This is a genomic window from Archangium violaceum (assembly GCF_016887565.1).
Taxonomy (GTDB): Bacteria; Myxococcota; Myxococcia; order Myxococcales; family Myxococcaceae; genus Archangium; species Archangium violaceum_B.
In genome coordinates, this window is sequence record NZ_CP069396.1 from 6,550,522 (window position 1) to 7,011,894 (window position 461,373).

At 68.7% G+C, this 461,373-nt stretch carries 354 protein-coding genes, 3 tRNA genes and 3 pseudogenes (2 of these 360 cut by a window edge); 161 read left to right on the forward strand and 199 right to left on the reverse strand.

Annotated features, from left to right (window positions below; translation table 11 throughout):
• Both JRI60_RS26325 and JRI60_RS26330 read right to left on the reverse strand, forming a co-directional pair.
• Window positions 1–39 carry the beginning of a diguanylate cyclase gene (locus tag JRI60_RS26325; protein ID WP_204228635.1) on the reverse strand. The gene continues 921 nt to the left of window position 1, outside the view, so only the first 39 of its 960 coding nucleotides appear in the window; the start codon lies at window positions 37–39; its stop codon lies off the left edge, out of view.
• A 361-nt stretch (window positions 40–400) separates the two neighbouring features.
• Complete coding sequence (locus tag JRI60_RS26330; RefSeq protein WP_204228636.1) at window positions 401–1,147, reverse strand: tetratricopeptide repeat protein; 747 nt, start codon at window positions 1,145–1,147, stop codon at window positions 401–403.
• A gap of 93 nt (window positions 1,148–1,240) precedes the next feature.
• Here JRI60_RS26330 and JRI60_RS26335 point away from each other — a divergent pair.
• The 6 genes from JRI60_RS26335 (at window position 1,241) to JRI60_RS26360 (ending at window position 4,182) form a co-directional block, all read left to right on the forward strand.
• Window positions 1,241–1,326: transfer RNA gene (locus JRI60_RS26335), tRNA-Leu, on the forward strand.
• Between the two features lie 72 nt (window positions 1,327–1,398).
• Window positions 1,399–2,049 (forward strand): response regulator, encoded by a 651-nt coding sequence (locus tag JRI60_RS26340; protein WP_204228637.1) that lies wholly within the window; start codon window positions 1,399–1,401, stop codon window positions 2,047–2,049.
• Between the two features lie 24 nt (window positions 2,050–2,073).
• Window positions 2,074–3,441, forward strand: coding sequence for an RsmB/NOP family class I SAM-dependent RNA methyltransferase (locus JRI60_RS26345; RefSeq protein WP_239470735.1), 1,368 nt, complete (start codon window positions 2,074–2,076; stop codon window positions 3,439–3,441).
• Window positions 3,442–3,511: 70 nt separating this feature from the next.
• Window positions 3,512–3,910: a hypothetical protein gene (locus JRI60_RS26350; protein WP_204228638.1), complete on the forward strand. Its 399-nt coding sequence runs from the start codon at window positions 3,512–3,514 to the stop codon at window positions 3,908–3,910.
• A gap of 54 nt (window positions 3,911–3,964) precedes the next feature.
• Window positions 3,965–4,037 (forward strand) — tRNA-Ala (locus JRI60_RS26355).
• A 72-nt stretch (window positions 4,038–4,109) separates the two neighbouring features.
• Window positions 4,110–4,182 (forward strand) — tRNA-Ala (locus JRI60_RS26360).
• 191 nt (window positions 4,183–4,373) lie between these two features.
• Here JRI60_RS26360 and JRI60_RS26365 read toward each other — a convergent pair.
• Window positions 4,374–5,468 carry a polyprenyl synthetase family protein gene (locus JRI60_RS26365; RefSeq protein ID WP_239470736.1) on the reverse strand — a complete coding sequence of 365 codons (1,095 nt, stop codon included), beginning with the start codon at window positions 5,466–5,468 and terminating at the stop codon, window positions 4,374–4,376.
• 366 nt (window positions 5,469–5,834) lie between these two features.
• Window positions 5,835–6,758: a class I fructose-bisphosphate aldolase gene (locus JRI60_RS26370; RefSeq protein WP_204228640.1), complete on the reverse strand. Its 924-nt coding sequence runs from the start codon at window positions 6,756–6,758 to the stop codon at window positions 5,835–5,837.
• A 218-nt stretch (window positions 6,759–6,976) separates the two neighbouring features.
• On the opposite strand from JRI60_RS26370, the gene JRI60_RS26375 reads away from it, so the two are divergent.
• A complete protein-coding gene (locus JRI60_RS26375; protein ID WP_430384394.1) occupies window positions 6,977–8,560 on the forward strand; it encodes a TolC family protein in 1,584 nt (527 codons plus the stop codon).
• A 67-nt stretch (window positions 8,561–8,627) separates the two neighbouring features.
• Window positions 8,628–9,191 carry an MlaC/ttg2D family ABC transporter substrate-binding protein gene (locus JRI60_RS26380; protein WP_204228641.1) on the forward strand — a complete coding sequence of 188 codons (564 nt, stop codon included), beginning with the start codon at window positions 8,628–8,630 and terminating at the stop codon, window positions 9,189–9,191.
• Window positions 9,192–9,212: 21 nt separating this feature from the next.
• On the opposite strand, the gene JRI60_RS26385 is transcribed toward JRI60_RS26380, so the two are convergent.
• A complete protein-coding gene (locus tag JRI60_RS26385) occupies window positions 9,213–10,394 on the reverse strand; it encodes an N-acetyltransferase (RefSeq protein WP_204228642.1) in 1,182 nt (393 codons plus the stop codon).
• Between the two features lie 15 nt (window positions 10,395–10,409).
• A complete protein-coding gene (locus tag JRI60_RS26390) occupies window positions 10,410–11,951 on the reverse strand; it encodes an aminotransferase class I/II-fold pyridoxal phosphate-dependent enzyme (protein WP_204228643.1) in 1,542 nt (513 codons plus the stop codon).
• A 430-nt stretch (window positions 11,952–12,381) separates the two neighbouring features.
• Between JRI60_RS26390 and JRI60_RS26395 the strand changes: the two genes are divergently transcribed.
• From JRI60_RS26395 to JRI60_RS26425, 7 genes are all read left to right on the forward strand, one after another.
• The gene (locus JRI60_RS26395; RefSeq protein WP_204228644.1) at window positions 12,382–14,874 is read left to right on the forward strand and encodes an efflux RND transporter permease subunit; all 2,493 of its coding nucleotides are present in this window, start codon (window positions 12,382–12,384) and stop codon (window positions 14,872–14,874) included.
• Window positions 14,871–15,815: a phosphatase PAP2 family protein gene (locus JRI60_RS26400; protein ID WP_204228645.1), complete on the forward strand. Its 945-nt coding sequence runs from the start codon at window positions 14,871–14,873 to the stop codon at window positions 15,813–15,815. The genes JRI60_RS26395 and JRI60_RS26400 overlap by 4 nt, the downstream gene beginning before the upstream one ends.
• A gap of 16 nt (window positions 15,816–15,831) precedes the next feature.
• The gene (locus JRI60_RS26405; RefSeq protein WP_204228646.1) at window positions 15,832–17,028 is read left to right on the forward strand and encodes an aminotransferase class I/II-fold pyridoxal phosphate-dependent enzyme; all 1,197 of its coding nucleotides are present in this window, start codon (window positions 15,832–15,834) and stop codon (window positions 17,026–17,028) included.
• Between the two features lie 67 nt (window positions 17,029–17,095).
• Window positions 17,096–18,994 (forward strand): acyl-CoA mutase large subunit family protein, encoded by a 1,899-nt coding sequence (locus JRI60_RS26410; protein WP_275439604.1) that lies wholly within the window; start codon window positions 17,096–17,098, stop codon window positions 18,992–18,994.
• A gap of 122 nt (window positions 18,995–19,116) precedes the next feature.
• Complete coding sequence (locus JRI60_RS26415) at window positions 19,117–19,845, forward strand: class I SAM-dependent methyltransferase (protein ID WP_204228647.1); 729 nt, start codon at window positions 19,117–19,119, stop codon at window positions 19,843–19,845.
• The gene (locus JRI60_RS26420) at window positions 19,838–20,242 is read left to right on the forward strand and encodes a cobalamin B12-binding domain-containing protein (RefSeq protein WP_204228648.1); all 405 of its coding nucleotides are present in this window, start codon (window positions 19,838–19,840) and stop codon (window positions 20,240–20,242) included. The genes JRI60_RS26415 and JRI60_RS26420 overlap by 8 nt, the downstream gene beginning before the upstream one ends.
• The gene (locus JRI60_RS26425) at window positions 20,209–21,183 is read left to right on the forward strand and encodes a hydroxymethylglutaryl-CoA lyase (RefSeq protein ID WP_204228649.1); all 975 of its coding nucleotides are present in this window, start codon (window positions 20,209–20,211) and stop codon (window positions 21,181–21,183) included. The genes JRI60_RS26420 and JRI60_RS26425 overlap by 34 nt, the downstream gene beginning before the upstream one ends.
• Before the next feature lie 48 nt (window positions 21,184–21,231).
• Here the strand turns inward: JRI60_RS26425 and JRI60_RS26430 are convergent, their stop codons facing one another.
• Window positions 21,232–22,794, reverse strand: coding sequence for a penicillin-insensitive murein endopeptidase (locus JRI60_RS26430; protein ID WP_239470738.1), 1,563 nt, complete (start codon window positions 22,792–22,794; stop codon window positions 21,232–21,234).
• Between the two features lie 272 nt (window positions 22,795–23,066).
• Between JRI60_RS26430 and JRI60_RS26435 the strand changes: the two genes are divergently transcribed.
• Genes JRI60_RS26435 through JRI60_RS26455 form a run of 5 tightly spaced genes read left to right on the forward strand, consistent with a single transcriptional unit; the run spans window position 23,067 to window position 31,088 of the window.
• Window positions 23,067–26,330 (forward strand): C45 family autoproteolytic acyltransferase/hydolase, encoded by a 3,264-nt coding sequence (locus JRI60_RS26435; RefSeq protein ID WP_204228650.1) that lies wholly within the window; start codon window positions 23,067–23,069, stop codon window positions 26,328–26,330.
• Window positions 26,331–26,339: 9 nt separating this feature from the next.
• Window positions 26,340–28,076, forward strand: coding sequence for a sigma 54-interacting transcriptional regulator (locus JRI60_RS26440; RefSeq protein ID WP_204228651.1), 1,737 nt, complete (start codon window positions 26,340–26,342; stop codon window positions 28,074–28,076).
• A 23-nt stretch (window positions 28,077–28,099) separates the two neighbouring features.
• The gene (locus JRI60_RS26445; protein WP_204228652.1) at window positions 28,100–28,636 is read left to right on the forward strand and encodes a Dickkopf N-terminal cysteine-rich domain-containing protein; all 537 of its coding nucleotides are present in this window, start codon (window positions 28,100–28,102) and stop codon (window positions 28,634–28,636) included.
• 50 nt (window positions 28,637–28,686) lie between these two features.
• The gene (locus JRI60_RS26450; protein WP_204228653.1) at window positions 28,687–30,348 is read left to right on the forward strand and encodes a serine/threonine-protein kinase; all 1,662 of its coding nucleotides are present in this window, start codon (window positions 28,687–28,689) and stop codon (window positions 30,346–30,348) included.
• Entirely contained in the window at window positions 30,345–31,088 is a 744-nt protein-coding gene (locus JRI60_RS26455) for a hypothetical protein (RefSeq protein ID WP_204228654.1), read from the forward strand. The genes JRI60_RS26450 and JRI60_RS26455 overlap by 4 nt, the downstream gene beginning before the upstream one ends.
• 229 nt (window positions 31,089–31,317) lie before the next feature.
• Here JRI60_RS26455 and JRI60_RS26460 read toward each other — a convergent pair whose 3' ends face one another.
• On the reverse strand, window positions 31,318–33,711 hold the full coding sequence (locus tag JRI60_RS26460) for a glutamine--tRNA ligase/YqeY domain fusion protein (RefSeq protein WP_204228655.1): 2,394 nt from the start codon (window positions 33,709–33,711) through the stop codon (window positions 31,318–31,320).
• Window positions 33,712–33,945: 234 nt separating this feature from the next.
• Here JRI60_RS26460 and JRI60_RS26465 point away from each other — a divergent pair, with 234 nt between their 5' ends.
• Complete coding sequence (locus JRI60_RS26465) at window positions 33,946–35,061, forward strand: MFS transporter (protein ID WP_239470739.1); 1,116 nt, start codon at window positions 33,946–33,948, stop codon at window positions 35,059–35,061.
• 48 nt (window positions 35,062–35,109) lie between these two features.
• On the opposite strand, the gene JRI60_RS26470 is transcribed toward JRI60_RS26465, so the two are convergent.
• A complete protein-coding gene (locus JRI60_RS26470) occupies window positions 35,110–36,420 on the reverse strand; it encodes a hypothetical protein (protein WP_204228657.1) in 1,311 nt (436 codons plus the stop codon).
• A 301-nt stretch (window positions 36,421–36,721) separates the two neighbouring features.
• Between JRI60_RS26470 and JRI60_RS26475 the strand changes: the two genes are divergently transcribed.
• From JRI60_RS26475 to xylB, 5 genes are all read left to right on the forward strand, one after another.
• Entirely contained in the window at window positions 36,722–38,284 is a 1,563-nt protein-coding gene (locus tag JRI60_RS26475) for an FG-GAP-like repeat-containing protein (RefSeq protein ID WP_239470740.1), read from the forward strand.
• A 175-nt stretch (window positions 38,285–38,459) separates the two neighbouring features.
• The gene (locus JRI60_RS26480; RefSeq protein ID WP_204228658.1) at window positions 38,460–38,948 is read left to right on the forward strand and encodes an SMI1/KNR4 family protein; all 489 of its coding nucleotides are present in this window, start codon (window positions 38,460–38,462) and stop codon (window positions 38,946–38,948) included.
• Between the two features lie 52 nt (window positions 38,949–39,000).
• Window positions 39,001–39,738, forward strand: a complete 738-nt coding sequence (locus JRI60_RS26485; protein ID WP_204228659.1) for a lysophospholipid acyltransferase family protein — start codon at window positions 39,001–39,003, stop codon at window positions 39,736–39,738.
• Window positions 39,735–40,757 (forward strand): ADP-ribosylglycohydrolase family protein, encoded by a 1,023-nt coding sequence (locus tag JRI60_RS26490; RefSeq protein WP_204228660.1) that lies wholly within the window; start codon window positions 39,735–39,737, stop codon window positions 40,755–40,757. Before JRI60_RS26485 ends, JRI60_RS26490 begins: the two co-directional genes overlap by 4 nt.
• A 40-nt stretch (window positions 40,758–40,797) precedes the next feature.
• Complete coding sequence (gene xylB / locus JRI60_RS26495; protein ID WP_204228661.1) at window positions 40,798–42,246, forward strand: xylulokinase; 1,449 nt, start codon at window positions 40,798–40,800, stop codon at window positions 42,244–42,246.
• A 6-nt stretch (window positions 42,247–42,252) separates the two neighbouring features.
• Here the strand turns inward: xylB and JRI60_RS26500 are convergent, their stop codons facing one another.
• The 6 genes from JRI60_RS26500 to JRI60_RS26525 all read right to left on the reverse strand — a co-directional run bounded on the left by JRI60_RS26500 (window position 42,253) and on the right by JRI60_RS26525 (window position 49,279).
• The gene (locus JRI60_RS26500) at window positions 42,253–43,734 is read right to left on the reverse strand and encodes a mannitol dehydrogenase family protein (protein ID WP_204228662.1); all 1,482 of its coding nucleotides are present in this window, start codon (window positions 43,732–43,734) and stop codon (window positions 42,253–42,255) included.
• An 11-nt stretch (window positions 43,735–43,745) separates the two neighbouring features.
• Window positions 43,746–44,828: an ABC transporter ATP-binding protein gene (locus tag JRI60_RS26505; RefSeq protein WP_204228663.1), complete on the reverse strand. Its 1,083-nt coding sequence runs from the start codon at window positions 44,826–44,828 to the stop codon at window positions 43,746–43,748.
• Window positions 44,829–44,843: 15 nt separating this feature from the next.
• Window positions 44,844–45,650 (reverse strand): carbohydrate ABC transporter permease, encoded by an 807-nt coding sequence (locus tag JRI60_RS26510; RefSeq protein WP_239470742.1) that lies wholly within the window; start codon window positions 45,648–45,650, stop codon window positions 44,844–44,846.
• Between the two features lie 38 nt (window positions 45,651–45,688).
• Window positions 45,689–46,567, reverse strand: a complete 879-nt coding sequence (locus tag JRI60_RS26515) for a carbohydrate ABC transporter permease (protein ID WP_204228665.1) — start codon at window positions 46,565–46,567, stop codon at window positions 45,689–45,691.
• Between the two features lie 46 nt (window positions 46,568–46,613).
• Window positions 46,614–47,939 carry an ABC transporter substrate-binding protein gene (locus JRI60_RS26520; RefSeq protein WP_204228666.1) on the reverse strand — a complete coding sequence of 442 codons (1,326 nt, stop codon included), beginning with the start codon at window positions 47,937–47,939 and terminating at the stop codon, window positions 46,614–46,616.
• Between the two features lie 158 nt (window positions 47,940–48,097).
• A complete protein-coding gene (locus JRI60_RS26525; protein ID WP_239470743.1) occupies window positions 48,098–49,279 on the reverse strand; it encodes a cytochrome P450 in 1,182 nt (393 codons plus the stop codon).
• 321 nt (window positions 49,280–49,600) lie between these two features.
• Here JRI60_RS26525 and JRI60_RS26530 point away from each other — a divergent pair, with 321 nt between their 5' ends.
• Window positions 49,601–51,502 (forward strand): serine/threonine protein kinase, encoded by a 1,902-nt coding sequence (locus JRI60_RS26530; protein WP_204228667.1) that lies wholly within the window; start codon window positions 49,601–49,603, stop codon window positions 51,500–51,502.
• A 243-nt stretch (window positions 51,503–51,745) separates the two neighbouring features.
• On the forward strand, window positions 51,746–52,678 hold the full coding sequence (locus JRI60_RS26535; protein WP_204228668.1) for a DUF2381 family protein: 933 nt from the start codon (window positions 51,746–51,748) through the stop codon (window positions 52,676–52,678).
• 9 nt (window positions 52,679–52,687) lie between these two features.
• Here the strand turns inward: JRI60_RS26535 and JRI60_RS26540 are convergent, their stop codons facing one another.
• Window positions 52,688–53,341, reverse strand: coding sequence for a carbonic anhydrase (locus JRI60_RS26540; RefSeq protein WP_204228669.1), 654 nt, complete (start codon window positions 53,339–53,341; stop codon window positions 52,688–52,690).
• 181 nt (window positions 53,342–53,522) lie between these two features.
• On the opposite strand from JRI60_RS26540, the gene JRI60_RS26545 reads away from it, so the two are divergent.
• The 3 genes from JRI60_RS26545 (at window position 53,523) to JRI60_RS26555 (ending at window position 57,651) form a co-directional block, all read left to right on the forward strand.
• Window positions 53,523–54,251 carry a class I SAM-dependent methyltransferase gene (locus tag JRI60_RS26545; protein WP_239470744.1) on the forward strand — a complete coding sequence of 243 codons (729 nt, stop codon included), beginning with the start codon at window positions 53,523–53,525 and terminating at the stop codon, window positions 54,249–54,251.
• A 97-nt stretch (window positions 54,252–54,348) separates the two neighbouring features.
• A complete protein-coding gene (locus JRI60_RS26550) occupies window positions 54,349–54,963 on the forward strand; it encodes an MEDS domain-containing protein (protein WP_204228670.1) in 615 nt (204 codons plus the stop codon).
• A gap of 18 nt (window positions 54,964–54,981) precedes the next feature.
• Window positions 54,982–57,651 carry a hybrid sensor histidine kinase/response regulator gene (locus JRI60_RS26555; RefSeq protein ID WP_239470745.1) on the forward strand — a complete coding sequence of 890 codons (2,670 nt, stop codon included), beginning with the start codon at window positions 54,982–54,984 and terminating at the stop codon, window positions 57,649–57,651.
• Here JRI60_RS26555 and JRI60_RS26560 read toward each other — a convergent pair.
• The 3 genes from JRI60_RS26560 to JRI60_RS26570 all read right to left on the reverse strand — a co-directional run bounded on the left by JRI60_RS26560 (window position 57,587) and on the right by JRI60_RS26570 (window position 62,519).
• On the reverse strand, window positions 57,587–58,798 hold the full coding sequence (locus JRI60_RS26560) for a tetratricopeptide repeat protein (RefSeq protein ID WP_204218670.1): 1,212 nt from the start codon (window positions 58,796–58,798) through the stop codon (window positions 57,587–57,589). The two genes, JRI60_RS26555 and JRI60_RS26560, sit on opposite strands and share 65 nt — an antisense overlap.
• A gap of 60 nt (window positions 58,799–58,858) precedes the next feature.
• Entirely contained in the window at window positions 58,859–60,424 is a 1,566-nt protein-coding gene (locus JRI60_RS26565; RefSeq protein ID WP_204218671.1) for a DUF4331 domain-containing protein, read from the reverse strand.
• A gap of 145 nt (window positions 60,425–60,569) precedes the next feature.
• Window positions 60,570–62,519, reverse strand: a complete 1,950-nt coding sequence (locus JRI60_RS26570; RefSeq protein WP_204218672.1) for a TIM44-like domain-containing protein — start codon at window positions 62,517–62,519, stop codon at window positions 60,570–60,572.
• Between the two features lie 102 nt (window positions 62,520–62,621).
• Here JRI60_RS26570 and JRI60_RS26575 point away from each other — a divergent pair, with 102 nt between their 5' ends.
• Complete coding sequence (locus tag JRI60_RS26575) at window positions 62,622–63,398, forward strand: enoyl-CoA hydratase-related protein (RefSeq protein WP_204218673.1); 777 nt, start codon at window positions 62,622–62,624, stop codon at window positions 63,396–63,398.
• 19 nt (window positions 63,399–63,417) lie between these two features.
• Here JRI60_RS26575 and JRI60_RS26580 read toward each other — a convergent pair whose 3' ends face one another.
• The 3 genes from JRI60_RS26580 to JRI60_RS26590 form a co-directional block, all read right to left on the reverse strand.
• Window positions 63,418–64,224, reverse strand: a complete 807-nt coding sequence (locus JRI60_RS26580) for a DNA alkylation repair protein (protein WP_204218674.1) — start codon at window positions 64,222–64,224, stop codon at window positions 63,418–63,420.
• Between the two features lie 71 nt (window positions 64,225–64,295).
• Window positions 64,296–66,344, reverse strand: coding sequence for a serine hydrolase domain-containing protein (locus JRI60_RS26585; protein WP_204218675.1), 2,049 nt, complete (start codon window positions 66,342–66,344; stop codon window positions 64,296–64,298).
• Between the two features lie 124 nt (window positions 66,345–66,468).
• Complete coding sequence (locus tag JRI60_RS26590) at window positions 66,469–67,446, reverse strand: MBL fold metallo-hydrolase (protein ID WP_204218676.1); 978 nt, start codon at window positions 67,444–67,446, stop codon at window positions 66,469–66,471.
• A gap of 185 nt (window positions 67,447–67,631) precedes the next feature.
• On the opposite strand from JRI60_RS26590, the gene JRI60_RS26595 reads away from it, so the two are divergent.
• Genes JRI60_RS26595 through JRI60_RS26605 form a run of 3 tightly spaced genes read left to right on the forward strand, consistent with a single transcriptional unit; the run spans window position 67,632 to window position 70,498 of the window.
• Window positions 67,632–68,555 (forward strand): ABC transporter ATP-binding protein, encoded by a 924-nt coding sequence (locus tag JRI60_RS26595; RefSeq protein ID WP_204218677.1) that lies wholly within the window; start codon window positions 67,632–67,634, stop codon window positions 68,553–68,555.
• Window positions 68,552–69,388 carry an ABC transporter permease subunit gene (locus JRI60_RS26600; protein WP_204218678.1) on the forward strand — a complete coding sequence of 279 codons (837 nt, stop codon included), beginning with the start codon at window positions 68,552–68,554 and terminating at the stop codon, window positions 69,386–69,388. Before JRI60_RS26595 ends, JRI60_RS26600 begins: the two co-directional genes overlap by 4 nt.
• Window positions 69,389–70,498 carry a hypothetical protein gene (locus tag JRI60_RS26605; RefSeq protein ID WP_204218679.1) on the forward strand — a complete coding sequence of 370 codons (1,110 nt, stop codon included), beginning with the start codon at window positions 69,389–69,391 and terminating at the stop codon, window positions 70,496–70,498.
• A 21-nt stretch (window positions 70,499–70,519) separates the two neighbouring features.
• On the opposite strand, the gene JRI60_RS26610 is transcribed toward JRI60_RS26605, so the two are convergent.
• On the reverse strand, window positions 70,520–71,461 hold the full coding sequence (locus tag JRI60_RS26610) for a hypothetical protein (protein WP_204218680.1): 942 nt from the start codon (window positions 71,459–71,461) through the stop codon (window positions 70,520–70,522).
• Between the two features lie 176 nt (window positions 71,462–71,637).
• Between JRI60_RS26610 and JRI60_RS26615 the strand changes: the two genes are divergently transcribed.
• The 3 genes from JRI60_RS26615 (at window position 71,638) to JRI60_RS26625 (ending at window position 75,649) form a co-directional block, all read left to right on the forward strand.
• Window positions 71,638–71,886, forward strand: a complete 249-nt coding sequence (locus JRI60_RS26615; RefSeq protein WP_204218681.1) for a hypothetical protein — start codon at window positions 71,638–71,640, stop codon at window positions 71,884–71,886.
• Between the two features lie 28 nt (window positions 71,887–71,914).
• The gene (locus JRI60_RS26620) at window positions 71,915–75,385 is read left to right on the forward strand and encodes a DEAD/DEAH box helicase (RefSeq protein ID WP_204218682.1); all 3,471 of its coding nucleotides are present in this window, start codon (window positions 71,915–71,917) and stop codon (window positions 75,383–75,385) included.
• A gap of 114 nt (window positions 75,386–75,499) precedes the next feature.
• Entirely contained in the window at window positions 75,500–75,649 is a 150-nt protein-coding gene (locus JRI60_RS26625) for a hypothetical protein (RefSeq protein WP_204218683.1), read from the forward strand.
• 12 nt (window positions 75,650–75,661) lie between these two features.
• Here JRI60_RS26625 and JRI60_RS26630 read toward each other — a convergent pair whose 3' ends face one another.
• The 5 genes from JRI60_RS26630 to JRI60_RS26650 all read right to left on the reverse strand — a co-directional run bounded on the left by JRI60_RS26630 (window position 75,662) and on the right by JRI60_RS26650 (window position 81,536).
• Window positions 75,662–76,609, reverse strand: a complete 948-nt coding sequence (locus tag JRI60_RS26630; protein WP_204218684.1) for a hypothetical protein — start codon at window positions 76,607–76,609, stop codon at window positions 75,662–75,664.
• Window positions 76,610–76,694: 85 nt separating this feature from the next.
• The gene (locus JRI60_RS26635) at window positions 76,695–77,222 is read right to left on the reverse strand and encodes a (2Fe-2S)-binding protein (RefSeq protein WP_204218685.1); all 528 of its coding nucleotides are present in this window, start codon (window positions 77,220–77,222) and stop codon (window positions 76,695–76,697) included.
• Complete coding sequence (locus JRI60_RS26640; protein WP_204218686.1) at window positions 77,219–80,089, reverse strand: xanthine dehydrogenase family protein molybdopterin-binding subunit; 2,871 nt, start codon at window positions 80,087–80,089, stop codon at window positions 77,219–77,221. Before JRI60_RS26640 ends, JRI60_RS26635 begins: the two co-directional genes overlap by 4 nt.
• Window positions 80,090–80,186: 97 nt before the next feature.
• On the reverse strand, window positions 80,187–80,540 hold the full coding sequence (locus JRI60_RS26645; RefSeq protein ID WP_204218687.1) for a CAP domain-containing protein: 354 nt from the start codon (window positions 80,538–80,540) through the stop codon (window positions 80,187–80,189).
• 75 nt (window positions 80,541–80,615) lie between these two features.
• Window positions 80,616–81,536 carry an alpha/beta hydrolase gene (locus tag JRI60_RS26650; protein ID WP_204218688.1) on the reverse strand — a complete coding sequence of 307 codons (921 nt, stop codon included), beginning with the start codon at window positions 81,534–81,536 and terminating at the stop codon, window positions 80,616–80,618.
• Between the two features lie 187 nt (window positions 81,537–81,723).
• On the opposite strand from JRI60_RS26650, the gene JRI60_RS26655 reads away from it, so the two are divergent.
• Window positions 81,724–83,625 carry an ATP-binding protein gene (locus JRI60_RS26655; protein WP_204218689.1) on the forward strand — a complete coding sequence of 634 codons (1,902 nt, stop codon included), beginning with the start codon at window positions 81,724–81,726 and terminating at the stop codon, window positions 83,623–83,625.
• A 36-nt stretch (window positions 83,626–83,661) separates the two neighbouring features.
• Here JRI60_RS26655 and JRI60_RS26660 read toward each other — a convergent pair whose 3' ends face one another.
• Complete coding sequence (locus JRI60_RS26660; protein WP_204218690.1) at window positions 83,662–85,200, reverse strand: hypothetical protein; 1,539 nt, start codon at window positions 85,198–85,200, stop codon at window positions 83,662–83,664.
• A 181-nt stretch (window positions 85,201–85,381) separates the two neighbouring features.
• Between JRI60_RS26660 and JRI60_RS26665 the strand changes: the two genes are divergently transcribed.
• Window positions 85,382–86,014 (forward strand): CHRD domain-containing protein, encoded by a 633-nt coding sequence (locus JRI60_RS26665; protein ID WP_204218691.1) that lies wholly within the window; start codon window positions 85,382–85,384, stop codon window positions 86,012–86,014.
• A 14-nt stretch (window positions 86,015–86,028) separates the two neighbouring features.
• Here JRI60_RS26665 and JRI60_RS26670 read toward each other — a convergent pair whose 3' ends face one another.
• Window positions 86,029–86,913: a LysR family transcriptional regulator gene (locus JRI60_RS26670; protein ID WP_204218692.1), complete on the reverse strand. Its 885-nt coding sequence runs from the start codon at window positions 86,911–86,913 to the stop codon at window positions 86,029–86,031.
• A gap of 164 nt (window positions 86,914–87,077) precedes the next feature.
• On the opposite strand from JRI60_RS26670, the gene JRI60_RS26675 reads away from it, so the two are divergent.
• On the forward strand, window positions 87,078–89,426 hold the full coding sequence (locus JRI60_RS26675; protein WP_204218693.1) for a hypothetical protein: 2,349 nt from the start codon (window positions 87,078–87,080) through the stop codon (window positions 89,424–89,426).
• An 18-nt stretch (window positions 89,427–89,444) separates the two neighbouring features.
• On the forward strand, window positions 89,445–90,527 hold the full coding sequence (locus JRI60_RS26680) for an NAD(P)/FAD-dependent oxidoreductase (RefSeq protein ID WP_204218694.1): 1,083 nt from the start codon (window positions 89,445–89,447) through the stop codon (window positions 90,525–90,527).
• Here JRI60_RS26680 and JRI60_RS26685 read toward each other — a convergent pair.
• Window positions 90,447–91,376 (reverse strand): methyltransferase domain-containing protein, encoded by a 930-nt coding sequence (locus JRI60_RS26685; protein ID WP_204218695.1) that lies wholly within the window; start codon window positions 91,374–91,376, stop codon window positions 90,447–90,449. The two genes, JRI60_RS26680 and JRI60_RS26685, sit on opposite strands and share 81 nt — an antisense overlap.
• Before the next feature lie 112 nt (window positions 91,377–91,488).
• Between JRI60_RS26685 and JRI60_RS26690 the strand changes: the two genes are divergently transcribed.
• Together JRI60_RS26690 and JRI60_RS26695 are read left to right on the forward strand one after the other, a co-directional pair.
• Window positions 91,489–91,959: a DUF1801 domain-containing protein gene (locus JRI60_RS26690; RefSeq protein WP_204218696.1), complete on the forward strand. Its 471-nt coding sequence runs from the start codon at window positions 91,489–91,491 to the stop codon at window positions 91,957–91,959.
• 41 nt (window positions 91,960–92,000) lie between these two features.
• Window positions 92,001–92,675: a glutathione S-transferase family protein gene (locus JRI60_RS26695; protein WP_204218697.1), complete on the forward strand. Its 675-nt coding sequence runs from the start codon at window positions 92,001–92,003 to the stop codon at window positions 92,673–92,675.
• Here JRI60_RS26695 and JRI60_RS26700 read toward each other — a convergent pair whose 3' ends face one another.
• From JRI60_RS26700 to JRI60_RS26740, 9 genes are all read right to left on the reverse strand, one after another.
• Window positions 92,676–93,440, reverse strand: a complete 765-nt coding sequence (locus tag JRI60_RS26700; RefSeq protein ID WP_204218698.1) for an SDR family NAD(P)-dependent oxidoreductase — start codon at window positions 93,438–93,440, stop codon at window positions 92,676–92,678. It lies immediately after the preceding gene.
• Window positions 93,441–93,498: 58 nt separating this feature from the next.
• Window positions 93,499–94,083, reverse strand: a complete 585-nt coding sequence (locus tag JRI60_RS26705) for a hypothetical protein (protein WP_204218699.1) — start codon at window positions 94,081–94,083, stop codon at window positions 93,499–93,501.
• A 25-nt stretch (window positions 94,084–94,108) separates the two neighbouring features.
• The gene (locus JRI60_RS26710) at window positions 94,109–94,663 is read right to left on the reverse strand and encodes a DUF2378 family protein (RefSeq protein ID WP_239469742.1); all 555 of its coding nucleotides are present in this window, start codon (window positions 94,661–94,663) and stop codon (window positions 94,109–94,111) included.
• A gap of 117 nt (window positions 94,664–94,780) precedes the next feature.
• Window positions 94,781–95,875, reverse strand: a complete 1,095-nt coding sequence (locus JRI60_RS26715) for a 3-oxoacyl-ACP synthase III family protein (protein WP_204218701.1) — start codon at window positions 95,873–95,875, stop codon at window positions 94,781–94,783.
• Window positions 95,876–96,160: 285 nt separating this feature from the next.
• On the reverse strand, window positions 96,161–97,576 hold the full coding sequence (locus JRI60_RS26720) for a cytochrome P450 family protein (RefSeq protein ID WP_204218702.1): 1,416 nt from the start codon (window positions 97,574–97,576) through the stop codon (window positions 96,161–96,163).
• Between the two features lie 34 nt (window positions 97,577–97,610).
• The gene (locus tag JRI60_RS26725) at window positions 97,611–98,831 is read right to left on the reverse strand and encodes a cytochrome P450 (RefSeq protein WP_204218703.1); all 1,221 of its coding nucleotides are present in this window, start codon (window positions 98,829–98,831) and stop codon (window positions 97,611–97,613) included.
• 43 nt (window positions 98,832–98,874) lie between these two features.
• Window positions 98,875–99,522: a TetR/AcrR family transcriptional regulator gene (locus JRI60_RS26730; RefSeq protein WP_204218704.1), complete on the reverse strand. Its 648-nt coding sequence runs from the start codon at window positions 99,520–99,522 to the stop codon at window positions 98,875–98,877.
• Window positions 99,523–99,703: 181 nt separating this feature from the next.
• A complete protein-coding gene (locus JRI60_RS26735) occupies window positions 99,704–100,567 on the reverse strand; it encodes an alpha/beta fold hydrolase (protein ID WP_204218705.1) in 864 nt (287 codons plus the stop codon).
• Window positions 100,568–100,571: 4 nt separating this feature from the next.
• Window positions 100,572–101,429: an alpha/beta fold hydrolase gene (locus JRI60_RS26740; RefSeq protein WP_204218706.1), complete on the reverse strand. Its 858-nt coding sequence runs from the start codon at window positions 101,427–101,429 to the stop codon at window positions 100,572–100,574.
• 122 nt (window positions 101,430–101,551) lie between these two features.
• On the opposite strand from JRI60_RS26740, the gene JRI60_RS26745 reads away from it, so the two are divergent.
• Together JRI60_RS26745 and JRI60_RS26750 are read left to right on the forward strand one after the other, a co-directional pair.
• On the forward strand, window positions 101,552–107,932 hold the full coding sequence (locus tag JRI60_RS26745) for an Ig-like domain-containing protein (protein ID WP_204218707.1): 6,381 nt from the start codon (window positions 101,552–101,554) through the stop codon (window positions 107,930–107,932).
• A 94-nt stretch (window positions 107,933–108,026) separates the two neighbouring features.
• Window positions 108,027–114,170 carry an Ig-like domain-containing protein gene (locus JRI60_RS26750; RefSeq protein WP_204218708.1) on the forward strand — a complete coding sequence of 2,048 codons (6,144 nt, stop codon included), beginning with the start codon at window positions 108,027–108,029 and terminating at the stop codon, window positions 114,168–114,170.
• A 122-nt stretch (window positions 114,171–114,292) separates the two neighbouring features.
• Here the strand turns inward: JRI60_RS26750 and JRI60_RS26755 are convergent, their stop codons facing one another.
• Window positions 114,293–115,033, reverse strand: a complete 741-nt coding sequence (locus tag JRI60_RS26755) for a class I SAM-dependent methyltransferase (RefSeq protein WP_204218709.1) — start codon at window positions 115,031–115,033, stop codon at window positions 114,293–114,295.
• A gap of 445 nt (window positions 115,034–115,478) precedes the next feature.
• Here JRI60_RS26755 and JRI60_RS26760 point away from each other — a divergent pair, with 445 nt between their 5' ends.
• Together JRI60_RS26760 and JRI60_RS26765 are read left to right on the forward strand one after the other, a co-directional pair.
• On the forward strand, window positions 115,479–118,334 hold the full coding sequence (locus tag JRI60_RS26760) for a carboxypeptidase-like regulatory domain-containing protein (protein WP_204218710.1): 2,856 nt from the start codon (window positions 115,479–115,481) through the stop codon (window positions 118,332–118,334).
• A 138-nt stretch (window positions 118,335–118,472) separates the two neighbouring features.
• On the forward strand, window positions 118,473–120,269 hold the full coding sequence (locus JRI60_RS26765) for a fibronectin type III domain-containing protein (protein WP_204229114.1): 1,797 nt from the start codon (window positions 118,473–118,475) through the stop codon (window positions 120,267–120,269).
• 81 nt (window positions 120,270–120,350) lie between these two features.
• Here the strand turns inward: JRI60_RS26765 and JRI60_RS26770 are convergent, their stop codons facing one another.
• Entirely contained in the window at window positions 120,351–120,659 is a 309-nt protein-coding gene (locus JRI60_RS26770; protein ID WP_204218711.1) for a mersacidin/lichenicidin family type 2 lantibiotic, read from the reverse strand.
• A 135-nt stretch (window positions 120,660–120,794) separates the two neighbouring features.
• Between JRI60_RS26770 and JRI60_RS26775 the strand changes: the two genes are divergently transcribed.
• On the forward strand, window positions 120,795–121,601 hold the full coding sequence (locus JRI60_RS26775; protein WP_204218712.1) for a hypothetical protein: 807 nt from the start codon (window positions 120,795–120,797) through the stop codon (window positions 121,599–121,601).
• 21 nt (window positions 121,602–121,622) lie between these two features.
• On the opposite strand, the gene JRI60_RS26780 is transcribed toward JRI60_RS26775, so the two are convergent.
• On the reverse strand, window positions 121,623–122,267 hold the full coding sequence (locus JRI60_RS26780; RefSeq protein WP_204218713.1) for a nuclear transport factor 2 family protein: 645 nt from the start codon (window positions 122,265–122,267) through the stop codon (window positions 121,623–121,625).
• A gap of 132 nt (window positions 122,268–122,399) precedes the next feature.
• Here JRI60_RS26780 and JRI60_RS26785 point away from each other — a divergent pair, with 132 nt between their 5' ends.
• Window positions 122,400–123,677: a TonB C-terminal domain-containing protein gene (locus JRI60_RS26785; RefSeq protein WP_204218714.1), complete on the forward strand. Its 1,278-nt coding sequence runs from the start codon at window positions 122,400–122,402 to the stop codon at window positions 123,675–123,677.
• 160 nt (window positions 123,678–123,837) lie between these two features.
• Here the strand turns inward: JRI60_RS26785 and JRI60_RS26790 are convergent, their stop codons facing one another.
• Window positions 123,838–124,188 carry a YtxH domain-containing protein gene (locus JRI60_RS26790; RefSeq protein WP_204218715.1) on the reverse strand — a complete coding sequence of 117 codons (351 nt, stop codon included), beginning with the start codon at window positions 124,186–124,188 and terminating at the stop codon, window positions 123,838–123,840.
• Between the two features lie 240 nt (window positions 124,189–124,428).
• Here JRI60_RS26790 and JRI60_RS26795 point away from each other — a divergent pair, with 240 nt between their 5' ends.
• The 13 genes from JRI60_RS26795 (at window position 124,429) to JRI60_RS26855 (ending at window position 137,699) form a co-directional block, all read left to right on the forward strand.
• On the forward strand, window positions 124,429–125,958 hold the full coding sequence (locus JRI60_RS26795; RefSeq protein WP_204218716.1) for an acyl-CoA carboxylase subunit beta: 1,530 nt from the start codon (window positions 124,429–124,431) through the stop codon (window positions 125,956–125,958).
• 36 nt (window positions 125,959–125,994) lie between these two features.
• Complete coding sequence (locus JRI60_RS26800; protein WP_204218717.1) at window positions 125,995–127,140, forward strand: acyl-CoA dehydrogenase family protein; 1,146 nt, start codon at window positions 125,995–125,997, stop codon at window positions 127,138–127,140.
• Window positions 127,141–127,145: 5 nt separating this feature from the next.
• Entirely contained in the window at window positions 127,146–128,015 is an 870-nt protein-coding gene (locus tag JRI60_RS26805) for a hypothetical protein (RefSeq protein WP_343213338.1), read from the forward strand.
• 74 nt (window positions 128,016–128,089) lie between these two features.
• Entirely contained in the window at window positions 128,090–129,064 is a 975-nt protein-coding gene (meaB, locus tag JRI60_RS26810; RefSeq protein ID WP_204218719.1) for a methylmalonyl Co-A mutase-associated GTPase MeaB, read from the forward strand.
• A gap of 9 nt (window positions 129,065–129,073) precedes the next feature.
• A complete protein-coding gene (gene rnc / locus JRI60_RS26815) occupies window positions 129,074–129,868 on the forward strand; it encodes a ribonuclease III (protein WP_204218720.1) in 795 nt (264 codons plus the stop codon).
• A gap of 74 nt (window positions 129,869–129,942) precedes the next feature.
• Entirely contained in the window at window positions 129,943–130,497 is a 555-nt protein-coding gene (locus JRI60_RS26820) for a peptidylprolyl isomerase (RefSeq protein ID WP_204218721.1), read from the forward strand.
• 145 nt (window positions 130,498–130,642) lie between these two features.
• Window positions 130,643–131,587, forward strand: a complete 945-nt coding sequence (gene era, locus JRI60_RS26825) for a GTPase Era (RefSeq protein WP_204218722.1) — start codon at window positions 130,643–130,645, stop codon at window positions 131,585–131,587.
• A 6-nt stretch (window positions 131,588–131,593) separates the two neighbouring features.
• Window positions 131,594–133,063 carry a ribosome biogenesis GTPase Der gene (der, locus tag JRI60_RS26830; RefSeq protein ID WP_204218723.1) on the forward strand — a complete coding sequence of 490 codons (1,470 nt, stop codon included), beginning with the start codon at window positions 131,594–131,596 and terminating at the stop codon, window positions 133,061–133,063.
• 79 nt (window positions 133,064–133,142) lie between these two features.
• Entirely contained in the window at window positions 133,143–133,952 is an 810-nt protein-coding gene (locus JRI60_RS26835; RefSeq protein ID WP_343213339.1) for a tetratricopeptide repeat protein, read from the forward strand.
• An 11-nt stretch (window positions 133,953–133,963) separates the two neighbouring features.
• A complete protein-coding gene (locus JRI60_RS26840) occupies window positions 133,964–135,121 on the forward strand; it encodes a PQQ-binding-like beta-propeller repeat protein (RefSeq protein ID WP_204218724.1) in 1,158 nt (385 codons plus the stop codon).
• Window positions 135,118–135,549: a (deoxy)nucleoside triphosphate pyrophosphohydrolase gene (locus JRI60_RS26845; protein WP_204218725.1), complete on the forward strand. Its 432-nt coding sequence runs from the start codon at window positions 135,118–135,120 to the stop codon at window positions 135,547–135,549. The genes JRI60_RS26840 and JRI60_RS26845 overlap by 4 nt, the downstream gene beginning before the upstream one ends.
• Complete coding sequence (locus JRI60_RS26850; protein ID WP_204218726.1) at window positions 135,549–136,433, forward strand: ribonuclease H-like domain-containing protein; 885 nt, start codon at window positions 135,549–135,551, stop codon at window positions 136,431–136,433. The genes JRI60_RS26845 and JRI60_RS26850 overlap by 1 nt, the downstream gene beginning before the upstream one ends.
• 258 nt (window positions 136,434–136,691) lie before the next feature.
• A complete protein-coding gene (locus JRI60_RS26855; RefSeq protein ID WP_239469743.1) occupies window positions 136,692–137,699 on the forward strand; it encodes a serine/threonine-protein kinase in 1,008 nt (335 codons plus the stop codon).
• 68 nt (window positions 137,700–137,767) lie between these two features.
• Here JRI60_RS26855 and JRI60_RS26860 read toward each other — a convergent pair whose 3' ends face one another.
• From JRI60_RS26860 to JRI60_RS26910, 12 genes are all read right to left on the reverse strand, one after another.
• Window positions 137,768–138,307, reverse strand: coding sequence for a hypothetical protein (locus JRI60_RS26860; RefSeq protein WP_343213340.1), 540 nt, complete (start codon window positions 138,305–138,307; stop codon window positions 137,768–137,770).
• A 1,197-nt stretch (window positions 138,308–139,504) separates the two neighbouring features.
• Window positions 139,505–139,804 (reverse strand): hypothetical protein, encoded by a 300-nt coding sequence (locus JRI60_RS26865; protein WP_204218729.1) that lies wholly within the window; start codon window positions 139,802–139,804, stop codon window positions 139,505–139,507.
• Window positions 139,805–139,899: 95 nt separating this feature from the next.
• Window positions 139,900–140,505: a glycoside hydrolase family 19 protein gene (locus JRI60_RS26870; RefSeq protein ID WP_239469744.1), complete on the reverse strand. Its 606-nt coding sequence runs from the start codon at window positions 140,503–140,505 to the stop codon at window positions 139,900–139,902.
• Complete coding sequence (locus JRI60_RS53560; protein ID WP_239469745.1) at window positions 140,495–140,746, reverse strand: hypothetical protein; 252 nt, start codon at window positions 140,744–140,746, stop codon at window positions 140,495–140,497. The genes JRI60_RS26870 and JRI60_RS53560 overlap by 11 nt, the downstream gene beginning before the upstream one ends.
• 8 nt (window positions 140,747–140,754) lie before the next feature.
• A complete protein-coding gene (locus JRI60_RS26875) occupies window positions 140,755–141,216 on the reverse strand; it encodes a hypothetical protein (protein ID WP_204218731.1) in 462 nt (153 codons plus the stop codon).
• Between the two features lie 3 nt (window positions 141,217–141,219).
• Window positions 141,220–142,008: a hypothetical protein gene (locus JRI60_RS26880; protein ID WP_204218732.1), complete on the reverse strand. Its 789-nt coding sequence runs from the start codon at window positions 142,006–142,008 to the stop codon at window positions 141,220–141,222.
• Window positions 142,009–142,039: 31 nt separating this feature from the next.
• Window positions 142,040–142,324: a hypothetical protein gene (locus tag JRI60_RS26885; RefSeq protein ID WP_204218733.1), complete on the reverse strand. Its 285-nt coding sequence runs from the start codon at window positions 142,322–142,324 to the stop codon at window positions 142,040–142,042.
• Complete coding sequence (locus tag JRI60_RS26890; protein ID WP_204218734.1) at window positions 142,324–143,013, reverse strand: hypothetical protein; 690 nt, start codon at window positions 143,011–143,013, stop codon at window positions 142,324–142,326. The genes JRI60_RS26885 and JRI60_RS26890 overlap by 1 nt, the downstream gene beginning before the upstream one ends.
• A 39-nt stretch (window positions 143,014–143,052) precedes the next feature.
• Window positions 143,053–144,417 carry a hypothetical protein gene (locus JRI60_RS26895; protein ID WP_204218735.1) on the reverse strand — a complete coding sequence of 455 codons (1,365 nt, stop codon included), beginning with the start codon at window positions 144,415–144,417 and terminating at the stop codon, window positions 143,053–143,055.
• A 171-nt stretch (window positions 144,418–144,588) separates the two neighbouring features.
• Complete coding sequence (locus tag JRI60_RS26900; RefSeq protein ID WP_204218736.1) at window positions 144,589–145,290, reverse strand: type IV secretion system DNA-binding domain-containing protein; 702 nt, start codon at window positions 145,288–145,290, stop codon at window positions 144,589–144,591.
• Entirely contained in the window at window positions 145,287–145,925 is a 639-nt protein-coding gene (locus JRI60_RS26905; RefSeq protein ID WP_204218737.1) for a hypothetical protein, read from the reverse strand. Before JRI60_RS26905 ends, JRI60_RS26900 begins: the two co-directional genes overlap by 4 nt.
• A gap of 32 nt (window positions 145,926–145,957) precedes the next feature.
• A complete protein-coding gene (locus JRI60_RS26910) occupies window positions 145,958–146,266 on the reverse strand; it encodes a hypothetical protein (RefSeq protein ID WP_204218738.1) in 309 nt (102 codons plus the stop codon).
• A 279-nt stretch (window positions 146,267–146,545) separates the two neighbouring features.
• Here JRI60_RS26910 and JRI60_RS55175 point away from each other — a divergent pair, with 279 nt between their 5' ends.
• A complete protein-coding gene (locus JRI60_RS55175) occupies window positions 146,546–146,743 on the forward strand; it encodes a helix-turn-helix domain-containing protein (RefSeq protein WP_204218739.1) in 198 nt (65 codons plus the stop codon).
• Between the two features lie 32 nt (window positions 146,744–146,775).
• Here the strand turns inward: JRI60_RS55175 and JRI60_RS26920 are convergent, their stop codons facing one another.
• The 7 genes from JRI60_RS26920 to JRI60_RS26950 form a co-directional block, all read right to left on the reverse strand.
• Window positions 146,776–148,035 (reverse strand): hypothetical protein, encoded by a 1,260-nt coding sequence (locus JRI60_RS26920; protein WP_204218740.1) that lies wholly within the window; start codon window positions 148,033–148,035, stop codon window positions 146,776–146,778.
• Between the two features lie 53 nt (window positions 148,036–148,088).
• A complete protein-coding gene (locus tag JRI60_RS26925) occupies window positions 148,089–148,418 on the reverse strand; it encodes a hypothetical protein (RefSeq protein WP_204218741.1) in 330 nt (109 codons plus the stop codon).
• On the reverse strand, window positions 148,411–148,758 hold the full coding sequence (locus tag JRI60_RS26930; protein WP_204218742.1) for a hypothetical protein: 348 nt from the start codon (window positions 148,756–148,758) through the stop codon (window positions 148,411–148,413). Before JRI60_RS26930 ends, JRI60_RS26925 begins: the two co-directional genes overlap by 8 nt.
• Entirely contained in the window at window positions 148,751–149,032 is a 282-nt protein-coding gene (locus tag JRI60_RS26935; RefSeq protein ID WP_204218743.1) for a hypothetical protein, read from the reverse strand. The genes JRI60_RS26930 and JRI60_RS26935 overlap by 8 nt, the downstream gene beginning before the upstream one ends.
• Complete coding sequence (locus tag JRI60_RS26940) at window positions 149,029–149,778, reverse strand: hypothetical protein (RefSeq protein WP_204218744.1); 750 nt, start codon at window positions 149,776–149,778, stop codon at window positions 149,029–149,031. The genes JRI60_RS26935 and JRI60_RS26940 overlap by 4 nt, the downstream gene beginning before the upstream one ends.
• A gap of 416 nt (window positions 149,779–150,194) precedes the next feature.
• Window positions 150,195–150,398 (reverse strand): hypothetical protein, encoded by a 204-nt coding sequence (locus JRI60_RS26945; protein WP_204218745.1) that lies wholly within the window; start codon window positions 150,396–150,398, stop codon window positions 150,195–150,197.
• Window positions 150,399–150,510: 112 nt separating this feature from the next.
• Window positions 150,511–150,846 (reverse strand): hypothetical protein, encoded by a 336-nt coding sequence (locus tag JRI60_RS26950; protein ID WP_204218746.1) that lies wholly within the window; start codon window positions 150,844–150,846, stop codon window positions 150,511–150,513.
• Between the two features lie 567 nt (window positions 150,847–151,413).
• Between JRI60_RS26950 and JRI60_RS26955 the strand changes: the two genes are divergently transcribed.
• Window positions 151,414–153,498, forward strand: a complete 2,085-nt coding sequence (locus JRI60_RS26955; protein ID WP_204218747.1) for a S46 family peptidase — start codon at window positions 151,414–151,416, stop codon at window positions 153,496–153,498.
• 102 nt (window positions 153,499–153,600) lie between these two features.
• On the opposite strand, the gene guaA is transcribed toward JRI60_RS26955, so the two are convergent.
• Window positions 153,601–155,154: a glutamine-hydrolyzing GMP synthase gene (gene guaA, locus JRI60_RS26960; protein ID WP_239469746.1), complete on the reverse strand. Its 1,554-nt coding sequence runs from the start codon at window positions 155,152–155,154 to the stop codon at window positions 153,601–153,603.
• A gap of 96 nt (window positions 155,155–155,250) precedes the next feature.
• Between guaA and JRI60_RS26965 the strand changes: the two genes are divergently transcribed.
• Window positions 155,251–155,853, forward strand: coding sequence for a hypothetical protein (locus JRI60_RS26965; protein ID WP_204218749.1), 603 nt, complete (start codon window positions 155,251–155,253; stop codon window positions 155,851–155,853).
• 32 nt (window positions 155,854–155,885) lie between these two features.
• On the opposite strand, the gene guaB is transcribed toward JRI60_RS26965, so the two are convergent.
• Window positions 155,886–157,343, reverse strand: coding sequence for an IMP dehydrogenase (gene guaB, locus JRI60_RS26970; protein ID WP_204218750.1), 1,458 nt, complete (start codon window positions 157,341–157,343; stop codon window positions 155,886–155,888).
• A gap of 216 nt (window positions 157,344–157,559) precedes the next feature.
• On the opposite strand from guaB, the gene JRI60_RS26975 reads away from it, so the two are divergent.
• The gene (locus JRI60_RS26975; protein ID WP_239469747.1) at window positions 157,560–159,938 is read left to right on the forward strand and encodes a TIGR02266 family protein; all 2,379 of its coding nucleotides are present in this window, start codon (window positions 157,560–157,562) and stop codon (window positions 159,936–159,938) included.
• A 79-nt stretch (window positions 159,939–160,017) separates the two neighbouring features.
• On the opposite strand, the gene JRI60_RS26980 is transcribed toward JRI60_RS26975, so the two are convergent.
• The 6 genes from JRI60_RS26980 to JRI60_RS27005 form a co-directional block, all read right to left on the reverse strand.
• Window positions 160,018–160,770, reverse strand: coding sequence for a DedA family protein (locus JRI60_RS26980; RefSeq protein WP_204218752.1), 753 nt, complete (start codon window positions 160,768–160,770; stop codon window positions 160,018–160,020).
• A gap of 264 nt (window positions 160,771–161,034) precedes the next feature.
• Complete coding sequence (locus JRI60_RS26985; protein WP_204218753.1) at window positions 161,035–161,490, reverse strand: cyclic nucleotide-binding domain-containing protein; 456 nt, start codon at window positions 161,488–161,490, stop codon at window positions 161,035–161,037.
• A 38-nt stretch (window positions 161,491–161,528) separates the two neighbouring features.
• Entirely contained in the window at window positions 161,529–162,044 is a 516-nt protein-coding gene (locus JRI60_RS26990) for a gamma carbonic anhydrase family protein (protein WP_204218754.1), read from the reverse strand.
• Between the two features lie 102 nt (window positions 162,045–162,146).
• Window positions 162,147–163,529, reverse strand: coding sequence for a tRNA (N6-isopentenyl adenosine(37)-C2)-methylthiotransferase MiaB (gene miaB / locus JRI60_RS26995; protein WP_204218755.1), 1,383 nt, complete (start codon window positions 163,527–163,529; stop codon window positions 162,147–162,149).
• Window positions 163,530–163,612: 83 nt separating this feature from the next.
• Window positions 163,613–164,128: a hypothetical protein gene (locus JRI60_RS27000; protein ID WP_204218756.1), complete on the reverse strand. Its 516-nt coding sequence runs from the start codon at window positions 164,126–164,128 to the stop codon at window positions 163,613–163,615.
• Window positions 164,129–164,139: 11 nt separating this feature from the next.
• Window positions 164,140–165,537 carry a VWA domain-containing protein gene (locus tag JRI60_RS27005; RefSeq protein WP_204218757.1) on the reverse strand — a complete coding sequence of 466 codons (1,398 nt, stop codon included), beginning with the start codon at window positions 165,535–165,537 and terminating at the stop codon, window positions 164,140–164,142.
• Between the two features lie 116 nt (window positions 165,538–165,653).
• On the opposite strand from JRI60_RS27005, the gene JRI60_RS27010 reads away from it, so the two are divergent.
• From JRI60_RS27010 to JRI60_RS27020, 3 genes are read left to right on the forward strand one after another with little or no spacing between them, the layout of a single operon-like run.
• Window positions 165,654–166,379, forward strand: a complete 726-nt coding sequence (locus JRI60_RS27010) for an SDR family NAD(P)-dependent oxidoreductase (RefSeq protein WP_204218758.1) — start codon at window positions 165,654–165,656, stop codon at window positions 166,377–166,379.
• Window positions 166,376–167,212 carry a dihydroneopterin aldolase gene (locus JRI60_RS27015; protein WP_204218759.1) on the forward strand — a complete coding sequence of 279 codons (837 nt, stop codon included), beginning with the start codon at window positions 166,376–166,378 and terminating at the stop codon, window positions 167,210–167,212. The genes JRI60_RS27010 and JRI60_RS27015 overlap by 4 nt, the downstream gene beginning before the upstream one ends.
• Entirely contained in the window at window positions 167,206–167,994 is a 789-nt protein-coding gene (locus JRI60_RS27020; RefSeq protein ID WP_204218760.1) for an SDR family NAD(P)-dependent oxidoreductase, read from the forward strand. Before JRI60_RS27015 ends, JRI60_RS27020 begins: the two co-directional genes overlap by 7 nt.
• A 3-nt stretch (window positions 167,995–167,997) precedes the next feature.
• On the opposite strand, the gene queD is transcribed toward JRI60_RS27020, so the two are convergent.
• From queD to sppA, 18 genes are all read right to left on the reverse strand, one after another.
• A complete protein-coding gene (queD, locus tag JRI60_RS27025) occupies window positions 167,998–168,360 on the reverse strand; it encodes a 6-carboxytetrahydropterin synthase QueD (RefSeq protein ID WP_204218761.1) in 363 nt (120 codons plus the stop codon).
• A gap of 27 nt (window positions 168,361–168,387) precedes the next feature.
• A complete protein-coding gene (locus JRI60_RS27030) occupies window positions 168,388–169,677 on the reverse strand; it encodes a class I SAM-dependent RNA methyltransferase (protein ID WP_204218762.1) in 1,290 nt (429 codons plus the stop codon).
• Between the two features lie 130 nt (window positions 169,678–169,807).
• Window positions 169,808–170,464, reverse strand: coding sequence for a CoA transferase subunit B (locus JRI60_RS27035; RefSeq protein WP_204218763.1), 657 nt, complete (start codon window positions 170,462–170,464; stop codon window positions 169,808–169,810).
• A 9-nt stretch (window positions 170,465–170,473) separates the two neighbouring features.
• Window positions 170,474–171,172: a CoA transferase subunit A gene (locus JRI60_RS27040; RefSeq protein WP_204218764.1), complete on the reverse strand. Its 699-nt coding sequence runs from the start codon at window positions 171,170–171,172 to the stop codon at window positions 170,474–170,476.
• Between the two features lie 96 nt (window positions 171,173–171,268).
• A complete protein-coding gene (locus JRI60_RS27045) occupies window positions 171,269–172,447 on the reverse strand; it encodes a thiolase family protein (RefSeq protein WP_204218765.1) in 1,179 nt (392 codons plus the stop codon).
• 158 nt (window positions 172,448–172,605) lie between these two features.
• Entirely contained in the window at window positions 172,606–175,305 is a 2,700-nt protein-coding gene (locus tag JRI60_RS27050) for an InlB B-repeat-containing protein (protein ID WP_204218766.1), read from the reverse strand.
• A 314-nt stretch (window positions 175,306–175,619) separates the two neighbouring features.
• Window positions 175,620–177,329, reverse strand: coding sequence for a 30S ribosomal protein S1 (locus JRI60_RS27055; protein WP_204218767.1), 1,710 nt, complete (start codon window positions 177,327–177,329; stop codon window positions 175,620–175,622).
• A gap of 363 nt (window positions 177,330–177,692) precedes the next feature.
• Window positions 177,693–178,838: an acyl-CoA dehydrogenase family protein gene (locus tag JRI60_RS27060; RefSeq protein WP_204218768.1), complete on the reverse strand. Its 1,146-nt coding sequence runs from the start codon at window positions 178,836–178,838 to the stop codon at window positions 177,693–177,695.
• A 10-nt stretch (window positions 178,839–178,848) separates the two neighbouring features.
• A complete protein-coding gene (locus JRI60_RS27065; protein WP_204218769.1) occupies window positions 178,849–179,355 on the reverse strand; it encodes an AgmX/PglI C-terminal domain-containing protein in 507 nt (168 codons plus the stop codon).
• Between the two features lie 14 nt (window positions 179,356–179,369).
• On the reverse strand, window positions 179,370–180,512 hold the full coding sequence (locus tag JRI60_RS27070) for an acyl-CoA dehydrogenase family protein (protein ID WP_204218770.1): 1,143 nt from the start codon (window positions 180,510–180,512) through the stop codon (window positions 179,370–179,372).
• Window positions 180,513–180,651: 139 nt separating this feature from the next.
• A complete protein-coding gene (locus tag JRI60_RS27075) occupies window positions 180,652–181,428 on the reverse strand; it encodes an enoyl-CoA hydratase/isomerase family protein (protein WP_204218771.1) in 777 nt (258 codons plus the stop codon).
• A gap of 130 nt (window positions 181,429–181,558) precedes the next feature.
• A complete protein-coding gene (locus JRI60_RS27080) occupies window positions 181,559–182,407 on the reverse strand; it encodes a 3-hydroxyacyl-CoA dehydrogenase family protein (protein WP_204218772.1) in 849 nt (282 codons plus the stop codon).
• A gap of 76 nt (window positions 182,408–182,483) precedes the next feature.
• Window positions 182,484–182,894 carry a hypothetical protein gene (locus tag JRI60_RS27085; RefSeq protein WP_204218773.1) on the reverse strand — a complete coding sequence of 137 codons (411 nt, stop codon included), beginning with the start codon at window positions 182,892–182,894 and terminating at the stop codon, window positions 182,484–182,486.
• 4 nt (window positions 182,895–182,898) lie between these two features.
• Window positions 182,899–183,369 (reverse strand): hypothetical protein, encoded by a 471-nt coding sequence (locus JRI60_RS27090; RefSeq protein ID WP_204218774.1) that lies wholly within the window; start codon window positions 183,367–183,369, stop codon window positions 182,899–182,901.
• Window positions 183,370–183,396: 27 nt separating this feature from the next.
• The gene (locus JRI60_RS27095; RefSeq protein WP_204218775.1) at window positions 183,397–184,485 is read right to left on the reverse strand and encodes an Mrp/NBP35 family ATP-binding protein; all 1,089 of its coding nucleotides are present in this window, start codon (window positions 184,483–184,485) and stop codon (window positions 183,397–183,399) included.
• A gap of 103 nt (window positions 184,486–184,588) precedes the next feature.
• On the reverse strand, window positions 184,589–185,206 hold the full coding sequence (locus JRI60_RS27100) for a hypothetical protein (protein WP_204218776.1): 618 nt from the start codon (window positions 185,204–185,206) through the stop codon (window positions 184,589–184,591).
• A 26-nt stretch (window positions 185,207–185,232) separates the two neighbouring features.
• Window positions 185,233–185,802, reverse strand: coding sequence for a zf-TFIIB domain-containing protein (locus tag JRI60_RS27105; protein ID WP_204218777.1), 570 nt, complete (start codon window positions 185,800–185,802; stop codon window positions 185,233–185,235).
• A gap of 12 nt (window positions 185,803–185,814) precedes the next feature.
• Window positions 185,815–187,530 (reverse strand): signal peptide peptidase SppA, encoded by a 1,716-nt coding sequence (gene sppA / locus JRI60_RS27110; RefSeq protein WP_204218778.1) that lies wholly within the window; start codon window positions 187,528–187,530, stop codon window positions 185,815–185,817.
• An 80-nt stretch (window positions 187,531–187,610) separates the two neighbouring features.
• Between sppA and JRI60_RS27115 the strand changes: the two genes are divergently transcribed.
• Complete coding sequence (locus tag JRI60_RS27115) at window positions 187,611–187,967, forward strand: hypothetical protein (protein WP_204218779.1); 357 nt, start codon at window positions 187,611–187,613, stop codon at window positions 187,965–187,967.
• A 1-nt stretch (window position 187,968) separates the two neighbouring features.
• Here the strand turns inward: JRI60_RS27115 and JRI60_RS27120 are convergent, their stop codons facing one another.
• A complete protein-coding gene (locus JRI60_RS27120) occupies window positions 187,969–191,130 on the reverse strand; it encodes a serine/threonine-protein kinase (protein WP_204218780.1) in 3,162 nt (1,053 codons plus the stop codon).
• A 294-nt stretch (window positions 191,131–191,424) separates the two neighbouring features.
• Between JRI60_RS27120 and JRI60_RS27125 the strand changes: the two genes are divergently transcribed.
• On the forward strand, window positions 191,425–191,721 hold the full coding sequence (locus tag JRI60_RS27125; RefSeq protein WP_204218781.1) for a hypothetical protein: 297 nt from the start codon (window positions 191,425–191,427) through the stop codon (window positions 191,719–191,721).
• A 2-nt stretch (window positions 191,722–191,723) separates the two neighbouring features.
• On the opposite strand, the gene JRI60_RS27130 is transcribed toward JRI60_RS27125, so the two are convergent.
• Together JRI60_RS27130 and JRI60_RS27135 are read right to left on the reverse strand one after the other, a co-directional pair.
• On the reverse strand, window positions 191,724–193,457 hold the full coding sequence (locus JRI60_RS27130) for a putative ABC exporter domain-containing protein (RefSeq protein WP_204218782.1): 1,734 nt from the start codon (window positions 193,455–193,457) through the stop codon (window positions 191,724–191,726).
• Window positions 193,454–194,224, reverse strand: a complete 771-nt coding sequence (locus JRI60_RS27135) for an ABC transporter ATP-binding protein (RefSeq protein WP_204218783.1) — start codon at window positions 194,222–194,224, stop codon at window positions 193,454–193,456. The genes JRI60_RS27130 and JRI60_RS27135 overlap by 4 nt, the downstream gene beginning before the upstream one ends.
• A gap of 79 nt (window positions 194,225–194,303) precedes the next feature.
• Between JRI60_RS27135 and JRI60_RS27140 the strand changes: the two genes are divergently transcribed.
• From JRI60_RS27140 to JRI60_RS27175, 7 genes are all read left to right on the forward strand, one after another.
• Entirely contained in the window at window positions 194,304–195,740 is a 1,437-nt protein-coding gene (locus JRI60_RS27140) for a GuaB1 family IMP dehydrogenase-related protein (protein ID WP_204218784.1), read from the forward strand.
• Window positions 195,741–195,865: 125 nt separating this feature from the next.
• On the forward strand, window positions 195,866–196,669 hold the full coding sequence (locus JRI60_RS27145; RefSeq protein WP_430384325.1) for a TadE/TadG family type IV pilus assembly protein: 804 nt from the start codon (window positions 195,866–195,868) through the stop codon (window positions 196,667–196,669).
• Window positions 196,666–198,192 carry a hypothetical protein gene (locus tag JRI60_RS27150; RefSeq protein ID WP_239469748.1) on the forward strand — a complete coding sequence of 509 codons (1,527 nt, stop codon included), beginning with the start codon at window positions 196,666–196,668 and terminating at the stop codon, window positions 198,190–198,192. Before JRI60_RS27145 ends, JRI60_RS27150 begins: the two co-directional genes overlap by 4 nt.
• Window positions 198,189–199,310 carry a hypothetical protein gene (locus JRI60_RS27155; RefSeq protein ID WP_204218786.1) on the forward strand — a complete coding sequence of 374 codons (1,122 nt, stop codon included), beginning with the start codon at window positions 198,189–198,191 and terminating at the stop codon, window positions 199,308–199,310. Before JRI60_RS27150 ends, JRI60_RS27155 begins: the two co-directional genes overlap by 4 nt.
• Window position 199,311: 1 nt before the next feature.
• Window positions 199,312–200,187, forward strand: a complete 876-nt coding sequence (locus JRI60_RS27160; protein ID WP_204218787.1) for a hypothetical protein — start codon at window positions 199,312–199,314, stop codon at window positions 200,185–200,187.
• The gene (locus tag JRI60_RS27165) at window positions 200,184–200,402 is read left to right on the forward strand and encodes a hypothetical protein (RefSeq protein ID WP_204218788.1); all 219 of its coding nucleotides are present in this window, start codon (window positions 200,184–200,186) and stop codon (window positions 200,400–200,402) included. The genes JRI60_RS27160 and JRI60_RS27165 overlap by 4 nt, the downstream gene beginning before the upstream one ends.
• Window positions 200,403–200,615: 213 nt before the next feature.
• On the forward strand, window positions 200,616–201,548 hold the full coding sequence (locus JRI60_RS27175; RefSeq protein WP_204218790.1) for a hypothetical protein: 933 nt from the start codon (window positions 200,616–200,618) through the stop codon (window positions 201,546–201,548).
• A gap of 25 nt (window positions 201,549–201,573) precedes the next feature.
• On the opposite strand, the gene JRI60_RS27180 is transcribed toward JRI60_RS27175, so the two are convergent.
• Together JRI60_RS27180 and JRI60_RS27185 are read right to left on the reverse strand one after the other, a co-directional pair.
• On the reverse strand, window positions 201,574–202,395 hold the full coding sequence (locus JRI60_RS27180) for an SDR family oxidoreductase (protein ID WP_204218791.1): 822 nt from the start codon (window positions 202,393–202,395) through the stop codon (window positions 201,574–201,576).
• A 134-nt stretch (window positions 202,396–202,529) separates the two neighbouring features.
• Window positions 202,530–204,746 (reverse strand): M3 family metallopeptidase, encoded by a 2,217-nt coding sequence (locus JRI60_RS27185; protein ID WP_204218792.1) that lies wholly within the window; start codon window positions 204,744–204,746, stop codon window positions 202,530–202,532.
• A 187-nt stretch (window positions 204,747–204,933) separates the two neighbouring features.
• Here JRI60_RS27185 and JRI60_RS27190 point away from each other — a divergent pair, with 187 nt between their 5' ends.
• Window positions 204,934–205,722: a crotonase/enoyl-CoA hydratase family protein gene (locus tag JRI60_RS27190; RefSeq protein WP_204218793.1), complete on the forward strand. Its 789-nt coding sequence runs from the start codon at window positions 204,934–204,936 to the stop codon at window positions 205,720–205,722.
• 246 nt (window positions 205,723–205,968) lie between these two features.
• Window positions 205,969–207,132 carry a hypothetical protein gene (locus JRI60_RS27195; RefSeq protein WP_204218794.1) on the forward strand — a complete coding sequence of 388 codons (1,164 nt, stop codon included), beginning with the start codon at window positions 205,969–205,971 and terminating at the stop codon, window positions 207,130–207,132.
• A 13-nt stretch (window positions 207,133–207,145) separates the two neighbouring features.
• Here the strand turns inward: JRI60_RS27195 and JRI60_RS27200 are convergent, their stop codons facing one another.
• From JRI60_RS27200 to JRI60_RS27210, 3 genes are read right to left on the reverse strand one after another with little or no spacing between them, the layout of a single operon-like run.
• A complete protein-coding gene (locus tag JRI60_RS27200; protein ID WP_204218795.1) occupies window positions 207,146–208,267 on the reverse strand; it encodes a trypsin-like peptidase domain-containing protein in 1,122 nt (373 codons plus the stop codon).
• 3 nt (window positions 208,268–208,270) lie between these two features.
• A complete protein-coding gene (locus JRI60_RS27205; RefSeq protein WP_204218796.1) occupies window positions 208,271–211,642 on the reverse strand; it encodes a hypothetical protein in 3,372 nt (1,123 codons plus the stop codon).
• Window positions 211,629–212,744, reverse strand: coding sequence for a hypothetical protein (locus JRI60_RS27210; protein WP_204218797.1), 1,116 nt, complete (start codon window positions 212,742–212,744; stop codon window positions 211,629–211,631). Before JRI60_RS27210 ends, JRI60_RS27205 begins: the two co-directional genes overlap by 14 nt.
• A gap of 130 nt (window positions 212,745–212,874) precedes the next feature.
• Here JRI60_RS27210 and nth point away from each other — a divergent pair, with 130 nt between their 5' ends.
• Window positions 212,875–213,510, forward strand: a complete 636-nt coding sequence (nth, locus tag JRI60_RS27215) for an endonuclease III (RefSeq protein WP_204218798.1) — start codon at window positions 212,875–212,877, stop codon at window positions 213,508–213,510.
• An 18-nt stretch (window positions 213,511–213,528) separates the two neighbouring features.
• Here the strand turns inward: nth and JRI60_RS27220 are convergent, their stop codons facing one another.
• Window positions 213,529–214,485: an aldo/keto reductase gene (locus JRI60_RS27220; RefSeq protein WP_204218799.1), complete on the reverse strand. Its 957-nt coding sequence runs from the start codon at window positions 214,483–214,485 to the stop codon at window positions 213,529–213,531.
• A 105-nt stretch (window positions 214,486–214,590) separates the two neighbouring features.
• The gene (locus tag JRI60_RS27225) at window positions 214,591–215,298 is read right to left on the reverse strand and encodes a glutamine amidotransferase-related protein (RefSeq protein WP_204218800.1); all 708 of its coding nucleotides are present in this window, start codon (window positions 215,296–215,298) and stop codon (window positions 214,591–214,593) included.
• Between the two features lie 86 nt (window positions 215,299–215,384).
• Between JRI60_RS27225 and JRI60_RS27230 the strand changes: the two genes are divergently transcribed.
• Window positions 215,385–216,269 carry a hypothetical protein gene (locus JRI60_RS27230; protein ID WP_204218801.1) on the forward strand — a complete coding sequence of 295 codons (885 nt, stop codon included), beginning with the start codon at window positions 215,385–215,387 and terminating at the stop codon, window positions 216,267–216,269.
• Here the strand turns inward: JRI60_RS27230 and JRI60_RS27235 are convergent.
• Window positions 216,190–217,734 carry a PLP-dependent aminotransferase family protein gene (locus JRI60_RS27235; RefSeq protein ID WP_204218802.1) on the reverse strand — a complete coding sequence of 515 codons (1,545 nt, stop codon included), beginning with the start codon at window positions 217,732–217,734 and terminating at the stop codon, window positions 216,190–216,192. The two genes, JRI60_RS27230 and JRI60_RS27235, sit on opposite strands and share 80 nt — an antisense overlap.
• 93 nt (window positions 217,735–217,827) lie before the next feature.
• On the opposite strand from JRI60_RS27235, the gene JRI60_RS27240 reads away from it, so the two are divergent.
• On the forward strand, window positions 217,828–218,523 hold the full coding sequence (locus JRI60_RS27240; protein ID WP_204218803.1) for a pyridoxamine 5'-phosphate oxidase family protein: 696 nt from the start codon (window positions 217,828–217,830) through the stop codon (window positions 218,521–218,523).
• Here JRI60_RS27240 and JRI60_RS27245 read toward each other — a convergent pair.
• Window positions 218,510–218,980, reverse strand: coding sequence for a hypothetical protein (locus JRI60_RS27245; protein ID WP_204218804.1), 471 nt, complete (start codon window positions 218,978–218,980; stop codon window positions 218,510–218,512). The genes JRI60_RS27240 and JRI60_RS27245 overlap by 14 nt on opposite strands.
• Window positions 218,981–219,191: 211 nt before the next feature.
• On the opposite strand from JRI60_RS27245, the gene JRI60_RS27250 reads away from it, so the two are divergent.
• Both JRI60_RS27250 and JRI60_RS27255 read left to right on the forward strand, forming a co-directional pair.
• The gene (locus JRI60_RS27250) at window positions 219,192–220,508 is read left to right on the forward strand and encodes a hypothetical protein (protein ID WP_239469749.1); all 1,317 of its coding nucleotides are present in this window, start codon (window positions 219,192–219,194) and stop codon (window positions 220,506–220,508) included.
• 3 nt (window positions 220,509–220,511) lie between these two features.
• Window positions 220,512–221,702, forward strand: a complete 1,191-nt coding sequence (locus tag JRI60_RS27255; protein ID WP_204218805.1) for a hypothetical protein — start codon at window positions 220,512–220,514, stop codon at window positions 221,700–221,702.
• 28 nt (window positions 221,703–221,730) lie between these two features.
• On the opposite strand, the gene JRI60_RS27260 is transcribed toward JRI60_RS27255, so the two are convergent.
• The 4 genes from JRI60_RS27260 to JRI60_RS27275 all read right to left on the reverse strand — a co-directional run bounded on the left by JRI60_RS27260 (window position 221,731) and on the right by JRI60_RS27275 (window position 226,169).
• Window positions 221,731–222,492: an MBL fold metallo-hydrolase gene (locus JRI60_RS27260; RefSeq protein ID WP_204218806.1), complete on the reverse strand. Its 762-nt coding sequence runs from the start codon at window positions 222,490–222,492 to the stop codon at window positions 221,731–221,733.
• A gap of 86 nt (window positions 222,493–222,578) precedes the next feature.
• On the reverse strand, window positions 222,579–223,796 hold the full coding sequence (locus tag JRI60_RS27265; protein WP_204218807.1) for a cytochrome P450: 1,218 nt from the start codon (window positions 223,794–223,796) through the stop codon (window positions 222,579–222,581).
• 77 nt (window positions 223,797–223,873) lie between these two features.
• The gene (locus JRI60_RS27270) at window positions 223,874–225,496 is read right to left on the reverse strand and encodes a sensor histidine kinase (protein ID WP_204218808.1); all 1,623 of its coding nucleotides are present in this window, start codon (window positions 225,494–225,496) and stop codon (window positions 223,874–223,876) included.
• Window positions 225,465–226,169: a response regulator transcription factor gene (locus JRI60_RS27275; protein ID WP_204218809.1), complete on the reverse strand. Its 705-nt coding sequence runs from the start codon at window positions 226,167–226,169 to the stop codon at window positions 225,465–225,467. The genes JRI60_RS27270 and JRI60_RS27275 overlap by 32 nt, the downstream gene beginning before the upstream one ends.
• Window positions 226,170–226,259: 90 nt before the next feature.
• On the opposite strand from JRI60_RS27275, the gene JRI60_RS27280 reads away from it, so the two are divergent.
• Entirely contained in the window at window positions 226,260–226,901 is a 642-nt protein-coding gene (locus tag JRI60_RS27280; RefSeq protein WP_204218810.1) for a hypothetical protein, read from the forward strand.
• A 130-nt stretch (window positions 226,902–227,031) separates the two neighbouring features.
• Complete coding sequence (locus JRI60_RS27285; protein WP_204218811.1) at window positions 227,032–227,502, forward strand: NUDIX hydrolase; 471 nt, start codon at window positions 227,032–227,034, stop codon at window positions 227,500–227,502.
• A gap of 34 nt (window positions 227,503–227,536) precedes the next feature.
• Here the strand turns inward: JRI60_RS27285 and JRI60_RS27290 are convergent, their stop codons facing one another.
• Entirely contained in the window at window positions 227,537–228,016 is a 480-nt protein-coding gene (locus JRI60_RS27290; protein WP_204218812.1) for an SRPBCC family protein, read from the reverse strand.
• Between the two features lie 224 nt (window positions 228,017–228,240).
• Between JRI60_RS27290 and JRI60_RS27295 the strand changes: the two genes are divergently transcribed.
• The 4 genes from JRI60_RS27295 (at window position 228,241) to JRI60_RS27310 (ending at window position 234,927) form a co-directional block, all read left to right on the forward strand.
• The gene (locus JRI60_RS27295; protein WP_204218813.1) at window positions 228,241–228,846 is read left to right on the forward strand and encodes a hypothetical protein; all 606 of its coding nucleotides are present in this window, start codon (window positions 228,241–228,243) and stop codon (window positions 228,844–228,846) included.
• 313 nt (window positions 228,847–229,159) lie between these two features.
• Window positions 229,160–230,803, forward strand: a complete 1,644-nt coding sequence (locus tag JRI60_RS27300; RefSeq protein WP_204218814.1) for a fibronectin type III domain-containing protein — start codon at window positions 229,160–229,162, stop codon at window positions 230,801–230,803.
• A gap of 196 nt (window positions 230,804–230,999) precedes the next feature.
• Window positions 231,000–233,828, forward strand: coding sequence for a tetratricopeptide repeat protein (locus JRI60_RS27305; RefSeq protein ID WP_204218815.1), 2,829 nt, complete (start codon window positions 231,000–231,002; stop codon window positions 233,826–233,828).
• A 139-nt stretch (window positions 233,829–233,967) separates the two neighbouring features.
• Window positions 233,968–234,927: an NAD(P)-dependent alcohol dehydrogenase gene (locus tag JRI60_RS27310; RefSeq protein WP_204218816.1), complete on the forward strand. Its 960-nt coding sequence runs from the start codon at window positions 233,968–233,970 to the stop codon at window positions 234,925–234,927.
• Between the two features lie 37 nt (window positions 234,928–234,964).
• Here JRI60_RS27310 and JRI60_RS27315 read toward each other — a convergent pair whose 3' ends face one another.
• The 3 genes from JRI60_RS27315 to trhA form a co-directional block, all read right to left on the reverse strand.
• Window positions 234,965–235,438: an SRPBCC family protein gene (locus tag JRI60_RS27315; RefSeq protein WP_239469750.1), complete on the reverse strand. Its 474-nt coding sequence runs from the start codon at window positions 235,436–235,438 to the stop codon at window positions 234,965–234,967.
• A gap of 39 nt (window positions 235,439–235,477) precedes the next feature.
• Window positions 235,478–235,828, reverse strand: coding sequence for an ArsR/SmtB family transcription factor (locus JRI60_RS27320; RefSeq protein WP_204218817.1), 351 nt, complete (start codon window positions 235,826–235,828; stop codon window positions 235,478–235,480).
• Window positions 235,829–235,943: 115 nt separating this feature from the next.
• Window positions 235,944–236,552 carry a PAQR family membrane homeostasis protein TrhA gene (trhA, locus tag JRI60_RS27325; RefSeq protein WP_430384326.1) on the reverse strand — a complete coding sequence of 203 codons (609 nt, stop codon included), beginning with the start codon at window positions 236,550–236,552 and terminating at the stop codon, window positions 235,944–235,946.
• A 298-nt stretch (window positions 236,553–236,850) separates the two neighbouring features.
• Between trhA and JRI60_RS27330 the strand changes: the two genes are divergently transcribed.
• The 3 genes from JRI60_RS27330 (at window position 236,851) to JRI60_RS54615 (ending at window position 243,077) form a co-directional block, all read left to right on the forward strand.
• Window positions 236,851–237,441: a TIGR02265 family protein gene (locus JRI60_RS27330; protein WP_204218819.1), complete on the forward strand. Its 591-nt coding sequence runs from the start codon at window positions 236,851–236,853 to the stop codon at window positions 237,439–237,441.
• Window positions 237,442–237,510: 69 nt separating this feature from the next.
• On the forward strand, window positions 237,511–239,583 hold the full coding sequence (locus tag JRI60_RS27335) for a CHAT domain-containing protein (RefSeq protein WP_204218820.1): 2,073 nt from the start codon (window positions 237,511–237,513) through the stop codon (window positions 239,581–239,583).
• Window positions 239,580–243,077, forward strand: a complete 3,498-nt coding sequence (locus tag JRI60_RS54615; RefSeq protein ID WP_204218821.1) for an LpqB family beta-propeller domain-containing protein — start codon at window positions 239,580–239,582, stop codon at window positions 243,075–243,077. The genes JRI60_RS27335 and JRI60_RS54615 overlap by 4 nt, the downstream gene beginning before the upstream one ends.
• Window positions 243,078–243,086: 9 nt before the next feature.
• On the opposite strand, the gene JRI60_RS27345 is transcribed toward JRI60_RS54615, so the two are convergent.
• From JRI60_RS27345 to JRI60_RS27400, 13 genes are all read right to left on the reverse strand, one after another.
• Entirely contained in the window at window positions 243,087–243,557 is a 471-nt protein-coding gene (locus JRI60_RS27345) for an NUDIX hydrolase (protein WP_204218822.1), read from the reverse strand.
• The gene (locus tag JRI60_RS54620; protein ID WP_275439003.1) at window positions 243,554–243,685 is read right to left on the reverse strand and encodes a hypothetical protein; all 132 of its coding nucleotides are present in this window, start codon (window positions 243,683–243,685) and stop codon (window positions 243,554–243,556) included. Before JRI60_RS54620 ends, JRI60_RS27345 begins: the two co-directional genes overlap by 4 nt.
• Window positions 243,686–244,034: 349 nt before the next feature.
• Complete coding sequence (locus JRI60_RS27350; RefSeq protein WP_204218823.1) at window positions 244,035–244,646, reverse strand: hypothetical protein; 612 nt, start codon at window positions 244,644–244,646, stop codon at window positions 244,035–244,037.
• Window positions 244,647–244,653: 7 nt separating this feature from the next.
• Entirely contained in the window at window positions 244,654–246,294 is a 1,641-nt protein-coding gene (gene sitA5, locus JRI60_RS27355; RefSeq protein WP_239469751.1) for a SitA5 family polymorphic toxin, read from the reverse strand.
• A gap of 377 nt (window positions 246,295–246,671) precedes the next feature.
• Window positions 246,672–247,259 (reverse strand): hypothetical protein, encoded by a 588-nt coding sequence (locus JRI60_RS27360; RefSeq protein WP_204218824.1) that lies wholly within the window; start codon window positions 247,257–247,259, stop codon window positions 246,672–246,674.
• Between the two features lie 14 nt (window positions 247,260–247,273).
• Complete coding sequence (locus JRI60_RS27365) at window positions 247,274–248,722, reverse strand: hypothetical protein (protein ID WP_204218825.1); 1,449 nt, start codon at window positions 248,720–248,722, stop codon at window positions 247,274–247,276.
• Window positions 248,715–251,015, reverse strand: coding sequence for an AAA family ATPase (locus JRI60_RS27370; RefSeq protein WP_204218826.1), 2,301 nt, complete (start codon window positions 251,013–251,015; stop codon window positions 248,715–248,717). The genes JRI60_RS27365 and JRI60_RS27370 overlap by 8 nt, the downstream gene beginning before the upstream one ends.
• Window positions 251,012–254,467 (reverse strand): AAA family ATPase, encoded by a 3,456-nt coding sequence (locus JRI60_RS27375; protein WP_204218827.1) that lies wholly within the window; start codon window positions 254,465–254,467, stop codon window positions 251,012–251,014. The genes JRI60_RS27370 and JRI60_RS27375 overlap by 4 nt, the downstream gene beginning before the upstream one ends.
• The gene (locus JRI60_RS27380; RefSeq protein ID WP_204218828.1) at window positions 254,464–257,811 is read right to left on the reverse strand and encodes an AAA family ATPase; all 3,348 of its coding nucleotides are present in this window, start codon (window positions 257,809–257,811) and stop codon (window positions 254,464–254,466) included. The genes JRI60_RS27375 and JRI60_RS27380 overlap by 4 nt, the downstream gene beginning before the upstream one ends.
• 47 nt (window positions 257,812–257,858) lie before the next feature.
• Window positions 257,859–260,138 carry a hypothetical protein gene (locus tag JRI60_RS27385; RefSeq protein ID WP_204229490.1) on the reverse strand — a complete coding sequence of 760 codons (2,280 nt, stop codon included), beginning with the start codon at window positions 260,136–260,138 and terminating at the stop codon, window positions 257,859–257,861.
• A gap of 55 nt (window positions 260,139–260,193) precedes the next feature.
• On the reverse strand, window positions 260,194–261,426 hold the full coding sequence (locus JRI60_RS27390; protein WP_204218829.1) for a cytochrome P450: 1,233 nt from the start codon (window positions 261,424–261,426) through the stop codon (window positions 260,194–260,196).
• Between the two features lie 248 nt (window positions 261,427–261,674).
• Window positions 261,675–263,522 carry a methyl-accepting chemotaxis protein gene (locus tag JRI60_RS27395; protein ID WP_204218830.1) on the reverse strand — a complete coding sequence of 616 codons (1,848 nt, stop codon included), beginning with the start codon at window positions 263,520–263,522 and terminating at the stop codon, window positions 261,675–261,677.
• A gap of 79 nt (window positions 263,523–263,601) precedes the next feature.
• Entirely contained in the window at window positions 263,602–264,915 is a 1,314-nt protein-coding gene (locus JRI60_RS27400) for a hypothetical protein (RefSeq protein ID WP_204218831.1), read from the reverse strand.
• A gap of 234 nt (window positions 264,916–265,149) precedes the next feature.
• On the opposite strand from JRI60_RS27400, the gene JRI60_RS27405 reads away from it, so the two are divergent.
• The 10 genes from JRI60_RS27405 to JRI60_RS27450 all read left to right on the forward strand — a co-directional run bounded on the left by JRI60_RS27405 (window position 265,150) and on the right by JRI60_RS27450 (window position 276,426).
• Entirely contained in the window at window positions 265,150–266,346 is a 1,197-nt protein-coding gene (locus JRI60_RS27405) for a cytochrome P450 (RefSeq protein ID WP_204218832.1), read from the forward strand.
• 208 nt (window positions 266,347–266,554) lie between these two features.
• Window positions 266,555–267,319, forward strand: a complete 765-nt coding sequence (locus JRI60_RS27410; protein WP_204218833.1) for a hypothetical protein — start codon at window positions 266,555–266,557, stop codon at window positions 267,317–267,319.
• Window positions 267,320–267,769: 450 nt separating this feature from the next.
• A complete protein-coding gene (locus tag JRI60_RS27415) occupies window positions 267,770–268,534 on the forward strand; it encodes an SDR family NAD(P)-dependent oxidoreductase (RefSeq protein ID WP_204218834.1) in 765 nt (254 codons plus the stop codon).
• Entirely contained in the window at window positions 268,531–269,844 is a 1,314-nt protein-coding gene (locus JRI60_RS27420; protein WP_204218835.1) for an aspartate aminotransferase family protein, read from the forward strand. Before JRI60_RS27415 ends, JRI60_RS27420 begins: the two co-directional genes overlap by 4 nt.
• Window positions 269,829–270,944, forward strand: coding sequence for a hypothetical protein (locus JRI60_RS27425; RefSeq protein ID WP_204218836.1), 1,116 nt, complete (start codon window positions 269,829–269,831; stop codon window positions 270,942–270,944). Before JRI60_RS27420 ends, JRI60_RS27425 begins: the two co-directional genes overlap by 16 nt.
• Entirely contained in the window at window positions 270,941–271,648 is a 708-nt protein-coding gene (locus JRI60_RS27430) for an SDR family NAD(P)-dependent oxidoreductase (protein WP_204218837.1), read from the forward strand. The genes JRI60_RS27425 and JRI60_RS27430 overlap by 4 nt, the downstream gene beginning before the upstream one ends.
• Window positions 271,648–272,205 (forward strand): hypothetical protein, encoded by a 558-nt coding sequence (locus tag JRI60_RS27435; RefSeq protein WP_204218838.1) that lies wholly within the window; start codon window positions 271,648–271,650, stop codon window positions 272,203–272,205. The genes JRI60_RS27430 and JRI60_RS27435 overlap by 1 nt, the downstream gene beginning before the upstream one ends.
• Before the next feature lie 86 nt (window positions 272,206–272,291).
• Entirely contained in the window at window positions 272,292–273,326 is a 1,035-nt protein-coding gene (locus JRI60_RS27440) for an aromatic ring-hydroxylating oxygenase subunit alpha (protein WP_204218839.1), read from the forward strand.
• Complete coding sequence (locus tag JRI60_RS27445; RefSeq protein WP_204218840.1) at window positions 273,319–274,761, forward strand: radical SAM protein; 1,443 nt, start codon at window positions 273,319–273,321, stop codon at window positions 274,759–274,761. Before JRI60_RS27440 ends, JRI60_RS27445 begins: the two co-directional genes overlap by 8 nt.
• A gap of 216 nt (window positions 274,762–274,977) precedes the next feature.
• Window positions 274,978–276,426: a hypothetical protein gene (locus JRI60_RS27450; protein WP_239469752.1), complete on the forward strand. Its 1,449-nt coding sequence runs from the start codon at window positions 274,978–274,980 to the stop codon at window positions 276,424–276,426.
• Here JRI60_RS27450 and JRI60_RS27455 read toward each other — a convergent pair.
• From JRI60_RS27455 to fabZ, 9 genes are all read right to left on the reverse strand, one after another.
• Window positions 276,423–277,499, reverse strand: a complete 1,077-nt coding sequence (locus JRI60_RS27455; RefSeq protein WP_239470848.1) for an inorganic phosphate transporter — start codon at window positions 277,497–277,499, stop codon at window positions 276,423–276,425. The genes JRI60_RS27450 and JRI60_RS27455 overlap by 4 nt on opposite strands.
• A gap of 2 nt (window positions 277,500–277,501) precedes the next feature.
• Window positions 277,502–277,912, reverse strand: a complete 411-nt coding sequence (locus JRI60_RS27460; RefSeq protein ID WP_204218842.1) for a phosphopantetheine-binding protein — start codon at window positions 277,910–277,912, stop codon at window positions 277,502–277,504.
• Complete coding sequence (locus JRI60_RS27465; RefSeq protein ID WP_204218843.1) at window positions 277,909–278,565, reverse strand: nitroreductase family protein; 657 nt, start codon at window positions 278,563–278,565, stop codon at window positions 277,909–277,911. Before JRI60_RS27465 ends, JRI60_RS27460 begins: the two co-directional genes overlap by 4 nt.
• A 14-nt stretch (window positions 278,566–278,579) precedes the next feature.
• Complete coding sequence (locus tag JRI60_RS27470) at window positions 278,580–279,320, reverse strand: SDR family oxidoreductase (RefSeq protein WP_204218844.1); 741 nt, start codon at window positions 279,318–279,320, stop codon at window positions 278,580–278,582.
• A gap of 178 nt (window positions 279,321–279,498) precedes the next feature.
• Window positions 279,499–280,668, reverse strand: a complete 1,170-nt coding sequence (locus tag JRI60_RS27475) for a beta-ketoacyl synthase N-terminal-like domain-containing protein (protein ID WP_204218845.1) — start codon at window positions 280,666–280,668, stop codon at window positions 279,499–279,501.
• Entirely contained in the window at window positions 280,665–281,945 is a 1,281-nt protein-coding gene (locus JRI60_RS27480; protein ID WP_204218846.1) for a beta-ketoacyl-[acyl-carrier-protein] synthase family protein, read from the reverse strand. The genes JRI60_RS27475 and JRI60_RS27480 overlap by 4 nt, the downstream gene beginning before the upstream one ends.
• A complete protein-coding gene (locus tag JRI60_RS27485) occupies window positions 281,942–283,000 on the reverse strand; it encodes a beta-ketoacyl synthase N-terminal-like domain-containing protein (RefSeq protein ID WP_204218847.1) in 1,059 nt (352 codons plus the stop codon). Before JRI60_RS27485 ends, JRI60_RS27480 begins: the two co-directional genes overlap by 4 nt.
• Window positions 282,997–284,202, reverse strand: coding sequence for a beta-ketoacyl-[acyl-carrier-protein] synthase family protein (locus JRI60_RS27490; protein ID WP_204218848.1), 1,206 nt, complete (start codon window positions 284,200–284,202; stop codon window positions 282,997–282,999). The genes JRI60_RS27485 and JRI60_RS27490 overlap by 4 nt, the downstream gene beginning before the upstream one ends.
• Complete coding sequence (gene fabZ, locus JRI60_RS27495) at window positions 284,199–284,666, reverse strand: 3-hydroxyacyl-ACP dehydratase FabZ (protein ID WP_204218849.1); 468 nt, start codon at window positions 284,664–284,666, stop codon at window positions 284,199–284,201. The genes JRI60_RS27490 and fabZ overlap by 4 nt, the downstream gene beginning before the upstream one ends.
• 131 nt (window positions 284,667–284,797) lie before the next feature.
• Between fabZ and JRI60_RS27500 the strand changes: the two genes are divergently transcribed.
• Window positions 284,798–286,507, forward strand: a complete 1,710-nt coding sequence (locus JRI60_RS27500; RefSeq protein WP_204218850.1) for a radical SAM protein — start codon at window positions 284,798–284,800, stop codon at window positions 286,505–286,507.
• Window positions 286,504–287,259 carry an SDR family NAD(P)-dependent oxidoreductase gene (locus JRI60_RS27505; RefSeq protein ID WP_204218851.1) on the forward strand — a complete coding sequence of 252 codons (756 nt, stop codon included), beginning with the start codon at window positions 286,504–286,506 and terminating at the stop codon, window positions 287,257–287,259. The genes JRI60_RS27500 and JRI60_RS27505 overlap by 4 nt, the downstream gene beginning before the upstream one ends.
• Before the next feature lie 52 nt (window positions 287,260–287,311).
• Here the strand turns inward: JRI60_RS27505 and JRI60_RS54625 are convergent, their stop codons facing one another.
• From JRI60_RS54625 to rtcA, 5 genes are all read right to left on the reverse strand, one after another.
• Window positions 287,312–287,446: a hypothetical protein gene (locus JRI60_RS54625; RefSeq protein WP_275439004.1), complete on the reverse strand. Its 135-nt coding sequence runs from the start codon at window positions 287,444–287,446 to the stop codon at window positions 287,312–287,314.
• Window positions 287,447–287,471: 25 nt separating this feature from the next.
• Entirely contained in the window at window positions 287,472–288,470 is a 999-nt protein-coding gene (locus JRI60_RS27510; protein WP_204218852.1) for a hypothetical protein, read from the reverse strand.
• A 35-nt stretch (window positions 288,471–288,505) separates the two neighbouring features.
• Window positions 288,506–289,690, reverse strand: a complete 1,185-nt coding sequence (locus JRI60_RS27515) for a hypothetical protein (RefSeq protein ID WP_204218853.1) — start codon at window positions 289,688–289,690, stop codon at window positions 288,506–288,508.
• A gap of 60 nt (window positions 289,691–289,750) precedes the next feature.
• Window positions 289,751–290,200: a MaoC family dehydratase gene (locus JRI60_RS27520; protein ID WP_204218854.1), complete on the reverse strand. Its 450-nt coding sequence runs from the start codon at window positions 290,198–290,200 to the stop codon at window positions 289,751–289,753.
• 64 nt (window positions 290,201–290,264) lie between these two features.
• The gene (rtcA, locus tag JRI60_RS27525) at window positions 290,265–291,338 is read right to left on the reverse strand and encodes an RNA 3'-terminal phosphate cyclase (protein WP_204218855.1); all 1,074 of its coding nucleotides are present in this window, start codon (window positions 291,336–291,338) and stop codon (window positions 290,265–290,267) included.
• 67 nt (window positions 291,339–291,405) lie between these two features.
• Between rtcA and JRI60_RS27530 the strand changes: the two genes are divergently transcribed.
• Window positions 291,406–292,653 carry an SLC13 family permease gene (locus JRI60_RS27530; protein WP_204218856.1) on the forward strand — a complete coding sequence of 416 codons (1,248 nt, stop codon included), beginning with the start codon at window positions 291,406–291,408 and terminating at the stop codon, window positions 292,651–292,653.
• A 141-nt stretch (window positions 292,654–292,794) separates the two neighbouring features.
• A pseudogene (locus tag JRI60_RS53575) lies at window positions 292,795–292,941 on the forward strand (NUDIX hydrolase); the annotation flags it as partial.
• Window positions 292,942–292,969: 28 nt separating this feature from the next.
• Here the strand turns inward: JRI60_RS53575 and JRI60_RS27535 are convergent.
• The 7 genes from JRI60_RS27535 to trpS form a co-directional block, all read right to left on the reverse strand.
• Entirely contained in the window at window positions 292,970–293,797 is an 828-nt protein-coding gene (locus JRI60_RS27535) for a hypothetical protein (RefSeq protein WP_204218857.1), read from the reverse strand.
• An 82-nt stretch (window positions 293,798–293,879) separates the two neighbouring features.
• Window positions 293,880–295,661: a cyclic nucleotide-binding domain-containing protein gene (locus tag JRI60_RS27540; protein ID WP_204218858.1), complete on the reverse strand. Its 1,782-nt coding sequence runs from the start codon at window positions 295,659–295,661 to the stop codon at window positions 293,880–293,882.
• 2 nt (window positions 295,662–295,663) lie between these two features.
• Window positions 295,664–297,772 (reverse strand): HEAT repeat domain-containing protein, encoded by a 2,109-nt coding sequence (locus JRI60_RS27545; protein ID WP_204218859.1) that lies wholly within the window; start codon window positions 297,770–297,772, stop codon window positions 295,664–295,666.
• Between the two features lie 68 nt (window positions 297,773–297,840).
• Window positions 297,841–299,931 (reverse strand): pseudouridine synthase, encoded by a 2,091-nt coding sequence (locus JRI60_RS27550; RefSeq protein WP_204218860.1) that lies wholly within the window; start codon window positions 299,929–299,931, stop codon window positions 297,841–297,843.
• 31 nt (window positions 299,932–299,962) lie between these two features.
• Window positions 299,963–300,943 carry an SMC-Scp complex subunit ScpB gene (gene scpB, locus JRI60_RS27555; protein WP_204218861.1) on the reverse strand — a complete coding sequence of 327 codons (981 nt, stop codon included), beginning with the start codon at window positions 300,941–300,943 and terminating at the stop codon, window positions 299,963–299,965.
• Entirely contained in the window at window positions 300,930–301,796 is an 867-nt protein-coding gene (locus tag JRI60_RS27560) for a segregation and condensation protein A (RefSeq protein WP_204218862.1), read from the reverse strand. Before JRI60_RS27560 ends, scpB begins: the two co-directional genes overlap by 14 nt.
• Before the next feature lie 18 nt (window positions 301,797–301,814).
• Entirely contained in the window at window positions 301,815–302,828 is a 1,014-nt protein-coding gene (gene trpS, locus JRI60_RS27565; protein WP_204218863.1) for a tryptophan--tRNA ligase, read from the reverse strand.
• A 234-nt stretch (window positions 302,829–303,062) separates the two neighbouring features.
• Here trpS and JRI60_RS27570 point away from each other — a divergent pair, with 234 nt between their 5' ends.
• Window positions 303,063–304,256, forward strand: a complete 1,194-nt coding sequence (locus tag JRI60_RS27570; protein ID WP_204218864.1) for a DUF4388 domain-containing protein — start codon at window positions 303,063–303,065, stop codon at window positions 304,254–304,256.
• Here JRI60_RS27570 and JRI60_RS27575 read toward each other — a convergent pair.
• Window positions 304,248–304,850 (reverse strand): Uma2 family endonuclease, encoded by a 603-nt coding sequence (locus JRI60_RS27575; protein WP_204218865.1) that lies wholly within the window; start codon window positions 304,848–304,850, stop codon window positions 304,248–304,250. The two genes, JRI60_RS27570 and JRI60_RS27575, sit on opposite strands and share 9 nt — an antisense overlap.
• A 232-nt stretch (window positions 304,851–305,082) precedes the next feature.
• Between JRI60_RS27575 and JRI60_RS27580 the strand changes: the two genes are divergently transcribed.
• Window positions 305,083–307,554, forward strand: a complete 2,472-nt coding sequence (locus tag JRI60_RS27580; protein WP_275439005.1) for an efflux RND transporter permease subunit — start codon at window positions 305,083–305,085, stop codon at window positions 307,552–307,554.
• A gap of 27 nt (window positions 307,555–307,581) precedes the next feature.
• Here the strand turns inward: JRI60_RS27580 and JRI60_RS27585 are convergent, their stop codons facing one another.
• From JRI60_RS27585 to JRI60_RS27620, 8 genes are all read right to left on the reverse strand, one after another.
• Window positions 307,582–309,024, reverse strand: coding sequence for a DUF3943 domain-containing protein (locus JRI60_RS27585; protein WP_204218866.1), 1,443 nt, complete (start codon window positions 309,022–309,024; stop codon window positions 307,582–307,584).
• Window positions 309,021–309,338 carry a hypothetical protein gene (locus tag JRI60_RS27590; protein ID WP_204218867.1) on the reverse strand — a complete coding sequence of 106 codons (318 nt, stop codon included), beginning with the start codon at window positions 309,336–309,338 and terminating at the stop codon, window positions 309,021–309,023. Before JRI60_RS27590 ends, JRI60_RS27585 begins: the two co-directional genes overlap by 4 nt.
• Before the next feature lie 209 nt (window positions 309,339–309,547).
• Entirely contained in the window at window positions 309,548–310,501 is a 954-nt protein-coding gene (gene xerD, locus JRI60_RS27595; protein ID WP_204218868.1) for a site-specific tyrosine recombinase XerD, read from the reverse strand.
• 96 nt (window positions 310,502–310,597) lie between these two features.
• Window positions 310,598–311,209 (reverse strand): L-threonylcarbamoyladenylate synthase, encoded by a 612-nt coding sequence (locus tag JRI60_RS27600; RefSeq protein ID WP_204218869.1) that lies wholly within the window; start codon window positions 311,207–311,209, stop codon window positions 310,598–310,600.
• Between the two features lie 10 nt (window positions 311,210–311,219).
• On the reverse strand, window positions 311,220–312,518 hold the full coding sequence (locus JRI60_RS27605; protein WP_204218870.1) for a cation:proton antiporter: 1,299 nt from the start codon (window positions 312,516–312,518) through the stop codon (window positions 311,220–311,222).
• Window positions 312,515–313,720 carry a sodium:proton exchanger gene (locus JRI60_RS27610; protein WP_204218871.1) on the reverse strand — a complete coding sequence of 402 codons (1,206 nt, stop codon included), beginning with the start codon at window positions 313,718–313,720 and terminating at the stop codon, window positions 312,515–312,517. The genes JRI60_RS27605 and JRI60_RS27610 overlap by 4 nt, the downstream gene beginning before the upstream one ends.
• Before the next feature lie 33 nt (window positions 313,721–313,753).
• Complete coding sequence (locus JRI60_RS27615; protein WP_204218872.1) at window positions 313,754–314,092, reverse strand: hypothetical protein; 339 nt, start codon at window positions 314,090–314,092, stop codon at window positions 313,754–313,756.
• Between the two features lie 37 nt (window positions 314,093–314,129).
• On the reverse strand, window positions 314,130–314,588 hold the full coding sequence (locus JRI60_RS27620; RefSeq protein WP_204218873.1) for a general stress protein: 459 nt from the start codon (window positions 314,586–314,588) through the stop codon (window positions 314,130–314,132).
• A 296-nt stretch (window positions 314,589–314,884) separates the two neighbouring features.
• Between JRI60_RS27620 and JRI60_RS27625 the strand changes: the two genes are divergently transcribed.
• A complete protein-coding gene (locus tag JRI60_RS27625) occupies window positions 314,885–315,682 on the forward strand; it encodes a TVP38/TMEM64 family protein (RefSeq protein ID WP_239470850.1) in 798 nt (265 codons plus the stop codon).
• Window positions 315,683–315,685: 3 nt separating this feature from the next.
• Here the strand turns inward: JRI60_RS27625 and glnD are convergent, their stop codons facing one another.
• The gene (gene glnD, locus JRI60_RS27630) at window positions 315,686–318,379 is read right to left on the reverse strand and encodes a [protein-PII] uridylyltransferase (RefSeq protein ID WP_204218874.1); all 2,694 of its coding nucleotides are present in this window, start codon (window positions 318,377–318,379) and stop codon (window positions 315,686–315,688) included.
• A gap of 103 nt (window positions 318,380–318,482) precedes the next feature.
• On the opposite strand from glnD, the gene JRI60_RS27635 reads away from it, so the two are divergent.
• Window positions 318,483–319,565: a GNAT family N-acetyltransferase gene (locus JRI60_RS27635; RefSeq protein ID WP_204218875.1), complete on the forward strand. Its 1,083-nt coding sequence runs from the start codon at window positions 318,483–318,485 to the stop codon at window positions 319,563–319,565.
• 12 nt (window positions 319,566–319,577) lie between these two features.
• Here the strand turns inward: JRI60_RS27635 and JRI60_RS27640 are convergent, their stop codons facing one another.
• The gene (locus JRI60_RS27640) at window positions 319,578–320,603 is read right to left on the reverse strand and encodes an aromatic ring-hydroxylating oxygenase subunit alpha (protein ID WP_204218876.1); all 1,026 of its coding nucleotides are present in this window, start codon (window positions 320,601–320,603) and stop codon (window positions 319,578–319,580) included.
• 95 nt (window positions 320,604–320,698) lie between these two features.
• Between JRI60_RS27640 and JRI60_RS27645 the strand changes: the two genes are divergently transcribed.
• The 3 genes from JRI60_RS27645 to JRI60_RS27655 all read left to right on the forward strand — a co-directional run bounded on the left by JRI60_RS27645 (window position 320,699) and on the right by JRI60_RS27655 (window position 322,809).
• Window positions 320,699–321,388, forward strand: a complete 690-nt coding sequence (locus JRI60_RS27645) for a class I SAM-dependent methyltransferase (protein ID WP_204218877.1) — start codon at window positions 320,699–320,701, stop codon at window positions 321,386–321,388.
• A 95-nt stretch (window positions 321,389–321,483) separates the two neighbouring features.
• Window positions 321,484–322,068 (forward strand): Tox-REase-5 domain-containing protein, encoded by a 585-nt coding sequence (locus tag JRI60_RS27650; RefSeq protein ID WP_204218878.1) that lies wholly within the window; start codon window positions 321,484–321,486, stop codon window positions 322,066–322,068.
• A 15-nt stretch (window positions 322,069–322,083) separates the two neighbouring features.
• On the forward strand, window positions 322,084–322,809 hold the full coding sequence (locus JRI60_RS27655; RefSeq protein WP_204218879.1) for an immunity 52 family protein: 726 nt from the start codon (window positions 322,084–322,086) through the stop codon (window positions 322,807–322,809).
• A gap of 58 nt (window positions 322,810–322,867) precedes the next feature.
• Here the strand turns inward: JRI60_RS27655 and JRI60_RS27660 are convergent, their stop codons facing one another.
• From JRI60_RS27660 to JRI60_RS54630, 7 genes are all read right to left on the reverse strand, one after another.
• Complete coding sequence (locus tag JRI60_RS27660; RefSeq protein ID WP_204229491.1) at window positions 322,868–323,440, reverse strand: hypothetical protein; 573 nt, start codon at window positions 323,438–323,440, stop codon at window positions 322,868–322,870.
• A gap of 304 nt (window positions 323,441–323,744) precedes the next feature.
• Complete coding sequence (locus tag JRI60_RS27665) at window positions 323,745–324,617, reverse strand: DUF2381 family protein (protein WP_204218880.1); 873 nt, start codon at window positions 324,615–324,617, stop codon at window positions 323,745–323,747.
• A 46-nt stretch (window positions 324,618–324,663) separates the two neighbouring features.
• Entirely contained in the window at window positions 324,664–326,331 is a 1,668-nt protein-coding gene (locus JRI60_RS27670) for a serine/threonine protein kinase (protein ID WP_204218881.1), read from the reverse strand.
• Between the two features lie 252 nt (window positions 326,332–326,583).
• Window positions 326,584–327,840: an imm11 family protein gene (locus tag JRI60_RS27675; protein ID WP_204218882.1), complete on the reverse strand. Its 1,257-nt coding sequence runs from the start codon at window positions 327,838–327,840 to the stop codon at window positions 326,584–326,586.
• A gap of 213 nt (window positions 327,841–328,053) precedes the next feature.
• Window positions 328,054–329,553 (reverse strand): IS66 family transposase, encoded by a 1,500-nt coding sequence (gene tnpC / locus JRI60_RS27680; protein WP_204218883.1) that lies wholly within the window; start codon window positions 329,551–329,553, stop codon window positions 328,054–328,056.
• A 56-nt stretch (window positions 329,554–329,609) separates the two neighbouring features.
• Window positions 329,610–330,008 (reverse strand): IS66 family insertion sequence element accessory protein TnpB, encoded by a 399-nt coding sequence (gene tnpB, locus JRI60_RS27685; RefSeq protein ID WP_204218884.1) that lies wholly within the window; start codon window positions 330,006–330,008, stop codon window positions 329,610–329,612.
• Window positions 330,005–330,415, reverse strand: coding sequence for a transposase (locus tag JRI60_RS54630; protein WP_204218893.1), 411 nt, complete (start codon window positions 330,413–330,415; stop codon window positions 330,005–330,007). Before JRI60_RS54630 ends, tnpB (JRI60_RS27685) begins: the two co-directional genes overlap by 4 nt.
• An 81-nt stretch (window positions 330,416–330,496) precedes the next feature.
• On the opposite strand from JRI60_RS54630, the gene JRI60_RS54635 reads away from it, so the two are divergent.
• From JRI60_RS54635 to JRI60_RS27720, 6 genes are all read left to right on the forward strand, one after another.
• The gene (locus tag JRI60_RS54635) at window positions 330,497–330,631 is read left to right on the forward strand and encodes a hypothetical protein (protein WP_275439006.1); all 135 of its coding nucleotides are present in this window, start codon (window positions 330,497–330,499) and stop codon (window positions 330,629–330,631) included.
• 366 nt (window positions 330,632–330,997) lie between these two features.
• Window positions 330,998–331,519 (forward strand): helix-turn-helix domain-containing protein, encoded by a 522-nt coding sequence (locus JRI60_RS27700; RefSeq protein WP_204218886.1) that lies wholly within the window; start codon window positions 330,998–331,000, stop codon window positions 331,517–331,519.
• 451 nt (window positions 331,520–331,970) lie between these two features.
• A complete protein-coding gene (locus JRI60_RS27705) occupies window positions 331,971–335,669 on the forward strand; it encodes an AAA domain-containing protein (RefSeq protein ID WP_204218887.1) in 3,699 nt (1,232 codons plus the stop codon).
• Window positions 335,666–338,965, forward strand: a complete 3,300-nt coding sequence (locus JRI60_RS27710; protein ID WP_204218888.1) for a hypothetical protein — start codon at window positions 335,666–335,668, stop codon at window positions 338,963–338,965. The genes JRI60_RS27705 and JRI60_RS27710 overlap by 4 nt, the downstream gene beginning before the upstream one ends.
• Entirely contained in the window at window positions 338,962–341,028 is a 2,067-nt protein-coding gene (locus JRI60_RS27715) for a hypothetical protein (protein WP_204218889.1), read from the forward strand. Before JRI60_RS27710 ends, JRI60_RS27715 begins: the two co-directional genes overlap by 4 nt.
• Window positions 341,029–341,067: 39 nt before the next feature.
• Window positions 341,068–344,742 (forward strand): SIR2 family protein, encoded by a 3,675-nt coding sequence (locus JRI60_RS27720; RefSeq protein WP_204218890.1) that lies wholly within the window; start codon window positions 341,068–341,070, stop codon window positions 344,740–344,742.
• Between the two features lie 84 nt (window positions 344,743–344,826).
• Here the strand turns inward: JRI60_RS27720 and JRI60_RS27725 are convergent, their stop codons facing one another.
• The 6 genes and pseudogenes from JRI60_RS27725 to JRI60_RS27750 form a co-directional block, all read right to left on the reverse strand.
• Window positions 344,827–345,618, reverse strand: coding sequence for a hypothetical protein (locus tag JRI60_RS27725; protein ID WP_204218891.1), 792 nt, complete (start codon window positions 345,616–345,618; stop codon window positions 344,827–344,829).
• Window positions 345,619–345,897: 279 nt separating this feature from the next.
• Window positions 345,898–346,251 (reverse strand): IS66 family transposase, encoded by a 354-nt coding sequence (locus JRI60_RS27730; RefSeq protein WP_204218892.1) that lies wholly within the window; start codon window positions 346,249–346,251, stop codon window positions 345,898–345,900.
• 152 nt (window positions 346,252–346,403) lie between these two features.
• On the reverse strand, window positions 346,404–347,903 hold the full coding sequence (gene tnpC, locus JRI60_RS27735) for an IS66 family transposase (protein WP_204218883.1): 1,500 nt from the start codon (window positions 347,901–347,903) through the stop codon (window positions 346,404–346,406).
• A 56-nt stretch (window positions 347,904–347,959) separates the two neighbouring features.
• Window positions 347,960–348,358 carry an IS66 family insertion sequence element accessory protein TnpB gene (gene tnpB, locus JRI60_RS27740; protein WP_204218884.1) on the reverse strand — a complete coding sequence of 133 codons (399 nt, stop codon included), beginning with the start codon at window positions 348,356–348,358 and terminating at the stop codon, window positions 347,960–347,962.
• Entirely contained in the window at window positions 348,355–348,765 is a 411-nt protein-coding gene (locus JRI60_RS54640; protein WP_204218893.1) for a transposase, read from the reverse strand. The genes tnpB (JRI60_RS27740) and JRI60_RS54640 overlap by 4 nt, the downstream gene beginning before the upstream one ends.
• Window positions 348,766–348,820: 55 nt before the next feature.
• Window positions 348,821–350,029, reverse strand: a pseudogene (locus JRI60_RS27750) (AHH domain-containing protein); the annotation flags it as partial.
• 343 nt (window positions 350,030–350,372) lie between these two features.
• Here JRI60_RS27750 and JRI60_RS27755 point away from each other — a divergent pair.
• Entirely contained in the window at window positions 350,373–354,713 is a 4,341-nt protein-coding gene (locus JRI60_RS27755) for an AAA domain-containing protein (RefSeq protein ID WP_204218895.1), read from the forward strand.
• A gap of 3 nt (window positions 354,714–354,716) precedes the next feature.
• On the opposite strand, the gene JRI60_RS27760 is transcribed toward JRI60_RS27755, so the two are convergent.
• Window positions 354,717–356,303, reverse strand: a complete 1,587-nt coding sequence (locus JRI60_RS27760) for an N-acetylmuramoyl-L-alanine amidase (RefSeq protein WP_204218896.1) — start codon at window positions 356,301–356,303, stop codon at window positions 354,717–354,719.
• Window positions 356,304–356,441: 138 nt separating this feature from the next.
• Here JRI60_RS27760 and JRI60_RS27765 point away from each other — a divergent pair, with 138 nt between their 5' ends.
• The gene (locus JRI60_RS27765; RefSeq protein ID WP_204218897.1) at window positions 356,442–357,368 is read left to right on the forward strand and encodes a hypothetical protein; all 927 of its coding nucleotides are present in this window, start codon (window positions 356,442–356,444) and stop codon (window positions 357,366–357,368) included.
• A gap of 10 nt (window positions 357,369–357,378) precedes the next feature.
• Here JRI60_RS27765 and JRI60_RS27770 read toward each other — a convergent pair whose 3' ends face one another.
• The 3 genes from JRI60_RS27770 to JRI60_RS27780 all read right to left on the reverse strand — a co-directional run bounded on the left by JRI60_RS27770 (window position 357,379) and on the right by JRI60_RS27780 (window position 360,144).
• Complete coding sequence (locus JRI60_RS27770; protein WP_204218898.1) at window positions 357,379–358,143, reverse strand: DUF3592 domain-containing protein; 765 nt, start codon at window positions 358,141–358,143, stop codon at window positions 357,379–357,381.
• 25 nt (window positions 358,144–358,168) lie between these two features.
• Window positions 358,169–358,789, reverse strand: coding sequence for a TIGR02265 family protein (locus JRI60_RS27775; protein WP_204218899.1), 621 nt, complete (start codon window positions 358,787–358,789; stop codon window positions 358,169–358,171).
• 203 nt (window positions 358,790–358,992) lie between these two features.
• Window positions 358,993–360,144, reverse strand: coding sequence for an SAM-dependent methyltransferase (locus JRI60_RS27780; protein ID WP_204218900.1), 1,152 nt, complete (start codon window positions 360,142–360,144; stop codon window positions 358,993–358,995).
• Between the two features lie 186 nt (window positions 360,145–360,330).
• On the opposite strand from JRI60_RS27780, the gene JRI60_RS27785 reads away from it, so the two are divergent.
• A complete protein-coding gene (locus JRI60_RS27785; protein WP_204218901.1) occupies window positions 360,331–361,377 on the forward strand; it encodes a PKD domain-containing protein in 1,047 nt (348 codons plus the stop codon).
• 51 nt (window positions 361,378–361,428) lie between these two features.
• Here the strand turns inward: JRI60_RS27785 and JRI60_RS27790 are convergent, their stop codons facing one another.
• The gene (locus JRI60_RS27790) at window positions 361,429–361,812 is read right to left on the reverse strand and encodes a hypothetical protein (RefSeq protein WP_204218902.1); all 384 of its coding nucleotides are present in this window, start codon (window positions 361,810–361,812) and stop codon (window positions 361,429–361,431) included.
• Between the two features lie 204 nt (window positions 361,813–362,016).
• Between JRI60_RS27790 and JRI60_RS27795 the strand changes: the two genes are divergently transcribed.
• Together JRI60_RS27795 and JRI60_RS27800 are read left to right on the forward strand one after the other, a co-directional pair.
• The gene (locus JRI60_RS27795) at window positions 362,017–362,391 is read left to right on the forward strand and encodes a YccF domain-containing protein (protein WP_204218903.1); all 375 of its coding nucleotides are present in this window, start codon (window positions 362,017–362,019) and stop codon (window positions 362,389–362,391) included.
• Window positions 362,392–362,503: 112 nt separating this feature from the next.
• The gene (locus JRI60_RS27800) at window positions 362,504–363,070 is read left to right on the forward strand and encodes a 2OG-Fe(II) oxygenase (RefSeq protein WP_204218904.1); all 567 of its coding nucleotides are present in this window, start codon (window positions 362,504–362,506) and stop codon (window positions 363,068–363,070) included.
• 13 nt (window positions 363,071–363,083) lie between these two features.
• Here JRI60_RS27800 and JRI60_RS27805 read toward each other — a convergent pair whose 3' ends face one another.
• Window positions 363,084–363,980 carry a LysR family transcriptional regulator gene (locus tag JRI60_RS27805; protein ID WP_204218905.1) on the reverse strand — a complete coding sequence of 299 codons (897 nt, stop codon included), beginning with the start codon at window positions 363,978–363,980 and terminating at the stop codon, window positions 363,084–363,086.
• A gap of 64 nt (window positions 363,981–364,044) precedes the next feature.
• Here JRI60_RS27805 and JRI60_RS27810 point away from each other — a divergent pair, with 64 nt between their 5' ends.
• Window positions 364,045–364,974 (forward strand): MBL fold metallo-hydrolase, encoded by a 930-nt coding sequence (locus JRI60_RS27810; RefSeq protein WP_204218906.1) that lies wholly within the window; start codon window positions 364,045–364,047, stop codon window positions 364,972–364,974.
• A gap of 31 nt (window positions 364,975–365,005) precedes the next feature.
• Here JRI60_RS27810 and JRI60_RS27815 read toward each other — a convergent pair whose 3' ends face one another.
• The 3 genes from JRI60_RS27815 to mutS all read right to left on the reverse strand — a co-directional run bounded on the left by JRI60_RS27815 (window position 365,006) and on the right by mutS (window position 369,583).
• Window positions 365,006–366,013 carry a hypothetical protein gene (locus JRI60_RS27815; protein WP_204218907.1) on the reverse strand — a complete coding sequence of 336 codons (1,008 nt, stop codon included), beginning with the start codon at window positions 366,011–366,013 and terminating at the stop codon, window positions 365,006–365,008.
• A gap of 15 nt (window positions 366,014–366,028) precedes the next feature.
• Window positions 366,029–366,763 (reverse strand): hypothetical protein, encoded by a 735-nt coding sequence (locus tag JRI60_RS27820; RefSeq protein WP_204218908.1) that lies wholly within the window; start codon window positions 366,761–366,763, stop codon window positions 366,029–366,031.
• Between the two features lie 144 nt (window positions 366,764–366,907).
• Window positions 366,908–369,583, reverse strand: coding sequence for a DNA mismatch repair protein MutS (mutS, locus tag JRI60_RS27825; RefSeq protein WP_239470851.1), 2,676 nt, complete (start codon window positions 369,581–369,583; stop codon window positions 366,908–366,910).
• Window positions 369,584–369,835: 252 nt separating this feature from the next.
• On the opposite strand from mutS, the gene nhaA reads away from it, so the two are divergent.
• From nhaA to JRI60_RS27865, 8 genes are all read left to right on the forward strand, one after another.
• Window positions 369,836–371,197, forward strand: a complete 1,362-nt coding sequence (nhaA, locus tag JRI60_RS27830) for a Na+/H+ antiporter NhaA (protein WP_204218910.1) — start codon at window positions 369,836–369,838, stop codon at window positions 371,195–371,197.
• Between the two features lie 67 nt (window positions 371,198–371,264).
• Window positions 371,265–372,953, forward strand: coding sequence for an ABC1 kinase family protein (locus JRI60_RS27835; protein ID WP_204218911.1), 1,689 nt, complete (start codon window positions 371,265–371,267; stop codon window positions 372,951–372,953).
• A gap of 205 nt (window positions 372,954–373,158) precedes the next feature.
• Window positions 373,159–374,859 carry an ABC transporter substrate-binding protein gene (locus JRI60_RS27840; RefSeq protein ID WP_204218912.1) on the forward strand — a complete coding sequence of 567 codons (1,701 nt, stop codon included), beginning with the start codon at window positions 373,159–373,161 and terminating at the stop codon, window positions 374,857–374,859.
• 120 nt (window positions 374,860–374,979) lie between these two features.
• Window positions 374,980–375,873, forward strand: a complete 894-nt coding sequence (locus tag JRI60_RS27845) for an ABC transporter permease (protein ID WP_275439008.1) — start codon at window positions 374,980–374,982, stop codon at window positions 375,871–375,873.
• Between the two features lie 24 nt (window positions 375,874–375,897).
• Window positions 375,898–376,845: an ABC transporter permease gene (locus JRI60_RS27850; protein ID WP_204218914.1), complete on the forward strand. Its 948-nt coding sequence runs from the start codon at window positions 375,898–375,900 to the stop codon at window positions 376,843–376,845.
• Window positions 376,846–376,864: 19 nt separating this feature from the next.
• Entirely contained in the window at window positions 376,865–377,806 is a 942-nt protein-coding gene (locus JRI60_RS27855) for an ABC transporter ATP-binding protein (RefSeq protein WP_204218915.1), read from the forward strand.
• Window positions 377,803–378,894: an ABC transporter ATP-binding protein gene (locus tag JRI60_RS27860; RefSeq protein ID WP_204218916.1), complete on the forward strand. Its 1,092-nt coding sequence runs from the start codon at window positions 377,803–377,805 to the stop codon at window positions 378,892–378,894. Before JRI60_RS27855 ends, JRI60_RS27860 begins: the two co-directional genes overlap by 4 nt.
• A 92-nt stretch (window positions 378,895–378,986) precedes the next feature.
• Entirely contained in the window at window positions 378,987–381,293 is a 2,307-nt protein-coding gene (locus tag JRI60_RS27865; protein WP_204218917.1) for a beta-glucosidase, read from the forward strand.
• An 84-nt stretch (window positions 381,294–381,377) separates the two neighbouring features.
• On the opposite strand, the gene JRI60_RS27870 is transcribed toward JRI60_RS27865, so the two are convergent.
• From JRI60_RS27870 to JRI60_RS27880, 3 genes are read right to left on the reverse strand one after another with little or no spacing between them, the layout of a single operon-like run.
• Entirely contained in the window at window positions 381,378–384,506 is a 3,129-nt protein-coding gene (locus tag JRI60_RS27870) for an efflux RND transporter permease subunit (protein WP_204218918.1), read from the reverse strand.
• A complete protein-coding gene (locus JRI60_RS27875) occupies window positions 384,503–385,675 on the reverse strand; it encodes an efflux RND transporter periplasmic adaptor subunit (RefSeq protein WP_204229122.1) in 1,173 nt (390 codons plus the stop codon). Before JRI60_RS27875 ends, JRI60_RS27870 begins: the two co-directional genes overlap by 4 nt.
• Window positions 385,676–385,696: 21 nt before the next feature.
• Window positions 385,697–387,007: a TolC family protein gene (locus tag JRI60_RS27880; protein ID WP_239469753.1), complete on the reverse strand. Its 1,311-nt coding sequence runs from the start codon at window positions 387,005–387,007 to the stop codon at window positions 385,697–385,699.
• Window positions 387,008–387,217: 210 nt separating this feature from the next.
• Between JRI60_RS27880 and JRI60_RS27885 the strand changes: the two genes are divergently transcribed.
• The 9 genes from JRI60_RS27885 (at window position 387,218) to JRI60_RS27925 (ending at window position 397,872) form a co-directional block, all read left to right on the forward strand.
• Entirely contained in the window at window positions 387,218–389,155 is a 1,938-nt protein-coding gene (locus JRI60_RS27885) for a putative metal-binding motif-containing protein (RefSeq protein WP_204218920.1), read from the forward strand.
• Window positions 389,156–389,168: 13 nt separating this feature from the next.
• Window positions 389,169–389,867: an ABC transporter ATP-binding protein gene (locus JRI60_RS27890; RefSeq protein WP_204218921.1), complete on the forward strand. Its 699-nt coding sequence runs from the start codon at window positions 389,169–389,171 to the stop codon at window positions 389,865–389,867.
• Window positions 389,864–390,640, forward strand: coding sequence for an MlaE family ABC transporter permease (locus JRI60_RS27895; protein WP_239469754.1), 777 nt, complete (start codon window positions 389,864–389,866; stop codon window positions 390,638–390,640). Before JRI60_RS27890 ends, JRI60_RS27895 begins: the two co-directional genes overlap by 4 nt.
• A gap of 58 nt (window positions 390,641–390,698) precedes the next feature.
• The gene (locus JRI60_RS27900; protein ID WP_204218922.1) at window positions 390,699–391,631 is read left to right on the forward strand and encodes a hypothetical protein; all 933 of its coding nucleotides are present in this window, start codon (window positions 390,699–390,701) and stop codon (window positions 391,629–391,631) included.
• 23 nt (window positions 391,632–391,654) lie between these two features.
• A complete protein-coding gene (locus JRI60_RS27905; protein WP_204218923.1) occupies window positions 391,655–394,051 on the forward strand; it encodes a hypothetical protein in 2,397 nt (798 codons plus the stop codon).
• A 75-nt stretch (window positions 394,052–394,126) separates the two neighbouring features.
• The gene (locus JRI60_RS27910; RefSeq protein ID WP_204218924.1) at window positions 394,127–394,870 is read left to right on the forward strand and encodes an MlaE family ABC transporter permease; all 744 of its coding nucleotides are present in this window, start codon (window positions 394,127–394,129) and stop codon (window positions 394,868–394,870) included.
• A gap of 5 nt (window positions 394,871–394,875) precedes the next feature.
• Window positions 394,876–395,598 (forward strand): ATP-binding cassette domain-containing protein, encoded by a 723-nt coding sequence (locus JRI60_RS27915; RefSeq protein ID WP_204218925.1) that lies wholly within the window; start codon window positions 394,876–394,878, stop codon window positions 395,596–395,598.
• A complete protein-coding gene (locus JRI60_RS27920) occupies window positions 395,591–396,604 on the forward strand; it encodes an MlaD family protein (RefSeq protein ID WP_204218926.1) in 1,014 nt (337 codons plus the stop codon). Before JRI60_RS27915 ends, JRI60_RS27920 begins: the two co-directional genes overlap by 8 nt.
• Before the next feature lie 107 nt (window positions 396,605–396,711).
• A complete protein-coding gene (locus JRI60_RS27925) occupies window positions 396,712–397,872 on the forward strand; it encodes an ATP-grasp domain-containing protein (RefSeq protein ID WP_204218927.1) in 1,161 nt (386 codons plus the stop codon).
• 18 nt (window positions 397,873–397,890) lie between these two features.
• On the opposite strand, the gene JRI60_RS27930 is transcribed toward JRI60_RS27925, so the two are convergent.
• From JRI60_RS27930 to JRI60_RS27955, 6 genes and pseudogenes are all read right to left on the reverse strand, one after another.
• Window positions 397,891–398,664 (reverse strand): alpha/beta hydrolase, encoded by a 774-nt coding sequence (locus tag JRI60_RS27930; RefSeq protein WP_204218928.1) that lies wholly within the window; start codon window positions 398,662–398,664, stop codon window positions 397,891–397,893.
• 46 nt (window positions 398,665–398,710) lie between these two features.
• Window positions 398,711–399,157 carry a DUF4377 domain-containing protein gene (locus JRI60_RS27935; RefSeq protein ID WP_204218929.1) on the reverse strand — a complete coding sequence of 149 codons (447 nt, stop codon included), beginning with the start codon at window positions 399,155–399,157 and terminating at the stop codon, window positions 398,711–398,713.
• Window positions 399,158–399,430: 273 nt separating this feature from the next.
• Window positions 399,431–399,625: pseudogene (locus JRI60_RS27940) on the reverse strand (alpha/beta hydrolase-fold protein); the annotation flags it as partial.
• Window positions 399,626–399,846: 221 nt separating this feature from the next.
• Window positions 399,847–400,131 carry a hypothetical protein gene (locus JRI60_RS27945; RefSeq protein WP_204218930.1) on the reverse strand — a complete coding sequence of 95 codons (285 nt, stop codon included), beginning with the start codon at window positions 400,129–400,131 and terminating at the stop codon, window positions 399,847–399,849.
• Between the two features lie 8 nt (window positions 400,132–400,139).
• Complete coding sequence (locus JRI60_RS27950) at window positions 400,140–411,800, reverse strand: RHS repeat-associated core domain-containing protein (protein ID WP_204218931.1); 11,661 nt, start codon at window positions 411,798–411,800, stop codon at window positions 400,140–400,142.
• Window positions 411,785–428,554, reverse strand: a complete 16,770-nt coding sequence (locus JRI60_RS27955; protein ID WP_204218932.1) for a CARDB domain-containing protein — start codon at window positions 428,552–428,554, stop codon at window positions 411,785–411,787. Before JRI60_RS27955 ends, JRI60_RS27950 begins: the two co-directional genes overlap by 16 nt.
• Before the next feature lie 148 nt (window positions 428,555–428,702).
• Here JRI60_RS27955 and JRI60_RS27960 point away from each other — a divergent pair, with 148 nt between their 5' ends.
• On the forward strand, window positions 428,703–429,296 hold the full coding sequence (locus JRI60_RS27960) for a peptidylprolyl isomerase (protein ID WP_239470852.1): 594 nt from the start codon (window positions 428,703–428,705) through the stop codon (window positions 429,294–429,296).
• A 46-nt stretch (window positions 429,297–429,342) separates the two neighbouring features.
• Here JRI60_RS27960 and JRI60_RS27965 read toward each other — a convergent pair whose 3' ends face one another.
• From JRI60_RS27965 to JRI60_RS27975, 3 genes are read right to left on the reverse strand one after another with little or no spacing between them, the layout of a single operon-like run.
• Entirely contained in the window at window positions 429,343–430,395 is a 1,053-nt protein-coding gene (locus tag JRI60_RS27965; RefSeq protein ID WP_204218934.1) for a prohibitin family protein, read from the reverse strand.
• 5 nt (window positions 430,396–430,400) lie between these two features.
• On the reverse strand, window positions 430,401–431,456 hold the full coding sequence (locus tag JRI60_RS27970; protein WP_204218935.1) for an SPFH domain-containing protein: 1,056 nt from the start codon (window positions 431,454–431,456) through the stop codon (window positions 430,401–430,403).
• Window positions 431,453–432,040: a hypothetical protein gene (locus tag JRI60_RS27975; protein ID WP_204218936.1), complete on the reverse strand. Its 588-nt coding sequence runs from the start codon at window positions 432,038–432,040 to the stop codon at window positions 431,453–431,455. The genes JRI60_RS27970 and JRI60_RS27975 overlap by 4 nt, the downstream gene beginning before the upstream one ends.
• Before the next feature lie 278 nt (window positions 432,041–432,318).
• Here JRI60_RS27975 and JRI60_RS27980 point away from each other — a divergent pair, with 278 nt between their 5' ends.
• From JRI60_RS27980 to JRI60_RS27990, 3 genes are all read left to right on the forward strand, one after another.
• The gene (locus JRI60_RS27980) at window positions 432,319–433,164 is read left to right on the forward strand and encodes an MBL fold metallo-hydrolase (RefSeq protein ID WP_204218937.1); all 846 of its coding nucleotides are present in this window, start codon (window positions 432,319–432,321) and stop codon (window positions 433,162–433,164) included.
• 69 nt (window positions 433,165–433,233) lie between these two features.
• Complete coding sequence (locus JRI60_RS27985) at window positions 433,234–434,751, forward strand: sigma-54-dependent Fis family transcriptional regulator (RefSeq protein WP_239469755.1); 1,518 nt, start codon at window positions 433,234–433,236, stop codon at window positions 434,749–434,751.
• Between the two features lie 98 nt (window positions 434,752–434,849).
• A complete protein-coding gene (locus tag JRI60_RS27990) occupies window positions 434,850–437,090 on the forward strand; it encodes an ATP-binding protein (protein WP_204218939.1) in 2,241 nt (746 codons plus the stop codon).
• A 26-nt stretch (window positions 437,091–437,116) separates the two neighbouring features.
• On the opposite strand, the gene JRI60_RS27995 is transcribed toward JRI60_RS27990, so the two are convergent.
• Entirely contained in the window at window positions 437,117–438,079 is a 963-nt protein-coding gene (locus tag JRI60_RS27995) for a GlxA family transcriptional regulator (RefSeq protein ID WP_204218940.1), read from the reverse strand.
• Between the two features lie 87 nt (window positions 438,080–438,166).
• Between JRI60_RS27995 and JRI60_RS28000 the strand changes: the two genes are divergently transcribed.
• Complete coding sequence (locus tag JRI60_RS28000; RefSeq protein WP_204218941.1) at window positions 438,167–438,877, forward strand: DJ-1/PfpI family protein; 711 nt, start codon at window positions 438,167–438,169, stop codon at window positions 438,875–438,877.
• 17 nt (window positions 438,878–438,894) lie between these two features.
• On the opposite strand, the gene JRI60_RS28005 is transcribed toward JRI60_RS28000, so the two are convergent.
• From JRI60_RS28005 to JRI60_RS28020, 4 genes are all read right to left on the reverse strand, one after another.
• The gene (locus JRI60_RS28005; RefSeq protein ID WP_204218942.1) at window positions 438,895–439,794 is read right to left on the reverse strand and encodes a hypothetical protein; all 900 of its coding nucleotides are present in this window, start codon (window positions 439,792–439,794) and stop codon (window positions 438,895–438,897) included.
• Window positions 439,795–439,961: 167 nt separating this feature from the next.
• A complete protein-coding gene (locus JRI60_RS28010) occupies window positions 439,962–441,923 on the reverse strand; it encodes a serine/threonine-protein kinase (protein WP_204218943.1) in 1,962 nt (653 codons plus the stop codon).
• Window positions 441,923–443,698: an adenylate/guanylate cyclase domain-containing protein gene (locus JRI60_RS28015; RefSeq protein ID WP_204218944.1), complete on the reverse strand. Its 1,776-nt coding sequence runs from the start codon at window positions 443,696–443,698 to the stop codon at window positions 441,923–441,925. The genes JRI60_RS28010 and JRI60_RS28015 overlap by 1 nt, the downstream gene beginning before the upstream one ends.
• A 19-nt stretch (window positions 443,699–443,717) precedes the next feature.
• The gene (locus JRI60_RS28020; protein ID WP_204218945.1) at window positions 443,718–444,689 is read right to left on the reverse strand and encodes a hypothetical protein; all 972 of its coding nucleotides are present in this window, start codon (window positions 444,687–444,689) and stop codon (window positions 443,718–443,720) included.
• Between the two features lie 96 nt (window positions 444,690–444,785).
• Between JRI60_RS28020 and truD the strand changes: the two genes are divergently transcribed.
• From truD to JRI60_RS28040, 4 genes are all read left to right on the forward strand, one after another.
• On the forward strand, window positions 444,786–446,330 hold the full coding sequence (gene truD, locus JRI60_RS28025; RefSeq protein ID WP_204218946.1) for a tRNA pseudouridine(13) synthase TruD: 1,545 nt from the start codon (window positions 444,786–444,788) through the stop codon (window positions 446,328–446,330).
• Between the two features lie 117 nt (window positions 446,331–446,447).
• On the forward strand, window positions 446,448–447,020 hold the full coding sequence (locus JRI60_RS28030; RefSeq protein ID WP_204229124.1) for an RNA polymerase sigma factor: 573 nt from the start codon (window positions 446,448–446,450) through the stop codon (window positions 447,018–447,020).
• Complete coding sequence (locus tag JRI60_RS28035; protein ID WP_204218947.1) at window positions 447,017–447,529, forward strand: hypothetical protein; 513 nt, start codon at window positions 447,017–447,019, stop codon at window positions 447,527–447,529. The genes JRI60_RS28030 and JRI60_RS28035 overlap by 4 nt, the downstream gene beginning before the upstream one ends.
• Before the next feature lie 8 nt (window positions 447,530–447,537).
• Window positions 447,538–448,965, forward strand: coding sequence for a polymer-forming cytoskeletal protein (locus JRI60_RS28040; protein WP_204218948.1), 1,428 nt, complete (start codon window positions 447,538–447,540; stop codon window positions 448,963–448,965).
• Window positions 448,966–449,045: 80 nt separating this feature from the next.
• Here JRI60_RS28040 and JRI60_RS28045 read toward each other — a convergent pair whose 3' ends face one another.
• Window positions 449,046–449,546, reverse strand: coding sequence for a hypothetical protein (locus tag JRI60_RS28045; protein WP_204218949.1), 501 nt, complete (start codon window positions 449,544–449,546; stop codon window positions 449,046–449,048).
• 298 nt (window positions 449,547–449,844) lie between these two features.
• Between JRI60_RS28045 and JRI60_RS28050 the strand changes: the two genes are divergently transcribed.
• Both JRI60_RS28050 and JRI60_RS28055 read left to right on the forward strand, forming a co-directional pair.
• Window positions 449,845–451,191 carry a 2Fe-2S iron-sulfur cluster-binding protein gene (locus JRI60_RS28050; protein WP_204218950.1) on the forward strand — a complete coding sequence of 449 codons (1,347 nt, stop codon included), beginning with the start codon at window positions 449,845–449,847 and terminating at the stop codon, window positions 451,189–451,191.
• Window positions 451,188–452,675 (forward strand): FAD-dependent oxidoreductase, encoded by a 1,488-nt coding sequence (locus tag JRI60_RS28055; protein WP_204218951.1) that lies wholly within the window; start codon window positions 451,188–451,190, stop codon window positions 452,673–452,675. The genes JRI60_RS28050 and JRI60_RS28055 overlap by 4 nt, the downstream gene beginning before the upstream one ends.
• Here the strand turns inward: JRI60_RS28055 and JRI60_RS28060 are convergent.
• Window positions 452,665–453,510: an SDR family NAD(P)-dependent oxidoreductase gene (locus JRI60_RS28060; protein WP_204218952.1), complete on the reverse strand. Its 846-nt coding sequence runs from the start codon at window positions 453,508–453,510 to the stop codon at window positions 452,665–452,667. The genes JRI60_RS28055 and JRI60_RS28060 overlap by 11 nt on opposite strands.
• 386 nt (window positions 453,511–453,896) lie before the next feature.
• On the opposite strand from JRI60_RS28060, the gene JRI60_RS28065 reads away from it, so the two are divergent.
• The 3 genes from JRI60_RS28065 to JRI60_RS28075 all read left to right on the forward strand — a co-directional run bounded on the left by JRI60_RS28065 (window position 453,897) and on the right by JRI60_RS28075 (window position 456,030).
• Complete coding sequence (locus tag JRI60_RS28065; RefSeq protein ID WP_204218953.1) at window positions 453,897–454,697, forward strand: trypsin-like serine peptidase; 801 nt, start codon at window positions 453,897–453,899, stop codon at window positions 454,695–454,697.
• A 251-nt stretch (window positions 454,698–454,948) separates the two neighbouring features.
• Entirely contained in the window at window positions 454,949–455,407 is a 459-nt protein-coding gene (locus JRI60_RS28070) for a universal stress protein (protein ID WP_204218954.1), read from the forward strand.
• Window positions 455,408–455,586: 179 nt separating this feature from the next.
• On the forward strand, window positions 455,587–456,030 hold the full coding sequence (locus JRI60_RS28075) for a hypothetical protein (RefSeq protein ID WP_204218955.1): 444 nt from the start codon (window positions 455,587–455,589) through the stop codon (window positions 456,028–456,030).
• Window positions 456,031–456,039: 9 nt separating this feature from the next.
• Here JRI60_RS28075 and JRI60_RS28080 read toward each other — a convergent pair whose 3' ends face one another.
• Entirely contained in the window at window positions 456,040–457,053 is a 1,014-nt protein-coding gene (locus JRI60_RS28080; RefSeq protein WP_204218956.1) for a methyltransferase, read from the reverse strand.
• 206 nt (window positions 457,054–457,259) lie between these two features.
• Here JRI60_RS28080 and JRI60_RS28085 point away from each other — a divergent pair, with 206 nt between their 5' ends.
• Window positions 457,260–457,784: a hypothetical protein gene (locus tag JRI60_RS28085; RefSeq protein WP_204218957.1), complete on the forward strand. Its 525-nt coding sequence runs from the start codon at window positions 457,260–457,262 to the stop codon at window positions 457,782–457,784.
• A gap of 7 nt (window positions 457,785–457,791) precedes the next feature.
• On the opposite strand, the gene JRI60_RS28090 is transcribed toward JRI60_RS28085, so the two are convergent.
• From JRI60_RS28090 to JRI60_RS28100, 3 genes are all read right to left on the reverse strand, one after another.
• Entirely contained in the window at window positions 457,792–458,550 is a 759-nt protein-coding gene (locus JRI60_RS28090) for a lysophospholipid acyltransferase family protein (RefSeq protein ID WP_204218958.1), read from the reverse strand.
• A 17-nt stretch (window positions 458,551–458,567) separates the two neighbouring features.
• Entirely contained in the window at window positions 458,568–459,356 is a 789-nt protein-coding gene (locus tag JRI60_RS28095) for an exodeoxyribonuclease III (protein WP_204218959.1), read from the reverse strand.
• Between the two features lie 79 nt (window positions 459,357–459,435).
• Window positions 459,436–460,389, reverse strand: a complete 954-nt coding sequence (locus JRI60_RS28100; RefSeq protein WP_204218960.1) for an alpha/beta fold hydrolase — start codon at window positions 460,387–460,389, stop codon at window positions 459,436–459,438.
• A gap of 116 nt (window positions 460,390–460,505) precedes the next feature.
• On the opposite strand from JRI60_RS28100, the gene JRI60_RS28105 reads away from it, so the two are divergent.
• Window positions 460,506–461,373, forward strand: the 5' portion of a protein-coding gene (locus JRI60_RS28105; RefSeq protein ID WP_204218961.1) for an aldo/keto reductase. 134 nt of this gene lie beyond the right edge of the window; only the first 868 of its 1,002 coding nucleotides appear in the window; its start codon is at window positions 460,506–460,508; its stop codon lies off the right edge, out of view.

Here is a 461,373-nt window from a genome sequence, read left to right on the forward strand (position 1 = left end):
GATCAGGGCCCTGTCCCCGCGGCGGTCGTGCCGTTCCATGGTCCGCTCCACTTCCCGCGCCTGCCTCTCAATGGCAGGCCGAAAGTCTCGGGTGCCACGCCCGGAGGGATCTCCCTCCCGCCCGTCCGTCGCCGCCGCCCACGGGGAGCACCCCACGTCCTCCTCCTCCTTCACCCGAGACCCCCGGCTGCCAAGTCCGATGTCTCATCACACCGACCCGCTCTGGCGGGTTGGCGTGGCCGACCCGAGGAGCAAGCGTCGTGCCCCTCTTCAAGTCCGGAGAGGCGGATGTGATTCCAGGGACTTGCAGTTCCCAACGCCTTGGAGGAGGCGCTCCCACTTGGCAAGAGTTGCAGCGTTCCCGGGTATCACACCAGTAGGAATTCCCGGGAGGTGTGGATCAGCGTCGGGGGCTGAACTGAAAGCGCCTGCCACCGCCACCGCCGAGCACCTGGGTGGGGGGTGGCTCGAGGCCGAACTGCCACCACATGGGCTCGTAGGGCTTCATCTTCAGCTTCTTGTCATTCTGGAGGGCGGAGAGGCTGCTCTTGAGCTTCTCGTCGGAGGGGTTGGCCTCCACGCCGCGTCCCAGCACCTTGAGGGCCTCGTCCTTCTCCTTGTTCTGCACGAGGCACCAGGCGTAGACGGCCCACATCAACGGCTCCTTCTTGCCGGAGACGACGGCGGTCTCGAAGGACTTCTTCATGGCGGCGAAGTCCTTGCGCTGGAAGAAGAGGGCGCCCTGCATGGCCTTGGCCATGTAGTTGCGCGGGCTGGCCTTGGACAGGTGCGCCTGGGCCCCGTCCAGATCCTTGGACATGTACTTCAGCATGCCGATCTGGGAGTGGATCTCCGAGCCCACGAGGAACTGCCACTTGTCGTAGACGAGCCCACCTTCGAGCATCTTGATGGCCCGCTCGACACGCGACTGGGCTTCCTTCTGGCTGGTGGGCTGCCCCTGGAGCTCCTTCTGGACGGAGGTCATGAGCTCCTGGAGCTTGTTGCCGATGCGACGGCCGAGCCAGACGTACGTGCCGAGGAGGACGAGGGTGCCCGGGATGAGGCCCTGCCAGAGCTTGAAGCCCGCGAACTTGGTCACCAGGGTGACGAGGAGACCCGCACCCAGGGCGATGAGAAGGTTGTACATGGCGCCCGTTTAGCGATCGTCGGGGGTGACCGCAATCTTCGGATGCGTCCGGGACGACATCGCGGTATACGTCTGCTTGTTCCAACCCCAAGGGGCCCTCTGTCGAAATTGGTAGACGAGGCGGACTCAAAATCCGCTGCGGCTGACCCCGCGTCCCGGTTCGAGTCCGGGGAGGGCCAATCCGGGGAGTACCCGCCCGCTGGGCGCTCCCGCGGGCAGTACGACTCCGGAGTGCCGGGTGGGAGGACCCAATGAAGGTTCTGCTGGTGGAGGATGACGCCAGTCTCCGCGAGGGGATGGTCGAGCTCATCTCCGAGCAGGCCCCGGTGCGGGAGGCGGGCAGCGTGACCCAGGCGTTGGGGGCGCTGCGCGAGGAGACCTTCTCGCTGGTGGTCACGGATCTGCGCATCGGTGAGACGGGGGAGGGCGGGCGCATCATCCTGGAAGCGGCGCGTCAGCGGCTGCAGCCGGTGGCCATCGTCAGCGCGGCGACGGCCGAGGAGGTGGTGCGGGTGCTGAGGCCCCACGAGCCGGACGCGGTGGTGGCCAAGCCCTTCCAGATCGACGACATGCTGGGGCTGGTGGAGCGCTTCCTCTCGCTCAGGAGCGAGGTGGAGCGGCTGGTGGGGCAGGCGGCGCCGGAGGGGGCGTGGAAGGAGGCGGCCGCCGGTGTCCAGGCGGTCGAGGAGCCGGGCGGGCGGTTGTGGGTGCGGATGGAGGCGGGGACGAGCCTGCCCCGGCCGCTGCACCGGGGCCGCGCGGGCATGATGGTGCTGGAGGGCTCGCTCGAGGTGGAGGGCGAGCGCCGGGAGCGGCACCAATACTTCTATCTGTCGGCCGGACCGCGCGAGGTGCGGACCCGCGAGGGATGTCTGGCCGTCTCGCTGGCGTTCCGCGGGTAGCGCGGGACGCGGATCGTTCGAGCTTTGAGCACACTCTGGCCCACGAGCTTCCTGGATGAGGAGCGCCTGGGGCGACCGTCGCGACGTGCGGCGACGGCGGCCCTGGAGGCGCACCTGTCGGTGTTGAAGGGCGAACCGTTGAAGCTGGCGCTGGCCAACGCGTTGAAGGACGCGGGCAGCCTGGGCGGCCAGGAGCGGCGCTTCACGGCCCTGGCGGTGCGGGAGATGTCCCGGCACCAGCGGCTGTTGGACCTGGCGGCGCGCACGTTGGGGCATGTCCCGAGCAAGATCGGCCTGCTGGAGGATCAGACGCTGGTGCGCTACGTGCTCTGGCGTCGGCTCTTCTGTGGCGAGGGCTGGGCGCGGATCGGCCCCGAGGTGAAGCTGCCCGGCCCGATGCGTCCGCGCACCATCAAGGATGATCTGCTGCGCCAGGTGGCGGAGTCGCCGCTGGCGGAGCCGCCGGTGCCCGAGTCCGGCCCCGAGCGCCTGGCGACGCGCTACTCCTTTCCCAACTGGCTGGTGCTGAGGCTGGCCGAGCTGCACCCGGAGCCGGTGCTGGAGGCGATGCTGGCGGCGCTGGACGAGGAGCCGACGCTGCACTTCCGCGCGAGGCCCACGGGAACCCGGGACGAGGTGCTGGCGCGGCTGGCCGAGGAGGGCGTGGCGGCGGAGCCGGTGGCGGTGGCCCTGGACGCGGTGCGCATCGCCGAGGCGAGCCATCGCGTCTTCGAGACGCGGGTGATGAAGGAGGGCCGGCTGCAGGTGCAGGACGTGGGCAGCCAGCTCATCGTCGAGGCATGCCGTCCGCTGGAGGGCTCGCTGTCGGGGCGGACGGTGGCGGACATGTGCGCGGGGGCGGGAGGAAAGACGCTCGCGCTGGCGGACGAGGTGGGGGCGAAGGGCCGGGTGGTGGCGGGAGACCGCTCGCGCCGGCGGCTGGCGCAGGCCCGTGAGCGGGCGAGGGAGCTGTCGCTGCGGCACGTGTCCTTCCCCCATCCGCTGCCGCTGGACCAGGCGGACGTGGTGCTGGTGGACGCGCCGTGCAGCGGAACGGGCTCGCTGGCGCGGGAGCCGGATCAGAAGTGGAAGCTGTCGGCGAAGGCCGTGGCGGAGTTCCACGACACGCAGCTGGGGCTGCTGGAGGAGCTGGCGCCGCAGGTGAAGCCGGGAGCACTGGTGGTGTACGCCACGTGCTCGCTGCTGCCCGAGGAGAACGACGCGGTGGTGCGGGACTTCCTCGCGAAGGTGCCCGGCTTCACGGTGGAGCCCCTGGCGCCTCTCTTCGGCGCCGAGCGGGCGGCGCTGTTGTGCGATGGCCCCTTCCTGCGGGCCCTGCCTCCCCGGGTGCCCGGGGGTGGATTCTTCGCCGCCCGGCTGCGCAAGGGGTAGGCGGGGTTGACAGTGCCCGCGGGCGCACGCTACGCAGGAAAGCAGTCCTCTTTCCGAGAGGTTGCACCCGGTGGCAGCCGACCCGAAGCAGTCCGAGACCCTCCGTCAGATCCAGGAGGCGTTCCAGTCCGCCCAGTCCCAGATGGCCGAGCTCCGCGATCAGGTGGAGAAGCACGCCGAGTTGGCTCGAGCGAAGACACAGAGCGACTTCATCCAGAAGGAGAAGGATCGCGCGCTGCGCCAGCTGGGCGAGTCGGTCTTCAAGCAGGTGCAGAAGGGCAAGCTGCAGCTGCCCGAGGGCTTTGGTCCCTTCCTGAAGGCCGTGGAGCACGCGCAGAAGAAGGCCGAGGCCCATGCCCGGGAGATCGGCGATCTCCTCAAGGAAGGAGAGGAGGCGGCCCAGCGGCTGAACGAAAAAAAAGCGGGGCCGACGAATTCAGGAGTAGCGTCCCGCAAGAAGCCGTTGTAGAAGGGCGCCGCTTTTGACGGACGGCAGCCACTCCCCAGGTGGTTGCAGGGTTTCGGGGCTATAGCTCAGCTGGGAGAGCGCTTGAATGGCATTCAAGAGGTCACCGGTTCGATCCCGGTTAGCTCCACAGTCGAAAAAAGAGGCCCGTCAGGATTGCTGACGGGCCTCGTCTTTCACCCTCGAAGTCACAAGTGAATATGGGGCTATAGCTCAGCTGGGAGAGCGCTTGAATGGCATTCAAGAGGTCACCGGTTCGATCCCGGTTAGCTCCACAATGAAGAAGGCCCGTCAGGTTCACACCTGACGGGCCTTTTCATTTTCGAAGGAAAGCGCGCACCACAAGTCCGCCCGCGAAGCGCCTGGGCGTCGACGGAGGAGGGCCGTACTCGGGCCGCGAGGCGTCGGGGATACCTGAGCCACCCCCCCCGGGGCTCTCGAGGCGCCAGGGGCCTCGCGGAAGCGGCTAGGCCTCGCGAATCATCAGCATCTGCAGCAGGTCGCGCAGCATCTGCTTGAGGCCGCCGGCCTCGGGCAGGGTGTTGAGGATGCGCGCGGCGGCGTTGGTGGAGCGCTCGATGAGGCGCTCGGTGGCGGAACGGCCCCCGTGCTGCTCCACCAGCTCACGGGCGCGCTGCAGCATCATCTCGTCCTTGGGGCCGGGGATGCACAGCGTCTCCAGCTCCTGGCGGGCCTCGGGCGTCGCGCGGAGGTAGGCGGCCAGCAGCGGGAAGGTGCGCTTGCCCTGCGCCAGGTCCGAGTCCGTCGGCTTGCCCACCACGGAGGACTGCCCGTAGAGACCGAGGAGGTCATCACGAAGCTGGTAGGCGGTTCCCACGTAGCGACCAAAGCGCTCCAGCTTGTTGATCAGCTCCGGATCGGAACCCGCCAACATGGCGCCGCACACGAGCGGCGCGGTGAAGCCATACAGCGCCGTCTTCAGGTAGGCCACGCGCAGCGCGTGGTAGATGGACAGCTCGGCCAGCGGTTGGTGCGGCAGCCGGATGTCCATGTACTGCCCGGCCGCGGTGTAGCGGCACACCTTGAGGAAGTAGCGCGTGGCCACGTCCGCGTCCGGCAGGTTGCAGCCCAGCATCACCTCCAGCGAACGGCCGTAGAGGTGGTCTCCGATCACGATCGCCAGGTTCTCGCCGAGCCGCCCCTCGCCGAGCATCTTGTGCAGAGCGGCGCCCCCGCGCCGCGTGTCCGCCTGATCCGCCACGTCGTCGTGGATCAGCATGAACGTGTGCAGAAGCTCCGTGGCCGCCGCGAACCGCCACAACCCCGAGGGAGCCCGCGTGTCGCCCCGCCCCAGGGCGTAACCCACGAGCACCAGGCCTGGTCGGATGCGTTTGGAGGGACGCAGACTGTAGCTGCGCACCTGCTCCAGCACCTTGTTCCAGGACGTGTCCAGGTGCCTCTCATCCTCGAGCTCGAGGATCTGATGCAGCACCACCTGCGTCTGGTACTGCACCGTCTTCGCCCAGGACACGAAGTCCAGAGGGGACGAGGACTGTTCTGCCGCCGGAGTCCCGGCCGGTGAGGGCTTCCGCTCTTTCATGACGGGGTTCTGCGCACCCGAGGCTCCGCGCGTCGGCATCGTATCCTGCACTGCGGCAACCAACGTCAGCATGGCGGACCTCCGGGGCTGGGCGGCTTGGGGGGGGTCGGTCAAGCCCCATCGCTGATTCTTTATGATTTTAATAGCAGAAAATTTTTATAGGGGCAAATGGCTTTTAGAGAGAGAAATACTGCCGTCACTGCACGGAAGGAAGGGCCTCAGAGGGAAAAAGACGTAATGGGTCATCTAATACCCATATGTTTATTTTGACCCGCCTGCGCGTTTTCCATCGGCAATGAAAAAGCGGCCGATCCCGAGGGAAAACGGCCGCCGAAACCCCGTTCACGAGCGTGTGGTTTTGTGTGGTTATTTAGCGTTCTTGAAAATGTTCATCACGTCCTTCAGCAGCTTCACGGACTCGTCGTGCGGGCGCTGGAAGGCATTGCGGCCCATGATCGAGCCGAAACCGCCGCCGGCGGCGATCTGACGGATCTCCTCGAGCAGGGCCTCGGTGGTCTTGGACTCGCCACCGGAGAAGATCACGATGCGCTTTCCGTTGAAGGCGGATTTCACGACATCGCGGATCCGCTCTTCCATGGTCTTGGTGGGGATCTTGTGCGCCTCGTAGACCTTCTTGGCCTCGGGCTGCTCCAGGAAGTCCTTGGGCGGCTTGACCTTGATGATGTGGGCGCCGAGCTGGGCGCTGATCTGCGCGGCGTAGGAGATGACGTCGATGGCCTGCTCGCCTTCCTTGGAGATGCTACCGCGCGGGTAGGCCCAGAGGACCGTGGGGAGGCCGTAGTCCTTGGCCTCGGCGATCAGGTCGCGCAGGGCCTCGTACTGCTCGTTGCGGGCGCCGGAGCCCGGGTAGATGGTGAAGCCGATGGCCGAGCAACCCAGGCGCACCGCGTCCTTCACGGAGCCCGTCACCGCGGACATGGGGTGCTCGGGCTTGCCCAGGGTGTCCGAGTTGTTGAGCTTGAGGATCAGCGGGATCTCACCCAGGTACTTGCCGGCCACGGCCTCCAGGAAGCCCAGGGGGGCGGCGTAGGCATTGCAGCCCGTCTCGATGGCCAGCTGGATGTGGTAGTCCGGATCATATCCGGCGGGGTTGGGAGCGAAGGAACGGGCCGGGCCGTGCTCGAAGCCCTGATCCACCGGGAGGATCACCAGCTTGCCGGTGCCGGCCAGCGTGCCGGTGTTGAGCAGACGGGCCAGGTTGGTCAGCGTGCCCGGAGTGTCGGACGGGTACCACGAGAGGATCTGCTTGACGCGATCGGTATAAGCCATGTGGCTCCTCGATGGGGGGGCGGGACGCCCCTTGACTTGGCGGCGCGGATTCTGCCCATGCGAGGGCCCAGGACCAAGCAGATCATGCGATTCTTCGTCGCGGCGCGAACGCTCGGGCGGAGAGATGCATGATCCCGATGACGGAAGCGTCACGAAGGTGGATGCTGCGCCGCTCGAAACGCCCCGCCGGGAGTGGGGCCGCTGGGAGATGGCGAGTGGTGAACCGCAGAGAAGCGCAACGTGTCATGGGAGTGGGGTTGATGCTCGCGGCCACGCTGGCGGGAGCGCAGATCGCACCGGCTCCGACGCCCACGCCCTCGGTCCCGTCGTCGGGCACGGCGGCACCGGCCTCGCAGGCGGCGCCCCAGGCCACGCCGCAGGCTCCCGCCGGGGGCCTGGAGACGCCCCAGGCCCCGGACGTGGCGCCCCAGGTGGGTGAGACGGCCCAGGAGGCGGTGCCGGAGCAGGGACCGCCCTCGGCGCCCGGGAAGACGAAGGCGGAGCCGCTCACGCTGGAGCAGCTCGTCCAGCGCGCGCGCAAGCAGGACGCGAGGGTGGAGGAGGCGCGGGCGGAGCTGCGCCGGCTGGAGGCGCTGCTGCGCCAGGCGCGCTGGGCCTGGTTCCCCAAGTTCGAGACGACGGTGGGCGTGGGAGGCCCGGTCCCCGAGGCGCGCAACGACGGCCTGGGCGGGCCGCCGACGACGGAGGCCTCGCTCGAGGGCGACTGGAGGTTCGGCCGGATGGGGTTCACCGCCTTCATCGAGGCCAACGCGGTGCTGCCGCTCTACACGTTCGGGAAACTGCGGGCGCTGGAGAAGGCGGCGGAGCAGGGGCCGGTCATCGGCAAGGCGCTGAAGGAGCGCGCGCAGGACGAGGCGGGATTCCAGGCGGCACAAGCCTTCTTCGGCTACCAGCTGGCGCGCTCGGGGCTGGCGCAGCTCGACGAGACGTCGAAGCGGCTGGAGGACGCGGCGAAACAGCTGCAGAAGATGATGGACGAGAAGTCCGAGCAGGTGTCGAAGATGGACCTGTACAAGGTCGGCTTCTTCCGCAACCAGCTCGAGGCGCGCCGGGCCCAGGCCGAGCAGGGCCGGCAGCTCGCGCTGGCCGCCATCCGTCTGCTGGCGGGCACTCCGCCGGGGGAATCGGTGCAGGTGGTCGAGGCGGAGCTGGAGCCGGAAGGGGAGGTGAAGGCGCCGACGCTGGAGGAAGTGCTGGCGACGGCGGAGCAGAAGCGGCCGGAGCTCGTGGGCATCGCCGCGGGCGTCGTCGCGCGCGAGCAGGAGGTGTTCATCCGCGAGCGCATGTTCTATCCGGACATCGGGCTCGCGGGCTTCCTGACGCTTCGGTACACCTCGAGCGCGACGACGCAGAAGGATCCCTTCGCCTTCGATCCGTACAACCAGCGCGAGGCGGGAGTGGGGCTGGTGGCGCGCGGCACCTTCGACATTCCGGTGAAGCAGTCGCAGCTGGATCAGTCGCGGGCGGAGCTGGACAAGCTGAAGGCGCAGCAGCGGCTGTTGCAGGCGGCCATCCGCCTGGAGGTGACGAAGGCGCACGGAGACCTGGTGGCGGCGCTGGAGCGGGCGAGGGTGCTCACCCAGGCGGAGCGGGACGCGCGGCGCTGGGCCACGGCGGCCATGGCGGCGTTCGATCTCGGCACCAGCGGCACGAGGGATTTGATCGAATCCTTCACGGCGCTCGCCCAGTCGTCGGCCGACCGGGCGCAGAGCTGGCACGACTTCCAGGTCGCCCAGGCGGAGCTGGCACGGGTCACCGGCACCACGCCCCGGGAGCCGTGAATAACTCCGGGCCGCGGGCTGTCCTCTCTCCCAACTTTCACTTTCAGCGATACGGAGTCACACCGATATGTTCGCCTCCCTGCTCGCAGCCGTGCTGCTCACCGCCGCCCCAGGTCCCCTCGATGTCGTGAAGTCGGGCAATACCGACGTCCAGAAGGTCGCTTCCGCGAAGGGGGCCACCGCGGATCAGCTCTCGAAGGTGGTAGAGCGCTTCGTGGATTTTGGTGAGCTGTCCAAGCGCGCGCTCGGCGACAAGTGGGACAAGCTGACGGCCGCCCAGCGCAAGGACTTCTCCAGCACCATGGAGGGCCTGCTGCGCGCCTCCTACGCCCAGAAGGCGCTCGGCCAGGGCAAGACGCAGGTGGAGTACGGCAAGGAGACGGTCGAGGGGAACGAGGCCACCGTGGGCACCACGGTGAACGTGAACCGGGACAAGTTCCCCGTCGAGTACAAGCTCTACAAGACGGCCGGGAAGGGCGAGTGGCGCATCTACGACATCGTCACCGATGACGTGTCGCTCCTGGAGACCTACCAGGGCCAGTTCCGCAAGCTGATCGCCGACAAGGGCTTCGACGGCCTGCTGGCCACCCTGAAGGCCAAGAAGGCGCAGCTCGAGAAGTCCGTGCAGTGACGGACTTCCCCCGGACCGCGTCTACAGCGGCTTCTCGTAGACGCGGTACAGCTTGGAGCGCTTGCCGCCCATGGACTCGATGGCGCGGTTGACGAGGTGGTTGTCCTCGAGCGTCCAGGAGATCTCCCCGCCCTCGTAGCCCAGCTCGCGCGCCTTGTTCAGGGTGTCCAGGTAGAGGATGGCGTCCAGGCCGCGGCGCCGGTAGCCCTCGACGGTGCCCAGCAGGACGAGGCGCAGCCGGCGGATGCGGCGCGAGGCCAGCAGCAGCTTCGCCAGACCGATGGGCAGGCCGAACGTGGTGAGCCGGCCATTGGCCGCCTTGATGGCCTCGTTGGCGTCCGGCAGGGTGAGCGAGAAGCCCACGGGCTGGCCCTTCACCTCGGCCACCAGCACGAGCTCCGGGCGCACCATCTGCTTCAGATCGCGCGCCAGGTGATCGAACTCGTGCTCCGTCATCGGGACGAAGCCCCAGTTCTTCTCCCAGGCCTGGTTGTACATCGTCTTCACCCGGGCCACTTCGGCGTCGAACTCCTTCAGGTTCACCGGGCGCACGGTGACCCCCTCGCGCTGGCGGATCTTCTCCGCGATGCGCGCCACCTTCTCCGGTGGCGGGGTGGAGGAGGACAGCTCCCACGCGAACAGATCCTTGGCCTTGGTGAAGCCGTTGGCCTCGACGAGCGCGGGGTACCAGGTGGGGTTGTACGTCGTCATGATGGCCGGCGGGGTGTTGAACCCGTCGATGAGCATGCCCACCTCGCCATTGGTGGAGTAGCTCATCGGGCCGATCACGGAGGCGAAGCCCTTGGCGCGCAGCCAGGAGGCGGCCGCCTCGAAGAGCACCCGGGCCACGCCGGCGTCATTCACGCACTCGAAGAGGCCGAAGAAGCCGACGTTGGTGCCCTGGAACTCGTTGTAGCGGGGGTTGTTCACCGCCGCGATCCGGCCCACCACCTCGCCCTCGCGGCGGGCCAGGAAGAACTCCACCTCACCGAACTCGAAGAAGGGGTGCTTCTTCGGGTTCATGAAGTCCCGGCGCTCCATCTCCAGGTGCGGCACGAAGTTCGGGTCGCCCTTGTAGATGGTGTACGGGAAGCGGATGAAGGCCGTGCGATCCGCCGAGGTGCGGACGGGAGTCACCTGCACGTTGGCGGGGAGGGGCGGCAACTTCGACTCGTGGGTCTGCGTCTCGGCGGTGGCGGCCATGGGTGTCCTCTCCTGCTAGTTCTGGTCCTCGCGCCCGTTGCGGATGAAGAGGTTGGCGCCCTTCTCCAGCAGCAGGCCCGGGATGTCCGCGCGCTTCTCCCACAGCTTCATCGGCACCTGGCCGAGCTTGCGGATGTCGTCCGGCTGGAGGTTGGCGGCCTTCCAGGTGAGCGACTCCACGGCGTCGAACAGCTTGCCGGCCACCTCGCGCGAGGACATGCGCGAGAGCTGATCCAGCGAGAAGCCGTTGGTGCCGTTCTGACCCGCGCTGGCCGCGGCCCACTTCTCCGAGGCCTTGTTGTTGCGCACCTGCGTGCCCGGGCGGGCGATCTGCACCGGGGTGTACGAGGACGGCCGCGTCTGGGGGATGACGTCCAGCTTCTTGCCAATCTGCTCGAAGATGTCGAGCACCCGGTCCAGCTGCTCGTCCGTGTGCGTGGCCATGTAGCTGGTGCGGATGAGGGCGTGGCCCGGCTCCACCGCCGGAGGAATCACGGGGTTGGCGAACACGCCCGCCTCGTGCAGCGCCTTCCAGAAGCGGAAGCACTTCACCTGATCACCGATGTGCACCGGCACCACCGGCGTCACCGACACGCCCGTGTCGAAGCCCATGGCGCGGAAGCCGTTGTGCATCTTCTCGGCGATGTCCAGCAGGCGCGCGCGCCGCTGCGGCTCGGCCTCGATGATCTCCAGCGCCTTGAGCGCCGAGGCGATGGACGCCGGCGTCATGGACGCGGAGAAGATGACCGAGCGCGACTTGTGGCGCATGTAGTTGATGACGTCGTGCGGGCCGGCCAGCACGCCGCCCAGCGACGCGAAGCTCTTGGAGAACGTGCCCATCACCAGGTCCGTCTCCGCCTCCAGGCCGAAGTACTCGGAGGTGCCGCGGCCCTTCTCACCCAGCACGCCCATGGAGTGGGCGTCGTCCGTCATCACCCGCGCGTTGTACTTCTTGGACAGCTCCACGATGCGGGGCAGGTCGCAGATGTCGCCCTCCATCGAGAACACGCCGTCGGTGACGATGATCTTCCCCGCCTTGGGCTCCTTCTCGGCGGCCTGCTGCAGCAGCTGCTCGAGGTGCTCCAGGTCGTTGTGCCGGTACTTGCGCTCGGTGGCGAAGGACAGCCGGACACCGTCCACCAGCGAGGCGTGGTTCTGCCGGTCCGCGAAGACGATGTCGTGACGGCCCAGGATGGAGGCCATGGCCAGGTTCGTCTGGAAGCCGGTGGAGATGACCAGCGCGGCCTCGCGGTTGAGGAACTTCGCCAGGCGCTGCTCCAGCTCCTCGTGCAGCGCCAGGGTGCCGTTGAGCAGGCGCGAGCCGGAGCACGTGGTGCCGTAGCGCTCCACCGCCTTGATCGCCGCCTCCTTCACCCGGGGATCCGCGCTCAGGCCCAGGTAGTTGTTCGACCCCACCATGATGACGCGGCGGCCCTCGATCTGGACCTCCGTCGCCCCGAACGACTCCTCGATGGCGCGGAAGTAGGGGTACAGCCCCGTGGCCTTGGCGATGCGGTAGTCCTTCCAGCTGCGGCACTTCTCGAACACGTCACTCATGGGGGGTCTTCTCTCTTGGGGGAGGTCCGGGCTCCGCGAATAATGGGGCGCGCTTCCCTGCAGTGTTCATACCGACCCGGGGCACCGCAGCGCGCGTCCTCCTCGGGGGTCCAGGCGTGGCCGTCAATATTGAGTCACCCTCCGAGTGTCAAGGCACCGACTGTCCGGCGATGTGCTCCCAGGCCTGGGGGGCTTTTTGCCCCGGGGCGGGGTTGACACGAACCCCCTTTTGATTCCCTTGACAGGCAAGTGAGCAACCGGTTGCACAGTCGGGGCACGCCTGCCCTGGTTCTCGAGGCGCGGACGGGGGCCTTCCGGACGCGGGCGGAAGGCTTCCGGTACCGGCGGTGTTGGAACCGTCATTCTCTGAGGCCGTGACAGGGAAGCGGAAGTTTGCTTTCTGCGGGCCTCCACTCGACTGGGGTCAAGCTTGGCTGAGTCTCTTCGACGGCGTTGGTACGAGGCCTTCATCCGGAGCACGCTCGCTCGCCCGTGGCGCGTGGTGCTGGCCTTCACGTTGCTGGCGCTGGGGGGAGCCCTGCTGGCCGGACGTCTGGAGTTCCGCGGGTCCTTCGTGGAGCTGCTGCCCAAGGAGGCCCCCGAGGTCCAGGATCTCACCCGGGTGGCGCAGAAGGCCGGCGGAGACGGCTATCTGGTGGTGCGCGCGCAGGGCGTGAAGCCCGAGGCGCTGCGCGCCTTCTCCGACGCCCTGGCCAAGAAGCTCGAGACGCTGCCGGAGGTGCGCTACGTCGAGCACCACTTCGACGTGGCCTTCTTCCAGGAGCGCGGGCTGCTGCTGCTGCCCACCGAGAAGCTCCAGGCGCTGCGCCAGGACGTGGAGGCGCGGCTGCGCTACGAGAAGCAGACTGCCCTCGCGGTGGACCTGCTGGACGAGCAGGACGCGCCGCCGGACTTCGACGCCATCGTCAAGAAGTACAGCCCGGAGGCGCCCATGCGCGAGTACCTCGGGAGCGCGGACGGCTCCGAGGTGTTCCTGATGGTGAAGCCGGATGGGACGGCGGGTGACATCGCCTTCGCGCAGAAGCTGGTGGACGACGTGAAGCGCACGGCCGCCGAGGTGGCCCAGGGCTGGCCCGGAGTGGAGCTCGACTACGCGGGCGCCTTCCAGGCCCGGCTCGAGGAGGACGCGGTGATGCGCAAGGATCTCACGCGCGCCGGAGTCCTCTCGGCGGTGATGGCGGTGGCCATCATCCTGCTGGCCACGCGGCGGCTGTGGGCACTGGCGGTGGTGGGCGTGCCCGTCATCTTCGGTGTGTCGCTGACGTTCGCCGTGGCGGAGCTGGCGATCGGCCACCTGAACATCGTCACGGGCTTCCTGGTGGCCATCCTCATCGGCCTGGGCCTGGAGTACGGCATCCACCTGGCCATGCGCTACTGGGAGGAGCGGCGCGAGCACTCCGCGGCCCAGGCGCTGACGGAGGCCGTGCGCGGCACCTTCGCGGGCGCCATCACCTCGGCGCTGACGAACGCGGCGGCCTTCTTCGTGCTGCTGTTCGCCCAGTTCGAGGCCTTCAAGCAGTTCGGCCTGCTGGCGGGCGTGGGCGTCGTCACGTCCGTGCTGGTGGCCTATGGCCTGGGCCCGGCGCTGCTGGTGCTCGCCGAGCGCCTGCGCCCCGGCGCTCGCAAGCAGGAGACCGCGCACGCGCCCGAGGCTCCCGCCAGCGCGACGCCGCGCCTGCCCGGCAAGCGCATGCCCACGGTGGCCATCACCGCCATCCTGCTGTCGGTGCTCGGCTTCGCGGCCTACTCCCTCTACGTGTCGCCGCGCGTGGGCTTCGAGACGAACATGCGCAAGCTCAAGGGCGAGTCGCCCGCGATGCTCCTCGACGACCACATCGTCGAGCAGACGGGCACTCCGCTCAACCCGGCCATCCTCCTGGTGGAGGACCTGAAGCAGGCCCAGGTGGTGCAGCAGGTCATCGAGGAGGTGAAGACCCGCCACGGCGCGGACTCCACCTTCAAGCAGTCCGCCTCGCTCAATGATCTGCTGCCGCGGGACGTGCCGGCGCACCAGGAGCAGATCGCCGCGCTGCGCGGGATGCTGGAGAAGCTGCCCCAGGACGCGCAGGAGGATCAGCGCGTGGCCACGGTGAAGAAGATGCTGGAGGCCCAGCCCTACGGGCCGGATGAGATGCCCGTGGAGGTGCGCCGCCGCTTCGAGGCGATGGATGGCAAGGGCATGTTCCTGCTGCTGTTCCCCTCGGTGTCCAACCACGACACCCGGGAGCTGGCGGCGTGGGCCTCGCAGCTCGACGAGGTCATCGCCGGGGCCAAGGCCCGGGGTGTGGACCTCGCGGTGTTGGATAGCAACCGGATCGCCGCGCGCATCTTCTCCATGGTGCGCGGGGACGGACCCTTCATCCTCTGGGCGGCCGCGTCGGTGGTCTTCTTGACCATCCTCATCAGCCTGCGCAGCTTCAAGCGTGCCTGCCTGGTGGCCGGGCCACTGTTCCTGGGCATGCTGTGCCTGGCGGGCGGGATGTACCTGTTCGATGTCCAGCTGAACTTCATCAACGCCGTGGTGCTGCCCAACCTGCTGGCCATCGCGGTGGACAACTCGGTGCACCTCTTCCACCGGTACGAGGAGGAGGGCCCTGGCTCGCTGGGCCACGTCGTGCGCCATACGGGCCTGGCGGCGGTGGTCGCCACCCTGTCCAACGCCGCGGGCTACGGCGCTCTGTTGATCTCCCATCACGCCGGTCTGAGGTCGATCGGTCAGATTGCACTTCTGGGCGTCATGTGCACCTTCCTGGGCACCACCGTCTTCTTCCCGGCCATGCTCGCTTTGATGGAGCGCTGGAAGGGCAGGAAGCGGGAGGGGGGCATGGTTCGGAGCCTGGAGATTGGCGCGCCCAGGAATGACGAGGCCGCTACGGAACCGGGGGAGCGTAAATCGGCGTGAGCGAATGGACTTCGTATAGCCGTACTCGAGAGGGCAGCCAGGAAGTGAGCTTCAAGGGAGTCGACCTCATCATCGTCGCCTCCTGTTCATTGGCCGCCCTGGCCCTCGTGGGACCCGCTCGCTGGGCCCCCGGCTCGACGGAGTCCGCTGTTCAATTCGCCATCTTCGCGCTCGGCCCCCTGGTGCTGCGCACCCTGGAGGCCTCCTTTCCCAGGAACCGGCTGCTGGCCTTCATGGCCTCCTTCTGGCTGCTGCCGGTGTTGAGCCTCAGCCACGGGTTGCTCAACCCCCTGGTGACGGCCGCCACCCCGGTGCTGCGCGATGCCCAGCTCGCCATGCTGGATCAGCGGCTGCTCGGGGCCCAGGCGTCCGTGGTGCTCGGGCAGATGGTGCCGCCCTGGCTCACCGACATCCTGATGGTCTGCTACTACGGCCACTTCGTCTGGCCGTTGGCGCTGGGCCTGGTGCTGTACTTCACCGGACGCCGCGAGGCCTTCGACGAGTACCTCATCGCGCTGAGCCTCTTCTTCCTGGCCAACTACGTCTGCTACGCGCTGGTGCCCGCCATCGGCCCGCGCTACTTCCTCTTCCACTCCTTCTCCGGGCCCGTGAATGGGCTGTGGGCGACGTCCTTCCTGGACTCGGTGATGCGCATGCCGCCGTTCTCGCGGGACTGCTTCCCCTCGGGGCACACCGGGACGGCGTTGCTGGTGCTGGTGTACGCCTTCCGGTTCGTGCCGCGCTTCTTCCGGGTGATGGTGGTGCCGGCGATCTGCCTCATCCTGGCCACCCTGGTGGGCCGCTTCCACTACCTGACGGACCTGCTGTGCGCGGTGCCGCTGATGCTGGTGGTGGTGAGCCTCTCGATGGCCTGGAGCAGGGCCACGGCGCGGCGCGAAGTGACGCGCCCGGTGCGAATGGACGCTATCGTACGCCCCTGAACAAGGGAGCGTACGCATGAGCAGGCCAATCTTCGCGGGCCGGGTGGCCCATCTCGGAACCACCGTCTTCACCGAGTTCAGCGCGCTGGCGCTGAAGCACGGGGCCATGAACCTGGGGCAGGGCTTCCCGGACTTCGACGGGCCCGAGGCCGTGAAGGAGGCCGCCCGCAAGGCCATCACCGACGGGGTGAATCAGTACGCGCCCAGCAGCGGCCTGCGCGACCTGCGCGTGGCCATCGCCGAGCACGGCGCGCGCTTCCACGGGCACACGGGCATCGATCCGGACACCATGGTGACCGTCACCAGCGGTGCCACCGAGGCCATCTTCTGCGTGCTGCTGGGCCTGGTGGATCCGGGTGACGAGGTGGTGGCCTTCGAGCCCTTCTACGACTCGTACGACGCCAACATCGGCTTCCTCGGGGCGAAGTCGCGCTACGTGCCGCTGCGGCCGCCGGACGCCTCGCACTCCACGTGGTGGTTCGATCGGGACGAGGTGCGCGCCGCCTTCGGTCCCCGGACGCGGGTGCTCATCCTCAACACGCCGCACAACCCCACCGGCAAGGTGTTCACCCGCGAGGAGCTCGAGTTCCTGGGCGGCCTGTGCGCCGAGTTCGATGTGAAGGTGCTCTCGGACGAGGTGTACGAGCACATCGTCTTCGCGCCCGCGCGACACATCCGCGCCGCCACCGTGCCGTCACTGACCGACCGGACGGTAACCGTGAGCAGCGGGGGCAAGTCGTTCAGCCTCACCGGTTGGAAGATTGGATGGATCATCGCGCCACCGGCGCTGCGTGACGCGGTGCAGCGGGCGCACCAGTTCGTGACGTTCGCCACGGCCTCGCCACTGCAGGCGGCGATGGCGGCGGCGCTGCGGCTGCCGGACACGTACTTCCAGGAGCTGGGCACCCAGTACCTCTCCAAGAGGGAGCGGCTGCTCTCGGGGCTCGCCGAGGCGGGACTGAAGGCGTACGTGCCCGAGGGCAGCTACTTCATCATGGCGGACATTCGCGGGAGGGGCTTCGCGGACGACGTGGCCTTCTGCCGACACCTGGTGACGGAGGTGGGAGTAGCGGCCATCCCTCCGAGTGTTTTCTATGGTCCCGAGCACAAGCACCTGGGGCAGGGGATGGCGCGCTTCGCCTTCTGCAAGACAGAGGCGGTGTTGGATGAAGCGGTGCGCCGGTTGAAGGAGGGGCTGGCTCGGGCCCGCTGACGCCTGGAACCCGGGAGCCGGGCGGCTTGCGACCTCCACAACCCGGGTGTTACATCCCCGCGCCAACATGCCCTCCCCTCGAACCCCGACCGAGTCCAAGAGGCTCTCCGCTCCCCGCTCGAACCAGTCCGCCAAGAAGGCGGGCCGGTCCACGTCCAAGCCCACGAAGGCCAGCAAGCCGGCCAAGGCGGCGAAGAAGGCCGTGAAGGCCGCGACGAAGGCCGTGAAGGCGGTCGCGAAGAAGGCCACCAAGGCCGCCGCGCCCAAGAAGAAGAACGTGGTGCTGCGCACCTACGACGCGGCGACGGCGAAGGTGGTGGGCAAGACCACCGAGAAGTGGGCGAAGAGCGAGCTGGCCGCGGTGACGCAGAAGATGCCGCTGCGCCGCAAGACGTTCGTCACCGACTCGGGCATCCCCATCCCGGACGTGGTGACGCTGGCGGACCGCAAGACCGAGTCCCCGGATGCGATCGGCCTGCCGGGCCAGTTCCCGTTCACGCGCGGCCCGCAGCCGACCATGTACCGCGGCCGCCTCTGGACGATGCGCCAGTTCGCCGGCTTCGGCACGCCCGAGGACACCAACAAGCGCTTCAAGTACCTCATCAGCCACGGCATGACGGGCCTGTCCACGGCCTTCGACATGCCCGCGCTCATGGGCTACGACTGCGACCACTCGATGAGCCGGGGCGAGGTGGGCAAGGAGGGCGTGAGCGTCTCCTCGCTGGCCGACTTCGAGGTGCTCTTCGACGGCATCCAGCTGGACAAGGTGACCACCTCGATGACGATCAATGCGAGCGCCATCGTGGCGCTGTGCATGTACATCGCGGTGGGTGAGAAGCAGGGCGTTCCGATGGCGAAGCTGGCGGGCACCATCCAGAACGACATGCTCAAGGAGTACATCGCGCAGAAGGAGTGGATCGTCGGTCCCCGGCCCGCGGTGCGGATCGTGACGGACATGATCGAGTTCTGCACGAAGAACATGCCGAAGTGGTACCCGGTGTCGGTCAGCGGCTACCACATCCGCGAGGCCGGAGCGACGGCGGTGCAGGAGCTGGCCTTCACGCTGGCCGACGGCATCGGCTACGTCGAGGAGTGCGTGAAGCGCGGCCTGGACGTGGACGAGGTGGCCCCGCAGCTGTCGTTCTTCTGGGACGTGCACAACGACTTCTTCGAGGAGGTCGCCAAGTTCCGCGCCGCCCGCCGCATCTGGGCGCACGTGATGCGCGATCGCTTCGGCGCGAAGAACCCGCGCTCGATGCAGCTCAAGACGCACGCGCAGACGGCCGGCGTGTCGCTCACGGCGCAGCAGCCGTACAACAACGTGGTGCGCACGGCGCTGCAGGCCTTCGCGGCAGTGCTCGGCGGCACGCAGTCGCTGCACACCAACTCGCTGGACGAGACGTACGCGCTGCCCACCGAGGAGTCGGTGACGATCGCGTTGCGCACCCAGCAGCTGATCGCCCACGAGTCCGGCGCGGACCGCGTGGTGGACCCGCTCGCGGGCAGCTACTACGTGGAGTACCTGACGGACGAGATGGAGAAGCGGGCGCTCGAGTACATCCGCCGCATCGACGAGATGGGCGGCATCATCCGGGCGGTGGAGGAGCAGTACCCGCAGAAGGAGATCGGCGAGAGCGCGTACCGCTTCCAGCGCGAGGTGGAGCAGGGGGATCGGCTGATCGTGGGAGTGAACGCGTTCAAGTCGGACCGGGACGCGCCGATCGAGCTGCTGCACATCGACGAGAAGGTGGCGGAGGCGCAGATGGCGCGGCTGGCGAAGGTGAAGTCGGAGCGCGACCAGAAGGCGGTGGACGCGGCGCTGGCGAAGGTGGAGGCGGCGGCGAGGGGAACGGACAACCTGATGCCGCCGGTGCTGGAGGCGGTGAAGGCGTACGCGACGTTGGGAGAGATCTCCGACGTGTTCCGCAAGGTGTGGGGCGCGTACCGCGAGGGTGGCGCGTTCTGAACCGAGGGTCGCGGTGACGACCCTCACCCCGACCCTCTCCCAGAGGGAGAGGGCCCAACGACGTTCCACCGTGTATGTCCCCTCTCCCTCTGGGAGAGGGCTAGGGTGAGGGTCTTCCCACCGTGAGCTTCTTCGGCGAGCTCTACCTCCGTTCCACGCTGCCGTTCCTCTCCGAGGAAACGACTGCGAAGGAAGTGGCGTACCTCGCGAGAAGCTTCCAGGACCTCACCGTCCCAGGCCCCGTGGTGGACCTCGGCTGTGGCCACGGCCGGCACGCGTCGCGCCTCAACACCGCGGGCCCACTGGCCGGGCGAATCATCGGCCTCGAGCTGGACGCCCTTTCACTCGCGGAGCGGCTGCCAGGCTTTCCGGCGGTGCGAGCGGATCTCCGCTCGCTTCCATTTGGCACGGGCTCACTGGCGGGAGCCTACGCCTGGTACTCGACGCTCTTCGTCTTCTCGGACGAGGAGCACGTGGAGCTCCTTCGAGAAGTCGCGCGGAGCCTGCGGCCCGGAGGGCGTCTGGTATTGCACACGGTGCCGTACGAGCGGCTCGCGTCACAACCGGAGGCTTCGTTCTCCACCTACCTACCGGACGGTAGCCTGCTGGAGGAGGAGAGCCGTTTCGATGCGGCGCGGAGTCGGGACCAGGGCTCCAGGCGACTGACATTACCGGATGGACGTGTCCTTTCCGGGCAATATGCCATCCGTTACTATCCTCTTGCGGATCTGATCCAACTGTTGGAATTCACGGGATTTTCGATCCGTTGGGTGCATGGCGGGCTGGAGGGGGAGCAGCCATCCGCCGCATCGACGGACCTCATCGTGGGAGCTGAGCTGCGACATGGCTGAGAAGAAGCTGCGAATTCTGGTGGCCAAGCCTGGCCTGGACGGGCACGACCGAGGGGCGAAGATCATCGCCCGGGCGTTGCGCGATGCGGGCATGGAGGTCATCTACACGGGGCTGCACCAGACGCCCGAGATGATCGTCAACGCCGCCATCCAGGAGGACGTGGACGCGATCGGCATGTCCATCATGTCGGGAGCGCACATGACGCTGTTCCCGGCGGTGATCGAGCTGCTGAAGAAGAGCGACGCGCTCGACATCGCGGTGTTCGGCGGAGGAATCATCCCGGATGACGACATTCCCAAGCTCAAGGGCCTGGGCGTGACGGAGATCTTCACCCCCGGAAGCTCGACGCAGGACATCGTCCAGTGGATCCGAACCAACATCGCCGCCCGCGCTTGAGCGGGCTCGCAGGACTGCCGGAACGGGTGGACGTGTACGAGGTAGGCCCTCGTGACGGCCTGCAGAACGAGCTGCGCACGCTGCCCACGCGAGACAAGGCGAGGCTGGTGGAGGCGCTGATCGCGGCGGGGGAGAAGCGCATCGAGGTGACGTCGTTCGTGTCACCCAAGTGGATCCCCCAGCTGGCGGACGCCGAGGAGCTGCTGCGCCTGGTGGGCCGGCGAGAGGGCGTGACGTTCTCCGCGCTGGTGCCCAACCTCCGGGGCCTGTCGCGCGCCAAGGAGGCGGGCCTGGAGGAGGCGGCGGTCTTCATCTCCGCGTCCGAGGCCCACTCGAAGAAGAACATCAACAAGAGCATCGCCGAGGCGGTGGCCGAGGCGAGGCAGACCACCGAGGCGGCGCTCAAGGCGGGCCTGCGGGTGCGCGGCTACCTGTCCACGGTGTGGGGCTGCCCCTACGAGGGCGAGGTGCCCGTGTCGCGCGTGGTGGAGATCAGCCGCGCGCTGGTGGACGGTGGCATCTACCAGCTCAGCCTGGGTGACACGATCGGGGTGGGGACGCCGAGGCAGACGGAGACGATCCTCTCCGCGCTGCTGGAGCACATCCCGGTGGAGAAGCTGGCGCTGCACCTGCACGACACGCGAGGCACGGCGCTGGCCAACGCGCTGGTGGGCCTGCAGATGGGCGTGACGACGTTCGACGCCAGCATCGGCGGACTCGGTGGCTGCCCGTACGCTCCGGGCGCGGCGGGAAACCTGGCCACGGAGGATCTCGTCTACATGCTCCACGGCATGGGCGTGCAGACGGGCATCAACCTCGACAAGCTCGTCGAGGCGGGCATGGTGGCGCAGGAGCTCATCGGCCGGAAGCTGGCGGGCAAGTTCCTCCAGGCGGCCCTGGGCGAGCGCGAGAAGAAGGCGAGCCGCCGGGCGCAGACCTGAGTCCGCGTCATCCGGCGGCGGGGGAGCGCGGTGCACCCGCGCCCCGTCTCAGTGCAGCGCCGTCGTCCTTCCCGGCATGATCGCGGCGGACGTATCCGTCCCCGCTGGCGAGCCCCCACCCGAGTGCTCCGACGGAGCGCTCTCGGGCACGGGGGGCTCGGTCGGGCTGTCCGAACCCGCCGGAGCGCTCCCGCCCGTGGGCCCCGGCTGAGCGGCCGGAGCCTGCTGGGTCTCGGCGGTGACGGGGGCCTGCTGCGTGACCACGGCCGGCTGCTGCTCCGTGGGAGCAGGCGTCTGCGTCGCGGGCGCCACCACCACGGCCGGTTGCGGCTCGACGGGAGCGGGCGCCGGAGCGGGAGTGGCGGGGGCCTGCTGCGTGGCCAGGGCCGGAGCCTGCTGCTCGAGCCCGGGCGGGAGCCGGCGCGGGGGAACGACGACGGGCGGGGGAATGGGGCAGCGGGTGCAGGGACCGCGCAGGGGCACCGCGAGCACCTGGCCCAGACGCAGGAAGGTGCCGCGCATCCGGTTGGCCTTCTTGATCCGCTCCACGCCGGAGTTGTAGCGCAGGGCGATGGCGCCGAGCGTGTCACCCGAGCGCACCCGGTGCATGACGATGTTCTGGTCCGGCTGCATCGCGAGCAGTGGGGCGACGCGGCGGCCCAGCTCCTGGGCGCGCGGGTTGAAGAAGCGCACGTGGAAGTGGTCGCGGTGGCGCCGGGCGTGCTTGATGAGGGACTTCGCCCCGGCGTTGAAGAGCGAGTCCAGCCACTCCTTGTTCTCGCCCTTGCGCAGCGCGTAGTCGTACAGGACCTTCATGACGCGCTTGTCCACGAGGATCATCTGCACGTCCGAGTTCGTGGCGAGCGACTTGATGAGCGCCCAGTTCAGCTCGAGGTCGATGTACTTCTCGCGCTCCCTCACGCGGATGGGATCCACGGTGGGGTAGTAGAAGCCCAGGTCCACGTCCCGGCCGTTCTGGTGGCTCTTGTGCGGGCGCAGGTAGCCGCCCTCGCGGGAGCTGAGCTGGTTCACCCGGAGCGGGGGCGCCTTCGGGTACTGCGCCCGGACCTCGCGGATGGCCTTGGCGAGGTAGTCCACCGTCTCCTGGGTGCCCCAGGCCAGCTCGGGCGAGACCACGATCCACTCGGGGCTCTCGGGCACGCGGACCGAGTTCACCATGCGGCCGCTCTCGACGAACCCCACGGAGATCGACCCGAGCGCCTTCGGCTCCTTCTTCCACAGCTCCGTGAGCTGCTCGTCCGTGAGGTCGGCGGTGTAGAGCGGACCCGTGGGCACGGCGCCCGTGGGCGCCTCCTGGGCCTCGCCCTCGTCGGTGTCGGTGGCGTCCGCCACCTCGTCGTCACCGTCCTCGGTCTCCTCGCTCCCTTCGGAGGAGGGCTCGGACGCCGCGACGGCCGCGTCGTTGTTCTCGACGACGGCCTGCGTCACGGCCTCGGGGGGCACCGGGGTGCTCTCCGCCCCCTGAGAAGGAGCCGCGGCCGACGACGCTTCCACCTCCCGTTCCGTCGCCTTCGACGGAGAGACGGAGGGAACCACGTGCGCCGCGCAGCCAGCGCACAGCAACAGGATGATCCAGGATGTAGAACGCACTCGGCACGCAGAATGGACCGAAATTGTTCCGGGCCAAAGTAAAGCGCTCGGGCTGCCTGGGACTCCTGGCAGGCATCCTGGAGGGACTTGACGCGTGGGGCCGAGGCCGCCAGACCCGTGACGGCACCTACCTCGGACCGATTCGCGAGTGAAACCGGGCACTTCGGAGTCCAGTCGAGGTGCGGGGGGGGCTCGCCGGAGGTGGGGCGAGGGTTGACGGCCCGGGGTGGGGCGGGAGAAGTAGACGGCCCCCCAACGACCTCGGGAAGGACATGACCCCGCTTCGAAAGATCTCACTCCTCGGCGCAGTGCTCCTCACCGTGGGAGGGCTTCACGCGACGCCGTCCGCCGCCGCGCAGGTGCCCGTGACCAACGCCGGCTTCGAGGCGCCCGGAACCTCGGGGCTGCCCGCGGGCTGGACGGTGAGCGGCGAGGGCCGGGTGACCTCCAGCGCGGAGGGCCGCTCCGAGGGCGCCAAGGGGCTCGTCATCGAGAACCCCGCCGGAGGCGCCGAGACCACCGTCCAGTCCCAGCCCGTGAAGCTCCAGGTGGGCCGCCTCTATCGGCTCAGCGCGTGGGTGAGGACGCGCGGCGTGCGGGCGGATCCGCAAGCGCGCTACCCCACGGCGCTCGGCGCCTGCCTGTCGATGAAGAGCTTCCCCTTCACCAACAGCTCCCCGACGCTGGGCGCGGACCAGGACGGGCGCGTCTCGGTGCTCTTCTTCGCCGCACAGAGCACGGACCAGGTCCAGATGCACCTGGGCCGCAATGGCAAGGCCACCGGCACCGCGTGGTTCGACGACGTGCGCCTGGAGGAGGTGGACGACATCACCACCTACATCCCGCTGGAGTCCGTGCGCTGGGCCGGCAAGGGCTTCCGCTACGACGACGGCGGGTGGAAGTTCGTCCACATCGAGGGCGAGCCGTACGAGCGCGGCCTGCAGTACGGCCAGCTCATGGCGGACGACATCGTCGTCTTCATGGAGAAGCTGGGCTACCGCAAGAACCGCCAGGACTCGGCCAATGGCTGGGCGCAGCTCCGGCTGCTCACCGACTCGCTCTTCCTGCGCAAGTTCGAGCCCGAGTTCCTCGAGGAGATGAAGGGCATCGCGGACGGGGCCAACAAGGGCGGTGCGAAGTACAAGGATCGCGAGCTGGATCTGCTGGACGTGGTGACCCTCAACTCGGCGGTGGATCTGGCGCATCTCGAGGATGCGAACCGGGTGAGCGCCACGCCGCTGTCGGGGCGCACCTTCCTCAAGGGCGAGGACGAGACGAAGCGGGGAGGGGAGGGCGACCACTGCTCGTCCTTCGTGGCCACGAAGTCGGCGACCCAGGATGGCCAGCTCATCATGGCGCAGATCTTCATGTGGAACGGCTACACCGGCGTCCACTGGGACGTGGTGCTGGACGTGAAGCCGACGAAGGGCCACCGCTTCGTCCTGCAGACGTTCCCGGGCGGCATCCACAGCGGCTCGGACTGGCTGATGAACGACGCGGGCATCGTCATCGGGGAGACCACGGTGGAGCAGACGCCCTTCGAGCCCGACGGTACGCCCCAGAGCAACCGCAGCCGCAAGGCGATCCAGTACGCCTCGTCGATCGACGACGTGGCCCGCATCATGTCGACGCGCAACAACGGCCTCTACACGAATGACTGGACGCTGGCGGACGTGAAGAGCGGCGAGGGCGCCTGCCTGTCGCTGGCCACGAAGAAGAGCCGGCTGTGGCGCACCGGCAGCCCCGGCAACCGCGCGGACACCCCGGGCAACCTCAAGGACTTCATCTGGGCCAACAACAACAGCCGGGAGCTGGAGCTGCGCAAGGAGTACGTCGCCAACCCGCTGAATGCCCCGGTGGACCTGGCCTTCGACACCTGGAACCGGGACATCGCCTTCCAGGAGTACTACGAGAAGCACGGCAAGGGCGGCATCGACCTGGACAACGCCATCCGCGCCATGGCCTCCAGCCCCATCACCCGCTCCCACGCCTGTGATGCCAAGATCACCACCACCGAGATGGCGCGCCAGCTCATGTTCCTCGCGCACTTCGGAAAGCCCACCCAGCGCGAGAAGTTCGTGGGCAACGGGCGCATCCTCATGGATTTCCCCGGCGCCATTCCCCACCTGTCGCTGGGCTACACCGCCTTCAGCCCCATCTACGTGGCGGACAAGCTGAAGGAGGCTCGTGCCCGCGCCCTCGCCCAGGAGACGAAGCTCCCCGAGCCCAAGCGGGAGCTCGACAAGGTGAAGGAGGCCCTGGGCTTCGACAAGAAGCTTCTCTGGTCCAACACCGTGTTCCCCGCCACGGACGGGGAGAACTGGCTGGTGAGTGGCTCGGCCGGCTACTGGTCCCTGCTGAAGGAGCTGCCGGACGCGGAGGACAAGGCCTTCGAGCAGCAGCGTGACGCGTTGGCGGATCTCAACGCCCGCTACCTCTACCTCGCCGCGCGCGAGGAGGACGTGGTGCCCGTGGCCGCGCGCACCTCGTACAACCGCTATGGCACCTACGCCATCCCCCGCATCAAGGGCACCTTCCTGCTGCACCAGCTGCGGCTGCTGCTGGGCAATGCGTCCTTCTCCCGGGTGATGGGCGCCGTCCATGAGCGCTACGCCAACAAGAACATCACCACGGCGGACTTCGTCCGCACCGCGTCCCAGGTCGCGGGCCGGGAGCTCCAGCCCTTCGTGTCCCAGTGGATCGAGCGCGGGGGTCTGCCCTCGCCTCGCATCGTCGCCAGTACGACGAAGGCCCGCGACGGCTACGACGTGAAGCTGAAGGTGGAGCAGGCCGGCAAGCCCTACCACTTCGTCACCACCGTGGAGCTGCTCACCGCGAAGGGCTCGACGCTGGAGCGGGTGGAGGTGAAGGGCGCCAGCAGCACCTTCACCTTCCACGTGGCGGAGCGGCCGGTGCGCGTGGTGTTCAACCCCTCCAACGACATCCCCGTGCCGCGCGAGCGCTACCAGATCCTCTCCAACCCGTCCGATGACTTCAGCCGCCTGCTGCTCGTCCACGGCACGGCCCGCGAGGTGGAGTCCCAGCGCACGCTCACCCTGAACTTCCGCGACGCAATGGCCAACGCCTTCACCGAGGTGCTCGCCCCCGTGAAGCCCGACGCCGAGGTGACGGCTCAGGAACTGGCGGAGAAGGATCTGATCCTCCTGGGCAACGCCGAGGACAACGCGCTGATGGCGCGGATCGCCGCGGAGAAGCAGCTGCCGGTGGAGCTCGGCCGGCGCTTCTTCCGGTGGCGGGGGAAGACCTACGGACGTCCCGATGACGGGCTCGCCGTGGCGCTGCCCAACCCCTGGAACCCGAAGCGGATCCTCTACCTCTACGTGGCCAACAGCGGCACGCAGCTCTGGCACATGACGCGCTCGATCCACGAGGATCTGAAGGGCTGGGCCGTCTTCCGTGGCGGCGAGGTGCGCGGCAGCGGCTTCCACGACCTCGACGCGCTGGCGGTGGACCTGCCGGAGGAGGCCCCGGGTCCCAAGGTCCAGCCTCTCGGCTCGGCGGGCGCGGGAGACTGAGCGGACCCCATGCCGCTCTTCCTCGCCCTGCCCGATGGCAGCCACGTGCCCCTGGAGAAGCCCGTGGTGTCCGTCGGCTCCGACTCCGCCTGTGACGTCGTCCTCCGGGAGCCGGGGGTGAAGCCCAGCCACGCGCTGCTCTTCCGGGACGCGCGGGGCTGGACGGTGTCCGCCGCGTCCAAGGGCTGTGAGCTGCGCGTGCGCAACAAGCGCGTGGAGCTGTCACCACTCGCTCCGGGCGAGTCCTTCTCCGTGGGGCGCTGCACCCTCACCCTGATCTCCTCCGAAGCGGCCTCGCCAGTCGCGGGCTCCGTACCGGAAGGGGCCCCGGGTGGACGGCTGGTGGCGGTGCTGACGGGCTTCGCCTCGCGGCTGATGGTCCAGCGGCCCACCGTGGAGCTCCTGGACGAGGTCATGCGCGGGCTCGCGGAGGTGGCGGACGCGGACGTGGGCTTCCTCGTGTCGGCGGAGGGGACGCGGCGCCATGTGCTGTGCTCCACCGGGCCGGTGCCGGAGGCGGCGGTGGTGGACAGCCTGGTGGATCAGGTGGTGGCCTCGGGTGCTCCCGTCCTCGTATCGGACGTGGCCGCGGACGCCGCGCTGGCCGGGGCTCCCAGTGTCGTGGCCCTGCGCCTCACCTCCGCCCTGGTGCTGCCCCTGCGCGGGGGGACGGCGCCGCTGTCCGCCGTGTACCTCGGACGGCGCGTGGGCCGCCCACCGTTCTCCCCTCGGGAGCTGGAAGAGGCCATGGCCCTGTCCTCGCTGGCGGCGCTGCTGCTGGCCACCTCGCGCGAGTTGATGGAGCTGCGCACACGGGTGGACAGCCTCACGCAGCGCATCGAAGCGGCTACCTTCGAGGGGATCATCGGTGAGTCGCCTTCCATGCGCGCGCTGTACCGGCAGGTGGAGCGCCTGGGGCCCACCTCGCTCCACGTGCTCATCCAGGGTGAGACGGGCACGGGCAAGGAGGAGGTGGCGAAGGCGCTGCACCGGCGCAGTGGACGGCGCGGGCGGCTGGTGGCCATCAACTGCGCGGCCCTCCCCGAGTCGCTCATCGAGCGGGAGCTGTTCGGCCACGTGAAGGGCGCCTTCTCGGGGGCGGGGACGGACCGGCCCGGGCTGGTGGAGGCCGCGGACGGCGGCACGCTCTTCCTGGACGAGATCGGGGACATGCCGCTGTCGCTCCAGTCCCGCCTGTTGCGCGTGGTGCAGGAGCGCGAGGTGACGCGGCTGGGGGAGAACCATCCGCGCAAGGTGGACATGCGCGTGGTGTCGGCCACGCACCGGTCCCTCGAGGCCCTGGTGGCGGAGGGCCGCTTCCGCGGCGACCTGCGCTACCGCCTGGACGAGGTGCGCGTGGAGGTGCCGCCCCTGCGCGAGCGGGGCGACGACGTGCTGCTCATCGCCCACCATGTGCTGAGCCGCGAGGGCCGGCGCGCGCGGGGCTTCACCCAGAAGGCCACGGAGGCCCTGCTCGGCCATCCCTTCCCGGGCAACGTGCGCGAGCTGGTGTCGCGGGTGCGGCGCGCGGCGATCCTCGCCTCGGGAGAGCTGATCGGTCCCGAGGACCTGGAGCTGGGAGGGGACACGGCGCCGCTGGTGCCACTGGAGGAGGCGCGCGAGGCCTTCGTTCAGCGCTACGTGCGCGAGGCCATCGCCCGGAGCGGCGGCAGCAAGAAGGACGCGGCGCAGGCCCTCGGCATCGGTCTGCGCTCGATCTTCCGCTACCTGGGCGAGGACTCCTGACCTGGAGTATTCCTGTGCACTGCATGCACCGACTCGTCCGACTCGTGGTGCCGCTCGCTCTCGTGACCGTGCTGGGCTGTCCTCTGGACATCGAGGTCCGGGAGCCGCCGCTGGACACCGACGCGGGACCGCGGGCGTGCGTGAAGGACCAGGACTGTCCGGAGGGACAGCGCTGCGACGACGCCTATTCGGACAACCACTGTGAGCCAGGTCCCCGGGTCACCCAGTCGTGCACGGGAGATTTCACGTGCTCCTACCTGGCCTCCTGTGTGGAGGGCCGTTGTGAGCTGGGCTGCCTGGGCGGTCGCTGCCGGCCGGGCTACCAGTGCGCTCCGGACAGGGAATGCGTCGAGGCCTGTTCCGAAGGGGCCCCCACGAAGCTCGGTGACTACTGCGACGGCTCCACCGACTGCGGCCGCTGTGGCTTCTGCGTGGCGCTCTCCGGGAGTGGAGAGAAACGATGTCACCAGCCGTGCACGTCCGACACGGAGTGTGGAGGTGAAACGGGGGCGTGCCAGAAGGTGACGAACAGCACGCTGCACGTCTGCCGCCTGCCATGATCAGTGGGTGATTGCTGGGGTGAAATGGGCTCTCGTAGGATGGACCCGAGATGACGGACGAACTGCTGGCCGGCCGCTACCAGTTGGAACAGGAGCTGGGGCGAGGAGGCATGGCCACGGTCTTCCTGGCCCGGGACACGAGGTTGGCGCGCCGGGTGGCGGTCAAGGTGATGCATCCGGGCGAGGATGGGCGCCGCGCCGAGCGCTTCCGCCGGGAGGCAGAGCTGGTGGCCTCCATCAAGCACCCCCACGTGCTGGAGATTCACGACTTCGGCGAGGACGCCCGCCGGGGGCCCTTCCTCGTGTGCGAGTGGGTGCAGGGCGAGGACCTGCGCGCGTTGGCGCAGCGGCTCGCGCCCGTGCCGCCCGAGGTGGCGGCCGTGCTGTGCTGGACGCTGGCGCAGGCGCTGGGCGAGGCGCACGCACACGGCGTGGTGCACCGGGACGTGAAGCCGGAGAACGTGCTCGTGTCCCGGAGCGGAGCATTGAAGCTGGCGGACTTCGGCATCGCCGCGGTGGCCGATGACGAGCGGCTGACGAGCACCGGCACCGTCACGGGCTCGCTCGCGTACATGGCACCCGAGCGCCTGGATACGGGCGCTTTCTCACCGGCCTCGGACGTCTACGCGGTGGGAGTCCTCCTCTTCGAGTTGTGCGCCGGGACGACGCCGCACGCGGGCAAGGGGAGCGCGCACCTGGTGACCTCGGTGATGACGCGGGACGCGCCCCGGCTCGTGGATGTCGTGCCCGGCACGCCCGAGCCGCTGGGCGAGCTGGTGGCCCGATGCCTGGCCCGGGATGCACGCGACCGGCCCCAGAACGGCGCGGAGCTGGCCGAGCTCCTGGAAGAGGTGGTGAGTCACATCGCCGGACCTCCCGCCGAGGTCTCTCGTAACTTCTTCCGGGATCCGGTGGGCGAGGCCGCGCGGTGGCGAGAGGTCCAGTTCGAGCGGTTGCTGAGCGCGGGCCGCGCGTTGCTCGCGAAGGGGGAGGGGGCTCGGGCCGCGAAGCTGCTCAATGAGGCCCTGGCGCTCCGTCCGGACTCCGCCGAGGTGGGCGAGTTGCTGCGCGCGCGTCCGCCGGCACGCCGTTCGCGGGCGCTCGTGGGAGGCGCAGTGCTGGTGGGCCTCCTCGCGATTCTTGGCATCTGGGGTTGGGCACGACACCGGGACGTGGTGCCGGAGGAGGTCGTGGCGACGGCTCCTGTTCCTCCCGAGCGCGCGTCCCCATCAACCCCCGCCCCCGAGCCCGTTCCGAAGCCCATCTCCGAGCCAGTTCCAGAGCCGGTCCCGGAGAAGAAGGCCACTCCCGATCCCGCGGAGCCGGTCGTTCGCGCCACTCGGGCCCAGACGCCTCGCCCGGTCCCGCCGAAGCGGACGGAGCCCCCGGCCGCCCGCCCCACGAGTCCGCCTCCGGTGGAATCGCCTCCTGTTCCAGCGGCGTCGTCTCCTGTCACGGGAGAGCCCTCGCCGGAGTCCCAGGTGCCCGCGACGTTGCGCGTGGTGGTGCGCCCCTGGGCCGAGGTGTTCGTGGATGGGCAGAGCCGGGGCTACACGCCCCGGGTGCGCGAGCTGCGCCTGTCGCCGGGCACGCACCGGCTGCGCCTGGAAAATCCGATGTGTGCTCCCATCGAGGAAGTCCTTCAGGTGTTCGCGGGCGAGTCGGTGTCGCGCGAGCTGACCCTGCGGGAGTGCAAGGAGGCCTCGCCATGATGGCGCTCGTGGTGTCCCTGGTGCTGTCGTCCTCCCCGGTGCTGGAGCCGGCCCGCGAGGCGTATCAGGCCGGAGAAATGACGAAGGCCCGCGCCGAGCTGGAAGCGCTGCTCTACCCGTTGCGGTTGAACGACACCGCCGAGGAGGCCGAGGCCCACCTGCTACTGGCGGCCACGTTCCACGCGCAGGAGGATCCGGAACGCGCGGAGCGCGAGGTGATCCAGGGACTGGCGGCGAGCCCTGGCGTGAAGCTGGACCCGCTGCTCTATCCACCGGACTTCATCGCCTTCGTGGAGCGGGTGCGCGGCCTGCACTCGGCGAGCATCTCCGAGCTGGCCGAGCGGCGCCGCCGCCCCGTGCTCGAGCCCCCGGCGCGTCCCCAGCCCTCGGAGGTGGAGCTGGCGCTCCAGCCGCGACGACAGCCGCCCTCGCGGGGCTGGTACCTGGTGCCCTTTGGCGTGGGCCACTTCGTGCACCAGCGGGAGACGAAGGGCACGGTGCTGGCGGTGACGCAGGGGACGTCCTTCGTGGTGTCCGCGGTCTCGCTCGGCACGGCGCTGGCGCTGCGCGGCCCCGACGGCAAGTACACCCCCGAGGACGCGTCCACGGCCCGGGGGCTCAACGTCTCCTATCTGGTGGGGGCGTATGCCTTCGCCGCGCTCTACGCCTATGGCGTGCTGGACGGGCTCGTCTTCACGCCAGAGGAGCAGGTGCTTCGCGGCGCCCAGGACGGAAACTGACCGCCGTGCCATCTAGTCGACTGCCCGCGAAGCTTTTGGACATAGTCGGCTGTGGTCCTGCCAGCGAGAGAGGACCTTCCGGCCGCACTCGGCTCGAACTGGTCTGACTATCGGACCAGTTGCTTGAACTCGCGCCCGGAAGCCGACCCTCTCTACCTGGCTCAGTACGTAGGGAGGGCCGTGCGGAAACGCTCCGCACGACCTCCGCCGCACCAACAACGTCAACGTCTCAGCCGAGCAACTCGCCCAGGAGGCGCGCGACGGCCTTGGGGTCCGCCTGGCCATTGGTGGCGCGCATGACCTGTCCCGTGAAGAAGCCCATCAGGCCCTTCTTCCCGCCGCGGTACTCCGCGACCTTCGCGGGATTGGCGTCCAGGACACCCTGGATGGCGGTGCGCAGCTGTCCCTCGTCGCTGACGACGCGCAGGCCCTTGCGCTCCACGATGCGCACGGGGGCCTCGCCGGAAGTCTGCGCCTCCGCGAGCACGTCCTTCGCGATGCGGGCGCTGATTCCGCCCTCCGACACCAGCCCGACCAGCGCCGCGAGGTCCGCCCGGGCCACCCGGTTCGAGCCCTCGCGAATGGCGTTGGCCAGATCGTTCACCACCCACGGCGCGAGGCTCACGAGCTGCGCATCGCTCACGCCCTCCAGGTACGCGGTGAGCTGCGGCTCGCGCGCGAGCAGGTACGCGTCGTTCTCCGAGACCCCGCGCTCGCGCAGGCGCGCGAACACGGGCTCCTGCTCGCTGGAGAGCGGCGCCCGGACGGGGGCCGCCGCGTCCGCCTTCTTCTCGGCCTTCGGCTTGCTCTGCGCCCGGGGCTCCGCGCCTTCCTCCTTGCGTCCCCAGGTGTCCTTCAGCGTGATGATGCGGTTGAAGACGGGAGCATCGGCGCGGCTGTCCACCGGATCCCTCCAGAAGTAGCCGACGCGCTCGAACTGGTAGCGGGTGTCCGCCGGATCGCGCGCGACGCTGGGCTCGACCATGCCGCGCGTCACCACCAGGCTCTTCGGGTTGACGTAGCTCAGGAAGTCCATGTTGAGCGGCTTCGTCTCGTCCTCGTGGCTCGGCTGCTCCGGATCGTGCGGAGGAGCCACCTCGCCGTCGGGGTTGGGCACGGTGAACAGCCGGTCGAAGAGGCGGAACTCCACGCTCACGCCGCGTGTGGCGCTCACCCAGTGGATGACGCCGCTCGCCTTCGCGTCCTCGTCCAGCAGCGTGACGCGCAGTTCGGCCGGCTCGCCGTCCGCGCCCGTGATGACCTCGTCGCAGCGGATGATGCCCGCGCCGCGCAGGCGCACCGTCCCGCCCGGCGTGAGCCGCTTGAAGCCCTTGGGCGGATTCGCGCTGAAGTCCTCGCGCTCGATGACGATCTCCCGCGTGAGCGGCACCTCGCGCACCGCCTGCTCGGGCGCTACCCGCTCGCCGTTGGGCAGCGGCACGCGCCCATCTCCCCCCTCGCGCACGGCGTCCTGCGGCCAGTACGACAGGCTCAGGGTGCGCTCGGCCTCCAGGTTCAGGATCGTGACCTTCAGCGGCTGCGTCACGGCCATCACCCGGGGGGCGCGCGCGCTCAGGTCATCGCGGATGGCGTTCTCGAGCACCACGAGGTCCACCGTGCGGTTCGTGCGGCTCACGCCGATCTGCGCCGCGAAGGCCCGCGCCGCCTCGGGCGTCGCCCCTCGCCGGCGCAGCGCGCTCAGCGTGGGCATGCGCGGATCATTCCAGCCCGTCACGATCTTCTCGCTCACCAGGCGCCGCAGCTTGCGCTTGCTGACGACGGTGTACTCCAGGCTGCGCCGCCCGAACTCGTACTGGCGCGGCGGCATGCGGCCCGTCTGCGCCTGGGGGAACAGGTTGTCCATGAGCCAGTCGTAGATGGCTCGGTTGTCGATGAACTCGAGGCTGCACATGCTGTGCGTGATGCCCTCGATGGCGTCGCTGATGGGGTGCGCGAAGTCGTACATCGGGTAGATGCACCACTTGTTTCCCGTGCGGTAGTGGGACGCGTGCAGGATGCGGTAGAGCACCGGGTCGCGCAGCTTGAAGTTCGCGTTCGCCAGGTCGATCTTCGCGCGCAGGGCGTGATCGCCGTTCTTGAACTCGCCGGCGCGCATGCGGCGGAACAGTTCCAGGTTCTCCTCGACGCTCCGGCTGCGGTAGGGGCTGGGCGTGCCGGGCTTGTCCACCGTGCCGCGCAGGCGCGCCATCTCCTCGCCGCTGACGCTCTCCACGTAGGCCAGGCCCTTGCGGATGAGCTGTTCCGCGTAGCCGTACAGCTGCTCGTAGTAGTCCGAGGCGTAGAAGAGGCGGGAGGTGTCCCAGCCGAGCCACTTCATGTCGTGGATGATGCTGTCCGCGTACTCCTGCGTCTCGCCCTCCGGATTGGTGTCGTCCAGCCGCAGGTGGCAGACGCCGCCGTAGTCCAGCGCGGTCATGAAGTCCAGGTAGCTGGCGAAGGCGTGCCCGAGGTGCGCGTAGCCGTTGGGCTCGGGAGGAAAGCGGGTGACGACGCTGACGTGCCGCCCGGCCTTCAAGTCCGCGTCGATCACCTCGGTGATGAAGTTGGGGGCCACACGCCGGGCCTCTGGCGCGGGAATCAGGTCCACAGGCAACTTGCTCATGGTGCCAATGTAACGTTTCTTCTCCTCGACCCAAGACGCTTCTTTGCTGCCAGGGCAGGGGAGCGCGGGCCGCCGGTTGCCCGGGAGGGGGGCAGGGAGGGCCCGGGGTCCAGGGCGCCCGAGGGAGCTCCGGACGAGAGCTGGACGCACGAAGCGGTTGCATTCCCGGGCGAGCCATGTCACGGCGGGGCTGAGATGATTCACCAGGGCGGACTTACCGGGCATCCCCGCCACGTGCACCGCGCGGCGGTCGGGGCGTTGTTCTTCCTGCAGGGGCTGTGCTTCGCGAGCTGGGCGTCGCGCATCCCGACCATCCAGCAGCGGCTGGGCCTGTCCGAGGCGGCCCTGGGGGTGGCCCTGCTGGCCCTGCCCGCGGGCTCCATGACGAGTCTGCCCTTCGCGGGCTGGCTCGTGGCGAAGCGGGGCAGCCGGCAGGTGGTGCTCGGCGCGATGGTGCTCTACGGCGTGGTGCTCACGGGGCTGGGCGCGGTGGACAGCCTCGCGGGGCTCATGGGGGTGCTCTACCTGTTCGGCTTCGCGGGCAACCAGGTGAACATCGCGGTGAACACGCAGGCGGTGGGGGTGGAGGCGCTCTATGGCCGCTCGGTGATGGCGTCCTTCCATGGCTTGTGGAGCCTGGCGGGATTCGTCGCCGCGGGGGTGGGGGCGGCGATGATGGGCTGGGGGGTGGCGCCGCTGCCGCACTTCGTGGGAACGCTCGGGCTGCTCCTGGCGGCGCTGGCGGCGAGCGCGAGCTTCATCCTCCCGGACGGGCCCGGGCGGAACCCGGAGGGGAAGCTGCTCACGCTCCCGGACAAGTCCCTGTGGGGCCTGGGGATGTTGGCCTTCTGCTGCATGATCTGCGAGGGGGCGATGTTCGACTGGAGCGGGGTGTACTTCCAGCGGGTGGTCCATGCCGAGCCGGGCCAGGTGGGCCTGGGGTACGCGGTGTTCACGGCGTCCATGGCCACGGGGCGCTTCCTGGCGGACGGGCTCGTGCAGCGGCTGAGCCTGCGGCGGGTGTTCCAGCTGAGCGGCGGGCTCATCGCGGTGGGGCTGATGACGGCGGTGCTGCTGCCGAGCCTGCCCACGGCGTTGCTGGGCTTCCTGATGGTGGGCTTCGGCGTGTCGTCCGTGGTGCCGCTCGTCTACGGGGCGGCGGGCAGGTCGAAGACGATTCCGGCGGGGGTGGCGCTGGCGGCGGTGTCGACGATCGGCTTCCTGGGCTTCCTGATCGGACCGCCGCTCATCGGCTTCATCGCGGAGGTGGTGAGCCTGCGCGGCTCCTTCACGCTCATTGCCTGCCTGGGCCTGGGGGTGGCGATCCTCGGCTCCAGGAAGGCGGATTGAGCCTCCCCTCGGGGAGGGGAGGCCGCGGGTGGAGCGCCAATCCCTGGCTCAGAAGCTCAGGATGGCGCCCGTCTCGAGGCCCAGCGCGGTGCGGTCCGGGTCGATCCCCGCCGCCACATCCGCCGCCTGCTGCCGGAAGTGCGACTGGAAGAGGAAGCCCTCCAGCACGAAGGCCAGCCTGCGAGAGGGCTTGAGCTCGTAGCCCACGCGCACCGTGCCGTTGTGCACCATGCCCGGACCGGTGCCCGAGAGGGTGGCGCTGCCGATGGGGGCTCCGGCGGGGTAGTCGTAGCTGGGCACCACCTTCGAGGCATCGAGCACCTTCTGATAGCCCGCCATGCCGTAGACGGCGTGCATGCCCGTCAGCACCTGGCGGACCGAGATGAAGCCACCCAGCTCCCGCAGGTCATCGCTGGCGCGGCCCTGGGCCAGCGACAGCAGGCCGAGGTTGGCGGAGTTCTGCCCGAAGTTGAGCTCCACCCGGAGGTTGGTGTTGTCGGAGGGAGCGAGCTCGGAGAAGAGCGTGGCGGCGAAGGCGGCGGCGTAGCGCTGGTCCGCGGCCCTGAAGTTGAAGGGGAGCCGCGTGGCGAGCGCGGAAGCACCGACCCGGCTCTTGCCGAACTTGTAGGTGCCGCGCACCGCCAGGGTGGGCAGGGCGCCAATCTCGAGGACGGCGTCCTTGGCGGTGACGTTGGGGGCGGGGAAGCCGATCGCCGCGCCCAGCTCGAAGCTCGGCGTGCTGTAGAGGTACTTGAACTGCTGGCGCATGAAGCCGCTGTTGCCCGCCTGGAAGAGCGCTCCCACCAGGTTGATGCCGTGCGGATTGATGGGGGCGTGCAGATCCCAGTCCTGTCCCAGGGACACGGTGTGGCCGGGATGGAAGGTGTAGTCCACGTGGACCAGACGCAGGCGGGGCAGGCTGGCGACGGTGGGGGTGGCCTTGGTGAAGTCCACGAAGTCGACTTCGAGCTGGGCCCGCAGCGGCCCCTTTTCGTTGAGCCAGAACCCCGCGCGCGACTGCGCCACCTGGAAGGAGTGGCGGGTCGCGTTCGGGAAGTTGGAGTAGGCGGGGTTGCCCGCGGCGGTGATGGCGGAGGCGTTGGGCTGGTTGAAGGACTCCACCGCCGCGTTGGAGATGATGAAGCGCGGGGTGAGGGTGCCGTAGAACCGGAAGATGTTCTCGTCGTCCCCGGCGGCGGGGGCGGGCGGGGTGGCGACGGCCGGGGGAGGGGTCGGAGCGGGCTGGGTGGCGGCCGGAGAGGTGGCATCACCGGTGCCGGGAGTCGTCTGGGCCAGTGCGTGAGTGGCCGAGCAGATTCCCCCCGAGACGATCAATGCGGCGAGTCGAGCAGTCTTCATGGCTTCCCTGGGTCATGCGGTCAGGTCAGTGGGGGGCTGACACGCTACGAAGGCACGCCGCCTACTACAAGGATCATGCGCTGGCCGGGCCGAGTTACCGCGACGTGTCCAATGCGCGACTCTGATTGCTGCTTCGACCAACGAGATTTCTGCTTTGTTCCCGCCGGGGCCGGACAGACCTGCCCCAGAACAGAACAGAGAGAACCTCGTGCAGAGAAGAGCCACTCACGCAGTCCTGCCTTTCCTCCTTGCGTTGTCGGGACCCCTCCTCGCCTCTGGATGTGGTGCCAGCGAGGAAGCCGTGGCGTCAGTCGAGCAGGAGAAGACCCTCGCGACGGATACGCGCGATCTCTACGTCGACACCACGTCGCTCTGGGGCTCTCCGCGCATCAGCGTCTGCTGGGAGAACCCGACGACGACGAACGCCACCGAGCGGGCCTGGGTGCAGGATGCGGCCGAAGGCACGTGGGGACGAGTCTCGGCGGTGGACTTCGTCGGCTGGGGCGCGTGCACCTCGACCTCGCGCGGCATCCGCATCAATGTCGCGGACACGGGGCCTCACGTGAAGCAGCTCGGCAGCCGGCTGGACGGCTACGTCAACGGCATGGAGCTCAACTTCACCTTCGCGAACTGGAGCCCGGTCTGCCAGTCCCAGCGGGAGTTCTGCATCCGGGCCATCGCGGTGCATGAGTTCGGCCATGCGCTCGGCTTCGCGCACGAGCAGAACCGCCCGGACCGGCCGTCCACCTGCACCGAGCCCCCGCAGGGCTCCAACGGCAACCTGATGATTGGTGCCTGGGACCTCCAGTCGGTGATGAACTACTGCAACCCGGCCTGGAACGGGAACGGGCAGCTGAGCGCGACCGACATCGCGGGCGTCGTCCAGCTCTACGGTGGCGCGCTGTGGAGCCAGGAGTTCGGCTACGACGCCGGGGGCTGGCGCGTGGAGCAGCACCCGCGCACCGCCGCGGACGTCAACGGTGACGGCCGTGCCGACCTCATTGGCTTCGGCAACGCGGGCGTATACACCGCCCTGTCCACGGGAAGCCGCTTCAACAACTCCCAGCTCGTGCTGCAGGCCTTCGGCTACGACGCCGGGGGATGGCGCGTGGAGCTGCACCCGCGCACCGCCGCGGACGTCAATGGTGATGGCCGCGCGGACATCGTCGGTTTCGCCAATGCGGGCGTGAATGTCGCGCTGTCCACGGGCAATGGCTTCGCCGCCCCCCAGCTCTGGCTGGCGGACTTTGGCTACAACGCCGGAGGCTGGCGCGTGGAGCAGCACCCGCGCACCCTGGCGGACGTGAACGGAGACGGCCGTGCCGATGTCGTCGGCTTTGGCCAAGCGGGCGTGTATGTCGCGCTGTCCACCGGCACCAGCTTCACCCCATCCCAGTTCTGGCTGGCGGACTTTGGTTACAACTCCACCTGGCGCGTGGAGCTGCACCCGCGCACCGCGGTGGACGTGAATGGAGACGGCCGTGCGGACATCGTCGGCTTCGCCAATGCGGGCGTGGTCGTCGCACTGTCCACGGGCACTGGCTTCACCGCCCCCCAGCTCTGGCTGGCGGACTTCGGCTACGACGCCGGGGGCTGGCGCGTGGAGCAGCACCCGCGCACCCTGGCGGACGTGAACGGAGACGGCCGTGCCGATGTCGTCGGCTTTGGCCAAGCGGGCGTGTATGTCGCGCTGTCCACCGGCACCGGCTTCACCCCGTCCCAGTTCTGGCTGGGGCAATTCGGCTACGGTGCTGGAAATTGGCGCGTGGAGATGCACCCGCGCACCCTGGCGGACATCGATGGTAACGGCCGTGCCGACATCATCGGCTTCGGCAGCGCGGGTGTGGCCAAGTACCTGGACTGATTCCCGAGGATCGTTCACGCATGAGCCAGGGGTAGAAGTCGGAGTGCCCGGCTCAACGGGGAACGATGGTGAGGGGGCGGGTCATGGCAATGACCGGGCATGGCACCGCCGTGGATCCTCGGCGAAGGCCCGCCCCTCCACCTTCAGGCGTGAGAAGCTACACGGACAACTGACGATGGCCACACTCATGAGCCGCTTGCTCGAAGAGGTCACGCGTGACCACTTTCCCTATCCGCCCGCCACACCCGAGCAGATCGAGGAGTTCGAGCGGCGGGTGGGCTGGCGGCTGGACGCGGACCTGCGGGCCTTCTACCTGCATTGCAATGGGGCGGAACTGATTGAACGGCTGCCGGATACCCCTTACCGCATCCTTCCACTGTCCAAGATCGTTCGAGCACGGGTAGCCGTCTACGGGGAGGATGATGACCAGTGGGGTCCCGCTTCGATGTATACCCTCTGCGATGTACAGGACGGGGATTACGTCCTGGTGGATGTGAGCCGACAGGAGAATGAGCGTTACCCCCTGATGGATGGCTACCACGAGGCGTGGCCGAACCCGGAGTACTGCGGGCCAGTCGCCAACTCCTTCTCGGAGTTTCTGGAGGCGGCGATGCACTCTCGACGCCCTGTGTACTGGCTGGGGAAACGGAGCTCCACGACGTAATTGTCTTCCACGGGCGGAGGCTGTCCCACGGCATGTCCGGGGACGAGGTGCCATGCGCTGGATCCACTCGGTGCTCTTCTGGTCGTTCTTCGCGGCGACTTCCGCCGTCCTCTTCTTCGTGGGGCTCGTCGTCTTCCTGGTGGCGTGGCCCTTTGACCGCGACGGCCGGGTGCTGCACCTGTTCTCCTGTGCCTGGGCGCAGCTCTACATCTGGGTGAACCCCGGCTGGCGCGTGCGGCTGGAAGGCCGTGAGCGCCTGCCCTGGCATGGGCCCGCGGTCCTGGTGTCCAACCACCAGTCCCTGGGCGACATCCTCGTGCTCTACGGCCTCTACCGGCCCTTCAAATGGGTCTCCAAGGCCAGTGTCTTCAAGGTGCCGTTCCTCGGCTGGAACATGTACCTCAACCGCTACGTGGGACTGGTGCGAGGGGACAAGGAGAGCATCGCGAGGATGATGGCCGAGTGCGAGCGCTGGTTGGACCGCGGAGTCCCAGTGCTCCTCTTCCCCGAAGGCTCGCGCTCGCCGGACGATCAGCTCAAGCCCTTCAAGGACGGCGCCTTCCGCCTGGCCCTATCCAAGGGCTGCCCCCTCATTCCCATCGTGCTCACCGGCACGGGCGACACCCTGCCCAAGCACGGGCTGCTGTTGAAATACCGGGCCCGTTGCCGAGTCCGCGTCCTGGAGCCGGTGGATCCACGTGCCTTCTCCGATGTGGTCACGTTGCGCGAGCACGTGCGCGACCTCATGGTCCGGGAGAAAGCCCGTCTCGACGAGGAGCGATCCGGATGAAACGACATGCCGCGGGCGAGCACCTCCTACCGGCGGTTGCGTACGGAGACGCAGCCGGGTTGCCCCATGAAAAGAAGCCCCCTCTGCGACCAGGAAGCCTGGATCGCCTCGAGGACACACGGACGAACCCCTATCTGGGGGAGTACCCGGCGGGCACGTGGAGTGACGACACCCACTTGAGCCTGGCCGTTGCCCTGAGCCTCATCGAGGCGGATGGTTTCGACCTGGCCAGCATGGCCAGATGGCATGTCGCCGCCTATGCCCACGTCAAAGGCGCCAGTTCCAATCCCGACCTCGTGCCACCCATCGTCACCGTCAACAAGAACAATGGCTGGGGGGGCAGCACGACCCAGAGCATTGAACGGTTGATGCGGGGAGTGGAGCCCTCTGCCTCCGGGCAGGAAGAGGGTGCTGGCAATGGCGTGCTGATGAAGCTCGCGCCCCTGGTCTACTGGCAGGAGGCTCGTTCCACCCCCCTGGACACGGCCGAACAGCAGACCATCGCGCTGACGCGCATGACCCACGCGGCTCCCGAGGCCGTCGTCAGCAGCCTCGTGCACAGGAACGTCCTGTCGCGGCTTCTCGCGATGGAGGATGGCTCGTCCTCTTCGTCGGCTCCGAGGGAGATCCTCCTGAAGGCCCATGCCGATGCGCTCGGGTATGAACGGCGCCTGGATGCCGAGCCCGTCACCAGCCGGATCCTCCGCCCGCTCACCGATGCGCTCGAGCACGGCCCCCTGACGCGCGAAGTGATTCTCGCGGCCGCCCCGAAGGCGGGATTCCATGCGCCCGAGACCCTGGTCATGGCCTATGGCGCCTTCCTGCTCGAAAACCGGTTCCCCGAGAGCGTGTTCCGTGCCGTCGAGCTCGGAGGCGACAGCGACAGCATCGGCTCCATCGTCGCGACGATGTCCACCTTCCTGCATGGCGAGGTGAAGTTCCCCTCGGACTACGAAAAGGTCTTCGCGCGAGAGCGACTCGAGAGGCTATCCAGGCGGTTCGCGGCTGCCGCGCGCTGAGCCCGCGCGCCTCGGGTCGCGGAAGAGGGGAGGAGAACGCGTGTACCTCGGCATCGATGTGGGAACGTCGTCCGTGAAGGCGGTGCTCGTGGACGACCGGGAGCGCATCGTCGCGAGTGCCAGCGCGGCCCTCGAGGTCGCCCGGCCGCACGCGGGCTGGTCGGAGCAGGATCCGGACGCCTGGGTGCATGGCTGCGAGCGCGTGCTGGACGAGCTCGCCGCCTCCCACCGGGTGGAGCTCTCGGCCGTCGAGGGCATTGGCCTGTCCGGCCAGATGCACGGCGCGACCCTGCTCGGCGCCGATGACCGGCCGCTGCGTCCGGCCATCCTCTGGAACGACGGACGCTCGGAGGCCGAGTGCCACGAGCTGGAGCGGCGCTGTCCCCGCTCGCGGGAAATCGCGGGCAACATCGCCATGCCGGGCTTCACCGCGCCCAAGCTGCTCTGGGTCGCCCGGCACGAGCCGGACGTCTTCGCGAAGACGCGCAAGGTGCTGCTGCCCAAGGACCATCTCCGGCTGTTCCTCGTCGGCGATCACGTCTCCGACATGTCGGACGCCGCCGGGACGCTCTGGCTGGACGTCGCCCGCCGCACGTGGTCCGAGGAGCTGCTCGCGGCCACGGGGCTCACGCTCGCGCACATGCCGCGGCTGGTGGAGGGCTCGGAGTCCTCCGGCCGGCTGCGGCCCGAGCTGGCCCGGCGCTGGGGCATGACACGCGCTCCGGTGGTGGCCGGGGGCGGGGGAGACAACGCGGCGAGCGCGGTCGGCATCGGCGCGGTACGGCCCGGCGAGGCCTTCGTGTCGCTCGGCACCTCGGGCGTGCTCTTCGTGTCCAACGCCCGCTTCTCACCGAACACCAGAGGCGCGGTGCATGCCTTCTGCCATGCCGTGCCCGGCACCTGGCACCAGATGGGCGTCATCCTCTCCGCCGCCGCGAGTCTCGAGTGGTTGTCCTCGCTGCTCGGCGAACCGGCGCCCTCGCTGGTCGCGGCCCTGGGCGAGCGCGTCCTGGCTCCCTCTCCGGTGAAGTTCCTGCCCTACCTGTCCGGCGAGCGCACGCCGCACAACGACGCCTCGGCCCGGGGCGCCTTCGTGGGACTGGCGCACGGAGACGGACGCACGGCGTTGACACAGGCGGTGCTGGAGGGCGTCGCCTATGCCTTCGCCGACTGCCTGCGCGTCCTCTCGGAGGCGGGTACACAGGTGGCTCGTGCCTCGGCGGTGGGCGGTGGCTCCCGCTCACCCTTGTGGCTGAAGATCCTCGCGAGCGTGCTGGACCGGCCGCTGGACGTGCACGCGGAGGGGGATTTCGGAGGCGCGTTCGGCGCCGCCCGCCTGGGCCGGCTCGCGGCGACGGGCGAGGACCCGTTCACGCTCGCCGTGCCACCGCCCGTGGCCCGGACGGTCGAGCCCGATCCGGCGCTCGTCCACCGTTATGCCCAGGAGTACCCGCGCTGGCGCCGGCTGTACCCAGCGCTCAAGGAGTGAACCCCTTCAGCCGGCCTTCGCCTCGAGCGCCGTGAGCGTCGCCACCACGCCCCGCGCATCGAGCTGCTTGCGCAGGTCGAGGTACAGGTCGACGAAGCCCTTGTGCGCGGGCAGCTGGGTGCCCACGATCTCCGGGATGCCGAGCAGCGTCATCGGCGAGTCGCTCTGGATGACCTTCTCCAGGAGGGCGCGCGCGTTGGGCTCGTTGATGGGGTAGCGCTCGCCCTTCTCGTCCGCGCCCCCGCGCAGGTAGCGGTCATATGCCGCGAGGAAGAACGCGATGCGGTGATAGGGGCGTCCATTGTCCAGGATGGCGTGCACCGTGGGCAGGAGGAAGCCTGGGATCTTCGAGCCGCCATCCATGCACAGCCGCGCCAGCTGATCTCCCACGGCCCGGTTGGAGAAGCGCCGCAGCAGCGTGACCTTGTACTCCTCGAGGTCCAGCCCGGGCAGCGAGCGCAGCCACACGCCGGCGTCCTGGTCGAGGAAGTCGCGCAGGTAGCCGGAGAAGAGCGGATCGTGCAGGGCGTCGTCCACCTTGCGGTAGCCCGAGAGGTAGGCGGGGTAGGAGAGCATGGTGTGGCTCGCGTTGAGCAGGCGGATCTTCGCCTCCTCGTACGGAGACACGTCCTTGGTGATCATCACGCCCCCGGCCTCCCACTCCGGGCGGCCGTTGCGGAAGTCATCCTCCAGGACCCACTGGATGAAGTCCTCGCAGATGACGGGGGCGGCGTCGTCGACGTCCGTCATCTCGCGCAGCCGCTGGCGGGTGGCGTCATCCGTGGCTGGGGTGATGCGGTCCACCATCGCGTTGGGGAAGCCCACCTCGCGCTCGATCCACGCGGCGAGCTCCGGATCCCTCGCCTTCGCGAAGGCGACGCAGGCGCGCCGGGCCTGGGCGCCGTTGTGGCGCAGGTTGTCGCAGGACATCACCGTGAAGGGCTTCACGCCCGCCTTGCGCCGGCGGTCCAGCGCCTCGATGAGGTAGCCGAACACCCCCTTGGGCTCTTGGGGGTGCGCGAGGTCATACGCCACCGAGGGGTGCTGGAGGTTGAAGCGGCCGTGCTCGTCGATGAGGTAGCCGCCCTCGGTGATGGTCAACGAGACGATGCGGATGTCCGGGTGGCTCAGCCGGTCGAGCACGGCCTGGGGCTGATCGGGCGCGTAGAGGTACTCGACCATGGCCTCGACGACGCGCGAGGTGCGCGAGCCATCTGGAGCCATCTCGCTCACGGTGTAGAGCCCGTTCTGGCGCTTCATGGCCGCGGCCATGGTGGCGTCCTGCGGCAGCAGGTTGACGCCGCAGATGCCCCAGGCCTCGTGGCCGGGCCGGGAGAGGATGCGGTCGAGGTAGATGGCCTGGTGCGCGCGGTGGAAGCCACCCACGCCAATATGCACGATGCCAGCGCGCAGTTTGCTCCGGTCATAACCGGGGCGGACGATCGACTTGGGCAGCGCGGAGAGGTGGGCCTGATCCAGGGTATGCATGCGAGGGATGCTCAGGAGTGGGAAGGGTGGTGGATGGCGACGCCGTTGGCATCGAAGACATGGAAGCTGTTGGGCCGGAGGAGCGCCGCGGCCTGCGTGCCTTCCAACCTTCCAACATCCGCGGCGCAGCGCACGGTGAGCCGGCCTAGGCCCGGCACCGCCAGGTAGGCGTAGGCATCACTGCCCAACCGCTCGATGACCTCGATCCTTCCTTCCAGGGCGCCCTGTCCGGACCCGCCCAGCGAGAGCTGCTCGGGGCGCACGCCGATCGTCACCCGGGCGCCCTCGTCGAGGCGCGGCAGCCCCTCGGGCGCCGGGATGGGGGAACCATTCGCCAGCACGAACGTCCCGCCCTTCCAGGTGGCCTCCAGGAAGGCCATCTGCGGCATGCCGAGGAAGCCCGCGACGAACCGGTTGGCGGGGCGGCGGTAGAGCTCCTGTGGCGTGCCGCTCTGCTCGATGTTGCCGGCGCTGAAGATGACCACCTTGTCGGCCAGGGTCATGGCTTCCACCTGGTCGTGGGTGACGTAGATCATCGTCGCCTGGAGGGACTGGTGCAGGCGGGCGATCTCCAGCCGCATCTGCACGCGCAGGGATGCATCCAGGTTGGACAGCGGCTCGTCGAACAGGAAGATGCGCGGCTCGCGGACGATGGCGCGGCCGATGGCGACGCGCTGGCGCTGGCCTCCGGAGAGCGCCGCCGGCTTCCTGTCCAGCAGGGGCTCCAGCTCCAGGATGCGCGCGGCGCGCTGGACCTTTTCGTCGATGACCTTGCGGTCCGTCTTGGCCAGGTCCAGGGAGAAGGACATGTTCTGCCGCACCGTCATGTGCGGGTAGAGGGCGTAGGACTGGAACACCATCGCCAGATTGCGTTTGGCGGGCGGCAGATCGGTGATGGGCTGGCCATCGAGCAGGATCTCCCCGGAGGTGGCTTCCTCCAGTCCGGCGATCAGGCGCAGCAGCGTGGACTTTCCACAACCGGAGGGGCCCAGGAAGACGCAGAACTCACGGTCTTCGATGCGCAGATCCACGCCTTTGATGACGCGGGTCTCTCCGAAGGACTTGGTCAGGGATTGGATGTCGAGACGTGCCATGGGAAGGGTTTCCGCCTACTTGACCGCGCCGAAGGTCAGACCGCGAACGAGCTGCTTCTGGGAGAACCAGCCGAGCACCAGGATGGGCGCGCAGGCGAGGGTGGAGACAGCGGACAACCTGGCCCAGAACAGGCCCTGGGGGCTGGCGAACGAGGCGACCAGCGCGCTGAGGGGCGCGGCGTGGGTGGTGGTCAGGTTCAAGGACCAGAAGGCCTCGTTCCAGCTGAGGATGAGCGACAGCAGCGCCGTGGAGGCCAGTCCGCCCCGGCTCACCGGCAGCAGCACCCGGATCATCTCCTGCGTGGTGGTGGCTCCGTCCATGCGCGCCGCCTCGAGGATGTCCTTCGGGATGTCGCGGAAGTACGTGTAGATCATCCACACCATGATGGGCAGGTTGACGAACGCGAACACCGTGATGAGCAGGATGCGCGAGTCGAGCAGCCCCAGATTGCGCGACAGCAGGTAGATGGGGACCAGCGCCCCCACGCTGGGCAGCATCTTGGTGGAGAGCATCCACATCAAGGTGCCCCGGGTGCGCGTGCTCGGGTGGAAGGCGAAGCTGTAGGCCGCGGGCACCGCCAGCACCATGCCCAGCAGCGTGGCGCCGCCGCTGATGGCGATCGAGTTCCAGGCGTAGTGCAGGTAGTCGGTGCGCTCGAGGATCTCCCGGTAGTTCTCCAGCGTGGGCCCGAAGAAGAAGTCCGGGGGCATGGAGAAGGCTTGCAGCTCGGTCTTGAAGCTGGTGAGCACCATCCAGAGGATGGGGAAGAAGACGATGAGGGCCACGAGCCAGGAGCCCGCCACCCGAGCGATCCCGGCCATGCGGCGGCGTTGTTTCAAGGTCGGCATGGAGGAGGTTCCTAGGCGTCGAGGGATTTGCCGATCAGGCGGATGAGGAAGTAGGCGACCACGTTGGCCAGCAACACGGCGAAGAGGCCACCCGCCGAGGCCGCGCCCACGTCGAACTCGAGCAGGGCCTGGGTGAAGATGAGGAAGGGCACGTTGGTGGTGGCGTCCCCGGGGCCACCGCCGGTGGTGGTGAAGATCTCCGCGAAGATGTTGAGCAGGAAGATGGTCTCCACCATCACCACGACGGCGATGGGCCGCGCCAGGTGCGGCACGGTCAGGTAGCGGAAGATGGCCACCGGTGTGGCCCCGTCCATCTGCGCGGCCTCCTTCTGCTCCTGGTTCATCGACTGCAGCGCCGTCACGAAGATGAGGATGGCGAAGGGCAGCCACTCCCAGGCGACGATGAGGATGATGGACAGCAGCGGCCAGTCCGCGAACCAGTTGATGGGCGTCAGGCCGAACAGCTGGGACACCCAGGCGAACAGGCCGGACACCGGGTTCATCAACAGGTTCTTCCACACCAGCGCGCTGACGGTGGGCATGATGAAGAACGGCGAGATGAGCAGGATGCGCACGATGCCCTGCCCGGGAAATCGCGCGTCCACCAGCACGCTGATGAGCACTCCGCCCACCACGGTGATGACCAGCACGCTGCCCACCAGCAGCAGCGTGTTGAAGACGCTCGTCCAGAAGCTCGGGTAGGTGAAGAAGTAGGCGAAGTTCTCCAGCCCCACGAAGGCCGTTCTGCCCGGGTAGAGCAGGTTGTAGTACTGCGTGGAGAAGTACAGCGTCATGACCAGCGGGACGATCATCCACGCGAACAGCATGATGACCGCCGGCGAGGCCGTGAGGACTCCGACACGACGTGGCGGAGAACTGGAGAAGCTCATCACCGCACTCCTGCTCTTAAGGGAATGAAGCGGGAAGGACTCGCGCTCAGCGGCCGTAGTAGCCCGCGCGCGCCATGGTGCGCCGCACCGCCGACTGCGAGGTACTCAAGACCTTGTCCACCTGGGCGTTGCCCGCCAGCGCCCCGGAGATGAGCCGGCCCACCAGCGTGGCGACGGCCTGGAACTCGGGGATGGTGGCGAACTGCACGCCCGTGTACGGCACCGGCTGGAGCGTGGGCGACGTGGGATCCGCCGTGCGGATGGCCTCCAGGGTGACCTTCGCGAAGGGCGTGGCCTTCAGGTACGCCTCGGACTCGTAGGTGGACAGGCGCGTGCCCGGGGGCATGGCCGAGATGCCGTGGCGCTGCGCGATGATCTGGCCGTACTCGCGCGACGTGGCCCAGGCGATGAAGTCACGCGCGGCCTCCTTCTGCTTCGAGCTGGCCGGGATGGCCAGCGCCCATGTCCACAACCAGGAGGAGCCCTTCGTCGTCACCGCGCTCGGCGCCTTGGCGAAGCCGACCTTGTCCGGCACCTGGCTCTGCGAGGGATCGGTGACGAACGCGCCCGCCACGCTCGCATCCACCCACATGCCGCACTTGCCCGCGTTGAAGAGCGTCAGGTTCTCGTTGAAGCCGTTGCTGCTCGGCCCCGGCGGACCGTACGTGCCGAGCAGGTCCACGTAGAAGTTCACCGCCTTGTGCCACTCGGGGCTGTCGAGCTGCGGCTCCCACTTCTCGTCGAACCAGCGTCCGCCGAAGCTGTTCACGATGGTGGTCACCAGCGCCATGTTCTCGCCCCAGCCCGCCTTCCCGCGCAGACAGATGCCATAGAGGCCATGTGCCGGGTCGTGCAGCGCCTGGGCGAAGCCGCGGATCTGCTCCCACGTGGGGGCCTCGGGCATGCTCAGGCCCTTCGCCGCGAACAAGTCCTTGCGGTAGAAGGTGATGGAGCCCTCCGAGTAGAAGGGCAGGGCGTACAGGTGCTCCCCGGCGCTCAACTGCTTGCGCACGTTGGGCATGAGATCATCCAGACCATAGCTGGCCGGCATCTGGTCCAACGGTACCAGCCAGTCCTGGCGGCCCCACATGGGCGCTTCGTAGGCCCCGATGGTGATGACGTCGAACTGCCCGCCTCCGGTGGTGATGTCCGTTGTCAGGCGCTGGCGCAGGGTGTTCTCGTCCAGCACCACCCAGTTGAGCCGCACGCCGGGATGCGCGTCCTCGTAGACCTTCGACAAGGCCTGCATCCGCACCATGTCCCCGTTGTTCACGGTGCCGATGGTCAGCGTGGTATCGGCCCGCGCCGCGCCCAGGCCCAACAACAGGCCGAGACACAGGATTGCCTCGTGGATGTGAATGATCCTCCGCATGCGACGCCTCCGGCTGAGCGGCGCGCAGAGTAGGCGCCTGGCGTCCAATGCGAACGCGGCGCAATTGGACATCTGGCCCATTCGTTCGGTAACAAACAGGAAGATGCGCAATGCCCCCAGTCACCTCAAATCCAGAGAATCCAGTCCGCCGGGAATAATCAGGTGGGCCTATGGACGGTGAAGCGCAACGGCAGCCGTGCCGGGCCGTGGACGAGGAGTCCCTCGCGCGGCTTCCACGGCTCGTCGCTCGGGCGGTGGAAGTCGGCGAAGTGCTCGAGCAGATCCGAGAGGGCCACGCGCGCCTCCAGGCGGGCCAGCGCCGCGCCCAGGCAGAAGTGGATGCCGTGTCCGAAGGCGATGTGCGGGTTGGGGCTGCGCGCGATGTCGAAGCGGTCCGGCTCGGAGAAGTGGCCCGGGTCACGGTTGGCCGCGCCGATCATCGGCAGCACCATCTTGCCCGGCGGGATGCGCTGGCCGTAGAGCTCCACCTCGCGGCGCGACTCGCGGAACACGAACTGGGTGGGCGAGCGGAAGCGGATCACCTCCTCGATCGCCGAGGGGAGGAGCTGGGGCTCGCGGCGCAGGCGCGCGAGCTGCTCCGGGTAGTCCATGAAACAGAGCATCGCGTTGCTGATGGTGCTCGTCGTGGTCTCGGTGCCGGCGAGCAGCAGGATCTGGAAGAAGCCGAGGATGTCCTCCAGCGAGAGCCGCTGCCCGTCGACCTCGGCCTCGCCCAGCCGGGTGAGGAGATCGTCCCGGGGCGCGCGGCGGCGCGCGGCGAGCAGGTCCATGAGGTACAGGCGCATCTCCTCCTTGGCCGCGGCGTGCTCGGCGATGCCGCGGCGCGCCTCCTCGCCGCCGGTCAGCGCGTAGCTGAGCTTCATGATGATCCCCGCCCAGCGCTGGAAGGTCGCCAAGTCCTCCGATGGGATGCCGAGCATCTCCGCGATCACCAGCGTGGGGAGCAGGTCCGAGTAGTCGCCGACCAGGTCCAGCTCGCCGCGCTCCAGGTGACGGGAGAGGATCTGCCGGGAGAGCTCGCGCACGCGCGGCTCGAGCGCGGAGATGGATCGGGGGGTGAACGCGCGCAGCACGATGGTGCGCAGGTTCGAGTGGCGGGGCGGATCCGAGAAGATCATCCAGTCCGGCGCTTTGCCGGTGGGGGGCGTCACCGAGGAGCTGAATGCCTCGGAGTCGGTGACCGCGCGCTTGACGCTCTCGTAGTCGAACAGCATCCAGATGTCGGTCCCGGGGAAGTTCAGGACCGGTGAGCCGTCTCGCATCTGCGTGTAGAGCGGGTACGGATCACGGCGCATCTCTTCGCTGAGCAGGTGCATCATCGGCGGGCTCCTCCTCCTGGAGTTCTAGGGGGACCTGGTGACTTCTGGAAACGAGCGGCGTGCTCCCGGGGCATGAGCGCGGGCGGGAGATGTTGAGCCGTGGACCTACCGGCCGCCCGCACGCGGCCCACGCGCGACCCCGTGAATAGGGTGAAGGTGAGGATCCTGTCGCCAGCGGTCATGTTACGCTGCACCACTTCGGAGGTGCAGTGCATGAACGGAGCCCAGCCTTCTCGGCCAGGACATGAAGGAGCCCGGCGGCAGCTGCCGCATCCGCCTCGACGGCACGAAGCGCCGGAGCAGCACCTGCCCCAGGTGGGGATGGAGGTGGCCGGCTACCGGCTGGAGGCCACGCTGGGCAGCGGCGGCCAGGGCACCGTGTTCCGCGCCCGGCGCGAGAACCAGCTCTTCGCGGTGAAGTTCATCTCCCAGCCCCATACTGCGTCCTGGGCCCGGCGTGAGCTGGACGTCATGGTGAAGCTGGGGCTCGCGGGAGGGGTGCCGTTGGTGGGACACGGCCAGTGGCCCGCCCTCGAGCCCCGCTTCCTCTTCCTCGTCACGCCCTATGTGCGCGGGCTGCCGCTGGACGCCTGGGCCCGGGAGCACAACCCCAACGCGCTCGAGGTGGCGGAGCTGGTGTGTCAGGCCGCGCGGCAATTGAGGGTGGTGCACGCGGCCGGAGTCATCCACCGGGACGTGAAGGGGTCCAACCTGCTGGTGTACGGCGAGCGTCGGCTGGTGCTGGTGGACTTCGGGGTGGCCACGTACGAGGGGGCGCCCAAGGTGACGGGGCCCGTGCCTCCGGGTACCTGGCCCTATCTCAGCCCCCGGGTGTGGCGCTCCTGGCGCGGCGAGGAGGACTCGCGCGACAGCCCGGGTGATGACCTCTGGGCGCTGGGGGTGGAGCTCTACCAGTTACTCACCGGCGGGCTGCCCTTCCGGGGAACCGAGGGCAAGCTGGTGCACGCCATCCTGCACGAGGAGCCGCGAGTACCGCACGAGCTCAACCCGCGAGTGCCCAGGGCACTGGGGGAGGTGTGCTGGCGCATGCTGCGCAAGCAGCCCGGGGAGAGGTACGCGGACGCGCGGGCGGTGGAGGTGGCGCTGGAGGAGGTGCTGAAGCAAGCGGATGAGACGTGGAAGGTGCCGCTGTGCGAGGCCTGGGGCCCGGACAACGCCACCACCTCGTGGCAGCAGGAACTGGGGGGAGGCGCGGACCTGCTGGCGCTCTACGAGCGCCGGGCCGCCTACGCGCAACAGCCGGTGAGGGGAAAACCGCGTCCGCCGGATGAAGTCTCCACCCAGGGCGTGCCAGGAGAGGTGCTACCTGGACCCGAAGAGCCAGCGCGACCGCGTGCCCCGGACTCGCCCACCCCGCGCTCGCGACGGGTGCTCCAAGTCGCTGGTGCGGTGCTGGTGCTGGGCCTGAGCGTGTGGCTCGCCGTGCGCGCGCTCCCGCGTCCCTCCATGTCCACGACCTCACCGGTGGGGACACCCCTGGCCGTCCTACCGGAGGAGTTCTACCCCATCACCCTGGAACCGGGTGGCCAGGAAGTGGCGCCTCCGTGGCGGCGGCTGGAAGGTGACGGTGGCGCGGCGCCCGAAGCGGCGGCAACCCCCGCGCCCGTCGCCAGCGCGACGCACTCCCAGGACACGCGCGTGAGGACACTTCGCAAGGCGCCCCAGGACCCCCCGCAGCAACCCAAGAGCACCACCTCCACGGCCTCGAAGGCGGGGGCGGCCCTCCTCGGCTGCACCCTCGCCACCGGTTGCCCCGGCCCCACCACCACAGCCGTCCAGGTGCGGTCCCTGCCCGCTCCCACAGAGTGTCCACCCGGCTCGGTGCAAACCATGAAGGCGCTGGGCTTCCGCATTGGCAAGAGCGAAACGGCCCTGTTCCCCCGGCCGGACGAGGACGAGCCTTTCGTTCCCGTGCGCGAGGGCCCGGGCACCACGATGGAAATCGTCTTGGAAAACCCCACGACGGAGGTGCCCGGGGGCTCCATGGTCTCGGGGCAGCTCTTCTTCGGCACGGACCGCATCCACGGCCGCTTCACCCATCTCCACACACCGAATGGGTACACGTACCCCATCTGCATGGTGCTCGTTAATCGGAACGACGACATGGGCGTGGGCGACGACAACGTGAAGCCGGGTGAGAAGCCGGGCACCCTGCGCATCTCGTGGTCCGAGGGCGTCATGCCGGTGGAGCATTTCAAGTAGAGGGCCCAAGCCAGCTGGAGTCAGTTCTTTCAGGGGTGCTCCCGCGGGAAAAGACGGGGCACCTTCCGGGTGCGCTCCGGACGAACTGGTCCGACTGTCGGACCAGTTGCTCCCGAGCGCGACCGGGACCTCCCTCCTGAAAGGACCTACCCACCTGGCTTGGCTGCGAACAAGGGCGGACGAAAAGCAGGGGCGACGTAGGAGGTGCTTGTTTCCCAGAGCACTCCGGAGGTAGTACGGCCCATGCCCAGCCCACCGCCCACCGTCCCCCTGCTGCTCGCGATTCTCGCCACGGCTCCAGCCCTCGCCGAGCCTCCGTCTGAAGCTTGGGACACGGCGGCCGCTCGCCACCTCGAGCTGACGGCGGAGAGCCCCGGGCAGGTGCACGAGGTGCGTATCAGCCCTGGCCTCACCACCACCCTGGTGTTCAACGCGCCGCTGCTGCGCGGGAGCGTGGTGCTGGAGGCGCGCGAGCGCTTCCGGGTGGTAACGGTGGACGAGACCCTGGGCTTCATTGCGCTCCTGCCCTCGGGTGCACTGTCAACGGGACAGCAACTGCTCCTCACGGTGCGCTTCGCGGATGGCGCGGTGCCGGCGAACGTCACCTTCTCGCTGGTGGTGCACCCCACCCGGGCCGAGCCGCAGGTGAATGTGTACCGCCAGCCGCGCCCGGCCGAGTCCTTTCAACAGGAGGCGCGGCAGGAGCATGAGCGTGCCGAGCGGTGCGAGGCGCGGCTGGCGCAAACCCAGACAGAGCAGAAGAGTCCCGGGAGCATCATCGGGCTCATCGACTCCGGGCTGGTGGTGGGCACGAAAGGCATCGCGGCACAGGACATTTCAGACACCACCCGGCAGCCCGCCAGTGAGACCCTCAGGAGCAACAAGGCTTACAGCTACCGGGCCGAGGGACGGGTGGCGGTGGCGCTGGAGGTGAGGAACACGAGCGCGCAGCCCTGGACGGTGGACACGGAGGGCGTGGCGCTGGTGGGTAGGGGAGGCGTACGGCTGCGGGTACTGCGCGTGTGGCAACCGGAGCCCCTTCCTCCAAGAGGAGGGAGACGCGTGGTGGTGGAGGTGGAAGCCACGGAGGAGCAGGCCCGGGGCACCTATGTCCTCCGACTGGGAGAGGCGAACGGGCCACGCACCGTCACCCTTCGTGGCGTGACTTTCCCGTGAGTCTCCAGCTCAGCGATCCTGGAGCTCGAAGAAGTCGACCCGGCCGGTCTCCAGCGAGTACTCGGCCCCCACGATCCACATGCCTTCTTCCTGGATGAGCCGCTCGAGCAGTCGGCTGCCGTGGCGCAGGTGGGCGCACGACTGCCGCACGTTGGCGCGCACGGCCTCGCGCACGAGGAACTCCCTGTCCGCGTCCGGACCGGCGGCCTGGACCACGCTCTCCACCGCGGGCCGGCACCGGTCGACGAGGTCTCGGATGTTGTCCGAGGGCGTCCTCACATGGTGCTGGATGAAGTCCAGCGTGGCCTTGATGGCACCACAGGACGTGTGGCCCATCACCACCGCCAGGCGTGTTCCGAAGGTGGCTGCCGCGAACTCCACGCTCCCCACCAGCGAGGGCGCCACGACGTTGCCAGCCACGCGGATGACGAAGAGGTCGCCCAACCCCTGGTCGAAGACGATCTCCGACGGCACGCGCGAGTCGGAGCACGAGAGGATGGTGGCGAACGGATGCTGCCCGGCCACCAGCGCGGAACGTGCCGCCTGCCCCACGGGGACGTGGAGGTTGCGCACGGTCTGGCAGAAGCGCGCGTTGCCCTCGCGCAAACGGTATAGGGCCTGATCCGCGGGCAGGGGAGGTGGGGGAATACCAACGACGCTCATATCCGGGCTCCTCGCTTTTTCATGGGTGATACCGCCAGACTGGGTTCGCACCAGACGGCTGCATGCCTGCACCCTACCTTGTCACGGTCCGGATGCGGCCCCATCGTTTTCAGGTGCCGCGAAGTGGCTGAGGCCGAAATGACGGCTTCCCGTCGCCGGGCCGCTGGCCCATTCTGGGCGCATGGCCCACGACGACGATCTGGAGGACTTCGACCTTCCGTTCTTCCAGCGCCTCGTCATCCAGCTCTGGGCGTTGCTCCTCGGCCTCATCACCCGGCTCACGGACGCGCTGCTGCTGCTCTGGCGTCCCCGGTTGCTACGGCCCTACTTCGGCATCTGGCTCGCCGAGCGACTCCACTCTCCCTACCGCGCGCGGCGCACCTTCGAGGTGGTCCGGGCGCTCAAGGCCACGGGCCAGCGGTTCCGAGAGCTCATCTATGGCGAGACGCCGCTGATGACTGCGCTGCTGGCCTTCCGGCGGGCAGGGGTCGGCCCTGGCTGCCGGCTGGTGGACCTCGGGGCCGGTCGGGGCAGGGTGCTCATCGCGGCCCGGTGGCTGGGTGCCGAGGCGCGCGGCGTGGAGCTCCTCGCCGACCACGTGGCGAGCGTGGAGAAGTGGCTCCGGCCCGCCGGCATCACCCTCGTCGAGGGTGACGCCACGCGCGCGGACCTGAGCGACGCCACGCACGTCTTCACCAACTGGCTGGCGCTCACCCCCGAGACGAAGGCCCGGCTCGTCGAGCGCTTCCGCGACTGCCGTCCCGGTACCCGCTTCATCACGGTGACACGTCCCATCGAGGCCGAGGGCTTCCTCGTCCGTTCCCGCCACCGGATGCTCTTCACCTGGGGCTTCGAGCTCGTGTGGATCCACGAGTACCAGCCCGGCTCCGCCGCTCGCGCTTCAATCTGACACTGTGGCTGTCCTCTACCGGACGAGCCCGGTGCCGTGGGGTCCAGTCCTTCGATCATCAGGGTATTTTGAAGCGGCACTGTCAGGAGGACCGCTCATGAGGGAAGTGACCGTCGCGGGAAGGAAGCTCCAGCACTTCCACATCGCCGCGTTCTTCCGCTCTCCCGAGGAGGAGTACGAAGTGCTCCACTCCTACATCAAGGAGGGGATCGACGCGGGCGAGAAGACGGTCCACATCTGTGAGCCCTGCCGGAAACACGAGCACCTGACGTACCTCGAGCAGATGGGCATCCCCACCCGGGACTGCACGCGCACGGGGCAGCTCGAGGTGCTGGGGTGGAACGAGGCCTACCTCAAGGACGGCCGGTTCGACGCGGACACGATGATGGCGCTCCTCGAGGAGCTGGTGATGACGAGCCGCGCCGAGGGTTTCTCCCGCGTTCGCATGATGGGTCATATGGAGTGGGCAATCGAGGAGCGGCCGGATCTGGAACACGTCCTGGAGTACGAAGCACGCGTCAACCACCTGCTCAACCGGCTGGAGCAGCCCGCGATCTGTGTCTACGACCTCAACCGGTTCAATGGCTCGACCGTCATCGACGTCCTGCGAACCCACCCGTACGCCATCATCGCGGGCGCGCTCCAGGAGAACCCGTACTATGTCCCGCCCGAGGTGTTCCTGGGCCGCGCACCGAAGAACGAGCGCTCCTGAGCGAGGAAGGCCGCGCATTTGACTCGCGAGCGGACCGTCTTCCGTCTTCCGGATCTCGCCGGGCAGGGGGCACTCGCGCTCCGCCGGCAGGTCAATGATCTGTTCGCGCTCCTCGAGCTGTCTTCCGCCTGGCAGGGCATGAGGCCGGAGGAGATCGCCCAGAGCGTCATCGATCTGCTCGTCTCCCAGCTGCGTCTGGACGTCGCCCTCCTGCGGCTCCACGGACTGGAAGGGGAGCTCGAGCAGCGCTTTCCCGTGGAGCTGGACCGGGAGGCGCTCCTGGCCGCCAGCCGAGGGACGAGCCCGGAATCGCCGGCGACCTTCGAGCTGTCCCAGCCGAATCCCCTCGGCCGGACCACCGTGCGGATCGTCGCGGTTCCACCCCTGGGTGAGCCCGGGACGGTCATCGTCGGCTCGTGGCGTGAGAACTTCCCCTCCACGCACGAGCGGCACCTGCTCCGGGCGATCGCCAACCAGGCCGCGCTCGCGGTGCAGTCGAGCCGTGAGGCCTTCGCGCAGCGCAGGCTCTCCGAGGAGCGGGGCCGGCTCGAGCGGATGAACTCCGCGCTCGCGAAGCTCCACGCCGTCTCGGATGGACTCTCCCGCACGCACACCTGCGCCCAGGTCGCGGAGGTGATCCTCTCCAAGGGACTGGCCGCCATTGGCGCCCACGCGGGATGCATGTACCTGGCCGACGAGACCGGGACCGAGCTGCACCTGGTCAAGGCAGAGGGCTACCCCGAGGCGCTCCTGCGCGACTACCTCCGCATTCCGGTGGACTCCTCCCTACCGATCTCGGTGGCCTTCCGACAGAGGCACGGCGTCTTCTCCGCCTGGGGTGTCGGCTCCTCTCTCACGGAGGAGTCCGGTCCGCCCCGGCCGCCCCCCAATACCCTGGTCTACGCCTCCGTTCCCCTGGTGGTCGGCGAACGGTGTCTCGGCGGGATGGGCTTCAACTTCCCCGCGGAGCGACGGTTCGCGGAGGACGAGCGCGCGTTCATCCTGGCGATTGCCCAGCAGGCGGCGCAAGCGTGTGATCGCGCCCGGCTCCTCGAGGCCGAGCGGCATGCCCGGCTCATGGCCGAAGCCAGGCAGCAGCGGGCGGATCTCCTGTCGGAGGCGAGCGCGCTCTTCGCCTGCTCGCTGGACCTGGGGGAGACGTTCACCCGGGTCGCCCACCTGTTGGTGCCGCGCTTCGCCGACTGGCTCGTGTTGCAGGTGACGGAGCGCACCCCCTCCGGCGGCGACGAGACGCGGACGGTGGTCGTCCACCGCGACCCGATGAAGGTCGAGAGCGCACGGGAGCTGGGGCTGTCGTTGCTGTCGACGCGGAGCGAGCAGCGCACGTGCTGCGTCACGAACAACTCGGTCATCGCGCCGGTCATGGCGCGGGGTCGCTCCCTGGGTGCCATCGTCGTGGGGACCGAGGAGGTGGGCCGGTACGACACCGAGTCCCTGGAGCTCGTCGCGGAGCTGGGCCTGCGCGCTGGCGTGGCGCTCGACAATGTCCGCCTCTACCAGGAGGCGCGTGAGGCGGACCGCCGCAAGGACGAGTTCCTCGCGATGCTCGGTCATGAGCTTCGCAATCCGCTCTCGCCGATGGTCACGGCCCTTCACCTGATGCGGATGAAGGAGGGAGGGGACTTCGATCGCGAGCGGACGATCATCGGGCGGCAGGTCGAGCACCTGATCCGCCTGGTGGATGACCTCCTGGACGTCTCGCGCATCACGCGCGGGAAGATCCAACTGAAGCGCGGGCGCATCGACCTGCTGACCGTGTTGGCCAAGGCCGTCGAGATGGCGAGCCCCCTGCTGGAGCAGCGCTCGCACCACCTGGTGCTGCCCGCGGCGGGCGAGCCGCTCTTCGTCGACGGAGATCCGGCCCGGCTCGCCCAGGTGCTGGCGAACCTCCTCAACAACGCCGCGAAGTACACCGACCCCGGGGGGCGCATCTTCGTCACCGCCGCCGGGGAAGGGGAGCAGGCGGTGCTGCGGGTCCGGGACAACGGCGCGGGCATCGCGCCCGAGATGCTCCCGAGGGTCTTCGACATGTTCGTCCAGGAGGATCGGTCGATCGATCGCTCCCAGGGGGGACTCGGTCTGGGCCTGGCGATCGTTCGCAGCCTGGTCGAGCTCCATGGTGGGAGCGTGTCGGTGCACAGCGAAGGGCTGGGCCGCGGGAGCGAGTTCGTGGTCCGCCTGCCACTCGCCGCGCCGGGCGTCCCCGCCAGCGACGCGCACTGGAGCGGCTCACCCGAGGTGTCCATCCGTGGTGAGGAGCACGCCGTGCGACTGCTCGTCGTGGACGACAACCGCGACGCGGCCGAGCTGCTCACCGAGCTGCTGGACGCGAAGGGCTACGTCATGAGGGTGGCTCATGACGGCCCCGCGGGGCTCGAGGCGGCCCGCGCGTTCAGGCCGCACCTCGCGCTGTTGGACGTGGGCCTGCCGGTGATGGATGGCTACGAGCTCGCGTCGAGGATCCGCCAGGAGCCCTTCCTGGAGGGCATCAAGCTGGTGGCCATCACCGGCTACGGTCAGGACTCCGACCGCCGCCGTGCGCACGAGGCGGGGTTCGACGTGCACCTGGTCAAGCCCATCGATCCCTGCCAGCTGCTCCACGTCATCCGCGAGCTGCTCGGAGAGCAGGGCGAGAGCGGGAGGGCGACGTCCCAGAGCTCTCCTTGACACCTGGCCCGGCGGCGATCGCGCTGGCGTGCGACTGGAAGAGGGGATGACGGGCTCCGGTCTTCAGCACCCGCTCGATTTGTGATTGCGCCTCGCGGTAGTGGCCGTTGGCCTGGAGCGCCCAGGCGTACGCGTCGAGGGTGTAGACGTCCTCACGGCGAGCGGACTCGCGTTCCGCCAGACGCAGCGCCCGGGCTGGATCGTTGGCATGTTCGATGTAGTAGAAGATCAACTCGCGGTTGGCGTTGTCGCTGCCCTTGCTCTCGCGCACGGCCTGCCGTTCGAAGGTGCGGAAGGCACTTCGTGCTTCGCGCGAGCGGCCAGCGCGCTCCAACGCTTCCGCCAGCGGATAGAGGTTCTCCGGGTGGGGCGCGACGGCGTAGCGCGTCTCGAACAACTCGACGGCTTCGGCCCAGCGATTCTGCTCCATGCGCAGCGTGCCGAGAGTCCCCAGCGAGTAGTGATACCGGGGGAACAGGCTCAAGGCCTCGGTCAGTGCGGACTCGGCCTCCCGTTGCTTGCCATGGACGAGGTGCAGGTGACCGATCTGCGTCAGGAGCCAGGCACGATCCTCGAGCTCGCCCGGGTCGGTCTGGTCGTAGGCCATGCGCATCAGCTCCAGCGCGCCCTCGACATCACCGTGGAGCTCGCGCAGGTAGGCCGCCCGCGTCAGCCCGGGGATGTTGCCCGGACGGAGGTCGAGCATCCACTGCGCGGCGGCTTCCGCCTCCGGATAGTTGCCGAGCTCGGCGTTGGCATCCGCGAGGAAGCCATACACGAGCACATCATCGGGAGCACGGCGATTGAGCTCGCGGGCGAGCTCGCGGGCCTTCTCGAACTCATGCTTGCCCAGCAGCAACCAGCACTGGACCTTCCGGCCCTCGAAGTTGTCGGGCTGGAGGCGGAAGGAGCTCTTCAGGGCCTCCTCGGCCTGGTCATAGTGAGAGGGATCGCCCGTCTCTCGCGCGCGGCGCGCCAGGGCCAGCGCGAGCTCATTGTAGGCCTGGGCGTGGTCGGGGTGCTTCTCGATGGCGCCGCGCGCCTGGGTGATCCGCGCCTCCGCGGGAGTGGGCTTCACCTCTGCCTGCTGGCCCAGGGCAACCGACGCGAACAGCAGGACCCCCGTCAGACTCCAAATCGCTTTCATGGGAATCTCCTGGAAAGAAGAACCGTGGGCGCACGGTGAGCGCGCCCACGGTGTGGCTGACTAGTTGACGGGACCGCCTCCCACTTCACCCGGGTCGAGGTGGCGGCGGTTGCGGCCGTCCCAGGCGAAACCGAGGTACGGGAAGGTGTTCTTGTAGGGGGCGTCGTTGACGTTCACGCCGTCACCGATGCGGTTGTTGGGGGCCTTGTTGAACAAGGGATTGAGCACGCCCGCCACGGCGCGCGCGGAGATATCGGTGACGTCGTCGCCCAGGCGGCGTCCGTTGGGGAAACCGGCGGGATCGCCCGCGAGCAGACCCAGGCGCTTCTGCTTGCCGACGGGCGTGGGAGGGACGCCCGTGTTCAAGCGGAGCAGATCGGCGACCGGGCCGGCGGGGGTGCCCGCGGCGGCGATGGGCGGCGCATAGGTCACCAGCGGTAACAGATCGGTACGGGGTGGGGTGGGGATGTCGATCCGATAGATGGCGTTGAACACGCGCGCCAGCAGGGGGTCGAGGAAGAAGGGCGCGAACCGCGAGTCATTCCGGGGCTGGTCCACGCTGAAGCGGTCCTTGGAGCCAGTGCCCACGAGGAGCTCGTTGATGAGCGGATTGCCCATGCGCTGCACCTGCCGCCAGACCTCGTCCGCGTGGGCATCCCGGGCCTCGGCGGGCTGCCGGCGGACGAAGACACGCTGGCGCGAGGTGGTCCCCCAGGCGCCGATCGTGGCCTTGGGATCGGAGGCCGCGTGCTTCTTGCCATCGCTGGTCAGCAGGGAGACGGGGACCTCGATGGCGATGGCGTTCACGTTGTAGCCGGAGACGGCATCCGTGGCGAAGTTGCGGGTGTCGTCGGCATCCTGGGCGTCCGACAGCACGCCAGGCACCGTGAAGCCGGTGGCGCGGAAGTTCAGGGAGTCGAAGGCCGCGCCCAGGTCGATCCAGAAAGGGTCCTCCACGGTGCCGGCGAAGACGCGGATGTCATGGCCGACCTGGTAGAGCGCCTGTTTGAACAGGGAGGGGTAGTCGGGCATGGTGCGCGGCCCGACGTTGCTCGGCAGCGCGAACAGGGGCATGTGTTCGCCCAGGCGAGTGCGCTTCACGGAATTGCCGGGGCCGCGGCGCGCCAGGGTCACCGTGTACCGCTGGCGCAGGCTGAGCCCCTCCGAGCCGGGCCCGTCCAGCGCGGTGATGGCCGGCGGCACGATGGGGGTACCGGGTGCGACTGGCGGGGGCGAGTTGTCCGGCGCGGGGATTCCCGAGCCCGCTCCCACGAAGCCCGTGAAGACGTTGGGCGCGCGGATCTCCGTGGTGAAACGGAGCTCGAACCAGACGTCCTCGATGGCGTCGTGGTTGTTGTCGATCTTGACGGTGTAGAGGACGTTGGGATCGAACGGGAAGTAGTTGGGCCCGTTCGCTGGCTCCAACAGCGGGTCCACGTTCAGGATGAAGGTGACCTTGTCTGGCTTGTCGTAGCTGACGAAGGCGAAGAAGTCGGTGATGTCCGCCTTGTGGTCCAGGGCGGTGATGGGGGCCTCGCGATGACTGGCGGCAAGGGCCCCGGGCGGAAATGCCAGGAGGGCCGCCGTCAGGACTGTGATGGCGGCCAGCGGGTTCGGCTTCAGCATTGTCGGTCCTCACGGAGTGGGGTGGCTTCCACTCTCGATACGGACCGGTGGCGGAAATGGATGACTTCGGCTGAGCGCACCGGAGGCCGCGCGGAGCCCGGGCAACCAGGCAGGGCGGCCGGTGGCAATGCTCAGCCGAGACTCATCATCCGCCCAGCATCCCCGGCAGCTTGTCCACGAGACCGAGGTGGCCGGCGGCGAACTCCAGCATGCGCCGCTCCTTGCGGTCGATCCGCCCATCCACGAGCGCCATCTCGACGAGGTTGCGCAGGAAGACCTCGGCCTCGGGCGTGCCGCGCTGGACGAGCCGGGTGAAGAGCTGGGGACCCGTGTTGAGGGCCATCTCCACGTTGCTCCAGGGGACGCTCCAGCGGCGCGCGCACAGCTCGAGCAGCTTGCGCTCGGCGGAGTCCACGGTGCCGTCGGCCGACGCGAGCGCGGCCATCATGTAGAGCAGGCGCTGGCGCTCCTGGGGATCGGCGATGACGTCATCCACCGGCCCCTGTACGAGCCCCGGCACCTCGATGGGCTGCCTGCGCTTCGCGGTCCTCCGGGCGGTGGCCCCGGCGAAGCGCCGCTGCTCGCGGGCATCCCAGGACTCGAACGGATCCGCGGAGGCGAGCACCCAGTCCCGCTCACCGCTGCCGAGGGAGGTGCCGCAGTAGTCGCAGGTGATGGCGGCCGAGTCCGTGAGGGGCGCGTTGCACTGGGGGCACCGGTTGGTGGACATGCCGTTGTCCGTGTTGGTGCGAGCGCCGTGCTTGCGCAGCAGCGTGAAGACCCAGCGCTGGGGAACCGTCGGCAGGGAAGGGGGGCGCTCGTCGAGGGGACCCATGCCCATGCGGGCGCTCCAGCGCACCTCCACGTGCGCCTTGTCGAAGCCCTGGGGGTCCACCTCGAAGCTCCGGGTGATGACGCCGCCCACGGCGCACTCGAGGAACACCTTGCGCCGGCCCTGCCGGGAGAGCGAGCCCAGCTCCTCGTCCAGCCGGCCGATGGCGTCGGCGCTGGCCACCTTGTGCAGCGCCTGCGTGGTGCCCCGGCTCTGCGCGTCGATCCACTTCCAGAACAGCAGGGAGGTGCGGTCCTCGAGGATCTCCAGGTTGAGGGCCGGGTCGGCCTCACGGGCCTCGAGCAGGTGGTCCACCTGGGCGTGGTGGCGCACGTGCTCGATGCCCTGGGTGATCTCCGAGAGCGTCCAGTCGTAGTTGCCCGAGTTGACGATGGCGCCGCAGTACTCGCAGCGGTTGGCGGCGCCGCCCTTGTACGGAGCGCCGCAGTTGGGGCACTTGCCCTGGAAGAGATCCTCGCCGACGCGCGTCTGGACCCCGGGCTTGCGCACGAAGGACCAGACCTCGGTGAAGGCCTCCAGCGGGGCGCGCTTCGCGGCGGTGATTGCCTCGGCCTCGGAGGCGGAGGCGGCCACGTCGGCATCTCGCATCCGGGCGCGCACGCGCAGGTGCACCGTGTCGAACCACTGGCTCTGATCCAGCCCGATGAGCTGCACGTCCAGCACCTGGATGTCGGTGATGGCGTCACGCACGCCCTGGGCGGCCATGAGCTGGAGCTGGACGTCGAAGCGCTGGTAGGTGGCGTCCGACAGGAACGGCCGCACGGGAGACATGTCCCGCTTGAACCAGGCGTCCTGCAGCTCCAGGAAGAGCTTGCGCGTCTTGTCGAGCAGGGCCTGGAGCTCGAATTGAGGATCCTTGAGACGGAGCGCGTTGACCCAGCCCTGGACGTCCCTGGAGGAGACCGTGGTGCGCTGCTCGGCCTCGCGCTGCTGGAAGGCCCTCTTCGTGGCGCCCGTGGGGTGGACGTTGCGCCGGTAGAAGAACCAGCCGGCCACGCAGATGCCGATCAGCGGCAGCATCACCTGGGGGTACCGGATGGTGAGCCGTACCAGCAGCTCGAAGAACTCGAGGAGGAGCCAGAACGGAATGCCGCCCCCACCCCCGTCGTCATCGGAGGAGGGGGAGCTGTAGTGCTCGCCACCTCCACCGCGCGCGAGGGCCAGGAGGGGGACGAGCAGGACGAGGCCCGGAAGGAGCCAGGGGGCCAGACGGGCGAGGGAGCGGTTCGACGCGGTGCGCATCGGGAGAAAGAGTAACCGTTTCCGCCTTGTCAGGCCCGAGGAGTCGCCGCAGGCTGGGGGCTCGAATGGTGGCCCGGTGTAGGGGCCGGTAAGGGAGGGAACATGGCGGAATTCAAGGTCGACGCACGAGGACCCATCGAGATCTGGACCATCGACGGAGAGGGGCGGCGCAACGCCATCAGCCGGGCCATGCTGAAGGAGCTGGAGGAGATGGTGGCGCGCGTCTCGCGGGGTCACGACACGCGAGCGGTGGTGATCACCGGGGCGGGGGACAAGGCGTTCTGCGCGGGGGCGGATCTGAAGGAGCGCTCGACGATGGGCGAGCCCGAGGTGCGCGCCTTCCTGGACGGGCTGCGGCGCACGTTCCGGGCCATCGAGAAGAGCGACTGCGTGTTCATCGCGGCGGTCAACGGGGCGGCGTTCGGCGGAGGGACGGAGCTGGCGCTCTCGTGCGACCTGCGGGTGGCGGCACCAGCGGCCGAGCTGGGGCTGACGGAGGTGAAGCTGGGCATCATCCCCGGGGGCGGTGGAACGCAGCGGTTGACGCGGCTGGTGGGGCCGGGGCGGGCGAAGGATCTCATCCTCACCGGAAGGCGCGTGAACGCGGCGGAGGCCTTCAGCATCGGGCTGGTGAACCGGCTGGCGCCGGAGGGGCACCTGCTGGACACGGCGTACTCCATGGCGGAGAGCATCGTGGAGAACGCGCCGATCGCGGTGGCCACGGCCAAGCACGCCATCGACGAGGGCATGTCACTGGAGCTGGACGAGGCGCTCGCACTGGAGCTGCGGCAGTACGAGAAGGTGCTCGCCACGGAGGACCGGCTGGAGGGCCTCAAGGCCTTCGCCGAGAAGCGCAAGCCCGTCTACAAGGGGCGCTGAGAGGGGCGGGGAGACAGGTTCAAATCCTGTCTCCCCGACCATGCGCCCGCGTCCGAGTGGCTGTCTTCTTCCCAGCGCTCCGCTTTCTGGCCGGTGCGGGCTTCGACTTCGCGGCCTCCATCGCCTTCCGGGCCTCGGTCTTCTCGCCTTTGCGGAGCGCGAGCGCCGCGGCGATCCACTCCGGCGCGTAGCTCGAGGTGCAGCCCTTCGGGACCGGTCGCGGGTCCCACCGGCCGAGGCGTTCGCCGATGGCGATGGCCTCCGAGGTGTACGCGGGCAGGTGGAGGCCGATCCAGACCAGGCAGAAGTTGATGCCCTCCTTCACCCGGTACGGCGCGTCCGGCAGCTCACGCTCGATGCGCGCGAGCGCCGCGCCAACGTCGAGATCCTTCGCGAGTCCGCGCGCGATGCGCCCGGCGAGGATCTTCCATCCGGCGCGGCGAGGAAGCTCCGCGCTGCCATCCCTCCATCTTTCCTGGAGGCGCTCGGCGATGGGCGCTGCCACGAACACGCGTCCGACGAGCTCGTCGACCAGGGTCGGATTGGAGAGCGGCTCGAGGAGCCCGCGCGCCTCTTTCTCGGTGAGCGCCGCGGGTTCGAGCAGCATACACGCGAGGATCCGCGCCTCGTGATTTCCGGTCGCCCACAGCTCCAGGCCGAGCGCGTGGTTTGTCCCGAGCGCCGCTGCGAGAGCACGGATCTTCCCGAGGAGTACGCCGAAGACGTTGTCGCCCGCACCGTCGCGCACGTATCGCTGGCGCAGCTTCTCGTCGCCCTGGCTCTCGAGCTGCTTCATCACCTGGGAAAGCGTCATCGGTCTCGGCATGCGGGAACACCTCGGCGGATGGATGAGGGAAGGGAGGAAGGGTCGAGCCTGGGACGTATAGAACGGGAACGTCAAGGCTTGCCGGAAGCCTGTGCCGCCTGCTTCTCGAAGACGTAGCGCTGCTGGGGCAGCTCGAGCACGAGCGTGGTGCCCCCCGCCTCCTGCTTGGACTGGAAATCGAAGCCGGCCAGGGGCGGGTCCATCAGGATGAGCGTGCGCGAGCCGTCGTTCTCCTGCTTCTCGCCCACGCTGCTGCGCCACTCGCCCGCGTCGAACACCGCGCCCGCGCCCTCGACGCGCAGGGTGACGCGCCCGAGGCCCTCGTTGTGCCAGGTGCCGGCCAGCGTCTTCAGCCACTCCAGGTCCGGCTTCACGCGGATGTCGGCCATCCCCTTCTCGAGCTGCTCGCGCCGGTTCTTCAGGGCGAAGTCGAGCTGGGTGCGCGCCTCGTCGCGGCCGTCGAAGAGGAGCTCCAGGAACTTGCGGCGGACGGCGCTGCGGAAGGGGCCATCGCCCTGGACGTTGGTGAGGAGGACGACGCCCACGTTGGCATCGGGCAGGAAGAACATGTTCGAGCTGAAGCCCAGCGTGTTGCCGCCGTGGTGGATGAGGCGGGCGCCGTGGTCCTCGCCCACCATGAGCCCGAGCCCGTAGCTCATCGTGTCGGACATCTTCACCTGGGGCTCGCGGCGCGCGAGCAGGTTGGCCTCGGAGACGAGCTGCTGGCCCTCGGGTGTGCGGCCCTTGGAGAGCTCGAGCATCACGTAGCGCTCCATGTCCCGGAGGTTGGACCAGGCGCCGCCTGCGGGGCGGACGGGGACGACGGCCTCTTCGACGGACAGGGGCAGGGGCACGTATTCGAACGTCGCCGTCATCCCGTGCGGCGAGGCGTGCTCGAGCTTCGCGGCGCGGGCGAAGTCGAAGGTGGTGGACTTCATGCCGAGCGCATCGAAGACGCGCGTCTGCATCACGCGGTCATACGCCTGGCCGAGCGGGAGCCCGGGCTCGGCGGCGTGCGCGGCCATGTAGCCACCGGCCGTCACCATGGGGTTGCTGTACTGGTACGTCTCGCCGATGCGGGTGGTGGGCTTCATCCGGCGCATCTCGGAGATGCGCTGCTCGCCGGTGACGCCCGCGTACTCGAAGAGCATCTCCATGTCCTGGCGGGGCATGCCGGTGCACGCGCACACGGTGTTCTGCACGGTGAGCTTCTTCGTCACCTCGGCATCGGCGAGCGAGAAGTCGGGCAGGAGCTGGGTTGCCGGGGTCTTCCAGGTGAAGAGGCCCTCGTCCACCAGGCGCGCCATCATCAGCGTGGTGAGCGACTTGCTCGTGGAGCCGATGAGGAAGAGCGTCCGCGGCGTCACGGGCTCCGGCTTGCCGAGCTCCCGCACCCCGAAGCCCTTCTCGTAGAGGACCTGATTGCCCTGGACGACGGCGACGGCCACACCCGGAATCTTCATCGTCGCGCGAGCCTGCTCGAGGAAGGACTCGAAGGACCGGAGCCGCTCGGGGGTGAGGGGAAGCGGGGCCTTTCCGGCGAAGGACTCCTCGGAGAGCCGGGCGGACTTGAAGCCGAGGAGGACCTGATTGGCCTGGGCACCGCGGCGCTCCATGGCGGCGGCGGCACCATCCAGGAGGATGACGTAGTTGGTGTCACCCTTGCGCCGCGCGAGGCCGACGATGACGCGCGACTCCTGCGCGGGAGGCTCGTAGGTGTTCTGGAAGACCTCGTCCCAGCCGTCCTGCGCGGGCGGGTGGGCCGAGTGCATCACGGGAAGGGCGAAGCCGGGCTGGGTCTGCTTCCAGGCCTCGGCGAGAGCGCGCTCGGCGGACGGGCCGGGCACCTCCAGCAGGGTGAGACGGAGCTGCCGCTCGGGGTCCTCGAGCAGCAGACGGCCCTGGTCCTCGGTGACGTACCACCCGGCGGACACGGTGAAGGGCGTGCTCGAGGCCGTCTTCATGGGCGTGGCCGCGTCGAGCTTCAGGGCCTGGACGGTGGTGGGCGAGGGCGCGGGAGCGGTGGCCTGGGGCGCCGGGGCGGAGGAGGGTGGAGCGGCGGTGGTCGTCGCCGCGGTACACGAGGTGAGCAGCAGAAGGGGAAGGGCGCCCAGGCGCATGTGCAGGAATCTCCGGATAGAAAGACTGCTTCGGCGGCCTCGCCCAGAACGAACGAGCGGGAATCCGATTGCGTCCGATCGAATCGTGGCGCCCCCCATCCTCACTCCGCGGTCCGCCGCGGGGTTACTGCTTCGTGGTGTAGTTGGCCGGGACGTAGACGTAGCCCTTGCCCTCGGACCTCACGTGGCCGAGGCCCGGGAACGAGACGTGGGCCAGGCCCACCCAGTAGCCCTGCTTCGCCGCGTCGGCGAGGGCCTTCTTGCGCTGGGCCGCCGCCGCCTTCGAGTCAACGTCGAACTGGACGGTCACCGACGGCTCGGGGAACTGCACCGCCGCCACGTGCAACAGGTCTCCCCACAGCATCAGCTTCTGGCCCTTGCTCTCCACGGCGTAGTTGCTGTGGCCGGGGGTGTGGCCGAAGGTCGTGATGGCCTTGATGCCAGGCACCAGCTCGGTGTCACCCTCGAAGGGCTCGAGCTTGTCCGCCGTGGCGTACGGGGTCAGCATCGCCGTGGCGTTCTGGAACCCCGACTGCGCCTCAGCGGGCGCCTTCTTCATGTTGTCGGCGCTCATCCAGTAGTCCGCCTCGGCCTTGGCCAGATGCACGGTGGCGTTCGGGAAGGTCCGCTTGTCCCCGGTCATCAGCCCGCCCATGTGATCCGGGTGCAGGTGGGTGATGAACACGGCGTCGATCTGCTCCGGCTGATAGCCGGCCGCCTTCAGGTTCGCCAGCAGCTTGCCGAGCGTCGGGCCATAGAGGTTGCCAGCGCCCGTATCCACCAGCACCAGCTGGGAGCCGGTGTTGATGAGGAAGGCATTGAACGAGCTCTCCACGGGCGTCTTGAGGAACGCGCGCGCGAACGCCTTCTCCACCTGGGCGGGCTTGATGTTGGTCAGCATCTTGTCCAGAGGCAATTCGAGGGTGCCATCGGACAGGGCGGTGATCTCGAAGTCGCCCAGCATCATGCGGTAGTAGCCCGGCGCCTGGGTCTTGACCTGGGGCGCGGCGGCCTGCGCGGTGGTGGGCACGAGCGCGGCGCCGCTCGCGGCGGTGAGGACCGCGGCGACCGCGGCACGCCAGGGGAAGGTACGCAGCTTCATCGGGTGTCTCCAGGTTGGGGATGGATCCGCCCGCGTTATGCTTCAACTTCCGCCTCGTCCCAAATTCAGTTCACGCCGCTGGAGGTCGGCCGCTCGCTCCCCCGTTGGGACCGATCAGCGACCCCTCCGGACCGGCTGGCCCTTCGTCACGAGGCGCCGCGGTGCGAGCGCCTACAGTCCCGCGCATGCATGCCATCGAGGTCGTGGGGCTCAAGAAGACGTACGGCAAGGGCTGGCGCCGCGCCGGTCAGGTCGCGCTCGCGGGCGTGGACCTGCACGTGCCGGTGGGCAGCGCGTTCGGGCTCATCGGGCCCAACGGCGCGGGCAAGACGACGTTCATCAAGTCGGTGCTCGGCATCGTGCGGCCCACGGGGGGCCAGGTGCGGGTGCTCGGCGGCGACCCCGAGGACCCCGCGGTGCGCGCGCGCATCGGCTACCTGCCCGAGCGCCTGCACCTGCCGGGGGCGTGGACGGCCACGGCGTTCCTGGGCACGGTGGCGCGGCTGAAGAACCTGCGGCGCGATGTGGCCGCCCATGCGCGCCTGCTCGAGCGCGTGGGCCTGGCCGACGCGGCGGGCCGGCGCATCGGGGGCTACTCCAAGGGCATGCGGCAGCGGCTCGGGCTCGCCGCGGCGCTGCTGGGCGAGCCGGAGCTGCTCATCCTCGACGAGCCGACGGACGGCATCGACCCCATGGGCCGCATGGAGGTGCGCCGCATCCTGCAGGACGAGGTGCGCCGCGGCGCCACCCTCTTCCTCAACTCCCACCTGCTGGCGGAGACGGAGCGCGTGTGCGACCGCATCGCCATCCTCGGCGAGGGCCGGGTGCTGCGCGAGGGGCGGCTGGAGGACCTGCAGCACACCGGGCACCGCTGGTCGGTGCGCTTCGCACCGGGCGCGAGCGCACAGGTGCTACAGGCCGCGGGATTCACGCCGGCTGGCGACGAGGGCGACGGGCGCTGGGCGCTGGGGACGCCGGACGCCGCGGCGCTCAACGCGGCCCTGGGCCAGGCGCTCGCGGGCGGCGCGCTGCTGGTGGAGTTGCGGCGCGATGCGCAGGACCTCGAGGCGGTGCTGACGGACGCGGTGGGCGCGGGGGTGGCGGCATGAACGGAGTCCTGGGCATCGCAGGCTACGTCTTGCGCGAGGCGCTGAGCCGCAAGTTCATCCTCGCCTTCCTGGTGGGCATCTCGCTGCTGCTCCTCACGCTCACGTTGTCGCTGCGCATCGAGGTCCTGGACGGCGCGCTCGCCGCCACGCGGCTGTTCGGCCAGTCCCTGGACCACAGCATCCAGGCCGTCGACATGGCGCTGCGGCCGCTCTACATGGCCATCGCCTACCTGGTGTTCTACGGCGGCATCCTCTTCGGCCTGGTGGCGTGCTCGGACTTCGCGCCCAGCCTGCTGTCGCCCGGCCGCATCGAGCACCTGCTCGCCCTGCCGGTGCGCCGCTGGCAGGTGCTGGTCGGCACGTTCGTGGGCGTGATGACGCTGGCGGTGGGCGGTGCGGCGTACGGGGCGGGCGGCCTGTGGCTCATCCTCGGCGTCAAGACGGGGTACTGGACGGTGGGGCCGCTCATCGCGGCGCTGCTCGCGGGCGTGGCGTACGCGGCGGTGTACGCGGTGATGCTCACCTGCGCGACGCTGGTGCGCAGCGCGGCGCTGTGTGCGGCCGCGGGCGGCGTGTTCCTGGTGCTGGGCGTCATCGCCGGCTTCCGGCGCAGCATCGCGCCAGTGTTCGAGGAGGGGATGAGCCGCACTGGCTTCGAGCTGCTCACGCTCTTCCTGCCCCGCCTCAGCTCGCTCGCCAACGCATCGGCTTCCATGGCCGCATCCATCCCCCTCGAGCAGCGCTCGCTGGGGGCGGTGCTCGCGGGCGTGGGCCTCTTCGGCATGGGCGTACTCGCGCTCGGCCTCTGGCATTTCGAACGGAAGGACTACTAGATGAAGACGCGAGGCGCGCGGTTCCTGGTGCTCGCCGTGGTGGTGTTCGCCGCCGCGGCGCTGCTGATGTGGTTTGGACAGGGTGAGGAGGCGCTCAGCGCGAGCGAGCAGCCGCCGGTGGAGTTCCCGCGTCGGCTGCGCGCCCAGGAGAAGACGCGCGCGCAGGCGCGGCGCACCTGGGTGGTCCCGACGCCGGACGCCGGGCCCCAGGGGGCTTCGGACCCGCTGCTCGCGGCGCTGCCGCGAGGCAAGGGCAAGACGGCCGTGGTGCTGGAGGCCAACGCCCTTCGCCACTCCCCCATCGGCGAGCTGCTGCTCGAATGCCTCTATCGCGACGGCGGCAAGCAGCTGCAGCAACTGAAGGAGCGCACGGGTATCGATCCGCTCACGGACCTGGACCGGCTCGCCATCACCGACGAGGGCCTGGTGCTGTCGGGCAACTTCGGCAAGGCGAAGACCGACGAGCTGCTCGGGCAGCACGGGCGCTCGAGCTACGGCGACTCCGCGCGCATCTACGAGCCCCCGACCGAGCGGGCGCTCGCCGACGGCGGCGTGGGGCGCGGCGGCGGGCCCACGCTCGCGACGTGGGGCAACCAGATGATCGTCGTGGGCCGGGACCGCAACGGGGTGAGAGACGTCATCGACCGGGTGGAGGGGCGTGGCTCGCAGGAGCCGCCGCTGCTCGGCGAGACCGCGACGTACGGCGAGGTGTACGGCGTCATCGCGACCCGCACCCTCGCGAACGTCCTCCCGCCGGACCAGCGCGAGATCGCCGAGCAGCTGGTGCGCGCCGCGGGCGCGGTGGAGTTGCACGTGGACGCACGCGGAGACGTGGCGCTGGTGGCGGACGTGAAGGGCGAGGACGCGCAGGCGGTCACGGATCTGGGCAAGAGCCTGGGCGGGGCGCTTGCGCTCGCGCGCATGCGCGCGCAGAGCCAGGGGGAGGAGGACCTGGCGAAGCTGCTCGACTTCGCGCGCGTGCGGCCAGACGGGGACGCGTTCCGGCTGGAGGTGGCCCTGCCGCTCGACGTGCTGAAGGAGAGGCTCGCCTTCTGCCGCGAGCCTCTCCCGGAAGCGACGGCCGGGGACGGAGGGGTGGAGCGGCTGTAGCGCACGTCCAGGAGATGAGGACTAGTTGCCCGTCCAGGAGCTCCGCAGGGTCACGTCGTACCTGCCGCCCGAGTCGTCCTGGATGCGCGTCACGATGGCGGTGGTGCCCGTCCCGTAGTTGCAATAGAACGAGAGGGTCTTGGAAGCGGAGCCCCAATCATCCGCGCTCGAGTCGTCATCCTCGCGAACCTGGAAGGACGCTTGCAGGCTGTTGTACGACGAGGTCGGGACGGAGGCCGAGTACATGTAGACGTTCGGGTACTTCGTCTCGCCCACGGCGATCCTCATGTACCCGCCTGAGGTGGGCCAGTCGTTGGCGATGTTGCCGGAAGACGTCTGCAGGTTGGTGAAGAGCTCGACTTCGAGATCCCCCTCGGTGCCACCCTGGCCCGCCACCACCTTGATGGATTCGAGATAGATGTTGTAGGAGCACGTGCCCGCGAGGGTGCTCACGGAGGCATCGGAGTTCTTCACGGCGATGGTGAGCGGGATCTGGTGGACCTCGCCGTCCACTTTCAGGGTGACGACCCGGTCGAGGAACGCGCCGGGCTCCACCGAGGAGAGGTCGATGTCGAGAGCGATCGACTGGCTCTCATGCGGGGTGACCCAGCCCTCCTGCTGCCGGGCCGACACTCCCTTCAGCCCCTCCAGCTCGAGCGACCAGTACACGGACTGCGACGTCTGGTTGGAGATGTCCGCGATCATCATGGAGTCCACGCGAGCCCCGGGCGCCAGCTCCAGGGACAGGCCTCCCCGCTCATCGTTCTTGACCAGGAACACGGTCACATCGCAGGCATCGGCGAGGCCGTCCCCGTCATGATCGTGCGCATCCGTGATGGCCGCCGGGCAGCTCCCGCCCATGTAGGGCTGCGCGGCGGCGCTCACGGGGGCCGCGTACGTGGCACCGGTGAAGGTGAGGGCGACGACTCCCGACAGAAGCGAGGCAATACAAGTCTTCTTCATGACGAACTCCTCGTGTGGTGTTTCGTGGGAACACGAGCGCCGCGAGGGTTTGCCGTGCAGCCCCTCTGGCGTCCGCATGAAGAAGACGCGAGACCTCGGGATTGTTACCCACGCCGATATTCAGTTTGCCTTCCAGCGAGGTCCACCACGTCGGCGCGAGCGGCTTGGTCGATGACGTGGCCGCGCAGTTCCGCGGCCGTCCCATCGAGCCGCTGCGCAAGGCGTACGGACCGGAAAAGGCGGGGTCGGTGCTGAGCCATCTGGCCGGGGGTGAGCTCCTGGGTGACATGCTGGAGAAGCATCCAGACGACATGGAACGCGCGCTGACCCGGTGGGAGGAGAAGCTGCGCCCGTTCATCGAGGACATGCAGCGCGACTCGCTGAAAGCGAGACAGCTCTTCACTCCGGCTGGGCAGCCTGCGTGACCCGCGTCTACACTCCTCGCAAGATCGAATGTCTCGACCGTTATTCAATGCCAGCATCAGAGATCTCGAAGCCCGGTTCGAGCACGGCGGCGGCGATGCCGACGTGTTGCGCGGCCTGGCCGACGAGCTCGCGCATCGCTCCACGAAGAGAGCCGCACAGCTCAGGGCCCGCGTCCTCCGGGCACTCGACTCCCTGAGCGTGTCGGAGGGAGCCCAGGAGCGCGTCAGCGCGCCACCAGAGCCCGCTCCCAGCTCGAGACCCCGCACGAGCAAGCGCGAACAGTCGACAGGCTCGTCCTCGGAGGGGAATCGCATCCGCTTTCCTCCCATCCAGAACGCTCCCGAGGCGATCATGGATGCGTGGACGGCGCTTGAGGTCCTCTCGCCGCCAACGTTCCGTCGCCCCGAGGATCTGGCGGGTGGAGAGCCCAGAGCCGTTGCCTCATTGACCGAGCAGGAGCTCCCCTGGGAGACGGGGCGGGACCGGGCACGCCCCAAGACCCGGCTCTACTACCAGGTGGTGCTGGGCACGGTGGAGCTCGATGCCGCCACCACAGCGCTCCTCTCCCAGTACGCGGATGGGCGGGCCGAGTGGCCCCCGGCACGTGGAGAGGCCATCCTCGCGCTCGCGATCCTCGACCGGGAGGGCAGACCCGTGGAAGGATCGGCCGCCGCGATCTCGAGCTTCGGGTGGGGACTCCCCCGCGCGCTCGATGGCGATCTCGCGGGTCTGGCTGGATGGCACGTGGCGGAGCGCCGTCTGGTTGTGGAGCTGGACGAAAAGCTCCGCCAGCGCGACGAGGACGGCAAGGTCCGACCGCTGGATCGCGCGACCCTCACCGCCGCCTACGGTTGGCTGGTCCGAACGCTTGGGTTGCCTCCAGCGCTCTGTCGGGAGCCGCGGTTCGCCATCCGGAGTTACGAGTACTACCGCAGCGACAGCCCTCCGGAACCGCTGCTGCTCAATAGCTTCTATCTGGGAGACCTCGCCGAGGCGAGGGAGCTGTTCGTGCGAGGTCGAGCCACCCCGAACCTCCTGCGCTATGTGGGCGCAATGGCTCCGGCCGTGCGGCGGAACCTGCTTCGGGACAGCGCCGCGCTCGAGGAGGCGGTCGCGCCTGGGCTGATCCCTCCGGCACGCTGGCCGGGCCCGGGGCGGCACCCGCTCGTTCTCCTCCAGCAGGCCGCGGTGAACCTGGCGACGAGCGAGCTGCGCGCGAATGGAATCCTCGCCGTCAACGGTCCTCCCGGCACGGGGAAGACCACCTTGCTTCGGGATCTCGTTGCCTCGGTCATCACCGAGCGTGCCGAAGTCCTGGCGCTCTTCGACGATCCCGAGGAGGCGTTCGTCCACTCGGGCGAACGAACCAGGGCGGGACAGACCTGGCTGCATCAGTACCGCATCGATGAGCGGCTTCGAGGCTTCGAGATGCTGGTGGCCTCGTCCAACAACAAGGCCGTCGAGAACGTCAGCGCCGAGCTTCCCGTGCTCAAGGCGATCGCGACCGACGCTGGTGAGCTGCGCTACTTCGCGACCGTGTCTGATGCCCTGCGGGGAGAGCCGACGTGGGGGCTCGTCGCCGCCGTCCTGGGCAACGCGGCCAACCGCAACAAGTTCAAGCAGACGTTCTGGTGGGACGAGGACCGCGGGCTTTCCACCTACCTCGCGGCCGCCGCGGGGACACCGCAGTCGGTCGAGGTCCAGGAGCCTGAATCCGGCGACCGGAAGACACGGCCGCCGCTCATCGTCACCGCCGAGAACCCTCCCCGGAATCACGAGGAGGCCCTGCGACGTTGGCGCAAGGCGCGGTCTTCCTTTCGCGCGGCGCTCGCGAAGAGCCGTGAGCTCCTCCAGGAGCTTGGCCGAGCCCGTGAGCTCTACCTGTCACTTCCGGAACTGGCGAAGGGGGAGGCGCGAGCGGCCGCAGCGGCGGATGAAGCACGGGGTGCGGAGGATCGCGCCCAGGCCGCGGTCGCGGCCGCTCGCGAGCACTTGACTGTCGCGCGCCAGGAGCTGACCGCCACCGAGGCACGTCTGGCCGAGCACGATGCGACGAAGCCGGGGTTCCTCCAGCGCTTGTTCCGGGGCCCGCAGCAGCAGTCCTGGCGGTCCGAGCGGTTGAAGCGGCTCCAGATCAAAAACCAGGCGGCGGAGGTGTTCGAGCGGTTGTCAGCGGATGTCGCGCGCTGCGAACAGCGCTTGCGCGACGCTCCGGCCGAGTGTGCGCAGGCCGAACGAAGGCTCTCCGAGGCTCGGGACCGGTACGCGTCGGCCCGACGCGAGGTCGCGGCGGCTCGTGAACGGCTCGCGTCGCGGTTCGTCGATCCGGGATTCTTCGAGCGAGACCACGCCGAGCAACACATGGCGACCCCCTGGCTGGACGCAACGGACCAGCGCATCCGCGACGACGTGTTCGTCTCGGCAATGGCGCTCCACAAGGCCTTCATCGACGCGGCCGCGAAGCCGCTGAGGCACAACCTCGGCGCGCTCATGAACGGCTTCAGCCGCCCCTCCTACCAGGATGAACGGCCTACGCTCGCCGACCTGTGGGCTTCGTTCTTCCTGGTCGTGCCGCTCGTGTCCACGACCTTCGCCTCGACGGAAAGGATGTTGGGAGCCCTGCCTTCCGAGGCGCTCGGATGGCTCTTCGTGGACGAAGCGGGACAGGCCCTGCCTCAAGCCGCGGTGGGTGCGCTGATGCGGACCCGCCGGGCCGTCGTGGTGGGGGACCCCATGCAGATCGAGCCGGTGGTGGTGCTTCCCGAAGTGTTGACCACCACGATCTGCCGGCACTTCGGTGTGGACCCCGATCGGTTCAATGCCCCGAGTGCCTCGGTCCAGACGCTCGCGGATGCCGCGACCCCCTATGTCGCGGAGTTCGAGGGCAGGTCCGGCTGCCGCACCGTGGGGGTGCCGCTGCTCGTCCATCGACGGTGTGCCGAGCCCATGTTCGGCATCTCCAACTCGATTGCCTACCAGCGCCTCATGGTGAATGCGAAGGTCCGAGGGCCATCGCGCATCCGGGAGGTGCTCGGGCCGTCGGCCTGGTTGGACGTCCAGGGAGATGTCGACGGCAAATGGTGTCCGGAGGAGGGAGCGCTCACAGTCGAACTGCTGCGACGTCTCGCCAGGGCGGGGGTGAACCCCGATTTGTACATCGTCACCCCTTTCGTGATGGTGGCGGAGAACCTCCGGCGGGTGGTGCGTGAGAGCAGGGTCCTGGAGGGTTGGACGAACCGCTCCTCCTGGCAATGGACCTCCGAGCGGATCGGTACCGTGCATACGGTGCAGGGGCGCGAGGCGGAGGCGGTCGTGCTCGTCCTGGGCGCTCCCGCACTGGACCAGGAGGGAGCGCGGGGTTGGGCGGGCCGACGGGTGAACCTGCTCAACGTGGCCGTGACCCGCGCGAAGGAGCAGCTGTATGTCATCGGCAATCGGAGCCTTTGGCGCAGCGCGGGTTTCTTCCGGGAGTTGGATGCCCGCCTTCCACCTTCATGACCGGTGTCCGGCGCACGGGCTGCCGAACACCACTCAGCCGCCTGTGTAGAACGCGGCCGTCCGCTCCCCCATGCTGCGGGCCGTCGCGGGATCTTCGCCCCCGGCGTGGGGACGGTGACCTTCACACGAACGGCGTCGGGCGAGGTGGATGGGCTGACGATCAGCACCCGCCGCGTGCGCTACCTGCGCGCGAAACGGCTCGTGGCGGCGAGCGCACCGGCGCCGCGAGCGGGCTCGAGCGCGGGGAAGGTGCGCGGTCGCTGACTGGTTCGTGCTTCAGGGCTTGCTGGCGCCCGTGATGGGCGTGACGATGCAACCCGGAGCCTTGGGGTCCTTGCAGCACCGGGCGAGTTCCTCGACACTGCTCCGGTAGGTGGTCTCCCACTGTCCCAGGGACATGGAGAGGCCCGGCGGCATCCAGTGCGAGTTCGGGTAGACCATCGCCCAGCTGTCCAGGTACGGGCTGAGCGTCTCGCCCACGGACTCGTACATGGCCGTATTGCAGGTGTGCTGCGAGCCGATGCGGTGGCAACCCGTGCATGTGTTTCCCCGCGTGGAAATGGCGAAGGGCTTGGGCCACTTCTTGAAGTCCTCGCCAATGTCGTTGGCGTACAGGCCGAGCGGATCTCTCGGCATCTGCCCGGTCTGTCCGATGAGCGGGCTGTACATGAAGGGATCGCTGTCGTGGCACGAGCCGCAGTTGCCGGAGGCCGTCTTGACGGGCGGGTTCCAGAAGTCTTTCGCGGCCACCTTTCCGGGAGGAGGTGTGGCCTCCTCGGGGGGAGGCACGCGCCGCCCGTCCAGCCCCTTGTCGGCCGACAGGGGGTTGGGCGCCAGCGCCTGGAACCAGCAGGTGCTTCCCGTCTCCACGTTGTGCGAGATGAGGTCCACCTCGTCGTAGAGGTAGGTGTTCGCCGGGCGGATCTTCTTCTGGCGGCAGTAGGCGCTGATCTGCACCTTGCCGTCGTCTCGCAGCACCAGGGCGCGCGATTCGGGGATGCATTGCCCGTCGGTGTTCTCGCCCTCGCCCGGGGGCAGGAGCGAGGGCCGATCACACGTCATCTGCGGCACGTAGGCGACGGGCGTCTTGCCATTGACGGTGATGGGGACGCGCGTGCCCTTCCGGCAGTCGAACGCGGGAATGGGGCCGATCTTCTCGGCGCACTCGCGTGCATAGGGCAACAGCTCTTGTTGCGCCCACGCCCCGGGTGCGGCGAGCAGCACCAGCAGCCAGCAGGCACCAAGGCGGAGGGACGATATCGATCTGGACCAGCACATGGGGAACGGGCGCCTCCCTGAAGTCGAGTGCTTACCGAGAGATCAGCCCGGGCGTGCCCAGGATGACCTTGCGGATGGCGGCGTAGTAACGGGCGTATCCGGTGCAGCGGCAGATGTGGCTTCCACAGGCGTCCTGGATGGCCGTATCCAGCTGGTCCACGGGGATGGGCCTGGCGCGCAGCCGCTCCATCAGCAGGGTCGTGGCCATGAGGAAGCCCGGGGTGCAGTAACCACATTGGAAGGCGAACTCGTCGAGGAAGGCCTGCTGGAGCGGGTTCGGACCCGAGGGCCCGGCCAGTCCCTCCACGGTGGTGAGGGTCTGGCCGTTGAGCTCGCCCACGGGCGTCGAGCACGCGAGCGTCGGCACCGCATGCGCCTGGGGCGTCCGGCACGCGGCGACCGTGCAGGCCCGGCACACGCCGATGCCACAGCCGAACTTGGTGCCCGTCAGCGATATCTCCTCGTGCAGGAAATCCACCAGCGGCAGCGAGGCAGGCACCTTGCGGGTGTACGTCTTGCCATTGACCGTGAGGGTCACATTGACGAGGGGAGAGCTCATGAGCGGAGGGACTCCAGGATCCTGGCCGGGGTGATGGGCAGCGAGCGGAAGCGGCGCTGGGTGGCGTCGGCGACGGCGTTGGCGATGGCGGGGGGAATCGGGCACAGCACCGCCTCGGCGATGCCCTTGGGATGATCATCCGGCGGCGGCAGGGGAGACAGCACGTGCAGCTTCATGCGCCCCAGCGGCAGGTCTCCCGCGAGCGCCACCCGGTAGCGGTCCAGGTTCCAGTTGCCCTCGCCCGCGCCCCCCACGCCCAGGGGCAGTTGCTCGAGCAGCGCGTAGCCGATGCCCATGGCCACCGCGCCCTCGGATTGACCGCTGACCAGCTCGGGCTGGATGAGGCGTCCCGCGTCGAGGAAGGTATGGACCTCGACGACCCGGACGCGGCCCGAGGGGGGGTCGATCTCGACGGCCACCAGGGCGCCCGAGGGCGAGTAGAGGCTGCGTCCGTAGGATGCGCTGGCCGCGGTTGGCGCGACGACGTTCTTGCGCTCGTGCCACCGCCAGGAGCTGGCACCGGCCTGCCGCGTGCACAGCCCGTCGATGGGCCAGGTCCAGGTGGAGCCCTCCAGCGTGTAATCCGCCTGCACCCAGCGCGCCTGGTAGAGGGCGTGCACCATGGCTCCCGCCACGCCCTTGTCGGCGTGGAGCCGGGCGGCGATGTCCGCCTGCGCCAGGCGGCGCAGCCCCGGTGCCACGAGGAATCCGTCCTCCCAGTGCGTCTCCTCCGCCTTCAGCGGGTTGGTGGGCGGCAGACCCCAGAGCTTCCGGGCCGCGGGGAACAGCCCCGTCGCGAAGAGCACCCGGCTGGCCTGCTCGATGGCGTGCACCTGCTGGAAGGCGGTGATGCACGCGCTGGACGACATGGAATAGCTCTTCGTGTAGTGCGGATTGTCCCAGGGGTTGCTCGAATCGGTGGGGGTCGACTCGTGGGTGGTGGGACGCTCGTTGCGCCGCAACAACTGCGAGCTGTTGAGGAGCCGGAAGGTCTCCCCCTTCTTCTGCACGGCCTTGGTGGTATCGGAGGAGCCGACCGGTTGCTGCTCGGCGTTGACGAAGCCAAGCACGTCGAAGAACTCCACCTGCCCCATGTCCGCGCGCGAGGCGTTGACCCCGAGGTAGCGCGCGGTGCTGATGGCCAGCGAGGTGGCCGAGCCATTGCCCATGTCCACGCAGTTGCTGGTCAGACGGAGGGCTCCCCTGGCATCGATCTCGACCGCGGCCATCACTCCATCCGCGCCCGTGCCATAGGCCTGATTGGCCAGCGCGAAGCCGACCCCGTAGAGCTGGCCCTGCTGCTTGCGCTTCGCCTTCTCTTCCTGGCGCCGGGTCCACAGCTCCTGCTTCCGGGCCAGCTGGCAGATCTCCGCCAGCCGCATGGGCTCCTGGAGCGGAGCGCCCGTCACGGTGTAGTTGCCCTGGGCGAGCGCGTTCTGCTCGCGCAGCTCGATGGGGTCGCGGCCCAGCGAGGCGGCGATCTCATCCATCATGGACTCGACGGCGAAGAAGGCCTGCGGCCCACCGAAGCCTCGCATGGAGCCCGCCACCACGCCGACGGAGGGCTGGGCGAGTGCGTCGATGGCCACCCGAGGCACCTTGTAGCCACCACCGCCGCAGTAGCCCGCGAGCTGGGCGACCCACTGGCTGTAGTTGTTCTGGCCGCCGGCCAGCAGCGAGAGCTGGCTGACGATGGCCTGGAGCTGGCCCCGGCCATCCACGGCGAAGGTCTGGGTCATCTTCGCCCCGAGCTGCTTGATGCCGCCCTGGAACTGCTCGAAGCGGTCATAGGCGATGCGCACCGGCCCGTCGGAGTAGGCGGCCGCCAGGAGCATGAGGATGGGAAAGACTGACACGTCTCGTCCGCCGAAGCCTCCACCCGGATAGCAGGAATTGAGCACGACGCTCTGCACGTCGAGCGGACCCGTGGAGTGGTTCTTGAAGAGGCTGAAGGCGTCCGAGAGATCGCCATTGGTGCTCTGGGTGCCCAGCACCAGGTTCATGCGCTTGTTGGCGCGGTCGAGCCAGGCGAGGCCCGCCTCGGGCTCCATGAACATGGGATCGATCACCTGGGTCTCGTAGGTGCCCTGGAACACCTTCCAACCCGCCGTCTTCAGCTCCTTCTGGATGAGCTCGCGCGTCTTGGCGGCCTCCTTGTCCGCCGCCGTGGACGAGGAGTAGGGGTTGGTGGAGCCGTCCTTCACCTGGGAGAACCGCACCTGGCCTCGCGCGTCGTCGTAGAACGTGAGGTAGGTAGGAGGGCTGTAGGGCGCATAGGTCTGAGCGCCGGTGGGCGTTCGCGGAGGACCGTACTGGAGCACCTCCGAGTTGAAGCGCAGCAGGCGCGAGGCGTCGCGGAAGACGTAGTAGTTCTCGAAGATGAGCAGGGCCACGGGCTGCCCGAGGTAGGCGGGCACCTGGTTCAAGGCCGCCAGGAAGACCTTCTGCCGACCATCGGGGGGCGTGGTGCTCGAGGGCAGCTGGATGCCGTCGCTGGCGAGGTCCACCGCCGTGACGACGCGCCGGGGCTGCAGCTCGGGCGGCAGCATGGAGAGGTCGATGGCGAGGAGGGGGCGGTCCGCGGAGGTCGCGCGCAGGACCATGGCGTAGCGCTCGGTGGTGGGCCACCCCTTCATGTCCCGGGCACGGAAGTCACGCGCGTAGATCTTCTGCCCGGTGACCTTGGGGAGCCCCTCGATGCGGAAGCGCGCCTTGCCCGGTGGCCCCATCCAGCCCGAACCGCCCGACTGGCCCCCCGAGGCGCGCTGGGCCATGGAGGGCAGGGAATTGAAGATGACAGTGATTCCTCCCGCGGCGACGGCCGACTTGAGGATCTGCCTGCGGGAGAAGACGAAGTGATCGGTCAAGGAGAACCCCCTCGACCCGAAGACCAGCACCGTGAGCGAAGAAGAGCAAGAGCCCGAGTGAAGTTTGTCGAAGCTCCTCCGCACCGGTGGACTGAGCTCATTTCCTCGGGGGCAGCACGTTCTGCGGGAACTGGCCCTGGTAGTTTCCGGAAGGCTGATAGTTACAGACCACATAGGTCTCGAGCCACCGGCTGCCCTTGAGATTGTAGACCGCACAGCCGACCGACGTGGTGCTCTTCCAGACCAGTTGAGTGAAGTGACCGGTGGCGGCAGTGAAACCGCCGTTCGCGAAGTTGTAACGACTGACCTCGTCGTACCAGCTCTTGGTGGCCCCCAACGCGGCATCCGTGGCGGTGGGCGGGGCCGCTTGACTGGTCCCGCTCCAATGGAGGTTCTCGCCGTAACCCCGCTGCAGGCCCGCATGGCCCTCGTTGAGCCCCTCGTATTTCACGACCTGGGCCGCGCGGGACCGCGCGTACGCTGCGAGCTTGCGGAGTGGAACGCATGGTCACGATTCCTCACGGGGTCAGGGCTTGGGGGTTTCCACCGCTCGGCGGATGTGGTCGGCGATGAACGCGTAGCTCTCGCGGGCGCGCTCGTCGTCCACCCCGTCGTAGCCGTGGTCCGCCCCGGTGAGCTCCCGGTACTCGACGAGCGCGCCGACGCGCTCGAGCCGGTCCGCGTAGCGCCGTGCCTCGTCACGGAGGATGTCGTGCTCCGCGGCGATCACCACCGCCGGCGCGATCCCGGCGAGATCCGCGGTGTCCGCGGCCCCCGCGGGCGAGATCAGCCGGTCGGAGCGGACCGCGGGGTCCGGCGCATACGAGGTGTCGAAGACATCGCCCATCCACGGACGGAGCATCGGCTTTCGGATGGTCGAGCGCTTGGAGGCCGCCGGGATCGATAGATCGAGCGGTGGGTAGTGCAGCACCTGGAGCGCGAACGCCGGGTGACCCTGCTCGAAGGCGAGCCGCGCCGCCGCCGCGGCGAGTGCGCCGCCGGCGCTTTGCCCTCCGATGGTCAGCCGCTGGCCGTCCCAGCCGTGCTCCGCCCCGTGCTCGGCGGCCCAGCGGGCGACCTCGTGCACCTGGTGCACGGCCGCCGGGAAGGGATGCTGCGGCGCCACGACATAGTCGACGTTGAGGACGACCGAGCCGGAGCGCGCCGCGAGCGCGCGGCAGATCGGGTCGTCGTACTCCGTGAGCGGCAACACGTAGCCGCCACCGTGCAGGTTGATGTGTACAGCGCCGGTCGCCGCCGGGGGGTGGTAGAGCGTCACGCGGGTCATTCCCGCGGACGTGGGCACCTCGGTCGACTCGCGGCGCGCCGTGAACTCGGGCAGCCGGGCGTTCGCGGTGCTCACCATCCGGCGGGACGTCGCGACGACGCCGCGCTGCATCGCCCGGGCGACGGCTGCCGCCACCCAGGGCCGGGACAGGATCGACATCGGGACCTCCCATCGGGTCGCCGTCGACCCGAGTCGATAGACAGGTTTCCTGACTATAGGTGTCGGAGCCACGACAGGGCGATGAATCCCTTGCCTGCCTGGTTTCTCGTTTTAGGCTCCTGGGACCGGACCCCCATGTCATCCTTCCGCCGAGGGCCTCTTCCCCCCTCTTGGTTGATCCCCGGACATGGCGCCGCATTCATCTGCCGAGACGAGCCAGGACATTCCCAAGTCCCCCTCCTCGGGTCCCGAGAGAGCCCCGGGGATCCTGGGCTGGCTGGACTTCTTCCTCTCCGAGCCCCTGCGCAACGCACCTCCCGCGGACCTCATTCGTCATCGGGTGCTCGTAGGCGCCGCATGGTTCATGTTCATGCTCGCCATGCTGTACGTGGTGATCGCGCTGTTCTCACCGTACACCCTCGCCCCTGGCCTCGTGGGCGTGTCGTACCTGGCGACCCTGGTAGCGGCGCGGAAGTCCACCCGGATCGAGGTTCCGGCGGTGATCCTGCTGGCAACGCTCACGGTCAGCTTCGTGGGGGGCGCCTTCGCGAACAAGACCAGCTTCGAAGGCGGCGTGCACGCCTTGAACCTGCTGATCCCCGCCTTCGCCGTGTACCTGCTGGGGCCGCGCCGGGCGCTGCTCTTCACCCTCCTCATCGCCGTGGTCCTGGATGTGATTCATCCCATCTACCTCACGCACCACGCCGGAATCCCCGCCGAGTCCTTCCAGGTGTCGCGCTTCTGGATCCGGCACCTCTTCGCGGGCATCGCGTTCCTGGGCATCTGGGGGATTGGCGCGTTGCATGGCACCGCGCGGGATGCGGCCATGAAGAAGCTCCACGACAGTGAGGGCAAGTTGAGCAGCATCATCGAGAGCACCGACGACATCGTGGTCTCGACGGACACCGAGGGGCGCCTGCTCGCCGCCAACTCGGCCATGAAGCTCTTCTTCCAGAAGACCCTCGGGATGCAGCCCGAGCTGGGGCAGTCGCTCTTCCGCTACATCCATCCCGAGAGGATCCAACTCTGGAAGGACCGCTTCGCCCAGGTGCTCCAGGGCCAGCGCCTGCGTCTCGAGGAGACGTATACGTTGGGGGACACCCGTATCGTGATGGACGTCAGCCTCCATCCCATCCTGGTGGCGGGAGGCCAGGTCGGGGGAGTGACGCTCTTCGGCCGCGACATCACCAGCCGCAAGGAGGCCGAGGTGCGGCTGGGAGAGCTGCACCGCACGCTGGTGGATGTCTCCCGCCAGGCGGGCATGGCCGAGGTCGCCACCGGTGTGCTCCACAACGTGGGCAATACCCTCAACAGCGTCAACATCTCCACCACCCTCGTCACCGACCAGCTCCGCCGCTCCCGCGTCACCGGGCTCACCAAGGCCACCGCCCTGCTGCGCGAGCACCGCGCGGATCTCGCCACCTTCATCACCCGGGATCCCCAGGGCCAGCAACTGCCGCCCTATCTCATCGCAGTGTCCGGCCAGCTGGCGGAGGAGCGCGACACCCTGCTCAAGGAGATGCAGTCGCTCGCCCAGGGCGTGGAGCACATCAAGTCCATCGTCACCATGCAGCAGAAGCACGCTCGCGCCGCGGGCGCCGTGGAGCAGGTGGCCGTGCCCCAGCTCATCGACGAGGCCCTGCGGCTGCACGCCGTCTCCTTCGAGCGGCTGGCCATCCGCATCGTGCGGGATTACGCCGACGTTCCCCTCATCTTCGTGGACCGGCACAAGCTGCTGCAGATCCTCATCAACCTGCTGAGCAACGCCCGGCACGCGCTGGTGGACAGCACGCAACAGGACAAGTGCCTGACCATCCACGTCCATCCCGCTCCCGGGGAAGAGCGGCTGCTCATCGACGTGACGGACAACGGCGTCGGCATCGCCCCGGAGAACATGGCGCGCCTGTTCTCCCAGGGCTTCACCACCAAGAAGACGGGGCACGGCTTCGGCCTGCACATCAGCGCCCTGGCCGCCGAGGAGATGGAGGGCCAGCTCACCTGCACCAGCCCCGGCCCCGGTCAGGGCGCCACCTTCACCCTCGAGCTGCCCGTGAAGGGCGAAGGGGTCCAGGAGCAGGTGAGGCCCTGACGAATCCCCGGGAGCGACGGTGGAATCGCGCTCCTCTCACGCAGCGGAGTCGTCACGGACCGGTTCAGCCACGCGGCGGTGCTGGCGTGCTCGCAGGGCCCGGACGCACTCCGCCACCGCCGCGACCCCCAGGGCGAGGATCAGCGGGTCCAGGGGGTAACGGAACCGATTGTTCTCCAGGTACTCGAAGAGGTTGCTCGTCAGCGCCACGAACAGGATGTTGAAGGCGAGGAACATCCACGTGGCCCCCTCCGCCGAGAACCTCCGGGAGCGCCGCAGCTCCTTCCACGCCAGCACGCCCGCGGCGCCCAGCCCGAAGACGAGCAGCGCCGTCCAGTTCCAGAGGATGCGTCCGGAGATCTCCTCCGGCGTCAGCCACCGCCCGCTCATCTCCGGCGCCTGGGCTCCATACATGCCGAGCAGGTAGCGGTTGTACAGCCAGCTCTCCGAAACGACGCTGCGCCGGTTGCCGGCGACATAGGGCTGGTCGATCGCGGGAGTGAGGAAGATGCGGAAGCCCGACGCCACGGTCCTCAGGTAGGTGCCCGGCCGCGCGCGGATCGCGGCGAACGAGTCCCGCGCGAAGTCCTTGGACAGCGCGATGTAGGCCTCGTGGTTGAAGTTGGGCGCCCGGTTCTCCTTCACCTCGCGCCGCAACACGGGCACGTCCGGGCCGCTCACCTGACGGTAGCTCGGGGGGTAGAAGGTCAACGGCTGGAAGGGATCCGCCTTCACCAGCGGGGACACCTTCCCCTCGCGCATCAGCTCCGCCAGCTCCTCCCGGGGCATCTGCGTGAACACGATGTGGGCGAGGTTCATCCCGAACCAGCTGCTCCCCGAGAACGTGCCGAAGAGGACGGCGTTCTTCGTGTAGAGCGCGAGGATGAGCAGCAGCGGGAGCGCGGCGGCTCGTGCGACCGTGCGCCAGGGCGTACCGGCCAGCAGCACCAGGCCCACCACGACGAGGTACCACACCACATGGAAGGTGCTGCGCATGAGCGCCAGGGCTCCCAGCAGTCCGAAGAGCACCATCCCGGCACCCACCCGGCCCGAGGAGACGAAGCGGTGGAAGAACAACGCCGCCGCGCACAGCAGCAGCGTCTCGGGATACGTGTAGAAGAGCCAGTTCTCGTAGACCACCGTGGCCGGGCTCGCGATGAAGAACACCGTCAGCAGCGCACTCGGCCAGCGGGGGACTCGCAGCCGCACCATCAGCCCGTACAGGGACAATGCCAGCAGCAGTCCCATGCCGACGTAGAACGCGGCGAAGGCGGCATCCGAGCCCTCGGCGAACGTCTGGAGCACACCGCCGAGGAACAGGTTGAAGAGGGGCGGTTGGGCGTGGAGGTAATAGACACTCTCCAGCAGCCGGTTCCACAGGAGGTCCAGCTCGATGAACTGGAAGAACCAGAGGATGGGCGAGCTGTCGAAGTGGACACCCTCCTGCCAGTAGAGGGTCCGCGACAGGGCGAAGGCAATCAGGATGAAGACGGGCGGCGCGACACGGTGCCAGCGTCCCTCGGCGTGAGACGGGGCGGGTGGGGCGGCGTTGTCGTTCGGGCGGGGCTGTTCCATCTGGCCGCCAATGTAGCCGGAATGTTCTTCTGGCTCAGTATCCAATGGGAGCGACCTCCACCGGGAAGGTCCAGCGGCGCGGGCATGGACAGATATCGGCCACCTCATGTCCGTCTTCGGGCTTCTGTCACGATGCCTCGGCGGCTACTCCTGAAGCACCCCGATTCTACAGGAGTCCGCCATGCACACCTTGAAGGCCCTCGCGTTCACGAGCGTTCTCTTCATGCTGCCCGCCCATGCGAAGGATCCCGCCCTCGGTGCGACGACCTTCACGGTCTACGAGAGCTACCTCAGCCCGGCCCAGGAGCCCGGTGAGGAGTCGGAGACCCCCAAGCTGCTGGAGAAGAGCCTCGGGGCCACGGCTCCCTCCGTGCCTCGCGAGGAGCGCAAGTCCAGGGGCCATGGGCAGATCCGGTTCGCGCGTGATCTGAGCAAGGCCTATATCGACGTCGAGATCCAAGGGGTCAATCCCGCCGACATCCTCATGTTCCACATCCACTGCGGACCCCCGGGATTCCTGGGTCCCATCATCGTGGACTTCGGGGAGGTCAGCAGCCCGGCGAAGCTGTTCGCCGGCGGCAAGTTCTCGGTGGAGATCACCAACAAGAACGTCAGGTTCGTCAAGGACATGCCGGGTCTGAAGCCCTCGCTGCCCGAGAGCTGCCCCTCCGATATCGGCCTCCCGAACCAGACCAAGACCATCGCCGGACTGGAGTACCTGGCGAGGAAGGGCGTGCTCTATTTCAACCTCCACACCAAGGCGCACACCTATTACGGAGAGATGCGCGGTCAGCTCTACGCCGTCAAGGAGTAGCCGTTGCCGGCGGTTCAGAGCGGTTCCAGGAAGCGGAGGATGTGCGAGAGCACCTGCTTGATCTTGGGAATCTCGGAGAGCGCCTCGGGCACGCTGATGCGGACCGGGCGCTCACGTCCCACGACGTCGGGCAGCACGGGCACCAGCTGCTCTGGTGGACTGCCCGGGTCGGGCAGCTCGACGCTGGGCATCAGGCCAATGCCCAGCCCGGCGAGGCAACAGGAGCGGATCAGGTGGATGTCCGTCGCGATGAGCGCCGGCTCGACCGTGAACGAGCCGCCCCGGAGCGTGGGCCAGATACGGGCGTCGTCTCCCGGGGCCTCCCAGGCGAAGAGCTCGTGGCCTCGCAGCTCCTCCACCGAGCGCGGAGTCCCTCTCCGCCGCAGGTACTCCTGGCTGGCCATCAGCCCCTCGTGCACCCGCATCACCACGTGCGAGCGCCACGGCCCCTTGGGCGTGTCCTCCCCGAAGTGGACCGCCATGTCCACGTCGTCCAGCGGCTCGCCCAGGGGGTTGTCGCTGAAGCGGGCGTGGACGCGCAGTTGCGGATAGGAGGTCCGCAACAGCTCGAAGAGGGGAGTGAGCAGGTGCGGCGGCAGTCCCACGGGCAGCACCAGCCTCAGCACCCCCGAGGGCGCATGGCCCACCTCGCGGATGGATGCCAGCAACGCGCTCGTCTCCTGCATCATGATCCGCCCGCGCCGGGCGAGCACCTCGCCGGCTTCGGTCAAGACGATGCCCTGGTGGGTGCTCTTGAGGAGCGGCACACCGGCGCGTGCCTCGAGCGCCTCGACGCGGCGCCTCAAGGTGGTGCGCGACACGCCCAGGGAGTCCGCGGCGGCCAGGAACGAGCCGGTATTCACGACGTCGAGAAAGGCGCGCAACTCTTCCAGATCCATGCTCTTGCCTCGTGGCCAGGAGTGTAGATCCGGAGAGCCCGTCCTCCTCATCCTCCAGTCCGAGGCACACGCGCGCTTCCGGACAGGTGCCCTTCAGGGCCTTGCGGCCCGAGCCCCGAGCTGGAATCCATGTGCTTCTCTCGGTGAGCCGGGGGGCTCCAGACATGGCTTTGATCGATCGCGTCAAGACACTGTGTGACCGGCTCTCGGGCCACGGCTGGGCGGACCGGTTGAGTCCCTTCGGGCTGGACATCACGGCGGCCTCGCCCGGGGCGCTCGCCACCCAGCTCGCCAGGGCCGTGCGGCGGCCCACGGGCGACGACCTGAAGGGCTTCGAGGACTTCGCCTTCCGGACCGCCGCCGGCATCAAGCCCGCCGCGCCCGGCAAGAGCCTGCTCTATCACGCGCTGGCCAGCCCCTACGTCCATCCCACCCCCGGCAACACGCCCGCGCCTTCTCCCGAGGCCTATCCCACGCTCGAGGAGCTCGACACCCTCGAGAACTACCTCTACAGCCTCGCGAGGAGGCGATTGGCGGACCTTCCCGGCGCCACGCTCGCCGTGTTCGCCTACCAGTACCGGCCCGGCGAGCGCAGCCCGCATGGCCTGCACGCGGACATGGCCTGGTCCCGCACGGGAGTGGCCCGCGTCGGCACCCGTCCGCCCCGTTACGATGCGGCGCGGCGCTCCTTCTGGGTCGAGCCCGAGGATGGGGGAGACGGGCTCGCCGTGCTCCCCGCCCGCTACGGCGCCTTCCTCTGCGTGTCGGCGCGGCCGGGGGGCCAGCGCGTGGTGCTCGACCCGGTGCAGGGGGACAACCTCCGCAACTTCCTCTTTCCCGTGCACAAGCTCTTCCCCGGGAACGAGTGCCTCGTGGGGGAGACGCTCTCCGAGGCGATGTTCGACTTCGACGAGTACCACCGCAATGAGAAGCTGCGCCGCGTCCACACGAACGGCCGCATCCCCGCGCTGCCTCAGTTCGACCTCACCCGGACACCATTCGTGCGCCAGTCGGGGGATGACGATGCGCTGGTGGGCCGGCAGCGGGTGGGCGCCAGCGTGCTCATCGTCCCCGTGCACCACCCGGCGCTCGTGCGGACGGTGACGCAGCGGGTGGGGGGACGCGACGAGCTGGTGCGCTTCCGCGTCCCCAGGAGGCAGCGCATCTCCTTCGGCCAGACCTCGCGCGAGACGCGTTTCTGGACGAGCTTCGACACCATCTCCGGAGGCCCCGAGGGCCGGCGCGCCCCGGAGTACGTCAACATCCGCCACCGGGTGCGGCAGGGCCCCGGCGGCACCTTCGAGCTCGAGGACCTGGGCGGCCCGCTCGCCAATGGCAGCTTCCTCCCGGAGGCCGAGTTCCTCGCGCTGGTGGACCAGGGCGGATACGAGGCCGCCCACTTCATGGACGACACGTGCGACGGGTGCGTGACCGTCCGGGTGAGCGGGCTGAGCCGGCCGCTCGGGACGACGCTGCCGGCCTACTCGCTCGTGACGGCGCCGGACTTCTTCCCACTCGCGGACCAGTTCGAGATCGCCGCCTGGGTCGAGACACTGCCGGACCCGCACTTCCGCCAGGGAGGGCCCAAACCCCTGAGCAGCGGGCGGGACAGCGTCAATCCGGACCTCCAGCGTCCGGGCCAGCCGAACATCAAGGCCTTCCGCCGGAGCGACAGGACGCTGACGGCCGTGGTGGGCGCCGGGGCCGTGGGCAGCGCGCAGGCGGGTGAGCGGACGCCGGTGCTCGTCACCTGGCTGCCGGATGGGGCGTCCGGTGTCTTCGCCCCGGGCTGGGATGTGGCGCTCGGCAACGATGACCTGGGGAGCTTCACCGCGGCCTTCGGCCTGGGCAGCCCCTTCCCGGAGGATGCCAAGCTCTGCGCGGCCTTGAACTCCTTCTGGCCCGCGGTGGCTCCCGATGCCTCGCGCACGTTCAACGAGGCGCCCATGGGCAAGCCGATGCTCGACTCCGAGCTGGGCTATCACCCGCAGCACCCGCGCGTCCTGGCGGGAGAGGTCTCCTCGTCACCCGGGTGGGATGGTGAGCACGGCCCCTTTCTCTTCCAGGAAGGCGGCCAGTGGTTCATGAACTTCGCCAACCGGTTCCGCGCCGACTATGTCTCCAATGCCCTGAAGGGGCGGATCCGGCTCGGCCCGCTCGCCCATGTGACGGCCCCGGAGCTCATCGCACGCATGGAGGCGCTGCGCTTCTGCATCAGGCGCGTGGTGCCTCCGGCGGGAGACACGGTCCCCGACTCCACCGTCGTGCTGGTGACGGCGGAGAAGGTGGTGGACTGGGACCTGGGGCCGCCGAAGGACACCGCGTTGAGCGGCCCGGGCTACCACTTCGTCTTCGTCGAGACGTCGGCACTGGAGGAGGCCATTGCCAACACGCCGCGCCGCAGGGTGCGGGTCCTGCGGCGCTACACCTGCCACGTCTCGAGCACGGCGGTCCGCTTCCAGGTGGATGACGGGCCCTTCGCGCTCTTCTCCCGCCCGGCCGAGGGCGTCTGAGCGTCCGGAGCCCCTGTCATGGCCGCGTCCTCGGAGGTCATCATCGTGGGAGCGGGTCCGGCCGGATGCGCGGCGGCCATCGGGTGTGCCACGGCCGGGTTGAGCGTACGGCTCCTCGAGTCGGCCCGTTTCCCGAGGGACCTCCCGGGTGAGACGCTGCACCCGGGCGTGGAAGCGCTCCTGGAGCGGCTGGGCGTGGCCGCCGAGGTCCGGGCCGCGGGCTTCCCACGCCATGAAGGCATCTGGACGCATTCCCCCGAGGGAAGCGTGTTCACCCCCTACGGGGCCGGTGCGGAGGGGCCGTGGCGCGGCTTCCAGGCCTGGCGCGCCGAGCTCGATGGTCTCCTGCTGCGGCGCGCGGTGGCGTTGGGGGTCGAGGTCCTGCAGCCCTGCCGGGCCCTCCAACCGCTCGTCGAGCGGGGGAGGGTGGTGGGGGTGGAGACGTCCCAGGGACTCCAGCACGGCCGGTTCGTGGTCGATGCCAGCGGCCGGGGGCGCTGGTTCACCCGGAAGCACGGACTCGCCAGGAGCGTGGACTCGCCGCTCCTGCTCGCCCGGTACGGCTACGTGCACGGCCACTTCGTGGAGCAGGACGAGCACCCGTCCCTGCGTTGGGAGCCGGACGGTTGGGAGTGGATCGCCAGGGTCCGTCCGGGGCTCTACGCGTGGACACGGCTGTCACTCCATGCCCGGAGGCGGACACGGCCGGACCCGCCCCGGGTTCTGAGCTCGGGCAGGGCCGTCGGCGCTCCTCGTGGGGCGGATGTCACCTGGAGCCGTGTCGAGGCCCCGGCTGGCGACGGATACTTCATCGCCGGGGACGCGGCGGCGGTGGTGGACCCCGCCTCCTCCCAGGGAGTCCTGCGCGCGCTGATGCAGGGCATGATGGCCGCACACCTCATCACCGCCTGCGTGAAGGGAACGGCCCCCGAGACGGAAGTGGCCCGCTTCTATCGCGGCTGGGTCCGGGACATGTACCAGCGGTCCGCCTCCGCGCTTCGCGCACGGTACGCGTCCATGCTACGCGAAGGCGGCGCTGCGCAGGACCATCACGTCGGCGAAGTCCTGGCGCACCGGCGCGAGACTCAGCGCGCCCTGTGACACCTGCTCGAGGAAGTACTCGCCGTAGTCGTGGCGGGGCCCCGAGGCGTACACGGTGATGTCCCGGGCCCGCGCGACGTCCCCGAGCATCCGGGCCACCGCGTGCGCCACCTCTCCCCAGAAGGGGAAGTACAGATAGAACGCCGTGCCGTCCGACAGGTCCACATCGCGCACATCCGCGTGGATGAACTCCAGGTTCGGCAGCGCGAAACGCTCGCCATTGCGGCGCGCGGACTCGACGTAGGTCTGGCCGTACTCCACGCCCTTGACCCGCGCAGAGGAGCTCGCGGCCACGGTGATGGCGAACTTCCCGTTGCCACAGCCCAGGTCGTAGATCGTGTCGTGCTGCCCGGGACTCGTGATGGAGAGGAAGTCGGAGATGCGCCGCGCCCGCGAAGCCATGTTCACCTGGCCGAACGGGGGACGGTTCTGGCCCGTGGTGATGCGGGAGATGCGCAGCAGGCCCTCGAGCCAGTCATCCGCCGCCGTGCTCGCGCGACCAGCGGCCTCGGTGAAGCCGAGCCCCTCCCACCGCTCCCGGAAGTGTGCCGGTGCGAGGTCTCCCGTGCGAAGCTGCTGGGCGACGTCATCTCCGGCCGCATCCAGCGCCTCGGTCACCGAGAGTGCACCCACCTCCATCGCATCCCAGAGGGCACGCAGCTCCGGACGATCCCTCACGTCGATGAGGAGCAGGTCTGGCTCCACGTTCTCCCTCACGAAGGAGAACCCCTCGAAGAGCTCCCACAGCGCGCCCAGGTCCAGCGTACGCACATCCTTCGAGGACAGGAGGCTCTCGGCGCGCTCGACCCACCAGGGGACGGAGCGTGGGGTGGGGGAGGTGGAGGGCATGGGACAGGATGGTGTCAGACAGGCGGACACCTGTCCAAAGCCCGTCTGCTCGACAGGTCTGCTGGCGGCATTTCAAGTAACGTCGCGACGTCGCCAAACAGGGGAGAGCGTCGTGGCCACTCGGAAGGTGCAAGCGAAGAAGCCCGCGGCCAAGAAGCCCGCGGCCAAGAAGCCCGCGGCCAGCGTGAGGAAGACGAAGTCGTCGTCCCAGACGACGGGCGCGGACCAGGTGGACGCGTACATGAAGGACCTGGAGCACCCGCTGAAGGCCGAGATCGAAGCCGTGCGGACGATCATCCTGGGGGCGAACAAGAAGGTCGCCGAGCGCGTGAAGTGGAACGCGCCGAGCTTCTATTACAAAGAGGACATCGCGGCCTTCCATCCCCGCGCTCGGGACTGCGTGCACGTCGTCTTCGTCTTCCCGCGAGGCACGATGCCGAGCGATCGGTTCGGCTTCCTGGAGGGCGACTACGTGGATCGGCGCATGGCGCGGTTCCGCGACATGGCCGATGTCCAGGCGAACAAGGCCGGCCTCGTGCGGCTCGTGAACCACTGGGTCCGCGCCATGGACGAGGTGCACTGAACTGGTTGCAAAACACAATCAGTCTTGTAAGTAGGAGCCCGATGACGCCCAACCCTGGACCGCCTCCGCAGCTCTACTTCCACCCCTTCGCCTCTTTCTGTCAGAAGGTGCTGGTCGCGCTCTACGAGAACGGGACTCCGTTCGAGCCGCACTTCGTCGACCTGGGCGATCCGGCCTCCCGCCAGGCCTTCCTGGCCATCTGGCCGGTGGGAAAGATGCCGGTCCTGGTGGACCGCGCCGCGAACCGGACGATCCCCGAGTCCAGCATCATCATCGAATACCTGGACCGCCATTACCCCGGCGCGACGCGGTTGATCCCCGACGACTTCGACAAGGCCCTGGAGACGCGTCTGCAAGATCGCTTCTTCGATCTCCAGATCGCCGAGCCGATGCAGAAGATCGTCACCGACCGGATCCGCCCGAAAGGGCGGGGTGATCCGCACGGCGTGGAAGCGGCCAGGGCCTCGCTGCGCACCGCCTACGACCTGCTCGATCGCCAGATGGCGACCCGGACCTGGGCCGTCGGCGAGGCGTTCACCCTGGCGGACTGCGGCGCGGCCCCCGCCTTGTTCTATGCCAACTGGGTCGAGCCCATCACCCACGCGCACGTCAGGGCCTATCTGGACCGCCTGATGAAACGTCCTTCCTTCGCCCGCGCCGTGGAAGAGGCCCGTCCCTACAGAGTCCTCTTCCCACAGCCGCGGACGGACGATTAGTCAGCTGCGGAAGACCCAGCCGCCGTCCACGGAGAGGGTGGTGCCGGTGGTGAAGGTGGCATCGGCGCAGAGGAAGAGGATGGCGCGGGCCACCTCCTCCGGCTGCCCGATGCGGGCCATGGGGTGGAAGGTCTCGGCCATCATCCGCTCGGTGGCCGCGTCGCCCTGGGTGAAGTCGTGAAAGGTCTCCGTCGCGATGGAGCCCGGGGCCACCGCGTTGACGGTGATGCCGTCCGGGGCGGCCTCGAGCGCGGCAGTCTCGGTGAGGCTCTCCATCGCGCGCTTGGTGGCCCCATACGGGCCCAGCCCTCGGAACGCACGCTTGCCGATGGCCGACGAGACGTTGACGATCCGGCCGCCTCCCCCCTGCGCCCGCATCTGCTGGAGCTCGGCGCGCAGGCACCAGAAGAAGGCGGTCAGGTTGACATGGAGCACCCGAGCCCAGTTCTCGTCGGTGCAATCGGCGATCGGGCTCGGCTGGCCGGTGATTCCTGGCACGTTGACGGCGCAGTCGAGCCGGCCAAACGCGGCCACCGTCGTCTGCACGGCCCGGGTCACCTGGGGCAACTGGGCGATGTCCGTCTCGACGAAGCGCGCCGTGCCCCCCTGGGCGAGGATCTCCTGGACCACGGCCGAGCCCTCGGCCACACGCCGTGCGGCCACGACGACCCGGGCTCCCGCCTGCCCGAGTGCCAGAGCGGCCGCCTTGCCAATACCGCCACTGCCACCGATCACCAGTGCCACCTTGCCATCGAGCCGAGCCATGGTTCCTCCTCCGGGGTCGGATACCTTCCCTTGATATCCCCGATGGCACCACCTTGATTCAGGGGCCAGCGCCGCGGGACCGCCCAGGCCCTGGTGCGGGAACCTTGCCGCCGCGTGTGTCTGTCGTGTCGGGCTCGAACACACGCAACGTCCAGAAGGAGCCGGTGTTGTAGCCGGGCAGGCCCTTCGGGTTGAAGACACTCGAGCTCGTCACGAAGCCCCCCACGTAGCCAGCGGGGAATTCCGTCAGCTTCAGCGCACAGCTGGTGAGCACCAGGCCGGGGCGCGGCACCCCGTTGCTCACCATGGTGCACCTGCCCAGCCCCGTGAAGTGACCTTCGGGCAGAATGAAGTGCACGTAGAAGTCCGCCGTCGAGCCCTCGGCGAAGCTCGGGTCCGTGATGTGCGCGCACGCCAGGGCCTTGCCCCTGAGCCGCTCGCCGCCCGTGCCCTTCTTCCCCCCTCCCGCCCGGAAGTCTCGCACGAAGACGTTCGCGGGCAGCCGCACGTTCACCTCGAACGGAGCGGCCCGACAGCCGCCAGTATCCACCGCACCGGAGCTCTCCTCGGTCCGGAACAGGAACACCTGCTCCCCGGCCAGCACGGCGGTGGGCAGGCCCAGCACGAGTACGCAGAGCGTCATCCGCGACATGGTGGAGAGCCCCGGGCTAATCCCAGAAGAACTCATACTCGCTGTTCAACTGCCCGGTGGTGTACCCCTTGACCCTGGGATTGCGGACCCCCGCCGTCAACAGCACCCCCCGCAGGATGCCCTCATGGTGGGCCTGCGGGAGAAAGTCGTGGTGGATGACGAAGTGGCCACTCTTCTCGTAGTGGGCGCACCTCATGGTCCGAGTCCCGTAGCTGACCGCCGTGGCGTAGGCGGAGGGGACCTGCTTGAGGATGCGCTTCACATCGTGCCCCGCCAGCAGCAAGAGCGTCTTGCCCGCCGTGGAGGACAGGAAGTCCTTCGCGGACTGCTCGCCAATCAGGCGCAGCGTCTCCGCGCAGCCGCCGAGCTGTGAGCCCACTTCATCCACCGCCGCCAGACACAGCCTCAGGAAGGTGGTCACCGGATAATTGAAGAAGTCGAGGTGCTTGCTCTCTCCAGTGGCACTGCGGCAACGCTGGGCCACCGTCTCCCCCCCCAGATTGCGCACCACGTCCAGCACGCCGTTGAAGAACATCCCTCGTGCCGTGTCTCTTGGCGTCGCGAGCCTCATGTTCCGCTCCACGTGGGCTTTCGTATTGAGGTCCATCGCGTACGTGGAGGTCTCATACTGTTCAATCATCATGAGGAGTCCCGTGCTCGTGAGGTGGTGAAGGAGCCGATCCCATGCCTACAACCGGATGAGCTGTGCTCCGTAGTGGACGTTCGCTCCTACAGCAGCCATCAGCACCAGGTCTCCACTACCCAGACGTACCCGGCCCGATTCCAGGTCCTCGGCCAGCAGGATGAGCTTCCCAGCCGCGGAAGTGTTGCCATAACGGTCCACGTTGATGGCCACGCGCTTTTGAGGCAGGCCCATCGTCCCGATGAAGTGCTCCATCAGCCGCTTGTTGGGCTGGTGGAAGTAGTAGCGCTTCACCTCGGAGCGCAGCTCGGGCCGATGGGCGAGCACCTCTTCGAGGCACTGGCGCATATAGAAGGAGTAGCTCTCCGCTACCCGTGGCCCGTCCACCACGAAGGCCATGTCCACCGGCCGCGTCCGCCCCTGGTACGGCAGCCGCAGCACACCTCCACCCCGGCGAATCACCAACTCCGCGTGGGCGTTGCCGGACATGGTCGTCAGGATGCCCTCTCCCTCCCTGCCGTCCGCGCGCAGCACCACCGCGCCCGCCCCATCTCCAAAGACATAGGCGGAAAGGTAGGCATTGAGCGACTTGCGCCCTGGAGCAGGGGGAAGTGCGCCAGTGTAGACGTCCGGGTTCAGCTGGGGCGAGAGCAGCGAGGAGGCCACCACCGCCACCGTCTTGAAGCGGCCGCCCTGCATCATCTTGCACACCATGTCGAGGATGTAGGGAGTGCCGCCACAGCCATCGTCGATCACCAGCGCGAAGGTATCGGCGCGGCAGCCCAGACGGTGGTGCAGCGCCATGGCGTCGTGGTTGAAGTTCAGCTCGTCCGGCGTGCAGGTGATGAGGAAGAGCGCATCCAGCTCCCGGGCGTCCACACCCGACTGATTCAGGGCCCGGCGCAGGGCGGTCTCGCTCATGTCTGTGTTGGAGGCCGGATAGATGGGCAGATCATCCTCGGGTGGCGGAATGGCCCGGCCCCGTGCGTCGATGTCCCAGAGGAAACGCCGTTCGTGAATGCCTGTCTTCTCGAGAATGCGCTCAGCGGACCAGCCCGGGAAGACGGCGGCGATGCGCTCGGTGCTGATGGTCCGAGAGGGAATGAATGCGCCGGCACCTGCAACGCGAACAGTGTTCATGTTCGGTTCTCACTCGATGGTGGACCTGTTCAACATGACAACGGACATACGGAAGCCATGACTCCCCCATGTCGCTGAAATCACAGGGTTTTCGAGAGGAAAACCCAGCGCAATCCTCTATTTCTGGCTTTCTCCGCTACCTCAGGGCATCAGTCCTGCCGCATTGTTGATGCATTGAAGCGCAAGAATAAAGAAGGACTGAGAAAAACCCATTGCCTTGCTTCGCTGGTGAACAAAGTTTGCGACTCGTGGCGCGGCCACTTCGGGAGCCGCTCGAGCGAGTGCCTAGAACAGGACCGGAATCCGGCTGAACCCGCGCAGGCTGGCGACACTGCTCCACCGCAGCTCCTCGGTGGGGATCGCCAGCCGCAGCTTCGGGAAGCGCTTGAAGAGGGACTCGAAGGCGAGCTGCCCCTCGAGCCGCGCCAGCGGCGCCCCGATGCAGACGTGGATGCCCTTGCCGAAGGCGATGTTCCGGTGCGCGTCCGGCCGCGTGATGTCGAACACGTCCGGGTTGGCGAAACGCGCGGGATCCCGATTCGCCGAGGCCAGACCCACCGACAGGTTCTCCCCCTGGGGGATGTGCGTTCCCGCCAGCTCGAGCTCCTCTTTGACGATGCGCGGCGTGCTCATGTAGTCGACCGGCCCCCAGTAGCGCAGCGTCTCCTCGACCAGCCCCTTGGCCAGACCGGCGGGGTCCGCCAGGAAGCGGGCATGCTGCTCGGGGTGCGTCAGCAGCGCGACGACGCCGTTGCCAATCAGGTTCACGGTCGTCACGTGCCCGGCGAAGAACAGGATGAACACCATCGACACCATCTCCTGGTGGCTGAGGGTGTCGCCGTCCTCCTGCACGTGGAGCATCTGGCTGATCATGTCCTCCGCTGGCTCACGCCGCTTCCGCTCGAACAGCTCGTCCAGGTACTGCCTGAACGCCCGCATGCCGGCCCGCAGCTTCTCGTCCCTCACGGCGTCCTGACGGTCGGCGTGCAGCAGGCCCTCCGCCCAGCCATGGACCTTCTCGCGATCCTCCACCGGGATGCCGAGCATGTCGCTGATGACCGTGACGGGCAGGGGATAGGCGAAGGCCTCGACCAGGTCCATCCGGCGCTCGGACACGGCCTCACCCCGCTCGGCCGCCTTCCGTTCGACCCCGTCGAGCAGCTCATCGACGATCCGCTGGATGCGCGGCCGGAGCAGCTCCATGGCGCGAGCGGTGAAGTTGGGCTGGACCAGCTTGCGCAGCCGCGTGTGATCCGGCGGGTCGAGCATGATGATGCTGTGCGCGATGGGCCGGAAGTCCTCCGGCATGTTCGCCTCCAGCAGCGCCCGCTGCTCCGGCGTCATCGCCGAGCGGAAATCGGACGAGAGGCGATCATCCAGCAGCGCGGACACCGCCTCGTCGTACCGGGTCACGAAGAGCCTGTCGCGTCCGGGGACCTTGCCCGGCTCGCGGCCCTTCGAGCCCTCCGGATGCGCTCCGTCCGCGAGGCCGCGGCCGAAGGGGCAGCGCACCACCGGGGCCGTGGCGCGCAGCTCGGCATAGGTGGTGTAGGCGTTGGCCAGGAACTCCGGGTTCTCCCTGTCCAGGACCACGTTGCTCATGGCCGGAGCCTCCCGCCGTCCCGTCACGGGGCAGGTCCCGCCCTCGCCCGGCGCCATCGGAGCCGTTTCCTTCCGCTCGTCCATCCTGTTCATCGTCATGGTGTCCTCCGAAGTTCCTGGTTCTTCCGTCCGCTCAGTTCTTGCGCAGCCAGAGCGAGCGGGGCCCGCGCAGGAAGAACGAGCTCCCGTAGTCGATGCGCTCGGGCTGCCGGGGCGCGAAGCCCAGCTTCGGGGCGCGCTCCATCAGCTCCTGGAGCGCCACCGGCGCCTCCAGCCGCGACAGAGGGGCTCCCAGGCAGAAGTGGATGCCGTGGCCGAACGAGAGCAGCCCCGTCGTATCGCGCTGCGGGTCGAAGCGCTCCGGGTTGGCGAACTTGCGCGGGTCATGATTGGCGGATGCCATCAGCACCATCACCGTCGAGTCCGCGGGGAGCTTCCCGCCGGCCAGCTCCACGTCCTGGGTGACCCGGCGCATCAGCCCCAGCACGGGCGAGTCGTAGCGCAGGGTCTCCTCGGCCACGGCGGCGCAGGCCTGGAGCGTGGGGTTGCGCCGCAGCCACTCGTACTGCTCCGGGTTGCGGATGAGGGAGACGAGCGCGTTGCCGAGCAGGTTGGTGGTGGTCTCGTTGCCGGCGATCAGCAGCACGATGGCGAAGGAGTTCACCTCCTGGGGTGTCAGCGCGGCCACGCCATCGCTCTCCTGGACGAGCAGGGAGATGAGGTCGCCCTTGGGATCCTGACGGCGCTTCTCGGCGATCTCCGTCATGTAGGCGAGCATCTCCTTCGCGCTCCGGATGCTCTCCTCCGACTGCTTCCCGGTCCGCAGGATCTCGGAGCCGGCGGTGATGAGCGAGTCGCTCCAGCGCTTGAAGTCCCGGCGCCGGGAGGTCTCGATGCCGAGCATCTCCGAGATGACGGTCACGGGCAGGGGAGAGGCCAGTCCGTCCATGAAGTCGAACTCGTCACGGGCGGTCATCTCCGCGACGAGCCCCCGGGACAGCTCGCGCACCCGGGGCTCCAGCTCGGAGATGCGCTTGGGGATGAAGGCGCGGCTCACCAGGCCACGCAGCCGCGTGTGGTTGGGAGGATCCGAGGTGACGAGGTTGGACACCGAGCCGAGCTCGGTGATCTGCGTCCGCTCCTTGGGCAGCTTGCCGGCGACGCGGATGTCCACGGACGAGAACAGGGCCGGGTTCTTCAGGACGTACGTCACGTCCTCGTAGCGGCTGAGGATATGGGCCTGGAGGCGCTCGTTCCAGAAGAGGGGCGCCTTCTCGCGCATCTCCGCGAAGTAGGGGTAGGGGTTGTTCATCACCTCGGGGTCGAAGAAGTCGAAGCGGTCCAGCAGGCTCATGGGGTTCTCCATGGGTGGAACAACGGGGGGTAAGAGACGGGGTTCATCCGGGGCGCGGGGCGGCGCCATCCAGGAAGCAGCGCAACAGCGACGGGATCAGCTCGTCGACCGGCACGGGGCGCTTGTCGAGGAACTGGCGGACGAGGGCCGCGCGCAACATGCCCAGCAGCAGCGTGGGGTAGAGACAGGCGTCCTCGGGGCGCAGGGCACCTTCCTCCACTCCCTGCTGGGTGAGGCGCTCGATGCGGCGGGTGAGCTCGAGGGACCGCTCCTGCTCGCGGCTCACGTCCTCGCCCGAGGTGAGGCCGTGCTTCAGCACATCCTCCAGGATGAGGGTGAACAGCTGGAAGTGCGCGCGCGAGTGCTCCACGATGCAGCGCAGGAAGCCATGCAGCCGCGCGCGGTAGGGCTCGCCCTGACTCCGCTCCAGCTCCGTGTCGAGCATGGCCAGCAGCTCCCGCCCGCGCACCTCGAGCAGCGCCGCCAGGAGCTGCTTCCGATCCTCGAAGTAGTTGTAGAGCGTCCCGACGGAGACCCCGACGCGCGCGGCGATGTCGTCCATGCGCGCGGCGTGGATGCCCTGCTCGGCCAGCACCTGCTCCGCCGCGTCGAGGATGGCGGCCCGCGCCTCCTCCTTCATCCGGATCCGCAGCGACTGAGGCTTGCTTCGAGTTGTTGAACGCGGGTTCATTGATTGAACCAACGTATGTTTCCAGGGATACCCAGGTCAACCAGAAGGAGCCGAGCAGGCAGACATACCTTGGGCTACACGCCTGGGCATCACCCTCGGACGGGCGTCGACGCCGGAGGCCGGCGTGGGGGGAGTGGGGTCGGACATGCCTCCAGCAGATGCTCCCCGGCTCCCCTCCGCATCAACGGCGGCCCACGGCCTCGAAGTGGTTCAGGAGCGCCGCCGCGAGCGGGGGTACGACGGCGCGTGGAATCGCATGCCCCATCCCGTCGATCGTCACCAGGGTCGAGCGCGGCAGGGTCTCCGCCAGGAACCGCGAGTTGGACTCGGGATTGGTGGGATCCTCTGGGGTGGCGATGACGAGCGTGGGCACGGTGACGTGGACGAGCTCCGCGCCACGCGCCAGTCCCGAGGGGTCGGCTCGCGCATGGGCATCCGAGGTGTCGTGACGGCCGGAGTGGGCGATGATGCGCCGCTCCAATGCGCGGAACTCCTCGGCATCGAAGGGAATCACCTTCCCGTTGAGCCTGCGCCAGTTCTCGATCTTCCATTCGATCTGCGCCTCGCGGTCGCGCGGCTCGAACATGTGGCTCCAGAACTCGTACAGGCCCGGGTCGATGGGGGCTCGCGCCGTCCCGTTGGCGCGGGCGGGAGCACCCTCGAGGGCGGGCGCCCCGATGACCGTCGCGCCGAGCAGCCGCTCGGGATGCGTGACCAGGAGCCACTGCACCAGGAAGCCTCCCAACGACAGGCCCACGACGTGCGCGCGCTCGATGCCGAGCGCATCGAGGATGGCCAGCGCGTCCTCGGCCATCCGGGTCGCGGAGTAGGGGACCCTGTCGAAGGCCCAGGTGGACGCTCCGGTGTCCCGGTGGTCATAGCGGATGACCCGGTATCTCCGAGCCAGCAGGTCGACGAGCTCGTCGGGCCAGACCCGTCCCGAGACGGTGGAGCCCATGATGAGCAGAACGGCGGGTGCATCCTCCGGACCCCGTGATTCGACCCAAAGCGATACTCCCTCCGCGACCTCGACAAAGCGTTCCATGATCTCAGCTCACAGTCTCGATGTGGTTCAGGAGCGCCGCCGCGAGCCGGGGCACGACGGCGCGTGGAATCGCGTGCCCCATCCCGTCGATGGTCACGAGAGTCGAGCGCGGCAGGTTCCCCGCCAGGTGCCGCGCGTTGGACGCGGGATTGGTGGGATCCTCCGGGGTGGCGATGACGAGCGTGGGCACGGTGACGTGTACGAACTCCGCCCCGCGAGCCAGTGCGGAGTAGTCGGCCCGCGCGTGGGCGCCCGGATTATCGTGACGGCCAGCGTGGGCGATGATGCGCCGCTCCAATGCGCGGAACTCCTCGGCATCGAAGGGAATCACCTTCCCGTTGAGCCTGCGCCAGTTCTCGATCCGCCATTCGATCTCCGCCTCGAGATCGCGCGGCTCGAACATGTGGCTCCAGAGCTCGAGCAGCTCGGGATCGATGGGGGCTTGCGCCGTTCCGTCCGCGAGAGCGGGAGTGCCCTGGAGGGCGGCCGCCGAGATGACCGTCGCGCTGAGCAGCCGCTCGGGGTGCGCGACCAGGAGCCACTGCACCAGAAAGCCCCCCAACGAGAAGCCCACGACGTGCGCGCGGTCGATACCGAGCGCATCGAGGACGGCCAGCGCGTCCTCGCCCAGCCGGGTCAGGGGGTAGGGGGCCTTGTCGAAGGCCCAGGTGGACGCTCCGGTGTCCCGATGGTCATAGCGGATGACCCGGTGCTCGCGGGCCAGGCGCTCGACGAGCTCGTCGGGCCAGGCCAGTCCCGAGGCGTTGGCTCCCATGATGAGCAGAACGGCGGGTGCACCCTCCGGACCCCGTGATTCGACCCAGAGCGAGACTCCCTCGGCGACCTCGACGAAGCGTTCCATGGTCTCAGCTTCGCAGGACGATACGAGGGAGGGGCTCCTCTTTTTTGGTATCCGGAGCGATCCAGGATCGCGGGATTAATTCAATAATCCAGGAAAGGGGTTTCGACTCCTGGGGGAGAACCATGCAGCGCCTGGTGACACTGCTCGCGGTAGCACTCGTGCTCGCTTCCTGTGAGCGCCCATCCAAAGACCGCACCGGCGAGGCAGAGACCTCACGCGAGACGGCCCGGGCGGCCCGGGATTTCGTCGCGGGCAGCCGGCTGCTGAAGGCCGACAAGGCCGTACCCGGCCGCTACATCGTCGTGCTCGACGAGAAGGCCGTGGTCCAGGCCCAGGTGGGGCCGCTGTCCACCCAGCTCTCCGCGCTCCATGGGGCCTCCGTCAGGCACGTGTACTCCCGCGCCCTCCGGGGCTTCGCCGTGACCATGACGGAGGCCGCCGCGCTGAAGCTGAGCAACGACCCGCGCGTGCGCTACGTGGAGGAGGACAGCGAGGTCCACCTCTCGGGCACGCAGTCCAACGCGCCCTGGGGACTCGACCGCATCGATCAGCGGGAACGGCCGCTGGACGGCACGTATCACTACGAGCAGACCGGCAGCGGGGTGCACGCCTACGTCATCGACTCGGGCATCCGCTTCTCCCACTCCGAGTTCGGTGGGCGCGCCGTCCCTGGCTTCACCGCCATTCAGGACGGCAACGGCACCAACGACTGCCACGGCCACGGCACGCACATGGCGGGCATCATCGGCGGAGCGACGTATGGGGTGGCCAAGGGCGTCACCCTGCACTCCGTGCGGGTGATGGGCTGCGAGGGATCGGGCTACGTGTCCGGGTTGATCGCCGGCATCGACTGGGTCACCGCCAACCACATCAAGCCGGCGGTGGCCAACATCAGCCTGGCCACCAGCTCGAGTACGGTGCTGGACGAGGCGGTCATCCGCTCCATCAACGCCGGAGTCACCTATGTGGTCGCGTCGGGCAACAATCAATCCACCGCGTGCCACCGCTCTCCCGGCCGGGTTCCCGCCGCGCTGACGGTCGGGTCGTCCGACTCCGGTGACGGCCGGTACATCTTCTCCAACTTCGACGAGTGCGTGGACCTCCATGCGCCGGGCGTAGACATCCCCTCGGCCTGGAGCACCAACGACACCAGCACGGATACGCTCACTGGCACGTCGGTGGCGGCCGCGCACGTGGCGGGTGCGGCGGCCCTCTACCTGGAAGGCCATGCCCTGGCCACCCCCGGGGAAGTCTCCACCGAGCTCACCAGCCGCGCGATGCCCGTGATGATCTACACCACGGGTTATTTCCTGAACCAACTCCTGTACGCCGGTGGCAACGGGCCGGATCAGACCGCGCCCCAAGTGCTCCTCACCGCGCCCGTCACAGGTGCGACGGTGAGCGGCACGGTGCCCCTGTCCGCCACCGTCACGGATGAGTCGGACATCGCCAGGGTCGACTTCTTCCAGGGTGACAGCCTGATCGGCTCGGATGACACGGCGCCCTACGAGCTGGCGTGGAACAGCCTCACCACCCTCAACGGCCCGGTGGTGCTCACGGCCCGGGCCCATGACGCCCACTACAATCCGGGCGTGAGCCCCCCGGTCGAGGTGACGCTCGCCAACGCCGGGCAGGCCGCGTTCGACCCCGCGTGGGGCACGCCCGTCTGCGCGGACGTGGGCGGCAGGTGTGACTCGGGGCGGCTCCTGGAGGGGAGGGGGATCGCTGGCCCCGAACCCCACCAGCCCAACACCCTGGGAGGACTCTGCCCGGACGGGCAGGGCGGCACGTACCTCACGGACCCCTCGGTGGAGCGGCTCCTCGTCTTCCCGAGCGATGGCACCACGTTCCAGGTGGGCAAGGAGGTGACGATCCAGGCCACGGTCTACGCGGAGATGAGCCCCTACATGGGGTACGAGCATCTGGATCTCCTCGCCGCGGCCGACGCGAGCAACCCCGTCTGGATCCCCATCGCGACCCTGTGGCCGAACAAGAAAGGCCTCCAGGTCCTCACGGCCAGGTACCTGCTTCCGGAGGGTGGAATGCAGGTCCTCCGGGGCGTGCTCCTCAGCAGCGGCAACCCTCCCGCCGCCTGCCCCCAGCAGAGCTGGCGAATCGACCATGACGACCTGGTCTTCGCGGTGGACCAGGTGCCGGACTCCACGCCGCCTGGCGTGGCCATCACCTCCCCGGTGGAGGGCTCCACGGTGGCCAACTCCGTCACCGTCCAGATGGAGGCGAGCGACGACTTCGGCGTGCAGCGCGTGGAGCTGTACAACGGCTCGACCCTGCTCACGACGGACACCCAGGCTCCCTATGTGTGGACCTGGTCGACCCGGACGCTGCCCAACGGGCCCTACACCCTCACCGCGCGCGCCTACGACGTGGCCGGCCACGTCTCGTCGAGCAGCACGGTGAACGTGACGGTGGACAACGACTTCACCCCACCGTCCGAGCCCGTCATCACCGCGCCCGCCGCCGGGTCCACCGTGAGCGGCACCGTCTCCATCGAGGTGGCCGCCAGCGACGATCGGCAGGTGACGCGGGTGGAGTTCTTCGTGGATGGCGCGCTCGTCGGGACCGACACGACGGAGCCGTTCACCCTGGCCTGGGACTCGGTGAGCGTGTCCAACAGCAGCCACACGCTGAGCGTCAAATCGTATGACGGTGCGGGCCAGTCGGCGGAGAGCGCCCCCATCACGGTCGAGGCGAACAACGCGGGTAACGCGCGCTACGATCCGGTCTTGAAGGCGCCCCGGTGTGACACCGTGACGGAACGCTGCGACACCCGGTCCCTGGTCCGGGGACGGGGCGGCGAGCAGAACGCGCCCAACACCCTGGATGGGTGTCCCGACGGCACGCGCACCGGCCTCGCCGAGTCCATCGCCCGGGTCCGCGTGAGCCGGGAAGATGGCACGGCCCTGACCGCTGGGAAGCGGGCCCGGATCGACGTCGACGTGGTGACCGACAACCGCGACTCCGTGCCCGTCGACAGGCTGGAGCTGTACTTCGCGGCGGATGCGACCCAGCCCTCGTGGACCCATATCGCCACCCTCCAGCCCCTGAAGGCGGGCTCGCAGACGCTGTCGGCGGAGTACATCCTCCCCGCTGGCGGCCTGCAGGCGGTGCGCGCGGCCTTCGGTGTGGGCGGCGGCGACGGGCTCTGCGCTTCGAGTACGCCCGCGGACTCGTGGAGGGATCGCGACGACCTGGTCTTCCCGGTCGCCCAGGTGACGGACTCCGTCCCCCCGCAGGTGGCGCTCACTTCGCCCGCCCCTGGAGCGACGCTGACCGGAACCGTCACGCTGTCGGCCACGGCGAGCGACGACTTCGGCGTGAGGTCCGTGGACTTCCTCGACGGGGAGACCCTGATCGGAACGGATGGCGCGGAACCCTTCGGAGTGATGTGGAACACCCGGGGAGTCGCCAACGGCAATCACACACTGACGGCCCGGGCGCGCGACGTGGCCGGACACGTGGTGGCCTCACAGCCCGTGACGGTGACGACGGACAACGACTTCACGGCACCGGTGATCTCCCTCACCGCTCCCGTCACTGGCGTGCGAATGAAGATGGGTGAGATGGTGCGGCTCACCGTGAACGCCTCGGACAACCTGGGCGTCACCCGGGTCGAGTTCTACGACGGCCCCAATCTGCGCGACACCTCCGTCTCAGCGCCCTTCGACGGGTCTTGGAATACGGGGTATTGGGGCGCCTCCGCTGGCCAACACGTCCTGACCGCCAGGGCCTATGACGCGGTCGGCAACGTGGGGACCTCGCAGCAGGTGGTGGTGACTCTCGTGCCCGAGCTCACTCCTCCTACCGTCGCGCTCACCGCGCCCCAGAGCGGTACGAGGCTCGTCGGGACCGTGACGCTCTCGGCGGATGCCTCCGATACGTCCGGGGTGTCCAGGGTCGAGTTCCTCGTGGACGGAACGCCGCTCGCGACCGACACCTCCTGGCCCTACAGCTACTCCTGGAACACCCAGACGGCCGTGAACGGCCGGCTCGTGCTGACCGCGCGCGCCACCGATATCCACGGCAACGTCGCCACCTCGGCCGGAGTGCCCGTGCTCATCGACTCCGTGGCCCCGACCGTGTCCGTCACCTCACCGGCCAGCGGGGCCTCCGTGACGGGGCTGACGTCCATTCAGGTGGATGCCACGGACAACGTGGAGCTCTCCCGGGTCGACTTCTTCGTGGACGGTGCGCTGCTGGCGAGCGACACGACGGCTCCCTTCCGCGTGGACTGGGACAGCGGCTTCTGGACGAACGGGAGCCACACCCTGTCCGCCAAGGCCTATGACGCGGCGAGCAACGAGGCCACGAGCACCGGTGTGGTGGTGACCACGAGCCAGCCCGGCGGCGCCGTGTACGACTCCGTTCTGCGCGTGCCGAAGTGCGCCACGCTGACCAGCGTCTGTGACACCACGGGCCTCGTGAAGGGCCGGTACTCCCTGGAGACCAACGCACAGAACACGATCAACAGGACCTGTTACGACGGAGCGGCCTACTACTGGTACGGCGAGCTCGAGAAGATCAACCGGCTCGAGCTGTCCAGCGTCGATGGCGAGGTCTTCGCGCCGGGCCGGAGCGTCCGGATCAAGGTCCACGTCACCGTGCTCGACACCTCCACGGATGCGCTCGATCTGTTCTACACGAGCAATGCCAACAGCCCCTCGTGGACATACCTGACCACGCTGAGGCCGAGCGCCACCGGGGAGCAGGTGCTCTCGACGGAGTACGTCCTGCCCTCGGGCTATCTGCAGGCGGTGCGCGCCCAGTTCCGGCGCGGGGGTGATTCCAGCTCGGCGTGCATCCCCGGCGACTACAACGACCGGGATGACGTGGTCTTCGCGGTGGATGGGGACCCAACGGTGGCGATCACCGCTCCCGCCAGCAATGTGTACGCGCTGGGCGTGCTCTCGGTGACCGCGACGGCCGCCGACGACCAGGCGGTGGCGAGGGTCGAGTTCTACGTGGACGGGACGCTGATCGGCACCGACACCAGCGCGCCCTACGAGACGAGCTGGAACCCCGCGGGCGTGGCGGACGGGGCCCACCTGCTCACCGCCAGGGCCTACGACAGCGGTGGCCGTGTCGGGACCTCGGCCGCGGTCGTGGTGAACGTCGACAACACCCCGCCGGACGCGGCCCTCACTTCACCCGCGCCGGGGAGCTTCCTCAAGGGCACGGTCGTGCTCGAGGCCACCGCGAGTGACAACCTGGCGGTCTCCAAGGTCGAGTTCTACTTGGATGGGTCACTGCTCGGCACCGACACCAGCGCGCCCTACACGCTGAGCTGGTACTCGCTGTACGCGACGGATGGCGCCCACACCTTCACGGTGAAGGCCTTCGATGGCGCTGGCAACGTCCGCACCTCGGGTGGGGTAGGGGTGACCGTCGACAACAACGCGCCGACGACATCCATCAGCGCTCCAGCGGCGAATGCCCTGGTCGGAGGAACGGTCCAGGTCAGTGCCACCGCCAGCGATACCAATGGGGTGGCGAAGGTCGAGCTCTACGTGGACGGGACGCTGATCGGCACCGACACCAGCGCGCCCTACGCCGTGAGCTGGAACAGCACCCCCGTGGTGGACGGAGCCCACACGCTCACCTCGAAGGCCTACGATACTGCGGGCAACGTCCGCACCTCGAGCGGGCGCGTGGTGAACACCGACAACACCCCGCCGGACGCGGCCCTCACTTCACCCGCGCAGGGGATGCTCCTCCGAAACCCCGTCGCGCTCGAGGCCACCGCCAGCGACAACAAGGCCGTCTCCAGGGTCGAGTTCTACGATGGGACGACGCTGCTCGGCACGTCCTACGCCGCGCCCTATGCGATGAGCGCGTACCTGGCGGACGGTGCCCATACGCTCACGGTGAAAGCCTTCGACGGCCTCGGCAACGTCCGCACCTCGGGCGGGGTAGGGGTGACCGTCGACAACACCGCGCCGACGACGGCGCTCAGCGCTCCAGCACAGAACGCCCTGGTCCGGGGAACCGTCCAGGTCAGCGCCACCGCCAGCGACGCCGTAGGGGTGGCGCGGGTCGAGTTCTACGCGGGGGAGACCCTGCTCGGCACGGCCACCACGGCGCCGTACGCGGTGAGTTGGAACACGACGACCGGGACCAATGGCACCATCACGCTCACCACACGCGCCTACGACGCGGTGGGCAACGTCGCCGTGTCCGCCGGCCGCACCGTCACGGTGGACAACACCGCGCCTACCGTGGCCATCACCTCGCCGGCCAATGGGGCCACGCTCTCGTCGCTGTCACTGAGCACCACGATTCAAGCCAGTGCCAGTGACAACGTGGGTGTCACCCAGGTGGTGTTCTACGACGGCGCCACCGTCATGGGCACGGACACCACGGCGCCCTACAGCGTGAGCTGGAACCTGCTGAGCGCCTCGAAGGGGACGCACACGTTGACGGCCAGGGCCCATGACGCGGCGGGCAACGTGACGATCTCGGCCCCCATCTCCGTGAAGGTGAACTGACCCCCCGGCATGGTTTTCCGCACTGGGAGTGATCCAATTTCCCTGGATTTGTTCAATACCCCAGGAAAGAGGTTTCGATCCCTGGGGGAGAACCATGCAGCGCCTGGTGACACTGCTCGCGGCGGCACTCGTGCTCGCGTCCTGTGAGCCCACATCCAAAGACCGCACGAACGAGGCCGAGACCTCGAGCAAGACGGAGACAGCCCGGACAGCCCGGGCCTTCGTCGCGGGCAGCCGGCTGCTGAAGACCGACAAGGCCGTGCCCGGCCGCTACATCGTCGTGCTCGACGAGAAAGCCGGGGCCCAGGCCCAGGTGGTGGGGCAGGTGGCCCACCAGCTCTCCGTGCTCCACGGGGCCTCCGTCAAGCACGTGTACTCCCGAGCCCTCCAGGGCTTCGCCGTGACCATGACGGAGGCCGCCGCGCTGAAGCTGAGCAACGACCCTCGCGTGCGCTACGTGGAGGAGGACTCCCGGGTCACCCCCATGGGGACACAATCCAATGCCCCCTGGGGACTCGACCGTATCGACCAGCGGGAACGGCCGCTGGACGGCACGTACCAGTACGAGCAGACCGGCAGCGGGGTGCACGCCTACGTCATCGACTCGGGCATCCGCTTCTCCCACTCCGAGTTCGGTGGGCGCGCCGTCCCTGGCTTCACCGCCTACAATGACGGTAACGGCTCGAACGACTGCCACGGCCACGGCACGCACGTGGCGGGCATCATCGGCGGGGCGACGTACGGCGTGGCCAAGGGGGTGACCCTGCACTCCGTACGGGTGATGGACTGCACCAACGCGGGCTATGTGTCCGATCTGATCGCCGGCATCGACTGGGTCACCGCCAACCACATCAAGCCGGCGGTGGCCAACATCAGCCTGGCCACCTCCACGACGACGTCGCTGGACGACGCGGTCACCCGCTCCATCAACGCCGGAGTCACCTATGCGGTCTCGGCCGGCAAGACGGGCTCGCTGAACTCGTGCCTCATGTCCCCTGGCCGGGTTCCCGCCGCGCTGACGGTCGGGGCGAGCACCTCCAGCGACTCCGTGGCCTCCATCTCCAACTCCGGCGACTGCGTGGACCTCTACGCGCCGGGCACCGGCATCCCCTCGGCCTGGATCACCAACGACACCAGCACGAACACGCTCGATGGCACCTCGATGGCGGCCGCGCACGTGGCGGGTGTGGCGGCGCTCTACCTGGAAGCCCACCCCCAGGCCTCGCCCGCGGAAGTCTCCACCGAGCTCACCACTCGCGCCACGCCCGATGTGATGTACCCGGGCATCTCCGATCCCTCGTACCGGCTCCTGTACGCCCGCGGCAACGGGGCGGACCAGACTCCGCCTCAAGTCCTCCTCACGGCGCCCACCGCCGGTGCGACGGTGAGTGGCACGGTGCCCCTGTCCGCCACCGCCACGGATGAATCGGGCATCGCCAGGGTCGAGTTCTTCCTCGGCGACAAACGGATCGGCTCGGACGATACGGCGCCCTATGAGCTGGCGTGGAACAGCCTCACCACCCTCAACGGACCGGTGGTGCTCTCCGCCCGGGCCTATGACATCCACTACAACCAGGGAGTGAGCACCCCGGTCGGAGTGACGCTCGCCAACGCCGGGGAGGCGATGTTCGAGCCCGCGACGGGAACGCCCGTCTGTACGCTGGTGGGGGGCAGGTGCGACTCGGGACGGCTCCTGGAGGGTCGAGGGCTCTCCGGTCCCGAGCTCCACCAGCCCAACACCCTGGGCGGCCTCTGCGCGGACGGGCAGGGTGGCACGTACCTCGAGAGCCCTTCGCTGGAGCGGCTCCTCGTCTTCCCGAGCGATGGCTCCACCTTCCAGCAAGGCAGGGAGGTGACGATCCAGGCCACGATCCATGTGAAGCAGAGTCCCTATTACGCGACCTACGAGCACCTGGAGCTCCTCGCCGCGGCCGACGCGAGCAATCCCGTCTGGACCCATATCGCGACCCTGTGGCCGATCAAGCAAGGCCTCCAGGTCCTCACGGCCAGGTACCTGCTTCCCCTGGGCGGGATGCAGGTCATCCGGGGTGTGCTCACCGAGGATCTCAGCTCTTCCACCAAGACCTGCGTCCAGGGTCGCTGGAGCACCGATCATGACGACCTCGTGTTCGCGGTGGGCCAGGATCCGGACCCCGCGCCGCCCATCGTGGCCATCACCTCTCCAGGGGAGGGCGCCACGGTGAACAGCGTCGTCACCATCCAGATGGAGGCGAGCGACGACTTCGCCGTGCAGCGCGTGGAGCTTTACGCGGGCTCGAACCTGCTCACGACGGACACCCAGGCCCCCTACACCTGGAGCTGGGCGACCCGGCCGCTGCCCAACGGGCCCTACACCCTCACCGCGCGCGCCTACGACGTGGCCGGCAACGTCTCGGTGAGCACCGTGAACGTGGTCGTGGACAACGACTTCACCCCTCCGTCCACGCCCGTCATCACCGCGCCCGCCGCGGGGGCCACCGTGAGCGGCATCGTTCCCATCGAGGTGGCCGCCAGCGATGACCGGCAGGTGACGCGGGTGGAGTTCTTCGTGGACGGCGCGCTCGTGGGGACCGACACGACGGCTCCGTTCGTGCTCGCCTGGGACTCGGTGAGCGTGTCCAACAGCGGCCACACGTTGAGCGTCAAGTCGTATGACGGAGCGGGCCAGTCGGCCGTGAGCGCGCCCATCACGGTCGAGGCGAGCAACGCGGGCAACGCGCGCTACGACCCTGTCTTGACGGCGCCTCTGTGTGAGACCGTGACGGATCGCTGCGACACCCGCGGGCTGGTCCGGGGACGAGGGTACTACTACGGTCCCGAGCTCAACGCGCCCAACACCCTGGACGAGTGTATCGATGGCGCGCGCACCGAATCGCAAGCCGAGTCCGTCTCGCGGATCCGGGTGAGCCGGGCGGATGGGACGGCCCTGGCCGCCGGAAAGCGGGTGCGGCTCGAGGTCGACGTGGTGGTCGATAACCCCCTGTCCCTGTCCTATGACCGGTTGGATCTGTACACCGCGACGGATGCGACCCATCCCTCGTGGACCTACCTCACGACGCTGTGGCCCACGGTGACGGGCGCGCAGACGCTGTCGACGGAGTACGTGCTGTCCGCGGGCAGCCTGCAGGCGGTGCGCGCGGCCTTCAACCTGGTCAACGGCCCCGGGGCCTGCGCCGAGTCCCCGACGGAGGCCTCGTTCAACGATCGCGACGATCTGGCCTTCGTGGTCGCCCAGGAGACGGACTCCGTTCCTCCAGGGCAGACCACGCTCACCGCGCCCGCCCCTGGAGCGACGCTGACGGGAACCGTCCTGCTGTCGGCCACGGCGAGCGACAACTTCGGCGTGGTGGCCGTGGACTTCTATGACGGGCAGACCCTGATCGGAACGGATGGCACGGAACCGTTCGGCGTGCAGTGGAACACCCGGAGTGCCGCCAACGGCGGCCACACACTGACGGCCCGGGCGCGAGACCTGGCCGGAAACGTGAAGGCCTCGCAGCCGGTGACGGTGACGACGGACAACGACTTCACGGCGCCGGTGGTCGCCATCACCGCTCCCGCCCCTGGCAGCAAGGTGACCGGGTCCGTGACCCTCTCCGCGAATGCCACGGACAATCTGGGGGTGGCCCGGGTGGAGTTCTTCGTGGATGGGGTGTTGCTGGCGAGCGACACGACGGCTCCCTTCGCCGTGTCCTGGAACAGCCGCTCGATGGCGAGCGGGAGTCACACCTTGTCCGCCAGGGCCTACGACGCCGCGGGCAACATGGGGACCTCGGCGCAGGTGACGGTGACGTCCGTGCCCGAGCTCACGCCGCCTTCCGTGTCGATCACCTCGCCCACCAGTGGTGCGGTGCTCGTCGGGCCGGTGACGATCTCGGCGAACGCCACCGATGCCTCCGGAGTGGCCCGGGTGGAGTTCTTCGTGGACGGGGTGTTGCTGGCGAGCGACACGACGGCTCCCTACGCCGTGGACTGGGATAGCGGCTCGTGGGCGAACGGGAACCACACGCTGACGGCCAGGGCCCATGACACGTTGGACAACATGGCGACGAGCACCGGCGTCCCGGTGTCCACGAACCAGACCGGCGCGGCCGTGTACGATTCCGTGCTCCGCGTGCCGAAGTGCACCACGCTGAGCAACGTCTGCGACACCACGACCCTCGTGAGTGGCCGGTCCTCCCTGGAGTCCAACGCTCCCAACACGATCAACGGGACCTGTGCCGACGGAGCGGGGAACGGCGGCACCGGGCATCAGATCCATCGGCTCAAGGTGTCCAGCGTCGATGGAGGGCTCTTCGCGCGGGGCCGGCGCGTCCGGATCGAAGTCCAGGTCGGCGTCCTCGACACCTCCATGGATGCGCTCGATTTGTACTCCACGAGCGATGCCAACAATCCCTCGTGGACGTTCCTGACCACGCTGCGGCCGGGCACGACGGGGACCCAGGTGCTCTCGGCGGAATACGTCCTGCCCGCGGGCTTCTTGCAGGCGGTGCGCGCCCGATTCCGCTCGGGTAGCAACTACGGCAGCCTGGGGTGCGGCTCCGGTAGCCTGGACGACCACGACGACGTGGCCTTCGCGGTGGACGTGAGCCCGGAGGTGACGCTCACCGCTCCCGCCAACAACGCGCCGGTGAGGGGAATGGTCTCACTGGCCGCAACCGTCGCCAGCGGCCAGGCGGTGGAGCGGGTCGAGTTCTACGACAATGGGACGCTGATCGGCACGGACACCAGCGCGCCCTACGACATGAGCTGGAACAGCACCACCGTGGCGGATGGGGCCCACGCGCTCACCGCGAAGGCTTACGACATCGGTGGCTACACCGGGACCTCTCCCGCGGTCGGGGTGAACGTCGACAACACCCCACCGGACGTGGCGCTCACTTCCCCCACGCAGGGGATGTTCCTCCCGATGTACGCCCTGCTCGAGGCCTCCGCCAGTGACAACCAGGCGGTCTCCAGGGTCGAGTTCTACGTGGATGGGGAGCTGCTCCAGAGCGACTCCAGCGCGCCCTACTCGGTGGAGTGGTTCACCATGGTCGAGGGAGAGGGGCCCCATACGGTCTCGGTGAAGGCCTATGACAAATCCGGCAACGTCCGCACTTCCGCTGGGGTAGGAGTGATCGTCGATTACGCCGGGCCGGCGCCGTATATCTCCTCACCGGTGCAGAACGCCCAGGTCGGTGGGGCCGCCGTGCGGATCAGTGCCACCGCCAGCGACAGCATCTCGGGGGTGGACAGGGTCGAGTTCTTCGCGGACGGGACGCTGATCGGCACGGCCACCAGCGCCCCCTATGAAGTGAGCTGGAACAGCACCTCCGTGGTGGATGGGGCCCACACGCTCACCGCGAAGGGCTACGACCACGCGGGCAACGTCAGCACCTCCAATTCGGTCGCGGTGACCACCGACAACACCCTGCCGGATGCGGCGCTCACCTCACCCACGCAGGGGATGTTCCTCCGAGGCAGTGTGGTGCTCACGGGCACCGCCAGCGACAACCAGACGGTCTCCAAGGTCGAGTTCTACCGGGGCACGACGCTGATCAACTCCGACACCAGCGCGCCCTATTCGGTGGGCTGGAACACCACCACCCTGGCGGACGGGGCCCAGACGCTCACGGTGAAGGCCTATGACAAGGCCGGCAACGTCCGCACCTCGGCCGGGGTGGGGGTGACCATCGACAACACCGCCCCGACGACGGCCATCAGCACTCCCGCGGAGAACGCTCGGATCCGGGGAACGGTCCCGGTCAGCGCCACCGCCAGCGACACCGTCGGGGTGGAGCGGGTCGAGTTCTACGCGGGTACGACGCTGCTCGGCACGGCCACCACGGCGCCCTACGCGGTGAGCTGGAACACGACGAGCGTGGCCAATGGCACCTTCACGCTCACCACACGCGCCTACGACGCGGTGGGCAACGTCGCCGTGTCCGCCGGCCGCACCGTCACGGTGGACAACACCGCGCCTACCGTGGCCATCACCTCGCCGGCCAATGGGGCCACGCTCTCGTCGCTGTCACTGAGCACCACGATTCAAGCCAGTGCCAGTGACAACGTGGGCGTCACCCAGGTGGTGTTCTACGACGGCGCCACCGTCATGGGCACGGACACCTCGGCGCCCTACAGCGTGAGCTGGAACCTGCTGACGGCGCCGAAGGGGACGCACACGCTGACGGCCAGGGCCTATGACGCGGCGGGCAACGTCACCCTCTCGGCTCCCATCTCCGTCAAGGTGAACTGAGGCTGGGTCAGAAAGACGGAGCACCTTCCGGGCGCGCTTCGGACGAACTGGTCCGACTGTCGGACCAGTTGCTCCCGAGCGCGCCCGGGACCTCCCTCCTGAAAGGACGTCCCCCACCTGGCTCAGCGGCGCTTGACGGCGAGGAGGGTGTCGTACTCCTCGCCACCGAGTATCCGGGGCTCGAAACGCGCGTCGAGCCCCACCTCATCGGAGAGCCGCAGCCAGGTCGCCCGCGGAAACACGCCGTTGCGGTGCGCGTCGTGCTCGGCACGGACGCTCCCATCGCGCTCGCGCAGCAGCAGCGCGTAGTGGACGTCCACGAAGGTCGCGCCCGGCTCCAGCGGCAGCGTCCACTCGATGTAGCGCAGCGAGCGGGCGCGCCCATCCGGAGCGGCCGGCTCGTCTCCGCCCTCCAGGATCGTGCCGGGCTCGAAGGACTCCAGCGTGGCATCCGGTGCGACCAATGCGACCCCGCCGGGCCGCAGATGCGTGGCCACCGTCTCCAGCGCGGCGCGCAGGTCGGCCTCCGTGATCATGTAGTCGACCGCGTCGTGCACGAACACGGCGTCGAACACGCGGCCGAGGCGCACGGTCCGCATGTCGCCGGGGAGATGCACGCACTCGGGGTTGAGCGCGCGGCTCACCTGGAGCATCCGCTCGGAGGGCTCGACCAGGGTGAGCGAGAGCTCGCGCTTGAGGTGGCTGGCGTTGTTGCCGCCGCCACTGCCCAGCTCGAGCACCTCCTTCAGCGGCCCGGACGCGGCGGCCCGCAGGAGCCGGATGTACTCGGCGGCCTCTTCGGCGTAGTCGGACGGGGGAGAGACCAGCGGCCACCAATCGGCCAGCTCTTCGTAGAGTTTCATGACGCGGCCTTTCGAGCAGATGCGAGTGGTGGGCTCGAAGGTATCGCGGCGGCGCCAGCCAGGGGCAGCTGATATCCTCGCCGCCGCTTCGGAGAGAGCTCTCATGCGCGGATGGATGTTGGGGGTCGTGGCTGTGGCGGGGCTCCTGCTCGCGGTGGGACTCGTGCTTCGTGAGAGCCCTCGTTCCCAGCCCTCCCGCCCGGTGTCGTCCTCGGCTTCCTCCGCGCCCGGCGTGCGGGCGGGACGCCCTGGAGTCTCGCCTGTTCTCCCTCCGAGCGGCGCCCTTCGCATTCGCGGCGTGGTGCTCGATGACCGAGGCCCGGTCGCTGGCGTGCGTGTCTCCGCGTCGCGGCCCGAGCCGGGACGGACCCTCTCGGAGCTGCCGTGCCCACCGCGAGAGGATGAGCTCCTGGCGAAAGCCTGGCCCCAGCGGCTCCCCGAGTGCATGCATCAATCCATTCCGCGAATCCTGGAGTTCGTGGACACGTACGAGGGCGAGGCGCCCGTTCACGCGGAGGCCATCACGGCGGGGGATGGCACCTTCGTCCTGGAGGGACTGTCGCCGGGCGCCTTCGCGCTCTGGGTGCTGGGAGAGCACGGCGCGGTCATGCGCACCGGCGTGCCCGCGGGGGTGGACGGCGTGGAGCTGCGGCTCGAGGTGGGCCTCACGCTGGAGGGCATCGTCCTCGGCGAGCAGACGCCCCTGGCCGATGCACGGGTGACCGTGATCCACGCGGGACATACCCGGTTCTTCGAAACGCGCACCGGCTCCGATGGCCGCTTCCGCATCGGCCCCCTCCCGGCGTCTCGTTACCTGCTCGCCGTCAGCGCGGAGGGCTGGATGTCTGGACTCTTCACAGCGGGAGTGCTGAACGCGCTGGCGCCACAGCTGGAGCTCATCCGCCCGCGCCGCCTCACGGGTCGCGTGCTGTCCGGTGGAGCCCCCGTGCCGGGCGTCCAGGTGATCCTGGAGTCCCGGTTCCCGACAGAGGGCGACGTCAGGCCGGTGAGGACGGACGGGGAGGGCCGGTTCCGCTTCGAGCCCCTGGCCTCCGGCGAGTACAGACTCACCGCGGAGCAGGCGGGGCGCTTCGCCTTCGTGCAGTTGGTATTGGAGGAGGACACCCCCTGGCCCGACGAGGTCGTGCTCCAGCTGGGCGAGGCGTTCTTCCAGGAGGGCACGGTCCGCGAGAAGGAGGGACACCCGGTGCCCGGCGCTCGCGTGATCATGAGCCACCTGGAGACGCGCGGCTGGGCCCGCCACACCCTGACTGGCCCGGATGGGCGCTACCGGCTCGGACCCCTGCAACCCGGCCTCCACGAGCTTCGCGTCGAGGCGGAGCGGTACCGGCGGGAGATCGAACTGGAGCACGCGTTGGAGCGGGGCTCGGGGCCTCTGGACTTCACGCTCGAGCGGGCCGCCTCCGTGCTGGGGACGGTGGTCGACAAGGACGGGCAACCCCTTCCGAACATCGAGCTCTCCATGCTGTACACCGGGCGGAGTCATGGCAGCGCGCTGGGGCATGTCGTGTCCGACGAGGCCGGCCGCTTCGCGTTCGATCCCGCCCTCCCGGGTTCCTACATGCTCTCGTGCCAGGACGAGTCCATGGTGTCCGCGCACCTCTTCGTCCAGGCGCCCGCCGAGGGCCTCCGGTGGGTCTTGAGTCGAGGGGGCTCGGTGTCGGGAACCCTCACGGACGCCCAGGGCATCCCGCTCACCCAGGGCCAGGTGGTGTTGTGGGATCTGGGCGAGACGGGCGGTTGGGAGGAGAGGGAGGAGGTGGACGAAGCGGGGCGCTTCCTGATTCAGGGAATCCGGCCGGGCCGCTACATGCTGGAGGCGCGGGTGCCGTCGGCCAGCGTGGAGCGCTCGACCGCGCACCCCGTCGAGGTGAAGGAGGAGGAGCAGGTGGAGGTCTCCCTTCGGCTCGAGACGGGGTGGACCCTGTCCGGGGTGGTCGTGGATGGCACGGGACGACCCGTCGAAGGAGCCACCCTCCAGGCGAGCCCGTCCTCGTTGCCCCCCTGGCGTCAGGACGAGGAGTACATCCAGATCTCGAGCGACGACGCACCAGCGGCCGTGCGCTCGGGTCCCGATGGACGCTTCACCCTGCGCTACCTCGTGGAGGACGCGTACGACGTGTCCGTCAGCAAGGAAGGCCACCGGCCGCCAGGTGAAGCCACCCGCGTGAACGCGGGAACGCCGGAGGTCCGCTTCGTCCTAGAGCGTCTGGGGCACATCCGCGGGAGGCTCGTCGATCCGACGGGCGCCCCCATCACCCGCTTCGAGGTGAACGGCGAGTCCCGGAGGGATCTGGGGGGCGCCTTCGCCGTGCCCTTCACCGAGTCCGGTATCCAGACGCTCACTCTCACCGCCTCGGGAATGGCGCCGGTGCGGCGCCCGGTGCCGGTGACCGAGGGCCTCGACGTGGACCTAGGCGAGCTCCGGATGGGTCCGGGCCGGAGGGTGAGGGGCCGGATCCTGGACGCCGAGACGTCCGAGCCCGTGAGTGCGAGCCTCCGGTTCACCGACGCGACCCTGGAATCCACCAAGCCCACCGCGGGTGTCTGGGAGTCCGTCGAGGTGAAGGAGGATGGCACCTTCGAGCTGCCCCATGTGGAGGCCCGGCCCCTCACGCTTCTGGTGGAGGATGAAGGGCACTGGCCGCGGCGCCTGACCCTGGATGCCCGGACGGAGGAGGTGACCGTGCGGCTGGAGGCGGGGGCTCGGATCGAGGTGCGCGTGAGCGACGCCCGGGGCGGCCTCGTGGGAGCCGATCTCGACTTCGAGCGGGACGAGGGTGGAGGCAGGGGCATCTACGCCCCGGAAGGAACCTACGTCCTGACAGGCCTGGAGCCGGGCAACTACACGGTGAGGCTGCGTCCGCTCGAGGAAGGCACCGACCCCCTCTTCTTCCGCCCGCGACGAGTGCAGGTGCCCGCCAGCGGCCGGGTGTCCCTCTCCTTCGAGGGAGAGCAGGGCGGAGCCACCGTGAGGGTGAGGGTGAAGGACGAGGAGGACATCCGCAGCGTGTGGATCCGGCCCGGCGGTGCTCCGCCCATCACGAAGGACTTCGACCTGGAGCGGGCGCTCAGTGGGGGTCTGACCGGCAGCGGGGAAGGGGAGTCGGACGAGTGGTGGGTGCTCCGCCATGTCCCTCCGGGCCGTGCCACGCTCCTCATCCTGGCGGATGCGGACGGGCCACCGTTCCACCTCGAGGAGCTGGAGATTCCCTCCGAGGGCACCGTGACCCGAGAGGTGCGCCCCGTCTGGCGGGAGGGCGACGGCGAAGAAGACTGACGAGGCGCTGACCCGAAAAATCGGGTCCAGCCCTCCCATGGAACGGGCGCTACGCCGCCGTCTTTTCACGGGAGGGCAGTCGTGAATGTTTCTCAGCTGAACAGAGGATTGGGACAGAAGGTGCTCGTCCTGGCGGTCATGGCCGCGCTGATGACGAGCCTGATTCCCGCCATGGCCTCCGCCGCCGATCGCGGCGCCTGGGCGGCGTACATCAACTACGTCGTCGGCGATTCCGTCACCTATGGAGGCAAGGCGTACGACTGCCGTCAGGCACATCAGTCGCTGCCCGGGTGGGAGCCGCCCAATGTTCCGGCCCTGTGGTTGGAGAAGACCGGCGGCACCGTGGACGTCCAGGCGCCTTCCGCTCCGACGGGGCTGACCTCCACGAGCAAGACGTCCAACAGCGTCTCGCTGACCTGGACGGCGTCGACGGACAACGTGGGCGTCACCGGCTACGAGGTGTTCATCGGCGCCGGGACGACCGCGGCGGCGACGGCCACCGGGACGAGCGTCACGGTGACGGGCCTGTCGGCGAACATGACGTACACCTTCACGGTGAAGGCGAGGGATGCGGCGGGCAATCGGTCCGCGGCCAGCAGCGCGTACAGCGTGACGACCGACCCGCAGAGCAACGACACCCAGGCGCCGACCGCTCCGACGTCCCTGCGCTCGACGGGGACGACCAGCAACAGCGTCTCGCTGACCTGGACGGCCTCGACGGACAACGTGGCCGTCACCGGCTACGAGGTGTTCACCAACGGCGGGACGACCGTGGCGGCGACGGCCAGCGGCACGAGCGCGACGGTGACGGGCCTGGCCGCGAGCACGACGTACAGCTTCACGGTGAAGGCGAAGGACGCGGCGGGCAACCGGTCCGCGGCCAGCACCGCGGTGAGCGTGAAGACGCTGGATGCTCCCTCGAGCGACATCCCGAGCAAGATCCTCGTCGGCTACTGGCACAACTTCGACAACGGCTCGGGCTTCATCCGCCTGCGCAACGTGTCGCCCAAGTGGGATGTGATCAACGTCTCCTTCGCCGAGCCGACGAATGGCTCCACGGGCGGGACGATCGGCTTCACGCCGTACAACTCCACCGAGGCGGACTTCAAGGCGGACGTGGCCTACCTGAAGAGCCAGGGCAAGAAGGTGCTGATCTCCATCGGCGGCGCCAACGGCCAGGTCCGTCTGGAGACCACGGCGGCCCGGGATGCGTTCGTGAGCTCGATGAACGCCATCATCGACAAGTACGGGTTCGACGGAATGGACATCGACTTCGAGGGCCACTCCCTGTCGCTCAACGCCGGGGATGGGGACCTCAAGAATCCGACGACCCCCGTCGTCAAGAACCTGATCTCCGCCATCCGCTCCATCCATGACCGCGTGGGCCCGAAGTTCGTGCTCACGATGGCGCCGGAAACCTTCTTCGTGCAGCTCGGCTATGCGTTCTACGGCGGGACCTGCTCCGGGTGTGACAACCGGGCCGGTGCCTACCTGCCGGTCCTCTACGCCGTCAGGGACATCCTCGACTGGCTGCAGGTCCAGGACTACAACTCCGGACCCATCACGGGACTCGACGACCAGTACCACACCATGGGCAACGCGGACTTCCATGTCGCGATGACGGACATGCTGCTGACCGGCTTCCCCGTGGCGAAGAACCCGAACAACTTCTTCCCCGCGCTCCGTCCGGATCAGGTGGTCATCGGGCTGCCGGCCAACGTCAATGCCGGCGGTGGCTACACGCCTCCCGCCGAGGTGCAGAAGGCCGTGGATGCCCTGGTGAAGGGCATCCCGATCGGCTCCTACTCGGTGCGCAGCAACCCGGCGAACAACAAGAGCTTCCGGGGACTGATGTCCTGGTCGGTAAACTGGGATGCGTTCGCGAACTTCGAGTTCACCAACAGCCACCGGCCCTACCTGGATTCGCTGAAGTAGGGCTCACGCGTCCTGGTCGTCCTCGAGTGTGCTGGTGGGCCTGGCGGGCTCCGAGGGGAGACCGCCAGGCCGAGGGGGACGTCAACCGAGCTCGGCGATCGTGGTCTGCCGGATGGTCAGGGTCGTGGTGCAGCCGAGGGCGCTGGGGCAGGCGTCGACGGCGCTTCCCCTCGTGGTGAGAATGGTCAAGGTGGGGGGCCGGGTCGTGAAGACAGTGGGACGGGTGATGACGGGCACTCCGCCACCCACGACGTCCTCCAGGTCGTCCTCACCGAGCTCGGTCATCGGTCTGCCGGAGGGGTTCTCGGGGAGTGTGTGGAGTTGCTCCGAGGTGAGGCGCGCGCGGAACTCCGGATCCTTCCACGCACGGATGATGGTCTCTGGGTTCATGGGTCTTCCTCCTCGCGGGGCTCTCATTGGAGAGACTCCCAGCAGATGGAGTCATCTCGCGTCACGTGTGACGCGGGCGTGGCGAGGGCCAGGTCCGTCTCCCACCGTGCTGGTAAGAGGTAATCTCCCGGTGACATGAAACGACCCCCCCTCCAGTGGCTTGTCGCGCTGCTGCCGCTCGTCACGGCGGCCTGTGCGACCTCGGCGGCCTACCACCCCCAGAAGGACTGCGCGGCGGGCAGCCCGGGCGCGTGCGTCGACTGGGGTGACGAGCTGGTCCAGCGGGGCGCGAAGCAGGAGGCCGAGACCGCCTACGGGCAGGCCTGCGAGGGGGGCATCTCCACCAGCTGCATCACGCAGGGCCGGCTCATGATGGAGCGCGGCGAGCTGGAGGGCGCCGAGCACCCGCTCCGCAAGGCGTACCTGGAGGAGTTCCCGGAGGCCTACGAGGCCCTGGCGGATCTCTACCAGGCTCGGGGTGGTCCCCAGGAGCTGGAGATCGCCGGGGACTTGCGCTTCGACGCGCCCGCCATCGACAAGCCGGCGGTGGAAGCCGTCTATCACTACCGGGTGGGCTACCCGGGGAGCCTCGGGGGCGCGCTGACGTTGAACGTGCAGCCGATGGCCTTCCTGTCACGTCGGCTGGACATCGGTTTTCACGCCGCCTTCGGCACCGGACCGGCGGAGCTCAACGGCTTCATCGGGTACCAGCACTTCACCTCCACCTGGGTGGTGCCGTATGCGCGGGTGATGCTCGGCGGGATTCCGGGAGCCCCCTCCGGACAGGGGCTCAACTATGGCGGGGAGCTCGGGCTGAAGCTGTGCGCGGGACCGATCGGGCACCTGGAGCTCGCCGTCGGCTCCTCGCGAGCCAGTCCCCTCCATGTCTCGGTGGGACTGGGATTGAACGCGATCTTCCTCCTCCTCCTCGCGGCCCATTGAGCCCGGCCCCGGCCCTCGGCCTCAGCCCTTCGACGGAGGGAGATACTTCGCGGGAAGCGGCTGCTCCGGCGACTCCGGAGTCCAGGCCACCGTCAGCAGCCACCAGCGCTTGCCGTCGTGGACGAGCTGGATGCTGTTGACGCCGCGCATGAAGGGTTTGGTTTCCCCCTCGCGGAAGGCCTCGTAGGTGCTGAAGACGTGCACGAGCGAACCGAAGCGCTCCACCACGCGGTGCACCTCGCGCTCGCGGAAGCCCTCCTCGAGGAGCATCTTCGCGGACGTGGAGATGTAGTCCTCGGGCGTGAGCATGCGGAAGCCAATGGTGCCGTCCTTGCGCTTGCCGGAGGGAATCATCCGCGCGCCGGGGGCGAAGAAGGAACGGAAGCGATCCCAGTCACGGGCCTGTCCCTTCGGTCCGGAGATGACGTCATAGAGCGCCGTCACGAGCGCCTCCGGGGTGGCCACGTCCTCCGGCTTCGGGGCCGGAGGGGCGACGGCCGGTGAGGCCGCGGGAGCCGCCGGGGCAGGGGAGGAGGGAGGAGGGGGCACGGGCTTGGGATCGGCGGCGAGCGCGGGGGTGGAGAGCAGCGCCGCGACGAGCGGCCACACGCGAGGCTTGAAGGCGGAGTTCATGGGCACCTCGGAACTGCGGGGCGCGCGCATCATGGACCACCCCCTTGGGAGGCCGCGAGCACTTCGGTCGGACGGGGAATCGCCAGGCCCCCCGCTCGGTTCCGTACACGCGTGCCCTCATCCTCCTTTGTACGGCGAGCGCTTCTCTGCCAGCGTGGCGGGCCGATGCGGCGCTCGCGCCTGACACAGGCACTGATCCTCTCGCTGGCCCTTCACCTGGGCCTGGGGCTCGTGCTGTTCCTGGCGCCAGCCCCGGAGCGGGAGCCATCCACCGCGAGCCGGCAACCGCTGCAGGTCGAAATCGTCGTGCGCACGCCTCCACCTCCCGTGGAGCCGCCGCGCCCCACGCTTCCGGCTCCGAAAGCCTCGCCGCCCCCCCGCCCGCCACGCGCCGCCACCAGGCCTCCGCGCACTCCCGCCCCGCCGTCTCTGAGTGCCCCTCCACCCCCGAGCGGCGCCACGGCCGCCGCGCCGCCTCCGGCCGCCGCCGAGCCGGAGACGCCTTCCGGGGCCGTGCCAGACGCACCGCGTGCCGTGCGGCTGTTCCCGGGTCCCGGAGGACTGCCCGTGCCCCCCTCGATGGGCGACACCCGGGGTGGCTCCACCGGAGGCCGCACACTGAGGCCCGGTGATGGACCCTCCCGGGAGCAGCTCCTCGCCGAGGAGGGCGCGCGGGTCCAGGGCCGCGTCCAGGGCTTCCTCGACGATGGCATGGCGAGGCTGCGCGTGGAGAACGGGCTCGTCGACTCCTTCTTCGGAGACATGGACAAGGCGCTGGAGAAGGGGCTCTCGGGCGCGCCGCTCTTCGCGTACGAGGGCGTGTTCAAACACTTCTTCAAGGCCACGCCCGAACGCGGCCAGGGCTTGCGCGAGCTGCTCGCGAGCGTCCAGCGTTACGGCGCGACGGGCAGCCCGGACGCGGTCGGAGAGCCCTCGGGAACGGACAAGCTGGAGGACGTGGCGCGCTCGGGGACCGCGGGCTCGCGAGCCCGTTCCAGGCCCTCGACCTTCGACATGCTCGAGACCTACAACAAGGCCGCGGGCGCGCTGCACGCGAAGATCGAGCTCGAGCAGACTCCCACGGGACAGATGCTGTCGGTGAAGCTGGTGGAGAGCTCCGGCAATCCGCTCTTCGATGCGTACGTCCTCGAGAAGGTCCCTCCGTCGCTGGCGGCGCTCCCCCCCGCGTCCGAGCACTTCGCCGCGAGAGCGAAGGGGAACGTACGCAGTGTCTGGGCCATCGAGGGGCACGTGAGCTTCTCGCGCACGCTCAAGGTGACGAAGCTCGACGAGCTCGATGCCGGGGACGCGGCGTACCTCTCGGCGCTGATGCCGCTGGGGTTTCTGTCGGGCAGATTCGAGGAGACGCGCGGCGAGGTGATCGTCCCCGACTTCCGGCGGCCGCACTTCGACATCCGCGCCCAGCTGCTGCGCGTGTACTAGCGGCGGGCGAAAACCCGAGTGATTTCAAGAGCTTGAACAGCAAGGGGACCGGTGCGCCCTCCCTCCGGCGCGCCCGGTCCCCGGGTGGAGCCTCATGCGGGAGGGCAGGGGAGCACAACCTGGGGCTCCTCCGCCCGCCCGCCGGGCATCCAGGGAACTACTAGGCGCTGGCGGTCTTCTCGCCCGCGGTGGTGCCGATGCCCTGCTTGCCGAGGTAGCCCATGGCCTTGTCCTTCACGTCGGTGCGCAGCTCGGTGCCGGTCTTGGGCGCGAGCATGAGGGCGGCGATGCCACCGACGGCGCAGCCGATGACGAAGGCGCCAACGCCGGCGAACGAGCTGCGGGCGGGCTTGTAGGTGGTGAGGCCCACGTAGCGCAGCACGTCATCGGGATCGAAGTCGTCCCACTGGTTGCGGGCGTACTTCGGAAGGTCCTTCAAGAGCTTCCGGGCGATGAGCTTGCGGTACAGGTCGCTCTTCACCGCCAACTTGGCCTTCTTCGCGAACAGCATTCCGTTCTCCTCCTGGCCCGAGGCCATACGAAGGGTGGTCTTCCAGGAGCCCACCCCTGTGGGAGAAGAAGCTAGGGAGGAGCAGGCGGGGTGGCACCCCTGGGGCGCACATGACGAGGCTCGGCGGGGGGCAGGCGTCGGCTGTCTGTCAGAGCGGGGTCATGACGCGCCGTGCCCAAGACATCCTGTGAACGGAGAGGGCAGCCAGCCGAGCACCTTTCTGCTATGCCCCCGCCCGCCATGTCATTCGATCAGAAGCTGCTCGAGAAGATCGCCCAGGTGGAGAAGGGCGGGGCCGAGAAGTACCACGCGAAGAACCGGGAGACGGGCAAGCTGTTCGCCCGCGAGCGCATCCGGTTGTTGGTGGACGAGGGCTCGTTCGTCGAGGACGCGAAGCTGGCCAACAACGTGGAGCCGGAGCTGCCCTCGGACGGCGTGATCATCGGCCTGGGCAAGGTGGCGGGGCGGCCCGTGGCGATCATGGCCAACGACTCGACGGTGAAGGCGGGCAGCTGGGGTGCCCGGACGGTGGAGAAGATCCTCCGCATCCAGGAGACGGCGAAGCAGCTGCGCTGTCCGCTGATGTACCTGGTGGACTCGGCGGGAGCGCGCATCACCGACCAGGTGGAGATGTTCCCCGGCCGGCGGGGCGCGGGCCGCATCTTCTATAATGAGGTGCACATGTCCGGCGAGGTGCCGCAGGTGTGCCTGCTCTTCGGGCCCTCGGCGGCCGGCGGCGCGTACATCCCCGCCTTCTGCGATCTGGTCATCATGGTGGACGGCAACGCCTCCATGTATCTGGGCAGCCCGCGCATGGCCGAGATGGTCATTGGCGAGAAGGTGACGCTCGAGGAGATGGGCGGCGCGAAGATGCACTGCTCGGTGTCCGGCGTCGGCGACGTGCTGGTGAAGACGGAGCAGGAGGCCATCGAGGCGGCCAAGAAGTACATCTCCTTCTTCCCGGAGAACTTCACGCAGGCCCCACCCCGGGCCGAGCTCAAGGCGCCCAAGGCCAGCGGCAAGCGGGTGGACGAGATCATCCCCGCGGACCAGAACAAGCCCTTCGACATGCACGCGCTCATCGCCGAGCTGATCGACGAGGGCAGCTGGTTCGAGGTGAAGAAGCTCTTCGCCCAGGAGATCATCACGGGTCTGGCGCGCATCGGCGGCCGGCCGGTGGGCATCGTCGCGAACCAGCCCAAGTACAAGGGCGGCGTGCTGTTCGTGGACTCGGCGGACAAGGCGGCGCGCTTCATCTGGCTGTGTGATGCCTTCAACATTCCGCTGCTGTACCTGGCGGACGTGCCGGGCTTCATGATTGGCACCAAGGTGGAGCGCGCGGGCATCATCCGCGCTGGCGCGAAGATGATCTCCGCGGTGTCCGAGGCCAGCGTGCCGAGGATCTGCGTGGTGGTGCGCAAGGCGTACGGCGCGGGCCTCTACGCCATGAGTGGACCGGGCTTCGCTCCGGATGCGACCCTGGCGCTGCCCCAGGCGATGATCGCCGTGATGGGCCCCGAGGCGGCGGTGAACGCTGTCTACTTCAACAAGATCCAGGAGAAGCCCGAGGCCGAGCGCGCCGCCTTCGTCCAGCAGCTACGCGACGAGTACCGTCAGGACGTGGACATCTACAAGCTGGCGAGCGAGCTGGTGGTGGACGAGATCGTCCCCGGCGACCGGCTGAGGAACGAGCTCTTGCAGCGTTATGAGCTGTATTCCCGGCGCTTCCAGCCCCGGGAGACGAAGAAGCACGGCGTCTACCCGGTTTGATGGTCCCCCCTCCTCCCTCTGCTATACATCCCCACCATGGACTTCGAACTTCCCGAAAGCCATCGAGCCCTTCAGGCCTCCCTCCGTGACTTCTGCGAGCGCAAGGTGAAACCCTACGCACGCGAGTGGGACAAGGAGGAGAAGTTCCCGATGGAAGTGGTGCGGGAGCTGGGCGAGCTGGGCGTGATGGGCATGCTGGTGTCGGAGGAGTATGGCGGCGCCGCCATGGACTCCCTGGCGGTGGCGGTGGCGGTCGAGGAGATCGCCCGCTACGACGGCTCGCTGGCCCTCACCGTGGCCTCCCACAACGGGCTGGGCACCAGCCACCTGCGCGTCTTCGGAAATGACGCGCAGCGACGCAAGTACCTGCCCAAGCTGGCCTCGGGCGAGTACCTCGGCGCCTGGGGCCTGACCGAGCCCGGCAGCGGCTCGGACGCCGCGGGCATGAAGACGACGGCCGTCCGCAAGGGCGACAAGTGGGTGCTCAACGGGGCGAAGATGTTCATCACCCAGGGCACCGTGGGCAGCGTCTTCGTGGTGCTGGCGGTCACCTCGCCGGAGAAGAAGCAGAAGGGCGTCACCGCCTTCATCCTCGAGAAGGGGATGCCCGGCTTCAGCCAGCGCTCCATCCACGGCAAGCTGGGCATGCGCTCCTCGGACACGGCGGAGCTGGTGCTGGAGAACGTGGAAGTTCCCGACTCGCAGCGGCTGGGCGAGGTGGACCATGGCTTCATCGACACGATGAAGATCCTCGACAAGGGCCGCATCACCATCGGCGCGCTGGCGGTGGGTCTGGCGCGCGGGGCACTGGAGGAGTCGGTGCGCTACGCGAGGGAGCGCACCGCCTTCGGCCAGCCCATCTCCGAGTTCCAGGGTCTGCGCTGGATGTTCGCGGACATGAAGACGGAGACGGACGCGGCGCGGCTGCTGGTGCACCGCGCGGCGTACCTGGCCGACGCGGGCCAGCCGTACAGCCAGGAGGCCTCCATGGCGAAGCTGTTCGCCTCCGAGGCGGCCACGCGGGCCTGCAACAAGGCGGTGCAGATCCACGGCGGCTACGGCTACACCCGCGAGTTCCCCGTCGAGCGCTACCTGCGCGATGCCAAGCTGTGCGAGATCGGCGAGGGCACCAGCGAGATCCAGCGCTCCATCATCGCCCGAGAGGTCTTCAAGAAGGCGTGATGGAGATGGACCGGCTGCGACAGCTCGGACTGGAGGTACGGGGCGAGGGAGAAGGCCTGGAGGCGACCCTCGTCCTGACCGACCCCCTGTCCCATCCGGTGGGCTCCGGCGCGGTGGAGCGGGTGACCTTCCAGGTGAGGGAGGAGCGGCTGGTGCCCGTGTCGCCGCCGGAGGTGGTGGGGCTGCGACCCATCGCGCTCGGCGCGGTGCGGGAGGCCCGGGAGGTGGAGGCGGAGGTGGCCGACGCCTTCAACGAGCACCTCTTCCACGTGCAGCGGCGCTCGGTGGAGTTGCGGGCGCTGGGGTTGAGCCCCCAGGTGGATCCGGTGTCGCTGGTCCTCTCCGCGCGGTTGGAGGAGCACGGGCTGGCGCTGACACTGGTGGCGGATCGTCAGGGCAACTTCCAGGTGTCGGCCGCGGAGCGGGGTGGGCAGGCGCTGTCCGTGCCGCCCGGGCACACCTTCGAACTGTCCGAGTTCCGCGAGCGGGGCGCGCTGGTGGGCTACCTGGCCGCCCTCTTCGGGGAGCAGGGGCCCGCGGAGGCGGCGCGGACGCAACGACCCGGGGCGGCGGGGGAGGGCCTGGTCCGCTTCTCGGAGATCCTCCAGGCCTTTGGCGAGGGGGCGGTCGTGCCCCCGAGAAGCGGGCTGGAGCTGCTGGTGCTGCTCGAAGTCGAGGGCCGACCCTACCGTTTCGCGGTGGCACGCGTGGCCGGACGCACCTTCCGGGGTCTGCTGGCCGGGGGTCAGGGCAAGGTATGGGCGGAACGTTTCGAACTGGATGATTTCCCCGGAGTCGTCCCGCTGGTGGCGGACCTGCTGAAGGTCCCCGCCGAGGCCGTGAAGCTGGTCGGCTCGGGCGCTCCACAGGAGTAAGGGTTTTGGCAAAGGCGAGTGCGAGTCTCTCCCAGAGGGTTCTGCAGGGCGATGTGCGGGCCGCGTCGCGTCTGATGCGCAACATCGATGATGGCGAGCCGGAGGCCACCGAGTCCCTGCGCGAGCTGTTCCCGAAGACGGGGAAGGCCTACATCATTGGAATCACGGGCTCGCCGGGCGCGGGCAAGTCCACGCTGACGGATCGGCTCATCGCCCACCTGCGCAAGGCGGGCAAGACGGTGGGCGTCATCGCGGTGGACCCCACCAGCCCCTTCACGGGGGGCGCCATCCTCGGCGATCGCATCCGCATGCAGGATCACGCCACGGATCCGGGCGTCTTCATCCGCTCGCTGGCCACGCGCGGGCACCTGGGCGGCTTGTCGCGCGCCACGGGCGACTGCATCCGGGTGATGGATGCCATGGGGCGCGACGTCATCATCGTGGAGACGGTGGGCGTGGGGCAGGATGAGATCGACATCGCCCAGATGGCGCACACCACCATCGTGGTGACGGTGCCGGGCATGGGCGACGACATCCAGGCCATCAAGGCGGGCATCCTCGAGGTGGCGGATCTCTTCGCGGTGAACAAGGCCGACCTGGACGGAGCGGACCGGGTGGTGCGCGAGCTGCGGATGATGCTGGAGCTGCGCCACGCGGTGAAGGCGCCGCCCATGGACCATGACGCCCACCACCGCATGGTGATTGCCAAGGCCCAGGGCACGCACGTGGAGGAGCCGGCGGGGCCTCGCGAGTGGGAGCCGCCCATCCTCAAGGTGATGGCCGCGAGGGATCAGGGCGTGGCCGAGCTGCTCAAGGGCATCGAGGAGCACCGGGCCTTCCTGGAGGAGACGGGCCAGCGCAAGCAGAAGGAGCGCAACCGGGCGGCGGCGCAGTTCGTGGCCCTGCTGCGCGAGCGGCTGCTGAGCAGCGCGCTGGCGCGGCTGGAGCGCGAGCGTGGCCAGTTGGACGAGGTGGCCGGGCGCATCGCCGAGCGCCAGGCGGATCCCTACGCGCTCGCCGAGGAGCTCGCGAGCCAGCTCTCGGAGTAGGCCGTGGCGATGCAACCCGAAGAGTGTGTGCGGGCCCTGGAGCAGCGGCTCGGGACGACGTTCTCCCGTCCCGAGCTGGCCCGCACCGCGTTGACGCACAAGACGTACGTCAACGAGCGTCCCAACGAGGGACTGCAGGACAACCAGCGGCTGGAGTTCCTCGGGGACGCGGTGGTGAACCTGGTCATCGCCCACCGGCTGATGGACCGTTTCCCCAACGCCGACGAGGGCGAGCTGTCGAGGCTGCGGGCCCGCGTCGTCGACGAGAAGGGGCTGACCCGGGTGGCCCGCCGGCTGGAGCTGGGCGAGCTGCTGCTGCTCGGGCGGGGCGAGGACCGCCATGGGGGCCGGGACAAGAGCTCCATCCTCGCCGATGCGGTCGAGGCCATCATGGCCGCGGTGTACCTCTGCTCCGGCCTGGAGAAGGTCCGGGAGCTGGTGGAGCGGCACTTCTCCGAGCTCCTGGACGAGGTGACGCTGTCGCTCGTCCGGGACTTCAAGACGCAGCTGCAGGAGATCGTCCAGGAGCGCCTCAAGGTGCCGCCCCGCTACCAGGTGGTCTCCGAGTCCGGGCCCGAGCACCAGAAGACCTTCGAGGTCGAGGTGAGCATCGGTCCGGACCCGTACGCGCGGGCCTCCGGGCACAGCAAGCGGGACGCGGAGCAGTCCGCGGCACACATCGCCCTGCAGCTGTTCGAGCAGCGGTGGCAGGAGGGGCTGGTCACCGGACAACAGCCAGCGCCCGCCGCCCCGGCCCCCCAGCAAGCGCCTGTCCCGGGTCCGAAGGACGACACCCCGGTCTGAAACTGCTTGGCCGCCCCGGGGTCGAGGAATAAGGTCCCGCGCCCATTCGTGGGTTTTCGACCCGGGAGGCAGCCATGGGAATGATGGATGAGGCGCGTGCGGGCAATGATCTCTACGCCACCTTCGATACCACCGAGGGAAAGATCGTCGTGAAGCTCTTCGCGAAGGACGCGCCGGAGACGGTGCAGAACTTCGTGGGGCTCGCCACCGGAGAGAAGGAGTGGACCCATCCGGGCACGCGCGAGCGTATGACGGGCAAGCCGCTCTACGACGGGACGATCTTCCACCGCTGTATCCCGAACTTCATGATCCAGGGTGGAGATCCGCTTGGTCAGGGCATTGGCGGGCCGGGCTACAAGTTCAAGGATGAGTTCCAGAGCGGCCGCCGTTTCGACAAGAAGGGCCTGCTGGCCATGGCCAACGCCGGCCCCAACAGCAACGGCAGCCAGTTCTTCATCACGGTCGTGCCGACGCCGCACCTCAACAACCGGCACACCATCTTCGGCGAGGTCGTCACGGGCCAGGACATCGCCGACCGCATCGCCAACGAGATTCCCAAGGGCGCGGGCGATCGGCCGCGCAAGGATGTGGTGATCAACAAGCTGACCATCTCGACCTCCCCGGCCTAGGCCCTCGGGCCGCCCTGGAGGCGGTTGTCCGCCCGCCTGGCGCGATTCACGGCGGGTCCGCTGTTCCATGTCGTTCCGTGCGGTTCCTGGGGACCCCCGCCAAGGTGGGGGCTCCCTGATCACCTTCGACCTTCGAAGCTTTTAGATGGCTCCACAGCAGACACACCGCAGCGGGTTCGCCGCGCTCATTGGCCGTCCCAACGTGGGCAAGAGCACGCTGCTCAATCAATTGACTGGCGAGAAGCTCGCCATCGTCTCTCCCAAGCCGCAGACCACCCGGAACCGGATTCTGGGCGTGGTGACGCGGCCGGAGGGGCAGGTGGCCTTCCTCGACACGCCCGGCATCCACCAGGCCAAGGGCGAGCTCAACCGTTACATGGTGGACGTGGCCCTGCAGGCGGCCGACGAGGTGGACCTGGTCCTCTTCGTCGTCGAGCCGACGGGCGCGGACAAACCCGAGGTGAGTCCGGGCAACCGGTTCATCCTCGAGCGGCTGCAGAAGGCGGGCAAGCCCACCTTCCTGGTCATCAACAAGATCGACACGGTGCCCAAGCCGGTGCTGCTGCCGCTCATCGACCTGTACCGCAACGAGTTCCCCTTCGCCGAGGTGGTGCCCATCTCCGCGAAGGAGGACGACGGGGTGGAGAATCTCTTCCAGGCGGTGCTCCAGCACCTGCCCGAGGGAGAACCACTCTTCCCCGAGGACGTGCTCACGGATCAAGCGGAGAAGACCCTGGTGGCGGAGTACATCCGCGAGCAGGTGCTCCGACACTGCCGGCAGGAGATTCCGTACTCGACGGCGGTCCTGGTGGACTTCTTCGACGAGTCCGAGCGCGAGCCACCGCCTGGAACGCCCCCCGGCAAGTTGGCGGGCCTCATCCGGATCGCCGCCTCCATCTACGTGGAGCGCGACAGCCAGAAGGCCATCATCATCGGGAAGCAGGGGCAGATGCTGAAGACGATCGGGACGGACGCGCGCAAATCCATCCAGCGGTTGCTGGGGGCGCACGTGTACCTCTCGCTACGGGTCCGGGTGGAGCCTCGCTGGAGCGAGCGTCCCGAGGGCCTCAAGAAGTTGGGTTACGAGTAGGAAGCCATGAAGCCTCTGGTCGCCATCGTGGGACGCCCCAACGTGGGCAAGTCCACGCTCTTCAATCGCCTCGCCAGGCGCCGTATCGCCTTGGTGGAGGACATCCCCGGAGTCACCCGCGACCGCCATTACTGGGACGTGGAGTACGAGGACCGGGAGCTCACCATCATCGACACGGGCGGATTCGTGCCCGGGGAGAAGGACTCCCTGCTGCAGCAGGTGCGCGAGCAGGCGCAGCTGGCGGTGGAGGAGTGTGACGTCATCGTCTTCGTGACGGACGCTCGCGCCGGCCTGACGGCGGCGGACCAGGAGGTCGCCACCTACCTGCGCCAGAGCGGCAAGCCGGTGGTGGTGGCCGCCAACAAGCTGGACAGCGAGTCGCAGTCCGTCCAGGCGCACGCCGCCGAGTTCTTCAAGCTGGGTCTGGGCGACGTGTTCCCCATCTCCGCCGAGCATGGCCTGGGCGTGGGCACGATGATGGAGACGGTGGTGGGCAAGCTGCCGCCCCTGACTCCGGAGGAGCTCGAGGCCCGGAAGAAGGCCCGGGAGCGCGAGGAGGCCGAGGAGGAGTGGGGTGCCCAGGAAGGGGAGGAGGGCGAGGAGCAGGAGGCTCCGGCCGAGCCGGAGGAGGAGCGTCCCATCCGGGTGGCCATCATCGGCCGGCCGAACGTGGGCAAGAGCACCCTGGTCAACGCGCTGCTGAAGGAGAAGCGGGTGGTGGCCAGCGAGATTCCGGGCACCACGCGGGATCCGATCGACTCCGAGCTGACGTACAAGAAGCGCCAGGTCATCCTCACGGACACGGCGGGCATCCGGCGCAAGAAGACGATCGCGCACCGGGTGGAGCAGTTCTCGGTGGTGGCGGCGCTCAAGGCCATGGAGCGCAGCGACGTGGCGGTGCTGTTGATGGACGCCACGGAGCCCGCGGTGGACCAGGACGCGAAGCTGGCCGGAATCGCCGAGGAGAAGGGCCGCGCGCTGGTCATCGTGGTGAACAAGTGGGATCTCATCAGCGAGGACAAGCGCAAGCAGGAGATCTTCCGTGAGGATCTCAAGCACGCGCTGAAGTTCGTGGGGTACGCGCCCATCGTGTTCACCTCGGCGCTCACGGGCTCGAAGGTGGAGAAGGTGCTGGAGCTGGCGGTGGAGCTGGCCGACCAGTTCCGCTACCGGGCGCCCACGCCGCAGCTCAACCGGCTGTTGTCGCACATCGAGGAGAGCCATCCGGCCCCCATCGTGGGCCGAGGTCCACTCCGGGTGTACTACATGGCCCAGGTGGGGACGGCGCCCCCGACCTTCGCGATCACGACCAACCGGCCGGACGCGGTGCCGGACATGTACAAGCGGTACATCACCAACCAGCTGCGCAAGACGTTCGACTTGAGAGTGCCCCTCCGGCTGCTGTTCCGCGAGAGGCCGGGCAAGGCGAAGCGGGAGGCGCGGAAGAGACCCAAGAAGCAGGCCGGGAAGCATTAAGGGCAGTCCGCGTTGACACTGCTGGTGCGCGCTCCGTAGATTGCGCGCCCTTCGACCCTGTAGAGAGGTGCGAACCACCGTGGCCCAGAAGTCCGAGAAGATGACGAAGCAGGAGCTGCGTGCTCCGGATGCCTTCCAGCTGTACGGCGCCGAGGCGAGCGACTGGCTGATGAAGCGGCGGCAGCTCATCGGCACCGCGGTGGCCGTGCTGATCGTGGGCGGGCTGATCGCCGCCCTGGTTCAGTACTTCAGCAACCGGAGCGAGGAGCGGGCCGCCAAGCAGCTCGGCCAGGCGCTGGAGGTGCTGACGCGGCCGGTGGTCGTGACCAACGAGCAGCTGCAGCCCATGGAGGGCGAGCAGGCCCCCTTCAAGTCCGACAAGGAGAAGGACGAGGCCATCGTCAAGTCGCTCACCGACTTCCGTGCGGGGCACAAGGGCACGGAGGCCGCGGCGACGGCGGCGCTGCCGCTGGGCAAGGCCGAGTACCGGCTGGGCAACCATGACGGCGCGCTGGCGGCCTTCGGCGAGTTCATCAAGGAAGCGCGCAAGGATGATCCGCTGATGGCCTCGGCCTACGAGGGCCAGGGCTACGCCCACGAGGCGAAGGGCCAGCTGGACCAGGCGCTCGAGGCCTTCAAGGGCATGGCCAAGGTGGAGTCGGGCGAGTTCCTCCAGGGAATGGGCCTGTACCACCAGGCGCGCATCCTCGTGGCGCAGGGCAAGAAGGACGAGGCGGCGCAGATCCTGGCGGATCTGAAGGCCTCGCAGACGAACACGGCGGCGGGACGGCTGGCCACCGAGCGGCTGGCGGTGCTCGCGGCGCAGGGCGTGAAGGTGCCCGAGCCGAAGACGCCCCCGGCGACCGCCCAGACGCAGGACGCGGGGTAAGACGCCCACCTATGCGGATCTCCAGCGGCTGGAAGCGTTGGGTGGGTGGGCTCGCGGCGGCGAGCCTGCTCGGTGCATGCAGCGCGGTGCCGGTGTACGGCAACCCGGTCACCTCCGCTCCGAAGCAGCCGCCACACCACTTCTTCTCGGTGGATTGGTGGACGCCGCTCGTCAACCCCTCGCTGCTCGAGTACTCGCCACGCGAGGACGCGCAGCCGGCGTACGACGCGAAGAACGAGCGCGTCATCACGCTCACCCGGGATGGGCTCGTACGGAGCCTCGGAGCCGAGGGCCAGGAGGCCTGGCGGTTCAAGGTGGGCAACCGCTTCTACGCGGGCGCGACGGTGGACGACACCCTCGTCTACGTGCCGAGCACGGACGGGGTGCTGTACGCGCTGGACACGAAGACGGGCGAGCCCAAATGGAAGTACGCGGCCGGTGAGGCGCTGGCGACGGTGCCGGTGCTCACGGACGAGCTGGTGCTGGTGGCCTCGCAGAGCGACACCCTGTTCGCGGTGAAGCGGGCGACGGGTGAGCTGGCGTGGCTGTACCGGAGGGATCCGCCCGCGGGTTTCACCATCCACCGGGCGTCCACGCCGACGGTGCGCGGGCAGACGGCCTGGGTGGGCTTCTCCGATGGCACGCTGGTGTCGCTGGATCTGACGGACGGCGGCGTGCGGTGGGAGAAGTCGCTGGCCCCCAAGAGCGGGCAGTTCGTGGACGTGGACACCGCGCCGGTGCTGGACGAGGCGGGCCACGTGTACGCGGCCTCGTACTCGGGCGGCCTCTACGCGCTGGATGCCGAGTCGGGTGACGTGCTGTGGACCTCGGTGGCGCAGGGCATCACCTCGCTGCTGGTGCACGGTGGGGTGGTCGTGGCCGTGGGGGACAACCGCCTGGATGCCTACCTGGCGGAGAGCGGGAAGCTCCTCTGGTCGAACCCCCTCCAGGAACGGGCGGGGCTGGAGCCGGTGTTGGTGAAGGGGATGCTCCTGGTGCCGGTACAGCGCTCGCTGCTCTTCGTGGACCCGCGGACGGGACAGGCGCGCATGGCGTGGGATCCGGGCGAGGGCGTGTCGGCGCCGCCGCGGGTGGTGGGGACGAAGGCCTACGTGCTGTCCAACAACGGGTACCTGTACGCCCTCCGGCTGGATGGGAGGAGCGGTTGACGCAGGGAGCGGCGAAGAGGACGGTCCGCGTGGTGGCCGCCCTCATTCCCCAGCCCGGGGATGGCTCGCGGTTCCTGGTGCAGCAGCGGCTGCCCGGTGGAAGCCGGGGGTTGCTCTGGGAGTTCCCGGGCGGGAAGGTGGAGCCCGGGGAGAGCGAGCCGGAGGCGCTGGCTCGGGAGTGCCGGGAGGAGCTGGACGTGCGGCTCCAAGTGGGGAGGCGGCTATGGGCGGGCAGACACGAGTATTCGGACCTGACGGTGGAGCTGGTGCTGTACCTGGCCCGGCTGGAGTCGGGGGAGCCGAAGACGCTGGGCGCGAACGCGTTGGCGTTCCTGACGCCGGCGGAGATGAAGGCGCTGCCATTCTGCGAAGCGGACATCCCCCCCTTGGAGGATTTGGTGGCGGGCAGGTTGGATCCGCTGGGCTGATGCTGCGGCGCACGTTTCAGCTGATTCCCGGCGTGGGTCCCTGGAAGGAGAAGGACCTGTGGGCCCGGGGCATCCAGACCTGGGACGACTTTCCTGGCAACGGGGCGGTGTTGGGCCAGAAGCTGGACGAGGGGGCGCGCCGTCGGTTGGAGCTGGCGCGCGAGGCCCTGGCGCGGCGCGACCTGAAGGGCCTGGCGGCCATGGTGCCACAGCGCGAGCACTGGCGGCTGTACCCCGAGTTCGCGCGCGACGCGGTCTACTTCGACATCGAGACGGATGGCGCGCAGGAACAGAATCCCACGGTGGTGGCCCTGTTCGATGAGGCGGGCCTGCGGGTCTTCATCCAGGGCCGCAACATGGACGATCTGCCGGAGGCCATGGCGGAGCGGCGGCTGTGGGTGACGTTCAACGGCTCGTGCTTCGACGTGCCGGTGCTGCGCCAGTATTTCGGCAAGCGCTTCCCGACGCCGGACGCCCACATCGACCTGCGGTTCGTCTGCCGGCGGCTGGGCATGGGCGGCGGGCTGAAGGAGATCGAGGACAAGTGGGGGCTGGCGCGGCCACCGCACATGAAGGGCGTGAACGGCTGGGACGCGGTGCTGCTGTGGCGGGCGTACCGCGAGCGCGGAGACGTGGAGGCCCTGCGCTTCCTGGTGGAATACAACCTCTATGACTCGTTCCAGCTCCGGTCGCTGATGGACAAGGCGTACAACCGGGCGTTGGACGACCTGAACATGGACTCCGAACCGCGCGTGCCCGTCTTCGAGCGGGGCGAGCTCCTCTACGACGTGAGCCGGCTCATCCTGGAGCTGGGACCCACGGAGAGGGATTTGAAGGTGCTCGAGCGGGTGCGCGCCCAGGACCGCGATCTGCACCAGGACTGACCCAACTCGCTCGGGTATCCGAGGGGAGAGGTCAAGCGGGCGTGTCAGCCCGGTCTGGTAGGGTGACTGACGCTGGAGGTTCGGCGTCTGGGCCCTACCTCCGGCATTCCACTGGCGCGGCGTCGGCGTCGCGAAGGAGCGCCCGAGATGTCCATCGACAGGCCCGAGTCCTCGAACCACCCCCGGCTTCTCTTCACCTCGAATGGGACCCGCTACGAACTCATTCGTAGATTGGGGAGGCGGAACAATGGTGAGCTGATGCTCGCCAGGCGCCGTTATGCCCAGGGCCCGGCGGGCTCCGTGATCATCAAGCGGTTGTCGCGGCCGGTCAGTGAGAAGCAGAAGCAGCGGCTGAAGGAAGAGGTCCAGTTGGCGTACCGGCTCAGCCATCCGGGCATCGCCAAGGTGTACCAGCTGGTGCTGCACGGGGGGCTGCCGTACGTGGTGATGGAGTACGTGGACGGCCGCTCCCTGGAGACGGTGCTGAGCGTGTCGGCCATGCGGCAGCGGCCCATGTCCGAGGCCTTCGTCTGCCATGTGGTGTCCGAGGTCGCGGACGCGCTCCACCATGCGCACACGCTGGAGGACGAGCTCGGGCGGCCCCTGGGCATCGTCCACCGGGACATCAACCCGGAGAACGTCCGGGTGGGAAGCAGCGGCGAGGTGAAGCTGGTGGACTTCGGCGTGGCGTATTCGCTGCTGCCTGGGCGGGAGGCCACCACGGCCTCCGTGCTGCGCGGGGACATCGCCTATGCATCCCCGGAGCGCATGCGCCTGGAGAAGGTGGATCACCGCTCGGATCTGTTCTCGCTGGGGCTGGTGATGCTGGAGCTGCTCACGGGCAGGCACCTGTATGACCTGGAGGACGTGGAGCAATCGGCGCGGGAAGCCGGCCCGGCTCCGGCCACGCTGGCCGAGGTGCGTTGCGAGGAGCCGAGCTGGGTACCGGTCACGGAGATGGCGGCACGCATCGCGCGTTTCGGTCCGGAGGACGTGGAGCGGGCGGCCCAGGGAGTGTCGGAGCCGCTGCGAGCCGTGGTGCACCGGGCGCTCCGGAGAGAGCCCTCCGAGCGCTACCAGTCCGGCCTGGAGCTGCGTGACGCGCTCCGGGAGTTCCTCGTGGTCCAGGGGCGCACGTATGGGCGGCCGGAGGCGGCGCGGGAGGTGCTCCTGGCCGTGAAGGAGGCGGAGTTGCTGCGCGAGTCCGCGGACGTGCTCGAACCGGATGTATTCCCGGAGACGCCGCCTCGGCGGACCGAACATTGAGTTGCGCGGGGGCTCCGCGGTGCCAGGGGAATGATCCGGGCCGCGGAGCCGCCGGTGGAGACCCGGCGTCAGCGCCGGCGCTGTTTTTGTTTCTTCGCCGGCGGCTGGGGCTTTTCCTTTTCGCCGGAGACCTGGAAGGGAATCCGGAGGTCGGCGACCTCGCGGCCCTGGGCGTCGGTCATCGACGTGCCGGTCTGTGCGTCGATGACCAGGGTGTACTTGTGGCCGGTCTTGAGCGGTGTGGGCAGGGAGATGCGGTACAGCAGCCCGGCCGGGGATTCCTCGGCGGTGTCGTCCGAGACCATGGCGCGATCGACCTCGTCGAACAGGCGGACGCGGTAGTTCCGGAGTACCTGCGTGCTGCGCAGCTCGAGCGTCGACGTGGGATCGATGAGCGGACGGCCTTCTTCCTCGCCAACGAGGGGAATGGTTTCCAGTCCGGCATCCGAGAGCATGGACTGCAGCGTGAACGACGCGGGGCCCGGACCGGCGTCGACGCCCACGTCCGGTTCGGACCCGGGGGCAGTGACGCCCGCGTCGTCGGTGGGGGCGGAGGGCTTGGGACATCCGGCCACGACGAGCGCGGCCGCGCAGACGGCGAAGCTCAAACGGAGGAGTCGCATAGGGGCCGGAGACCCTATGTCTCAACGCCCGGGGCGAGAAGCGTGAAAGCCGGGCACCGGGTGCTGGAGAACGACGCCCGGCGCCACCCCGTTTCCCTCTGACATGGAGTCCGATAAGATGCGTTGGGCCATCTGGGCGCACGCCAACCCGACAGGTCGGCAGTGATTGCGTTGCCAGCAGGGCACCGGTCGTGCTACCTGTAACAGCGGAAATTGCCCCCACGGGACGCCACCACGCGCCAGCCCTTCTGGCTCAGCACGTACAACGCGCCCTTAGCGGAGCGACGTGCACACTTTCCGGGTTCCGGGTGCCAACCGGGCGTGTCCCTGCGCGGCAAACGCATGAACCCACCAGGATGCTCGGCGTCGGCAAAACGTCGAGACAGGGCACCGGGTCGAGTGCGCTAACACTCCCCGGTGCCCGCCGCAGTTTCCCGCAGCGGACGGGACAAAGGCTGCTCGCGCGCCAAGAAAAATGCAAGACCTCAGTGACGCGCATTGCGTCGCTTGCGCGGTTGACGCGCCAATCTTCTGGCGCTCTCCACGCACGTCGAGGCCCCATGTGCCCTGGGGAGGGTGGGGTGTAGGGTGGCAAACATGGCCTGTGCCAGAATGCCTCCCGCACGTCGTTTGCCGCCGCGCCGCACGCCACGTTCTGAGCCCCCGGCGCGCCGGCGCTGGCACGCAGTGGCGACTGCCGCGGCCATGGTTCTGTTAGTGCTGGTGCCCGCCGCCCTCGGTCCCGTCGTGGAACCCGCCCAACCGCCGCTCGCTGGCGAGGCCTGGCCGGTCGACGTGCAGAGCGATCCAGTTCCGGTGCGGCCTGGTTCAGCGCCACACCCAGTGCCCAACCAGAAGCGGGCCCCCTGCACCGCAGGCCTCGAGACGGAGCTGTCTGGGGTGTGTTGGCTCGAGCTGGCGATGAAGCCGCCTAAGTGCCCGCCCCAGACGGTCGCACACGAAGGCAAGTGTCTCTTGCCGGTGGCGACGCCTCGCCCGGTGCCCACCTCGGTTGATGGGGGCGAGCAGCCCGCGCGCTGACATCGAGGGCGTGCGCAATGCGGTCGCTCGATGCGTCGCATTGCGCTCCTGCAGGACGCGCGTGGAGGGCCGGACGCGACAAGGGCGGGAGGAGCTGCTCGAGCAGCTCAACCCCCGCCCCTGGCTACTACTGCCGGGTGCTCACCGCTTGCAGGCGGGACAGACATCGAAGGACGGCGGCACCTTGGCGCCCTCGGGGAAGACGGCGTGCAGCTCCAGGTCCTCGGCGCCGGCGCCGATGGCGGCATGCGCCTGGTCGGCCACCTCGACGGCCTTGTACAGCACCGTGTGCGGCGCCGCGAAGCGATGCACCGCCCAGCGAAACGCGCGCCAGGTGGTGCGCCAGAACCACCCTTCACGGTAGTCCGCGATGCCGTTGTTGTTGAAGTCTGGAAACGCCTTGCTGGGCGTGGGGGGAGTGGGGTTCTCGGACGGATGCATTGCGGTACCTCCGGCGGGTGTGGCGAGGGTCAGCGGCCCGCCGCACGGAGGGCGCGGCGGAGCAGGCAGTAGAGAATCAGCGTGTCCAGCATGGGTCAGGCTCCGAGTACCTGGCGCGCGCGGGACCAGTAGGCCTCCCGCTGATCCAGGCCGTTGTAGCCGCCGTTGATGCGGCGGGTGACCTCGCGGAAGTTGCCGGCGTCGGCCAGCGCGCTCAGCTCCCGCGAGCGCCAGAACCACGCGGCCACGCGGAAGCCCACATCGGGTTGCGCTGCAAGCTCCGGCTGCTGCTCGAGCGGAAGGCCGAGCGCGTCGCCGGCGGCGCGGTAGTTGGAGCGGCCGGTGAGTTGGATGGGACCACGGCCCTTGTACCGCCGTCCGTCGCCCGTCTGCGTGTTGCCCAGGTCCTTGCGGCCCTCGTAGGCCTCTCCGCTGGCGAGCTCTTCCATGTACCGCAGCTCTCCGGACTCGTGCGCGAGCTGCGCGAGGAACGCGGCCTGGCGCGCGGGCGTGGTGATGCCCCCCTCGTCCATGGCCGCCAGCAGCTCGCCCGCGTACCGCCCCGCATCCACGAGGGAGAGGCGCGGCATGATGGAGCGCAGCTGCACAGCAAAGCGACTGGTGCGACGGGTGGCGAGGTACACGAGGCCTCCGAGGATGGCGGCGCCGGCGGCGGCCAGCGCCCAGCGGTTACTTGACATGGCTCGCACCGCCCTCCGGCTCCAAGCGCCGCACGCGCCCGCGCAGCCGCACCAGCTCGCGCAAGTACCGCGTGCCGCGCTCCTCGAGGGCCGCGATGCGCGACAGCACACCGTCCTTCCCCCGCAGCTCCGCGTGCACCGCATCGCGCACCAGCTGCGCGAGCGTGCTGCGCGTCACTCGCTGGCCCAGGTAGCTACCGGCGAAGGCCGCCACGGCCAGCAACGCATCTCGTGGTTCCACGGTGCACCTCACTTCGCCGCGCGGGCGAGGTTGACTGCGATGACGGTGACGGCCGCGAGCGCGAGCGCGCCGGCCGTCCACTTCACCCACGAGGGCCACGCCCCCGGAGTGACGATGCTCCCCGCGGCGGCCTTCACCGCGGCGAACAAGCTGCGGTCGTAGGCCTCCGCGGAAATCTTCTGGACGGCGTCGGCCAGGTCGTTGCGGCCGAAGTCCAGGAAGCGCTCGACCGTGTACTCGGAGCCGTCGTCGCGCCTCCCGGCCAGTGCCCAGCGGCGATAGGTGCTGGCCCACTGCTCGAGCAGCACGCCCATGTCCAGGTAGGACTTGCGGATGGCCTGCTGCTCGGAGCTGGGGAAGAAGCCCCCCGCGTTGGCCTCGACTCGAGCGAGGCCCGCGCGGTACTGGCGCCGCAGCTCCGCCACCGCGGCGTCAATCTGCTGTGACTGCTGCGCGGTGGCGGCGGCCATGGCTCAGCGCAGCCCCACCAACCGCACCTCGGAGACGCCGGCACTGGTGAGGGTGCTGTTGACCCCATCCGTCACCCGGTAGCCCAGCCGCACCCAGGGGTAGCGCTGGAGGATGACCGACTGCGGGACCTCGTTTTCCAGGTTGACCGCCATCCCGGCACCAACGAAGACCATCCGCTGCTCCCCAAGAGCCACTTGGTGCAGGAAGGAGCCATACGGGGCCTCGGTGGACGCGTTGGGAGCCCCCGCTACCTCGATCAGCACCTCCAGCACCGGGCTGCTTCCGGGCGTGGCGTCGTCAGGCGCGATGTCGTTGGTCACAAAGAGCACCAGGTGCGTGTAGCCGCTCACGTCGAACGGCTCCGGCCTGGTGTTGCTCACCTTCACCACGGTCCCGGTGACAGAGGGGAGGTACCAGACGGTGTTCCGCGCGAGCTCGGCCGCGGACCAGGTCGACTTCTGGGCGATGATGGGCGACGCCGAGCGCATTGCAGTGACGCCGCCGCTGATGGAGTCGCCGGCGTACTCCATCAGGTTCAGGTGCCACCTGTCGCCGGCGGTCCCTCCGAGCAGCTCAAGCTGGGAGAAGCCGCCGTCGAAGTAGAGCGCCCGGTCATCCTCGACGACGTGCACGTTGTTGGTGTCCGCGTTCAGACGCACGCGCGCCGAGAACGGGATGGGGTTGCCGGTGATGGCGTTCGTCAGCGGCTTGAGCGAGAAGCCGCGCCCCGGCCCGGAGAGCTTCTGGGCGGTGGTGTCCGAAATGGTGACGTCGATGGGAGTGATGGCCATGACTTCCTCTCTGGTGCTGCGTGGGTGAGGCTCAGAAGCGGATGCGGTCGAACAGACCCTTGACCGTGTTGAAGATCTGCGTACCCGTGTTGACGATGGTGTTGATGGCGTTGGCGGTGTTGCTCACCGTCGTCGTCACTGAAGATGTCTTCGGAGCCGGAGAGGAAACTGCGACAGCCGTAGAAGTGGGAACAGGAAGACCCGACACGACCGCGGGGGCCGACACGGGCGCATTGCGTTGACGGGTGACGTAGACGGCCACGGCGGCGGCTGCGGCGATGGCGGCGACGCTGATGATGACGGTGGTGTTGTTCATCACTTCTTCCCGAAGAGGCTGCCCAGGGACTTCACCGCGGAGCCGATGGCAGAGAACGGCTTCGACGTGATGTTCTTGCTATTGGAGGGGTCGATGGCCCGGAAGACGCTGCGCACGTCCTGCTCCACCTTCTTCCCGGCCACGAGCCCGATGCCGGCGCTCACCACCTCGGCCGTGAGCTTGATGGGCACGCCCAGGCCTCCGGTGGCAGCCGCAATGCCCGTCGTCTGGCTGATGACCTTGGTGACCTGTGCGGGCACACCAATGGCCGTGAGGGCCTTCTCGGTGACGCCCTTCACGCCGAAGCCCACCGCGGCCGGAGCGAAGACGCGCGCCAGGTTGCCCGCGCCCTCGCCGGCGACCTTCTCGACGACGGTTCCAATCGCATCCGCCGCCTTGAGCCCGACGCCCACCATGGCGGCCGTGCTCGCCACCGTCGAGAGCGCCTGGGAGGCACCGGAGAGGACCGGGGGCAGCGTCGGAGCCCCGACGTTGACGGGCGCCGGGGCCGGGGTTGCCGGAACGCCCGCCCCGGCGGTGCTCGGGCTCGCCACCGGCCCGGCGGGCTGCACCGGCGGAGCTGGAGGGGGAGGGGGCGCGGTGGGCCCCGCGGGCGGCTTGCTTCGGGTGAGCGCGTAGGCAGCCCCCGCCGCTCCGAGCGCGCCGATGATGACGACAGCCTTGTTCATGTTGGACCTCGGAGGGGAGGGGACTGCCTGGCGCCGGGACTACGAGATGGTCTTGCGCACGTCGTCCAGGGTGCGGCTGCCCCGGCTGGCGAAGCCGCGCACGTCCTGCACTGCGCCCGGGAGCTGGAGCGCGAGCTGCTGCGCCACGCCCTCGGCGGACTGCGCCTCGCCATTGGCGCGGTACTGCGCGTAGGCGCCGCGCGCACGCTCGAGCAGAGAGGCGGGGATGAAGACGGACGCGGCCTCGCCGGTCTCGAACAGGCGGCCCGCGTCGCTCACGAGCCCCGCGTACTGCTCGAACTCCGGCTCCGTCTGGTCGAAGAACACCATGGGCGCGTAGGCGTGCAGGTGGTCCGGGTAGTCCTGAAGGCCGAGCACCCGCGCCAGGTTGACGGCGCGAAGGGTCTTGTTCGCGATGGTCTTCCCCGCCACGTCCTGGATGTCCTCGCGCACCTCGTCCTCGCCGGGGATGGGCATGATGAGGCCTCGGAACTTCGCGGTGCCGAGCGTCTTCGTAATCTGCCGCAGGCGCGGCTCGCCCGCGGGCAGGTCCTTGATGCGCACGTCGGGCGTGAGGGGCCAGTACAGCGGCGTCTCCCGGTCGTTGAGGTAGGACTCGCCCGGCGCGTTGGGGACGTCCAGCTTCTGGATCATCCCGTCGATGGCGGACATGTCCGTGTAGAGGACATCCTCACCGATGCGGACCTCGATGTTCGACAGGACCGTGCTCAGCTGCACCGCCGAGTCCTCGCTGAGGTAGAGCGGCAGGCCGCGGGGCAGGCGCGCCACCTTGTCGATCTCGTCGACCTCCTGCCACTCCGGCAGGTACGTGAAGCGGTTGTGGTACTTCGCGCAGCTGAAGTCGTCCGGGAACACCTCCACGGTGATGTTGCCGTTGAAGGCGCAGCCCGAGGGCAGGCTGTCGGTGCCGCGCTTCCACTCGAGCTGCATCGTCTTGGCCTGGTAGCGCCCCACGCCGAAGAAGCGCACGAAGTCCCGGTCGTTCCAGAGGTAGCCCGTGGGGATGACCACCCACAGCACGCACTGCGTGGTGGTGCCGTTGGTGAGCGAGCGCGCCAGGCCGGTGGAGCTGTTGGTGTAGCCCTCCCACTCGGAGCCGAGCAGCAGGCGCGCGATGCGCTGCATACGCGTGAGGGACAGGAGGTTGTAGGGGATGCGGCGGTTGGACTTGCCATAGGAGAGCTTCACGCGGAAGCCGTCCAGCAGGCTCTGCTTCTGGGTGTCCGAGAGGGTGATGGCCCCGCCCGAGGTGTTCTGGATGGGGAACGTCACCTTGCAGCGGATGCCCTGCATCAGGCGGTTCTCGTCCAGGTCCAGCTTGCCGCGCGCCAGCATGTCCGAGGTGTTGGGGCCCGTGAGGGTCAGCGTCGAAATCGACTTCATTGGGAGTCCTCGCAGGCCCGCGCGCCGAGGTGCGCGCGCGGGCGGTTGGAAGTGGGGTGGGGGAGGGCAGTGCCGACTACAGGTAGGCGCGCACGGCCGCGGGGGCGAACTTCTTGAGCAGCGCGGTGGCGACGATGGTGATCACCACGCTGGCGGCGATGGTCTTGACGTTCATCTCTTCTTCTGCACTTTCTGCGCTCGTGGCGCGTCGACGGCGTCCGTCCAGTGACGCCATTCCCTCGGTGCGAGGCGCGACACCTCGTCCGCAAACGTGGCTCCAGCGACCTCCGCCAGCGCGTCCAGGTCCTCCGGGTCATCCTGGCGCCCGCTGTTGATTTGGCTGGCCTGGGTGCGCGCCGTCTTCTCCAACTGGACGGCGCGCTGCATGACGGGGCAGAAGGGCGCGCCCCAGTGCCGCGACTCGCACGCCATGATGGAGAGGGCCTTGCGCGCGTACTGCCCCCAGTTGCCCACCTCGTCCGCGAACACCACCAGGGAAAACTCCGAGTCCTCCTCGGCGGCGTCACCGATGGCCTCGACCAGGCGCGAGAAGAACACCCCGCGCTCCTGTGGGTCCCTGCTGGCGGGGACGATGGCAGCAGCGAGCCCAGGGCGGTGCAGCAGCTCCGGGTCCGCGAGCAGTTGCCAGGACTCCAGCCGCTGAGGGAGCGGCCCGAGGGTGACGTGCTTGGTCGCGCGTCCGAGTTGGCTCCACTCGTCGAAGGGGTCAAACGCGATGACGCGCTGCCGGCGCGCCATGCAGCCGGCCGCAGCGGCCTTCGCGCGAGTGCTCTTTCCCGTGCCGCGCTTCCCGACGAACAGGACAACGTCCTGGTCACCGATGATGATGTTGGGGGGGCGGACCTTGCTCATGCTGCGGCCACCGGCGTGCCGGCGCCCTGGAGTGCGCGCGCATTGCCATCGGCCTTGCCACCGTCCCCGAAGAACTTCTCCGCCACGAGCTCGGCGGTGGGCTTGGCGAGCCACGCCGCCAGAACGAGCCCGAGCCGGGCCTCCGGAGTCGTCATCACCGCGGGGCCATACTTGGCCATCACCGGCGCGAGCGCGGCGGCCAGCTCCTGCTGAATCTCCGGGCTCTGCTCGAAGCGCGTGCCCTTGACGCCGGCGGCGAGCGTCTTCGCCAGCGACTCGGCGGCGGGGGCCCACAACCGCACCTCGTCCTCCGGGGGCAGCGCGGCGGCCTTGTCCTGGCCCTCGGCCGGCTTCTTCTCCGCGGGCGCGGCGGGCTCCCCACCCTTGCCGCGCTTTCCCGGCGTCACGTCCTCGAGGGCGGCCGCGGCGGCCTCGAGCTGGTCGATGTTGCCCTCGGCCATGAGGCGCTCGAGGCGGCGGGACACGGCGCGGCGCGCATTGCTCGCGCGCGCCTGCTCCGGCGTCTTCGGCTTGCGCTCGCGCCTGGCTCGCGGCGCGTCCCCCTCGGGCGGCGCGCCGGCGTCCTGGTGCCGCTCGGAGGGCATGTCACTGGGCGTGACTTCGTCGGGTTGCATTGCGCGTCACCTGAGAGAGGGCAGGGGAGGGACTACTTCGCGGGGTGCTGCTCGAGCTTGTTGGCCTCGCTCTCCAGCTCCGCCAGGTCGCTCTCGGCGGTGGGCATCTCCTCGAGCGTCACCGGAACGCCGAGAGCCTGGAGCCGCGTGGCCAGGGCGGAGCGACGGTCGCCGCTGCCCATCTTGTCGAGCGCGGCGCGCACCATGGCGAGGGCGGCGCGTGGCTGCGCGACGACGCGCGCCACCTGCACCACGTCCTGCACGCCCGCGCGCCCCTCACGGGCCTCGCGCGCCTCCTGCTCCAGGCGGTACTGCTTCTCACGAATGGTCTCGGCCGGCATGGGTCCTCCAGAGAGTGGTGTGAGGGACAAGAGGGCGGTCGCTGGGCTCTCTGGCCGGCGCCGGCTGCCGTAGCGAGTCCGGGCCATTCCGCTGCTGGCGCCCTCCTGCCCCGTCACGAAATGAGATGTGACAGAAGTTGCGACAGAAAGGAGCTACACGCGTTCCGGCGCTTTCACGTGGCGCGCGCTGTGGCGCGCGCGCGCCTATTCCCCACCACAATTTCCCCAACGGGGCGGCACGCTGCGCGCCATGTCCGCGACGCAGGTACAATCCCTCTCATGTCGTGTCCGCAACCGCGCTGGGTGACAATCAAAGAGGCATCAACTCTCGCCGGCTGTGATGAGGAGACAGTCCGCCGTTGGTGCGTCGAGGGACGCATTCACGCGCGGAAGCTGGCTGGCTCCGTGTGGCGCATCCGCATCGACAAGGACAACCTGCCTGCGGACCCTCCGGAAGAAGAGGCGCGCGCGCAGTAGATGCCACGCCGCGGCGCGCGACACACTGCGCGTCAAAGCGCACCACTCTCCGGGAATAGTTCGCATTGCGCCGCGCGGGCCCCAGCCGCACGCTGCGCCTCGACCAGGCGCCAGGCCTCGAGCAGGACAGGGCGCGCGAGTTCCACCAGCTGCGCACGCTCCTCGGCGGTGGCACGAGCCCAGGCCGCGGGCCACAACTCCGGCGCGGTGAGAATGGGGCGCACCACGCGCCGCCACCCCTTGCGGCGCCAGTGGTACGGCTCCAGGTCCGCGCGCGACCAGGCGCACGAGGAGACGTGGTGTCCGGTGCCCTCGTACTCGCGCCATAGCCGCACGTGGCGCGGGCAACGGCACGGGGCAGGCACCCTCTCGAAAACGGGCTCCCAGCGGGCCTTGGTGGCGCAATAGGCCGCGTTCGTGCGCAGCGGGTCGGTTACCCCACCCCCACGGCCAGCCCCCCCAGGCACTGCGCCAGAGGCTTGAGACATGGCCCCTTGGGCGCGCCCACTCTCCGGGACACTGCGAGCGACGGAGGGAGCGAGCCCCACAACCCTTCCTGACTCCGCGCGCAATCGAAGCTCGCCGGCCTGTGGATAACTGGGCCCGCGCTCTATCAACCCCTCGTAGTTAAGACTACCGTCCGTCACGGCGTGAGGTGTCTCCTTTCCTCCGGGCGGGCCCTCGGACGCCCCGTTGGAGGGCGGGGAAGGGAGGCTGATCCGGGCCTCCAGGGCCCGCAGGGAGGGCGCCAAAGCCCGCGCCAGGCGCTCCAGGCACCCCGCGCGGGCACGCCGCAGCTCGCCCCCCGTCACGCGCTGCGCGAAGCCCACTCGCTCAACCAGGGCGCGGCCCTTGTCGGTGAGCCCGGAGATGCTCCACACGTTGGCGAAGCGCCGGGCCTTGCCGGCCAGGTCGGTCCACTCCGCAATGCGCTGAGCCTCCGGCAGCTCCGCGGTGAGGTGCTCAATGGTGCGGAGCTGCTCGTGCCGGTCGAGCAGCCCCGCATCGCGCAGCTCAGAAAACGCGCGCGCCAGGTGGCTGCGGTGGCTCCCCTGCCAGCGCGCCCACTCGTAGAGCGGTGCCTGGATTCCCACGGGCACGACGGCGTGCACCGCCAGGAGGAAACACGCCGCGGGAGTGAGCGCGCGCAACTCGGGCGCGCTCGAGCGCCACCGGTACACCTCGCGCTTATAGTCCACCCCCCAGGCCTCGCCCAGGGCGCGGAAGTCGTCCGCCACTGCGTACCGGTCCGCCCAGCCCAGGACCGAGCGGGGCAGCTTCAGCCCGCGCACCGGCAGGGCCGGGGCGGGTGGAGTCGGGGAGCGCGCGCCGCGCTGCTGGCGCGTCAACCCGTGGACGGGCGACGCGGTGCCGAGCCACGGTTCTCGGCTGTGGGTGATTCATCCGTGGTGGTGCTGTTGGCGCGCACGTAGCGCGCCACGGACTGCCAAAACTCCCGCCACTCAGGTGCGCGCACGGCGGCCTCCCTGAGTGGCACGCGCGGTGGAGGAGGGGGGGGCACACGCCCCTCCTCCTCGTCCCACTGGCGCAGCTCCCGCGCGCGCTCCTCCACCATGGCGGCCCGCTCCAGGCCGCGCAAACGACGAGCGCGGCACATGGAGCAGTCGCAGGTGAGGGAGAAGCCCAGGCAGGGTTTGGGGCGCGAGCTACCCATGTCCCGCCTCGACGCGGCGGAACGACGCGGCGCGCTCGCCGGCCCACTCGCGGATGCACTGCGCCAACATGTCGTCCAGGTTGGCTACGCGCTCCGCTGCGGCGCGCGTGGCGCTCCGCGCGGCGAGCCACGTGCGCAGCGCGGCGTCGCACGCGGAGCTGTCCGGCCCGTTCTCGGCCAAGCGCCTCTGGAGCGCGCTCCATGCCGCGCGCTCGTTCTGGACAGCGTCACCCAGCGTCGAGCGCGCGCGCCCGTGGGACTGGAGGGTCCGCAGGTACGCAAGCTCCGCCGGCGTTCGGCCCGGAGAGCCAGAGGGCAGCAGGCAGGAGGTGCTACCCATGCAGCACCTCCTGCTCCACCGCGCGCACTGCGTCGTTCAGGTCCATGCCCGCGACGTTGAGCGGACCCGCAGCCAAGTAGCGACGCCTCAACGCCACCATCCAGGCCTCGCGCAGCTCGACCACGTCCGGGTCCGATGGACCCCGCTCCGACGCCATCGTCGTCCAGGCGAGCCACGCTCCAACCTCGGCACCCCACGCCTGCTGGAACTCCTCCAGTTGGCGGTGGTACGCCAGCAGCGCCTCCGTCGCGCGCTCCCTCGCAGGCGTCGTCATCGCTTGGCCCTCCGACTCGAGCTGCGGCGCGGCTTCGCCGGCTTCTCCGCGGGCCCCTGGCTCTGTTGCGCCGCGCGGAACGGCCCCACGGGGAGCGTCTGCTCCCACCACACTTCACAACCGCAGGTCGGGCAGGCCTTGAGCGCTCTTGGACGGTGAGCGCAGACAAACAGCCCGCACCCCGAGCACATGGCCACGAAGGAGTCCCCCGCGAGGATCGCGGGAGTCGGCTCCAGCTCCACGGCTGGGTGCCGCGCTTGGTGCGCCGGCGCGGCGCGCTCCAGCTCCGCAATGCGCACCTGCAGGAGCTTCACCTCCTTGCTGGGGAGCCGCGGTTCCACGCCGGCGGGAAGGCCGTTGACGTGATTGGCCCAGTCGACGCCCACCAGGCGCCACCAGTCCGCCTCCGTCCACGAGCGGTTGGCGCCGTACCAGGGCCCAGGACGGTATGAGGGCATCCGCGATGCGGCGCGCTTGCCTTCCTCACGCTCGCTGGCGCTGAGCCGGAGGGGAAAGGTCTTCTTCACGTGCGGGGAGCTGATGGAGGGAGGCGCGGGCCTTGCCGGCGCGCCCGCGGGCTCGGCCAGCCCGTCGAGGGGGGCCGCCTCCGGCGAGGGCCCCTCTGGGCCCAGGCCGCACGGGCCCGGGTGCCAGGGTTGCTCGCAGTTCCAGCAGGTGGACGACTCGGACGGCTCCTCCAGCAGTTCCGGGAGCGCCAGGCGGTGCTGCTTCCCCGTGCTATCCATGGCGCGCCCCCAGGCGCTCCAGCTCGTCCAGAAGTCGCGTCATCGCCTGGAGTGCGTCGCGGGTACCCGCGATCGCACCGTCCACCTCAGCGAGTTGCAGAACAGTCAGACCCGCCGTGGCCCCCGCTGGCGCGAGGGGACCTGGGAGACACTCGCGAGCGGCCCCCAGCTCGCGCCGGAGTTCCCCGAGGAGCGAGCGCGCCGCAGTGCTGAGCTCAACGCTGAGCGCCTCGACGCGCGAGCTTCCCGCGCGAGCCGACGGACTGGGGTCGGTCTGACGGGCATGCGCGCTCTTCACCAGACGTCGCCCGCATGTGCAGTTCGGCGCCGGAAGATACGCGGGGAACGGGTTGCACGTGCACGACTCTGGCTCCAAGTGGCACGCCTGGCACACCAGAATGGCCGGGAGGCAGGAGTCAGCCACGAGCCACCTCCGCGAGCCCCTTCGCCGCTGCCTCACCGAGGTGCATCAACTCCCTGGCCCTCACGGTGAGCGTCCACGTGCCGTCCTCCAGGCACGTGACGAAGTCCGCCAGCGCCAACATGTCGAGAACGCCGAGGACGACGCCGGCGGTCGGAGAACCGCCAATCTCCTCGGCAATCGCAGGGTCCAGCCTCATCAGCGCCTGCTGCACCTGGCGCGCAGACGCAAAGCCCGCCTGGAAGAGGACCGCAAGGACAAGGCGTTCAATCGGACGAATCGCCCGACGGGGCCAAAGGTGCGTTCGGCGGCTAGCCATGGCGCACCTCGGCAAGGCGCTCCAGCAGGTATTGGGCCTCGCTCTCGTAGTGGTGCGCCATGCGCCGCAGCCCGGCGGCACGCGCGTCCTGAGCGCGCGCCTGGTGGCTCGCAATGCGCTCCTCGACGGCGAGCCGCTCAAGGGCGCTCTCGACCTCCTGCCGGTCCGCCACCAGCTGTGCCCACTCGGCGCGCTCCTCTTGCGTGCAGGGGACCCCTCCCGACAGACGGGACAGGAACGCGTCACGGCGCTCGGCAATCTGCCGCGCGCGCAGCTCGAGCGCCGCGCGCGTACCACGTGGGGGGTATTGACTCGGGTCGCTATGCATGTGGGTGGCTCCTCGCGCGGCGGGAAAAGCCACAAGCCCAGGCGTGCGCCCCTGAATGGAGGGGAGATCACGCCGGGCCTGTGTCGGGAGCCACCCCGCGCGACGATGGCTCCCAGACGAATGACGGGGGGTGCGCGAGCCCGGAGAGGGCTCCAGCGCGACCTCGAATCGAACCTGTTGGGTTGACGCCTCCGCGACCACTCCAGCGACCAGCGAGACGCCCACCAACCACGCGGTCAGCAACCGAGCAGTGGGCGCCAACCCCTCGAAACTAGGCCGCTTCCACAGCTTGCGTCTGATAAGATGCGTTATGTAAACTAAGCCCACGGGTTCCCCGAGGGCCTCCTGGCCGCGGTTCCAAAGCCCGATTCGCGGCGCCTCCCCCGTCCCCACCAGGCCTCCGGCGACCGACGAGCCGCGTCATCCGCACTTCTTCCCGCGACCTGGAAATCAAAGTTCCGTTCATGAGTTCAGGGGCCGGGAATTTCCCCCCCACTTGACCGCGACCGGCGGTTCCCGGGACAAACCGCGTCACTTCCGGATCCCGGAAGGACTCCAAGGAATCTCATGAAGCGTCTGCTCATCCTCGCCTCCCTCATCGGCGCCGCCCCCGCGCTCGCCGACGAAGGCATGTGGACGTACAACAACTTCCCCGCCGCCAAGGTCAAGGAGAAGTACGGCTTCGAGCCCTCCCAGGCGTGGCTCGACAAGGTGCGCCTGTCCTCGGCCAAGTTCGGCGGCGGCTGCTCGGCGAGCTTCGTCTCCCCGAACGGCCTGGTGATGACGAACCACCACTGTGCCCGTGGCTGCATCCAGCAGCTGTCCACCGCCCAGAAGGACCTCATCGCCAACGGCTTCTACGCCCAGACCCAGGCCCAGGAACTTCAGTGTCCGGCACTCGAGGTCAGCCAGCTCGTTGAGATCACCGACGTCACCGCCCAGTTCAACACCGCCACCAAGGGCCTCACCGGCAAGCAGTACGCCGACACCCTCCGGGCCGAGATGGCCAAGCTGGAAAAGGCCTGCGCCACCAGCGACGACATCCGCTGCAACGTGGTGACGCTCTACCAGGGCGGCCGGTACAACCTTTACAAGTACAACCGCTTCCAGGACGTGCGGCTCGTGTTCGCCCCCGAGCACGCCTCCGCCGCCTTCGGTGGCGATCCGGACAACTTCGAGTTCCCCCGGTATGACCTGGACGTGACCTTCGTGCGCGTCTACGGCAAGGACGGCAAGCCCGCGAAGATCGACAACTACTTCAAGTGGTCCGCCCAGGGCGCCAAGGAAGGCGAGCTCACCTTCATCCCTGGCCACCCGGGAAGGACCTCGCGTGGCCTGACCGTGGCCCAGCTCGAGTACCTGCGGGACGTCTCCCTGCCCAAGACGCTCTTCCGGCAGTCGGAGTTCCGCGGGATGACCACCGAGTTCCAGAACCGCGGCCCCGAGCAGAAGCGCATCTCCAGCAACCAGCTCCTCATGGTGGAGAACTCGCTCAAGGCCAACAAGGGCAAGCTCGAGCAGCTGTCCGACAAGAACTTCTTCGCCCAGAAGGTCGCCGCCGAGCAGGAGCTGCGCCAGAAGGTCAACGCGGATCCGAAGCTGAAGGCGAAGTATGGCGCCGCCTGGGACGAGATCGCCCGCGCCCAGAACGCCTACCGCGACATCCGCGAGGAGTTCGAGGCCATGGAGGGCTCCGGCATCAGCGGGCAGCTCTTCGCTTTCGCCCGGACCCTGGTGCGCGCCGCCGAGGAGCTCCCCAAGCCGGACTCGGAGCGCCTGCGCGGGTTCAACGACGCCAGCCTGACCGCCCTCAAGACCCAGCTGGCGAGCAAGGCGCCCCTCTATCCGGAGCTGGAGATCGCCAACCTGACGTTCTCCCTCACCAAGATGCGCGAGGAGCTCGGGCCGGATCACCCCTTCGTGAAGAAGGTGCTCGGCAAGGAGTCTCCGCGGGCGCTGGCCACCCGCCTGGTCAAGGGCTCCAAGCTGGCCGATCCCAAGGTCCGCGAGGCCCTCTTCACCGGCGGCAAGAAGGCCATCGACGCTTCCACGGATGCGATGATCCGGCTGGCGGCCCTGGTCGACCCGGATGCCCGCGCCATCCGCAAGAAGTACGAGGAGGAAGTCGAGGCCGTCATCCGCAAGAACAGCGAGCTGGTCGCCCAGGCCCGCTTCGACCTCTACGGCACCGACCTCTACCCGGACGCCACGGGCACCCTGCGTCTGTCCTACGGCTCGGTGAAGGGCTACATGGAGGACGGCAAGAAGGTGGAGCCCTTCACCACCATGGGCGCCACCTTCGACCGTCACACCGGTGAGGATCCGTTCGCCCTGCCCAAATCCTGGCTCGCCGCCCAGAAGGACCTGACGGCCAGCACCCCGATGAACTTCGTCACCACCAACGACATCATCGGCGGCAACTCGGGCTCGCCCATCATCAGCAAGGACGCGGAGATCGTCGGTCTCGTGTTCGACGGCAACAGGCAGTCGCTCGGTGGTGAGTACGGCTACGACGAGACCGCCAACCGCGCCATTGGCGTGCACAGCGAGGCCCTCGTCGAGTCGCTCAAGAAGATCTACAAGGCCGACCGCATCCTCGAGGAGCTGCGTCCCGGCTCCACCCCCACCGTGAAGTCCGCTCCGGGCCGGTAATCCCCTGCCTGTAGCACCCTGAAGAACCCCGAAAAAACGAAGGGGCTGCCCGGTTCATGGGCAGCCCCTTTGTGCTTCTGGTGTTCGCCCTTCCCGCCGCGCCTACTCCCACTCGATGGTGGCGGGCGGCTTGGACGAGATGTCGTAGACGACGCGGTTGATGCCGCGCACCTCGTTGGTGATGCGCGTGGAGATGCGCTCGAGCACCGGGTACGGCAGCCGCGCCCAGTCCGCCGTCATGCCATCCACGCTCGTCACCGCGCGCAGCACGCAGGTGGACTCGTAGGTGCGCTCGTCACCCATCACGCCCACGCTCTGCACCGGCAGCAGCACCGCGAAGGCCTGCCACAGCTCCTTGTACAGCCCCGCGTCCCGGATCTCCTGCTGGACGATCGCGTCCGCGCGGCGCACCAGCTCCAGCCGCTCCTCGGTGATGTCCCCCAGCACCCGGATCGCCAGGCCCGGCCCCGGGAACGGCTGCCGCGACACCATCTCGTCCGGCAACCCCAGCTCGCGGCCCAGCGCGCGGACCTCGTCCTTGAAGAGCTCGCGCAGCGGCTCCACCAGCTTGAGGTTCATCTTCTCCGGCAGCCCTCCCACGTTGTGGTGGCTCTTGATGGTGACCGAGGGGCCCTTGTACGAGACGGACTCGATCACGTCCGGGTACAGCGTGCCCTGCGCCAGGAACTCCGCGCCCTGCACCTCGCGCGCGGCCTCCTCGAACACCGCGATGAACTCGCGGCCGATGATCTTCCGCTTCTTCTCCGGATCCGTGACGCCGGCCAGCTTCTCCAGGAAGCGCGCCCGCGCATCCACCGTCTTCAGCGGCACGTGGAAGCGATCCACGAAGAGCGCCTCCACCTGCGAGCGCTCCCCCTGCCTCAGCAGGCCGTTGTCCACGAAGATGCACTGCAGCCGCGCGCCGAGCGCCCGGTGCAGCAACAGCGCCGCCACCGAGCTGTCCACGCCACCCGACAGCCCGCAGATGACGCGGCCGTGCTCGCCCACCTGGCGCCGGATGGCCTCCTCGGCCTCCTGGATGAAGCCCTTCATCGTCCAGCTCCCGCTCACCTTGCAGTCGGTGAACAGGAAGGCGCGCAGCATCTCCTTGCCCATCGGGGTGTGCACCACCTCGGGGTGGAACTGCAGCCCGTAGATGGGCTTGCTCTTGTGGGCCGCCGCCGCGAAGGGCGAGTTGCCGCTGCGGCCGATGGACTCGAAGTCCGGCGGCAGCGCGTCCACCCGATCTCCGTGGCTCATCCACACCTTCACCCGCTCTCCCAGGGGGAAACCGGCGAGCGGGCCCCGGGCCGCCAGCACCTCCACCTCGGCGGCGCCGTACTCCCGATGCGCCGACCGATCCACCCGGCCGCCCAGCAGCTTGGAGATCAGTTGGAGTCCGTAGCAGATGCCCAGCACCGGCAGGCCCGCGTCGAAGACGTAGGGATCACACCGCGGCGAGCCCTGCGCCTCCACCGAGGCCGGCCCTCCCGACAGGATGATGCCCCGAGGGGCGAAGCGGCGGATGTCCTCCGCGGGCAGATCGGGACGGTGGATCTCGCAGTACACGCCGAGCTCTCTCACCCGGCGGGCGATGAGTTGCGTGTACTGGCTCCCGAAATCGAGGATCAGGATCTTCTCGGCGTGAATGTCCACCACACTCTCCAAGGGGGGCGCGCGTTGACGGATGCGGGCCTTATCGCTACAAACTTTCGGAAATCAACCATTAAGTCCCGCTCGATGAGGTCTCGGATGCGCCTGCCCGCCGTTGCAACCGTCCTGTTGCTGTCCACTACCGGTTGCGTGAAGGAGATCTCCTCCGAAGAGCGTCTGGATCGGGAGACCCAGCTCAAGCAGATGAGCGACACCCCGGATGCCGCCGAGCTGGGCAAGGTCCACTGCGATGACACCGGTGAGGCGCTCAATCAGGCCCGCAACGTCAACCTGCCCGAGACGGACCGGGTGCTGCGCTACAGCGAGCTGTTCTCCTCGCTGCTCAAGCGCAACGCCACCTTCGAGGAGGCGCTGGCCCGCAATCCGGACCTCCACTACATGGAGGGCAGCGAGAAGCTGGTGGCCGCCCGGGAGAACTGCATCCAGCAGACCGCGGACGTGAAGGTCGAGTTCGAGACCTACGTGCGCGAGCTGGTGAACGTGCCCACCGTGCAGGAGATCAAGGGCGGCAACACCGTCACGGTGGCCCGGCTGGACTTCGCCACCCTGCGCCAGGCCATCGAGACGCTCAACCTGGACGACAAGGAGCAGCTGCTCTCCCGTGTGAGCAGCGCGGAGAAGCGCGTCGTCCCCTCCAATCCGGAAGGCGAGGAGGCCGGCGGCCGCAAGCGCGGCAAGTAGTCCGCCGCGCCCCCCAGCCCTCTTCGGGCGCCCTACTCCACCCGGTAGTTGGGCGCCTCCTCGGTGATGATCACGTCGTGCACGTGGCTCTCCTTGAGCCCGGCCGCGGTGATCCGCACGAACTGCGCCTTGGTGCGCAGATCCTCGATGGTCGGGCAGCCCACGTAGCCCATGCCGCTGCGCAGCCCACCCAGCATCTGGTGGATGTTCATCGCCAGGCTGCCCTTGTAGGGCACGCGGCCTTCAATCCCCTCGGGCACCAGCTTCACCGCGTCCACGTCCGACTGGAAGTAGCGGTCCTTGGAGCCCTGCTTCATCGCGCCCATCGAGCCCATGCCGCGATAGCTCTTGTAGCTGCGGCCCTGGTACAGGATGACCTCGCCTGGCGCCTCCTCGGTGCCCGCGAAGAGCGAGCCGATCATCACCGAGCTGGCCCCGGCGGCCAGTGCCTTCACGATGTCGCCGGAGTACTTCACGCCACCGTCGGCGATGATGGGCACGCCGTGCTTGTCCGCCTCGCGCGCGCAGTCGTCGATCGCCGTCAGCTGGGGCACGCCCACGCCGGCCACCACGCGCGTGGTGCAGATGGAGCCGGGGCCGATGCCCACCTTCACCGCGTCCACACCGGCCTCGATGAGCGCCCGGGTCGCCGCCGCCGTGGCCACGTTGCCGGCGATCAGCTCGAAGCCCTTGAAGTTCTTGCGCGTGTCGCGCACGGCCTCGATCACGTTGAGCGAGTGGCCGTGGGCCGTGTCCACGATGATCACGTCCACGCCAGCGCGGATCAGCGCGTCGATGCGGGCCTCGCGGTCCGCCGAGGTGCCCACCGCGGCGGCGCACAGCAGCCGGCCCTTGGCGTCCTTGGCCGCGTTCGGGTGCGTGCGGTGCTTCTCGATGTCCTTGATCGTGATGAGCCCCTTGAGCTCGAACTGCTCGTCGACGATCAGCAGCTTCTCGATGCGGTGCTCGTGCAGGAGCTTCTGGGCCTCGCCCTGGCTGATGCCCTCGCGGCCGGTGATGAGCTTGCGCGTCATCACCGCCTCCACCTTCTGCTGCACGTTCGTCTCGAAGCGCACGTCGCGGCTGGTGACGATGCCCACCAGCTTGCGGCCCTGCACCACGGGGATGCCCGAGATGTTGTGCTGCCGCATCAGATCGAGCGCCCTCGACAGCGGCGCCTGCGGATCGATCGTGACGGGATCCACCACCATCCCGCTCTCGAACTTCTTCACCTTCATGACCTCGAGCGACTGCTGCTCGGGGGTCATGTTCTTGTGGATGACACCGATGCCACCTTCCTGCGCCATGGCGATGGCGGTACGGGCCTCGGTGACGGTGTCCATCGCCGCGGACAGCAGCGGGATGTTGAGCCGCAGGTTGCGGGTCAACCGGGTCGTGAGGTTGGCGTCCTTGGGCAGGACGGCGCTCTCCGCGGGTTGCAGGAGAACGTCATCGAAAGTCAGCGCGAGCCGGACTTCGGAGGTCAGCATGGGGGCTCCCGGGGGGGGCCGCGGGGTCACCCGCGGTAAAGTCGCTTCCATAAGGGGTGTGGACCAGGGGCGCAATGATCAAAACGGGCTCCGCGCCGTCCGGTCCCCTGGCACACAGGCGAATGATGGTAGGATCCCCTACCGCCTTCCTCTGTGTCGTCACGAGACCTTCATTTGACGCAGCCACACACCACAGCCTCGGGAGAAACCAACGGGTTGGTCGTCAAGTTGCCCTTCTCGACCCCCGAGGAATTCCTGGCGAAGTACGGAGCCAACATCACCCTCGGAGGTCTCTACCTCCGCTCGAAGTCGGTGAAGCCTCCGGGCACGCGAGTCACACTGGATCTCAAGCTCGCCGATGGCTCCCGCCTCATCCATGGCCTGGCCGTCATCCACTTCGTCACCGGACAGGCGGGCCAGGGCATCTCCGGCATGGGGTTCCGCTTCCTCGACATGGACCCGCCGACCCGGCGGTTCCTCGACTCCGCGGTCGCCACCCTGCCACACGCCCAGTCAGCCCTTCCCCCACTCCCGGCGGGAGTCGGACCGGCTGATGACTCGGTCCCCACCAGTGCTCCGTCCCCGACGGAGGCGCCGATCGGGCCCTCCTTCACCCCGTGGCCCGACACCATCCCCGTAGCCGCGTCCGCGGCGCCCGCACCGGTAGCCACGCCCTCGCCCGCTCCGGCGGCTGCTCCTTCCGTCCCCGTGGTGCCCGTGGCCCCGGTGGTGGCCTCGAGCCGTCCCGCTCCGCCCCCCGTGCCCACCCCGAGGATCTCCACGTCCACGCCCGTGGTGCCGAGCGCCCCAGCCTTCGAGGTCCCCACCGAGGAGCCCAAGCGGACCGGGCCCGTCATCGGCATCGACCTGGGGACGACCAACTCCTGCGCCGCCTACGTGCGCAACAACAAGCCGGCCGTCCTCCTCAGCCGCGAGGGACACAACACCGTCCCCTCCATCCTCGCCCTCAACACCCGCGGCAAGCTCGTGGTGGGCCACCCCGCCAAGGGGCAGATGCTCACCAACCCCCGGCAGACGGTCTACGGTGCCAAGCGGCTCGTCGGCCGTCCCTATGAGTCCCCCATCGTCCGGGAGATCAAGGACCGCTTCGCCTACGAGATCGCCCCCGGCGACAACGGCGAGGCCGCCGTGAAGCTCGGGGATCGCGTCTACTCGCTGCAGCAGATCTCCGCGCTCATCCTCCGCGAGGTGCGGGAGGTCGCCCAGAACCAGTTCGGCCAGCCCGTCTCCCGCGCCGTCATCACCGTCCCCGCCTACTACAACGACAACCAGCGCCAGGCCGTGCGCGAGGCCGGCCGGCTCGCCGGCCTCCACGTGGAGCGCATCCTCAACGAGCCCACCGCCGCCGCGCTCGCCTACGGCTACGGCCGCAAGCTCACCCAGCGCGTGCTCGTGTATGACCTCGGCGGCGGCACCTTCGACGCCTCCGTGCTGGAGCTCAACGACTCCATCTACGAGGTGGTCTCCACCGGCGGCGACACCTTCCTCGGTGGCATCGACTTCGACAATGCCATCATCGAGTACCTGCTCGAGCAGTTCCAACAGCGGACCGGCCACACCTTCCAGGGCGATCGCGTCGCCATGCAGCGCATCCACGACGCCGCCGAGCGCGCCAAGTGCGCCCTCTCCGAGCGCTCCGAGGTGCGCGTCCATGTCGCCTTCATCACCCTGATCGACGGCAAACCGTTCGATCTCGACGTGCCCCTCACCCGGGACATGCTCGTCCACCTCACCGAGAAGCTCGTCGATCGCACCCTCCAGGTCTGCGCCGAGGTGCTCGACGCCAAGGGCCTCGCCCCCAAGGACATCGACGAGATCATCCTCGTGGGCGGCCAGAGCCGCTTCCCCCTCGTCCACGAGAAGCTCTCCTGGTTCTTCGGCAAGGCGCCCACCAAGAACGTCCACCCGGACGAGGCCGTGGCCCTCGGCGCGGCGCTGCTCGCGCACAGCCTGGGGCAGCTCGAGGGCGTCGTGCTCATCGACGTGCTGCCCATGGCCATCGGCGTGGGCCTGCCCGGCGGCCGCTTCAAGCCCGTGCTCGAGCGCAATACCTCCCTGCCCGCCGCCAAGAGCTACCAGCTCGCCACCAGCCGGGATGATCAGCAGGAGCTCGACGTCATCATCCTCCAGGGCGACTCGGAGCGAGCCGTGGAGAACGAGTACCTCGGCACGCTGAAGATCTCCGACCTGCCCCCGGGGCCTCGTGGCTCGGTGAAGGTGTCCGTCACCTTCGAGGTGAACAACGAGTGCATCCTCAAGGTCATCGCCCGCGAGCAGACCAGCGGCGCCGAGGTCATGAGCATCTTCAGCACCCGTGACACGCCCGAGGAGGTGCGCGCGAAGATGGGGCTGAGCGCTCCGCATCCCGCGATTCCCCCCGGGCGCCCTCCCCTGTCACCTCCGGGACGGCCGTCGCGCGGAGGCATTCCCACGGTGCCCACCCCCACCGCGGCGCCCAAGCGGCCCACCATTCCTCCCGTTTCCCTTCCCGCCGCCATGGCCGCGGCCTCCAACGAGGCCGCCGCTCCACTCGGCGTGGTGGGCTGGTTGAAACGGTTGCTCGGCAGGACTTGAGAACGGGGACGGATACCCTCACCCCGACCCTCTCCCGAAGGGAGAGGGAGAGGGTGGGAATTGGAGGATTGGAGCGTCCTCAGTCGCGGACGTGCAGACGATCCTTGGGCTGATCCGCCATCTCGAAGACGGGAGCCGTCGCGGACGAGGCCTCGGTCGCGCCCGTCAGCAGGTGCGCCGGCACCGGCGAGGCCTTCACCGCCGCCTTGAGCGCCGCGTCTCGCACCGAGGCGATCCGCTTGCGCCACAGGAAGAACACCAGGCCCACCACCACCAGGCCACCCAGCACCACCATCTGGCCGTCCTTCAGCAGCTCGATGCCGTAGTCGAGCTTGTCGCCGAAGTGGAAGCCCAGCCACACGAAGAACGGCGCCGACAGCAACGCCGCCAGGCCATCCCAGAAGATGAAGCGCCAGTAGGACATGCCCGCCGAGCCGGCGGTGAAGTACGTCACCGCGCGCACCCCGGGCAGGAAGCGGGCGATCATCACGATCTTCTGCCCGTGCAGCGCGAACATCCCCTCCACGCGCGCCCGTTTCTCAGGCGTGACGACCCGCGCGAAGAAGCCGGTGGGAGAACGGCCCACCTGCGACCCCAGACGGCGACCCGCCATGAAGATGAGGCTGTCGCCCACCAGGATGCCCGCGAAACCAATCAACATCATCGCCGGGAGGCTCGCCGCTCCCTTGTGGGCCAGAAACCCACCCAGGATGAGCGAGATGTCCTCCGGCAGGGGCACGCCAAGTCCACAGGCCACCAGCACGCCGAAGACGGCCGCATAGGCGAGAAAGCCATGGGTGCTGCCCAGGAGGTTGGTGAGGAATTCTTGCACGCGAGTCTCGTCTCCCTCTTCACTGCAGTGGAGGCCGGGCCGGTGCTAGCCGTGCCAGGGTCTCCAGCGCCCACGCATCAACCGGGCGCGCCTCGTCAAAACTCCGGGCCCGAGCCGCGACCCGCAGTATCCCCTATGGCTGGCTGCCCCATCATTGGCAATTGGATCTGCCCTCCAAGCCAGCGCTCCCTCGTCCGCCCGGTATCGTGAACCTCCCTCGCTTCGTCGGCGAAGAAGGTAGCACGGGGCGCAAGGGGGGGAGGGTTACGTCTTGCCCACGAGCGACTTCATGGTCTCACGGTTCTCGCGGACCTTTCCGCTGAAGTGGGTGATGATCCCCATCAGCAGCTTCATGCAGGCCTGCGGCTTCTGCGCGGTCAGCCTCTGGAAGTCCGCGTGGCGGATCTCCACGGCCGTCACGTCGGTCACCGCCGTGGCCGTGCACAGGCGCTCGCCCTTCTGGATGAGGGCCAGCTCGCCCAGGGGCTCACCTGCTCCCACATCCCCGAGCGTGACCTCCTCGCCCCCGGTGTTGCGCGCGCTCAGCCGCACCGTTCCGTCTCCGAGGATGAAGAGCGACTCGCCAGGACGGTTCTCCAGGAACAGCGCCGACCCCTTCGGAAAGGCGCGCGGCACCCCGATGGCGGCGAAGATCTGGATGCCGACATCGGTGAAATCCTTGAAGAGCGGGCAAGCCTTGAGTACGGCTGCGACCTCCATGGGGTGTGGTCCTAACACGCACGCCCCCGGCCGTCACGTTAACGGCTGGCGCGGTGGTCCGCCGCCGTCCGCACGTAGTGCTTCGCGGATTCGAGCAGGAAGGCCCGCTCCTCGTCCGTGACCCCCCGCTTCACCTTGCCCGGTGAGCCCACCACCAGCGAGCCCGGCGGAATCTTCGTCCCCGGCGTGAGCAGCGTTCCGGCTCCGATGATGCTGTCGTCGCCAATCTCCACATCGTCCATGACGATGGCTCCCATGCCCACCAGGACACGGTTGCCTACCTTGCACCCGTGCAACACCACGTGGTGCCCCACCGTCACGTCGTCCCCGATGGTCGTCGTGAAGCGGCTGCTCGTCACGTGCACCATCGTCAGATCCTGGATGTTCGTTCTCTGGCCGATGCGGATGGCGTTCACGTCCCCCCGCAGCACCGAGTTGAACCACACCGAGGAGTCCTCCCCTACCTCCACATCTCCGATGACCTGCGCCGAGTCCTCGATGAAGCAACTCGGGTGCACTCGCGGGGTTTGATCACGGAAACGGCGCAGGGCCATGGGTTCTCCAGGGGAGAGGATGAACGGAGGGGGAGCTCGAGGGGCCTGATACCCTCACCCCGACCCTCTCCCGAAGGGAGAGGGAGGGTGGGTGGTGGGTGCTCAGGCGACGACGCAGGTGGGCTCGGGTTGCGGAGCCTCGGCGACCGGCATCACCGTCGGCGGGCTCAGCACCGCTATCTGCTTGCCCGCGAGTTGGTTGGGCGTCGCGCTCTCCACCAGCACCTTCACGAACGCCCCCGCCGGTGCGTCACCGTCGAAGTTCACCGTCCGGTTCTCCGCCGTACGGCCGAAACGCTTGAGCGGGTTGTAGCGCGAGGGGCCCTCCACCAACACCTCCACCTCCTGCCCCACCAGCGCCGCGGTGATCTCCCCGCTGATGCGCCGCTGGAGTTTCTGCAGCCGCTCCAGCCGCTCGATCTTCACCTCGTGCGGCACCGGACCCCACTCGTTCTCCCGCAGCGCCGCTCCCGTCTTCGGCCGAGGGCTGTAGATGAACGAGAACTGGTTGTCGTAGCGGACCTTCTCCGTCAGCTCCATCGTGAGCGCGAAGTCCTCCTCCGTCTCACCCGGGAAGCCCACGATGATGTCCGTCGTCATCGCGATGCCCGGTCGCGCCGCGCGCAGCTTCTCCAGCCGCACCATGTACTCGGCCACCGTGTAGTCGCGCCGCATCCGCTTGAGCACCGGGTTCGACCCGCTCTGCACCGGCAGGTGGAAGTGCGGGCAGATCTTCGGCTGCACCCGGAACGCCTCGATCAGCTCGTCCGACAGGTCGTGCGGGTGGCTCGTCGTGAAGCGCACGCGCTCGATCCCCGGCACCTCCGCGGTCCGCAGCAGCAACTGCGCGAAGCTCACGCCTCCCTGGTACGAGTTCACGTTCTGCCCGATGAGCGTCACCTCGCGCACGCCCACCTTCGCCAGATCCGCCACCTCGGCCAGCACGTCCGGGAACGGCCGGCTCACCTCGCGGCCACGGGTGTGCGGCACCACGCAGAAGGAGCAGACGTTGTCGCAGCCCTTCATCACCGTGACGAACTCGGTCACCTTGCCGCGGCTCGTCTCCGGGTCCGCCCGGGGGAACACGTACTCCTCCGAGTCCACCCAGGCCGTCTCCACCACGCGCTCGCGCTCGCCCTGCACCCGGCCGATGATCTCCGGCAGCTTGGCGATCGAGTCCGGGCCGAACACGAAGTCCAGGTAGGGCACCTTCTTGAGGAGCTTGTCCTTCTCCTGCTGCGCCACGCACCCGCCCACGCCCAGCAGCGTTCCACGGGCCAGCTTCACCGTGCGGTAGCGCCCGAGGGCCGAGAGCATCTTGTCCTCGGCCTTCTCGCGGATGGAGCAGGTGTTGAGGATGATGAGGTCCGCCTCCTCCGGAACCGGCGTCGGCCGGTATTCCAGCTTGCCGAGCACCTCGCTCATCCGGAGCGAGTCGTTGACGTTCATCTGGCAGCCGAAGGTGTGGATGAAGTAGCGCTTCATGGGTCTTTCCGTACGGAGAACGGGCTCTTATGCGATGGGGCCCGGCGGATTGCAACAACCCCGCGGGCGGCCAGGCGGGCGCCTCACGCCCGGCTGAGGACCTTCTGCATCCGGGCGTGGAGGTCGACCAGCCGCTCCTCGTGCTGGTTCAGCAGGTCGATCGTCCCCTGCCCATAACGCCGGGCCAGGGGCTCCAGGTCCTCGACGCGGCGCAGCTCGTCGCGGATCCTCCCGGCCTTGTCGGTCGAGGTGGCATCGGGCTGCTGCTCCAGCTCCGCCAACCGGGTCCGCAGCCTCCGCGCCGTCCAGCGCTGGCCGCTGTAGGCGCGCAGCATGGCGGTGCCCAGCTCCACCACCTTCGTCTCCTTCAGGCCGGACGCCTGCATCCCGAGCTGGTGCGCCGTGACGATCGCGTCCTTCCCCGCCGAGGGCTGCTCGACATGGGCGAGGAAGGCCTCCTGGTAGCGGACGAGCGATTGGAGCTCGGCCTCGGTGAGGGGGTGGGCGGCCAGCCGCAGCGTCCTGGAGTCGGCGGCTTCCATGCCGGCGGACTGCGACTGCGAGGCCTCGAGGTCGTCGAAGAAGGAAGAAGGGGGCATGGTTCGGTCTCTCAGGCGGGCACGAGCTGCTCCGCGATGCGGGACAGATCGGCCACGGAGTTCACCACCACCGTCTGGTGGCACTCCTTCGAATAGGTGAGCATCTCGCTGTCCCCGAAGCCCCAGTTGGGGCGATCCTCGGGGCAGATCCACAGCAGCCGCTTGCACTTCTGCTTCAGGTCCTTGAGTGCCCAGGCATTGTTCGGATTGTAGTTGTTGCGACCGTCCCCGATGATCATCACCGTGGTCCGGCGCGTGATGCTGCCGAGCTGGTCCCTCGTGAAGGTGGCCAGCGCGCGGCCGTAGTTGGAGTTGGCCGTGAGCGACACGGCCTGCCCCATGGTGGCCAGGTCGATGGCCCGGTCCACGTCCTGCTCCTTGAAGTACTGCGTCACGTCGCCCACGTCCGACACGAAGACGAACGAGCGCACCCGCACGAAGAGTGACTGCAGCGTGTAGGTGAAGAGCAGCATCATCCTCGACGCGTTGCGCACCGAGTCCGACACGTCACAGAGGACGACGACCTCGGGGCGCTCGGGGCGGCGGGCGCGGAACACGGGCACCATGGGCACCCCACCCCACGGCAGGTTGCGGCGCAGCGTGCGGCGCACGTTCAGCGTCCCCCGCCGCTTCGAGCGCTGCTTGCGGATCAGCCGGGCCTTCAGCTTCTCCGCCAGCGTCTTCACCGCCGACTCCATCTGGTTCACCTCGGCCTGGCTGAGCTGGTGCAGCGGCTTGTCCACCACCCCGCCCGTGGGCTTGCGGATGCGCGCCTCGGCCTGGCGCTTCACCTCGCGCCGCGCCGCCTCCTCCACCTTGCGCAGCTGCTCGGCCACGTGCCGCGAGACGATCTCCACGCCCTCCGCCGGCAGGCCCCGCTTGCGCAGCTCCTCCTCGAGCGCCTTGAGCTCCGAGCGCGCCCGATCGATTCCCGCCGCCACCATCAGCCGCCGCGAGAAGAAGCCCGTCTGCATCGAGCTGCGCATCTGCGACAGATCCAATTGCAGCGTGGCCGAGCGGAAGATCTGCGCCAGCCGTGCCCGATCCCCCATGAGCGCCGCCTGCGCCAGCGGGGACAGCTCGGGGAACAGGTCGTTCATCTGGAACAGCAGCATCGTGAGGTTGTCGCCCTCGATGAGGCCCTGCTCCTGGATCTGCTGCGCGAGCGACTTGTCGAGCGCCTCGAACGTCCTGGCCGCCCCCGAGAAGTAGAAGTCGAAGGCGCGGTTGAAGACGTCCACGTCCTTCTCGCGCTTGACCATCGTGGTCCGCAGCACCGAGCGGAAGATGCCCTTGTCCTGGAGCCCCACCTCGGAGGCCGCCCGCGCCGCGTCCGCGACCTCGGACGTGCTCACCCGCACGCCGTTCTGGCGGAGGACCTCGGCGAACTCAACGATGCGTGCGTCCATGTGGTTTCCGGCCCCTCATTATCCATGCTCCCAACCCGTGGCCACACAATCCTTCTCCCTACGGGAGCCCGGGCGTCCTGTATACCCAGGTCCGAGGAACACCCGAAGGAGACACCATGCCAACAGCAGTCGTCACCGGGGCGGGCATCCGGCTCGGGAAGGCCATCTCCCTGGCGCTGGCCGAGGCGGGTTACGACCTGGCCCTGCATGTCCACCAGTCGACCGAGGGAGCGGACGAGGTCGCCCGGAAGGCCCGCGCCCTGGGTCGCACCGCCACGGTGTACCGCGCCGACCTGGGCTCGCCACGAGGGTTGGAGTCGCTGGCCTCGACCCTGCGCGAGGCCCACCCGGCCATCGACGTCCTCGTGAACAACGCCGGCATCTTCGAGCGGCTGGCCTTCGAGGACATCACCCGGGAGCGCTACCACCGGATGATGGGGATCAACCTGGAGGCGCCCTTCTTCCTCACCCAGGCCCTGCTCCCGGCGCTGCGAGCGGCCCCTGGCTCCCTGGTCGTGAACCTCACCGACATCGCCGCGGAGCGCGCCGAGAGCCACTATGCCCACTACACCGCCAGCAAGGCGGGGCTGATCATGCTCACCCGGGCGCTGGCCGTGGAGCTCGCACCCCAGGTGCGGGTCAATGCCGTCTCGCCAGGGACGGTGATCTTCCCGGAACACTTCGACGAGGCCGCCCGCCAGGCCCACCTCGCCCGAGTCCCCTTTGGACGAGAGGGCACTCCCGAGGACGTGGCCCGGGTGGTGGTCTTCCTGGCGCGCGAGGCGCCCTATATCTCCGGACAGGTGATCGCCGTGGATGGAGCCCGGAGCGCCCAGCTATGAACCGCCCTCTCACCGACGACCTCTCGGCCACCCCGCGAGACGCCCGGGGCCGCCCGCTGGATGTCATCGAGCTGCGCCAGCTGCCCGTCCAGTGCATCGTCGGGGTGTACCCCGCCGAGCGCGGCACGCCGCAACCGCTGGAGCTCGACGTGGCCCTCTACCTGGACACCCGGAAGTCCGCCACGGAGGGAAGCCTCCGCGACACGGTGGACTACGCGCGGCTGTCCGGGGAGCTGCGCTTCCTCCTGGAGACGGCTGACTTCCGCATGCTGGAGACGGCCGCCGAGGCCCTCTGCCGCTACATCCTGGCTCCTCCCACCGAGGACATGGCGCGAGCCCAGATACGGGCCGTCACCCTGCGGCTGTCCAAGCCGGAGGCCCTGGGCCGCTCCGGGCTCGCCTCGCTGCGGGTGCACCGTACCGCGGAGGAGTACCAGTACGAGGCGGAGGAGAAGCCCTTCGGCCGGGTGGACATCGTCTTCCAGGACGAGCACGTGGGCATCTACCGGCTGCGCGTCGCCCCGGGCCGCACCATCCCCACGCACGAGCACCGGGTGATGAGCGAGGCGGAGCTGGTGCTGGGCCATGGGCTGCTGCTGCAAGGCAAGCCGGTGCTGGCGGGAACGGGCTTCCGGTGGCCGAAACACTTCCCGCACCGCTACGACAACCCGAGGGCGCTCGAGCAGACGGTGCTGTGCGTGGACCGCCCGGCCTTCATTCCCCACGACGAGGTGGAGGTGCCGGAACCCACGAGCGGGCTGGCGCCGATCGAGGGCCGCGCCTACTACCCGGCGGCGGCGAGCGCCCCCGAGGCGGAGGGCGAGCGATGGTGAGCACTCCCCCGGTGGGCACCCGGAAGGTGCTGGTGACGGGCGGGGGGAGCGGCATGGGCCTCGCCGTGGCCGAGGCGCTGCTGCGCGCGGGAGGCCGGGTGGCGGTGACGGGGCGCAGGGCGGATCGTCTGGAGGCGGTGGTGCGCGCCTGGCCCGGTCAGGCGGTGGCCCTGCCCTGCGATCTGTCCTCCCCTTCCGAGCGCGAGGGGCTGCTGTCGCGGGCACGAGCGGCGCTGGGCGGGCTGGACGGACTGGTCCACTCGGCGGGGGTGGTGGAGCACCAACTGGCGGGCCACATCTCCGAGGACGCGCTGCGGGCCCAGCTCGAGATCAACCTGGTGGCCCCGCTGCGCCTGGGCGAGGAAGCCCTGTCGGTCCTGGAGGACGGTGGGGGCATGGTGTTCATCTCCTCCACCCTGGCCCTGCGTCCGCTGCCCACCAGCGCCGTCTACAGCGCGGCCAAAGCGGGAATGCTGGCGGCCATGCGTTCACTCGCCTTGACCGGTGCCGCGCGGCGCATCCGGGCCAACGCCGTCTGTCCGGGAGTGGTGGATACGGAGATGGTCCGCGCTCCGCGACTGAGCCCTGGTGAGACGCCTCCCACGGGAGAGGAGCTCGAGCGGAGGGTTTCCGCCCAGTTGTCCACGCTGGGGGCGCTGCACCCGCTGGGACGGCTCGGGAAGGTCGAGGAGGTGGCCGAAGCGGTGGTGCACCTGCTGGGGGCCCCCTGGACCACGGGGAGCGAGCTGGTCATCGACGGCGGGCTGATGCTCCGGGAGTGAGCGTCAGCTGTCCTCGCCGCGGTAGATACAACCCGAGGTGCAGGTCTCCCGCACCATCACCTGACTCAGTTGAGGCAGACGAGGCCGCACACGCTGCCAGATCCACCGGGCCAGGTTCTCGCTGGTGGGGTTGGACAGCCCTTCGATCTCGTTGAGGTAGTAGTGATCGAGCTGAGCCTGGATGGGCTTGAAGGCCTCGGTGAGGTCGGCGAAGTCCATCACCCACCCCGAGTCGGAGCCCACGGGACCCTGGACATGGAGGGTCACGCGGTAGGAGTGGCCGTGCAACCGGGCGCACTTGTGCCCCGGGGGGACGTTGGGGAGGCGATGGGCCGCCTCGAAGGTGAACTCCTTGAAGATCTCCAAAACAGACTCCTGTGTGCCGCCGGCGGCTTACGCGGGCAGCTCGAAAGACATCACGGACTCCACGTGGTGCGTCTGGGGGAACATGTCCACCACCTGGAGCGCCAGCGGCTTATAGCCAGCTTCCACCAGACCCGCCGCATCCCGCGCCAACGAGCCCGGATCGCACGCCACATACACCACCCGCCGCACCCCGAGCGTCTTCAGCCACCGGGCGAGCCCCGGCGCCCCGGTCCGCGGAGGATCCGCCAGCGCCAGATCGAACCGCTTGCCCTCGCGGATGAGTCCCTCGCACACCTTCCGGGCATCGCCCTGGACGAAGCGCACGTTGGTCACCCCACCCTCGCGGGCACTGCGCTGCGCCGAGTCCACCGACGCCGGGGAGGACTCCACGCCCAGCACCGAGGCGGCGCTCGCGGCGATGGGGAACGTGAAGTTGCCATTGCCCGAGTAAAGCTCCAGCACCGAGTCCGTCTCGCGCGGGGCCAGCTCGTATAGGGCGGACGTCACCAGCCCCACGTTGGCCTCGGCATGGGCCTGGGAGAAGGCATCGGGACGCAGGTACAGCGGCACCTCCGGACGCAGCGGCGACAGCGAGCGCAGCACCGGCTTGCCGATGAACCGCGGCGAGCCCTCCTTCGGCACCAGCACCGCGCCCTCCAGGCGCAGCTTGCGCACCGCCGTCTCGCACGCCTCCACGTGACGGGGCGTCACCTGGCCCTTGAGCATCACCGCGAAGGCCGCCTTGTCGCCCTCGGCGAGCAGGTGCAGCTCCTCCGCGTCCCGGGACACCGGCTTGAGCAGCGGCGCCAGCTTCCCGGGCAGCCCGGCGAGCGACTCCACCAGCGCGGGGCACTCGACCACCGGCACCCGGTCATGGCTGCGCCGTCCGAAGTAGACCAGCTCGTCCTTGAGGAAGTGCAGCACCGCGCGCCGCCGGTAGCCGAAGTCCCTCGGGGCGATCAGCAGGGGCCGCACCGCGAAGGCGTCCCGCTTCAGCCGGCCCAGGTGCTCCAGGGCGGAGAGGACGATCTCCTGCTTCGCGGCGCGCTGGGCGGACTCGGACAGCTCCAGCCAGTCGCACCCGCCACACCGGGCGCTCAGGGCGCAGGGGGAGAGCCTCCGGTCGGGGCTCGGGGCCACCACGTCACCCAGCAGGTGGCCGCGCACCACCTTGCCCTCCTGCTCCAGACGCACGCGGACCCGTTCGCCGGGGAAGGTGCCGGGCACGAAGACGGTGCGGCCCTGGTAGGAGCCCACTCCCTCGCCGAGCTGCCCGAGGCGCTCGATGGTCAATTCAATGGGGGTATCCGGAAGCATGGGGAAACAGGAGAGCTGGCGACCCGGTGCGAGCGCCATCCTTATTCGACCTCCGCTCCGGCGCGGGTATTCCGCCGCGGTCCCGGGAGACGGAACCGCGGCGGGTACGACGAAGAGCCGGCGGAGCGGCTCAGATGCTCATCTCACGCACGTTGGGGGCGATCTTGAGCTTGGGCTCGGTGATGGCCTGCACCTGCTCCACGGTCACACCGGGGGCCAGCTCGCGCAGCACGAGGCCCTCGGGAGTCACGTCCAGCAGGGCGTACTCGGTGACGATGTGGTTGACGCACTTGAGGCCGGTAATGGGCAGGGAGCACTTCTTGAGGATCTTCGGCTTCCCCTCCTTGTTGACGTGCTCCATGGTCACGAAGACGCGCTTGGCGCCCACCGCGAGGTCCATGGCGCCACCGGGCCCCTTCACCATCTTGCCGGGGATCATCCAGTTGGCCAGGTCACCCTCCTCGCTGACCTCCATGGCGCCGAGCACGGCCAGGTCCACGTGGCCGCCGCGGATCATCCCGAAGGACAGCGCCGAGTCGAAGAAGGCGGCGCCCTTGACCACGGTCACCGTCTCCTTGCCGGCGTTGATGAGATCCGGATCCTCCTCGCCTTCCATGGGCCAGGGGCCCATGCCGAGGATGCCGTTCTCCGACTGCAACATGATGTCGATGCCCTTCGGAATGTAGTTGGCAACCAGCGTGGGGATGCCGATTCCGAGGTTCACGTAATAGCCATCGCGCAGCTCCTGGGCGATGCGCTGGGCAATCTGCTCACGGGTCAGGGGCATGGCGTCCTCTCAAGCCTTCTTCTGCACGGTGCGGCGCTCGATCCACTTCTGGAGATCCTTCGCCTGGATGATGCGCTGCACGAAGATGCCGGGCAGGTGCACCTGATCCGGGTCGATCTCACCGGCGGGCACGATGTGCTCGGCCTCGACGATGGTGATCTTTCCCGCCATGCACATCATGGGCGAGAAGTTGCGGGCCGTCTTGCGGAACACCAGGTTGCCCCAGGTGTCCGCCTTCCAGGCGCGCACGATGGTGAAGTCCGCCTTGAGCGGCGTCTCCAGCACGTGCAGCCGCCCGTCGATCATCCGCGTCTCCTTGCCCTTGGTGAGCTCGGTGCCCGCGCCCGACGGTGTGAAGAAGCCCGCGATGCCGCAGCCACCGGCGCGGATGCGCTCGGCCAGCGTGCCCTGCGGGTTGAGCTCCACCTCGAGCTGCCCGGAGAGCATCTGCTGCTCGAAGACCTTGTTCTCGCCCACGTAGCTGGCGACGATCTTCTTCACCTGGTTGGCCTTGAGCAGGATGCCCAGGCCCAGCTCGGTGGTGCCGCAGTTGTTGGAGATGATGGTCAGCCCCTTGGTCCCCTTGCGGTGCAGCGCCGCGATGAGGTTCTCGGGGTTACCGCACAGCCCGAAGCCGCCGCTCATCAGCGTGGCGCCATCCGGGATGTCGCGGACGGCCTCGTCCGCGCTCGCGAAGATCTTGTTCATGAACCCCTCCTACGAGAACGGGGCGAGGGCCTTCTGGTCGACCCTCACCCCGCCCCTCTCCCAGGGGGAGAGGGAGTGTTCGTCACCCGCGTTGGACTAGCGCTCCACCATCAGCGCGATGCCCTCGCCGCCGCCGATGCACAGCGACGCCACGCCACGCTTCTTGTTCTGGTCCTGCATCGTGTGCAGCAGCGTCACCAGGATGCGCGCGCCCGAGGCACCGATCGGGTGGCCGAGCACCACCGCGCCACCGCGCACGTTCACCTTCGAGGCCTCCAGGCCCAGCAGCTTGTTGTTGGCCAGGGCCACCACGGCGAAGGCCTCGTTGATCTCCCAGAGGTCCACGTCGGTGGTCTTGTGCCCGGTCTTCTTGAGCAGGTTGTTGATGGAGTCGGCCGGAGCGATGGTGAACTCCACCGGCTTGCGGGCAGCCCCGGCGTAGCCGGTGATGCGGCCCAGGATGGTGCGGCCCTCGGCCTTGGCGCGCTCGGCGCTCATCAGCACCAGCGCCGCGGCGCCGTCGTTGATGGAGGACGCGTTGGCCGCCGTCACCGTGCCGTCCTTCTTGAACACGGGCTTGAGGGTGGGAATCTTCTCCGGCTTGGCGTTCTTGGGACCCTCGTCCTCGCTCACCACCACGTCCCCGCCCTTGCCGCCGGGCACGGTGACCGGGACGATCTCCCGGGTGAACAGGCCGGCCTTCTGGGCCTCGATGGCGCGCTTGGTGGACTCCAGGGCGTACTCGTCCTGGTTGGCGCGGCTGATGCCCTGGCTGGTGGAGCACTCCTCGGCGCAGTTGCCCATGTGGACGTTGCCGTAGGGATCCCACAGGCCGTCGAGGATCATCGCGTCCTTGAACTCCACGTTGCCCATGCGGGCGCCGCCACGCATGGTGTGGCTGACGTAGGGCGTGTTGCTCATGGACTCCATGCCGCCGACGACCACCACCTCGGCGTCACCGAGCGCGATGGCCTGGGCGCCAGCGATGACCGCCTTGAGACCCGAGCCACAGACCTTGTTGATGGTGACGGCCGGAACGCTGTCGGGAACGCCGGCGTAGATGGCGGCCTGACGCGCCGGAGCCTGGCCCACGCCAGCCTGCAGCACGCAGCCCATGATGGTCTCATTGACCTTGTCCGGGGAGACTCCCGCACGCTCCAGCGCCGCCTTGATGGCGATGGCGCCGAGCTGCGGCGCCGTCAGCTTGGACAATGCGCCCTGGAAGGCCCCGATGGGGGTACGCGCCGCGCCCACGATGACCACTTCACGAGCCATGAACTGCCTCCTTGGGGTGCTGGGGATGACTTTGGATAACCCCCGGGAGGGCCCTTATCACCACGCCTTGTGGGAGGGTCAAGCCTCCTTGCCCGCTCCCGGGCCGGAGCGTCCACTGGAACGAGAGAAGAGCTTCTCGCTCCGAGGATCAGCCGGAATCAACGCATGACGCGCCACGTCACGATCCGGGAGTCCGCGCCGCAGGAGGTCAGATACTCACCGAAGTTGATGTCCCAGGACACGCTCCGCGCCCCTCCCGGGTGGACCCCGGCGAACGAGGCGATGCGCGTGCGGGAGCGCATGTTCCACATCTCGACGGAGCCATCCTGACGGGTGCCCGCGAGCAGCTCCCCGTCGCCCGACCAGGCGAGCCACGTGAGGGGGGAGGCCCGCCCCGCGAGCGTACCGAGCGGCTCCCGGGTGGTGAAATCCCACAACCGCACGGGCCATTCGCCGGCCCCATTGCCTCCGGCCGTGACCATCACCTTCCCGTCCGGTCTCCAGGCGACGGCACCCACCGCCTCCTTCTCCAGCGGGGAGCTCCACACGTGCTCGCCGGTGACCGAGTTCCAGAGGGAGGCCTCCCGGTTCTCTCCCCCCGTGAGCAGGAACATCTTCCCGTCGGCGATGGGCCGCCAGGCGAGTGCTCGGATGGTGGACGACTGGTGGGCGACGAACGAGATCCCCGGTTCCGTTGACGTGGGATTCCACACCATCACGCGACCCTGCGTGCTGCCCGCCGCGAGGGCGACGTTCATCGGGCTCCAGGCAATGCGGCTCACCGGCTCCCCGAGGTTCCACGTGCGCGCGGACACCGAGCCATCCTCGGCGCGCCAGTAGTTCAAGGTGCCGTCCTCGTAGCCGCTGGCGATCCAGGTGCTCGACGAGTCCCAGCCCATCGCGGTCACCTTCGCGCTCCCGGACAGCGTCCGCAGCCACTGGCCCTGGGCGTTCCAGAGCCAGATGCGCCCGTCCTCGCTGACGGTGGCCAGCGTCCTGGCGTCGGGGCTCCAGGCGGCCATGAGCGGGCGGAACTGGTAGCGCTCGAGCGTGCGCTCCACCGTGAGTCCGGGTGTGGCGAGCACGGAGATCCCACCCGGCTCGGTGACGGCCAGCGACGCGCGGCTCGGATGGAAGGCAAGCTCCGTGGTGCCCCGAGGCATCTGCACGGGGCCGCCCAGCACCTTGTCCGTGTTGGGATCCACGACGAGGAGCCGCGTCTCATCGCCCGCCGCGATGGACTGGCCATCCGGGCTCCACGCCGCCACCTGGTTCGTCTCGTAGGAGGACTGCGTGCTCGACAACTGGCGCAGCCACGTGCCATCGCGCACCTGGTAGAGCTGGAGCTTGCCGTAGTGCGTATCGAGCGCGAACTGGTCACCCAGGGGACCCCACGTGAAGCCACGGCCCTGCACGAGCCCGAGCGACTCGCCGTCGGGATCGCGGAAATAGACGCCCTTCCAGGTGCTCTGGTTCTCGGGCCCGCCCCAGTTCTCGAACGCCAGCCGCGTGCCGTCCGGGCTCCACTGGATCCGATCGAGCCTCGACTCCTCGCCCCGCGCGAACTTGTCCGTGGAGAGGTTCTGGATGCGCCACCGGAGCGCATCGACGCTGGCCAGCCGGGTGCCATCCGGACTCCAGGCCAGGGAGCGCACGCCCGTGCCCGGCCCGTCCACCTTGCGGATCAGCTCGCCCGTGGAGGAATTCCAGAAGCGGATGAACCCGTCCCCTCCTCCCGTGGCGAGCTGCGTGCCATCCGGGCTCCAGGCCACCGCCCGCACGTCGGACGGGTGGGCGGGTAGCATCCGCAGGAGCGCTCCGCTGCCCGCGTCCCAGAGGGCCACGGTGCCGACGTCGCCCAGGGCCGCCGCGATCCGCGTCCCGTCCGGACTCCACACCGTGGAGCGGGGCCCGCTCGTCCCCGTGCGCTGCCAGCTCTGCTCGAAGCGGACGATGGGCACGAAGCGCGCCGTGCACTCGAGCGGCACATCGAGCGTGACCTGGGTCGTCTCGGCCGTGCCCGTGCAGGCACCACCCCACCGCTCGAATTTCCACCCCTCGGCCGCCTCGGCCTTCAGGCTCACGGTGCCTCCGGTCAGGGTCTCGGTGCAGTCACCGGTGCAGGACAGTCCGGCCGGAGTGCTCGTCACCCTTCCCTCGCCCTCGAGCGTCATACGGAACGTGTAGGACAGCGGGTCTCTCGCGAACCGGGCCGTGCACGAGGCCTCCGCGGAGAGCACGAGCGAGATCCGCGGCTCCGCGCCCTCGCACTTCCCCGTCCAGCCCACGAGGGACCACCCCGGCGCGGGAGTCGCCGTCAGCGTGAGCGGTGTGCCCGCCTCGAACACCACTTCGCAGCGCGTCCCGCAGTCGATGCCCTCCGGGCTGCTGCGCACTGTGCCCTCCCCTTCCACGCTCGTGGTCAGCGTGAACCGGGGCCGCGGCGAGATGGTGACCGTGAAGGGCTCGGACCAATCGCCCACCACATCGCCCGTGTTGCGCGCCACGCAGCGCACCGCGTAGCTGCCGGGTTTCTCGAAGACGTGCTCCTGTTCGCCCATCCGCCCATCCGCCAGCGGCTCCGTCCACCCCCCCGTGGGCTCGCTCGGGTTGATGGGCCCATCCGTGTCTCCCCAGTCGAAGGCGTACGTGAGATCCAGCCGGCTCGGATCCCTCGCGATGCACCCGAAGCTCAGGGGCTCACCCGCGATGCCTTGCGCCTGCCCGGCCGCGACGTTCGCCCTCCCGGGCGGATCGACCTGCTCGAAGGGATTCTTCTCGCAGGCGCTCAGGGCCAGCAGCGAGCCCATGAGCAGGTGGACGGAGATTGGCCGGAGGTATCGCTTGGATTCGTGCACTGCACGTCCTTCCGCACGGGTGGTTGGGGGACCAAGGGCTAATACCCGGCGGGACGCGGAGTCAATTGGGCGCGGGCATCGAGCACCGGGCTTCATACCCTCACCCCAGCCCTCTCCCAGAGGGAGAGGGGGCATCCACGGTGAGGAACCAGGTTGGACCCTCTCCCTCTGGGAGAGGGACGGGGTGAGGGTATCGGATGGACTCGGGTTCCAACGTTGGGAAGGAAGAGGGAGTACTTCGAAAAACAGACGGCCGGATTCCCTCTCGGGAACCCGGCCGCCTTGTGTCTCTCTCGTGAGAGTCGACTCGCTGATTACTTCTTCAGCTTGCTCGCCATCACGTCGCCGAGGCGCGCCTTCGAGCCCTCCGCCTGGCGGCGCAGGTACTCGCGGTAGTCGTCACCCTCGCCGATCAGGGCCTTCATCGACAGGGCCACCTTCCGGTCCTGCGTGTTGATGTCGATGATCTTCACCTCGACATCCTGGCCCTCGTTCACCACGTCACGCGGGTTCTCGACGCGCTCCTCCTTCAGCTCGGAGACGTGCACGAGGCCCTCGATGCCGGGCTCGATCTCCACGAAGGCGCCGAAGTCCGTCACCTTGGTGACCTTGCCCTTCACGCGGCTGCCCACGGGCGTGCGCTCGGACAGGGTGTCCCAGGGATCCGGCTGGAGCTGCTTGATGCCCAGGCTGAAGCGCTCGTTCTCGACGTCGATGTTGAGCACCACCGCCTCGACCTCGTCGCCCTTCTTGAACATCTCGCCCGGGTGCTTGATGCGCTGGGTCCACGAGATGTCGGACACGTGCACCAGGCCGTCCACGCCCTCCTCGACGCCGACGAACACGCCGAAGTCGGTGACGTTGCGGATCTGACCCTTGATGACCGAGCCGATCGGGTACTTGTCCTCGAGCAGCGTCCAGGGGTTCTGCTCGATCTGCTTCATGCCCAGCGCGATGCGCTTGGCCTTCGGATCGATGTCGAGCACCACCGCCTCGACCTCCTGGCCCACCTCCAGCATCTTGCTCGGGTGCTTGAGGCGCTTGGTCCAGGACATCTCGGACACGTGCACCAGACCCTCGACGCCCTGCTCGATCTCGATGAACGCGCCGTAGTCCGTGATGGACACGACCTTGCCGCGCACGCGGGTGCCGACCGGGTACTTCTCGTCGGCGCGGTGCCACGGATCCTCCTGGATCTGCTTGAGGCCCAGGCTGACGCGCTCCTGCGTCGGGTCGAACTTGAGGACGACCACGCGCACTTCGTCACCGACGTTGAACATCTCGGAGGGGTGACCGATGCGGCCCCACGACATGTCGGTGATGTGCAGCAGGCCGTCGATACCGCCGAGGTCGATGAAGGCGCCGTAGTCGGTGAGGTTCTTGACCACGCCCTTGAGGACCGCACCCTCCTTGAGATTCTTGAGGGTCTCCTTCTTCATCTCCTCGCGCTGCTTCTCGAGCAGCACGCGGCGGGAGAGCACGATGTTGCCGCGCTTCTTGTTGAACTTGATGACCTTGAACTCGAATTCCTTCGAGATGTACTGGTCGAGGTTGCGCACCGGGCGGATATCCACCTGGCTGCCGGGCAGGAACGCCTTCACGCCGATGTCGACGGAGAGGCCACCCTTCACGCGGCCCACGATGGTGCCCTTGACGATCTCATCGCGCTCGCACGCGGCGCTGATCTCGTCCCAGATGCGCATCTTGTCGGCCTTCTCCTTGGAGAGGACGACCATGCCGGTATCGTTCTCGCGGCTCTCCAGGAGGACCTCGACAGGGTCGCCCGCCTTGACGGAGACCTCGCCGCGAGGGCTGGTGAACTCGGAGATCGGAACCTGGCCCTCGGACTTGTAGCCGATGTCGACGATGGCGTAGTCCTTGGTCACCTGCACCACGGTGCCCTTGACGATCTCGCCTTCCTTGAGGATGCCTTCACCGCCACGCTCCTTGAGCGAGGCCTCGAACATCGCGGCAAAATCCTCGTCGCCGACATCTCCGATCTGCTGGTTCACATTCTGCTGCATGAGATTGGGAATCCTAACTGGTACAACTGCCCCCGGTTGTTGACGACAGCCACTCGCGGGGAGCTACGAGTGGCGCGCGATCCAGTCCCACAATGGGGCTGAGTCGAAGCCGCGCACCCTAGACACCGGTTACACCGGCAGTCAAGCGAGCACGGGATCCTTGTTCACAGTCCTGATAATGCGGCCCCAGGTGGGAGAACACCCCCCATGGTCCAGGGCCCTCGTCCGGCAGGCAGGCGCTCCGGGGTTCCGGGGGTCGGTCTGCCGCGGATGGAAAGTTGATAACCCCTCCCGGCCCGCGCCATCACCCCGGAGCACGAGGGGCGCCCGGGTCCGTGGGACCTCGGCCAGGGGGGCGGGCGGTCAGTCGAGCAGCTTGAACGTCTCGCGGGCGATCACCAGGCGCTGCACCTCGCTGGTGCCCTCGTAGATGGTCTGCACGCGGGCGTCGCGGAAGTAGCGCTCCACCGGGAACTCGTCGATGTAGCCGTACCCGCCGTGGATCTGCACCGCCTTGTCCACCACGCGGTTGGACATCTCACTGGCGTACAGCTTCGCCATCGAGGCCTCGCGGGTGAACGGCTTGCCCTCCTCCTTGAGGTACGCGGCCCGGAGCGTCAGCAGCTCCGCCGCCTGCAGCTCGGTGGCCATGTTGGCCAGCATGAAGCGCAGCGCCTGGAACTCGCCGATGGGCTGCCCGAAGGCCTTGCGGTCCTTCGCGTACCGGATGGAGGCCTCCAGCGCCGCCCGCGCCACGCCACACGCCTGCGAGGCGATGCCGATGCGCCCACCGTCCAGCGCGATCATCGCCAGCTTGAAGCCGTCGCCCTCCTTGCCCAGGAGGTTCTCCGCGGGGATCTCCATGTCCTCGAACGTGAGGCCCACGGTGTTGGACGAGCGCAGGCCCATCTTGTCCTCATGCTTGCCGACGATGAGGCCCCGCGTCCCACCCTCCACGATGAAGGCGGAGATGCCCTTGTTCCCCTGCCCTCCCGTCAGCGCCCAGACCACCATCACCCCCGCGTAGGCGCCGGAGGTGATCCACTGCTTGCTGCCGTTGAGGACCCACTTGTCCCCGCGCCGCACGGCCGTGGTGCGCATGGCGCGCGGATCCGAGCCCGCGTGCGCCTCGGAGAGCGCGAACGAGCCCACCACCGCCTCGCCCGACGTCAGGCGCGTGACGTACTTCTCGCGCTGCGCGTCGGTGCCGAACTTCTGGATGAGCTCGGCGCACATGTTCGTCACGGCCATGGCCACCGAGGTGGACGCACACGCCGCCGCCATCTCCATCATCGCCAGCGAATAGGAGACGACCCCCGCCTCGGCGCCGCCGTACTGGGAGGGGATGTTCACCCCCATGAGTCCCAGGGAGGCCAGCTCCTTGAAGAGCTCGGTGGGGAAATACTCCTCCTTGTCGAAGCGGCGGGCCTGGGGAGCCACCCGCTCGCGGGCGAACTTGCGCGCGGTGTCGCGGATGAGCGTCTGCGTCTCGGTGAGCTCGAGGTTCACGGGGCGGGTCCTACTTGAGGGCCTTGAGGTTGAACGGATACTCGATGGGGTACTCGCGCTTGTCCGGCGTCGGCGGGAACGTGATGCTGGAGATGACGTTCACCACGCACTCGTGCAGACGCGTGTTCTTCAGCGTCGTGCCCGACTTGGCCACCTTCGCGTTGCGCACGAAGCCGTCCGGGGTGATCGTGAAGGTCGTCAGGATGCGGCCCTCCTCCACGTTGCTGCCCTTGGTCGCGAGGATCTCCTCGTAGCAGTCCTGGATGTCGCGCGAGTGGTACTGCATCACCTCGCGGATGGTGTCCGGGGTGAAGGGCATGCGGTTGATGTCCGGAGGCGGAGGACGCGCCGGCGCGGCCGTCGTCTTCTTCTCCTGCGCGGGGGCGGCGCCAGGGTCCGGAGTCGTTGCCTTGGCGGACGAGCCGCTCTTGGCGGACGAACCTTGCTTCCCGGACGAGCCTTGCGCGAACGCCAAGCCCGCCCCGAGCACCACCACCGCGAACAGGGAGCGCTTCATACGGCCTTACTCCTTCAATCCTTCAACAGGTTGGCCGAGATGACGATGCGTTGGATCTCGCTCGTCCCCTCGTAGATCTCCGTGATGCGCGCGTCGCGCACGTGGCGCTCGGCGTCCATTTCCTTGGAGTAGCCCATGCCGCCATGCACCTGCAGGGCCTTGTTGGCCACACGGCTGGCCATTTCGCTGGCGTACACCTTGGCCATCGCGCTCTCGGTGGAGTGGCGAACGCCCTTGTCCTTGAGCAGCGCCGCGCGCAGCACCAGCAGCCGGGCCGCGTCGATCTCCGTGGCCATGTCGGCGATCATGAACTGGATGGCCTGGTGCTCGCGGATGGCCTTGCCGAACGTCTTGCGCTCGCCCGAGTAGCGCACCGCCTCCTCGAAGGCCGCGCGGGCGATGCCCAGCGCCTGCGAGGCAATGCCGATGCGCCCGCCGTCCAGCGTGCTCATGGCGATCTTGAAGCCGTCGCCCTCCTTGCCCAGGAGGTTCCTGACCGGCACGCGCATGTCCTCGAAGAACATGCTGCACGAGTGCGCCGCGCTGATGCCCATCTTCTTGTCCGGCTCGGCGCGGATGAAGCCCGGGGTGTTGGTGGGCACCAGGAAGGCGGAGATGCCCTTGTTGCCCGCCTCCTTGTTCGTCATCGTGAACAGGACGATGGCGTCGGCCCTGGGGCCGTTGGTGATCCAGTTCTTCGAGCCGTTGATGATGTACTCGTCACCCTTGCGCACGGCCGTGGTCTTCTGCGAGGCCGCGTCGCTGCCCGCCTCGGGCTCCGTGAGGCCGAAGCAGCCCAGCTTGTCACCCCGGGCGAAGGGCGTGAGGAACTCGGCCTTCTGCGCCTCGTTGCCGAACTTCATCACCGGATCGCAGTAGAGCGAGTTGTTCACGCTCATGATGACGCCGGTGGAGGCGCAGCCGCGGCTGATCTCCTCCATGGCCAGCGCGTAGCAGACGTTGTCCAGCCCCGCGCCGCCGTACTGCTCCGGCACGGCCACGCCGAGCAGCGACAGCTCGGCCAGCTTCTTCACCGCATCGGTGGGCCACTGGTGCGTCTCGTCCCACTTGCGGGCATTGGGGGTCAGCTCTCGCGAGGCGAACTCGCGGCACATCCGCTGGATCTCGCGCTGGATGTCGCTCAGCTCGAAGTTCATGGCACTCCTGGGGTAAGGGCGCAGAGGTACATAGTACGGGGCAGGATCATCGGGAACACCGGTTGCAAGAGGGGCCGGCAAGTGCTGGTTGCCGCGCCCATTAGCCAGCACGCGCTCGTCCCGCCCCTCCCATCCCGGCCTACTTGCCAGTGAAGCCCGCCGGACGCTTCTCGAGGAAGGCCTTCATGCCCTCCTTCTGGTCCTCGGAGCCGAAGAGCACCGCGAAGCCCTGGCGCTCCAGCTCGTTGGCCGCCCGGAGATCCTGATCCGCGCCGAACTCGATGACCCGCTTGGCCTGCGATACCGCGAGCGGCCCGTTCTTGAGGAACTTCGCCGCCACCGCCTTGCAGTGCGCCAGGAGCTGATCCGCCGGGAGCACCTCGAGGACCAGGCCGATCTCCTTCGCCTTGGCGGCGTCCAGGCGCTCGCCCGTGAAGATGAGCTCCTTCGCGCGCATCTTGCCCACCACGCGGGTGAGGCGCTGCGTGCCGCCGAAGCCGGGGATGACGCCCAGGCTCACCTCGGGCAGGCCCAGCTTCGCCTTCTCGGAGGCGTAGATGAGATCGCACGCCAGGGCCAGCTCACATCCGCCGCCGAGCGCGAAGCCGTTCACCGCGGCGATGGTCGGGATGGGGAGCTGCTCCAGCGTCTGGAAGGCGCGGTGGCCGAGCGCGGCGAACTCGCGCGCCTGCGCCGAGCTGATGGAGGCCATCTCCGCGATGTCCGCGCCCGCCACGAACGCCTTGTCTCCACCCCCCGTGATGATGAGGGCTCGGACGGTGGTGGGCAGGGAGTTGAACGCGGACTCCAGCTCCTGGAGCGTCTTGCTGTTGAGGGCGTTGAGCGCCTTGGGACGGTCGATGGTGAGGACGGCGATTGCCTCCTCGATCTCGAGCCGGATGTTCTCGTAAGCCATGTGGGGATCCTCGGGGTGGGAAGACGGTGACGGATACCCTCACCCCCGCCCTCTCCCGGTGGGAGAGGGGGTTGGCACTCCTCCCTCTCCCTTCGGGAGAGGGTCGGGGTGAGGGTACGTGTGCCTGCGCTCAATACTTGTAGAAACCGCGGCCACTCTTCTTGCCGTACCAACCGGCGTCCACGTACTGCCGCAGCAGCGGGCTCGGGCGGTACTTGTCGTCGCCCAGGCCCTTGTGGAGCACCTCGGCGATGTAGAGCACCGTGTCCAGGCCGATGAAGTCCGCCAGTTGCAGCGGGCCCATGGGCTGGTTCGTCCCCAGCTTCATCGCCGTGTCGATGTCCTCCGCCGTCCCCAGGCCCTCCATCAGCGCGAAGCAGGCCTCGTTGAGCATCGGAATCAGGATGCGGTTCACGATGAAGCCCGGGAAGTCCTTGGACACCACCGTGGTCTTCCCCATCTTCTCCGCGAGCGCCCGAGTCGTCTGGTAGGTCGCGTCCGACGTCGCCGCGCCGCGGATCAGCTCCACCAGCTGCATCAGCGGCACGGGGTTCATGAAGTGCATGCCGATCACGTTCTCGGGGCGCTTCGTCGCCGCGGCGATCCGCGTGATGGGGATGGACGAGGTGTTGGTGGCGAGGATGCCGCCCGGCTTCACCACGCCGTCGAGCTCCACGAAGATGCGGCGCTTGAGGTCCTCGTTCTCCGTCACGGCCTCGATGGCGAGGTCGACGTCCTTCACCTCGGTGGCGCTGGTGGCGGTGGCCAGGTTGGTGTCCGCGGCCTTCAGGCGGGCCTCGTCCAGCTTGCCCTTCTCCACCAGCTTCTTCAGACCGGCCTTGATGCGCTCGGCGCCCTTGGCGAGCCCCTCCTTCGAGACATCCACCAGAGTGACCCGCAGGCCCGCCTGCAGCGCCACCTGGGCGATGCCCGACCCCATCTGCCCTGCGCCGACGACGATGATGTGCTCCGTTGCCATGGCGTTCGAGACCCCTTGCTCGGTAAATCGGTAAACGAGGAACCGGGCGGCGCTATAGCCCTGGCCCTCCTACCGGTCAACGACCCTCGGGTACTCGGAGCCCGCGCTCGATGCGCACGTCTTCGTCTCCCAGTGTCAACCGCTCCACACGGGGGGGCCGGGAAGGTCCACTTTCACCCCGAGCGAACACCCACACCTCGTACGTCCCCGAGGCAAGCGACGTCTTCTCGGTGACGGAGTCCGGCGGGCCCGCCTGGAAGGAGTGCACCTGGCGCTTCACCACCTCGCCGTCCGCGTCCTTCACCTGGAACTCGACGGTCCGGATCTCACTCCAGCCGGGGCCCACCAGCCGCCACACCAGCTCGCGCTCGGGCACGTTCGAGCCCTTCCACAGCCAGATGCCCAACGCCGCCAGCAACAGGAATGGCAACCGCTTCGCCAGGGGATGCTGGCGCCAGTTGCGCCGCTGGCCGCCCTCGCCTTCCACGCCGTCACTCCTTCTTGGCGGAAGCCTTCTTGCCGCCGCGGCGCGTGTTCAGCTCGGTGACGACCACCTTGGTCCGCCGAGGGGCCTCCTCCTGCTCCTCCTCGTCGCGGTCCTCGGGAGGCACCAGGCGGATCTGCGCCTTCACCTCGATGGTCATCCCGGACACCAGCTTGAGGAGCTCGTCGCGCAGCTTCTCCGACTGGAGGAAGCGCCGGACCTCCTCGGAGACGACGCGGCCCACCTCGTCCTTCGTCTTCTCCGCCTGCCCGAGGATGTAGCCGAGCATCTCCTTGGGCAGCTTGAGCTGGCCGGCCAGCGAGCGGATGCCCTCCTCCGTCATGAAGAGGGCGCCCAGGCCCGCCACGGCCACCTTGCGCACGAACTCCGGCACGAACCCCGGGCGGGAACCCTCCCGCCCCGGCTCTTCACCGAGTAGCGGATCGAAGTCGTCTTCGGGTTCCTTGCCGTGCGTCATGGGAGTCCTCGGGGTTGTCGGGGGCCGTTAGCGTACCACCGGCAGCTTCACCGCCACCCGCATGTTCTCGGTGGAGACGCGGCCGGCGATGTTGCGCGCCATCCCCATGAAGGCCTGGGCCTCGGGGCTGTCCGGCGCGCTCAGCACCACCGGCACGCCCGCGTCACCCGACTCGCGGATCTTCAGATCCAGGGGGATCTCCCCCAGGAACGGGATGCTGAACATCTCCGCCGCCTTGTGGCCGCCGCCCCGGTTGAAGATGGGCGTGGCCTTCGAGCAGTGCGGGCACACGAACTGGCTCATGTTCTCCACGATGCCCAGTACGGGGATGTGCACCTTGTCGAACATCTGCTTGGCGCGCACCACGTCCGCCAGCGCCACGTCCTGCGGCGTCGTCACCAGCACCGCGCCCGCCGCCCTCACCGACTGTGACAGCGTCAGCGCCACGTCGCCCGTCCCGGGCGGCAGGTCGAGGATGAGGTAGTCCAGCTCGCCCCAGCGCACGTCCCGCACCAGCTGCATCAGCGCCCCGTGCAGCATGGGCCCGCGCCAGATGAGCGCCTGATCCGCCTCCACCAGGAAGCCGATCGACATCACCTTCAGCCCGTGCTTCTCCAGCGGCAGCAGCGACTTGCCATCCGGGCTCACCGGCTTCTCGGTGATGCCCGTCATCAGCGGAACCGAGGGACCGTAGAAGTCCGCGTCCAGCAGGCCCACCTTCGCGCCCTCGCGCGCCAGCGCCGCCGCCAGGTTCACCGACACCGTGCTCTTGCCCACGCCGCCCTTGCCGGCGCCGACGAGGATCACGTTCTTCACCTGCGGCAGGATCGCCTGCCCCTGCTGCCCGGCCACGCCCGTCGGCGCCGAGCGCACCTGCGCGCCCCACTCGATGTCGAACGTCTTCAGCCCCGGCACCTGCTTCAGCGCCGCCTCGGCGTCCGCCTGGATCTTCCCCTTCAGCGGGCACGCTGGCGTCGTCAGCTCGATCTTGAGCTTCGCCTTGTCGCCGTCCACGCGGATGTCCTTCACCATCCCGGCCTTCACCAGGTCGATGTGCAGCTCGGGATCCATCACCTTCGACATCGCCGCGAGGATGTCGCGCTCGGAAACGCTCATCTGGAGTACCTGAATCCTTTTGAATCCGGGAGGTTGGGGGTCCCCCCTCGGAAGGGCGCGGAATAGCCAGCGGCCCCCCTGGTGTCAACCACCTCTAACCCCGCTACTCGATGGCCGCCACCTTGTACTCGCCCGCCTCCCGGACGAGCCGCACCGCGAGATCCTTCCCGATCGGGAACTCCGCCCCCGCCCCCGTCACCTTCACCTCCCCCTTCAGCGCCAGCCGCGCACGCCGCACCCGCTCGGCAGACAGGGGCTCTCGCTTGAAGTCCTCGCGCAGGCGCTCGGGCGTGTAGCGGGCTCGCAGGGGATCGCTCAGGAGCGACCAGGCCGTGGCCCAATCGCCCGCCTCCACCGCGTCCAGGAAGCGGCCCAGCACCACCCGGGGTGCGTCCGCCGGCTTCTCCTCGACGACCCGCCAGCCCTCCGGTGTTTGAAGCAGCGTGAGCGCCGGGGCCCTCGCCTGGAGCCCGGGAAGGGCCGCTCGCACCTCCTCGGCCCGCGCCTTGCGCACCGACGCCTCCGCGTAGTGCTCGGTGAAGGACGGGTCCTGGGGTGGGACGTTCGTCAGGGATTGGGCGTCCGCGAGACGGTTCTCCTCCAGGGCCCGGGCATAGGCCGATGCCACCTCACTGGGACCGGGAGTGTGAGCGCAGCCGGTGGCCGCCAGGGCGGCCGCGAGGGACAGGCAGTGGAGGACGCGGGAGACGGTGGAGGACATGGGAACACGGGACCTTGGGATGACCCTCACCCTGGCCCTCTCCCAGAGGGAGAGGGGATTCGCACGGTGAACTGGATGGCACCCGGGGGTCGACAGGTGGCGCAGTAGACGTCGCCCTCATACGCGAAGGCGTCCCGCGGCTGCATCCCCCTCCTGCACGCCGAGCACCTCAGCGGGGCCGCCGGTTGACTCTCTCCCGCCGGCCTCGCCTGGGGATTCGTCACTCCCTCCAACAGCTCGAACTCGCCCGCGTCCAGCCACACGCCCTCGCATCGCGGGCACACGTCGATGGCACAGGCGCTCGTCACCACCAGCGCCAGCCTCGAGCCGCACGACGGGCAGCTCACCGGCTCGCTCCGGCACGTGGCGCATGCGTCCTGCTCTCGCGCCACCAGGTGGCCCCGCTTCCGGCACCGCGAGGGCGCCCGCCGCGCCGCTTCCAGGAACATGCGCGTCGGTGGTCTGTCCGGAAAGCGATCCAGCTCCCCCGCGTCGAACCACAGCCCGTGACAGCGGGGACAGGTGTCCACTTCCACGTCCGAGACGCGCAGGGGCCGCAGCAGCTCGTTCTCGCAGAGGGGACAGGGGCGCGCCATGCGGGGCCGAGGTTACTCGAAACGCTCCCCTCCCCCGAAGCCCTGGAGATCCCAGGCCGTCGGGCAGAAGGCATACACGCCCGTCAGGGCTCCTCCCATCAACAGTTTCAGCAGCGACAGGCGCCGATCCGCGCCGCCGAAGAGCCGCAGATCGAAGCGCTCCGCAGGCACCTTCGCCAGATCCATCGCGTACCGGCATGCCTCCTCGAAGCCCCCCGTCTTGTCCACCAGCCCCACCCCCTGCGCGCGCGTGCCGCTGTACACCCGCCCCTCCGCCAGCTGGTGGATCTCCTCCTTCGTCCGGCCTCGCGCCTTCGCCACGTGCTCGAGGAACGCCTGGTAGATCTCCTCCACCTCCGCCTCCATCGAGGCCCGCTCGTGCTCGGTGAAGCCCCGCATGGGCGAGTAGATGCCCGAGTTCTCCCCCCGGGTGATGAGCGTGCGGTGCACCCCCAGCTTCTCCAGCAGCCCCGAGACGTCGAACTTCCCCGCGAACACGCCGATGGAGCCCACCACCGCGTGCGGCGTGGCCCAGATCTCCTTCGCGCCAAGCGCCGCCATGTAGCCGCCGCTCGCCGCCACCCGGTCCACGAAGGCGATGACGGGCTTCTTCTTCGCCACCCGCTGCACCGCCTCCAGGATGATCTCCGAGGCCGTCGCCGATCCCCCCGGACTCGCCACGTACAGCACCACGGCCTTCACCCGGCGGTTCCGCCCCGCCGCGCGCACCGCCTTCACCACCGTGTCCGAGCCCACCCGCTGCGGCCCCGGCCCCGCCCCACTCTTCCCCGGGGTGATCACCCCCGTCAGCGGCACCACCCCCAGCAGGGGCCTCAACCGCAGCGGGCGCCAGCGCACCTCCGGCCAGACCAGCCCCGCCCGGTACATCGGCATCGGCTCCAGGCCCTCTTCCTCCTCCTCGCCGTCCTTCTCGCGCTTCTTCCCGAGCCGCTCGGGCAGGTCCGCCTCGTCACACACCCCGTCGATGAGCCCCTGCGCCGCCGCGCGCTTCGCGCTGTAGGGACCCGCGTCGATCCACGCCCGGACCTCCTCCGGCGTGCGCTTGCGCCCCTTCGCCACGGTGTCCACCAGCTCCGTGTAGCGCTCGTCCAGGAAGGCCTCCATCGTCTGCCGCTGGATGTCCGACACCCGCGGGTGCGTGAAGAGCTCCGGTGCCGTCTTGTACTCGCCCCGCCGGAAGAAGTGCGCCTTGACGCCGAGCCGCTCCAGGCCCTCGCCCAGCGCGGTGGCCTCCGCGGCGTAGCCCACCAGCTCCAGCCGTCCCGCCGGAGACAGGAGCGCCTCGTCCGCCGCGCACATCACCTGGTACTCCAGGCTGTTCACGCTCACCCCCCACGCCACCACCCGCTTGCCCGCCGCCCGGAAGCCCTCCAGCAGCTTCACCAGCACCTCCCGCTTCGCCGGAGGCACCTCCAACCCCTCCAGCTCCACCAGGATGCCCTTCACCTTCGGGTCCTTCGCCAGGAGCGCCAGCGCTTTCCGGAAGCCCTCCAGCGAGGTCACCGTGGCCGGCTCCGGACGGCCCTGCCCCCCGAGCCCCAGGGGCAGGCGCGGCCGGCGGGTCGGCTCTCGGTAGGGGGGATCCCCCGTCAGCCGGAAGCGGATGTACGCGGGCCGGCTCCGGGCCGCCAGGAGGCGAAAGGGCAGCCCCAGGAGGGTTCGCAGCAGCAACAGCAGGTTGATCAAGGGAATGAGGAGGAGGCGCACGGGTCCGCGCCTAATGGACCGCCGCGGGCGGCGCAAGCCCTGTTCTGTGCTCCTGTACGGTCGTGGTAGGCTGCGCGCCCATGCGTCTTTCCTCCTTCTCGCGTCTGCTGGCCGTCCTCGTGCTCGTGACTGGCGGTGCCGCCCTCGCCCAGCGGCGGCAGCTCCAGGATTTCCAGGGCGATGGGATGACCAGCCAGCAAGAGCGCGACGCCGCTCGCTCCCGTCCGAAGTACAACATCACCTCCTACGGCAGGGATGTGAAGGTCAAGGAAGAGCCCATCCCCTGGATGGCCATCGGCCTGGTCGGCATCATCTTCGCGGGCGTGGCGCCCTTCGCCTGGCGGGCGTACAGGAACACCACCAAGGAGATGGCCGAGGCCAACGTGTTCGGCGTCGCCAGCTCCCGCGTGGATGAGGGCGAGGAAGAGCAGCAGTAGCCTACTGGCTGGCTCGGAGCAGCTTGCCCCGAAGGTCCTGAGCCTCGCGCCAGTCGGGCCGGAGTTTCAATATCTGGTCGGCCAGCTCGAGCCCGCGCTTCAATACCGGGCCGTACTCCCCTCCCGCCTTCTTCTGCCAGGTGGCCCACCTGTAGCAGTGCTGGCCAAGCCACAGGGAATGTTCCAGCACGTCCGGTGCCAGCTCGAGCGCCTTTTCATAGGACTTCGTCGCCTCCTCGAAGTCCTCGGCCCGGGCCTTTCCACTGCGCGCCTGCCACGTGGCGTTGAGCGACTGCGCCTCGCCGAGCTGAAGCCACGCTTCCGCATTGATGGGCTCCTTCGCCAGCGCCTGGCGGAGCTCCGCCTCGGCGCGTGCGAGGTCCGGTCCGGGAGCGCGTCCGCGGTCCACGTTGAAGCCTGCTCGGGTGACGTGGACCGAGCCCAGCATCAACGAGGAGCGATAATAGTCCGGCCACTGTTCGAGGCCACGTTTCACGACTTCCTCGGCCTCGCGCACGCTCGGGCCCGGATCTTCACCGCGAGCGCGCAGGTAGCGGGCGCGCTGAACGAGCAGCATTCCGCGGCCAAGGGGGACGTCATCATCCCTCGGCGAGATGCTTATGGCGTGTTCGATGGACGCTCGGGCCTCGTCCAGCAGAGGAAAGGGATTTCCGCCCCGTGCCCAGGCATCCCTCGCCTGTTCCAGGAACGCCTCCCCTATGGAGAAGTACGGCCATGACGATTTGGGAGCCAGGGTGAGTGCTTGCCGGAACTGCTCCCGGGCGCTCACCAGGTCTGGCACGGGATCCCCACCGCGATTGCTCAGTCGCCGGGCCCGGAACACGTAGGTCGCACCCGAATGCATATATGACGAAATGCGCTTGGGGTCGATGCTCCGAGCCTTGTCGCACGCGAGCAGGGCCTGCGCCAGATCACGATCCGGCTCGGGATTGTAGCGGTCGTCCGCTCGGGAGAGGTACGCCCAGCCGAGGTTTGCCCAGGCATCATAATCGCGAGCATCGATGGCAAGGACCGCCTGCATCTCCTGGATGGCCCTGTCCAGGTGTCCCAGTGAGCTTTCACCGATTTGATTCTCGTACCTGGCCAGGCTATCGAAGAGCCCAAAGCGCTCCTTGTGAAATACAGGACTCCGGTCCTCCGGGCGAATGCTCTCCAGCAAGTCAGCGGCCCTGCGGAATAGCTCGCGAGGATCCGCTCCAAGGATCTGGCGGTAGCGCGCCAGCACCTTGAAGCTGCTCGCCAGGACCATCCGGGCCTCGCTCCGCGCGGGGGCAAGAGCCAGGGCGTGCTCGGCGGCCTTCATGGCCTTCGCGATGATCTCCTCAGTCCCCTCCCTTCTTCTATTGGCCAGGCGGATGTGCAGGCGTGCCAGATCCACCCAGCACATGTAGTCATCGGGTGCGACCGCGAGACACCGCATGAGCGCGTCCTGGGCCCGGGTATAGAAGGGCATCATGTCGCCCTCGAGTTCGTATTGTATGAGCATCTCGGTGACTTCGAGTTGCGCGAGGCCTTTGTGCACGGCAGGGGCGCTCTCGGCGATGGTGGCGGCGGCGACGTAAGCCTTCCTGCCAGCCTCCAGGTCGGCCTTTGCCCTGTCGAAGTTGCTCTCGCGCCAATGCCCGTAGACCCGGGCCACGAAGATGTCCCCGCGCAGTTTAGGGGCCTCGTAGAACCAGGGGAGTCTGCCGCTCACGGCGTCCAGTCGGGCCAGGGCGTCGTCGAGGCGGCCCTCGTAGAAGGCGATGAGTGCCGCGACGTACTCGTTCGAGGGCACCTCGGCTCCCTGGCTCTGCGCGAGGTACGCGAGTGCTGGATCGCGATAGCGGCGCTCGATGTCTCTCAACAGAGACTTCCGGGACTCCCGCCCGTCGGTATCCCCGAAGCGCTTCTCCGCCTCCAGGAGTTTCTCCTGATAGGACTGCCCCAGAGCGAGGGCAAGCGCATAGGCGACCCGTGGCTCACGAAAACCGTGCTGCCACGCGGACTCGAGGTGCTCACGGGCCTTCTCGGGGTCTCCGAGAGCGAGGGCGCCACGTCCCAGCGCGTAGTGCCCCGGTCCCAGCGCCTGCTCGCCGCCCTGGCGCATCTCCACCTCCAACTCCTCCATCCGGGCCTGAATGTCCTGGATGGCCTGGCGCTCCTGCCGCGCATCGTGGAGACGGGAGAGCGCGGAGTAGCGGACCCTGGACTCGATGCGCTCCACCAGCTCGGTGAAGTGGCGAGCGAGGCGCTCGCGCTCGGAGGCTTCGCGGCGGGCCAGGGCGCCCCAGCCCACGGCCGTGGCCAGGGCGAGGAGCGCGGCGGTGGCCGCGGAGAGCAGGAGCCTGTGCTTGTGCAGCCGCTTGCGCAGCCGGTACCCGGGGCCCGTGCGCGCCAGCACGGGCTCGCCCGCGAGGAAACGGTCGAGGTCTTCGGCCAGGGCACGCGCCGAGTCATAGCGGGCGGAGGGCTCCTTCTCCAGGCACTTGAGGGTAATGGCCTCCAACTCCGGCGGGATGTTCCGGTCCAGCGCACGCGGAGGGCGCGGCTCGACGGTCGCGAGGTTGTTGAGCACCTCCAGGCCGTTGCTGCCCTGGATGGGAGGCTGTCCGGTGAGAAGGGCGTAGAGGGTGGCACCCAGGCTGTAGACATCCGCCCGGCGATCCAGCCGGGCGACTTCTCCGCGAGCCTGCTCGGGGGCCATGTAGAGGGGAGTTCCCAGCACGGTACCGGTAACGGTCTCGCTCTCCTTCCAGTCGCTCGCCAGTCCGAAGTCCATGACGTAGGACCTGAGGACACCGTCCTCTCCGCGCTCCACCATGATGTTGGAGGGCTTGACATCGCGATGGATGAGGCCGGCGCGGTGGGCTTCGTGCACTCCCAGGGCCGCGTCCCGGAGCACCAGGGCCTTCTGCTCGACGGTGAGCTCGCGCACGAGAGCGCCCAGTGGCCGGCCCTTCACGTACTGCATGGCGATGAAGACCTTCCCGTCGACCTGACCGACCTCATACACCTTGCAGACGCGCTCGTGGTTCACCCTGGCCTGGGCGCGAGCTTCGGCGAGGAAGCTCCGGGTGAGCTCGGGGTGTTCGTCGCGAACGAACTTGAGTGCCACCTGGCGGCGCAGCCTGGGGTCATAGGCGAGGAACACCCGTCCCATGCCTCCCTGCCCGAGGAACCCCATGGGCTGGTAACGGTCCCATCCTGGGACCGGGAAGGCCGAGCCCTCCGCCCCGTTCCCCGGTGGTGGAGCGGCTGACGGGAGGGTTGCGCCGGCCACCATGGAGGCCGTCTCGTCTAGAGAGGAGACCTGCACAACGGGGGCCTGCCCCTCACCAGCCTGCGTCTCCGTCTCGTCGTCACCGTGCATGGGGATAGGCTCTCACCGGAGCGCCGCGGGTGGGTAGCCCCTCCGGGTAAGCTTGCCGCCGGCATTCCGGCTACCATCCCCCTCGTGACCGGCCCTCGATCGAAGACATGTGCCGCGTGCGGGCGGATCATCGCCGCGAGCGAGGTGTATTACCGCTTCACCCTCGTCCTCCAAGGTGAGCAGGACGTGCTCGGCACACCCGGTAGTGGCTCGGCCGACGAGCTCTCCTCTCTCTTGAAGCAGCTCGAGGAGAGCCCTGAGTCCCCCCAGGAGCTGGAGGAACAGGTGCACTGGGAGCGCGCGGGCGTGGTGTGCTCGGCGTGCCGCTCGCTGGTCGTGCGCACGCTGTCCTCACCGCCAGAGCCAACCAGACCCCACTGAGCTCAAGAGCTCGTCTCGGGCCCCTCTCGCGACACGTCGAGCCGATCGAAGGCGTGACCCAACCCCACCACGCCCAGCGCCACCTCGACCCCGAGCACCACCGCCGCGGCGAGCCCCGCGAACGGCAGCGCCCAGACTCCAAAACCCAGGAACCGATCCAGGGCGAGCGCCACGAGGCCCCCCACGATCGCCGCGGGCAACATCCCCACCAGCAGCACCACCAGCGTGCCCGCCAGCGTCAGCAACCGCTGGCCGAGCGCCTCGATGCCGCGCACCCGCTCGCCCTCCGGCGGCAGCCAGGCCGGAAACAGCACCACGGCCGCGTTCTGCACGAAGAGCCCACCCAGGCTCACCGCCGGCAGCACCCAGAGCGCGCCCAGTCCACCCGCCACCCAGAGCGTGGTGCGCATGCCCCCCTGCCACACCGAGAGCACCACCGCCACCAGCACGAGCGCCATCTGCGCCATCCCGAGCAGCAGCGCTGGCGCGGCGATCTCCGCCGCCACCACCTGTCGTCCCGTGAGCGGCAGCGCTCGCAACTGATCCATCCGGGGCAGATCCATCCGCAGGTCCACACGCAGGGCTGACGGCCCGAAGAAGCTCAGCATCACCGCGATCCCCGCGCACACCGGCGCCATGAACGTGCGCACGTTGGCGACCATGTCCGTCGCGTCCCGGCTCGACACCACCGAGGCCACCAGCCCTCCCACCAGTCCCGCGACGAGCAGCCGCCCCGCCCCACCCAACCGCCGCGCGGCGATGAGGTTCTTCCAGACGAGCGCCACCTCCGGCCGGCCCATGGGCACCAACCGGAAGGGCGTCGCCCCCGCGCGGATGAGGGTGGGCCGCCCCCCCTGCCGCGAGAGCTGCCCCTGGAGGCGTGCGCGCTCCTCGGCCCGGAGCACCGCGGACTCCTCGAAGGACACCGAGGCCCTCATCACCCACACGTAATGCACGGCGAGCAGCCCGAGCCCGAGCGGGAGGGCCTTCAAGAAGCCCCACGCGTCCGCCGCGAGCGGCAGGGCCACCAGCAACCGTCCCGGCCACAGCGCCGGAAGGGCCAGCACCGCGGCGAGCCAGTCCTCGAATTGCCGCGAGCCCCTGAGCTCCGTCGGGTCCAGCGAGGGGAGCTCCCGCAGCGCGGACAGCCCCGAGACGAGCATCAGGGCGAGCACGGCCGAGATCGCCCCCCAGCGCAGGGCCGTCCCCACCCCGCCGCGCCGGGCGAGCCGCGTGCGCACGAAGGAGGCCGCCATCACGTGCAGGCTCACCGTGGCGAGCGTCACGGTGGTGCCGAGGAAGAAGAGCACGGGGTGCTTCGTCACCACGCGGCTCACGAAGAGCGTGGCGAAGAGGGCCGCCGTCACCGCGCCGAGCAGGCCTCGCACGAGCTTGTAGTGCAGCAACCCCCGCCGGGACACGGGCGCGGGGAAGAGCTGCTGCACCTCCGTCTCGGAGAAGGTCAGCGCTGGCCGGTCCGGACCCAGGGCCCAGGCGGAGAGAACCGTGCCCAGCATCGCGGCCGTGAGCATGAAGTGGCTGAGGAGCTGGGGGATCTGTGGCATCCCCTCGTCCCCCGCGGTGTGCAGCCGCCGCAGGAAGATGGAGTACACGTACACCCCGCCGACGATCGCCCCCACGAGGTACTTCGGCTGCCGCAGCCGCCGCAGCTGGTGCAGCACCCGGTTGCGCGCCGTCGCCAACCAGAGGAACACCACCGCGCGAGCGAAGCTCAAGGACTCCCCCGCTCCGGTCCCGCCTCGGGCGCCGCGCTGGTGATGCGGATGAAGAGCTCCTCCAGCGACGCACCCGCGCCCTCGGGCCCGCTGAGGTGCTCGCGGATCTCCGACAGCGTCCCGAGCGCCACCACGCGCCCTCCGGCGATGACGAGGAGCCGGTGGCACAGCTCCTCCACCAGCGGCAGCAGGTGCGAGGAGAGCACCAGCGCCGTCCCCGCCTCCGCGCGCTGGCGCAGCGAGCCCTTCATGCGCCGGATGGCCAGCGGATCCAACCCCGTGAGCGGCTCGTCCAGGATGATGAGCCGGGGCGAGTGCAGGAAGCCGCACGCGATGGACAGCTTCTGCTTCATCCCGCGCGACAGCTCCCCGGGCAGCGCCTTCTCCTTGCCAGCCAGCTCCATCTCGTCCAGCAGCGCCCGGGCCCGCTCCTCCCAGCCCTCCACCCCGTACAGCCGCGCCACGAAGTTCAGGTGCTCCCAGACGGTGAGGTACTCGAAGAGGCGCGGCTCGTCCGGCAGGAACGCCAGGGCCCTCTTGGCCTCCACCGACGAGCTCCCCAGGTCATGCCCGGCCACCGACACGCGCCCGGCCGAGGGCGGCAGGATGCCCGCCAGGCAGCGGAGCGTGGACGTCTTCCCCGCCCCGTTGGGCCCCACCAACCCGAGCACCTCTCCGGGGGCGACCTGGAACGTCAGCCCCTGCACGGCCCGCACCTCTCCGTAGGTCTTCTCCAGCCCCTCCACCTGCAACACGGGCGTCGTCATTCGCTCCTCGGGCAGAACATCTGGGGCAAAATACGCGGTCGCCGGAGTGGATTCCAATGATGGCCCACCTGGAGGGTGCATGCGGTTCCTCGACGACCAGAAGCCTCCCTACGATCTCACGTACAACGACATCTTCATGGTGCCTGCCCGCTCGGAGGTGGGCTCCCGTCTCGACGTGGACCTGACGCCGGTCGACCGCCTGGGCACCACCATCCCCGTCGTCGTCTCCAACATGACGGCCGTCTCCGGCAAGCGCATGGCCGAGACGGTGGCACGCCGCGGCGCCATCGCCGTGCTCCCCCAGGACATCCCGCTCGACATCGTCGAGAGCAACATCGCCTTCGTGAAGTCGCGCCACCCCATCTACGAGACGCCCATCACCCTGCGGCCCGGCGACACCCTCCAGGAGGCGCTCAACCTCATCCACAAGCGCGCCCATGGCGCCGTCATCGTCGTCAACGAGAACGAGGAGCCCGTCGGCGTCTTCACCGAGAACGACGCCGTCGGCTTCGATCGCTTCACCCAGCTCCACCGGGTGATGTCCACCGAGCTCCTCACCTTCCAGGACGGCACGCCGCTCGAGCCCATCTTCGAGAGCCTGGCCAGCAAGCGGCTCACCTGCGCTCCCGTGGTGCGCGGGCGTCGGCTCATCGGCGTGGTGACGCGCAAGGGCGCCCTGCGCTCGACCCTCTACAAGCCCGCCCTGGATGCGAAGGGCCACCTGCTCATCGGCACGGCCATCGGCATCAACGGCGACGTGAAGGGCAAGGCCGAGGCCCTGCTGCGCGCGGGCACGGATCTGCTCGTCATCGACGTGGCGCACGGCCATCAGCGCAAGATGCTCGAGGTGGTGGAGACCATCCGCGGCCTCTCCCCCACCGTTCCCATCATGGCGGGCAACGTCGTCACCCGCGAGGGCACGCGCGATCTCATCTCCGCCGGCGCGGACCTGGTGAAGGTGGGCGTGGGCCCTGGCGCCATGTGCACCACGCGCATGATGACCGGCGTGGGCCGGCCCCAGTTCTCCGCGGTGCTGGACTGCGCCGAGGCGGCGCGCAAGCTCGGCCGCTACATCTGCGCCGATGGGGGCATCCGCCACCCGCGCGACGTGGCGCTCGCGCTCGCCGCTGGCGCCGCCAACGTGATGATCGGCTCCTGGTTCGCCGGCACCTACGAGAGCCCCGCCGACACCCAGCGCGACAGCGACGGCCGCCTCTACAAGGAGAACTTCGGCATGGCCTCCCAGCGCGCCGTCAAGGCCCGCGCCCGCACCGAGTCCCTCTTCGAGCGCGCCCGCAAGGAGCTCTTCGAGGAGGGCATCAGCACCTCGCGCATGTACCTGGATCCCGACCGCCCCGGCGTCGAGGACATCCTCGACCACATCATCGCGGGCGTGCGCAGCGCCTGTACCTACGCCGGTGCACGTACACTGGAAGAGTTCCACCGCAACGCAGTGGTGGGGGTCCAGAGCCAGGCGGGCTATGAGGAAGGCCGTCCCGTGCGCACGAGTTGGTGAGTGGACCCCACACTTTTTCCCTGATTTACGATAGTCTACCCCCCCGGGCACTTGACGGGGTGTGCGGATCTCGCGGCCACTTTGCGTATTTACGACCCGTAAAGCATCGGCCACATTTCGCACATATGCGTGCAATGGGAGACAAGCCACGCTCTGCGCGTGAGTCGGGACAGGCCGCCGTGGAATCGGCCTTCGTCCTACCTCTGTTCGTGTTCCTCATTCTCGGCATCCTGCAACTGGGGCTGATGCACCAGGCGCGGTTGATGACGAAGTACGCCGCCTACAAGGCCGTGCGTGCGGGAGCGCTGCACAACGCCAACGAAGAGAAGATGGAGCGCGCGGCGGTGGCCGTGCTGCTGCCCATGGTGAGCCAGGACCGCGGTGGTGGCGAGTACATCAAGACCATCAACAGCGCCTCCGACTTCAAGGCCAAGTGGGGCTGGAACGGGGTGCTCACCAACAAGATGCCGGACGCGAACCTGAAGTTCGCCAAGGTGACCGTCTGCGGACCCCTGAAGAACGAGTTCGGCGGCGCCTCGAAGGAAGTCGACTTCGACGATCCGAAATGGTCCACCGGTGGCTACGAGGAGTGGCAGCGGGGCCAGCGCACCAAGCTGCGCATCCAGGTGACGTTCAACTACCGGATGCCCATCCCCTTCGCCAACTGGGTCATCCACGCCACGGCCCGCAACAGGGAAGTGCCCGAACTGCTGCGCATGGGCAAGCCGACGGGCTCGGAGCGCTCGCTGGCGCGCAAAGCCGGACTCTCGGGCGATCCCTATGCCGATGCGGCCCGGAAGGGTCTCTACATCATGCCCATCCGCGCCACCTACACCATGCGGATGCAGTCCAACCTCTACCTCACCAAGAACGGCCTGCCCGAGGAGAACAAATGCATCTTCACGTTCGTCAAAGAGAGCGAATCATGAAGAGAAGCTCCCGACGCAGTGCGCGTGGTCAGGCGCTCGTACTCGGAGCCCTGTCCTTCCTGGTGCTGGCGCTGATGATGACGCTCAGCTTCAACCTCAGCCACGCGCTGCGCGAGAAGATGAGCCTGCAGCAGCACAGTGACTCGCTGGCCTACTCCATGGCCGTGGTCGAGGCGCGCACCCTCAACTACTACGCCATCAGCAACCGGTCCATCGCCGCCACCTACGTGGCGTCCAACAGCATGCACGGGTACATGGCCGCGGCCAGCGTGACCGGTGACATCATGCGGGCCGGGCGCAACAACTTCTACGTCATCGCGGCGCAGGAGTTCGGGCAGTGCGGTTGCTGGAGCTGCTTCATGCACTGCGTCCACGGCATCCAGGCGCTCAAGGTCGCCAGCAAGTACAGCAAGGCCGCCTCCAACTACGACAACAAGGCCAGGGGTCTGGACAGCAAGTTCACCCAGACGGTGCAGGGCCTGGACCGGATGGTGGACTTCATCCACGGCTCGCAGTCCATGGTGCACAAGAACACCATGCAGGCGCTCAAGGACGGCCAGTCCTATGGGCTGAGCGGGCTCAAGGACTACAACGCGCCCGGGGCGAGCACGCTGGTGTCCGCGGTGGGCGCCCTCAACGCCAATGAGTTCAACTGCGCGGTGGACGGCATGCCCTGCCCCGGCGGCGTGGCCAGCTCGGACACGAAGACGCGCGCGAAGGTGATGACCGAGGTGGCCAACGCCACCCGCTCCACCTGGCCCGCCAACCGCGGCCTCACCGGCAATCTGCCCACCCACCTCCACCCCAGCTTCCTCAACGAGGTGCGCAACATCCCCGGCGAGGGCGTCAATTTCCCCCTCCCCGTGCACAAGGGCACCGCCAAGACGGTGCAGTCCTCCGGCGGCGTGAGCGGCGGCTCGGGCGGCGGCAACGAGGGCAAGATGATCGCCGCCGAGGAGTCGGGCACCATGGCCAACCAGTGGAAGCACGGCGCCATGGTCTGGAACTACGACGCGAAGGTGGTGAGCGACAGCGGCAGCGGCAGCCACTCGCCGGGCGGCGCCCACACCGGCAGCCACCAGTTCGAGGGCGTCAACACCAAGGGGCTCACCACCTGCATCATGTCCGGTAACTGCTTCATGAAGTTCCGCGCCGACGAGCAGAAGGACAACGACTTCGGCCAGCCGAGCGCCTACAGCTACGTCACCGACGACCTCCGGGTGGGTGACGCGGTCAAGGCCCCCTGGGAGCTCAACAGCTCCGCCACCGTCAACTTCGAGAACGGCGACTCCTCCGCCAGCATCACCCTCGCCGCGGGCCAGGCGGCGGCCCTCTCCAGGGCGCTCGTCTACTACCACCGCCTCGGGGAGAACGGCTGGAACGAGCCTCCCAACCTCTTCAACCCGTACTGGCGCGCCAAGTTGCACCCCTTCACCCAGGCCGAGGCACGCAAGGTGCTCACCGCCGCCAACAACACGGATGCCGCACAGCTGGTCCAGATGGCCGGAGGGTTGTCGCTATGAGACAGGTTCTTGCTTCCCGGCGCGGGCCCTCCGCCCGCGGTGCCGCCTCGGTGGAGATGGCCCTGTGCATGCTGGTCATCATCCCCGTCTTCCTCTACTCCATCTTCCTGGATGACCTGCTGCGCTACTCCCTGGACCAGCAGGAGGCCGCCCTCTCCACGGTGTGGGATCTCACCGTGCAGGACTACGTCAAGCAGGGCGACCCCACCACCGTCCAGCACCATGCCCGCCTGATGTACTGCGATCACGAGTCCGGCAGGGATCGCTACGACAAGAGGGCTTCGGGCACGGACGCGAATGGCAATGCCTTCAACTCGTACGCCGACTGCGAGGGGGAGGATCACCACGAGTCGCTGGCGGCGCACCAGTGCTGGATCAACCCCAACGCCAAGCAGGTGACGTGCACGGGCCCGGAGAAGGGCGCCGGCTCCGTCAACGCGGACACGCTGTTCAACGACTACCACGGCCAGTTCACCCAGGGCGGTCTCTACAGGTGCTCGGCACGGCTGGTGGTGGAGAACTACCTGCTGCCCAAGAGCTTCCTCCCCGAGTTCTCCGATGACCACGGCAAGGTGAACCTCACCAAGGATCAGTGGCAGGGCACCAGCATCCACGACAACGCGAAGCAGGGTACGGGCGGCAAGGACGGCAACGCCTACTTCATCAAGGAGCAGCGCCTGGCCATCATCACCGACACCTGGGCGCTGACGGACCCGGCGGACCTCAACCCGGGCCAGAAGCGCTCGGGCGACATGTACGCGCGGGTGGCGAACATCTACCAGAACAACGCGAACGTCGGTTTCACGCAGATGACCGCGTCGGCCTCCTCCTTCTTCTCCTCGGCCTCGGGCTCGCTGCTCAACCCGGGCCTCGTGGGCTCGCTGTCGTCCCCTGGCAACTCGAACGCCGAGACGATGAACGCCGACGACCCGCGCCAGCCCAACATCTCCATCCACCCGACGAATGGGGCCCCCACCCAGAAGATCGACCAGGGCAAGGGCGGCAACCAGAACTACTTCAACTCCGAGTGGCGTGACTGGGACCAGGACCGCACCCAGAAGACGCACCAGGCGCGGGGCGGGTACTACATGGGCTGCAAGAACGCGGAGGAGTGCTGAGATGACGGGCGAGCCGCGGCCGGCGGTTCGCGCCGCGGCGCTGCTGTTCTCGATGGCGGTCGTCGGCGGGCTGATCGGCTTCAGCTGGGAGCGTCTCGTGTACGAGGCGCCGGCGGACGTGATGGATCAGGTGACGCCGGACGACATGCTCACGCAGCCCGCGCGGCGCACACGCACGCCCGAGCAGGAGGAGATCCTCCAGCGGGCGCTGTCGCACTTCCCGCCCTACCCTCGCGGGAGCCGCCCGGAGGTGCTCGCGGCGGACTACCTGGGCTCCGACGTGCCCATCGCGGTGGCGTGGTTCTCCACCCAGGACACGCCGGACCAGGTGCTGGCGCACTACAACAGCACGCTGCTGGACGCGGGGCTGCCCACCGTGGGCCAGCGCTACAGCGAGCACGCCGGCTACGTGGGCTACTGGAGCCCGGCCTCCGAGGAAGTCCACCTGGTGTCGGTGCTGGAACAGAGCGGGGAGACGCTGGTGTTCGTGTCGTCGGGACGGATGACGCGCATGCTGGAGGGCCCGCCGAAGGTGCCGGAGTGGATTCCCCTGCCGCTGAACGCCGAGGATGCCGCGGCGCTCACCTTCAAGCTCGAGGGCGGCACGCAGTACACTGTCTCCGCGCGGGTGCCGGATGGCACGGTGCCGGAGGTCACGGAGTTCTTCAGCAAGGCCCTCATCGAGCGGGGATGGCGAGTGCAGCAGGTGCGCCCCGCGGACGAGTCCGGAGTGCAGCTGGAGGTGCGCCGCGGCGAGGTACGCGGGATGGTGATGCTGCGCCGCCAGCCGCCCGCCCCCGAGGTGATGATCTACCTGTCGCTCACCGAGCGCTTGATGGAGGCCCCCCAGGAGGAGGCCCCGGAGAAGACGAGATGAAGACGAACCTGTGGAAGCCCCTGATGCTGCTGGCCGCCCTGTTCCTCGCGCACCCCGCCGCGGCGGAGCGTCCCGCGGAGTGCCAGAAGCGGTGCCAGAAGGACACGAAGGTGTGTGAGGACATCTGCAAGAAGCACGCGGGCAGTGGCGCGGACAAGTGCATCAAGGCCTGCAAGGACGAGGAGAAGGAGTGCTCCGAGGGGTGCAAGAAATGAGAAGAAACAGTCTCCTGAAGCGAGCCCCTCGCGGCCAGTCGATGGTGGAGTACGTTGTGGTCGCGGCGGCGTTCCTGGGATTTACCGTGCTGGGTTGGCCGTTCCTCACCCAGCTGATCAACGCCCTGCACCGGTACTTCCAGTCGCTCTACTACATCATCCAGTCCCCCGTGCCTTGAGTGAGGTACCCACGGGGGCAAGAGGGAAAAACCCATGCACCCGAGACGTGTGGCTTCCTCCTCCCGGCGTTCCATCCTCGCGTGGGCCACGGTGCTGTCCGTGGCGACCACGCTCCCCGCGGGAGCGGCGGAGCCGGATGCCGTGCCCGGCATCTCGCACAAGCCCCTGCTGACGGTCCAGAAGCGCGCCCCCGAGCTGGAGCGCAAGGTGATGGGCGTGCTGGAGGGACTGCTGCGCACCCCGCAGCTGGCCGACCTGAAGGGGGCCAGCGCGCATCCGAGCATCACCATCGAGCCGAACTCCAAGCTGAAGGTGACGAAGGCCAGCGTGTCGCTGCTGCTCAAGCCCATCTTCAAGAACGACCGCGAGACCGTCGTGGACAAGAAGACGGGCCGCTACCAGGGCGTGGGCGAGGGCAGCCTGCTGGAGATCCGCGTGAACGCCCTGTCGCGGCTCTCGTTCGATACCTCGATTCCCGACAACCTGTACTACGAGCCCACGCGCGTGAAGGAGCACCAGGGACTGCCCGTCTACCAGGTCGGTGGGGAGACGCCCTTCCTGCTCATCACCGCCAAGGACCGGCATCCGTGGCGCCGCGTCACCGTCAGCGAGTACCTGGCCCGGCTGGTGCGTGAGGGGGGCTCGGACGCCGCGGAGGCGAAGAAACAGGCGGCGCAGCTCACGGGCGGCGCTGGCGACAAGCCCGCGTGCGTGCCGAGGAAGCGCACGGAGATCGTGGGCAACTGCGAGGGCCCCAACGCCACCTACTACATCACCTGGAACTCGAAGTACTTCGATCCCAAGAAGCCGGATGCCATCCAGCTGGTCATCGTCTACATGGGGCACGCCTCGCACAAGACCCAGGACGAGCGCTACTACCAGCAGCACCCGTTGGATCCGTTCACCCAGCTGGCGAGGGCCTACGAGCAGTACGACTGGAGCCAGGTGGCGCGCCTCGTGGAGTGAGCCGCGCCCCCGGCCCGCGTGACGTTCAGTCCAGGAAGAAGTCCGTCAGCGGCTCCGTGCCGGGCTTCACCAGGTACTTCGCGAAGTCCGTCACGCCGGCCTCGCGCAGCAGGTCCTCGTCGATGAAGAAGTGGCCGGTGCAGGAGCGGCTGTCCCGGGTGAGGATGGCGTGCGCCGCGTCGGCCATGATGTCCGGGGTGCGGCTGGCCTGCATCATCTCCTCACCGCCGATCATGTTGATGGCGGCGGTGGCGATGACGGTGCGGGGCCAGAGCGCGTTGAAGGCCACGCCCTGCTCGCGGAACTCCTCGGCCATGCCGAGCACGCACATGCTCATGCCGTACTTGGCCATGGTGTAGGCCACGTGGTTCTGGAACCACTTGGGCTTCATGTTGAGCGGCGGCGAGAGCGTGAGGACGTGCGGGTTCTTCGCCTTGAGCAGCTCGGGCAGACAGGCCTGGGTGGTGGCGTAGGTGCCACGCACGTTGACGCCGAACATCAGGTCGAACTTCTTCATCGGCGTGTCCAGCGTGCCCGTCAGGCTGATGGCGCTGGCGTTGTTCACGAGGATGTCGATGCCGCCGAAGCGCTCCACCGTCTGCTTCACGGCGTCCTGGAGCTGCCCCTCGAAGCGGATGTCCACCATCAGGGGCAGCGCCTTGCCGCCCTCGCGCTCGATCTCCTCGGCGGCCGTGAAGATGGTGCCGGGCAGCTTGGGGTGGGGCTCGGCCGTCTTGGCGGCGATGACGACGTTGGCTCCATCCCGGGCCGCGCGCTTCGCGATGGCCAGACCGATGCCCCGGCTCGCGCCGGTGATGAACAGGGTCTTCCCCTTCAGAGTGCTCATGGTGGGTCCTTTCTCCCTACCCTCTTCCGTACTGCGTCCCGGCGATGATGGCCAGCGGCGCGAAATGAAGAGGCCGGAAGCCGCTGATCGCTCAACGGTTTCCGGCCCCGGTCCAACTCAACTGCCAGAGGGACTCACTTCTTCGCCGGCTGCTTCGACGCGGCGGAACCCGGGACCGGGAAGCCGCGCTTGCGCATCAGGGCGTCGATGCCGGCCTCCCGGCCACGGAAGGCACGATAGCCATCCGCCGGATCCACCGTGTTGCCCACCGTGAAGACGTTCTTGCGCAGGCGCTCGGCCACCGCCGAGTCGTAGGGACCCTTGCCCTCGGTGAAGGCCTCGAAGGCATCCGCCGTGAGGGTGTCCGACCAGAGGTAGCTGTAGTAACCCGCCGAGTAGCCGTCACCCGCGAACACGTGGGTGAACTGCGGCGTGCGGTGCCGCATGACGATCTCCTTCGGCATGCCGAGCGCCGTCAACGTGTCGCGCTCGAAAGCGTCCGAATCGATCTTCTTGTCGCCCGCCAGGTGCAGCTTCATGTCCACCAGCGCGGCCGACAGGTACTCGACCGTGCCGAAGCCCTGGTTGAAGGTGTCCGCCTTCTTGATCTTCGCCACCAGCTCCTGGGGGATGGGCTTGCCCGTCTGGTAGTGCAGCGCGTACTTGTTGAGCACCTCGGGGGTGGAGACCCAGTGCTCCAGCAGCTGCGAGGGGAACTCCACGTAGTCGCGCGCCACCGACGTGCCGGAGAGCGTCGGGTACGTCACGTTGGAGCTCAGGCCGTGCAGGGCGTGGCCGAACTCGTGGAACAGGGTCTCCGCGTCGTTCCAGCTGATCAGCAGCGGCTCGCCCGGCTTGCCCTTCACGAAGTTGGCGTTGTTGGAGACGATCGTGGTGACCTCGCCCCGGAACCGCTCCTGGTTCCGGTACGCGTTCATCCACGCACCCGAGCGCTTCCCCGGCCGCGCGTACGGATCGAAGTACCACAGGCCCACGTGCTTGCCGCTGGTCCGGTCCTTCACCTCCCAGACGCGCACGTCGGGGTGATACACGGGCACGTCGCTCACGGGCGTGAACGAGAAGCCGAACAGCTCGCCAGCGACCCAGAACATGCCCTCGCGCAGCTTCTCCAGCTGCAGGTAGGGCTTCACCTCGTTCTCGTCCAGGTCGTACTTCGCCTTGCGGACCTTCTCCGCGTAGTAGCGGTAGTCCCAGGGCTCGATCTTCAGCTTCGCACCCTCCTTGTTGGCCACCGCCTGCATGTCGGCGACCTCCTGGTGGGCCCGGGCGACGGCCGGAGTCCAGACCGCCTCCATCAGCTGCATGGCGCGCTCGGGCGTGCGGGCCATGGTGTTCTCCAGCCGCCAGTGGGCGTGCGTCTGGTAGCCCAGGAGCTTCGCGCGCTCGGCGCGCAGCGCGAGGATCTCCGAGATGATCTTGTTGTTGTCACGCGCGTCGCCGTTGTCGCCGCGGTTGACGTAGTTGCGCCAGACCTTCTCCCGCAGCTCGCGCCGGGACGAGTAGGTCAGGAACGGCTCCATGGAGGAGCGCGTGTTGGTGATGACCCACTTGCCCTTCATGCCGCGCGACTCGGCCGCGGCGGCCGCGCCGGCGCGCACGGAGTCGGGCAGTCCGGCCAGGTCGGCCTCCGACTCGAGGACGACGACGTAGTTCTCCTCGTCGGCCAGCACGTTCTGGCCAAAGTCCGTGTACAGCGAGGCCAGGCGCTGGTTGATGTCCACCAGGCGCTTCTTGGCCGCCTCGTCGAGCTTCGCGCCCGAGCGGACGAAGTTGGTGTAGACGAGCCATGTCAGGCGCTGCTGCTCGGGCGTCAGCTTCGCCTTGTCGGGCGAGTTGTAGACGGCCTCGATGCGCTTGAAGAGCTTCTCGTTCTGGGTGATCTCGTCGGAGAAGGCGGACAGCTTGGGCGCCATCTCCCGCTCGATGGCCTGGAACTCCGGCCCGTTCATGGCCGAGCTCCAGATGCCGAAGAGCGTGCCCACGTCGTTCAACGTGCGCCCGGTGTCCTCCAGCGCGACGATGGTGTTCTCGAAGGTGGGCGCCTCCGGGTTGTTGGCGATCGCGGCGATCTCCCGGCGGTTCTCCTCCATCGAGGCCTCGAGCGCGGGCTTGAAGAGCTCGACCTTGACCTTGTCGAAGGAAGGCACGCCGCCGTACGGGCCGGTCCATTTGGACAACAGCGGGTTCTGCACCGGGGCAGCCGCGGGAGTCGCGGCGGCGGCCGCGGCGGGCTTGTCATCGGCTGCCACGCGGACCTCCTGGTTGGTCGTCGCGCAGGCGGCGGACACGATCGCGGCCGCACCCGCACCGGCGAAGAGAAGCTTACGCATGAGGGGAATGTCTCCAGACTGGATGGACGGTGAAGCGGGGACGGAGCCTAACGGGAAAGGGCTGGGAGTCGAGCGGGGCGATGTTGTCGAATGAGTGAATCTCCAGGCTCCCACGAGCATGACTGCTCGCCCGGCGGCCCGGCCCGGGAGAAGATGTCGGCCCTCTCCCCTATCCCTGGGAACAATCATGAATCCGACCGATTCCCGCCTCACCCTCGAAATCCGTGGAACGCTCGCGCTGATCGGCATCAACCGCCCCGACAAGCGCAATGCCTTCGATGTCGAGATGCTCCGTGCCTTCGGCACGGCGGTGACCGAGGCGGACCGGCACCCCGACGTGCGCTGCATGGTGGTGCTCGCCGAGGGCGATCACTTCTCGGCCGGGTTGGATCTGGCCAGCGTGGGGCCCGCCGTGGCGCGCGGGGAGCGGATCTTCCCCGAGGGGATCATCGATCCGTGGGCCATCCAGGGCGAGGTGCGGACGAAGCCGCTCATCGTCGCGGTGCAGGGCACGTGCTACACGCTCGGCATCGAGCTCATCCTGGCGGCGGACATCGCCGTGGCCTCCGAGGACACGCGCTTCGGGCAGATCGAGATCAAGCGCGGCATCTTCCCGTTCGGCGGCGCCACCCTCCGTTTTCCTCAGGTGGCCGGTTGGGGCAACGCCATGCGCTGGCTGCTCACCGGCGACGAGTTCGACGCGAAGGAGGCCTACCGCATCGGGCTCGTCCAGGAGGTCGTCGCGCGGGGTCTTCAGCGTGAGCGGGCCCTCGCCCTCGCGGAGACGGTGGCGAAGCAGGCGCCCCTGGGCGTGAGGGCCACGCTCGCCTCGGCGCGTCAGACGCTGGTCGAGGGCCCCGAGGCCGCCCGGCGCGCCCTGCTGCCCAAGCTGCTCGAGGTCTCCGCCAGCGAGGATGCCCAGGAGGGCGTCCGCTCGTTCATCGAGCGCCGCGAGGCCCGCTTCAAGGGCCGCTGAGTCCCGGTTGCCTCCCGAGGCCAGGTCGACCCCTGGCTCGCACGAGATTAGACTCGCGGGTGACAGAGCAATCGGTTCTGGGAGGGAAATCGAATGCAATTCCTATGTGGGAATACGGCCTGCAACGTGGACCTGACGGGGCTCGTGACCGGCAAGTCGGCCGTGCACGGATTCATGTTGGAAGATAATTCCCCGGAGGATACGGCCCAAGGCGGCCAGCGTGAGGGGACAACTCCGTTCTCTCCCATGATCGTCCAGTGCTCCTCCTGCCAGAAGTGGCAGCGGTTCTCTTCCACCGAGCAGCGGACTGGTCTCCTGCTCTCCGACGAGGACGTGAACGAGTTCAAGGCGTTCCGGTCGTATGTGGACCCGAAGGAAACCGCGGGGCGGGTCGACAAGTATGTCACCTGGCTCTTTGGTGGCACCGTCACGCTGGGTGCGCTCCTCGGTGTCTTCACCAACGTGGGCGGCTCCTTGACGGCCGCGGGCAAGCTCATCGTCGGCGTGGCGGTGGTCTTCATGGCCCTGAGTCTCCGCGCCGCCGTCCAGGCTTCGACTCCCATCGGTCGACGCGTCAACCCGTACAGCCTCGACGACCTCCAGGCAGGGTACCGGGAGAAGCTGGAGAAGCAGCTCCCGGCCTTGGGGAGCTCGGCGGCCTTCTTCGGTATCGCCCTGGTGATGGTGGGCCTCGCTCCCTCGGGAGGTGCTCTCTTGGAGGAGCTCGGGCGCGCGATGTGGCCGGCCAGTCTGGAGACGGCGTATTCGTTCGACGCCAAGACGGGCACGGTCACCGTGACGGCACAGGGCTCGCACCTGTTCCCCTACGAGATGGTGGATCTGGAGATCGTTCAGGGCGAGAAGCCCGAAGTCCTCGTCAACCGGATCCGGAAACAGGCGGACGCGCAGGGGCAAGTGCAGCTCTCCCTCCCGGCGGACCGGGTGGAGCAGGCGAAGACCCCCCTGGTGGCGCGGCTGTGGCGCGAGCACGGTGAGCGCGTCGTGCAGAGCGACCATGTCGTGGGCCCGAAGAAGGAGCGCCTCCCACTCGAGCTCCCACCGTCCGCGGAGCCGTCGGTGCAGGTGGCGTACACGCTCAATGGGAAGAAGCTGCAGCTGTCCGTCTCGGGCTCCAGCCTGACCTCCGCCCAGGCCTATGAGCTCGAGGTGAAGCAGGGAGCGCGGACCCTGGGCCGGAGCCGGGTGACGTTGAAGCCCGATGTGCCCAGCGGCAGCTTGAGCCTGGATGAGCAGATCGATCTGTCGAAGGACGCCCTGGTGTTGATGGTGATGCGCGATACCGGCAACGGGACGATGGAGCCCCTCTTCCAGCGCGAGCTGCCCAAGGAGACGGCCCCGGCGACCCCGCCCACGCCCCCGGCCTCGACCGCCAGCAACAAGTCGCCGTAGGAGGAACCACCCGCTACAGGAGCGGCTGATGCTTCCGAAGCTCCTGCAGCAACTCCGGCGCCTTCGCCTTCACATGCTCCACGATGCGGCCGATGGGAACGCCCACGTTGACCCATGCCGTCTGCTTGCCCTGGAAGCTCACGCCCTGCACCGCCGCCGAGGAGTAGTGGAGCGCCACCACCCGCCAGGTGTCATCGAAGACGGGTGAGCCGGACGAGCCTCGCAGCGTATCCGTGAAGTAACGAAGCTGGTTGTCCGTGCTCGCCGTGACGAGGTTGTTGCGGCAGGCCACCCTCTTCGCATTGCCGAGCGGGTGCTGGATGATGTTCACCGGCGTGTTCACGTCCACCTTACCGGGCCTCACCTCGAGCGGCTTGCGGGTCTGGGACTGGGCGAGCCGGAGGATGGCGTAGTCGAGCGCCACATCGCAGCTCTCCAGCTTCGCCGCGTCCGCCCGGCCCGGTTTCATCGCGTCGTCATCGAAGTCGAGCTCCAGCCACGCCTTGGTCGCCTGGAGCTCCAGATCCTCGCGCGAGGCGGTGCTCTCTCCGGGCTGCCGCGCGTTGATGACGTGATGGTTGGTGATGACGAGCTCGGGGGTGAGGAACCAGGCCGTGCCCTGGCTGAGGTAGGGCTCGCCGCTGCTCAACAACCGGGGGACGCGGCCGTCATGGCGGGGGACCCGGATGAGCGCGACCGACTGGCTCGCGGCTACCCCACCCGCGAAGAACGAGATGGGCACCATGTCGTCCTGGTGCACGATCTGCTCCAGCAGTTCCGGCAGGCTGTCGAGGTTCTCGATGGGCGGCGCGCCCGACGCCCGCTGCGCGATCTCGGACAGCGCCCGGGTGAAGGCCTGCGCGTCCGGCCTGGGCCCGGCGAGCTTCGCCGCGTTCTTCAGCCACCTCTCGAAGGGCACCGTGCCGTCGACGATCCGCTCCGTCTCGTTGAGGCGGTTGAGGGTGTCCAGCAGCAGCGCCGTGGGAGGAAGGGCAACGTTCTGAAGCTGTTGGGCGTAGTGCGGATCGATGCCCGACAGCAGCGAGAACAACGTCATCGGGTTGCCCAGCCCGGTCTTGACCACGGCGTCGTACAGGCCGTCGAGCTCGTCTTGTGGCAGGTACCGGAACGTCATGGTTCAGCTCCGTGGAGGGTTCGTCAATTGCGCGGCCTCTGGGCCCAGGAGCCCGCTCCTGCCCTGCTCGATGAACGCGAGAGCGACATAGGCCTGGAGATCCTCGGGGTGCTGTGGATCACGCAGCACCTCCCGCAGAAACGAGGAGGGATCTCCCGAGGTGAGATCCGTCCGCGCTTCTGGCCACCCCGCTCGCAACAAGAGGTTCTGTATGCCGCGCAACACGGGCGTGGGCGGGAGGTGCTCGCCGAGCTTCACCACCTCCAGGCCCCGTTCCAACAAATCGGGATGATCACCGGCGGCCAACCCAATCCCAATCCGCGCGAGCGGACGATTTCGCAGGAGGAACTCGTCGGAGGCTCCTCGGAGCGCCTTGCCGAGATGCGCATCATATTGGAACCACTCCTCGGGACTCCTTGTCTCGCCCATGACTCGCGCGATCAGCTCCACCAACGCGCTGACCTCGGACAACTGCTTCCCTTCCAGATACTGAAGCAACTTGTCGAGCGGCCAGTACGGGGAACGCTCGATGGATCGCCGCCACCTGTACCCCCCGCTATTTTCCTCGGCGAACACGCGCCGGACCCAGGCCGGGAAGTGCGCGGGCCGGTATTCGGATTCGAGGACCCGAAGCAGGAAGCCATCGGCCTCTCCCGATTCGAAGGCGCCTCGAGCCTCGGGCCACCCCATGAGGAGCAACAGGTGCTTGAGGTCGAAGGCCGCGGGCGACTGCCAGTGGACATCACCAAGACCGACAACCGCGAGGCCCCGAGCCAACAACTCGGGCCGAAGCTCCGAGCATAGCGAGATGCCCAGCTGCGCGAGCCGCCGGTTCTCCCGGAGGAGCTCATCGGGCACGGAGCTGAGGAACGCCCCCAACGCATCCACCCGCTCGCGCCACTGCTCCGGACTCACGGCTTCGAGCTGCGCCCTCCTCACGAGTGCCTCCAGCTCCACGTCCGGGCGCTCCAGGCGCTGCCCGAGGCGGGAGGCATCGCGAAGGCTTTCGTCCGCGAGTGCCAGCTCTCCGCTGGACGAAGCGAGCTCGGCGCGAAGCAGGAGCAGCGGCACCGTGGATTCGCCCGCGGCCGGCATCGCGGAGGCCAGACCCTGCTCCACCACTTCCAGCGCCTCCTGTGCCCTGTTCTCGGCCATCAGCGCCCGCGCCTCGATCTCGTAAAGCGGACTGCCAGCGGTGCGCTCCCTACGCTCCCCCAGGAGAGAGAGCGCATGCTCGGTGTTCCCCCGTTGTAGAAGCACCTCACACCTTCTCCTCACACCGTGTTCCCAATCCGCGAGCCCGGCCTGGACCCGGACCTCCTTCGACAACTCCAGACCCAATCGGGTCGCGAGGTACGGGCGGACATGGACCGGCACCTCGTCCACCGCGTTGAGCAGGAACTGCTCGACACCCTTCATCCATCGCGGGTCCACGAGCTCCGCTGGCTGTCCCAGCGCGAGCCGGTGATAGAGCTCCTCGGCCCGGCTCGCGAGATCCTGCTTCCCAGCGTAGTAACTGATGGCGTTCTCGTGGATCTCGCTGACACGTACGGGCATCTCGGCCCTGAGCGCATCCAGCATGATCCGCCGCACGTCCGTCCGGTGGTGCAGAGAGCCGTCCGCCGCGGGAGAGACGAGCGAGACCTCGCGCTGGAGCGCGGAGAAGAGCGCCGCCGCCTGCTGGGGCCCCTCGAGCGAGAGCCCGCACGGACCCGCGAGCACCTGCTCGATGATCTCCGGTGTGATCCGACGCACCGTCAACCCGGGATGCGCGAGCTTGCGCACCTTCGGATCATGGATGTGATCGAGAATCCGCCGGTAGAGCTGGCCCTGGATGATCGCTTCGCGCGCACTGAACAGGAACAACCGACGCGTCTTCAACCCGGAGATGCCGTCACGGCCCACCTCCTGATGCAGGGCCACATCCGCCGCCAGCTTCAGCGTGAGGGGATTTCCCCCGAGCTGCGACACGAGCGCGTGGATCACCTCGGAATCGGTCAAGCCGTTCAGCCGCAACAGCTCGCGGGCCGAGTCCTCGTCGAGCTCGATGAGGGGGAGGGACTTCGCATCGAGCGTTGGCTCGGGCGCCCGGCCGCAGATCACGGTGCGGAGCTCCGGGTAGGAGGCCTGGAGCCAGGAGAGGAACGTCCGGACTCCGTCCACGAGATCACTGCCCCGGAACTGCACCTCCTCGAACGTGTCGAGGATGAGGAGGAACGGGCGTCTCCGGCGCTTGCCCTCGTACGGAATCTGCGCGAGTGACATGCCAAAGACCCGTACGAGCTCCCGACGGGCCTGCATGGGGGTTGGGAGTGGCCCGTAGAGGTTGCTCACCGTGGTGACGGTCGTCGGAGCATCCATCCCCACGTAGTCGCGCTCGCTCCGCGGCAGGACCGGAGTCTGGGGCACATTCTCCGGGGGCTGGAACCCCTCCTGGTAGACCTGCGCATGGTCGGACCGCAGTACCGGCTCCTCGCACACCCAGCGGAAATGATCAGCCCATGGCCGTAGCCGCGGAAACTGCTGCGCGAGCTGGCGCGCGGCCTCGGCGAGCAGCGTCTCCGGCCGGTGCGGCGTGAGCGTCGGGTCGTCGAAATCGAGGTAGGCGAACGGGACCTGGACATCACCGCTGGTGTGTTCGAGCAGGAAGCGAGAGAGGAGCGCGGACTTGCCCATTCCCCCTGGGCCGTGCACGAGGAGTGGCGCACGCTGCTTCACGCCGAGAAGATCGCGGGTGGACTCCAAGACGCTCTGCGTGAACGACACGTTGATGAGCCCGACGTAGTCGCGAAGTGTCTGGAGCTCCTCCTTCCGGCCACAGAACCGTTCACCCGCGAGGTACCTGAAGGGCTCCATGAGCCGGCCCTGCTCCAACCGCTCGCGCACCTCCTCTGGAGAGGGAAGCTCCGGAAGCACCGGGCGGAACCAGTGCACCACGCGCAACGTGCAGGCCAGCTCGTCCGGGCGCTGTTCCCCGAGCGGCCTGGCCGTTCCCCGAAGACACGAGGCGAGGGTCTGCTGCAGGAGATCCGGCTCGGGCGGTGCGTTCAGGTCGAGCGCGCGCAGGAGCGCTTCGCGCGTTCCCAGCCGTGCGATGGCGGCCTCGCGTACGGACTGACGGAGCGTCCAACGCTTCGGGCCCGAAGACGAGGGGACGGTCTCACAGTCATCCATGAGATGCTGGAGCCCGTGGCCTTGCACCTCGGGGGGACCCGCGATTCGCAGCGTGGTGGGTTCGAAGGAAGAGAGCACGCACGCCGCCGTGCGGTACTCCCAACGGAGCGGGGAAATCTCCTCGGTGCGCGGAGCTGCCGCGGGGCGGGACAGCCGGCGCATGGCCTCTTCCAACGTGAGTTTCCGCTCAGTGGGCTGCATTCGCTGCCTCCTGGACGGGCTCGCTGGCGGATTGCGGTTCGGGCACCTGGAGCAGGAGCTCCAGCACCTCCTGGACGGCCTTGCGGATCTGTCGCTGCCACGAGGGATCCGCCGGAGCTACCGTCACGCGCTCGAGCACCTTGTCGACCGCCAGCTGGACGATGGCGGCTCGCTCCTCGGGAGGCTGCCCCTCGACGTGCGGGAGGACCTTGTCGAAGAACTCCATCAGGTGCGAGCGCTCCACGGGGCGCACCTCCTCTACCTCGAAGTGGCATTCGAGAGGCTCGAGCAGTTTGGGATCGTAGTCGAACAGGATGAGCCGTCCGTCCACGCCGTTGAGCGCCTGCGAAATCTGGCTCACGAGCTGATGGATGAGGCTCTGGGTCCCCGGGGACGCTCCCCGGAAGCCGTCGAGCACGAGCCAGAACGGCCTCTGCTCGTTCAGTCTGGAGATGATCCAGAAACACAACTTCTGGGCCCAGCGCCGCTCCTGCTCCTGTTGCTCGGGCATGCCCGAGCACTCCTTGTCCACCAGGGAGACGATCGACTTCGCCACGTCATCCGGTGGGTAGGTGTCCGCCAGGCCGCTCTCGGCCGGGAAGTAGAACGGGATGAAGCCGGAGAAGGCCTCGTTGAGGTGCTTGATGTACCACTTCGAATAGGACTTCCCGATCTGCGTCGGGCCGTTCACCACCAGCACCCGCGTCTTGTTGTCCTTGGAGACGAAGCGGCGGAGCACCGCGCGGAACCGCTCGCGATCCAGGAAGGGGCCGTTGTGGAGCAGGTACTGCCTGAAGGGATCCACCCGATCCTGCTGGGCCTTGTGGGCCTCCAGCTGGGCGAGCAACGCCTTGAGCTCGGGATACGTCTTGAAATTGGGCAGCCGGAGCAGCTTCAGGATGAGCGGCTCGTCGGGAGCAAGGCCCTCCAACTCGAGGAGGTTGAGCAGGGTCCCGATCTGGGCATCGATGTTCGGCTCGATGGTGAGGCGGTTGCGAACGGACTGGCCCAGCCAGGCACCGATGGTGAGCAGCGGCTGGGGTCCGATCTGCTCGCTGATGTGCCGGTAGAGCACGTCTCGTTGAGTCCGCTCGAGAAGCATCACGGGCGATGCGAGCACATCCCCCGATGTCCGTGCAACCGGACGGAGGGAAATGTCGGCCGTGCGTGTTAAGACTCAGTGACCTGCGCGGTAGACCCGACGCACGAACCGACCCTCTTCGCCTTCCAACATGACCGCTGCCCAGACCGCCAAGACACTCCTCGCCCGCCTGCGCGAGGCCCATCCAGATGCCCGCTACGAGCTCAACTGGAAGACGCCCTTCGAGCTGCTCGTCGCCACCATCCTCGCCGCGCAGTGCACCGACGAGCGCGTCAACCGGGTGACCGCCACCCTCTTCCAGAAGTACCGCGGCCCCCAGGCCTTCGCCGACGCCGACACCGCCGGGCTCGAGGAGGACCTCAAGCCCACCGGCTTCTTCAAGCAGAAGACGAAGTCCGTCCAGGCCATGAGCCGCGCGCTGCTCCAGAACTTCCGGGGCGAGGTGCCGAAGACGATCGAGGAGATGATCACCCTGCCCGGCGTGGCCCGCAAGACGGCCAACGTGGTGCTCAACACCGCGTTCAACCTCCCCTCGGGCATCATCGTCGACACGCACGTGGCCCGGGTCAGCCAGCGCATGGGCCTCACCAAGAAGGAGAAGGGCGAGGAGATCGAGAAGGATCTCATGAAGCTGATCCCCCAGGACGCGTGGACCTTCTTCGGGCCCGCCACCGTGCTGCACGGCCGCTACACCTGCACGGCCCGCAAGCCCAAGTGCGACGCCTGCCCCGTCAACGACATCTGTCCGAAGATCGGGATCGAGTAGGCGCCGCACCCCGGCGGCTCAGCGGGAGAAGTCCTCGAGCTCCCGCTGCTCGGCGGGCGAGAGCCGGAAGTCCATGGCGCCGATGAAGCCGTCCACCTGCTCGGCGCTGCGGGCTCCCACGATGGCACCGGTGACGGCCGAGTGCCGCAGCGTCCACGCGATGGCCACGTCGGTGGCCGCGCGCCCGTGCCGCGCGCCGATCTCCTTCAGCTTCTCCACCAGCGCCAGGTGCTTCGACAGCTTGGGCTCCTGGAAGTCCGAGCTGCGCCGCCGCCAGTCGTCCTGGGGGAACTTCGCGATGCGCTCGCGCGTCATCGCACCCGTCAGCAGGCCCGACGCCATGGGCGAGTACACGATGACGCCGATGCGCTGCCGCTCGCAGTACGGGAGGATCTCCTTCTCGATGTCCCGGTGGATGAGCGAGTACGGCGGCTGCAACGAGGTGATGGGCGCGATGCGGTGCGCCAGCTCCATCTGCTTCACGTTGAAGTTGGAGACGGCGATCCACCGGACCTTGCCCTGGCGTTGCAGCTCGGCCATGGCCGTCCAGCCCTCCTCGATGCCCTTCAGCGAGTCGCCCTCGAGCGGCCAGTGGATCTGATAGAGGTCGATGGTGTCCACCTGGAGCCGGCGCAGGCTCGCCTCACACTCGCGCCGGATGGAGTCCGCGCTGATGTCGTTGCGGACCTGCCGGTTCGCGTCCCAGACGAGGCCGCACTTGGTGAAGATGTACGGCCGGTTCGAGCGGCCCTTCAGGGCGCGCGCGACGACGTCCTCCGAGTGACCGAGCCCGTACACGGCGGCGGTGTCGATCCAGTTGATGCCACGCTCGATCGAGCGGTGGATGGCGCGGATGGACTGCTCGTCATCCTGCGGCCCCCAGGCGAAGGCCCAGTCCGCGCCGCCAATGGCCCAGGCGCCGAAGCCAATCGGTGTGATGTGAAGATCGGAATTACCGAGCTGCCGCTTCTCCATGAGTGTGTGCCTCTCCTTGTTCGATCCGGGGGCGGAGTGTGGATCGTGCGTCCTCGGGGATCCACGAGCGTCTGCCGGGCAATCCGCTTCCTCCCGGCCCGGTGTTCACTTGCTGGCGCGGGCCACCCGGGCGAAGTGATGGGCGAGCCGTTCGAGGATCTCCCGTGCCTCGGGCTCGGCCGCGCGCAGCTTGGGCAGCTGGGAGCGCAGCTCGTCCAGGTTCTTCTCGTACAGTTCGACCAGCTCCTCCGCCCCCTCGGTGAACCAGCGATCCAGCTCGTCCGCGGTGAGCTCCAGGTGGAACTGGAACCCGTACGAGGCACCGAGCCGGAACGCCTGCTGCGAGTAGCGATCCGTCGACGCCAGGAGCGTGGCTCCCTGCACGGGCTTGAAGGTGTCCTGGTGCCAATGGGCCACGGTGGTGCGCGGACGCACACCAGCGAGGACCGGATCCGCCAGCCCCTCCTTCGTCCAGCGCACGGGCGCCACGCCGACCTCCAGCCCGTTCTTCCCGACGAAGACCTCGGAGCCGGCGGCGGCCGCCAGGAGCTGCGCGCCCAGGCAGATGCCGAGCACCGGCAGCCCCAGCGCGAGCCGCTCGGTGAGCAGCGCCAGCTCCTCGCCCAGGAAGGGGTGTCGCTCCGCCTCGTAGACGCCCATGGGGCCTCCGAGCACCACGACCAGCTCCGCATCCACGTCCTCCCGCTTCACGGTGCGGAAGCGCTTCACCAGCGTGAAGCCCGCCGCCTCCAGGGCGGGGCCGAGCAGTCCCGAGCCCTCGTGTTCCTCGTGCTGCATCACCACCGCGCGCATGGCACCTCCTGGGACGGAGTCGGCGCATAGCCTACCCCCCGGGGTCTCGGAGCCGAACGCCAATGTGCGGTATGACTCGGGTCCTCATGGAAACAGCTCAGTGCCCGAAGCACCCCTTCGCCACCGCGACCCTCACCTGCGCTCGCTGCGGCTCGTTCGCCTGCCCGTCATGCACCAGCACGGCGGATGCCACCCTGTGCGCCGACTGCGGGGCACGGTTCGCCACGGCGTCCCTCGACGTGGGAGACACCCTGCAGCAGGCCTTCCAGGTGCTCCTGCGGCATCCCCAGGCGCTCCTGGCCTTCGGCGTGGCCTCGGTCGTCTTCGGCCTGGCCACGATGCCCCTTACGCTGTCGCTGACCGCCGCGCAGAAGCTGGCCGCCACCCAGCCCTTCGAGGCGCTGGCCGGGATGATGCCCGCATGGTTGGGCATCATGGTCGCCAGCTCCGTCTTCTCGGCCGTGTCCTACTCGATCTTCGTCCTCTTCCTCGGGGATGCGCTGGCGGGCCGCGAGCGCCCGTTCGGCGAGCTGGCCCGTGAGGGGCTCGGCCGGGCCCTGCCGATGCTCGGGCTGAACCTCCTGCTCGGACTCGTCCTGGGCATCGGCTTCATGCTGTGCTTCGTGCCGGGCATCTTCCTGGGCACGGCCCTGGCGCTCGCCATCCCCGCGTTGGTGCTGGAGCCGGCGGGCCCCATCGACTCGCTGACGCTCTCCTGGGAGCGCACCGACGGTCACCGCTGGAACGTCTTCTTCGTGATGCTGGTCGGCGGGGCGATCTTCATGGCCGTGGCCTTCGTGAGCGGAATCGGGAACCTCGTGCTGCAGCCCCTCGGCACGGTGGGCACGGTGGTGGGCACCACGGTGGCCAACGCCATGAACTCGGTGGGCATCACCCTCTTCTTGTCGCTCCTCGTGATCTGCTACCAGCGCCTGTCCGGGCGGTGGAGCCCTGGCGCTGAGTCCCGGTGACCGTGGCGAGGGCGCGCACCATGCGCCGCACCGCCTCGGCCAGCTCGGACTCCTTGCGCGCGGCGAAGCCCAGCCGCACCGCGGGCACGGGCCGCTCGTCGAAGCCGAAGACGCTCCCCGGTGTGAAGGACACGCCCTCCTCCAGCCCCGCCCGCGACCAGGCGGCGGCGTCCACCTCCGGCGCGCAGTGGGCCCACAGGGCCATGCCTCCCGCCGGAGGTGAGACGGTGAGCACGTCCGGCAGCTCTCGCGCCAGCGCCTCCACCAGGGCGTCCCGCCGGTCGCGGTAGACGCCTCGCATCTTGCGGACGTGGCGCTGGACCTCGCCCTCCTCCAGCAGCTCGGCCACGGCCGCTTCCAGGGCGGTGTCGCCCTGCCGATCCACCGCCTCGCGCACCCCGAGCGCGTGCTCCAGGAAGGGCGGTGGCGCGGCGAGGAAGCCCAGGCGCAGGGCCGGCGCCAGCACCTTGGACAGCGTTCCCACGTACAGCACCAGCCCGTCCCGATCCGCGCTCGCCAGCGGCAGGACGGGGCGGCCCTCGTAGTGGAACTCATGGTCGTAGTCGTCCTCGATCAGGGCCACGCGGTGCTCGCGGGCCCACGCCAGCAGCGCGAGCCGCCGCGCCGGGGAGAGCGTCACGGTGGTGGGGTACTGGTGGTGGGGCGTGAGGTAGACGGCCCGCACCGGCGTGCGCTGGGAGAGGGACGCGAGGGCCTCCACGCTCAGGCCCTCCGCGTCCACGGGGACGGGCACGAGCCGGGCCCCGGCGAGCTGGAGCGCATGCCAGGCGGGACGGTAGCCGGGAGTCTCCACCGCCACGGTGTCCCCGGGCCGCAGCAGGGTGCGCGCGACCAGATCCAGCGCGCCCTGGCTGCCCCGGGTGATGACCAGATCGTCCGCGCTGACGGCGAGCCCCCGCAGCGAGGAGAGCATGTCGGCGAGCGCGGCGCGGAGGCGGGGGTGGCCGTTCGGATCCCCGTAGCCGAGCACGCGGTTGCCATGGAGCTTCAGCGCCCGGCGGTAGGCTCGCGCGAGGAGGGCGGCGGGCAGCAGCCGGATGTCCGGGACGCCTCCCGCGAGGACGATCGTTCCGCGAGGAGGCTCGGGGTGCTCGCGGCGCAGGGGCGCGGCGGCCGGAAGCGCGAAGCCCACCCGCGAGGGCATGGCCGCGCGAGGGGCTCCGGCGACGGGCCGGGCGGGAACGTCCGGCAGCGTGGGAGAGACGAAGGTGGCCCGCGCCGCCGAGGTGGCGATCCACCCCTGGGTCTCCAGCTCCCGGTAGGCGGCGAGCACGGTGTTGCGGTGCACGCCGAGCGACTCGGCCAGGGTACGGCTGCCCGGCAGGGGCGAGCCGGGCGGGAGCCGGCCCCTGCGGATGTCGTCCTCCAGCGCGCGGGCGATGCGCACGAAGAGGGGCGTCGGCGACGGAGCGTGGAGGTCGAGCGGGAGATCCCATCCCTTCATGGGGTAGAGCCTGCCGGGGTTCGCGGCACTGGTCCATCCAATTTGTCGGAACTGGGCCTGTCAGATGGACCAGTACCGGAGCATGTAGAGGGCATGAACGCACCTCCTCCCAGTGAACGCGGCACCGTCCGCCGCCTCCCCCAGCGCGCCTCCTATGACGAGGCCGTCATCCACGCCATCCTCGACGAGGGCCTGGTGGCTCACGTGGGGGTGACGGTGGAAGGCCAGCCGTACGTCATTCCCATGGTGTACGGGCGCATCGGACGGAACCTGTACCTCCACGGAGCCTCGGTGAGCAGGCTCACCCGGCAGCTCGCCCAGGGAGTGCCGGTGTGCCTCACGGTGACCCTGCTGGACGGGCTCATCCTGGCGCGCTCCGCGTTCCACCACAGCGTGAACTACCGCTCCGTGGTGGTGCTGGGCACGGCGGCGCTGGTGACGGACGACGCGGAGAAGGCGCTGGCGCTGGAGGCGGTCACGGAGCATGTCCTGCGTGGCCGCTGGGCCGAGGTGCGCCCGCCCAACGTCCAGGAGATGAAGGCCACCTTCGTGCTGCGGCTCCCGCTGGAGGAGGCCTCGGCGAAGGTGCGCACCGGACCACCGCGCGATGACGCGGAGGATCTGTCGATCGACTGCTGGGCGGGGGAGATCCCGCTGCGTCTCCAAGCGCTTGCGCCCGTGAACTCACCGGATCTGCGCGAGGGCATCCGGCCGCCCGCGTCCGTCGTGGAGTATCAACGACCCCAGGTGGCCTACGTCGAGGAGAACAGCTACGTCACCGCGGACTGAGGGGCCATACCTGCTCTCCCCGCTCACGCTCCCGCGCCACCTCGCTCTCGAGTGACACGTTGCAGGAGCGCAGGATGACTCCCCGCTCACACTCCGGGCTGAAGGCCTGGAGGAACTCGTTGCTGGCCTCGTGCTTCGCCTGCCGGCAGTAGAAGCAGGTGAAGTCCGCGCCCAACCCCAGGCGCTCGCAGTCCACGCGGGTCCACCCACGCTCGTCGGCGTAGATGCACGAGGAAGCGTCCCCCTCGGACTGAGCAGGGGCCCCGGAGGTCGGCTCCCGCAGGAACCGTTCACATAGCTCGCGAGCCGGCACCCCCTCGGCCCGGAAGAAGAAGCGGCACTCAGTGAAGCTGTCGTCCCAGCCATGACACCCGTGCGTCTCCTTCAGAGGCGTGCGGCACGCGGAGGGATCCAGTCGCCTCGGGCCACCGAAGGGGCTCGCTAAAACGAGGGACAAGAGGGTCGCTCCAACACCGAGGACCGCGAGCGCGAGGCCGGCGAGAAAAGCGAATTTGCGTCCGCGCGGAAGGGGCATGGCGCGCGAGCCTACCGTGGCTCACGGCGGGAGGGCCCCTTCCGAGCGGCCTCCACGAATTCTGCACGAACATTCCCCGGCGGGTGCACGGGGCCTTCATTCGCATTGCACTCCCCCGCCCCATCCTGGGGCCATGAACCCCGACACCCTCGCTGGGGCCATGAGCCCCGAGACTCCCACGCCCCCGCGCGTCCCCGCCCCACCGAAGCGGGCGCTCTCGTGGCTCGTCCGCCACCACGTCTTCGGCAGCCTGCTCATCGTCGTCTTCGCCACCGCGGTCATCGCCAGCCAGGTGGTGGACCGGACCGACTTCGCCAACTCGGAGCTGGCCCGGGACGTCGAGGAGCGCTGGGGCGCTCCGGTGACACAGCCGGCCCCCTCGCTGCGCTACGTGCAGAGCGGCACCATCTTCACCGAGCTCAAGCCCCTGCCCTTCGACAAGCAGCACGTGCAGGTGCAGGCCCGGATGAACTACCGCAAGCGCGGCCTGCGCTACTTCTCCGGCTTCGACTTCACCCTCTCGGCCGACTACGCCGTCGTCAACCGCGAGGGCCACGACATCGACGTGGCCTTCATCTTCCCCATCGAGGTGGACAAGTCCCAGGTGCTCCTCTCGGAGCTGCAGTTCCTCGTGAACGGCGCCGAGTCGGACCTGGACCTGGGCGAGTCCGGCAACCGGCTCGTCTGGACGGGCCGCATCCCCCAGGGAGCCACCAGCACCTTCTCCATCCGCTACCGCGCCCGGGGGCTCGACTCCTTCGTCTACAAGCTGGATCCCGCCCTGCCCGCCCGTGACGTGCGGCTGCACCTGGCCGTGGAGGGCGGAGAGAATTTCGACTACCCGCCCCAGGTGCTCGCCGCCTCCTCGGTGGCTCCCGGGCGCGACACGGTGGCGCTCGACTGGGCCTTCCAGTCGCTCGAGTCGGGCGTGAGCCTCGGCGTCATCCTCCCCTCGGAGGAGGCGTATGACGAGGTCGTCGCCACCATGGCCCGCCGGGCCTGGGTGCCCTTCCTCGGACTGGTGGCGCTGCTGGCCGCCTTCAGCATCCGCCACCGCCGGCCGCTCGCCTTCTACGAGGCGTACCTCGTGGCCGCCGCCTACGGCTTCTTCTTCGTGCTGCTCGCCTACCTCGCGGCCTTCATGAACTTCTACGTGGCCTATGCGCTGGCCACGCTCGGCCTCGGCGCCGCGGTGGTGCTCTACGCGAAGCGGCTCTACCCCGAGGAGCGCACCTCCCGGCTCGCGGGCGTCTGGGCCGCCACCCTCGGAGTGCCCACCCTCGCCGTCATCCTCCAGGGCTACACCGGCCTCATCTACACGTTGGAGATCCTCGCGGCGCTGCTCGGCCTGATGGCCCTCTCCACCCGCGCGAGCGTGCGGGCCCTGCTGTCGGATCTCCCCCCGGGCGGCCAGCCGCCGCACGTCCCCGCCACCCAGGAAGCGCGGTGAACCATGTCGACCTCTTCTCTCGTCCTCGGACTGCTGTTGACCACCTCGGCCGCGACGTCCACCTCGCCGGCCATGCCCTCGGGCACCGTGACGGTGCCCCTCCAGGAGCTGCTCCCGCTCTACACGCAGCAGCAGCGGCAGGCGCCTCCTCCCGCGCCTCCCACGGATGCCCTGGTGGTGAAGAGCCAGCTGAAGGGACGCCTCACCTCGGAGGCCCTGCTGGTGGATGCGCACTTCGAGGTGGAGGTGCTCGCCAGCGAGCGCTGGACCCAGGTGCGGCTGCTACAGCTCGACGCGGAGACGTACGTGACGGCGCTCCCCGCGCTGGATGACGCCACGGTGGGCGTGATGGACGGCCAGCTGACCCTGGTGACCCGGGAGCCTGGCCGCTATTCCTTCGATGTGAGCCTCGCCCTGCGGCCCATGGGGACCGGCGCCGAGCGCCAGGTGCAGCTGCGCTTCGGCCCGCACGTCACGCCGGTGCCGCTCCGGCTGGAGGCGGATGCCACGGCCTTCACCCTGACGGAGCCGGCCTCCTCCGAGGGTGAGGAGTCCGAGGTGTATCCCCGGCAGGGCGTGGTGAGGATCGGCTGGCGCACGGCCGCCGCGCCGAAGGTGGCCCGGCAGGTGGTGCGCCCGCCGCTGGAGCCGAGCATCCCCGAGGCCCACGCCTCCTGGGTGTCCACGCTGGAGGGCAAGGCCACCGTGCGCATGCGCTACAAGCTGCGGCTGGACCGGGAGCAGGAGCTCGAGCTGGAGCTCCCCGAGGGTCACCGCCTGGAGCGGGTGCTGCTGGACTCGACGCCCCTGCCCGCCAACATGAAGGACGGCCAGCTGAAGCTGAAGGTAGCGCCGACGCGGTTCGGCGAAACGGAGGCCACGCTGGAGGTGGTGCTGGCGAGGGACCTGGGCATCTTCCACCTGTCGGGCAGGCTGAAGCTGGCGCTGCCGCGAGTGTCCTGGCCGGTGGCCACGCTGCGAGCCCGGGCGCACTTTCCGGCCGTCTTCAACTACCGGCGCGAGGGCGGAAGCATGGAGCAGTACGAGACGGAAGCGGAGAACGCGCCAGAGGAAGGCCAGACGATGCCCCTGCCGGGCAAGGAGCTCTTCTTCCGCCAGTACCTCGTGGCGGCCTCCGCGCCCACGCTGGAGCTGGGCTACTCGGTGGACATCTCCAAGAGCTACTTCCGCTGAGCGGGGACGGCGAGCGGCGGAGGGAGACTCACTCCGCCGCGAACGCCTGGAGCGGCATGTACCCGGGGAGCACCCCGGTGTGCGAGAAGACGAGCTGCTTCACCTCCCCGGGCAGCATCCGCGCCGCCAGGGCCTTCAGGGACGCGCGGTTCTGGGCGGAGTCCTCGGTGACAGGCCACTTGGCGGCGACGAGCCTTCCGTCCTTCGTGGCGTCCGCGCTGTCTCCGAGGAAGAGGACGCCCTTGACCTGGTACGCGGCACTCCCCCTGCTGTGACCGGGGATGGAGTAGGCACGAATGGCCAGGTTGCCCACGTTGATCGTCTCGCCGTCCTTCAGCGTGCGGGTGACACGCACCTGGCGGTCGGCGATCGGCAGGAGCCTGCCCATGAGGCTGCCGGGCTTCTCCTTCCCCTCGGCGATGGCCACGTCCTCCGCGAACGCCAGGACCTCGGCCTTGGGGAAGAGGTGGCACCCGGAGACGTGGTCCACGTGCCCGTGGGTGAGGAAGATGGCCTTCACCGCGTCGGGCCCGAGTCCCCGGCGCTTCAGCTCGGCCAGGATGGCCTTGCCCTGGGGATCCGCGCCCGCGTCGATGAGCACCACCTCGCCATTGCCAGCGTCGAGCACGTCCAGGCTGACGTAGCCGTCATCCACCACCCGGACGAAGCCCTCCAGCTCGAGGCCACCCGGAATCTCCGGGTTGCCGACGAACATGGTCACGAACACCGCCACCAGGCCCAACAGGGGGAGAAGCAGGAGCAGCCCGGCAATCTTCAAGACGCGCTTCATCGAGACCTCGCCCGACGTGAACCAGCACTTCTGGCTCCTCCCCACCACGTGCGAAGGGAGGAGCCAGGGTCAGACCGCCCGAGGGCTCAGAAGGTCACGTCGAGCTTGCTCAGCTGGCGACCCAGCGGCGGCGACGGCACCCACTCCCGGTTCGCCAGCCGGAGGTTGGGGAAGCGGGGCAGGAAGGTGGAGAAGAAGATCTGCGCCTCGAGGCGGGCCAGCGAGGCGCCCAGGCAGTAGTAGGCCCCGTAGCCGAACGTGACGTGCTTGTTGTGCTTCCGGGTGATGTCGAACCGGCCGCCCTCTGGGAACGAGTCCGAATCACGGTTGGCGGAAGCCAGGCTCACGAACACGAGCTGCCCGGGCTGGATCTGCTTGCCACCCATCTCGATCTGCGTGCCGGCCACGCGCAAGATGACGCCGCCGATGCCCGAGTAGCGCAGCATCTCCTCCACGGCGGATTGCATCAGCTCCGGATTGGAGCGCAGCATCGCGAGCTGCTCGGGGTGGTCGAGCAGCGCCGACAGGCCGTTGCAGATGAGGTTGGCCGTCGTCTCGTGGCCCGCGAACAGGAGCAGCACGCAGTTGGCGGCGATCTCCTCGGTGTTGCGGATGTTGCCCGCGGCCTCCTCCTCCACGAAGACGCTGATGAGATCCTTGCGGGGCGTGAGCCGGTGCTCGGCGACGATGGGCCGCATGTAGTCGGTCATTTCCATCACGCTCTTCTGGCTCTGGAGGAGCTGCTCCATGGTGGAGCTGCGGAAGATGTTGAGCAGATCGCGCGACCAGGTCTGCAGCAGCTCGCGGTCCTTCGTGGGCACGCCGAGCATCTCGGCGATGACGTTGGCGGGCAGCGGGTAGGCCAGCTCGCTGACGACCTCGGCCCCGCCACGGGCCTGCGCGGCGTCGAGCAGCTCGTTGGTGAGCTCCTGGATGCGCGGGCGCAAGGCCTCGAGCGTCGAGGGCGTGAAGTACTTCTTGAGGATGCGCTGGAAGCGCAGATGGTCCTCGGTGTTGTCGTTGCCCATCCACATGCGGATGGAGTCACGCAGGGGGCGCAGTTGCTGGCGGGCCTCCTCGGGCATCGCATCCAGCCGGCCGGTGCCGGTGGCCTGGATGAAGCGGGGATCCTTGAGCGCCGCGACGACATCGGCATGGCGGGTGAGCAGCCATCCACCGAGCTGGGGGCTGAAGTGCACCGGGTCCTCGGAGCGGATCCGGGTCAGCAGCGGGTGGGAGTCGCGGACCACCTCCGGGGTGAAGAAGTCGTAGCGAGGTGGAGTCGAGGTGTTGGCGTTGATCATGGAGGCGAGGGGGTGAGGGATGGACAGCCGCTCCATTTTCACCCGTTGCCGATGCTCCTGGGTAGTCCCCCGGGCAGTCACCGTGGCGGGGCCACCACGGCGAAGGCCGCCCCCTTCTCTCGCGGTGGCAACAACTCCAGGCTCGCCCCGAAGGCGCGCAGCATCGACTGGGCGATCGTCAGCCCGAGCCCCGTGCCTCCCCGCTCCCTCGCCGTCGTGAAGAAGGCGTCGAAGACGCGCGCCCGGTTGGCCTCGGAGATGCCCTTGCCATCGTCCCGCACGAGGACCCGCGCCCTCCCCTCGTCCACCACGTCCGCCTCCAGCCGCACGCGCACGTCCTCTCCTCCGTGCTGCGAGGCGTTGGCGATGAGCTGCCAGACGATGTCCTCCAGCACCTCGGAGGGCAGGCCCAGCCGGAGCCCGGTGGGGACAGTGCCCACCTCCACGGAGAGTCCCTGGGCCCGCGCACGCTCCGCGAGCGAGGCCAGCAAGGGGGCCAGCTCGGTGCTCGCGGGACGGGCCACCAGCGAGTCCGCGCGGGCCAGCTCCAGCAGCCGCTGCACCAGCCGGGTGAGGCGCCGGGCGTCCGCGTCGATGTTGGCGAGGAAGCGCTCGCGCTGCTCGGGGGACATGGCATCGGCGCTGTCGCGCAGCAGCTCCACCGCCCCCTGGATGGAGGCGAGCGGCGTCTTGAACTCGTGCGACACATTGGCCGCGAACGAGCGGATGTACTGATTGCGATCCCTCAACGCGGAGGCCATGCCGGCCAGGGACTCGGAGAGCTCGGCGAGCTCCTCCACCACCGGGCGCGACACGGGGACGAAGCCCTCGGGGGCGCTGGCGGCGATGGCTCGCGTCTGCCGGACGAGGGCCCTCACCGGGCGCACCACCAGCGTCGCCGCGGCCAGCGACATCAGCGCCACCACGGCCACCAGCACCAGCCCGGTGGCGGTGAGGTTCCACCGGTCCGCGTAGAGCGCCTTGGCGAACGTCATGGGCGTGCGGGAGAGCACCACCGCCCCCCAGACACGCTCCCCTTCGAGGACAGGCAGCACCACCGTCACCCGCACGCCGGTGTCACGGCTCAGGGACGCGAGCGGAGCATCCTCGGGGTCCGCGAGGCGCCGGCGCAGCACGCCGCCGTGCCCTCCGCGCAGGGCCCGCTGCACCTCCTCGCGAGCCACCAGCGAGGTCCCCAGGCCCGAGGAGCTGCTGGCCACCACCACGCCCTGGGTGTCCACCACGCGGATGCCGGCCAGGGTGGAGCGCGCCACCTGGATGAGCAGTGGCGAGAGTCGATCGCCCGCCCGCAGCGCGCGGGGCTCGGCGGAGATGGCGGAGAGCGGTGGTTCCTCCACGGCGGGGAGCACCTCGGAGGAGGCCCGGAGCGACGGGAGGATGGGCCGCAGGTGCGAACCACTGGGGCCCGGGAAGGGCCAGGGAGCCAGGCGGCCCACGCCGTAGGGCTCGGTGCCCACCTGCTCGCGCAGCAGCTCGCGGTACACCTCGGTCACCACGACGCCCTGGGCGATGAGCTCGGTCTCCGTCTGACGGATGAGCTGATCGTCATAGACGCGGACGAGCGACAGGCCGAGCAGCGCGAGCATGGGGGCTCCCAGGCCCACCGCCGCGAAGACCATCCACAGGCGCGGGCGGGCGCGCTTGCGTTCAGGGGATGGCGAGCCGGTAGCCAAGGCCATGCACCGTCTGGATGACTTCGCCTCCGGCGGCGGCGAACTTCTGCCGGATGTGACGCACGTGGCTGTCGATGGTGCGGTCACTCACCACCACATCCTCGTAGACGCGCGTCATCAGCTCGTCCCGGGTGAAGGCCTTGCCGGGGGCTCGGAGGAGTGCGGCGAGCAGGTGGAACTCGGTGACCGTCAGCACCACCTCGTGCTCGTCCCAATAAGCGCGCCACAGGTCGAGATCCAACCGCAGGGGTCCGCGCCGCAGCACCTGCGGGGAGGACGCGGAGGCGGGAGCCGCGGGGCTCGAGGAGGCACGGGCGCGCCGCAACACCGCCTTGACCCGAGCGACCAGCTCGCGCGGACTGAAGGGCTTGGTGAGGTAGTCGTCGCCCCCCAGCTCCAGGCCCAGGATGCGGTCCACCTCGTCATCTCGCGAGGAGAGGAACACGATGGGGACCTCGTGGGAGCGGCGCACCTCGCGGCACATCTCCAGCCCGTCCATCTCGGGCATCATGATGTCCAGGACGATCAACGCGGGGACGGAGCGGCGCACCTGCTCCAGGCCAGCGCGCCCGTTGGAGGCCTGCTCCACGTGGAAGCCCGCCTGCCCGAGCGCGAAGCCCACCACCTCGCGCAGGTGCGGATCATCGTCGACGACCAGGATGGAGGCTCGTTCGGTCACGGTTCCCGGAGCCTACCTCCGGACTTGTCGGAGGTGCCAACTACAGTGGAAGTCCCCATCGGAGGCGCTGATGACGTCCACGCTGCTGGTATGGTGGGCTCACTCCTACTCGCCGTCTGGCTCGACTTCCTCAACCTCGCCGACGTCGCGCTCAGACAGCACCTCCACCCCGTGGAGACGCTCTTCGCGGACATGTGGCGCAGGCAGGAGATGCTCGAGCCCGCCATGGAGGCGCTCTCCTCCCGGGATCACGGGCAGGTGGAAGCCGCGGCGCAAGACGTGCCCCCGCTGGTAGGCCATCTCACGGGCGAATTCGCGATCACCGTGGAGAGAATGCGTGTGGCGGCGGAGAACATCCAGAAGGTGCTGGTTCTCAAGGAAGCCATCGAGACTGTCACGATGCTCTCGACGATGAGGTTCTCGCTGCCCTCGGTGCCTCCGTTCACTCCTGCCCTGGTCGGCATCGGCCTGGCGGTAGGCGGCGACGGCGTGATGATGGGCACGCGGATTGTCGTGTCCGCCGAGTGGGTGGAACTGATGCGCCAGTTGGTGCGCGCGGGCGTCCTCTCGTTCCCCGTCGTCAGCGCCGCCGTGCGGATTCAGGCGGGACAGGCGATGTTGGCGCAGGCACACGGTGAACTGCCGCAGGGCGTGCGCGAGGCGACGAGGCCATTCACGGCGGTGGGAACTGGATGCTGGGACGCACATGGCCGGGTGAATGGAACCGGATGATCATGAAGGCGCTCCAAGACGCTGAGTTCAGGTTGGGTCGACTGTTGACGCGGAACGAGGTGCTGGACATCGTCGCGGAGCGTATGAAGGTGTACAAGATCCCGATGAATTTCACGCGCTGGGGTGGACGATGAGCGAGGATCGTTCCTGGGAGGGCAATTGGAAAGTCCGCTTGTACGAGCGGGTCCGCGAGCGCGGCTACGATTCGCTTACCGCCTTCGCCGAGGCGCGCCCTACCTCTTCGCTGGTGGCGCTGGCCGAGGAGCTTGGTCCGGACGATGTCGCCGGCGTGCAGGTGTTCAGTAGACTGGTGGCCGAAGCGGAGCGGAACCACCAGGTCACACGCCTTGTGCGCGGACAACTCGTGCGAGAGCTGTGCGCGTGTCTCCCAAATGGCTGGCCGGCCGTCCTCGACGACACAAACCGTTTCAAGGTCGCCAAGGCACTCGGATTGTGGAGTTCCTTTACCCCAACAACCCATGAGGAGCGTGTCAGGAGGGCTGGCGACGCGCTCCTCGCCTCGCCACCGCCCCCCGGCTGGCGTCCCCTCGGGCCCGACGACGAATTGCTGCGCACGCTCCTGCCCGACGAGGAAGTCTGAACGTCTCCCGTTGGAGCGTGCGGCTCCTGCTCCATCAAGAGATGGAGGCGAGCAGCCTGTCGAGTGCGGCGTAGCTCTGGTTGAGACCCTCCTCCATTCCCGAGCCCAGCATTCCGTCCCGATCCTCCTGGGTGTGGAAGAGGGACGTGTTGATGAGCCGGGTGCGGCCGCCGTCGAGCGCCTCGAGCGTGATGATGTCGACCGACACGTGGCCCGGCATGCCGTCCCACTCGAACGTGCTCTCGACGCGCTCGGGCGGCTTCACCTCGCGATAGCGGCCCTCGAATCCGTAAACGCCCTCGGGGCCGTGCTCGACGAAGCGCCAGTGGCCGCCCCGCTCGACCTCCATGCGCTCGATGACCAGCTTGTTGCCTCGACCCCACCATTGCGCGACCAGGTCCGGATCCGTCAGGGCCAGCCACACGCGCTCGCGGCTCGCGTTGAAGATTCGTTCGATCCTTATTTCCCGTTCGCCCGGAGTGGTCACGCTCGCCTGCTGCGTCTCTGTTTGCATGACGGCCGTCCTTTCGTCGTGCCTTCGAAGCACTGGGGAGTGCTTCCTCATGCGTAAGCATGGGCACGCACGATTCTCTCGATCACGGCAACGGGAGGCTGGCAGCGGAAGCGCTCGCCCGGCTACCTGGGGACCCCTCCGGACCGAGGCGACCTCGAAGGGCCGGTTTGTCCCCGCATCGGAGCACCACCAACTTCGGACGAAATCAAGGAGGTCACCTGCTCATGATGCGTCGAATCGCGGTGTGTCTCGTCTCGCTCATGCTCACCTCGCCCGTCTGGGCCCAGGACCAGGAGCCCAAGGAAACCCCACCCGCCACGGGAGGCTCGGGCACGCCCACGGACATGTCCAAGATGGGGCCGTGGACCCGCAAGCCCACCAATGAAGCGAAGACTCGAAAGGAGATCGAAGCCTGGGTCAAGGAAGGCGACGCCATCATGAAGCAGCGCAACTTCGAGGCGGATATCGCCCGAGCCGACTTCCCGGTCTACATGGCGACCGACAACAGCAAGGGCGTCCCGATGGCCGAGACGTACGACCGGCAGAAGTACGTGGAGATGATGAAGCCCATGTTCGACGAGATGCCCGCGGACATGCAGGTGAAACACAAGCTCGACATCACCGTGTTGTCCGACTCGCTCGTCACCTTCAAGGATGACTACACGCTGACCATGGGGGGGGAGAAGCGGCAAGGCAGGAACGCCGGGCTCCTCGTGAAGCGTGATGGCCAGTGGAAGTGGAAGGCGTTCTTCGAGGCGGGCTGGGGTGACATGCCGTCCGAGGCGGTCGGCGGCTCCGGTATGCACGAAGAACCGGAGAAGCCGCAGTAGGGCTCATCTGGCCGTACGCGCTGAAGCTGAAGATTTTCCCGGGTTCCGCACGAGAGCCCTCGGAAAAAAATCCTGGATGCAGGGGGCGCACGTGAGCCGCGGACGGCGGGGAAGCCGTGCCCTGGAAGCACGCCCATCCGCCCGAGATCGAACAACCCCCTGTTTTCCCGGAAGAATGGAATCCACGGGACCTCCCTGCCCCTCGGGGTGAGCTGACTGTTCAAGGCCCGGCATGAATCTGGCTTTGGACAGTCCTCAACCACCGAGGTGACAGGTCAATGCCTGTCACCACCCCCAGATGGAGTGGATTGACATGCATCGGAGAAACATCCCAGTGGTACAGGCCCCGGCGCTGCTCACCGTGCTGCTGGTGTCCCTCGCGGGGACGCCAGCGGCCGCGCTGCTCGGCGGGCTGGACTCGACGCCCCCCCAACTCAAGATCATCCGGCCCGCCAGCTCCGCCGTCCTCCAGGGCCAGGTAGCCCTCGAGGTCGAGTCGGATGACGGGCTGCTGGGCTCGGGGGTAGCCCGGGTGGAGTACCAGGTGGATTCCACCACGAACACCTGGGTGGCGCTGTCCGGGAGCCTGCTGTCGACGAAATACCGGGGCGTCTGGGCGAGCTCGTCCGTGCTGGATGGCAGCCACAACCTCTACGTCCGCGCCACGGACAATTCCGGAAACCAGCGGCTCGCGTCCGTGCTGGCGGTGGTGGGCAATCCGCCCGCCGCGCCCTCGGGGGTGAAGCTGACGGCTCCAGCGATCCCCAGCAATGGCGGCTACCTCGACGTCTCCTGGAGCGCCAACACGGAGGCGGACCTTGCGGGCTATGCCGTCTACCGGAGCACCACGGCCGGTGGCCCGTACACGAAGGTGGCCAGCACCTCGGGCACCTTCCACCGGGATGATCCGCTGAGCATCGGCACCCCCTACCATTACGTGGTGGTGGCGGTGGACGCGGCCGGCAACGAGTCCCCATTCTCCGCCGAGGTCTCGGACACGCCCAGGGACACCCTGCCCCCGCGCGTGTATGCGACGAGCCCCTCGCTGGGAGGGACGGACTTCGCCGAAATCGACTGGCTCACGGACGAGCGCTCGACCTCGCAGGTCGAGTACGGCACCACCAGCGCCCTGGGCAGTGCGACGAGCGTGGATCCCAACCTCACCCTGAACCACCACGTGCGCCTCTCGAACCTGCAGCCGGGCACGACGTACTTCTTCAAGGTCCGCTCGGTGGACGTGGCCGGGAATGACACGGTCTCGCCGGTCCTCTCGTTCACCACCCAGGTGGACTACCCGCCGACCGTGAGCATCGTGAACCTGTCCAACGGGGCCGTGCTCCGCGAGTCCATCCCTCTGCAGATCCAGGCCGTCGATCAGGTGCACCTGTCCAAGGTCGAGTACACGATCGACGGCGTCTTCTGGCGGAGCACGTCCTACAACAGCCAGACCGGGTACTACGAGGGACTGCTCGACACGAACACCCTGTCGGAGGGCTCCCACATGGTGGGTGCCCGCGCCACCGACCACCGGGGACAGGAGACGCTGGCGCTGATCGACGTGTGGGTCGAGCGTTCCACGGAGCACAAGGTGCGGATGGCCGCGAGCGACCGGGGCTCGGGCATCGCCGCCATGGAATGGCAGGTGCACCTGGTGCCGGCCGGAGCGGAGCTGGAAGTAGCGCCGGAGCCGGACCCCGCCGCCTGGCAGCCGCTCCCGTTCGACGCGAGGTCCGGACTGTACGAGACGAGCTGGCTGGCGCCCGTGGTGGGGGTTGGGCAGCGCGGCTTCCTGTATGCGCGGGCCACCGACGGAGCCGGGAAGAGCACCACCTCCGTGTGGGAGATCGAAGTCCCGGCCAACGGACGTGACTTCCAGTTCACTGGCGTGAGGGACGAGGAGGAGTCCGGCACGGTGGTCATCGAGCCCATCGGGGCCGAGGAAGTCTCCCGCTTCTGAACGCCTGGTTCGCGCGAGGCCAGGGGGGTTCTCTCCCCTGGCCCGAGGTCACAGCAGCGAGGCGGCGTGAGCGTAGGCGTCTCCTCCGCCGCGCTGATCCTCGCCCCCCCGTCTTGCGCTGGCTCGCTGGCTCATCCGTTGTCACGGTCCTCGAACATCCCGAGGTTTGAGGGCTGGAATCAGGGGAGGACATGCGATGCCGGTCGCGATCACCTTCGGGCCCGTTTTCTGGGTCATCCTCACGCTCGGGCTGCTCGTGGCCGGCCTCGTATGGCGCTACCGGCCCTATATCGCCGGCGCATTCCCACGTGTGACCGCCCTCGCATGGCCCTATCCGCTCACCGGTCTCATCCTTGTCGCCGGAATCCTCCTCGGCGGTTTCCTCCTCATGGAGGCGACGCTCCGCCTGTGGTGGTCGGCTCCGTTCTTCCTGCTTCACGCCGAATCCGCTGACCCGTCCTCCCCGGGTTGGCTGTCGAGATTGGCCTGGCTCTGGCCCTGGCTTCCGGCGTACCTCCTGCTCCTCGTCCTCCTCTATCCCGCGGCCCGCGTCTTCTCCCGCCGCGTCTTCCACGCCGTCGTGAGCATCGTGCTGCTCTCCATGGTCCTCGGCGTCGCCTTGCAGGGCGAGCGGACCGCGCGGCCCGCCGCCGCCCCCATGCAGCCCGTCTTCATGGTGTCCCCCTTCACCGCCGCGACCACGCTCAATGACTGCCTGATCGCCTCGAGCCAGGCCCCCCTGTCGTCCTCCCTCCCGGTCTCGTCCATCATCCGGAGTGCCCTCTCCGCCGGATGTCCGGACGGGGGCCTGCCCGTCATGATGGTTCCGTGGAGCCTGGCCGCCGCCGGGCAGTCCTCGGACGCGGTCGCCATCGAGCGCTTCGCGGCGCGGGTCATCGAGCCCACGTTCCACCGGGAGAACACCGGCCCGGGGATCGTCACGAGCGTCTTCTTCGGCCTGGGGCTGCTGCTCACTCTCGGCTGGCTGGACCGGCTCAACCTGCGCCGGGCCCTTCTCCCCATCCGGGTGGGAAGCATCAGCGGCGTCGACGGAAAGCCCCGGCCCGACCTCGAGCAGTTGATGCGGGAGTGCCTTCACCGGAATGCCCCTCACGCCCCTTCACCGCTGCCAGGTGGGGAAATGCTCTACTGGCAGGACTTCGTGGAGCAACAGTCCAGCAAGGACGAGCACTGGCTTTCCAGGACCGTAGCGCTCGTCCTCCGCTTCCTCCATCCGCCGGGGGGCCTGGAGGTGCGAGGGACGCTCGTCGAGGAATACCGCGAAGCCGGACGGCCCCACCACTCCCGGCGCCGGCATGGCATCCGGGTCAACATGGTGGACATCCACTCGAATCAGACCCTGATGGCGCTCACCTTCTGGAGCGACGAGAAGGTCGAGCACGCCATCGAGCTGGCGGCGTATTCCGCCGCGGAGCGCGCGCTGGAAGTGTGCCGCAAGCTGCCGGAGTGGGTGTACTGGAGGGATGACAGCAACGGGGACGCGCTCCGCCAGTATTACCAGGGGCTGGATGTATTTGGGCAGGGCTCCGGAGAAAAGCACCTGGCCCATGAAGCCCGGATCCACCTGCGCGAGGCCGCCAAACGGAGCCCCGGGAGCGCGCTCGCGCGGCTACAGCTCGCCGAAATCCTCGATGCCGACGGGGACGAAGTCGGCGCCGTCGAACTCTACCTCGATCTCATTTCCCGCTACCCGCGCTTGCTGGTGGCCCACTACCGGCTGGCCTCCGTCTGTCGCACGGTGGCGGCCTGGGCACCACGCCTGCAGGAGTGGCGTCAGCACCGCGACCTGCGGGCCTGGCAGGCCTACCTGAACGACATGCGCCTGCATGGCTATTTCTGGCCTCGCTTCGGAGACATGCCTCCGTGGCTCCGGATCCAGGAGTCGCTCTCCTGTTCCTGTGCCAGGAGGTTGAGGAAGCCAACCTGGCTGGGACGCCTGTACATGATGCAGCGCACGCAATCCCAGACACTCAGATCGTGGCGGTGCTTCCGGAGTGTCGAGCCCCTCGAGCTCTCGGCCAAGAAATGGCCCTATGAACCCATCCAGGAGGATGACACCCGAACGCTCCAGGCCCTCCTGCTCGACGTGGGCAGCCGGGCCCTGGAAAAGCACGAGCGAGCCTGCAGGTGGTGGGTGTGGCTCTGGTGCATCGGCAATACCGCCGAGCGTCGGCTCTTCCGCGAGCTCCTGCTGTGGCCGCCCAGGAAGCGGAGGGCCACCCTGCTGTCCATACGGGCGTCCCGCTGCTGCATCGAGTTGCATCAGCTCCTGCTCCTGAACGAGTCGGGCCCGCTCGACGACTGGATGAAGAAGCAGTACCAGCGCCGGCGCGCGCGTTGCCTGCGACGGGCGGAACAGCTGGCCATCGAGACGAAGCTCGCGGCGCGCGTCATCGACAATCACCTCGGGCTGGTGCACTACAACCTTGCCTGCTTCCGAGCGCTGCAGCTCCAGCTCGAGGGTGTCGAACGTGGGGTGCGCATTCCCGGGCCCGGTCCCCTCACCCGGTGGCAAGGCTGGAAGGCCTCACGGTATGGCCAGAAGTCCGAGCGGCTGGGCCAGAAGTCGTTCCAGCTGCAGGGCAAGGTGAGGGAACTCGCCAAGAGGTCCGACGCCCTGAAGGAGCGACCGGTATATCCGTGGAGGCTGGAGGCGTGGTGGCTGGACCGGAGGAAGGCGAAGCTGATGCGGAAGGTCGCTGCCACGAGCACGCGCTCCCGTGAGCTGTGCAAGCGCTCCGATACGATGGCCGGGCGGGTTCTGCCGGACGATGAGAGCCTGGGCCGGCTGGCAATAAACCACCTCACCTATGCGATGAAGGATCCCGATGGACCCTTCTCCGCGGGGACCTGGAAGTGGCTGCTCCGATATCCAGAGCTGGCGTCCATCCACGAGCTGCCGGCCTTCCGGGCCTGGGGCCGGGCGGTGCTACGGCAGTGGGACGTTCACAAGGAAATCGAGGAACCCCCCAAGCGCTGGTGGACCTCCCTGTTGAGCCACTGAACATCCGCTTTCGCTCAGACCGGATTCAGCTCGTCGGCGTGAACCTCCAACCGGAGCCGAGTCCTGGAGGCCCCGGCTGGGGCTTCGGCCGAAACCTGAGTGATCTGGGCGTGACCGACAGGCATTAGGATGCGCGGCCATGAGCGTTCCCGAGAAAATGCAGGCCGTCCTCTTCGACAGCTATGGCTCCCCGGACGTCCTCCACGTCGCCGAGGTGCCCGTCCCCATCCCCGCGGCGAACGAGGTGTTGGTGCGGGTGCGCGCCGCTGGCGTCAACCCCGCCGACACCGGACTGCGGGCCGGGAAGTACAAGCTCTTCTCCGGCAGCCGGTTCCCCATGGGGCTCGGTCTGGACCTGGCGGGAGAGGTCGCCCAGGTGGGCACGGGCGTGAAGGACTTCCGCCCGGGAGACGCTGTCTACACCTTCCGGGACGCGGGCCGTCCCGGCTCCTATGCCCAGTACGCCACCGTCAGTGCGACGCACCTCGCGCCCAAGCCGAAGACGCTCGGCTTCACCGAGGCGGCCGCGGTGCCAGTGGCCGCGCTCACCGCCCTCCAGGGACTGCGCGTCCGCGGCGAGCTGAAGGCCGGCCAACGCCTGCTCGTCATCGGCGCCTCGGGCGGCGTGGGTACCTTCGCCGTGCAGATGGGAAAGCTCCTGGGAGCCCACGTCACGGGCGTGTGCAGCACCCGGAACGTGGAGCTGGTGCGCGGGCTGGGCGCGGACGAGATCATCGACTACACGCGGGAGTCCTTCGTCTCCGGAGGCCGGAGCTGGGACGTCATCCTCGACACGGTGGGGACGGACTACGGCGCCTCCAAGAAGGCGCTCGCCCGCCGTGGCACCTGGGTCACCATCGTTCCCTCTCCCAAGGTGGTGTTCTACACCGCGCTCCGCATGCTGCCCGGAGGACCTCGGGTCCACACCTTCATGGCACAACCGGAAGCCGCGCAGCTCCGAGAGGTGGCGGAGTGGATCGACTCCGGCCGGCTGCGCGTCCTTGTCGAGAAGGTGTACCCGCTGCCCGAGGTGGCCGAGGCCCACCGGCACAGCGAGTCCCACCGCGCACGGGGCAAGCTCGTCCTGGAGCTGCCCTGACACCCAAAGGGCGCGTCCATCCACTCGGCTCTCGTCATCAGGCCCGCTGAGCCAGATGCTCGGCGAGGCGATCCAGGGTCTCGTTGCCGCCCTTCTCCACTCCGAACTTGCGCACCTCCTCGAACGCCGCGGCGCTGGGCCACACGCTGTGCATGGTGAGGCGGGTCTTTCCGCCTTGCGCCTCGAACGTCACCGTGACGTGGAACTGCTCGACCTCGGTGCTCGTGCCGTGGCTGTACACCAGGCGCTCGGGACGGACGACCTCGCGGTAGGTGATGAGGTTGTCGAACTCGCCGTACTCGGCATGCTTCATCACGTACTTCCAGGTGCCGCCCGGGCGCACGTCCATGGACTCGGTCACCGTGGTGAAGCCGTGCGGCCCCCACCAACGTGAGACGTGCTCGGGCTTCGTCCATACCTCGAACACGCGCTCGCGCGGAGCGTCGTACACGCGCGTGAGGATGATCTCCCGGTCCGTGGTGCTCACTACGTCGCGCTTCATGTCGATCATCGCTTCCGTCCTCTCGTGGGTGGGGTGATTCGCAGGGGGCTACTTCTTGCGACCGGGCTCGGGCTCCTGGCTCCGCAACTCCTCCAGGTAGTCCCCGAGCCGGTCGAGGCTCTCGTCGAAGAAACGGCGGTAGTGCTCCAGCCACGCCGCCACGTCCCGCAGCGGCTCCCCCTCCAACCGGCACGGGCGCCACTGCGCCTCGCGGCCGCGCGAGATGAGCCCCGCGTTCTCCAGCACCTTGAGGTGCTTGGAGACCGCCGGGAGGCTCATGTCGAAGGGCGCCGCGAGCTCGCCCACCGTCGCCTCCCCCTTCGCCAGCCGCGCGAGGATGGCGCGGCGCGTCGGGTCGGCGAGTGCGGCGAACGTAGTGCTCAGTCGATCGGGGGTCATGGAGCATTGAACCAACTGGTTAATTATCCTTTTGGTTAAATACCCACGTGCACCTCGGGAGTCAAGGGAGAACCCTCGGGGTGGAGAGCAAGCAGGGGCCCGGGGGCTTGCTACTTCACCGGCGCCACAGCACGTCGAGGATGACGGCGTAGTGCACGGAGGCCGCGGCGATGACCATGAGGTGGAACAGCTCGTGGTAGCCGAAGACGGTGGGGCGAGGATCCGGCCACCTGCGCGCGTAGACGCAGGCGCCCAGGGCATAGAGGACGGCCCCGAAGACGAGCCACCCGACACGCGCCGGGCCAATGACGTCCGGCAGCCGCAGCATCACCGGGAGCGACACCGTCCCCAGCACGACATAGAGCACGGAGCGGAGCCCCCGCGGCCCGGAGCGGCCCAACAGCGCGAGCCCGGCGCCCGTGAGCGCCGCGCCCCACATCACCCAGAGCAGCAGCGGGCCCCACCCTCCCGCAGTGTCCAGCGCGGCGATGGGCGTGAAGGACCCGGCGATGAGGGCATAGATGGCCGCGTGGTCGAACCGCTGGATGCGCCGGTAGGTGGCGGGACTCCAGTTGGGACAGTGGTACGTCGCGCTGATGCCGAACATCAGCACGAGGCTGAAGCCGAACACCATGCCGGCCAGGTGCAGCACGCCCTCGACCGGAGCCAGCGCCAGGAAGAAGCACCCGGCGATCGCCGCCACGAACGCGAACGCGTGTGACACACCGCGTAGCCTGGGCTTCACTTCATCTTCGACCCGGAGAGTCTCGACGCGCGCTGAGGAGGCCATGACATGCTCGTACCTCCGGCAGGTCACCATCGTGTCAGCGGGTGGAGTCCTCCTGTCCAGGCACGGACTCTCCGCGCCCGGGTCTGCCGCCTCGTGCACACTGACCCGCGGGCGAGATGAACACGATACGAAAGAGTGACTCATGACTCCAGTGCCGGGAGCGTGAACGGCTGATCACTCCTTCCACGATGGGATTTCTCAGGCCCCCGGACCGTGAATTAAGGTGGAGGCCATGACGAGTCTCGGCTCCGAGGAGGAGCTGTTCCAGCGACTGACCTCCCTGGACCCCACGCACACCATGCGTGGGTTCTTCTTCAACTCCGTGTTGGAGGTGGTGCGGCTGCTGGGAGACGAGTCCGCCGTGAAGCACTGCCTGAGCGCCGCTGGGGAGCCTCGGTACCTGGACTTCTTCAGCTACCCCACCGAGTCCTATGTCCGGATGCTCTACACCGCGGCGAAGCGCCTGAGCGACAGGTATGGCGGCTTCGAGGGAGCCCTGCGGGTGATGGGCGCCCGGACGGTGATGAAGTTCTTCGACTCCGCCGCGGGCAGGGCCCTGCAGGTGGTGGTGGAAGGCAATCCGAAGCGGTTGCTCGAGAACCTCCCGGCGACACACAGGATGGGACTCCGGGGTGGACACTGCACACTGAGGTGGGAGGGCTCCACGCGAGGGGTGCTCTTCATCGAGCGCATCTCCGCTCCCGCCCCCTTCATCGAGGGCGCGCTGCATACGCTCTTCGAGGCCACGAGGGCCCGGAACCTGAAGGTGGCCTCGCGGCAGACGGCACCGCTCGACGTCGAGTTCGAGGTGTCCTGGGAGTAACCTGGCAGGACGCTGTCCCAGGGGGCGTGTTCGAGGAGTCCCGGGTCGGGATGCTATCCTCACCGGTGCATGCCAAGAGTCGAGAGGAATCCGTGGCTGGAGATCACCATCTCGCGCGTCGGTTCCGAGACGCGGATCTCGGCACGTAGCAGCCGCGAGGAGAATCCTCCGTCACATGCCCTCGACCCGTCCTTCTCCCCGGAGCTCCTGCGGGGCTTCGCCACGAACCTGAAGCGAGCAGTCGAGGAAGCCGGACCCATCGAGCCGGGGCTCCTCCGACAGGCCCACGCGTTCCACGAGGCGATCTTCCGGGGGGATCTCCAGCGGACGCTGTCGCGGTTGCACGAAGCGGCGGACGACAGGAAGGTGCTGTTGCGCCTCGTGCTCCAGGACAGCGAGCTCAAGGCCTTCCCCTGGGAAGCGCTCTGCGAGCCCAGGACGAACCGCCATTTCCTGGGCAACTCGCCGACGCTGTTCCCCGTCCGGGGAGTCCATTCCGGGGAACCCTGGCAGGCCCGCGACGTCGGCAGGGGCGTGCACCTGATGGTGGTGGCGCCCTCGGATCTGACCGTGCACGAGCCCCTGCGGCTCAAGCTCCAGGAGTCCATCGAGGCCGGGGAGCTCACGTGGCTGGAGCCCATCGCCGGAGTCAGCGCGAGCGAGGACTATCTCTTCGAGCGACTGAGGGACGAGCGGGAGCTGCACATCCTCCATTTCATCGGTCACGGGCGCGTCCAGGAGTCGACGCCCCAGCTGCGGCTCGTGGATCACGATGGCCAGGAGCACTGGCTCGACGTGGAGCTGCTGGCCCAGGAGATCAAGCAGCTGGACCGGAAGGATCTCCGGTTGATCGTCCTCGAGGCCTGCCGGGGAGCCGAACCGGGGCCCCTGGCCAGCGCGGCGGAGCTGCTGGTGCAGCACGGCATCGAGGCCGTCATCGCCTACCTGTGGCCGGTGGATGCCAACGTGGCCCGGCTGTGCTCGTCCGCCTTCTACAAGGCGCTCACCAGCGCGGCGAAGCAGCAGGGCGACGTGGCCCAGAGCCTCAACGTCGCCAGGCGCATGGTGCTGAGCAAGTCCCCGAGCGGCGCCGCCGCGTTCTCCCCCGTGCTGTACCTGCGCGGCAGCAACCCCGTCCTCTTCAACTTCAAGCGCCGCAAGCTCTCCCCTGCTCCGGCCCCCACGACGGCTCCGGCGGAGCGCTCGTTCATGCCCCCGGCCCTCCAGGGGGTGCTGGGGGAGCGCTTCTCGCTGGTGCTGGGAGACCGCTGGAGGAACGAGCGCCCCTTGCTGGAGCAGTTTCGCGAGCGTCTCCAGCAACGGCTGAGGCGGGATGCCCAGGAGAACCCGCCTCCCGGACTGCCGATGAGCGCCCTCACCCAGCGCTACGCGCTGCGCTTCAACAAGAGCGCCCTGGAGGTCGAGTTCCGCGACATCTTCGAGAACATCGCCCGCCACTCTCCGCTCGTCGAGGCGCTGGCGCGGTGGCTCGTCCCCGGCTTTCACCTCACCCTGCTGCGGCTCCCGGTGCTGGAGCTCGCGCTCGCGCGGAAGCAACCGGGACGGACGATCTGCACCCTCCAGCCCTCGGGGCCGGGCGGGTCGCGGATCCGGGTGATGTGGCGCACCGCCCACCAGGGTGACGGTTGGAAGAGCCTGCACCTGCCGGCGCCGGGACTGACTCCCGAGGACGGTCAGCTCCAGGAGCTGTACCAGGCCATGAATCCCCGCCAGTCCATCGTGGTGTTCCGCCCCTACTGTGGCTACCCGCTCAGCCATCCCCTGGAGCTCGAGGAGCCCTTCCTCACCGAGGACGACTATCTGCTGGGAGGCCGCAGACTGGAGGACTGGCTGCCCCCGGATCTCGCCACGCCCCTGCTGGCCGCGCTGCGCAACCAGCCGGCCCTGCTGCTGGGCTTGTCCATGTTGACCTGGCACCACCGGATGCTGCTGCACCGGCTGTTCGACGGGAAGAAGCTGCCGACCCGGAGCCTCGTGCTCCTGGAGCCCGGCGAGAAGGAACAGGTGTTGTGGGAGCGGGGAGATGGTCTGCCCAGCAAGCAGGGCGTGCGAGCCCTGGAGCTGGGGGACGCGGAGCTCGTCACCCAGCTCGAGGCCCATGCGCCCCAAGAGGTCCCATGATGCTCGCTCCCGCCACGGGCAATGGGATCCTCCTCAATCCCTTTCCGGGCCCCCAGCCCTACCGCACCACGGATCGTGACCGCTTCTTCGGCCGCGAGGAGATGACCCAGCGGCTGGTGAGCCACCTCCTCGCCTACTCGTGCACCACGCTCTCCGGTCCCTCGGGGGCGGGGAAATCCTCGCTGGTGCGCGCCGGGGCCATCCCCGTCCTGGAGGAGGAGCACGAGCACCGCACCGTCATCATCGACGGGTGGCCCGCGGACAAAGAGCCCCTGGACTGGCTCGTCGAGTCCATGTGCGACCAGCTCGATCTGGAGGGGAGCCGCCACGGCCAGGAGGCACTGGACGAGGCCGTGCGCCAGGCGTTCCTGGGCTCGGAACAGACCATCCTGCTCTACCTGGATCAGCTCGAGCAGCTCTTCTTTCCGCTGCGAGATCCGAAGAAGGTGGACGTGCTCCTGGAGCGCCTGGCGGCACTCACGCGGCAGTCGGCCCCGAATGTGAGGCTCCTGCTGGCGCTGCGCGAGGACTACCTGGGGCCCTTCCGGGAGCGGGCGCGGGGACACCGGGTGCTGCTCGAGCATGGGTTCCGGTTGGGCCCGCTCACGGTGGCGGAGATGCAGAACGTGGCGTGCCGGGCCGCGGCGGCGGGCAGGCCGGCCCTGACCTGGGCGCCCGAACAGATGCGGGAGCTGATCCTCCAGGTGCGGACCCCCGGGCAGGAGAAGTCACCCGAGGCGGAGGTGCAGGCGACGTACGCGCAGATCGTCTGCCGGGCCCTCTGGGAGGAGGAGGTGCGGGGTGGAGATCAGGTGGTGCTGATCGAGGCCGCGCCGATCCTCAATCGCTACCTGGAGTTCACGTTGGACGAGCTGGGGCCACTGCGGGCGGACGCGGAGCGGCTGCTGGAGGAGCGGCTGATCGACGAGAACGGCGGCCGGACGCTGCTGATGGAGAACCAGGCGCGCGCCGCGTTGCCGGCCAGCAGCGCGCAGCAGGTGTTGGCGCACCTGGAGAAGGCGCGGGTGCTGCACGCGGAGGAGCACCAGGGCAGCCGGTACTTCGAGCTGGGGCATGACTGGCTGGCGAAGAAGGTGCTGCAGCTCAAGCGGGAGCGGTTGCGGTGGGAGTGGGAGCTGGCGCGGCAGCAGCGGCAGGAGGCCGAACGCAGGCGGCGCGAGGAAGCGGAGGCGCGGCGCAAGCTCCAGGAGCACCAGGAGCGCAGGCAGCGGGAGGAGGAGGAGAAGCGCAGGTTGAAGGAGGAGGCGGACCGGAGGCTCAGGGGAGAAGCGGAGCGGAGGCGGCGGCTTCAGCTCATCGCCACGACGGCCTCCACGGCGGCACTCGTGCTGTGCACGCTGCTCGTCTGGATCTGGATGCAGACGAAGGTCTCGGATCAGGCCCGGCAGGACGCGCTCGCCCAGGCGGGCCGGACGCACGAGCTGTTCCTGCTCGCGGGAGCCCGGGAGCTGGTGAGCCGCAACCAACCCGCCCTGGCCTCGAAGCTGCTCCTGGAGAGTGACCGGCCCGCGGACATCCCCGGCTGGATGGAGCTCACCTATGAGCTCCTGGCCGCCTACCCGCCCGAGCTGACGCTGGGAGGGCTTCAAGCCCTGTCCGCCACGTTCAGCCCTGATGGCTCGTATCTCGTCACCGCCTCGGAGGATGGCACGGCCCGCGTGTGGAGCGCTGGCGGCTCGGGCCCCATCGTGGTGCTCCGGGGACATGAAGGGCCCATCCATTCGGTCACGTTCAGCCCGGATGGGCGGCGCATCGTCACCGCCTCGGAAGATGGCACGGCCCGGGTGTGGAACGCCGATGGCTCGGGAGCCCCCGTGGTGCTCCGGGGTCACGAGAGAGGTGTCACCTCCGCGGCCTTCAGCCCGGATGGGCTGCGGATCGTCACCGCCTCGGAGGATGGCACGGTCCGGGTGTGGAGCGCTGGAGGCTCGGAACCCCCTCGGGTGATCCAGGGGCATGAGGGCATCGTGCACTCCGCCGCGTTCAGTCCGGACGGCCAGTCCATCGTCACCGCCTCCGAGGACGGCATGTCACGGGTGTGGCGTGTCAGCGACTCGCGACCCCACCAGGAGCTCCGGGGACACGAGTGGAGTGTGCACTCCGCCGCGTTCAGCCCGGATGGGCGGCGCATCGTCACCGCGTCCTGGGATGGTACGGCGCGAGTGTGGAGCACGGATGACTCGGTGGCTCCGGTGGTGCTCCAGGGACACGGGGGCTGGGTCGTCTCCGCCGCGTTCAGCCCGGATGGTCGGCGCATCGTCACCGCCTCCGAGGACGGCACGGCCCGGGTGTGGAACGCCGATGGCACGGGCGCACCGGTGGTGCTCCAGGGATACGGAGGGAGTGTCCGCACCGCGGCTTTCAGTCCGGACGGCCAGCGCGTTGTCACCACCTCCCGGGATGGCGCGGTCAGGGTGTGGAGCATCGAGGGCCCGCGCCTTCCCCTACGGCTCCAGGGACATACGGGGCGGGTCGTCTCCGCCGCGTTCAGTCCGGTTGGGGGACGCGTCATCACCGCCTCGGAGGATGGCACGGCGCGGGTGTGGCGCACCGATGGCGCGGAGCCCCTCGCCGTGATCCAGGGCCACGAGGGAAAGGTCTACTCGGCCGCATTCAGCCCGGATGGGCAGCGCGTCGTCATCGTCTCGGAGGGAACGGCCCGGGTGCGGCGCGCGAATAACGAGGGGACGCCCGAGGTGGAGTTGCGGAGCCAGGAAGGGAGGATCCTCTCCGCCGCGTTCAGCCCGGATGGCCAGTCCATCGTCACCGGCTGCGAGGACGGTGCGGCACGAGTGTGGAGCGCCGATGGTTCAGGGCACCCGGTCACGCTTCGGGGACACGAGGGCCGGGTCACCTCCGCCGCGTTCAGCCCGGATGGGCAACGGATCGTCACGGCCTCCGAGGACGGCACGGCCCGCGTGTGGCACACGAACGGCGAGGGACCCCAGGTCATGCTTCAAGGGCATGAGGGCCGGGTCACCTCCGCCGCGTTCAGCCCGGACGGGCAGCGCATCGTCACGGCCTCCAGGGACGGCACGGCTCGCGTATGGAGCGCCGATGGGGTGGGCACCGGCGTGGTGCTTCAGGGACACGAAGCAGGGGTCTACTCGGCCGCGTTCAGCCCGGATGGGAGACGCATCGTCACCGCCTCCGAGGACGGCACGGTCCGGATATGGAGCACCGATAGCGCGGGAACGCCCGTGGTGCTTCGGGTTCATGGGGGAGTCGTCTACTCGGCCGCGTTCAGCCCGGATGGCCAGAGCCTCGTCACGGCTTCCGAGGACGGGGTCGCGAGGATCTGGACCCTGTCCATTCCAGTGCTCCAGCAGGCACTGCGGAAGGTGAGCACCGACTGCCTGCCGATTGGCTTGCGCCGCACCTATCTCGACGAGGACGACACGAAGGCCCGGCGACAATATGAGGCCTGCGAGCAATCATACGGCCGCCGTCCTTTCTCCAGACAGACGCCTTGAGGCTCCACCTCAGACTTCCTCGTCGGGCAGGAGCGTGCGGAGTAGCTCGTCGTCCGGACCAAGCGGGCGCCAACCGGGAGGCGGCGGCGTGGCGAGGAGCGCATCGCCGACCTGGTCGACACGAGCCTTATGGGTTACGGGGGTGTAGGTACTCCAACGGGCGAGTGCGTGGGCGATATCGAAACGGTTGGTGTCGTCCAGCACGGCCGGCCAGCCGTTCGGAAGGTGCTGAGACAGCTCGCGTACGAGTTGTTCGCGCACCAGGCGTGTGACCTGATTGCGCTGCTCTGCCTCGATGAGCAACCCTCTGAACACCTGCATCCCGGCGACGTCGTCCTCGCCAAGCTCCTTGGCCAGTTCCACCAACGAGGCAGTGGGGCGCGCCTGGGCAAAGGCGGTGAGCGAATCATAACCAAGCTCGCGGACCCGCTCATACAGGCGGGCCTTCCAGTTACCCAGCCAAGCATGTCCTTCACTCATCGTCCTCTCCACGGGGTGAAGTTCATCGGGATGTTGTATTCCTTCATATACCCCGCGACGACTTTCAGGATCTCGCTCGGCTTCAACATCCGGCCAGCCCTGGTCTCTGCTTTCTGCAGCGCCTCCATGATCATCTGGTTCCATTCGCCGGGCCATTTGCGATCTAAGCCATGTGAACCTTAGTCCACATGGCTTAGACACCCGGCGGAGCTCGCCCTTCGATGCTGCCAGAGGAATCCGTTCCGCGAGCAGCCCGCATCTCGGGAACCTACGTACCGGCGAGCTCCTCCTCGTTGTCGGGCACCTGCCCGGGAAAGGCACGCAGGCTCTTACGGATGCGAGAGCGCGTGATGACCAGGCTCGCGCGCGCACGCTCGACGGCCACGTCGAATTCCTCATTCTCGGCCTGCCTAAACTCGAGCGCGCCGCACATCACCGCCAAGCGCGCGAGCGCACGGATTGGCCCCACCCCGGACCCTACATGAAGATCCCAGGCGCCCCCTCGAGGGCTGCGCGCAGCTCCTCGACAGTTGTGTCGCTCTTCTTCGCAATGGTGGGCGCGTGCCACGCCGACGCGACCGTGCCCTTTGGCGGATCGCATACCGTCCTGATGACGGAGTCAAAGGACCCAGGCCACCCGCGCCGCGCCAGCTCCGCCGCATGCCGGCGTGCGTCCAGGAAGGTGAAGCACGGCCAGCGCGGCAGCCGAATCGAAGCCATGTCGCAATTGAAGAAGCGGCACCCCTCGAGCTGCGCCTCGGAGAAGTCGCAGTCGTCGATCCCACCCGCCCTCCACCTCTCGTCCACGTCCTCGCGGAAGCCGAAGTCATTGCCGGTGTAGCTACCCTTAAACCGGCACCCCTTCAGCTTCATCGTGGCCCACGGCAGGCCCTTCAGCTGGCCCTTCGCCTGAATGGTGCAGTTGACGAGCTGCCCTGATACCAGGCTCAGTGCGCGCCGCGCGGCACTGATGATGACCGTGCAGTCGCGCAGCGTCAGGTCGGGGCCGAGCCAGTAGAACGGGCCTTTCAGCAGCTCCAGCCGCTCGCCGATGATCTCTCGCTTCTCGTAGTGGATGTTGGGAGTCACGAGGACCTCAGAAGAAGATCATGCGGAAGAATGTGCTGCCCATCCGGCGCCCGTGCAGCGCGAAGTTCGACTCGGTGCCGGACAGGATTTCGTAATGGTAACTCTGTCCGCTCGGGCCCGTGATGTCGACGCCCCGGCTGTTCCACGACAAGCCCGGGAAACGGTCCTTCACCTGCGCCTCGACCCATCGCCCTCGCGCCTGGCGCTCCAGGAGATTCACACGATGCTCCAAGCCGCGGCGCCGCATCCTGTCGATTGCCCGCACTTCGTCATCCGACAGCATAGCCCGGGACCACCTAGCCGCTTCCTCCCTCACGGCAGCCTGCAGCTCGTCGCCCAGCCGGTCCTCCGCCGGAATGTCCCTGTAACTCTTGCCTCGCGGGAGGTGCCACCGCTCCCCACTGCTGAGGATGACCTGCTTGTTGCCACCGCGGTGCTGGATGGCCACGGTGCCCGTGTGCCCTCCACCAACTCCCGAGCTACTGCTCCGCGCCAGGACGTTGATGCCAACCGGCGCCTGCGGGGAGGTGAGGACGACGAGGGCGCGGCTCTGCTCCACCACAACCTCCACCGCGGCCGCCTCCTCCATGGCCACCGCGACCGAGCCCTCCATTCCCTGGGCGGCCCACTGCGCCTGCATCTGGCTGAACCTCGGCAGCGAGCGAAGGTGCGTCGCCACCTCGCCCAGAGTCCGCCCGGTGAGAGTGGCCACCGCGAGGATGAGGGCCCGGGCCGCGTCCGTCCCTATGCGCTTGTCGAAGGCCTCGCCGGCGTCGCGCAGCTCCTCGAAGGTGGTGGCCTCGTGCGCCGCGTGCGCCATGCTGGCCCACCCGTCCATGAGGCCCCACATGGCGTCCACACCCAGCCAGGCCAGCAGCACCACCGAGAGCGCGGCCGCCACTGCCTTCGTGCTGGGCTCCGGTAGCAGCCAGAGCGCCAGGTACAGGCCCGCGGCCCACACCAGCGAGGAGAGCAGCGCCTGCGGGCTGAGTTCGCGTCCGAGGGCCGCCCGCGTCTCGTCGAGCACACCCCCGAAGGCCAGGGCGAGCGCCAGGGTGCGCCTGTCGTCCGTGCGCAGGTAGGGCCCGTCCGTGAAGAGGCCAAGGCAGTCACCGCCGCCCCGTAGCTGACACCACCGGAGGTATTTCTCCTTGAGCGCCGCCTCGGCCTCGGGGACGAGCGAGCCCTTGTCGGTGAGGGGCACCAGCGCGAGAACCCTGTCCCGGTACACCTCGGCGAGCAGCTCCTCCTCGGGCATGGCCTGCAGCAGCCCCTGGGCGGCCTCCTGGGGCGTTCCGTGCACCTGGTGGTGCTGGAGGAGCTGCGCAACCGCGCGCTGGTACTCCTCCCGCGTGACGGCCAGCACCCGCGTGCTGCCGCGCGCCTCCACCTCGGCCGCGTACACAACAAGCACCGGCTGCAGCTCCCTCGGCGCCGAGCGCGCCTCGCTCTCCGCCGCCTCCTCCCCCGCGCGACCGCCCCCGGCCCCTCTCCCCGCCCCGGGCCCCTGCGTGGCGCAGGCCGCGTGGAGAAACAGGACAATGAGCCAGAGGGCCCCGGCCGGCGCCCAGGGTGGCGGGCTCCGCCGGACATCGAGCTGCGTTCCGCCGCCCTCCCCCACCGCAGGACTCGGGTGCTTCTTCAACATGGCGCTGGCCTCCCCCAGGAGCATCAGCCCCAGAGGATAGGATGCAGGAAGGCCAACCCTACAGGGGGGGGGGACGGGCCCGCAAAGGCCCGGAGTCTCGTCTCTTCGCGGCACCGCCGAATGGGCCACCGCTCGCGCCGCTCGCGGGGAGCCCTCAAACTCTTCACCCCGCGAGGCGCCGCCTCGCCTTCCGCAGCCCGGAGAACGCGCATGGCAACCCTGTATGACACCGCTGGAGCCGAGATTGGACGAGTCAGCGTTCACGGCACAGTTGGCGGCGCCCACCATCATCGTCCTGGCGCCGCCGTCATTCGTAACCCAGAGGGCTGCGTCCTCCGCTTCGACGGCGACGGCTCTCGCGTGGAAGAGGGCGGCGACTATCGGGTCGACCTCGGAGATGGCAAGACGGTGCAGCTCCGCGTCTCAAGCGTGTCCCGGGCCGGGGGGACCTGGCTGCTCAGCTGCGACGTATTCAGGAAATCGAGCCATGCGGCGAGAAGGAGGGAGCCGAACATGGCTGCCTGGAGCCGTGGGCCGGTGAGGCGCAGGAGGGCGAGTTCCATGTCCGGGTCATCCACCTCCGAGGCAGCGTCCGCCAGCGTGGTGGCGCCACCGAGCGCGGCGTTGCTCCATCGCAATTGCTGTGCGCCATAGACGACGTAGCGGCCAAACAGACCATTGACTCGACCGCCGATCCCCGCCTGATTGGCCGCGAGTTTGGAGAGCGAGCCGGCGATACGGTGGGTGGAGCCTGATACGTCATCGATGGCAGCATGGACCGCCCGACGGGTCAGTGTGGCGCTCCGCCGCCCAGACTCCACGGCGTCACGAGGGACCGCGGTCAGGACGCGCGAATGTTCGTCGCTCACCCCTTCCACCCATTCGTGCGCTGCGGCCACGCGCGGCGTGTAGCCCAGATTCTTCGCCCGACCGGGCGGTGGAGTCAGCCCTACGACGAGCGTCACGGCTCGCATCACTCTCAGGCCGTCTTCAAGGGAAGCCGCACCGCCGGATCCCCCAGCAGGATGTAGCCACGCAGATCATTGCGCAGCATCCAATACCCACCGAGCCTCGCGGGATTCACCGGGTCTGGCTTGTGCCGGACGGCCGCGTCCTGTCGGAGCTGGTACAGCGCCATCAGGGAGTCGTTCACCTCCCGGTAGAAGCGCATCAGCGCATCGAGCGCGACGCCCGCTCGGCCTCCACGCGCCAGGGTCTCCAGCACGGAGAGGAACCTGGAGGCACGGCCGCGATGCAGGTTGTCCGGGTCGGAGAACCCCACGGACCAGGCCAGGTCACTGTGACCGATCACCGCCAGCGGTCCGAGAGGGTTGGCCAGTGCGGCCTGGGGCAGCGCCGCCAGGAAGGGCCGCTGTCCCGGCTGGGGCAGGCACCGCAACACGTCCTCGGGAGACCCCGGGTACGCCCCGGCCTGGGCGAGCATCTCCAGCCACGCATGGAAGGCGCTGACCGGCGGAGTGGCGGCCCCGAAGCACGCCAGACAGAACCAGATGCCCTCCGGCAGGAAGGGCGTGCTCCGGAGCATGTCTCCGGACAGCACCTGACCGGACCCCAGGCTGAGCGCTCCCTGCATCGCCCATTGCCGCTCCACCGACGACCACCCCCATGGGGGCGCCCCGAGGCCATGAGAGACCGTGAGCATCACCCCCGCGCGCGCCCGCCCCGCCGCATCCACCAGCTCGTCGACACCGCCGCTCCCGTACGGAACGCGCTGGACGCGAATCCCCGGATGCTTCCGCTCCCACTTCGTCTTCATCGCCTCCAGGCACGGCTGCACCAGCAGGCGCTCTCCCCACTCGGTGGCGCCCGAGCCGTCGAGCGCCGTGTAGAACAGGGACTCGGGCAGCTCGGCGGCTTCGCGTGCGTGCTCACTGGCCAGCACCTTCCGCGCATAGGCGGCATGGCCCTCGAGGTCCGTCCCGCCCCCGGTCCCGGAGAAGTGCAGCCGGCCCACGAAGGCGCTGTGCACGAGCACCTGCTGCAGCTCGATGGACACCTGATGGAGATCCCCGAGCACCAGCAGGTACCGGGGCCGCTCCTCCTCGGGAACATCCTCGGCGCGGTATTCGGAATCCCTCCACCGGACCGCCGCCTCCGCGTCCATGCCGGGAGGAACCCGGTACCGGCGCGCACAGGCGCCCTGCTGGCGTTCCCGGTGGCGGATGAGCGGCTCGAGCGCCTGGAGCATCTCATCCCCTTCCCTGCCCTCTGGCGCGATCACTCCCCAGCGTTGCGCGGCCAGGTCGTTCGGATCCCCGCCGGGCGCATCGAGCGTATGCGCCTCCACGCGGCGCGGGAGCTGGCCGGGCTTCGGGCTGTCCCAGACCGCGCGGAACTCCAGCCCGGCCTTCAGCACCGGCGCTTGCTCCTCCGCGTCCGCCAGAAGCAGATGCAGCCGTTCAGTCATCGAGCACCGTCGCGAGGGCCCGGTACTCGTGCCGCAGCATCCGCTCGGCCTGGGTGCCGGCGACGACCACCGGGAGCATCGCGCCCTCCAGTCCGGAATCCGCCGAGAGCCTCACGGCGATGGGGGCCATCACCCTGGCCTCGATGAGCCGCTTCAACGGCCGAGCCCCCAGCTTCGGATCGTACCCGTGACGGGCGAGCCAGGCCCGCGCGTCCGGCTCCACCACCAGCCTCAATCGGCGCCGCAACAGCCCCGCGCGTGAGGCCGCCTTCTCCAGCTCCAGGTCGACGATGCGCAGCACGTCCGCCTCCGACAGCCGGCGGAACGGGATGACGTGATCGATCCGGTTGAACAGCTCCGGGCGGAACGCCTGACGGATGGCGCGCAGGAAGTCCTCCGCGCCGCGCTCGGCCCCGAAGCCCGCGGGCTCCGACTGCTCGACGCCGAGGTTGCTCGTCATGCAGACCACCGTCATCCGGAAGTCCACCAGCCGCCCGAGGCTGTCGGTGAGTCTCCCCTCCCCCAGGATGCCGAGCAGCAGATCGAACACATCCGGGTGGGCCTTCTCGATCTCGTCGAACAGGACGAGGGACAGGGGCTGCTGGCGCACGCGCTCGGCGAGGCTGGTGATGCCGGGGCCCACCTCCATCAGCCGCTGGGCCGAGCCGGGCAGCATGTACTCGGACATGTCGATCCGGATCATCCGCTCCTCGTGTCCGAACAGCGTGCGCGCGAGCTGCTTGGACAGCTCGGTCTTCCCCACGCCGGTGGGCCCGGCGAAGAGCAGCGTGCCCACCGGCTTCTCCGGATCATTGAGCCCGGCCTTGAAGCGCGCGAGCACTCCCGCGGCCCGCTCGCAGGCGCGCTCCTGTCCGATGACGCCCTGCTTCAGCTGCGCCGCGAGCGTGGTCTGCTCGGCGGGGATCTCATCGCTGATGAGCTGGAGGGGCAGTCCCGTATAGCGGGCATAGGCCTCGGAGACGTCGCGGGGATAGAGCGTCCGGGCCTTGCCGCGCTCGCCCTGCTGCTCCAACCAGTCGAGGAAACGGAAGGCCTTCCCGGGGAACAGGGTGTCGCGCTGGAACGTCTCCAGGTGGCCGACGAGCTGCCGCAGGCCCAGGGAGTGGATGCTCACCCGGCTGTGCTTCACCGCCTGGTAGCGCTGCATGAGCGCCGGCATCTCCGAGGCCGCGGGCTGCTCGATGCGAATGACGCGGAAGGGCCGCAGCGCCTCGGCGAAGCGCCGCTGGCAGCGCTCGAACTCGGCCTCGGAGCACTCGGCGATGAGGGAGATCTCCCCGCTCATCGCGGCGGGCAGGAGCAGATCTCCAATGGACGATCCGTCCGGCTGGGGCGCCAGGAGGGACGTGAGCCGGTCCACGTAGAGGTAGTGGTTCTCGTACGAGAGCGCGTCGATGATCTTCAGGCAGCGCTCCTGCCACATGCCCAGGTAGACCATTCCGGCCACGATGCGCTCGGCGCTGGTGCGCCAGATGTTCGGCAGACGAGCCTCCTTGTCCTCTCGCCGCCGCTCCGCGATCACCCGCGCGAGCCTGAGCACCTGGCTCGTCTTGCCGACTCCGGGCCCTCCGACGAGGAGGAGCGACTGCGGCGGCTGGCGCTTCGCGTAGGCGAGCCAGTCCGCCAGGGAGCCGCCGTCATGGACCAGCGATGGCTGCCTGCTGCCCAGGGCGCGCGACGTCAGCTCCTCGCCGATCTGATCGAGCACCGGAGGCGGAGGCTCCTCGCCGGAACCGCGCTTCTCTTCCAGCTCCAGCCCCCCCGGATCCCAGCTCCGCACAAACTCCTCGCCCTCGTGGCGGAAGTCGTAGAGTCCCTTGGGCTTCTCACCGAGCAGCGCGGTGGTGAGCGCGTGCTGGAGCACCTGGCGGGCGATGGAGAGCTCCTCGATGACGAACGACCAGCCGAAGCGAGGCACCCGCACGCGCCAGGCTCCGCTCTCCATCTTCCCGTAGACGTACGTCAGCTTCAGCGGGACGAGCGCCTTGGAGATGATCGGCCGCTTCTTGTGCACGGTCTGCGGGTGGACCTCGACCGCGATGGTCCGGGCCTGCAGCTCCTCCTCCCACAGGAAGCGGTTGATCGCCGTGGGGTCGTCGAGCAGCAACTGCCGCACCCGTGTCTCCAGGAGCGCCTGGACCTCGGACTCGCTGGTGCCGTAGGCGGACGGAGGGGGCTCGTCGAAGAAGCTCTCCCAGACGGGCAGGAGCTGCCCGGTGAGCCGGCCGTCGTGGTGGGTGGTGAAGTAGACGCGAAGGCTCTTGTCGCTCATGGGTTCTGGCTCATCCGAAGGCGCCACAGGGTGGGCAGGGCATCCGCGAGGTGCTTGACGCGGTGGCTGCCGCTGTAGGTGAGCAGGTAGTCGTCGATCTCCATCACCGACACCGTGCCCTGACGGGAAGGCGGCTCGAAGCGGTAGGCGCGGACGACGGGAGCGGCCGACTCGGGATCCTCGGGCAGCGGGCTCGCGCCCTCCTGGCGCGCCTTGTGGAAGGCCCGGAGCTTCGCCTCGTGCAGCTCGAGCAGCCTCACGGGCTCCGGCGCGTTCTCCTCGTGCACGCGGACCTTCACGATCTCCGGGAGCCGTCCCGAGGACTGCCAGACGTGCAGCCCGGCCTCGCCCTCGAAGAAGGGCCGGATGCCCGGCCCCACCAGCTTGAGCGCGACGTGCACCGGCTCCAGGAGGGAAGCATGCAGGAACTCCCGGAGCTGCCGGAGGCCACCGGACACCCGGGCCCCTCCGGGGAGGTGGGCGGCGAAGCCCTCGATCTCCCCGCGCGAGCCGGCATAGGCCTCGCACAACCACTCGGTGAGCAGTGAGCCCTCGGCCGCGCCCTGCCGCCACTGCCCGAGCGGGAGCAACTCCAGCGTGACCACGTGCTGGGCGGGGCTGGAGAGACCCCGGAGGATGCGCTGCAGGAAGTACACCTCGGCCAGGGCGTCGAGCATCTGCTCACGGGAGACGACCTTCGCTGGCGCGAGCGCCCGCCGATCGAAGATCCGGATGCGATCCACACCGCCCTTGTAGTCATCGTGCACGGCGCGCTCCATGACGCCGAAGCGCTCGACCTCGATCAGCTCCCGCGCCTCGTCCTCGGGAGCCCGGGCGAAGGACTCCAGCTGGGCCGCGAACTCCTCCAGGAACATCCGCATCGAGTCGAGGGTGTAGAGCGACGCGGCGTGCTCCCGGTCTCCGGCCTGGAGCCGCTCGAGGTGGAAGCGGACCTGCTCGGACAGCGCGCCGAGGTCCGTACTGAGCCGCATCCGCTGCACTTCGTCGCGCGCCTCGATCATCTTCTCGCGCAGCTTCGCCACGGGCAGGGACAGGAGCGGCTCCAGGGCGAACCCCTCGACCGCGGGCTCGCGGGGGACGAGCGCGTCGGCCTGGACGGCGAAACCGCCCTCACGGGTGTAGAGCTGGAACAGGCGCATCAACGCCTGGGGTCCACCGATGATGGCCTCGGAGAGGGCCTGACCTACCTTCTCCTCCAGGTAGCGCTTGAGCGGACGGGCACCCAGGTGGGCATCGAAGGACTCCTCGACGATGCGCCGCTTCACCGCCTCGTCGGCGGACACGAAGATGTTGCGGGACGTCAGCCCGTGCCGGGACAGCAGCCGCGCGAGCTCCTTCTCGACGACCTTCTCGCCCGCCTCGCGCGAGAGCGGCGAGAAGTGCACGATGCGGTCGATGCGGTTGAAGAGCTCGGGCGGGAAGAACTCGCGCACGGCCCGGTCGGCGTCGAGCGCGAGCGCTCGCGCGTCCGGCTCGCCGATGCCCACCGCCGGCTTGCGCCGGGCCCCGAGGTTGCTCGTCATGACGATGACGGTGTGCGTGAAATCCGCCGTCTCTCCCGAGGCATCCGTGAGCCGGCCCTCGTCGAACGTCTGCAGGAGCAGGTTGAGGAGCGAGGGGTGTGCCTTCTCGATCTCGTCGAGCAGCACGAGCGAGAAGGGCTGCTCGCGGATGAGGCGCGTCAGCCGGCCCTCGGGCTGGAACACGTCGCCGGTGAGGCGGGCGACGGCGTCGGCCGTCTGGAACTCGGCCATGTCGAGCCGCACCAGACGGGACGCATCGCCATACAGGTAGCTGGCCAGCGCGCGGGTGAGCTCGGTCTTCCCGGTGCCGGTGGGTCCGGTGAACAGGTAGACGCCATAGGGCCTGCGGGGATCGGTGAGCCCGGAGTGGATGCGCGCGATGAGATCGCACGCCTCCTGGACGGCCTTCGGCTGGCCCATCACCTTGCGAGAGAGTGCCTCCTGGACGTCCTCCGGATCCAGCTTCGCCTGGGGGTGGAGCAGGAAGTCCGGCAGGCCCGTCTTGCGAGCGAGGTGGGTGAAGAGGTCGTCGATCCCGATCTCCGGGCCCTGGGCCCCCCGATCGGTGGCGAGCTCGCGCAGCAGATCGATCGCCTTGCCCGGCAGCGCGGCGCCAGGGAAGAGCGTGCTGGCCTGCTCGAGCAGGATCGGAAAGAGCGAGGGAGACCAGGAGACGTGCTGCCGGGCCTCCAGCTCGCGCGCCTCGTGCAGCAGCATCCGCAGGGTCTCATCGGTGCTGGTGGGACGCACGTGGAGCTGGGTGAAGAGCGCGGCGAAGGACGGGGCGTCGGACTCGAGGCGCTGGAGCTGCTCCGGCGTCACCGTGCCAACGAGGGTGATCTCCCCCCGCGAGAGCGCTCCCTGGAAGAAGAGCGCGAGATGGGTGTCGCTGTCGCGCGAGCGGCCGATGCGTCCGAAGGCGTGCAGATCCTCGACGAAGAGGATGCGGCGCCCTCCCCTGGCGTCCTCGAGCAGCTTCTGGCAGCGCTGCTCCCAGTCGCCCACGTAGCTCATGCCGGCGATGATCCGCTTGCCGGCGATGGACCAGACCTCGGTCACCTTGTCCAGGTTGCGGTGGGTCTGGAAGCCATCGGCGTCGAGCTGATCGGCCACGAAGCGCTTGAGCAGGGTGCGCTTGCCGGCGCCGGGAGGGCCGACGAGGAGCACCGGGGTGCGCCGCTCGCCCCCGAGCAGCAGCTGCAACTGCTCGCGATAGGGCACACGAGGCATCCCAGTCTCGAGCGAGCCCTCCGCGGCCTGGAGGGTGAGGTTCGTCCCCAGGTTGTGGAGCACCTGGTTGCCCCCGCTCGGCTTCTTCTTCTTCCCGGCCGGGTCCTTGAGCTCCAGATCGTCCCAGGGCCCCTTCTTCTTTCCGAGCTCGTCGAGCAGCGACCTGGGCCGGGCCACGAACGCGAGCGCCTTGAGGCTGTCCTTGCGGTTGGAGCGCAGGGACTCGTGCTGGTACGGCTCCAACCGGGCCCAGGAGCGGGTGAAGAAGAGCTTCGCCTGCTCCTCGAGGCTGGCACCCGGATCGACCGGGAACCACTCGTCCTGGCGCGCGGGGTGGTAGGCGATGGTCATGAGCTCGCCGCGCGTGCGGAAGCGGGGCTCGAGGATGAGGGGGAAGACGCCGGACAGCCGCCGCGTCTCGGCCGCGGTGTGGACGCGCTTGAAGTCGAGCTCGAGCTGGATGCGCTCCAAGCGCAGGCCGCGCGGGAACTGGAACCAGGTCAGGTCCCGGACCGGGAGCTCGCCGATGATGCCGCGCAGGTCCTCCACGAGCTTCTGCTGGAGCTTGACGGTGCTCCTGCCCTCGCGGCCCCGGGTATGGGGGCCGAGCCCGAGAGTGATCCAGCGGAAGGTGCCGGAGGCGTCCCGGCTCTGGTAGACGGCGAGGGTGAGGTTCATGACTTCGCCCCCCGGAGCACATCGAGCGCGAAGGAGAAGCCACTCTCGGGGTCGAAGCTCCCGGCCTTTTCGAGGTGGAGGATGTGTTCGAGGAGGATCAGCTCGAGTTCCTGGAAATAGTTCCGGCCGCCGAGGTGGAACTGGCGCGCGCCATCGCACAGCGAGAGCTCTCCCTCGGGGAGGTGCTCGCGGGTGGCGGACATCAGCCGGAGCTCCTTGAGCGGGGGCTGGGCCGGTGGGGCGATGGCTGGCAGCTCGAGCTCCTTCTCGTGCAGGAGGGTGAAGGTCGCCACGGGCCGGATCGTGAGCATGACGGCCTCGTCCTTCTCCGTGGGGGGGAAGCGATGCAGTCCGGCCTCGAGCGCCAGGAAGGCTCCGGCGTTCGTCCCGTTGATCGAGAGCAGCACCTCGTGGAAGGTGCGTGAGGGGTCGACGAGTGCCCGCCGCAGGTCCTCGGTGTTGAGCACGTCACCCCACTTGCGCGTGCGCTCGCTGCCCTTGCCGATCTCCGACAGGCGGCCGCCGACCGACCAGCCGCGCCGGGGCGCGTCCGCGAGCAGCGGCAGCAGCCAGTGCTCGAGCGCCCGCGTCTCACCGGCCTCCTGGAGGATCATCGTGAGGGCGTCACGCCGGGGTTGCAGGGAGAGCAACAGGGCCGGCATCAACCGGCGGAGGGCCTGGCTCTGCTCGTGGGCGTCCTCGACGAAGGGCGTGGCGTCCTGCTGCTCGAAGAGGGCCATGAGCGCCAGCTCCTCGGCGGCCACGAGCGCCGAGCGCAGCTTCTGGGCCTGGGTCCAGAGCTCCTCCAGCCGGCTGTGATCGCTCTGCAGCTTGCCCACCGGAACGGCCTCGGGGCCGCGCGGGTTGCGGTCCCCCTGGGAGAGCTGGGCCACGAGGAAGGCGATCTGTTCCCGCAGGTGCTCCACCGCGTCCAACCGGAAGAGCGCGTCGAGGGTCCGCCGCTCCGACTGAAGGTCGCGCACCAGGCTGAGCTGGCTCCGGGCGGACCTGGGGCTCCCCCGGGTCAGCTCCACCGCGACTCCCTCCGGGCGAGGGGCGATCACCAGTCGCCCGCCCTGGGCCTCCGGCCCCGCCGAGGAGAGCGCGCGGGCGATGGGGACGACGAGCTGCTGATCCAGGTGCCGCCGCATGGCGCGGGCGCCATAGGCCTCCTGGTAGCCGGATGCCGCGAGCGAGGTGGTGATCTCCGGCGGCACGTGGAGCGAGATGCCCCGCTGCAACAGACCGCGCCGCAGCCGCAGCCTGTCCACGCCGAGCCGCGCCACCTCTGCCGCCTGCTCGGAGGTGAGCGCGTGGAAGGGAATGAGCTGATCGATGCGGTTGACGAACTCGGGCCGGAAGTGCCGGTGCACCTCGCGCAGGTAGTACGAGGTGTCGTCCACCTCGCTGGCCCCGATGCCCAGCGGGTTGCGGCGGTGCGCCACCCCGAGGTTGCTCGTCATGATGATGAGCGCGTTGTGGAACCAGGCCGTCTGTCCGCGCGCATCGGTGAGCCGCCCTTCCCCGCACACCTGCAGGAGCAGATCGAACACGGCCGGGTGGGCCTTCTCGATCTCATCGAGCAGGAGGACGCAGAAGGGCTGCTGCCGGACGCGCCGCGTGAGCAGCCCCTCGCCCTGGGCGTTGCCCCGGATGAGACGCTCGGCGGCCCAGGCGTCCATGAACTCGCTCATGTCGAAGCGGAACAACCGCTCGGACGAGCCGAAGAGGAACGTGGCGAGCAGCCGCGCGAGCTCCGTCTTCCCCACGCCGGTGGGGCCCACGAAGAGGAAGGTGGCCAGCGGCTTGCCCTGGGGCTGGAGTCCCGCCTTCACCATGCACAGCGTCTCCACGACGCGGCGCACGGCGAGCTCCTGGCCGATGAGCTGGCGGCGGAAGTGCGCCTCGACCTCGGCGGCGAGCAGTGCCCGATCCTCGCGCAGCAGGAACTCGGGGACACCCGTCTTCAGACTGAAGAGCGAGTACACCCGCTCACGGGTGAGCACGGGGGCCTGGCCGTTGCCCGTGCGCTCCTGCTGGAGACCCGCCCGCATCTCCTCGTACAACCGCAGGGCCTTGCCCGGGAGCGCGCGGCCCGGCAGGTAGCGCTCGGCCAGGTCCACGAGCGGCTCCACCGCGTCATCGGCCAGCGTGGGCCGGGAGGACTCCGCCTTCCGCTGCCAGGTCGACCGGGCGCGCAGGGCCTCGCGGGTGTGGCGCACATCCAACGGCTCCAGACGCACGCGCCCGAGCACGGCGAAGAGTCCGGGGTGCCGGCTCTCCAGCAGATCCAACGCATCGGGGGTGAGCTCGCCGAGCAGGCGCACCCTGCCCTCCTCCAGGAAGGGCTTCATCGCGCCGGGGATGTCGATGGACTCGGTGGAGTGCTGCGCGAGCAGCTCGCCGAGGTTCTCGAAGTAGAGGACGGCATCGAGCTCCTGCGCCGCGCGCATCACGCGCAGCACGCGCTCCTGCCACTGGCCGAAGCCGGACATGCCGGCGATCAACCGCGAGCCACTCGTCGCGTATACGCGCCGCTGGCGGCCCACCTTCCGCTCCGCGCGCAACCACGCGAGGAGCAGCTCCGTCTTGCCCGAGAGCTCCGGGCCGACGAGCAGCACACCCTGCCGCTTCTCGCCGCCGAGCAGACTCGACAGCAGGGCGAGCTCGGTGTCCCGGCCGATGAGCGGAGGTCCATGCCGGGCCTCGTCGCGATCATGCAGCGGGGTGGAGACGGAGAGAAGCACCTCGTGCGCCTGCTCGCGCCTGAGCTTCTCCTGCTGCTTCTTCTTCGCCTGGCGGCTCTTCTCGCTCGCGTCCTGGCGCCGGAGCTGGAGGTGGAGGGTCTCGAGCGTCACCGACTTGGGTGGCAGCAGCCGCAGGTACTCATGGGCGGTCGGCTCGCGAGCGGCGAGCAGCTGCTCCACGTCCGCGCGGACCGTCTCCCGGACGTCCTGGTTCCTGCCCACGTGGACCGTGTGGTCGAGCGCGGGGACGAAGACCCAGAGCTCCTCCGCCAGGGGCACGACGATCGTGGCCAGCTCGACGGTGGTGGGCTTGACGAGGCGCTTGGGGAGATCCGCGCGAGGCGCGAGGATCTCCAGCATCTCCAGCCGCACCTGCGCGGGGAGGGAGAAGCGCGCGAGCTCCTCGGGCTCGGCGTGGGACAGGTGCTCCTCGAGGAACAGGCGCTGCTCGGCGAGACAGGCCTCGCGGGTGGGGGCGTGGCTCGTCAGGGCCGGCGCGACCACGGGGAACACCTGATGGTCACCGTTCCACAGTTGCTGACAGAGAAGCGGAGTAGAGAACTCGAGGGTCCCGGACGCGGCGTCGGAAGGGGCCATGTGCCCGGCATCCTACGCCGCGAGTCCCCCTCCGTTCACCTCGCGTGTCAGCGCAGCGTCGCGGACAGGGAATACGGGCCCGCCGAGCCGGTGAACCCGTCCACCCAGAGGTAGTACCTCCCAGGTGGCAGCACGCCGGTGGAGAGCGTCGCGGGGGAGTCCGCCGCCGGGGCCGCCACGCAGGCCTGCTCGTCGGCGCCGCAACTGGCGCGCAGGTAGAGCACCGGCCGCAGGTACGGGCTCGTGGACGTGACGGTGGCGTCGAGGCGCCGCGGCTCCGTGAGCTCGAACACGTAGGCCACGTCCTTGCCTCCGGTGCCGCCGCATGAGCCCTGGGTGGTGGAGAACGCGGTGAAGGTGCTGCCGCTGGCCGTCGCGGTGGCAGGCCCGCCCGTGTCCCCGCCCGAGAAGACGAGCGGAAGGGGGTCCTGGCAGGCGGGCCGCGTCAGCGAAGCCCAAAGCGAGTACGCACCGCCGCCCGAATCCGAGTCGACCCACAGCTGGTACGTTCCGGCGTTCAGCTCGACGGCCTCCACCCCCTCATAGGAACGGCTGCAGGCCACCTCCACGTCCGACGGACACGCTCCGGAGCGCAGATACAGGGTATGGCCCTGACTCGTGGAAGCGCGGAGGTTCAGCGTCGTGGACGTGGTGAACGTGTAGACGTGATCGCCGCCGCCACCGCCGCAGCTCGCGCGCGAGTTGCCGAAGCGGGTGGACAGGTCGCCCTGGGCCCTGGCATCGCCGCCGAGCGAGCCCCCGGAGAACACCAGGGGCTCGGGGTCGAGGCACGAGTCCCCCAGGGAGGGAGGCGAGAGGGAAGCCGAGAGGGTGAACGGAGTCCGGGCGCCCGAGGAGTCGTTGTCGATCCAGAGGTAGTACGTCCCGGGCGGCAGCTGGCCCAGGGCGAGGCCATTGGCGCCGCATCCGAGCTCCTGCCCGGTGCAGGTGGCGCTCCGGAGGGAGAGGCGTTGGCCGCTCGCGCTGGCGCGGAAGTCGAAGGGCTTGGAGGTCGTGAAGGTGTAGACGAGATCCGGCTGGGCCGACGAGCCGCACCCGGGGGTGTTGTTGTCGAACGTCCCCTGGAGGGAGGTGGTGACCGTCGCGGTCCCGCCCTCCTCCCCTTTGGAGAAGACGAGCGGCCTGGCGCTCGCGCACGTGTCGCCCGGGATGGGGTCGGAGAGGTGCGCGTACAGCTCGTACTCGTCCCCGGGCGTGTCACGCCAGAGGTAGTACGTGCCGGGCGCGAGCTCCTGCTGGCGGATGACGCTGCTGTTGCCCGCGCTGCTGCTGCACGCGAGCTCACCTCCGCCACAGACGGAGCGCAGGTACGTGTCCCCCAGGAAGACCTCCGCGGACACGTTCACCTCGAGGTTCTGCACGCGGTCCACCGTGAGGCGGTACACGTGATCCCCGCTGGACGTCCACGTCTCGCAGCTCCCACGCGTTTCGTTCGACCAGCGCGTGTCCGCCACCGAGACATTCGCCTCGCCCTCGCCGAACGGCAGCGGGATGGGGGCGCCGCAGGACTCACCCACGGCCGCGCTGGCATTGACGGTGAGCGAGTACGACCCGGCGGTGCCCGGCGCCCCATCCACCCAGAGGTAGTACTTCCCGCTCGATGCAGCGGGGATCACCAGCGTGGCGGTGCCGCCCGCCGTCCCCGCGGCGACGCAGTACTTCGGCGTATCGCACAGCTCGCTCATGTAGACGACGGGCTTGAGTCCACCACTCGTGAGGGGCGCGACGGTGACGACCAGCTGCCCGCTCGAGGGACCCTGGAGCAGGTACGTCACATCCCGTCCGCCGAACCCTCCGCACGGACCGGCGCCGCGATCCTCGTGACCGGAGGTATCACCCACCACCTGGGCGCCACCGTCGATTACCTTGATCGGAATGGGATCCGCGCAACCGTTGCCCGTGGCGACGACGCCCGCGTCCACTCCGCTGTCCGGAGGCTGCCCCGCGTCCACTCCGCCGTCACCGCTCCCCTGCCCCGCGTCAGGAGCGTTGCCCGCATCTGGAACGTTGCCCGCGTCAGGAGTCGTCCCCGCGTCTGGCGGAGTGCTCCCGGCGTCGGCCACCGCCGCGCATGCACCGTCGACGCACGCCCTGCCGGCGCAGCTCTGGCATGCATTCCCGCTCTTACCGCACACGGTGAGGGCCGTGCCCGGCATGCACCTGCCGTCCACACGACAACAGCCCTCGCAGGTGGAGGCACAGGAGGAGGTCGGCGGGGGAGTCTCATCGGGGCTCGGGCACGCCTGGAGTGAGAACGCGACCAGGACGAGCCCCAGAAGGCGCACCAGGGCGCTCCGGAGTCGCATGAGCTCATGCTCTCCGGTCACCCGCCGGTACGTCCAGCCCCCCTGCCCGTCGGCGTCACCACTTCACGTGCAGGGCCTCGAGGCCGCGGAACAGCAGGCTGTGGCACTTGAGCCGGGGCACCTCGGACTCGTCCCGCTGCAGCCCGGGAATCCGGTGCAGCAGCACCTCGATGGCGATCTCCAGCTCGCGGCGCGCCAGACCCGCTCCCAGACAGTGGTGCGAGCCGAACCCGAAGCTCATGTGCTTCTGGTGGACGCTGTCACGGGTGATGTCGAAGCGGTCCGGATCCGGGAAGACCGCCGGATCCCTGTTCGCCGCGGCCAGACCCAGGAACACGATGTCCCCCGGGCGGATGTTGCGCCCGCGCAGCTGGATGTCCCGGGTGGCGATGCGGAAGGTGAAGGGCACCGCCGGGTTGAAGCGGATGATCTCCTCCACGGCCGAGCGCAGCAGGCTCGGGTCGTCCTTCAGCTTCTGGAACTGGTCCGGGTGCGCCAACAGATCATGGATGGCGTTGCTGAACTGATCCGTGGTGGTGAGGTGGCCGGCGGAGAGGATGACGATGGCATTGGCCACCAGCTCATCCAGCGTCATCTGCCCGTCCTGCTGGGCCTGCACCATGCGGCTGAGGACGTCATGGCCCGGGCTGTGGCGGCGCTCCTCGATGGTCCCCACCAGGTAGCGGGACATCTCGATGGTGGCTTCGTTGGCCTGGCGCGCCAGGGTCAGGATGTCCGCGCCCGGCGTGGGCTGGGAGAACGCGGCCATGGGCCAGGCCCACTGCTGGAAGCGCCCACGGTCCTGGGCGGGAATGCCCAGCAGCTCGGCGATGACGAGCGGGGGCAGCTGATAGGACAGCTCCTTGACCAAGTTCATGCGCCGCAGGGGCAGCACCCGGTCCACGAGCATCTCCATGGTGCGGCGGATCGTCGGCCGCCAGGCATCCAGTGCCTGGGGCGAGAAGCCCGGGCTGGCCTGCCGGCGCAGGCGTAGGTGGTCCACACCATCGCGCATCTGCATCTGCCGGCTGGAGACCGCCATGTAGTCCCGGATGACGTCCGTCCCCAGGGCGCTCATCTGGTTCTCGAAGAGCTTGAGCCGGTTGGCGCTCAGGTGCGGATCGCGCAGACAAGCCAACACGTCGTCGTAACGGCTGACGAACCAAGCATGCACCGCGTCCGACCAGTACACCGGCTCGTGGGTGCGCAGCTCATGGTAGAGCGGCACCGGATTGGTGAGATTCTCTGGGCTGACGGGGTTGAGCTGGGGTCGCGCGGCGTTGGACATGTGCCCCTCGTTGGGTTCTTTCACGTCACGTCTGGCCCGTGGGTCCTGTCTAGGCAGTACGAGGGAGCCTATGTGCGGCCCGCCTGCTTGTCGAGCAACTTCCCCCACCCGCTTAGAGACAAATAAATCAATACCAGCCATCACGTGCGATGGACCGGCCACACGTCTTCATGAACCGTAATAAACAGCAACGCCAGGGAGGTCCTCCTCCCTGGCGTCCCGTTTCACATCGATTGGATAAATACTGATCAGGTGGACTGAGCGGGGGCGTTGGCATCCGCCGGAGTGCCCCGGCCGTCGCCCGTGCCCACCTGCTGCCAGCCGTAGCTGGTGACGAAGCCGCTGACCTTCGCGGCCACGCCCTGCACCAGACCCATGGTCTTGTCCGAGGCCTTCAGACGCTCCATGGTCTCGTCCATCATCTTGGACATGTCGTTGACGGCCTGGAAGATCTCCGAGATGCCGATGTTCTGCTGGGACACGGCGGCGGAGATCTGACGGGCCGAGGAGCCGCTCTCGCGCACGATGCCGGAGAGCAGGCGGATGCTGTCGCCGAACTCGCGCACCTGCTTGAGACCCTCCTCCACTCGCGCCGAGCCCTGCTCTGTGATGGAGACGGTGGTCTTGATGGCGTTGCTGACGTCCAGGAGGATGGCGCGCACGTCGTTGGTGGCGCGGATGGACTGGTCGGCCAGCAGGCGGATTTCCCGGGCCACCACGGCGAAGCCCTTGCCGTGCTCGCCCGAGCGCACCGCCTCGATGCTCGCGTTGAGCGCCAGCATGTTGGACTGGTCGGCCAGGTCCTTCACCGTGGCGGTGATGCGGCCGATCTGCCGCGTCTTGTCGCCCAGCTGCTTGATGTGCTGCGCCATCTGCTGCACGTGATCGCGGATCTCCTGCAGGCTGGTGACGCTGCGCTCGACGCTGTCCTCCGCGGTGCGGCTGATCTCGTCGGCCTTCTCCGCCTGCTGCAGCACGCCCTCGGCCTTCTGCGAGGCCAGTTCCGACGTCTGCTTGATCTCCTGCGCCGTCACCTGCGTCTCCTGCAGGGCGCTGGCCTGCCGGGTCAGCATCTCGTTCTGCTTGGCGGCGGACAGACCCAGCGACTGCGCCGAGTCACCCAGCGAGCGCGCCGATTCACCCAGCGACAGGGAGAAGTTCTTGAGGTGGACGAACACCTTGGCGGTGGCCAGCGACAGGTCGCCGATCTCGTCCGAGCTCACCCACTCGGGCAGCTTGGGGTTACCGGAGGCCAGCGCCTCGATGGCCTCCTGGACCGACTGGGTGCCCTTGGCCTGGTAGATGGCCAGACGCCACGCGGAGGCCGCCGCCACGGTCACCAGGTAGACGCCCAGGAGGATCAGCGGCAGGGTGATGCGATCCAGCAGGTTCTCCTGCATGACGAGGAAGGCCTGCTTGAACTCCACGGCCGTCGTCAGCTTGTCGGTGCCGCCGACGAACTCCGTGAAGATGTCGTAGACGCCCCGGCCGATCACCGTCAGCAACACGGCGGCCGTGCAGAGCACGTAGATGGCGAAGGTGTACGGCAGGTACGTCTTGTGGCGCGTCCAGAAGAGGCCGCTGCCCTTGAGCGAGAACTCCTTGAGGCGGTGGAACTCCGCCTTCACGTAGGGGTTGAGCACCTGCTCGGAGTTGACGCGCATGTGGATGCCGAGCAGCGCCGACAGGAGGCTGACGAGCAGCGCCGCCCAGGGGGCGATCCACAGGCTGTTGCCGTAATAGGCGCTGGCCAGGCCGGCGAAGACCATCGTGCCGAACGCGCCGCACGCCAGGGACCACACCTCGATGATGCGCGGGATCTTCAGCAGCCGCTTGAGCCGCTCCTCCGGCTGATCATCGATGCTCGGGTCGAAGGCGTGCTCGAGCGCGCGCTTGATGCCAATCTTCGGCACCACCGAGCTGAGCGGGAAGAGGATCGTCGGGCCCAGGACGAGCAGCACCATCCCGGCCTGCTTCCAGGTCAGCCCCAGCACCAGGGCGAGCAGGTAGATGACCGGAGGGGTCGAGGGACCCGTGGAGCGCTGATACTGGGAGAACAGCTTGTTGGTGAGGTCTTTGATTCCGCTCGAGTCCATGTGAAAGCTCACGACGGCGGTTGAAGGCGGGAAAAAGGGGAAAAGGTTCGCGACCGGGCGCGGCGAGGAGGCAGGGTCCTCAGACGGCGTACTCGCCGGCCTGTTCGTTGTAGGGCCGGGAGTAGAGCTTCACGTGGAATCCGACGAAGCGCTGCATCATCACCCCGAGCGTGGCACAATCCAGCCGCTGGCTCAGCAACTCCGTGAGGGAATTCAGCCGCTGGTAGGCCTGGATGTAGACCAGGGAGGCATGGGCCAGCCGCTGCTCCAGCAGGGGGAGCGCCCGCGAGCAGGGGGCATCCATCAGCCCGAACAGGCAGACGTTGAACTCCCGGTGCTGCATGTCCTTCACCAGCCGCGTGAGCTTCGCGCCGAACCGGCCGGCGTTCTCCCGCAGCAGCTCGGACAGGGGCTGGGTGGCGGGAGCACGGGAGAGCGCCCCAAGCTCGCGGAAGAAGTCCTTGCGCTCCTGTTCGCTCTGGGTGACCAGGGCGGGGCCCAGATCGTTGAGCAACCGCAACAGCAGGGCCGTGTAATAGAGGGCCTCGGAGACGGTGCCGTCCTCGACCTGCTGGCGGAAGTTCTTCAGCTTCAGGATGCGCTCGCCCAGCACGCCCACGTACCAGTCCAGCGTCGCCTCCACCAGGATGGTCTCCACCCCGACGTGGATGCGCCGCGAGAAGGCCATGCCCGGGTCCTCCACCAGGCTGCTCACCCCGCGGTAGCGGCCGATCAGCGCCTGCGTCATCAGGGGCCCCATGACCATGCCCTCGGAGGCGCGCACCAGGTCTCTGCACGACTCGATGTTGGCCAGCAGCCCGGGCCAGAGGGTGTTCTCCAGCTCGCCAGGAGCCAGCCGGACCTCCTTGCGGTAGCTCTCGGCGACGTCCCGGTGCTTGGCCGGGTTGAGGCTCTGCTCGAAGGAGGAGATGTGCTCCACGGTGGAGCGCACCGGCGCGAGCAGCTCGGCGGCCGACTCGGGGGCGCCCTTGATGCGCCGGACCATGGCGTCGTTGAAGGCCAGCATCACCTCGCGCCGCTGCTCGTAGCTGGTGTCGTCGGCGGCCTTGCTGCCCAGGCCGATCGCCAGGTTGTCCGAGATGATCTCGTAGAGCTGGTAGACGTTCATCGGCACGGTGGCCTTGATGAGCTCTTCCCAGCCCTCCTTGTTGTCAGCAGGGACCGAGCCCTCCAACAGCAGCAGGGTGAGCTGGACGAGCTGAGGCACACCCATCACCTCCAGCCAGGCCTTGCGGACAGACGCATCCTTCGCGGAGAGCGCCCAGAGGTAGTACTCGCGGGCGACACCTTCCGGCATGTAACGGCGAATGCTCTGCTCAAAGCCTTCGAGGGTCAGCTGCAGGGTCTTGTTGAAGAGATCATCCGGCTTCATTGGGGACGCTATCCTAGAGGCCCGCCGCCCTAGCGCAAAGTCCCCCCTTCAGAAGACCGTATCGGGCGCTCGGACGGACCCCGCACGCAGGGCAACCGGGCAAGGCGGCCCGCCCTCGGAGACTGGGGGCAGGCAGGCATGGACCTGACGGGTGGGATGGATTTTGCCCCCTCGCTCCGGTTTGTCCTACACTTGGCATTCGCATTCCCCCCCAGTCGAGGACCACTCGATACCATGACGCAAGCACGATTGAATCTGCTGGATCCAGCCTTCCGGGCCTGGCCCTACCCCCACTATGCCCGGCTGCGCCGTGAGTCGCCGGTATGCCAGGTGGAACCCGGTGGGATCTGGGCGGTCACCCGCTACGACGACATCATGACGGTGCTGAAGAACACCCAGGTCTTCAGCTCCGAGGGCATGGCGCTGGCGTTCAAGCCGCCCTGGCTGGAGCGCAACCCGGTGGCCGCCTCGGTGAGCTTCACCGATCCGCCCCGCCACGCTCCCCTCCGGGCGCTCATCAGCCGGGCCTTCAACACCGCCTCCATCGCTCGTCTGGAGCCGCTGCTGCGCTCGGTGGCCGAGCAGTGCGTGTCCAACATGATCAAGCAGGGCGAGGTGGACCTGGTGGACTCCTTCACCCTGCCCATCCCCGCCGCCGCCATCGCGGAGCTGCTGGGCATGGACGCCTCCATGCGCCCGATCTTCCGCAGGTGGTCGACGGACATGGCCGCCATCGGCACCGTCATGCCGGACGACGTGAAGCGCCAGCAGGAGATCCGCACCACCATCTCCGAGATGGAGGAGTTCCTGGGCGCGGAGCTGGAGAAGCGGCGCCGCAACCCGACCAATGATCTCATCAGCGAGCTGATGCGGGGCGAGATCGAGGGCCGGAAGCTGACGCACGACGAGCTGATGACCTTCTGCTTCACGCTGCTGCCGGCGGGTCTGGAGACCACGGTGAACCAGCTGGGTCTGGCGTGCACGATCCTCCTCAACCAGCCGGAGCTGCAGGCCAAGGTGCATGCCAACCGCGAGGAGCTGCTGCCACGCTTCGTCGAGGAGCTGCTGCGCTACGAGCCCGTGGCCCACGGCCTGATGCGCATCACCACGACGGACGCCACCCTGGGCGGGGTGACCATCCCCAAGCACTCGATGGTGATGGTGATGCTCGCCTCGGCGTGCCACGACGAGTCCCAGTACCCCAATCCGGATCAGTTCGATCTGACGCGCCCCGGACCCCACAACGTGGGCTTCGGCCACGGCATCCATTTCTGCGTGGGCGCGTCCCTGGCGCGGCTGGAGACCCGCGTGGCCCTGGACGTGCTGCTGTCGCGCTGCATCATCTCCAAGACCGAGGCTCCCGTGCAGTGGAGCATGTCCCTGGCCGTGCGCGGCCCCGCGGTGGTTCCGGCGAAGGTGCGCGCCGCCTGAGCCGTCCCTAGATCGCCGGGCCGCTTCGTGTGGCCCGGCGGTCTCCCTCCCGGTCTGTCTGGTCCGGGGTAGCGCCGTGAAGGCTGATGTCATACGTCGAGTGAAAGAAAATCCACGACGCCCCCCGTTCGCGTTCACAACGTGACTGCGGTTAATCTTGGACGCTCTCTCGCCACTCCACCCTTCCAGCCGAGGCGCCCCGCCAGTCATGAATGCCCCACTGCTCAATCTCGTGGATTATTCCCCGCTGGAGATGGCGCTCTTCGGCATCAGCGGAACATTCTGGGTAGCCGTCTACATCCTCGTCATCCTCGACGCCCGGAAATACGGTTTCACCGCGATGCCAGCCTTCGCCTTCAGCGGGAACATCGCGTGGGAGTTTTTGTGGGGATATGTCTTCCGCACCAACATGGGCGAGCTGGCCGTGTGGGGACTGAGGATCTACTTTCCGCTCAACTGCTACATCGGCTGGTTGTTGCTGCGTCATGGCCCCAAGCAGTTCACCACGGAGGCCCTGCGGCGGTATGGCTCCGCGCTCATCGCCTGCGCCATGCTCTCGTGGGGCGCGATCCTTCTCGCCTTCAGCCCCATCAATGACGATCCCGCCGGGCTGAGCTCGGCCACCATCCTCGACGTGACGATGGCCATCCAGTTCATCGGGCTGCTCCTGCTCGTCCACGAGCGCGAGGGAGCCGCGGGCCTGGCGAAGATGTCCTATCCCGCGGCCTGGCTGAAGCTGGTGGGCTCGACCTCCGCCGGCATCTGCATCCTGCTCCACTTCCCGCCCGAGCGCCGTTGGGTGATGGTGCTGAGCTGTGTGTCATTCGTCCTCAACGTGTCCTACGTGATCATCTTCACCCGGCTCAGGGCCGCCGCGCGCCAGAAGGCGCGGACCGCGAGCATCGACAGCGCCAACGTGGGATCCATGGGGGCCGCGGTGATCGCCCTGCCCCGCACGGGAACAGACGGCTAGCCACTCCGCCGCGCCGTTGGTGCCGATGGTACTGGAGCGCGGGAGCCATCTCGCGCCCAGTCGATGCATGTATTTCATTACCCCAAAGACAGACACAAACACAGGCAAAGACATACATATATCACAAACACAAAACACGACACATTGTCTGTATTTAATTGCAATACCAATTCATATGCATATGTTTTATTGATTTACGCCATTGATTGACATACATTTTCCAAACAATAACAGACATAAAATGTATATCTATTGCATATTTGTATTTTGTGCGGAAATGTAGGCATGATGGGTCGGAATACTGGTGGGTGGATGTAGGCATTGCACATGCCTCCGTGGCACCAATGTAGCGAAATGTAGGCACGATATCCGTCCCTCTTCGGGTCATTTCGGAAGGGCTCAGGCAGCCATTCGAGCGCACGTTGAACCGGGTTCGCCTATCGTCGGTTCGTGACCTCACACCCGACCTCTCCTGCCCGCCTGCTCGAAGGGCGGCGATGCCTCGTCACCGGCGGTTCGCGCAACCTGGGCCGAGCATTCTGCCTGGCGTTCGCCCGAGCGGGCGCGAAGGTGGCGTTCACCTACTCCAAACGCACCGAGGATGCCGAGGAGACGCGGCGGATCCTCCAGGCGGAGGGCTGCGAGCCACTGGTGTTCCAGGGCTCGGTCACGGACGGGAAGCACGCGGCGGCCACGGTGGATGCCGTCGGCTCGGCCTGGGGCGGACTGGACGTGCTCGTCAACAACGCCGGCATCACCCAGGTGCTCCCCATTGCCCTGATGGACGAAGCGGACTGGGACGCCGTCATGGCCGTCAACGTGAAGGGGGCCTACCTCTTCAGCCGCGCCGCCCTCAAACCGATGCTCCGCGCTCGCGGCGGGCACATCCTCAACATCGGCTCGTTCTCCACCGACCGCGTCGTGAGCAGCCCCGTCCACTACGCCGCCTCCAAGGCGGCCCTCAAGGGCTTCTCCGAGTCCCTCGCCGCCGAGGTCGGCAAGTACGGGATCGCCGTGAACTACCTCGCGCCGGGCCTGTTGAATGGAGGACTCGCCAGCCGGCTGCCGCAGCACCGGATCGCCGAATACAAGGGACAGGCCTCGCTCGGGCGGGTGGGAACGATGGAGGAGGTCGCCGCCTTCGCCACCTGGCTCGTGTCATCCCAGAACACCTTCATGACGGGTGCGAAGATCGCGCTCGACGGTGGGCTATGAGCGCCGCGCGCCCTTCCCTCCTCGAGGGGTACGAGCTGTTCCGCCGCCATGTGAATCCCCTCAGCATCACCCGCGCGGAGATCACCAACGAGCCCTACCGGGTGGTGGCGGTCCGCGAGGGGCGGCTCGTGGACTCCGATGGCCGCGAGGTGGAGGACTTCCTCTCGGGCTGGGGGACGCAGGCTTTCGGGCACCGCAACCCGTACGTCGGTCGGGCGATGCAGGAGTTCCTCGCCGGGGACTCACCTTCGTACTTCACGTCCGTCATCAGCCCGTACGCCGGGATGCTGGCGGCCCGGTTGTCCGAGCGCACCGGAGGGGCCCTGGACCGGGCCTTCTTCGTCAGCGGCGGCAGCGAGGCCGTGGAGTCCGCGCTCAAGCTCGCGCGCGCGGCGACCCGCCGGCCGCGCATCCTCTGTCTGGAGCGGGGCTACCACGGCTACACCATGGGCGGCGTGTCGATGATGCACCCGGGCACGTACCGGGATGCCTTCGGTCCCTACCTGCCGGCCGTGGACCGGCTGCCCTTCGGCGACCTCGCCGCCCTGGAGGCCGCGCTCGCCTCGCCGGACGTGGCCGCCCTCGTCGTCGAGCCCATCCAGATCGAAGGCGGCGTCCGCGTCCTCCCACCCGAGTATGTCCGTTTCCTCTGCGAGGAGACCCGGCGGCGCGGCGTGCTCCTGGTGGCCGATGAGATCCAGACCGGGCTGGGGCGCACCGGCCGCTTCCTCGCGAGCGATACTTGGCCCCGGCGGCCGGACGTGGTGGTGCTCGGCAAGGCACTCGGGGGCGGGCTGATGCCGGTGTCGGCCATGCTGACGCGGGCGGACGTCTTCGACCGCGCCTACGGCACCCACGCCACCGCCGAGTCCCACGCCTCCACCTTCAGCGGGAACGCCCTGGCCTGTGTCGCCTCGCTCGCCTTCCTGGACCTGCTCACCGACGAAGTGCTCCAGCGGGTGCGCGAGCGGGGGGCGGAGCTGCACCGCGCGCTCCGGGAGGCACTCGGAGGGCTGCCGCTCGTCGAGGAGATTCGCGGAGAGGGCCTGCTGGCCGGGGTGGCACTGCGGGCCGCCGACCATCCCTCGCTCACCTTCGAGTACCTGGGCATGCCCGAGTACAGCGAGCGCTCGGCGGTGGGATTGCTCGCCTGCCACCGGCTCTACAGGGCCGGCTTCCTCGTCAACGTGTGTGGCCACGACTGGAGCGTGCTGAGGTTACAGCCCCCGTTGGATACGGGAAGCGAGCGGCTCGCGGCGTTCGTGCACGCCTGCCGGGACGCGGTGGAGTACCTATGCGAGCTTCGGTAACGGAGACCGGGTGGATCGGCGGCCGTCGCTTCGATGGCTTCTTCTTCTTCGGGAGCAGTCTGCTCGCGGGGGCCGCGGGCCTCGCCGTGCTCGCGTGGCCCGTGCTGCTGTTGCCCTTGTGGGCCGCGTGGCTGCTGTTGCTCGACGGGCCCCACCTGCTGGCCACGTTCGGCCGGACTTATCTGGATACACGTGAGCGGAAGGAGCGCTCTCGGCTCCTGGTGGGCAGCCTCCTCTTCTTCGTGCCGGGGCTCGTGGCGTGGGGCCTGCTGCGGCTCACGGGCGAGCGCGCCGCGTTCGATCTCTTCCTCGGCTTCGCCACGCTCTGGTCGTTCCACCACGCGGTCCGGCAGAACTACGGCCTGCTGTCCCTCTACGAGAGCTTCGCGCGGGCCTCGCCGCTGGAACGGAGGATCGACTCCCGGTTCCTGTACGTCTCGCTGTGGGCCTCGTTCGGGCTCTTCCTCCTGGGACATCCCCAGAACCGCCTCATCCTGGGGCTCCCCGCGGAGCTGCCTTTCATGGGAAGGGTCGTCCTGGTGGGGGGCGGCGTGGCCCTGGTGCTGCTGTCGCTGGCGTGGCTCGCCTTCGCGGCCGTGCGCATGCGCCGGGGCAGGGGTGGGCGTCCCTCGCTCTTCCTCCTCTGCGCCGCGTTCGGCTCGGCGATCATCCCCTTCTTCGTCATCGGCCCCTTCGAGCCGATCGTCCAGGGGCCCCAGACGCCCGAGCACATGTTCATGGCGGCGGCCATGGTGGGTGGGGTGATGCACAGCATCCAGTACCTGGGCATCGTGGTGGCCGCGAACCGCCGCCGGTTCTCGCGGCACGAGGAGCGCTCCTTCGCGGCGATGATCGGCCGTGCACCCGTGGCCGCCTATGGCCTCATGGTGGCGGTGTCGCTGCTCTACCTGCTGCTCAACTCGGTGAGGGGCGCCTCTCCGGTGGGCTCGCTCTTCCCCGAGGCGAGCGCGGTGGGCCAGCTCTTCCTCGCCCTGTACTGGGGCGTCTTCTTCCACCACTACTACCTGGACCAGAGAATCTGGCGGGTGCGGCAGCAGCCCTCGCTGAGGTACGAGCTGGGCCTCGAGGAGAGAGCGTGAGACGGGCACTGGTGTTCGGCGGAACGGGGTATCTCGGGAGCGCGGTGCTGCGCGGGCTGGCCGAGGCGGATGTGCCGGCGGAGTTCACCTGGCACACCTCCGCCGAGCGCGCCCGGGCCCTGGAGGCCGAGCTGAAGCAACGGGCGCACGGGCTGGACGCGCGGGACGCTGGAGCCATCCGGCGGCTCTGCGCCTCGCTGGAATCCGAGGGCCGTACGCCCGACGTGGTGGTGCACTGCCTGGGCGTGGGACAGGACCGGGCGCTCGCGGACATCTCGGAGGAGGACTGGGCGGCGCTGCACGCCATCAACGTGCGCTCGGCGTTCCTGGCCATCCAGTCGCTCGCGGGGCCCATGGCGGCGCGCGGCGGTGGAGACATCGTGCTCACCGCGTCCTACGACGGAAGCCGGCCGATGCCCGTCCCCGCTCACTTCGCCGCCACCCAGGGAGCGCTCTGCGCCATGGTGCGCGCGCTGTCGAAGGAGCTGGGACCCAAGGGGATTCGCGTGAACCTCGTCACGCCGGGCCTCCTGGAGGGAGGTGTCTCCCAGAGCGTCGACGCACGACTGGGGGAGGACTTCCGCAAGTTCAGCGCGTACGGCCGCCGGGGCAACGCCACCGAGGTTTCTCGCGCCATCCTCTGGCTGGCCCTGCACAACACGTACATGACGGGCGCCGTGCTGGCCGTGAACGGAGGGTTGTGATGCGGCGAGGCCTCGGCCTCGCGCTGCTGGCCGCGCTGGTCCTCCATGCCGCGACCAAGGGACAGGCACGCCTCCCGGAGATGCTGTGGGTGTGCCACGTCGCCTCCGCGCTCCTGGCGGTGGGGCTGCTGACCTCCGTGCGGTGGCTGGTGGCGGTGGGATTCCTGATCCACGTCGGCATGGGGATGCCAGCCTTCCTGATCGACGTCATCTTCGGAGAGCGGCCGTCACCGACATCCTGGCTGGTGCACCTCCTCCCGCTGGGGGCGGGATGGAGCGCACTGCGCGGCACGGGCCTGCCGCCTCGCACCTGGCGGGCCGCGTGGGGGATCGTCCTCGCCACGTTCACCGTGAGCATCCTGGCCACACCACCGGCGCTCAATGTCAACGTGATGCACGAGGCCTGGGGGCCCATGAGAGGGCTTTTCCCAGGGGCCTGGGCCGTCCGTGTCTTCCACGCGCTCGAAGCGCTGGGACTCCTCTTCGGTGCGGAGCTCCTGCTTCAGCGCGTCCGTGGAGGGCAGACACAAATCCAGGGCGTTCGTAATTCATCCTGAGGGGAATGACGATTCCGAGATTGGCTACTTGTACGTGTTGATCAGATGAAAACTGCTAGCGTGCCGTGCCTCGAAGAGGAGGCACGATGCACCCCGCCGCCACGCAGCTCCGAGGATTCTGGTACCCCGTGGCCGACAGCCGCGAGCTGCGGACGGCACCTCTCGAGCGCCGCATCGCTGGCGAGGTGCTCGCGCTCTTCCGGGACACCCAGGGCAAGGCGCGCGTGCTCGCCGCTGGCTGTCCCCACCGGGGCGGCAACCTCGCACGAGGGACGGTGCGCGACGGGTGCATCACCTGCCCCTTTCACGGCTGGCGCTTCGACGGAGACGGACGCTGCGTGGGCGTGCCCTCCGAGCCTCCCGGCCGCGCCCTGCCTCGCGGAGGCACCCGCGTCTACGAGGTCATCGAGCAACAGGGGCTCATCTGGACGCACCTCGGCGCGCCCGGGACCGCCGTGGCGCCTCCGCCTCGCTTCGAGGCCCTGGAGGACCCCTCCTTCCGCGCCTTCCACATCCAGGAGTCCGTTGCCCTCCCCTTCGACTGGTGGGTCGAGAACATCCTCGATGTGACGCACGTGCCATTCGTGCACCGGCTCTCCTACGGCGGGCAGAACCCGGTGCTCGAAGGGGGCTACCCGGTCGTGAGCGGTGACGAACTCGGCTTCACCGCCCGCGTCACCACGCGCCACCGGTACTCGTTCTGGACACGGGTGCTCCATGGCTCGGTGTCCCACTTCGACATGGAGATCCGCGTCCGGCATGACATGCCGGGCAACACCGTGTTCGACGTGGACATGGGCGGTGGGCGCCGGCAGCAGCTCCTCTTCCTCGCCACCCCCGAGGATGGTGAGAACACGCGCGTCTGGGTCTTCGTGCTGCGCAACTACCTCCGCCACATTCCCTTCGGAGACGCGGTGGGCCGGGCCTTCACGCGCCAGGTCATCCGCGAGGACCTCCAACTGGCGAAGCAGGCCGTATGGAAGATCACCCTCGCGCAGCCCCGGCCGCTCAGCGTCGCCGCGGATGCGCCCTCCGTCGAGTTCCTCCGGCTGCTGAAGCTCTGGCGCGATCGCGAGCGGCGGCCCCATCCCATCCGTGACTCGGAGCAGGCCCATGGCTGACACCCGGCTGCACACGACGACGAGCCTCTGCGCGAAGTGCAAGCGCACCCTTCCGGCCGAGCTGTGGCGGCGCGGCGAGCAGGTGGTGATGACCAAGGCCTGCCCCGAGCACGGTCCCTCGGAGGTGGTCATCTCCTCGGACGCCGCCTGGTACGAGCAGGTGATGGCGTACCCGCCCGAGCTGCAGACTCCCACCGCGCGCAAGGAGGTCTCCCAGGGCTGCCCCTATGACTGCGGCCCCTGCACGCGGCACGAGCAGCGGCTCCTGCTGCCCATCGTGCCCATCACCTCCGCGTGCAACCTCGACTGCCCCATCTGCTACACGCACAACAAGAACGCGGGCGCCTGGCACATGAGCGAGGACGAGCTGCGCTCCCTCCTGCGGCACCTGCGGCTGGCCGCCCCCGAGCGGCGCATCATCAACCTCACCGGTGGCGAGCCCACCCAACACCCGGCTTTCGAGCGGCTGGTGGAGCTGTGCCACGAGGAGGGCATCCACCGCATCACCGTCTCCACCCATGGCATGCGCTTCCTCAAGGACGAGTGGCTCCTGGAGAAGCTCGCCCGGCTGGACGCGCGCGTCATCCTCTCGTTCGACTCGTTCGAGAAGCAGGCCAACAAGGACATGCTGGGCGGGGACTTCGCGGGCCCCAAGATGCGCGTGCTCGCCCTGCTGGAGAAGCACGGCGTCAACACCACGCTCCTGCCCGTGCTCGCGCGCGGGGTGAACGACCACGAGGTGGCCCGGTTCATCGACCTCGCGCTCTCCAAGGACTTCATCCGCAGCCTGGAGCTCCACACGCTCACCTTCACCGGACAGAGCGGCGCGGCCTTCGCTCGCAGCGCGCGCTACACCACCGTGGACGTGTTGAAGGACATCGAGCGGCACACCGAAGGCCGGCTGCGCGTGCGCGACTTCGCGCCCTCTCCCGCGGCCCACCCGCTCTGCTATCTCGTCACGTACGTGCTGCGACTCGGGCCGGAGCGCTGGCTGCCCTTCACCCGCTTCATGGACTGGAAGGACATGCGCGCCCTCTTCGGCGGCTCGCTCTACCTGGAGCCCGGTCCGGAGCTGGAGGGCAAGCTGCAGGATCTCATCAACCGGCTCTGGGCCGGGGAGATCGACTGCGAGGAACGCGACGAGGTGCTCGCCGCCCTCAAGCGCCTCACCCAGGAGCTCTTCGCACCGGGGCTCTCGGAGCAGGAGCGGTTGCGCATCGCCGAGGCCAGCACCAAGGCCCTCTACGTCCACGCGCACATGGACGAGGAGACATTCGATACCGATCGCATCCGCGCCTGCCCCGTCGGTGTCCGGGAGCCGGATGGCACCAACGTCCCCTCCTGCGCCTACAACGTGCTCTATCGTGAGCGGGACTCCCGCTACATGAAGGCGCCCCGGCCTCCCCTGCACACGCTCGGACCTGGCCGAAAGTAGGGCTTGAACGTCTCCTGGGCGCCACTCGCACGGGGACGTTCCCTGCAAACTTTCGCTGGCGCGGGAAATTCCTGGATTGCGGCGAAAACTTCCATCATCACCGCAATCCCTGACATGAAATCAAATGCCTGGGAATGATTGATGCGTGGCCGTCCTCTTGGATCGGGAGTCTGATTTTACGTCAAAGCTTCCGATTCGAATTCCGAGAGGTGCCACATGCCAACCCGCCCCCAGTGGCTGTCTCTGTTGCTCCCCGGTTTGTTGTTCTTCTCCATCCTTGGCGGAACCCCGCGCGATGCCGACGCGCGCCCGAGGGAGTGCAGGAAGTGCACGCCGGATGGCGGTTCGGACGCCGGCACCGGCTACGACGCCGGCACTCCGGACGCCGGCACGGGCTCCGATGCCGGTACCGGATATGACGCGGGCACGGGCTACGACGCGGGCACTCCGGACGCGGGCACCGGCTCCGATGCGGGGACGCCTCCTCCCACGAGCTGCCTCGCCGAGCCGCTGCTCCAGTCGCTCGGGAAGGACCACGTGCTCGTCGGCGCGCAGACGGACAGCGTCGTGGCCGGACTGGCACCATTCGATGTCCGTTACATCTATCTCGCGGGCGGCCTGTTCGACAGCACGCAGCCGTGCACCTCGTGCCAGACCTGCACTTCCGCCGGACAGTCCTGCTCCAATTTGAATCTCAGTGGGTGTGGTTGGTGGGCCTGCTGGCAGTCGGATCTGCTCCCCCCGGGCCAGTACCTGCGCGACTTCATCACGCAGACCACCACCCTGGGGCAGATCCCGATGATCACCTACTACGAGATGCTTCACGCCAGCCGCGCGGCGGAGGGCTCCCAGGAGGTCGCCAAGGCGCAAGACGTTGCATTGATGCAGCGCTACTTCAATGACTGGCGTTTCGTCTTGAAGCAGATTGGGAATTCCACTGCATTCCTTCACATCGAGCCAGACTTCTGGGCCTACGCCCAGCAGGTGAACACGAATCCCCACCTGATTCCGGCGGCGGTCGCCTCGGCCAACCCCACGGACTGCACGGGCGTGGAGAACAGCATCGCCGGCATGGGCCGCTGCATGATCTCCATGGTGCGCCGGTACGCCCCCAACGCCCGCGTCAGCCTGCATGCCTCGGCGTGGGGGACGAAGGTGGACGCCATGATGAACCGCTACCCCACCTTCGACGTGGAGTCAGAGGCACGCAAGGTGGCCGACTTCCTCCTCGAGTGCGGCGCGGGCTCCGGGGATTTCATCGTGGTGGAGACGAGCGACCGCGATGCCCAGTGGTACCAGGTGACGACGGGGACGGACCACTGGTGGGACCCGACCAACGCCTCGCTCCCGAACTTCCGTCAGGCCTTCCGGTGGTCCAAGGCGCTCTCGGAGCGCATGGGCCTGCCCAACCTGTGGTGGCAGATCCCCGTGGGCAACATGTCGCTGCCCGGCTACACCCAGCACTGGAAGGACAACCGGCTGGACTACTTCCTCGACCACCCGGGCGAGGTCGCCGCCTCCCACGGGCTCGGGATGATCTTCGGCGCCGGGGAGCAGGCCCAGACGAACCCCTCCACCGACAACGGGCATCTCCTCCAGCGGGTGAACGAGTACTTCTTCACCGGGGGACAGCCAGCCTGCCCCAACGTCAGCACCGCTCCCTAGCGCGTCAGCACGAAGGCCACGGCCGAGGAGAGCACCGTGGCCACCGGCAGGGTGATGACCCAGGCCAGGACGATGCTCGCCACCACCTTCCACCGCACCTGCCCCGTCACCGCCCCGAGCCCGAACAGCGCTCCGCAGGACACGTGCGTGGTGGAGACCGGGACGCCGAAGCGCGAGGCGCCCAGGACCAGCACGGACGTCACCAGGTTGGCCGCGAAGCCCTGGCCATTGTTCATCTCGGTGATGCCCTTGCCCATCTTCTCCGCCACGCGGCGGGCGCTCAGGATGGCTCCCACGGCCATGACGCCACCGACGAGCGCCACGCCCGAGCGCAAGCTCAACACCTGGGCCGCCATCAGGAGGGCGACGATCTTCGGGGTGTCATTGAGCCCACGGGCGAACGAGACCGCGCCCGCGCTCAGGTAGTGCGCCGCATCCAGCGCCTGCTGCGCGGGGATGGCGAGGACCGTTCCCAGGTAGCGCTCCTGCTGCACGGCCACCGCGACGGAGGCGGCTCCGCCCGGCGTTCCCGAGGCGGACACCCATTGCTCCTCCACGAGGACACAGGACTCGCGGCCTACCCTCAACAGGAGGCGCAGCCGACGAAGCAGCGGGTAGAGAATGGAGATGAGCGCCGTCCCGAGCAGCGGCGACACCAGCAGTGGCAGAAAGAATTTCGAGCCCAGGACGTCGAAGTGGACCGTCCCTCCCATCACCAGCCCGGCACCGATGAGCGAGCCCGTCAGCGCATGGGTCGTGGAGATGGGATAGGACAGTTGGGTGGCCAGGAACACGGTGGAGGCCGTTCCCAGGGCAACCGCGCCCACGAACCTCGGGGAGCCCACCAGCGTGTCCGGGACCAGTCCCGCGCCCGTGAAGGTCTTCACCAGCTGCTCGGACAGAAACAGGGCGGTGATGGAGCCCGCGAGCGTCGTCACCGTGCCCCAGCCGAGCGCCCGCTTGTAGTCCGTGGTGCCGCTCCCGAAGAGGGTGGCCACGCCCTTGAAATTGTCGTTCGCACCGTTGGTGTACGCGACGAACAGGACGGCCAACAGGACGAGGATGAGTGTCATGCTCACGCGGTGCGTCCCTGACGCTTGGCCTCGGCCAGGTTCACGAACGTCCGCACCGAGAACAGCGCGAGGATCTGCACCGGCCGCAGGCCCGGCTTGATGCGGTCCGCGGCCTCGGGCATCAGCTCGCGCAGCCGCGCCAGGCCCGCCTCGGAGATGACTCCCGCCGGGGCGAACTCCTCGTCCGTCATGTCCCCGCGCGCCGCCCGCTCCATCTCCCCGCGCGTGATCTGGATGCCGAAGGCGCGCTCCAGCTTGAACACGATGTCCAGGAAGTCGAGCGACTCGGCCCCCAGGTCCTCCATCAGGTTGTGCTCGGGCAGCACCTCGGAGACATCCCGGGCGAGCGCCTCGGCGATGACCTCTCGAACCACCTGCACCACGTCCTTCTCGGCCTGCGCGGGCTGCGTCATGGCGTGTCCCCTCCTCCGGCTGTGTCCTCGAACCAGTTCACCACTCGCTCCAACCCCTTGCGCGGCTGGCGCTTCGGCTCCTCCGCGGGCCACCCCAGCGCGATGGCTCCCACCATCCGCCAGGGCTCGCGGATGTCCAGCAGCGCTCCGATGCGATCCTTCGCCACCATCGGCCCCGCCATCCAACAGGCTCCCAGGCCCTCCGCATGCGCCTGGAGCAGTATCGTCATGCACGCGGCGCTCGTGGAGCACAGCTCCGCCTGCATCGCGCTCGCGGTGTGGAAGTCCTTCGGGTTGGCGCCCCCGGACTCCAGCAGGTTGGCGATGAGATCCGGGTACTCGCGATACTGCGGCACCACGATGGCCGCCGCGCTCTCCAGCGGCTCGTGGAAGAAGTCTCCGTAGTTGCCGAAGTCCTCCGCGTGGTGGCCCCGGCGGATGATCGCCTTCATCTCCTCGGCCCGCTCTCGCACCGCCGTGGCGATGTCCCGGCGCCCGCTCGCGCTCGTCACCACCGCGAAGCGCCACGGCTGACGGTTGGTGTTCGAGGGCGCCGTCGTCGCGGCCTCCATCACCCGCTCCAGCACCTCGCGCCCCACCGGGTCCGCTCGGAAGGCCCGCACGCTGCGGCGCGTGCTCAGCCACGACAGCATGTCTTCTCCGGTCCTCATTCCAGCTTGAACCCTCCGTCCACGTTCCACACCTGCCCGGTGACATAGCTCGCATCCTCACCGCACAGGAAGGCGACCACCCGCGCCACCTCCGCCGGGCGGCCCAGGCGACGCAGCAGGATTCGGCGCTTCAGCTCATCCGGCGCCAGGGCTTGGAGATCGGACGTCATCCCCGTGTCGATGAGGCCCGGGGCGACCGCGTTCACCCGGATGCCTCGCGGGGCCAGTTCCACCGCCAGGGCTCGCGTGAAGGACTCCACCGCCCCCTTCGAGGCCGCGTAGTTGCTCTGTCCCCGCCCGGGCCGCTGCGCTCCCACCGACGAGAGCGTGACGATGGCTCCTCGCCGCCTCCCCACCATCCGGCGGCTCGCCTCGCGGCAGCAGTTCACCACGCCGTCGAGGTTGATTCGGAGCACGCTGTCGAAGTCCTCGGGCTCGCTCGCTCCCAGCAGCGTGTCCCGTGTGATGCCAGCGTTGCACACCAGCACCGAGGGCTCTCCGAGCGTCTCCTCGAGCTTCCGGAACATGTCGGCCACCTCGGGGGCGGAGGACACGTCCGCTCGCAGGGCACAGGCTTCCACCCCGAGCTCACGGATCGCATCCACCGTCTCGATGGCCTGGACCTCGTTGCGCAGGTAGTTGACTCCCACCGCGTGGCCTCGCTTCGCGAGCTCGAGAGCCACGGCCTTGCCAATGCCTCGAGATGCCCCGGTGACGAGCGCTACGGGTCGAGTCATGACACCGCCTCCTCCCTCTCCCTCTGGGAGAGGGTCGGGGTGAGGGTCAGTCGCAACTGGGGCACCTGTTCCCCTGTGTACGGCCAGTGGTTCCAGGTCCGCGGGTCTCGAGCAAAGACCCTCACCCTAGCCCTCTCCCAGAGGGAGAGGGGACTTGCGACGGATCCAATCTGATTCCTCATGGAACCTCCACACGCACGACTCCCGCGAGCCCCGGTGCTCCGACGGATAGGGCCAAGGCTTGACGGGCCGCCGTCTCCTCGGCCTTCGTGAGGGGCCTCAATCGCCCCGGTGCTGGTTCGCGCAACCCCGCCACCGGAGGCAATACACCCCGGCGCAGGCAGCTCGCCAGCGCGATGAGCTGCACCACCGGAGCCGATGCGCCCAGTTGCCCCATCGCCGAGGCCGTCGCCGTCAGGAGCTGCCCCTCCGGAACGACCCGCGCGAGCGCCTCCCGCTCCGCCGCATCGAACGTCGCGTCCGCGCGTCCCGCTCCATCGATGACCTGTATCCCGGGCCTCACCAGTGACGCGGCCACTCTCGCGAGCGTCTCCACCCGAGACGCCCCCTTGCTTCCATCCGCCCCATCCGCCGCCTCGGCCCACGCCAGCGCCCGAGTCCCCGCGCGCTCCACCGGCTCCAGCACCACCGCAGCCGCGGCCTCGCCTGGGACGAAGCCCGCCGAGCGCATGCTGTACGGGGGCTCCAGCGACTCCAGGCTCGCGCGATTCGCCGCGCCGCTCGCGCCCAGCTCCACGAGCACCTCGGGCTCCAACAGCGTGTCCTCCGTGAGCACGATGGCCACGTCCACCGCTCCGGCCGCGAGCGCCCTCTGCGCCGACGCAAGTGCCTGCGCCCCCGCGTTCGCCCCTCCGAAGGTCATCCCCTCCCCGCGCGCCTTCAGCGCCACGGACACCAACGCGTGCGCGTTGTTCGACAGGTGTTGCAACATCCAGAACGGGTGCAATCCCTCCAGGCCGCGCTTCCAGGCCTCGCGGCCGTCCGGCGCCTGCCGTTCGAGCGCCGGCATCATCTCCTCCCAATGCGCGCGCAGCCCGCCGAAGCCCGCGAAGAGGCCCACCCGATCGCCGCCCCGGACTCCAGCCTGCTCCGCCGCCTCGCGCGCCACCTCCAGGGTGAAGCGCCCCATCCGGCGCAGGAAGCGGCCCTCCCGGGAGCGTGACGGTTGGACTCCCACGGGCGCCACCAGCCGGCATGCGTACGCCTCGGCCTCGATGCCCTCCGGAGGCCGGGCCGCGCGTTCTCCCGCGAGCAGCCGCGCCACGCCCTGCTCCACCGTCACGCCGAGCGGCGTCCTCCACGCCCAGCCCGTCACCGCCGCCTTCATGAAACCCTCCCGAGTACGAGCGTGACGTTCTGGCCGCCGAAGCCAAAGGAGTTGGAGAGCACGTAGGCCACCCGCGCCGACCGGGGCATGGGGCCGATGATGTCCAGGTCGCACTCCGGATCCCGCTCCAGGAAGTGCGCGGTGCCCGGAAGCAGATCGCGCTCGAAGGCCAGCAGGCACGAGGCGAGCTCCACCGCTCCCGATGCCGCCATCAGGTGCCCCACCGCGCCCTTGATGGAGCTCACGGCGACGGTCTCCGCGTGCGAACCGAGCGCGCCCCGGATGGCCTTCACCTCGGCCGGGTCATTGAGCGGCGTGCCCGTCCCGTGGGCGTTGATGTAACCCACCGCCTTGGGAGACAGGCGCGCGTGGCGTAGCGCGTTCTCCATGGCACGCCGTGCGGAGGCTCCGTCCGGCCGGGGAGCCGTCACCCGATAGGCGTCCTGCGTCCGTCCCCAGCCGAGGATGCGCGCCAGGGGCCGCGCCCCACGCAGTTGCGCATGCGCCTCGGACTCCACGACGAACATCGCCGCGCCCTCGCCCACCACCAGTCCGTCCCGCCGCCGATCGAAGGGCCGGCATGCGTCCGGGGCATTGCGCGGGGATGGCGCTCCCAGCCGCGACATGCCCCCGATGCCGAGCGGGTTCACCATGGAGTCCGTGGCACCGCACAGCACCACCGAGGCCTCTCCCCGCTCGATGAGCGCGGCGGCATGCGCCACGGCGAGCCCTCCAGCTGCACAGGCGGAGACGTGCACCGTCGTCCCACCGCGAAGCCCGAGCAACCGCTGGAGGGCCTCGGCCGCGAGATCGAGCCTCGCCCGGAAACGCACGGGTGGCAGGGACGCGGCTGGCTCACGGTCCCAGTGGATGCGGCCCTCGTCGAACAAGGGACCGAAGTCCTCGAGGAAGGCCTGTTCCAGCCCGAGCGCCACCGAGAGGGACGCCTCCCGTTCCCCGGGGCCGCACCGGGCGCTCCGCCAGGCCTCCTCGGCCGCGAGCAGTCCGAAGACGAGCTTGCGATCCCGGAGCGCACCGCTCGCCCCGAGCTCATCGAGCAGCCTCGCTCCAGTCTCAAGCGACGACAGCCGCTCGCGCAGTGAGTGTACTTCGAGGGGAGGCACCTCTCCCGCGACCTGGGTGGGAAACGTGCGTGCGTCGAAAGCGCGGATGGGGCCGACCGCACCGCGCCCCTCCACCAGTCCATCGAAGAACGCCGAGGCCCCCACGCCAAAAGCGGACACCACCCCGACACCGGTGACGACGGCGTGTCTCATGGTGCCACCCCCACCAGCTCCACGAGCCCCACCTCTCCGTCCACACCCAGCGAGAGCACCTGGACTCGGCGTGCCCGTCCTCCCACCAGGAGATCCACCGCCGCCGCCCACGCCAGCGCCGGAGACGCGGCGAGTGCCTCGCCCAGCACCCGCACGGTGTCGAAGACCTGAATCCCCAGGCGCGCGGCCTCGCTTCCGAGCGTCCCGGCCAGCATGGGTCCCCAGGCCGCGGTGAGGACGGCATCCACCGGGCCGTGGGCGCCAGCGAGAGCACCCGAGAGCCTCTCCATCGGGATCACCTCACATCGCTCGACATGGGCGAGCGCGGGCTCTTCCCGCCGGGACGAGAGCGCGAGCAGTCCCGCGCCCTCACCCGGAACCAATCCCCGCCCGGTGAACCCCTCCCGCCCCAGCTCGGCCCAGGTCACCGGGTGCAGGGCGGAGTCCGCGCCTCCCGCCAGGGCCCGCTCGCACTCTCCACTGGCCACGGTCGCCAGCCCCTCGCGCAGGGCTCGCACCGTCCCGGCCCCTCGCGAGAAGAAGGCACCATTCGGCCCTCCCACCCCCTCCAGGATGGCCCCGTGGCAGAGCGTGAAGTTGTTCATCAACTGGAAGGCGAACAGCGGGTTGCATGCGGCGAGCCCCTCGCGGCCGAACCGCTCCATCGAGAGCGTCCCACCCTCGATGCTGGCCCGGAGCATGGCCGTCAGCTCGTCCATCGTTCCGCCCGACGCCCCCACCCCAAGGAAGGCGCCGATCTCCTCGTGGCCCTCGCTCCAGTGTGCATCGCGAAGGGCCTCACGCATCACCACCGCCGCCAGCCGCGCCCCGCGCGACATGAGCTTCCGCTGGCGTCCATCCCCCGCGTCCTGAGAGGGCGCGAACGGGGGAACCTCGGCCGCCTCGACTCCGGGGTGCGTGGCCGCGAGCGCATGCGTGGTGGAGCGCAGGGGCTTCCCCGCGAGCACCGCGCCTCCGAGCCCGCGCCACCCCACGCCGAAGGCGCTCACCGCGGCCGCACCGACGACGGCCACCCCGGGCGGAGTCCCCGTCATGCGAGCCTCCGGACCACAAGGCTGGTGTTCGCCCCGCCGAAGGCGAATGCGTTCACCAGCGCGGTCCCGGCCTCCTGGTGCACGGCTTCTCCCATCACATGCGGGAGCTCGCAGTCCGGATCCGGCGTCTCGAGCCCCGCGCTGGGCAGCATCCGCCCGCCCACCACCGCCTCGTACGCGCAGACGAGCCCGAGCGCCCCGGCACCGGCCACCCAGTGCCCCAGCGCCCCCTTCACGCTGCCCACGCGCGCCCTCGTCAGGCCGTCCCCGAGCACCGCGCGGAGCGCCTTCGCCTCGACGGGATCATTGAGCGGCGTGGAGGTGCCATGCGCCTGCACATAGTCCACCGTCTCCACCCCCGCGTCCCGCAGCGCGGCCGACATGGCCCGCCGTGCACCATCCCCCTCGGGGTCCGGCGCGGTGAGGTTGTAGGCATCGAGCGAGCGCCCCACTCCGGCGATCTCCGCCCGTGCCTCGCCGCGCTCGACGGAGAGCACCACCATGGCGGCGCCCTCGCCCACCACGAAGCCATCCCTGCGAGCATCGAAGGGGCGCGAGCACCCCTTGGCGCTCAGGATGCCCAGGTGTCCGAAACCCGCCAGCATCAGCGGATCCACGTCCGCGCCCACACCGCCGCACAGGGCCACGTCGCAGAGGCCGAGCCGGAGCGCCCGCACCGCCTCGATGATGGCCGCGCTACCGGAGGCGCAGGCCAGGGACACGGTCTGCGCCGGGCCCCGCGCGTCCCACTCCCCCGCCAGTGCCGAAGCCACCGCCGCCGGAGACACCACCGAGGCATCGATCCGCTCCGCGAGCGCGGGAGCCCGAGCACCGAAGCGGAGGTGCTCGAACGTCCGTCCCCCCCCCGCCGCCCGAGCCAGCTCGCACACCGTGGCGAGCGTGGCCCGTCCAGATTCCGCGCCAATGAAGACCCCGAGCCGCTCCGGCGCGACGGATACACCCGCCCGCGTCCAGGCCTCCCGCGCCGCGCGCCGGGCCAGCCCCATCCGTCGGTCCGGCCCGTCGAGCTCCGGGTCGAGCACGGGAGCGCCGACGGTGCAGGGAAAGCCCTCCACATCGAAATGAGTGATGGGTCCGATGGCGCTCCGCCCCGCCGCCAGCGCGTCCGCGGTGGAAGGCCAGTCCCGGCCCAGGGCGGAGACCACGCCCACCCCGCGGATGAAGACGCGCCGGGCGCTCACGGCTCCTCCGAGGAGCCGTGGAGCCACACGTTGAGGACCTCGCGGCGTTTGGCGATCAACGAGGCGTGCTTCACCTGCGCGAAGGCGAACGTCAGCTCGGCCTCGGCGACGAGCTGCTCGTCCACTCGGGCGAACGCCCGCACCTGGCCGCCGTCCTCGCTCGCGGTGAGCCCCTTCGCCTCCAGGAGCATCTTGTCCCCCGGCCGGACGAGCCGCCGGAACTTGGCGCGCTCCACCGACACCAGCAGCGCGTGCAGGTCCGAGCGGCCCCGCGTGCGCATCGTCGCCTCCAGCAGGACGCCGCCGAGCTGCGCGAGCGACTCGAGGATGAGCGCGCCGGGCATCACCGGGTGCCCCGGGAAATGGTCGACGAAGACGTCATCGGCGAGCGAGACGCACTTGACGCCCAGGGCCCGCTCGGGCGGTTGAAGCTCGGAGATCCGGTCCAGCAGCACGTAGCGCATGCGGGGCAGGGAGCATAGGCGCCCTCGCGAGCCCCGCCCAGGGGGCTTCTGATGCACGGAACTCCTTGACCCGGTGAGGGGATGCCGTGCCTTGATTCGGCCCTCCCTACCCAACGTCCCCTGGAGCCTCGATGGACTGCACCACCTGCGGACCCACGCCCACGCCTCGGAAGGACCGGCCCCACACCTTCCTCCTGCACGAGATGTCCCGGTGCCCGACCTGCCGGACCGAGGTGGAAGGCCGCGTCGTCCTGCGCGACGAGCAGGTCTACTCGCTCCAGCACTGCAACACGTGTGGCCCGTCGGAGCTGCGCATCTCCAACGACGCGAAGGCCTACATCCAGTCGTTCCTGGCTCGGGGCGAGGTGCCGGAGGGACTCCAGGGCGATCACATCTTCAAGCACACCACCTCCACCTGTCCCCACTGCCTGTCGCTGGTGCGCGCCGAGGTGGTCATCCGCGAGGGACAGGTCTTCTTCAAGAAGACGTGCGAGAAGTGCGGCCCGTCCGAGGCGCTCGTCTCGGAGGATGCGAAGTACTACGTGAAGGCCTACTCCTTCGCGCGCGCCGGCACCGAGCCGCTGAAGTTCGCCGCCGAGGTGAAGCACGGCTGCCCCACGGACTGTGGAACGTGCGGTGACCACGAGCAGCACACGTGTCTGCCCATCGTGGAGATCACCGACCACTGCAACCTCGAGTGCCCCATCTGCATCGTCAACAACCAGTACGCCAACCACCTGGACCCCGAGGTCTTCCGGAGCATGGTGGACACGCTGGTGCGCAACGAGGGCCAGTGCGAGTCGATCGCGCTCTCGGGCGGCGAGCCCACGAGCCACCCCAAGCTGTTCGAGCTGATCGAGATCGCCAACCGTCCGGAGATCGGCCGCGTGGTGGTCATCACCAACGGCCTGCGGCTGGGGAGGGACCGGGCCTTCGCCGAGCGCCTGAAGGAGACGGGGGCCTACGTGGGCCTGCAGTTCGACGGTTTCACCGCCGACACCCACGAAAAGATCCGCGGCCGGGACTTGTGCAAGGAGAAGGCTGCGGCGCTGGCGATGATCAAGGAGCTGAAGCTGCCCACGCAGCTCATCTTCGTGGCGACGCGCGGGGCGAACGAGCACCAGATCGGCCAGATGGTGGAGCTGTTCCTCTCCGAGGACCACTTCCTGTCGCTCAACTTCCAGCCGGCGGCCTTCACGGGCTTCGGAGGCGGGCGCTTCCCGCATGACCCGATGGACCGGCTCACCATCCCGGGCGTCATCAAGGCCATCGAGGAGCAGACGCAGGGCAAGCTGAAGATGAGCGACTTCTCGCCCCTGCCCTGCTCGCATCCGCAGTGCGTGTCGCTGACGTACCTGCTGCGTATGGATGATGGCAGCTACATGCCGTTCGGTCGCTTCGTGGACTTCAAGCAGCACGGCACGCTGCTGCGCTCGTCGGCGACCCTGGGGGCCTCGCCGGAGATCCATGACGCGCTCAGCGACGTCATCCACGACGTGTTCGCCCGGCAGGACGAGGTCGAGCGCGGCCCGGAGGTCCTCAAGGCGCTGCGGCGCTCGCTGGACGTGATGTTCCCGGACCGGCCGGTCTCCGCGAAGGAGGCGGTGCGGATCGGCGAGCAGCAGGCCAAGTCCATCTTCCTGCACCACTACATGGACCGGCACGACTTCGACCTGGAGCGGCTGCGCAAGTGCTGCCACCACTACCCGCAGGTGGACGGGCGCATCATGCCGGCATGCGGCTTCAACATGTTCCACCGTGGCGCCGCGAAGGGGCCCGAGACACCGACCGCCCCCTGGGGCAAGAAGCCCTGGTCGATGCCGCTCCCGGTCCTGCCATGAGCACCCAGAGCGGCCGATTGCTGGAAGGGCGGCTCGCGCTGGTGACGGGCGGCTCCCGAGGGCTGGGCCGGGCCATCTGCCTGTCCCTGGCCCGCGAGGGAGCCTCCGTCGCCTTCAACTACGTGCGCGCGGACGCCGAGGCGGAGAAGACGCTCGCGGCGCTCCGGGAGCTGGGCGCTCGGGCGTGGGCGTTCAAGGTGTCGGTGCTGGATCGCCCCGGCCTGCAGGAGATGGTGCGCACGCTGGAGAAGGAAGCCGGCGTGGTGGACGTGCTCGTGAACAACGCGGGCATCGGCCAGGTGGTCCCCCTGGCGCTGATGGAGGAGGAGGACTGGGACCGGATGATGGACGTCAGCGTGAAGGGGGCGTTCCTGACGTCGCAGGCGGTGATGCGGGGAATGGTGCGCGAGCGGAGGGGGCGCATCCTCAACATCAGCTCGCTGGCCGGGGTGAAGATGATGCAGGCGCCGGTGCACTACTGCGCGGCGAAGGCGGCGATGAAGGGCTTCACCGAGGGGCTGGCGAAGGAGCTGGGGCGCTACGGCATCACCGTGAACTGCCTGGCGCCCGGCGTGCTGAACGAGGGTGTGAGCCACAACCTGCCCGACAACCGGCTGCAGGAGTTCCTCCGGCACTGCGCGCTCGGGCGGGTGGGCACGGTGCAGGAGTGCGCCGAGGTGGTGACCTTCCTCGTCTCGGACCGCAACAGCTACATGACGGGCAGCACCGTCGTGCTGGACGGAGGCGTGTGACGATGGGCGAGGAGAATCCGCCGTCCCCGCTGCCCTTTCCGACGAGCCTCTGTCACCGCTGTGCCGCGCCGCCGAAGTACGTGCGGACGAAGACGTCCACGTTCATCCTCTGCCCGCTGCTGCCGAACAAGTACCCGCCCCAGCCGGTGCTCAGGTGCCCGCTCTTCCGGCCGAAACCACCAGACACGGAGAAGTAGCGAGCCGCCGGAGGCTCAGGCGTCGAGGCGCTGCATCTCGCGCGTGAGCTGGGACTCCAGGTCTCGGATGTTCTTGTAGACGAGGCAACGGTAGCTCGCGACGTCGAACCGGAGCTCCTTGACGTCGCGCACGAGCAGGATCGTCGGCCGCCCCCGGCCCCACGCGTAACCGACCTCCAGGTACACGTTGGGATTGGCCATGGAAAGATCGGCGATGACGACCTTCGCGGTGTCGATGCGCTCCTTGATGCGCTCGATGATCGCCCCCTCGAAGACAGCCTGGTCCACGCGCTCGCACAGGAGCCCCGCTGACTTGACGGGCCCCTGGATGCCGTAGTGGTAGACGTCCTCCAGGTCGGGCTCGAAGGGCATCGCGACGAAGGCGTGGGGCTTGGCCAATGACTGCGCACCCGCCGAGGCCAGGGACGGTGCCTGGACGACCTGATTCATGCGCTTGACGCGGAAGCCCCACCCCACCGGGAGCTTCTCCACGCCCGGGCTGCCTCCGAGTCCCCGCTCCAAGGCCTTGCGCAGCCGCTCCGCGCGCCGCGGATGCAGCTCCACCACGGTGATGCGCTCGAGGCTCTGCGGCCCGGCACCTCGCAGGAAGGCCTCGACGAGCCCTCCGACGAGCGCGAGCGCCGCCTCGTCCTCATCGAGCCCGTAGTTCGGGCCGTGGATGGTGCAGGCGACGTGGCGGATGCCGGCGCGCGACTCGAGCGCCTTGAGCGCCCGGGCCGAGAACTGGCGGATCTCGTGGTAGCCGAAGTGCCCCAGGCGCACGGTACCGAGGAAGAGGGCCAGGGGCGCGCCGATGGTCCCCCGCGTCTCGACGAAGAGTTGATCTCCGACGGGCACCTTGAGCTGCGACATCGGGATGCCCACCGCGTCGAGCCGCAGCGCCACCGCGTTGTCCGCGCCGTAGAAGCTCTGTGCGTGCTTGAGCAGCACCACGTCCGCGCGAGTGGTCGTGATGTCTCCGGCTTCCAGGACGACGTCGAGGGCGGCACTCATGGAGGTGGAACTGTAGGAGGCGGAGCGCCCGGCGCTCAAGGCGTGGGCGAGCCCGCCACCGGGGCCTTGGCGCCCGTATCGGAGCTGGAGGGCTTGGGCCAGAAGGTGACGGTGCCCTTGTCGGACAGCGACGCGAGGAGCTTCTTCGTCCTGGCGTTCCACAGCTTCGCCACGGGCTTTCCCGCGTCGTCACTGGCGGTGAGGAGCACCCAGTCGCCACGCACGAAAGCGGAGAGCGCGCCGCTCAGCGCGAGGCCCTCCGGCTCGACGAGTCCCTTCGCTCCCTGCATCCGCACCGGCCCGGACAGGAAGGCCAGCTCCGTGCTCTCGTCCTGCCAGAGGTACAGCAGGCCTCCCGCGGTCTCGAGCTGCTGCCAGCTCCCCGACTCCGACGGCGGAGGCAGGGCCGTCAACTCCGCGAGGACGGCGGAGTCCTCGGGGACCGGAAAGACCTTGTCGCGGGACAGGGACTCGAGCTTCCCGGCGGTGGGCATCATCGCGTCATACGCATCCAGGGCGCGGTAGCCCGCGGCGTAGTCCCACTCGAAGGACGAGCTCTTCGTCTCGAAGCGCTTCCACGCGCCGCCCTCCTGACGGAAGGCGTGCGTCAGGCCTGGCATGCCATCCAGGGCGAACTCGTACCGCTGGCCCTCGAAGACGAACTCTTTCTTGGCGTCCTCGCCCTTGCCGACCGTCTCCACCTTCAGGTGCGAGGGAGCACCTTCCTCCTCGCCGTAATAAGGGTCCTCCGTGAGCGCCACCGCGCGGCCCTCGGCGTCGAAGCCGAGCGTGCCGAAGTTGCCTGGCGTGGGGAGCGACAGGGGCGAGCCCGTCCCCGTCGCGAGGTCCACCCGCCAGGCCTGGGCCCCCTTCTCCATCGGCACGGAGACCAGCGCCTCCTTGCCATCCCCCTTCCACGCCACCTGTACCGAGTCGCAGGAGGAGGGAACGGTGAAGACGACCTTCGGCTCACCCGGCGGGGTGTGCTGCACCCAGCGGCACTTCTTGTCGGCCGAGGGCTCCAGGTACGAGAGCGTGGTGTCGGAGACGGGCGCCGGAGTGGGAGCGGGCGCCGGCGCGGCGGGCTTCGCGGCCGAGGCGGTGGGAGTGGCGGGGGCCTGGGCCGGCGGAGCGGCCTCCTTGTCCTTGCTCGACTTGCAACCGACGAGCAGCAGCCCGGCGACGAGCGCGTGGCTCCAACGATGGTGGGCGATACGCATGATGGGAGTCCCCCTTTTTCAGAGCCCCGACGGGCGTGATGCGCGGACGATACCCCATCCTCACGTCGCCGAGGGACGGCGGCGGAACAGCGCGATGGCGATCTCGGTCATCACCAGCTCGCCCTTCTGGTTGCGCACCTCCATGCGCATCTTGACGGAGCCCCGGTCCGGCTTGCTGCGCGAGGGCGTGGACTCGAACACCTCGAGGCGCGGGGAGATCGTGTCCCCGGGCCGCACCGGGAGCAACCAGCGCAGCTCATCCAGCCCCGGCGAGCCCATGCTGGAGGAGTCGCCGATCAGGGACTTCACCAGCAGTCCATGGCAGATGGAGGCGGTCTGCCAGCCGCTCGCGATGATGCTCCCGAAGATGGAACGGCGGCCGGCCTCCTCGTCCAGGTGGAAGGGCTGGGGATCGTACTTCCGCGCGAACTCGAGGATCTCCTCGCGCGACACCTCATACGACCCGAGCTCGAACCGCGTTCCCACCTGGAAGTCCTCGAAGTAACGCATGCACTCCTCCGAATGTGTCGGATCCAAGCATGCGCGCCCTCGAATGGCACGACCTGTGTGGAGGTCAGGCCGGAGCGACCTCGACCTCGCCGCCGGGCTCCACCGTCACCCGCACCGGCAGGAAGCGCTCGATGACCCGCGCATGCGTGGTGAGGTGCTCCGTCACACGCGCTGTCGTGTAGCGCGTCGTCCTGGGTGACGCCGCGCCCAGTCTCCCCGCCGCCAGCAGCGCCGCGGGCAGGAGGATCTGATCCCCGAGGTGCTCGTCCAGCGCGCCCCCGCTCTCCATGAAGCGCGCCACCTCCTCGGCCGCCTCGCGCCCCACCTCCTCCGCCGGACGTCCCCGCTCCCCCAGCGCCGTGAAGCCGGCGAGGGTGTTCTCGAACTGCGCCAGGATGAATGTCACCGTCCCCACCGAGCGCGTCGTCGGCAGCGGCCGGTTCTCCGCGTGGGCGTAGATGCCGCGCTCGCGCAACGCCGCCACCGCCGCCTTGGACTGCCGCTCCGCGATGCCGAAGGACAGTCCGCCCGCGAACGAGCTCACCGAGAGGTCCCTCAACGTCCCTCGCGCCAGCAGCTCCACCCGGCTCGGGGGCTCCCGGACCGGCTCCACCTCTGCGATGAACTCCCCCGCCCCCTCCGGGTAGAAGCCCGCGTGCACCAGGCGCAACGAGGCGTTCAGCCCATACGCCCTCGCCACCGGCTGCCACACCCCCACGAGGTAGTGGTAGCTGGGGCTGTGAGGCAGGTGCGTCCCCCCGCGCAGGGTCAGCGAGCCGCCCCCCGCCAGAGCCAGGGGGTAGAAGAGGCACTGGAAGAGCAGCGGCGTGCTGCCAGCGGTGCCCACCTCCAGCAGGTAGTCACCCGCCCGCACCGGCCCTGGCTCGAAGCGCAGCTCCGAGGCCCCCACCGCCGCGCCCTCGCCGCGTCCTCCACTCAAGGCCTCCGCGCCCCGGACACAGGCCAGGTGCTGGGGCCTCAACCCCGGGGGCTGGCGGTTGGCGCGCACGCGCGTCATGTGGAAGGGCCGCCCGGTGATGAGCGACAGCGACAGCGCCGAGCGGAGGATCTGCCCTCCCCCCTCGCCCTCGCTTCCATCGAGCTCCACCGGTCCCTCGTGCCGGTCAACGCCTGCCATGCCCCTCCCCGTCCGAAGAAAGATGGGCGCAGCGTAACAGAACGCTTTCGACTACTGTCCGCCCGCCGTGGCCCTCGCCATCTTCCTGTTCACCTACGTTTTCATCGCGGGTATCCGCCTCCCTTATCCGAAGCTGGACCGTCCTGGAGGCGCGCTCGTGGGCGCCGTCCTCATGGTGGTGGCCGGCATCGTCGCGCCCGCCGAGGTCTTCAACTACAGCTCCGACCCCGCCCGGCACGCCGTGGACATGGACACGCTCGTGCTCCTGCTGGGGATGATGCTGCTCGCGGACTACCTCTCGCAGGCCGCCTTCTTCCGAGCGGCCGGCGCCTGGGCCCTGCGCAAGGCGCATACGCCCCGGCTGCTGCTGGTGGCCGTGGCCTGCATCAGCGCCTTCCTGTCCGCCTTCCTCGTCAACGACACCATCTGCCTGATGCTCACCCCGCTGGTGCTGGTGGTCGTCGAGGAGGCGCGTCTGCCGCCCATCCCGTACCTGCTGGCCGTGTGCATGGCCTCCAACTCGGGCTCGGTGGCCACCTTCACGGGCAACCCGCAGAACATGCTCATCCAGGGCGCCTCGCAGCTGCCCTATGCGCAGTTCGTCGCCTACATGGCGCTGCCGGCCGTGCTCTCCACCGCCGTGGTCGTCGTGTCGCTCCTCTACTTCTTCCGCAAGGAGCTGTCCCGCGAGCGCTTCGAGGTGCACCCGCCCCCGCCTCCGGTGGACCGGCCGCTGCTGGGGCTCACGCTCGTCACGATCCTGGGCGTGGTCGCCGCCTTCTTCGCCGGCCTGCCCATGAGTTGGAGCGCCCTCACGGGCGCGGCGGTGGTGATGACCCTGGCCCGCCGCCACCCGCGCCAGGCCATCGAGCGCGTGGACTACGTGCTGCTGCTCTTCTTCGCCTGCCTCTTCGTCGTGGTCTACGGCGTCAACAAGGCCGGCTGGGCCGATGACATCTACCGCGTCTTCTCGCCCTTCATGTCGGGGCCACCCTGGCGCGAGACGCTCGGCTTCGCGGGGCTCACGCTGGTGGCCTCCAACCTCTTCAGCAACGTGCCCTTCGTCATGCTGGCGCGCGCCTGGGTGCCCACGCTGCATGATCCGGTGCTCGGCTGGCACGTGCTAGCGCTCGGCTCCACCCTGGCCGGCAACCTCACCCTGGTGGGCAGCGTCGCCAACCTCATCGTCTTCGAGGCAGCGCGCGGCAAGGCCGACATCAGCTTCCTCGGCTACCTGCGCGTCGGCATTCCCGTCACGCTCATCAGCTTCGTGCTGGGGCTCGCGGTCCTGCTCGCGGAGCACGCGCTGTTCTAACCACCATGGACTTCAGGCTGCTCACCCTGATCTTGCTGTGCACCAGCTGCGTGTCACAGACACCGCTGCCCGGCCGGGGGATGAACCTGCGCTACACGCCGCTCGAGGCTGCGGGGCCTGCGTTGGCCGAAGGGCCGAGGCTGGATCGGCTACACCCCCGAAGCCCATCAGGAGCGCTCCGAGCGGGTTATCGCAGCGCTCCTCGCCACGCCGCCACCACCCGGTTGGCGGCCACTCGGTCCCGACGATGAGCTGCTCCGCACACTCTTGCCTGACGAGGAAGTCTGACCGGCTGCACGTCTCTCACCCGTAGCGACTACGGATCCGGATCCGGCAGTTCTCCGGGCGCCAGCTCGGGCTCGGGGGGCTTCGTGGGCGGCGGCGGCTCGCGACCTGTCGTATGCACGCTGTCCGGACCGTCGCCCTCGACCAGCGGCGCGCCTCCCTTGCGATCCTTCGGGCTCAACTCCTCGGCGAACTGCCCCGCGAGCACGTCCAGCATCTCCGTGATCTGCTGGCGGAACAGCGTGGGCTCCTTGCCCACCTTGAAGGGATCCAGCGGCTCCGCGCCCTCCGCCACCCGGTCCACGCGGAATGGACGGCGCCAGAACTCCGCTCGCCCCTCGAGCTTGAACATCCGCGCATAGCCCTGGATGTACGGGCCCGCACGCCCCTTCTCGCTCCGCATCCCGTATTCCTGGATGACGAACTCCACCACCGTGTCCACGCCCAGCCGTGACAGCAGGTCGTAGTCCGGGGCGTTCGCCGGCACCTCCTCCACCAGGAAGCTCTCCAGTACCGTCGCCACCCGCGCCGGATCCACCGTGTTCATCCACGGCCTCTCCTCCAGCGGCAGCTGCCGGAACGTGTTCACCCTCAGCCGCTCGGAGACCTCGAAGCGTGTCACCGCCGCGGCCAGCTTCGCCTGCAGCCGACGATCCGCCTCCTTCGGCTCCAGCTTCTTCAGCTTCTGCTTGTACGCGTCGTCCTCCTGGAACACGAGGCTCCGCGGGCCGGCCTCGATCTCGATGCGGGAGATGAAGGCGGGCCGCTTCACCCGATCCAGGTCCGCGCCGGCCAGACGCTGCGAGGCGCAACCCGCCGTCAGCAGCGCCAGGAATACGAGGAATGAGTTTCGCGCCATTCCTCACACATACAGCAGTTTTCCGCTTCCACCCAACGGATGGAGTCACTTAACGCACACTCTCTCCCTGTGGGAGCAGGCTTCAGAACAGCACGAGCTCCTCGTGCGGCTCCAGCGTCTCCCCGGCGACTTTCCGCGCCCCTCCACCGAGCAGCGCCTCCGTGCTGCGTTGCCGCGCATCCGACAGATCCGAGACCAGGGCGAGGATCTGCGGGTGGGTGAGGATGAGGGTGTCGAAGTCCTCGCGAGGCAGCCGCAGCAGCGAGGTGTTCCGCGCGGCCGTCACGGTGGCGGTGGCCGGCGTCTTCTGCAGCAGGGACATCTCGCCGAACAGCTCGCCCTCGCGCAGCTGTGCCAGGGGCTTGCCGCCCTTGCTCACGGCCACCTCGCCCGAGAGCACCACGTAGAGGCCGTCCACCTGGTGGCCCTCGTGGATGATGACGTCGCCCCGGCGCACCTCGCGGGCCCGGAAGCGCTCCACCAGCTCGCGCCGATCCTTCCGGCCAAAGGGCTGGAAGAGCGCCGAGGTGTTCACCACGTCCGACAGCAGCCGCTGCCGGCAGAACCGCCTCAGCGCCTTCGCCACCGGCGGGAAGCGGCGAGCCAGGTCCGCGAGCACCCGCGCGGACAGCTCCAGCACCTGCGTGTCCTCCGAGGCGCTCACCACCGAGGCCGAGCGCGGCGAGCCGGACAGCAGCGCCATCTCTCCGAAGAAGGCGCCCTCGCCCAGCGTGGCCAGCTCCCGCTGCTCCGCGCCGATCCGGCGTAGGACTCGCACCCGGCCCGCGCAGAGGACGTAGAAGGCATCGCCCCGGGTGCCCTGCTCGATGATGGTCGCGCCCTCGGGAACGCGGCGCAGCGGGCAGCGCTCGAACAGTGCGATGAAGGCGTCCCTCGGCAGGTCCGAGAAGAGCGGGATCTGCGGCAGTGCCCCCTCGGTCGAGGTCGGCTCGCTGACGTGCTCCTCGGCCGAGGCTGGCTCCGGGTGCTGCTCGGCTCCCGCGAGCGCCGCCAGTTCCACCGCGTGCAGCAGGGAATGGGCCTCGATCGTGAGCTCCGTGAAGGGCGTGCCGCCCGGCACGGGAGGCTGGAAGTCCACCCCTTCCCGAGGCGTGAAACGCTCGATGCGCGGAGGAGCGGCGGGTCTCACCGCGGCCACCGACGCGGGCTGGGGCGGAGGCTCCGCCGGGGTCGCGGGCTGGACCGCCTGGAATTCGCCCGTGCGGCGGGGGCGCAGCCCGGGCGGAGCGGCCTGCGCCACGGTGGGCGGAGGGGGCGGCGGGGGCTCCTCGCCGCCCTTCTCCGCGTCGCTGAGATCCAGCTCCACCTCGACGCCCGGCGAGGGCTCGGCACCCGCGTCCTCGACGTCCAGCTCCACCTCGACGGAGGCGTCTGAGGCCTCCTCCCGGGCCAGGGTCTCGTCGATCTCCGGAGGCAGCTCGATGTGCAGCGCCGCCCGGGGAGCCGGAGCCTCGGCGGCCACGGCCTGCTTCACGGGGGCGGGCGCCACCGGCTTCGGCGTCAGCGCGCGAGACGCTCCCCCGGGTCCACCACGGCGGGCGTAGAGGTTGGCGAGCATCTGCTGGACGCCCTGGTGCGCCGGGTCCAGCTCCAGCACGAGCTTGCTGGCGGCGATGGCGCGCGGAAGGAAACCCTCGCGCGCGAAGCCCTCGGCGGCGACCTGGTAGGCGACGATGGCCCGGGCGCCGTTGCCCGCCTTCGCCCACGCGTCTCCCAGCCGCAGCCGCGACTGGAAGTCCTTCGGGTCCAGCTGACAGTACTCCTCGAAGAGTTCGGCGGCTCGGGAGAAGCGGCCCTTGAGGAGGGCTTCGTTGGCTTTGTCCCTGAGCTGCCGTGGCTCCATGTTCAGCGTGCCCCCTCCGCTGCTGTCGTCGTCTTCGCCAACGCCGACACGGCGGCTTCCCGGACACGACGGTAATAGTCACTCTTGAGCGCGTCCAGTGCCTCGGCCTGGGAACCCGTGCCGATCCTCGCCAGCGCCCCCGCCGCCGCCGCCCGGATCTCCGGGAGATCATGGTACAGGTCGCGCGCCACCACCTCGGCCGCCGAGCCGTCGCCGATCTCCGCCAGGGCGTTGAGCAGCTCGCGCCGGCCCAGGCTCGAGGAGTCCTCCAGCGCCTTCACCAGCGTGGGCACCGCCTCCTTCGCCTTCATCTTGCCCAGCAGCGACACGGCCAGCACCGACTCGGGGCCGCCCTCGGTCACCACCTTGCGCAGCGGCTCCACCGCGGAGGCCGGCGCGCCCGTCCGGCTCAGCGCATCGAGCAGCACCAGCTTCTCGCTGCTGATCTGCGGCAGCACCTCCATCAGCGCGGACTGTCCGGCCTCGCCCTGCTCGGCGAGCGCCTGCGCCAGGGCCTTGACCAGATCCCTCTCGGCCTCGAACAGGCCCGCCTTGGCGATGGCCACTCCCTCGGGCCCCAGCCGCGTCAGGCCCACTAGGGCGGCCGTGCGCAGCGTCACGCTGGAGTCCCCGGCGAAGCCCTTGAGCAGCTCCAGCGCCCCGGGCGCCTTCACCGCCGCGAGTGCGCGCAGCAGCCCGGCCAGCGGCTCGAACTGGGGGGAGTCCACGTCGTCGAAGAGCTCGGTGGGCACGCGCTGCTGCACCACGGGCCGGCCCAGGCCGCGCGCCTTGGCCGCGTTGAGCGCCTTCACGCGCGCCAGCAAGCTGGTGTGCTTCTCGCCCTTCTGCTTCTCCTTCTCCACGTCCGGCTGGGAGGGATCGAACCCCGGCCCGTAGCGCTCGGGCAGCGCCTGGGAGACCCAGTCCTGGCGGAGCGCCTTCACGGCGGCCAGCTCCTGCTCGAAGGCCTTCTGCAACACGGGCGCCGCGGAGACATCCCCGATGGCCGCCGCCGCGTCCACCGCGAGCGCGCGCAGCGTGGCGTCGCCCTGGGTGATGTAGGGCAGCACCTTGGGCAGCGTGTCCTTGGCCGCGGGGCCGAGGCCGATCACCGCCTGCAGTCCGCCAGCGGCGGTGGAGGCCCGCGACAGACGATCGACGATGGGCTCGAGCGGGCAGCCACCGCGCTCGCGCATCGCCCGGGCAACGGGGATGGCCTCGGAGCTCACGGCATCGAGCACGATGGCGCACAGCACGGCATCCGTCTGCGGCTGGCGCGGCATGTCGAGGAGGGCGTCGATGGCCAGGGGGCTCACGGAGCTCTTCTCCACGGCCACGGCCTGCAGCCGGGGAATGGCCTGGGGCTCCTGCAACCGGACGAGCGCGGTGATGGCGGCCTCGCGCAGCTCGGGGAAGCTCTCGTCCAGCAGGGGGAGGATGGCGGGCACGGCGCGCTTGTCGCCCAGATCGCCCAGTCCCCGCACCGCCGCGGCGGCGAGGATGACCTGGCTGTCACGCACCAGCGGCAGCAGCCGGTTGAAGGCCTCGGGCCGGCCGCTCTTGCCCAGCTCCTCGGCGGCGCCCACGCGCTCGGGCAGCGCCCCCTCGGTGAGCGCCAGCAGGTTGCGATCCCAGATGCCCTTGGACTCGGCGGCGACGACCTCGGCCATGGCGCCCGGCACGTTGGCCTGCTTGAGCGCCTGGACGATGACCTGCCGCGTCTGGCGGCCCCGCCGGCCGTACTGGAGGGTCAGGTAGGCCTTGGCCTTGTCGTTCTTCACCTGCGACAGGGCCATGGCGGCCTTGCCCTGGACGTCCACGTCGGAGTCCTCGAGCAGCTCGCCGAGCAGGTCCACGATACGGGCATCCTGACTCTTGCCGAGCGCCACGGCGGCCTCGCCGCGGACGATGGAGGCCATGTCCTTGGCCGCGCGGGTGAAGAGGGCGAGGTCGTCGGGGCGGGCCTCTTCGGCCAGCTTCTTCACGGCCAGGGCCCTCACCTCCGGGCGAGGGCTCTGCAGATCCGCGAGGAGCTGATCCCGACTGCCACTGCACCCGGCGTTGACGAGGAGGGCCAGGACGACGAGGAATTTACGCGCGCCGGTTCGCATCGTTCTCCGGGGAGGGAAAGCGTGAGACGCGGGCGGTTATATCAGCGGCGCGCGTGACCGCCCACGACTCAGCGACCCTTACGGGGCCCTCGTCCCCTCGGCGGCCCACCAGCACCCCGAGGACCGGCGGAGCCGCGAGGCCCACCGGCGCCACGCGGGCCACCGGCGCCGCGAGGTCCACCGGCCCCCCGAGGTCCACCGGCGCCACGAGAGGGACGCGCGTTCCACTCGGGTTTGGGCTCCTGGCGCTTCTTGGCGCGCCAGTCCACGAAGGAGCCGGAACCCGCGCCCGCCTCCTCGCCCGCCGGGCGTGCCGCACCGCGGCGTGCCGGGCGTCCCTCGTCCCCACCACCCCACGTCTTGCGCGCCGGCCGGCCCTCGGCTCCACCCGCCGCGCCCCATGTCTTGCGCGCCGGACGCGCGCCAGCCTCGCCGCGAGGCCCGGGACGAGCACCGCGCTCGCCGCGCTCCTCACCGCGCGGAGCCCACTCACGACGCTCCGGACGAGGACTGCGCGCGGGAACACGACGCTCGGCGCTCCCACCCGCGAACGGCGTGCGCTCGGCACGGTCACCGCCACGCGCCTCACCCCGCGGAGCCCACTCGCGACGCTCGGGACGAGCACCACGCTCGCCGCGCTCCTCACCTCGAGGCTTCCACTCGCGACGCTCCGGACCCGCACCACGCGCCGGCCCACGACGCTCGGCACCCGCGCCGAACGGCTTGCGCTCGGGACGCGCGCCAGCGCCGAACGGCTTGCGCTCGGCACGGTCACCGCCACGCGCCTCACCCCGCGGGGCCCACTCGCGACGCTCGGGACGAGCACCGCGCTCACCGCGCTCCTCTCCCCGAGGCTTCCACTCGCGACGCTCCGGACCCGCACCACGCGCCGGCCCACGACGCTCGGCACCCGCGCCAGCGCCGAACGGCTTGCGCTCGGGACGACCACCGCGCGCGGGCGCACGACGCTCGGCGCTCGCGCCGAACGGCTTGCGCTCGGGACGGCCACCCCGCTCCCCACGCTCCTCGCCCCGAGGGGCCCACGCCTTGCGCTCGGGACGGCTGCTCCGCTCCTCACGCTCCTCACCGCCGGACAGGCCCTCCTCCTGCTCGTCCTCGCGAGGCGTCCACGTGCGGCGCTCGGCTCGGCCACCCGCGGCTCCACGGAACGCGGGCCGGGAGCCACCCTCCCCTCGCGGCGCAGACTCCCTGCGCTCGGGCCGGGCAGCGGCGCGCGCCGGACGCTCCGCCTTCGCGCCCTTGCGCTCGGGACGCTCCGTCCGGGCGGCCCGCTCGGGCTTCGCCGCCGCACGCGGCTTCACGGGCTCGGGAGCCTCCTCGCCGAAATCCTCGTCGTCCATGTCCGACTCGAAGCCCGGCGCCGAGCGCCCATGGCGCCGCGGCGGCAGCTTCAGCTCGCGCTCCGGCGGCGAGGCCTTCCCGTCGGCCACTTCCTGAAGCATGCGCACCTGGTTCTCGCTGAGCGGCCGCAGCTCACCGGGGCGCAGGCCCTCGACGGTGATTCCCGCGTAGGACGGCCGGTACAGACGCACCACCGGGTAGCCCACCGCGGCGCACAGCCGCTTGATGAGGTGCGGGCGGCCCTCGGCCACCACCAGCTTCAGCCAGGTGTTGCGCTCGGCCTGCTCGAAGACCTCCACGGACAGCGGCGTGGCCATGCCGTCCTCCAGCCGCACGCCGCCGCGCAGCTTCTCCAGCGAGGCCGCGTCCGGCGTGCCCTTCACCTTCGCCAGGTACGTACGCGGCACCTGGAAGCTGGGGTGCGTCAGCTTGTGCGCCAGCGCCCCGTCGTCCGTGACGAGCAGCGCCCCTTCCGCGTCGTAGTCCAGCCGGCCCACCGGGAAGAGCCGCTTGCCGGTCTCCTCGAGGTAGTTGGCCACCGTGGGGCGGCCCTGCGGATCCGACAGCGTCGTCACCACGCCCACCGGCTTGTAGAGGAGGTAGTAGGTGGACTCCTCGGGGGGCGAGACGAGCTCGCCGTCCACCGTCACGAGATCCCCCGGCTCCACCTTGCTGCCGAGCTCCGTAATCTTCTGGTTGTTCACCGTCACGCGGCCCCCGGTGATGAGGTCCTCCGCGTGCCTGCGCGAGGCCACGCCCGCGCGGGCCAGGTACTTCTGCAAACGTTCAGACGCCATTACCGCCACCTTCCACTTCTTCGCCCACCCGTCAAGCAGGCTCTGAGCCCTTTTCGCCCTCCTCGGAGGGCGGCGGGGTCGGGTTCAGGACACTGGAAGCGACCTTCTGGGTCTTGTCCGCCTCGGACATGGCCGCCTCCAGCTCCTCGAGCGCGGCCTCGGATGCCGCCACGCTCTTCTCCATGCGCTTCTGGAACTCCGGGTCCGCCAGCGTCTCCACGGTGCCACTGGCACCCGGCGCCGACGGCCGTTCCTTCTCGACGATCTCCTGGTGCTCCTGCGTCAGCTCGTGGAACTCGCGCAGCGTGGGCAGGGCGGAGAGATCCTTCAGGGCGAAGAACTCGAGGAACTCGCGGGTCGTCCCGTACAGCATGGGCCGGCCCACCTCCTCCTTCTTGCCGAGGATCTTGATGAGCTTGCGATCCAACAGGGCCTTGATGACGGCGCCGCAGTCCACGCCGCGGATGTCCTCGACCTCCGGGCGGGTGACGGGCTGCCGGTAGGCGATGATGGCCAGCGTCTCCACGGCGGCGCGGGTGAGGCGCTGGGGCTTCACGCGCAGGTAGCGCCGCACGTACTCGCCCGAGTGCGGATCCGTGCGGAACTGCCAGCCGCCGGCCACCTCGTACAGGACGATGCCGCTGATGCCGTCGCGGTGGAGGCCGGAGATCTGGTTGAGCGCCTCCTGGATCTTCTCTCGGTCGATGCCCGTGGCCTCGAAGAGCTGATCCAGATCCAACGGCTTCTCCGCCACGAAGAGCACGCTCTCCACCACGGTGCGGACGCGCTCCGGGGAGAGGTTGCGGCTCTTCTGGACGAGCTTCTCGAAGGACGACTGGAGGTCGGGGACCTCGTCGGCCTCGATGGTGGCGACGTCCGAGTCCTCCAGCTCGTCCTCGTCACCGGGGCCGGTGACGGCGGCGATCTCCTCCTCGGTGAAGGGGCTGGGGCCGCCGGAGCCGCGCGACGGCTTGCCGCCGGGGTTCTCGGGGCCTTCGTTACCGGTACTCACTCTCGTCCACCTCCGTGGGGACCAGCCGCTCCAGGGCATCCCCGTTGGGCGTGAGCAGGATGTCCGCCAGGGGAGCCTCCTGGCTGACCTTGATGAGCCGCCGCTTCACCATCTCCAGGATGGCCAGGAAGGTGATGACCACCTCCTGACGGGTACGTTGCTCATCGAAGAGGCTCTCGAACGTGCACGGCGCCTGGGCGCGCAGGCGCTCGGCGATGCGGAGGATGGCCTCCGAGAGGCTCACCTTCTCGCGCACCACCTCGTGCTGCAGCTTGGGGGTCAGGCGCTCCAGCACCCGGTCGAGCGCCTCGATCAGCTTGAGGACGGAGAACTCCTGCAGGCCCACCTCCTCCTCGGGGATGGGCACGGCCTCCACGGGAACGCGGCGCGGGAAGACGTCGCGATCCAGGATGTCCTGCATGGCCAGCTGCTCGGCGGCGTCCTTGTACTTCTGGTACTCGAGCAGGCGGCGCACCAGCTCGGCGCGCGGGTCGCCCGCGTCCTCCTGCTGCAGCTCCGTCACCGCGTCCGTGGCCTGCTCCGCGGTGTCCTGGCGCGGCAGCAGCATGCGGCTCTTGAGGTGCGCCAGGGTGGCGGCCATCACCAGGAACTCGCCGGCGATGTCGAGGTTGATCTCCCGCATGCGCTCGAGGTGCTCGAGGTACTTCTCGGTGACGAGCGCGAGCGGGATGTCGAAGATGTCGAGCCGGTGCTCCTTGATGAGGTGGAGCAGCAGGTCGAGCGGGCCCTCGAAATTGGGCAAGGCGACCCTGAAGGCGTCGCCCGGACTGCGGGGGACGTCCGCCTCGAGGGTCTCCTCGGTGGGAGGGGCGCTGCGACGGCCTGCGCTCACCAGACGTCCTTCACGGGCTCAGGGAATGCCCACGGCGCGGCGCACCCGCTGCATGAGCCGGGACGCCTCGGCACGGGCCCGCTCGGCGCCATCCTGGAGGATGCGCTCGAGCTCGGCCGGGTCGCTCAACAGCTCCTGGCGGCGCTGGCGCGCCGGCCCGAACGTCTCGTGGAACGCCTCGAGGAGCAGCTTCTTGTAGTCGCCGTAGCCCTTGCCACCCGCGCGCCAGGAGGCATCGACCTCCTTGAAACGCGACTCGGGCAGCATGACCTTGAGCAGGTCGTACAGGGGGGCGTTCTCGGTGGGCTTGGGCGCCTCGACGGGGGTGGAGTCCGTCTTGACGCTCATGATGCGCTTCTTGATCTCCTTCTCGTCGCCGAAGAGCTCGATGGTGTTGCCGTAGGACTTGGACATCTTCTGTCCGTCCACGCCGGGCACCACGGCGGTGCTCTCCTGGATGCGCGCGGTGGGCAGCTTGAGGATGCCGGGAGCGTGCCCCTTCTCCTTGCCCTCGGGATCCTGCGGGTCGTACCCGGGCACGTAGGTGACGTTGAACTTCACCGCCCAGTCGCGGGCGAACTCGATGTGCTGGATCTGATCCCTGCCCACCGGCACGGCGTCCGCGCTGTAGAGCAGGATGTCGGCGGCCATCAGCACCGGGTAGGCGAAGAGGCCGAAGTCCGGGCTGATGCCCTTGGCCACCTTGTCCTTGTAGCTGTGGGCGCGCTCCAGGTGGGCGTGCGGCACGACGGTGCCGAGGATCCAGTTGAGCTCCAGGACCTCCTTCACGTCGCTCTGGCGGAAGAGCACGGCCTTCTTGGGATCCAACCCGAGCGACAGGTAGGCGACGGCGGCCTCGCGCGTGAGCTCCTCGGCCTGCTTGGGATCGCGCACGGTGGTGAGCGCGTGCAGGTTGGCGATGAAGAAGTAGGCCTCGCCCTCATCCTGGAGCTGAACGAACTGACGCAGGGCACCGTAGTAGTTGCCAATGTGCAACCGGCCCGACGATTGAACTCCCGAGAGAATCCGCATGACTCCGACGCCTATACACGAAGGGGGTGACAGCCCTGGTTCGCACACCCAGCGCTGCCCTGCAACTTTCCTGCGACCCCACCCCACCTTTCGCGATCGCCCGCCTGCTCCCCGGTCAGCCCGATTACTGGGGAGTTCTTGGGACGCGAGACAAAGGTGTGTGAAATCAAAGGGTTGAGCTGAGGGGCGGGGTCCGCTACGGTGTGCTTCCCCCCGCGAGAAGGAAGTCGTCGAATGGAGCGCTTCAAGGGCAACCTGGCCACGTACCGGCTGCAGTTACTGATGCCCGCGTTCTTCGAGGCGCCAGCGCTGGACGGGATGTTGAAGGTGGAGCGGGCGGCGGTGCGCAGGCACTTCTTCCTGCGGCACGGGCGGCTGGTGGGAGAGAGCTCGAGCGAGCCGATGGAGCACCTGGGGCAGGTGCTGGTGCGGCTGGGAATCCTGGACGCGACGCGAGCGGCGGCGGCCTTCGACGCGGCGGAGACGGCGGGGAAGCCCTTCGGCACGGTGCTGGTGGAGCGGGGGCTGGTGTCGAAGGCGCGGCTGGTGGAGGCGCTGGAGCACAAGACGCGCGAGGCGCTCTTCGACTGCTACGGCTGGGAGTCGGGCGAGGTGGAGTTCCGCCCGGGGTTGCCGCCGTTGGGGCCGGCGGTGGAGCTGCAACTGGGCCTGAAGGAGCTGCACCGGGACGCGCTGGCGCGGCTGCGCGAGTGGAAGGTGTTCTGGGAGCTGTTCCCGGGGCCGGACACCACGTTCCAGGTGTACCGGGAGTTCGCGGTGGAGACGGTGTCGGCGGTGGAGGAGCACCTGCTGCACCTGGCGGCGAAGGGCGCGACGCTGAGCGAGCTGCTGGCGGCGGCGCCGGAAGGTCCGCTGCACGGGGCGAGATGGGTGCTGCGCCTGTACCGGCGCGGGGCGCTGACGCCGCGGAGGCCCGAGGGCCCGAAGGTGGGCGAAGCAACGCGGCTGGCGGATCTGCTGGCGCTGGCGAGGGGACTGGTGGAGGCGGGCCGGTACGAGGAGGCGGTGAGCGTGGCGGCGCAGGTGCTGGAGCGGGCGCCGGTGCCGGAGGCACACGCCCTGTACCGGGAGGCGGAGGTACGGCTGACGGTGGCGCTGGCGGACGAGGTGCTGGAGCTGGACGGGCGGCTGTACTTCGAGCCGTTGCCGCGCCCCACGCCGGCATCACTGACGGCGGACGACCTCTACCTGTACGCGAAGCTGAGGGGCAGCCGGAGCGTGCGCGAAGTGCTGCACAACGCGGCGATGGGCGAGCTGGCGGCGTACCGGGCGTTGAGGCGGCTGATGGACGCGGGGATCGCCCGGGTGATGCCCGACAACAGCGGGATGCCGAAGCGGCGCACGAAAACAGACCCCTACGGGACACCCGTGTATGTCCCCTCTCCCTCTGGGAGAGGGCTAGGGTGAGGGTATAGGAGCCCGTGTGGCTCCAGTCCGTGGCAACCACAGCGAGCCCAGCGTCAACGGGACCGAATCAAACGGTTCGGCGAGCACCTCTCCGTGGCCGCTGTAGCTGCTCACGAGCACCCAGTCCCGCGCCTGGCGACGGCGGATCTCCAGGGTGCGCGTCAGCGGATCGATGAACCAGACATGACTCACGCCCTCGCGGTGGTAGAGCGGTAGCTTGCGCTCCCTGTCGACGTGAACGGTGGAGGGCGAGAGGATCTCGCACACCCAATCCGGAGCCACCGTGGCGAAGGGGGCCTCCATGAAGGAGGGGTCCGGCATCCGATCGCGGCGCCATCCCGCGAGGTCCGGCACCAGGACATTCTTCCCGAAATGGAGTTCTGGCTCGCAAAGGAGCCACCAGCCCCTGCCAGGCTCTTGCTGTCCCAGGTCGAAGGTCGTGGCCAACAAGGCACTGAGAGTCAATCCCACCCGCGCATGAGGCATGGCCGGGCGTGGCGAGGCCACCAGCTCGTCGTCCAGAAGCTCCCCTACCCACCCGACAGGCAGCGCCTCGATGTCCTCGTAGGTCGCTGGCTTCTTCCCCTTCCCCATCGTCGCCTCCTACTTCCGTGGTCAGAATCCGCGAAGCGGCCCTCCGCATCCGCGTCCGCTCGATACTACACCCGATTCTGACCTCGGCGGTAGTGTCCAAACCCTCTTCCGTAGTCTTTCAAATTGTTTCAATGCCCTGTTGGTACTTGGGGTTGGCATGAATTCGTGACACAGAAGGGACAGTAGGAGACCGGGGAGTGCCAGACCCGGTTCGCTCCACCTGCGAGGGCCCTTGCGCTTCCATCTGGATCCCACTCGAGGAATCGAGCGTTTCGCCGCGCTGTCGTACCGCCGGCCTGGTCTGGTTCTCACGTGTGTCGTGGCCGTGGCGCTGCTGGCGGGGCTGCTCGCCTCACGGCTCGTCTTCCATGGCTCCTTCGTGGAGCTGCTCCCGGCGCACACCCAGGAAGTGCGCGAGCTGGAGGCGGTGTCGCACAAGGCTGGAGGTGACGGCTACCTGGTCCTGCGCGCCCGGGGAGCGGGCCAGGAGACCCTGCGCCGCTTCGCCCACGCCCTGGCCCCCCGGCTGGAGGCGCTGGAGGAGGTCCGCTACGTCGAGTTCCGCTACGACACGCGCTTCTTCGAGGATCGCGCCCTGCTGCTCCTGTCGGCGCAGCAACTGCGGGCCCTGCGCGAGGATTTGGAGGCCACGGTCCAGAAGCAGAAGCTCGCGGCCAACCCGCTCTTCGTGCCGCTCGACGAGGAGCCCTCCCCTCCCCTGTCGCTCGAGGAGATCGCCCGCCGGCATGCGCCTCGCGCGATGGTGCGCGAGTACCTGAGCCCGGAGGATGGCAGCGAGCTGTACCTGTTCGTGAAGCCCTCGGGACTGGCCGGAGACCTGGTCTTCGCCCAGCGGCTGTTGACGCGGGTGCAGACCACGAGCGCCGAGGTGGCGCGGGACTTCCCCGGGGTGGAGACGGACGCCACGGGCGCGCACGCGCTGCGGCTCGAGGAGGACCGGAGGATGCGAGCGGACCTCACGCGCTCCTCGGTGCTCTCCTGTGCCATCGCGGCGCTCATCGTCGTGCTGTCCTGCCGGCGCCCCACCGCGCTCCTCGTGGTGGGAGCGCCCGTGGGCGTGGGCCTGCTCGTCACCTTCGCGCTGGCCCAGCAGACCATCGGCTACCTCAACATCATCACCGGCTTCCTCGTCGCCATCCTGATCGGACTGGGCATCGAGTACGGCCTGCACCTGGTGATGCGCTACGCCGAGGAGCGCCGCCAGCTGGCCGCCGGCGAGGCGCTGCGCGAGGCCGTGCTGGGCACCTGGAAGGGCGCGCTGACGTCCGCCTGCACCAACGCCGCCGCCTTCGCCGCGCTCATGCTGGCCGAGTTCCAGGCCTTCGCCCAGTTCGGGTGGATCGCCGCCGCGGGCGTGTTGTTCACCGTGCTGGCCACGTACCTGATCGGCCCCGCGCTCATCGCCCTGACCGAGCGGCTCCGGCCGGCCCGCGCGGAGGCCCCGCTGCCGGCCCGGCCGTCCCGCGGCCCGAGGTGGTCCCTGCCCCGGGGCGCGCTGGTGGGCATCGTCGTGGGAGTCGGCGCGCTGGTCGCCTACTCCGCCACGGTGATGAACACGGTCGGCTTCGAGCCCGACATGCGCAAGCTGCGCGGGGAGTTCGCCGCCACCCGGCTCGATGATCGCATCATCTCCCAGCTGGGCCGGCGCCACTCGCCCACCGTCTTCCTCACCCAGGACGTCTCGCAGGCGGGCCAGCTCGCCGCCACGCTGCGGGAGCTCGAGGCCCGCCACGGCGAGGATCGGACCTTCGCGGAAGTGGTCTCCCTCAGCGACTTCCTGCCGCGCACCGGCGCCGACGTCGAGGCGGAGCGTGCCGCGCTGCGTGCTTTCGCCCAGCGCCTGCCCGAGAGCGTGCGGAGCTCGGAGAAGCTGGGCCCCGCGGTGCGCCGCCTGGAGGCCCTCCTGGATGCCCGGCCCCATGGCGTGGAGGAGCTGCCGCCCGAGGTGCGCCGCCGCTTCAGCGCGCTGGATGGCGAGGGCAGCTTCGTGCTCGCCTTCAAGCGCGAGTCGCTCTCCGACACGGACGCGCTGCACCGCTTCGGCGAGCAGATGGGCGAGCTGCGGGAGGCGGCCGCGGCCCGGGGCCTCCAGTTCCAGGTGCTCGACTCCAACCTCATCGCCTACCGCATCTTCGAGCTGGTGCGGCAGGATGGTCCCTGGCTGCTGCTCGCCGCCGGGCTCGCGGTGTTCGCGATGATGGTGGCGAGCCTGCGCAGCGTGCGCCGGGCGGCGCTGGTGGCGGGGCCCCTCTACATCGGGCTCGCCTGTCTGCCCGCGGCGATGCACCTGTACGGGCTCAAGCTCAACTTCATCAACGCGGTGGTGCTGCCCAACCTGCTGGCGATCGCCGTGGACAACGCGGTGCACCTCTACCACCGCTACCGCGAGGAGGGGCCGGGCTCGCTCCCCCACGTGGTGCGCACCACGGGTGTCGCGGCGGTGGTGGCCACGCTGTCCAATGCCGCGGGCTACGGCGCGCTGCTCACGGCGCGACACCCGGGGCTGCGCTCCATCGGGGAGCTCGCGCTGCTGGGGGTGGCCTGTGCGTTCCTCGGCACGACGGTGCTGTTCCCGGCCGTGCTCGCGCTGCTCGAGCGTCGCGACCCCCGCGCCTCGGATGACGGAGAGGACCTCATGCCCCTGCCGGCCGAGGTGGAGACCGACGAGGAGCCCTCCGTGTGACAGGCGGCACCACGGCCCCGGGAAGACTCAGGGGCTCGCGGTGCCAAAGCCGTCGTCGGACATGTAGCTCAGGTTCAGGTGCAGGCCGCTGCCACCGATGGCATGGCGGCTGTCCGGACCGAAGTCCGAGACCCGCAGGGCCATGGGCAGCTCGAGCCCCACCGCGAGCCGGGGCGCGACCCGGAGTCGGCCCTCCCAGGTGATGTAGGTGATGGACTCGAAGCCCTGCCGGGGTTCCGTGTACGCACCGCTCACCCACCAGTTCCTGGCCTGGACCCGGAGCATGCCCAGGCCCCTGCGCACGAGCTTCGCCTCCAGGAGCGACTGCACGCCCGGACCGATGTGGTAGTCCCGGACGAGCTCCGTCTGTGATTCCAGGTCGAGGCTCCCCGCCGCGGCGAAGCCCAGCCCCGCCAGGATGGCCGTGCCCTGCAGCGACGTATTCTGGCCGAGTCGCGCTTGCAGCGTCGTCCCGAGCCCCACCCCCACGGACGACACCCGCATGATGTCGTTCGCGCCGAAGTCGTAGAGGCCGAACATCCCCCAGAGCCCGCGCGCCGAGCTCGTCTCCCCTCCGTACTGGGCTCCCGCGACCAGTCCCCGGATGTAGAGATTGGCCATCGAGACCCCGGGGAAGGTCACCCCCGCACGCGCCTCGAAGTAGGAGAAGGGGTGGCGGTAACGCCATTGGGGATCGCCCGGTGCGCCGTAGACGAGCTCCCCCGCCAGGGAGACCTGGGGCCCCTGGCTCAACAGGAGCCGGGGGGCCCCTCCGGCCCTCTCCAGGAACCGGGTCCTCAGGCTCACGCCCGGGTTGAGCTCGGCGTAGAGGGGCGGAGACCGATCGATGTCCCCCGGTGACATCTCTCCACCGAAGATCCAGTCATTCAAGGAGGACGCCGGGCTGACGAGCACTCCCGCGAGCCTCCGGGGGACGCTCACCTGCCCCCCGGCATCCTCCATCAGGAAACGGTACGTGCGGTGGAGTACCTCGCCCAGGAAGACTCCGCCCAGGGTCGTGGTGATCTGATCGTTGATGGAAGGCGGCTCGTTCTCCGCGAAGTACTCCCACGAGAGACTGGCCAGGAAGGTGTAGAGGCTCGCCTGCCAGAAGGGCACTCCCGACGACCGCGCCGAGGCGAAGGTGAAGGAGCCATGGTACGGGTGGCCGAACTGGTTGGTGACGAAGTGATCGACATCGAAGGTCCAACCATCCGATCCATCGAGATGGCTGCGCACCGTGTCCCAGGAGATGATCGCGAACTGCTCACCCGAGATGAGGTTGTGGAAGGCGAAGATGCCGAGGTTCATCGCCGTCGCCTCGAGGGCCGGAACGATGTAGTTGCGGCGCACGGGCGCATCCGCGGGCAGCTCGGTCACCGGTGACTCCGGCACGAGGGCCGGAGGAGCCTCGGCGCTCGCGAGCGTTCCCCAGAGGCACAGCACCCCCAGCAGCCCGCCCCCTCTCACTGGAAGGTCCCCGTCAGGGAGACTCCGCCGCCATGCGGAGCGACCATGACGGACGCGGACACCGCGCTCGGCCGCTCCGGAGCCCAGCTCCACATGACCGCCGCGACCCCCACGGCGCACGCCCCGACGAGTGTCAGCGCCATCCCTCCCAACTGGTACTGCTGAGCGCTCCGCATCGCCGGCTGGATTTCCGAGGGGACCCGGCTGCTCGGGGCGGCGGTTCCCTGCTGAACGTTGCCGATGATCCAGAAGACCGTGCCGGTCAGCGCCAGGGACGCGCCGACTCCGGCCATGAGCGGGGCTCGTGCCCGCATGGGAGAGGGCGATGCAATCTCGACAGTTGGAGCGGACCCGGTCTCTTGCGGAGAAGCAGCAGGCGCCGGGGCCGTGCCCATCAGGGCGGCGAACAGAAGGGTGGTGAGCATGTACATCGATCCGAGGTGATGAAATCGCAACGGATGTATGTACCCGCGGGTGGCATTGCCACTGGAACGCCCACTGCCGAACCCATTTTCGACAGTTCCTACTCGCCCCCTGCCTTCTTCCGGGCAGCGCGCCCGCCCATGACACCGCCCCGGCCGCGCACATCGTCTCCACGCGGGTGGGCACTGTCGTACACGGCCCGCAGCCGCGCGCCGTTCACGTGCGTGTAGATCTGCGTGGTGGCCAGGTCCGCGTGGCCCAGCATGGCCTGCACCGCGCGCAGATCCGCCCCGCGCTCCACCAGGTGCGTGGCGAACGAGTGCCGCAGCTTGTGCGGTGACAGCGGCTTGCGGATGCCGGCCTTGAGCGCGTAGCGCTTGAGCAGCTTCCAGAAGCCCTGCCGTGTGAAACCGTCTCCACGCGGAGTGACGAAGAGCGCCTTCGATTCGCGCTCGCCCAGCAGCACCTGCCGCGGCCCCTCCAGGTACGCCCGCACCTTCTCCGCCGCGATGCTGCCCACCGGGACGATGCGCTCCTTGGCGCCCTTCCCCTTCGCCACCAGATAGCCCGCGCTCAACTGGATGTCGTTGATGCCCAGGCCCACCAGCTCGCTCACGCGCAGGCCGGTGGCGTACAGCACCTCCAGCATGGCCTTGTCCCGGAGGCCCACGGGCGTGCGCTCGTCCGGCGAGGCGAGCAACTGCTCCACCTCCTCGAGCGTGAGGAAGATGGGCAGCTTGCGCGCCGAGCGCGGCGTGTCGAGGTCCTCGGTGGGATCCTTCTCCACGTACTTCTCCGCCACGAGGAAGCGGTGGAAGCCACGGATGGCCGCCAGGTGCCGCGCCTGGCTGCGCCGGGACAGCTTGCGAGTGTTGAGCGTCGTCAGGTGCCCGGAGATGTCGTCCGGCTTGACGCGCGCCACGTCCGTGAGGCCCTTGCGCTTCAGGTCCGCGAAGTACACCGACAGGTCCGCGGCATAGGCGTCCACCGTCTTGCCGGACAGCCCGCGCTCGGCACGGATGAAGGCGATGAATGCGTCGAGGTAACCTTCCATCGTGCGTGCAGGGTAGCCCAGAGGGGGGCGCCGGCAATCTTCCGGAAGACCCTCACCCCCCGCCCTCTCCCAGGGGGAGAGGGAGCATGCGAAACCTCAGTCCAGCTGGCCCTTGCCCTGCCTCAGCACCTCGATCTGATCGCCGATCAGCGACACCACCGTCGAGGGCTCCATCAGCTTCACCCCGCCATCCAGGATGAGATCCAACCCGTGCCCCAGGACGTCCTTGATGTCCCGGGCGTCGATGAGGGGCTCGCCCTCGTCATTCGTGGCCGAGGTCGTCACGATGGGCCGCCCCAGGGCCGCCGCGAGCGCCCGCGCCAGCCCCGAGTCCGGCACGCGGATGCCCACCTGCTTCTGCTTCGACATCATCACCTCGGGCACCAGCCGCGTGGCCTCGAGCACGAACGTGAAGGCCCCGGGCGTCAGGCTCTTCATCGTCCGGTACGCGAAGTTGCTCACGTGCGCGTACTTCGCCACGTCCGACAGATCCGGGCACAGGAAGGACAGCGGCTTCTTCCTGTCCCTCCCCTTGAGCTGGTACAGCCGCTCCACGCCCTTCTTCGAGCCCAGGTCGCACCCCAGGCCGTAGTAGGTGTCCGTCGGGTAGGCGATCACCCCTCCGCTGGAGAGCACCTCCACCGCGCGCTGCAGGTGTCTGGGCTGCGGGTGCTCCGCGTTCACCTCGATGATGGGTGCTGCCGCCATGTGTGACTCCTCAGGCTGTCCCCTGCGCCTCGTCGGAGTGGATCTCCCCGCTCCGCTGGAGGGCACGCCGGGTGAGGACGGGGCCGATCAGCTCGTGGGCGGTGATCATCGCCACGATGAGCACCTCCACCTGCGGCCCGAAGTCCGGGAAGGTTCGAGAGATGAGCGCCGCCAGCCCGAAGGTGACGCCCGCCTGCGAGATGAGTCCCATCCACAGGTAGCGGCGCAACCGCGGATCCTCCGCCGGGGCGAAGCGCCGGCACGAGCCGTAGATGGCCAGCGCGCGCAGCGCCACCAGCAGCAGGGCCGCCGGGCCCACCGTCATGAGCGCGTCCAGCTTGAGCCCCGCCCCCGCCGCGGCGAAGAAGAGCGCGAAGACGGGCAGCCCCGCGCGCTGGATGGCGTGGTGGATGCGCTCGCCCTCGCGCTCGTCCAGGTTGGCGATCAGCGCCCCGGCCGACAGCGACACCAGCAGCGGTGAGAGGTGCAGGTGCGAGCCGGCCTCGGCCGACACGAAGCACAGCGCCACCAGGAAGAGCGGTAGCTCGTGCTTCACCCGCCGCATGTACAGCAGCATCACCAGGGCCAGCACGCTCCCCACCAGCACCGAGCCGAACAGCTCCCACACCACCCCGCCCAGCAGCCCTCCCACGTCCAGCCCACCGCCGAAGCTCGCCCGCGTGAAGCCCGCCGCCACGGCGAAGCCCACCATGACGAGCAGATCCCCGATGATGACCAGCGCCATGAGGAACTCGGTGAAGCTGCCGCGCGCGCTCGTCTCCTGCACGATGGCGATCGTCACCGTGGGCGAGAAGGACACCACCACCGTGGACACCAGCGCGCTGACCGCCAGGGCCTGGGACACCGTCATGGGCGCGAGGAAGGGCAGCAGCGGCTTGAGCGCGAAGAGCACCCCGAAGATGGCCAGGAAGGTCACCCCGCACACCGCGGTGCACAGGGCCGCCACCCGGGTGCCCACCCGGCGGATGAGCCCCAGTTGCAGCTCCGTGCCCGCCACCAGCGCGATGAGGCTCACCGCCAGCCCCTTCACCAGCTCCAGCCCCTTCACGCCCGCGCCGGGAATGAAGCCCAGGGCGTAGGGCCCCACCGCCACGCCCACCAGCAGGTAGCCCGTGAGGCGCGGCAGGCCCAGCCCCTTGGCCACCTTCCCCGCGAACAGGCCGCACAACAGCAGGGCCCCCGCGGCGAGCGTCACCGACGTGCCCGTGTCCACGCGCCACGTCTGGGCCCGACCGATAGCCGCCAGCACCACCACCAGCAGCAACAGCCGGAGGATCGCGCCCTTCATGATCCGCCTCCCCGCGCTGGCGCCGCCGCCGGCTCCAGCGCGTAGCGGAAGGCGCGGCTGCCGAGCAGCTCGTTGAAGACGGCCCCCGCCACCACCACGTCGAAGACGCGCTGGGACAGCGGTCCCGGCACCAGCGACAGGTACTCCGCCACCAGGCACAGCGCGAGCCCGCCCTGGGCGATGAGGGCGTAGCCGAGCCGCGGCGGCAGCGCCAGCGTGCCCCCGGCGATGCGCTGCGCGATCGAACCTCCCAGCACCTTGCCCAGGAAGCGCAGGCCCAGGAACCCCGGCAGCAGCGCCCAGGCCATCATGTCGCGCGCCTGGACGTGGGCGCCCACCAGGAAGACGAGCAGCAGATACGCCGGGCGCTCGAAGCGGCCCAGCACGCGCGCCGCCCGCTCCACGGCCCGGCCGCCCACCAGCGCCAGGGTCGCCCCGCAGGCCACTCCCGCCAGCAGCGCCGAGATGCGCAGGTACGCCGCCGCTCCGGACACCAGCGCCACCCCGCCCAGCAGCACCGCCATCAACTCGCCCTGGTCGTTCAGCCCGTGCATGAGGAAGGACAACAGGGCCCCACACGCCATGCCCAGCAGCAGCGCGAGCAGCACCAGTCCCAGCCCCGCCAGGGGATTGACCGCCGCGCCGAAGACGAGCGCCAGCACGAGCACCCCCAGGCCCACCACGTCATCCAGCATGGTGAGCAGCGCCACGGACAGCCCGCGCCGGCGATCCATGCGTCCGCTGCGATAACCCAGCACCGCGAAGTGGCCCGAGGACAGGCTCGCCGCCGCCCCCAACAGCGCCGCGGCTCCCACCGCCGCCTCGGGCGACAGGTTCATGGTGAAGAGAAGCGGACCGGCCAGGGGCAGCGCCACCCACAGGAAGGCCGTCCCGGCGTGGGCCAGCGCCGCCACGTACACCTCGCGGGGCAGCAGCCGCAGCAGCCGGGGCTCCAGGTTGACGCCGATGATGACGCCCGCCACGCCGACCCCCAGGGCGAGCACCGGCCGCAAGGCCGTCAGGTCGCTCCCGGACAGGACGCCGAGCGAGCCAGGCCCCAGCACCGCGCCACAGGCCAGGAAGAGCAAACCACTGGCGGCGAGCTGGGCGAGGGCCGGGAAGCGCCCCGGGTCCAGCACCGTCCGGCTGGAAGCCAGCAGCGAGAGCGCCGCGATGGAGAGGAAGACGAACAGCGCCTGCACGGGTTGGGTGCTTACACCTCTCCGGGGGCGCCGTCACTCCCGGCGATGCACGGGGGCGCCGATCACTGGCAGGGCCACCAGACGGCCCATCGGGGGGTCGTCCGCGTCCATCTCCAGCTGGACGCGCTGGACGAGCCGCTCCACCTCCTCGGCGGGGAGGGTGGGCATCAGGCTCACCAGGATGAGCTGGTCCTCATCCGCCCCGAGCGCGAGTCCGCGCAGGCCGGCGAAGACGGGCACCTCGGCCGACAGGGTGGCCATGGCGCTGCGAGCCCGGATGACCAGCGGCTCCGGGATACCGAAGTCCCGAAGCCGCCGGATGGCCCGTTCTGGTTGGTCCGCGTGGTCGAGGAACGCGAGGAAGAGGTACACGACCCGTGTCTATCCGGTCCGCGGCCCTTTCGTCACGTTACTCGCTACGGCCTGGGCTCGACTCATCGGGAGGCGCCGCCGGAGATGACGCCGGCTCCTCCTGCTGCTGTGTGCCCGTGCCCGCGCTTTCCTGCTTCTCCATGGCCGCGCGAGCCGCCCGCTTGCCCTCCTCGATGAGCTTCTTGACCTTCTGACCGCCCTTGCGGCCGATCTCCTCGTAGAAGTTCGGACCCCGCGTGGCCTTCACCCGGTCTCCGCCCTTCTTGCCGATCTCCTCGTAGAACTTCGCGCCGCGCTCGGCCTTCACGGTTTCGCCGCCCTTGCGGCCGATCTCCTCGTAGAAGGAGCGGCCCCGTTCGGCCTTCACCGTGGCACCGCCCTTGCGGCCGATCGTCTCGTAGAACTCCCGGCCGCGCTCGTTGCGCACGGTCTCGCCGCCTTTTCGGCCCGCCTCGGCCACCGTCATGCTGCCCTTGTTGTCCTTGTCCTGCTGCATGTCTTGCCTCCTCCTACTGACTCCCCCTTCCCCGCGAGGGTGCCCCTTGCCTGAAAACTTGGGACGGAAGCGCCCCGATGCAAGCAAGCTCCGTACACCGCCAGCCGTTCACGCCGGACAGAGCACATCCAAAACCCCAATGATTTTGGGGGGTTGGGGGTACACGCTGTCCCGGCGGGCGTGACTACGGCCTGCCCGCCCGGACGCTTCAGTGTCAAGAACACACCAGTTCGCATTGCCGATTCCCGTTAGCTGTCCCACCTTTCCCGCCGATCCAGCCTGGGAGGCATGGCGTGATGGGTGGCGGCGGTGGCGGTTTGAAGATGTGGGTCCGGATGCTGGCACCAGTGCTGGCCTCGATCGCGGGGCTCACGATGCTGCGGCTGCTGGGCCCGGACTTCATCAACCAGAAGGATCTGCACGCCTTGCTCGCGCCGATGGGCAAATGGGCGCCGGTGGCGTTCATTCTCTTCCTGGCTGTGAGGCCGGTGACACTGCTGCCCGGGCAGGTGTTCACCGCGGTGGGTGGGATGATTTTCGGCACCCGGGCGGCCACGCTCTATTCACTGGCGGGCAGCTTCCTGGCCACGTTGCTGATTTTCGCGTTGTCTCGCTGGTTGGGAACGCGGCTGATGAAGCGCATGGCGGGCAGCCGCTATCCGGTCATCACCCGGGTGGCGAAGCGGCACGGCTTCAAGTTCGCCCTGCTCACGTGCATCAACCCGCTGCTGCCCACGGACGTGATGATCGCGGCGGCGGCGTCGGCCAAGGCGCGCTTCTGGCCGCTGGTGCTGGGGGTGCTGCTGGGCACCGTCCCTGGTACCCTCCTCACCGCGCAGTTCGGCAGCGGCCTGGCGCAGGGCCACACGGTGGCGACGGTGGTGTCTGGCGTGGGGATGGTGGTGTCGCTGGTGCTGGGCGCGTTGCTCGGCCGCCGCATCTTCCACGAGCTCAACGAGGAGGAGCCGTCGGAGGGCCAGGACGAGCAGTCCCAGCCACGGGAGTCCCATCGTCACCCGCCGCTCGCGGCGAAGGGCCGGATCGGCCAGCCGGCGCTGTCGACCTTCCAGGAGCTGCCGCCCGCCGGTCCGTGAGGCTCACGCGCGGGTCTCCGCGCCCTCGCGCTCCAGGGACTCCAGGGCCTCGGTGATCGCCCCCACCAGCGCGGCCTCGTCGGGGGCACCCTCGACCTTGGCGCCCTGGCGGGTGACGTAGAACGAGTCCATCGCGCGATGGGCCTCGGTGGCCACCTTGGCGACGGCGATCTGCGCGCCCGCGCGGGTGAGGGCCGAGGAGATGGCGTGCAGCAGGCCGACCCGGTCCTGCGTCACCACGTCCACCACGGTGAAGTCCCGGGAGGCGCGGTTGTCCACCGTCACCTTGGGAGCCACGGGTGGCAGGGGCCGCTGCAGGAGCGAGCCCGGGCGGCGGCGCCGCAGCACCTCCTCGATGGTGGCCTGGCCCGTGAGGACACGGATCAGGTCCGTCCGGGCCATGCGCCAGCGCGAGCGATCGAGCAGCATCCCGTGCGGAGGCCGCACGTCGAAGACGTCCAGGGCGAGCCCATCGGAGGTGGAGACGATGCGCGCGGAGAGGATGTCGATGCGGTGGGCGGACAGCACGCCGGCGAACAGCGAGAGCAGACCGGGCCTGTCCCGGGCCGCGAGGGACAGCTCGCTGTAGCCGGCCTCGGGGTGGTGGCGCAGGGCGGCGGCCAGGGGCCGCCTCCGGGCACACGCGAGCAGCCGTCCGTGGAGCGTGGCGCGCGACGGATCCGTCCCGAGGAAGTACCGCTCGGGGAGCACCTGCCCGAGCTCGCGCGCCCGGGGCTCGCCGAGCACGCGGGACCAGCGCGCATGGAAGTGCTCGCGGACGCGCTCGGAGGGAGGCGCGCCCGAGGGGGCCGCCGTGCCGACGAGGTAGGCCCGGGCCTTGTCGTACAGCTCGCGCAGCAGCTGGGCCTTCCAGCCCGTCCACATGCGAGGCCCCACCGAGCTGATGTCCGCCCAGGTGAGGAGGTAGAGGCAGGTGAGCTTCTCCACGTCGCCCACCTGGCGCGCGAAGTCGGCGATGAGGGCCGGGTCGCTCAAGTCCCGGCGCTGGGCGGTGTGGCTCATCACCAGGTGGTCCTTCACGAGGAACTCGGCCACCTCGCGCTGGCGGGGCGAGAGGCCCAGGCGCTCGCCGAGGGCCACCATCAACTGCCGGCCCTTCTCGGAGTGGTTGCCGCCCATCCCCTTCCCCGCGTCGTGCAGGAGCATGCCGAGGTAGAGCGGGAGCGGATCCTTCAGGTCGCGCATCTCGCGGGAGAGCTCGGGCTCCTGCTCCACCAGGTCTCCGGCGCGCAGGGCGTAGAGGCGGCGCACGGCGAAGAGCGTGTGAACGTCGACGGTGTACACGTGGTACAGGTCGTGCTGGTGGTGGGCGGTGACGCGGCCGAACTCGGGCACCACGGCGCCGAGCACCCCCGCGTCATGCAGCTCGAAGAGGAGCTCGCCGCGAGTGCCCGGCCGCGAGAAGAGGGCCTTGAAGGCGGCGGACACGGCGGGCGTGGCGCGAGCGGCCTCCAGCGCCGGGAGGGCCTGCACCGCCTGCGCGCGGGCCCATGAGTAGAGGGGCAGTCCGTTCTCCTCGGCGGTGCGGAAGAAGTCGAGGATGGAGGCGGGCTCGCGGGTGAAGAGGCTCGGATCCGACAGGGTGAGCTTGCCGCGGAACACCTTGAAGGCGCCGATCCGGCGCTCGGAGAGGGCGAGCTTCCGAGCGTGGCTGAGCTCCTCGCAGCGGGAGATGAGCGCATCGGCGGCCTGGCGGATGGCGTGGGCGGCCAGGTAGTAGTCGCGCATGAAGGCCTCGACGGGCAGCACGGGGCCCTGCTGGTAGCCGAGGAAGCGCGCCACCTCCTCCTGGAGGTCGAAGGTGAGCCGGTCCTCCTTGCGTGCGCGCAGGAAGTGGAGGTGGTGGCGGATGCGCAGGAGGAAGTCGCGGGCCGCCTTGAGGCGCGTCACCTGCGAGCCGGGGAGGATGGACTGCTGCAGGAGCCCGGTGAGGCCCCGGGTGCGGAAGCGCACGCGGGCGATCCACAGGGCCGTCTCGAGATCACGCAGACCACCATCGCCCTGCTTGAGGTTGGGCTCGAGGAGGAAGACGGAGTCACCATAGCGCTCGCGGCGGGAGCGCAGCTCCTGGACCTTGTCCTGGATGTAGGCATCCGCGTGGAGGGTGAGGAGCTCGGGGAGGACGTCCTCGGAGAAGAGCGAGAAGACGGCGGCGTCGCCGGTGAGGAAGCGCGAGTCGAGCAGCGCGGTGCGGACGGTGTGGTCGGCGTCGGCGGCGCGGAGACACTCCTCGGGGGCGCGGGCGCTCCAACCAACGGCGCGCTTGAGATCCCACAGGAGCGTGGGGAACGCACGGGCCAGAGGCGCCACGGCCTCCTCGGAGACGTCGGGCCCGCGCAGGAGGAGCAGGTCCAGATCCGAGTGGGGAGACAGCTCGCGGCGCCCGTAGGAGCCGAGCGCGACGAGGGCGAGGTCGGGGGGCGCGTGGAGCTCGGCGGCGAGCTCGGTGAAGAGCCCGTGGATGAGGCGGTCGGTGGCGGCGGAGAGGAGCCGGCAGGTGGACAGGCCGGCGGCGCCCTCGCGGTGGAAGGCCTCGACACGGGCGTGAGCGTCGCGGAGGTAGTCGCGGGCGCGAGCCAGGCGGTTCTCGGGACCGCCGGGGGGGAGCTCGGGGAGCGAGCCGAGGACCTCGCGGTGGGTCGGCGGAGGCGGCGACGGGATGGACGGGACGCTCATGAGAGAGGTTCTAGCGCAGTGGCGGCGGATGGGCCGTCACGAGATGCGCCCGGGTGTTGTGGTCTTGACCGCATTTGGACCGCCACATAAGGAGGCCGCCGCCGTGACGTCTCCCCTCCGCATCCAACTCACCGACTCCGCGGATGAACACTGGGCCCAGGTGCGCCGGCTGCAGGCGGAGACCGCCATGGGCGGCGCGCTGCCCCTCGTCATCCAGCGGGGCGAGCAACGCGCCAGCGCCTGGCTCTCGCTGGGAGGGAGCGGCTTCGACGTGCTCGCCTGGCGAGGAGAGCGACTGGTGGGCTTCGCGCACGCACGCATCGAGCGGCGCATGGTGGAAGCCGGAGGACGGCTACGGCCCGCCGAGCTCTTCAATGGCGGCGACCTGCGCGTGGCCGCCGATGCGAGGGGAACCGGGGTGGTGCGGGCCCTGTTCGACGCCGTGCGCGAGCACTGTGCCACGCGAGGCGTGCACCAGGGGTGGGGGCTCATCAATCAGGGCAACGACAAGCCGCTGTCCGTCATGATGGCGGGCCAGCACGGGCAGCGAGCCGCCGTGCAGCGCACCTTCGTCACCGCGAGCCGGCTGCTGCTGGCGCGCCCCTCGGCCCCCAAGGCCCCCGTGCTCGAGGCCTGGGAGCCGACGGACGCGGAGTTGGAATCGCTGCCCGGGGAGTGGAGCCACCGCTTCCTCGCGCCCGTGCCGCCGCCAGGCGCTATGGCCGCCGCGCGCGCCACGTTCCCCGAGCTGCGCTTCTTCCGCCGCCGCGCCGACGGCCGCTTCGTCGCCGCCCTGTGGAACCCCTCCCGTGCGCGCCAGTTGCGGCTGGGCGGCACGACGCCGGCCCTGCGGGCCCTGGCCGCCGCCTGGACGCTGCTGCGGCCCCTTACCCGAGCCAACCCCTTCCCCTACCCGGGCCAGCCCATCGAGACGGTGGAGCTGGCCTTCGCCGTCCGCGAGCGGCTCGACGCGCCCGCCCTCCAGCAGCTGCTGCACGAGGCGCACCGGCTGGGAGGCCACATCGTCAACGTCATCGAGGAGGGGCTGGAGACCCAGGGCTCACCGCGCGTGCGAGGCCCCGCCAACCGGATGCGCACGCACGTCCTCACCTTCGCCATCGGCGAGGCCCCGGTCCCCACCTGCCCGCCCGAGGTGCCGGTGTACGTCGACCTCGCCTTCCTCTGACGGCCGCCGCGACTACAGCCGGTAGGCCACGCGGCGCCGCCGCTCCACCACCTGCCGGGACGAGCGCTCGCCGGTGAGCTGCCGGTGGACCTCGTGCACCCAGAGACAGGGGAGATCCGCGGGAGTGGAGACCAGCGGACGATCCGGGTAGCGCTCCAACTGGCGCGCCTGGTCCTCGAGGATGAGCACGTCCTGGGCGAGGATGCGCGCGGTGAGGGGCCGCAGGGCCGCCAGCACCACGCGGTTGAGGAGACCGAAGCGCACGCCCAGACGCGTGTAGATGCGGGTGCTCCGCTCGGTGAGCGGCGTGCACACCGAGGTGGTGACGAAGTGCTGCTCGCCCCACCAGTAGTTCACCTCCACGGTGTGCGGGGCCCGGTAGGTGTCCGTGTGGCGGATGGCCCCGGTGCCGAGGGAGAGCAGTCGGGCTCCCAGCGACCCGGGATTCGTCTCGCCGAGGTTCTCCACGTGGACACCGTCCGGCCGGCGCTCGACGTGGGCCTCGATGTCACGCGAGGGCTCGCCGCGGAAGAGACCGCGATGGAGGATGCCCGTGTGCGCGCAGTCGACGAAGTTCTGGACGACCCAGGGCAGCGGACACTCCACGTCCGTCACCAGCGCGTCGAAGGAGTACCCCCGCTCGCCCCAGAGAGGCCAGCGCGGAGGGGCGGCCTCACCCTCCTGGGCCAGCCGGATCCACACCACGCCATCCTGCTCCACGGTGGAGAAGGACGGGACGCGGCAGCGCGCGGGAGGCGTGGAGGCGGTGGCGCTGGGGACATGGACACAGGCGCCATCGGAGGCGAAGCGCCAGCCGTGGTAGGCGCACGCCAGCGTGCCGTCGCGTACCGTGCCCAGGGAGAGCGACACACCGCGGTGGGGACAGAAGTCCTCCAACGCCGCCGCCCTGCCCTGCCGATCCCTGAAGAGGACGAGCCGTCTGCCGAGCAGGCTCACTCCCATCGGGCGCCGGCCCAGCTCGCCACTCCACGCGAGCGGGAACCAGTGCGCCTCCAGTCCCGTCGAAACCAACTTCACGTACCTCCGTGCCCCGAGCCAGTGGAAGGGCACGGGCGGCGGGGAGTGTGGACTACAGTGTCCGCCCCGTCCATCGCCGCCTCCTTGCCGACTCCATGCACGCTCCTGACAGCTATCACTCGCGCACGGCCTTCTGGGCCGCGCAGTCGTGGCACGCGGGTTACCTGCGGCGCTGCTACCGCTGGGCCCTGGCCCGGGTGCTCGCCGAGCCGAAGGCCCCGCTGCATGCTCCCGGTGCGAGGGTGCTGCTATGCGGCACCGGCTCGGCGAGGACGACGCGCACCTTCCTGGACACACTGGCGGAGCACGGACTGAGACCCGAGGTGCACGTGGTGGACATCGCCGAGGAGGCACTGGCGCGCTCGCGCGAGGTGGTCCGAGAAGGCGAGCGCGTGCGCCTCCTCCAGGCGGACGCACGCCAGCTGCCCCTGCCCGACGCCTCCTTCGCACTGGTGGAGACGGATTTCTTCCTGCAACTCATTCCACCTCGGGACCGGGCCGCGGTGGTGGGCGGCTGGGCGCGAGTGCTCACCCCTGGCGGTGCCGTGACGACGCGGGACTGGGTCCACGAGGACGAGAGGCCCACCGCGCTGGAGGGCGGCATGAACACGCTGCGACTGGCGCTGCTGCGGCGCTCACTCGGAGTGCCCGTGCATGCGCTGGCGCGCACGGAAGTGGAGACGCTCTTCTCGAAGGCGGGGCTGCGAGTGGAGTTGCACCCCCTGCACCTGCCCGGCACTCCGGTGCGCCTGCCGCTGCTCAACGCCCTCCTCGGCTGGCGATGAAGTCCTGGGGAAAGCATGCCCGCTGAAACAATCTGGAATCGAATGGCCCTGTTGATGGGTGCCGTTCTGCTGCTGGCCACCGGCTGACGCGGACGATGGGCGGGTTGGAGGCGACAGTACCGGTACTGTCGCTCTCGACCGAGGGCCTGCTGGTGGTGGAGCGAGTCGTAGTGCCGGTGGGGAAGGTCGCCACGGTGCTGGGCGGCGGACCGGGAGCGGCCATCATCCTCCAGCGTACGAACGCGAGTGGGCAGACACCGGCCCCCGTCCCTGGGCCAGGACAGTGGGGGCCAGCACAGGAATCCATGTCCGCCCGGGCCCGCGCCTACCAGGAGCAGATTTCAGGACATTTCGCGGACGATGCCTATTGGGTCGGTGGCATGAGCACGAAGGCCGGGGGCGTGAAGTTCGACGGCTTCAAGGATGGCGTGCTACTGGAGGCCAAGGGACCCGGTTACGCCAACAAGTTCCTCGACAATCTGGATCCCAAAGTCTGGTTCAAGAACTCGGGCGCAAGAGACCTTGTCATTCAGGCCAAGCGCCAGCTCAATGCCATCAAGGGTACGGGTACACCCATCCGGTGGCACATCGCGGAGGAAAAGACCGCCGAGGCCATTCGACTGTTGTTGAAGAATGAAGAGGTGGTCGGGATCGAAGTGGTATACACAGCTCCGCTCTAGCGAGACGCGCTGCCCATGCCTGAAACGTTTCAAAGAATCGACTCGTACTATGCAGGTGCCTATTGGGGGCCACGGAAGGAGACGCCGGAGGAGTGCGCCCGGCGGGCCGAAGTCTTCCTGACCGCCATGGCAAATGTCGACCCGTCCTTCTCCCGCTGGTTCCAGCAGGGCAGATCGCGCAAGGACGCACTGAAGCGCCCCATCGAGCCCAACCGTGTGACCCTCGAGAAACTGGTTCGCCGGGGCAAGGATCGGCAATTCGAGGACCTCGGTTACTCCGTCTGGGCATGGAACGGCGTGTGCGTCGATTACGACGATAGCGGTTTTCATTTCACATGCGGCGCCTATTCCGATGTAGTGAGCAACGTCTGCGTATGCAACCTGCCAACCCGAGGGCCGAACGCGGAGCGGGTACTGAGCGTTCCCGTTCTCTCTGGGCTCGTCCGAAGCATGGCGATTGCCTGGGAACCGGACTTCGCCATCGCCACCTCAACGATGCACCGTGACAAGGTCTCACCCGACGGCATCGCAGGAACATTCGCGGGCTGGATCATGTATTTCCCGCGAAGCCGGGGCACGGTGCCACCACTCCCAGCACCCGTGCGCATCGAGCCAGTGGAGGACAAGGGAACGCTCATCGTTCTCACGCCCGACCTGCTCACGCCGACCAACCCCGAGCACGTCGAACTCGCCCTGCGCGTTCAAAAGCTGCTGGACAAGGCCGGCCTCCTGCGACGGTAACGTCCTGAGGAGAAAGCTTCAATTCTGAGTGCGTCCCAAGGTTCAGAGCTGCGACACATCAAGGCAACGATTCAGGCGCGCTCGTGAAGAACGCATGAAAAAGAGTGGTATTCGGCGGCTCCATCGGCTCGACGTAGAATGGAATGGGGGTGTCGGCGATCTCACGAGGAAGCGCATTCACTCTGAAAGTTGCTTCGATTCTCCTGGAAACCACATCCGCTGGGTTGTGCATTTCGGCAGGGAACGGTTCAAAGAAAGCCCTGGGATTGTGTCGCTTGTTTGCAATCCGTTCATACTCTACCCCGTAAACCGTATAAACGGGCGCCAGGATGCTGACACAGCCAACGACAACGAAGCGGCGCGTGTTGGACAGACTGCTCACGGGCGAGTATGCAGCGCAACGAAAGCAGGCATCGGGAGTCGCGGTCGCATCGCCAATAGTGAATTCGGGAAGGTCCGTCTTGAGCTCATCCAGGAACGCCCACCATCGGTCAATCTTTTTCAGCGCCTCTTCCCAAAGACCGCAGAGCCTCTCGTATTCTGGGCCGTTGTCTGCTCTGAAATGATAGGTTTTGTCAGCGCGCCAGTAGTTCCGCGCAATGGCCAGCAGTTGCTCGGATGTGAAGGACATGGAGATTAGCGGCCAACCGTCTTCACTCGCGACCCAGCGATAGCAGCATTTAGAGTCAAGTGGAATGCGCTCTTTGGGAGTAGATCGTGAGTAGCCATTGCCACACCTCGCAAAGCGCCTGGTCCCAACCAGCATGTCAAACCGCCGAGCCCGGTGAGGCGCGGGGAACGAATGGAAAGTTGGATTTCATTCGAAGCGGATTGCGCGACGGTCCCCATTGTTCGCGAACCGACAAAGGCCCTGCGCCCCAACACGTCAGGCGCGAGCCTTCCTCTAGAGAAGCACGGCCTGCGTGTCGGAGCCCCTATGGGAACATCAACCTTGGAAGGGTAATGACGCGCAGGTTCTCATCCCAGAGCTTCAGCTTCAAATAGCCTCGCGCCTGAGTCCTCTTGGCATTGGCTTCCACGATGACCGCGCTGGTCCGGTCGGACACAATCGCCTCCCCCTGACGAATCTTAAACCCCGTCAGTTCCTCTCCATCGGAGTCAACCAGGGTTCCCCCTACCGCCGTCCAGGGCTCCGAGCTGGAATTTCTCAGCCAGAGCTCCGCGGCGACGGTCAGATCGCCGCGATAACTGAGGCCCCTGTCGAAGTAAAGAATCCCTCCCAATTGTGCGAATGCATTCGGGTCGAGCTCCATGGCTTGGATTCCATGGATCCCTACTGCCTCGTTGGCAACGATGCTCCCCAGTTCCCTCTCTCGCTCGAACCGAGCCCGCAGCCGCCGGTTATCCTCGCGAAGTTGTCGATTCTTGGCACGCTCCTGGTCCACCTCTTGCTGAAAGGATTCTCGGGTGCGCTTGTCCCGAAATACCTCCACTTGATGGGTGGCCCTCCCAGAGTGGGCCACCAACGTGAAAGTGATGGCCTGTTGAGCCGCTCCGCCCCCGAAATGGACGACGAACCGCAACCGCTCCCCGGGCACCATGTCTGGGGGTGGTAACAGCGTGAGAAGCTGGCGTCCACGCACCACCTCCTTGAAACGGACTTCGTCTTGCAGTTCCACCACGACAGGAGCATCGAAGAGGAATCCCGTCATGAGCCCAGGGCTGACGCACACCTCGAGTGCCGTCTCGGGCGAGAGTGATAGCTCGATGCGCTGCATCTCGGCACATGAACCAACAGCGGATGGCTCCACGGTGGGTGAGCCCCGAAGAAGCACCAGGGCCAGCATGGCAGTAGGGGATGTTGGGAGCACGGCAGCAGTCTCCGGGGCAGGGCTACTCGAAGCGCCTCACCGACATGACATGGAGGTTATTGATGACACGGACCTTCCTACCCATGCGCTCGGGCTTCATCGCGATACCCGTTCCGCTGGACGAGGTCACTTCCAAGCAGACCGGAGCAATCTCCCCACCGGGCAGGCGAATCCGCGTGAAGCGACCATAGACACGGCCGTTCCCGAAAAGCACCTTGCCATACATGGGAGTCCCTTCCGGGAGTCCCTTCCAACCCCTGTCGACAATGGCAGTGACATCACCTTCCGCCAGATACAAATCAACAGGAGGACGGAAGGACTCGATGAACACGGGACCATAATCCCCCTCTTCGATACCGAATGGCGTGAGGGTGTCGGCGGAGCCAGCTGGGCATGCCTCGGGCGGAGGGGGGGGCCGCTGCTGTGGGCTGCTCACGCAGGCGGAGGTGGTGACGCAGAAGGAAACAGCCAGGGAACGGACCGTCTTGGATTTGAGCACCGGGTCTTCCTCGCGTGACGTCGCGCTGGCGACGGGCGCGGGGGTGAATGACTCCGGAAGTTCCGCGCCGTGCACAACCTCTCCCGTCATGCGGCTGGGCGCCAATTCCTGGCAGGAGTTGGCCTCTGACGTCGGCTGAGAGGGGGTCGACTCCTCGCGTGGGGTAGGCTCGGGGGAATCGTGCAGCAGAACGAGCGCGGCGAGAGCGAGACCGGCAGCCCACGGCCGCCTCATCGAGCGAGAGCGGGCCGCCGTTGACGGACGAGGAACTTGGCGCTTCTCTCGCTTCCCTCCGGGGAAGAGCGACACGTGCCATGCGTCATCCGCGCGGGCCAGCACCTCCTCCAGCGCCTGTTCGAGCGCCGTGGCATCCGCGTACCGGGCCTCGGGCTGTTTCTCCAGCATTCGCAGGCACAGCTCGCCCAGCGCAGGGGGAACGCGCGGGTTGAGCACATGAGGCACCGCCGGGTTCTCATGGAGGATGGCGTGCATCATCCGCGCGTCGTTCCGGTCACCGAAGGGCAGCTCGCGCGTGAGGAGGAAGTAGAGCGTGACACCCAGCGCCCACAGGTCGTCCCGTGGCCCGGACGGGTACCACTCGCCCTCCCACTCCCGGGCGAACTGCCACGCCTCGGGGCTGCGGTACTCCCGGGTGCCTGGCGGCAGCCGCATCGTCAGACGCGGCGCGCCCTCGTACGCGGCCGCGCCGAAGTCCACCAGCACCGGCTGCCCGTCCGACTCGCGCATGACGATGTTGGCTTCCTTCACGTCCCGGTGCACCACGCCCTCGGCATGCACCGCCGCCAGGGTGCGCGCGAGCGGCGACACCACCTGGCGTACCAGCTCGAGCGCGGAGGGGTTCTCGTTCCTGGCCCACACGTCCAGCGGCTCACCCTTGACGAGCTCCAGCTCCAGCACGAGGAAGCGCGGATTCTCCTCCGGCCAGAGGCAGTACCCGCGAAAGCCGACGACGTTGGGGAGCCGCGCGCGGCGCAACGCATCCACCTCACGGTCCCCTCTCTCCCCCATGGGCACCAGCTTGAGGGCGAAGGGCTTCCCGTCCCGGGTGGCCTCGTAGACGATGCCGAAGCTACCACTGGCGATCTTCCCCTCGATGGTGAAGCCCGCCACGCGCTCGCCAGGGGCGAATTCCAGCCAGGGCCCCTCGCCCGCGCCGATCGAATCATGCATTCAGCCCACCTCCGAAAACCGCGGAGGAGACCGCTCCAGTGTGGCGCCCGTCCAGAACCCATGGGAGCGGACCAGGGCACACGCCCTGCCGCGCCTTCCTCACATGGCGGCCATCTCAGGCACCCGCTGCGTGCAGGAAGGTAGCTGGACGGAGCCCGGCTACTCACTCTGCGTCCACGGGAGCAGGTTCTGCGCTTCGACCAGCCAGCGACCATCGGCAACCCTGTCCAAATGTGCTTCCCGTCATGCCGGCTACACCACTGCTCGTCGGTTGGTGCGCGAGACGTGCTCCTCCCCGGTTTCCGCGAAGCGCCGTGCCAGCTCGGCCGCGCCCTCCGCGCCACGCTTCGACACGTACGCCAGTTCCGCGGGCAGCAGGGCCTTGACGGTGACGAGTCGCACATCGCCGAAGGGTGTGGGGAACTGCCTTGGCAGCGTGCGCGACTCCAAACCGAGCAGCACGCCCACCCGACCCTCTTTGGTGACGAGGGACGCGGGCATGCCCTTCCCCGCCACCTCGAGCACGAGAAGGCCCGCCTTGGCCCCCTCGCGCACATGCTCGTGGGCTACCACCTCCTGAGAGACTCGCTCCAGCAGGTTGTAGGGCCAGCTCCCCTCGATCGCGTCGAGAGGAAGCTCCGTCCCCTCCGTCTCCAGGACGAGCTCCAAACCAAAACCCACCGAGGGCTCCAGCTTGGCGATAAACGGGTCTGAGAGACCTTCGGAGGCGAGGAGAATGCAGCCGGCCTTCCGATGGATGATGGCCCAATCCAGCCGGTAGGCCGGAAATTCGTAGGACCCGCCCCTAGGGGCGACTACCAGCTCGTCCAGCGTGCCGAGGGACTTCCAGGCTGCGCGTCTTGCGGCTGGAGGAGGGTCGAGAAGCTCGCTGCACTTGCGCTTGTAGGCGCGCTCCTCATCACTGAGAGGGCTGGGCCCGGTAACTTCAGTGAACTTCAGTCCCGTAGCGCCAGTGCGCTCGAGGGCCTCCTTCACGTCCTCGGCAACCAGCAGTGCTGGCGGATAGCCCCAGGGCCGGAAGACCTTGGCATCACCCACTTTCGAGGGGTCGATGCGCATGCCGCCCACGGACCGATACTGGCCGAGCAGGTCAGGTCGGTTGTCTTCCGGTTTCCAATAGAGCACCTCCTCTGAAGTCTCGTCGTCGATGCACTTCACCAGTCGCGCGACGTTGACGAGGAAGTAGGGCTCTGGCCGAGAGTCCACCTCGGCGGGGTAGAGCTGCACGTCGCCAGGGGCCAATTCGGCCAGGGTGCTGGCGACCTTTTCGGTGACCACGGGAAAATCCCCGGCGTCCGCCAATGAGAAATCGAGCGGATGACCCGGATGGAGGATGGGAATCCGGAGGCGTCCGTCGAAACGAATGGATGCGTCGTTGAGGTACAGCCGTGGTCCCACCTTCTGCCCGTGGGAGTCCAAGGTGTCGTGTAGCACCCAACGCTCCGGGCTGCTCATGTCCTCGTACAGCTCGAAGTACCTCTTCGTCATGTGGCTTTCCTAACGTCACTCGGTCCGGGTGACGAGCTTGTTGAGCCTGGAGCCTGCCGTTCGGATTTGCTCGGCAAGCGTAAATGCTCGCCGAGCCCCGTGGTCGAAGAGCTTGACGACGAATGGAGGGCGTGAGGGGGCGCTCACCGCAGTGCAACAAGCACCGCGGCGCCCGGTCAGCTCGAGACAGGTGGGAATGAGTAGCGTAGCGCGTCAGCCCTCGGCGGGCTGAGCGAGTTGGTTGGGCAGGGGGAGCGCTTCCCCGCGCAGGGCCGCCAGCGCGGCCTCTCGCAGGTAGCGCTTGGGGTCCACCCCGCATAGCTTCGCCGTCTCCATCAGGCTGTAGTAGAGGGCCGCCACCTCGGTGCCGCGCCGGCTCCGGCTGCCGTAGTGGTTCTTGCGGCCCACCGCCAGCCCGCGCATGGCACGCTCGGTGGCTCCATTGTCCAGCGGCACCCGCGGGTCCGTCAGAAACCGTGTCAGCCCCGTCCACCGGTTGCTCATGTATTTGATTGCCTGGCCCAGCGCCGACTGGGGCAGGACGCGCTGCTCGCACGCCCACTGGTGCAGCCGCTCGATAATGGGACGGCTCTTCTGCTGTCGCAGTTCCAGCAGGCGCGCCAGGTTCTCGGGCCCCTGCTTATACTCGCGCTCCACCGCGTACAGCTCGGCAATCATGTCCAGGGCTTCGTTCGCCTGGGGGAAGGCTTCCGCGCACTCGACGAATTTGCGCCGCGCGTGCATCCAGCAGTTCACCAGAGATATGCCCGCGCTCTTGCCCGCCACGCTCTCGTATGTGCTCAGCCCATCCGTCATGAGGACTCCACGGAAGTCCTTGAGCATGTTGCGCGCGGCCTCCACGTCCCGGCCCTCCTGTATCCGGTACACCACGGCGTCAGGAGCGCACAGTGCCCAGGCGTACCAGCGCGTCTGACTCTTGCTGCCCAGCAGCGGCCAGCGCGTCTCGTCTCCCCCCAGAATCTCCCGCGTCAGCAGCGCCTGGTGCAGCGCCTCGTGCGCGGGCGACAGCAGCCGCGCCAGCGCGTCTATCTGGTCCCAAAGCGTCTGGCTGTCCACCGCCAGCCCCTCGCGCTGCATGGTTCTCACCTGCCGCTCCAGCGGCATGTGGTCGAGGTACTTGGCCACGGCCACTTCCACGGCGAAGTCCACCGAGTAGCGCCCGCCGGGCTGAAGCTTGGGCGGGCCCAGGGCCGTCTCCACGCATCCGCCGCACCCGCAGCGGTACTTCTGTCGCTTGTGGCGGCGCAGCACGAAGCGCCGCTCCACCACGTCCACCTCCTCGGCCTCCTCGTAGCAACCCTTCATTTCCGTCAGCGCCCCGCCGCACTCGGGACACTGCTTGTCTGGCTCCTCCAGCGTGTGCACTTCCTCCAGCAGTGGCAGTGTGGGCTGGGTGCGCGGGCCGTGGCCGCGCGCGGGCTCGGCCGGCCCGGCCTGTTTCCCCTCGTCCTGCTCGCCGCGGGGGCGCTTCTCGCTGGAGCGGCCAAACAGCTCGCCGGTGCGCTGCGCGAGCTGCCGCTCCAACTCCTGCAAGCGCAACTGCAATTCCTCGGCGTCCTGGCCCCGCGCGCTCATCAGCTTGCGCGTGAGCTCCACCACGCGCGCCACCAGGCGCTTGTTCTCCGCCTCCAGCAACAGGGCCGCCTGGCGCAGCCTCTCCACGTCCTTCTCCGTCGTAAGCTGGAAGCTCATGCCCCCGGTAGTGACATGGCTTCACCCTCCCGCGCAAGTAGTCCGTGCAGCGTGACTCACGAAGTCACCCCCTGCACTGTCTGGGCTTGGAAGAGAGGCACCAGTTTGTACGGCTCGGGCGACAGCGGCGCTCGCCCCACCATCTCGCTGCCCTCCAGGAACAGGGCCAGCTCCGACACCGTCAGCTCAAGCGGCTGCGCGCCACTCTCGCGCCGCCACAGCGGGGCGAAGCGTCCCTTCTCCAACCGCTTGGCGTACAAGCACAGCCCGGTGCCGTCCCAGAAGAGCGCCTTGGCCCTCTTCCTGTCCCGTCCGACGAAGAGGAAGACGTCTCCCGAGAGGAAGTCGCGCCCCAGCGCCTGCGTCACCAGCCCGCACAGCGCATCGAAGCTCTTGCGCATGTCGCACGGCTGCCCGTAGGCGTACACCGCGAGCCTGCGCGTGGAGCCAATCACTGCAGCCCCCTCAGCAACCGCACCGCGTCTTCCAGCGACAGCCCCTCCACCCGGACTCCCCCCGGCCCGTGCACCACCAGCCCCCTTCCTCGAGCCTGGGCACGCTCGGCCTTTATCTCGACGGGCACCAGCGCCTCCCTCGCGGGCTGCTGCTGGGTGGCTCGGCGCGCCGCGCTGCCCCACCGGCTGAGCGTCCAGCTGCTCATGCCCAACTCCTTCGCCGCTTCCTCCACGCTCGCCCCCTGCTGCTGGCGCGCTCGCACGTACTCCAACGCTTCCTGTCTCTGCTCCTCCGTGTAGCGCGCTCTCGGGCCCACTCCTCCCCGCTCTTGCACCACCTTCCGGAACTTCTCCGCCTGCTCCTTCATGTCCATCTCTTCCGCCTCCTTCTTGGGGACGACGGACATGCTCACGTCTCGGCGCTCACGTCACGACGGGCTCGGGCGAGCATTTACATCACCATGGGCTGCGGCGATGCGTGCCCCCACGTGCCCGGCCTGAAGCGCGACGGCTGGCCGCTGGACGACCCCAAGGGCAAGCCGGTGGAGCGCGTGCGTCAGCTTCGCGACGAGGTGGGCTCGCGCGTGTCGGAGTTGCTCGCCCGGGAAGGCTGGGCCCGATAGCGCCTCAGCCCCTTCCCACACGTCGAGGGGGGGATTCGTGAGCCGCAAAGGCACAGCCGCCGGGAACGGCCGCTGTGCGCGCCGTGCGGGGTGGTGGCGGTCTCGAGGAGGGCCGCAGCGAACTGGCGACGCCGGCGGCAACGAGACGCAGGCGGTGCTGCATTTCGCGTAGGGTCCGCGGGCAACTGTTACCTGCTGCCCCTCCGCGCAACCCTCCCCAATGGACAGCTACTCAGCAGGCGATCGCCCTCGTCCGTCAAGTGCCATTGCCTCACTTGCCGCACCCTACAAGGGCGTTCAGGTTTGCTCTAAGTAGGTAGGCAAAAGTTCCTGACACAATAGTACGGCGGGGCCTACGGTGTGCCGATGAGGAAGGCACTGGGCCCCGCCCAGCGGGGGCTGACCAGGTACGACCGCGTCCGGCTCCAGAGAGCGCTTCAGCACGCGGAGGATGTGCGCTTGTACCGGCGCGCACAGGCCCTGCTGCTTGTAGCCGAGGGACGTACGCTGGCCGAGGCAGCGCATGTGACGGGGCTGAGCCGGCCCGCGGTGTACTTCTGGCTCAAGCGTTACGTGCGGCTGCGGCGAGTCGAGGCGCTGCGGGATGAGCCCCGCCGAGGGCGGCCACCGGTCGCCTCCTGCATCACCCCGGAGGACATTCTACGGGAGCTGAGCAGCCCGCCCTCCGACCTGAGCTACTCCTCCCACACCTGGACGGTGGCGCTGCTGGCTACGCACCTGGGGCGGCTCTACGGCTGCTCCATCCATCCGGACACTCTGCGTCGGCGGATGCGGGCCATGGACCTGAGTTGGAAGCGCCCTCGCTACGTGTATTCGGAGAAGGCGCCCCACTTGCCCCAAAAAAAGCAGCGCTCGTCCGCCGACTGAAGAAGCTGCCCGCCAATGCCGTGGTGCTCTTCCTGGACGAGACCATGGCCCAACGCGCCCAAAGCTGGCGCCAGCGTACCGTCTCCCACTGCTCCCTGGGCAACTGCAGCGTCAACTCCTCAATGGGCCAGGGCTCCACGCCCTCGGCGACGTAGCCGGTGCGCGGGCGCCCCTTGCGAGCCGGGCACCTGGAGAGGAGAGGTGGTGTTCTTGTCCGCGAGCATGCGCTTGAGGACGAGCCGGGCGTTTTGGGAAGGCCAGAGCGCCTGGGGACCGATGCGGTGGCATGGGCCCGGGAAGTTCGGAGCCCTGGGCGAAGGGCTGTACCACCTTGGGGGACATGAAGTGGCATAATGAGGTCTCGGTTTTTTACCATCGGAGGCACTCTTGCGCGGAGTCCAGGGTAGGTCGGATAGCGAGCTGGCGCTCCGCATGTGGGTGGGAGCAACTCATGGGTAAGTCGCTGGCCCCAGCGCCTGGGATCATGGAGGAGGTCGAACGTCTCTTCTGTGGTCCCAACGCACGGTATGGGCGGTACCGGCAGTTGTCGGAGGAGCCTGGGGAGACCGTCATCCCGGACACCTTGTACCGCTTCACGCTGCTCGATCCGGATAGTCAGCGCGTGAGTCTTCAGATCTACAAGGGAATCGACACCATTGGCGGCGCCTTGTGGACTCGCGAGGTCCGCGCGCTCCTGCGCGTGTCGGCCCGCCAGCACCCCGCGTTGCCCCTCATCCTGGGCGGGGCGTACGTCGACAAGAGCGATCTGGCCTTCGTCATCACGGAAGCGGCACGCTACCGCTTGTCGGACGAAGGCGCGATGGCGTACATCGCGAACAACCGGGAGCAGGCGCTGCGCCAACTGGCGCTGCTCGCCCATGGCCTGAGCCTGCTTCACGAGCAGGGCCTCACCCATCGCAACCTCCACCCCGACTCCATCGAGTACATCGAGCACGGGGAGGACCCTGGCACCCGGGATGTCCGCTTCGGGCTTCGCCTCTCTCGCTTCGAGATGAGCGCGATGGTCAGCAACCTCGTGCGACGCCAACTGGGGGGCGAGCGGCTGCCCGCGGACGCCTTGCGCCGCCTCTATCTTGGCTCCTCGGACGAGACCTTGCCCTACTGCCCACCCGAGCGTGCGCAGTGGCTCTTCGAGGACGATCCCTCGGGCTCCTTCGAGAGCGACCGCTCCGATGTCTATGCCCTGGGCGTTCTCGCCTGGCGCTGGCTCGTGAAGGCCTACTCCTCGCAGGATCGGTCATTCGAGCAGGACCGGGTCGCTTGGTCCGGGCTGGAGCGGAGCCTGGAGTCGGTCCGCAAGTTCAACGAGCACATGCGCGCGCGGCTGCAGGATCCCCGGCTGCCGCGGCCACTGGCGGCACTGCTCCGAGACATGTTGGCCTGGGAGCCCCGGGACCGCCCCAGCATCTTCGCCGTCCTGCGTGACCTCACCCAGGACTACGGACGGCTGGTGGCGAGCATCTCCCAGGTGTCCGAGCCCGGCGTGTTCTACGTGGGCTTCATGCCGGACGAGAGCAAGAAGACGCTCTACAAGTGGGGGTGGATTGACCAGGATCCTATGGGTGACGAGGGGCGCGAGCAGCTCCGCGGATTCCTGGAGGACGAGCTCCGTGGGGCGGAGGTGCTGTACTGCCCAGAGGGCTTCAGCGGGTACAGGCGGGCGCAGACCGAGCAGGAGCTTCGCTCCCTGCGCGCAGCCAAGTATGTCCTCGTCGGGAAGCAGGCGTATTGGTTCTGCGACTTCTACGTCGAGCCAGGCCCCGCCTATAGCCGCGAGGACCGGCGAGTCGAGAAGCTGCTCCTCATCAAGTACGTGATCCACCAGCGGCGAGGCTGGCGCCTGAGCGAGACGCCGCTTCGCAGGGGAATCCCTGGCGAGCTGCGGTTCCTCCCTGTGTGGGTGAAGCGCGCCCTGGAGCTGGACCAGGTTCGTGCCGAGGGGCGGACGTGGAAGCCCCTGCTGCAGTCCATCGAGTTCGAGCGCTCCACGCCGGAGTGGATGACAGTGATGGACGACGCGCTGTCCTTCCTCATCGCTTTCCGGCACTGCGAGCTGGACGCTCGCGTCTTTCCCTTCGAGGTGCTTCAGACCTCGGGGTATGTGGCGGATCTGCGCGTGGACACAACACGTGACCGCAGGCACCAGTTCGATGACGCACTCCGCTCCCTCTACTTCCGGGAGATGCGGACGCCGATGGGGCGGCTGCTCGAGAGCCTTGACGGCGAGGGAACCGTGCCGCTGGCGATCTACCGGGATGCCGGGGGCACCCCAGACTTCCGAGCGGGCCCCATCGCCAAGGCGGTGTTCAGGCGGCGGCTGGATGACGACACCGTGCAGGTGCAACTGCTGGGCGACAACCGGAGCTTTCCGGACAACGGCTGGATCCGTCCCGACGAAGACCAGGGCAGCTACTCGCAGCTCGTCCGGCAGGAGGATGCCGTCCAGGAGATGTTGCGAGCGCGCTCGCTGCTGCATCAGCTCCACAGTCCAACGGCCATTAAGGGCATTCGCGCGCGGTGGAGCAATGTCGGCAGCGATCTGAGTGGGCGCAGCCCCGACATCGTCAAGGACATGCTCAGCAGCGAGCCCTTCTATGGCCTGCATGGCCCGCCCGGAACGGGGAAGACCACGGTGGCCTCCGTCGCCGTCTCGGCCCACCTGCGCTCCGATCCGAGTCAGCGCGTCCTCATCAGCAGCCAGTCCCACTACGCCCTGGACAACCTCGCCCTGCGGATCCTGGACCGCTGCCGCAAGGAGAATCAGGACGTGGTGGCTGTGCGGGTAGCCTCGAACTTCGCGGTGGCCGAGGAGAAGCTCCACCCCCGCATGGAGGCACTGCTGCCAGAGCGGCAGGCCACCGACATCGTGGAGAGGATCAAGCGCGCCTGCCGGAAGGCCCTGGACGAGCACAAGCTGCCCGACGGCCGTGCCCTGGATGAGCCACTCAAGGCGCTCGTGGCCGACTGGATGAGCCAGGCTCCCCGGGTCGAGCTGGAGATCCGGGACCGCATTCGCCGGGGCGCCAACCTTGTCTTCGCCACCACGGGGGCCTGCACGGAGCGCAACGTCTCCACGGGAGGGACCGGCGGGCTGTACGACTGGGTCATCGTCGAGGAGGCGGCGCGCGCCTGGCCCACGGAGCTGGCACAGCCCCTGGTCCGGGGGCTGCGGTGGACCCTGATTGGAGACCACTTCCAACTGCCGGCGTTCGACGATCTCTCGGTCCAGGGCTTCCTGGACGCCTGCCAGCGCAGTGACGTCGATGAGCTGCGGCTGCACGGAGAGCGGCGCACGGCCTACATGGACGTCTTCCGGCTCTTCGGCAGCTTGTTCGACAATCGCTCCGACCGCCGGGAGGCGCGTCCGCGCTCGTCCCGCTTGACCGAGCCACTCGATGAGCTCGATCTCCAGTTCCGGATGCATCCGGATATCTGCCGGATCGTCTCGCAGGCCTTCTACCGCGAGCGCATCGACCCCGACTCTGGAGATCGCAAGCTCTATCCGGAGGGGTGGTTGAAATCGGCCCCGGAGACCGCGCGGCCTCATGCCCTGACCCGGCCGTCCTTCCTCCAGGACCGGGCCCTGGTCTGGCTCGACACACAAGACGTGGAGGACACAAACGACCAGCGCGCCTGGAGGAACGAGGGTGAGGCCCGGGTGATCAAGCACCTGCTGGCGCGAATGTCGCCCGTGCCGGTGACGGGCGGGCGGGACGCGCGAGATGACGCCTTTGCGCTCCTGACGCCCTACAACGCGCAGAAGGAGGAGCTGATGCTGCGGGCGGGCCTGCCGGACTGGGCGCTCCCCCACCTGCACACCGTCGACAGCTTCCAGGGCCGCGAGGCGGACGTAGTGGTGGTGTCGCTGGTCCGGTCGGTCCAGCGTGACGAGAAGCGGCCTGAGACGAACATCGGCTATCTCGTCTCGCCCAACCGGGTGAACGTCCTGTTGTCCCGAGCCCGCAAGCTCCTCATCATCGTGGGCCGGCTGTCGCACTTCGAGCAGCAGGCGGCCTTGAATCCAGAGCGGAAGGACATCCAGTTCTGGAGCACCATCATCACGGAGATCCGGCGCCAGGGCGCGGTCGTGTCGGCGGCGAAGGTGCTGAGCACGGAGAGCGACTCGTGAAGAAGCTGAGAGCTCAAGAGATCCTGATCCCCTGCATCTCCTTCGGTGCGCGGGCCCGGGTGGTCGCCACCTCCAACACGCTGACCCCCATCGAGCTGGTGGCGCTCAAGGCGATTGGCGCCGGTCTCGATGAGGTGGCGGCGCTCTCCCAGGTCTTGGGGATCGGCCACCGGCCCGTGCTCGATCTAATCTACGACTTCTGGCTGAAGGGCTATGTCGTCGTCCTCGCGACGGAGACCAAGGTCCAGTTGGCGGGAGAGGCGAAGAAGGCGCACGAGAGCGGTAAGCTGGAGACGCTGGCCACTGCGGAGAACAACCTCGAGGTTGTTCCCTTGATCCAGGAGCTGGTCTCGGGCGCGGTGCTGCCGCACATCGGGCGGCAGACGCCCTTCGGGCCTGAGAGCTCGCTCGTCCCGACGCTGAAGTCCGGCCTCGCCCTGGAGCGCGTCACGCGGGGAGAGCTCCTGGATGCGGTTCAGCATGAGATCGAACGGCACGCCCGGGCGCTCGGCCGGCCGCTGGTGGCCCAGGAGGCCTGGGTGGAGCCAGACCAGCTGCTCGTGGAAGCCAGCGGCGGTGACGCGCTGGTGCAGCAACGCCGGTTTCTTCCCCTCGTGGTCGACATTTCCCAGGACAGCGACTCGGAGCGGTTGATCTTCGACATCGTCGATGCGCCGCAGGTGCCGCCCCCCGTGCGCAAGGCCATCGCGCGCAGCCTGTCGAGCCTGGCCGAGCGCCTTCCCGACCAGCTGTTCTTCAAGCGCTTCCGCGAGGAGTTCGGAAAGGAGGCCAGGGCGGATGAGCCCTTTTCCAGCGTCTCCACGCTACAGCGCCTGGGCCGGGCGGTGCAGAGCCTGGAGTCCACGGATCCCGGTGTGCTCGAGCAGCGCCACGCCCAGCTCGTGCAGCTGCACCGGGAGGCCGCGGCCGACATCCGGGCTCAGGCCCGGAAGGAGGCGGCCGTCCGCGCCGTCGAGGGCTACGAGGAGCACGAGACGATAATTCGCGGGCTGCTGCTCCAGGCCGAGACCCAGCTGGTCCTAGGCAACCCCTGGGTCCGGCTTGAGGCGCTCCTGGAGCGGCTGCCTGGGGGCAACGAGAGCTGGTTCGACCTGATCCAGCGAGCCCTCGCTCGGGGTGTCCAGATCTTCTTGCTGTGGGGCATCCAGGCGGACTCGACGCTGGACCTCAAGGTCCGCAACGCCCTGGTGGACCTCGCCGAGCGCAACCCCGGCCGGTTCCTCTTCACGCTGCGCTCCAGCACGCTGCATGCGAAGTTCGTGATCCGCGACGCCCATCAGGCGTTGGTCACCAGTTACAACTTCCTTGATCCGCCTTCCCATCGGGACAGCCTGGAGGTGGGGGTGTTGATCGAGGGTCGCTCGCCCGGTGTAGCACCGGCGGCCGTGCTCGCTCTGCTGGACTGGGCCCGGGCCGCCTTCCCGGACTACCGCCAGAGCCAGCGCCTGCTGCTGCTGCCGGACGAGCTGGGGGCGGTGGAGCCGCCCGAGCCGGTCGTGCCGCCGCCTCCGGAGGTGCCGCAGCCCGGGGCGATCCAAGGAGACGCAGTGGGAGCGTCGCCGGCCATCCGTCACTGGGCGACGGAGTGGTCCGCGGCGCACGAGAAGCTTCAGACGCTCAGCCTCCAGCACCGGCATGGCGCTGAGCTGGTCGTCGACCGGGAGCACCGCGAAGCGCTCTGGAGGAGCCTGCGGAGTGCCGAGCGGCGGCTGGCGATCCTGTCCGATAAGTTGAGTGCGGATGTCGTCACCGATCGGTTCGCGCGGCATCTGCGCACGCGCTTGGAGGGGGGCGCCTCCTGTGCCCTCGTCTACCGCCGGGAGGGAGCGACGGACATGGCGGACGGTCCCGCCGCACGGCTCGCTCCACTGGCCCAGGATTACCCCGATCGCTTCTTCCTGACCGAGGCTCGGAGCCACGCCAAGATCCTGGTGTCCGATGACGAGGTCACCATCGGGAGCTTCAACTTCCTCTCCTACGGGGGCGACTACGAGGGAACTTCGGGGCGCGAACGGGCGGAGATCAGCGTCTGCGTCCACGAGCCCGCCGTGGTGGACAAGGTGCTCCAGGTGCTGAGCCATCGCTGGCCTCAGGCGTTCGCGCCGCTGGCCGCCCGGACCAAGAGCGCGCCCGCGCCCGCTTTGGAGCACACCGTGCCTCCTCCGCTCCAGCCGCTGTTCCGCGAGCTGCGAGGCACCGCCGACCCCGGTGAATTGCTGCTGAGGTGGTACGACACAAGAGAGGCACCCTGGAATGAGCTCGAGGCACTGGAGCAGGCGCGTATCGCCGAGCCGTTGCTCGCTCGCGCCGCGGGCGCCGCCATTGCCCGGGCCGCTGAGCTGGACAGCGAGGGGGGGAGGCGGTGGCGGTGCTGGCTTGCCGAGTATCAGTGGAGACAGACGGACTTCATCGGGAGCGCGCTCCTGATGCCCGAGCCGGACCAGGGGAAGCTCGGCCTCGAAGCGTGGCTGGCGCGGTTCGCGGTGTCCGTGCAGGCTCCCACACTACCCGCCGTGAGCCTGCCAGAGGTGGAGACGATGCGGGCCGGGCAGGCTCAGGCCGCTGCATTGCTGGTGCTGGTCTCCGCGCTGGAGCAGGGGCGCTTCGACGACCTGGAACTCCTGCGAGGCCTGGAGGCACGGCTTCCCGCGCGCTTCCGTGCATGGGCTCAGGCAGTGCGGACCTACCATGCCGAGGCGCTTCAGCCCCTCCCAATGGCCCTGCTCCGGCGGAGTGCGGGGCAGAAGCAGCGGCGGGAGAAGATCGACCAGGCCCGCGGGGAATTCGTCCGCGCGCTGGAGTCTGCGGAGAACATCGGGTTCCGGTTCCCACTGGGTGAGCACACGTGGGAGCGGCTGCGAATGCCCGACTATCTGCTGGGGAGGATGCGGGGGGCGCTGTCAGGGGACGACCCCGCTGGACTCGGGCAGTACATTGCCCAGCTTGATGAGGCGGGGACGGACGTCGAGCGCCTCATGGACGATGCCAGCCATGAGGAGCGGGATGAGCACAACCGGCAGATCACAGATCGCAAGCGCGCCTCCTGCCTGAAGCGGCTCCAGCTCATGCTCAAGGCCGCTCGGAGTTGGGTGGAACTGGCGGTGCCCCCCGGGGTGACGGCGCCAGAGGCTCGGGTGCTGAAGGCCAGCGGGACGCTCAAGCGTGAGCTGGCGGGGCTCGAAGTGGAGCCCGGCACCCTCGACCCGTTGGCCGAGCCCGTGCGGCGCTTCGCGCTGGCCCGTCTCGAACCGCTCTTCAGCGCGGAGGAACCGTGAAGCTCGCCGACCTGCTCGCCGCATGGCCGTTAACCCGGCAGGGCCCCGAGTCGTGGCTCGCGGTCTTTGCCGATGGTGAAGATGCACATGCCGTGATCCGGGCGTGTGGCGCCACGCTGGCGCGCCCGATGGGGCACGCGGACGTCATCGGCGCGCTCGTCCAGCAGGGCGAGTTCGAGCTGGCCACGCTGCTGCTTCAGGACGAGGTCTTCCTCGCCCAGGCGGAGGCACCCCTCGTCAAGGACCTGGAGTCCCAGGTGGAGCGGGCCACCGCTGCGGCCGTCGAAGAGCTGCGTGGAACACTCGCCGGGCTCTTGGAGCGCGCACAGCGGCTCGGTGTCCGCGTCGAGGCGGAGGCCATTCTGAAACCGGGCTCGAGGCGGCTGCGGGAGGGACGCTCACGGCTGAAGGCCCTTGAGAAGCAGGTGACCGAGGCGGAGTTCAAGCAGGTGCGAGACCTGGAGCGTCGGCTCGCGGAGACAGCATGTCCGCCCGCGCTGAATGGCCAGATGTTCGAGGAGTGGAAGGCCAGCGTCGCGCAGGCGCTCCGCCTGGGCGCGATCGAGGCTGCGGCGGCTGCCATCGAGGCGGGGCCCAGCGCGGACCGTCCACCGGCGGTCAGCGTCCCCACTCCCCCCATCTGGCCCTACTCAAGGGAGCCCCTGGATGGGGTGGTGGGCTGGTTCTTCGGAAACGGACTGATTCCACCCGGCTTCGAGCGGCATGTGCCTGAAGCGTCCGACGAGGCCGCCTGGAAGCTGCTCAAGGCGCTCAAGGCGGTGGGGGAGAAGGATAGCGAGCCCGAGCGGGCAGCCCTGCTTCAGGCCCTAGCGGCGGTTCTGGAGTGCGAGGTGCTCCGGACGGAAGCCTCGGCGGCCGGAACGGTGATCCACGTCGATGATCTCAGCGCGCCCGGGTTCCATGCCTTTGGCCGGCGCCGATGGCCGAAGGGCATTCCGCTCTGGCTGCCAGGCCAGGCGCAAGCGTCGCCGGCCGTCCCCGCCGGTGAGCTCGTCGTCCGCGTCGTCCTCGGTCCGCCAGACCCCGCCGACAACACCCTGCACCTGCGCCTCCAGGACGTCTTCGCGGTGCTGCATGATCGCACCCGCCGCCGGTCCCGGCTGCTCGCGCAGTTGGGGCGCCAGCTCCCCCTGGATCGTGCCTTTGACACGGTGATGGTCGACGAGTCCACGCGCTGGGAGCGCCAGGATCTGCCCGGGGAGCTCCTCCTGGCCGAGCAGCCCACGCTGCTGGTGGCAGCCCCGGGAATGGGCAAGAGCACCCTGCTCGCCGAGCTGGCCGCGCAGTCTCCGGAAGCTGCGATCGTCGAGGCCAGCAAGGGGGAGGTGCCACAGGCGCGCGTGCTCCTGATCGACGGCGTCGATCGCTTGAGCGCGGATGCGGTGCGGGGGATGACGAGGGAGCTTCACTGGGCACGGACCAGCCAGCACCCTGCGCCCGCGGTGCTCGTCGCGGTCCGGCCCGAGGCACGGGAGATGATCGAGCGCAGCGCCGCTGGCATGTTCCGCGTCATTGAGCTGCCACCCCGCTCCGCCGCCTCGCTTCGCGAGCAGGCTCGGGTGATGCTGGGGTGGGTCGGCATTGAGGCGGAGGTCCCGGGAAGCTATGACCGGCTCGCGTTCCTGGCGAGCGGCAACCCGACTCTCTTGTTCCACCTGTGCCGTGCCCTGGCGGTCTTGTTGGCGGGCGCAGGGAGGCGGCGCCGCCGCTTCGAGCCCGCGCATGTGGAGCAGGCCTGGCAGGACAGCACCTTCAGCCAGGCAGCGCGGGAGTTGCTCTGGGCGCCTCTGCAGTCTCATGAAGGGGCCGCGGAGGTGCTGCGCGCCATCGTGGAATTCGCCGAGCCGGGCAAGCCGCTGAGCCGGGAAGATCTGGCCTGGGCGGTGGGCAGGGGGGAGGCGGCCTGGGTTGAGTCGCGTGTGCGGCTCCTTCGAGGATACGGGCTGCTGCGCGTCACCGAAGAGGGGATCGGCCTGGCACCCGGCGGCGTGGCCCTGCTGGCGAGAGCATGGACCGCTCCCGCCACGACACCGAACACGTGAGGCCTCCCAGGCCGCGCTTCTCATTGGAGACCCTGGACCATGGCCCCGGCGACCGAGATCATCGACTTCGAGCTGGAGCGAGGGCGCCATGGCTCGCTGCTCGGCCGTGAGGATGTGCTAACCGAGCTGGATGCGCTCCTGCTTGGGGGGGGGCCTCGTGGCTGGGTGCTGGTCAAGGGAGGACTCGGACTGGGCAAGAGCGCGCTCCTGACCGAGTGGCTGAGACGGCGCGAAGCCGCCGGGCAGCGCGTTCCCCATCATTTCCTGCAGCACGGCGTGGAGGATCGGGATCGGCCCGAAGTGGTGAAGCGCAACCTGGCGGCGCAGACAGAGAAGCTCTACCCAGAGTTGGTAGATTCAGAGGCACGCCCCGAATCGCGCTTGAGCAAGCTGCTGGTGAGAGTGTCCCAGGTGCTGGGGCCGCGCCAGGAACAGCTAGTGCTGATGGTCGATGGGCTCGATGAGGTGGAGGAAGACGCGGACGGCTCCAATCCATTGTCGGGATTCCTGCCGCCTACGCTGCCGCCCGGCGTGAAGGTGCTCTGCGCCTCACGCCCCACCTACCCCCATTTGAGCTGGCTGGAAGCACGGGACGGCCTGCGCACGATCGACTTGGATGACGAACGGTGGGCGCGCTCGAACCGGCAGGTGGTGCGCGAGTACTGGGCACGGGAGCGAGCCTCCTCCCGGTTCAACCCGCCGCTGGCGCAGGGGTTCGTGGAGGAGATCGTCCAGCGGGCCGAGGGCAACATCCTCTATTCGGTGAAGCTGGCGGAGTGGCTGGAGGCCCAGCCCGTGGAGAAGAGGCAGGCGGAGCTTCTTCCGCGAGGGCTCGAGGCGCTGCTCGACGAGAGCTGGGAGCGCATACAGAAGCTGTCTCCAGACCTCCGGGGCTTGGCGGAGGAAGGCCTGGGGGTGATGGCCGTGGCGCGTGACGCACTGCCGCGGTCGATCTTGTCGGACGTGGCCGGCTGGAGGGAACTGGGCGAGCCCGATCGGTTCCTCCGGGTGGCGCGCTCGTTCCTGCTGGAAGAGGAGGCACCTGGGCGCAACGAGAAGGCGTGGCGGCCCTTCCACGAGTCCTTTCGAAGGTTCGTCCTGACAAAGCTGGGCGCTGAGCGGGCCAGGGTGCTGCACTCACGAATGGCCGGGAAGCTTTGTCAGTGGCCCCTGGGCAGGGGCGAGAGAGGCTTTCGCAGGAGCTATGCGCTGCGCCATGGCGTGACGCACTTGCTGAAGGCGGAGCAGTGGGAGCAGGCACGCAAGCTGTACACGGACATGGGCTACTTGGAGAAGCGGTGCCAGGAGGCCGGAGTACTGTCCCTGGAAGAGGCCCTGAAGAGCGCCGTGGTGGAGGTGCCAGAGCCCGAGCAGGAGTTGGCGAGGGCGCTATTGCGTGCCATCCAGGCGGGCTCGCATGTCTTGAAGAGGGATGCGAAGGCGCTGCCCTTGCATGTCTACAACTGGCTTCGCTGTGGGGGATGGGAGAGGGAGCGGATCGAGAAGGAGCTGGGGTTTCCAGAGGGGATGCCCGAACTGCGGCTGAGGCATCCCGTACGGGCCGGGGCGCACGAGCGGACGTTGGAGGGCCACAGGGACGGGGTGAATGGCTGCGTGGTGACACCGGACGGGCGGTACGTGGTGTCTGCCTCTGCGGACGGAACGTTGAAGGTGTGGGAGGTGGAGACGGGGCGGGAGGTAGCCACGCTCAAGGGCCACGAGGGCGAAGTGACCGGCTGCGCGGTGACGCCGGACGGACGAAGCGTGGTGTCCACCTCCGGGGACAGGACGCTCAAGGTGTGGCAGATGGAGACGGGGCAGGAGGTAGCCACGCTCAAGGGCCACGAGGGCGAAGTGACTTGCTGCGCGGTGACGCCGGACGGGCGTCGCGTGGTGTCTTCCTCCGAGGACAAGACGCTCAAGGTGTGGGAGGTGAAGACGGGGCGGGAGGTGGCCACGCTCAAGGGTCACGAGGGCAGGGTGCGTGGCTGCGTGGTGACGCCGGATGGACTGCATGTGGTATCCACCTCCGTGGACAAGACGCTGAGGGTCTGGGAGGTGGAGACGGGGCGGGAGGTGGCCGTGCTGAAGGGCCACGAGGACAAGGTGCGGGGTTGCGCGGTGACACCGGACGGGCGTCGCGTGGTGTCCGCCTCCGAGGACAAAACGCTCAAGGTGTGGGAGGTGAAGACGGGGCGGGAGGTGGCCACGCTCAAGGGCCACAAGGGCAAGGTGCGTGGCTGCGCGGTAACGCCGGACGGGCGGCACGTGGTGTCCACCTCCGACGACGGAACGTTGAAGCTGTGGGAGTTGGAGTCGGGACGGGAGGTGGCCACGCTGGAGGGCCACTGGGACTGGGTCAATGGCTGCGCGGTGACGCCGGACGGGGGGCGCGTGGTGTCCGCCTCCGGGGACAAGACGCTCAAGGTGTGGCAGGTGGGGACGGGGCAGGAGGTGGCCACGCTCAAGGGGCACGAGAGCTGGGTGACGGGCTGCGCGGTGACGCCGGACGGGCGGCACGTGGTGTCCGCCTCCGATGACAGGACGCTGAGGGTCTGGGAGGTGGAGACGGGGCGGGAGGTGGCCGTGCTGAAGGGCCACGAGGACAAGGTGCGAGGTTGCGCGGTGACGTCGGACGGGCGGCGCGTGGTGTCCGCCTCCGAGGACGGGACGCTCAAGGTATGGGATCTCCGCTCCGGGCAGTGCCTCTATACCCTCCACGGCTTCAATGGATTCCTGACGGTGGCTATCGGTCTAGATTTCGTTTGTGCAGGAGACGTGAGGGGAAACGTCTGGATCCTTGAGACAGGTTCCTCGGTCGCCAGGATCCCTGTTGATTCCAACAAGGCGACTTCGCCGGTAACTCCAACTCCCATGACCTTCTTCTTTCCTCCGCCCCTTCTTGATGCCTACCGTTCCAGGAAACTGGCTCTCTGCATCGGCTCTGGGCTCTCATTTAGCGAGGGCGTCCAGGGAAATTTTCCCAAGTGGCTTGAGCTTCCACAGCGTTTCCTGGATGCATGCGAGCGTCAGGGAGTGCTCGACGCGGAGATCATCGCGGCCAAGCGCACCCAGTTCGCGAAGAAGATGCGTCTTGAGGTCATGCTCGCGGAGCTGGGCACCCTGGTCACCGCGCTGGGCCGCAGCTACCAGGACGCGCTCAACGACATCTTCCGGCCCCCCAATGCAGCCCCGGGCCTTGTCCACCACGCCATCGCCCACCTGAGGGTCGGCGCAATCCTGACCACCAACTATGATCCGCTCATCGAGGATCTCGGGGAGACACCCCGTCGGCAACCGTACACCTGGAAGGAAGCCGATCGAGCGCTCAACGATCTGCAGGCGGGGCGCCGCATCCTGTTCAAGATCCACGGGACCGCCGAGCGATACGACACCGTGGTCATCACTGAGCGCGAGTACGACGGGGTCCGCTCCAACACGCGCTATCAATCGGTGCTGCGCCACCTGCTCCAGGAGTACATGGTCCTCTTCCTCGGCTATGGGATGAATGACCCGTTCGATATCGATCTAGTGCTCAAGTGGAATGCGGATGTGTTCAACTCCGCAGCTCGCCGCCACTACGCACTGTTGAAGGATCCGAGTGACACGGACAGCGACCGCTATCTCCGCGACCACAATGTCCAGGTGCTTCCCTACAGCGACTACGCGGCCCTCCCCGGCATCCTCGAGGCGTTGAAGCACGCTGGCCCCTGATAACACCCAAAAGGGCATGAGGACCTCCGAGAGGGGTGGGAGCGCTCAACATGAGGCTGGGGACGTTGACCCAGGGAGGCGAGCTCACGCGAAATCGAGGAGGCGGTGCTCTTGGATCAGGCACCGAATGCCCTGCGCGACGAGCGAGGTGTCGATGCCCTTGAAGGGGGCGTTGTTGAACCACCCGTCGCCCGACACCACCAGCACCTTGCGCCCGGACAGTTGCGTGCAAGCGATGTAGGTGCCGGGAAGCTCAGCACGTGCCGGTGCGCTCGGGCCAAAGAGCTTGCGGAATGCGTCGGAGGTGCTCGCGCCGATGCCGACCAGCAGGTGGATGTCGGGAAAGTGATTGAGGACCTCGCGGAAGCAGGGCCGTCCGTGGTCGAGCACGGTCTGGTACCTGAGCTGCCGGATGGTCTTGCTCGCAAAGGGCGTGAGCACATCCACGTGGGCGGCGAGGTGACGGGCCTTCGCACGGAAGTACGACACGTTGAGGTGGCGGAGGAGCTCTTCGAAGGCCGGGAAGAACCCCGTCCAGGGCGGGCCCTTGTCCTTATCCAAGCGCAGTCGCGCTTCGAAGTAGTCCCGCATCTTCTCAAGCGCGGCGGCGGCCTCTTGCTCCCCACAGGCGCTCAAGTCACGGACGTCGGCTCCCTGTCCGCTCATCGCCAAGCAGCGGTAAGTTGAGAACTCCCCCTCGGAGGGGTTGTATCCGACCGTAAGGACGCGCACCGGTTGCCCCTCAAACCCCTGGCTTCCGAAGAAGAGGGTGGGCGTTGAGCCCTCGGTGATGCGACCCGTGTAGCCGGGCCTATTCATGAAGTCGTGCTGCACGCGGCAAGTGTCCATAAACAGCGCCGGGAGGGTTCGCGTCATGGCGGCGCATCCTCCCCCAAAGGAGACACCGAGGACCACCCCACTAAGTTCGAGTTTCGCAGTTTTGGAGGCGGTCAAGCCGCTGTCTTCAAGGCGCCGGGCAGTAGCAGGAGGAGGTTTTGTCGACCCTGTTTGCCATGTGGGTTCGCAGAAATCGCAGCGCGGAGACAGGCGTAGCGCAAGGTGGTGAGCATGTCGGCGAAGGGTAACAGCTCGCCGCGCCCCGTCTAGACGGGGCGCGGATGAGCCCGCCGAGCATCGAAGCAAGGAGCGGCGACGTCAGTCGGAGCTGGCCGGGAGCGTGACGGTGCCGGGATTCTCGATGGCGGCGAGTGCGGCGCGCAGCAGGTAACGTCCGGGGTCTTCACCGCGCAGGCGGGCCGTCTCAATCAGCGAGTAGAAGAGGGCCGCTACCTCGGTGCCGCGCAGCGATTTGGAGCCGTAGTGATTCTTACGGCCCACCACCATGTCGCGCAGTTGCCGCTCCACCAGGTTGTTGTCCAGCGGCACCCACGGGTTGGAGAGGAAGACGGTCAGCCCGCTCCACAGCTCCAGCATGTACTCGAGTGCCTTGCGCAGAGCACTGCCCGGCAGCGAGCGCTGAGCGAGCGCCCACTCGCGGATTGCGGCCACCAGCGGAGCGGACTTCTCGTAAATGCTCGCCGAGCCCCGTGGTCGAAGAGCTTGACGACGAATGGAGGGCGTGAGGGGGCGCTCACCGCAGTGCAACAAGCACCGCGGCGCCCGGTTAGCTCGAGACAGGTGGGAATGAGTAGCGTAGCGCGTCAGCCCTCGGCGGGCTGAGCGAGTTGGTTGGGCAGGGGGAGCGCTTCCCCGCGCAGGGCCGCCAGCGCGGCCTCTCGCAGGTAGCGCTTGGGGTCCACCCCGCATAGCTTCGCCGTCTCCATCAGGCTGTAGTAGAGGGCCGCCACCTCGGTGCCGCGCCGGCTCCGGCTGCCGTAGTGGTTCTTGCGGCCCACCGCCAGCCCGCGCATGGCACGCTCGGTGGCTCCATTGTCCAGCGGCACCCGCGGGTCCGTCAGAAACCGTGTCAGCCCCGTCCACCGGTTGCTCATGTATTTGATTGCCTGGCCCAGCGCCGACTGGGGCAGGACGCGCTGCTCGCACGCCCACTGGTGCAGCCGCTCGATAATGGGACGGCTCTTCTGCTGTCGCAGTTCCAGCAGGCGCGCCAGGTTCTCGGGCCCCTGCTTATACTCGCGCTCCACCGCGTACAGCTCGGCAATCATGTCCAGGGCTTCGTTCGCCTGGGGGAAGGCTTCCGCGCACTCGACGAATTTGCGCCGCGCGTGCATCCAGCAGTTCACCAGAGATATGCCCGCGCTCTTGCCCGCCACGCTCTCGTATGTGCTCAGCCCATCCGTCATGAGGACTCCACGGAAGTCCTTGAGCATGTTGCGCGCGGCCTCCACGTCCCGGCCCTCCTGTATCCGGTACACCACGGCGTCAGGAGCGCACAGTGCCCAGGCGTACCAGCGCGTCTGACTCTTGCTGCCCAGCAGCGGCCAGCGCGTCTCGTCTCCCCCCAGAATCTCCCGCGTCAGCAGCGCCTGGTGCAGCGCCTCGTGCGCGGGCGACAGCAGCCGCGCCAGCGCGTCTATCTGGTCCCAAAGCGTCTGGCTGTCCACCGCCAGCCCCTCGCGCTGCATGGTTCTCACCTGCCGCTCCAGCGGCATGTGGTCGAGGTACTTGGCCACGGCCACTTCCACGGCGAAGTCCACCGAGTAGCGCCCGCCGGGCTGAAGCTTGGGCGGGCCCAGGGCCGTCTCCACGCATCCGCCGCACCCGCAGCGGTACTTCTGTCGCTTGTGGCGGCGCAGCACGAAGCGCCGCTCCACCACGTCCACCTCCTCGGCCTCCTCGTAGCAACCCTTCATTTCCGTCAGCGCCCCGCCGCACTCGGGACACTGCTTGTCTGGCTCCTCCAGCGTGTGCACTTCCTCCAGCAGTGGCAGTGTGGGCTGGGTGCGCGGGCCGTGGCCGCGCGCGGGCTCGGCCGGCCCGGCCTGTTTCCCCTCGTCCTGCTCGCCGCGGGGGCGCTTCTCGCTGGAGCGGCCAAACAGCTCGCCGGTGCGCTGCGCGAGCTGCCGCTCCAACTCCTGCAAGCGCAACTGCAATTCCTCGGCGTCCTGGCCCCGCGCGCTCATCAGCTTGCGCGTGAGCTCCACCACGCGCGCCACCAGGCGCTTGTTCTCCGCCTCCAGCAACAGGGCCGCCTGGCGCAGCCTCTCCACGTCCTTCTCCGTCGTAAGCTGGAAGCTCATGCCCCCGGTAGTGACATGGCTTCACCCTCCCGCGCAAGTAGTCCGTGCAGCGTGACTCACGAAGTCACCCCCTGCACTGTCTGGGCTTGGAAGAGAGGCACCAGTTTGTACGGCTCGGGCGACAGCGGCGCTCGCCCCACCATCTCGCTGCCCTCCAGGAACAGGGCCAGCTCCGACACCGTCAGCTCAAGCGGCTGCGCGCCACTCTCGCGCCGCCACAGCGGGGCGAAGCGTCCCTTCTCCAACCGCTTGGCGTACAAGCACAGCCCGGTGCCGTCCCAGAAGAGCGCCTTGGCCCTCTTCCTGTCCCGTCCGACGAAGAGGAAGACGTCTCCCGAGAGGAAGTCGCGCCCCAGCGCCTGCGTCACCAGCCCGCACAGCGCATCGAAGCTCTTGCGCATGTCGCACGGCTGCCCGTAGGCGTACACCGCGAGCCTGCGCGTGGAGCCAATCACTGCAGCCCCCTCAGCAACCGCACCGCGTCTTCCAGCGACAGCCCCTCCACCCGGACTCCCCCCGGCCCGTGCACCACCAGCCCCCTTCCTCGAGCCTGGGCACGCTCGGCCTTTATCTCGACGGGCACCAGCGCCTCCCTCGCGGGCTGCTGCTGGGTGGCTCGGCGCGCCGCGCTGCCCCACCGGCTGAGCGTCCAGCTGCTCATGCCCAACTCCTTCGCCGCTTCCTCCACGCTCGCCCCCTGCTGCTGGCGCGCTCGCACGTACTCCAACGCTTCCTGTCTCTGCTCCTCCGTGTAGCGCGCTCTCGGGCCCACTCCTCCCCGCTCTTGCACCACCTTCCGGAACTTCTCCGCCTGCTCCTTCATGTCCATCTCTTCCGCCTCCTTCTTGGGGACGACGGACATGCTCACGTCTCGGCGCTCACGTCACGACGGGCTCGGGCGAGCATTTACCCCTCCCCAGGCGCCTGAAGACCTCTTGATGGTACGCCTCGGGGTGGGGGCCCTTGTGGCTCGGGACGGGCACCTTATTGGCTGGGTCCTCCATGGACATGCCGGCCTTGTCGAAGAATTCCTTGAGTCTCGGTGTCCAGGGCCCGCCACGGGCCGGAGACTTCCCATTCTCCACGGTGGCGATGTGGTGGATGTGGGCGGCCTCCTTCTCCTGCATGAACAAGACGGCACCGGAGGCGGCGGGAAGCGTGAGCGCGAGTCGGCCCTCCACCACAGACACCGACGTCGCTTCGGCTGCGGCGGCAGGCAAGCTGAAGCCGCCCACGGTGGCTGCATTGTGCACGGCCTGGGGCAAACCCGGCAGGCCGCCTCCCTCCGAAGCCTTGGCACCCGCCCTCCACGTCGCCAGAAGGATGAGAATTCGGAGGGTGTTGGGCCCGAGCACCTGGGCGTACCGCTCGCTCGCGTCGCGCAGCTCGAGGAAGGCGCTGGCCTCCTCCGCGCCCTCCCAGAGTTGCTCTGTGGCGGAGATCAGCCCCCAGAGTTCTTTGCCCAGGTAGCCCCAGAGGAAGAGCGTCATCGCGATAGCGAGGCCCTTGGACATCGGCTCCGGGGCCATGAGCACCAGCAGGTAGATGGACAGGCCGGTGAGCAGCGTCGTCATGGCCGTGGCGGAAAAGTCCCGGAGGACTCCGGTGGCCGCCTCCACCGCTGGGGTGAGGGCCAGAGAGAGCGCCAGCGCGAACCTGTCCCGGTGACTGAGGGTGGTGTCGTCAGGCCCATCCCCCAAGAGCCAGAAGCAGTCCCCCGGAGAGCCGCGCCGCTCGCACAGGCGCGCGTAGCCCCCTTCGACACTGGAGTCTCCTGCTCCCCCAGGCGGCCAGGAGGCCAGCACCAGGCGGCCGGCCAGCGGCCTGGCGGGGCGGGTTGCCACCACCCGCAGGGGCACCTCCAGGATGAACTGGGTGAAGGCTTCGCGAAACTCCGTGTCCGAAACCTGGACGGGCGCGAAGTCGCTGCTCGGCGTGAGGGTGACGTACTCCCTGGGGGCCGGTGGGGGCGTGAGCCCGTTGTAGCGGTGGCCCACCAGGAGGCTGCCGTGTGGGGTGCCCGTGACACAGGCCGACTGGAGGATCAGGACGAGGAGAAACCAGCCGCCCAACAGGGGGCGTAGCCGAGTGCCAGGTGAGCGCGGGCCGACAAGACGGGTGGACACGGCGCACCTCCGCAGCGACGCGGCGTGCAAGCCGTCGCTCCGGAATTACACGGAAGTACGGGTGTGCCCGTCAAGCTGGCGGGTCGGGAGCCTCTCTCAGATCGGTGATCGCGATGGTCCGGTGCACGCATCCGGCAGAGCAATCAAGGCCCGGACGAATGCTCGACATAGCTTCTCGGAGTCCGGCATCTGCTCGACCTGCAAGTGCGAGACCTGACACGCAGTGCTTTCGAGGGAGTCAAGCGAGTTGGCCCAAGCCGGAACCGCCAGCAGACGTGGTAGGAGGAACGCGTCCCCCTGGAGGTGCGCCCTGTCGGAGCCCCGCAACCGGTTCCTCGAGAAGATGCTCGATCGGCTGTACGCCTCGCTCGCCTCGGGCCCGAGCATCAACTGCCGTCCCCACAACAGCCGCCAGCGCGTGGACCTCACGCTGCTGAGCCGCCTGGATGGAACCTCGCCCCAGGCCGTGCTGGCCGGACTCCTCGGGGAGAAGGGCGCGGCGAAGCTCTCCGTGCGCGCCACGTCCTCCTCGAAGGATGCCGCGGACGCTCCCTCCAAGCGTGAGGACGACGAGCGGCAGGCGCTGCTGCGCAAGCTGTCCACCATCGCCGAGGATGCCCGCACCTTCGAGCAGGACACCGGCGCCCAGGTGCTGCACGTGGGCTATCCCCTGCTCCACCTGCCTCCGGACGCCAAGGACAAGCGGGGCTTCGCCAACACCCGGCGCATCCTGGCCCCCATCGCCTTCATCCCCGTGCGCCTCACCCTCAAGAAGGGCCGCACCCCGGGCGTGGAGCTGGAGGCCGCCGCGGATGGCGTGGAGCGCGTCATGCCCAACACCGCCCTCACCGCCTGGGTGGAGCGGCAGACGGGCAAACCCCTCGGGGACCTCTTCGCCGACGAGCAGGGGGTGGAACCCTGGCGCGAGCTCAACGAGCTGGCCGCCGCCGTGGCCAGGGCCCTGGAGCTGCCCGCTCCCGCCCCCTTCACCCCGGAGACGCCCCTCTCCCCCACCCCGCGCTCCGAGGACGAGTCCACCGCCGGAGCCGCCATCCTCCCGTGCGCCGTGCTCGGCCTCTACCCGCTGTCCAACCAGAGCCTCGTGGACGACATGCGGGCCCTCGTGGACGGCGAGCCCGTCCAGGGTCCCATCGAGAGCTTCCTGCGCGTGGGCGTCTCCCTCGGGGCCACGGGCACGCCCAGGCCGGACGCGGCCTCCCAGGGCACCTGGCGCGCGGGGGAGGACCGGCTCGTCTCCCATGCGGATCCCTGCCAGGCCAGGGCGGTGCGGCTCGCGCGCAGCACCCGGGGCCTCGTGGTCCACGGACCTCCGGGCACGGGCAAATCCCAGACGATCGCCAACGCCATCGGAGACCACCTGGCGCGCGGCGAGCGCGTCCTGCTCGTCTGTGACAAGCGCACCGCGCTGGATGTGGTGAAGCACCGGCTGGAGCACCTCGGCCTGGGCTCCCTCTGCGCGGTGGTGCACGACGCGCAGCGAGATCAACGCGAGCTCTACCTCGGCATCCGCGAGCAGCTCGACAACCTGACCGAGACCCGGGGCAACCCCGCCGCCCAGGCCGAGCTCTCGCGCGTGGACGCCGAGCTGCAGACGCTCCACGACGAGCTGTCCTCCGCCGAGCGCGCCCTCTCCGAGCGTCCCGCGGGAGGCACCGAGCCCTCCTTCCACGAGCTGGTGGGCCAGTGGCTCGGCCAGGAGGCGCCGGAGTCCCTGGCGCGTGCGACGGAGAACCTCGGCACCTTCCGCCTCGCGGACGCGCGCCCCCACGAGCGCGAGGTGCGCGAGGTGTTGGATCGCGCCGTGAAGGAGGGCTACCCGGACAACCCCTGGCGCACCGCGCTGGGCGCCGAGCTGAAGGACTACCTGTCCACGCCGCTCGCCACGTACCGCGAGCGGATGGCGTCCACCGTGGAGGCCGCGCGCGAGGCGGATGCGCACGCCTCGCCGGACGTACCCGCCTTCTCTCCCTCGGGAGATGTGGTGGCCGAGGGCCGGGCACGCGCCGCGCTCGCCGACAAGCTGGAGCCGGTGCTGAAGGAAGCGACTCCCGAGACGCTGGCGCGATGGATCTCCGCCACGCCCGAGGCCGTGCAGGCGGCGAAGACGCAGTTGGAGGGATTGGCGCCGCAGGTGCGGGTGTTGAACGAGGGGCCGCTGGACGCGGAGCTGGCGCTCGTGCACCGCTCGGAGCCACAGGGCCTGGGCGTGCTGGGACAGTGGATGGCGTTCCTCGCGGCCTGGCTGGAGGTGGCGCGCAAGTGGTACCGCTTCCTCTTCTTCTTCACCCGGAGATCGAAGGCCGTGGAGGTGCTGCGGCGCTTCGGGCTCACCCTGGGGCTCGAGGCCGTCGAGCGTGTCTCCCGCTTCCTCAACGGCGTGCGCGCGCGAGCCCTGCTCACCGAGTACCACCAATCGGTCCTCGCGCCGGGTGCCACCGGGGCGCTCGCGGACGACGCGCTGGCCCGCGGCCTGCGGACCCATGCGGCGCTGTTCGAGGTGTTGCTGACACTGGAGCGTGAGCCGACGCTCGCCACCTGCCGGCAGGTGGTGCGCGAGTCCCTGCGCGGCGACGACGCGGCACGAGCCCGCCTGCTCGCGGGCCTGCGCCAGTCGGCCGCGCGCGCCGAGACCGTGGCCCGGCTGGAGACGCGCCTGACCGAGGTGGGCCTCTTCTCCTCCGCCTGGTGCGTGGCGCAAGGCCGGGCGCTGCGGGCGGGTGGTCAGGCACAGCCGCTGCTCTCGTCGCTCGCGGCGCGGCTGTCCAGCGTGGAGGGACTGCTGAGACTCCAGTCGGTGGTGGCGGGACTGCCGGCGTCGCTCGGCGGGGCGGCCGAGAAACTGGCCCTGGCCGGCGCGGACCCCGAGGACGGCTGGCGCGCGGTGCGCAAGGCGGTGCTGGCCTCGGAGGTATCGGCGCGGGTGCGGGAGAATCCGGTGCTGCAGCACATCGACGCGGATCGCCACCACGCGAGCCAGACGCGCCACCGCGCCCTGGAGGCGAGGAAGCGCGAGCTGGTGCGCGACGTCATCCTGCACCGCTGGACGGAGCGCCAGCGCGAGCGGCTGCTGGCCTCCACGGGCGGGCGGCTCAACGGGCTCGGAGCGGAGCTGCGCCGCCGCCTGTTGCTGCGGGGCGAGCGCGCGCTGCGGGTGCGTCAGGTCATCGCCGCGGGCGCGGGAGCCGAGGGAGGAGATCCTCTCTTCGACATGCGGCCGGTGTGGATGGCGAGCCCGCAGACGGTGGCGCAGATCTTCTCCCGCCGGGAGCTCTTCGACGTGGTCATCTTCGACGAGTCCTCGCAGTGCCGTCTGGAGGAGGCGCTGCCGGTGCTGACGCGGGCGAAGCGGGTGGTCATCGCGGGAGACCCCAAGCAGCTGCCGCCCACGCGCTTCTTCGAGTCCGCCGTCGTGCAGAGCCAGGAGGAACTGGACGCCGAGGACGAGCAGGGCCTCTTCGAGGATCAACAGTCCGAGGTGGAGGATCTGCTCGGCGCGGCGCTGAACCTGGAGATCGACCAGTGCTACCTGGACGTGCACTACCGCTCGCGCAACGCGGATCTCATCGGGTTCAGCAACGAGCACTTCTATGACTCGCGGCTGCAGGCGATTCCGGGGCACCCGTCCAACCGGGTGGAGCACGCGCCGCTGCGGCTCGTCCACGCGGGAGGCCTGTACGAGAAGCGGGTGAACGTCGTGGAGGCGCGCGCGGTGGGCGCGTTGGTGAAGGAGCTGCTGTCGCGGCCGGAGCCGCCGTCCATCGGCGTGGCGTGCTTCAACCTGTCGCAGCGCGACGCCATCACCGAGGTGCTGGAGGAGCTGGCGGCGGCGGACGCGGACTTCGCGGCGAAGCTGGCGGCGGCGCGGACGCGGCGCGGCGAGGGCTCGTTCGAGGGCCTCTTCGTGAAGAACCTGGAGAACGTCCAGGGAGACGAGAGGGATCACATCATCATCAGCACCACGTATGGCCCGGACGCGAAGGGGCGCTTCTACCGGCGCTTCGGGCCGCTGGGGAGCGCGGGCGGCGGGCGGCGGCTCAACGTGCTGGTGACGCGCGCGCGGCAGATGGTGCACCTGGTCACGTCGATTCCTCGCGAGGTGTACACGGCGCTGCCTCCCGTGGAGAGCGGCCGGAAGCCGAACGGAGGCTGGCTGCTCTTCGCCTATCTCCAGTACGCCGAGCGGCTCGCGGAGGAGTACGCGCGCGAGGCCGGCCAGCCCGAGGAGGCCCCCCTGGAGCGGCCGGAGCCGGTGGTGCGTGAGCGGGAGACGGAGGCGGGCTCGGCGTTCGCGCGGGCGCTGGCGGACGGCCTGGCGCGGACGCACGGCGTGTCCTCGGACGTACACTGGGGCAACGACGGCTTCTGCGTGGACGTGGCCCTGCACCATCCCCGCCGCGCCGGGGACGTGACGGTGGGCGTGCTGTGCGACGGCACGCGCTACCCGAAGGCGGCGGATCCGGTGGAGTGGGACCTGTTCCGCACGGCCATGCTGGAGGGCCAGGGTTGGAAGCTGGTGCGGCTGTGGTCGCCGCACTTCTTCCGCGACCCCGAGGGGGCCACGGCCAAGGTGCTCCAGGCGGCCAGCGAGCAGATCGCCCGCCAGCCTCCGGTGACGGCGTCCGCCGGGAGCCAGGGCGAGCCGGCCCGCCGCGTCCTCAACTGAGGCTCAGTTCACCTGAACCTTGGCGACCTGACGGCCGCCGAGGAAGTCCTCCACGCCGTGGGCGATGGCCTGGGCCACGTCGTCCTGGTACTTCTCCGAGGCCAGCCGCTGCTCCTCCTCGGAGTGGGACAGGAAGGCCGTCTCCACGAGGATGGCCGGCATCTTCGCGCCCAGCAGCACGTAGAAGAGCGCCTCCTTGGTGCCCAGGTCCTTCACGCCGGTGTAGCCGCTGGACAGGTGGCTCACGAGGTTCTTCTGCACCCGGGTGGCCAGCCGCGTGGACTCCTCGGTGTTGGCCTTGGTGGCCAGGTCCGCGAGGATGAACTGCAGGTCGCTGATGCCCTTCTCCGAGGACGCGTTCTCGCGCGCCGCCAGGCGGATGGAGTAGCGGTCCGCCGAGGTGTTGAGCGTGTACGTCTCGATGCCCCGCAGCTTCGAGGTGGGCGCCGAGTTGCAGTGGATGGAGATGAACAGGTCGCCCTTCATCTCGTTGGCCATGCGCGCGCGCTCCTCCAGCTTCAGGTAGTGGTCGTCCTCGCGGGTGAGCATCACCTCCAGGCCGCGGTTGCGCAGCTCGGTGGCGAGCTTGCGCGCGATGGCCAGCGTCACGTCCTTCTCCCGCGTCCCCTTGCGGCCGATGGCGCCGGTGTCGTGGCCTCCGTGGCCCGCGTCGATGACCACCCGGCGCACCTTCAGCCCGAGCTGCTCCGCCAGCGTCAGCTCGGTGCCGTTGGACGCCTTCGCCACGGCCTTGAGGCGGGCCTGCGCCATCTGCTCGTCCACCGGGGCCGTCACGGGCTTGTTGGACGCCACGGCCGGGGCGGGCTCCACCGCGGGCTTCACGGGCTCCGCCGCGGGCTTCGACTCCGAAGCGGGAGCCGGCTGCGGCGCCTGGGCCACCACCTTGGCGGGAGCCTGCGCGGGGGCGGGCTCCGGCTCGGCCGGCTTGGACAGCTCGACGCGGATCACCGGCACCTGCTCCGCCGGGGCCTGCTTCTCGGCTGGAGCCGGCTTGGAGGGCTCGGCCGAGGCGACGGCCGGCCTGTGCTCGGGGGCGGGCGGCGGGGGCTTGTTGCGCACGGGCGTCTTCGGCGGAGGCAGCGAGGCCAGCAGCGCCTTCAAATCCTTCGCGCGATCACCCCTGGAGTTGACCGCGAGGCTGCCGTTGATGACACGGCGCGCGGACTCGGGCTGATCCAGCTGCTCGAAGTAGATGCGCGCGAGCGTATAGGCCGCGTCGTCCGCGAGCCGGTGCTTCGGATGGGACTCCACCACGCGGGTGTAGTAGGCGATCGCCGCCTGCTGATCCTCGGAGACGAAGGAGATGCGGCTCAGCTCGTTGAGCAGCTCCGCGGCGGTGTAGAGGGCTTCCGGGGCCCGCTGGCTCTTGGGAAAGCGGCTGGCCATGGCCTCGAAGCGGTGCGCCACGTTGAGCCAGTTGTGGCGCAGCTTGCGCCGGGCCGCGTCGTCCTTGAGGGTATAGTAGGACCTGCGCGCCTCCTCGTAGGCGGTCTCGGCCGGATCGCGCTTCGCCTGGGCGGCGAGCGGCAGCAACAGGGCCAGCAGCAGCGGGGCGAGGCGTGGGTTCATGGGTCGGGTCCTCCAGACAAGGGCGAGGGCTACAGACGTGTGTCACGGCCCACCTACACCGGCAACTTTTCGCCCCGCCGGGGTTTGAAGCCCCACCCCCCGCACGGGTACACTCGCCCCTTCTTCTGGGGAGACACCATGGCGCAACCACCCTCGGGTCAGGGCAAGGGTCAGGGCGGTTCGGGTTCCGGTCAGCGCACGACCACCAGTGGTGCCACCCCGGCGGCCCGGACGAGCACTGGCACCGGCATCCCCCGCACGTCCACCAGTGGCTCGGTGCCCGCGGCCCGGAGCCCCACGGGGGAGCAACCCGCCGTGCGCCGCAGCCCCACCCTGTCGTCACTGCCCAACGTGCGCGCAGGCGTCACCGCCTTCGAGCTGGGGTCCACCCAGGACTCCAAGTCCTTCAAGAAGGGCCTCGACCAGTCCGCCTTCGATGGCGAGGGGGAGCACACCCAGGTGGATGCCCTCCTGGGCGCGCGCCGCCAGCCCTCGCCTCCCCCCACGGAGGAGAGCGCCTCGGCGGGGAAGACCTTCGACGGCACCACGCCGCCCCCGGAGGTCATCAGCCGCGACGTGTGGAAGGCCATCAACGCCCCCCTGCAGAGCCGCGAGGGCCGACGCTCCCCGGACCTCTACAAGCAGGTCATCAACCAGTTCGCCGCGGGCCACAACCCCCGCTACGAGGCCGCGGACGCCAAGCAGGGCCGCTCCCACATCTTCGTCTGGGACGTCACCCGCGCGATGAACGCGGAGATCCCCCACTTCGTCGGGCCGCGCGAGCTCACCGTCTCGCAGACGTGCGACTGGCTGCGCCACGAGGGCACCATGCGGGGCTGGCGCCGGGCGGACGTCGAGAGCGCCGCGGCCGCCGCCGACGAGGGCAAGCCGGTGGTGGCCGTGCCCAAGGACTCCAGCGTCCGGTGCATCGGCGTGGTGCGGCCGGGAGGGCTGGGACAGGACGGCCGGCCCCGCTTCGCCGCGGCGGGCCTCCAGCGGGGCAACGACCTGGGCACGAAGGAAGCCTTCGGTGTGATGGCCCTGGAGTACTTCGTCCACGACTGAGGCGGGCGCCTCAGCGCACCCACCCCAGCGCCCGGGCCAGCGCCTCGTCGATGACGCGGGCCTCGCCGGGCAGCGACGACAGCACCGCCGCCAGCACCTTCTCCCCGTTGCGCACCGGCGCTCCCCCCGGGCGCAGGCGCGCGCGCACCGCGTGTTTCTGGTCCTGCTTCCAGTAGCTGGCCGGGAAGAGCACCTCCCGGCGCGACTCCGGCAGCGGGCCGTCCGGGGTCAGCCACACCAGCATCCCCTTGCGCAGCGGCTCCAGCTCCGCGCGCAGTGTCCGCCTCAGCTCCCGGCCGAAGAGGCCCACCGCCACCAACCCCCCGAGCGCCAGCCCCCACGGCACCAGCCCCAGCGCCCGCGCCCGCGAGCGCACGTAGCCCGCCTCGCGCGGCCTGTCCGGCAGTTGGGGATCCACCAGCAACCGCACGCGAGCCCCGGGGCCCAGGCCCTCGGCGTACTCGGCCCGGGTGAGCACCCCGCTGGCCGAGTACTGCACCTTGCCCACGGCGTAGATGACCTCGAGCCTCGCCTCGGCGCCCTCGCGTTCGTCCCGGGGCGGGAGCGTCATCGCCGCCACCTGGCCTTCCAGCTCCTCGGCCCGCGAGAGGAAGGCCTGCTCCTCCACCACGAAGCGGCCCAGGACCGACGCCCCGGCGCCGAGCGCCGCCATCACCGCGAGCCCCACCACCCCCACCCGGACGAGCCGGGGGATGGCACCGGGTACTTTCGAGAGGGGGACACTCCGGGGGGCCTGGGGGATGGCGAGCTGCATGGCCCCATCCTACGGGAGGCCCCGGCTACTTCCAGCTCACCATGTACTCGACGGAGAGCGGCCCCGTCGACCGGCCCCTCACCCTCGGCTCGCGCGTGCCCACCACCTCGAGCGCCGTCGCCAGCGCGCCCTCCACGTATTCACGGGGGAGGAAGTCGCGATCCAGCGCGATGAGCGCGTTGCCCGGCGCCCCGAACGTCACCGCGCACCGTCCGCCATTGGCCGAGGCCACCGCGTACGCCATGGGCAGGCTCTCCAGCAGCCGCTTCGGGTTGCCCGTCAGCAGCGTCTGCAGCGGCCTGCCCGTCGAGGAGGACAGGAAGTCCGTCGCGCCCCGGCGTCCCAGCGCCCGCAGGGCACCCTCGAAGCTCCCGTACCCATCCCCCAGCTGCTCCGCCGCCGACCACAGCAACCGCAGGAAGGAGGCCGTCGGGTAGCAGGTGAAGTCCACGAACCGGCGCTCGCCGCACGCCTCCACGCATCGCCCCACGGCCGCCTCGTCCCCCAACGCGCGCATCACTTCCATCACGCTGCGGAAGAACATGCCCCGCACGCTGTCGGCCGGAGTGGCCAGCGCCAGACTCCGCTTCAACTCCTGCTCGGCTCCAAGTCCTGCCGGTTCCCTCCCGGCCACACCACGCTTCATGTGCTCTCCGCCACTCCCCACCGAGGCCAGCCCATACCCAATATCGGTCGGGATGACCTCTTCCGCCTCAACTTCGCCTCCTGGAATTTTGGATCCGAAACACCTGGGGCGGCATGAGCCCGTCGAGCACCTGACACTCTGGCCTCCCAGCGATGGGAAGACGCCCCGGGGCCGAGCGGGAGCCCCGGGGCCTGGGGCCAGGACTACTCCAGATCGCGCTCGCCGAGATTCACGGCGCCGATCCACCGCCGGCGGTTGAAGCCGTCGAGGTTCTTGTTGGCGACGATCTGGAAGCAGGTCGACGAGCCCTGGGCGGCGATCTCCACGGACCAGCCGAGGAACATCTGCCAGAGGCGGAACCACCACTCACCGTAGACCTTCACGATCTCCGTGCGGTGGGTCATCCAGTTGTCGTACCAGCGGGAGATGGTGAGCGAGTAGTGGATGCCCACGTTCTCCACGCTGTGGATCTCGAAGCCCGCGGCCTCCATGTTGCTGACCACGAAGGAGAGGGGCATGGAGGCGTCAGCGCCCGGGAAGATGTACTTGTTCATGAACAAGCCCCAGACGAGATCCTCGAAGTGGAAGCCCAGGGTGCCCTTCTTGGCGCGCAGCCCGGCGATCTGCAGGTAGAAGAGCCCGTCATCGGCGAGCATCCCGTAGACCTGCTCCATGAAGGCCTGGAACTTCCTCACGCCGACGTGCTCGGCCATCTCCAGGCAGGAGATCTTGTTGTAGGGGCCGGGCGGGATGTCGCGATAATCCAGGGTGAGGATGCGGGCGCGATCGGCCACGCCCATGCGGGCGATCTGCTCCGTGCCGTACGCGGCGCCCTTCTGCGCGATGGTGATGCCCGTCGCGTCGACCCCGTAGTCCTTGGCGGCGGTGGCCACGAGCGTTCCCCAGCCGCAGCCGATGTCGAGGTAGCGCTCCCCCTTCTTCAGCTGCAGCTTCTCGCCGACCAGCCGCATCTTCTGGTCCTGCGCCTCCTCGAGGCTCTGGTTGGTGTCGGTGAAGAAGCCCGACGTGTAGATCATCCTCGGCCCGAGGAACCAGCCGAAGAAGTCGTTGCCGCGGTCGTAGTGCTCGCGGCCGATGCGGACATCCTGCTCCTGCGAGTGGACCAGCACCTCGGGCAGGAAGTTGGTGATCAGGAACTTGAAGTGGTCGGCGACGAACTTGTAGTCGGCCACCGTGTGACGCTCGCGGATGAAGGTGCGGAAGTCCCCCTCGATGTCAAGGCGCTCGTGGATGTAGTCCTCGATGAGCGTGGTCATCGGGACCTTTCCAGCGGCATAGCGCGCGCTCACGGTCGGGTCTTTCGGCTTCAGACGGAACGAAACGGGAACATCCATGTAATTCCTCCAAGAAAGAACTCTGTCCCACGGAGGAAGGCAGCCCAGCGGTCCGGGCGATCCCCCGCGGAGCAGAGGGTCGGCACTCTAGATAAGCACGCGGGGGGCAGCGAGCCTTTCCGACGGACTCGCGTGCGATAGTTGGGGGAACCGGGCACGCAGGCGACGCCCGGGCAAGGGGAAACCATGCACACGTCTCAGTCGATCCCGCCCTCGCGGCGGACCTCGCGCAAGTCGCTCCACGCGGTATTGCTCCTGAGCCTGGGATGGATCGGCTGCGATCTGTTCGATACCGACCCCCCGGACCCCACCCCCAATCACGCCCCCACCCTGTCCCAGGTGAGCGCCACACCGGCCTCCCTCGACGAGGGCGCGAGCACCACCCTCTCGGTGACCGCCGCCGACAGGGACGAGGACGCGCTCACCTATACCTGGACCCAGACTCCGGCCGCGCCCGCTGGCACCTTTGGCCCGGAGACCGGGGCGAGCCGCACGTGGACGGCGCCCGCGGTGCCGGCCGACACGACCTTCACCCTGCACGTGACGGTCTCGGATGGGAAGGAAGGCACGGCCGAGGGCACGGTGGACGTGGCGGTGAAGAACGTCCCCACCGTGAACCGTGCTCCCACGGTGGACGCGGACATCACCGCCCCCACCTCGGTGATCGCGGGAGACACCGTCAACCTCTCCATCGGAGCCACCGATCCGGACGGAGACACCCTCACCTACTCCTGGACGGTGAGCCCGGCGGGCGCGGGCACCTTCACGAACCAGACCGCCGCCGCCGCGCGGTGGCGCTCCGGAGACCTCGCCACGGCCACCACCTATACCTTCCAGGTCACGGTGTCCGACGGGCACGACCCGGTGACGCGCTCGAAGGATGTGCAGGTCACCATCCCCACCTACGCCAACGACATCCAGCCCATCTGGACCGCGCAGTGCACGGGCTGCCACAACAGCAGCAGCGGTACCCGGGGAGGACTCAACCTGGAAACGGGCAAGTCCTACGCCTCCATCGTCAACACGAATGGTGTCGGCGGGTTCCCCCAGACCTGCGGGGCCACCGTGCGTGTCGTGCCGAAACAGCCCGACAACTCCCTGATGGTGAAGAAGATCATCGGCAACGCCTGCGGAGGCAGGATGCCGCAGGGCAACCCGACCTACTTCGACGAACACCCCGGTGAGCTCACCCGCATCCGCTCCTGGATCCTCGCCGACGCGCCCAACAACTGAGCGCTCGGCGCGCACTTCCCGGGCGCCTTGCATGTCCGGGAAGTGCACTGGCTATTGCTCCTGCCCCGGAGCCTCGGTCTCCAGGCCGGTGTCGTCCCACGGGGCCCCACCGTAGTAGCCAGGCTGCTGGAGGTAGTAGCCAGCCGCTGGCGGTTGTTGGCGGTAGTAGTCAGCCGCTGGCGGTTGCTGAAGGTCGTCGTCAGCCGCTGGCGGTTGCTGGAGCTGATAGCTACCCGCCATTGGCTGCTGGAGGTAGTAGCTGCCCGCCATCGGCTGCTGGAGCTGGTAGCTACCAATGAGGGGCTGCTGGAGCTGATAACTGCCCGCCATCGGCTGCTGGAGCTGATAGCTGCCCGCCATCGGCTGCGCATGAGCCCACCCCACCGTTCCCCAGGACACCGCCACGACCGCGGTCGTCAGGAGGCTCTTGAGCATGTCCAACCCCTTCCTCCAAGGGTCCAGGCTCAATGTAGCCGTGGGGCCTCCGACAGGCGCTCGGCCCCTCCTCCACCGTGGCCGCTCGCCCGAGGAGCGCCGCACCTGGCCGGATCACCGTTCATTCCCGAAGGGGACGCTCACCCGTCGTTTTCCCGTGGAGGAGCCAGGCATGCCGCGCTTCGGCGGCATTAAACTGCGGACATGCGACTGCTCCTGAACATCCTGTGGGCCATCCTCGGTGGTGGGATCGTCATCTGCCTCGAGTACCTGCTCGGTGGCCTCCTGCTGTGTCTCACGGTCGTCGGCATTCCCTTCGGGGTGCAGTGCTTCAAGCTCGCCGGGCTGGCGCTCCTGCCCTTCGGGAAGGAGATCGTCGACGCGCCGGGGAGCAACCCCATCGGCTGCGTGCTGAACGTCTTCTGGCTCGTGGTCGCCGGAGTGTGGATCTTCTTGAGCCACCTCGCGCTCGCCCTGCCTCTCGCCGTGTCGATCATCGGCATCCCGTTCGCCATCCAGCACGTGAAACTGGCGATGATGGCGCTCACGCCCTTCGGCAAACACGCGCGCGAGACGTGAGCGCGCGGGCCGTTCCCTCCTGACCGCCATCCCCCTCGGCCCCGCCCGGCATCTTGCACGCACCGGACTTGGTGTGTAAATTACACCAAGCTTGTCCCGCAGGGGGATCGAGATGGGTACACCAGCGCAGGTGTTGTCGGAGCGGCCGTTCATCCGGACGATGTCCGCCGTGCTGTCCGAGGCGGAGTGCGAGGCGATGAGGCAGCGCATCGAGTCACTGGGACCGGCCCCGGCGCCGATCACCACGCTCCGGGGTTTCGTGATGCGCCCGGACATCCGCAACAACGAGCGGGTGATGTTCGATGACGTGGCGCTGGCGGCGGAGCTCTTCGAGCGCGTGCGCCACTGCGTGCCGCCCGTGTTGGGGCGCTGGCGGGCGGTGGGAACCAACGAGCGTTTCCGCTGCTACCGCTACCAACCGGGGCAGTTCTTCGCACCGCACTTCGATGGGGCCTTCATCCGCTCGCCCGTGGAGAGGAGCATGCTGACCCTGCTCGTCTACCTCAATGGGGACTGCGAGGGCGGAGAGACACGGTTCCTCGACCTGGAGCGCGAGGTCATCCCAGCCCGGGGCATGGGGCTGCTGTTCGAGCACCCGGTGCTGCACGAGGGCGCGGTGGTGCGAGGCGGAACCAAGTACGTGCTGCGGACCGACGTGATGTACCAGCGCGATCCGTGAACGGCTCCCGGGCTCACGGGCGGGAATGCCCCATCCCCACCTTCTCGAGCTCGGACACGAGGAGCTCGGAGACGAGGCGCACGCGGGGGATGTCGAGCGCCGACTTCGCGCACACCAGGTGGAGCGAGCTGCGCGCGAAGGGGCCGAGGCTGATGGACAGCGGCACGAGCGATGTCGGGCGGGCGAAGCGGTGCGCGGAGCGGGTCATCACCACGGCGCCGAGGCCTGCCTCGGCCGCGGCGATCTGGACGAGGTAATTGTCCGAGGTGAACACCGGGGAGAACCCGGGAACGAGCTCCTCGAGCTGCGGATTGGGCGGCAGCATGTCGAGCGGTGGAGCCCAGGCGATCCACGGGAGGTCGGCGAGGCGCGGTTCGCGCGGCAGCTTCGCGGCGAGCGACTTCGAGACGAAGACGGCGTTCTCGAACTCGAGCGACAGCACGCCCTTGAGGCCCTCCTGGGTCGGTGCCCTGTTACGCAGCGCGAGGTCCGCCTCTCCCCGGTTGAGGTCGAGGTACTGGACGCTCGAGAGCACCTCGAGACGCAGGCCCGGGTGGGTCCGCGCGAGCCACGCCGCGAAGGGCGCGAGGAAGTCGAAGCACAGGTAGGGGCTCGCCGTGATGCGGACGAGCCCCCGGGGCGACGTGTCCGAGGACTCCACGGCGCGGCCCACCTCGCCGGCCCACTCCGCCATCTTCCTCGCGGGCGCGAGCAGCCGCTCGCCAGCGCTGGTGAGCGAGGCGCCGTCGACACTGCGCCGGAAGAGCGCCGCGCCGAGCGAGTACTCCAAGGCGGCCAGGCGGCGGCTCACGGTGGGCTGACCGATGCGGAGCTTCCGCGCCGCGCCGCTCAAGCTGCCCGTCTCCGCCACCGCCAGGAACAGCCGCACGTCTTCCCAGGGGATATCCATGAATGGATGGCATCATGACGAAATGCCCGATTTCAATCCACGGACGTATGGATAGGGTGGGCTCATGCCCATGAGAATCCTGTTCGTCTCCGTCCTCACCGCCCTGCTCGCCGGATGCGCGGCGAGCACCCACGCCACCCGGAAGTCCACCCTCGGAGTCCCGCGCACGTCCGCCGAGCTGCTGGCGGTCATCGACCAGCCGGGCCCGGTCGAGCTCGAGACGGTCGCCTCCTGCGACTGGAAGGTGGACCGGAGTGGCCTCATCAACCTCGACCACCCACGCGCGAAGGAGGCCGGCCTGGCCGACGGTCCGGAGGACATCCAGGTGTTCTTCCACGTGCTGAGGCACCCGGAGCACGGCACGTTCATCGTCGACACCGGCGTGGAGAAGGCGCTGCGCGACGAGCCCGACAAGGCGGCCATGCGCGGCATGCTGGCCTCGTTCATGAAGATCGACACGATGAAGTTCCACGAGCCGCTGGGGGACTGGCTCGCGAAGCAGGAGAAGCCTCTCCAGGGCGTGTTCCTCACGCACCTGCACATGGACCACGTCGCGGGGATGGCGGACGTCCCGGCGGGCACCGCCGTCTACATGGGCCCGGGCGAAACCTCCGCCCACGCGGTCCTCAACGCCTTCGTGCAGGGCAGCACGGACCGCGCGCTCCAGGGGAAGGCGGCCCTCAACGAGTGGGCCTACCAGGCCGATGCGGCTGGCCGCTTCGCCGGGGTGCTCGACATCTTCGGGGACGGCTCGGTCTGGGCGCTCTGGGTGCCGGGCCATACGCCGGGCAGCACCGCGTACCTCGTGCGTACGACGAAGGGCCCGGTGCTGCTCACGGGAGACGCAAGCCACACCCGCTGGGGCTGGGAGCACGACGTGGAGCCGGGCACCTTCTCCGGTGACATCCCCAGGAGCGCCGAGAGCTTCAAGCGCCTGCGCCAGCTCGCCACCGAGCACCCGGCCCTCGACGTGCGCTTCGGCCACCAGCACTGAGGCACACGGTGACGGGGGCCGTGGACCCCCATCAACGGATGGGGACACGCCCGTAGAGCTGGCCTATGAAGTTCATGCCAGCCCCCCACTCCCGCCCGTGGAGGGCCATTGCGATCGCCAGACCGGTCTGCATGTGAGCCCAGGTTCGGCCACCGTCCTCACTGTGGTGGTACCAGACATCCGCGCCATCCTCGAACGGGTCGATGGAACCGGTGATGACGCGGATGGTGTCGCCCGAGACCGCGAAGGACTGCACACGGTGACGCCGGAAGCAGAAGGGAATCCACTGCGCCCCCGGAGCGTCGCGACGGATGGCCAGGGTCTCGGCCACACGCCCAACGAGAATGCCACCGTCGCCGTCTTCCAGTTTGACCCCCGGCATGGGCTCGTGCGTCCACTGCTCACCGTGCTCCGAGATGCGGAAGAGCCCCTCGGGTCCGAGCAGCCACACGGTCCCGTCCAGGCCACGCGCGAGCCGCTCGATGATGGAATCGCGCGTCCCCGGCAGGGGCACCCGCTTGACGGTCTGGCCTCCGTCCGTGCTGACGTAGAGCCCCTCGTGCCCGAGCCCCCATACCTCCTGCTCCGACACGACGAGCAGCCTCGACATCGAGGGGACCACACCGCGATCCTCCCAGGTCCGTCCCTCGTCGCGCGAGCGGACGAGTTTGAACAGCCTGTCCCTCCCGCCCGCCGGATGCGGCAGCGACAGGACGCCGAACCACACGCCCTGGGCGCTCGCCAGTGACAATGCCGAGCCCGGGAAGAAATACCAGCGCCGCGGTCCAGTGGGGGTGACGCGCCAGAGGGTATCGCCCTCCTCGGGGTAATGGCCCTGCGTGTAGAACGCGGAGTGATCCCCGATGAAGATTCCGTTGTCTGGCAGATTATGTTGGAGCGGAGGACCCAGGGCTTGCCACACGCTGGTCCCGGTTCCAATGCCATGCACGCGAAGCGTGTCTCGCGCCCAGAAGAACGCGCTCGTACCGAGGCACAGGAAGCAGGGGCTGAAGAGGAGGACGAGAAGGACCTTGAGCATGGGGAGTCCCGCCGGTCAGTTGCCGTTGGTTATCCAGCTCTGCAGCATGAGCGCCTTGAGCTCGCGATCCATCTGCTCGAAGGCGGGACGCGCGGTCTCTCCCGCAGTCGCGGCGGTGATGGCCGCAATCTTGTCGGGGTGCAGCTTCTTGAGCACCTCGAGAACCTGATCCAATCCTTCTTTGTTCAAGAGGTCCTTGAAATCGGGAGTGAAGAGGATGGTCGCCAGGTCCTGCGCGGGAAGCTCGAGGAGACCCGCATCCAGGTAGGCATTCACGTGCGTTTTGTAAGCCCAAATCCTGAAGTCATCCGGCCTGCGCTCGAGTTTGGCGAAGTCTGCGGCTCCCTCCTTGAGCCCATCCTCCATTGCCTTCTGCAGCCCCTTCAGCGCCCGGTCGCGCCACACGAGCCCTTGGGGAGACAAATCATTGGACCCCAGCGCAGCGAAGCGCTGGACGTACTTGTCTCCATACTGGAGGTAGTACGGCGGTGGCGGCGCCCCGGGGTTTCGGTCGACGAAGTCGAAGTGGCGCTTGCGGTAGTAGTCCATCGTTCCCGTGGGGAACTCGCGCGGCGCGCTGGCCACCGCCGGAGACGCGGGCGCCCGGGTGACGGTGTTGGACTCCTTCGAGGCCGCCGTCCTGGCTCCCGGCGTGGACCCGGAGGCAGGGGCAGCACCCTGGGCTCCCGCGAGCTCGTCCAGAGAGGGGTGCACTTCACCGGCACGGCTGCCGGAAACGGGCGTCGTCATGTGTCAGCTCCTGGTTGGGATTGACCCGACCCAGAGCAAGACGCCTGCCAGGAGTGCTCCCCTCTGAAACGCCACCATCCCGCGCCCCGGACATCCACAACCGTGGATGGTCCCTCCGAGCGCGTGGACGGTCTGCCCCCTCCCCTACTTCAGCTCGCGCTGCAGCCGGGCCAGGAGGTTGAGGGCCTCCAGTGGCGTCATCTCCTCCAGCTTCACCGCCCGGAGCGACTCCAGCACCTTCTGCTGAGCCGGATCCACCTTCGGCCCGGGCTCGGCCGCCCCACCGAACAGCCCGAGTTGCCCCGGGGCCGGCGCGCGCGAGGTCTTCCGCGCCACCACCCGCGGCCGCCCGCTGTCGTCGAACTCGCCCGACTCCAGGTTCTGCAGGATGTCCCTGGCCCGCGTCACCACCTCGGGCGGCAGGCCCGCGAGCCTCGCCACTTCAATCCCGTAGGAGCGGTTGGCCCCACCCGGCACCAGCTTGCGCAGGAAGAGCACCTTGCCGCCCTGCTCCCGCACCGCGATGCACATGTTCCTCACCCGGGGCTTCTCCCGGGCCAGGTCCACCAGCTCGTGGTAGTGCGTGGCGAACAGCGTGCGCGCCCCCACCTTGTCGTGGATGTGCTCGGCCACCGCCCACGCGATGGAGAGGCCGTCATACGTGGACGTGCCCCGGCCAATCTCGTCCAGCACCACCAGGCTGCGCCGCGTGGCGTGGTGGAGGATGTGGCTCGTCTCCGTCATCTCCACCATGAAGGTGGACTGTCCGCGCGCCAGGTTGTCCGCCGCTCCCACGCGCGTGAAGATCCGATCGCACACGCCGATGCGCGCCGCTCCCGCCGGCACGAAGCACCCCGCCTGCGCCATCAGCACCGTGAGCGCCACCTGCCTCATGACGGTGCTCTTGCCCGCCATGTTGGGGCCGGTGATGACCAGGATCTGCCCGTCCCCCGAGTCCATCTTCACGTCGTTGGGGACGAAGGCCTCCCCCGCCCCCAGCACGCGCTCCACCACCGGGTGGCGCCCGGCGGTGATCGACAGCACCTCGGACTCGTCCACCACCGGCCGCACGTAGCCGTACTCGGCCGCGCACCGCGCGAAGGACAGCAGCGCGTCACAGGTGGCCACCGCCTCCGCCGCCGAGCGCAGCCGGGGCGCCTCCTTCACCACCTGGGCCCGCAGCTGCTCGAAGAGCTCCAGCTCCAGCGCGCTGCGCCGCTCCTCCGCCGTGAGCACCTTCTCCTCGTATTCCTTCAGCTCCGGAGTGACGAAGCGCTCGGCGCCCACCATCGTCTGCTTGCGGATGTAGTCCGAGGGCACCAGGTGCAGGTTGGCCTTCGTCACCTCCAGGTAGTACCCGAAGACCTTGTTGTAGCGGACCTTCAGCGAGCCGATGCCCGTCCGCTCCCGCTCGCGCGTCTCGATCTTCAGCAGGAAGTCCTTGCCATCGGTGGACAGCGCCACCAGCTTGTCCAGCTCGGCGTGGAAGCCCGGGCGGATGAAGCCGCCTTCCTTGAGGCTCGTGGGCGGCTCATCCACCACCGCCCGCAGCAGCAGATCCGCCAGCTCCGGCAGCGACCCGAGCGGCCCCGCCAGGGACTTGAGCAGCGGGGACTCACAGCGCGCGAGCGTCGCCGCCAGCCGGGGCAGCTGCGCCAGCGACAGCCCCAACGCCCTCAAGTCCCTCGCGTTGCCCGCGCCCAGCGACAGCCGGCCGCACAGCCGCTCGATGTCGCCCACCTCCTTGAGGAGGCCCGTCATCTCCTCGCGCCACACGCTGCGCTGGGACAGCTCATCCACCGAGTCCAACCGGGCGTTGATCTCCGGCAGCGAGCACAGGGGCGCGGCCAGCCACCGGGCCAGCTTGCGCGCGCCCAGGCCCGTCGCCGTCCTGTCCAGCACGCCCAGGAGCGAGCCCCGGCGCCCTCCGTCCCGCAGGGTGCGCAGCACCTCCAGGTTGGAGCGCGACGCCTCGTCCATGAGGAGGTGCCCCCCGCGCTGCTGGCGGCTGAGCCTGTCCACGTGGGCCGCGGGCGTCTTCTGGGTGTCCTTGAGGTAGCGCAGCGCCGCCGCCGCCGCCCCGGTGGCCAGGGGCGCGTCCTGCAGCCCGAAGGCCTCCAGCGACTGCACCGCGAAGTGATTCCGCAGGTACACCCCGGCCCGCGTCGGCTCGAAGGCCGCCTTCTCCAGCTCCGCCACCGCCGGGGGCTTCGCCAGCCGCGACACCACCCATGTCGTGTCCTGGGAGTCCCGCTCCCCCTCGGGCACCAGCAGCTCCCTGGGCTCCACCCGCGACAGCGCCTCCACCAGTTCCTGGAGCGTCTCCGCCTCCAGACTGAAGAACTCGCCCGTGGAGGCCTCCAGCAGCGCCGCCCCGTAGCCCTGGGCGCCGGGGTACACCGCCGCCAGGAAGTTGCTCGCCCGGGGCTCGAGCGCCTCCTCGTCCAGCACCATGCCGGGGGTGATGACGCGCGTCACCTCGCGCTTGACGATCCCCGGCCCGCTGCCCGCCTCCTCCACCTGCTCGCAGATGGCCACCTTCAGCCCGTGCTCCACGAGCTTGGCGATGTACCGGCGCGCCGAGTGGTACGGCACCCCGGCCATCGGCACCTTCTCCGCGTTCTTCGCCCGCGCCGTGAGGGTGATCTGGAGGATCTCCGAGGCGCGCACCGCGTCCTCGAAGAACATCTCGTAGAAGTCCCCGAGCCGGAAGAAGAGGATGGCGTCCGGGTTGAGCGCCTTCGTCTCCAGGTACTGCCGCATCATCGGGGTGAGCGCGCCGATCTCTCGCGCCCCGGCCGGCTCGCCCGCCGCCTCCATCTGCACCACGGCCTCGTCCCCGCGTCCCTTGCCTGCCTTCACTTGCGTCGCGCCCATCGCCGCCCCTTGTGTCATGCGTCCGGTCCTGGATCAACAGAACACATGACCTCCGCCGTCTACTCGTCCGCTCCTACTCCGCCGATGGCTAGCATGCTCCCCTGACAGCCGGCCCACCCAACCTCGGGAAATCGTTGGAGGCCCGACCGAAAACCGTGGCTGGAACGGAACCCGGAGGGCAACCTGTGCCGCGCTATGGAGACCCGTACCGTTCCTCCCGTCCCCCGGATTTTCGAGGTCGCCGTCGCGCCCCTCCAGGCCTTCTTCCGGCTCGAGGCCAGCAGCGGCATCCTCCTGGCGCTGTGCGCCGTGGCGGCCATGATCTGGGCCAACTCCCCCTGGGCCGACAGCTATGTCACCCTCTTCGACGCCCAGCTGGCGCTCGGTCAGGGAGACACCCTGTCCCACTTCACCTTCCGGGAGCTCATCAACGACGGGTTGATGACGATCTTCTTCTTCGTGGTGGGGATGGAGATCAAGCGCGAGCTGGCCGTGGGCGAGCTGCGCACCCTGTCCAAGGCGCTGCTGCCGCTCATCGCGGCGATGGGCGGCATGCTGGTGCCGGCGGGCGTCTACGCGGCCCTCAACGCGGGCACCCCGGCGCTCAAGGGGTGGGCCATTCCCATGGCCACGGACATCGCCTTCGCCATCGGCTGCCTCACTCTGCTCAAGGGGCGGGTGAGCCACGGGCTGGTGGTGTTCCTCACCGCGCTGGCCATCTTCGACGACATCGGCGGAATCCTGGTCATCGCCATGTTCTACGGCACGGGACTGCACGGGGAGTGGCTGCTGGGAGCCGCGGCGATCACCTTCGTACTGGGAGTGTGCAACCTCTACTACGTCCGCAACGGGGTGGTGTACGCGGTGCTGGGCACGGCGCTCTGGTACGCCATGCACCATGGGGGAGTGCACGCCACCATCGCGGGCGTGGTGGTGGGGATGATGATCCCCGCCAGGCCCATGCGCCGGGGCCACCAGGTGCTGGAGGAGCTGCACGGCTACATCGGTCAGCTCCTGAAGGAGCCCGAGGACGAGTCCGTGCGCAGCGGGCAGTTGCTGCACATCGAGGAGCAATTGGAGGACATCGAGCCGCCGCTCAACCGCTTCGTGCACCTGTGGCACGGGTGGGTGGCGTACGGAATCGTCCCGCTGTTCGCGCTGGCCAACTCGGGCATCTCCGTGAGTGGGATGCACCTGTCGGATCTGCTGAAGCCGCTGCCGCTGGGAGTGATGCTGGGCCTGTTCGTGGGTAAACAGGTGGGCATCTTCCTCTTCACCTGGGTGACGGTGAAGGTGGGGCTGGCGCAGATGCCGGGGCGCGCCAATGCCCTGCAACTGCACGGGGTGGCGGTGGTGGCGGGCATCGGCTTCACGGTGGCGCTGTTCGTGGCGGGGCTGGCCTTCGCCAACGAGCCGCAGCTGCTGGCGGAGGCGAAGCTGGGCATCCTGCTCGGCTCGCTGCTGTCGGCCGTGGTGGGCTACCTGCTGCTGCGCTTCGGCCCCACCCCCCGGCCCCGGGCGGAGCCGGCCTCCGAGCCCGCCACCGGGGCGGCCTGAGCGAGCGTCGGGTGGATGACCGTAGGGTTTGCGGGGCGCGGGCGCTCGTGGAAAGGTGCGCGCCACCGTGCTCCTCCAGGATTTGAACCGCGTCCGGCAGATTGGGGTCATCGCAGCGCGCCACGGCTTCGGCGAGTGGCTCGAGCGCGCGGGGGTGTGGCGCCTGCTCGGTCGGCGAGAGAAGGTGGAGGTGTCGCCCGAGTCCCAGCGTGCCTCCACCGCGCGCCGCTTCCGGATGCTGCTCAATGATCTCGGCCCCACCTTCGTGAAGCTGGGGCAGATCCTCTCCACGCGCGCGGACCTGCTGCCCGGTGAGTTCATCGAGGAGCTGGCCTCGCTGCAGGATCACGTGGATCCCTTCCCGCTGGAGGACGTGTACGCGCAGATCCACGAGTCGCTGGGCCGAGACGCGAAGGAGCTCTTCAAGCAGATCGATCCCGAGCCGCTGGCGGCGGCCTCCATCGCGCAGGTGCACCGGGCGGTGACGCTGGAGGGCGAGGAGGTGGTGGTCAAGGTCCAGCGGCCGGGGATCGCCGAGCAGATCGACTCGGACCTGGTGGTGCTGCGCTCGCTGGCGAGGCTGCTGGAGGCGGTGGTGGAGGAGACGGGCATCTACACGCCCACGGGGATCATCGACGAGTTCGACCGGGCCATCCACGAGGAGCTGGACTTCGTGCACGAGGCCTCGAACATCCGGGCCTTCCTGGAGAACCACCGCAACCGGCCGTACATGAAGATTCCGCGGGTGTATGCCGGGCTCAGCAGCCGCACGGTGCTGACGATGGAGTTCATCCGGGGGGTGAAGATCAGCCAGGCGGAGCTGTCGCCGGAGGACAAGCGGGAGGTGGCGGGCCACATCCTGGACGCGAGCTTCCGGCAGCTCTTCGAGGACGGGCTGTTCCACGGAGATCCGCACCCGGGGAACATCCTGGTGCTGGAGGGCAACCGGCTGGCGCTGCTGGACTTCGGGGTGGTGGGCCGGCTGTCGCGCGCCATGCAGGAGACGCTGGTGATGCTGGTGCTGGCGGTGGCGCTCAAGGACAGCGACTCGGTGGCGCGCATCCTCTACCGGGTGGGCGTGCCGGACGCGCGGGCCAACCTGGTGGGCTTCCGCAACGACATCGAGGGCCTGCTCGGCAGGCACCTGCCGACGACCCTGGGCGAGGTGGACGCGCGCAGCCTGATGAGGGACCTGCTGGACCTGGCGGTGAAATACCGGATCCGGATTCCGAAGGAGTACGCGCTGCTGAGCCGGGCGTCGGTGTCGACGGAGGGGATGATGCGCACGCTCTACCCGGACCTGAACATCCTCGAGGTGGCGATGCCGTACGCCAAGGAGCTGCTGGCGGACCGGTATGACCCGACCCAGCTCCAGGGCGGGCTGATGCGCACGCTCCTGCGCTTCCAGTCGCTGGCGGCGGACCTGCCGACACAGCTGTCGCAGATCCTGTTGGATCTGGAGTCGGGGAAGTTCAGCGTGACGGTGCGGGCGGATCAATTCGACAAGCTGAACGAGAACCTGCGGAGCGCGGCGATCGTGATGTTCATGGGCCTGTGCGCGTGCGGGTTCATCGTGGGGGCGTTCATCTCGTTCGCGCAGACGCCGGTGATGTACCAGGGCGTGCCGGTGCTGGGGCTCCTGGGCATCGCCATGTCCGCGGCGCTCTTCGGCGCGACCTTCACCTGGTACCTGTTCGGCAAACGCTTCGGGAAGGTGCGCGTGAGCCGCTGGCTGGGGAAGAAGCGCCGCCCGTGACGCGTCTCTTCGTACTGGCAGTGAAGCGATTGCTGGCCAGGACAACTCCGGCGTCGGCCCACGCTCAAGTAGCAGCGTAATGTTCCGCCGAGCAGGAGAAAGCATTCCGCTCCGGCTGCGATAACGCTTTGCGTCGAAAATGAAAGCGCTTGCAACGCGGAGAATCCGCGTATTGTTGACGCCTCTTCACGGAGGGGATTGATCCATGTCACGTCGGCTGCTGATGCTCTGTATGTCCCTGCTGTCGCTCGGGGGCCTCGTCAACTGTTCGAAGAGCCCCAAGGAGGGCGCCCAGCAAACCCCAGCGCCGACCGCCAAGACCGAGGCCGCCGTGAAAGCCACGGCGCTCACGATCACTCAAGAGCAGCAGGCCTCGTGGATCCGGAACTTCAATCCCCTGCTCGTGCCGGGCACCGCGCGCTGGCCGACCCGCGCCGGCATCTACGAGCCGCTGATGATCTACAACACGGTCAAGGGCGAGCTCGTGCCCTGGCTGGCCGTGAAGCACGAGTGGAGCGCGGACAACAAGAAGCTCACCCTGACCCTGCGCCCTGGCGTGAAGTGGTCGGATGGTCAGCCGTTCACGGCCAAGGACGTGGCCTTCACCTTCGAGCTGCTCAAGAAGCACAAGGCGCTGGATTTCCCGGCGGTGTGGGCGTTCCTCGAGAGCGTCCAGGCCAAGGATGACGCGACGGTCGAGTTCACCCTGTCGCGGCCCTTCGTGCCCGGCATGCTCTACGTCGTCCACCAGCCGATCGTGCCGGAGCACAAGTGGAAGGACGTCGCCGACCCGGTCATGTACAAGAACGAGACGCCCGTGGCCACGGGCCCGTTCACCGAGGTGAAGGTCTTCCAGAATCAGGTCTTCGAGCTCGGGCGCAACCCGCACTACTGGCAGCAGGGCAAGCCGGCCGTCGAGAGCCTCCGCTTCCCGGCGTACCCGGGCAATGATCAGGCGAACCTCGCCCTGCTCACCGGTGAGCTGGACTGGGCGGGCAGCTTCGTGCCCGACATCGAGCGCGTCTTCGTCAACAAGGACAAGGACAACAACCACTACTGGTTCCCGCTCGTCGGCAACACGACGACGCTCTATGTGAACACCACCAAGAAGCCCTTCGACGACGTCCGCGTGCGCAAGGCCATCAGCATGGCGATCGACCGCGAGCAGATCGTCAAGGTGGCCATGTATGGCTACACGCGGCCCTCCGACGCGACGGGGCTCAGCGACACGCACGACAAGTGGCGCAACCCCGAGGCCGTGGCGGCGGGTGATTGGACCAGGCTCGATATCGCCAAGGCCAACGCGCTGCTCGACGAGGCGGGCTTCAAGAAGGGTGAGGACGGGGTGCGCGTGGGTCCGGACAAGAAGCCCCTGCGCTTCGACGTCAACTGCGTCACCGGTTGGTCGGACTGGGTGCGCGCGGCGCAGATCATCACGCAGAACCTCAAGCAGATCGGCATCGACGCCAGCCTGAAGACCTACGACTTCAGCCCCTACTTCGAGCGCGTCCAGAAGGGCGAGTACGACATGAGCATGGGGTGGACGTCGGATGAGCCGACGCCCTACTACGTCTACCGCGACCTCATGTCGAGCGAGACGCTCCGGCCCACGGGAGAGCTCGCGGCCCGTAACTGGAACCGCTTCTCCAACAAGGAGGCCGACGCGCTCCTGAAGGCCTTCGAGGGCACGAATGACCCCGAGGAGCAGAAGAAGATCGCGCACCAGCTGCAGATGATCTTCGTGCAGAACGCGCCGGTCATCCCCCTCTTTCCGGGTCCGTCGTGGGGCGAGTACAGTACGCGTCGCTTCACGAACTTCCCCAACAAGGACAACCCCTACTCGAAGCTGACGCCGAACAGCCCCCCCGAGAACCTGTTCGTCCTTGTCGAAGTGAAGCCCAAGTAGCCCGACAACGCGTCTGAGAAAGGCTCACCCGGTCCCGTGCGACATCTCCTGCGAAATCTGGGCTTGTACGCGTTCGCCGCGTGGGCCTCTCTCACGTTGAACTTCTTGATCCCGCGCCTCATGCCGGGCGATCCCGCCTCGGCCATGTTCGCGCGCTTCGCCGGGCAGCTCCAGCCGGAGGCCATCGACTCCCTGCGCGTGGCCTTCGGCTTCACCGACGAGCCGCTCCATCAGCAGTACTTCACCTACGTGGCCCACCTGTTCCAGGGCGATCTCGGCCTCTCCATCGCGTACTTCCCCTCGAAGGTGACGGACGTGATCGCCACGGGACTGGGCTGGACGCTGCTGCTCTCGGGCATCGCGGTGATCATCAGCTTCGCGCTCGGCACGGCCCTGGGCGTGGTCGCCACGTGGAAGCGCGGTGGCTGGCTGGACTCGGTACTGCCGCCAGTGCTCATCTTCCTGGGCGCGTTCCCCTACTTCTGGCTCGCGATGGTGCTGCTCTACACCCTCGGGTTCGTGCTCGGCGCCTTCCCCGCCCGGCATGCCTACAGCGACACGATCGCGCCCGCGCTGAGCGCCGAGTTCATCCTCAGCGTCATGCAGCACATGGTGCTCCCCGTGTCGGCGATCGTCATCGCCTCGCTCGGCGGCTGGATGCTCAGCATGCGCAGCACCATGGTGGGCGTGCTCGCCGAGGACTACATCACCATGGCGAACGCCAAGGGCCTGTCCCAGAAGCGGATCATGTTCCACTACGCCGCTCGCAACGCGCTGCTGCCCAACATCACGGGCTTCGGCATGGCGCTGGGGTTCGTCCTCTCCGGCTCCCTGCTGACCGAGATCGTCTTCTCGTATCCGGGACAGGGCTACCTGCTCATCCAGGCGGTGCGCAACCAGGACTACCCGCTCATGCAGGGCATCTTCCTGACCATCACGCTGGCCGTGCTGGGCGCGAACCTGCTCGTGGACATCCTTTACGTGTGGCTCGATCCCCGGACGCGGGCTCGTTGACAGGTGGGAAGCAGGGGGCCTGACATGTCATCCTCGAAGCAATCCAACAAGCAGCGCACGGGCTTCATCTGGCAGCTGCTCGAGAACCGCAAGGCATCCGCCGGGGCGGTGCTCATCCTCTTCTTCGTGCTGCTCGGTCTCTTCGGACCGCTGCTCGTGCGCGTCGACCCGTCCGCCTTCGTGGGCCCGCCGCACCAGGAGCCCTCCTCCGAGTATCTCTTCGGAACCACCGGCCAGGGGCAGGACGTGCTCGCGCAGACGGTCGCGGGGGCTCGCACGTCGCTCACGGTGGGGTTCCTGACGGGCTTCGCCGTCATGGCCATTGGCGCGCTCGTCGGAATGACCGCTGGCTTCTTCGGCGGGTGGGTCGACAGCGTCCTGTCGTTCATCACGAACGTGTTCCTGATCATCCCCGGGCTGCCCATGGCCGTCGTCATCGCGGCCTACCTGCAGCCCGGTCCCGTCACCATCGGGCTCGTGCTGGTCATCACGGGGTGGGCGTGGAACGCGCGCATGCTGCGCTCGCAGATCCTCTCCCTGCGGGAGAAGGACTTCGTGCTGGCCGCGATCGTGAGTGGCGAGGGGCGCATGCGGATCATCTTCCGGGAGATCCTCCCCAACATGACGTCGCTGCTGATGAGCGGTTTCATCTCGGCGACGGTCTACGCGATCGGCGCGCAGGTGGGCCTCGAGTTCCTGGGCATCGGGGACGTGAGCACCGTCACGTGGGGCACGAACCTGTACTGGGCCTCCAACGACGCGGCCCTGCTGACGGGCGCGTGGTGGACCATCATTCCCACGGGCGTGTGCGTGGCGCTCATCGGCTTCGCGCTCGTGCTCGTCAACTTCGCGATCGACGAGATCACCAACCCGCGGCTGCGGGCCGAGCGGACGTGGACACGGCTCCTCAAGAGCCATGACCTGGAAGGGGGCCTGTCGACCCCCGTGGTGAGGCACAGTGGAAACAACTAAACCCTCGACGTTGCTCTCCGTGCGCGACCTCCGGGTCGAATACCTGACGCCCACGGGGCCCGTGTGCGCCGTCGACGGCGTCTCGTTCGACATCGGGCGAGGCGAGGTGCTCGGGCTCGCCGGCGAGTCGGGCAGCGGCAAGTCGACCGTGGCGCAGGCCCTGCTGCGGATCCTCCGCCCCCCCGCCGTCATCACCGGCGGGCAGGTGCTCTTCGAGGGCGAGGACATCCTGGCGATGAGCGAGGCGCGGCTGCGGGAGCTGCGCTGGCGCAAGGTGTCGCTCGTCTTCCAGAGCGCGATGAACTCGCTCAACCCCATCCTCACGATCGGTGATCAGATCGTGGATGCGATCCAGGCGCACCAGCCGGTGAAGCGCTCCGAGGCCGTCGACAAGGCCGTCTCGCTGCTCAAGCTCGTGGGGATCGACAGCTCGCGGATCACGAGCTACCCGCACCAGCTGTCGGGCGGCATGAGGCAGCGCGTGGTGATCGCCATCGCGCTCGCGCTCGAGCCGCCGCTGATGCTCATGGACGAGCCGACGACGGCGCTCGACGTGGTGGTGCAGAAGGAAATCCTCCACCAGGTCGCCGAGCTCAAGGACAAGCTCGGGTTCTCCATCCTGTTCATCACGCATGATCTCTCGCTGATCCTCGAGTTCTCCACGCGGATCGCCGTGCTCTACGCGGGCAAGCTCATGGAGATGGGGCCCTCCCAGGAGCTGTTCCACGCGCCCAAGCACCCGTACACCCAGGGGCTGCTGGGCTCGGTCCCCTCGGTCCGAGGGCCCCGCCGCAAGCTCGTGGGCATCCCTGGCTCTCCCCCGGACATGCGAAAGCTCCCCGTGGGGTGCCGCTTCCACCCGCGCTGCCCGTCCGCGACGAATATCTGCCGGACACATGCGCCCGTCCTGCGCGAGCTGGGCCCCGCCCACATCGAGGCCTGTCACCTGGATTCCCCATGACGACCATCGACCGGAAGAACCAGGCCATCCTCGAGGCGAAGGGCCTCGGCAAATACTTCCAGGTGGGCGGTGGCTTCAGGCCCAAGCAGCTGCGTGCCCTCAACGAGGTCTCCTTCGCGCTCGGGCAACGGCAGGTCGTCGCGCTCGTGGGCGAGTCAGGCAGCGGCAAGAGCACGATCGCGCGGCTGCTCGTGCGGCTGATGGAGCCTTCCTCCGGGAAGATCCTCTTCCGCGGCAGGGACATCCTCCAGGAAGAGCCTCGGCAGGCCTCACTCGACTACCGGGCGCAGGTGCAGATGATCTTCCAGGATCCGTTCGGCTCGCTGAACCCGGTCCATACCATCGGAAATCACCTCGAGAGGCCCCTGCTCCTGCACGGAAAGGCGAAGGGCACCTCCGAGCTCAGGGAGCGCGTGCATGATCTGCTCGCGACCGTCGACCTGAACCCGGCGGCGGAGATCGCGTCGCGATATCCGCATCAGCTCTCGGGCGGGCAGCGACAGCGCGTGGCGATCGCGCGAGCGCTGGCACCGGGTCCCTCGGTGATCCTCGCCGACGAGCCGATCTCCATGCTCGATGTGTCCATCCGGGTCGGCGTCTTGAACCTGATGGAGCGCCTCAAGGAGGAGCGGGGAATCTCCTATCTGTACATCACGCACGACATCGCGAGCGCGCGCTACTTCGCGGACCGGACGATGGTGATGTACGCGGGGCACATCGTGGAGGGCGCGCCGAGCGAGGAGCTGATGCAGCGGCCGGCGCACCCCTATACGCAGCTGCTGCTGTCCGCGGTGCCGGACCCGCATGGCTCGATGAAGAACGAGCTGAAGGCCAAATCGGGTGCGCCCAAGTTGATCGATCCGCCTCCCGGCTGTCCGTTCGCCGATCGGTGCCCGAGCGCCATGGCGGTGTGCCGCCAGGAGATGCCGGGCACGACGCAGCTCGAGCAGGATCGCTGGGTGCGGTGCCACCTGTTCGGACAGGGCGCCTCGTCCGGTACGGTGGGCTCGCAGACGCCCACGAACGCCGCCGACCCGGAGAGCGGGATCTCGGGGGTCGCGGCGCGGCGTCTCGAGGAAGCTCGCTGAATCGAGGTCCCAAGCACACATGATGAACACCCGCGTTCTCCGCGTCCTCGCGAAGAACGCGGTGCCATGCCCTGAACCCGAGGCCCCCTGACATGTCCAAACAATCCAAAGACTACAAGGCAAGAGCGCAGGAACTGGTGTCCCAGATGACGCTGGAGGAGAAGGCCCTGCTCTTGTCTGGCAATGGCGCGTGGACGACCCACCCGATCGCGCGGCTGGGCATCCCCTCCATCTTCATGACGGATGGTCCGCATGGACTCAGGAAGGCGCAGGGGCTGAACATCTCGGAGAGCGTTCCCGCGACCTGCTTCCCGACGGCGTCCTCGCTGGCCTCCACCTGGAACACGGAGCTCATCCAACAGGTGGGCGCCGCCATGGCCCGGGAGTGCCAGGCCAACGACGTCCAGTTGCTGTTGGGGCCGGGCATCAACATGAAGCGCTCTCCCCTGGGTGGGCGCAACTTCGAGTACTTCTCCGAGGACCCCCTCCTGGCCGGTCAGCTGGCGGCGTCCTACATCCAGGGTGTCCAGAGCGAGGGCGTGGGTACCTCGTTGAAGCACTTCGCGGTGAACAACCAGGAGTTCGAGCGGATGGTGAACGACTCGAACCTGGATGAAAGGACCCTGCGAGAGATCTACCTGCCCGCCTTCGAGATCGCGATCACCCAGGCCCAGCCATGGTCGGTGATGTGCGCCTACAACAAGGTGAATGGTGTCTACGCCTCCGAGAACCCCCTCCTGCTCGAGCAGATCCTCCGGAAGGAGTGGGAGTTCGAGGGGTTCGTGGTGTCGGATTGGGGCGCCGTCCACGATCGCGTGAAGGGCGTCCTGGCCGGGCTGCACCTGGAGATGCCCGGCAGCGGCGACGTGAATCGCAAGAAGATCATCGAGGCCGTCAACGCGGGACAACTGCCAGTCTCGCGCCTGGACGAGGTGGTGGGCGCGCTGCTCGCGGTGGTCCTCAAGGCCTCGGAGAGCCGCCGGAGCGGGGCGCGCGCCGACCTGGAGCAGCACCATGTCCTGGCGAGGCAGGTGGCGGGTGAGAGCATCGTCCTGCTGAAGAACGAGGATCACCTCCTGCCGGTCGACGTGGGTGGGAAGAAGAAGATCGCCCTGATTGGCGCTTTCGCCAAGGACCCCCGCTACCAGGGCGCTGGAAGCTCGCAGGTGAATCCGACCCGCATCTCCAACGCGTATGACGAGCTGGTGGCGCTCGTGGGCGGGAGCGAGCGCATCGGTTACGCGAGCGGCTACGACTCGGAGGGAGTCACCACCGCGCAGCTGCTCGACGAAGCACGGCAGCAGGCGAAGGACGCGGACGTGGCCATCGTCTTCGCTGGACTGCCCGACAGCCACGAGTCCGAGGGATTCGACCGCGCCTCCCTGGACATCCCCGAGGGGCACAACCGGTTGATCGACGCGGTCAGCCAGGTCCAGCCCAACACGGTGGTGGTGTTGATGAACGGCTCCGCCATCACCCTGCCCTGGGTGGGCCGGGTGAAGGCCATCCTGGAGGCCTGGCTGACGGGACAGGCGGGCGGAGGAGCCATCGCCGATATCCTGACCGGCAAGGTGAACCCCTCGGCGAAGCTGGCGGAGACCTTCCCGCAGAGGCTCGAGGACACGCCGACCGCCACCGAGTTCCCCGGACTCAACCAGCAGGCCTACTACGGCGAAGGCGTCTTCATCGGCTACCGGTACTACGACAAGAAGAACATCACCCCGCTGTTCCCCTTTGGCTTCGGGCTGAGCTACACCACCTTCGCCTACTCGGACCTGACCCTCGGCGCGCAGTCCATCAAAGACACGGACAGCCTGACCGTGCAGCTGAAGGTCAAGAACACGGGGAAGGTGGCTGGAAAGGAGATCGTCCAGCTCTACATCCGTGAGGACAGGCCCGTGGTGAGCCGTCCGGACAAGGAGCTCAAGGCCTTCACCAAGGTGGCGCTCGAGCCCGGTCAGGAGAAGACGGTGACCTTCACGCTGAAGCGGCGTGATTTCGCCTACTACGACACCACCCACCACCGCTGGACCGTCAACCCGGGCCGGTTCGACATCCTGGTCGGTGGTTCGTCCAGGGACCTGCCGCTGAGAAAGCACGTCCAGGTGGAGACGACCCAGGTGCCCGTGCCCAAGCTGACGCGCGAGTCCATGGTGAAGGAGTTCAAGAACCACCCCAAGGGCAAGGCGTTCTACCCGCAGCTGAAGAACGTCATCATGGGCAGCTTCGAGGAGCCGACGCCCGTGAAACGCACCCCGCGGGAGGAGTACGCCCGGAAGAAGGCCGAGATGTCGACGCTGGTGTTCGTCAACGACATGCCCGCCTACAAACTGATCGCCTTCTCCGAGGGCAAGTTCACCGAGCAGATGCTCAACGACATCCTGGCGCAGGTTCAGTAGCCGGGACGCGCTGCGGAGGCACGCTCCACGTAGAACGGCCTTGCTTCAGAGAGCGTCTGAAGCAAGGCCCACATCCTCACGAGGTCAGCTTCCCGCGAGCCGGGGTTTCTCCTCCCCACCCGCCAGGGGAGTGCCCTCGCCGCCGGAGCCCGAGCCGTGCTCATCCCGCCCGCGCCTCCGGTCCAGCCGCGCCTTCATCCGATCCGCCACCACGTAGAAGGCGGGCACCACCAGCAGGCTGAGCACGGTGGAGACGGACAGTCCTCCCAGCACCGCCACGGACATGGGGGCGCGCGTCTCGCTGCCCGCGCCCAGCGCCAGCACCGCGGGCACCGCCGCCATCATCGTGGCCAGTGACGTCATCAGGATGGGCCGCAGGCGCACCGGCCCCGCCCGCTGCATGGCCTCCACCGCGTCCGCGCCCTGCTCGCGTTGTTGCAGCGCGTAGTCCACCAGGATGATGGAGTTCTTCTTCACGATGCCCATCAGCAGCAGCAGGCCGATCATGCTGAAGATGTTGAGCGTCGTGTTCGTGCCCCACATCGCGAAGGCCGCTCCCGCCACCGACAACGGGAGGATGGTGAGCACCGTCACCGGGTGCAGGAACGAGTTGAACTGCGAGGCGAGCACCATGTAGGCCACCCCAATGCCCAGGAAGAGGGCGAAGAGGAGGCTGCTCATGGACTCCTGGAAGGCCACGCTGGAGCCGCCGAAGACCACGCGCGTGCCACCGGGAAGATCCTTCGCCAGCCGCTCCACCGTCTCCAGCGCATCCTGCTGGGTGGCGCCGGGGGCCACGTTGGCGAAGATGCTGATGGCGCGCTCACGATCCTTGCGGGTGATCGCCTGGAGCGCCGGGCGCTCCTCCTGCGCCACCAGCGAGGACAGGGGCACCAGCTCGCCGGAGCGGGTCCGCACCTTCAACAGCGCCAGATCCTCCGGCCGCGAGCGCTGATCCTTCAAGAGGCGCAGCCGCACGTCGATGCGCCGGCCCCCCGTGCTGTACTTGCCCACGCGCACCCCGCCCACCAGGGCGTTGAGGGTAGAGCCCACGTCCTGCATGGACACGCCCAGGTCCGCGGCGCGCGCCCGGTCCGGGGTGATCCGCAGCTCCGGCATGCCGAGCTGGTAGTCCGTGTCCACGTCCACCACCTTGCCGCTCGCCTGGAGCTTCTCGCGCATCTCCGTGCTGGATTCGATGAGCCGCTCCCAGTCCGAGCCGCGCACGCTGAACTCCACCGGGAAGCCGCGCGAGGCCGTGAAGCCGCTCTGCGACAGATCCATCACCACCGCGCGCAGGCCCGGGTACGAGTTGAGCTCCTTGCGCACCAGCTGGCTGAACTCGGACATCGGCATGCGCTGGTCCTGCGGCACCAGGGTGATGAACAGCATGCCGCCGTTCACCCCGCTGCCACCACCACCCACCACCGCGAACAGGCGTGTCACCTCGGGCCGGTTGCGGAGGAACTCCTCGGAGCGCAGGAAGAGCCGGTTCGTCTCCTCCACCGTGCTGCCCACCGCCGTCTGCAACCGCACCATGACGCGGCCCTGATCCTGCGAGGGGACGAACTCGCTCGACAGGCTCTTGAAGGCCAGGCCCGACAGCGCCAGCAGCACCACCGCGCCTCCCAGCACCCACCAGGGCCGCGCCAGCCCCCGGGCCAGCACCTTCCCATAGTGGTGCTCCAGCCAGGTGAAGGCCCGGTCCACGGCCAGGCCCACCTTGCTGCGGCCCTCGCGGCTCGTCTTGAGCAGCTGCGCGCACCGCGCCGGCGCCAGGGTGATGGCCTCCACGTACGACAGCAGCACCGCCACGCACAGCGTCACGCCGAACTGCAGGAAGAACCTGCCGATGACCCCTTCCATGAACACGACGGGCAGGAAGATGGCCACCACCGCCAGCGTCGCCGCCAGCGCCGCGAAGGTGATCTCCTGCGTGCCCTCGCGCGCCGCCGCCACCCGCTCCTTCCCCTCTTCCGCGTGCCGGAAGATGTTCTCCATCACCATGATGGCGTCATCGACCACGATGCCCACTGCCAGTGACAGGCCCAGCAGCGTGAAGGTGTTGAGGGTGAAGCCCAGGAAGTAGATGACCGCCACCGTACCCAGCAGCGACATGGGGATGGCGAGAATCACGTTGAGCGTACTGGACAGCGAGCCCAGGAACGCCCAGCACACCAGCGCCGTCAGGATGCACGCCAGCAACAGCTCGAACTCGATCTCGTGGACGCTCTCCTCGATGAACCGGGTGGAGTCGAAGTTGATGCCCACCTCCAGGCCCTCGGGCGCGTCCTTCTGCACCTCGGCGATCTTCGCGCGCACGCCCTGCGCCACGGCCACCGCGTTGGCGCCGCGCTGCTTCCTCACCCCCAGGCCCTGCGCGGGCTGGCCGTCGACACGCGCGATGCGCCGCTCGTCCTCGAAGCCATCCTCCACCAGCGCCACGTCGGACAGGTAGACGGGGGAGCCAGCCCCCTCGCGAACCACCAGGTGGCGCAGCGTCTCCATGTCCAACGCCTCGCCCATCATGCGGACGTTGACCTCGCGGCCCTCCGTCTCGATGCGGCCCGCGGGCAGCTCCACGTGCTCACGCTGCAGCGCGGTGACGATGTCCGTGACCGTGAGTCCCCGCGCGTCCAGCTTCTGCGCGTCCACCCAGATGCGCACGTTGCGCTCCAGCGAGCCTCCCAGCGTCACCTCGCCCACGCCCGGCACCGTCTGCAGCGACTCCTTCAGCCGGTAGCGGGCGAAGTCGGAGATGAACTGCCGCGAGAAGGGCCCGGACACGCCCACCTGGACGATGGGTTGATCCTCCGGGTTGCTCTTGGAGATGACCGGCGGATCGATGTCCCGCGGCAGGCGGTTCTGCGCCTGGCTCACCTTGGACGTCACGTCCTGCAGCGCCTGGTCCACGTCGCGCGACAGGTCCAACTCCACGGAGATGCTGCCGCCGCCCAGGCTCGACTTGGAGGTGATGGACTTGACGCCCTCCACCTGCATCGCCGCTTCCTCGAGCGGCTCGATGATGTCGCTCTCCACCGCCTCCGGCGAGGCTCCCTCCCACGTCACGCTGATGCTGATGACGGGGTAGTCCACGTCCGGAAACTGGCTGATGCCGATGCGCTGGGCCGCCACCAGGCCGAAGACGATCGTCGCCGCCATCAACATCCAGGCGAAGACGGGCTTCTTGATGCACACCTCGGTGATGTTCATCGACCGGCGCCTCCATTGCTGGCATCCGCCTCGGGGCGCGGCTCACCCGTGAACGAGGGCTTGGGGCCCTCGGCGATCCGCACCGCGGCGCCGTCCTTGAGCGCCTCGCCACCACGCACCACCAGCTGCTCGCCGGGCTTGACGCCCCCGCGCACCTCCACGAGGCCATCCGCCGTGCGCAGTCCGAGCTCCACCACGCGCTCACGTGCCTTACCGTCCTCCACCACGAAGGCCAGGAAGCCGCGCTCGCTGGGGCGCACCGCCGTCTGGGGGATGACCGGAGCCCCCTGGGCCGTCTCCACCGGCACCGTCACCGTGGCGAAGGCGCCCGGCCGCAGCGCCTGGGCCTCCTTGCCGCTCACCTCCGCCGTCACCTTCACCATGCGGCTGGCCGGATCCGCCGCGTCCGCCACGTAGCTGATGCGGCCCGTGTACGTGCGCCCGTCCGAGCGCACCGTGAAGCGCGCCGGCATGCCCGGCTTCAGCCGCGCCACGTCCGCCTCGGCCACGGTGAAGCGCAGCAGCAGCGGATCGCGCCGCAGCAGCGTGGCCAGCACCGTGCCCGGCTGCACGTACTGCCCCGTCTGCACCGTGCGCGTCTGCAGCACCCCTTCCATGGGCGCCTTCACGTAGGCATCACGCAGGTTGAGCTCGGCCTGATCCAACGCCGCCTTCGCCGCGCTCGCGTCCGCCGCCGCCGTGCGCGCCCGCGCCTGGGCGGTGTCGAGCTGCTCGGCCGGCAGCAGGCCCGGCTTCGCCTCGTTGGCCGCCGTGCGCCGCCCGGACGCCGTCTCCGCCTCGTCCTTCGCAGCCTGGGCCTTCTCCAGCGCCGCCTGCGCCGATCGCACCGCGATGCTGTAGCGCGTGGGCTCGATCTCCGCGAGCACCTCGCCCTTCTTCACCGTCTGGCCTTCCATGAAGCGCACCTGCTCCACCACGCCCGCCACGCGCGCGGTGATCTGCACCTGCTCGAAGGCCTCCACCGACCCCACCGCCGAGACGATGTACTCCACGTCCCGCGACTCCACCGGCGCCACCTCCACGGGGAACTGGATGGGACCGCGGCCTCCGGGACCACCCTTCGCGCCTCCCTTGCCCGCGGGCGGGCTACCGGCGGCCTCCTTGCCTCCACACCCCGTCCCCAGGGCGAGCGCGGCGCCCAGTGCCATCGTCACCACACGGATCTTCACTTACGGCTCCTTCCCCAGCGGATCGAGTCCCACGGCGGCCCGCAACTCCAGGAGCGCGGAGCCCAATGAATAGCGGGCTTGTGCGAGCGATACCTCGGCCTCGAACAACCTCACTTGCGCATCGCTCAACGCCAGGGACGTGGCAAGACCCTGACGGTAGAGGATGCTCGTCTCCTCGGCGTTCTGTCGGGCGGCCTTCACGGCCACCTCGCCGAGCTCCAGTGCGGCCTGGGCCGTGCGCAGCGACACGCGCGCGCTCTCCACCGCCACGTCCACCCGCCGCACCCGCGCCTGCGTGTCCAGCTCTTGCACCCGCGTCAGCGCGAGCCTCTCTCGGCGATCGGCGTAGCGCTCGCCTCCGTCGAAGAGGGTCCAGGTCAGGTCCACCGTGAGGAAACCGTTGAAGGTGTTGCCGGTGAGGCCCGCCTCGTTGGTGGCGCTGCCCTGCGCGGAGGCCGTCAGCGAGGGGAAGAGCCGCGCCAGGGGCTCTCGCGCGAGGGCCTTCTGCTGCTCCACCCGCAGTTTCGAGGAGAGGATGTCCGGACGGCGCTCCAGGGCGTTCTCCGCCAGCCCCGCGAAGGAGTCCACCGGACGGGAGGCCTCGGAGAACAGCGTCTCGGGCGCGGCCAGCGGCTCCTGCACGGGCGCCACCAGCAGGTAGCCCAGCTCCAGGCGGCTCTCCGCGGCGTTGCCCACCGCATCGGCGAGCTGCGACTGCGCGGTGGCCACGTCCAGCTCCGCGCGCGTCACGTCGTTGGTGCTCGCCAGCCCCGCCTGGGCCCGCGCCCGGGCCTCCTCCAGGGACTGCTTCGCGTAGGCCAGCCTCCGCTCGGCGGCATCGGCCACCTGCTGCCGGCCCAGCGTCGTGAGGAAGGCGTTCGCCGCCTGGAAGCCCACCTGCCGGCGTGCCTCCACCGCGTCCAACGCCGTCGCCTCGTCGTCCCGCTTCGCCGCCTCGTAGAGGGGAAAGCCGCGCGCGTCGAAGAGGGTGATGCGCGCCACGGCGTTGGCGCCCAGGGCGTTGAAGCGCTGCAGCACCACCGTCTGATCCCCCACCTGCCGCGTCGACTCCTGGGGACGGCGCGTATAGCTGCCGTTGAGCGTGAGCCTCGGGAGGAAGAAGGCCAGGGCGCGAGACACGCGGGCCCGGGCGGCCTCGGAGCGGGCCGCGGCCGACAGCGCGGACTCGTTGTTCTCGGCCGCGAGCGACACCGCGCGCTCCAGCGTCAGCGGCTCCTGCGTGGCCCCTGGAGTGGGCCCCGGCTCCTGCGCGCGCGCGTCATGCGCACATAGAGCGAGCCACACACACATGGGGACGGCAACTGCGGATCGGATCAAGGACATGTTCGTGCGCAGAGGGGCGATCCGGAGGGGGAGGACAGCAGGCCCATATATAGGAGCCAGCCGAGCACGGCCAAGGGAACCCACCCGTCTGGACGCTGCATCGCACATCGAGCTAATGGGGAGGGAGACGAAGGCTTTCTTCACGTCGGGCGCCAAGCGCCCGGGAATGCACGAGCGATGCGTTTATTCCTGGTGACGGTAGGAATGTTGGCGCTGGCCGGTTGCAGTCGGGATGAGGCCGGAGCGGGGGCCGTGCGCGTGGAGGTGTTCTACGCGACGTTCCGCCCGGGGTGCCTCACTGTGACGGCACTGGACGAAGCGGACCCGAGCCGCACCGAGACGCAGCAGCTCACGGTGGACGAGGGGAAGAGCGACACCAAGACGGTGGCGGTGTTCCGCAAGGCGGACTGGAGCCGCACGCTGCGGGTGACGGCGAGCGCGCGCGAGCTGTCGTGCGCGGGGGCGGAGGTGGCCACCAGCTCGCAGGTGGTGGAGGTGCCCGAGAAGGGCGCCGCAACGGCGTACCTGGATCTGCGCGCGGAGGACCTGGACGGGGACGGATACGTCTCGGCGAGCTCGAAAGGCACGGACTGCGACGACACCGACGCCACCGTGCACCCCGGGGCCGAGGAGCGGTGCGGCGGCAAGGACAGCAACTGCGCCAACGGCGATGACGACGCCACCGACAAGCGCGCGTACTACGAGGACAAGGACGGGGATGGGTACGGCAACTCCCTGCAGGGGACGGTGGCGTGCGCGCCGCCGACGGGCTGGGTGGCCCAGACCGGGGACTGCCACGACGGAAACCCCAACGTGCGCCCGGGCCGGGCGGAGCTGCTCTGCGACGGGCAGGACGAGGACTGCGACGGCAAGGCGGACGACGACTTCCAGGTGGGCGCCTCGTGCGAGGCGGAGCTCGGCTGCGGGGGCACGCGCATGACGTGCAGCGCGGATCAGACGTCGGCCCCGTGTGTCCGCACGGAGGCTCCCAAGGAGTGGTTCGTGGACAGGGATGGGGACGGGCACGCTGGCACGTCCGCGGGCCAGTCCTGCAAGGCGCCGTCGCCGGGCGCGGTGTCCACCCAGAGCGACTGCGACGACGCCTCTCGCTTCCGCTTCGCGAGCGGCACCGAGGTGTGTGACGGGCTCGACAACGACTGCGAAGGCGGAGTGGACGAGGGCGGAGTCTGCGGCTCGCATGCATGGAAGACGGAGACCGTGAGCGGCGAGAGCGCGTCGTGGCCCGTGGTGACGACCTACGCCCCGGGCAAGGCGTGGCTCGCGGGCGACAACGGCAGGCTCGCGCACGTGGACATGAGTGCGCAGACGCGCGTCTCCCGATTCAGCTGCGCGGGAGATTGGAAGGCGGCCTGGGCGAGGCCGAGCGACGGGCGTGTCTTCCTCGGCGGGGCCCAGGGCGCGCTCGCCACCACCACCGCGGCGTCGAACGCGACGTGCGTCACCGCCTCGGTGCAGATCGTGACGAGCACCATCAACGGCCTGGTGGGATTCGAGCGCAACGGCGTCACCACGGTGTACGCGGTCACCAGCGGCGGCCACGTGCTGCGCTGGGAATGGCCGGCCACCCAGGCGGAGCCCTCCGCGCCGGTGGAGATGCAGCGGCTGGCGGCGAATCTGCGGAGCATTCACGGCCTGAGCCCGGACACGCTGATGGCCGTGGGCGCCGAGGACTACCTGCTGATCAACCCCCTGCCCCGCGCCTTCAGCCTCGACATGGCCACGGGGAAGTGGAAGCCCGAGGAGCTGCCCACCAATCTTGGCACGGGCTACCTGCGCGGTGTGTCCATGACCGACGGTGGACTGGCCTACGCCGTGGGCGACAAGGGACTCGTGCTCGAGCGTAGGAACGGAGCATGGAGCAAGCCGGCATCCCCCACCGGCGCGGGATTGGATCTGCTGGACGTGGTCGCCTTCCACCCCACCCTCGTCTACGTCCTCTCCAACAAGAGCAACACGTATCTCCACCGCTTCAATGGCACGGCCTGGAGCGAGCCCCTCAATCCGACCCAGTCGCTCCTGTCCCTCGATGCCCTCCAGCCCGATGAGCTCTGGGCCTCGGGCGGAAGCGGGACGTGGACGCGCTGGGGGAAGTAGAACCCGTAGGCTCATGGAGCTGCGCGCGGACAGGCTCTCGGTGCGGCAGGGGGTGCGGCCCGTCCTTCGGGACGTGGACTGCACCCTTCCGCCGGGCAGCCGCGTGCTGGTGATGGGGCGCTCGGGCGCGGGCAAGACGACGCTGTTCAAGGCGCTCGCGGGGCTGGTGGCGCCGACCAGCGGCCGCGTCCTCTGGAAGGGCGGGGACGTGGCCGGGATGACGCCCGCGGACAAGCGCGTGCGCCAGGCGGCGTTCGGCATGGTGTTCCAGACGGATGCCCTCTTCGACTCGATGACGGTGCGGGGCAACGTGCTGCTGCCGCTGGAGCGCCGGCGCGTGCCACGCGAGGAGGCGGAGGCACGAGCGGACGAGGTGCTGCGCGCGGTGGGACTCGCGGACGCCGCGGACACGCTGCCCGAGCGGCTGTCCGGCGGCATGCGCAAGCGGGCCGGCATCGCTCGGGCGCTGGCGGCGAGGCCCTCGGTGCTGCTGGCGGATGATCCCTTCGCGGGGTTGGACCCGGGCACGGCGCGGCAGGTGGCGCGGGTGCTGCTGGAGGTGGCCGGGAGCGGCACGCTGATCGTCGCCGCGCCCGATGCGCCCCCCGAGCTCTCCCTCTCCCGCTGGCTGTACCTGCGCGAGGGGCAGCTCGTCTACGACGGCCCTCCGTCCCCCGAGGTGGAGACGCTGACGGACGAGGCGCTCGCATGAGCGGGATGCTGGTGTGGCTCGGCCAGGAGGCGCTGGGCGCGGTGCGGTCGGTGGGGGCGCTGGCGCTCGTGCTGGCGCGGACGGTGCTGGGGCTCGGGCGGATGGATCGCCGCGAGCTGCTGCGCGGGCTGGAGGAGTTCGGCTGGGGCTCGCTGCCGCTGACGCTGGCGGTCGCGGCGCTGACGGGGGCGACGGTGGTGGTGCAGACGTCGCTGTACGTGCAGCGCTTCGGGGCGCGGGCGTTCCTCGGGTGGGCGGCGGGGTACGCGGTGCTGTGGGAGTTCGGCCCGTTGCTGCTGGGGCTGGTGATGGCGGCACGGCTGGGGGCTCGCAACGCGGCGGAGCTGGCGACGATGCAGGTGGGCGGGCAGCTCGAGGGCCTGCGCGGCATCGGGTTGGATCCCTTCGCGGTGCTGGTGGCCCCGCGCGTGGTGGCGATGACGGTGAGCGTGACGGGCCTGTCCACCCTCACCTTCCTGGTGGCCGTGCTCTTCGAGGCGGTGGCTGCCTACTTCACGCTGGCGCTGCCGGTGCGCGCCTTCTTCGACAGCTTCGAGCGCATGCTGCACGCGACGGACGTGCTGGGCGGCGTGGTGAAGTCGGGCGCCTTCGGGCTGGCGATCGCGCTGGTGTCCACCGCGGTGGGAATCCAGGCGCGCGGAGGCGCTCGGGCGGTAGGACAGGCGGCCGCGGGCGCGGTGGTGATGGGGTGCGCGGCCATCTTCCTGCTGGACTTCCTGCTCACCTCCTCCCTCGCGTTCCTGCTGAGGTGAGGCCGGGAGTCCGTTTCACGGCGAGCGAACGGCCTGGAGTTCTCGTAGAGTCACGCCCATGTCCCGCTTGTTGCCCCTCCGGAGTGCCGGCGCCGCGGCGTTGGCCCTCGTCCTGTCCGCGACCCCGACGACCTCCGCGTGGGCGGCCCGCCCCAAGAGCCGCGCGCCGAAGCAGCAGCCAGCCCCACCTCAACAGCAGCCGCGCGCCGAGGAGCCGCAGCCGGTCCTGCGCACGTACCTGAACGCCGCCCTTCGCTTGTACGAGAGCCTCGAGTACGAGCGCGCGCTCGAACAGATCCGCCGTGCGAAGAGCTACACGCGGAGCGTGGACGACGACGTCACCGTGTCGCTCTTCGAGGGCGTCATCCTGGCGGACATGGGGCGGAAGGAGGACGCGATCGCCGCCTTCCGCACGGGGCTGCTGCTGCGGCCGGAAGCAACGCTGCCGGTGAAGGTGTCCCCCAAGGTGGAGCGCGACTTCGAGACCGTGCGTCAGGGAGTGCGCCGCGAGCTGGCCACCCTGCAGGCGAAGCAACAGGCGGAGCAGAAGCCCCCGGAGCCCGGCGGGGAAACACCCGCCCAGCAGGAGCCGACCTCCACCCGATCCGCGCTCGACGCACCGGCCGCGGCCACCCCGGATGCGGCGGTGGCCACCGCCACCCCGGCGGCACCGCGTTCGAAGACACTCTCCTATGCCCTCATGGGTGGAGGCGTGGTGGCGACGGGCGTTGGCGCGTACCTGGGCGTGTCCGCCCTCTCCTACAACCAGCGCAAGCTGGAGCTCCGCGCCGATGACGCCGTGAAGGCCCGCTCCCAGGCGGAGACGCAACTCACCGCGGGCGCGGTGCTGGTGCCCGTGGGGCTCGCCGCGCTCGGCACCGGGCTGGTGATGATGCTCCTGCCCGGAGACACCGCTTCCACCCCTTCATCCACCGTCTCGCTCGCGCCGCTTCCCGGGGGAGTCTCCCTCGGTGCCGCCGGGCGCTTCTAGCCGCCTCACCCAGAGGACACGCGATGACCCTTCGTCCCTTCCACCTGTGGATGTGCTGCCTCGTGGTGAGCACGGGGTGTGGTTGGCTGCTGGAGGACTACTCCGGCGTCCTGTGCAACGAGGACGGCAGTTGCCCCACGGGCTACTTCTGCGCGGCGGACACCGGGCGTTGCCAGCCCGGAGAGGCGCCAGTCGTCGAGGACGCGGGCGTGTGCGCCAATGTCTCGGCCTGCGTCGCGGACGACGGTTGCTGCCCGAGCGGCTGCAACGCGAACAACGACACCGACTGCCAGCCGGCGTGCGGCAACGGCCAGGTGGAGACGGACGAGGTCTGCGACGACGGCAACACGCTCAACGGCGACAACTGCGATCCCACCTGCCGCTACTTCAACGGCGTGTCCGTGGTGTCCGGTGTGCCGGGCTCGCGCGGCTACTCGGATGGGCCGCGCAACGCCGCCCGCTTCCAGGGGCCGACCTCCCTCGCCCAGGGCACGGGCACGCTCTTCGTGGTGGACACGGATAACGCCACCATCCGCCGCATCCAGCTCTCGGATGGCACCACCTCCACCGTCGCGGGTGCCCCCTTCGTGAAGCAATACGTCGACGGTCCCCTGGCCCAGGCGCGCTTCGTCCAGCCCGAGGACGGAGTGTTCTTCGACCAGTACCAGGACCTCTACCTGCGGGATCGTCTGCTCCTGTCGGACGGGGGCACGTCGAGCGAGCAGGTGCTCCGCCGCATCTCACTTGATGGCGGCGTGGTGGAGACGGTGGATGCCGGCACGGGATTCACCAACCTGCGAGGCCTGGGCAAGGATACCCAGGCCCTGCTCCTGCTGGATGACAACGGCCTGCGCCGGTGGGCTCCCGCCACGGGCACGCTGGAGACGGTGGCCACCGCGGCCCAACTGGCGGCCTACGCCGGCTCGAACCCCTGCGAAGGCGTGACGGCTTCCTTGGGTGGCACCTACCCGTACTACCTCGCCTGCCGCCAGATCATCCTGCGCGTGGACGACCCGGCCGGGACCATCTCGGCCTACGCTGGGAGTCCGACCTACTCCGGGTGCTCGGACCCGACGGATGGTGGCCTGGGCTCGGCCACCTTCTACCAGGCACGCAGCCTCGCCTGGGGGCGCATGACCGTGTTGGTGCCCAGCCCCCGCACCTACACCTTCCTCTTCGTCGCGGACCCGGGCTGCCAGACCATCCGGGTGATCTTCGGAAGCACGCTCACCACCCACGCTGGCGCCAACTACAGCGCGGGGTACGTCGACGCGGTGGGGGACAGGCTCGCCGCCCGTTTCAACCGGCCGTACTCGCTCGCGGTGACCACCGGAGCACTCAACGCCTCCCCCACGGTGTACGTCGCGGAGCCCGGAAATTCGGCGGTGCGTCAGATCACGGGCATCAGCACCGTGTTCACCACGAGCCCGAGTGGCGTGGCGACCTACGCGGGCGCGCCTCCCAACACCACCTTCGCCTACTCGGACGCGGGGACCACGGCCCGCTACACCCAGGTCACCGACCTCGTCACCGATGGCGATGCGGGAGTCGCCTACGCCACCTCGCGCACGGGCGGGCGCGTGTTCCAGGTGTCACTCGACACGGGCGCCTCCGAGGAATTGGCCGCGTTCTCCAGCCAGGCCGTGGCCATCACCCAGCTCGAGGGCATGCTCTACGTGGCCCTCGTCGACGGTACGGTGCGCCGACTCACCCCGGGCTCCTCCACCCTGGAGCTCTACGCGGGCAAGAGCGGACAGACCACCCCGGCGGTGGATGGTGCCCGCACGACGACCGCGGTCCTCTCCGCCGCGGCCCTGGTCACCGACGGCAAGGCCCTCTTCTTCGTCGATGACAAGGCGCACAGCATCCGCAAGCTGGACCCGGCGACGAACTTCGTCACGACGCTCGCGGGAGGCGACAGCAGCGCCGGCCCGCCAGCGGTGGCCGATGGCACCGGCCGCACCGCGCGCTTCGAGAACCCGAGGGACCTCGCCTGTGACGGCCAGTTCCTCTACACGCTGGACGGCGACGGCTCCGTCGTGCGGCGGATCAGCATCGGCACCGGCGAGGTCACCACGATCGCCGGCCAGCTCGACGTCCTGGGCGCGCTGGATGGCTTCGGCAAGGAGGCGCGGTTCGCCGGAGCGCGGGGGCTGACCACGGATGGCCGCTACCTCTTCATCTCGGATCCGGGCGGTGGGCCGACGGTACCGGACCTCACAGGCCCCACCATCCGCGCGCTGGACCTGCGGACGCTCTCCGTCACGACGATGGCGGGGATGCGCGGGCAGTGGAGCGTCATGGCCGGCCCCGGGACGAGCGCCCGGCTCGATGCGCCGGGCCCCATCGCCTTCGATCCGATCCGCCAGACGGTGGTGTTCTACGACGAGCGGGAGAACAGCTTCCTGAGCATCCGGTGAGCCGAGCGCCCGGGCGGTTTCGCTCCCCGCGCCGGGCGCGCTACGCTCATGGCTCCCCCAGGGCCCCCACCCGGAATGAACATCCTCAGATTCTTCGGAGCGCCCGCATTGATGCTCGCGCGCACGGTGCGTGCGAGCGCGCGTGATGGCCTGTCCTGGCACGAGTGCCTGCGGCAGTTGCACGAGCTGGGCGGGCGCAGCGCGTGGCTGGTGACGTCGGGCATGGCCTTCTTCGGGGCCGTGATGGTGACGATCGCGGACAGCCAGGCGAGGAAGATGACGGGGAACCTGCCGGTGGTGGGCCCGCCGTACTTCGAGCTGATGGTGCGCGAGTTCGGCCCGGTGATGTCCGCGCTGCTGACGGCGGCGCGAGGCGGAGCGAGCCACGGCGCGGAGCTGTCCACCATGAGCGTGAACGAGCAGGTGGAGGCGCTGGAGATGTCGGCGGGAGATCCGCACGCGGACCTGGTGGCGCCACGGGTGGTGGCGGGGCTTTTGGGGGTGCCGCTGCTGTGCATCCTGGGGACGATGGCGGCGACGCTGTCGGCGGTGTTCACGGCGAGCTGGGGCTTCGGGGTGGACGGGACGGCCTTCATGGACGCGCGGTACGTGGACGGGTGGGACGTGGTGGCGGGACTGGTGAAGGCGGCGGGCTGCGGCCTCTACATTCCACTGGCGGCGGCGGTGGCGGGCCTGTCCGCGCGAGGAGGCGCCGAGGCGGTGGGCGAGGCCACCACGCGCGGGGTGGTGGCGGCGTGCCTCGGCTGCCTGCTGATCGACTTCGTGGTGGCGCTGGGCTTCCAGGCGCTGCGGGTGTGAGCGGGATGCTGCGCTTCTCGGAAGTGGCGGTGACGTTCGAGTCCGGCCGGCGGGCGCTGGTGGGCCTGAGCGCGGAGCTGTCCACGCGCGAGCTGACCTTCGTGGCCGGAGCGAGTGGCGCGGGCAAGAGCGTGCTGTGCCGGCTGGCGGTGGGGCTGCTGAGGCCGGTGGCGGGCCGGGTGGAGCTCTTCGGCGAGCGGGTGGACACACTGCCCGAGCGGGCCTTGCGCAAGTTGCGCCAGAGGGCGCCGTACCTGGTGCAGGGCCCGGCGCTGCTGGACTGGCGGACGCTGCGGGAGAACGTGACACTGGCGGCCCCGGGCCTCTCGGCGGACGCGGTGCACGAGGCGCTGGCCCAGGTGGGACTGGAGTCCGCGGCGGATCGGCTGCCCACCGAGCTGGGGCCCGGGGCGAAGAAGCGGGCGGCGATCGCGAGGGCCCTGGCGCTGCGGCCGGAGTACCTGCTGCTGGACGAGCCCACCACGGGCCTGGACCGGAGGGCGGCGGCGCAGGTGGAGGGGGTGCTGGCCTCACTCAAGGCGCGAGGGCTGGGCGCACTGGTGGTGTCACACGACTACCACCTGCTGCGGACACTGGCGGATCGGGTACTGGTGGTGGGAGGGGGACGCTGTGCCTTCCTGGGCACGCCCGAGGCGTTCCTGGCATCCTCGGAACCCGAGCTGCGGGCCCTGACGGCGCCCTTCCTGGAGAGCGCAACGGATGGATGAGCGTCGCTTGGAGATGAAGGTGGGCGCGCTGGTGCTGGCGGCACTGGTGGGCGTGCTCGGGCTGCTGTGGCTGATGGGCGAGCTGCGCACGGGCGGCGTGACGGTGCTCTCGGTGGACTTCGCGCACACGGGCAACGTGGTGAAGGGCGCGCCGGTGAAGCTGGGCGGCGTGGCGGTGGGCCGGGTGGAGGAGATCCACCTGCAGCCGGACCGGCGGGACGCGCAGGGCCGGCCGCTGCCGGTGCGGATGGGCGTCTGGGTGCAGCCGGAGGTGCAGGCGGCGCTGCGGGCGGACACGCGGGTGACGGTGGCCACGGTGGGACCGCTGGGCGAGCCGTACCTGGAGCTGAACCCGGGCTCCGCGTCCGCGCCTCCCCTGCCCTCGGGAGTCGCCCTGCGGGGCACGGATGCGCCGCGGTTGGACCTGGTGGCCCAGCAGCTCTCGGCCTTCCTGGACGTGGCGAGCGGGGCGCTCGCGGACGACCCCGAGGGGCTGCGGAAGCTGGCGGCCAACGTGTCACGGCTGACGACCACGATGGAGAGCGTGCTGAACGAGAACCGGGGGGACCTGCGGACGCTGGCGGGCGAGCTGTCCGCGGCGGCCAAGGACCTGCGGACGCTGGCGAGGGTCTCTCGCGAGACGATGCAGCCCGGAGGCGCGGGGGCGCGGCTGCTGGGGGACGCGGCGGACGCGGCGGCGCTGGTGAAGCGCGAGCTGCCCGCCATCTCCGGCACGGCGGCGAAGACGCTCAACGGCCTGTCAGCGGTGACGAGCGAGCTGGACACGAAGGATGGCGAGCGACTCAAGCTGGCCCTGGAGCGCTACTCGGCGGCGGGCGAGAAGCTCGATCAGATCGCCGGGCGGGCGGACCGGCTGCTCCAGCGCATCGAGGCCGGCGAGGGCACGGTGGGCGCACTGCAGAAGGACAAGCAGATCTACGACGACCTGCGGGGACTGCTGTCGGACCTCAAGAAGCACCCCTGGAAGGTGCTCTGGAAGGAGTGACGCGGCGGATTTGATGGCGCCTCGCGTCATTACCTCTGTCGTTGGAGCGGGAGAGTCCGCTATCTTGGTTTTCTCCGCCAGAAAGCCGTGCCGCAGGAGGCGCAGTCATGAACGTCGTCTTCATCTCGCCCCACTTCCCGCCTCAATTCTTCCACTTCGTCATGGCCCTGCGTGAGCGGGGCGTCAACGTGCTGGGAATCGGCGACGCCCCCTACGACACCCTCCGCCCCGAGCTGCGCGAGGCCCTCTCCGAGTACTTCTTCATCCCCAACCTCAACCACTACGACGGCCTGCTGCGCGCCACGGGCTACCTCACCTGGCGCCACGGCCGCATCGACCGCATCGACTCGCTCAACGAGTCGTGGCTCGAGGTGGAGTCGCACCTGCGCGAGGACTTCCACGTCCCCGGCCTGAAGCCCGCCGACATCGCCCTGCTGCGCTCCAAGCTCGGCATGCACGATGTCTTCAAGAAGGCCGGCATCCCCCACCCCGATGCGATCCCCGTCAAGGACGCCGCCGGGGTGAAGGCCTTCGCCGGGAAGGTCGGCTACCCGCTCGTCCTCAAGCCGGACGTGGGCGTCGGCGCGGCCCGTACCTTCAAGGTCTCCAACGACGCACAGGTGGACGAGGCCTTCACCGAGTCCCTGAACGGCTACGTCGCCCAGGCCTTCGTGCGCGGCACCATCGTCACCTACGACGGGCTCGTCGACGCGCAGGGACGGATCATCTTCGCCTTCAGCCACGAGTACAGCGACGGCATCATGGAGTCGGTGCTCGAGCAGAAGGATCTGGCCATCTGGAGCCACAAGGAGCTGCCCCCCGCGCTGGATGAGCTGGGCCGCCGGACGGTGGCCGCGCTCGGGCTGCGCGAGCGCTGGTTCCACCTCGAGTTCTTCCGCCTCGCGGACGGGAGCTACGTCGCGCTGGAGGCGAACCTGCGCCCGCCGGGAGCCTTCCTGACGGACATGATGAACTACGCGTGCGACATGGACGTGTACCGCCTGTGGGCCCGCATGATGACCGGCGATGACCTGAGCGGATTTCGGTACACGCCCCGCTACCACGTGTGTCACGCCGGCCGGCGCACGGGGAGGCAGTACCGCCACCGGCACGCGGAGGTGGTGGACCGGCTGGGAGGGGCGCTGCTGCAGCACCGCGAGCTGCCCGCCGTCTTCAAGAGCGCCCTGGGGGATGAGATGTACCTCATCCGTCACCAGGAGCTGCCGGCCATGCAGGAGGCCGTGCGCTTCATCCAGGCGCGGAGCTGAACGCGGAGGGCCCGGCGCTCAGCCGAGCAACCAGCGCATGGCGAGTGGCAGCCGGCGCTGCCAGTCCTTCTCGTGGTGGAGCCCACCCGGCTCCAGCACGAGGAACAGCTCGTGGTCGGCGTAGCCCAGGCTCTTGAGGTGGTGGAAGAAGTCGCGCGTGGCCTCGCCGTAGTACATGGTGTAGCCGACCGGATCGATGGTCTCGTGGAGACCGGCATCCAGGTAGATGCGGGACCAGCGCCGGGTGTGGGCGGACCACTCGGAGAACATCCGGTTCCAGCCCCACATGACGGAGGGAGAAAGCCCGCCGATGCGGCCGAACAGCTCCGGGTGCTTCCAGCCGAGGTACAGCGAGATGAGGCCACCCAGGGACGAGCCCATGACCGCCGTCCACTCGGGGCCCTGACGGGTGCGGTAGGTGGAATCGATGTAGGGCTTGAGGGTCTCGACGACGAAGCGGGTGTAGGGCCCGCCGCGGGCCTGGACGTGGCTGCGCGGCTCGTCCCAGGGCGAGTACTCGGAGAGCCTGTTGGACGTCGAGTCGACCGCGACGATGAGCCAGGGCTCCAGACGGCCCTCGGAGACCATGTGCTCAAGGGCGGTGTTGGCGCACCAGGTGTCGTAGATGGAGGACTCGGGGTGGGCGAAGACGTTCTGCCCGTCCTGCATGTAGAGCACGGGGAAACGCCGGTGGGGCTCATGGTCGTACGCGTCCGGGGTGTAGATGCGGACGGTGCGGGAGAACCCCTCCTGCGGAGAGGCGAAGTCTCGGATGATGTGGACGTGTCCCATGGAGGCTGCCGGATTCTACGGCGTCCCTACAACATAGCCCGAACTCTCAGGGAGTGGAGATCAACCGCTCCGCGACCAGGGGCTTGTCGTAGCTGCTCGGGTAGCTGAACTCGAGCGTGAACCGCCGGGTCGAATCTCCTGCCAGCCGGGCGAGCTCGCCGCACAACTCCTGCGTCGCGCAGACGAACTTCGTGGACAGCAGCGAGATGCCAGAGCCCCTGTCGGGCCAGATGAAATCCCCGGTGAGCGCGAGCTGGAAGCGAGAGCCCTCGGGCAGCCGGTTCCGCTTGACGGTCCGCTCCAGCGAGTACCGCTTGGAGGCCCCATCCGCTGGAGGGTTCGCGACATCGTGGACCCGCACATCGATGGTCTGGGCAACGCCCCACTGGAAGGAGAAGCCAGAGATTCCCTCATAGAAGAGCTGCCGCTCGCCGGAGCCGACCTCCTTCGCATCGATACAGAGCCAGGGCCCCAATCCATGGCAGGGAACCATGTGGGGGGTCACCTCGTAGGTGCGAGGCTCGCCGCACCCGATCAACCCCACTGCGCCCAGCAGACAAAGTCCCATCCAACGACGTGTTTGACGCATCCGAAGCTCCTTTCGGATGCACGCCAAAGCAAACGGCGCGCCACGGGCTCTCGGGGCCTCACTCCCCGGGAATCCGAGCAGGCCACACGCCACGGTCTCTCAAATTCATCCGGCACCATGACGTGCGTGCCCTACCCGGAGGACGCGCTCGCGTTCTGGGCGCTCTTGATCAACGCGTGCGGTGTTGGCGCACCAGGTGTCGTAGATGGAGGACTCGGGGTGGGCGAAGACGTTCTGCCCGTCCTGCATGTAGAGCACGGGGAAACGCCGGTGGGGCTCATGGTCGTACGCGTCCGGGGTGTAGATGCGGACGGTGCGGGAGAACCCCTCCTGCGGAGAGGCGAAGTCTCGGATGATGTGGACGTGTCCCATGGAGGCTGCCGGATTCTACGGCGTCCACGCACCATGGGATGACGGGAGCACCCGCGTCATCGCTCTCGCGCGCTCCGTCCCTCCGCACCTTTCTCAGAGAATGGAGATCAACCGCTCCGCGAGCGGTGGCTTGTCGTAGCTGCTCGGGCCGCCGAACTCGATCGTGCATTCCCGGATCGAGTATTCAGCCTGCCGGGCAAGTTCGTCACACAGACTTCGAACTACTTCGAACGATCCCATTTGTCGCGACTACCGATGATCAACGGCATTATTTGAGCCTCCACTTCCTCGCGACTCCAGGTACCACCAGGAAAGAACGACCATGCCCCAATTGGCATCAATTCCGCGAGACCAAGCCCAAAGGCCTCTCGCAAATGAGCAATTACCGGCACACGAGCATCTTTCCCAACGCCAAGCGAATCACAAATCTCAACAACCATGTCACACACCGATTCACCCTGTTTGGCCATCTCACGAATCTTAAAAACCACATTGGAGTTCAGCATCACTCCCCCTATTCAAACCTCACCTCAATATTAGTATAAGCCCCCATCTCGCCTTCTATCTTCTCCAGCGTTGGCTTCGTAAACTCGTACTCAGCTGCTCGCCTTCCGGTCCACGCCTGCTTCACCGCTTCCTCCAGGGGCACCCCCTTTGCCGTAAGCTCATTCACCTTGGCCAAGTTATCACCGTACACCCACTTGCCCCTGACAGCCTTCACTTTGGGACCGAAGTGATTCATCATCTTAAAAAACATATCACTTCCACGCACGGGAGATTCTTTACCAGCCTCAATGACCATTTCGACAACACCTTTTTCATCTATCGCTCCAAGAATACCATACTTGGTACCAGGAATAGTAAATACAAAGTCTTCCGCAGATCCCGGACCAAGACTGATAAAGAGTCGCCGAGAAACCGGATGTTCATGAGTAAGAGCCGCAAATGTCTCCGGCAATTCACCATTCTCGCCAGCTACAGCAGCCCGAAGCGCCGACTCGTCGGAGTAGTGCTGGATTTGCTGCCCAGTACTACGCGCCCAACCAACCACCTCATCAGCTGACTTGAGATTGCGGAAGTACATGCGCGCCCTTTTCAGCGCCACTCCGCCAACCTTGACCACGATGTAGCCGCCGCCCGCTGTCGCGGCCATCAACACAAGGTCTCCCTTGCTCGTCGGCACCCCCATCATGCCCGCCACCAGCACGGTGCGTTCGGCGTACTCATCCGCCTGCTTCACGCCCTCGCGATTCAGCTTGACGGCATAGGCGCGGCCATCCCAGCCCTCGAGCACTTCTCTGTCGAAGCTGTCGCTGAGTTGCTTGCGCGCATGGAAGCCACGGCGGATTCCTGATGCGATGGCCTCCTTACGCAAAAACCCAAGATCCTTGTCGTCGGCGTAACGCTCCTCGACGAAGTTGATTGCAGCGGTGATGCCTTCCATCGAGCCAGCAGCCAAAAGGCCTGCGGATTCGAATCGTTCCGCAGCGTTGAAGAGATCGTCTGCGGTATCGCTCTCTTCGACGTGGAACTCGCCCTTCGCCACATCGTAGGTGTAGTGGCCTGTCGGATCCGTGTACCGCAGCGGATTCCCATGGGCATACACATAGCGATGCAGACTCGGCGCATCGCCCAGCCCCCCTTCGTACGAGTCACGGTTGATGAACCTACCCAGATCGCTGTCGTAGTATCGAGCCCGGGCGTAGGTAAGGCCCGTCTCCGGATCATACTGGTGCCCCGTGTAGCCAAGCTTGAAGTCCGCGACCAAAGGCGCGGTCTCGCTACGATAGCTACCCCAGGCGTCGTACTTGCGCGTAGTCGAGACGGTACCAGCGACAGACGTAACATCGGTGACGCTGCCCAGCACATCGGTGTGGAGAATGCGTGTGTTGGTGCTGCCAGAGATTTCGCTGACGGCAAGCGGCCCCGCCGCGTAGTGGTAGCGGCGCTTCGCTGGCTGGCTCGTCTGTGCCGCATCCAACTCCTGGAGAACGAAGTCGTCATCCAGCACATACGACACGTTCTCGGAAGCGGTCTTCCGGCTCACCCGCTGGAGGTTGGCGTCGTAGTCATAGCGACCCACTTCCGTAGTGGTTGTGAGTGTGACATCGAACACGACCGTCAGCGTATTACGCACGTCCCATGCGAACGTCCGCGTAATACCCCCCTTCAGCTTCGACACCAGGTTGCCGTTGAGGTCGTAGCCGAAGGTGATGGCGCGAGCCGCGTCCTTCGCATCCGTGCTGGTCCGCAACCAGTCCGCACGATTGAGGGCGTACGTCACGTCGCGGAACAGGCTCGAATACTCTACCCCGTACGCTTCGGGCCCCAGTGAGGTGACGTACTCCGAGGATACTTCCTTCTCTCCCGTCCGGTTCCCCACCGCATCCAGACGGTAGAGGACGGCCCTGCCCGCCAGGATGCGAGTCCCCGTCAGCCGGTCCAGCTCGTCGTAGCCGTACTCCGTCTGCTCCTCGGTCTCCAGTTTCTGGTCTGCCGCGTTGGTCCGCAACTCCTTCAGACCGTTGCGGTTGCCATTGTTGTCATATCCATACTCGGAGCGGCTGAGGAGTGTGGCGCCGTCCCCCAGGCTGCAGTCGGCATTGAGCGACCCACGCGCGGTCAATTGCTTCGACAACCGACCCGCGTTGTCATAGCAGCGCGCCTCCCTCACATCATTGGGGTGCGTGGTGAGCTTGAGCAATCCATCGGGCCAGTAGAAGTACTCCGTCGTACCCAATGCGAGAACGGCTGTCTTCAACCGATCCAGCGCATCGTACGTGTACGTGGTGGTTGCGTTGTCCGCGTCGCGCACCTCGGTTCGGTTACCCTTGTCATCGTACTTGTACGTGACGGTGACGTTTCTGCTGCCGTAGTAGCGCGCCCGCAGCCACAGCCTGTCCAGATCGTCGTACCCGAAACGGGTCTGCTTCAACTCCTGCCCGGCCAGCGTCTGCTTCGTTTCCTTGACGAGAGTCTGGTTGCCATTCTCGTCGTACTCGAAGGACTGCGCTTCGACGTAAGGCATCTCTCGGGCCACAGGGCTCGAGTAGGAGCGCGACACGAGTCGGTTGAGCACCCCGTAAGTGGACGTCGTCACCTGTCCCTTCGGGTCCGTCTCGGTCTCGATGTTCCCGTTGTTGTCGTACGTCCACTCCCAGGTGAGGGTACCGAGATCTCCGTCCGAAGTGGCCTGATCCTCGGTGCCAGGCAGGCTGGCACGGCCGGACAGCCTCGTGTGTGGATCCAGGTGCTGGTGCTCGGCACTGCGAAGGTTTCGCTCGTCGTACTCGTACGTCGTCAGGTGCCCGTTGGCATCCTGCTTGGCCACCAGGTTGCGTGCCTTGTCGTAGACAAACGTGTACTTGCCTTCGTTCGCATCAATGCTCTGGGTGAGCTTGCCCAGCTCGTCATACTCATACTTCGTGACGTAGGAACCGTCACACACGGCCGTCTTGATGGCCTCGAACGACAACCCGATGGTGTTGCCGTGCGTCAGGGTCGCATTGCCGAGCGGACGCTTCTCGCACAGCTTGTTGCCGGCCTTGTCGTAGGCAGATGCCCACACATGGCCCATCGCATTCTCGCGCCGCACCAGACGGTTCAGACCGTCGAAGCTGTTGCGCTCGTCGTAGGTGACGCCCCCCACCAGCGCGCGCGGCCCCTTCCAGGCCACCAGATTGCCCGCCTCGTCGTACGTGTACTTCGTCGTCGCCGCATCGGCCGAGCCCGCCCCAAGCGTCTCCTCCAGCTTGCGTCCGGCTCCGTCGTACAGCCACTCCTTGCGGTGGAGGTTCGCGTCGATCACCGCGACCACTTCGTCCCGGGCGCTGTACTCCGTCTCATCCGTCTGCAGCAGCGGCGAGGTGCCTCGGGTGGTGCGTACCACGCGGCCCAGGCCATCCTTCTGATTCACCAGGGGAATGCCGCGACGGTCGGTGAGCGTCTCACGCTGCTGGGCATCCTCGTAGAGGATGGACTGCCGGTACTTCAACACCGCGGACCCGTCGACAATGTCCTCCTCGTCCTGAGCCTTCAGACGGTCGGCCTTGTCGTACCGCAGGAGAGTCCGGTAGCCCTTGCGATCACGCCGCTCGCGAACATTGACGGCGTCGTAGCGCGAGACCTGCGCCTTCCCCTTCGCATCCACCACGCTGAGCTCTCGGCCCAGGGCATCCCGGTAGCGCCGTGTGGTGTTGTCGCGCGCATCCTTCTCCTCCACGGATGTCACGCCATCCGGCCCCGCCAGGTCGAAGTACGTCCGCGTCAACAGGTCCAGAGGCGTCCCGTTGTTGGACAGGGACTCCACCAGCCAGTCGGTGACGGGCCGACGGAACATGTCGAAGGTGAACTCGCGACGAATCCCCCGCGCGTCCACCCGTCCGATGACCGCCCCTTCCCCGTCGTACTCGACGCTCTCCGTCGCCTCCATCGGGCGGTGCGTCTCCAGGAGCCGCTTCAGGGCGTCGTACACGTACGTCGTCTTGCGACCGAGCGGATCCACCTCGGTTGTCAGGTTGCCGTTGCCGTCGTACCCGCGCAGGGTGGTCAGGGACAGTGCGGGTCCCACGGCCTCGACAGGCGTACGCGACAACTTGCCGGAGCCATCGTCCACCACCACGCGGATGACACGGTCGAGGTCATCCTTCACCGTCGTGGTGACGAAGTTCCGGGCATCCTTCACCGTGACGGTGTTCTCCGCGTCCGTGTAGCGCGTCTCGACGTGCCGCTCGCGCTGGACCAGAGAGCCACTCGCGTTCGGGTGGAGGTACTTCTCCTCCACGTACACCGGCCGATTGAGACCGTCGTACGTCGTCGTCCGCGTCAGGTGGACGGTGCCGCCCGTGCGATTCTCGAGGACCCTCGGGTTCCCAGCGTGATCGTACGTCCGGCGCTCCTCGCGGCCCTCGGCATCCACCGCGCTCACCAGCCGGTTGGCGAAGTCATAGGTCATCCGCGTGAGGTGTGCGTTGCCGTCCGTCTTCTTCGTGGGATTGCCCACGAGGTCGTAGCGGGCCGTCGGCTCGTAGCGCACGGGTGTCACCGACGCGAAGCTGGCTCCCGGCACGGAGGGCATCCGGGTGCGCACCACCCGGTAGAGCGAGTCGAGCACGTGATCCGTCCGCTGCCCGTGGAGGTTGGTCTCGTAGACCTTGTTACCCACGGCGTCGTAGCCGAACGTCGCCGTCACCACCTCGCTGGCCGAGTCGTTCACGCCCCCCTGCGACCCATACCGGGCCGCGCCTTCCAGGACGCGCACGGAGGTCTGGATCGGCCGGTCACCCCAGTCATACGTGGTGATCGCCGTCACCCCGCGGCGATCCGTCACATGCGTGCGATTGCTCGCCTTGTCGTAATCATACGCGATGACGAGCTCCTCGCTCAGACCATTGCCGGACTCACGCACATTCTTGACACGGTTGAGCGCATCGAGCTCGTAGCGGCGCTCGAAGCCGATGCTGTCGTTCTTCTCGCTCTTGAGCTGGCCACCCGGGTAGTAGTCGAACGTCTGGACGATGGACGGCGAGGCCACGGACAGATGTGGCCCACCCGCCGCCTTGTCGTTGAACCGGGTCGTGCTCTTGACGCGATCCAGCCCGTCATACGTCCACTCGGTATCGTGCCCGAAGGTGTCCGTCTGCTTTTCCGTCAACCCGCGCTTGTTGCGGAAGAACTCGGTCCTGAGCTCCTGGGTGTCGTTCACGTACGCCACCTGGACGGAGGGCAGACCCCAATCGTCATACGCCGCGTTCCGGGTGTGCTGGATGCGCTCACTCGCACTCGCGCCTTCGAGCCACGTCTCCAGCGGATCACCCGGGAGCGCATCCGCGGGGCAGGACAACACTCCATTCACCTTGCACCAGGTCCGGTGCTGCACGATGTCGTCAGGCCCTGACGACAACTGCGCCGCGAGTTCCTTGCACGTCTTCGTGCCCGTCCGCTCCGCGCTGGCAACGGTCTGCGCATACTGGCGGCTGCTCAGGACGAGCCCGGTCCCAACGGCCGTGCCGGTGCGTGGATCCTCACCATTGGAGTTCAGCACCAACAGCGTGATGCGTCCCTCGGAGTCCATGGAGCAGACCGGCACGCTGAAGGCCGGATCGTAGCTCCACTTCTCCACCACCTCGCCGTGCACCTTCGTCTCGTCCTGGCCATCCTTGACGGACTCGGTGGCCGCACCATCTCCGGAGGCGGGCAGCGGCGCGAGTGAAATCCGGCGCTCGATGAGGTTGCCAAAGCCGTCATACTTGAAGGACGTGCCACGGCCGCGGGCATCCATCTCGGAGTCGCGGCGCATGTGGAGAGGATCCCATTTGGCGGAGGTCGTCGCGGTGAGCGTCGTGGACAGGGGCCGCTCCGTTCTCGCCACCGTGCCATCCAGGCCCATGTAGTAACGCGTGCCCTTGGTGACCTCCGGGCGCGGTCCCTTCACCTCGGTCACGAAGGCGGTGATGGGCGACCCGAACACCTGCAGCTCGCTCCGCTCCAGGCTGTAGATGAACTCGGTGGTGGCCCCCTCCGGCTCGTTCACGTAGCGAACGCGCTCCGACTTGTTCCCGAACCTCAGGAAGTCAGTCTCACCCGGGAGCCGATCCTCGGGCTGATAGTAGACATAGGACGTGGTGTTGCCGTTGGCATCCGTCCACGAGGTCAGATTGTTCCGCAGCTCGTCGAGCGGGTTGTCCACATAGGCGTAGGACTCCTGCCGCAGTGGCGTCTGCCCCTCCAGCGACTCGGGGCACGGACCGTCGTAACGCTGGACGGCCGCGAGCATGCTCCGGGTGTTGTACAGATAGGCAATACACACGCCGAGGTGCTCGGGGTTGGCGGTCTCCGCCAGGACTTCGGGAGCGCTGGGATTGGAATAGAGCTCCACTGCCGACAGCAGCGCACGCGGTGCCCCGCTCACGCGCTCATAGCGGAACTGCAGGAAGCGCTGACGGCCGGGCTCGTAGACACGCCCCACCTCGTAATCGGTTCCGGGGCCCTCGTACTCGAACGTGAGCGCATTGCCCGCCGGGCTCCGGATGGACAGCAACTGGTGCCGAGGTCCCTCGGTGGTGCTGATGACCGGACCGTAGCGGTACTCCGTTCCATTCTTCGCCCGGTAGATCAGGATCTGCCGCGAGCCCGCCCCCGATCCCTCCGTCTCTCCGCGGAACGTGCCGTGGAAGCCATCCTGGGAGACGCACTCGGTCGGACCCGCCGGCTTGCACTCGAAGACCTGACCCGTACCCTCCCCGCCCACCACCATGTAGCGGGCGACATTCAGATCCGCGTCCCACGAGGGCAGCACGTAGCCTCGGTACGAGTGCGTCCAACCCAGGCCGAACGGGCTGCCATCATGCCCGCGGTTCGTGTAGCTGCGCACCAGCTGCAACCCCGGGGCACGACCCTGCACCTCCAGGTCCACGCTCTGCTTGACGAGGTGTCCGTCGACGGTGCTGACGTCCTTGACGAAGGTGTGGCCCACGGGAAGCGCGCTCGCGTCCTCCACCGAGGTGATGAGCGGAATGTGCTGTGACTCAGTGCTGCCCGTCCGGGTCGGGAGGAAGTCCACGACGACTTCCTGGCCACTCGGATCCCCCGGGGGAACAAGGACCAACAAGGCTCCGTTCGAGGGATGATCCGGCAGGGGCACATCGTCCGCGATCCTCGAGAGCTCCACCGCGCCATCGTCCTGGACCACCACATTGGCGCCCGCGATGGTCGCCGTGCCCGACTTGACCTCGAGCTTGCCCGTCTCGTTGACGCAGAGGGGAAGCTGCGCGGGACGGAAGATGGGCTTCGGGACCCGGACGGGCGTGACCTCCTCCGAATCCTTGGGCGTCCGGGCCGCCGCGAAGTTGCGGACCGCCAGGACGATGCTCGCCCGGAGCTCACGGGTCGAGCTGCCAACGCCACCGAACTGCTTGCGCACGGAGAAGGTGTACGAGTCCCTCTTCTTCAGTTGCGTCCGAGCGTCCGGCCCTATCCTGAAGTCCGGCACATAGAACTCCACCTCCGCCTGTCCGCTTCCCGAGCCAACGGTCAACTCGAGGGGAATGCGGATCGTCGTGCCAGGGGGGACGAGCAAGCGCGACACATCCACGGGATCCCGCGCGAGGACGTCCGGGGATGGAACCTTGAACAGCTCGGTGCCCGCGATCTCCGGGCGCTGGATGATCCGCGCGTAGATGGGGAAGGTGCCGGGGTTCGACAGGTTGAGCCGCAAGGCCTCGTCATCCGGAGCGAGCTGACCGCACGGATTGAGCGGCTCCTCCGTACCACCCGGGCGCAGGCGCTTGACCTCGACCTCCGGCACACCGGAGTAGAAGGAGGAGACGAAGCGGTTGTCGCAGCACACCAGATCCTCGCCAACAACTCCGTACCCCTTCTTCTTGAAGACCTGCGCGAAGAAGGCCATCTCCTGCATGCCGTTCTCCACGTCGTAGGTCGGCCAGGCGACGACGTTGTCGTCCACGTCGATGCCGTCGGTTGCGCCCGATCCCAGCAAATAGGGAGGGGTCGTCTTGACGTCCGCCAGCAGCCTGGCCGCCGTCACCCGCCCCATGATGACGTTGGCCCGCAGATCGGGCTCGTTCCCCTTCACCCGCGTCCAGCTTCCGCTCTCGTTCCGCAGGATCTCGACGATGAAGGGCTTGGGCACGGAGGCGCCGAACACACCGCTGCTGCCAGCGGTGTCCGGCGTGGCCAGACGGAAGGTGAACTCCTTCCCCACGAAAGAGTGGACGGTGAACGTCTGGGTCACCGTGCCGCTCTGAGCGAGCACCGTGACATCCGAGGGCGTGCCGGGGATGAAGCCCGCCACCACCATTCCGGAGGTGGGCGTCACCAGGGGGAGCTGCTGCTTCTGCTGCTCCGGATCGCTCCCCAGGAACTGCACCCGAGTCACGCCCCCTGTCTCCGGAATGAAGAAACGGCCCGCGGCGTCATTCGACGTCCAGGTGACGGTCTTGTTGGCGAGCGCGTTGCCATATTGGTCCGCGGCCCTGACCTCGAAGGGCAGACCAATCTCGACCCCGCTGTCACCGCTGTAGGTGCGCGTCGGGTCCACCTTCATCAACTGTGAGATCGGTCCCGGCTTCGCGGTGAACCAGAGGGGCTCCGCGAGTTTCATGGAACCCGTCGTCGTCGCGACCTCCGCCGTCACCACGTTGAAGCCGTGAAGCTCCTGGTTGGGATCACCCGGCCAGAAGACGCCAAGGCGACCGATGTTGGTATCGGGGAAGGCCTTGACGGAGGCCCGTCCGAACCTGTTGGTCTGAACCGTGACCGTCTCGCTCTGGCTCGTGTCGCCCGCCTTCTGGAACTTCGGCTTGGACAGATCCGCGGTGCGGAAGGTGACCGCGGCTCCCCGCACGGGTACGCCGTCGGTGGTGGTGACGTAGACGGCGATCTCCTTGGGAAGAGCCTCTCCCACGGTCCCCTGCTGAAGGTCCGTATCGGGCACCTTGAGGATGTGACCGATGAGCGAGGTGTCGTTGGTGGAGTCGGGCGCATTGGTCTCGAGGTAATCCGCGAGTGCGCGGTCCAACCAGGAATCGGGCGACACCACCGTCTGGCCACCGGAGAGCCGGCCGGACAGGAAATAACCACCCTCCTCCGTCTTCGGATCGCGAGCGATGAAGCCCGTCCCCGTCCAGTCGCGGATCGTGAGAGGCGTCTTCGGAATGAGTACCTCACGGCCGTTGGCCACCAGCTCGCTCACGTCGGCGAGCACCTCGGGCGAGGCCAGCAGCTTGCCCAGCTCGGTCCCCACGTTCGCCGGGTCGATCCGCAGCACCGGCACGCCGTTCTCGTGCGCCGCCTGGAGCAGTGTCACGGCGGACACGGACTCCTCACCGGTGCTGTCGGCGAGCACCTTGGCTTCCAGGAAGGAGCCCTCGTAGCCAGAGAGGCGCAGCAGCGCGGCTCCCCGCCCCGCTACGAGCTCGAGCGGGGTCAGGCTGCGGAGATCCGCATCGACCTCCAGCCCCTTCCACTCCACCTTTTCGCGGACGCCGAAGGACTCCTTGACCTGGAGCTGGTTCTCCACGAGCACCAGGCTCGCCGTGGGCCGAACCGGTACCACCCGGGTGAGGTTGGCCAGCGCCTCCTCTGACTCCGTCCAGTCATTCACGTATTCGACGGCTCGCTGGAAGAGGAAGCGCGCCGCATCCGTGTCGACATCGCCCGCGGGCTTCGACGTGGGCTCCAGGTAGCGGTTGAGCGGAGCGCCCAGCCCGATCGCCACCTGATTGCCAGCGATGATCTCATTCTCCACCCGGCGCTTGGAGCCGTCGGGAAGGAGCATCTCCAACGTCCAACGATGGCGGGCACCCAGCCCCACCGAGCGCGTCGCCAGGGCCTTCCGCACCCCATCGAGCCGGAAGGTGGCGCGCAGTTCCACGACCGACGCCGGGGCGTTGTAGAGCCCACCCGAGGCGGAGATGAGCTCCTTGTCCTCGTTGGTGGCGGGCTCGTAGGTGAAGATGGCGCGATGGCCCATCACCAGGTGCATGGGCAGGGTGATGTCGAGCAGGGGCTCGGACCCGTCGTGCGCGGTGATGTGCAGCCGGTGCTTGAGCTTCTCGGGCAGGAAGGTGTGCTCGGCCTGCACCGAGACGACCCGGTACGGCAGCGCGCCAGGAAGCAGGGGCAGCTCCTCGGGCTTCTTCTCCACCTTGCGCAGGACCTGCTCGTAGGAGAGGCCCGAGGAGTGTCCGTTGAGGAACTCCGTCACCTCATTGCGCCAGAACACGAGCGGCGCGAGCCCCTGGTCCTGCTGGAGGTACGCATGGGTGAGCGACTCCGCGCTGGCGCCCATGGCCGAGAGCACATCGAGGCTCGGCGTGGTCGCGACATACTTGGGGCCACCCGGGATGGAGGGCTCCAGCGGCACCCACTGGCGCCCGCCCCGGGCCTCGCCCGCACCACGGTAGTCCGTGACGGGCAGGTAGGCCTCGACCCAGATGTGGCTCAACCTGACGGCCGTCATCCGGCCACCGGACACCACCGGCTCGAAGGGAACGCCAATGGCGCCCAGCGCGGTGAGCACGAGCTGTCTCTTGGCGTCCGTCAGGACGAAGGGAGCACCGCCAACGGCCGGCGCATAGAGGGCCTGCAACTCCTCCTGGCCGAGCAGTCCGAACAGATCCGCGAGCTTGCCCTCGGACAGCTCGATCGTTCCTTCCACGAAGCGCGCGGGAGTTCCCTGGGCCCGCAGCAGCGACACCAACAGCGCCGCGAGATCCGCGTCGTTGCCGCGCTCCTCCCGCAGCGTCTCCGTGGCCCCCTTGAGCGAGCCGTAGTACCAGTCGAGCCGCAGCTCGTTCCTCACGAAGTCGTAGGCGGCCTTGGCGCTCCCGAGCGCCTCGGCCTTGGCCTTGATCTCGGAAGACAGCTCCACCTCACGATCCTGGGTGGTGTCCTCCAGCTCGAAGACGGGGGTTCCTCCGGCCAGGTACGCCGGAACGATGCTCTCGGTGGACAACGGCCCGGGCTGGAGCCGTCCCTGCACGTAGGTGAGGTCGGCGGAGAGGACACCGGAGCCACGCCCCACCCCCAGGTTCGCGAGCCGGGTGCGCAGCGAGTCCAGATCGTCCACGGCGCCGAGGCCCCTGCCCCACTGCCAGACACCCGGGAACCGATCCCATACGGAGCCGGTGTCGCACCCCATGGCGCCGCTCACCTCGGCGATGGCACGCTCCATCTCCTGGGCGCGTGTCTCGAGCCGGGTGCGCTCGGCCGCGAGCCGGGCCAGCACCCCGGATGCGTTGGGAGCGGTCTGGAGCCGCGCTTCGATCGCGTCGAAATGTATGAGCGATTCGGCGAGCCCCTGCCGCACGGCGACGCGGGCGGCCTCCAACTTGCCGTGCGCGGAGGTGCTCCGCTGGCGGTGCTCCTCCGAGGGCAGCACGCACGAGACGAGCCGGCTCAACCCACCCGGGGGCTCTCCCGCGGCGGAGCGAGCCTCCTGGAGCAGCACCGACACCTGGGCCGACAGCTCCGCCGACACGGTGGGAGCCCGCTCCCGGCGCAGCACCGCCCGGTAGGCCTCGGTGCGAGCCTGGATCTCGGCCAGCCCCGGCAACTGCGGGGAGGACCGCTGGACCCGGATGGTTCGCGGTGGCTCCGCTGCGGACGCGACGAGCGCGAACGCGACGACGACTGAAACTAGAGCGCGGACCAACGTGCCTCCCAATAGATGATGAGCCGATCCAGGGCGAGTCGCGTCTGGACAGGGCTGACGGCACCCAGATTGCTGGCGATTCCGGCGGCTTGATAGAGGTCGCGGAGGTTGGCCTCCGCGTCAGCCGCCGTGACGACCGGCCGCGTCTGGACTTGATTGAGCAAATCCTCGATGGCGGAGCGGAAGACGCCATCCTGTCCCTCGGTGGGCAGTGCCTCGACGAGGGTACGAGCCTCGGTGAAGAGCGCGTCCCCGGTCCGCGCCACCTCCACGGAGAAGGTCCGGCTGCCAGCCAGCCACGGGCCGTCTGGCAGCAACACCTCCACCCGCGTGGTGGTCACGTACTGACCCACGGCGTCGGGGAGCCGCACGAGGTAGTGCGGGAATGCGCGCTCGCCGTAATCGAGCGAGTACGTCCACTCGAGCGAGGGCGAGAGCGGCTCCGTCAGGATGGCCGAGAGCTCCGGAGCGAGCTGCTCGCGCACCCGGACGTCGACCGGGCTGGATAGGTTGCCCACCCGGAGCTCCACCGGAATCACCCCGAGCGGCAGGCTCTCGGCGGGCGACGGATGGACCCAGGACATGGCGCCCTGGAAGATCTCGCTCGCGGTCGTGGACGGCGTGGCCTGCCCCGGGTCGAAGCCGAAGCTGACACTCCTGCCCTCGCCAAAGGCATGGGTGGCGACGGCCACCTCGCCACTCAGCGAGGAGCCGTACCAGGCCGCGGGAATCGCGTATCCAGGCTCGAGCTGAAGTATCGACACCTCTTCGAGCGCGTTCGCCTGGAGATCGCCTTGCGGAGCGAGTGGCCCCTCCCAACCACTCACCGTTCGCGAGCCAGGGGCGAGATTGTCTCCATTCAATCCCAACACCTCCCAGCAGGTGCTCCTCATCCGGTAGGAGCCCGGGTTGATGGCGATCAGGCCCGCGTTGCCGGAGTAGACCCGCTCCGTCACCCAATGGCACACGTCCGAGGAGTCCGGAGTGTTGGGAGAACAGCCGTTGTCATACGCACGGGCGGACGCGAGGATGATGAGGTTGAAGCGCCCGGAGCGCAGCTGCTCCTTGAAGTCATCCTCGTTGGACGTCACCTGGAGGATGCCGCCGGCCTGTTGCAGCTCGGCCGAGAGGTAATTGGAGAGCCGGCTCACCTCGCTCGGCGGGGGTACGCATTTGCCGGATCCCACCAGGGCCAGGGCCCGGGGGAAGCCAAAGGAGGCTTGCCCCTTGGCCACCTGCAGCTGGAACCGCCGCACGCTGAAGGAGACCACGACCTGGTGATGGCGGCCGACGGCATCCGACGCCTCGGCGACGAGCGTGTGCCAGCCATCGGCCCTCACCTGCGTCCCCGAAACGAAGTCCACCCCATCGAGCTTCACGGACCGAGAGACCAAGTTCGTGTCCGAGATGGTCACCACCGGCGTCACCGCTTCCTGGTAGGAGCCCCCATCGACGACTCCGGTGATCTCGATGGTCGGCCGCTCGTCGTCGATGACGAAGGAGACGTTCACCGAGCTGGAGTTACTCGCGCGATCGGTTGCCTCGGCCGTGATCAGGTGGCTGCCCCCTGCCGTTACGACCGTACCGGGCACCCATTCCTGTCCATCCAGCAGGATGCTCTTCGTGACGAGGTTGGAGTCCACCACCTCCACCACCGGCGTGACCGGCCCGGCGAGGATCGCGCCATTGGACACCCCCATCACGGAGATGACGGGCTTGCTGCGATCCACCACGAAGTCGAGGCTCGCGCTGCTCGAGTTCCCCGCCTTGTCGTGAGCCTCGACCCGGAGCTGGTGCGGGCCATCGGTCCCCACGGACATTCCAGGGACGAAGGTCACGCCGTCGAGTGTGATGACGGGGGGCACCAGGTTGGCATCGCTCACCACCACCACGGGCCAGACCACCGAGGCACTGAACTCGCCGTCCTCCACGCCGGAGATATCGATCTCGGGCCGCAGCGTGTCGCGCACCACGGTGACGGTGAGGGGATTGCCCGGAACCGGCTTGCTGTCACCGTCGTTCCCGTCCTTGTCGACGGCGGTGAACCTGAGCGTGTGCGAGCCCTCCGAACCGAGCGGGATCAGCCCGCGCCAGGTGCCATTCTGCGGCGGCGTTCCCGGTACGAGGGCGAGCTCCACCGTCCCGGTGCCATCCACCAGGGCACGAACGCTCGCGACACCGGAATCGACATCCACCACTTGCAGGCTGGCCAGGACATCTCCCTGCACGAACATTCCGTTGGAGAGGTTCGCGGAAGTGATGACCGGCACCGAGGAGTCACCCACGCGGAAGAAGGTGGAGGACAGGTTCGTCTCCGCCGCCCCAGTCCGGGTCGCCGTGAGCGACACTCCATGGAGCCGCGGTACCAGTCCGGTGGTCGGTACCACCAGGGTGTGGGACCAGGAGGCGCCGGGTGCGAGCGTCCCCACCGTCACCGGCCAGGTGTCCACGACAGCCGCGGGTACCGCGCCCTCATCCACCAGGAGAACGGAGAGCACCAGCGACTCGGCCGGGGCCGAGCCGTCATTCCTCACCTCGAGCTGAATCGAGGCATCCTCGCCAGATGGAACGACGGGAGGCGCCCCGGGTGCACCCACCACGGCGACGACGCCCTGCACGTCCACCCGGCCCTCCACCACGAAGGTGGTCTCGGAGGTGGCGAGCACGGAACCATCGAACCGGAGCCACGCGGTGGCCCGATACGTGCCCGGCGACGGACGCGTGGCCAGCAGGACCACCGGCGATGCCGAGGCACCCGGAGTAAGGGCCTGCAGGTCGAGGCTCAGCGTCTCGATGACGGCCCCCTCCGCGTCCTTCACCTCGAGCGCGATCATCGCACCCGAGAGCAGTGAGTTGCTCGAGAGGTTCACCACCCGGGCCATGAGATCGACCGGCTCTCCACCGATGTACTGGCTCCGCGAGGGGGACAGTGCCAGGGAAGCTCCCTGATCGGGGAGGACCTCCAGCAGCGCATGGGCCGTGGAGACTACCGAGCCCGCCACCCTGGCCGTGGCCATGACCTTGTAGGTGCCGGCGAGCAACCCCAGCACCTCGACCGGCCGTTTGAAGGACTTGCTCGCGTCAGCACCCAGGGGGCTGTACAGCTCGCTCGCCCCCAGGGTCCTGACACGGGTGCCCTCTTCGTCCAGCAGCTCCACCTCCACGGCCACGGGGGTGGCCGCACCGGTGTTGACGACAGACACCGTCGCGGAGGCGGTGTCATGGGCCCCGAGCGTCCTACGGGAGAGATGGACGCCCAGGGTGATTCCCGTGTCTCCGGCGATGACGAAGGGGACCCGCTGCTGGTTGTTGCCTCGATTGGACTCCTCGATGAGCTGCTCGGGATCCACCATCGCCACCAGTTCCTGGCCACCGGAGAGCCCGGAGATATCGATGGGCACGAACGCCGCCACGGTCGCTCCCGGCGCCAGCGTCCCGGAGAGCGTCACCAGACGCGAGGGGCGTATCGAACCATCGCTGCCCAGGACCGAGGCGGTGACCTTCACGCCGCTGACAGGGCTCCCACCGTCATTCCTCACGGTGATGGCGGCCTGGGCGGGCTCTCCCACGCGAGGAATCGCCGGCTGCACCACCGCGCTGACGACGAGTTCCGGCAACCGGCTCGTGTCGACGAGCACATCGATGGGACTGGAGTAGGGACTCTGGGTGCCAGCGAGACTCCTGGCGGTAGCCACGAGCCGGTTGGGTCCCCGGTCCAGGGTCACGCGGCTGAAGGTGAATGGCACGCCCCAGTCGAGCCGGCTCGGGGTCAGGAGCGGCTCCGTGCTCCTGTTTGGCTCGGTGAACTGCAAGAGGTCTTCGTCAGACGGCCATAGGAGCTGGCCCGTGGAGGCAAAGGCGCCGACCGGCTTCCCGACACTGTCGCTGGTGTCGAGAGTCTGGAACATGAGCTGCCCCGAGGCCTTGTACACGACCCGGTTCGAATCCCAGGAGAAGGCCGCGCTCGAAGCGCTGCCAGAAGACGAAAGCAACCGGGACGTCGGCGTCGTGCCCGAGGTGTCGACCAGATACAGGCCCATCGGGTCCGACCAGATCATGTTCGCCTGCACCAGCATCCGGGTGCCACTGCGTGAGACCACCAGCGTGTTGCGCTCGAGGCTGAACTCAAGGGTCGAGGCAGTCAGAAGCTTGCGACGAGAGCTTGGGTCGCAAGGCTCCGTGGGGTTCGTCTTGTCGAGGTCCCACTGCACGAGGCTGCTGGAGACAACGGCGACGATCCCTTTGTTCCCGGTCCAGGCAGGGATGCCAGCGGGCGCGCCCTCACACCTCACCGACCAGAGGATCCGCTCCGGCTCCGCCACGGACCCCACTGCCAACACCGGGCCCATACCATCCTTGAAGGGGGCATAGGCGACGCGGGTGGAATCCGGAGACCAGGCCATTACCCTGATGCTGCCGGGGTTGGAGGCATCCACCTTCCGCCACGTGTTCGACGCCACCTCGCCAACGAGGAGAACGATATTGCCAACGACGCTGCAAAGCGTCCCCGTGGCGATGTTGCAAGACCCGGTGATGGCCACACGGGTCTTGTCCGGCGAGAGGAACGGGGTGCCGGTGAATTGCACATCGGACAGGGTGAGCACCTTGACGTCGTGGGTGGACAGATCCTCCACCCCGATGGCCGGCGTCGAGCCACTGCTCGTGGTCGAATTGAAGCGGTACGCAATCGCGCGACCGTCGCTCGACAGCGAGTAGTACTCCGAGGGTGTGTTCTTCAACTGCAACGCCGAGGAGATGACCCTGGAGGTGGAATCCTCGGGGGTGACGGTGCCAGCGGAGCGGCCATTGACGAAGAGTTCCACCGTCGTATCCGGGCCCGTGACGCCCGAGATGGTGTTGACGGTCGTCGCGACGGTCAGCGGGTTACCCGCCCTGGTGGGCGAAGTCAGCCGAGGCGCCTCGGGAACCTCGCTCGCGGGAGACTTCACCTCGAACAACAACGTATTGGAGGTCGCGGCTTCGAGCCCATTCTCATACAACGCCACCACCGTGTAGCGGTAGAACCCATTGCCCAGATTGTTCTCGGAGAATTCCGTGGGCGTGGGCGAGACAGGCAACGAGATGGACTCCGGCGCATTCGTTCCACGCACACGAAGAACCTTGTAGCCCTTGACGAAGGAAAGACCCTCCCCCGCCACCGAGATCTGGAAGTACACCTGGGAGCTGGGGTCGTCGACCTTGGTCAGCGTGATGACGGGCGGAGACTGGTAGGTCACCTTCAGCGGTGTGGAATCGGCACTGACGTTGTTGGTCGGGTACTTCGCCCTGACGAAGAGCGTGTTCTCCCCGGCGACGAGCGGGGTGGGAATCTCGAACTTGCCATCCCAGCCAGCGCTGCCTTGCGCCACGAGCACGGGCGTTGGCACCTGCTGCCGGAACACCTCGATGGTGGAGGTCGAAGGAAGAGGACCGGAGGAGTAGAGATAGCCCTTCACCGCCACGGAGGGAGTTGGCACCACGCCAGTCGCCAGCGCATCGAGGATCGGCGCGTAGGTGGTGATGAATGCCTTCCCATCCCCGGTGAGGCCGAACGGAGAGACAGCCGAGACGGTGTATTCACGTTTGTCGCTGGAGAGTTGCGACGTATCCAGCAGCGGGCGCGGACCGGTGACGAACGGAAGCGTATTGAGTGTCACCTCCGCGAGACCCACCGGGCTCGACGAAGAAGCCGGGGTGAGATCGTACGCCACGGCCCGTACCTCGAGCGGCGGAGCCAGGGTCACGTCGATGTACGGTTCGTGATTCTCCTTGAGCAGCACCCAGAGACCACGCACCTGCACCCATACCTTGGCCTTCTGACCACTGGTATTCATGGCCGATGTCGCGGAGATCCGATCGACGAGCACCGGGTCGCGCAGTTGCATCTCCCAGCGCCGATGCGCCGGATCGCTGGAGACCCAGGCCGTGGACGCGTTTTTGTCGTAAGCGTCGCCCCCATTGCCCGTGGCAACGGGGAACGTCTCCGCGACGGGCCTCGGACCACTGCTGAGACCTTGCAGGTGCCCGCCATTTCGCGTGACGAGGTAGCCCGCGACCTTGCCCGCCGGGTTCGAGTCCGTCCAATCCACGTAGATGCTGTAGCCCTCGGCCCTGAGCACTGGCACCGGAGCGCTGGGGCTGACATCCCGGAAGTAGTAGGCGGAAACCGGAGCCGGGTCGCTGCCGGATGCGTCGGAGGCCACGGCCTGCACTTCCACGGCCTCCGAGCTGAAGCTCGCCGAGTCGACCTCCAGGATGAAGGGAGGGCTCGTCACGACTCCCAGCGTCGTGAAGGCCGTCTCACTGCCCGCACGCGCCTGGAACAGCACCTGGGTCACATCGGAGCCGTTTACCTTCGCCTCCAGGGCGACCTTCCCGGAGATACGCGCCATCGAGGGAGGAGACTCGAGCCCCGCCACCGGCGCGAGCACATCCAGGGGGACCGACCTCGGCACGGAGCGCTCACTCAGGTTGCCGGCCTTGTCCATGGCCTGCAACTCGTAGGTGTTGGCGCCGTCCGGTACGTCCTTGTCGAGGTAGCTCGTCAAGGTCGAGGTCAGGAGATAGTCCTTGAGTTCGACGGGCGAGGAGTCGGGGGAAGGTTTGAGCGGGACACCGTTGCGGAACAGCAGGTAGCCGGCCAGATCCGCCTCGGAGTTGGGCTTCCAGGCCAAGGTGACATTCGATCCCGACCTGGACGGATCCTCGGCAACCCACTGAGGACGGCTCGGAGCGACGTTGTCCACCGACACGGTGATATGCGTCTCCGATACGTTACCGAGGATGTCCTCTGCTTCGAGCCGGATCGTCCACAACGAGCCCTCGGTCTTCGCGGAGAGATCGACCGTCCCCAGTAGTGCATCGGAGGCGGCCATCCGAGAGGACGACAGGACACGGGTGAACGCCGAGGGATTAACACCCTCGCCGAGGAGCAGCCTGTACTCCTTGAAGTTCTCGACCGCGTAGGCGCTTCCCATCACCTCGACGCGACCGCTGACCACCGCTTGCGCGACTGGCTGGCTGATGACGACGACCGGCATGTCGACGCCGACGGACACCTCGTTGGAAGGCACGCTCTCGAGGCTGTTCTGATCGACGGCAACCACGATGTACCGGTAGGTGCCATTCGTCGTGAGGTCGTCCACCTTGGACAGGGTGGTGCCCGACAGCACGACCGGATCCCCGAACTTGCCCGAGCCGGTGGCGCGCTTCATCTTGTACTGCTTGATGCCGGAGGCATCGCTGCTGGCGGTCCAGGAGAGCTCGACGTGCCGCCCCGGCTTCACGATCGCACTGAGCACCGGAGGCGTTGGCGGCTGGGTGTCGACGACGAACTCAAAGGGGTCGCTCTGCCTGCTGTTGTTGGCACGGTCCAGAACGGTGAGCCGGGCGGTATAGATGCCATCGGCGGGAAGCACCGGCAATTCGCCCAGCAAGCCCGAGCCCACGGACACAGTGCCCGAGGCAATCTCGCTGAAGAGCAACGCCCCCGTGGAAGAGCCACTGGCGAGCTCCAGCGTGTAGCTCGCCAGGTTGGTATCGCGTGCGGTGCCGTTGATCTTGATGGAGGACGTGCCAACCTGAACCGAGGAGATCTGCGCCTCCGGATCCGTGTTGTCCACGACCACGGGGATCTCGGCATGGGCGCTGTTGCCAGCCAGATCCGTGGCCGTCCAGACGAGCGTCACCGGCCCTTCGGTGGCAAGGGACCAGGGGAGCTCCACATCCCCCTCCACCGGGGGAACGACCGTGCCGATCTCCTGCGAGCTGGTGCCGCTCCTGGCCGAGAGCGTCACCTGGGACAGGTCATCGCCAGACACGTGGCCCCCCACCATCTGGGAGCCGGTGATCGGGTCCGAAGAGAGGTACTCACCCGCCACGGGATAGAGGAAGGCAATCCGGGGAGGCGTCGAATCAGAGATGAAGTTCACCGAGGTGCTGGCGCTGTTGCCAGCACCATCCGTGGCGGTCAGCACGATCCGCTGCGCCCCGTCCGTCAGCCCCTCGAAGCGGGCCAGGATGCTGTTGGCTCCCTGGGCCTGGTGGCCGCTGCCGATCACCGCTCCCGGTCCCGACAGACCGTAGGCGACCTTCCACTCGCGGAGATGGGGGTCGGAGACGGAGCCAACCACGTCTCCACGTCCCGGCACGCGGCCGCCCGCCTGCGGTGCCGTGAGCTCGAGCGTGGGCGGGGTGCGATCGATCGCGAGCCGAGCGACAGCCGTCTCGGTGAGCGCGAGCGCATCCACGGTGGTGACGAGCTTCACATTGTAATCGCCATCGACATCGAGCCTCGGGTCGTCGAAGAGGGCCGAGGGCAACTCCACCGCGGTGGGAACGGGATCGAGCAGGATCGGTCCATGCAGCGTCTTGAGTGAACCATCCTTGGTCTCGATCTGCAGTTCCACCCTCGCGGACTGCCGCAGCACGATGTTGGCGACGACCTTCCCGAGCGGCTGAATGGGAGAGATGAGATCGGGCGTGATCAAGAAACTGGCGATCACACTCCCGGCCGCTACCTGGACCTTGATCCTCGCCTCACTGGTCAAACCGGCCTGATCCTTGACCGTGAGCACGAGGGTATGCTCGCCGTTCACGAGGCCAGCGGTGCTCACCGTTCCGAGCACGCCCGTCGCGGCCACTTCCGATTCAAAGGGCTTGGCGGTGCTTCCCTCGAAGAACAGCGAGTAGCTCTTGAAGTTGGCATCCGTTGCCTGACCCGTAACCTGGATGACAGACCCCACGGAAGCCCCGACCACCGGTGTATCGATCCGGGCCACGGGCGGAGTCGTGTCGCGCACCACCTGTGTGGTCTTCACGGACTGACGGCCGCAGGCATCGACGGCCTCCACCCGGAGCGTGTACGTCCCGTCGATCAAGGCATCCCCCCCCACCACCACGCTCCCATTCCAGGTGAAGTCGTGGAGCCCTTTGGCCTGTCCGCCGAACCGATGGACCACCGACGTCTGCCCTCCCGCACTGACGGCGTACAGGGTCACATCCCCGGGACCATCCAGGGAGTAGTGCACCAGGGTCGTCTTGTTTTCGGTCCCCTGGGGACCAGGATTGAAGACAACCGGGTCCACCGTCAGTGCATCCAGGTTGATGCCATCGCTCACGTAGAAGGTGCGGGTGCGAGGTGTCAGGCACACCGAGCCACCACTGGCATCACGAGCGAAGCCGGTGAGCGTATAGGCACCCGGGGGAAGATCCGCGGCATCCATCTTCCCGAGCGTGCCCTCGGCGAGCACCCATTCCGGTCTCGTCTTGGAGAAGAGAGACACGGTCTTGACCTCGTTGCTGTCGACAGGTCGGATCTCCAATCCAGCGAGCTCCAACCACTGGTCGGAGAGGAGTCCCTTGAAATCAAAGGACGTCCCCAGGGTTCCATCGGAGAGGTTCGAGGCCACCGGGCAGAACTGCGCACCGTCAGCGGGCGCCGAGAGGGTGAACTGGACGGGCGTCCGGTCCACGAACACCGATCCCTCCGTGATGCTGGAAATCCTCCTGTGCCGGGTCCCCTTCACCGTCGTGGCGATGACCTCGACGCGATGCTCCCCTTCCGGCAGGTCTCCCGTCTCCACTTCCTGGGTCCAGAGGGTACCTGAAGCGCTTTGGGTGAGCGCGAGTGGCTTGACGCGCTTCTCCATGGGCGTGATCAGCCACGCTTCGAGCTTCTGCCAGCCCCCCGCGACGTCGGTGCTGGCGTTGACCGAGATGTCGTAGACCGGGTTCTGGGATGCACAGACAGCCGCATTCGCGCGGCGTTCGATATTGATATCGATGTTGGCACACTCAGGCTCGCGCGCGTCGCACAGGCGGAGCATGGTCTGCTCGTTGCGCGCACTGTCGAGCACGGTGCCGTCGGCCAGCTTCGCCACGAAGCGCAACCGGTTCCGCTCTCCGCAGGACAGTCCCGGAACTGGCACCTCCGCCGACTGGCCGTCGAAGCCTGGGAGGGTCGTGACCAGACGCGGCAGGCCTGTGCTCTCGTCGGTGACATAGACCTCGACGGACTGGAGCGGCTGGCGGAACGTCTCGATGAGGCTGAGCGGTTGCCGCGAGGCGCCCGAGGCCGCTCCGACGTCGATCAACCCGCAGACATTCAGGATGCCGGACCCCTCGACATCACTACCGTCGATGCGCTTTCCCTGGATCGCCACCGTATAGAGACACTTCGTGAGGCCGCCGGTGGGCACTTGCGTCCTGTAGAGGATGTCCCCGTCGAGGATCGCACCGCCGAGAGAGACCGGTACGCGCACCTCCGAGGTGGCGCCACCATAGGGGATGAACTCCAGCGTGGCACCCGGGGCGAGCAGCTCGGTATCCGGAGCGCCACGCGCGAGCCGGACGGAGATCGTGGCCTCCTCCGCTCCGCCCTCGTACTTCATACAGGTGTCCACGGTCGCGCCGGGGACGAAGGGAACCTTCGTGGAGAAGACCCGCCCCGTGGCATCCGTGGCCAGGATGTGGAGGTCGAAGGGGCGCACCGGAAGGGTGCGGGCATCCCAGACGATCGCGTCCTCCGCGAGCATCTCCACGTTCATGTAGTCGACCACCGTGGCTCCGGTCACCGGAGACGGGTAGGACACCGCGTAGGAGACGATGCGCTCTCCCACGGTATTGGCGAGCGCGAAGGCATAGCGCTGGGGCTTGAAGGTGAAGCTCGAGGGATTGATGTCGGTCGTTGCGTCGAACAGGCCCAGGTGGTCCACCAGGACCTGGTTCTTCACCGGGCGGAGCAGATCGATACGGGGGATGGTCCGCCCGTCGTAGTGCAACGTGCCACCGGACTCGAGCGTGGACGCCTCTCCGATGCCAGTCAGGAAGAGCCGCTCGGGCACGGTGACCCGCGGGCTCAAACCCGTGTTACCCGCCATGTCCCTGGCGCGTACCTGCAGTTGCCCACCCCGCAGCTCCTCGGGCAAGGCGACCCAGAGAGTCTCACCTGTCTGGCTATTGGGAATCCCGTCACGCTCGATCGCGACGGAACCCGTCCCAGATACGGACTCCAGCTTCTCCTCACCCGGATGGAGCTCGTCGGTCGTCGAGGCCGCCCAGACCCGCACAGAGGGAATCTCAACGGGCCTGCCTTCCGCGGAGTAGGCAAACGTCCCGCTGCTGTCGATGAAAATGGACCGCTTGCCGACCCTGGGAAGCTGCTGGCCCGGCGCGATGCTCACCACAGGAGGCTTCGTGTCCACCACGAATCCCGTGTTGGCCCGATCCGCGCTGATCAGGTAGTCACCGTCGGGGACACGCGTGTTGTCCACCTTCCCATCCCAGGTGAACTCGTTCCAACCCACTTCAAGAGGAGGGCTCCCGAAGTGTTTCACGGCCGCACCGGTGTCGGTGCGGGTCACGACGAATCCGGCGCTGGTGGGAGAAGTCACCTGGTACTTCATCGCCACCGTATCCAGCACGCCGTCATCATTCGGAGAGAAGATGACGGGATCGGCGGAGAGGTTGGCGATGGTGGAGGCGGCATTGGACCAGATGGCCTTCGTGGTCCGGGTGACTGAATTGCCGGCCTTGTCCCTGACCGTCAGCATCACCTCGTACAAGCCAGGGCCAGGCGGGTTCCAGGTGGCGAGCTGCCCCTCGATGACGGGCACCCGCCGCTGCGCGACCACCACCGGCTCGGCCGTCGAGCCAAGAGGCCGGACGGCGACGGTGTAACTGTCGAAGTTCCGATCGGTGGCCGTTCCCCTGAGGGAGATGGCGGAGCCGCCGGGCGGGCGGGACGCCTGGATCCACGCCGACAGGTTCTCCAGGTGGTACATGGCCCAGTACGACAACCCATCGCTCACCTCGCCATGGAGGAAGGTTCCGCGAGGAGACCACTCGAATCCCACCCCATTCACACCAGGCACCCAGGCGAACTCCTTGGAATCGCCATCAATGACGGGCCTGGTGATGCCGAGGGTCACTCCTCCCGGAGGCCCCGAAATCAAGCTGACCGCGGCGTCGCCTCGAGGACTGAGTGCGAACCCATAGGTCTTGAACCGGGAGTCTGGGTACGCCTTTCTCTCTCCGGACTCCAGGCCATGGAGCACCCACTGCACCCCCACATTCCGGTAGAGCCCTCCATCAAAGAAGTCTTGAACGTAGCGGGCCAGGAGGAGGGAGTTGCCTCCATCGACCCAGCCGAACACGTTCAAACTGTTCTGGTAGTGGCATTCGATCGCCGAGGCGTAGTCCGGCTGGTCGAGTGAGATTTTGTTCAGACACCCGAATCTGGAATCACGATGCCAGGCCGAAACAGCCACATGACGCCCATCAGGAGACAGCCTGAAGTCGTTGAGGGTGCCATAATCAGAGTAGGCGGGGCCGCCAATCCTGCTGTATGAGGCAGCGACCTCGGTCCTGACGTCGTGCACTCCCTGCACGCCGACACTGCGAAGCTGGTGAGAAGTGTAGGTATACGAGGCGGAACTCCAGATATACCAGAGCCGTTGTGAATCCGCCTGGAACCGGATGGGGCCGGCGATGATGTCCTCTTGGGAGATATTGCTCGAAACCAGGGTCGAGGGCGCCTTCCCTCCCCGCAGGACACGCTTCAGCTCGTATTTTCCCGTCGAGGAATTGTACTCGAGGTAGGCAAAGGAATTGCCATCCGGAGACACCTCGAAATTATACATATTGACATTGCAACTCACGCCCATCACGCCGACTTGAGCGAGCAGCTCGGGCTCTCCTCCCATGAGTGACTGGCGATAGAAGCCACAAATGCGAGTGGAGGCATTGCTTCCAAAGTAGACGAGGCCGCTGTCGTCCGGCATCCCCCGGTCACCAGCATCCACGTTCTTGAAGAAAGCGTGACGGATCAGCGATGGATCCTCGACTTCATCGATCTGGATCCCGTTGGTGTCGACCACTGCCACGGCCATGCCGAGTTGGACCTGCTTACCGCCAACTTCAGCGAGGACGATGATCCGGTATTCACCGTCCTTCACCACCCTGCCCGCCTCGTCCTTCCCATCCCACACAACCGAAACCGAGGGCTCACCGCTCTCGGGAACCTCGAACGTCCGCACTTGCGTTCCGTCTCGCGTGGTGACGAGCACCTTCGAGGCACCGCTGTCATCGGGAAGCCGGTAGAAGATCCCGGTCGAGTCCTTCACGCCATCGCCATTGGGCGAGATGTAGGGCTCGGTGAGCGCGACCGCTCCGGTCTGCATGAGGATCTGGCGCTCGGCCCGGTTGTTACCGGTGCTCTGCTCCTGGATCAGTCCATCGCGATTCACGATGGCCACCAGGGTCTGCGCCCCTGAAAGCCCCGAGGTGGACCAGGGAATGACGACCTGCCCCCGAGCCCCCGCCTCGACCGCCGCGAGGGGGGCCTGGTCGATCAAATTGCTACCATCCGACTTCGGTGCTCCGCGGTAGAGGTGCACCTGGGTGGGCTGGGATGGCTGCTCCCCCCGGTTGTAGACGGAGACGGTCACGGAGACCGCATCGCCCGCCGTGGGGAAGGAATTGTCCGGGAGGATGTCTCCCTCCGTGAGCACCAGGTCGGGAATGGAACGGGGGGTGAGCTCCAGAACCGAGGTGTTGTTGTTCTCCTCGAGCTCATCCACCTGATTGCCTTTATCGACCTGCGCCACCAGCACGAACTTGTCCGCGCCAGGCGGGGTGTATTCGAAGGTGACGACCTTCGACTCTCCCGCCGCGAGCCCCTCCACCGTGGCACTGCCGACAGGCGTACCCGTCGCGCTCCCCAGGAACAGATCGACCGTGAATGTTCCCACCGGGGCTCCGGCATTGCGCACCCGAACGAGGATGTCCGCCTTCTTCCCTTGCAGCGGCGGCTGGGGAGAGGTGGAGATGGCGCCCGCCCCCAGCTGAAGGTCTGGCTCGTTGGAAGGATTGACCTTGAGCGTGGCCGTCACCGCGCTTCCCCGAGGAGTGCCCTGGTACATGGCCTGGGCCTCCACGGTGTAGGTGCCAGCGTGGGTGGCCACCCAGGACACCGTCCCCGGCCTCTTCTGCCCCGAGGCCAGGGGTTGCAGGGACGCGGGCAGCGTCACCAGGCGCACCCCATCCGCCGCCACCACACGCACCTCCACGCTCGCTCCGACCACCTCGGTCGTCCCCGTATTGGAGACCTCGAACGTGATGGGCACGGTGGCGTTCTGATCCGTGGTGGGGACGTTGTCGATCAGCGCTACTCCCGGCAGCTGGAGGGCCCCCACCTGGAGGCCCACGGTGCTCTCCGCCGCCACATTCAAGGTGGCGACGTTGTTGTCCACCCGAGTCTCCTCGGGTGCACCCGACGCCTGCGCGATGCGAACCTTCAGCGCGACGGGATACGGTCCGCCCTGGATGACCACCGGGAGCGACACCGGGACGTCCTTCGCCTGGGCCGCCAGATTCAAGGTGGTGCTGTTCAGGACCGTCTCTCCGACGGAGATCGACACCACGACTCCGTTGGCTGGCGTAAGACCCGCATTGCCCACCAGGGCGGTCACCTGCAGCGTCTGGGGCAGATGACCCACCTTCTCCGGCGAGGCCACCACGTTCCCGGGCACCACGAAGAGATCCACACCACTCGGCGCCGGATTGACGATGAAGTCCTTCGCCGCGTGGTTGTCGTCCTCACGCACCTCATCGATGTCATCCCAGGGATCGACCACCACGAACAGCTGGGTCGAACCCGCGTGCTCGCTGGTATCGATCGGGAGCCGGACCCTGGCGGTCGCTCCAGGCGCCAGCGGAGGAAGATCCTGCGGATCACCGAAGAGAACACGGTTCGAGTCGACGGCCTGAACCAGGGTCGTCTCATCCGAGGCGATGAAGCCAGTGTTGCGCACCAGCACCTCCACGGTGGCCCCCGCCCCTTCCGACACGGAGCAGCCAGAGGCGCCCTCCAATACGGAGCAACCGGAGAGCTCCACGCTGGCGATGGAGAGGTTGGGCACCTGCAGCAACCGGAGCACATGAAGCACCCGCGCGGTCTGGTAGACCGAGCCCTCCCAGCTTCCATCCGCGAGCTGTTGCGCCTGGAGCGAGGCGATGATCTGCTCGCCATCCCCGGCCCCCAGCTCCCCCCAGGCCACCAGGGCCAGGACGACCTCCGCGGTCGTGCTCGGCAGATCGAGGTCGTCACGGTAGAGACCATCGATCCCCCTGTGCGCCTCCAGGTAGGTGAAGGCCGCTCCCACGGCCATGGAGATGGGATCCAGCGCGGAGCCCATCCGCGGACGCCGGGCCAGGAACTGCAGCACCAGCGCGGTCGTCTCGAGCCGGCTCGGACCGCGCTCCAGGGCCGGCCAGCCTCCATCTCCGTTCTGATGGGCGAGCAGGTACGACTCGATCCCCGCGAGCGTGGACTTCAAGGGCTCGCTCTCCGCTCTCCCGGCCTCCGTCTCCGTCAGCGCCAGTCCGACCAGCGCGGTGTCGAGAACGGTCGCGCCGTATCCGGGCGCGTAGCCACGTCCTCCTTCCCAACGAATCCCCAGGGGGTCGGTGTCCTGCGCGAGCGAAGCGAGGCCCGGATCATCGGGCCTCCAGGCCAACGCGAGCCCTCGCAGGCGGCGTGCCCGCTCGTCACCATCCTTGGGCGTGCGCTCGTCGAGCCAGTCCGCCCCGTCCTTCACGGCTTGAAAGACCCCTTCCCTGCCGTCGAAGTACGCCAGCGCGGCGAGCACCGCCTCCGTCTCACGGACAGCCGTCTCCGGGTGATCCTGCCAGTGCGTCCCGGTCTTGTGATTCAGCAGGTACTGAAGACCCTGCACCTCACCCACCCAGGAGCCCGTCGGGGCCCGATCCACCCGCTCGGTCTGCATGAAGGCGCGACCGCGCGTCAGGTAGAAGAACTGGTTGGCCCAGGCGGCCCGCACCTTCTCGACATGCGCGAGCTGCGCCGCGGTGGCCTCCTGCCCTTCTGGAACCAGCAGGATGAAGGCGGCTCTCAGGTCACGAGGCGTATTCGCCGCCTTTGGACTCCGCTCGCCGAGCAGGGCGATGAGGTTCTCCACCTGGAGGGTGGCCGGAGTGGCAGGAATGGTGACGGTGGCGTCGAGCGGAGGCAGATCATCGGGATTCTGGGTGACCCCGCTGCCGGGCGTGAGCAGCTGGAAGGGAGGGACCTCCTCGGGGGCCATGAAGCCCATCAGGTACAGGTCCAGCGGCGAGTAGCGCCGCATGGACTCGACAGCGGTGAAGGTCCCCATCTTGGTGGGGGTCGCGTCCTTGTTGTCCTTCCATTCCGAACCGTAGAGGACCGAGGCGTTCGAGCTCAGGAAGAAGCTCCAGTGGGAGTCCTCCTCCCCCAGCATGCCGAGTTCCTTCCCGGCCTGCCCCGACCATTGGTGCGCCACTTCGTGGGCGAGGATCTGCAGGGCCTCCGCTTCCGTCTTCATCGGAGAGGTCGGCCGGAGCGTGCCAATGTCGATGTAGCCCTTGAGCTGCCGGGCACTATGGAAGAGAGCGCCGATGTCGTAGTTGATCGGCTTGCCGATGCCCTTGACGGAGTTCCTCACCAGGGTGTGCAGACCCACGGTGTGGCTCGGATTCACGTCATCCTGGCGCAGGATGGTGTCGAAGCCGGGGAAGACCACCAGGAAGTCGTAGGCGTCCGAGTTCCGCGCGTAGAACGCCTGGGCCACGCTCCGCCGGGCATCACCCGTCCCGGTGTAGTCGTCAGGGTCCACCTTCACGACCGTGACGTTCCCCGTATCCGCGAAGGAGAGGGACGACGCGCCCACCAGCAACAGGGTCAGAAGACCGCGAAGTGGCTTCAGTCCAGACACAACGACCCCTTCCATGGGTGAAGGGCCCGTATAGGGGATCTGTTGGCTACAGGACAAGCAACCCGTGACGTGACACACTCCGGCGGGTAGACACCCGGCGCGTTCGACTGAAAGCGCTGCTCAAGATCGACATCACATCATGCGATTCATGAAGTTCTCCCAGGGCGCCGTTTCACTCCTGTTATTGGTTTGTGCATGCAAGGAGTCCGGATCCGGCACGCCACCGAAGCAAGAACCCGTCGTGGCACGGGTGGGTGACAGCACCATCACGCTCCAGGAGCTCAAGGCCCGGCTCGATGAGCAGCCGCCCGCCATTCGCGCGCGCTACACCACCGCCGAGCGCAAGAAGGAGTTCCTCGAGAACCAGATCCGCGTCGAGCTGCTCGCGCAGGAGGCCCGCAAGCAGGGGCTGGACAAGGATCCCGAGGTCCTGGCCTCCCTCGAGCGGCTGATGGTCCAGAAGCTCCTCCAGAAGCATGCCGCGACTCTCGAGAATCAGCCCGTGAGCGAGGCGGAGCTCCAGAAGTACTACCAGGAGCACCTCTCGGATTTCGGGAGCCCCGACGGCACGCTGGCCTTCGACATGGTCCGTACGCGCATCGAGGCCCGCCTCAAGATGGAGCGGCGCTCGCGGGCCATCGACGACCTCATCGCCAACCTCAAGAAGAGCACCCCCGTCGAGATCGACGACAAGGTGCTGGAGCAGGTCGACGTCCAGGGGGCTGATCCCAAGGCGCCCTAGACCCTCACCCCAGCCCTCTCCCAGAGGGAGAGGGGGCATACACAGGTCACTGTCCGTTGTTCGCGGAGCTCTGTGCGCTCTTGCTCACCGCGTACTGCGAGAGGATCTGGTTCATGTCCATCGTCTGGAGCGTGGCTCCGCCGCGCCCGCTGGGAATGAAGATGATCTGTTTGCCTTGAAGCGCCTCGGCGATGCGCAGCTTCACCATCGTCCGGCCGCCCGCTCCCGCCAGCGCCTCGTTCTCCTTGGCGATGCCCTTCGACTTCGCCTCGGCTTCCTTGAGGATCGCCGTCGCCTCGTTGGTGGCTCTCACCAGCTCCGCGTCCGCCGCCAGCTTCGTCTGCTCCAGCTCTCCCTGCGCCTGGGCGATCTTCTGTGACACCGTGCCCTTGGCCGACTCCAGGTTGCGCTTGGCCTCCTCCGCCGCCGCCTGCGCCTCCGAGCGCAGCTTCTCCGCCGTCTGCTCCGCCAGCTTCTTCTCCCGAATCACCTTCTCGTACTCGGGATTGAAGCGGTGCTCCTGCAGGATCACCTGCTCCACGATGACCCCCTCGGGCGCGAGCGCATCCTCCATCAGCTTGCGCGCGCTCTCCGCCGCCGCGAAGCGCTTGTCCGCGGTGTAGAAGTCCTCCGAGCGCAGCACGTTCAACGCGTCCCGCACCAGCGCTCGTGTCGCCGGCCGCATCAGCCGGTTCTCCACGTCCAGCGTGGAGCGCCCCACCTTCTGGACCAGGTGCGGCGCCTTCGCCGGATCGATCCGCCAGGCCACCGTCACGTCCACCGCGATGTCGTTGCCATCCACCGTCTTGAACTCGATGTCGTCGCTCCGGCCCTTCTCCTCATCCCCCTTTATCCGCATCCGCAGGTTCTGAAGCTTCGTCTCGAAGGTGTTCCAGTCCGTGGAGAACGGCGGGAAGAAGAAGTACGTCGCGCCCGGTGCGTACGTCTCCGGCTGCACGCCTCGCGAGCCCACCAGCGTGAACTTCCGCGTGAGCACGCCCACCTCGTTCGAGTCCGTCGAGTGGCACGCGCACCCCTGCACCACCGACAGCGCCAGCAGCACCAACACCCCCAGCATCCTCAAGTCCATGCGCGTCATGGTCTTCACAGCCCCTTCACGTCGAAGCGCTTGAGCGCCGCGTTGAGATCCAGCGGATTCACCCCACCCTCCCCGTCCGTGGGCACCACGATGACCTGCGTGCCGCCCAGCACATCCGCCATCTTCAGGCCCACCATGTTCTCGCTGCCCGCGCCGCGCAGCGCCACGTTCTCCAGCTCGATCCCCTTCGCCTTGGCCAGCTTCACCACCAGGTCGCCCTGCGCCGCCTGGGTGCGTCGGTACAGCTCCGCCTCCGAGCGCAGCTTGGCCACCTCCGCGTCTCCGCGCGCCAGCTCCACCTGCACCTTCGCCTGGCCCTCGGCGATGATCCGGTTCTTGTCCGCCTCGGCCTGCGCCGCCGCGGTCTCCGCCATGTTCTTGAAGACCGACTGGTCCTGGATCTTCCGCTGCTCGATCGCCTGCTGGTAGCGCGAGTCGTACCGGTACTGGCGCAGCAGCACGTGCGTCACCTTGATGCCCTTGGGCTCCAGCTCCGTGATCAACAGCTTCTGCGCCTGGGACACGGCCTTGTCGCGCCTGTCTCCCTTGTAGAAGTCATCCGCGTCCATCTCGCCCAGCGTCCGCCGCAGCACCTGCTCCGCGCGCGGAATCACCGCCGAGTCCTCGTACAGCCGCCCCGGTCCGATCTGGGTGATCACCCTGTACGGATCCTCGATGCGGTAGAGCACCGTGACGTCCGCCGAGACCGTGTAGCCCTCGGACGTCTGGATTTTGATGGCCCGCACCACCCGGTGGTCCGCGCCCTCACCCACCTCGGCCGCGTTGTCCGCCATCTCCAGCAACTGCAAATCACTGGGGAACAGGTGCATGCGCTCCGCACCCGGTGTCACCCAGTGCAGGCCCGGCCGGTACACCGTCTCGCGGATGCCCTTCTCCCCTCCGAGGATGACCTGCTTCACCCCCACCTGGTACGGCCGCACGTAGACGGTGCACGCGTTGTACGCGAAGAGGCCCGCGAAGAACGCCACTCCCAGCGGCCACAGCACCCGGGTCCTCGGCTGCTTCAGGGCCGCGACAATCCGCTCTCCCGACAACTTCATGCCTTCTCCTTTGAATGTGTCTCCCCAGGCCCCAGTTCCGGGCGCAGGGGTTCGTCCAGCGGTCGGTAGGCCTCGAGCTGTCTCTGCTCCACGCCCATGTCCCGCACCAGCGTGGCGAGTTGCCTCCGGTAACGGCGCTGGAAGAAGGACTCCTGCATGTCCGGCAGGAAGGGCCCGAAGAGGATGAACGCGAAGGGCAGCGGCTCGAACCAGTCCGGCACCCGCGTGAGGGCGATCGTCACCGCCGCGGCGATGCCCGCCCCCGTGTAGGCGGCCCGCGAGAGCAGATCCCCTCCGCGCCACAAACCGTACTTGCGCCGCTGCAGCGCGTGGTGCTCCCGGGCCAGCTGGAAATAGCGCGGCAGCACCACCGTGAAGACGCCGCGCTCCAGCCGCTCCCAGTAGCCGGGATCCACCGCCACCTCGGAGAAGCGATGGGCCACATCCGCCAGGGCCAGACGCGCCTCGGCCAGCAGCTGCGCCTCCACCTCGTCGCTCCATTCACCGAACCCGGGCCGCCGCCGCTCGAGCCACGCCAGCACGTGCTCGGTGACCTGGGGAAGCCGGAATCGTTCGGGATACACGCGGGAGTTCCCCCCTGATGCCGCGCATATCGCGGCGCGTCGAGTCTTCCATGTGCGCCCATTCCCCCACAATGCCCGGCCGCTCCACGCGCTCCCGGTCGATCCGGATCGGATCGTCCGCTCCATACAGGTGCGCCGGAATGGAGCGGCCGACCTCCTCTATCGCCCTGGATTCCAAGTAAATCCAGCCATTTGGCGTTGGCCGCGTCCTTGCTCTGAGGGAGGCACGTGACGGGCGGAACGGATCGGACCGCCCCAGCCTTCGAGGAGGAGCAGCCATGGAAGTGCGTTTCTACGGAGTGAGGGGGAGCATCGCGGTGTCGGGGTCGCACGCGGCGCGGATCGGAGGCAACACGTCGTGCCTGGAGGTGACGAGCCAGGGGCACCGGCTCATCCTGGACGCGGGCACGGGCATCCGCGCGCTGGGCGAGGTGATGATGCGCGAGGGCGCGCCCCAGAAGGCCTCCATCTTCTTCTCGCACCTGCACTGGGACCATGTGCAGGGCTTCCCCTTCTTCACGCCGGCCTTCCTGCCCACGACGGAGCTGGCGCTGTACGGCCCGGGGCCGGACGGGGCGCGGGCGCTGGAGTCGGTGCTGGCCAGGCAGATGGAGCCCCCCAACTTCCCGGTGCCGCTGTCCACCATGCGCTCGCGGATGACGTTCGACGCGGCGCTGCACGGGCGGACAGTGGAGGTGGGGCCCTTCAAGGTGACGCCCTTCGACGCGCCGCATCCCCAGGGGTGCCTGGCCTACCGGGTGGAGGCGGACGGCCACAGCTTCGTCTACGCCACGGACATGGAGATCTCCCTGGCCACGTTGGACCCGCGCGTGGCGCGGTGGATGGAGGGCGCGGACGCGCTGTGCCTGGACGCGCAGTACACCCCGGACGAGTACAACGGGAAGAAGGGCATCCCCAAGAAGGGCTGGGGGCACTCCACCATGGTGGACGCGGCGCAGGTGGCGTCGGCGGTGAACGCGCGCCGGCTCTTCCTCTTCCACCATGATCCGGCGCACAACGACGACATGGTGGAGAACATGGCCGAGGAGGCGCGCAACTACTTCGCCGCCGCCGAGCCGGCGCGCGAGGGCAAGCGGATCATCCTCGGAGCGGCTTGTGCGTGAGGGGAGGGGCGCATGGGCCCACACTGCGATAGTCTCCCCCCAGGCTTCGAGCTTCCCCCCCTGCCCGTCATGGCCACTTCCTCGGATGTCAGTCAGGTCCTGCTCCCCATTGGCGGGCTCGTCGGCCGCGAGGTCGATCTCGATGCGTTCCTCCAGACGTTGATGGATCGCATCGCGGTGACGATGCAGGCGGACCGGGGGACGCTGTGGTTGTTGGATGCCGCGCGCGGAGAGCTCTTCTCGCGCGCGGCGCACCTGCCCGAGGTGTCGCAGATCCGCGTGAAGCTGGGTCAGGGCGTGGCCGGCTACGTGGCCGAGCACGGCGAGCCCGTCAACATGCCGGACTCCCGGGGTGAGAGCCGCTTCTTCGCGGACATCGACCGGATGACGGGCTACCGCACCACCACCATCCTGGCGGTGCCGCTGCGCGACGCGAGTGGCTCCCTCTACGGCGTGCTGCAGGTGCTCAACCGCCGGGGTGGAGGGCGCTTCACGGACGATGACGTGGAGCGGCTCATGGCCATCTCGGTGCAGGCGAGCCACGCGCTGCAGAGCACGAGCCTGTACCAGGAGCTGCAGCGGGCGAAGGAGCAGCCGCACGCGCCGGTGGGCTACTTCTTCAACCGGATCATCGGTGAGTCCGAGCCCCTCAAGGTCATCTACCGGCTCATCCAGAAGGCGGCGCCGACGGATGCCACGGTGTTGCTGCGGGGCGAGAGCGGGTGCGGCAAGGAGCTGTTCGCCCGGGCGGTGCACGTCAACGGGCCGAGGCGGGACAAGCCCTTCGTGAAGGTGGACTGCGCGGCGCTGCCCGCGTCGCTGATCGAGAACGAGCTGTTCGGCCACGAGAAGGGAGCCTTCACCGGGGCGGACCACCGCATGCCGGGCAAGTTCGAGGCGGCGGATGGCGGCACGGTGTTCATCGACGAGATTGGCGAGCTGCCGCTGCCGGTGCAGGGCAAGCTGCTGCGGGTGCTGCAGGACCGGGAGTTCGAGCGGGTGGGCGGCACGCAGACGTTGAAGGTGGACGTGCGGATCGTCGCGGCCACGAATCGGGATCTGGCGAAGATGGCGGCGGAGGGGAAGTTCCGAGAGGACCTGTACTACCGCATCAAGGTGGTGGAGCTGGTCCTGCCCCCGCTGCGAGAGCGGGGCGCGGAGGACATCGAGCGGCTGACGCGGCACTTCATCGCGGCGGCGGCGAAGCGGCACCGGCTGCCGTTGCCCAGGTTGAACGCCGCGGCGCTCGAGCGGCTGAAGCGCTACCGCTGGCCGGGCAACGTGCGCGAGCTGGAGAACTGCATCGAGAGCGCGGTGGTGCTGTGCGAGGGGGAGATCCTCGAGGAGCACCTGCCGCTGCCGAAGGTGGTCGGCGCGCCCCCGGCCGTGGTGGAGAGCAGGGACACGGCGGTGGACTCGGAGGGCAACGGCGAGCTGCTGCCGCTGGCCGAGGTGGAGAAGCGACACATCTTGCGGGTGCTGGACTCGGTGAAAGGCAACCGGACGGCGGCGGCGAAGGTGCTGCAGATCGGCCGCAACACGCTGGGCCGGAAGCTGAAGGAGTACGGGATCGCTGACGAGGGTTGAGTCCCGCCCCTCCCTCCGAGGGGAACGTGGCGCGCGATCGGCCCCGCCCTCGCTCGTGCCTTGGCGGGCCTCTCTGCCGTCCTCATCCATCAGGAGACTTGTCTCCCATCCACCAGGAGCGCGCACGCTCCCATCCTCAGTCCCTCCGCCCCCCCACCGACCGCCACGAGGCATCCGCGCGCCGGTCGCTCTCGCTCGCCCTGGTACTGGCCACGGTGGTGGGCGTGGTGCTCACGCTCGGACTGCTCAGGTTCGAGCAGATGGCCCGCCAGGGACACGAGCGCGAGGCCCTCGTTCAGCAGGCAGCCCGTGCCAGCAAGCTGGCTTCCGAGCTGGAATCCCAGCTCCATGCCTCGAAGCAGCTCGTGGACACACTGGCCTCGCTCGCTGGCCCTCTCAGGGAGCAGCGCGAGCTCGAGGAGTTGCTGCGCCGGGTGCTCGCCTCCGCCCCGGAGCGCACCGCCTATGGGCTCGGGGTGTGGTTCGAACCCGGCCAGTTCAAGCCCGGGGTGCGCCTCATGGGCCCCTACATCCACCGGAACGAGGATGAGCGAGGGGGGCCCCCGGTCCTCACCTATGAATGGTCCCACCCCGCCTACGACTATCCTCGTCGCCCCTGGTACGAACAGGCACGGAGGCTGCCTGGGGACATCGTCATCTCCGAGCCCTACCTCGAGGTGGACCAACGCACCTACGAGTCCCTGACGCGGGCCTTCTTCGATGACCAGGGCCGGTTGAGGGGGGTAGTGAGCGTGGACATCCGCCTCCCCCAGGTTCAGGAGGTGGTCCGCCAGGCCAACGTCTCCGACGCGGAGAGCTTCTATGTCGTCAGCCGTGCCGGCGTGCTCATCGCGCATCCCCAGGAGGGCTCACTCTTCGCCTGGGCCCGCGAGCACGGGAGCCCCATTCGGAGCATCTCCGAGCTCTCGCTCGAGAACCTGCGCGCCTGGGAGCACGAGCACGGGCTGGATCGCGGTCGGCACACCATCCACGTGCCCGTCTCGAATGCCGGCTGGCAGGTGTTCGCCTCGACGCGAGAGGCCACGCTCTTCTCGGCCGTGCGCCACCAGCGGTGGCTGGTGGGGGCCCTGGGCGTGGTGCTCTGGGCGGGGCTGGGAGCCAGCGGCGTGGCCATGGCCCGCTCGGAACGGACCCGGGTCCTGGCCCGCACGCTCACCGAGCGCCAGCAGCGGGAGGAAGAGCGGCGGCGGCTGCTCGCCCAGGTCCGGCAGCGCTCGGCGGAGCTCCAGGCCATCATCGAGAACATGGTCGAGGCCGTCATCGTGGCCGACGCCGATGGCAACATCACCCTCGCCAACCGTGCCGCGCTGGTGCTCTTCGGGACCTCCTCATACGAGGGGGACCGGGTGGATACCGGGTACCAGGCCCTCTACCCCATCCATAGCCTGGATGGGCAGCTCATTCCCTATGACGACCTGCCCCTGCCCCGGGCCCTGCGGGGCGAGCAGGTGGACGACACGGACCTGCTCTTCTCCCCGCCCCAGCGCAACCGGCAGCTCGCCGTGCGGCTCAATGCCGCCCCCATCCGCAATGAGTCGGGCCAGGTCGTCGCCGCCGTGTCGGTGTGGCGCGACATCACCCAGGCCGTCGAGCTGGAGCGCCTCCAGGGCGACTTCGTGAGGATGGCCGCGCACGAGATGAAGACACCGTTGGCGGTGATGAAGTCCTTCGCCCAGCTCGCCTCGCGGACGGAGAAGCCAACGCCCTCGCTGCGCCGGGCACTCGAGGGGATCAACCGCGGTGTGAATCGGATGGACCGGGTCATCCGCACGCTGCTGGACGCCTCCCAGCTCCACCTCGGTCAGATGCACTTCGAGAAGGAGGTGGTGGAGCTGCGCGAGCTGATGGAGGCCGCCGCCGCGCGCATCGCCACCCTCCACCCGGGCAACCCGGTGCACGTGCGGCCAGGGCCGGAAGCACGGGTGCTCGGGGATCGCGCGAGGCTGGCGCAGGTGCTCACCGAGCTGTTGGACAACGCCGCGCGCTACTCACCCGAGGGGTACCCGGTGGAGGTGGCCCTCACCCCGGACGGAGACGAGGTGGAGCTCTCCATCCACGACGAGGGCATCGGCATCCCGGAGGATCGGCGACAGCGCGTCTTCGATCGCTTCTACCGGGCCCACGCGGGGACGCCTCATGACCGCGGCGGCATGGGCCTGGGGCTGTACCTGTCGCGGGGCATCGTCCTGCATCACGGCGGCCGGATGGAGCTGGAGAGCCGGGAGGGAGAAGGGACCCGCGTGCGCGTCCGCCTGCCGCGTCTGGCCGAGCAGCACCCCACCCCGGAGCGGGCCACCTTTGGGATGGAGCTCCATTGAGACGGAGCGGCCATCCCGTACCGTCTTCACGGGCTCGCCCCGGAGCGCCGCGCCCCCCTCCGGATGGCCTGGGGCGGCTGCCCGAAGACGCGGAGGAAGGCCCGGCGCATCCGCTCCGGATCGGAGAAGCCCACCGCCCGAGCCACCTGCTCGATGGGTTCGAGGCTGGTCTCGATGCGCACCCGAGCCGCTTCGGCGCGGAGCTGCTCGACCGCCTTGGCGGGAGTCTGTCCGGTCTCGGCGAGGAACGCCCGCCCGAACTGACGCGGGCTGAGGCACGCCACCTGGGCGAGCCGCTCGACGTTCAGGGGCTCATGAAGGTGCTCGCGTGCGAAGGTCAGCGCCAGGCGGATGCGATCCGATGGCGGGTCCAGCTCGAGCAGCGTGGAGAACTGGGACTGGCCCCCTGGACGGCGGTGATAGACCACCAGATCGCGAGCCGCGGCGCGCGAGGCCTCGAGGCCGAGATCCTCTTCGAGCAGGGCGAGCGAGAGATCGATCCCGGAGCTGACCCCCGCCGCCGTCCAGATGGGGCCGTCCTGGATGAAGATGGGCTCCGCGTCGACGCGGACACGGGGGAAGAGGCGCTGCAATTGTGCCGCGAATCTCCAGTGGGTGGTCGCGCGCCGGCCGTCGAGCAGACCCGCGGCGGCCAGGATGAAGGCGCCGGAACAGACGCTCGCGACCCGCCGTGATGACGCCGCGGCGGCCCGCAGGAAGTCCAGCACCGCGGGCGATTCCATCGCCCCGAAGGTTCCAGCCCCGCCCACGACCATGAGCGTGTCGGGCAGGGTCTCGCCGAACGGTCGCGTCATGATGGTGACGCCCGAGGAGCTCTCGATCGAGCCTCCGTGCTCGGACAGCAGCTGCATCCGGTAGGGACCGGGTTCCTCGGATTGGATCGTCGGCGCCTCGAACACGGACACCGGTCCGGTCAGGTCCAGGATCTGGAACGAGGGGAAGACGAGAAAGCCAATGTCTCGAACCATGGCCGAAATCGAGGGAACTACGTCCTTTCCGTCACGACTCTGACGGGAAAGAGTGCAGCCGTCAAAACCAGACAAGGAGTCCGCGAAATGGCTTCATCCCTCGTCATCGTTTTTCCTCTCTTCCCGGGCGTGACGTATCTGGATTTCATGGGGCCGCAGACTGCGTTCTCGATGATTCCCGGCGTGAAGCAGATCTTCGCCTCCGTGGGAGGGCAACCGGTCAGCGAGGGCTCCCTGACCCTCGCTCCCCTAGCCCGGTTGGAGGACCTGGAGCGGTGCGATGTGCTCTGTGTGCCGGGCGGTTTCGTCGCGAAGGCGATGCAAGACCGCATCTTCATGGACGCGATCCGCCGGTTGGCGTCCACGGCCCGCTACGTCACGTCCGTGTGCACGGGCTCGTTGCTCCTGGGCGCCGCGGGGCTGCTCGAGGGCCGGCGGGCGGCGTGCCATTGGTCCATGCGCGACCTGCTGCCCCTCTTCGGCGCCATCCCGGATCCCGGCCGCGTGGTGCGTGACGGCCATGTCGTGACGGGCGGTGGCATCACCGCGGGGATCGACTTCGGACTGACGCTCGCGGCCGAGCTGGCCGACCCGGCCATCGCGCAGACCGTCCAGCTCACGATGGAATACGCTCCCGAGCCCCCCTTCAACGCCGGGCGTCCCGAGGCGGTCTCGGAGGAGATCGTGGCCCGGGTCCAGACCCTCACCGTGGAGAACGGGATGGACATGCCCGCGGAGTACGCCCTCGTGCAGCGAGTGGCGGCGGACTACCGCCGTGGCTCGGCTCCGGCCGCGTAGCTTTTGTTTGTGTTTGCTCAGCCCGCTAGCACCCAGGCCGCGGCCACCGTGAGTCCTCCGGCCGCGGCGAACATCCGCCACGCCCGGCGCGCCAGCACTGTGCCCGTTCCCTCGCCCTCGTTTCCCAGTAGCACCAGCGCCGGCCCGCCCTGCTTGCCTCGCAGCTCGTACACTCCCGGCACCGGGCCCTTGCGCAGCTCTCCCACCACCAGGCACTCCTCGCCGAGCTTCCCCACCCGCTCGTACGACAGCGCCTCCTCCACCGCCTGGCCCTCCGCTGGCACCCCCGTGCCCGTCTCCGCCAGCGGTTTGCCCATCTGACAGCGGCGGATCCGACTCGGGGCCAGCAGCAGCTTCGGCGAGAAGGACACCGACGCCTCCGCCCGCTCACCCTTCACCAGCAGCACCGGCGCGTACGCCCGCTCCACCGACAGCAGCGGACCTTTGCTCCCGTCCGGCATGACGCCTCGCAGCTCCGCCTCGTAGAAGGCGCACACCACCCCGCCCGGTGACGTCACCTGATCGCTCGACGCCAACCGTCCGCGGTAGACGCCCCACCCCGGCGAGCATCCCTCGCGCAGTGCCGCCACGCCCTCGTCGATACTCCGAGGCGCCTCGGCCTTCAGCGTGTCCGCGCGCACCCGAATGCGCGAGCCCACCACCGCCAGCCCCGCCGCGGCCACCAGCAGCGCGAAGCCCACTCCGTCACCCAGCACCGCTGGCGCCGCCCACATGAGCGGCCCGGCCCCATAGCGCAGCGCGACGAGCGCGAAGACCATCGCCAGCAGCCCGAACCAGGCCAGCGGCCAGCGCGGCGTGAAGGCACGTGCGTCCTTGCGGCCGAACGTGAACGCCGCCAGCACCAGCGCACCCAGCCCCGCCGCGTACAGCGGGGCAAATGCCAACCGCAAGTCCATGGCTCCCCCTGCCCGGAGTCAGGACCACGGCCCGCTCTTCTGGCTCTCACGGGCGGGCCGTGCCCGGGCCAAAGGTGCGGACGCCACCCGGCTCCGGCAAGGGCACGCCAGGGCCGTCCTCCCGTGCGCCACAGGACACGGACCCGCCCCGGAGGACGTGCTTCTCCTCACTCCTGTTCGGTTTCCGCCACCTTGTCGTGCGCGGACTTCTTCGTCTGGACGCCCCGCACCACCAAGTCATCGAAGGTGCAGCTCAGGTTGCGGCACCCCACCGCCACCTTCCCCGAACGCCCCTGGAAGCCCTCCAGGAACTTGCGCGCGAAGGGCTCGGAGGCGCCGCTGATGTAGGCCTGCACGTCCACGCCGTTCTTCTTCTTCTTCAGCTGCAGCTTCACGCGGAAGGGGCCCACGGGCACTGGCGTCTCGTCCTGCACCAGGCTCTCCACCTCCTGAGAGCTGTTGCCCACCACTTCCTCCCCTCCCGCGTCGGTGTAGCGCCAGCTCAGCCGCATGCCCGCGTTGGGGATGGCGTACACGGACACCTGCAGGCCCGTGTCCCGGAAGGACAGCTCGGCGTAGTGCTGCGCGTCCGGCTCCTCGGCGTAGCCCTTGCCCAGCGGGCTCGCGCTCATCAGCGCCTCGGCGGAGAAGTCGTCACTGGAGAAGTAGCGGTGGGACAGGTACGCGCGCGGAATCAGCTGCCCACCGCCGGCCTCGTTGCCCCCCTGCATCGCGCGGAGTTGTCCGTTCTCCAACGTCCACGTTCCCGCATGGGCGTTCAGCTCCTCCTCGCCCTGCACGAAGTCCACTCCCAACCGCACCCGCCCGTCCGCCAGCTCCTCCACCGACGAGGACACGAACAGGTCCGCATCGGTGTTGTCCGGCCACGGCTTGTCCGCGTCCGTCAACCGCGGCCCCCACGTACCGAGCACCACCTTCTTGTCGCCGAACTGGAAGAGGGTCGCCGGGCGGCCCAGCACCTGTCTCGCTCCGGCGAAGACCACCACCATCCCGCCCAGCACCGTGAGCACCACCCGCACCTTGCGCCAGCCCGACCTCAGCCGACTGCGCACCGGGCTCAGCTCGGCCTCGTGCTGCTGCACCATCCCCGGCGGCAGCGAGGTGCTCGACACGAGCGACTCCAGCTCCCGGCACACCTCGGCGGCCTTCAGGTAGCGCGCCTCGGGCTCGTTCTCCAACAGCCGCGCCACCACGTCGTCCACCCGCGCGTCCAACCCCTCCACGCGCTCGGACGGCAGCTTGAAGCGCCCCACCGGCAGCTCGCCGGTGAGCATCTCGTAGAGCACCACGCCGAACGAGAACAGATCCGCCCGCCCATCCACGTTCTTCGCGTCCCGGCGCTGCTCCGGGGCCATGTAGTTGATCGTCCCCATGGCCACCGCCGTGGCGGTGAGTTGCAGCCGCGAGTCCGGCCGGCGGATGCCCGCCAGGCCGAAGTCCGCCACCTTCACGTGCCCGCGCCCATCCAGCAGGATGTTCTCCGGCTTCAGGTCGCGGTGGATGATGTCCTTGTCGTGCGCGCTCTCGATGGCCCGCGCCACCTGCAACGCCACGCGCAGGGCCTCGGAAGGCGACAGCTCGCGCATCACGTCGCGCAGCGAGCGCCCCTCCACGTACTCCATCACGAAGTAGTAGTGCTCTCCGGCCACCCCGCGATCGATGATCTGCACGATGTTGGGGTGGTTGAGCGCCGCGAGCGCCGTGGCCTCCTTGTCGAAGCGCGTGACGAACTCGGGATCCTTCGCCAGCCGCGGCGGCAGCACCTTCACCGCCACCATGCGGCGCAGCGACTTCTGCCGCGCCAGCCACACCTCGCCCATGCCGCCCCGGCCCAGCACGCGCACCAGCTCGTAGCCCGGCAGCTCGACCGCGGTGGAGACCAACGAGCCCTCCGCCACGGGTCCGGTCATCATCCCGGGCGAGCCCCCCACCGGCAGCGAGGGGCGCACCACCGTGGCATCCACGCCGGCATCCAGGGAGGCCACCGGCGAGCGCTCCAGCCCCCGCACCGGGAAGCGGGTCCCGCAGGCACACGGCAACTCGTGGCCGTCCGCGAGCCCGCTCACGTCGTGCGCACGCGCGCAGTTGGGACAGTTCTGGGTCTTCATCAGGCCTTGGAGTTGGTGATCTCCCACCCGAGCACGAGGTACGGCTGAACGCCCTTCTCCTTGCCCTTCACCTGGGTGACGGGCAGGGGCGCGACCTCGAAGCCGTTGCCGGCCTTCCTGACGGTGCTCTCGGTTGCCACCACCTCTCCCCCCTTGGCCAGCCCGCACAGGCGCGAGGCCGTGTTCACGGTATCACCGATCGCCGTGAACTCATGGCGCTCGGTGCTACCCATGTAGCCCACGACGGCCTGGCCGGTGTTCACGCCGATGCCCACCTCGATGGGCGGCTTGCCCGCCGCCATCCGCGAGCCGTTGAGCACCTCCACCGCGTCCTGCATCTCCAGCGCGGCGCGCAGCGCGCGGGCCGGATCGTCCGGGTGCTGCGAGGGCGGACCCCACACCGCCATCACGCAGTCGCCGATGAACTTGTCCAGGTTCCCCTCGTGGCGGAACACCACGCCCGCCATCAGGGTGAAGAACTCGTTGAGCATGGACACCACCTCCTGCGGAGACTCGTTCTCCGACAGGGTGGTGAAGCCGCGGATGTCCGCGAACAGGCACGTCACTTCCGCCAGCCGGCTCTGCCGCAGGTCCTCGGTCTCGCCGCGGATCACCGCCTCGGCCACCGCCCGTGACAGGAAGCGGCTGAGCTCGGCGCGGGTGATGGCCTCGGCGCGGATCTGCTCGCCCAGCGCCGCGTTCTCCAGGGCGATGGCCGCCTGGGCCGCGATGCCCGAGAGGATCGTCAGGTCCTTCTCCGAGAAGGCGTTGGTCTGCTGGCGCGAGTCCAGGAACAGCACCGCCTCCAGGTGGCCCTTGGACAAGAGCGGCACGGCCATGGCCGAGCGGATGCCCTGGGCCACGATGCTCTCCGAGGAGGAGAAGCGCTCGTCGATGATGGCGTCCGCGGTGAGCACCGCCTTGTGCGTCTCGACCACCTTCTGCAGCACGGTGTCGGACACCATCACGTTCATCGGGCTGCCCTGCCGGTGCTTCATCGCCACCGCGGTGAACTGCCCATCCGCGACCGGCTTGAGGATGACGCCGTGGTCGGCCGCCAGCAGCTGGAAGGCCACCGAGAGGATCTGCTCGAAGAGATCGGCCTGTTTGCCCTGCTGGCTCACCTGCCGGTGGAACTCGTAGGCCAGGCGCAGCTTCTCGTACTCGCGCTTGAGGGTGGCCAGCTCCTGGATCTGCTCGGCGGGCCGGAAGTTCTGCGGCGCCTGCTGATCCATCTGCGCGAGGAACGCGGGGATGGAGTGCGACTGCGCCACCACCGTCACGCGAGGCGCGGCACGCCCCGGGTTGGCCGGGGGCCCCGTGGGCACCGGCGGCTGCGCCACCGGGGCGAACGAGCTCGACTGTTCCCCGACGTGGAAGACGAGCTTGGAGGCGCCCAGGGTGATCTCATCCCCGTCGCGCAGCCGCAGCTCCGCCACGCGCCGCCCGTTGACGAAGGTGCCGTTGGAGGAGCCCAGATCTCGCAGGATGAAGTCGCGCCCCATCCGCTCGATGCTGGCGTGCTCCTTGGAGACTTCCCGGTCCACCAGCCGCACCGTGTTGGAGGGATGGCGACCCAATGTCGTCAGATCTCCCAGCGGGAAATCCCCTGACGAGCCATCCGGGAACCGTCCCTTGAGGTGCGGACCCCGGAGGCCAGCGGACTTTGCGGATTGGGTGGAACCTTGACTCACGCGCGAGACCTCGACGGCCCGGACTCCAACGTCACGGCGGGACACTACCAGAGGCAATCGGGCACCGGAACGGCGACGCATGCCCGCCTGGGGGGCGACCTCAGGGGACCGACACCGGACTTTCCGGGCTTACCGGGGATACGACAGGAGGCGTGGACGGCGCCAGCATGGCGCCTAGCGGGGTGGGATTCTTGAAAGCGATGCCAATGGCCGGGTAGAGGGTGACCCCCCCCAGATCCCTCTGCTGGCCGAAGATGACGGGGCGGCAGGCGGTGTAGCCGGCGGTGAGCTCGGCGTAGAGGTGGACGTACTTGTAGCCAAGGGCGAAGCCCACGCTGGCGCCGTAGAAGTGGCTGGACACCTGGGCGGGCAGCGCGATGTCGAAGCCCGTCACGTCCTGGCCGACGCGCGAGTAGTCCACCAGCTTCTGGTCCAGCGTCGTGCGGCTGTAGATGTACTTGGGCGCCGCGTACAGCTTGAAGATGTCCCCGAGGTCCACGCTCATGTAGAGGGGGACCTCCACGTCCCAGCGCGAGAAGGCGTCGATCTTCACCAGCTCCAGCGCCTCCAGGACGGGGCTCTTGAAGAGGTGGCGGGAGACGGCGGCGCCGAGCGCCACGTCGAAGGACTTGCGCTGGATGTCGTCCATGGGGACGTCCTCCGGATCTCCGGCGTGCAGCAGGCGCACCTTGGTGTCGAACCGGACGGAGCTGGTGCTCAGCCGCAGTCCCAGATCCAGGGCGTTGGACTCGAGCAGACCGGTGCGGATCATCAGCTCGTTGCTGGTGCCCGGCGGGGCCACCGCCAGCGCCAGCCCCACGCCGAGCAGCTTCTGGGCATCCTCCTCGGCCAGATGGTAGGGCTCGCCCGAATCGATGGTGTTCTTGATGGCCTTGCCCTGTTTGATCCCCTGGTCGATGACGGTGGCGAGCTGGCCCACCGGAGCGAAGACGCCCATGGCGCCCGACACCTGGAGCTGCCCCCGGGCGAGCGGCTTGCCCGTCTGCAGGGTGGACATCGTGGTGGCGCACCCGGTGGCGGTCAGCAGGGCGAACAGGAGGAGCAATCGCATGGCGGACCGGGACGTTACGCCGCCGGGTGTCCGGTTGTCAGGCCCCCGGCCAATCGCTCCTTCCTCTGAGGCGGCTCTGGCTGTTAAGGGAGCCTCGTGCGAATCAAGCAGAGACCCGAAGATTTCTCCGTCAAGGAGTCGTACCGCTTCGACGAGGTGCCGAGCGGTCGCTACCGCGTCTACCTGATGGACAAGCAGAAGCTGTCCACCTTCGACGCGGCGGACCGCATCCGCGACGCCTTCGGCCTCAAGCCAGGCTCCATCTCCTACTGCGGCCTGAAGGACAAGCAGGGCCGCACCGAGCAGCTCATCGCGGTGGACGGGGCGGACGTGGACATGCAGGAGCCCGACCTGCGCCTGAAGTACCTGGGGCGCTCGGACAAGGCCCTGTCGGCCGCCAACATCACCTCCAACCGCTTCGCCGTCACCGTGCGCTCGCTGTCCGAGACGTCCGTCGGCTTCCTCAACGTGGCCGCCGCCGAGGTCAACCGCCTGGGCGTGGTGAACTACTTCGACAGCCAGCGCTTCGGCTCGCTCAAGCACGGCCAGGGCTTCATCGCCAAGGATCTCATCCGCGGCGACTTCGAGGCCGCGCTGCGCAACTACCTGGCCAAGCCCTCGGAGCTGGACCGGACCGAGGACGCCAAGGTGAAGAGCTTCTGGCGCGACAACTGGGGCCGGTGGGACGCGCGCGTGCCCTTCGAGGGCAGCAAGAAGTACCACCGCATCCTCAAGTCCCTGCGCGAGCACCCCGGCGACTACCTGCGCGCCTTCCTGCAGATCGACGCGTCCTACCGCGCCATGCTGCTCTTCACCTACCAGAGCTACCTCTGGAACGAGGGCGTGCGGCGCTACCTCCAGCTGCTGCTGCCCCGCGAGCACCTCTTCCCCCTGAAGTACCAGGCCGGCACCCTCCTCTTCTACCGCGACGCGGACCCCGAGGTGCTCCGCGTCCTGCGCGAGTCCACCTTCCCCCTGCTCGCCCCGGACACCCGCATCGAGGATCCGAAGGTGAAGGAGGCCGTGGACTGGGTGCTCGGACGCGAGAAGCTGTCCCTGGAGGACCTCCGCATCAAGGAGGCCCCGCGGATGCTCTACTTCAAGCACGAGGAGCGCCCCACCGTCGTCCTCCCCCACAAGCTCGTCATCGGCCGCGTCCAGAACGATGAGCTGAACCGGGGCGAGTACAAGGTCAACATCGCCTTCACCCTGCCCCCCGGCGCCTACGCCACGCTCGTCATCAAGCGGCTCTTTCACTTCGAGTATCAGGAGGAGAGCGCCCAGCAGATCCGCGACTCCTGGCGGGCTCCCGTCGAGGACCAGGATGGGGAGGCGGCCGACACCGCCTATGCTCCCCGGGGTCCCCGCAAGGCCCCCGCTCCCACGCCCCCCCTCCGGGATGCCAGCAGGGGGGGTTCCGTGCCCAAGGGCGCGCCTGGGGCCAGGGGTACGGCCAGGCGGAGCCCGGCTCCCGAGGCCCCCACCGCTCCCGACAAGCGCGTGCGGACCCGGGAGACCACCGAGGCCAGGCCCACCCCGACCCTCGGCTTCCGCGAGAGCCAGCGCCAGAAGAAGGACGCCAAGGAAAAGGCACGGCGCGAGCAGGCGGCCAAGCGCCCGGAATCACGGAAGAAGAAGTGAGCCGGCCCGCCGATTTCCCCGGCGGTGCAATCAGGGGACACATGCTCCGTAGACCAGGGCGTGAACGCTCTCGCCCTCAACGCAGCAGACGTCGCGGACCTCGCCCGGGCCATCGGCATGCTGGTGGCCGATGACTCCGCCGCCCCGCCCTGGAAGGCCGATGTACTGGCCGCCCGGCGCGGGGACCCCTCGGCCTTCGAGTCGCTCGTACGCAGCGTGCAACGCCCCGTCTACGGTCTGGCGCTGCGCCTGCTGAGCAACGAGGCCGAGGCCGCCGAGGTCTCCCAGGAGGCCTTCCTGCGCGCCTACCAGAACCTCCACAAGTACGACGAGTCCCGCCCCTTCGACCTGTGGGTGATGGCCATCACCCGCAACCTGTGCCTGGACCTGCTGCGCCGGCGCACCAAGGTGAAGACGGAGGAGCTCGAGCCGATGAGCGAGCTCCTCCCCAGTGGAGAGGCCTCCCTCGAGGACGGCGCCATCGCCCGCCAGGAGCACCAGTCGCTGGAGGCGGCCCTGGCCACCCTGTCCGCTGACGACCGGGAGGTGCTGGCGCTCTACTACGTGCAGAAGCGCACCACCAAGGAGATCGCCCAGGTCCTGGGCTGCGCGCCGGGCACCATCATGGCGCGCCTGTTCCGGGCCCGGGAGAAGCTCCGCAAGAAGATGAGCCCGGAGGAGCCGACATGATGCCCACGTCGATCGAGTGCCCGGACCTCGAGGTGCTCTTCACCGAGCTGGAGTCCGGCGAGCACGGCCCCGCCATGGAGCACGCGAAGCTCTGCCCGCTGTGCACCGCCATCATCGAGGAGCACCGGCTGCTGGAGAAGGACCTGTACCGGCTGGCGGATCCGCTCCCTCCGCCGGACCTGGTGCACAAGGTGATGGCGCGCGTGGCCTCCGAGCCCGCGCCCGTGCGCCGCGAGCTGTGGACGGGTCTGTCCATCCTGGGGATCTCGCTCCTGGCGGGACTCGGGGTGCTGATCACCAACGACACGGCCCTGAGCGGGGCCGGCACCGGCCTGGCCCGCTTCCTGGTGGACGGCAAGGCCTTCGTCGAAGCGCTGCTCAGTGGCGCCCATGCCTTGTGGCACACCGCGGCGGGCCCCGTCGCGGGCCTGCTCGCCGCCCTCCTCTTCTCCACCCTGTTCGGCATCAAGCGACTGGCCGGCAACGGCCCTACCCCCTCCGAAGCGTGAGTGTCGCCATGAAGATCTCCAAGCGCCTGCTGCTTCCCGCCCTCCTCCTCGCCTCCCCCCTCGCGCTGGCCCAGACCCAGGCCCCCGAGGCCCAGGAGGCCCGCGCCCAGGACACCATCGACGTCCAGTTCCGCGGCTCCCTGCGCGATGCGATCCAGAAGATCGCCGAGGAGGGTGGCCTCAACGTGGTGGTCACCGGCGACCTGGACTCGCCCGCCGAGGTCCGCCTGAAGAACGTCGGCGCCGAGCAGGCCCTTCGCACGGTGGCCCGCGCCTACTCGCTGAAGATGGAGCAGGACAACGGCATCTACACCCTGCGCCCCCTGACGGCCGAGGAGAAGGCCCAGTCCGTCGTGGTGGCTCCCGCCGCGCCCACGCCCCCGGTTCCGAGCGGTCCGCCGGTCCCACCACCGGCTCCGGCCATCGCGCCGCCGCCGGATCCCGCGGACATGGTGGATGAGGTGGCGAAGGCGGTCGAGAGCGCCGTGGACGAGGACGAGGTGAAGGAGCGCGTGCGCAACAAGATGCGGGAGGTGCGGCGCTCCCGTGGCTCGCACGACATGGTGGCGCGTGGACGCTCGCTGGAGGTGAAGGAGGGCGAGTCGGTGGACAGCGCCGTCGTCTACGGCGGCAACCTGACGGTGAAGGGGCACGTGGAGGACGACGCGGTCGTCTTCGGCGGCAACCTGGAGATCACCGGCCACGTGGAGGGTGATGCGCACGCCTTCGGCGGCAACGTGGTGCTCGGCCCGGGCGCGGTGGTGGAGGGAGACGTCTCGTCCTTCGGCGGCGCCGTCATCAAGCAGGATGGGGCGAAGGTGGAGGGCAGCACCGAGTCCTTCGGCGGCGCCAACATCGGCCGCATGGTGGCGGGAGAGATCAAGGAGAACCTCAAGGATGTGAAGAAGTCCTCCCGCGTCGAGCGCGAGGATCGCAATGACAACGACTTCGCGGCCTTCCTGGTGTGGTTCGCCATGCTCTTCGGCACGGGCTTCCTGGGGCAGCTCTTCCTGCCGACGCGGATGAAGGAGCTGGGCTCGGAGATCCGGGCGCAGCCGATGAAGAGCGGCGTGGTGGGGTTCCTGGGCATGCTGGCGATGGTGCCCATCACCGTGGTGCTCACGGTGACGCTGATCGGCATCCCGGTGGTGGTGGCCCTGTGGGTGGTGGCCTTCCTGACGACGGCGCTGGGCTTCGCGGCGGTGGCGAGTGAGATCGGCATGAAGCTGCCGGTGATGCGCGGCCGCAAGACGCAGGCGATGGTGCTGGCCCTGGGGCTGCTGCTCCTGCTGGTGGTGGGCAACATCCCGGTGCTGGGACCCCTGGTGCTGACGCTGGCGACGCTGGTGGCCTTCGGCGCGGTCATCCGCACCCGGTTCGGCAACCGCCCGCGGGGCATGCCCGAGCCCATCATCTCCGAGCAGGTGCCGGGCTGAGCGGCGGGACGCGGTGAACGAAGGACCCTCCGGGGGCGGCTGGGAGCGTGGGGGACGCTCTGGCCGCCCCCGAGGTGTTTTCACCGGCCAGCCGGAAGTTCCGCCCCCCGGTGGTGCTTGCGGTGCAGTCCGTGCAGCGCGCCATGCGCGAACCGGTGCCGCAGCAGGAGCGCGGGGCCGATCGCCATCGCCAGGTTGGCTGGGAACGCGCACCCCACCCCGAGCCCCGTGATGGCCACGAGGAACACGATGCAGCCCACCAGGCCGAGCCGCGCCACTCCTCCACGGCCGAACGGCACCGCCAGTCCGCACAGCAACTGCCCGAGCGCGATGGGCAACACGAAGAGCGCGGGATTCGCCGCGAAGGGGCCCTCGATGAACGCCTGGTACAGCGGAATGGCCGTGGGCCCGAAGCCCTCCACGTACAGCCGCGGGGCGACGAGCACGATCGTGAGATTGATGGCGCTCGCGCTCAGGAAGGCGGCGCCCACCACGAGACGCCCCACCGAGTGAGGCCACCGGGCGCAGGCGACGACCAGGACCGCGGCCAGGATGAACGAGAAGAAGTAACCGGCGAGCATGAACGCCTCCGCTGTGAGAACCCACCGTCCTCCACAGCATGGTGCGTGCCAGTCCGCGCCTCACGGGCGAGCACTCCGAGCCTCCCGCAACTTCTGCGCGCTCCCCAGTGGAACGCGCATCCAGGAGCGGCCCGGCCCCTGGTCCCCCAAGCGGGCTGACGCACCGCGCCAGCGCGGAGAGAAGCCGGGTTTCCACGCGCCATCACCCCGGCTGTCACCTCCCCTGCTCGGGAGGCGACGCGAGGTCCCGGGCGGGCTTTGACCGCTCGGGCCCGCTGGGACATTGTCCGCGCACCTTATGAGACGCCTCCCAGATGCCGCCTCTCGCGGTAAGTCCATCACCATGGACCTCGAGGGCGAATCCGTGCCCGCGGTCGAGGGCGAGCCGGTCGCGTGCTCGCTGGTGGCCGCCGGTGAGTCCGTACTCGCCCGCTCCATCAAGTACCACCGCGCCCGTGGCCCCTACTGCTTCGCCGGTGCGTGCTCCCACTGCCTGATGCGCGTGGACGGCATGCCCAACGTCTACACCTGCCGCGTGCCAGCCCGCGCGGGCATGAAGCTGGAGCGACAGAACGCCTACCCCTCCGCCAAGGTGGACGTCTTCGAGGCGATCGACTGGTTCTTCCCCAAGGGGTTGGATCACCACGAGATGTTCGCCGGCGTGCCCGTGGCCGAGCAGGTGATGGCCAAGGTGGCGCGCCAGCTCGCGGGCCTCGGGCTGCTGCCGGCCTCGCCCGCCCCGGAGCGCATGCCCGCGCTGACGCTGCGCACCCGCGTGGCGGTGGTGGGCGGTGGCGCCTCGGGCCTCTCGGCGGCGCAGGTGCTGGCCGCCCGGGGCGTGCCCTTCCTCCTCTTCGAGCGCGAGGACACCCTGGGTGGCCGCTTCGTCGCGGGCGCGCCGGAGGCGGATGCGCCGAAGATGCCGGACACGAGCGCCCTGCCCCCGGGAAGCGCTCGCACGCGGGCCACCGTCATCGGCCTGTATGACGACGAGGCCGGCCGCTACCTGGCGGTGGTGGCGGATGGGCCGGAGGGGACGAGGCTCCTCAAGGTGTATGCCGAGCGCTTCCTGCTGGCGCCAGGGGGCCACCCGCCGCTGCTGCCCTTCGAGAACAATGACCTGCCGGGCGTGTACGCGGGCCGCGCGGCGAGCCTGCTGATGCGCCGCTACGGCGTGGCGCCCGAGGTGGCGGCGCTGGTGGGCTGGGGCCCCGAGCTGTACGCGCTGGCGCGGCTGATGGAGGAGCACGGGACGAAGGTGGCGGCGGTGGTGGACCTGAAGGGCCCGTTGCCTCCGGGAGCTCCAGCCAGAGCCACCCTGGGCAGCGAGCCCAAGGCGCACGGCCGGGGCGAGGTGAGCGGCTTCAGCTACGCGGACGCGTCGGGCCGGCGGGTGAAGGTGGACTGTGACGCGGTGCTGGTGGCGGTGGCGACGAGCCCGAGCTTCGAGCTGGCCCGCCAGGGTGGCGCGAAGGTGGAGTTCGACGAGGCACGCGAGGTGTTCGCGGTGGTGGCGGACGCGGACGGACGCACCGCCGCGCCGGACGTGTACGTGGCTGGGGATGTGACGGGTGGGAGGAGCATGGTGGAGTCCGCGGCCTCGGGCAGGCGCGCGGCCGAGTCGCTCCTCGGAGGGCTGTCATGAGCAAGACGCTGATCTGCTCCTGCGAGGACGTGACCGCCGATGACATCCGGCACGCCGTCTCGAAGGGCTTCTGTGACGTGGAGTCGGTGAAGCGCTTCACGGGTTTCGGCACGGGCATCTGCCAGGGCAAGGGCTGCCTGTCGGCGGTGGCGGCGCTGCTGGCGAAGGAGAAGGCGCAGAAGCCCGCGGGCCTGCTGCCCTTCACGCCGCGGCCGCCGGAGTTCCCGACGGAGCTGTCGTTGCTGGCCTCGGCGCCGGTGGACGAGTCCCAGCCTCCCGTGGGCGGGGTGCCCCAGGAGTTGAGCGACTTCCCGCCGGCACTGCGGCCGGAGGGCCCGGTGCCCGCGCGCGCGAAGGTGGTCATCATCGGCGGCGGCATCATGGGCCTGGCGCTGGCGTACAACCTGTCCCTGCGCGGCGAGACGGACGTGGTGGTGCTCGAGCGCGGCTACCTGTGCGCGGGCGCGTCCGGGCGCAACGGCGGCGGCGTGCGCATGCAGTGGGGCACGTCGGCCAACATCGAGCTGGCCAAGCGCTCCATCGCGCTGATGGGCCGGTTCGCGCGCGACCTGGGCATCAACGTGTGGCTGCGCCAGGGCGGCTACCTCTTCATGGCCAAGACGAAGGCCGTGGCGGAGCGCCTGGAGCGCAACGTGGCGCTGCACAACAAGCACGGAGTGCCCACGCGGCTGCTCACGGTGGACGAGGCGCGCGAGGTGGTGCCCGGCCTGTCGCTCAAGGGCGCGCAGGCGGCCTCGTACAATCCGGAGGACGGGGTCATCTTCCCCTGGCCCTTCCTCTGGGGCTACGCGAACGCCTGCCGCAAGGCCGGCATCAAGGTCGAGACCTTCACCAACGTCACCGGCTTCGAGTTGTCGGACGGCCTGGTGCGCAAGGTGAAGACGGATCGCGGCGACATCGCCTGCGACACGGTGGTGCTGGCCACGGGGGCGTGGAGCCCGGAGATCGCGAAGCTCGCGGGGGTGCAGCTGCCCAACGAGCCGCACCGGCATGAAATCCTCAGCACGGAGCCGCTCAAGCCCTTCCTGAGCCCGCTGGTGTCGGTGCTGGACTCGGGGCTGTACTTCAGCCAGTCGATGCGCGGGGAAATCGTCGGCGGCATGGGCGATCCGAAGGAGCCGCCGGGGCTGAACATGGGCTCGACGTTGCGCTTCGTGTCGCGCTTCTCGCGGGCGCTGCTGGAGCAGATGCCGCAGCTGGGCCACGTGAAGGTGCTGCGCCAGTGGGCGGGCTGCTACGACGTGACGCCGGACAACAACCCGGTGCTGGGCCGCACGCCGGGCCTGGAGAACCTGCTCCAGCTGTCGGGCTTCGTGGGGCACGGCTTCATGATGGCCCCCGCGGTGGCCGAGCGGATGGCGCAGTGGATGACCACGGGCGAGTCCGACGAGCTCTTCACGCGCTTCAACCTGCGCCGCTTCCAGGAGGGCAAGCTGGAGCGCGAGGACATGATCATCGGCTGAGCGCCTCGGGCCCACCGGCCAGCAACACACGCTGGCCACGCTCCTCCAGCAACGCGGTCCCCTGCCGCAGCTTCTTCGCGGCCATCATCCCCGTGGCCCGCATCAGCGGGCGCGGCATGAGCGACACCAGCCGCATCATCCACCGGTACGCCAGGCCCGGGTACACCAGGGGCGAGGCACGCTCGAAGCCCTCGAGCGCCTCGCGGGCGCACCGGACCGCGGAGATGCTCATCCACGACGGCGGCGCGTGAGCGTCCACCGCCACCGGCCCGGGCTCCACCCGCGTCACCACCACCCCGGTGCCGACCAGCTCCAACCGCAGCGACTCGGTGAACCCCTCGAGGAAGTGCCGGGTCCCGGCGTAGACGGCCATGCCCGGGATGTACAGCCGTCCACCCCCCGAGCCGATGTTGAGGATGCCACCGCGCCCGCGCTCCACCATGCGCCGCAGCAACCGGTGGGTGAGCAGCATGGGCGCCGACACGTTCGCCCTCAACATCTGGTGGATGTGCGGCCAGCGCTGCTGCTCGTAGAGGCCGAACTCCCCCTGCTCGGCGTTGTTCACCAGCACGTCCACCTGGATGAGGTGGCGGTGCAGCGAGTCCAGCAGCGCATCCACCTCGTCCGGGTGCGACAGGTCGCACTTCTCCACCGCCACGCCCAGGGTGGGGTTGCTCGCGAGCAGCTCGTCCCGGAGCTCCTCTAGCGGCTCCTTCTGGTGGGCGACGAGCACCAGGGTCCTCGCCCTGCGAGCGAGCTGGCGTGCGAGCTCCCGGCCAATGCGCGAGCAGGCCCCCGTGATGAGCACGGTGCCGGAATCGATGGGTGGACGCATGGGCTCCTCTCCTCCTTGCCCTGACAAAGGAGAAAATTAGCCACGCCCTCCCGCCCTCCACATGACTCGCCGGGTCGAAAGCCCTCCGGGCCACCCCCCCTCCCTCGGAACACCACCGATCGTCCACTTTCGCTACGATTCCAAGGAATCCATCTGTTCTGTTTGAGGACAGTCGCCGCTCCCGCATAAGGTCCGGGGCCGACTCGGGTTTTCCCCGAAGTTGTGCAATCCATTTACATCTGCAATCCGGGAACAGGAGCATGCATGCTCCACCCGTTAGGGGACGGAGCGTTGCCTTCCGAGGGAGGAAGGCGGCGCGGGCCGCTGGCACGGTACGTGCCATGGGGACTCGACCGCGCATCCCGCGCATGGAGACCCCCCCTCTTATGAACCTGAAGATTGCTCGTGCGTTCCTGGTCGTCGGTCTGACGGGCTGTGGTGTTGCCGAGCTGCCCGCGGACGTACCGGACGCGGAGCCCACGGGCGCCGCGGAGTCCCCGGTCATCGTGGGCTCGGTGAACTGGAGCAGTGTCACGTCGCTGAGCTCCACCAGCACCGAGCGGACGCGCTCCAAGGCGGTGGGCTATCTGTCGATCCCCGCCGTGGGCAGCCGCTGCACCGCGTGGCTGGTGGCCGACGACAAGGTGGTGACCAACAACCACTGCATCGGAAGCAGCTCGAACGCGGTGGGCGCCAGGGTGTCCTTCAACTACGAGGACGGCGTCGCCTCCACCAGCCGCATCTGGTACGACTGCTCCACCTTCGTGAAGACGTGGTCGGCCGAGGACATGACGGTCATCCAGTGCAAGCCCGTCAACGGCACCCTCCCCGGCCAGGTGTACGGCAAGCTGACGGTGGCCAGCGGTAACGCCACCAACAGCTCCGCCATGTACGTCGTCCACCAGAACTGCGACTACAACGCCACCCCGAGCTGCACCCCGACGAAGAAGTACTCGCCGGGCTCGGTGCTCAACACCAACTGGAGCAGCAACGAGCTGTCCTACAACGCGGACACGCTGGGCGGCTCGTCGGGCTCGCCGGTGCTGGGCGGCGCGGGCTCCACCTACGCGCACCAGGTGATCGGCCTGCACCACGTGGGCGTCGGCTCCAACTACAGCAGCAGCGCCTACAACACGGGCGTCGAGGCTTCGGCCATCAGGGCCCGCCTCGCGGAGATCGGCCTGTAGTCCCTGGCCCTCCACGGCCTCGACACACGGGAACGGCGGCTCCTCACGGGGCCGCCGTTTCGTTTTCCCCCTGCCCCTCCGGGCAAGGACTCCGTCGGACGCAAGGCTTGCACCCCCATGCGGCCCCTCGGAAGAGTTTGCACGCGGACATCCCCCTTCAGAGGCAATTCCCCTGGCACGCTTCTTCCAGCCATTTAAGGAGCAATGCCCAACCCCACGCCGGGGTCCGGGCGGCAACGGAGGGAATACCGATGCCCACGCCTTCTCGAATCCTCGTGCCCGTGGACCTGATGGAGGGTTCGCGCGCCATCATCGATTACGCGGTCCAACTCGCCCGGCCGTTCAACGCCTCGCTGGAGTTGCTGCACACCTGGGAGCCACCCCAGTACGTGGCGCCGGATCTCCTGGTCGCCGCGCCGGGCTGGAGCCCTCAGTCGCTGGAGAAGACGGCGCTCGACGCGGCGCGCAAGGAGCTGGAGGCGCTCGTCAAGGAGCTCCAGTCGCCCGTGCCCATCACCCATCGGCTGGAGGTGGGTGAGCCGGGCGCGGCCATCGTCCGGATCGCCGAGACGGGCGGGTTCGATCTGATCGTCATGGGGACGCATGGCCGCCGGGGCCTGCCGAGGCTGTTGCTGGGGAGCGTGGCCCAGAAGGTCATCGCCCGGGCGCACTGCCCCGTCCTCACGCTGCACGTGCACGAGGAGAAGTGAGCCGGAGGCGCGGTGGCCACGGGCCGCCGCGCCCCCTGGCCGCCCGGCGAGAGTGGCGCCAGGTCTCATCCAGCGAGACGACCACATAGATTCCGGTCGGTGAGGGTCCGGGCTAAGCTCCGGACCCGTACCGCCGAGCCCACCCCGAAGGCAGGGCCCGGCCGACACGAGGGGTCGCGATGCCAGTCCCACAGAACTTCCAGACGGATTACGGAATCCGCATCCACTGTCCCGGGTACATCACACCAGCGGAGGCGCGCGCCTGGTTCGAGGACATCAAGCTCAAGGTGCTCGCGCTCGAGGGCAAGCCCTTCGGGATGCTGGCGGACGCCCGCACCCAGAAGGCCAATCCTCCGGAGACCCAGGAGCTGGTCAAGGAGTCGATGGTCTGGCTGCGCGGCCACGGCATGGAGCGCTCCGTCGTGGTGCTCGACAGCACGGTGGCGCTCATCCAGATCCTTCGCCTGGCGAAGACCTCGGGCGTGTACGCCTACGAGCGCTACCTGGACGCCTCGAAGGACCCTGACTGGGAGCGCAGGGCCCTGGATTGGATCATCCGGGCCATCGACCCGGATCTTCCGGTGCCGGCGCCCGTGCAGGTGCAGCCGCGCACGGTGCGCTGACCCGCCGGCTCAGGCGATGACGCCCTCGACGATGCACAGCGGCGAGGGCGTGGGGATGACGCGCGACACCTTCAGCCCGGCGGCGGCGAACATCTCCTGGAAGTCGCGCTCGGTGCGCTCACGGCCACGCGAGGAGGAGAGCATCAGCAGATCGACGATCTTCCCGGGGCTGGGCTCGTTGCCCGGGGAGATGACCACGTCGATGGCCAGCACGCGCCCATGGGCCGGCAGGGCCCGGCGCACGCTCTTCATGATGGAAACGCACTCCTCGTCGTCCCAGTCGTGGAGGACGCGCTTGACGAGGTAGGCATCGGCGCCCGCGGGAATGGACTTGAAGAAGTCACCCACCACGGTGTCGCACCGGTCCGCCACGCCCTCGGCCTGGAGCACGGTGGGCCCCTTGAGCACGTACTCGAGATCGAACAGCGTGCCCTTCAGCGAGGGGTTGCGCTTGAGGACCTCGGCGATGAAGCCACCGTGGCCGCCGCCCACGTCCACCACGCGCTGGCAGCCGGAGAAGTCATAGGCGCTGGCGATGGGAGCGTTCTCCATCGCGGTGAAGCCCGTCACGCCGTTGTCGAAGATCTCGGCGGCTTCGCGGTTCTTCGCCAGGTAGTCGAAGAACATCTCCCCGAGGTTGTGCTCCAGCGCGTTCTTGCCCGTGCGCAGCGTGTAGAGCATCTCCCCGGCGGCGTCCCAGAAGGCGGGGTGGGCCAGCATGAGGAGGGCATCGCGCATGGAGCCGGGCACGTCCGTGCGCAGCGGCTCGGCCAGCGGGGTGAGGCCGAAGCGGCCCTGCTCGTCCTCGGAGAAGATGCCCAGGCTGGCCAGGGCCCGGAGCGCCCGGTGCAGCGAGCGCGGGTGCGTCTCCGAGCGCAGCGCGAGCTCCTCGAGCGGCTTCGGGCCGTCACTCAGCATGTCCGCGATGCGCAGCTTCGCCACCGTCGTGAGTGAGGCCGTCACCAGGTAGCCCATACCGAGCTGGGCCAGGATGGCTTGGGGGGGAAGCTGAGGGCTGTTCATGATCTCATTCCTGTTACACGGGAAAATTCAGCCCGCGCTGGATAACAGGAACGAGGTTGTGTTGTCCAGCCGCTCCGCACTGGAAGTGCGTGCATGGCGCTCGCGGCGCGCCTTGCCCTTCGCCGGGGCGCTCCGCAATCGCTCCGGCGACCCTTCGTAGGACCAGAGGCGCCGCCCCGAGCGGCCTCTCGCCCGGAGTCGTTGTCATGCCCAGGTCCCTCCTGTCCGTCCTCGCCGCCCTCTCTCTGCTCGCCATGCCCGCCGCCGCCCGCGCGGAAGACGATGCCAAGAAGACGGACAAGACCGGCACCTGCACCATCCACGCGAAGAAGGGGGACCTCGTCGCCCAGGGCAAGAACCTGGTCGTCGAGAGCGGAACGAAGGCCCGGGACGCGATCGCCATCGATGGCAACGTGAAGGTCCGCGCCGGCGCCACGGTCAACAACGTGGTGTCCATCCGGGGCAAGGTGACCATCGAACCCGGCGCCCAGGTGTCGGGAGACGTGACGTCCCTCGGAGGAGACGTCGTCCTCGGCAAGAGCGCCACCATCTCCGGGGACGTGGTCGCCCTCGGAGGGAAGATTCAGACCGGAGAGGGCGTCACCATCTCCGGCGAGAAGACCCAGCTCTCGGTGAGCTTCAACGGAGAGGAGCTCTTTCAGAAGCTCTTCAGCGGCATCATCACCGGCGAGGGCACCCGCGACTGCGAGCTGAGCTTCGACGAGGACTGACCGTCGGCTACTCCTCGCCGGGAGCCTTCCCCTCGACGCCCGTGAACGGCATCAGCGAGGCCCGGAGCGCGAGGATCTGCTCCCGGGCCATCTCCTTGAGCCGCTCCACGTCCGCGAGCGTCATGCCCTTGGTGGAGATGGGCGTGCCCACCGTCACCAGCGCTCGCGAGGTGGCGAAGCGCCACGAGTGCTTGGGCAGCGCCCGGCGCGTTCCACTCACCGCCATGGGCAGCACGTCCGCCCCGGCCTCGATGGCCAGCCGGAAGGCGCCGTCCTTGAAGGGCAGCAGATCCTCCGTCTTCGAGCGCGTGCCCTCGGGGAAGATCATCACCGGCATGCCCTTGTCCAGCCAGCGGGCACAGGCGGCCATGGCCTCCTGGGCGGAGTCCTTCTCGCCCCGGCGCACGGGGATGTCCCCGGCCAGCCACATGCTCCAGCCCACCACGGGAATCTTGAAGAGCGAGGCCTTGCCCAGCCACTTCATCTCCCAGGGCAGGAAGGAGATGAGGAACGGGTCCGCGTTGGACTCGTGGTTGCTCACCACCACCGTGCGGCCCGAGGGGCGTACCGGCTTGCCGTGCACGCTGAACTTCCAGAAGGGGTTGAGCCTGGCCGCGGTGACGCCGATGAGCCGGAAGGCGCGCCCCGTCACCACCTTGCGCCGATCGAAGGGCCAGGTGACGACCAGCGGCGCCTGGATGCAGAAGCCCGTCAGCGCCACCAGGCCGGTTTCCAGCCACGCATACATGGAGAGCAGTGCGTTCATGAGCCCTCCGGGACGTATCAGCGGCGGACCTTGGGGTCCAGATCCACGCTCACCGGGCAATGGTCCGAGCCAAGAATCTGGCAATGGATGCCGGCGCGCTTCACGTAGGACATGGCCCCGGGCGAGGCCAGCACGTAGTCCAGGCGCCAGCCCACGTTGCGCTCGCGCACCCCGAAGCGCTGGCTCCACCAGCTGTAGTGCCCCCCACCCTTCTCGAAGTGACGGAAGGTGTCCACCCACCCGGCGCGGATCCACCGGTCGAGCTCCTCGCGCTCCTCGGGCAGGAAGCCGCTCGTCTCCCGGTTGTCCTTGGGCCGGGCCAGGTCGATCTCCTGGTGCGCGGTGTTGAAGTCCCCCATCACCAGGATGCGCTCGCCGTCGCGAAAGCCCTTCTCCAGCAGCTTGAAGAGGCGCCGGTAGAAGGCCAGCTTGAAGGGCACCCGGCTGTTGTCCCGCTCCTTGCCGTTGCCGTTGGGGAAGTAGCAGTTGACGACGGTGAGGCGCCCGAAGCGAGCCACCTGCAGCCGGCCCTCGGAATCCATCTCCGGCACGCCCAGCCGCGTCTCCACGGAGTCCGGCGTCTTGCGCGCGAAGAGCCCCACCCCGCTGTAGCCGAGGCGCATCGCCGACACGAAATGGGTGGCACGCCAGCCCTCGGGAGCGCGCACCTCCTCCGGGAGCTGCGACTCGAGCGCCCGCACCTCCTGCACGCCCACCACGTCGGCCTTCTCGGCCGCCAGCCAGGTCAGGAAACCCTTCTTGTGGGCCGATCTCAGCCCGTTCACGTTCCAGGAAACGATCCGCACGGTACTGGCTTCATTGCCTGACCGGCGCGCGCGGGTCCAGTCTCACCGCGAGGGGGGACGAAGTCCGCCGGAGGGGACTTCACGACACGTGCGCCGGGTAGGCCGGTCCCACTCCGCAGGACTGACGGAAGGCACGCAGGGCCTCGGCGATCTCCGTGCCCGCCTCCACCAGCCCCGCGTGGCCCGCGTCCTCCACCAGCACCCACTCCGCGCCCGGCAGCCGCTCGCGCATCCGCTTCATCTCGAGCAGGGGCACCAGCAGGTCGTTCTTCGCGGCGATGATCTGCACGGGCACCCGGAGCTGGGGCAACACGTCCCAGGAGGGCGGAGCCTCGACCAGACCGCGCATCATCATCCAGAAGGCCTGCGGATCCATCCGGCGCAGGGCCAGCAGGAACTCCTGGATGTCCGCGCGTGGAGCGCGGGCCCGCAGCAGGCCCGAGGCACGCCCGAACGGGTACGCCAGCCGCGAGGAGAGCAGCTCGTGGACGAGCGGCGCCACGCGGGGCACCAGGGGTGTCAGGCTCCGGAAGGCACGCTCCAGGGTGGCGTACCCGCCCGGCAGCGGGATGAACCAGGCGGTCGGATCCGGCGTGGAGGGGCTGCCGCCGATGAGCGTCAAGGCGGACACCAGCTCTGGCCGGCGCCGGTACAGCTCCAGCACCACGCGCACGCCCATGGAGAAGCCCACGTGGTGCGGGGGACGTCCGTCACCTCGGGTCATCGTCTCCTCGGTGACGCGCTCGAGGTCATCCACCTGGGCGCGCAGCGAGTAGTCCCCCTGGACGGCCAGGTGGCTCCGGCCATGACCCCGGAAGTCCCAGTGCACCACGCGGTGGTCCTGTTCCAGGTCCGCGACGATGTACCGCCAGAAGTTCTCCGAGGTGCCGATGCCGTTGGTGAGCAGCACCGTCGGCCAGGAGGCGAGCGCCAACTCCGCCTCGCCCTCCGGGGCATTGCCCACATGCGTGTGGTACGCGACGCGGGTGCCATCGGGGGCGGTGACGAAGCGGGTGAGGCGGCGGTAGGGCATGTCCCGCCCACCATTCGACCGCCCCCCCGCCAATGCAACCCCAGACGTTCACTATTGGGTGACCCCGAAGCGCTCGCCATGGTTGTTTGTCACTCCACGACGCACTCCCCTTCCCCATGTCCCCTTCCGATCCACTTCCCTCCTTCGCGCGCTGGCTCGAACCCCGCCCCTCGGGGCCCGGAGCCCCCCTGGCCACCGTGACCGTGGGCACGATGAACTTCGGAACGCGCACTCCCGCGCCCGAGGCCCAGCGCATCGTGGCCCGTGCCCTGGAGCGTGGCGTGCCCTTCTTCGACACGGCCAACTCGTACGGCAATGGAGAGGCCGAGCGCCTCCTCGGTCAGTCGCTGCGAGGCCGGCGGGCGGAGGTGGGCCTCGCCACCAAGGTGGGGCTGGCGCGCGTCCGGGGAAAACCCGAGGGACTCTCCGGCGGGCAGGTGACGCGCGCGGTGGAGGAGAGCCTGAAGCGGCTCGGGACGGACCACGTGGATCTGCTCTACCTGCATGCCCCGGATTCCGCCACGCCGGTGGGGGAGACGCTGGAGGCCATGCACGAGCTGCTGCGCGCGGGCAAGGCACGGCACTGGGGTGTCTCCAACCACGCGGCCTGGCAGCTCCTGGAGCTGCGAGGCCTGTGCGACGCGCGCGGCATGCCTCGCCCGGCGGTGTCCCAGGTGCTCTACAACCCGCTGGTGCGCCAGATAGAGGTGGAGTACCTGCCCTTCACGCGCCGCTACCCGCTCCACACCACCGTGTACAACCCGCTGGCCGGAGGCCTCCTCTCCGGGCGCCACGCACCGGGTGCGCCCATCCCCGAGGGCTCGCGCTTCGATGGCAACCGCCTGTACCAGCGCCGCTACTGGTCCGAGCGCCTCTTCGAGCTGGCCGGGCGCCTGCGCGGCGTGGCCGAGGCGGCGGGCCTGACGCTGCTGGAGCTCTCCTACGCGTGGCTGGCGGGCCGGCCGGGAGTGGACTCGGTGCTGG

Coding starts and splice junctions, on each gene's coding strand:
- JRI60_RS27335 (WP_204218820.1), top strand. CDS start 237,511: ATGCCAAGAGTCGAGAGGAATCCGTGGCTGGAGATCACCATCTCGCGC.
- JRI60_RS26635 (WP_204218685.1), bottom strand. CDS start 77,222: ATGAGCTCTCCCCTCGTCAATGTGACCCTCACGGTCAATGGCAAGACG.
- JRI60_RS27015 (WP_204218759.1), top strand. CDS start 166,376: ATGAACCGCCCTCTCACCGACGACCTCTCGGCCACCCCGCGAGACGCC.
- JRI60_RS27435 (WP_204218838.1), top strand. CDS start 271,648: ATGCGGCGAGGCCTCGGCCTCGCGCTGCTGGCCGCGCTGGTCCTCCAT.
- JRI60_RS27800 (WP_204218904.1), top strand. CDS start 362,504: ATGGGTACACCAGCGCAGGTGTTGTCGGAGCGGCCGTTCATCCGGACG.
- JRI60_RS27970 (WP_204218935.1), bottom strand. CDS start 431,456: ATGAAGTTGTCGGGAGAGCGGATTGTCGCGGCCCTGAAGCAGCCGAGG.
- rtcA (WP_204218855.1), bottom strand. CDS start 291,338: ATGGCAGGCGTTGACCGGCACGAGGGACCGGTGGAGCTCGATGGAAGC.
- JRI60_RS27370 (WP_204218826.1), bottom strand. CDS start 251,015: ATGAGCGACAAGAGCCTTCGCGTCTACTTCACCACCCACCACGACGGC.
- JRI60_RS27670 (WP_204218881.1), bottom strand. CDS start 326,331: ATGCATGATTCGATCGGCGCGGGCGAGGGGCCCTGGCTGGAATTCGCC.
- JRI60_RS27790 (WP_204218902.1), bottom strand. CDS start 361,812: ATGCTCAAGAGCCTCCTGACGACCGCGGTCGTGGCGGTGTCCTGGGGA.
- JRI60_RS26390 (WP_204228643.1), bottom strand. CDS start 11,951: ATGAGTGACGTGTTCGAGAAGTGCCGCAGCTGGAAGGACTACCGCATC.
- JRI60_RS26990 (WP_204218754.1), bottom strand. CDS start 162,044: ATGGCCCTGCGCCGTTTCCGTGATCAAACCCCGCGAGTGCACCCGAGT.
- JRI60_RS27650 (WP_204218878.1), top strand. CDS start 321,484: ATGGGCGGGTTGGAGGCGACAGTACCGGTACTGTCGCTCTCGACCGAG.
- JRI60_RS28040 (WP_204218948.1), top strand. CDS start 447,538: ATGAAGATCTCCAAGCGCCTGCTGCTTCCCGCCCTCCTCCTCGCCTCC.
- JRI60_RS26715 (WP_204218701.1), bottom strand. CDS start 95,875: ATGAACACTGTTCGCGTTGCAGGTGCCGGCGCATTCATTCCCTCTCGG.
- JRI60_RS27590 (WP_204218867.1), bottom strand. CDS start 309,338: ATGCGGGCACGAGCCCCGCTCATGGCCGGAGTCGGCGCGTCCCTGGCG.
- JRI60_RS27155 (WP_204218786.1), top strand. CDS start 198,189: ATGAGACAGGTTCTTGCTTCCCGGCGCGGGCCCTCCGCCCGCGGTGCC.
- JRI60_RS26775 (WP_204218712.1), top strand. CDS start 120,795: ATGAAACGACCCCCCCTCCAGTGGCTTGTCGCGCTGCTGCCGCTCGTC.
- JRI60_RS27045 (WP_204218765.1), bottom strand. CDS start 172,447: ATGGCTCGTGAAGTGGTCATCGTGGGCGCGGCGCGTACCCCCATCGGG.
- JRI60_RS27840 (WP_204218912.1), top strand. CDS start 373,159: ATGTCACGTCGGCTGCTGATGCTCTGTATGTCCCTGCTGTCGCTCGGG.
- JRI60_RS27935 (WP_204218929.1), bottom strand. CDS start 399,157: ATGGTTCCCTGCCATGGATTGGGGCCCTGGCTCTGTATCGATGCGAAG.
- miaB (WP_204218755.1), bottom strand. CDS start 163,529: ATGAAGCGCTACTTCATCCACACCTTCGGCTGCCAGATGAACGTCAAC.
- JRI60_RS27885 (WP_204218920.1), top strand. CDS start 387,218: ATGCGTTTATTCCTGGTGACGGTAGGAATGTTGGCGCTGGCCGGTTGC.
- JRI60_RS26365 (WP_239470736.1), bottom strand. CDS start 5,468: ATGAAAGAGCGGAAGCCCTCACCGGCCGGGACTCCGGCGGCAGAACAG.
- JRI60_RS26725 (WP_204218703.1), bottom strand. CDS start 98,831: ATGAGCCTGCTGGACCGCTTCGACTTCTTCGACCCCGAGGTGATGAAC.
- JRI60_RS26770 (WP_204218711.1), bottom strand. CDS start 120,659: ATGAACCCAGAGACCATCATCCGTGCGTGGAAGGATCCGGAGTTCCGC.
- JRI60_RS28060 (WP_204218952.1), bottom strand. CDS start 453,510: ATGCGTCCACCCATCGATTCCGGCACCGTGCTCATCACGGGGGCCTGC.
- JRI60_RS27455 (WP_239470848.1), bottom strand. CDS start 277,499: ATGACACTCATCCTCGTCCTGTTGGCCGTCCTGTTCGTCGCGTACACC.
- JRI60_RS27160 (WP_204218787.1), top strand. CDS start 199,312: ATGACGGGCGAGCCGCGGCCGGCGGTTCGCGCCGCGGCGCTGCTGTTC.
- JRI60_RS26955 (WP_204218747.1), top strand. CDS start 151,414: ATGAAGCGTCTGCTCATCCTCGCCTCCCTCATCGGCGCCGCCCCCGCG.
- JRI60_RS27140 (WP_204218784.1), top strand. CDS start 194,304: ATGCGGTTCCTCGACGACCAGAAGCCTCCCTACGATCTCACGTACAAC.
- JRI60_RS27090 (WP_204218774.1), bottom strand. CDS start 183,369: ATGACGCACGGCAAGGAACCCGAAGACGACTTCGATCCGCTACTCGGT.
- JRI60_RS26405 (WP_204228646.1), top strand. CDS start 15,832: ATGAGCAGGCCAATCTTCGCGGGCCGGGTGGCCCATCTCGGAACCACC.
- trpS (WP_204218863.1), bottom strand. CDS start 302,828: ATGCGGATTCTCTCGGGAGTTCAATCGTCGGGCCGGTTGCACATTGGC.
- JRI60_RS27905 (WP_204218923.1), top strand. CDS start 391,655: ATGACCCTTCGTCCCTTCCACCTGTGGATGTGCTGCCTCGTGGTGAGC.
- JRI60_RS26510 (WP_239470742.1), bottom strand. CDS start 45,650: ATGGCCGGGATCGCTCGGGTGGCGGGCTCCTGGCTCGTGGCCCTCATC.
- JRI60_RS26750 (WP_204218708.1), top strand. CDS start 108,027: ATGCAGCGCCTGGTGACACTGCTCGCGGCGGCACTCGTGCTCGCGTCC.
- JRI60_RS28020 (WP_204218945.1), bottom strand. CDS start 444,689: ATGCGATTGCTCCTCCTGTTCGCCCTGCTGACCGCCACCGGGTGCGCC.
- JRI60_RS27445 (WP_204218840.1), top strand. CDS start 273,319: ATGGCTGACACCCGGCTGCACACGACGACGAGCCTCTGCGCGAAGTGC.
- JRI60_RS27195 (WP_204218794.1), top strand. CDS start 205,969: ATGATCGTCCAGTGCTCCTCCTGCCAGAAGTGGCAGCGGTTCTCTTCC.
- JRI60_RS26575 (WP_204218673.1), top strand. CDS start 62,622: ATGGCGGAATTCAAGGTCGACGCACGAGGACCCATCGAGATCTGGACC.
- JRI60_RS26900 (WP_204218736.1), bottom strand. CDS start 145,290: ATGAGCAAGGTCCGCCCCCCCAACATCATCATCGGTGACCAGGACGTT.
- JRI60_RS26805 (WP_343213338.1), top strand. CDS start 127,146: ATGGACCGGCTGCGACAGCTCGGACTGGAGGTACGGGGCGAGGGAGAA.
- JRI60_RS27795 (WP_204218903.1), top strand. CDS start 362,017: ATGCGACTGCTCCTGAACATCCTGTGGGCCATCCTCGGTGGTGGGATC.
- JRI60_RS27620 (WP_204218873.1), bottom strand. CDS start 314,588: ATGCAGCAGGACAAGGACAACAAGGGCAGCATGACGGTGGCCGAGGCG.
- JRI60_RS26790 (WP_204218715.1), bottom strand. CDS start 124,188: ATGCTGTTCGCGAAGAAGGCCAAGTTGGCGGTGAAGAGCGACCTGTAC.
- JRI60_RS26595 (WP_204218677.1), top strand. CDS start 67,632: ATGCATGCCATCGAGGTCGTGGGGCTCAAGAAGACGTACGGCAAGGGC.
- JRI60_RS27280 (WP_204218810.1), top strand. CDS start 226,260: ATGGTGGGCTCACTCCTACTCGCCGTCTGGCTCGACTTCCTCAACCTC.
- JRI60_RS27700 (WP_204218886.1), top strand. CDS start 330,998: ATGAGGAAGGCACTGGGCCCCGCCCAGCGGGGGCTGACCAGGTACGAC.
- xerD (WP_204218868.1), bottom strand. CDS start 310,501: ATGGAAGGTTACCTCGACGCATTCATCGCCTTCATCCGTGCCGAGCGC.
- JRI60_RS28055 (WP_204218951.1), top strand. CDS start 451,188: ATGAGCAAGACGCTGATCTGCTCCTGCGAGGACGTGACCGCCGATGAC.
- JRI60_RS27420 (WP_204218835.1), top strand. CDS start 268,531: ATGAGCGCCGCGCGCCCTTCCCTCCTCGAGGGGTACGAGCTGTTCCGC.
- JRI60_RS26565 (WP_204218671.1), bottom strand. CDS start 60,424: ATGCTGAAGCCGAACCCGCTGGCCGCCATCACAGTCCTGACGGCGGCC.
- JRI60_RS27200 (WP_204218795.1), bottom strand. CDS start 208,267: ATGACGTTCCGGTACCTGCCACAAGACGAGCTCGACGGCCTGTACGAC.
- JRI60_RS27035 (WP_204218763.1), bottom strand. CDS start 170,464: ATGCCCCTGACCCGTGAGCAGATTGCCCAGCGCATCGCCCAGGAGCTG.
- JRI60_RS26580 (WP_204218674.1), bottom strand. CDS start 64,224: ATGCCGAGACCGATGACGCTTTCCCAGGTGATGAAGCAGCTCGAGAGC.
- JRI60_RS27145 (WP_430384325.1), top strand. CDS start 195,866: ATGCGTGCAATGGGAGACAAGCCACGCTCTGCGCGTGAGTCGGGACAG.
- JRI60_RS27810 (WP_204218906.1), top strand. CDS start 364,045: ATGCCCATGAGAATCCTGTTCGTCTCCGTCCTCACCGCCCTGCTCGCC.
- JRI60_RS28100 (WP_204218960.1), bottom strand. CDS start 460,389: ATGCCCTACCGCCGCCTCACCCGCTTCGTCACCGCCCCCGATGGCACC.
- JRI60_RS27020 (WP_204218760.1), top strand. CDS start 167,206: ATGGTGAGCACTCCCCCGGTGGGCACCCGGAAGGTGCTGGTGACGGGC.
- JRI60_RS26480 (WP_204228658.1), top strand. CDS start 38,460: ATGGCCACACTCATGAGCCGCTTGCTCGAAGAGGTCACGCGTGACCAC.
- JRI60_RS27240 (WP_204218803.1), top strand. CDS start 217,828: ATGAACGCACCTCCTCCCAGTGAACGCGGCACCGTCCGCCGCCTCCCC.
- JRI60_RS27775 (WP_204218899.1), bottom strand. CDS start 358,789: ATGAAGCGTGGTGTGGCCGGGAGGGAACCGGCAGGACTTGGAGCCGAG.
- JRI60_RS27575 (WP_204218865.1), bottom strand. CDS start 304,850: ATGGGGAAGGGGAAGAAGCCAGCGACCTACGAGGACATCGAGGCGCTG.
- JRI60_RS26650 (WP_204218688.1), bottom strand. CDS start 81,536: ATGTCGATCCTGTCCCGGCCCTGGGTGGCGGCAGCCGTCGCCCGGGCG.
- JRI60_RS26380 (WP_204228641.1), top strand. CDS start 8,628: ATGTTCGCCTCCCTGCTCGCAGCCGTGCTGCTCACCGCCGCCCCAGGT.
- JRI60_RS26620 (WP_204218682.1), top strand. CDS start 71,915: ATGTCTCGACCGTTATTCAATGCCAGCATCAGAGATCTCGAAGCCCGG.
- JRI60_RS26515 (WP_204228665.1), bottom strand. CDS start 46,567: ATGAGCTTCTCCAGTTCTCCGCCACGTCGTGTCGGAGTCCTCACGGCC.
- JRI60_RS26940 (WP_204218744.1), bottom strand. CDS start 149,778: ATGGATAGCACGGGGAAGCAGCACCGCCTGGCGCTCCCGGAACTGCTG.
- JRI60_RS26950 (WP_204218746.1), bottom strand. CDS start 150,846: ATGCATAGCGACCCGAGTCAATACCCCCCACGTGGTACGCGCGCGGCG.
- JRI60_RS26560 (WP_204218670.1), bottom strand. CDS start 58,798: ATGAAAGCGATTTGGAGTCTGACGGGGGTCCTGCTGTTCGCGTCGGTT.
- JRI60_RS26530 (WP_204228667.1), top strand. CDS start 49,601: ATGGAGGTGGCCGGCTACCGGCTGGAGGCCACGCTGGGCAGCGGCGGC.
- JRI60_RS27720 (WP_204218890.1), top strand. CDS start 341,068: ATGGCCCCGGCGACCGAGATCATCGACTTCGAGCTGGAGCGAGGGCGC.
- JRI60_RS27895 (WP_239469754.1), top strand. CDS start 389,864: ATGAGCGGGATGCTGGTGTGGCTCGGCCAGGAGGCGCTGGGCGCGGTG.
- JRI60_RS27030 (WP_204218762.1), bottom strand. CDS start 169,677: ATGCTTCCGGATACCCCCATTGAATTGACCATCGAGCGCCTCGGGCAG.
- JRI60_RS26925 (WP_204218741.1), bottom strand. CDS start 148,418: ATGGGTAGCTCGCGCCCCAAACCCTGCCTGGGCTTCTCCCTCACCTGC.
- JRI60_RS27820 (WP_204218908.1), bottom strand. CDS start 366,763: ATGACGACGCCCGTTTCCGGCAGCCGTGCCGGTGAAGTGCACCCCTCT.
- JRI60_RS27805 (WP_204218905.1), bottom strand. CDS start 363,980: ATGGATATCCCCTGGGAAGACGTGCGGCTGTTCCTGGCGGTGGCGGAG.
- JRI60_RS27375 (WP_204218827.1), bottom strand. CDS start 254,467: ATGAACCTCACCCTCGCCGTCTACCAGAGCCGGGACGCCTCCGGCACC.
- JRI60_RS27205 (WP_204218796.1), bottom strand. CDS start 211,642: ATGCAGCCCACTGAGCGGAAACTCACGTTGGAAGAGGCCATGCGCCGG.
- JRI60_RS27785 (WP_204218901.1), top strand. CDS start 360,331: ATGCACACGTCTCAGTCGATCCCGCCCTCGCGGCGGACCTCGCGCAAG.
- JRI60_RS27900 (WP_204218922.1), top strand. CDS start 390,699: ATGTCCCGCTTGTTGCCCCTCCGGAGTGCCGGCGCCGCGGCGTTGGCC.
- JRI60_RS27390 (WP_204218829.1), bottom strand. CDS start 261,426: ATGTCCAACGCCGCGCGACCCCAGCTCAACCCCGTCAGCCCAGAGAAT.
- JRI60_RS27865 (WP_204218917.1), top strand. CDS start 378,987: ATGTCCAAACAATCCAAAGACTACAAGGCAAGAGCGCAGGAACTGGTG.
- JRI60_RS27345 (WP_204218822.1), bottom strand. CDS start 243,557: ATGAGTGAAGGACATGCTTGGCTGGGTAACTGGAAGGCCCGCCTGTAT.
- era (WP_204218722.1), top strand. CDS start 130,643: ATGGCTCCACAGCAGACACACCGCAGCGGGTTCGCCGCGCTCATTGGC.
- JRI60_RS27185 (WP_204218792.1), bottom strand. CDS start 204,746: ATGCGTAAGCTTCTCTTCGCCGGTGCGGGTGCGGCCGCGATCGTGTCC.
- JRI60_RS27945 (WP_204218930.1), bottom strand. CDS start 400,131: ATGCTGAACTCCAATGTGGTTTTTAAGATTCGTGAGATGGCCAAACAG.
- JRI60_RS26905 (WP_204218737.1), bottom strand. CDS start 145,925: ATGCAACCCGACGAAGTCACGCCCAGTGACATGCCCTCCGAGCGGCAC.
- JRI60_RS26490 (WP_204228660.1), top strand. CDS start 39,735: ATGAAACGACATGCCGCGGGCGAGCACCTCCTACCGGCGGTTGCGTAC.
- glnD (WP_204218874.1), bottom strand. CDS start 318,379: ATGAGCGTCCCGTCCATCCCGTCGCCGCCTCCGCCGACCCACCGCGAG.
- JRI60_RS27910 (WP_204218924.1), top strand. CDS start 394,127: ATGAACATCCTCAGATTCTTCGGAGCGCCCGCATTGATGCTCGCGCGC.
- JRI60_RS27765 (WP_204218897.1), top strand. CDS start 356,442: ATGGCGCAACCACCCTCGGGTCAGGGCAAGGGTCAGGGCGGTTCGGGT.
- JRI60_RS27180 (WP_204218791.1), bottom strand. CDS start 202,395: ATGAGCACTCTGAAGGGGAAGACCCTGTTCATCACCGGCGCGAGCCGG.
- JRI60_RS26605 (WP_204218679.1), top strand. CDS start 69,389: ATGAAGACGCGAGGCGCGCGGTTCCTGGTGCTCGCCGTGGTGGTGTTC.
- JRI60_RS26590 (WP_204218676.1), bottom strand. CDS start 67,446: ATGAAGCTGCGTACCTTCCCCTGGCGTGCCGCGGTCGCCGCGGTCCTC.
- JRI60_RS27005 (WP_204218757.1), bottom strand. CDS start 165,537: ATGGACGCACGCATCGTTGAGTTCGCCGAGGTCCTCCGCCAGAACGGC.
- JRI60_RS27980 (WP_204218937.1), top strand. CDS start 432,319: ATGGAAGTGCGTTTCTACGGAGTGAGGGGGAGCATCGCGGTGTCGGGG.
- JRI60_RS26695 (WP_204218697.1), top strand. CDS start 92,001: ATGACGCCCAACCCTGGACCGCCTCCGCAGCTCTACTTCCACCCCTTC.
- JRI60_RS27470 (WP_204218844.1), bottom strand. CDS start 279,320: ATGACTCGACCCGTAGCGCTCGTCACCGGGGCATCTCGAGGCATTGGC.
- der (WP_204218723.1), top strand. CDS start 131,594: ATGAAGCCTCTGGTCGCCATCGTGGGACGCCCCAACGTGGGCAAGTCC.
- JRI60_RS26685 (WP_204218695.1), bottom strand. CDS start 91,376: ATGCCCTCCACCTCCCCCACCCCACGCTCCGTCCCCTGGTGGGTCGAG.
- JRI60_RS26745 (WP_204218707.1), top strand. CDS start 101,552: ATGCAGCGCCTGGTGACACTGCTCGCGGTAGCACTCGTGCTCGCTTCC.
- JRI60_RS27920 (WP_204218926.1), top strand. CDS start 395,591: ATGGATGAGCGTCGCTTGGAGATGAAGGTGGGCGCGCTGGTGCTGGCG.
- JRI60_RS27475 (WP_204218845.1), bottom strand. CDS start 280,668: ATGAAGGCGGCGGTGACGGGCTGGGCGTGGAGGACGCCGCTCGGCGTG.
- JRI60_RS28035 (WP_204218947.1), top strand. CDS start 447,017: ATGATGCCCACGTCGATCGAGTGCCCGGACCTCGAGGTGCTCTTCACC.
- JRI60_RS55175 (WP_204218739.1), top strand. CDS start 146,546: ATGTCGTGTCCGCAACCGCGCTGGGTGACAATCAAAGAGGCATCAACT.
- JRI60_RS27305 (WP_204218815.1), top strand. CDS start 231,000: ATGCCGGTCGCGATCACCTTCGGGCCCGTTTTCTGGGTCATCCTCACG.
- JRI60_RS26540 (WP_204228669.1), bottom strand. CDS start 53,341: ATGAGCGTCGTTGGTATTCCCCCACCTCCCCTGCCCGCGGATCAGGCC.
- JRI60_RS27115 (WP_204218779.1), top strand. CDS start 187,611: ATGCGTCTTTCCTCCTTCTCGCGTCTGCTGGCCGTCCTCGTGCTCGTG.
- JRI60_RS26330 (WP_204228636.1), bottom strand. CDS start 1,147: ATGTACAACCTTCTCATCGCCCTGGGTGCGGGTCTCCTCGTCACCCTG.
- JRI60_RS26720 (WP_204218702.1), bottom strand. CDS start 97,576: ATGACGATGAACAGGATGGACGAGCGGAAGGAAACGGCTCCGATGGCG.
- JRI60_RS27660 (WP_204229491.1), bottom strand. CDS start 323,440: ATGTCCTTCACATCCGAGCAACTGCTGGCCATTGCGCGGAACTACTGG.
- JRI60_RS26520 (WP_204228666.1), bottom strand. CDS start 47,939: ATGCGGAGGATCATTCACATCCACGAGGCAATCCTGTGTCTCGGCCTG.
- JRI60_RS26455 (WP_204228654.1), top strand. CDS start 30,345: ATGATGGCGCTCGTGGTGTCCCTGGTGCTGTCGTCCTCCCCGGTGCTG.
- JRI60_RS27605 (WP_204218870.1), bottom strand. CDS start 312,518: ATGAAGGGCGCGATCCTCCGGCTGTTGCTGCTGGTGGTGGTGCTGGCG.
- JRI60_RS26965 (WP_204218749.1), top strand. CDS start 155,251: ATGCGCCTGCCCGCCGTTGCAACCGTCCTGTTGCTGTCCACTACCGGT.
- JRI60_RS54615 (WP_204218821.1), top strand. CDS start 239,580: ATGATGCTCGCTCCCGCCACGGGCAATGGGATCCTCCTCAATCCCTTT.
- JRI60_RS26710 (WP_239469742.1), bottom strand. CDS start 94,663: ATGAGGCTCGCGACGCCAAGAGACACGGCACGAGGGATGTTCTTCAAC.
- JRI60_RS27310 (WP_204218816.1), top strand. CDS start 233,968: ATGAGCGTTCCCGAGAAAATGCAGGCCGTCCTCTTCGACAGCTATGGC.
- JRI60_RS28030 (WP_204229124.1), top strand. CDS start 446,448: ATGCTGGTGGCCGATGACTCCGCCGCCCCGCCCTGGAAGGCCGATGTA.
- JRI60_RS26670 (WP_204218692.1), bottom strand. CDS start 86,913: ATGGATCTGGAAGAGTTGCGCGCCTTTCTCGACGTCGTGAATACCGGC.
- JRI60_RS27510 (WP_204218852.1), bottom strand. CDS start 288,470: ATGAGTGCCGCCCTCGACGTCGTCCTGGAAGCCGGAGACATCACGACC.
- JRI60_RS27190 (WP_204218793.1), top strand. CDS start 204,934: ATGAATCCGACCGATTCCCGCCTCACCCTCGAAATCCGTGGAACGCTC.
- JRI60_RS26885 (WP_204218733.1), bottom strand. CDS start 142,324: ATGAACAACACCACCGTCATCATCAGCGTCGCCGCCATCGCCGCAGCC.
- JRI60_RS26450 (WP_204228653.1), top strand. CDS start 28,687: ATGACGGACGAACTGCTGGCCGGCCGCTACCAGTTGGAACAGGAGCTG.
- JRI60_RS27070 (WP_204218770.1), bottom strand. CDS start 180,512: ATGAACTTCGAGCTGAGCGACATCCAGCGCGAGATCCAGCGGATGTGC.
- JRI60_RS26600 (WP_204218678.1), top strand. CDS start 68,552: ATGAACGGAGTCCTGGGCATCGCAGGCTACGTCTTGCGCGAGGCGCTG.
- JRI60_RS26500 (WP_204228662.1), bottom strand. CDS start 43,734: ATGCATACCCTGGATCAGGCCCACCTCTCCGCGCTGCCCAAGTCGATC.
- JRI60_RS26785 (WP_204218714.1), top strand. CDS start 122,400: ATGCGGCGCTCGCGCCTGACACAGGCACTGATCCTCTCGCTGGCCCTT.
- JRI60_RS27380 (WP_204218828.1), bottom strand. CDS start 257,811: ATGGCCCCTTCCGACGCCGCGTCCGGGACCCTCGAGTTCTCTACTCCG.
- JRI60_RS27845 (WP_275439008.1), top strand. CDS start 374,980: ATGCCGGGCGATCCCGCCTCGGCCATGTTCGCGCGCTTCGCCGGGCAG.
- JRI60_RS54630 (WP_204218893.1), bottom strand. CDS start 330,415: ATGTCCGTCGTCCCCAAGAAGGAGGCGGAAGAGATGGACATGAAGGAG.
- JRI60_RS26700 (WP_204218698.1), bottom strand. CDS start 93,440: ATGGCTCGGCTCGATGGCAAGGTGGCACTGGTGATCGGTGGCAGTGGC.
- JRI60_RS27485 (WP_204218847.1), bottom strand. CDS start 283,000: ATGACGGGGACTCCGCCCGGGGTGGCCGTCGTCGGTGCGGCCGCGGTG.
- JRI60_RS26840 (WP_204218724.1), top strand. CDS start 133,964: ATGCGGATCTCCAGCGGCTGGAAGCGTTGGGTGGGTGGGCTCGCGGCG.
- JRI60_RS26410 (WP_275439604.1), top strand. CDS start 17,096: ATGCCCTCCCCTCGAACCCCGACCGAGTCCAAGAGGCTCTCCGCTCCC.
- JRI60_RS27175 (WP_204218790.1), top strand. CDS start 200,616: ATGCACCCGAGACGTGTGGCTTCCTCCTCCCGGCGTTCCATCCTCGCG.
- JRI60_RS27105 (WP_204218777.1), bottom strand. CDS start 185,802: ATGGCGCGCCCCTGTCCCCTCTGCGAGAACGAGCTGCTGCGGCCCCTG.
- JRI60_RS27880 (WP_239469753.1), bottom strand. CDS start 387,007: ATGTGTGTGTGGCTCGCTCTATGTGCGCATGACGCGCGCGCGCAGGAG.
- JRI60_RS28075 (WP_204218955.1), top strand. CDS start 455,587: ATGCCAGTCCCACAGAACTTCCAGACGGATTACGGAATCCGCATCCAC.
- JRI60_RS27985 (WP_239469755.1), top strand. CDS start 433,234: ATGGCCACTTCCTCGGATGTCAGTCAGGTCCTGCTCCCCATTGGCGGG.
- JRI60_RS27815 (WP_204218907.1), bottom strand. CDS start 366,013: ATGCTCAAGGTCCTTCTCGTCCTCCTCTTCAGCCCCTGCTTCCTGTGC.
- JRI60_RS27265 (WP_204218807.1), bottom strand. CDS start 223,796: ATGATCAACGCCAACACCTCGACTCCACCTCGCTACGACTTCTTCACC.
- meaB (WP_204218719.1), top strand. CDS start 128,090: ATGCGCAACATCGATGATGGCGAGCCGGAGGCCACCGAGTCCCTGCGC.
- JRI60_RS27780 (WP_204218900.1), bottom strand. CDS start 360,144: ATGGATGTTCCCGTTTCGTTCCGTCTGAAGCCGAAAGACCCGACCGTG.
- JRI60_RS26445 (WP_204228652.1), top strand. CDS start 28,100: ATGCACCGACTCGTCCGACTCGTGGTGCCGCTCGCTCTCGTGACCGTG.
- JRI60_RS27425 (WP_204218836.1), top strand. CDS start 269,829: ATGCGAGCTTCGGTAACGGAGACCGGGTGGATCGGCGGCCGTCGCTTC.
- JRI60_RS26880 (WP_204218732.1), bottom strand. CDS start 142,008: ATGGCCATCACTCCCATCGACGTCACCATTTCGGACACCACCGCCCAG.
- JRI60_RS27965 (WP_204218934.1), bottom strand. CDS start 430,395: ATGACGCGCATGGACTTGAGGATGCTGGGGGTGTTGGTGCTGCTGGCG.
- JRI60_RS27065 (WP_204218769.1), bottom strand. CDS start 179,355: ATGAAGCGCTCCCTGTTCGCGGTGGTGGTGCTCGGGGCGGGCTTGGCG.
- JRI60_RS27260 (WP_204218806.1), bottom strand. CDS start 222,492: ATGAAGCGCGTCTTGAAGATTGCCGGGCTGCTCCTGCTTCTCCCCCTG.
- JRI60_RS27000 (WP_204218756.1), bottom strand. CDS start 164,128: ATGCCCCCTTCTTCCTTCTTCGACGACCTCGAGGCCTCGCAGTCGCAG.
- JRI60_RS27225 (WP_204218800.1), bottom strand. CDS start 215,298: ATGCGCGCGGTGGTGATGCAGCACGAGGAACACGAGGGCTCGGGACTG.
- JRI60_RS28045 (WP_204218949.1), bottom strand. CDS start 449,546: ATGCTCGCCGGTTACTTCTTCTCGTTCATCCTGGCCGCGGTCCTGGTC.
- JRI60_RS27665 (WP_204218880.1), bottom strand. CDS start 324,617: ATGCTGGCCCTGGTGCTTCTTCGGGGCTCACCCACCGTGGAGCCATCC.
- JRI60_RS26910 (WP_204218738.1), bottom strand. CDS start 146,266: ATGCCGGCCGAGACCATTCGTGAGAAGCAGTACCGCCTGGAGCAGGAG.
- JRI60_RS27545 (WP_204218859.1), bottom strand. CDS start 297,772: ATGCGAACCGGCGCGCGTAAATTCCTCGTCGTCCTGGCCCTCCTCGTC.
- JRI60_RS26660 (WP_204218690.1), bottom strand. CDS start 85,200: ATGGAACAGCCCCGCCCGAACGACAACGCCGCCCCACCCGCCCCGTCT.
- JRI60_RS28080 (WP_204218956.1), bottom strand. CDS start 457,053: ATGAACAGCCCTCAGCTTCCCCCCCAAGCCATCCTGGCCCAGCTCGGT.
- JRI60_RS26705 (WP_204218699.1), bottom strand. CDS start 94,083: ATGACGCTCTGCGTACTCGTGCTGGGCCTGCCCACCGCCGTGCTGGCC.
- JRI60_RS27535 (WP_204218857.1), bottom strand. CDS start 293,797: ATGGCGCGAAACTCATTCCTCGTATTCCTGGCGCTGCTGACGGCGGGT.
- JRI60_RS26340 (WP_204228637.1), top strand. CDS start 1,399: ATGAAGGTTCTGCTGGTGGAGGATGACGCCAGTCTCCGCGAGGGGATG.
- JRI60_RS26665 (WP_204218691.1), top strand. CDS start 85,382: ATGCACACCTTGAAGGCCCTCGCGTTCACGAGCGTTCTCTTCATGCTG.
- JRI60_RS27725 (WP_204218891.1), bottom strand. CDS start 345,618: ATGACGCGAACCCTCCCGGCGCTGTTTATGGACACTTGCCGCGTGCAG.
- JRI60_RS27995 (WP_204218940.1), bottom strand. CDS start 438,079: ATGGTTCGAGACATTGGCTTTCTCGTCTTCCCCTCGTTCCAGATCCTG.
- JRI60_RS26730 (WP_204218704.1), bottom strand. CDS start 99,522: ATGAACCCGCGTTCAACAACTCGAAGCAAGCCTCAGTCGCTGCGGATC.
- JRI60_RS28010 (WP_204218943.1), bottom strand. CDS start 441,923: ATGAAGACCCAGAACTGTCCCAACTGCGCGCGTGCGCACGACGTGAGC.
- JRI60_RS26550 (WP_204228670.1), top strand. CDS start 54,349: ATGAGGGAAGTGACCGTCGCGGGAAGGAAGCTCCAGCACTTCCACATC.
- nth (WP_204218798.1), top strand. CDS start 212,875: ATGACCGCTGCCCAGACCGCCAAGACACTCCTCGCCCGCCTGCGCGAG.
- JRI60_RS27675 (WP_204218882.1), bottom strand. CDS start 327,840: ATGACGAAGAGGTACTTCGAGCTGTACGAGGACATGAGCAGCCCGGAG.
- tnpC (WP_204218883.1), bottom strand. CDS start 347,903: ATGAGCTTCCAGCTTACGACGGAGAAGGACGTGGAGAGGCTGCGCCAG.
- JRI60_RS27925 (WP_204218927.1), top strand. CDS start 396,712: ATGAACGTCGTCTTCATCTCGCCCCACTTCCCGCCTCAATTCTTCCAC.
- JRI60_RS26795 (WP_204218716.1), top strand. CDS start 124,429: ATGTCATTCGATCAGAAGCTGCTCGAGAAGATCGCCCAGGTGGAGAAG.
- JRI60_RS26370 (WP_204228640.1), bottom strand. CDS start 6,758: ATGGCTTATACCGATCGCGTCAAGCAGATCCTCTCGTGGTACCCGTCC.
- JRI60_RS27570 (WP_204218864.1), top strand. CDS start 303,063: ATGGAGCGCTTCAAGGGCAACCTGGCCACGTACCGGCTGCAGTTACTG.
- JRI60_RS27625 (WP_239470850.1), top strand. CDS start 314,885: ATGGGTGGCGGCGGTGGCGGTTTGAAGATGTGGGTCCGGATGCTGGCA.
- JRI60_RS26680 (WP_204218694.1), top strand. CDS start 89,445: ATGGCCGCGTCCTCGGAGGTCATCATCGTGGGAGCGGGTCCGGCCGGA.
- JRI60_RS27300 (WP_204218814.1), top strand. CDS start 229,160: ATGCATCGGAGAAACATCCCAGTGGTACAGGCCCCGGCGCTGCTCACC.
- JRI60_RS27150 (WP_239469748.1), top strand. CDS start 196,666: ATGAAGAGAAGCTCCCGACGCAGTGCGCGTGGTCAGGCGCTCGTACTC.
- JRI60_RS27890 (WP_204218921.1), top strand. CDS start 389,169: ATGGAGCTGCGCGCGGACAGGCTCTCGGTGCGGCAGGGGGTGCGGCCC.
- JRI60_RS27365 (WP_204218825.1), bottom strand. CDS start 248,722: ATGACTGAACGGCTGCATCTGCTTCTGGCGGACGCGGAGGAGCAAGCG.
- JRI60_RS27320 (WP_204218817.1), bottom strand. CDS start 235,828: ATGACCCCCGATCGACTGAGCACTACGTTCGCCGCACTCGCCGACCCG.
- JRI60_RS27010 (WP_204218758.1), top strand. CDS start 165,654: ATGCCAACAGCAGTCGTCACCGGGGCGGGCATCCGGCTCGGGAAGGCC.
- JRI60_RS27770 (WP_204218898.1), bottom strand. CDS start 358,143: ATGCAGCTCGCCATCCCCCAGGCCCCCCGGAGTGTCCCCCTCTCGAAA.
- JRI60_RS27120 (WP_204218780.1), bottom strand. CDS start 191,130: ATGGGACGGGTGTTCCTCGCCTATGACCCCAGGCTGCGCCGCCAGGTG.
- JRI60_RS27285 (WP_204218811.1), top strand. CDS start 227,032: ATGAGCGAGGATCGTTCCTGGGAGGGCAATTGGAAAGTCCGCTTGTAC.
- JRI60_RS27500 (WP_204218850.1), top strand. CDS start 284,798: ATGGACTGCACCACCTGCGGACCCACGCCCACGCCTCGGAAGGACCGG.
- JRI60_RS27550 (WP_204218860.1), bottom strand. CDS start 299,931: ATGGCGTCTGAACGTTTGCAGAAGTACCTGGCCCGCGCGGGCGTGGCC.
- JRI60_RS27230 (WP_204218801.1), top strand. CDS start 215,385: ATGGAAACAGCTCAGTGCCCGAAGCACCCCTTCGCCACCGCGACCCTC.
- JRI60_RS28050 (WP_204218950.1), top strand. CDS start 449,845: ATGAGACGCCTCCCAGATGCCGCCTCTCGCGGTAAGTCCATCACCATG.
- JRI60_RS27505 (WP_204218851.1), top strand. CDS start 286,504: ATGAGCACCCAGAGCGGCCGATTGCTGGAAGGGCGGCTCGCGCTGGTG.
- JRI60_RS26945 (WP_204218745.1), bottom strand. CDS start 150,398: ATGAGGCTGGACCCTGCGATTGCCGAGGAGATTGGCGGTTCTCCGACC.
- JRI60_RS26875 (WP_204218731.1), bottom strand. CDS start 141,216: ATGGCCGCCGCCACCGCGCAGCAGTCACAGCAGATTGACGCCGCGGTG.
- JRI60_RS27165 (WP_204218788.1), top strand. CDS start 200,184: ATGAAGACGAACCTGTGGAAGCCCCTGATGCTGCTGGCCGCCCTGTTC.
- JRI60_RS26535 (WP_204228668.1), top strand. CDS start 51,746: ATGCCCAGCCCACCGCCCACCGTCCCCCTGCTGCTCGCGATTCTCGCC.
- JRI60_RS28000 (WP_204218941.1), top strand. CDS start 438,167: ATGGCTTCATCCCTCGTCATCGTTTTTCCTCTCTTCCCGGGCGTGACG.
- JRI60_RS28070 (WP_204218954.1), top strand. CDS start 454,949: ATGCCCACGCCTTCTCGAATCCTCGTGCCCGTGGACCTGATGGAGGGT.
- JRI60_RS27135 (WP_204218783.1), bottom strand. CDS start 194,224: ATGACGACGCCCGTGTTGCAGGTGGAGGGGCTGGAGAAGACCTACGGA.
- JRI60_RS27850 (WP_204218914.1), top strand. CDS start 375,898: ATGTCATCCTCGAAGCAATCCAACAAGCAGCGCACGGGCTTCATCTGG.
- JRI60_RS54640 (WP_204218893.1), bottom strand. CDS start 348,765: ATGTCCGTCGTCCCCAAGAAGGAGGCGGAAGAGATGGACATGAAGGAG.
- JRI60_RS26895 (WP_204218735.1), bottom strand. CDS start 144,417: ATGAAGTCGATTTCGACGCTGACCCTCACGGGCCCCAACACCTCGGAC.
- nhaA (WP_204218910.1), top strand. CDS start 369,836: ATGGAGACCCGTACCGTTCCTCCCGTCCCCCGGATTTTCGAGGTCGCC.
- JRI60_RS26420 (WP_204228648.1), top strand. CDS start 19,838: ATGGCTGAGAAGAAGCTGCGAATTCTGGTGGCCAAGCCTGGCCTGGAC.
- JRI60_RS27395 (WP_204218830.1), bottom strand. CDS start 263,522: ATGGACTCGAGCGGAATCAAAGACCTCACCAACAAGCTGTTCTCCCAG.
- JRI60_RS27960 (WP_239470852.1), top strand. CDS start 428,703: ATGAAGTTCTCCCAGGGCGCCGTTTCACTCCTGTTATTGGTTTGTGCA.
- JRI60_RS26735 (WP_204218705.1), bottom strand. CDS start 100,567: ATGGAACGCTTTGTCGAGGTCGCGGAGGGAGTATCGCTTTGGGTCGAA.
- JRI60_RS26755 (WP_204218709.1), bottom strand. CDS start 115,033: ATGAAACTCTACGAAGAGCTGGCCGATTGGTGGCCGCTGGTCTCTCCC.
- JRI60_RS27385 (WP_204229490.1), bottom strand. CDS start 260,138: ATGCGACTCCGGAGCGCCCTGGTGCGCCTTCTGGGGCTCGTCCTGGTC.
- JRI60_RS27915 (WP_204218925.1), top strand. CDS start 394,876: ATGCTGCGCTTCTCGGAAGTGGCGGTGACGTTCGAGTCCGGCCGGCGG.
- JRI60_RS26855 (WP_239469743.1), top strand. CDS start 136,692: ATGCTCGCCAGGCGCCGTTATGCCCAGGGCCCGGCGGGCTCCGTGATC.
- JRI60_RS27870 (WP_204218918.1), bottom strand. CDS start 384,506: ATGAACATCACCGAGGTGTGCATCAAGAAGCCCGTCTTCGCCTGGATG.
- rnc (WP_204218720.1), top strand. CDS start 129,074: ATGCAACCCGAAGAGTGTGTGCGGGCCCTGGAGCAGCGGCTCGGGACG.
- sitA5 (WP_239469751.1), bottom strand. CDS start 246,294: ATGTTGAAGAAGCACCCGAGTCCTGCGGTGGGGGAGGGCGGCGGAACG.
- JRI60_RS27460 (WP_204218842.1), bottom strand. CDS start 277,912: ATGACGCAGCCCGCGCAGGCCGAGAAGGACGTGGTGCAGGTGGTTCGA.
- JRI60_RS26850 (WP_204218726.1), top strand. CDS start 135,549: ATGCTGCGGCGCACGTTTCAGCTGATTCCCGGCGTGGGTCCCTGGAAG.
- JRI60_RS27520 (WP_204218854.1), bottom strand. CDS start 290,200: ATGCGTTACTTCGAGGACTTCCAGGTGGGAACGCGGTTCGAGCTCGGG.
- JRI60_RS26740 (WP_204218706.1), bottom strand. CDS start 101,429: ATGGAACGCTTCGTCGAGGTCGCCGAGGGAGTCTCGCTCTGGGTCGAA.
- JRI60_RS27255 (WP_204218805.1), top strand. CDS start 220,512: ATGTCGACCTCTTCTCTCGTCCTCGGACTGCTGTTGACCACCTCGGCC.
- JRI60_RS28015 (WP_204218944.1), bottom strand. CDS start 443,698: ATGCGTCGCCGTTCCGGTGCCCGATTGCCTCTGGTAGTGTCCCGCCGT.
- JRI60_RS28065 (WP_204218953.1), top strand. CDS start 453,897: ATGAACCTGAAGATTGCTCGTGCGTTCCTGGTCGTCGGTCTGACGGGC.
- JRI60_RS27080 (WP_204218772.1), bottom strand. CDS start 182,407: ATGGCAACGGAGCACATCATCGTCGTCGGCGCAGGGCAGATGGGGTCG.
- JRI60_RS27040 (WP_204218764.1), bottom strand. CDS start 171,172: ATGAACAAGATCTTCGCGAGCGCGGACGAGGCCGTCCGCGACATCCCG.
- JRI60_RS27095 (WP_204218775.1), bottom strand. CDS start 184,485: ATGAGCGTTTCCGAGCGCGACATCCTCGCGGCGATGTCGAAGGTGATG.
- JRI60_RS26525 (WP_239470743.1), bottom strand. CDS start 49,279: ATGATGCACCTGCTCAGCGAAGAGATGCGCCGTGATCCGTACCCGCTC.
- JRI60_RS26585 (WP_204218675.1), bottom strand. CDS start 66,344: ATGCGCCTGGGCGCCCTTCCCCTTCTGCTGCTCACCTCGTGTACCGCG.
- JRI60_RS26780 (WP_204218713.1), bottom strand. CDS start 122,267: ATGATGCGCGCGCCCCGCAGTTCCGAGGTGCCCATGAACTCCGCCTTC.
- JRI60_RS26890 (WP_204218734.1), bottom strand. CDS start 143,013: ATGAACAAGGCTGTCGTCATCATCGGCGCGCTCGGAGCGGCGGGGGCT.
- JRI60_RS26800 (WP_204218717.1), top strand. CDS start 125,995: ATGGACTTCGAACTTCCCGAAAGCCATCGAGCCCTTCAGGCCTCCCTC.
- JRI60_RS27235 (WP_204218802.1), bottom strand. CDS start 217,734: ATGAAGGGATGGGATCTCCCGCTCGACCTCCACGCTCCGTCGCCGACG.
- JRI60_RS27400 (WP_204218831.1), bottom strand. CDS start 264,915: ATGAAGCCGGATGATCTCTTCAACAAGACCCTGCAGCTGACCCTCGAA.
- JRI60_RS26610 (WP_204218680.1), bottom strand. CDS start 71,461: ATGAAGAAGACTTGTATTGCCTCGCTTCTGTCGGGAGTCGTCGCCCTC.
- JRI60_RS26655 (WP_204218689.1), top strand. CDS start 81,724: ATGGCGCCGCATTCATCTGCCGAGACGAGCCAGGACATTCCCAAGTCC.
- JRI60_RS26870 (WP_239469744.1), bottom strand. CDS start 140,505: ATGTCAAGTAACCGCTGGGCGCTGGCCGCCGCCGGCGCCGCCATCCTC.
- JRI60_RS27405 (WP_204218832.1), top strand. CDS start 265,150: ATGACGCAAGCACGATTGAATCTGCTGGATCCAGCCTTCCGGGCCTGG.
- JRI60_RS27860 (WP_204218916.1), top strand. CDS start 377,803: ATGACGACCATCGACCGGAAGAACCAGGCCATCCTCGAGGCGAAGGGC.
- JRI60_RS27440 (WP_204218839.1), top strand. CDS start 272,292: ATGCACCCCGCCGCCACGCAGCTCCGAGGATTCTGGTACCCCGTGGCC.
- JRI60_RS26760 (WP_204218710.1), top strand. CDS start 115,479: ATGCATCAATCCATTCCGCGAATCCTGGAGTTCGTGGACACGTACGAG.
- mutS (WP_239470851.1), bottom strand. CDS start 369,583: ATGGAGGCGGCGGGCGAGCCGGCCGGGGCGCGAGAGATCGGCGCGCTC.
- JRI60_RS27465 (WP_204218843.1), bottom strand. CDS start 278,565: ATGCTGTCGTGGCTGAGCACGCGCCGCAGCGTGCGGGCCTTCCGAGCG.
- JRI60_RS26545 (WP_239470744.1), top strand. CDS start 53,523: ATGGCCCACGACGACGATCTGGAGGACTTCGACCTTCCGTTCTTCCAG.
- JRI60_RS27220 (WP_204218799.1), bottom strand. CDS start 214,485: ATGGAGAAGCGGCAGCTCGGTAATTCCGATCTTCACATCACACCGATT.
- JRI60_RS26820 (WP_204218721.1), top strand. CDS start 129,943: ATGGGAATGATGGATGAGGCGCGTGCGGGCAATGATCTCTACGCCACC.
- JRI60_RS27655 (WP_204218879.1), top strand. CDS start 322,084: ATGCCTGAAACGTTTCAAAGAATCGACTCGTACTATGCAGGTGCCTAT.
- JRI60_RS28090 (WP_204218958.1), bottom strand. CDS start 458,550: ATGAACGCACTGCTCTCCATGTATGCGTGGCTGGAAACCGGCCTGGTG.
- JRI60_RS26440 (WP_204228651.1), top strand. CDS start 26,340: ATGCCGCTCTTCCTCGCCCTGCCCGATGGCAGCCACGTGCCCCTGGAG.
- JRI60_RS27055 (WP_204218767.1), bottom strand. CDS start 177,329: ATGCAGCAGAATGTGAACCAGCAGATCGGAGATGTCGGCGACGAGGAT.
- JRI60_RS26460 (WP_204228655.1), bottom strand. CDS start 33,711: ATGAGCAAGTTGCCTGTGGACCTGATTCCCGCGCCAGAGGCCCGGCGT.
- JRI60_RS27930 (WP_204218928.1), bottom strand. CDS start 398,664: ATGGGACACGTCCACATCATCCGAGACTTCGCCTCTCCGCAGGAGGGG.
- JRI60_RS26935 (WP_204218743.1), bottom strand. CDS start 149,032: ATGACGACGCCTGCGAGGGAGCGCGCGACGGAGGCGCTGCTGGCGTAC.
- JRI60_RS26505 (WP_204228663.1), bottom strand. CDS start 44,828: ATGGCACGTCTCGACATCCAATCCCTGACCAAGTCCTTCGGAGAGACC.
- JRI60_RS27755 (WP_204218895.1), top strand. CDS start 350,373: ATGCTCGATCGGCTGTACGCCTCGCTCGCCTCGGGCCCGAGCATCAAC.
- JRI60_RS27270 (WP_204218808.1), bottom strand. CDS start 225,496: ATGGCCTTGGCTACCGGCTCGCCATCCCCTGAACGCAAGCGCGCCCGC.
- JRI60_RS27100 (WP_204218776.1), bottom strand. CDS start 185,206: ATGTCCTCCACCGTCTCCCGCGTCCTCCACTGCCTGTCCCTCGCGGCC.
- JRI60_RS27705 (WP_204218887.1), top strand. CDS start 331,971: ATGGGTAAGTCGCTGGCCCCAGCGCCTGGGATCATGGAGGAGGTCGAA.
- JRI60_RS27250 (WP_239469749.1), top strand. CDS start 219,192: ATGAACCCCGACACCCTCGCTGGGGCCATGAGCCCCGAGACTCCCACG.
- JRI60_RS27075 (WP_204218771.1), bottom strand. CDS start 181,428: ATGGCTTACGAGAACATCCGGCTCGAGATCGAGGAGGCAATCGCCGTC.
- JRI60_RS27290 (WP_204218812.1), bottom strand. CDS start 228,016: ATGCAAACAGAGACGCAGCAGGCGAGCGTGACCACTCCGGGCGAACGG.
- JRI60_RS26385 (WP_204228642.1), bottom strand. CDS start 10,394: ATGGCCGCCACCGCCGAGACGCAGACCCACGAGTCGAAGTTGCCGCCC.
- JRI60_RS54620 (WP_275439003.1), bottom strand. CDS start 243,685: ATGGAGGCGCTGCAGAAAGCAGAGACCAGGGCTGGCCGGATGTTGAAG.
- fabZ (WP_204218849.1), bottom strand. CDS start 284,666: ATGCGCTACGTGCTGCTGGACCGGATCTCCGAGCTTCAACCGCCCGAG.
- tnpC (WP_204218883.1), bottom strand. CDS start 329,553: ATGAGCTTCCAGCTTACGACGGAGAAGGACGTGGAGAGGCTGCGCCAG.
- JRI60_RS27330 (WP_204218819.1), top strand. CDS start 236,851: ATGACGAGTCTCGGCTCCGAGGAGGAGCTGTTCCAGCGACTGACCTCC.
- JRI60_RS27410 (WP_204218833.1), top strand. CDS start 266,555: ATGAATGCCCCACTGCTCAATCTCGTGGATTATTCCCCGCTGGAGATG.
- JRI60_RS27450 (WP_239469752.1), top strand. CDS start 274,978: ATGCCAACCCGCCCCCAGTGGCTGTCTCTGTTGCTCCCCGGTTTGTTG.
- JRI60_RS27295 (WP_204218813.1), top strand. CDS start 228,241: ATGATGCGTCGAATCGCGGTGTGTCTCGTCTCGCTCATGCTCACCTCG.
- JRI60_RS26470 (WP_204228657.1), bottom strand. CDS start 36,420: ATGAAGACTGCTCGACTCGCCGCATTGATCGTCTCGGGGGGAATCTGC.
- JRI60_RS27210 (WP_204218797.1), bottom strand. CDS start 212,744: ATGCTTCTCGAGCGGACTCAACGAGACGTGCTCTACCGGCACATCAGC.
- JRI60_RS26865 (WP_204218729.1), bottom strand. CDS start 139,804: ATGCATCCGTCCGAGAACCCCACTCCCCCCACGCCCAGCAAGGCGTTT.
- JRI60_RS27515 (WP_204218853.1), bottom strand. CDS start 289,690: ATGCGTATCGCCCACCATCGTTGGAGCCACGCGCTCGTCGCCGGGCTG.
- JRI60_RS27600 (WP_204218869.1), bottom strand. CDS start 311,209: ATGGCGGCAGCACCCATCATCGAGGTGAACGCGGAGCACCCGCAGCCC.
- JRI60_RS26765 (WP_204229114.1), top strand. CDS start 118,473: ATGGCCGCGCTGATGACGAGCCTGATTCCCGCCATGGCCTCCGCCGCC.
- JRI60_RS28005 (WP_204218942.1), bottom strand. CDS start 439,794: ATGGACTTGCGGTTGGCATTTGCCCCGCTGTACGCGGCGGGGCTGGGT.
- JRI60_RS26570 (WP_204218672.1), bottom strand. CDS start 62,519: ATGCGCACCGCGTCGAACCGCTCCCTCGCCCGTCTGGCCCCCTGGCTC.
- JRI60_RS27760 (WP_204218896.1), bottom strand. CDS start 356,303: ATGAACCCACGCCTCGCCCCGCTGCTGCTGGCCCTGTTGCTGCCGCTC.
- JRI60_RS26675 (WP_204218693.1), top strand. CDS start 87,078: ATGGCTTTGATCGATCGCGTCAAGACACTGTGTGACCGGCTCTCGGGC.
- JRI60_RS27480 (WP_204218846.1), bottom strand. CDS start 281,945: ATGAGACACGCCGTCGTCACCGGTGTCGGGGTGGTGTCCGCTTTTGGC.
- JRI60_RS28085 (WP_204218957.1), top strand. CDS start 457,260: ATGCCCAGGTCCCTCCTGTCCGTCCTCGCCGCCCTCTCTCTGCTCGCC.
- JRI60_RS27645 (WP_204218877.1), top strand. CDS start 320,699: ATGCACGCTCCTGACAGCTATCACTCGCGCACGGCCTTCTGGGCCGCG.
- JRI60_RS26930 (WP_204218742.1), bottom strand. CDS start 148,758: ATGGGTAGCACCTCCTGCCTGCTGCCCTCTGGCTCTCCGGGCCGAACG.
- JRI60_RS27540 (WP_204218858.1), bottom strand. CDS start 295,661: ATGGAGCCACGGCAGCTCAGGGACAAAGCCAACGAAGCCCTCCTCAAG.
- JRI60_RS26985 (WP_204218753.1), bottom strand. CDS start 161,490: ATGGAGGTCGCAGCCGTACTCAAGGCTTGCCCGCTCTTCAAGGATTTC.
- JRI60_RS27875 (WP_204229122.1), bottom strand. CDS start 385,675: ATGGCACTGGGCGCCGCGCTCGCCCTGGGGACGGGGTGTGGAGGCAAG.
- JRI60_RS27315 (WP_239469750.1), bottom strand. CDS start 235,438: ATGATCGACATGAAGCGCGACGTAGTGAGCACCACGGACCGGGAGATC.
- JRI60_RS26435 (WP_204228650.1), top strand. CDS start 23,067: ATGACCCCGCTTCGAAAGATCTCACTCCTCGGCGCAGTGCTCCTCACC.
- guaB (WP_204218750.1), bottom strand. CDS start 157,343: ATGCTGACCTCCGAAGTCCGGCTCGCGCTGACTTTCGATGACGTTCTC.
- JRI60_RS26485 (WP_204228659.1), top strand. CDS start 39,001: ATGCGCTGGATCCACTCGGTGCTCTTCTGGTCGTTCTTCGCGGCGACT.